Annotated in this window: 385 protein-coding genes, 7 tRNA genes, 2 other RNA genes, 7 pseudogenes and 2 riboswitches (1 of these 403 running past the window's edge); of the genes and pseudogenes, 209 read left to right on the top strand and 192 right to left on the bottom strand. The window is 37.9% G+C overall.

From position 1 onward, the window contains the following. From LIX50_RS03590 to aroG, 7 genes and pseudogenes are all read left to right on the top strand, one after another. Nucleotides 1-3,485: YadA family autotransporter adhesin (locus tag LIX50_RS03590; protein WP_226385890.1), on the top strand; the 3,485-nt coding region annotated here is incomplete at its 5' end. Nucleotides 3,486-3,778: 293 nt separating this feature from the next. After that, the gene (locus LIX50_RS03585) at nt 3,779-5,353 is read left to right on the top strand and encodes an ESPR-type extended signal peptide-containing protein (RefSeq protein WP_226385889.1); all 1,575 of its coding nucleotides are present in this window, start codon (nt 3,779-3,781) and stop codon (nt 5,351-5,353) included. Further along, nucleotides 5,341-5,403: pseudogene (locus LIX50_RS09590) on the top strand (hypothetical protein); the annotation flags it as partial. The gene LIX50_RS03585 and the pseudogene LIX50_RS09590, both read left to right, overlap by 13 nt. A 12-nt stretch (nt 5,404-5,415) precedes the next feature. After that, nucleotides 5,416-9,294: a YadA-like family protein gene (locus LIX50_RS03580; protein WP_264177120.1), complete on the top strand. Its 3,879-nt coding sequence runs from the start codon at nt 5,416-5,418 to the stop codon at nt 9,292-9,294. Between the two features lie 50 nt (nt 9,295-9,344). Further along, a pseudogene (locus LIX50_RS03575) lies at nt 9,345-9,428 on the top strand (acylneuraminate cytidylyltransferase); the annotation flags it as partial. A gap of 317 nt (nt 9,429-9,745) precedes the next feature. After that, nucleotides 9,746-19,774: a YadA-like family protein gene (locus tag LIX50_RS03570; RefSeq protein ID WP_226385888.1), complete on the top strand. Its 10,029-nt coding sequence runs from the start codon at nt 9,746-9,748 to the stop codon at nt 19,772-19,774. Nucleotides 19,775-20,051: 277 nt separating this feature from the next. Then, nucleotides 20,052-21,140 (top strand): 3-deoxy-7-phosphoheptulonate synthase AroG, encoded by a 1,089-nt coding sequence (gene aroG, locus LIX50_RS03565; protein ID WP_048953551.1) that lies wholly within the window; start codon nt 20,052-20,054, stop codon nt 21,138-21,140. A 69-nt stretch (nt 21,141-21,209) separates the two neighbouring features. On the opposite strand, the gene LIX50_RS03560 is transcribed toward aroG, so the two are convergent. Continuing rightward, entirely contained in the window at nt 21,210-21,650 is a 441-nt protein-coding gene (locus tag LIX50_RS03560) for a LexA family protein (protein WP_048953553.1), read from the bottom strand. 287 nt (nt 21,651-21,937) lie between these two features. Between LIX50_RS03560 and sstT the strand changes: the two genes are divergently transcribed. The 3 genes from sstT to LIX50_RS03545 all read left to right on the top strand — a co-directional run bounded on the left by sstT (nt 21,938) and on the right by LIX50_RS03545 (nt 24,465). Then, nucleotides 21,938-23,182 (top strand): serine/threonine transporter SstT, encoded by a 1,245-nt coding sequence (sstT, locus tag LIX50_RS03555; RefSeq protein ID WP_048953555.1) that lies wholly within the window; start codon nt 21,938-21,940, stop codon nt 23,180-23,182. Between the two features lie 120 nt (nt 23,183-23,302). Further along, nucleotides 23,303-23,911 (top strand): NAD(P)H-dependent oxidoreductase, encoded by a 609-nt coding sequence (locus tag LIX50_RS03550; RefSeq protein WP_048953556.1) that lies wholly within the window; start codon nt 23,303-23,305, stop codon nt 23,909-23,911. Further along, the gene (locus LIX50_RS03545) at nt 23,911-24,465 is read left to right on the top strand and encodes a molecular chaperone (protein ID WP_048953558.1); all 555 of its coding nucleotides are present in this window, start codon (nt 23,911-23,913) and stop codon (nt 24,463-24,465) included. Before LIX50_RS03550 ends, LIX50_RS03545 begins: the two co-directional genes overlap by 1 nt. A gap of 47 nt (nt 24,466-24,512) precedes the next feature. Here the strand turns inward: LIX50_RS03545 and LIX50_RS03540 are convergent, their stop codons facing one another. Next, nucleotides 24,513-25,067, bottom strand: coding sequence for an NAD(P)H nitroreductase (locus LIX50_RS03540; protein ID WP_048953560.1), 555 nt, complete (start codon nt 25,065-25,067; stop codon nt 24,513-24,515). Between the two features lie 97 nt (nt 25,068-25,164). Between LIX50_RS03540 and sppA the strand changes: the two genes are divergently transcribed. After that, a complete protein-coding gene (gene sppA, locus LIX50_RS03535; protein WP_048953562.1) occupies nt 25,165-27,018 on the top strand; it encodes a signal peptide peptidase SppA in 1,854 nt (617 codons plus the stop codon). A 65-nt stretch (nt 27,019-27,083) separates the two neighbouring features. On the opposite strand, the gene mnmC is transcribed toward sppA, so the two are convergent. Beyond that, on the bottom strand, nt 27,084-29,096 hold the full coding sequence (gene mnmC, locus LIX50_RS03530) for a bifunctional tRNA (5-methylaminomethyl-2-thiouridine)(34)-methyltransferase MnmD/FAD-dependent 5-carboxymethylaminomethyl-2-thiouridine(34) oxidoreductase MnmC (protein ID WP_048953563.1): 2,013 nt from the start codon (nt 29,094-29,096) through the stop codon (nt 27,084-27,086). A gap of 148 nt (nt 29,097-29,244) precedes the next feature. Between mnmC and fabB the strand changes: the two genes are divergently transcribed. Next, nucleotides 29,245-30,465, top strand: coding sequence for a beta-ketoacyl-ACP synthase I (gene fabB / locus LIX50_RS03525; RefSeq protein ID WP_048953564.1), 1,221 nt, complete (start codon nt 29,245-29,247; stop codon nt 30,463-30,465). 66 nt (nt 30,466-30,531) lie between these two features. Here the strand turns inward: fabB and LIX50_RS03520 are convergent, their stop codons facing one another. Further along, nucleotides 30,532-30,795: a GrxA family glutaredoxin gene (locus LIX50_RS03520; protein WP_005628952.1), complete on the bottom strand. Its 264-nt coding sequence runs from the start codon at nt 30,793-30,795 to the stop codon at nt 30,532-30,534. A gap of 116 nt (nt 30,796-30,911) precedes the next feature. Between LIX50_RS03520 and LIX50_RS03515 the strand changes: the two genes are divergently transcribed. Further along, the gene (locus LIX50_RS03515; RefSeq protein ID WP_048953566.1) at nt 30,912-31,820 is read left to right on the top strand and encodes a RimK family alpha-L-glutamate ligase; all 909 of its coding nucleotides are present in this window, start codon (nt 30,912-30,914) and stop codon (nt 31,818-31,820) included. Nucleotides 31,821-31,875: 55 nt separating this feature from the next. On the opposite strand, the gene hypF is transcribed toward LIX50_RS03515, so the two are convergent. Both hypF and LIX50_RS03505 read right to left on the bottom strand, forming a co-directional pair. Then, nucleotides 31,876-34,146, bottom strand: a complete 2,271-nt coding sequence (hypF, locus tag LIX50_RS03510) for a carbamoyltransferase HypF (RefSeq protein WP_048953568.1) — start codon at nt 34,144-34,146, stop codon at nt 31,876-31,878. An 85-nt stretch (nt 34,147-34,231) separates the two neighbouring features. Beyond that, a complete protein-coding gene (locus LIX50_RS03505; RefSeq protein ID WP_048953570.1) occupies nt 34,232-35,458 on the bottom strand; it encodes an ATP-binding protein in 1,227 nt (408 codons plus the stop codon). 430 nt (nt 35,459-35,888) lie between these two features. Between LIX50_RS03505 and LIX50_RS03500 the strand changes: the two genes are divergently transcribed. The 11 genes from LIX50_RS03500 (at nt 35,889) to hycI (ending at nt 47,503) form a co-directional block, all read left to right on the top strand. Then, nucleotides 35,889-36,488, top strand: coding sequence for a 4Fe-4S dicluster domain-containing protein (locus tag LIX50_RS03500; protein WP_048953572.1), 600 nt, complete (start codon nt 35,889-35,891; stop codon nt 36,486-36,488). Between the two features lie 42 nt (nt 36,489-36,530). Next, entirely contained in the window at nt 36,531-38,552 is a 2,022-nt protein-coding gene (hyfB, locus tag LIX50_RS03495) for a hydrogenase 4 subunit B (RefSeq protein ID WP_048953574.1), read from the top strand. 9 nt (nt 38,553-38,561) lie between these two features. Next, complete coding sequence (locus LIX50_RS03490; RefSeq protein WP_048953575.1) at nt 38,562-39,524, top strand: respiratory chain complex I subunit 1 family protein; 963 nt, start codon at nt 38,562-38,564, stop codon at nt 39,522-39,524. 9 nt (nt 39,525-39,533) lie between these two features. Further along, nucleotides 39,534-40,979, top strand: a complete 1,446-nt coding sequence (locus LIX50_RS03485) for a hydrogenase 4 subunit D (RefSeq protein ID WP_005631962.1) — start codon at nt 39,534-39,536, stop codon at nt 40,977-40,979. A 10-nt stretch (nt 40,980-40,989) separates the two neighbouring features. Next, nucleotides 40,990-41,628 carry a hydrogenase 4 membrane subunit gene (gene hyfE / locus LIX50_RS03480; protein WP_048953577.1) on the top strand — a complete coding sequence of 213 codons (639 nt, stop codon included), beginning with the start codon at nt 40,990-40,992 and terminating at the stop codon, nt 41,626-41,628. A gap of 4 nt (nt 41,629-41,632) precedes the next feature. Next, a complete protein-coding gene (locus LIX50_RS03475) occupies nt 41,633-43,171 on the top strand; it encodes a hydrogenase 4 subunit F (protein ID WP_048953579.1) in 1,539 nt (512 codons plus the stop codon). Nucleotides 43,172-43,190: 19 nt separating this feature from the next. Then, nucleotides 43,191-44,921 carry an NADH-quinone oxidoreductase subunit C gene (locus LIX50_RS03470; RefSeq protein WP_005634689.1) on the top strand — a complete coding sequence of 577 codons (1,731 nt, stop codon included), beginning with the start codon at nt 43,191-43,193 and terminating at the stop codon, nt 44,919-44,921. Nucleotides 44,922-44,931: 10 nt separating this feature from the next. After that, nucleotides 44,932-45,507 carry a formate hydrogenlyase complex iron-sulfur subunit gene (locus tag LIX50_RS03465; RefSeq protein ID WP_005626087.1) on the top strand — a complete coding sequence of 192 codons (576 nt, stop codon included), beginning with the start codon at nt 44,932-44,934 and terminating at the stop codon, nt 45,505-45,507. Further along, nucleotides 45,504-46,280 (top strand): NADH-quinone oxidoreductase subunit B family protein, encoded by a 777-nt coding sequence (locus tag LIX50_RS03460; protein WP_065246297.1) that lies wholly within the window; start codon nt 45,504-45,506, stop codon nt 46,278-46,280. The genes LIX50_RS03465 and LIX50_RS03460 overlap by 4 nt, the downstream gene beginning before the upstream one ends. Nucleotides 46,281-46,644: 364 nt before the next feature. After that, nucleotides 46,645-47,052 carry a formate hydrogenlyase maturation HycH family protein gene (locus tag LIX50_RS03455; RefSeq protein ID WP_048953583.1) on the top strand — a complete coding sequence of 136 codons (408 nt, stop codon included), beginning with the start codon at nt 46,645-46,647 and terminating at the stop codon, nt 47,050-47,052. Further along, nucleotides 47,045-47,503, top strand: coding sequence for a hydrogenase maturation peptidase HycI (gene hycI, locus LIX50_RS03450; protein WP_048953585.1), 459 nt, complete (start codon nt 47,045-47,047; stop codon nt 47,501-47,503). Before LIX50_RS03455 ends, hycI begins: the two co-directional genes overlap by 8 nt. 83 nt (nt 47,504-47,586) lie before the next feature. Here hycI and LIX50_RS03445 read toward each other — a convergent pair whose 3' ends face one another. The 8 genes from LIX50_RS03445 to LIX50_RS03410 form a co-directional block, all read right to left on the bottom strand. Next, complete coding sequence (locus LIX50_RS03445) at nt 47,587-48,534, bottom strand: ribose-phosphate pyrophosphokinase (protein WP_048953587.1); 948 nt, start codon at nt 48,532-48,534, stop codon at nt 47,587-47,589. 1 nt (nt 48,535) lies between these two features. Then, complete coding sequence (ispE, locus tag LIX50_RS03440; protein ID WP_048953688.1) at nt 48,536-49,477, bottom strand: 4-(cytidine 5'-diphospho)-2-C-methyl-D-erythritol kinase; 942 nt, start codon at nt 49,475-49,477, stop codon at nt 48,536-48,538. Between the two features lie 11 nt (nt 49,478-49,488). Next, nucleotides 49,489-50,109 (bottom strand): lipoprotein insertase outer membrane protein LolB, encoded by a 621-nt coding sequence (gene lolB, locus LIX50_RS03435; RefSeq protein WP_032825167.1) that lies wholly within the window; start codon nt 50,107-50,109, stop codon nt 49,489-49,491. Nucleotides 50,110-50,180: 71 nt separating this feature from the next. Beyond that, complete coding sequence (locus LIX50_RS03430; RefSeq protein ID WP_048953589.1) at nt 50,181-51,431, bottom strand: multifunctional CCA addition/repair protein; 1,251 nt, start codon at nt 51,429-51,431, stop codon at nt 50,181-50,183. A gap of 6 nt (nt 51,432-51,437) precedes the next feature. Continuing rightward, nucleotides 51,438-52,049 (bottom strand): TIGR04211 family SH3 domain-containing protein, encoded by a 612-nt coding sequence (locus LIX50_RS03425; protein ID WP_005641802.1) that lies wholly within the window; start codon nt 52,047-52,049, stop codon nt 51,438-51,440. A gap of 67 nt (nt 52,050-52,116) precedes the next feature. Further along, a complete protein-coding gene (locus LIX50_RS03420; RefSeq protein ID WP_111407871.1) occupies nt 52,117-53,379 on the bottom strand; it encodes an inorganic phosphate transporter in 1,263 nt (420 codons plus the stop codon). 24 nt (nt 53,380-53,403) lie between these two features. Continuing rightward, nucleotides 53,404-54,084, bottom strand: a complete 681-nt coding sequence (locus LIX50_RS03415) for a TIGR00153 family protein (RefSeq protein ID WP_111407872.1) — start codon at nt 54,082-54,084, stop codon at nt 53,404-53,406. Nucleotides 54,085-54,218: 134 nt separating this feature from the next. After that, nucleotides 54,219-54,431 (bottom strand): excalibur calcium-binding domain-containing protein, encoded by a 213-nt coding sequence (locus LIX50_RS03410; protein ID WP_111407873.1) that lies wholly within the window; start codon nt 54,429-54,431, stop codon nt 54,219-54,221. Between the two features lie 155 nt (nt 54,432-54,586). Between LIX50_RS03410 and LIX50_RS03405 the strand changes: the two genes are divergently transcribed. The 7 genes from LIX50_RS03405 (at nt 54,587) to LIX50_RS03375 (ending at nt 63,776) form a co-directional block, all read left to right on the top strand. Next, nucleotides 54,587-55,624: an inorganic triphosphatase gene (locus tag LIX50_RS03405; RefSeq protein ID WP_111407874.1), complete on the top strand. Its 1,038-nt coding sequence runs from the start codon at nt 54,587-54,589 to the stop codon at nt 55,622-55,624. A 125-nt stretch (nt 55,625-55,749) separates the two neighbouring features. Continuing rightward, nucleotides 55,750-57,126, top strand: coding sequence for a DNA repair protein RadA (gene radA, locus LIX50_RS03400; protein ID WP_005644699.1), 1,377 nt, complete (start codon nt 55,750-55,752; stop codon nt 57,124-57,126). A 122-nt stretch (nt 57,127-57,248) separates the two neighbouring features. Further along, nucleotides 57,249-57,728, top strand: coding sequence for a leucine-responsive transcriptional regulator Lrp (lrp, locus tag LIX50_RS03395; protein WP_048953599.1), 480 nt, complete (start codon nt 57,249-57,251; stop codon nt 57,726-57,728). Nucleotides 57,729-57,736: 8 nt separating this feature from the next. Beyond that, a complete protein-coding gene (locus LIX50_RS03390) occupies nt 57,737-60,544 on the top strand; it encodes a DNA translocase FtsK (RefSeq protein WP_048953600.1) in 2,808 nt (935 codons plus the stop codon). Between the two features lie 17 nt (nt 60,545-60,561). Continuing rightward, nucleotides 60,562-61,179: an outer membrane lipoprotein chaperone LolA gene (lolA, locus tag LIX50_RS03385; RefSeq protein ID WP_005633722.1), complete on the top strand. Its 618-nt coding sequence runs from the start codon at nt 60,562-60,564 to the stop codon at nt 61,177-61,179. Nucleotides 61,180-61,239: 60 nt separating this feature from the next. Beyond that, on the top strand, nt 61,240-62,580 hold the full coding sequence (locus tag LIX50_RS03380; RefSeq protein WP_111407875.1) for a replication-associated recombination protein A: 1,341 nt from the start codon (nt 61,240-61,242) through the stop codon (nt 62,578-62,580). A gap of 20 nt (nt 62,581-62,600) precedes the next feature. Beyond that, a complete protein-coding gene (locus LIX50_RS03375; protein ID WP_111407876.1) occupies nt 62,601-63,776 on the top strand; it encodes a multidrug effflux MFS transporter in 1,176 nt (391 codons plus the stop codon). A gap of 42 nt (nt 63,777-63,818) precedes the next feature. On the opposite strand, the gene LIX50_RS03370 is transcribed toward LIX50_RS03375, so the two are convergent. The 8 genes from LIX50_RS03370 to LIX50_RS03335 all read right to left on the bottom strand — a co-directional run bounded on the left by LIX50_RS03370 (nt 63,819) and on the right by LIX50_RS03335 (nt 71,753). Continuing rightward, a complete protein-coding gene (locus LIX50_RS03370) occupies nt 63,819-64,106 on the bottom strand; it encodes a c-type cytochrome (RefSeq protein ID WP_373454881.1) in 288 nt (95 codons plus the stop codon). 33 nt (nt 64,107-64,139) lie between these two features. Beyond that, nucleotides 64,140-64,622, bottom strand: a complete 483-nt coding sequence (locus LIX50_RS03365) for a TlpA family protein disulfide reductase (protein ID WP_111407877.1) — start codon at nt 64,620-64,622, stop codon at nt 64,140-64,142. Continuing rightward, on the bottom strand, nt 64,609-65,283 hold the full coding sequence (locus LIX50_RS03360; protein WP_005636775.1) for an ABC transporter ATP-binding protein: 675 nt from the start codon (nt 65,281-65,283) through the stop codon (nt 64,609-64,611). The genes LIX50_RS03365 and LIX50_RS03360 overlap by 14 nt, the downstream gene beginning before the upstream one ends. Before the next feature lie 41 nt (nt 65,284-65,324). After that, a complete protein-coding gene (locus tag LIX50_RS03355) occupies nt 65,325-66,479 on the bottom strand; it encodes an ABC transporter permease (protein ID WP_111407878.1) in 1,155 nt (384 codons plus the stop codon). Next, nucleotides 66,466-67,806 carry an ABC transporter permease gene (locus LIX50_RS03350; RefSeq protein ID WP_111407879.1) on the bottom strand — a complete coding sequence of 447 codons (1,341 nt, stop codon included), beginning with the start codon at nt 67,804-67,806 and terminating at the stop codon, nt 66,466-66,468. Before LIX50_RS03350 ends, LIX50_RS03355 begins: the two co-directional genes overlap by 14 nt. Nucleotides 67,807-67,808: 2 nt before the next feature. Then, nucleotides 67,809-69,224 (bottom strand): Fe-S-containing protein, encoded by a 1,416-nt coding sequence (locus LIX50_RS03345; protein ID WP_048953616.1) that lies wholly within the window; start codon nt 69,222-69,224, stop codon nt 67,809-67,811. Nucleotides 69,225-69,320: 96 nt separating this feature from the next. Continuing rightward, nucleotides 69,321-69,842 (bottom strand): iron transporter, encoded by a 522-nt coding sequence (locus LIX50_RS03340; protein WP_005626197.1) that lies wholly within the window; start codon nt 69,840-69,842, stop codon nt 69,321-69,323. A 27-nt stretch (nt 69,843-69,869) separates the two neighbouring features. Continuing rightward, a complete protein-coding gene (locus LIX50_RS03335; RefSeq protein WP_226385893.1) occupies nt 69,870-71,753 on the bottom strand; it encodes an FTR1 family iron permease in 1,884 nt (627 codons plus the stop codon). A 203-nt stretch (nt 71,754-71,956) separates the two neighbouring features. Here LIX50_RS03335 and LIX50_RS03330 point away from each other — a divergent pair, with 203 nt between their 5' ends. From LIX50_RS03330 to qseC, 4 genes are all read left to right on the top strand, one after another. Continuing rightward, nucleotides 71,957-72,844, top strand: a complete 888-nt coding sequence (locus LIX50_RS03330) for a Dyp-type peroxidase (RefSeq protein WP_111407881.1) — start codon at nt 71,957-71,959, stop codon at nt 72,842-72,844. A gap of 131 nt (nt 72,845-72,975) precedes the next feature. Next, on the top strand, nt 72,976-73,341 hold the full coding sequence (locus LIX50_RS03325) for a YgiW/YdeI family stress tolerance OB fold protein (RefSeq protein WP_005636761.1): 366 nt from the start codon (nt 72,976-72,978) through the stop codon (nt 73,339-73,341). A 64-nt stretch (nt 73,342-73,405) separates the two neighbouring features. Then, nucleotides 73,406-74,068 (top strand): response regulator, encoded by a 663-nt coding sequence (locus tag LIX50_RS03320; RefSeq protein WP_048953620.1) that lies wholly within the window; start codon nt 73,406-73,408, stop codon nt 74,066-74,068. Then, the gene (gene qseC / locus LIX50_RS03315; protein ID WP_111407882.1) at nt 74,069-75,424 is read left to right on the top strand and encodes a quorum sensing histidine kinase QseC; all 1,356 of its coding nucleotides are present in this window, start codon (nt 74,069-74,071) and stop codon (nt 75,422-75,424) included. Nucleotides 75,425-75,472: 48 nt separating this feature from the next. Here the strand turns inward: qseC and LIX50_RS03310 are convergent, their stop codons facing one another. The 10 genes from LIX50_RS03310 to LIX50_RS03265 form a co-directional block, all read right to left on the bottom strand. Then, nucleotides 75,473-76,846, bottom strand: coding sequence for a sodium-dependent transporter (locus tag LIX50_RS03310; protein WP_226385887.1), 1,374 nt, complete (start codon nt 76,844-76,846; stop codon nt 75,473-75,475). Between the two features lie 59 nt (nt 76,847-76,905). After that, on the bottom strand, nt 76,906-77,541 hold the full coding sequence (gene nth / locus LIX50_RS03305; RefSeq protein WP_005626177.1) for an endonuclease III: 636 nt from the start codon (nt 77,539-77,541) through the stop codon (nt 76,906-76,908). A gap of 1 nt (nt 77,542) precedes the next feature. Beyond that, nucleotides 77,543-78,241 carry an electron transport complex subunit E gene (locus LIX50_RS03300; protein ID WP_111407884.1) on the bottom strand — a complete coding sequence of 233 codons (699 nt, stop codon included), beginning with the start codon at nt 78,239-78,241 and terminating at the stop codon, nt 77,543-77,545. Between the two features lies 1 nt (nt 78,242). Beyond that, the gene (gene rsxG / locus LIX50_RS03295; RefSeq protein WP_226385886.1) at nt 78,243-78,866 is read right to left on the bottom strand and encodes an electron transport complex subunit RsxG; all 624 of its coding nucleotides are present in this window, start codon (nt 78,864-78,866) and stop codon (nt 78,243-78,245) included. Further along, nucleotides 78,866-79,942: an electron transport complex subunit RsxD gene (gene rsxD, locus LIX50_RS03290; protein WP_226385885.1), complete on the bottom strand. Its 1,077-nt coding sequence runs from the start codon at nt 79,940-79,942 to the stop codon at nt 78,866-78,868. Before rsxD ends, rsxG begins: the two co-directional genes overlap by 1 nt. A 4-nt stretch (nt 79,943-79,946) precedes the next feature. Further along, nucleotides 79,947-82,319 (bottom strand): electron transport complex subunit RsxC, encoded by a 2,373-nt coding sequence (gene rsxC, locus LIX50_RS03285; protein WP_226385884.1) that lies wholly within the window; start codon nt 82,317-82,319, stop codon nt 79,947-79,949. Further along, nucleotides 82,320-82,901 (bottom strand): electron transport complex subunit RsxB, encoded by a 582-nt coding sequence (gene rsxB, locus LIX50_RS03280; RefSeq protein WP_046943227.1) that lies wholly within the window; start codon nt 82,899-82,901, stop codon nt 82,320-82,322. 87 nt (nt 82,902-82,988) lie between these two features. Then, the gene (rsxA, locus tag LIX50_RS03275; RefSeq protein ID WP_226385883.1) at nt 82,989-83,567 is read right to left on the bottom strand and encodes an electron transport complex subunit RsxA; all 579 of its coding nucleotides are present in this window, start codon (nt 83,565-83,567) and stop codon (nt 82,989-82,991) included. Nucleotides 83,568-83,658: 91 nt separating this feature from the next. Further along, nucleotides 83,659-85,791 carry a YccS family putative transporter gene (gene yccS / locus LIX50_RS03270; protein ID WP_226385882.1) on the bottom strand — a complete coding sequence of 711 codons (2,133 nt, stop codon included), beginning with the start codon at nt 85,789-85,791 and terminating at the stop codon, nt 83,659-83,661. A gap of 101 nt (nt 85,792-85,892) precedes the next feature. Beyond that, on the bottom strand, nt 85,893-86,561 hold the full coding sequence (locus LIX50_RS03265) for a curli polymerization inhibitor CsgI-related protein (protein WP_140527699.1): 669 nt from the start codon (nt 86,559-86,561) through the stop codon (nt 85,893-85,895). Between the two features lie 156 nt (nt 86,562-86,717). On the opposite strand from LIX50_RS03265, the gene ribE reads away from it, so the two are divergent. From ribE to dapB, 6 genes are all read left to right on the top strand, one after another. Next, nucleotides 86,718-87,191 (top strand): 6,7-dimethyl-8-ribityllumazine synthase, encoded by a 474-nt coding sequence (gene ribE / locus LIX50_RS03260; RefSeq protein ID WP_005628657.1) that lies wholly within the window; start codon nt 86,718-86,720, stop codon nt 87,189-87,191. A 3-nt stretch (nt 87,192-87,194) separates the two neighbouring features. After that, complete coding sequence (gene nusB / locus LIX50_RS03255) at nt 87,195-87,629, top strand: transcription antitermination factor NusB (RefSeq protein ID WP_226385881.1); 435 nt, start codon at nt 87,195-87,197, stop codon at nt 87,627-87,629. A gap of 66 nt (nt 87,630-87,695) precedes the next feature. Beyond that, nucleotides 87,696-88,682 (top strand): thiamine-phosphate kinase, encoded by a 987-nt coding sequence (gene thiL, locus LIX50_RS03250; protein ID WP_226385880.1) that lies wholly within the window; start codon nt 87,696-87,698, stop codon nt 88,680-88,682. After that, nucleotides 88,679-89,170 carry a phosphatidylglycerophosphatase A gene (locus LIX50_RS03245; RefSeq protein WP_226385879.1) on the top strand — a complete coding sequence of 164 codons (492 nt, stop codon included), beginning with the start codon at nt 88,679-88,681 and terminating at the stop codon, nt 89,168-89,170. Before thiL ends, LIX50_RS03245 begins: the two co-directional genes overlap by 4 nt. Next, nucleotides 89,170-89,799, top strand: coding sequence for a LysE family transporter (locus LIX50_RS03240; RefSeq protein ID WP_192880415.1), 630 nt, complete (start codon nt 89,170-89,172; stop codon nt 89,797-89,799). Before LIX50_RS03245 ends, LIX50_RS03240 begins: the two co-directional genes overlap by 1 nt. A 16-nt stretch (nt 89,800-89,815) precedes the next feature. After that, nucleotides 89,816-90,628: a 4-hydroxy-tetrahydrodipicolinate reductase gene (dapB, locus tag LIX50_RS03235; RefSeq protein WP_226385878.1), complete on the top strand. Its 813-nt coding sequence runs from the start codon at nt 89,816-89,818 to the stop codon at nt 90,626-90,628. On the opposite strand, the gene yfaE is transcribed toward dapB, so the two are convergent. Beyond that, complete coding sequence (gene yfaE, locus LIX50_RS03230; protein WP_044232385.1) at nt 90,623-90,871, bottom strand: class I ribonucleotide reductase maintenance protein YfaE; 249 nt, start codon at nt 90,869-90,871, stop codon at nt 90,623-90,625. The genes dapB and yfaE overlap by 6 nt on opposite strands. A gap of 48 nt (nt 90,872-90,919) precedes the next feature. Here yfaE and LIX50_RS03225 point away from each other — a divergent pair, with 48 nt between their 5' ends. Next, a complete protein-coding gene (locus LIX50_RS03225) occupies nt 90,920-91,597 on the top strand; it encodes a hypothetical protein (RefSeq protein ID WP_226385877.1) in 678 nt (225 codons plus the stop codon). A 60-nt stretch (nt 91,598-91,657) separates the two neighbouring features. On the opposite strand, the gene LIX50_RS03220 is transcribed toward LIX50_RS03225, so the two are convergent. Continuing rightward, the gene (locus LIX50_RS03220; RefSeq protein ID WP_065264965.1) at nt 91,658-94,939 is read right to left on the bottom strand and encodes a TonB-dependent receptor domain-containing protein; all 3,282 of its coding nucleotides are present in this window, start codon (nt 94,937-94,939) and stop codon (nt 91,658-91,660) included. 262 nt (nt 94,940-95,201) lie between these two features. Here LIX50_RS03220 and pheS point away from each other — a divergent pair, with 262 nt between their 5' ends. From pheS to LIX50_RS03200, 4 genes are read left to right on the top strand one after another with little or no spacing between them, the layout of a single operon-like run. Continuing rightward, the gene (gene pheS / locus LIX50_RS03215; protein WP_021035163.1) at nt 95,202-96,191 is read left to right on the top strand and encodes a phenylalanine--tRNA ligase subunit alpha; all 990 of its coding nucleotides are present in this window, start codon (nt 95,202-95,204) and stop codon (nt 96,189-96,191) included. 33 nt (nt 96,192-96,224) lie between these two features. Further along, nucleotides 96,225-98,612: a phenylalanine--tRNA ligase subunit beta gene (pheT, locus tag LIX50_RS03210; protein WP_065264964.1), complete on the top strand. Its 2,388-nt coding sequence runs from the start codon at nt 96,225-96,227 to the stop codon at nt 98,610-98,612. 1 nt (nt 98,613) lies between these two features. Then, entirely contained in the window at nt 98,614-98,904 is a 291-nt protein-coding gene (locus LIX50_RS03205) for an integration host factor subunit alpha (protein WP_048953654.1), read from the top strand. Between the two features lie 52 nt (nt 98,905-98,956). Beyond that, a complete protein-coding gene (locus tag LIX50_RS03200) occupies nt 98,957-99,442 on the top strand; it encodes an NlpC/P60 family protein (protein ID WP_048953656.1) in 486 nt (161 codons plus the stop codon). Between the two features lie 48 nt (nt 99,443-99,490). On the opposite strand, the gene LIX50_RS03195 is transcribed toward LIX50_RS03200, so the two are convergent. The 4 genes from LIX50_RS03195 to potA all read right to left on the bottom strand — a co-directional run bounded on the left by LIX50_RS03195 (nt 99,491) and on the right by potA (nt 103,434). After that, nucleotides 99,491-100,573 (bottom strand): extracellular solute-binding protein, encoded by a 1,083-nt coding sequence (locus LIX50_RS03195; RefSeq protein ID WP_140583511.1) that lies wholly within the window; start codon nt 100,571-100,573, stop codon nt 99,491-99,493. Nucleotides 100,574-100,701: 128 nt separating this feature from the next. Next, a complete protein-coding gene (gene potC / locus LIX50_RS03190; protein WP_118782321.1) occupies nt 100,702-101,472 on the bottom strand; it encodes a spermidine/putrescine ABC transporter permease PotC in 771 nt (256 codons plus the stop codon). Then, a complete protein-coding gene (gene potB, locus LIX50_RS03185; RefSeq protein WP_226385876.1) occupies nt 101,472-102,332 on the bottom strand; it encodes a spermidine/putrescine ABC transporter permease PotB in 861 nt (286 codons plus the stop codon). The genes potC and potB overlap by 1 nt, the downstream gene beginning before the upstream one ends. Beyond that, the gene (potA, locus tag LIX50_RS03180; RefSeq protein WP_048953662.1) at nt 102,316-103,434 is read right to left on the bottom strand and encodes a spermidine/putrescine ABC transporter ATP-binding protein PotA; all 1,119 of its coding nucleotides are present in this window, start codon (nt 103,432-103,434) and stop codon (nt 102,316-102,318) included. Before potA ends, potB begins: the two co-directional genes overlap by 17 nt. Before the next feature lie 296 nt (nt 103,435-103,730). Between potA and pepT the strand changes: the two genes are divergently transcribed. Next, complete coding sequence (gene pepT, locus LIX50_RS03175) at nt 103,731-104,969, top strand: peptidase T (protein ID WP_226385875.1); 1,239 nt, start codon at nt 103,731-103,733, stop codon at nt 104,967-104,969. Between the two features lie 169 nt (nt 104,970-105,138). Here the strand turns inward: pepT and LIX50_RS03170 are convergent, their stop codons facing one another. After that, a complete protein-coding gene (locus tag LIX50_RS03170; protein WP_226385874.1) occupies nt 105,139-105,768 on the bottom strand; it encodes a histidine phosphatase family protein in 630 nt (209 codons plus the stop codon). 90 nt (nt 105,769-105,858) lie between these two features. Next, a complete protein-coding gene (gene tdeA, locus LIX50_RS03165) occupies nt 105,859-107,226 on the bottom strand; it encodes a toxin/drug exporter TdeA (RefSeq protein ID WP_226385873.1) in 1,368 nt (455 codons plus the stop codon). A gap of 304 nt (nt 107,227-107,530) precedes the next feature. Between tdeA and glnS the strand changes: the two genes are divergently transcribed. The 14 genes from glnS to LIX50_RS03095 all read left to right on the top strand — a co-directional run bounded on the left by glnS (nt 107,531) and on the right by LIX50_RS03095 (nt 135,127). Continuing rightward, the gene (gene glnS / locus LIX50_RS03160) at nt 107,531-109,201 is read left to right on the top strand and encodes a glutamine--tRNA ligase (protein WP_048953669.1); all 1,671 of its coding nucleotides are present in this window, start codon (nt 107,531-107,533) and stop codon (nt 109,199-109,201) included. A 65-nt stretch (nt 109,202-109,266) separates the two neighbouring features. Continuing rightward, entirely contained in the window at nt 109,267-109,719 is a 453-nt protein-coding gene (locus tag LIX50_RS03155) for a YcgN family cysteine cluster protein (RefSeq protein WP_005638619.1), read from the top strand. 70 nt (nt 109,720-109,789) lie between these two features. After that, the gene (malQ, locus tag LIX50_RS03150) at nt 109,790-111,880 is read left to right on the top strand and encodes a 4-alpha-glucanotransferase (RefSeq protein WP_226385872.1); all 2,091 of its coding nucleotides are present in this window, start codon (nt 109,790-109,792) and stop codon (nt 111,878-111,880) included. Nucleotides 111,881-111,889: 9 nt separating this feature from the next. Next, nucleotides 111,890-114,079 (top strand): 1,4-alpha-glucan branching protein GlgB, encoded by a 2,190-nt coding sequence (gene glgB, locus LIX50_RS03145; protein ID WP_048953673.1) that lies wholly within the window; start codon nt 111,890-111,892, stop codon nt 114,077-114,079. 3 nt (nt 114,080-114,082) lie between these two features. Next, on the top strand, nt 114,083-116,059 hold the full coding sequence (glgX, locus tag LIX50_RS03140; protein ID WP_048953674.1) for a glycogen debranching protein GlgX: 1,977 nt from the start codon (nt 114,083-114,085) through the stop codon (nt 116,057-116,059). 22 nt (nt 116,060-116,081) lie between these two features. Beyond that, a complete protein-coding gene (gene glgC / locus LIX50_RS03135; RefSeq protein ID WP_226385871.1) occupies nt 116,082-117,383 on the top strand; it encodes a glucose-1-phosphate adenylyltransferase in 1,302 nt (433 codons plus the stop codon). 106 nt (nt 117,384-117,489) lie between these two features. Beyond that, nucleotides 117,490-118,920 carry a glycogen synthase GlgA gene (glgA, locus tag LIX50_RS03130; RefSeq protein ID WP_048953678.1) on the top strand — a complete coding sequence of 477 codons (1,431 nt, stop codon included), beginning with the start codon at nt 117,490-117,492 and terminating at the stop codon, nt 118,918-118,920. A 240-nt stretch (nt 118,921-119,160) separates the two neighbouring features. After that, nucleotides 119,161-121,626 carry a glycogen/starch/alpha-glucan phosphorylase gene (locus LIX50_RS03125; RefSeq protein WP_048953680.1) on the top strand — a complete coding sequence of 822 codons (2,466 nt, stop codon included), beginning with the start codon at nt 119,161-119,163 and terminating at the stop codon, nt 121,624-121,626. Between the two features lie 181 nt (nt 121,627-121,807). Further along, entirely contained in the window at nt 121,808-123,583 is a 1,776-nt protein-coding gene (locus LIX50_RS03120) for a ShlB/FhaC/HecB family hemolysin secretion/activation protein (protein ID WP_048953682.1), read from the top strand. 69 nt (nt 123,584-123,652) lie between these two features. Further along, nucleotides 123,653-132,334, top strand: a complete 8,682-nt coding sequence (locus LIX50_RS03115) for a hemagglutinin repeat-containing protein (protein ID WP_226385870.1) — start codon at nt 123,653-123,655, stop codon at nt 132,332-132,334. Nucleotides 132,335-132,340: 6 nt separating this feature from the next. After that, nucleotides 132,341-132,643, top strand: coding sequence for a hypothetical protein (locus LIX50_RS03110; protein WP_048953334.1), 303 nt, complete (start codon nt 132,341-132,343; stop codon nt 132,641-132,643). A gap of 313 nt (nt 132,644-132,956) precedes the next feature. Then, the gene (locus LIX50_RS03105; RefSeq protein WP_048953336.1) at nt 132,957-133,283 is read left to right on the top strand and encodes a hypothetical protein; all 327 of its coding nucleotides are present in this window, start codon (nt 132,957-132,959) and stop codon (nt 133,281-133,283) included. 46 nt (nt 133,284-133,329) lie between these two features. Further along, nucleotides 133,330-134,532, top strand: coding sequence for a polymorphic toxin-type HINT domain-containing protein (locus LIX50_RS03100; RefSeq protein ID WP_226385869.1), 1,203 nt, complete (start codon nt 133,330-133,332; stop codon nt 134,530-134,532). Beyond that, the gene (locus tag LIX50_RS03095) at nt 134,504-135,127 is read left to right on the top strand and encodes a hypothetical protein (protein ID WP_048952664.1); all 624 of its coding nucleotides are present in this window, start codon (nt 134,504-134,506) and stop codon (nt 135,125-135,127) included. The genes LIX50_RS03100 and LIX50_RS03095 overlap by 29 nt, the downstream gene beginning before the upstream one ends. 149 nt (nt 135,128-135,276) lie before the next feature. Here LIX50_RS03095 and LIX50_RS03090 read toward each other — a convergent pair whose 3' ends face one another. Next, nucleotides 135,277-135,429, bottom strand: a complete 153-nt coding sequence (locus LIX50_RS03090) for a phosphoribosylglycinamide formyltransferase (protein WP_226385868.1) — start codon at nt 135,427-135,429, stop codon at nt 135,277-135,279. A 7-nt stretch (nt 135,430-135,436) separates the two neighbouring features. Between LIX50_RS03090 and LIX50_RS03085 the strand changes: the two genes are divergently transcribed. The 4 genes from LIX50_RS03085 to LIX50_RS03070 all read left to right on the top strand — a co-directional run bounded on the left by LIX50_RS03085 (nt 135,437) and on the right by LIX50_RS03070 (nt 136,983). Then, nucleotides 135,437-135,916, top strand: a complete 480-nt coding sequence (locus LIX50_RS03085) for a hypothetical protein (RefSeq protein ID WP_181154058.1) — start codon at nt 135,437-135,439, stop codon at nt 135,914-135,916. Next, a complete protein-coding gene (locus tag LIX50_RS03080) occupies nt 135,913-136,455 on the top strand; it encodes an IS3 family transposase (RefSeq protein WP_226385867.1) in 543 nt (180 codons plus the stop codon). The genes LIX50_RS03085 and LIX50_RS03080 overlap by 4 nt, the downstream gene beginning before the upstream one ends. Further along, nucleotides 136,388-136,564: an IS3 family transposase gene (locus LIX50_RS09585; protein WP_226385866.1), complete on the top strand. Its 177-nt coding sequence runs from the start codon at nt 136,388-136,390 to the stop codon at nt 136,562-136,564. The genes LIX50_RS03080 and LIX50_RS09585 overlap by 68 nt, the downstream gene beginning before the upstream one ends. Before the next feature lie 176 nt (nt 136,565-136,740). Then, complete coding sequence (locus LIX50_RS03070; protein WP_048953244.1) at nt 136,741-136,983, top strand: hypothetical protein; 243 nt, start codon at nt 136,741-136,743, stop codon at nt 136,981-136,983. Nucleotides 136,984-137,773: 790 nt separating this feature from the next. Here LIX50_RS03070 and LIX50_RS03065 read toward each other — a convergent pair. The 3 genes from LIX50_RS03065 to LIX50_RS03055 all read right to left on the bottom strand — a co-directional run bounded on the left by LIX50_RS03065 (nt 137,774) and on the right by LIX50_RS03055 (nt 142,122). Then, nucleotides 137,774-138,883 (bottom strand): reverse transcriptase family protein, encoded by a 1,110-nt coding sequence (locus tag LIX50_RS03065; RefSeq protein WP_048953245.1) that lies wholly within the window; start codon nt 138,881-138,883, stop codon nt 137,774-137,776. A 177-nt stretch (nt 138,884-139,060) separates the two neighbouring features. Continuing rightward, nucleotides 139,061-140,290, bottom strand: coding sequence for a hypothetical protein (locus LIX50_RS03060; RefSeq protein WP_048953246.1), 1,230 nt, complete (start codon nt 140,288-140,290; stop codon nt 139,061-139,063). After that, nucleotides 140,290-142,122 carry a hypothetical protein gene (locus LIX50_RS03055; RefSeq protein ID WP_048953247.1) on the bottom strand — a complete coding sequence of 611 codons (1,833 nt, stop codon included), beginning with the start codon at nt 142,120-142,122 and terminating at the stop codon, nt 140,290-140,292. Before LIX50_RS03055 ends, LIX50_RS03060 begins: the two co-directional genes overlap by 1 nt. Nucleotides 142,123-142,220: 98 nt before the next feature. Here LIX50_RS03055 and LIX50_RS03050 point away from each other — a divergent pair, with 98 nt between their 5' ends. From LIX50_RS03050 to pntB, 3 genes are all read left to right on the top strand, one after another. Then, the gene (locus LIX50_RS03050; protein WP_226385892.1) at nt 142,221-142,625 is read left to right on the top strand and encodes an Imm49 family immunity protein; all 405 of its coding nucleotides are present in this window, start codon (nt 142,221-142,223) and stop codon (nt 142,623-142,625) included. Between the two features lie 279 nt (nt 142,626-142,904). Then, nucleotides 142,905-144,443, top strand: a complete 1,539-nt coding sequence (gene pntA / locus LIX50_RS03045; RefSeq protein WP_048953248.1) for a Re/Si-specific NAD(P)(+) transhydrogenase subunit alpha — start codon at nt 142,905-142,907, stop codon at nt 144,441-144,443. A 10-nt stretch (nt 144,444-144,453) separates the two neighbouring features. Beyond that, complete coding sequence (pntB, locus tag LIX50_RS03040; RefSeq protein WP_005637794.1) at nt 144,454-145,878, top strand: Re/Si-specific NAD(P)(+) transhydrogenase subunit beta; 1,425 nt, start codon at nt 144,454-144,456, stop codon at nt 145,876-145,878. A gap of 61 nt (nt 145,879-145,939) precedes the next feature. On the opposite strand, the gene LIX50_RS03035 is transcribed toward pntB, so the two are convergent. Together LIX50_RS03035 and LIX50_RS03030 are read right to left on the bottom strand one after the other, a co-directional pair. Next, nucleotides 145,940-146,482, bottom strand: a complete 543-nt coding sequence (locus tag LIX50_RS03035; RefSeq protein ID WP_048953249.1) for a KdsC family phosphatase — start codon at nt 146,480-146,482, stop codon at nt 145,940-145,942. Between the two features lie 9 nt (nt 146,483-146,491). Further along, nucleotides 146,492-147,427: a KpsF/GutQ family sugar isomerase gene (locus LIX50_RS03030; RefSeq protein WP_048953250.1), complete on the bottom strand. Its 936-nt coding sequence runs from the start codon at nt 147,425-147,427 to the stop codon at nt 146,492-146,494. A gap of 160 nt (nt 147,428-147,587) precedes the next feature. On the opposite strand from LIX50_RS03030, the gene rnpB reads away from it, so the two are divergent. Further along, nucleotides 147,588-147,964: RNase P RNA component class A (gene rnpB / locus LIX50_RS03025), an RNA gene on the top strand. Nucleotides 147,965-147,966: 2 nt separating this feature from the next. Here the strand turns inward: rnpB and LIX50_RS03020 are convergent. The 5 genes from LIX50_RS03020 to LIX50_RS03000 are packed head-to-tail and all read right to left on the bottom strand — an operon-like array spanning nt 147,967 to nt 153,353. Continuing rightward, a complete protein-coding gene (locus LIX50_RS03020) occupies nt 147,967-148,764 on the bottom strand; it encodes an ATP-binding cassette domain-containing protein (protein WP_048953251.1) in 798 nt (265 codons plus the stop codon). After that, entirely contained in the window at nt 148,764-149,813 is a 1,050-nt protein-coding gene (locus LIX50_RS03015) for an oligopeptide/dipeptide ABC transporter ATP-binding protein (protein ID WP_048953252.1), read from the bottom strand. The genes LIX50_RS03020 and LIX50_RS03015 overlap by 1 nt, the downstream gene beginning before the upstream one ends. Before the next feature lie 3 nt (nt 149,814-149,816). Beyond that, nucleotides 149,817-150,704, bottom strand: a complete 888-nt coding sequence (locus tag LIX50_RS03010; RefSeq protein ID WP_048953253.1) for an ABC transporter permease subunit — start codon at nt 150,702-150,704, stop codon at nt 149,817-149,819. Further along, on the bottom strand, nt 150,694-151,659 hold the full coding sequence (locus LIX50_RS03005; RefSeq protein WP_048953254.1) for an ABC transporter permease: 966 nt from the start codon (nt 151,657-151,659) through the stop codon (nt 150,694-150,696). Before LIX50_RS03005 ends, LIX50_RS03010 begins: the two co-directional genes overlap by 11 nt. Then, the gene (locus LIX50_RS03000) at nt 151,659-153,353 is read right to left on the bottom strand and encodes an ABC transporter substrate-binding protein (RefSeq protein ID WP_048953255.1); all 1,695 of its coding nucleotides are present in this window, start codon (nt 153,351-153,353) and stop codon (nt 151,659-151,661) included. The genes LIX50_RS03005 and LIX50_RS03000 overlap by 1 nt, the downstream gene beginning before the upstream one ends. A gap of 69 nt (nt 153,354-153,422) precedes the next feature. Between LIX50_RS03000 and LIX50_RS02995 the strand changes: the two genes are divergently transcribed. Continuing rightward, the gene (locus LIX50_RS02995; protein ID WP_048953256.1) at nt 153,423-154,835 is read left to right on the top strand and encodes a YcjX family protein; all 1,413 of its coding nucleotides are present in this window, start codon (nt 153,423-153,425) and stop codon (nt 154,833-154,835) included. Nucleotides 154,836-154,872: 37 nt separating this feature from the next. On the opposite strand, the gene ppc is transcribed toward LIX50_RS02995, so the two are convergent. Both ppc and purR read right to left on the bottom strand, forming a co-directional pair. Further along, entirely contained in the window at nt 154,873-157,512 is a 2,640-nt protein-coding gene (gene ppc / locus LIX50_RS02990; protein WP_048953257.1) for a phosphoenolpyruvate carboxylase, read from the bottom strand. Between the two features lie 182 nt (nt 157,513-157,694). Next, nucleotides 157,695-158,705 carry an HTH-type transcriptional repressor PurR gene (gene purR, locus LIX50_RS02985; RefSeq protein ID WP_048953258.1) on the bottom strand — a complete coding sequence of 337 codons (1,011 nt, stop codon included), beginning with the start codon at nt 158,703-158,705 and terminating at the stop codon, nt 157,695-157,697. A gap of 353 nt (nt 158,706-159,058) precedes the next feature. On the opposite strand from purR, the gene dapD reads away from it, so the two are divergent. Continuing rightward, complete coding sequence (gene dapD, locus LIX50_RS02980; protein ID WP_048953259.1) at nt 159,059-159,886, top strand: 2,3,4,5-tetrahydropyridine-2,6-dicarboxylate N-succinyltransferase; 828 nt, start codon at nt 159,059-159,061, stop codon at nt 159,884-159,886. A 66-nt stretch (nt 159,887-159,952) separates the two neighbouring features. On the opposite strand, the gene tehB is transcribed toward dapD, so the two are convergent. Together tehB and metG are read right to left on the bottom strand one after the other, a co-directional pair. After that, nucleotides 159,953-160,813 (bottom strand): SAM-dependent methyltransferase TehB, encoded by an 861-nt coding sequence (gene tehB / locus LIX50_RS02975; protein WP_048953260.1) that lies wholly within the window; start codon nt 160,811-160,813, stop codon nt 159,953-159,955. A gap of 112 nt (nt 160,814-160,925) precedes the next feature. Then, nucleotides 160,926-162,974 (bottom strand): methionine--tRNA ligase, encoded by a 2,049-nt coding sequence (metG, locus tag LIX50_RS02970; RefSeq protein ID WP_048953261.1) that lies wholly within the window; start codon nt 162,972-162,974, stop codon nt 160,926-160,928. A gap of 150 nt (nt 162,975-163,124) precedes the next feature. Here metG and apbC point away from each other — a divergent pair, with 150 nt between their 5' ends. The 4 genes from apbC (at nt 163,125) to bioD (LIX50_RS02950) (ending at nt 166,474) form a co-directional block, all read left to right on the top strand. Then, nucleotides 163,125-164,237 carry an iron-sulfur cluster carrier protein ApbC gene (apbC, locus tag LIX50_RS02965; RefSeq protein ID WP_048953262.1) on the top strand — a complete coding sequence of 371 codons (1,113 nt, stop codon included), beginning with the start codon at nt 163,125-163,127 and terminating at the stop codon, nt 164,235-164,237. Between the two features lie 104 nt (nt 164,238-164,341). Next, entirely contained in the window at nt 164,342-165,370 is a 1,029-nt protein-coding gene (add, locus tag LIX50_RS02960; protein ID WP_048953263.1) for an adenosine deaminase, read from the top strand. A gap of 3 nt (nt 165,371-165,373) precedes the next feature. Beyond that, nucleotides 165,374-165,640 carry a YcgL domain-containing protein gene (locus tag LIX50_RS02955; protein WP_048953264.1) on the top strand — a complete coding sequence of 89 codons (267 nt, stop codon included), beginning with the start codon at nt 165,374-165,376 and terminating at the stop codon, nt 165,638-165,640. Nucleotides 165,641-165,742: 102 nt separating this feature from the next. Beyond that, nucleotides 165,743-166,474 (top strand): dethiobiotin synthase, encoded by a 732-nt coding sequence (bioD, locus tag LIX50_RS02950; RefSeq protein WP_048953265.1) that lies wholly within the window; start codon nt 165,743-165,745, stop codon nt 166,472-166,474. A gap of 28 nt (nt 166,475-166,502) precedes the next feature. Here bioD (LIX50_RS02950) and LIX50_RS02945 read toward each other — a convergent pair whose 3' ends face one another. After that, nucleotides 166,503-167,066 (bottom strand): DUF1439 domain-containing protein, encoded by a 564-nt coding sequence (locus tag LIX50_RS02945; protein ID WP_048953266.1) that lies wholly within the window; start codon nt 167,064-167,066, stop codon nt 166,503-166,505. A gap of 68 nt (nt 167,067-167,134) precedes the next feature. On the opposite strand from LIX50_RS02945, the gene LIX50_RS02940 reads away from it, so the two are divergent. The 8 genes from LIX50_RS02940 (at nt 167,135) to LIX50_RS02910 (ending at nt 174,854) form a co-directional block, all read left to right on the top strand. Next, nucleotides 167,135-167,857, top strand: a complete 723-nt coding sequence (locus LIX50_RS02940; RefSeq protein WP_048953267.1) for a hypothetical protein — start codon at nt 167,135-167,137, stop codon at nt 167,855-167,857. Further along, entirely contained in the window at nt 167,857-167,991 is a 135-nt protein-coding gene (locus LIX50_RS09505; protein ID WP_048953268.1) for a hypothetical protein, read from the top strand. The genes LIX50_RS02940 and LIX50_RS09505 overlap by 1 nt, the downstream gene beginning before the upstream one ends. Before the next feature lie 103 nt (nt 167,992-168,094). After that, nucleotides 168,095-168,171, top strand: a tRNA-Met gene (locus LIX50_RS02935). Between the two features lie 186 nt (nt 168,172-168,357). Next, entirely contained in the window at nt 168,358-168,813 is a 456-nt protein-coding gene (gene rimP / locus LIX50_RS02930; protein ID WP_048953178.1) for a ribosome maturation factor RimP, read from the top strand. 17 nt (nt 168,814-168,830) lie between these two features. Next, nucleotides 168,831-170,318 carry a transcription termination factor NusA gene (nusA, locus tag LIX50_RS02925; RefSeq protein ID WP_048953179.1) on the top strand — a complete coding sequence of 496 codons (1,488 nt, stop codon included), beginning with the start codon at nt 168,831-168,833 and terminating at the stop codon, nt 170,316-170,318. Nucleotides 170,319-170,329: 11 nt separating this feature from the next. Beyond that, the gene (infB, locus tag LIX50_RS02920) at nt 170,330-172,867 is read left to right on the top strand and encodes a translation initiation factor IF-2 (RefSeq protein WP_048953180.1); all 2,538 of its coding nucleotides are present in this window, start codon (nt 170,330-170,332) and stop codon (nt 172,865-172,867) included. A 143-nt stretch (nt 172,868-173,010) separates the two neighbouring features. Next, the gene (gene pyrD / locus LIX50_RS02915; protein ID WP_226385865.1) at nt 173,011-174,030 is read left to right on the top strand and encodes a quinone-dependent dihydroorotate dehydrogenase; all 1,020 of its coding nucleotides are present in this window, start codon (nt 173,011-173,013) and stop codon (nt 174,028-174,030) included. Then, nucleotides 174,030-174,854, top strand: a complete 825-nt coding sequence (locus LIX50_RS02910; protein WP_048953182.1) for a PHP domain-containing protein — start codon at nt 174,030-174,032, stop codon at nt 174,852-174,854. The genes pyrD and LIX50_RS02910 overlap by 1 nt, the downstream gene beginning before the upstream one ends. Before the next feature lie 35 nt (nt 174,855-174,889). Here LIX50_RS02910 and LIX50_RS02905 read toward each other — a convergent pair whose 3' ends face one another. Next, nucleotides 174,890-175,783 carry a LysR family transcriptional regulator gene (locus tag LIX50_RS02905; RefSeq protein WP_048953183.1) on the bottom strand — a complete coding sequence of 298 codons (894 nt, stop codon included), beginning with the start codon at nt 175,781-175,783 and terminating at the stop codon, nt 174,890-174,892. Nucleotides 175,784-175,878: 95 nt separating this feature from the next. Here LIX50_RS02905 and topA point away from each other — a divergent pair, with 95 nt between their 5' ends. Further along, nucleotides 175,879-178,485, top strand: a complete 2,607-nt coding sequence (topA, locus tag LIX50_RS02900) for a type I DNA topoisomerase (protein ID WP_048953184.1) — start codon at nt 175,879-175,881, stop codon at nt 178,483-178,485. Nucleotides 178,486-178,580: 95 nt separating this feature from the next. On the opposite strand, the gene LIX50_RS02895 is transcribed toward topA, so the two are convergent. Beyond that, nucleotides 178,581-179,063, bottom strand: a complete 483-nt coding sequence (locus LIX50_RS02895) for a Dps family protein (protein ID WP_048953185.1) — start codon at nt 179,061-179,063, stop codon at nt 178,581-178,583. A gap of 273 nt (nt 179,064-179,336) precedes the next feature. Between LIX50_RS02895 and cdd the strand changes: the two genes are divergently transcribed. Further along, nucleotides 179,337-180,215: a cytidine deaminase gene (gene cdd, locus LIX50_RS02890; protein WP_048953186.1), complete on the top strand. Its 879-nt coding sequence runs from the start codon at nt 179,337-179,339 to the stop codon at nt 180,213-180,215. Nucleotides 180,216-180,308: 93 nt separating this feature from the next. On the opposite strand, the gene LIX50_RS02885 is transcribed toward cdd, so the two are convergent. From LIX50_RS02885 to ttcA, 3 genes are all read right to left on the bottom strand, one after another. After that, nucleotides 180,309-180,518 carry a TOBE domain-containing protein gene (locus LIX50_RS02885; protein WP_005631673.1) on the bottom strand — a complete coding sequence of 70 codons (210 nt, stop codon included), beginning with the start codon at nt 180,516-180,518 and terminating at the stop codon, nt 180,309-180,311. 107 nt (nt 180,519-180,625) lie between these two features. Next, nucleotides 180,626-180,955, bottom strand: a complete 330-nt coding sequence (locus LIX50_RS02880) for a TusE/DsrC/DsvC family sulfur relay protein (protein ID WP_048953187.1) — start codon at nt 180,953-180,955, stop codon at nt 180,626-180,628. Between the two features lies 1 nt (nt 180,956). After that, on the bottom strand, nt 180,957-181,898 hold the full coding sequence (ttcA, locus tag LIX50_RS02875; protein ID WP_005634611.1) for a tRNA 2-thiocytidine(32) synthetase TtcA: 942 nt from the start codon (nt 181,896-181,898) through the stop codon (nt 180,957-180,959). 326 nt (nt 181,899-182,224) lie between these two features. Between ttcA and LIX50_RS02870 the strand changes: the two genes are divergently transcribed. Next, complete coding sequence (locus LIX50_RS02870) at nt 182,225-183,013, top strand: helix-turn-helix transcriptional regulator (RefSeq protein ID WP_226385864.1); 789 nt, start codon at nt 182,225-182,227, stop codon at nt 183,011-183,013. Here the strand turns inward: LIX50_RS02870 and LIX50_RS02865 are convergent. Then, a complete protein-coding gene (locus tag LIX50_RS02865) occupies nt 183,010-183,567 on the bottom strand; it encodes a YbhB/YbcL family Raf kinase inhibitor-like protein (protein ID WP_046949835.1) in 558 nt (185 codons plus the stop codon). The genes LIX50_RS02870 and LIX50_RS02865 overlap by 4 nt on opposite strands. Before the next feature lie 369 nt (nt 183,568-183,936). On the opposite strand from LIX50_RS02865, the gene mukF reads away from it, so the two are divergent. The 6 genes from mukF (at nt 183,937) to sbcB (ending at nt 194,097) form a co-directional block, all read left to right on the top strand. Next, complete coding sequence (mukF, locus tag LIX50_RS02860) at nt 183,937-185,271, top strand: chromosome partition protein MukF (protein ID WP_048953189.1); 1,335 nt, start codon at nt 183,937-183,939, stop codon at nt 185,269-185,271. Nucleotides 185,272-185,530: 259 nt separating this feature from the next. Next, on the top strand, nt 185,531-186,265 hold the full coding sequence (gene mukE, locus LIX50_RS02855; protein ID WP_048953190.1) for a chromosome partition protein MukE: 735 nt from the start codon (nt 185,531-185,533) through the stop codon (nt 186,263-186,265). Continuing rightward, nucleotides 186,265-190,797, top strand: coding sequence for a chromosome partition protein MukB (gene mukB / locus LIX50_RS02850; RefSeq protein WP_048953191.1), 4,533 nt, complete (start codon nt 186,265-186,267; stop codon nt 190,795-190,797). Before mukE ends, mukB begins: the two co-directional genes overlap by 1 nt. 78 nt (nt 190,798-190,875) lie before the next feature. Beyond that, nucleotides 190,876-191,784, top strand: coding sequence for a DUF5655 domain-containing protein (locus LIX50_RS02845; RefSeq protein WP_048953192.1), 909 nt, complete (start codon nt 190,876-190,878; stop codon nt 191,782-191,784). Between the two features lie 3 nt (nt 191,785-191,787). Beyond that, the gene (locus LIX50_RS02840) at nt 191,788-192,663 is read left to right on the top strand and encodes a DMT family transporter (RefSeq protein WP_048953193.1); all 876 of its coding nucleotides are present in this window, start codon (nt 191,788-191,790) and stop codon (nt 192,661-192,663) included. Between the two features lie 12 nt (nt 192,664-192,675). After that, nucleotides 192,676-194,097, top strand: coding sequence for an exodeoxyribonuclease I (gene sbcB / locus LIX50_RS02835; protein WP_048953194.1), 1,422 nt, complete (start codon nt 192,676-192,678; stop codon nt 194,095-194,097). A gap of 172 nt (nt 194,098-194,269) precedes the next feature. On the opposite strand, the gene LIX50_RS02830 is transcribed toward sbcB, so the two are convergent. Next, nucleotides 194,270-194,620 carry a hypothetical protein gene (locus LIX50_RS02830; protein WP_053087830.1) on the bottom strand — a complete coding sequence of 117 codons (351 nt, stop codon included), beginning with the start codon at nt 194,618-194,620 and terminating at the stop codon, nt 194,270-194,272. A gap of 640 nt (nt 194,621-195,260) precedes the next feature. Here LIX50_RS02830 and ftnA (LIX50_RS02825) point away from each other — a divergent pair. The 3 genes from ftnA (LIX50_RS02825) (at nt 195,261) to LIX50_RS02815 (ending at nt 196,492) form a co-directional block, all read left to right on the top strand. Continuing rightward, nucleotides 195,261-195,749: a non-heme ferritin gene (ftnA, locus tag LIX50_RS02825; protein ID WP_048953195.1), complete on the top strand. Its 489-nt coding sequence runs from the start codon at nt 195,261-195,263 to the stop codon at nt 195,747-195,749. A 15-nt stretch (nt 195,750-195,764) separates the two neighbouring features. Next, nucleotides 195,765-196,259 carry a non-heme ferritin gene (ftnA, locus tag LIX50_RS02820; RefSeq protein ID WP_048953196.1) on the top strand — a complete coding sequence of 165 codons (495 nt, stop codon included), beginning with the start codon at nt 195,765-195,767 and terminating at the stop codon, nt 196,257-196,259. 147 nt (nt 196,260-196,406) lie between these two features. Continuing rightward, a tRNA-Leu gene (locus LIX50_RS02815) sits at nt 196,407-196,492 on the top strand. A 109-nt stretch (nt 196,493-196,601) separates the two neighbouring features. On the opposite strand, the gene LIX50_RS02810 is transcribed toward LIX50_RS02815, so the two are convergent. Next, nucleotides 196,602-196,958 carry a DsrE/DsrF/TusD sulfur relay family protein gene (locus LIX50_RS02810; protein ID WP_048953197.1) on the bottom strand — a complete coding sequence of 119 codons (357 nt, stop codon included), beginning with the start codon at nt 196,956-196,958 and terminating at the stop codon, nt 196,602-196,604. Nucleotides 196,959-196,983: 25 nt separating this feature from the next. Continuing rightward, entirely contained in the window at nt 196,984-197,937 is a 954-nt protein-coding gene (locus tag LIX50_RS02805; RefSeq protein WP_048953198.1) for an oxidoreductase, read from the bottom strand. Between the two features lie 58 nt (nt 197,938-197,995). Between LIX50_RS02805 and ybaK the strand changes: the two genes are divergently transcribed. Further along, nucleotides 197,996-198,472, top strand: a complete 477-nt coding sequence (gene ybaK, locus LIX50_RS02800; protein ID WP_005631703.1) for a Cys-tRNA(Pro) deacylase — start codon at nt 197,996-197,998, stop codon at nt 198,470-198,472. A 29-nt stretch (nt 198,473-198,501) separates the two neighbouring features. Here the strand turns inward: ybaK and recD are convergent, their stop codons facing one another. The 7 genes from recD to thrS all read right to left on the bottom strand — a co-directional run bounded on the left by recD (nt 198,502) and on the right by thrS (nt 208,466). Then, nucleotides 198,502-200,439 carry an exodeoxyribonuclease V subunit alpha gene (gene recD / locus LIX50_RS02795; RefSeq protein WP_048953199.1) on the bottom strand — a complete coding sequence of 646 codons (1,938 nt, stop codon included), beginning with the start codon at nt 200,437-200,439 and terminating at the stop codon, nt 198,502-198,504. After that, nucleotides 200,439-204,047, bottom strand: coding sequence for an exodeoxyribonuclease V subunit beta (gene recB / locus LIX50_RS02790; RefSeq protein WP_048953200.1), 3,609 nt, complete (start codon nt 204,045-204,047; stop codon nt 200,439-200,441). The genes recD and recB overlap by 1 nt, the downstream gene beginning before the upstream one ends. Before the next feature lie 110 nt (nt 204,048-204,157). Next, nucleotides 204,158-204,511, bottom strand: a complete 354-nt coding sequence (gene rplT / locus LIX50_RS02785; RefSeq protein ID WP_005596075.1) for a 50S ribosomal protein L20 — start codon at nt 204,509-204,511, stop codon at nt 204,158-204,160. A gap of 65 nt (nt 204,512-204,576) precedes the next feature. Next, on the bottom strand, nt 204,577-204,774 hold the full coding sequence (rpmI, locus tag LIX50_RS02780; RefSeq protein ID WP_005596065.1) for a 50S ribosomal protein L35: 198 nt from the start codon (nt 204,772-204,774) through the stop codon (nt 204,577-204,579). A 210-nt stretch (nt 204,775-204,984) separates the two neighbouring features. After that, nucleotides 204,985-205,527, bottom strand: a complete 543-nt coding sequence (gene infC / locus LIX50_RS02775) for a translation initiation factor IF-3 (RefSeq protein WP_080351543.1) — start codon at nt 205,525-205,527, stop codon at nt 204,985-204,987. A 132-nt stretch (nt 205,528-205,659) separates the two neighbouring features. Beyond that, on the bottom strand, nt 205,660-206,472 hold the full coding sequence (locus tag LIX50_RS02770) for a D-hexose-6-phosphate mutarotase (RefSeq protein ID WP_048953202.1): 813 nt from the start codon (nt 206,470-206,472) through the stop codon (nt 205,660-205,662). Between the two features lie 62 nt (nt 206,473-206,534). Further along, on the bottom strand, nt 206,535-208,466 hold the full coding sequence (gene thrS, locus LIX50_RS02765; RefSeq protein ID WP_048953203.1) for a threonine--tRNA ligase: 1,932 nt from the start codon (nt 208,464-208,466) through the stop codon (nt 206,535-206,537). 284 nt (nt 208,467-208,750) lie between these two features. On the opposite strand from thrS, the gene LIX50_RS02760 reads away from it, so the two are divergent. The 4 genes from LIX50_RS02760 to trpA all read left to right on the top strand — a co-directional run bounded on the left by LIX50_RS02760 (nt 208,751) and on the right by trpA (nt 212,289). Then, nucleotides 208,751-209,335, top strand: coding sequence for an FMN-dependent NADH-azoreductase (locus tag LIX50_RS02760; protein ID WP_048953204.1), 585 nt, complete (start codon nt 208,751-208,753; stop codon nt 209,333-209,335). 175 nt (nt 209,336-209,510) lie between these two features. Beyond that, nucleotides 209,511-210,269, top strand: a complete 759-nt coding sequence (locus LIX50_RS02755; RefSeq protein ID WP_080351544.1) for an SDR family oxidoreductase — start codon at nt 209,511-209,513, stop codon at nt 210,267-210,269. A gap of 17 nt (nt 210,270-210,286) precedes the next feature. Beyond that, nucleotides 210,287-211,483 (top strand): tryptophan synthase subunit beta, encoded by a 1,197-nt coding sequence (trpB, locus tag LIX50_RS02750; RefSeq protein ID WP_048953206.1) that lies wholly within the window; start codon nt 210,287-210,289, stop codon nt 211,481-211,483. Next, nucleotides 211,483-212,289: a tryptophan synthase subunit alpha gene (gene trpA, locus LIX50_RS02745; protein ID WP_048953207.1), complete on the top strand. Its 807-nt coding sequence runs from the start codon at nt 211,483-211,485 to the stop codon at nt 212,287-212,289. The genes trpB and trpA overlap by 1 nt, the downstream gene beginning before the upstream one ends. Nucleotides 212,290-212,332: 43 nt before the next feature. On the opposite strand, the gene moaE is transcribed toward trpA, so the two are convergent. The 5 genes from moaE to thiI all read right to left on the bottom strand — a co-directional run bounded on the left by moaE (nt 212,333) and on the right by thiI (nt 216,313). Further along, the gene (gene moaE / locus LIX50_RS02740) at nt 212,333-212,785 is read right to left on the bottom strand and encodes a molybdopterin synthase catalytic subunit MoaE (protein ID WP_048953208.1); all 453 of its coding nucleotides are present in this window, start codon (nt 212,783-212,785) and stop codon (nt 212,333-212,335) included. 1 nt (nt 212,786) lies between these two features. Next, complete coding sequence (moaD, locus tag LIX50_RS02735; RefSeq protein WP_048953209.1) at nt 212,787-213,032, bottom strand: molybdopterin synthase sulfur carrier subunit; 246 nt, start codon at nt 213,030-213,032, stop codon at nt 212,787-212,789. Nucleotides 213,033-213,041: 9 nt separating this feature from the next. Beyond that, nucleotides 213,042-213,524, bottom strand: coding sequence for a cyclic pyranopterin monophosphate synthase MoaC (gene moaC, locus LIX50_RS02730; RefSeq protein WP_048953210.1), 483 nt, complete (start codon nt 213,522-213,524; stop codon nt 213,042-213,044). A gap of 30 nt (nt 213,525-213,554) precedes the next feature. Continuing rightward, on the bottom strand, nt 213,555-214,568 hold the full coding sequence (moaA, locus tag LIX50_RS02725) for a GTP 3',8-cyclase MoaA (RefSeq protein ID WP_048953211.1): 1,014 nt from the start codon (nt 214,566-214,568) through the stop codon (nt 213,555-213,557). Next, nucleotides 214,557-214,698: riboswitch (molybdenum cofactor riboswitch) on the bottom strand. (Overlaps the previous gene by 12 nt.) Before the next feature lie 163 nt (nt 214,699-214,861). Beyond that, complete coding sequence (thiI, locus tag LIX50_RS02720; protein WP_048953212.1) at nt 214,862-216,313, bottom strand: tRNA uracil 4-sulfurtransferase ThiI; 1,452 nt, start codon at nt 216,311-216,313, stop codon at nt 214,862-214,864. Nucleotides 216,314-216,471: 158 nt separating this feature from the next. On the opposite strand from thiI, the gene xseB reads away from it, so the two are divergent. From xseB to dxs, 3 genes are read left to right on the top strand one after another with little or no spacing between them, the layout of a single operon-like run. Beyond that, on the top strand, nt 216,472-216,711 hold the full coding sequence (gene xseB, locus LIX50_RS02715; protein WP_048953213.1) for an exodeoxyribonuclease VII small subunit: 240 nt from the start codon (nt 216,472-216,474) through the stop codon (nt 216,709-216,711). Continuing rightward, nucleotides 216,711-217,601: a (2E,6E)-farnesyl diphosphate synthase gene (gene ispA / locus LIX50_RS02710; RefSeq protein ID WP_048953214.1), complete on the top strand. Its 891-nt coding sequence runs from the start codon at nt 216,711-216,713 to the stop codon at nt 217,599-217,601. The genes xseB and ispA overlap by 1 nt, the downstream gene beginning before the upstream one ends. Nucleotides 217,602-217,655: 54 nt before the next feature. After that, nucleotides 217,656-219,533 carry a 1-deoxy-D-xylulose-5-phosphate synthase gene (gene dxs / locus LIX50_RS02705; protein WP_048953215.1) on the top strand — a complete coding sequence of 626 codons (1,878 nt, stop codon included), beginning with the start codon at nt 217,656-217,658 and terminating at the stop codon, nt 219,531-219,533. Between the two features lie 35 nt (nt 219,534-219,568). Here dxs and LIX50_RS02700 read toward each other — a convergent pair whose 3' ends face one another. From LIX50_RS02700 to rplM, 4 genes are all read right to left on the bottom strand, one after another. After that, nucleotides 219,569-220,021: a ClpXP protease specificity-enhancing factor gene (locus LIX50_RS02700; RefSeq protein ID WP_048953216.1), complete on the bottom strand. Its 453-nt coding sequence runs from the start codon at nt 220,019-220,021 to the stop codon at nt 219,569-219,571. Next, entirely contained in the window at nt 220,021-220,659 is a 639-nt protein-coding gene (sspA, locus tag LIX50_RS02695) for a stringent starvation protein SspA (RefSeq protein WP_005633569.1), read from the bottom strand. The genes LIX50_RS02700 and sspA overlap by 1 nt, the downstream gene beginning before the upstream one ends. A 173-nt stretch (nt 220,660-220,832) precedes the next feature. After that, on the bottom strand, nt 220,833-221,225 hold the full coding sequence (gene rpsI / locus LIX50_RS02690) for a 30S ribosomal protein S9 (protein ID WP_005631594.1): 393 nt from the start codon (nt 221,223-221,225) through the stop codon (nt 220,833-220,835). 16 nt (nt 221,226-221,241) lie between these two features. Continuing rightward, complete coding sequence (rplM, locus tag LIX50_RS02685) at nt 221,242-221,670, bottom strand: 50S ribosomal protein L13 (protein ID WP_005628896.1); 429 nt, start codon at nt 221,668-221,670, stop codon at nt 221,242-221,244. A 310-nt stretch (nt 221,671-221,980) separates the two neighbouring features. Between rplM and metF the strand changes: the two genes are divergently transcribed. After that, nucleotides 221,981-222,862, top strand: a complete 882-nt coding sequence (gene metF, locus LIX50_RS02680; protein WP_048953217.1) for a methylenetetrahydrofolate reductase — start codon at nt 221,981-221,983, stop codon at nt 222,860-222,862. 331 nt (nt 222,863-223,193) lie between these two features. On the opposite strand, the gene LIX50_RS02675 is transcribed toward metF, so the two are convergent. The 6 genes from LIX50_RS02675 to LIX50_RS02650 form a co-directional block, all read right to left on the bottom strand. Continuing rightward, nucleotides 223,194-223,811: a YadA family autotransporter adhesin gene (locus tag LIX50_RS02675; protein WP_053087831.1), complete on the bottom strand. Its 618-nt coding sequence runs from the start codon at nt 223,809-223,811 to the stop codon at nt 223,194-223,196. Between the two features lie 357 nt (nt 223,812-224,168). Further along, nucleotides 224,169-224,918 carry an ESPR domain-containing protein gene (locus LIX50_RS02670; RefSeq protein ID WP_048953218.1) on the bottom strand — a complete coding sequence of 250 codons (750 nt, stop codon included), beginning with the start codon at nt 224,916-224,918 and terminating at the stop codon, nt 224,169-224,171. Nucleotides 224,919-225,094: 176 nt separating this feature from the next. After that, nucleotides 225,095-227,365, bottom strand: a complete 2,271-nt coding sequence (metE, locus tag LIX50_RS02665; protein WP_048953219.1) for a 5-methyltetrahydropteroyltriglutamate--homocysteine S-methyltransferase — start codon at nt 227,363-227,365, stop codon at nt 225,095-225,097. A gap of 198 nt (nt 227,366-227,563) precedes the next feature. After that, nucleotides 227,564-230,173 carry an aminopeptidase N gene (pepN, locus tag LIX50_RS02660; protein ID WP_048953220.1) on the bottom strand — a complete coding sequence of 870 codons (2,610 nt, stop codon included), beginning with the start codon at nt 230,171-230,173 and terminating at the stop codon, nt 227,564-227,566. A gap of 53 nt (nt 230,174-230,226) precedes the next feature. Beyond that, nucleotides 230,227-230,571 carry a type II toxin-antitoxin system HicB family antitoxin gene (locus tag LIX50_RS02655; RefSeq protein ID WP_048953221.1) on the bottom strand — a complete coding sequence of 115 codons (345 nt, stop codon included), beginning with the start codon at nt 230,569-230,571 and terminating at the stop codon, nt 230,227-230,229. Then, complete coding sequence (locus tag LIX50_RS02650) at nt 230,568-230,816, bottom strand: type II toxin-antitoxin system HicA family toxin (RefSeq protein ID WP_048953222.1); 249 nt, start codon at nt 230,814-230,816, stop codon at nt 230,568-230,570. The genes LIX50_RS02655 and LIX50_RS02650 overlap by 4 nt, the downstream gene beginning before the upstream one ends. Before the next feature lie 170 nt (nt 230,817-230,986). Here LIX50_RS02650 and purE point away from each other — a divergent pair, with 170 nt between their 5' ends. The 19 genes from purE to hybG all read left to right on the top strand — a co-directional run bounded on the left by purE (nt 230,987) and on the right by hybG (nt 249,926). Next, nucleotides 230,987-231,481 (top strand): 5-(carboxyamino)imidazole ribonucleotide mutase, encoded by a 495-nt coding sequence (gene purE, locus LIX50_RS02645; protein ID WP_048953223.1) that lies wholly within the window; start codon nt 230,987-230,989, stop codon nt 231,479-231,481. A gap of 70 nt (nt 231,482-231,551) precedes the next feature. Then, nucleotides 231,552-232,640, top strand: coding sequence for a 5-(carboxyamino)imidazole ribonucleotide synthase (gene purK, locus LIX50_RS02640; RefSeq protein ID WP_048953224.1), 1,089 nt, complete (start codon nt 231,552-231,554; stop codon nt 232,638-232,640). Nucleotides 232,641-232,779: 139 nt separating this feature from the next. After that, complete coding sequence (locus LIX50_RS02635) at nt 232,780-233,970, top strand: amino acid aminotransferase (RefSeq protein ID WP_048953225.1); 1,191 nt, start codon at nt 232,780-232,782, stop codon at nt 233,968-233,970. Nucleotides 233,971-234,227: 257 nt separating this feature from the next. Continuing rightward, a complete protein-coding gene (locus tag LIX50_RS02630; RefSeq protein ID WP_048953226.1) occupies nt 234,228-235,001 on the top strand; it encodes an FNR family transcription factor in 774 nt (257 codons plus the stop codon). A 133-nt stretch (nt 235,002-235,134) separates the two neighbouring features. Next, nucleotides 235,135-236,064, top strand: a complete 930-nt coding sequence (uspE, locus tag LIX50_RS02625; RefSeq protein ID WP_048953227.1) for a universal stress protein UspE — start codon at nt 235,135-235,137, stop codon at nt 236,062-236,064. A gap of 155 nt (nt 236,065-236,219) precedes the next feature. Continuing rightward, nucleotides 236,220-237,056 (top strand): DUF4198 domain-containing protein, encoded by an 837-nt coding sequence (locus LIX50_RS02620; protein ID WP_048953228.1) that lies wholly within the window; start codon nt 236,220-236,222, stop codon nt 237,054-237,056. A 188-nt stretch (nt 237,057-237,244) separates the two neighbouring features. Next, nucleotides 237,245-238,009, top strand: coding sequence for a glycosyltransferase (locus tag LIX50_RS02615; protein ID WP_048953238.1), 765 nt, complete (start codon nt 237,245-237,247; stop codon nt 238,007-238,009). 104 nt (nt 238,010-238,113) lie between these two features. Then, complete coding sequence (gene trpE, locus LIX50_RS02610) at nt 238,114-239,664, top strand: anthranilate synthase component I (RefSeq protein WP_048953229.1); 1,551 nt, start codon at nt 238,114-238,116, stop codon at nt 239,662-239,664. Between the two features lie 12 nt (nt 239,665-239,676). Next, nucleotides 239,677-240,258: an aminodeoxychorismate/anthranilate synthase component II gene (locus tag LIX50_RS02605; protein WP_048953230.1), complete on the top strand. Its 582-nt coding sequence runs from the start codon at nt 239,677-239,679 to the stop codon at nt 240,256-240,258. 48 nt (nt 240,259-240,306) lie between these two features. Then, the gene (locus LIX50_RS02600) at nt 240,307-240,693 is read left to right on the top strand and encodes a tautomerase family protein (protein ID WP_005636019.1); all 387 of its coding nucleotides are present in this window, start codon (nt 240,307-240,309) and stop codon (nt 240,691-240,693) included. Nucleotides 240,694-240,745: 52 nt separating this feature from the next. Further along, nucleotides 240,746-241,747 carry an anthranilate phosphoribosyltransferase gene (gene trpD / locus LIX50_RS02595; protein WP_048953231.1) on the top strand — a complete coding sequence of 334 codons (1,002 nt, stop codon included), beginning with the start codon at nt 240,746-240,748 and terminating at the stop codon, nt 241,745-241,747. Nucleotides 241,748-241,787: 40 nt separating this feature from the next. Then, the gene (gene trpCF, locus LIX50_RS02590) at nt 241,788-243,221 is read left to right on the top strand and encodes a bifunctional indole-3-glycerol-phosphate synthase TrpC/phosphoribosylanthranilate isomerase TrpF (RefSeq protein WP_048953239.1); all 1,434 of its coding nucleotides are present in this window, start codon (nt 241,788-241,790) and stop codon (nt 243,219-243,221) included. Between the two features lie 209 nt (nt 243,222-243,430). Beyond that, nucleotides 243,431-244,576 carry a hydrogenase 2 small subunit gene (gene hybO, locus LIX50_RS02585; RefSeq protein ID WP_048953232.1) on the top strand — a complete coding sequence of 382 codons (1,146 nt, stop codon included), beginning with the start codon at nt 243,431-243,433 and terminating at the stop codon, nt 244,574-244,576. A gap of 2 nt (nt 244,577-244,578) precedes the next feature. Next, nucleotides 244,579-245,619 carry a hydrogenase 2 operon protein HybA gene (gene hybA / locus LIX50_RS02580; RefSeq protein ID WP_005636015.1) on the top strand — a complete coding sequence of 347 codons (1,041 nt, stop codon included), beginning with the start codon at nt 244,579-244,581 and terminating at the stop codon, nt 245,617-245,619. Then, nucleotides 245,612-246,838 carry a Ni/Fe-hydrogenase cytochrome b subunit gene (hybB, locus tag LIX50_RS02575; RefSeq protein ID WP_005629305.1) on the top strand — a complete coding sequence of 409 codons (1,227 nt, stop codon included), beginning with the start codon at nt 245,612-245,614 and terminating at the stop codon, nt 246,836-246,838. The genes hybA and hybB overlap by 8 nt, the downstream gene beginning before the upstream one ends. Continuing rightward, a complete protein-coding gene (hybC, locus tag LIX50_RS02570; protein ID WP_048953233.1) occupies nt 246,838-248,547 on the top strand; it encodes a hydrogenase 2 large subunit in 1,710 nt (569 codons plus the stop codon). The genes hybB and hybC overlap by 1 nt, the downstream gene beginning before the upstream one ends. Then, nucleotides 248,547-249,020 carry a HyaD/HybD family hydrogenase maturation endopeptidase gene (locus LIX50_RS02565; RefSeq protein WP_005638555.1) on the top strand — a complete coding sequence of 158 codons (474 nt, stop codon included), beginning with the start codon at nt 248,547-248,549 and terminating at the stop codon, nt 249,018-249,020. The genes hybC and LIX50_RS02565 overlap by 1 nt, the downstream gene beginning before the upstream one ends. A 91-nt stretch (nt 249,021-249,111) precedes the next feature. Continuing rightward, nucleotides 249,112-249,621 carry a hydrogenase-2 assembly chaperone gene (hybE, locus tag LIX50_RS02560; protein WP_048953234.1) on the top strand — a complete coding sequence of 170 codons (510 nt, stop codon included), beginning with the start codon at nt 249,112-249,114 and terminating at the stop codon, nt 249,619-249,621. Between the two features lie 29 nt (nt 249,622-249,650). Next, the gene (gene hybG, locus LIX50_RS02555) at nt 249,651-249,926 is read left to right on the top strand and encodes a hydrogenase maturation factor HybG (RefSeq protein WP_005626486.1); all 276 of its coding nucleotides are present in this window, start codon (nt 249,651-249,653) and stop codon (nt 249,924-249,926) included. 84 nt (nt 249,927-250,010) lie between these two features. Here hybG and fabA read toward each other — a convergent pair whose 3' ends face one another. Next, entirely contained in the window at nt 250,011-250,544 is a 534-nt protein-coding gene (fabA, locus tag LIX50_RS02550; RefSeq protein WP_048952668.1) for a bifunctional 3-hydroxydecanoyl-ACP dehydratase/trans-2-decenoyl-ACP isomerase, read from the bottom strand. A 165-nt stretch (nt 250,545-250,709) separates the two neighbouring features. Next, nucleotides 250,710-252,470 carry an AAA family ATPase gene (locus LIX50_RS02545; RefSeq protein WP_048952669.1) on the bottom strand — a complete coding sequence of 587 codons (1,761 nt, stop codon included), beginning with the start codon at nt 252,468-252,470 and terminating at the stop codon, nt 250,710-250,712. A 127-nt stretch (nt 252,471-252,597) separates the two neighbouring features. Between LIX50_RS02545 and matP the strand changes: the two genes are divergently transcribed. Further along, nucleotides 252,598-253,044: a macrodomain Ter protein MatP gene (gene matP / locus LIX50_RS02540; protein WP_048952670.1), complete on the top strand. Its 447-nt coding sequence runs from the start codon at nt 252,598-252,600 to the stop codon at nt 253,042-253,044. A 65-nt stretch (nt 253,045-253,109) separates the two neighbouring features. On the opposite strand, the gene cspD is transcribed toward matP, so the two are convergent. The 4 genes from cspD to LIX50_RS02520 all read right to left on the bottom strand — a co-directional run bounded on the left by cspD (nt 253,110) and on the right by LIX50_RS02520 (nt 254,656). Next, nucleotides 253,110-253,328 carry a cold shock domain-containing protein CspD gene (gene cspD, locus LIX50_RS02535; protein WP_048952671.1) on the bottom strand — a complete coding sequence of 73 codons (219 nt, stop codon included), beginning with the start codon at nt 253,326-253,328 and terminating at the stop codon, nt 253,110-253,112. Between the two features lie 149 nt (nt 253,329-253,477). Next, complete coding sequence (locus LIX50_RS02530; protein WP_048952672.1) at nt 253,478-253,630, bottom strand: YoaH family protein; 153 nt, start codon at nt 253,628-253,630, stop codon at nt 253,478-253,480. After that, a complete protein-coding gene (gene truC, locus LIX50_RS02525) occupies nt 253,623-254,342 on the bottom strand; it encodes a tRNA pseudouridine(65) synthase TruC (protein WP_048952690.1) in 720 nt (239 codons plus the stop codon). The genes LIX50_RS02530 and truC overlap by 8 nt, the downstream gene beginning before the upstream one ends. Beyond that, nucleotides 254,342-254,656, bottom strand: a complete 315-nt coding sequence (locus tag LIX50_RS02520; protein ID WP_048952673.1) for a YqcC family protein — start codon at nt 254,654-254,656, stop codon at nt 254,342-254,344. The genes truC and LIX50_RS02520 overlap by 1 nt, the downstream gene beginning before the upstream one ends. A gap of 241 nt (nt 254,657-254,897) precedes the next feature. Between LIX50_RS02520 and ytfE the strand changes: the two genes are divergently transcribed. Then, a complete protein-coding gene (gene ytfE, locus LIX50_RS02515; protein ID WP_048952674.1) occupies nt 254,898-255,569 on the top strand; it encodes an iron-sulfur cluster repair protein YtfE in 672 nt (223 codons plus the stop codon). 63 nt (nt 255,570-255,632) lie between these two features. On the opposite strand, the gene LIX50_RS02510 is transcribed toward ytfE, so the two are convergent. Together LIX50_RS02510 and sohB are read right to left on the bottom strand one after the other, a co-directional pair. Next, the gene (locus LIX50_RS02510; protein ID WP_048952675.1) at nt 255,633-256,487 is read right to left on the bottom strand and encodes an OmpA family protein; all 855 of its coding nucleotides are present in this window, start codon (nt 256,485-256,487) and stop codon (nt 255,633-255,635) included. 191 nt (nt 256,488-256,678) lie between these two features. Beyond that, a complete protein-coding gene (gene sohB / locus LIX50_RS02505; RefSeq protein WP_048952676.1) occupies nt 256,679-257,740 on the bottom strand; it encodes a protease SohB in 1,062 nt (353 codons plus the stop codon). Between the two features lie 118 nt (nt 257,741-257,858). Between sohB and asnS the strand changes: the two genes are divergently transcribed. Both asnS and can read left to right on the top strand, forming a co-directional pair. Further along, nucleotides 257,859-259,262 (top strand): asparagine--tRNA ligase, encoded by a 1,404-nt coding sequence (gene asnS / locus LIX50_RS02500; protein WP_048952677.1) that lies wholly within the window; start codon nt 257,859-257,861, stop codon nt 259,260-259,262. Nucleotides 259,263-259,337: 75 nt separating this feature from the next. After that, nucleotides 259,338-260,027 (top strand): carbonate dehydratase, encoded by a 690-nt coding sequence (gene can / locus LIX50_RS02495; RefSeq protein WP_048952678.1) that lies wholly within the window; start codon nt 259,338-259,340, stop codon nt 260,025-260,027. 28 nt (nt 260,028-260,055) lie between these two features. Here can and LIX50_RS02490 read toward each other — a convergent pair whose 3' ends face one another. From LIX50_RS02490 to LIX50_RS02475, 4 genes are all read right to left on the bottom strand, one after another. Further along, complete coding sequence (locus LIX50_RS02490; protein ID WP_048952679.1) at nt 260,056-261,999, bottom strand: ABC transporter ATP-binding protein; 1,944 nt, start codon at nt 261,997-261,999, stop codon at nt 260,056-260,058. A gap of 93 nt (nt 262,000-262,092) precedes the next feature. Then, entirely contained in the window at nt 262,093-263,478 is a 1,386-nt protein-coding gene (locus LIX50_RS02485) for an anti-phage deoxyguanosine triphosphatase (protein WP_048952680.1), read from the bottom strand. A gap of 92 nt (nt 263,479-263,570) precedes the next feature. Continuing rightward, complete coding sequence (locus tag LIX50_RS02480) at nt 263,571-264,266, bottom strand: CidB/LrgB family autolysis modulator (RefSeq protein ID WP_048952681.1); 696 nt, start codon at nt 264,264-264,266, stop codon at nt 263,571-263,573. Between the two features lie 20 nt (nt 264,267-264,286). Further along, on the bottom strand, nt 264,287-264,718 hold the full coding sequence (locus tag LIX50_RS02475) for a CidA/LrgA family protein (RefSeq protein WP_048952682.1): 432 nt from the start codon (nt 264,716-264,718) through the stop codon (nt 264,287-264,289). Nucleotides 264,719-265,030: 312 nt separating this feature from the next. On the opposite strand from LIX50_RS02475, the gene LIX50_RS02470 reads away from it, so the two are divergent. From LIX50_RS02470 to queF, 5 genes are read left to right on the top strand one after another with little or no spacing between them, the layout of a single operon-like run. After that, nucleotides 265,031-265,522: a thermonuclease family protein gene (locus LIX50_RS02470; protein ID WP_048952683.1), complete on the top strand. Its 492-nt coding sequence runs from the start codon at nt 265,031-265,033 to the stop codon at nt 265,520-265,522. Next, the gene (locus tag LIX50_RS02465) at nt 265,512-266,711 is read left to right on the top strand and encodes a cysteine desulfurase (protein WP_048952684.1); all 1,200 of its coding nucleotides are present in this window, start codon (nt 265,512-265,514) and stop codon (nt 266,709-266,711) included. The genes LIX50_RS02470 and LIX50_RS02465 overlap by 11 nt, the downstream gene beginning before the upstream one ends. Beyond that, entirely contained in the window at nt 266,708-267,088 is a 381-nt protein-coding gene (locus LIX50_RS02460; RefSeq protein ID WP_048952685.1) for a SufE family protein, read from the top strand. The genes LIX50_RS02465 and LIX50_RS02460 overlap by 4 nt, the downstream gene beginning before the upstream one ends. Then, on the top strand, nt 267,079-267,864 hold the full coding sequence (locus LIX50_RS02455) for a Zn-ribbon-containing protein (RefSeq protein WP_226385863.1): 786 nt from the start codon (nt 267,079-267,081) through the stop codon (nt 267,862-267,864). The genes LIX50_RS02460 and LIX50_RS02455 overlap by 10 nt, the downstream gene beginning before the upstream one ends. Before the next feature lie 54 nt (nt 267,865-267,918). After that, nucleotides 267,919-268,758: an NADPH-dependent 7-cyano-7-deazaguanine reductase QueF gene (queF, locus tag LIX50_RS02450; RefSeq protein ID WP_226385862.1), complete on the top strand. Its 840-nt coding sequence runs from the start codon at nt 267,919-267,921 to the stop codon at nt 268,756-268,758. A gap of 35 nt (nt 268,759-268,793) precedes the next feature. Here the strand turns inward: queF and tyrA are convergent, their stop codons facing one another. The 3 genes from tyrA to rbfA form a co-directional block, all read right to left on the bottom strand. Continuing rightward, a complete protein-coding gene (gene tyrA / locus LIX50_RS02445; protein ID WP_226385861.1) occupies nt 268,794-269,918 on the bottom strand; it encodes a bifunctional chorismate mutase/prephenate dehydrogenase in 1,125 nt (374 codons plus the stop codon). A gap of 89 nt (nt 269,919-270,007) precedes the next feature. Next, complete coding sequence (gene truB, locus LIX50_RS02440) at nt 270,008-270,928, bottom strand: tRNA pseudouridine(55) synthase TruB (RefSeq protein ID WP_226385860.1); 921 nt, start codon at nt 270,926-270,928, stop codon at nt 270,008-270,010. Continuing rightward, nucleotides 270,928-271,314, bottom strand: a complete 387-nt coding sequence (gene rbfA / locus LIX50_RS02435) for a 30S ribosome-binding factor RbfA (protein ID WP_226385859.1) — start codon at nt 271,312-271,314, stop codon at nt 270,928-270,930. Before rbfA ends, truB begins: the two co-directional genes overlap by 1 nt. A 115-nt stretch (nt 271,315-271,429) precedes the next feature. Here rbfA and LIX50_RS09535 point away from each other — a divergent pair. Continuing rightward, nucleotides 271,430-271,662, top strand: a pseudogene (locus LIX50_RS09535) (hypothetical protein); the annotation flags it as partial. Nucleotides 271,663-271,702: 40 nt separating this feature from the next. After that, nucleotides 271,703-271,848, top strand: a pseudogene (hypC, locus tag LIX50_RS02430) (HypC/HybG/HupF family hydrogenase formation chaperone); the annotation flags it as partial. Between the two features lie 34 nt (nt 271,849-271,882). Here hypC and LIX50_RS02425 read toward each other — a convergent pair. The 6 genes from LIX50_RS02425 to LIX50_RS02400 all read right to left on the bottom strand — a co-directional run bounded on the left by LIX50_RS02425 (nt 271,883) and on the right by LIX50_RS02400 (nt 277,877). After that, nucleotides 271,883-272,698, bottom strand: a complete 816-nt coding sequence (locus LIX50_RS02425) for a glycosyltransferase family 8 protein (RefSeq protein WP_048952559.1) — start codon at nt 272,696-272,698, stop codon at nt 271,883-271,885. A 175-nt stretch (nt 272,699-272,873) separates the two neighbouring features. Next, a complete protein-coding gene (valS, locus tag LIX50_RS02420) occupies nt 272,874-275,738 on the bottom strand; it encodes a valine--tRNA ligase (RefSeq protein ID WP_048952560.1) in 2,865 nt (954 codons plus the stop codon). Between the two features lie 50 nt (nt 275,739-275,788). After that, entirely contained in the window at nt 275,789-276,541 is a 753-nt protein-coding gene (locus LIX50_RS02415; protein WP_048952561.1) for a hypothetical protein, read from the bottom strand. A 15-nt stretch (nt 276,542-276,556) separates the two neighbouring features. Beyond that, the gene (yqfB, locus tag LIX50_RS02410; RefSeq protein ID WP_048952562.1) at nt 276,557-276,889 is read right to left on the bottom strand and encodes a N(4)-acetylcytidine aminohydrolase; all 333 of its coding nucleotides are present in this window, start codon (nt 276,887-276,889) and stop codon (nt 276,557-276,559) included. 46 nt (nt 276,890-276,935) lie between these two features. Beyond that, nucleotides 276,936-277,427: a hypothetical protein gene (locus LIX50_RS02405; RefSeq protein WP_048952563.1), complete on the bottom strand. Its 492-nt coding sequence runs from the start codon at nt 277,425-277,427 to the stop codon at nt 276,936-276,938. Nucleotides 277,428-277,442: 15 nt separating this feature from the next. Continuing rightward, entirely contained in the window at nt 277,443-277,877 is a 435-nt protein-coding gene (locus LIX50_RS02400; RefSeq protein ID WP_048952564.1) for a DNA polymerase III subunit chi, read from the bottom strand. Nucleotides 277,878-278,111: 234 nt separating this feature from the next. Between LIX50_RS02400 and fumC the strand changes: the two genes are divergently transcribed. Both fumC and LIX50_RS02390 read left to right on the top strand, forming a co-directional pair. Beyond that, the gene (gene fumC, locus LIX50_RS02395; protein ID WP_048952565.1) at nt 278,112-279,506 is read left to right on the top strand and encodes a class II fumarate hydratase; all 1,395 of its coding nucleotides are present in this window, start codon (nt 278,112-278,114) and stop codon (nt 279,504-279,506) included. Nucleotides 279,507-279,633: 127 nt separating this feature from the next. Continuing rightward, the gene (locus LIX50_RS02390; RefSeq protein WP_048952566.1) at nt 279,634-280,242 is read left to right on the top strand and encodes a chalcone isomerase family protein; all 609 of its coding nucleotides are present in this window, start codon (nt 279,634-279,636) and stop codon (nt 280,240-280,242) included. 48 nt (nt 280,243-280,290) lie between these two features. Here LIX50_RS02390 and folE read toward each other — a convergent pair whose 3' ends face one another. Continuing rightward, nucleotides 280,291-280,947 carry a GTP cyclohydrolase I FolE gene (gene folE / locus LIX50_RS02385; protein ID WP_048952567.1) on the bottom strand — a complete coding sequence of 219 codons (657 nt, stop codon included), beginning with the start codon at nt 280,945-280,947 and terminating at the stop codon, nt 280,291-280,293. 150 nt (nt 280,948-281,097) lie between these two features. Between folE and moeA the strand changes: the two genes are divergently transcribed. Genes moeA through LIX50_RS02370 form a run of 3 tightly spaced genes read left to right on the top strand, consistent with a single transcriptional unit; the run spans nt 281,098 to nt 283,388 of the window. Continuing rightward, entirely contained in the window at nt 281,098-282,312 is a 1,215-nt protein-coding gene (moeA, locus tag LIX50_RS02380; protein WP_048952568.1) for a molybdopterin molybdotransferase MoeA, read from the top strand. A 3-nt stretch (nt 282,313-282,315) separates the two neighbouring features. Then, complete coding sequence (moeB, locus tag LIX50_RS02375) at nt 282,316-283,047, top strand: molybdopterin-synthase adenylyltransferase MoeB (protein ID WP_048952569.1); 732 nt, start codon at nt 282,316-282,318, stop codon at nt 283,045-283,047. Nucleotides 283,048-283,067: 20 nt separating this feature from the next. Then, nucleotides 283,068-283,388 (top strand): HI1450 family dsDNA-mimic protein, encoded by a 321-nt coding sequence (locus LIX50_RS02370; RefSeq protein WP_179222760.1) that lies wholly within the window; start codon nt 283,068-283,070, stop codon nt 283,386-283,388. Between the two features lie 68 nt (nt 283,389-283,456). On the opposite strand, the gene LIX50_RS02365 is transcribed toward LIX50_RS02370, so the two are convergent. The 6 genes from LIX50_RS02365 to rlmE all read right to left on the bottom strand — a co-directional run bounded on the left by LIX50_RS02365 (nt 283,457) and on the right by rlmE (nt 289,587). Then, nucleotides 283,457-283,882, bottom strand: a complete 426-nt coding sequence (locus LIX50_RS02365) for a hypothetical protein (RefSeq protein WP_048952571.1) — start codon at nt 283,880-283,882, stop codon at nt 283,457-283,459. Nucleotides 283,883-284,117: 235 nt separating this feature from the next. Continuing rightward, nucleotides 284,118-284,597: a phosphohistidine phosphatase SixA gene (gene sixA / locus LIX50_RS02360; RefSeq protein WP_048952572.1), complete on the bottom strand. Its 480-nt coding sequence runs from the start codon at nt 284,595-284,597 to the stop codon at nt 284,118-284,120. Between the two features lie 59 nt (nt 284,598-284,656). Continuing rightward, nucleotides 284,657-285,991, bottom strand: coding sequence for a phosphoglucosamine mutase (gene glmM, locus LIX50_RS02355; RefSeq protein WP_048952573.1), 1,335 nt, complete (start codon nt 285,989-285,991; stop codon nt 284,657-284,659). A 32-nt stretch (nt 285,992-286,023) separates the two neighbouring features. Further along, nucleotides 286,024-286,851 carry a dihydropteroate synthase gene (gene folP, locus LIX50_RS02350; RefSeq protein WP_048952574.1) on the bottom strand — a complete coding sequence of 276 codons (828 nt, stop codon included), beginning with the start codon at nt 286,849-286,851 and terminating at the stop codon, nt 286,024-286,026. A gap of 124 nt (nt 286,852-286,975) precedes the next feature. Further along, a complete protein-coding gene (gene ftsH / locus LIX50_RS02345) occupies nt 286,976-288,868 on the bottom strand; it encodes an ATP-dependent zinc metalloprotease FtsH (protein ID WP_048952575.1) in 1,893 nt (630 codons plus the stop codon). Between the two features lie 89 nt (nt 288,869-288,957). Further along, on the bottom strand, nt 288,958-289,587 hold the full coding sequence (rlmE, locus tag LIX50_RS02340) for a 23S rRNA (uridine(2552)-2'-O)-methyltransferase RlmE (protein WP_005637911.1): 630 nt from the start codon (nt 289,585-289,587) through the stop codon (nt 288,958-288,960). 126 nt (nt 289,588-289,713) lie between these two features. Between rlmE and yhbY the strand changes: the two genes are divergently transcribed. After that, complete coding sequence (gene yhbY / locus LIX50_RS02335) at nt 289,714-290,013, top strand: ribosome assembly RNA-binding protein YhbY (RefSeq protein ID WP_048952576.1); 300 nt, start codon at nt 289,714-289,716, stop codon at nt 290,011-290,013. A 38-nt stretch (nt 290,014-290,051) separates the two neighbouring features. On the opposite strand, the gene greA is transcribed toward yhbY, so the two are convergent. Next, entirely contained in the window at nt 290,052-290,528 is a 477-nt protein-coding gene (greA, locus tag LIX50_RS02330) for a transcription elongation factor GreA (RefSeq protein ID WP_005637913.1), read from the bottom strand. A gap of 163 nt (nt 290,529-290,691) precedes the next feature. On the opposite strand from greA, the gene dacB reads away from it, so the two are divergent. Continuing rightward, complete coding sequence (gene dacB / locus LIX50_RS02325) at nt 290,692-292,131, top strand: serine-type D-Ala-D-Ala carboxypeptidase (protein ID WP_048952577.1); 1,440 nt, start codon at nt 290,692-290,694, stop codon at nt 292,129-292,131. Nucleotides 292,132-292,187: 56 nt separating this feature from the next. On the opposite strand, the gene truA is transcribed toward dacB, so the two are convergent. Continuing rightward, entirely contained in the window at nt 292,188-292,985 is a 798-nt protein-coding gene (gene truA / locus LIX50_RS02320; RefSeq protein WP_048952578.1) for a tRNA pseudouridine(38-40) synthase TruA, read from the bottom strand. A gap of 182 nt (nt 292,986-293,167) precedes the next feature. Here truA and LIX50_RS02315 point away from each other — a divergent pair, with 182 nt between their 5' ends. Both LIX50_RS02315 and LIX50_RS02310 read left to right on the top strand, forming a co-directional pair. Beyond that, the gene (locus LIX50_RS02315; protein ID WP_048952579.1) at nt 293,168-295,411 is read left to right on the top strand and encodes a TonB-dependent siderophore receptor; all 2,244 of its coding nucleotides are present in this window, start codon (nt 293,168-293,170) and stop codon (nt 295,409-295,411) included. A 59-nt stretch (nt 295,412-295,470) separates the two neighbouring features. Continuing rightward, entirely contained in the window at nt 295,471-297,237 is a 1,767-nt protein-coding gene (locus tag LIX50_RS02310; protein WP_048952580.1) for an ABC transporter ATP-binding protein/permease, read from the top strand. A gap of 69 nt (nt 297,238-297,306) precedes the next feature. Here LIX50_RS02310 and LIX50_RS02305 read toward each other — a convergent pair whose 3' ends face one another. Genes LIX50_RS02305 through LIX50_RS02295 form a run of 3 tightly spaced genes read right to left on the bottom strand, consistent with a single transcriptional unit; the run spans nt 297,307 to nt 298,680 of the window. Next, on the bottom strand, nt 297,307-297,771 hold the full coding sequence (locus tag LIX50_RS02305; RefSeq protein WP_048952581.1) for a glycine zipper 2TM domain-containing protein: 465 nt from the start codon (nt 297,769-297,771) through the stop codon (nt 297,307-297,309). A 33-nt stretch (nt 297,772-297,804) separates the two neighbouring features. After that, nucleotides 297,805-298,107 (bottom strand): hypothetical protein, encoded by a 303-nt coding sequence (locus tag LIX50_RS02300; RefSeq protein ID WP_048952582.1) that lies wholly within the window; start codon nt 298,105-298,107, stop codon nt 297,805-297,807. Between the two features lie 3 nt (nt 298,108-298,110). Then, nucleotides 298,111-298,680 (bottom strand): VOC family protein, encoded by a 570-nt coding sequence (locus LIX50_RS02295; RefSeq protein ID WP_048952583.1) that lies wholly within the window; start codon nt 298,678-298,680, stop codon nt 298,111-298,113. Nucleotides 298,681-298,759: 79 nt separating this feature from the next. On the opposite strand from LIX50_RS02295, the gene argS reads away from it, so the two are divergent. Then, on the top strand, nt 298,760-300,493 hold the full coding sequence (argS, locus tag LIX50_RS02290; RefSeq protein ID WP_048952584.1) for an arginine--tRNA ligase: 1,734 nt from the start codon (nt 298,760-298,762) through the stop codon (nt 300,491-300,493). A 235-nt stretch (nt 300,494-300,728) separates the two neighbouring features. Here argS and LIX50_RS02285 read toward each other — a convergent pair whose 3' ends face one another. The 4 genes from LIX50_RS02285 to msrAB form a co-directional block, all read right to left on the bottom strand. After that, nucleotides 300,729-301,646 carry a lysine exporter LysO family protein gene (locus tag LIX50_RS02285; protein ID WP_048952585.1) on the bottom strand — a complete coding sequence of 306 codons (918 nt, stop codon included), beginning with the start codon at nt 301,644-301,646 and terminating at the stop codon, nt 300,729-300,731. Nucleotides 301,647-301,826: 180 nt separating this feature from the next. Next, on the bottom strand, nt 301,827-302,297 hold the full coding sequence (locus LIX50_RS02280) for a redoxin family protein (RefSeq protein ID WP_048952586.1): 471 nt from the start codon (nt 302,295-302,297) through the stop codon (nt 301,827-301,829). 41 nt (nt 302,298-302,338) lie between these two features. Next, nucleotides 302,339-302,980: a cytochrome c biogenesis protein CcdA gene (locus LIX50_RS02275; RefSeq protein ID WP_005628783.1), complete on the bottom strand. Its 642-nt coding sequence runs from the start codon at nt 302,978-302,980 to the stop codon at nt 302,339-302,341. Between the two features lie 11 nt (nt 302,981-302,991). Next, entirely contained in the window at nt 302,992-304,053 is a 1,062-nt protein-coding gene (gene msrAB, locus LIX50_RS02270; protein WP_048952587.1) for a bifunctional peptide-methionine (S)-S-oxide reductase MsrA/peptide-methionine (R)-S-oxide reductase MsrB, read from the bottom strand. A 178-nt stretch (nt 304,054-304,231) separates the two neighbouring features. Here msrAB and LIX50_RS02265 point away from each other — a divergent pair, with 178 nt between their 5' ends. After that, a complete protein-coding gene (locus tag LIX50_RS02265; RefSeq protein ID WP_048952588.1) occupies nt 304,232-305,095 on the top strand; it encodes a DMT family transporter in 864 nt (287 codons plus the stop codon). Between the two features lie 101 nt (nt 305,096-305,196). Here the strand turns inward: LIX50_RS02265 and LIX50_RS02260 are convergent, their stop codons facing one another. Together LIX50_RS02260 and LIX50_RS02255 are read right to left on the bottom strand one after the other, a co-directional pair. Continuing rightward, nucleotides 305,197-305,370, bottom strand: a complete 174-nt coding sequence (locus LIX50_RS02260; protein WP_048952589.1) for a zf-HC2 domain-containing protein — start codon at nt 305,368-305,370, stop codon at nt 305,197-305,199. Nucleotides 305,371-305,379: 9 nt separating this feature from the next. Next, nucleotides 305,380-305,925, bottom strand: coding sequence for a sigma-70 family RNA polymerase sigma factor (locus LIX50_RS02255; protein ID WP_048952590.1), 546 nt, complete (start codon nt 305,923-305,925; stop codon nt 305,380-305,382). Between the two features lie 110 nt (nt 305,926-306,035). Between LIX50_RS02255 and LIX50_RS02250 the strand changes: the two genes are divergently transcribed. Further along, nucleotides 306,036-306,317 carry a hypothetical protein gene (locus tag LIX50_RS02250; protein WP_048952591.1) on the top strand — a complete coding sequence of 94 codons (282 nt, stop codon included), beginning with the start codon at nt 306,036-306,038 and terminating at the stop codon, nt 306,315-306,317. 67 nt (nt 306,318-306,384) lie between these two features. Here LIX50_RS02250 and rng read toward each other — a convergent pair whose 3' ends face one another. Then, complete coding sequence (rng, locus tag LIX50_RS02245) at nt 306,385-307,860, bottom strand: ribonuclease G (RefSeq protein ID WP_048952592.1); 1,476 nt, start codon at nt 307,858-307,860, stop codon at nt 306,385-306,387. A 115-nt stretch (nt 307,861-307,975) separates the two neighbouring features. Here rng and putP point away from each other — a divergent pair, with 115 nt between their 5' ends. Together putP and cmoB are read left to right on the top strand one after the other, a co-directional pair. After that, on the top strand, nt 307,976-309,490 hold the full coding sequence (gene putP / locus LIX50_RS02240; RefSeq protein ID WP_048952593.1) for a sodium/proline symporter PutP: 1,515 nt from the start codon (nt 307,976-307,978) through the stop codon (nt 309,488-309,490). After that, nucleotides 309,487-310,452, top strand: a complete 966-nt coding sequence (gene cmoB / locus LIX50_RS02235; protein ID WP_048952594.1) for a tRNA 5-methoxyuridine(34)/uridine 5-oxyacetic acid(34) synthase CmoB — start codon at nt 309,487-309,489, stop codon at nt 310,450-310,452. Before putP ends, cmoB begins: the two co-directional genes overlap by 4 nt. 52 nt (nt 310,453-310,504) lie before the next feature. On the opposite strand, the gene ilvN is transcribed toward cmoB, so the two are convergent. The 3 genes from ilvN to LIX50_RS02220 all read right to left on the bottom strand — a co-directional run bounded on the left by ilvN (nt 310,505) and on the right by LIX50_RS02220 (nt 314,505). Then, nucleotides 310,505-310,996, bottom strand: coding sequence for an acetolactate synthase small subunit (gene ilvN / locus LIX50_RS02230; RefSeq protein ID WP_048952595.1), 492 nt, complete (start codon nt 310,994-310,996; stop codon nt 310,505-310,507). Continuing rightward, complete coding sequence (locus LIX50_RS02225; protein ID WP_048952596.1) at nt 310,996-312,717, bottom strand: acetolactate synthase 3 large subunit; 1,722 nt, start codon at nt 312,715-312,717, stop codon at nt 310,996-310,998. Before LIX50_RS02225 ends, ilvN begins: the two co-directional genes overlap by 1 nt. A 267-nt stretch (nt 312,718-312,984) precedes the next feature. Continuing rightward, nucleotides 312,985-314,505, bottom strand: a complete 1,521-nt coding sequence (locus LIX50_RS02220) for a Na+/H+ antiporter NhaC family protein (RefSeq protein ID WP_048952597.1) — start codon at nt 314,503-314,505, stop codon at nt 312,985-312,987. 57 nt (nt 314,506-314,562) lie between these two features. Further along, a riboswitch (Lysine riboswitch) is annotated at nt 314,563-314,739 on the bottom strand. 224 nt (nt 314,740-314,963) lie between these two features. Between LIX50_RS02220 and LIX50_RS02215 the strand changes: the two genes are divergently transcribed. The 3 genes from LIX50_RS02215 (at nt 314,964) to aroA (ending at nt 317,573) form a co-directional block, all read left to right on the top strand. Beyond that, entirely contained in the window at nt 314,964-315,368 is a 405-nt protein-coding gene (locus tag LIX50_RS02215; protein WP_048952598.1) for an H-NS family nucleoid-associated regulatory protein, read from the top strand. Nucleotides 315,369-315,438: 70 nt separating this feature from the next. Beyond that, complete coding sequence (gene purU, locus LIX50_RS02210) at nt 315,439-316,275, top strand: formyltetrahydrofolate deformylase (RefSeq protein WP_048952599.1); 837 nt, start codon at nt 315,439-315,441, stop codon at nt 316,273-316,275. Further along, on the top strand, nt 316,275-317,573 hold the full coding sequence (aroA, locus tag LIX50_RS02205) for a 3-phosphoshikimate 1-carboxyvinyltransferase (protein ID WP_048952600.1): 1,299 nt from the start codon (nt 316,275-316,277) through the stop codon (nt 317,571-317,573). Before purU ends, aroA begins: the two co-directional genes overlap by 1 nt. A gap of 40 nt (nt 317,574-317,613) precedes the next feature. Here the strand turns inward: aroA and LIX50_RS02200 are convergent, their stop codons facing one another. From LIX50_RS02200 to lsgA, 7 genes are read right to left on the bottom strand one after another with little or no spacing between them, the layout of a single operon-like run. Beyond that, entirely contained in the window at nt 317,614-318,708 is a 1,095-nt protein-coding gene (locus LIX50_RS02200) for a lytic transglycosylase domain-containing protein (protein ID WP_048952601.1), read from the bottom strand. 8 nt (nt 318,709-318,716) lie between these two features. Next, nucleotides 318,717-319,520 (bottom strand): lipooligosaccharide biosynthesis galactosyltransferase LsgF, encoded by an 804-nt coding sequence (gene lsgF, locus LIX50_RS02195; protein WP_048952602.1) that lies wholly within the window; start codon nt 319,518-319,520, stop codon nt 318,717-318,719. A gap of 9 nt (nt 319,521-319,529) precedes the next feature. Further along, a complete protein-coding gene (lsgE, locus tag LIX50_RS02190) occupies nt 319,530-320,411 on the bottom strand; it encodes a lipooligosaccharide biosynthesis N-acetyl-glucosamine transferase LsgE (RefSeq protein WP_048952603.1) in 882 nt (293 codons plus the stop codon). An 11-nt stretch (nt 320,412-320,422) separates the two neighbouring features. Beyond that, nucleotides 320,423-321,196 (bottom strand): lipooligosaccharide biosynthesis galactosyltransferase LsgD, encoded by a 774-nt coding sequence (gene lsgD, locus LIX50_RS02185; RefSeq protein WP_048952604.1) that lies wholly within the window; start codon nt 321,194-321,196, stop codon nt 320,423-320,425. Nucleotides 321,197-321,207: 11 nt separating this feature from the next. Next, the gene (lsgC, locus tag LIX50_RS02180; protein ID WP_048952605.1) at nt 321,208-322,269 is read right to left on the bottom strand and encodes a lipooligosaccharide biosynthesis family 4 glycosyltransferase LsgC; all 1,062 of its coding nucleotides are present in this window, start codon (nt 322,267-322,269) and stop codon (nt 321,208-321,210) included. A gap of 1 nt (nt 322,270) precedes the next feature. Further along, the gene (gene lsgB, locus LIX50_RS02175) at nt 322,271-323,185 is read right to left on the bottom strand and encodes a lipooligosaccharide biosynthesis sialyltransferase LsgB (protein ID WP_048952606.1); all 915 of its coding nucleotides are present in this window, start codon (nt 323,183-323,185) and stop codon (nt 322,271-322,273) included. Next, a complete protein-coding gene (lsgA, locus tag LIX50_RS02170) occupies nt 323,182-324,387 on the bottom strand; it encodes a lipooligosaccharide flippase LsgA (protein ID WP_111407327.1) in 1,206 nt (401 codons plus the stop codon). The genes lsgB and lsgA overlap by 4 nt, the downstream gene beginning before the upstream one ends. Before the next feature lie 133 nt (nt 324,388-324,520). Here lsgA and LIX50_RS02165 point away from each other — a divergent pair, with 133 nt between their 5' ends. After that, complete coding sequence (locus LIX50_RS02165; protein ID WP_048952608.1) at nt 324,521-325,255, top strand: YdcF family protein; 735 nt, start codon at nt 324,521-324,523, stop codon at nt 325,253-325,255. 37 nt (nt 325,256-325,292) lie between these two features. On the opposite strand, the gene LIX50_RS02160 is transcribed toward LIX50_RS02165, so the two are convergent. Continuing rightward, nucleotides 325,293-325,967 carry a cytidylyltransferase domain-containing protein gene (locus LIX50_RS02160; protein ID WP_048952632.1) on the bottom strand — a complete coding sequence of 225 codons (675 nt, stop codon included), beginning with the start codon at nt 325,965-325,967 and terminating at the stop codon, nt 325,293-325,295. A 109-nt stretch (nt 325,968-326,076) separates the two neighbouring features. On the opposite strand from LIX50_RS02160, the gene LIX50_RS02155 reads away from it, so the two are divergent. Then, nucleotides 326,077-326,739: an NAD(P)H-dependent oxidoreductase gene (locus LIX50_RS02155; protein ID WP_048952609.1), complete on the top strand. Its 663-nt coding sequence runs from the start codon at nt 326,077-326,079 to the stop codon at nt 326,737-326,739. A gap of 55 nt (nt 326,740-326,794) precedes the next feature. Here the strand turns inward: LIX50_RS02155 and rpsO are convergent, their stop codons facing one another. The 10 genes from rpsO to hldE form a co-directional block, all read right to left on the bottom strand. Then, nucleotides 326,795-327,064 carry a 30S ribosomal protein S15 gene (gene rpsO / locus LIX50_RS02150; protein WP_005628925.1) on the bottom strand — a complete coding sequence of 90 codons (270 nt, stop codon included), beginning with the start codon at nt 327,062-327,064 and terminating at the stop codon, nt 326,795-326,797. A gap of 106 nt (nt 327,065-327,170) precedes the next feature. Next, nucleotides 327,171-327,950: a substrate-binding domain-containing protein gene (locus tag LIX50_RS02145; RefSeq protein WP_048952610.1), complete on the bottom strand. Its 780-nt coding sequence runs from the start codon at nt 327,948-327,950 to the stop codon at nt 327,171-327,173. A 9-nt stretch (nt 327,951-327,959) separates the two neighbouring features. Then, entirely contained in the window at nt 327,960-328,721 is a 762-nt protein-coding gene (gene molC, locus LIX50_RS02140) for a molybdate ABC transporter ATP-binding protein MolC (protein WP_048952611.1), read from the bottom strand. Beyond that, nucleotides 328,714-329,727, bottom strand: coding sequence for a molybdate ABC transporter permease MolB (gene molB, locus LIX50_RS02135; protein ID WP_048952612.1), 1,014 nt, complete (start codon nt 329,725-329,727; stop codon nt 328,714-328,716). The genes molC and molB overlap by 8 nt, the downstream gene beginning before the upstream one ends. Then, nucleotides 329,714-330,769 carry a molybdate ABC transporter substrate-binding protein MolA gene (gene molA, locus LIX50_RS02130; protein WP_048952613.1) on the bottom strand — a complete coding sequence of 352 codons (1,056 nt, stop codon included), beginning with the start codon at nt 330,767-330,769 and terminating at the stop codon, nt 329,714-329,716. Before molA ends, molB begins: the two co-directional genes overlap by 14 nt. 67 nt (nt 330,770-330,836) lie before the next feature. Then, nucleotides 330,837-331,682, bottom strand: a complete 846-nt coding sequence (gene modD, locus LIX50_RS02125) for a ModD protein (protein ID WP_048952614.1) — start codon at nt 331,680-331,682, stop codon at nt 330,837-330,839. 9 nt (nt 331,683-331,691) lie between these two features. Next, nucleotides 331,692-332,291 carry an ABC transporter ATP-binding protein gene (locus LIX50_RS02120; RefSeq protein ID WP_048952615.1) on the bottom strand — a complete coding sequence of 200 codons (600 nt, stop codon included), beginning with the start codon at nt 332,289-332,291 and terminating at the stop codon, nt 331,692-331,694. 1 nt (nt 332,292) lies between these two features. Further along, complete coding sequence (locus LIX50_RS02115) at nt 332,293-333,090, bottom strand: ABC transporter permease (protein WP_048952616.1); 798 nt, start codon at nt 333,088-333,090, stop codon at nt 332,293-332,295. After that, nucleotides 333,065-333,802: a molybdate ABC transporter substrate-binding protein gene (gene modA, locus LIX50_RS02110; RefSeq protein WP_048952617.1), complete on the bottom strand. Its 738-nt coding sequence runs from the start codon at nt 333,800-333,802 to the stop codon at nt 333,065-333,067. Before modA ends, LIX50_RS02115 begins: the two co-directional genes overlap by 26 nt. A 184-nt stretch (nt 333,803-333,986) precedes the next feature. Further along, nucleotides 333,987-335,417: a bifunctional D-glycero-beta-D-manno-heptose-7-phosphate kinase/D-glycero-beta-D-manno-heptose 1-phosphate adenylyltransferase HldE gene (gene hldE, locus LIX50_RS02105; RefSeq protein ID WP_048952618.1), complete on the bottom strand. Its 1,431-nt coding sequence runs from the start codon at nt 335,415-335,417 to the stop codon at nt 333,987-333,989. 96 nt (nt 335,418-335,513) lie between these two features. Between hldE and htrB the strand changes: the two genes are divergently transcribed. The 5 genes from htrB (at nt 335,514) to hypA (ending at nt 342,424) form a co-directional block, all read left to right on the top strand. Next, nucleotides 335,514-336,449: a lipid A biosynthesis lauroyl acyltransferase HtrB gene (htrB, locus tag LIX50_RS02100; RefSeq protein ID WP_048952619.1), complete on the top strand. Its 936-nt coding sequence runs from the start codon at nt 335,514-335,516 to the stop codon at nt 336,447-336,449. Between the two features lie 73 nt (nt 336,450-336,522). After that, nucleotides 336,523-338,421: a DNA topoisomerase IV subunit B gene (gene parE / locus LIX50_RS02095; protein WP_048952620.1), complete on the top strand. Its 1,899-nt coding sequence runs from the start codon at nt 336,523-336,525 to the stop codon at nt 338,419-338,421. Between the two features lie 67 nt (nt 338,422-338,488). Next, nucleotides 338,489-340,744: a DNA topoisomerase IV subunit A gene (gene parC / locus LIX50_RS02090; protein WP_048952621.1), complete on the top strand. Its 2,256-nt coding sequence runs from the start codon at nt 338,489-338,491 to the stop codon at nt 340,742-340,744. Nucleotides 340,745-340,773: 29 nt separating this feature from the next. Then, nucleotides 340,774-341,988, top strand: coding sequence for a sodium/glutamate symporter (gene gltS / locus LIX50_RS02085; RefSeq protein ID WP_048952622.1), 1,215 nt, complete (start codon nt 340,774-340,776; stop codon nt 341,986-341,988). 94 nt (nt 341,989-342,082) lie between these two features. Beyond that, nucleotides 342,083-342,424 (top strand): hydrogenase maturation nickel metallochaperone HypA, encoded by a 342-nt coding sequence (hypA, locus tag LIX50_RS02080; protein ID WP_005633520.1) that lies wholly within the window; start codon nt 342,083-342,085, stop codon nt 342,422-342,424. A 102-nt stretch (nt 342,425-342,526) separates the two neighbouring features. Here the strand turns inward: hypA and fdhF are convergent, their stop codons facing one another. The 24 genes and pseudogenes from fdhF to LIX50_RS01955 all read right to left on the bottom strand — a co-directional run bounded on the left by fdhF (nt 342,527) and on the right by LIX50_RS01955 (nt 364,814). Next, nucleotides 342,527-344,680, bottom strand: a complete 2,154-nt coding sequence (gene fdhF / locus LIX50_RS02075; protein ID WP_080351508.1) for a formate dehydrogenase subunit alpha — start codon at nt 344,678-344,680, stop codon at nt 342,527-342,529. A 211-nt stretch (nt 344,681-344,891) separates the two neighbouring features. Then, a complete protein-coding gene (locus tag LIX50_RS02070) occupies nt 344,892-346,037 on the bottom strand; it encodes a 5-methyltetrahydropteroyltriglutamate--homocysteine S-methyltransferase (RefSeq protein WP_048952623.1) in 1,146 nt (381 codons plus the stop codon). A 192-nt stretch (nt 346,038-346,229) separates the two neighbouring features. Continuing rightward, complete coding sequence (gene lolE / locus LIX50_RS02065) at nt 346,230-347,480, bottom strand: lipoprotein-releasing ABC transporter permease subunit LolE (protein WP_048952624.1); 1,251 nt, start codon at nt 347,478-347,480, stop codon at nt 346,230-346,232. Beyond that, nucleotides 347,480-348,163 (bottom strand): lipoprotein-releasing ABC transporter ATP-binding protein LolD, encoded by a 684-nt coding sequence (lolD, locus tag LIX50_RS02060; RefSeq protein WP_046939375.1) that lies wholly within the window; start codon nt 348,161-348,163, stop codon nt 347,480-347,482. The genes lolE and lolD overlap by 1 nt, the downstream gene beginning before the upstream one ends. A gap of 81 nt (nt 348,164-348,244) precedes the next feature. Next, nucleotides 348,245-348,886: a dethiobiotin synthase gene (bioD, locus tag LIX50_RS02055; protein ID WP_048952625.1), complete on the bottom strand. Its 642-nt coding sequence runs from the start codon at nt 348,884-348,886 to the stop codon at nt 348,245-348,247. Nucleotides 348,887-348,898: 12 nt separating this feature from the next. Further along, nucleotides 348,899-349,678, bottom strand: coding sequence for a malonyl-ACP O-methyltransferase BioC (gene bioC / locus LIX50_RS02050; RefSeq protein WP_048952626.1), 780 nt, complete (start codon nt 349,676-349,678; stop codon nt 348,899-348,901). Continuing rightward, nucleotides 349,666-350,313 (bottom strand): DUF452 family protein, encoded by a 648-nt coding sequence (locus LIX50_RS02045; RefSeq protein ID WP_048952627.1) that lies wholly within the window; start codon nt 350,311-350,313, stop codon nt 349,666-349,668. Before LIX50_RS02045 ends, bioC begins: the two co-directional genes overlap by 13 nt. 9 nt (nt 350,314-350,322) lie before the next feature. Then, complete coding sequence (gene bioF / locus LIX50_RS02040; RefSeq protein WP_048952628.1) at nt 350,323-351,465, bottom strand: 8-amino-7-oxononanoate synthase; 1,143 nt, start codon at nt 351,463-351,465, stop codon at nt 350,323-350,325. An 8-nt stretch (nt 351,466-351,473) separates the two neighbouring features. Then, nucleotides 351,474-352,763, bottom strand: a complete 1,290-nt coding sequence (gene bioA / locus LIX50_RS02035) for an adenosylmethionine--8-amino-7-oxononanoate transaminase (protein ID WP_048952633.1) — start codon at nt 352,761-352,763, stop codon at nt 351,474-351,476. A 21-nt stretch (nt 352,764-352,784) separates the two neighbouring features. Then, the gene (locus LIX50_RS02030) at nt 352,785-353,966 is read right to left on the bottom strand and encodes a lipoprotein-releasing ABC transporter permease subunit (protein ID WP_048952629.1); all 1,182 of its coding nucleotides are present in this window, start codon (nt 353,964-353,966) and stop codon (nt 352,785-352,787) included. After that, nucleotides 353,966-354,913 (bottom strand): 2-hydroxyacid dehydrogenase, encoded by a 948-nt coding sequence (locus tag LIX50_RS02025; RefSeq protein ID WP_048952630.1) that lies wholly within the window; start codon nt 354,911-354,913, stop codon nt 353,966-353,968. Before LIX50_RS02025 ends, LIX50_RS02030 begins: the two co-directional genes overlap by 1 nt. Nucleotides 354,914-354,991: 78 nt before the next feature. Beyond that, a pseudogene (locus tag LIX50_RS09580) lies at nt 354,992-355,090 on the bottom strand (IS3 family transposase); the annotation flags it as partial. Nucleotides 355,091-355,127: 37 nt separating this feature from the next. After that, nucleotides 355,128-357,083, bottom strand: coding sequence for a site-specific recombinase (locus LIX50_RS02015; protein ID WP_048952631.1), 1,956 nt, complete (start codon nt 357,081-357,083; stop codon nt 355,128-355,130). 116 nt (nt 357,084-357,199) lie between these two features. After that, nucleotides 357,200-357,652 (bottom strand): annotated as a pseudogene (locus LIX50_RS02010) (IS3 family transposase); the annotation flags it as partial. Between the two features lie 15 nt (nt 357,653-357,667). Continuing rightward, on the bottom strand, nt 357,668-357,886 hold the full coding sequence (locus tag LIX50_RS02005) for an IS3 family transposase (RefSeq protein WP_111407306.1): 219 nt from the start codon (nt 357,884-357,886) through the stop codon (nt 357,668-357,670). 41 nt (nt 357,887-357,927) lie between these two features. Then, nucleotides 357,928-358,302, bottom strand: a pseudogene (locus LIX50_RS09530) (transposase). Nucleotides 358,303-358,389: 87 nt separating this feature from the next. Next, entirely contained in the window at nt 358,390-359,244 is an 855-nt protein-coding gene (kdsA, locus tag LIX50_RS01995) for a 3-deoxy-8-phosphooctulonate synthase (protein WP_048953954.1), read from the bottom strand. Between the two features lie 14 nt (nt 359,245-359,258). Beyond that, nucleotides 359,259-360,062, bottom strand: a complete 804-nt coding sequence (locus LIX50_RS01990; RefSeq protein ID WP_048953955.1) for a SirB1 family protein — start codon at nt 360,060-360,062, stop codon at nt 359,259-359,261. After that, nucleotides 360,062-360,940: a peptide chain release factor N(5)-glutamine methyltransferase gene (gene prmC / locus LIX50_RS01980; protein ID WP_048953956.1), complete on the bottom strand. Its 879-nt coding sequence runs from the start codon at nt 360,938-360,940 to the stop codon at nt 360,062-360,064. The genes LIX50_RS01990 and prmC overlap by 1 nt, the downstream gene beginning before the upstream one ends. Continuing rightward, nucleotides 360,940-361,380 (bottom strand): RDD family protein, encoded by a 441-nt coding sequence (locus LIX50_RS01975; protein ID WP_048953957.1) that lies wholly within the window; start codon nt 361,378-361,380, stop codon nt 360,940-360,942. The genes prmC and LIX50_RS01975 overlap by 1 nt, the downstream gene beginning before the upstream one ends. Before the next feature lie 52 nt (nt 361,381-361,432). Then, nucleotides 361,433-362,515: a peptide chain release factor 1 gene (prfA, locus tag LIX50_RS01970; protein ID WP_048954301.1), complete on the bottom strand. Its 1,083-nt coding sequence runs from the start codon at nt 362,513-362,515 to the stop codon at nt 361,433-361,435. Nucleotides 362,516-362,608: 93 nt separating this feature from the next. Beyond that, nucleotides 362,609-363,145: an elongation factor P hydroxylase gene (locus LIX50_RS01965; protein WP_048953958.1), complete on the bottom strand. Its 537-nt coding sequence runs from the start codon at nt 363,143-363,145 to the stop codon at nt 362,609-362,611. A 32-nt stretch (nt 363,146-363,177) separates the two neighbouring features. Further along, the gene (gene dinB / locus LIX50_RS01960; protein ID WP_140523347.1) at nt 363,178-364,245 is read right to left on the bottom strand and encodes a DNA polymerase IV; all 1,068 of its coding nucleotides are present in this window, start codon (nt 364,243-364,245) and stop codon (nt 363,178-363,180) included. A gap of 65 nt (nt 364,246-364,310) precedes the next feature. Next, a complete protein-coding gene (locus LIX50_RS01955) occupies nt 364,311-364,814 on the bottom strand; it encodes a hypothetical protein (RefSeq protein WP_140523344.1) in 504 nt (167 codons plus the stop codon). A gap of 105 nt (nt 364,815-364,919) precedes the next feature. On the opposite strand from LIX50_RS01955, the gene ssrA reads away from it, so the two are divergent. The 18 genes from ssrA (at nt 364,920) to LIX50_RS01865 (ending at nt 377,564) form a co-directional block, all read left to right on the top strand. Further along, nucleotides 364,920-365,285: a transfer-messenger RNA gene (gene ssrA, locus LIX50_RS01950) on the top strand. Nucleotides 365,286-365,572: 287 nt separating this feature from the next. After that, complete coding sequence (locus tag LIX50_RS01945) at nt 365,573-366,817, top strand: tyrosine-type recombinase/integrase (protein ID WP_048953961.1); 1,245 nt, start codon at nt 365,573-365,575, stop codon at nt 366,815-366,817. Between the two features lie 173 nt (nt 366,818-366,990). Continuing rightward, the gene (locus LIX50_RS01940) at nt 366,991-368,031 is read left to right on the top strand and encodes a hypothetical protein (RefSeq protein ID WP_048953962.1); all 1,041 of its coding nucleotides are present in this window, start codon (nt 366,991-366,993) and stop codon (nt 368,029-368,031) included. A 137-nt stretch (nt 368,032-368,168) separates the two neighbouring features. Next, the gene (locus LIX50_RS01935; RefSeq protein WP_048953963.1) at nt 368,169-368,378 is read left to right on the top strand and encodes a helix-turn-helix transcriptional regulator; all 210 of its coding nucleotides are present in this window, start codon (nt 368,169-368,171) and stop codon (nt 368,376-368,378) included. Between the two features lie 9 nt (nt 368,379-368,387). Beyond that, entirely contained in the window at nt 368,388-368,648 is a 261-nt protein-coding gene (locus LIX50_RS01930; protein ID WP_048953964.1) for a helix-turn-helix domain-containing protein, read from the top strand. Nucleotides 368,649-368,663: 15 nt separating this feature from the next. After that, on the top strand, nt 368,664-368,966 hold the full coding sequence (locus LIX50_RS01925; RefSeq protein WP_048953965.1) for a hypothetical protein: 303 nt from the start codon (nt 368,664-368,666) through the stop codon (nt 368,964-368,966). 77 nt (nt 368,967-369,043) lie between these two features. Then, nucleotides 369,044-369,421, top strand: coding sequence for a terminase (locus LIX50_RS01920; RefSeq protein ID WP_048953966.1), 378 nt, complete (start codon nt 369,044-369,046; stop codon nt 369,419-369,421). A 341-nt stretch (nt 369,422-369,762) separates the two neighbouring features. Then, nucleotides 369,763-370,512, top strand: coding sequence for a Rha family transcriptional regulator (locus LIX50_RS01915; protein WP_226385857.1), 750 nt, complete (start codon nt 369,763-369,765; stop codon nt 370,510-370,512). A 138-nt stretch (nt 370,513-370,650) separates the two neighbouring features. Then, on the top strand, nt 370,651-371,274 hold the full coding sequence (locus LIX50_RS01910; RefSeq protein WP_226385856.1) for a host cell division inhibitor Icd-like protein: 624 nt from the start codon (nt 370,651-370,653) through the stop codon (nt 371,272-371,274). Beyond that, the gene (locus LIX50_RS01905) at nt 371,271-371,663 is read left to right on the top strand and encodes a hypothetical protein (protein WP_048953968.1); all 393 of its coding nucleotides are present in this window, start codon (nt 371,271-371,273) and stop codon (nt 371,661-371,663) included. The genes LIX50_RS01910 and LIX50_RS01905 overlap by 4 nt, the downstream gene beginning before the upstream one ends. After that, the gene (locus tag LIX50_RS01900; RefSeq protein WP_080351581.1) at nt 371,656-372,024 is read left to right on the top strand and encodes a hypothetical protein; all 369 of its coding nucleotides are present in this window, start codon (nt 371,656-371,658) and stop codon (nt 372,022-372,024) included. The genes LIX50_RS01905 and LIX50_RS01900 overlap by 8 nt, the downstream gene beginning before the upstream one ends. Then, a complete protein-coding gene (locus LIX50_RS01895) occupies nt 372,014-372,217 on the top strand; it encodes a hypothetical protein (RefSeq protein ID WP_048953969.1) in 204 nt (67 codons plus the stop codon). Before LIX50_RS01900 ends, LIX50_RS01895 begins: the two co-directional genes overlap by 11 nt. Next, nucleotides 372,204-372,704 (top strand): hypothetical protein, encoded by a 501-nt coding sequence (locus LIX50_RS01890; RefSeq protein WP_048953970.1) that lies wholly within the window; start codon nt 372,204-372,206, stop codon nt 372,702-372,704. The genes LIX50_RS01895 and LIX50_RS01890 overlap by 14 nt, the downstream gene beginning before the upstream one ends. Continuing rightward, a complete protein-coding gene (locus LIX50_RS01885; protein ID WP_048953971.1) occupies nt 372,697-373,089 on the top strand; it encodes a hypothetical protein in 393 nt (130 codons plus the stop codon). Before LIX50_RS01890 ends, LIX50_RS01885 begins: the two co-directional genes overlap by 8 nt. Next, nucleotides 373,077-375,269 carry a DUF927 domain-containing protein gene (locus tag LIX50_RS01880; protein ID WP_048953972.1) on the top strand — a complete coding sequence of 731 codons (2,193 nt, stop codon included), beginning with the start codon at nt 373,077-373,079 and terminating at the stop codon, nt 375,267-375,269. The genes LIX50_RS01885 and LIX50_RS01880 overlap by 13 nt, the downstream gene beginning before the upstream one ends. 631 nt (nt 375,270-375,900) lie before the next feature. Beyond that, nucleotides 375,901-376,248 carry a type II toxin-antitoxin system RelE/ParE family toxin gene (locus LIX50_RS01875; protein WP_048953973.1) on the top strand — a complete coding sequence of 116 codons (348 nt, stop codon included), beginning with the start codon at nt 375,901-375,903 and terminating at the stop codon, nt 376,246-376,248. Next, nucleotides 376,245-376,553, top strand: coding sequence for a helix-turn-helix domain-containing protein (locus LIX50_RS01870; protein WP_048953974.1), 309 nt, complete (start codon nt 376,245-376,247; stop codon nt 376,551-376,553). The genes LIX50_RS01875 and LIX50_RS01870 overlap by 4 nt, the downstream gene beginning before the upstream one ends. Before the next feature lie 630 nt (nt 376,554-377,183). Further along, entirely contained in the window at nt 377,184-377,564 is a 381-nt protein-coding gene (locus tag LIX50_RS01865) for a pyrimidine dimer DNA glycosylase/endonuclease V (RefSeq protein ID WP_048953975.1), read from the top strand. A 217-nt stretch (nt 377,565-377,781) separates the two neighbouring features. Here the strand turns inward: LIX50_RS01865 and hypE are convergent, their stop codons facing one another. The 8 genes from hypE to LIX50_RS01820 form a co-directional block, all read right to left on the bottom strand. Further along, nucleotides 377,782-378,795 (bottom strand): hydrogenase expression/formation protein HypE, encoded by a 1,014-nt coding sequence (gene hypE / locus LIX50_RS01855; RefSeq protein WP_048953976.1) that lies wholly within the window; start codon nt 378,793-378,795, stop codon nt 377,782-377,784. A 1-nt stretch (nt 378,796) separates the two neighbouring features. After that, nucleotides 378,797-379,909 (bottom strand): hydrogenase formation protein HypD, encoded by a 1,113-nt coding sequence (gene hypD, locus LIX50_RS01850; RefSeq protein ID WP_048953977.1) that lies wholly within the window; start codon nt 379,907-379,909, stop codon nt 378,797-378,799. A gap of 3 nt (nt 379,910-379,912) precedes the next feature. Beyond that, nucleotides 379,913-380,722 (bottom strand): hydrogenase nickel incorporation protein HypB, encoded by an 810-nt coding sequence (hypB, locus tag LIX50_RS01845; RefSeq protein ID WP_048953978.1) that lies wholly within the window; start codon nt 380,720-380,722, stop codon nt 379,913-379,915. Between the two features lie 147 nt (nt 380,723-380,869). Next, a complete protein-coding gene (locus tag LIX50_RS01840) occupies nt 380,870-381,487 on the bottom strand; it encodes an energy-coupling factor ABC transporter ATP-binding protein (protein ID WP_048953979.1) in 618 nt (205 codons plus the stop codon). A gap of 1 nt (nt 381,488) precedes the next feature. Then, nucleotides 381,489-382,121 carry an energy-coupling factor transporter transmembrane component T family protein gene (locus LIX50_RS01835; protein ID WP_048953980.1) on the bottom strand — a complete coding sequence of 211 codons (633 nt, stop codon included), beginning with the start codon at nt 382,119-382,121 and terminating at the stop codon, nt 381,489-381,491. Continuing rightward, entirely contained in the window at nt 382,121-382,741 is a 621-nt protein-coding gene (gene cbiM, locus LIX50_RS01830) for a cobalt transporter CbiM (protein ID WP_048953981.1), read from the bottom strand. The genes LIX50_RS01835 and cbiM overlap by 1 nt, the downstream gene beginning before the upstream one ends. Continuing rightward, on the bottom strand, nt 382,741-383,226 hold the full coding sequence (locus LIX50_RS01825; protein ID WP_005642909.1) for a hypothetical protein: 486 nt from the start codon (nt 383,224-383,226) through the stop codon (nt 382,741-382,743). Before LIX50_RS01825 ends, cbiM begins: the two co-directional genes overlap by 1 nt. A 12-nt stretch (nt 383,227-383,238) precedes the next feature. Then, nucleotides 383,239-383,922 (bottom strand): DUF4198 domain-containing protein, encoded by a 684-nt coding sequence (locus tag LIX50_RS01820; protein WP_046939341.1) that lies wholly within the window; start codon nt 383,920-383,922, stop codon nt 383,239-383,241. Between the two features lie 89 nt (nt 383,923-384,011). On the opposite strand from LIX50_RS01820, the gene LIX50_RS01815 reads away from it, so the two are divergent. Then, nucleotides 384,012-384,419 carry a Cd(II)/Pb(II)-responsive transcriptional regulator gene (locus LIX50_RS01815; protein ID WP_048953982.1) on the top strand — a complete coding sequence of 136 codons (408 nt, stop codon included), beginning with the start codon at nt 384,012-384,014 and terminating at the stop codon, nt 384,417-384,419. Between the two features lie 13 nt (nt 384,420-384,432). Here the strand turns inward: LIX50_RS01815 and LIX50_RS01810 are convergent, their stop codons facing one another. After that, the gene (locus LIX50_RS01810) at nt 384,433-384,975 is read right to left on the bottom strand and encodes a tetratricopeptide repeat protein (RefSeq protein WP_048953983.1); all 543 of its coding nucleotides are present in this window, start codon (nt 384,973-384,975) and stop codon (nt 384,433-384,435) included. Beyond that, nucleotides 384,976-385,692, bottom strand: a complete 717-nt coding sequence (locus LIX50_RS01805) for a YwiC-like family protein (protein WP_048953984.1) — start codon at nt 385,690-385,692, stop codon at nt 384,976-384,978. Nucleotides 385,693-385,803: 111 nt separating this feature from the next. Between LIX50_RS01805 and LIX50_RS01800 the strand changes: the two genes are divergently transcribed. From LIX50_RS01800 to LIX50_RS01685, 24 genes are all read left to right on the top strand, one after another. Continuing rightward, nucleotides 385,804-386,154, top strand: coding sequence for a RidA family protein (locus tag LIX50_RS01800; protein ID WP_048953985.1), 351 nt, complete (start codon nt 385,804-385,806; stop codon nt 386,152-386,154). 30 nt (nt 386,155-386,184) lie between these two features. Next, nucleotides 386,185-386,589 (top strand): YhcB family protein, encoded by a 405-nt coding sequence (locus LIX50_RS01795; RefSeq protein WP_048953986.1) that lies wholly within the window; start codon nt 386,185-386,187, stop codon nt 386,587-386,589. 674 nt (nt 386,590-387,263) lie between these two features. After that, nucleotides 387,264-387,674, top strand: coding sequence for a helix-turn-helix transcriptional regulator (locus tag LIX50_RS01790; RefSeq protein WP_226385855.1), 411 nt, complete (start codon nt 387,264-387,266; stop codon nt 387,672-387,674). 145 nt (nt 387,675-387,819) lie between these two features. Further along, the gene (locus LIX50_RS01785; RefSeq protein WP_226385854.1) at nt 387,820-388,197 is read left to right on the top strand and encodes a type II toxin-antitoxin system RelE/ParE family toxin; all 378 of its coding nucleotides are present in this window, start codon (nt 387,820-387,822) and stop codon (nt 388,195-388,197) included. A gap of 6 nt (nt 388,198-388,203) precedes the next feature. After that, nucleotides 388,204-389,292 (top strand): HigA family addiction module antitoxin, encoded by a 1,089-nt coding sequence (locus LIX50_RS01780; RefSeq protein ID WP_065422549.1) that lies wholly within the window; start codon nt 388,204-388,206, stop codon nt 389,290-389,292. An 828-nt stretch (nt 389,293-390,120) separates the two neighbouring features. Further along, entirely contained in the window at nt 390,121-391,311 is a 1,191-nt protein-coding gene (locus LIX50_RS01775) for a phage major capsid protein (protein WP_048953988.1), read from the top strand. Between the two features lie 44 nt (nt 391,312-391,355). Continuing rightward, nucleotides 391,356-391,922 carry an HK97 family phage prohead protease gene (locus LIX50_RS01770; RefSeq protein ID WP_048953989.1) on the top strand — a complete coding sequence of 189 codons (567 nt, stop codon included), beginning with the start codon at nt 391,356-391,358 and terminating at the stop codon, nt 391,920-391,922. A gap of 1 nt (nt 391,923) precedes the next feature. After that, nucleotides 391,924-393,156 (top strand): phage portal protein, encoded by a 1,233-nt coding sequence (locus tag LIX50_RS01765; protein ID WP_048953990.1) that lies wholly within the window; start codon nt 391,924-391,926, stop codon nt 393,154-393,156. Next, entirely contained in the window at nt 393,140-393,484 is a 345-nt protein-coding gene (locus LIX50_RS01760) for a phage head closure protein (RefSeq protein WP_041175043.1), read from the top strand. The genes LIX50_RS01765 and LIX50_RS01760 overlap by 17 nt, the downstream gene beginning before the upstream one ends. Next, a complete protein-coding gene (locus LIX50_RS01755) occupies nt 393,471-393,785 on the top strand; it encodes a head-tail connector protein (RefSeq protein ID WP_048953991.1) in 315 nt (104 codons plus the stop codon). The genes LIX50_RS01760 and LIX50_RS01755 overlap by 14 nt, the downstream gene beginning before the upstream one ends. Before the next feature lie 14 nt (nt 393,786-393,799). Next, nucleotides 393,800-394,156, top strand: a complete 357-nt coding sequence (locus tag LIX50_RS01750) for an HNH endonuclease signature motif containing protein (RefSeq protein ID WP_080351583.1) — start codon at nt 393,800-393,802, stop codon at nt 394,154-394,156. Nucleotides 394,157-394,293: 137 nt separating this feature from the next. Continuing rightward, a complete protein-coding gene (locus LIX50_RS01745) occupies nt 394,294-394,671 on the top strand; it encodes a phage terminase small subunit P27 family (protein WP_048953992.1) in 378 nt (125 codons plus the stop codon). 7 nt (nt 394,672-394,678) lie between these two features. Then, nucleotides 394,679-396,346, top strand: a complete 1,668-nt coding sequence (locus tag LIX50_RS01740; protein WP_048953993.1) for a terminase large subunit — start codon at nt 394,679-394,681, stop codon at nt 396,344-396,346. A gap of 477 nt (nt 396,347-396,823) precedes the next feature. Beyond that, nucleotides 396,824-397,213: a hypothetical protein gene (locus LIX50_RS01735; RefSeq protein WP_048953994.1), complete on the top strand. Its 390-nt coding sequence runs from the start codon at nt 396,824-396,826 to the stop codon at nt 397,211-397,213. 1 nt (nt 397,214) lies between these two features. Beyond that, complete coding sequence (locus LIX50_RS01730; protein ID WP_048953995.1) at nt 397,215-397,400, top strand: hypothetical protein; 186 nt, start codon at nt 397,215-397,217, stop codon at nt 397,398-397,400. 95 nt (nt 397,401-397,495) lie between these two features. Then, nucleotides 397,496-398,458, top strand: a complete 963-nt coding sequence (locus LIX50_RS01725) for a hypothetical protein (protein ID WP_048953996.1) — start codon at nt 397,496-397,498, stop codon at nt 398,456-398,458. A 173-nt stretch (nt 398,459-398,631) separates the two neighbouring features. Continuing rightward, complete coding sequence (locus tag LIX50_RS01720; RefSeq protein WP_048953997.1) at nt 398,632-398,835, top strand: helix-turn-helix transcriptional regulator; 204 nt, start codon at nt 398,632-398,634, stop codon at nt 398,833-398,835. Between the two features lie 11 nt (nt 398,836-398,846). Beyond that, nucleotides 398,847-399,158: a hypothetical protein gene (locus tag LIX50_RS01715; RefSeq protein ID WP_048953998.1), complete on the top strand. Its 312-nt coding sequence runs from the start codon at nt 398,847-398,849 to the stop codon at nt 399,156-399,158. Between the two features lie 27 nt (nt 399,159-399,185). Next, the gene (locus tag LIX50_RS01710) at nt 399,186-399,869 is read left to right on the top strand and encodes a host cell division inhibitor Icd-like protein (RefSeq protein ID WP_226385853.1); all 684 of its coding nucleotides are present in this window, start codon (nt 399,186-399,188) and stop codon (nt 399,867-399,869) included. Then, nucleotides 399,862-400,116, top strand: a complete 255-nt coding sequence (locus LIX50_RS01705) for a hypothetical protein (protein WP_048954000.1) — start codon at nt 399,862-399,864, stop codon at nt 400,114-400,116. Before LIX50_RS01710 ends, LIX50_RS01705 begins: the two co-directional genes overlap by 8 nt. After that, entirely contained in the window at nt 400,106-400,312 is a 207-nt protein-coding gene (locus tag LIX50_RS01700; protein WP_048954001.1) for a hypothetical protein, read from the top strand. Before LIX50_RS01705 ends, LIX50_RS01700 begins: the two co-directional genes overlap by 11 nt. Continuing rightward, on the top strand, nt 400,299-400,802 hold the full coding sequence (locus LIX50_RS01695) for a hypothetical protein (RefSeq protein WP_048954002.1): 504 nt from the start codon (nt 400,299-400,301) through the stop codon (nt 400,800-400,802). Before LIX50_RS01700 ends, LIX50_RS01695 begins: the two co-directional genes overlap by 14 nt. Nucleotide 400,803: 1 nt before the next feature. Then, on the top strand, nt 400,804-401,247 hold the full coding sequence (locus LIX50_RS01690) for a hypothetical protein (RefSeq protein ID WP_048954003.1): 444 nt from the start codon (nt 400,804-400,806) through the stop codon (nt 401,245-401,247). Continuing rightward, nucleotides 401,231-403,000 carry a phage/plasmid primase, P4 family gene (locus LIX50_RS01685; RefSeq protein WP_048954004.1) on the top strand — a complete coding sequence of 590 codons (1,770 nt, stop codon included), beginning with the start codon at nt 401,231-401,233 and terminating at the stop codon, nt 402,998-403,000. Before LIX50_RS01690 ends, LIX50_RS01685 begins: the two co-directional genes overlap by 17 nt. Before the next feature lie 171 nt (nt 403,001-403,171). On the opposite strand, the gene LIX50_RS01680 is transcribed toward LIX50_RS01685, so the two are convergent. Beyond that, on the bottom strand, nt 403,172-404,392 hold the full coding sequence (locus LIX50_RS01680; RefSeq protein ID WP_005633820.1) for an integrase arm-type DNA-binding domain-containing protein: 1,221 nt from the start codon (nt 404,390-404,392) through the stop codon (nt 403,172-403,174). Between the two features lie 190 nt (nt 404,393-404,582). Further along, nucleotides 404,583-404,659 (bottom strand) — tRNA-Val (locus tag LIX50_RS01675). 229 nt (nt 404,660-404,888) lie between these two features. Here LIX50_RS01675 and pyk point away from each other — a divergent pair. The 4 genes from pyk (at nt 404,889) to pgi (ending at nt 410,721) form a co-directional block, all read left to right on the top strand. After that, complete coding sequence (gene pyk, locus LIX50_RS01670) at nt 404,889-406,325, top strand: pyruvate kinase (protein ID WP_048954005.1); 1,437 nt, start codon at nt 404,889-404,891, stop codon at nt 406,323-406,325. Between the two features lie 132 nt (nt 406,326-406,457). After that, nucleotides 406,458-407,873 (top strand): replicative DNA helicase, encoded by a 1,416-nt coding sequence (locus LIX50_RS01665; protein ID WP_258182921.1) that lies wholly within the window; start codon nt 406,458-406,460, stop codon nt 407,871-407,873. Between the two features lie 9 nt (nt 407,874-407,882). Next, nucleotides 407,883-408,965: an alanine racemase gene (gene alr, locus LIX50_RS01660; protein ID WP_048954007.1), complete on the top strand. Its 1,083-nt coding sequence runs from the start codon at nt 407,883-407,885 to the stop codon at nt 408,963-408,965. Between the two features lie 106 nt (nt 408,966-409,071). After that, complete coding sequence (gene pgi / locus LIX50_RS01655; RefSeq protein ID WP_048954008.1) at nt 409,072-410,721, top strand: glucose-6-phosphate isomerase; 1,650 nt, start codon at nt 409,072-409,074, stop codon at nt 410,719-410,721. Nucleotides 410,722-410,793: 72 nt separating this feature from the next. Here the strand turns inward: pgi and LIX50_RS01650 are convergent, their stop codons facing one another. Next, nucleotides 410,794-412,641, bottom strand: coding sequence for a hypothetical protein (locus LIX50_RS01650; protein ID WP_048954009.1), 1,848 nt, complete (start codon nt 412,639-412,641; stop codon nt 410,794-410,796). 310 nt (nt 412,642-412,951) lie between these two features. Here LIX50_RS01650 and fbp point away from each other — a divergent pair, with 310 nt between their 5' ends. Next, nucleotides 412,952-413,956 (top strand): class 1 fructose-bisphosphatase, encoded by a 1,005-nt coding sequence (gene fbp, locus LIX50_RS01645; protein WP_048954010.1) that lies wholly within the window; start codon nt 412,952-412,954, stop codon nt 413,954-413,956. Between the two features lie 215 nt (nt 413,957-414,171). Here fbp and LIX50_RS01640 read toward each other — a convergent pair. The 4 genes from LIX50_RS01640 to LIX50_RS01625 form a co-directional block, all read right to left on the bottom strand. Next, a tRNA-Gln gene (locus LIX50_RS01640) sits at nt 414,172-414,246 on the bottom strand. A 46-nt stretch (nt 414,247-414,292) separates the two neighbouring features. Beyond that, nucleotides 414,293-414,367: transfer RNA gene (locus LIX50_RS01635), tRNA-Gln, on the bottom strand. Between the two features lie 28 nt (nt 414,368-414,395). Further along, nucleotides 414,396-414,480, bottom strand: a tRNA-Leu gene (locus LIX50_RS01630). A gap of 5 nt (nt 414,481-414,485) precedes the next feature. After that, a tRNA-Met gene (locus LIX50_RS01625) sits at nt 414,486-414,562 on the bottom strand. Nucleotides 414,563-414,906: 344 nt separating this feature from the next. Between LIX50_RS01625 and lysC the strand changes: the two genes are divergently transcribed. Beyond that, on the top strand, nt 414,907-416,259 hold the full coding sequence (gene lysC / locus LIX50_RS01620) for a lysine-sensitive aspartokinase 3 (RefSeq protein WP_048954011.1): 1,353 nt from the start codon (nt 414,907-414,909) through the stop codon (nt 416,257-416,259). A 128-nt stretch (nt 416,260-416,387) separates the two neighbouring features. Continuing rightward, a complete protein-coding gene (gene purA, locus LIX50_RS01615) occupies nt 416,388-417,686 on the top strand; it encodes an adenylosuccinate synthase (RefSeq protein WP_048954012.1) in 1,299 nt (432 codons plus the stop codon). A gap of 102 nt (nt 417,687-417,788) precedes the next feature. On the opposite strand, the gene LIX50_RS01610 is transcribed toward purA, so the two are convergent. The 3 genes from LIX50_RS01610 to rsmI all read right to left on the bottom strand — a co-directional run bounded on the left by LIX50_RS01610 (nt 417,789) and on the right by rsmI (nt 420,864). Continuing rightward, entirely contained in the window at nt 417,789-418,340 is a 552-nt protein-coding gene (locus LIX50_RS01610; RefSeq protein ID WP_048954013.1) for an NlpC/P60 family protein, read from the bottom strand. Nucleotides 418,341-418,461: 121 nt separating this feature from the next. Next, complete coding sequence (gene tldD / locus LIX50_RS01605) at nt 418,462-419,910, bottom strand: metalloprotease TldD (RefSeq protein ID WP_048954014.1); 1,449 nt, start codon at nt 419,908-419,910, stop codon at nt 418,462-418,464. A gap of 102 nt (nt 419,911-420,012) precedes the next feature. Next, nucleotides 420,013-420,864: a 16S rRNA (cytidine(1402)-2'-O)-methyltransferase gene (gene rsmI / locus LIX50_RS01600; protein WP_048954015.1), complete on the bottom strand. Its 852-nt coding sequence runs from the start codon at nt 420,862-420,864 to the stop codon at nt 420,013-420,015. Nucleotides 420,865-420,935: 71 nt separating this feature from the next. Between rsmI and LIX50_RS01595 the strand changes: the two genes are divergently transcribed. After that, nucleotides 420,936-421,748, top strand: the 5' portion of a protein-coding gene (locus LIX50_RS01595; RefSeq protein ID WP_048954016.1) for a penicillin-binding protein activator. Its footprint extends 915 nt past the window's final position; 813 of the gene's 1,728 nt are visible here — the first part of the coding sequence; it begins with the start codon at nt 420,936-420,938; its stop codon lies off the right edge, out of view.

The following is a 421,748-nucleotide window of genomic DNA, read 5'->3' as shown; positions in this document are numbered from 1 at the left end:
TAGCAACCAATAAAATTAAGTTAGCTGGAAATTCTGGAGAGACAGAGGAGCAGCAATTAGATAAAGATGGTGGCTTACAATTTAATATCAAAGGTGAAAATGGCTTAACCACAACCGCAAGTGGTAAGGATGTAACCGTTAAATTGGATGATACTACCAAAGATAAAATTGATAATGCAGCGGATAAGAATTTAAGCAATATTACCGATGCTGGTAAAAAACAAATCAAAGATCAGGTAACTTGGAAAGCGAAGGCTAATAATTCTGGAATCGCCTTGACTGAAGATACGATTGATGACGATGATACCGCTGAAACTATTGGTGCAGACGGCATATTAACGCTAGATGCAGGTAAAAACTTACGTTTACAACGTAAAGGTAAGGTATTCACTTATGGATTAGATTCTGATTTAACAGGCATTAACAGCATCACTGGTTTAGCTAGTACATTGCCAGTAACAAAAAATGATGCAGCTGCACCAACAACCAATCAAGCAGCACCAACCAAAGTGGATGGAACAAAAGCTGCGTCTGTAAACGATATTTTAAATGCCGGTTGGAATTTAAAAGAAAATAATACAGACAAAGATTTTGTTAAAGCTTATGACACAGTGAAATTTGTTAATGGTACTGGTACCACTGCGAATGTAACAGTCACTGAAAACGGTGCTGTAAGTGCGGTTAAATTTGATGTGAAAAAAACGACCCTTACTGCAGATGCTGATAAAGGTACGGTATCAGCCGGTAATGCAGGGGATAGTTTTGCGACAGCAAATGATGTGGCGACAGCTATTAATAGTGCATTCTGGAATGCAACTTCTGCAAAAACTATAAATGGGGAGGTATCTGGTACTAAAGTACAACCAGTGAAAGCTGGCGATACTGTGACATTTGAAGCAGATAAAAATATCAAGCTTACTCAAGCTGATGGTAAGTTTACATTTGCAACTAAAGACGATGTTGAATTTAATACAGTAAAAGTTGGCGGCAAAGAGGATGGTAAATCTCCAGTTGAGTTCAAAACAGAAAAGGCTAAACCGGCGAGTAATAATGGAGACAATAATCCAACAACTGCGTTAAATGTAAGTTCTGCTGATGGAAAACCTACACAAATTACAGGTGTGGCTTCATCATTAAATAAAGCACCAGTAACAACTGCGCCAAATGGTAAGGATGGGGCTAAACCTGAATCAAATCTAGTTGATTTGGCAAATGCCACTACGCCAAATGCAGTTGCAACTGTAGGTGATTTACAAAACATGGGCTGGATTGTCGGCGCACCTGAAAATGGTTACGTGGATACAGTAAAGAACGCGAATAAAGTAGACTTCAAAGCTGGTTCTGGCGTTTCTGTAACGGGTAAAACTGTAAATGGTATCCGCGAAATTACTATTGCTGTTAAAGAGGGTGAAGTCGTAAAAGACGGTGATCTTACTGCAGTCGTAAATGGTGAAAGTACCCCAGTAACTAAAGTGGGAGATAAGTACTATAAAACCTCTGATATCGATCCTAAAACAGGTAAGCCCGTTGATGAGAAAGTATCACCAGTAACGCCAGATGAAGGCACTACACCAATTGCTAATGCAGGTGATGGCTATGTAACAGGTAATAAAGTTGCTACAGCGATTCAAAAATCTGGTTTTGTTGTTGGTAAGCAAACAGAGACATTATTGGATGCAGACTTTAAAAATGAAGATGAAAAAGTGAATCCTAATGATGAACTTCGTTTTGCAGACGGTAAAAATACAAAAGTTAAGTTGGCAACGAAAGACACTGTTGATAGGGAAGGCAATAAGGTTACGACCACAACCGTGAAATTTGATGTTGATACTGGCACGGTTACAAGTAATAAAGATGGTTCTGTTTCAGGCCCAGTTACGCCTGAAATGAAGAAAGCCTTAGATGATGCCAAAAAAGCATTAGCAGATGCAAACACGCCTGAAGCGAAGAAGGCTGCTCAAGATAAGATTGATGCTGCACAGGCTAATATCAATAATGCTGGTAACCAAATTGCAACCGCTCAAGGCGTTGCGGATGCAATCAATAAGTCAGGCTTTACTTTAACAACTTCAGAAAATGGTGGTAAGAAACTTTCTGGTGATGATGAAATTATCAATCCAGGTAAGAAAGTTGATCTTGCAGCAGGCAAAAATATGACTGTGAAACAAGACGCTGAAGGTAAAGTCACTTATGCAACCGCGGATGAAGTAAACTTTAGTAGCGTTCAATTCGGTGATAATGGTCCGAAGATTAATGCTGCAGGTGATAACATCAATATTGGTGATAAAGACGGTAATCCAACAAAAATTACGGGTGTTAAAGCGGGTGATATTTCTCCAACAAGTACAGATGCGGTAAATGGCGCCCAAATTTATGCATTGAGTCGTGGAAACGTACCAAATGTAAAAAATATTACTGATGCTGCAGGCAATACTTACAACAACGTGATTGTTGATGAGAATGGTACACCAATCTTAAAAACCTATAATGTACAAGGTCAGAAAGAAATTATCACTAACTCAGTTGTTGAGGCTGTTCACAATATGAATGAGCAAGGTATCAAATTCTTCCACTCTAACGATGGCATAGATCGTCCTAAAGTGGAAACTGAGAATACCTTTGATTCAAGTGCCAGTGGTAAATTTGCCACAGCAATTGGTTCACGCTCAAAAGCAGATGGAACAAATGCAGTAGCAATAGGTTTTAATTCTGTTGTAACGGGTAATGATTCAATCAGTATTGGTACAGGCAACCGTGTAACAGGTAATAATTCTGGTGCATTTGGTGACCCAAGCACAGTCAGTGGTCAAGGCAGCTATTCTGTGGGTAACAATAATACCGTTTCAACCAATGATACGTTTGTGTTAGGTAATGAAGTGAAGCACACTGTGGAAAATTCAGTTATCTTAGGGGCTAAATCAACCGCAACTGCTGGAGATGGAAGCCGTACCGCAAGTTTATATAACATTAAACAAGATGGGACGAAGGGCACAAGCACTACAGCGGGTTCTGTAGGTACGGTAACCACCGCAACGGTAGGTAATATGACTTACGGTGGTTTCCAAGGAGCGAAGGCAAATGGTGTTGTTTCAGTTGGCGCTTCAGGGGATGAACGTCGTATCCAAAATGTAGCAGCGGGTGAAATTTCATCAACTTCTACTGATGCTATTAACGGAAGTCAGTTATATAGTGTGGCAAAAGGAATGGGCAACCGTATTAACCACTTACAAGGCCAAGTGAATAAATTAGGCAAACGTATGAATGCAGGTGTAGCTGGTGCGATGGCTGCTGCTAACTTGATGCAACCTCATAAACCAGGACAGTCTGCTGCGATGGCTGCAGTGGGGCAGCATCGTGGAGAGGCTGCATTAGCTGTAGGTTATTCTCGTATTTCTGATAATGGTAAATATGGTATAAAATTATCCATGGGTGCAGATACACAAGGCCAAGTAAGCACAGGTGCTGGCGTATCTTATTTCTGGTAATTCGATTTTACACTATGTTTGATTTAAAGCCTCCGTATATGCGGAGGCTTATTTTTTATATTAATTTGGCATTATGATAGGTTTATTAGGCAGACAGTTTAATTGCAATAGTGAGTTTATTGAAAGGAAACGTTTACATATGTAAATTTGTGTAAATTTCAGACTAAATTTCTTGACTTATAGTTTTTCGCTGTTACTATCCCGCAGCATTTTTCACATTTAGGGCGGTTTATGAAAAAGAGTAAGTCGCTTTAATTTTTTATAATTTTTAACTTTCAATAGGACATACATCTATGAATCGAATTTTCCGTGTAATCTGGAATCACGCGACTCAGTCTTGGGTTGCTGTTTCTGAGCTTGCTTCAGCAAAAGGCAAAACTAAATCAAAAACAATTTCAAAATTAGCCGCACTTTCATTAGTTGTGGGAAGTGCTGTTTCTATGGATGTGCTGGCTGCATATACTACTATTACGGCAACAGCAACTTCGAAAGATAGTAATATTCTGATTGGTAATGTAGATAACATTACCCGTGATCTACCGGTAGTTCCTAAGAATATGATTATCATTGGTAATAACACTAAGGCTCAGAGTAAGGCGGCACCAAATGCCCCTGGTTTTAAGCAAGTTGACGATGAGGAGATTATCATTGGTAACGATATGACTGCACTAAATTCTGGTAGGGCAGCTGACACCATTATTGGTAACCGAATTCGTTTTGGCGGTTCGGGAAATGACTCGATGAGTACCGCTATGGGATATGGCGCACATGTTTCATCTTCATCAGTCTCGATTGGTGTGGGAGCTCGTTCAGATGTCGGCTCATTCCAGCCATGGGAGGAGCCGATGGCTGGTGGGGTTGCAGTAGGTCAGTTTAGTTCTGCCGGAGGAAATACTAATAGTGTAGTTTCTATTGGTGCAGGTTCTGGGGGAACTAGAGATAGGTCAGTGAATATTGGGGTTTTATCTGGTGCATCTGATTTATTTTACGATCGAGAGGTCGCGGAGCCAGGTAATGGTGGAAAGGTTTATTCTTTCGGCTCTAGTAGTTTTGGTGCTGTATCTGTCGGCTATAAAGCTGCAGCTGGTGGTCAATATGGCGTAGCAATTGGTGAAGGTTCAATTGTTTCTAGAAATGGTAGTCGCTCTGCTATGGCTATGGGGCATAGTTCAACATCTATTGGTGAGAACTCTATCGCAATTGGTGAAAATTCAGTAGCGGGTGGACATACTGAGGCACAAATTAAGACTTTACAGAGTAAGCTTACAACCCTTAAAGGGGATAAATTTTTAGGAACGGCAGTGACTCGTTTAGAAGCTGCTAAAGAAAAAATGCAGGCTTTGCCTAATACAGAAAATAAATTTCAAGTGGCAAGTGCTCAGGCTGCTTTAGACCGTCTTAATTTTGAAATAGCGAGATTAGAAAGAGAGATAACATTCTTAGCTTCAGGTACAACTGCCACGACATCTGCTATTGCAATTGGTAATTCCACAACCGCAACAAATGAAAGTGCATTAGCTATCGGCGATAGAGCGAACTCTACCGCTAAGGCATCTATTGCACAGGGTAAACAAGCAACAGCAACAGCAGAAAATGCTATTTCAGTCGGTACTAGCTCAAATGTAAGCGGTGAGAATTCTGTAGCATTAGGTGCGAATATTACTAAATTAACAACAGAAAATTCAGTTGTACTGGGCGCGAACTCAACAGAAGTTGTTGGAACAACAGGTGCATCTCATGCAGTTCAAACTGTAAATGATGCAACAGTTCGTACTATTGCTGGTCCTAACTTTACTTATTCTGGTTTTGTTGGGAAACCTGCTGATGCTGGTCACTATGTAAGTATTAGCGCCAAATTAAAAACTTAGCTGCAGGTGCTGTTACCCCAACTTCTACAGATGCAATCAATGGTTCTCAGTTATATGCATTGATGGATCGTGTTGAAAATAAACAAGAGCCTGTGGTTTATACCAATAAAGCTGGTGACAAGTTGGTTAAAGTTGGCAATAACTTCTATAAAACAACTGATTTGGATGATAAAGGTCAACCAAAAAATGTAGATCAAAACGTGCCAAATGATGATGTAATTGCCTCAATGAATAATGCTGGTAATAATACGACAACGCCTATGGTATTGGCTAATATCGCTGGTAACTTGCCTGGTGCAAAAAATGGCTCTACCGCCCCTACAACCTCAGGTACATTACCAGAGGGAGCTGATGCGCCTAATACCTCAAATGCGGCAACTGTAGGCGATGTATTGAATGCTGGTTGGAATTTAACAGAAAAAAGTGAAGTACGTGATTTTGTTAAACCTTATGACACTGTTGATTTTATTGATGGTAAAGGCACTAGCGTTAATGTCACTACAGATACTGATGGTAAAGTAAGCCATATTAAATATGACGTTAAAGCAGCTGACGATAGTATTACTGTTGGTAAAGATGGCATTAAAGTAAATACTGGTGAATTTGCAGAACCAGTATCACCAGCGAAAGATGATACTTCTGGTCAAGTTGCACCTAAGGAAGGCGATAACAAGAAAGTCGCGAGCGTAGGGGATGTTGCTAATGCAATTAACAATGCATTCTGGAAAGTAACTGGCGATGAAGATGGCGGTAAATTTACTGAGGATAACAAGACAAGCATTGAGAGCGTGAAAGCTGGTAATACAGTAACGTTCAAAGCAGGTAAAAACATCAAGTTAAAACAAGATGGTAAAAACTTTACTTATTCTTTAAACCCTGAGCTAACGGATATTACAAGTATTGGTGGTAACGGAACCACTATGACTTTTAATCCTGAGGGTGTAGATTTAGGTAATAAAAAAATTACTGGAGTTAAATCTGCATTAGATGCTAAGCCAGTAACAACAACTCCAGGTACCCCGGTAACTGAGCAACCTAACTTGGTGAATTTAGGAACTAAGCCAGGTGAGAAAGCTCTACCTGATAATGTATTAAATTCTGCAGCAACTGTTCGTGATTTGGCAAACATGGGTTGGCTTGTATCTTCCGATAAAACAACTGGTGCTTTAAGTGCAGAATACAAAGATACAGTAAAAAATGCGAATGAAGTAAAATTCATTGGTACTGGTGCTGCAACGGTATCAGGTAAAACTGTAAATGGTATTCGCACTATTACAGTAGATGTAAAACAACCAGAACCAGAAACTGAAACTTTAACATCTACGGGCGGCAAGGTTACAAATCCTGAAGGTGATAATGCTAAAAAATTAGTAACTGCAGGTAATGTCGCAGATATGATTAATAAATCTGGTTTTAACTTAAAGACTTCTGCTGATAAAAATAGTAACGGTGAAAAAGCTAAAGGTACTAAGAATGATGGCGAATTAATCAATCCGGGTGCAACTGTTGAAATGGTTGCTGGCAAAAATATGTCTGTGAAACAAGATGCTGATGGTAAAGTAACTTATGCAACTAAAGACGATGTTGAGTTTAATACTGTAACTGTTGGTAAACCAGCTGAAGTTTATACAAATAAAGATGGGAAACCATTAACTAAAACTAAAGATGGTAAATATACGGATCCAGATGGTAACGAAGTTCCTGAAAAGGATGTCGTTACAAGTAATGTATCACCAGTTAAATTAGCAACAGAAAAAGCGATACCAGCTGATAATAATCAGGATGGTAAAGCGCCAACAACTGCGTTAAATGTTACGTCTACAGATGGTAAACCTACACAAATTACTGGTGTTGGTTCTGTATTGAGTAATGAAAGTATTCCTACTAATACTAATGGAACACCAACAGCTCAAGATAAACAACCTAAGTTAGTAAATTTAGGAACGAAACCAGATGAAAATGGTAAGGTAACACCATTACCTGATAATGTATTAAACTCTGCAGCAACTGTTCGTGATTTAGCGAATATGGGCTGGGTTGTTGGTGCTCCTGAAAATGGTTATGTAGATACTGTGAAGAATGCTAATAAAGTAGACTTTAAAGGCGAAAACGGTATTTCTGTAACGGGTAAAACTAATGATAAGGGCGTTCGTGAAATTACTATCGCAGTTAAAGATGGTGAAGTAGTTAAACCAAATCAATTTACTGCTAAAGTCAATGGAACGGATACTCCGGTAACCAAAGTAGGAGACCAATATTACAATACCGCAGATATTGATCCGAAAACTGGTAAGCCAAAAGCCGATAAAAAACCGGTAACTCCTGACGCGGGTACGACCCCGACTAATGCGGGTGACGGTTACGTAACAGGTAATAAGGTAGCTGCTGCGATTCAAAAATCAGGCTTTGTGGTTGGCAAACAGAAAGATGCTCTATCTGCGGCAGACTTCAAAGACGAAGATGAGAAAGTCAACCCTGACGACGAACTTCGTTTTGCAGACGGCAACAACACGAAAGTTAAGTTGGCGACGAAAGAGTCTGTTGATAAAGATGGCAATAAAGTAACCACAACGACAGTAAAAGTCGATGTGACCGGTTTGCCTGTCCAATATACCGCCAAAGTCAATGGAAAGGATACGCCGGTAACTAAAGTGGGCGACAAATACTTTACCGTTGACGACAAAGGTAACCCGACTACAACAGAAGTTGCACCTGCGGACTTAACTACTAATATGGTTAATCCAGCGGCAAAACCGAATGAAATTGGTGCACCAACGACATTAGGTAATGTGAAATCTAATCTTCCATCTGTAAATGATGCAGATAAGAACGCTAAAGATGTTGATGGTAACCCTATTGCAGGTAAAGACAATAAGTCTGCTCCAATTGATGCGGCAAAAGCAGCAGATATTGCAAAAAATGTAGGCAATAATGCAGCAACCGTATCTGATGTGTTGAATGCAGGTTGGAACCTACAAAACAATGGTAAAGCGAAGGATTTTGTAAAACCTTATGACACTGTAAACTTTGTAGATGGCAAAGGCACTAAAGCTGTTGTAAAAACTGAAGAAGATGGCACAACAAGCAACGTGAAGTTTGACATTGATACAGGTAGCATCACCAATAATGCTGATGGTAGCGTTCAAGGCCCAGTTGTGACACCAGAAATGACTAAAGCATTAGAAGATGCGACAAATACATTAAATAACTTGCCAGCTACTGCACCAGCTGCGGTACGTAAGGCTGCTGAACAAGCAGTTGCAGATGCGGCAAATAATATTGCAAATGTTGCAAATAAAGTGGCGACTGCACAAGATGTAGCAAATGCAATCAACAAGTCAGGTTTTACATTAACCACTTCAGCAAATGGTGGTGAGAAAATTTCAGGTACGCCAGAAATGATCAATCCAGGTAAAAAAGTTGAAATGGTTGCAGGTAAAAATATGACCGTGAAACAAGAGTCTAACGGTAAAGTGACTTACGCAACTGCTTCTAATGTAACCTTTGACAGTGTTCAATTTGGTGATAATGGTCCTAAGATTACTAACAATGGTGGAAATATCAATGTTGGTACAGCGACAGGAGCACCGACTAAGATTACAGGCGTAGCACCAGGTGAAATTTCAGCAACTTCAAAAGATGCGGTAAATGGTAGCCAGTTATATGCGATGGGTAATAAGTTACAGGGCCAAATTAATAAATTAGGCAACCGTATGAATGCGGGCATGGCGACTTCTGCAGCGATGGCAAACTTGTTACAACCGCATAAACCGGGTCAATCTGTGGCAACTGCGGGTATTGGTCAACACAAAAACCAATCTGCGGTAGCAGTGGGTTACTCACGTATTTCTGATAACGGTAAATACGGTGTTCGCTTCTCAATGGGTGCTAACACTCAAGGTGAAGTGACAGGTGGTGCAGCAGTCGGATACTTCTGGTAATTTCACCGCACTCTTATAAATAAAACCGCTCCTTTGGGGCGGTTTTTTTGTTTATTGCCCCAATGCGTTTTTATTTAATGCCAACTTATCGTTCCATTGATATTGATTTCACACTTGATTTGCAATTAGCATAAAGTTTAATTTCAAAAGAATTCTAAAAAATTGGCCGCACGTTGTGGCCTTTGTTTTTTGATAAATATATTGGCTTTTTCCCAATAAAAACTCCCCTAAAACTCACCGCACTTTTGCTTACTTCTTGTGCAAAAAAAAGCAAACGTTTGCTTTTGTTCCTCATAAAACTTAATCAATATAAATTATCGTAAAAATTGTATTTTAAAATTGAGTTCTATGACTAAATCTGTATAAATTTTCTACTTTATTTACGCCCAAGTTCTTTTATTAATTGAATGAGAGATTGAGGGTATTTTTCAACATCGTTAGAGAGACATTTATGAATAAAATCTTCCGTATCGTTTGGAGCCAAGCAACGCAATCTTGGGTGGTCGTTTCAGAATTAACCAAAGCACACAAAAAACAAAGTTCATCAAATTCACAAGGAAGTGCGGTTAAATTTTCAGGCAATTTTATTAAATCTTCAGCCATCGCCTTGGCGTTATTAAGCGGCCATTCGGCTTATGCTGCCGTTAATGCGCAGGGAACAGGATCTGGCGACAGTGTTGCTTGGGGGACATCGTCAAATGCTTCAGGAAATAATGCTGTTGCTGTGGGTAAAGAATCTACGGCTACTCAGAACAATGCAGTAGCGGTAGGTAGAAAAGCACAAGCCACAGGAGATAGTGCAATTGCAGTGGGAATTGACTCTCAAGCATCGGGAACTCTTGCAGAGGCAATCGGTGTTGGAGCTAAAGCGACCGGTGATAAATCAGTAGCAATCGGTAATGTTGCAAAGGCATCGAATGAATCTAGTGTTGCCTTAGGTACTAGTGCAGAATCAACGAATAAATACACCACAGCGGTCGGCGGAACAGCTTTTGCGACTCAAGAAGGAGCTACAGCTTTAGGATATGGGGCTAGAGCCACTGCTAAAGATACAATTGCTATAGGTAAATCAGCGAAGGCAGAACAAGAAGGAGTCATAGCCTTAGGCTTGGCATCATTTGCACAAGGAAAAGATACAATAGCAATTGGTAACTCAGCAGCTGCCAAAAAAGAGGGGGATATAATTCTTGGTAAGGACGCCAAAAGCCGCGATCAAGGTATCGGACGTAGTATTGCTATCGGTCAAAGGGCAACTGCGGGTAGCAATAGAAGTAACTTCGAGACAAATGATCAAAGTACAGGACTACGAGCTGATGACGGTAGTGTGGCTATTGGTACGAATGCCTATACAGGACTTAATAAAAATAATACTGCCGTTAACAATTCAGTCGCACTCGGTGCCGGCGCGGGGGTAGGGTATCGCTCTGTGGATACTGATGGAAAACCTCTTGGTGTTGGTACGGATGCGGATGATAACGATAAGGTATTGGTCAAAGCCTTTGGCGGCACTACAAGTACATTAAATTATTTTCAAAACTCAGGAAAGGCTAAAGATGACAACTTCTTCTCTTTCCAAAATGTAGATATTAATGAAGGTACCGCACTAGGCCGTAACACCCGTGCCATTGGTGACCAATCGGTAGCCATTGGTGCCCAATCTGTAGCAGGTCAAGGTTCTATCGTTATCGGTGGTAATGATATTCAAGCCTATGACGGAAAGAAATATTTTAAAGCCGCGAATCCTAATAGCGGAGATGCCAAAGGCGTAAATGATTTTAATGCTGAGACAACGCCTGGCACAGGAAAAAATGGTCAGCCTATTACGATTACCGCTAAATATAAGGAGCTTGTAGGCACAGAATTAGATAGAGCCTATCGTGCTAGCTATGGTCAAGACGGTTCTACCGTAATCGGTATGCAAGCCCACTCTACCACCCCGTTGGGCGTGGCGATTGGTACGAACTCTATCGTTCGAAAAGGTGCCTTTGGTGCGACAGCCATTGGCTCTGGTGCGTCTGTAGTGGCAAATGCGGAGGCAGCAGTCGCCATCGGTATGGGTGCGGAAGCGCAAGGCAGTTATGCAGTAGCGGCTGGTACGGCTGCCCGTGCTAAAGAATCTGCGGTAGCTGCAGGTTATCAGGCAAATGCTGACAAATCTGCGGTAGCTGTCGGTGATAGTTCTAAGGCTACAAACTCTTCTGTTGCAGTCGGTCAGTTGGCACAAGCAACGAAAGAGGCTGATATTGCAGTTGGTCAAGGGGCGAAAGCGTCTGGTAATCAGGGTGCGATTGCTATGGGCTTGGGTACCAATGCACAAGGCGATTCCTCTATTATGATTGGCGGCTCAGATATTTCATCGGCTGCTGGTCAAAAAACAGAGTTTGAAAAAGCAACTGGTGGCATAACCGCTAAAAGCGTAACCGAGAAAATTAACGGTAAAGACGTTACCCGTAATTATACTTTTGCTGCGACAACAAAGACTCCAGGAACCATCGCTGAGGCATATAAGGAGCTAACAGGCCTCGATATGGATGTATCCACCCTTGACTTTGCCCATAAGGACAATAAAAACGGTCATGCTTCAACTTCTTTGGGCGTTCATGCATTAGCAACAGGAAATTTGGCAACAGCCATCGGTGCGAGCGCGCGTGCTAATGCTATCGGTTCTCTGGCATTAGGTACTGGTGCACATGCGACTAAACAAAATGCGGTGGCGATCGGTACGGGCTCTACAACCGATTTGGTGGGTACGCGACAATTAAGCGTGAACTACGACAGCGACGGCAATATTGTTTCCGATACAGAAACAGACAAGATTGCTTACACATTTAAATGGGCGGGCGGTACCCATACCTCTGAAGGCGACGTCGTATCCTTCGGTAGCTCTGGCGCAGAACGTCAATTGAAAAATGTGGCAGCTGGTCGTGTAGCTGAAGACTCTACAGATGCTATCAATGGTTCTCAGTTGAACTCTATCACCAAAAAAATTGCAGCAGGTTTTAACACAAGCGGTAATGAAGTAGCGGGATCTTCAGGTGTATTTACATCTAAAAAAGCAAATGCGGATTCAGCGAAAAAAGATTATGAAACTGCAATCCGTTCGGATGACAAAGTTCAACTCCAAGTCGGCAACAACTTGAAGTTAGACCGTGATGAAACTGTATCTGAAGTTGATGTTCAGGATGATTTTGATAAAACCAAAACAGTTAAAAAGAAAATCAGAAAAGCCGATTTTGCCTACAGCCTGAACCCTGTATTAACCAACCTGACCAGCGCAGAGTTTAAAGGCACAGATGCAAATGCGCCGACAACTAAGCTGACTAATGAAGGTGTAACTATTACTCCGGTAGGTAAGAGCCCAGTTTCATTAACCCAAAACGGTTTAGACAACGGAGGTAATCCGATTACCAATGTAGCCGGCAATCTTGACGGTTCGAAAGCAAATACAACTGCGCCGACAACTAAAGCAGACAAACCATCTAATGTAGATGGCATCAAAAACAACGCTGCAACCGTAGGCGATGTATTGAATGCAGGCTGGAATTTGCAAGAAAAAGGTACGGCAAAAGATTTTGTTACCGCCTATGACACCGTTAATTTTGTTGACGGCGACGGCACAAGTGTATCTGTTGAAAATACAGCCGGCAAAACCAGCACAATCAAATACAGTGTCAATACTGGTAATGGTCTACAAAAAGATCCGACAGGAAATACTATCTCTGTTAAACCGGCAGATAAGTCTTTAGAAGTAACAAACGAAGGCGTTAAAGTAAAAGCTGCCGATAACACCCTTACAACCGATGACAACGGCTTAAAAGTTAATACTGGTACAATTAATCCTGTTAACTCAGGAGATAAAGCTGGAACTGTAGCGGTTAATCCTAATGACACAGGTAAAATCGCAACGGTAGATACGGTTGTAAACGCTGTGAACAACGCGGCTTGGAATGCAATTGCATCGAAAACGAATGATGGCGAAAATGGCGGTACAGTTAAAAAACAAGCGGTTAAAGCTGGTGATACGGTAACTTTCGAAGCTGATAAAAACATCAAGATTGCTCAAACTGACGGTAAATTCACATTCTCGACAAAAGATAATGTTGAGTTTACTACGGTAAAAGTGGGCAATACCGCAAATGGTAAAAAACCGGTTGAGCTGAAAAGTGGTGATGTGATTACTGCAAATAATAATCCGGAACAGCCAACAACAGCATTGAACGTGTCTTCAGACAGCAAACCAACCCAAATTACAGGCGTGGGTTCCGTATTGAATACAACCCCTGTTACAACAACGCCAGATGGTAGTGCTCCGACAACACAGCCTAATGTTGTCAACTTAGGTACAGCTCACGGTCAAACACCATTGTCTCCTAATGTATTGAACTCTGCTGCAACTGTTAGAGATTTGGCGAACATGGGCTGGAAAGTCTCATCAGATAAAGCGACTGGTGCAGAAGATAAGTCATACAACGATGTTGTGAGAAATGCGGACGAAGTGAAATTCGTCGGCAAAAACGCAGCCAAAGTATCGGGTAAAACCGTGAACGGCGTGCGCACTATTACCGTTGATGTGGAAGTACCATCTGTTGAAACTGCTAAAATCACTCAAAATACCGATGGTTCGGTAACTGGCCCAGCTGGCGAAACGTTAACTAAAGCGTTAAAAGATGCAAAAGATGAATTAGCGAAATTACCAAAAGATGCTGATCCTGCAAAAGTACAAGCAGCCAAAGATAAAGTTGATGCCGCTCAAAAAGCTATTGATGATTCACCAAATAGCAACAAAGTGGCGACTGCTCAAAACGTTGCGGATATGATCAACAACTCTGGCTTTACGTTGAAAACATCTAAAGTTGAAGGCGGAGAAAAAGACGCTACATCTACTGGTGATGAAGTTATCAACCCAGGCAAAGCTGTTGAAATGATTGCAGGTAAAAACTTAACCGTGAAACAAGAAGCGAACGGTAAAGTGACCTATTCGACCAAAGACAACGTTGAATTTACTTCTGTCAAAGTGGGTGATACCCAAAACGGTAAAGCACCGGTTAACTTCACAACCGAAGCTGCCAAACCTGCAAGCAACAACGGAATGGACAAAACACCGACAACGGCGTTGAACGTCTCTTCAGACGGCAAACCGACCCAGATTACAGGTGTGGGCTCTACTCTGAACGTGAAACCTGTGGATACCAACACAAACGGTACGCCGACAGCCGATGCAGACAAACCAAATCTGGTTGACTTAGTGGGACCAAAAGATGCACCGGTGAATAAAAACGCTGCTGCAACAGTAGGCGACCTACAAAATATGGGTTGGTTGGTATCAACCAAAGATGGCAATGGCTACAACGATGTGGTGAAAAATGCGAACCAAGTGGACTTCGTGGGTAAAAATGGCATTACTGTAACCGGCGAAACCAAAGATGGTATTCGTACTATTACTGTTGAAGCGGCACAAACTCCGGTGGTTTATACCAATAAAGCTGGTGACAAGCTGGTTAAAGTCGGCGATAAATTCTATAAAGCCGGTGATGTCGTAAACGGCAAACCGACAGGAACAGAAGTGCCTAAAGAAGACGTAATTGCCTCCATGAACAATGGCGATAACACTGCAAACAACCCTATGCACTTGTCAAACATCGGCAGCAACCTGCCGACGGTGAACGATACCAACAAACAGGCATTTGACCCGAACAGCACAACGCCTAAAGCGGGTAAAGACAACAAATCTGCGCCGATTACAGCTAAAGAAGCTGCCGATATCGTCAATAACGCCGGCAACAATGCGGCAACCGTTTCCGACGTATTGAATGNCTCCATGAACAATGGCGATAACACTGCAAACAACCCTATGCACTTGTCAAACATCGGCAGCAACCTGCCGACGGTGAACGATACCAACAAACAGGCATTCGACCCGAACAGCACAACGCCTAAAGCGGGTAAAGACAACAAATCTGCGCCGATTACAGCTAAAGAAGCTGCCGATATCGTCAATAACGCCGGCAACAATGCGGCAACCGTTTCCGACGTATTGAATGCGGGTTGGAATTTGCAAAACAACGGCGAAGCTCGTGATTTTGTGAAACCGTACGATACCGTGAACTTCATCAACGGCAAAGGTACCGTCGCTGTAGTGGAAACTGCAGACGATGCGACCAGCAGCACCGTGAAGTTTGATGTGGATGCGGGTGAAATTACCAGCAATACAAATGGTTCGGTAAACGGTCCAACGACAGCAGAGAACGCGAAGAAACTGGCAGACGATCTGAAGAAAGCTGAACAGGCAGTGAAAGATTTGCCTGCGGATGCGCCTGAAGATAAGAAAGCAGAAGCACAAAAAGCATTGAAAGATGCCCAAGCTGCAGCAGCTCCGTTGAACAAAGTGGCGACTGCCCAAAACGTTGCGGATATGATCAACAACTCTGGCTTTACGCTGAAAGCGGGTAAAACAGAGGGAGACAACTTAACTGCGGCTGATTTGGCAAATGGTGAGATGATCAACCCAGGTGATACCATTACTATGAAAGCGGGCAAAAATATGTCTGTGAAACATGAGAAAGATGGTTCGATTACCTATGCAACCAAAGACGATGTGTCATTCAATACGGTAAATGTGGGTGACAATACTTATGTCGATGAAAACGGTAAGCCTGTAACCAAAAATACAGACGGTACTTACACTGATTCTAAAGGTCAGCCAATTGAAGAAGGTAAAGTAACCAAGCTAGCACCAGTTGCGATGAAGGCGGAGAAAGCCAAACCTGCAACGAATAACGGCAATAAAGCGGAAGACCAACCGACGACTGCGCTGAATGTTTCTTCTTCAGACGGCAAACCGACTCAGATTACGGGTGTGGGCTCTACCCTGAACGTGAAACCAGTGGATACTAATCCGAACGGTACGCCGACAACGGGTGATGCGCGTCCTAACTTGGTTGACTTAGTAGGTACCAAAGATGCACCGGTGAATAAAAACGCTGCTGCAACCGTAGGCGACCTGCAAAATATGGGTTGGGTGGTATCGACCAAAGACGGCAACGGCTATAAAGATGTTGTGAAGAACGCCAACCAAGTGGACTTCAAAGGCACAGGTCTGGCTACCGTTACGGGTGAAACCGATAAAGACGGTATCCGCACCATTACTGTGAACGTGGATGCACAAAAAACTGTTGAAGCGGCTCAAACTCCGGTGGTTTATACCAATAAGGCTGGTGACAAGCTGGTTAAAGTCGGCGATAAATTCTATAAAGCCGGTGATGTTGTAAACGGCAAACCGAAAGAAAATGCCCAAGAAGTACCGAAAGGTGACGTGATTGCCTCCATGAACAATGGCGACAACAAAACAAACAAACCGATGCAGTTGGCAAACATCGGCAGCAACCTGCCGACGGTGAACGATACCAACAAACAGGCATTCGACCCGAACAGCACAACGCCTAAAGCGGGTAAAGACAACAAATCTGCGCCGATTACAGCTAAAGAAGCTGCCGATATCGTCAATAACGCCGGCAACAATGCGGCAACCGTTTCCGACGTATTGAATGCGGGTTGGAATTTGCAAAACAACGGCGAAGCTCGTGATTTTGTGAAACCGTACGATACCGTGAACTTCATCAACGGCAAAGGTACCGTCGCTGTAGTGGAAACTGCAGACGATGCGACCAGCAGCACCGTGAAGTTTGATGTGGATGCGGGTGAAATTACCAGCAATACAAATGGTTCGGTAAACGGTCCAACGACAGCAGAGAACGCGAAGAAACTGGCAGACGATCTGAAGAAAGCTGAACAGGCAGTGAAAGATTTGCCTGCGGATGCGCCTGAAGATAAGAAAGCAGAAGCACAAAAAGCATTGAAAGATGCCCAAGCTGCAGCAGCTCCGTTGAACAAAGTGGCGACTGCCCAAAACGTTGCGGATATGATCAACAACTCTGGCTTTACGCTGAAAGCGGGTAAAACAGAGGGAGACAACTTAACTGCGGCTGATTTGGCAAATGGTGAGATGATCAACCCAGGTGATACCATTACTATGAAAGCGGGCAAAAATATGTCTGTGAAACATGAGAAAGATGGTTCGATTACCTATGCAACCAAAGACGATGTGTCATTCAATACGGTAAATGTGGGTGACAATACTTATGTCGATGAAAACGGTAAGCCTGTAACCAAAAATACAGACGGTACTTACACTGATTCTAAAGGTCAGCCAATTGAAGAAGGTAAAGTAACCAAGCTAGCACCAGTTGCGATGAAGGCGGAGAAAGCCAAACCTGCAACGAATAACGGCAATAAAGCGGAAGACCAACCGACGACTGCGCTGAATGTTTCTTCTTCAGACGGCAAACCGACTCAGATTACGGGTGTGGGCTCTACCCTGAACGTGAAACCAGTGGATACTAATCCGAACGGTACGCCGACAACGGGTGATGCGCGTCCTAACTTGGTTGACTTAGTAGGTACCAAAGATGCACCGGTGAATAAAAACGCTGCTGCAACCGTAGGCGACCTGCAAAATATGGGTTGGGTGGTATCGACCAAAGACGGCAACGGCTATAAAGATGTTGTGAAGAACGCCAACCAAGTGGATTTCAAAGGCGGTGCCGGCATTTCCGTCAAAGGTACTACAACAACTGATGGCGTCCGTGAAATCACGATTAGCGTTAAAGATGGTGAGGTAATCAAACCGAATCAATTTACGGCTAAAGTCAATGGAACGGATACTCCGGTAACCAAAGTAGGAGACCAATATTACAATACCGCAGATATTGATCCGAAAACTGGTAAGCCAAACGCCAAGGCAAATCCAGTAACTCCTGACGCGGGTACAACCCCGACCAATGCAGGTGATGGCTATGTAACAGGTAATAAAGTAGCAACAGCGATTCAAAAATCTGGTTTTGTTGTAGGTAAGCAAACAGAAAAATTATCTGCTGCAGACTTCAACGATAAAGATGAAAAAGTCAACCCTGACGACGAACTTCGTTTTGCAGACGGAAACAACACGAAAGTTAAGTTGGCGACGAAAGAGTCTGTTGATAAAGACGGCAATAAAGTAACCACAACGACAGTAAAAGTCGATGTGACTGGTTTGCCTGTCCAATATACGGACAAGAACGGTACGCCAGTAACTAAAGTGGGCGACAAATACTTTACCGTTGACGACAAAGGTAATCCAACTGTAACAGAAGTGAAGCCTGCAGATTTAACAACTAACATGGTTAATCCTGCGGCCGCACCGAATGTAATTGGTGCACCAACAGCATTGGGTAATGTGAAATCTAATCTTCCGTCTGTAAATGATGCAGATAAGAATGCCAAAGATGTTGCGGGCAATCCGATTGCAGGTAAAGACAACAAGTCTGCGCCGATTACGGCAACTGAAGCAGCTGACTTGTTGAATCCTAAAACGGCAGATGGAAAAGCTAATCCTAAATTTGCGGGTAACAATGCGGCAACAGTATCAGATGTGTTGAATACGGGTTGGAATTTACAAAATAATGGTGAAGCGAAAGATTTCGTAAAACCTTATGACACTGTTAACTTTGTAGATGGCAAAGGTACCAAAGCAGTGGTAGAAACCACACCAAACGGTACAACAAGTAATGTGAAGTTTGACATTGATACAGGCAGCATCACTAATAATGCTGATGGTAGCGTTCAAGGCCCAGTTGTGACACCAGAAATGACTAAAGCATTAGAAGATGCGACAAATGCATTAAATAGCTTGCCACCGACGGCACCAGCTGCAGTTATTGATGCTGCTAAAAAAGCAGTTGCAGATGCGGCAAATAATATTGCAAATGTTGCAAATAAAGTGGCGACTGCACAAGATGTAGCAAATGCAATTAACAAGTCTGGCTTTACATTAAGCACTTCAGCAAATGGTGGAGAGAAAATTTCAGGTACACCAGAAATGATCAATCCAGGTAAGAAAGTTGAAATGGTTGCAGGCAAAAATATGACCGTGAAACAAGAGTCTAACGGTAAAGTGACTTACGCAACTGCTTCTAATGTAACCTTTGACAGTGTTCAGTTTGGTGATAAAGGGCCTAAGATCACTAATAAGGCTGGAAATATCAACGTAAGTGGTCCAGATGGTAAAACACCTACTAAAGTTACAGGTGTGGCTCCAGGTGAAATTTCAGCAACTTCTAAAGATGCTATAAATGGTAGCCAGTTATATGCTGTAGCTGCAGGTATTGGGCATAAACTTGGCGACTTGGATAACAAGATCAACAAAGTTGGAAAACGTGGTGATGCAGGTACTGCAAGTGCATTGGCAGCGGCGAATATTCCGCAGGCTTATACACCAGGTAAGAGCTTAGTTGGTATTGCAGCGGGTAGCTACCAAGGTCAAAATGGTCTTGCAGTAGGGATGTCTCGTATTTCTGATAATGGTAAGATCATCATCCGTTTATCTGGTACGGCAAATAGCCAAGGTAAAACTGGCGTTGCAGCTGGCGTAGGTTATCAATGGTAATTATCTGATAGCAAAAACATAATGAAAAAACACCGCAAAGTGCGGTGTTTTTTTATATCGGCTTTAAAAATATGCTTTAATTAACATTAAAAGAGGGGAAAATATGCCCGTTATTATGTCATACCATTTCACTTGCAATGCTTTATTAAAGATTGTTTAATAAGATTGTTCTCATAATAAGCTTAAAAAAACATAATGAACTAGTTTACTAGTACAAAAAATAAGTGTAGAGTAACAACATAATTAAACACAACATTTGAAAGCAAGAGAGTGATGTATGGCTAAAGAAAAAATTGAAATTGTCGTGGCAAACGATGATACGCGTATTGAGAAAGTCGATCAGGTTTTACCGCCCATTGCCTTATTAGAAAAATACCCCGCTAGTGAATATGCGGCTAAATTAGTAAAACAAACGCGTCATGAAGCACATAATATTATTCATGGTAAAGATGATCGTTTATTAGTGATTATTGGTCCTTGCTCTATTCATGATCCTAAAGCGGCAATTGAGTATGCAAACCGTTTAAAACCATTACGTGAAAAATATAGAGATAGCCTTGAAATTATTATGCGTGTGTACTTTGAAAAACCACGTACAACGGTGGGCTGGAAAGGTTTAATTAACGATCCGTATTTAAATGATACTTATCGTTTAAATGATGGTTTACGCATTGCACGAAAATTACTTTCTGATATTAATGATTTAGGTGTGCCATCTGCTGGTGAATTTTTAGATATGATCACGCCACAATATGTTGCAGATTTTATGAGCTGGGGCGCAATTGGGGCGCGTACGACTGAATCACAAGTTCACCGTGAGTTAGCTTCAGGTTTATCTTGTGCTGTTGGGTTTAAAAATGCAACTAATGGGGGAGTGAAAGTCGCTTTAGATGCAATTGGCGCAGCAGAAGCCCCTCATTATTTCTTATCTGTAACCAAATTTGGTCATTCTGCGATTGTTTCTACAAAAGGGAATGAAGATTGCCATATTATTTTACGCGGCGGTGATAAAGGACCAAACTATAACGCTGAAGATGTGGCAAAAGTTTGTGCGGATATTGAGAAGTCTGGTCATATTCCACATGTTATGGTTGATTTCAGCCATGCAAATAGCTGTAAACAATTTAAAAAACAAATGGACGTTTGCCAAGATGTATGCAATCAGATTGCATCTGGTTCTAAACAAATCTTTGGCGTAATGGTGGAAAGTCATTTAGTGGAAGGCCGTCAAGATTTAGTTGATGGTAAAGCGCAGACTTATGGACAAAGTATTACAGATGCTTGCATTGGATGGGAAGATTCTGAAATTCTTCTTAAACAGCTTTCTGATGCGGTGATTGCTAGACGTAAAGTGAAGAGTAATTAATTGAAATATAATCTAGATACTAGATAGAAGTGCGGTTGATTTTCACCGCACTTTTTTATTCGCCTTTAACTACGCAGCCCATTTCATTTTATCGCGACGTTTCATTTGATGAATCGTATTGGTTACGGTGCCGACAATGGGTAAATTCGACCAATCTTTGGTATTTATATTTGGTGTAGTGGAATCCAATGCCATGAAAAGGTAATTGCCGCTATGCGCCATAAATTCATAGACATGAAATTCGTTATTTTCTTCTAGCACAACAAGATCACCTGAATAAAGATCGTCATTTTTTTCAACGACTAGCATATCTCCACTTTCAATCCCCCAAGCTAACATATTTGGATTGGTTACATGAATAAAACAGGTTTGCTTTGGACGTTTGATACAATAAAGATTCAAGTCTAGTTTTTTATTGAATTTAAGGCTGTCATCCATATCACTGAAAAAAGGCAGTGGATTATAAGAAAAATCCATTTCATATTGCGCAGTCAAAGTTTGGTTGTTCATTTTCTTATCTCCTGTTAAATAATATGGATAAATAACCTTTTACCTTGTTTTTTTGTACAGTTAAATTTTACTGGTGTTTCATACAGGGTGTCAATAGCTTAAATAAAAAATTTTTTTATCAGTATGTTTTTAGAAAATATCTAACAAATTTAGAAAAAAGTTCATTTATTGGATGACAAATAACAAAAAATATTTTCTTTCGATAAGAATTTACGCTATCTTTAATCTCCTCATAGGTGGATTGGCGACAATCTGAAGTTAAATTTATTAAAAAGAAAGATAAAAGTATGAACACATCTCGTTTATTTCGTCTGTTATTCCAGGGCAATTTAGTAAAAAGAATTGCAACTGGTTTAGTTCTAGGGATCATTATTGCGCTCGTTGGACCGGCACTTGAAGGTGCTTTAGGTTTTAATATTGCGGAAAAAGTAGGCGTTTTAGGTACCATCTTTGTTAAAGCATTGCGTGCTGTTGCGCCAATTTTGATTTTCTTCCTTGTTATGGCTGCGCTTGCAAACCGTAAGATTGGTACGAAAAGCAATATGAAAGAAATCATTGTGCTTTACCTTCTCGGTACATTCTTAGCAGCGATTGTTGCAGTTATTGCAGGTTTCGTATTCCCAACGGAAGTGGTTCTTGCAACGAAAGAAGATGCAAGCTCAGCGCCACAAGCTGTTGGCCAAGTTTTATTTACCCTTATTTTAAATGTGGTAGACAATCCATTAAATGCGATTTTCAAAGCAAACTTTATTGGTGTATTAGCATGGTCTATCGGTTTAGGTTTAGCGTTACGTCATGCATCTGATGCAACTAAAAACGTGTTATCTGATTTTGCAGAAGGTGTATCAAAAATTGTTCATGTCATTATTTCTTTTGCACCATTTGGTGTATTCGGTTTAGTGGCTGAAACCTTATCTGATAAAGGTTTAGTCGCATTAGGCGGTTATGCGCAGTTACTTGCAGTATTAATCGGTACAATGTTATTTACTGCTTTTGTTATTAACCCAGCATTAGTTTATTGGAAAATTCGTCGTAATCCGTACCCATTAGTATGGACTTGTGTACGCGAAAGTGGTGTAACCGCATTCTTTACACGTAGTTCTGCGGCAAATATTCCAGTGAATATTGAATTAGCAAAACGTTTAAACCTTGATGAAGAAACTTATTCTGTTTCTATTCCATTGGGTGCGAACATCAATATGGCGGGTGCTGCAATCACGATCACAATTTTAACGTTAGCTGCAGTACACACATTAGGTGTGGAAGTCTCTTTTGTTAGTGCGATTTTATTAAGTATCGTCGCTTCTCTTTGTGCTTGCGGTGCATCTGGCGTGGCGGGTGGTTCATTATTATTAATCCCATTAGCATGTAGTTTATTTGGTATTTCTGATGATGTAGCAGCACAAATGATCGGTGTTGGTTTCATTATCGGTATTTTACAAGACTCAACTGAAACCGCATTAAACTCATCAACTGACGTATTATTTACTGCGGCAGTATGTATGGAAGAAGAACGTAAAAATGCAGCATAATGATGATGCAAATAATAGAGCGGGCTATGCCCGCTTTTTTTATGTGATTTTATATGCAAAGTGCGGTCTATTTTGATAGACTTCTGCCACCTTTTATTTCCTTACAAGTAGATAAGAAAAATGAACCACTTAATTATTTTTGCTCATCCTAATTCAGCGCGTAGTTTTGGACGATCGATTGCCAATCGTATTGAGCAAATTAGTGAAGAAAATGGTGTAAATGTATTTTTTCGTGATCTTTATGAAATAAATTTTAATCCAATTTTATCTCATGAAGAATTGCAGAATGCTAACAAAGGTATTATTCCAGAAGATATTCAGCAAGAGCATGATTTTATTCTTCAAGCGGATTTAATTACGTTGGTTTATCCCCTTTGGTGGATGGGATTTCCATCAATTTTGAAAGGCTATTTAGATCGCGTATTAAGTCACGGTTTTGCCTATAAAACTGAAAACGGTGAATCAGTGGGATTACTCAAAAATAAGCAAATGCAGCAATTTATTACCATTGGTAGCAATCTCGATAAATATAGAGAATTTGGTGTGGATAAATCTCTCAACCATTGTTTAATTAATGGATTATTTAATTACTGTGGTATTGAAAATGTCGAGTTTGAATTATTCGGTGATATTCATTTAATTGATGATGAGGCGCGTAAAGCAATGATTGAACTTGCCGCTCAAAAAACAAAAGAAAAATTGACCGCACTTTTAAAGGAAAAAGCGTAATGTCTGAAAAACAAATTAATAATTTTTCATTAATTAGTCGATTATTCGGTAATCTTTTTTATCGTTCTCCTACCGATGAAGTACTTGCAGGTGCGTTTGCTTGGTTACAACAAAAAGGTTTAAGTCAAGTTTGGGCGTTAGATACTGATAAAGAAAGTGAATTAGCGCTGAATAGCCTACAAGCTAAAATTGATCTCGATTTATTGAACGAAGAGTATCAAAAATTATTTGGTACCCATGGTAAAGTCATGATCTCTATTTCAGCTTATGGAATTGATGTTGAAGAATTTATGAATTTTCGTCTTGTGCGCAATATGCCAGAGGTGGAAAGTGCGGATCATTTTGCTTTATTATTGCTTACCGCCTCTTGGCTTGAAGATAATTCGGATTCTTTAGTGGCTCAGCAAGAATTCTTTGAAACTTTTTTATTACCTTGTGCGGCGAAGTTTTTAACTCAAGTAGAAACGCAATCAACATTGCCTTTTTATCGTGCATTAGCCCTTCTTACACGAGAAATATTGGCAGCGATGGTGGATGAATTAGAAGAAGAGTAGAGCAATATTTTGCCTTCCTCAGAGTTTCGAGGAAGGCAAGAAATGTTTTATAGATAGGTTACAAAATCTTTGGTATCGATAACTCGGCATTCGCGTTCTGCTTTCTCTATACCCGTGCCAATCATGACTAATGCAATCACACGATCTTGTTCACGACATCCGAAAGCTTCTCGTAATGCAGTGCCATTAATCCATTTCCCTGAAATCCACACATTATCAAATCCTTGTGCTTGTGCAGCCAACTGTATTCCGTAAGTTGCACAACCTGCACTTAGCATTTGTTCCCATCCTGGTACTTTTGCGATTGTAGGATCAACTTTTGCTACAACACCGATTATCATAGGTGCTCGATGGGCTAAATTTTCAGCTTTCTTTAATTTTTCTTCACCCAAATCAAATTCTACAACGGCAGCTTTAAGTAGCGTTTCTAATTTATTTAAGCTCTCGTTTTCCATTACAATAAAATGATAAGGATGTAATTTTCCATGATCAGGTGCACGCATTGCTGCTTGAAAAATTTGTTCTAATTGTTCAGCATTGGGCGCTGGTGCGGTTAATTTTTTATTTGATTTTCTTGTGGTTAAGAGGGTAAGTGCATCCATTTTATTGTTCTCTGTCAACAAAAGTGCGGTAGATTATAGCATAGTTTTTGACAAGGCTTTGTGATACGCTAGCGTAAATTTTTTAAAGGTAATTCGTATGTTTAGAGTATTAAAATTATGTTGGAAAGCGCTGTGTTTCATTCGTGATCTCGTGATGAATGTGGTGTTTCTAGGTTTTGTCCTATTGCTAGTGGCGATTATTAGCTTTTCAAGCGCTGGAAAAAAATCTACAACATTAACAGGGGAAGGCGCATTATTACTGAATTTAGATGGTTATTTAGCGGATAATCGTGATGAAGCACTTCGTTGGCAAGATGCGTTAAGTGAATTGAACGGTGAGTATGTATCAAGAAAAATTTCAACATTTGATGTTGTGTCAGCGATTGAGTATGCGCAACAGGATCCTCAAATTAAAGGATTAGTGCTCGATCTTAATCATTTTGAAGGAGCTGATTTACCTGCTTTAGATTTTATTGGTGCAACGATTAATCGCTTTAAAGAAAGTGGAAAACCTGTTATTGCTTATGCAGATAATTATACACAGGGGCAATATTATTTAGCCAGCTTTGCGAACGAGATTTATCTTAATACAATTGGTCAGGTGGATATCCATGGGCTGGCGCAAGAGAATTTATATTTTAAAGATATGCTCGATAAATTGGCAGTGACACCACATATTTTTCGCGTAGGAACTTATAAATCAGCAGTAGAACCTTTTATGCGCAACGATATGTCAGTTGAGGCAAAAACGAATATGCAGCGCTGGTTAAATTTAATGTGGAATCACTATACCTCAATGGTAAGCGAAAATCGTCATATTGAATCAAATGAACTGTTGCCTGCGGCGAAACAATATTTATCTGAATTGAAAACATTGAAAGGGGATTCGACACGCTATGCGCAAAAACGTGGTTTGGTGACCCATTTGACAACACGTTTTGATTTAGAGAAAAAATTAACCGCACTTTTTGGCAAAAATGCAGATGGGGAAGCTAATTTAGTTGCATTTGATGATTATTTAACACAATTCCCTGATCGTTTAACACCACAGGATAATTCGCCAAATAAAATTGCCGTAGTGAATGTGGAGGGCACGATTATTGATGGGGAAAGTGATGAAGAAAATGTCGGAGGAGATACCATTGCGCGTCTTTTACGAAAAGCTTATGACGATAAAGCTGTAAAAGCGGTGATTTTACGCGTTAATTCTCCAGGTGGAAGTGCATTTGCTTCGGAAATTATTCGACAAGAGGCTGAAAATTTACAGAAAATTGGTAAACCTGTTATCGTATCTATGGGAGCAATGGCCGCGTCGGGTGGTTATTGGATTTCATCTACTTCAGATTATATCATTGCCGATGCAAACACCATTACGGGTTCTATTGGTATTTTCGCGATGTTCCCGACTTTCGAAAATAGCATTAAGAAAATAGGTGTGAATGCTGATGGCGTTTCAACTACTGAATTAGCCAATACATCCGCTTTTTCTCCGTTAGCAAAACCAGTGCAAGATATTTATCAAACAGAAATTGAGCATGGTTATGACAGATTTTTGGAAATTGTCAGCAAAGGCCGTCAAATTTCAAAAACACAAGTAGATAAACTTGCTCAAGGTCAGGTTTGGTTAGGAAGTGATGCATTCCAAAATGGTTTAGTAGATGAGATTGGTTCTTTTAATGAAGCAATCAATAAAGCTGAACAATTAGTGAATCAACGTCAAGAAAAAGCAATGGAATCTTTTAGCGTAGAATGGTTGATAGATGATGATAGCAATAGTTTTGTAAAGACATTATTACACGATACGAAAAAAACAACGCAACGTGCTTTTGCTAGCTGGATAGGGATACCAGCTCCAATTCAAAAATTACAAAAGGAATTGAATGTATTAACTAAATTTAATGATCCTAAAGGACAATATTTGTATTGTTTGAATTGTGGAAGCGTGAAGTAAAATTTACGTTTATTATGTTAACAGCACAAGTTTAATACCTGTGCTGTTATTTTTTTGAAGTAAAATTATTCCACGATGCTTCCTTTCAACCACTTTCTCACCCAAGCTCGGTTAGCTGAAAGGTTATGTAATATAGCTTCGCTTATTGGTAATGGCTCGCCATAAATGATTGAAGCTAAGGTTTCACCTAATAGAGGGGCGGAGGTAAGCCCACGAGAACCTAAGGCTGCCGTTAAGAAAAGATTATTAAAATTGGCCGCACTTTGAATAGGTTGTTTACGACGGCGGAGGTTGAATAAATTGTAATAATCCGCTTGTTGCTGCTCAAAATGGGGCACGTTTCCCACCATTGGGGCAAGATCTCTTACAGAGCAGCGGATGCCTACCCGAGCGAGATTACCTGATGTATCCACATCTTGAGTCCAAGCTTGAGCGATATTTTGTTGGAGTTTTTGTTGATTTTCTTGTTGTTCTTGCTCGCTAAAATGGCGATCAACGTTATCACGAACATGGCTTGCTCCGATGCAATGTGAGGTTTTTAATTGATCGGCTGGGGTGAGATAACCATCATAACAAAGCACAGATTTCAGTTTGAGTAAGTTTTCTGATGTTGGAATTTGGCTGACTTGCCCGCGGATAGGATAGAGCGGTAGCTTTTCTGTTTGAACAAAATCAGTAATTTTATATCCATTCGCAAGAATGACGACTTCATGGCAGTATTTTTGACCTTGCGTATTTTCTAGTTCCCAATTATTTTCTTGTTGAGAAAGTGCGGTAATTTTTTGTGAGGTTTTAATGACAACACCCTGCTTTTCAAGAAATGAAAAGGCATTTTGAACAAATTGTCTTGGTGCAAGCCAAGCCCCTTGTTCAATCCAACCTCCTTCGCAATTAAGCGGTAATCCCACTTTTTTACTGAGTTGTTCAGCATTCAGCATTTGGAAGATTTCGTTCGGTAAACCAAGCTGAGAAATTTTTGTTAATTTAACCGCACTTTTTTCGTTGTAAGCACATAGTGCTACGCCACAAAATTCGTGTTCAAACGCTATGTTTTGTTCGATTGCCCAATCAAGTAATTGGCGACCGTAACTGAAAGCGTGCAGGTAAAAATCAACGGTGAGCCCATTATCATCGCTAAGTTGCGGATAAAATGCGCCTTGTTTATTGCCTGAGGCATTGAGTGCGAGCGCGTCATCCTCACAATAAATAGTGACTTTTGCCCCACGTTTTACTAAGGAAATAGCTGCACAAAGGGAAGCAACACCTCCGCCGATAATAGCGACATCTTGTTTTTCCATTTTCGCATGCTGAGCGAGATACCAAGGTGTAGAAAGTACGGTAGATTTTGATTGTATTTTTAGCCCACTTAAGCATTCTCGTTTCTTGCCGAAGCCTTTACGTTTTGTCACATTAAAGCCAGCGGATTCAAGTCCTTTTCTGACCGCACTTGCTGCGGTGAAGGTAGCAAAAGAACCATTGGGTTTCGTGAAACGAAACATCAAGTTATAGAGATCATCATTCCACATTTCAGGGTTTTTGCTTGGCGCAAAGCCATCTAAAAACCAAGCATCAATATGTTCATTCATATAATCGCCAAGTTGTGGCAAGTTTTCTGACACATCACCAAACCATAAATCTAACGTTGTCTCTCCAAAATGAATTCGATGACAACCTAGAATCAATGAAGGCCAATAACGTTGCAAATGAGCGCTTAAATCTTCAAACTGCGGATAGGCAAGGTGAGCTTGCGAAAGTGCGGTGATTTTTAGTGGATATTTTTCAAAGGAAATAAAATTTAGGCGTTTTAAAGGATGATTCTCGTGTTGCTGGCGAAATTTACGGAATAATTGGGTTGCTGCAAAGAAATTTAATCCTGTACCAAATCCCGTTTCAGCGATGACAAAATTAGCTTCTTTGTGTGTTATCCAACGTTCCCAAAGTTGATTACCTTGTAGAAAAACATAATCTGTTTCTGCCAATCCATTTTCGTTAGAAAAATAGACATCATCGAATTGATCTGAGACGGGAATATGGTTTTTATTGAAGTGAATCTCAGCATGTTGGACGCTAAAAGTCATTTTTTATTCCTTCCTTGCCTAATGAAATTTGCATATAATAACGCGATTTTCTGAACTGGTCGAACAAATGAATTATTGCTTGAAATATTTTTATTTCGTAGTAATTTTGAGCCGTTATTTTTATATATAAAACAATAAGGAAGAAGCAATGAGAAGAGCTGTAATTACAGGCTTTGGGATTATTTCAAGTATCGGTAACAACAAAGAAGAAGTATTGGCTTCATTAAAAGCAGGGAAATCAGGTATTGAAGTTGTGCCTGAGTTTGTTGAAATGAATATGCGTAGCCATGTTGCCGGAACAATCAAATTAAACCCAAGCGAGCACATTGATCGTAAAGTGTTCCGTTTTATGGGTGATGCAGCAGCTTATGCTTATCTTTCTATGCGTGAAGCGATTGAAGATTCTGGCTTAACAGAAGATCAAGTTTCTAATGATCGTACCGGTTTAGTGATTGGTGCAGGTACGGGTTCTGCACATAATCAGTTAGTGGCGTGTGATGCAGCTCGTGGTCCTCGTGGTGTAAAAGCGATTGGTCCTTATGCGGTAACGAAAACCATGGCATCAAGTGTTTCAGCTTGTTTAGCTACACCTTATAAAATTCGTGGTGTGAACTATTCAATCAGTTCTGCTTGTGCAACTTCTGCGCATTGTATTGGTCATGCGGTTGAGTTAATTCAATTAGGCAAACAAGATGTGGTTTTTGCGGGTGGTGCGGAAGAATTATCTTGGGAATGTGCTACTGAGTTTGATGCGATGGGGGCTGTTTCAACTAAATATAATGAAACGCCAGAAAAAGCATCTCGTGCTTATGACGCAAACCGTGACGGTTTCGTGATTGCTGGTGGTGGTGCTGTTGTAGTGGTTGAAGAATTAGAACATGCACTTGCTCGTGGTGCAAAAATCTACGCTGAAATTGTCGGTTATGGTGCAACTTCTGATGGTTACGATATGGTGGCACCAAGTGGTGAAGGCGCTGAGCGTTGTATGAAACAAGCAATGGCAACTGTCGATACCCCAATTGATTACATCAACGTACACGGTACATCTACACCAGTAGGGGATGTGAAAGAATTAGGTGCAATCAAAAATGTGTTTGGCGATAAAATTCCAGCGATTTCTTCAACTAAATCAATGACTGGTCACTCTTTAGGTGCGGCGGGTGCACACGAAGCAATTTACACGTTATTAATGTTGGATAATGATTTTATTGCACCAAGTATTAATATCGAAACCTTAGATGAAGCTGCTGAAGGTTGCAATATCGTTACTGAGACGAAAGAAAATGCAGGATTACAAACTGTCATGTCAAATAGCTTTGGTTTTGGTGGTACGAATGCAACATTAATTTTTAAACGTTATAACGGTTAAAATTAACCTATGAAAAAAGCCACTTTCAATTGAACGTGGCTTTTTTGTATAAATTAAAAAGAAAAATTAAGCAACGATACCAAATTGTTCTTTCATTAATGCTTCAAAATCAGTGCAACCACCGATTGGTTTTTCATCAATAAAGATTTGTGGTACGGTTTCTACTGGTTTACCAACAGATTTTGATAAATCTTCTTTAGTAATGCCTTCTGCGTGAATATCCACATAACGATAGTCAAAATCAGCAACTTCGCCTTTTAATTTTTCAGCAAGGTTTTTTGCACGCACACAGTAAGGGCAGCCAGGACGACCAAAAATAACAACGAACATAATATTTCCTTTTTTGAGTTAAAAATTCTAGGCAATTCTACCTGATTTTTATCGTCTACATAAAGTGTTTTTATTCGTGTAATATACGGAACATCGTAGACAATGAGTTAAATATTATGAAATTACTAATGCTTTGCCGCGAACCTCGTCTTTACAGTTGCCAACGCTTAAAAGAAGCTGCGAAACACCAAGGGCATGAGATGGATATTTTAGATCCGAATCGTTGCTTATTAAAACTCTCACAAAATCCACCGCACTTTCAGATTTTTTATCAAGAAAATTCCGAGTCGAAACCTTATTTATTGCCTGATTATGATGCCATTTTGCCTCGATTTGGCACAACGAGTACGCAAATGGGATGTGCAGTCTTACAGCATTTTGAAGGCAAAGGGGCTTTTTGTTTAAATTCATCTCAGGCATTTTTAAATGCGCGTGATAAATGGAAAAGTTTGCAAGTGTTGTTGAATGCAGGTGTTCGAGTTCCCAATTCACTTTTAAGCGGCGGTGAAGTGTTGGCTCAGGCGACGGTATCTCATATCAGTTCACCGACAATTTTAAAAACGCTAAATGGTTCACAAGGAATTGGGGTAATTTTGGCTGAAAAACCACAAAGTGCGGTGAGCATTATGGAAGCTTTTAAGCAAAGCAATATATCTATGTTGCAGCAAGATTTTATCGAAGAAGCGGGCAATGCGGATATTCGTTGTTTTGTGATTGGTGATCAAGTTGTGGCAACGATGCAGAGAATTGGACAAGATGGTGAGTTTCGGGCAAATTGTCATCGTGGCGGAAAAACCGAAAAAATTACCCTAAGCGATGACGAGAAACAGATAGCCATTAGAGCAACAAAAGCTATCGGTTTAGATGTAGCTGGTGTGGATTTAATTCATTCAAAAAATGGATTATTGGTTTTAGAAGTGAATGCAAGCCCAGGCTTAGAAATGATTGAAAAAACAAGCGGGATTGATATTGCCACTCAGATAATTGTTTATGTCGAAACGGCTATAAGCTGTCATGTGAAATAGTATTACTGCTATATTTGATAATAAAAGCGCGTGTTAGTATTCCACGCGTTTTTTATTAGTCAGATAAATTTGCGACTATCATTGCTTGCCCTAAACTCAACCCGCCATCGCCCATAGGGTATTGATGGGCACTTAACACATTAAATTCTGCTAAATTTTCTTTTAATAGTTTGCGTAAGAGTTGATTATGCATCACGCCACCAGAAAGTACGATAGTTTTACAATGATGATATAGTGCTTGTTTCCGTGCTAATTCTGAAAAGCCTTGTGCTAAGGCATAATGGAAAGCAAAGGCTTTATTAGCTTTAGATGTGTCGTAAGCAAGCCAGCTTTGCCAGAAAGTTGATAAATCTAATTGATTATCTTTAATTGCCATTTTAACGGGAATATTCATCGTGCTTTTGTTTTCTTTAATAAAATCAGATTGTGTAGCAAGCGCTTCTAAATGGCAAGCTGCCTCTCCTTCCCAAGAGAGTTTAGTCTCTGTAATCCCTAAACCATAGGCGACCGCATCAAATAATCTTCCTGCTGATGAGATGAGAGGTGAGTTAAGTTTTCGTTGAATGGCGTTGGTAAGGGGCTCCCAAGGTAAATGAGAGCAAGTTTTTGTTGCAAATGTTTGCCAATGAGGAACAAATTGTTGTAAATGGGCGATCCAATTACGCCAAGGTTGAGTTGCTGCAAGATCACCGCCAGGTAACGCCACGGCAGGTAATCCACCAAGATGTTGGCAAGTTTCTCCCTCTACAAGCAAACATTCTCCGCCCCAAAGTTGTCCATTCGCGCCCATACCAATACCGTCTAATGCGATGCCAATAACTTTTTCCTTGCAATGATGTTCGGCTAATACGGCTGTAATATGTGCATGATGATGTAAGACAGTGACATAAGGAATAGAAAATTTTTTTGCCAGATTTTTGCCTACTTTTGATGAAAAGTAGCCAGTATGAGCATCAATCGCAATTAAATCTGGTTTAAATTGATAAATTTGACAAAATAAATCAATGTTATTTTCTAATTGTTGTTGTATCAGTTCATTCGCTGTGTCGCCAATATGTTGGCTGACAATGGCTTTATTTTGTTTGAGTAGGCAAAAGGTATTTTTAAGATCGGAACCCAATGCCAAAATATTTTTTTCAGTTTGGGTATTTAGGACGATTTCATCGGGTACATATCCTCTTGCTCTACGTAAGGTTTCCACACCGTCAAAGGCTACGCGAACTAAACTATCATCTGCGCGTTGTAAAATATCACGATTATGGCAAAGATAGAAATCAGCCAAATGACTTAATTTTTTTACCGCACCTTGGTTATCTAGTACGGGCGGTTCTCCACTCGGATTGGCAGACGTCATTACAAGTGGTTGATTTATCTCTCGTAAAAGTAAATGTTGTAATGGATTACTTGGTAACATAATGCCGATTTCATTTAGATTGGGTGCAATATTTTCTGCTAAATTCGGCACTTTATATTTATTTAATAAGACTATTGGTGCAGCTGTGCTAGTGAGTAATTTAATTTCAGCTGGCGTTAGGTTTTGTAGAAAATCTAAACTAGGCACCATTACGGCAAGTGGCTTGCTAGGTCGATGTTTATGTTCACGTAATAATTGAACGGTATGAAAAGCTTGTGCATCACAGGCTAAATGGAAACCTCCAATGCCTTTTATCGCAATAATTTTACCTTTTTTGAGTAAATCAGCAGTTTGTTTTAGCGCATTTTCATGCATTGAAAGTTGTTGATATTGATCTTGTAACCAAATGTGTGGTCCACAAACGTTACAAGCGTTAGGTTGGGCATGAAAACGACGATCTGCGGGATTTTTGTATTCATGCTCACAATCAGGGCAAAATGGAAAATCAGACATAGATGTATTTTTACGATCGTAAGGGATTTTTTTTATGATCGTAAAACGTGGGCCACAGTGAGTACAATTTGTAAAAGGGTAGTGATAGCGACGATTTTGAGTGTCAAACAAATCAGCGATACAAGCAGAACAGGTTGCCGCATCAGGTACAATTTGTGTATCCATGTCATTATTTTCACTTTCACGGATAACAAATTCTGAAAAGTGCGGTAAATCCTCCCAATATTTTTCTTGCTGTTGGATATCCGTAATTAATGCTAAAGGAGGAAGTTTTGTCTGTAAGTCCTGTAGAAAAGCAGTAAGACTCTTTTCCTCTGGTTCGATAAAACGGATGAGTACGCCTTGGCCATCATTATTGACATCGCCTTTTAATCCATATTCATTGGCTATAAGCCATACAAACGGGCGAAATCCCACGCCTTGTACTTTTCCTTTTATACGTAATTCGATTCCTTTCATCATTTTTCCTGATGTGATATTGAGTGTATTTATAGTAACTTGAAATAGAAAAGTGAAATCTGATCTTTGTCAAAATTTGTTATTTTTAAATCCACCACACCGGCAATGCCACCAAATCTTCTGCCAGCCATAATTTTTGCGGATATTGATTAATAATCACGCCGTTCCCTATTTGGATTTCATCGGGTGGGAGATTATCTTTCAAAATACCAAAGGCTTTTGTCATTTTCTTGTTAGGGCTGGCAGTAGTCTTAATTTCGATAGGGTAGAGTGTACGATTATGTTCAATCAAAAGATCGATTTCTTTTTGATTGGTGTCGCGATAAAAATAAATGGGTGGCTCAATGCCGTTATTGTAGAAAGATTTAATGACTTCACTTATTACAAAAGTCTCAAAAAATTGACCGCTCTTTGCCCCTTGTTGAATAGTTTCCGGTGTCAACCATTTAGTTAACCAAGCCATTAACCCCGTATCCATCATATAAACTTTCGGTGTTTTGATTGCACGTTTTAGATGATTATTGTGATACGGCTGAAGCAGATAAATGATGCCTGATGTTTCGAGAATTGTCGTCCAGCGTTTAATGGTATCAACGGAAACACCAACTTCTTGCGCAACATTGCTGTAATTTAGTAATTCACCACTTCGTGCGGCGATAGCGATCATAAATCGCGTGAAATCAGTGATGTTGGTGATATTGGTGAGTGTGCGTACGTCTCGTTCAATATAGGTAGAAACATAGGATGCATAATAAATATCCCAGCTGGTTTCTTGTTGATATAGGCGTGGCATATAGCCTTGGTGGATAATTTGCCAAATATTTTCTACAGGTTTAATAAGTCTTTCGCGCGTGTTGAGATAATCCATATTAGGCAGAAAAGGCGAATAAAACACTACTTCTTGAATTTCACGCAGAGAAAATCCTTGTAATTTTAATACTGCAATACGACCCGCTAAGGTTTCGGTAACATTTTGCATCAGTTGAAAAGCTTGTGAGCCGGAGAGCAAAAAGAGCCCATTGATTTTTTGTTTATCAATGGCAAGTTTTAAACTGGAAAATAATTCAGGCGCATATTGTACTTCATCAAGGATTAATTTTCCTTGATGATTGAGCATAAATAAGGTGGATTCGTTACGTGCTTGATCGAGCAAGATAGGATCATCAAAGGTAATATATTGATGTTCTTTGCTGATATGCTGTAACAACGTGGACTTTCCTACTTGGCGTGGGCCAGTAATGAGAATTGCTGGAAATTGTTTTATCAAAGTTTGCAATAAAGGTTGTATTTGACGTGAATAAAAGTCTGACATGATAAAAAATTAAGTTTAATTTAAGATTACATAGTAAATTAAACTAAAAAATAGATAAGAAGTAAAGATAAAATGAGTTTAATTTAAGATTATGTCGCAAATTAAACTTAAAATTGCTGCACTTTCATATTTAAGTATCGACTTAAATGAAACATTATCAACAGCATTTTAACATTCCATTAATAATTATAACGCTAATTAATTCAATTGCTTACAATCATAACCTATGGAAATAAGAGTCAATCTCAATAATTATTTTACGCATTAAAAAATCGAAAAAATTTATGATCTCAGTCAATAAAACAATTGTTTTACTCTAGTCTGGGTAACTCCGAAGGAGTATCCTTATTTCCAGAGTGGTTATTGGACGTTTGGGTGTAATGCCCTCCACTTACTTTCTGTTTCTATCTATTATAATTTGGGGGAAAATATGAACCGTTTTGTTATAGGTGATCCGAAAGATTGCATTGGATGCAATACCTGTATGGCTGCTTGCAGCGAAGTACACAAAGCTTTTGGATTACAATCCTTTCCGCGGTTACAAGTAATGCGCAACGACGATATTACTGTGCCGATCTTATGTCGTCATTGTGATGATTCACCTTGTGCTACAGTATGTCCTGTGCACGCGATAAAGCATGATAATGACACCATTCAACTCAATGAAAGTTTATGCATTGGCTGTAAACTTTGTGCTATCGCTTGTCCATTTGGGGCGATTACACAACATGGTAGCGCACCATTAGATGCACCAAACCATTATGACAGTTTTTCTTTCACTGATGCGGTAAAACGTGATATTCGCACTGCACCAAATAATACCGATGTTCACAATATGCTTGCATGGGAACCAGGTGTAAAAGCTATCGCAGTGAAATGCGACCTTTGCTATTTCCGTGAAGAAGGTCCTGCTTGTATGCAAACTTGCCCAACCAAAACTTTATTTTTAATTAGTGATGAGAGTATCGAACAAGCAAATCGCAAAAAACGCGAAATGGCAATGATGGGTTCTCCTGTCGTGTCAAGATAAAAGTTTATTGTTTGTTTACTCGTTAATCAATGGAGTGAAATTATGAGTTCTTCAATCAGTTTACTCATCACGTCCTTGTTGATTTATGTCGTTGGTGCGTTTATTTCTCTCGCTATGCGAAAAAATGAACAACTTTCAATCAATATATCCGGCGTGACCGGTGTACTTGGTGGCTTGTTAGGCATTGTTGCCTGCATTCCCGTGCTTATCAGCAACGATACGGTCGTTGATGTGTTTTCAACCCCTTTCGACTTCGCCCAATTTTCAATCCGTATTGACGGATTAGCTGCGTTTATGGTGTGTGTAATTTCTTTAATGGTTATTATCACCGCACTTTATTCCTTTTCTTATGTGAAAGAATACATTGGTAAAGGCGCTGGCACGATGGGCTTCTTTATGAATTTGTTTATTGCCTCAATGGTTGCTTTAGTCACCAGCGATAACGCTTTCTACTTTTTAGTGTTCTTTGAAATGATGTCTTTGGCATCTTACTTCTTAGTACTCACCGAACAAGATGACAACGCAACCAATGCGGGCTTATTGTATTTCTTCATTGCTCACGCTGGTTCTGTGTTGATTATGATCGCTTTCTTTATTTTCTATTGCTACGCTGGTAGTTTTGAATTTGAAGCCTTCCGCCACACCGAGCTTTCAATGCCTTTAGCCTTTACGGTATTTATTTTGGCATTTCTTGGTTTCGGTGCAAAAGCAGGGATGATTCCATTACATAGCTGGCTACCAAAAGCTCACCCAGCTGCACCTTCTCATGCTTCTGCAATGATGTCAGGTGTGATGGTTAAAATCGGTATCTTCGGGATTATTAAAGTTGGTATTGATCTACTTGGCGCACACAATATGTGGTTTGGTGTGATTGTGCTTGCTTTGGGCGCAGTTTCTTCTGTGCTTGGCGTACTTTATGCTTTGGCTGAACATGACATCAAAAAACTTTTGGCGTATCACACCGTAGAAAACATCGGCATTATTATGATGGGTGTAGGTGTCGGTATGATTGGTATGGCCATTCATAATCCAGTGCTTGCTATTGTCGGTTTACTTGGCGGTTTATATCACTTGCTTAACCATGCGGTATTCAAAGGCTTATTGTTCTTGGGTGCTGGTTCTGTGATGTACCGTTTACATTCAAAAGATATGGATTTAATGGGTGGGCTTGGCAAACTAATGCCATTTACTGCTTTCTGTTTCTTGATTGGTACCATGGCAATTTCTGCATTACCACCGTTTAACGGTTTTGTGAGTGAATGGTTTACTTATCAATCTTTATTCAGCCTAAGCCAACACAATGATGTGGTATTACGCATTGCTGGCCCTGTTGCAATCATTATGCTTGCCTTAACAGGTGCACTTGCCGCACTTTGTTTCGTGAAAGTGTATGGTATTAGCTTTGGCGGTGCACCACGCAGCGAAAAAGCAGCACATGCACGCGAAGTGCCGAAACCAATGGTGATTGCAATGGCAATCTTGGCATTATTCTGTGTACTTTTAGGCGTGGGTGCTTCTGTGGTAACCCCAATAATTGCCAATATTGCAACCGCACTTTCTCATAATGACATGCTTAATTTAGCAGAAAATGGCGTAGTGGTAGCAAGCAATACACCGAATACTGTGCTTTCTACACCAATGGTGAGCATTATGTTGATTGCATTCTTTGTGTTGCCGTTTATGTATTACGCTTACACCAAAGGCAATCGTATGGCAGATCGTGCCAAAGGCAATCCTTGGGCTTGTGGTTATGCTTACGAAATGGATATGACAGCCTCTGCGGGTAGTTTTACTCGTCCGCTTCGTATTATCTTCAAACCACTTTATACCTTGCGTCAAGTGCTTGATCCTGCACCTGCTGGTGCAAAAGGTATCAATGCATTAATTTCAGGTGCGACCAAAACAGAACCATTCTGGGAAGAAAAAATAACAATGCCGATTGCGCATTTTATCCCATGGTTAGGTCGTAAAATTCAATGGCTACAACAAGGCGACTTCCGCGTTTATTGCGTGTACTTCGTGATTGCCTTGGTTGTGTTATTACTTTCCATTGCGTTGATGTAGGAGGAAATTATGATTTCATTACCTTCAGAAATTTCCACTTCCGCTGGAATGTTCCTTTTAGCCATTGTGCAAGCGTTAATTCTTCTCGCTTTGGCACCGCTCTTTTCAGGCATTTCACGGATGATTCGGGCTCGTATTCAATCTCGTCGTGGCCCAGGCTTGTTACAAGATTATCGAGACATTGCTAAATTAATGACGCGTCAAAATATTTGGCCAGATAATGCGGGTTGGGTATCTCGTGTTATGCCTTATGTGTTAATTAGCACCGTCATGGTGGTTGCGATGAGTTTACCCATGTTTACTCATCACTCACCGTTTGGGGCAGGCAGTGATTTAATCACCGTTATTTATTTGTTCGCGTTGTTCCGCTTTTTCTTCTCAATTGCGGGTTTGGATTCCAACAGTACTTTCTCAAGTTTAGGTGCAAGCCGTGAAGTGACATTAGGCGTACTTGTTGAACCAATCTTAATGTTGGCATTCATTGTGATTGCTTTAATTGTAGGTTCTACAAATTTTGCAGTAATTAGCACCGCACTTTCTAGCCAACCTTGGCAATATCCCGTTGCAACAGTAATTGCCTTAGTTGCCGCTGCTTTTGCGATCTTTATTGAAATGGGCAAAATTCCATTTGACTTGGCTGAAGCAGAACAAGAACTTCAAGAAGGCCCACTTACTGAATATTCAGGCCCTTCTTTCGCCTTATTGAAAGTCGGTTTGAGTTTAAAATCAATGGTGGTTGCCTCTATCTTTGTGAGCGTGCTTTTCCCATTCGGTGCAGCACAAGAGTTCACGGTAAGTGCGGTTATTTTAGGCATCGTTTCTTTCTTTGTGAAATTACTCGTGGTATTTATCGCCGCATGTGTGTTTGAAAACACATTGGCACGTACCCGCTTTATGCTAACAGGACGTTTAACTGTGGTCGGTTTCGGTATTTCAGTGTTGGCGTTTGTGTTTTACTTCACAGGATTGTAAGGAGGAAATATGGAACGTTTAGCACTAATTACAATCATTTTGCCGTTTGTCGGTGCGTTTATTGTGGGGTTGAATAAACAATCTTTCCCAAAAATTGCCACAATTTTTGCTGCACTTGCTACCCTTGGCACACTTGCTGTGGCAGGGCAGTGGTATGCAAATGGCGCACAATCTGTCACCTATGATTTAGTTAAATTTGGTGATACCGCGATCTTCGGCGTGACCTTAGATGCAGTGAGTACATTAATTGCCTTTGCCGTTGTGGGTTTAGGTTTCTTAATTTGCTTATATTCTTGTGGCTACTTAACCGATAAAAACCGCGAACATCCGCATAACGGATTACCTCGTTTTTATGCTTTCTTGTTGATTTTCATTGGTGCAATGGCAGGCTTGGTGTATTCATCAACTTTAGCGGGTCAGTTGCTTTTCTTTGAAATCACTGGGGGATGTTCTTGGGCATTAATCAGCTATTATCAAAGCCAAAAAGCAATGGCGGCAGCGATGAAAGCGTTGATTATTACTCACGTAGGTTCATTAGGTTTATATCTTGCTGCGGCTTATTTATTTAGCCAATCTGGCACATTTTCTATCACGGCGTTAGAACATCTCGCACCAGAAGCGAAAACCATTGTGTTGTTTGGCGTGATGTTTGCCGCATGGGGTAAATCAGCACAACTTCCAATGCAAATTTGGTTACCAAATGCGATGGAAGCGCCAACACCGGTCAGTGCGTATTTGCACGCCGCATCAATGGTAAAAGTGGGCGTCTATATCTTCGCTCGTTCCGTGATGTCTGCAGGTGAAATTCCTCACATTGTGGGTGAAGTAGGGATTGTGATGGCAATGATTACATTGATTTATGGTTTCTTAATGTATTTGCCACAAGCGGATTTAAAACGCTTACTTGCGTATTCAACTATTACTCAACTTTCTTACATTTTCATTGGGCTTTCTCTTGCAGCATTAGGTTCTAAATTAGCTTTTGTTGCAGCGATTGCTTATATCTTTAACCACGCCTTTGCGAAAAGCTTATTCTTCTTGGTTGCAGGTTCATTGAGCTATGCTACAGGTACACGTTCAATGCCTCGTTTACAAGGGATTATGCGCACCATGCCTGTTGTTGGTACAGGATTTGGTATTGCCGCGTTGGCTATTGCTGGTGTGCCACCATTTAATGGTTTCTTCAGTAAATTCCCATTATTTGCCGCAGGTTTCGACCTTGGACAAGAATATTCATGGGTAACTTGGTTAATGGTGATTGCGTTGATTGAATCTACGGCAACATTTGTTTGGTTGCTTTATAAATTTGGTCAATGTGTTATCGGTAAACCATCTGAAGATGTGCAAAATGCGCAACCATTGCCATTCTCTATGACATTTGTTTTAGTGATTTTAATGGTGATGTCTGTGTGTTCTAGCTTTATCGCTGCCTATTGGTTAGGCCTTGCGGGTTAAGGAGAGAATTATGTTAATGATCAATGTATTAGCGAGTTTGCTCATCATTACATCGCTTTGTGTCATTATGGCAAAAACCGCAAAAAAATCCGCGTTGTGCTATGGCTTACAGTCTTTTGTATTGGTGGTGTTATTCGTTTATTTGGCATTTGAAATGCAAGCTCACGAACTTTATATGTGGTCCATTAGTGCATTCATCACGAAAGTATTATTAGTGCCAGGAATTTTAATCTTTTCTTTACGAAAAATTGACGAAAGTCAAACTCCTGCAGGAATGAATGTCGCTTGGTTGATCCCGATCACATCTATCATCGTTTGCTTATGTTACTTTGTTGTCATTCCAGTGAACTTACCGTTAGTTGAACATTTAAAACCAGCATTGTCAGTATCACTTAGCCACTTCCTTTTAGGTTTAGTGTGTATTGTGAGCCAACGCAATATTGTGAAACAAGTTTTCGGTTATTGTTTAATGGAAAACGGTGCGCATTTAACGTTGGCTTTACTTGCCAACAATGCGCCAGAATTAGTTGAAATCGGCATTGCCACCGATGCGATTTTTGCAGTCATCATTATGGTGGTGTTAGTGAATAAAATTTATCGCACTTTCAACACTGTTGATGCTAAACAACTTATGAGTTTGAAGGGGTAACGCTATGTATGAACAATGGATAATCGCGTTATTAGTCGCACCTTTAGTCATCGCTTTTGAAAGCTTTGCACTACGCGGAACAAAAAATCGGACAGTTTGTACCGCATTCCATGTTACCGGGTTAATTTTGATGTTGTTCTTTTCCGTACAAGTCATTTCTGGCGTGTTGGAAAAAGGCAGTATCAGTGCATTTAACAACTGGGTGTATGTTGATAGTCTTTCTGCCATTTTCTTAGGCTTAATTGCTGTAGTGGGTTCAATTGCTGGGGTGTATTCCATCGGTTATATGAACACAGAATTGGAAGAAGGGCATATTGATTTTAAAACCTATGCTCATTACCACGGTTTCTTACACTTATTCTTCTTTACGATGATTGTGTCAGTTATCACCAATAACTTGATTTTAATGTGGGTTGCAATTGAAGCGACAACATTAAGCTCTGCGTTTTTGGTCGGTACTTACAAACAAAAAACATCCCTTGAAGCCGCGTGGAAATACATCATCATCTGTTCTGTGGGCGTTGCCTTCGGTTTATACGGCACACTTTTAACCTTTGCTAATGCAAATGGCGTGCTTGCCGATCCAAGCCAAGCGATTTTTTGGTCAGCAGTGAATCAACAAGCCACTGGTTTAAACCCAATGTTGATGTATATCGCATTCGCTTTCGTATTGATTGGTTTCGGCACGAAGTGCGGTCTATTTCCAATGCATACTTGGTTATCAGACGCACATAGTGAGGCACCAAGCCCAGTGAGTGCAATTTTATCAGCGGTGTTATTAAACTGTGCAATGCTTGTGGTGTTGCGTTACTACACATTGGTTTCAAAAGCGGTTGGCGCAGAATTTCCACAAACTTTAATGTTGATCTTTGGTTTACTTTCAGTGCTTGTGGCGGCGTTATTTATCATCGTGCAATTTGATATTAAACGTTTGCTTGCTTACTCAAGTATCGAAAATATGGGCTTAATCAGCTTTGCTTTCGGTCTTGGTGGCCCAATTGGGGTATTTGCAGGTTTACTTCACACCATCAACCACAGCCTTGCGAAAACCTTATTATTCTGTGCATCGGGTAATATTCTATTGAAATATAAAACCCGTGATATGAATCAAGTGCGTGGATTATGGCGTGTTGCACCAGTGAGTGCGGTGCTTTTCGCTGGTGGTGCGTTGGCATTGGGTGGTATCCCTCCATTTAACGTATTCGTGAGTGAATTTAGTGTTGTGGTTGCAGGGATTACAGCGGGTAAAACTTGGTTAGTTATTTTATGCTTAATTTTACTCACTATCGTGCTTGCAGGACTTGCCTTAATGCTATTAAAAACAGTGCTTGGCAAACAACCTGATAATGTGGAAGCAGGCGAAGTTAGTAAAGTCTCTTTGGCGGCAATGGCCATACTATTGTTGTTAATGTTTGTAATGGGTATCCATATTGCAGAGCCAATCTTGCAGTTACTAAAAAGTGCGGTAGGAATTGTGCTTGGATCTGAACATGTGTCCTTTGGCGATATGCTAGTTTTACCTTGGCAAAGTTTAGCGAAATGATCGACAACTGGGGGAAAAAATGGAATTAACTAAAAATACATCGGTCGATCCGGTAAAAATGCTCGGCAAAAATTATATTGAAGCCGTTAATGCAAAATTTCCGAATACAATTTTAGATGAGGAGTGGTCTACACCGAATCAAGTCACTTTAACAGTGAAAACCAATATGTTACCTGATGTGGTGGAATATCTTTACTATCAACATGAAGGCTGGTTGCCATTAGTTTTTGGTAACGATGAACGTTCAATTCATGGTCATTATGCTGTTTATTACGTGCTTTCTATGGAAGGTGTCGTCAAAACTTTTGTGACGATTAAAGCACTCGTGGATCCTGTTACACTGGAATTTCCTTCCGTGACACCGAAAGTCAAAGCAGCGGTGTGGGGCGAACGTGAATTATTTGATATGTACGGTTTAAAAGCTGTCGGTCTTCCCGATCAACGTCGTTTAGTGTTACCAGATGACTGGCCAGATGATCTTTACCCATTACGTAAAGATTCTATGGACTACCGTTTGCGTCCCGATCCAACTACGGCAACGGAAACCTATGAGTTTATTAATGAAAAAGGCGAAGCGCGTATTGTGCCTATCGGTCCTCTCCATATTACATCAGATGAACCAGGACACTTCCGTTTGTTTGTCGATGGGGAAGATATTATTGATGCGGACTACCGTTTATTCTATGTACACCGTGGTATGGAAAAATTGGCAGAAACCCGAATGGATTACGATCAAGTCAATTTCTTGGCTGACCGTGTGTGTGGTATCTGTGGCTTTACCCATAGCGTTGCTTATGCTAACTCAGTCGAAAATGCGTTAGGTATTCAAATTCCTGAACGTGCACAATGGATTCGTGCAATTTTATTGGAAGTGGAACGCTTGCACAGTCATTTATTGAACTTAGGTTTATCTAGCCACTTTACTGGTTTTGATACAGGCTTTATGCAATTCTTCCGTGTTCGTGAAAAATCGATGACTCTTGCGGAAGTGCTTACTGGTGCGCGTAAAACCTATGGTATTAACTTAATCGGCGGTGTACGCCGTGATATGTTGAAACACCAACGTGAACAATGCATTAAGCTTATTGCAGAAATGCGTGAAGAGCTTAAAACTTTGGTAGATATTTTACTCAATACGCCAAATATGGAACAACGTACTGTGGGCGTAGGAGTGCTTGATCGTCAAGTTGCGCGTGATTTCAGTCCGGTCGGACCGATGATTCGAGGTTCTGGCTTCGCACGTGATGTGCGTAAAATTCACCCCTTCTCTGGCTATGGCGATGTACCATTCAATATGTTCACCGAACAAGGTGGCGATGTGATTTCTCGTGTGAAAGTGCGGGTAAATGAAGTATTTGAATCCATGAATATCATTGATTATATGGTAGATAACTTGCCTACTGGTGCGATTATCACTGAAGGTTTCAATTACACCCCAGGACGTTTTGCGTTAGGTATCACGGAAGCGCCGCGTGGTGAAGATATTCACTGGTCAATGCTTGGTGATAACCAAAAATTATATCGCTGGCGTTGTCGTGCAGCGACTTATGCAAACTGGCCAACTTTACGTTATATGTTGCGTGGCAATACGGTATCAGATGCGCCGCTTATCATTGGTAGCCTTGACCCTTGCTATTCTTGTACTGACCGTGTGACTGTGGTGGATGTACGTAAACGCAAAGCACAAACGGTTTCTTACAAAGAAATCGAACGCTACGGCATTGAACGTAAAAATTCACCATTAAAATAGGGGGCGCACAATGTTTAAATTACTTAAAACCGTATTAAATGCGGGGGATGTTACCACTAAATATCCGTTTAAACCCTATGAAGTTGATCCTGATTTCCGTGGTAAACCAGAACTGAACTCTGATCAATGTATTGTTTGTGCAGCCTGTACAATGGCATGTCCAGCTAATGCGCTTACCATGCGTACCGATCCAGAAACAGGCGAACGTACTTGGTCATTATTTTTAGGCCGCTGCATTTTCTGTGGCCGTTGTGAAGAAGTTTGCCCAACAAAAGCCATTCGTTTAAGCCAAGATTTTGAATTATCAGTCAGCAATAAACAGGATCTTTATCAAGAAACAACCTTCACTACAACGATTTGTCATCAATGTGGTCAACCTTTTGTTTCTCATAAAGAACTCAATTATGCCGTGGATTTATTCAAACAAACGTTGGATAACGATGAACTGGTAAAACATAAATTAGCGGTGCTCAACACTTGCCCAACCTGTAAACGCCAAAACAGTTTGGAAAAAACCGCCGATATGGAATCCAATATGCGCGTGAAATTGGCGTTATTTGATCACGTTAGGGAGATTGCAAGATGAACACACAAATCCCAATGCCCGTGAATGGTATTTCAACGCCATTTAGTGTGGATGAAAACATTGCGAAAATGAAACAAACTTTGTTGAAAAAGATTCAACGTTCCGCTTATGTTTACCGTGTTGACTGTGGTGGTTGTAATGGTTGTGAAATTGAAATTTTTAGTACCATTACACCAACCTTTGACGCTGAACGTTTCGGGATTAAGGTTGTTGCATCACCTCGCCATGCGGATATTTTATTATTTACTGGCGCGGTAACTCGTGCAATGCGTACACCTGCAATGCGTGCTTATCAAGCTGCACCCGATCCAAAAATCTGTATTTCTTATGGAGCGTGCGGTTGTGGTGGCGGTATTTTCCATGACTTGTACTGCGTGTGGGGCGGTAGCGATCAAATTGTGCCAATTGATGTGTATATTCCTGGATGTCCTCCAACTCCAGCTGCGACTATTTATGGTTTTGCAATGGCACTAGGTTTACTTGATCAAAAACTCAAAGGTAAACAAGAAATTGCCGATCCTAATGCTGAGGCTAAATTACGTTTCCCAAATATTCCATTAGATTTACGTGTGGAATTAGAACGTGAAGCGCGTCGTTTGGCGGGCTATCGACAAGGTGGAGACATTGCTAATCAATTTATGAGTATGATGTCTGAAAAAGATCAGGTTCCATTTGGTGTTCGTCTTGGCGAATTTTTGGAACGTGAAGCGGATCCTCGTTTGAGTGAAATCGTAAACCGATTACATGCAATTAGTATGCCGTTTTCGGGATAGTCTAACGATTGCTAAATAAACTAATAGCTCCGTTTTGATTTCTGCCAAATCTCCCCTTCCCCCTCTTTGCTAAAGAGGGGAATAGGAGCGGTCAATTTCAATCTAGTTTTCGGCACTAACAACAGAAAACTAAAATGAGAGAGACGATACTTTATCGCTAAAGAAGAATCTTCTCTTTAGCAAAGAGAGGAATAAGAGCCTCAACCTCAATCTAGTTTTCTGCATTAACAACAGAAAATTAAAATAAGAGAGAAGACACTTTATTGCTAAATAGAAATCCCCCTCTTTAGCAAAGAGGGGTAAGGGGAGATTTGGCAGTATTGATTAGCGAAGAAATTACTTTACAAGTTTTATAGGACGTACCATGACAACCCAAGTTTTTTTCTATTTACTCAATGAGCGTTTTGTTGAAAACGATGAACAAGTTCCAGAGCAAGCCAAGCAAGTAATGTATTATTCCCTTGCGATTGGTCACCACGTTGGAGTAATTGACTGCTTTAAAAAATTGCTAATTTGTGATTATGCAGATTACCAACGTTTTGTAGATACCTTCCCTGAAGGCGATGCAAAACGTAAATTTGCGGGCTTAATGAAATTTGGTGAAATAGTGATTGATTCAAGTCATGTGAATTTATTGGCTAAGGCACTATATGAAAATAGAGCCAATTTTTCGCCTGAACATCAAAAATGGATCGATATTTTAATGGACACGCTTGCTTCCATCCAGCGTGAACCTGTGATGTATATTATGGTGAAACGTCGTGATGAATGAAAATGTAATCCTAACTGTTGGTAACACAATGATGGGCGATGATGGGGCTGGCCCCTATCTTGCTCAGCTTTGTAGTGAAAATCCGTTGACAAATTGGATCGCACTTGATGGTGGTTCTGCACCGGAAAATCTTGTGCATCAGATCCGTGCCATGAAACCAAAGCGTTTAATTATCTTTGATGCCACAGAAATGGAATTGCCCGTTGGCAAAATTCGTATTATCGACAAAGAACTTATCGCCGAAATGTTCTTCGTCAGCACGCATAATTTGCCACTTAATTTTTTAATCGAGCAATTAGAGGAAGATATTCCTGAGGTTATTTTTATTGGCATCCAGCCCGATCTTGTTTCTTTTGGTTTTCCGATGAGTGAAGCTGTGAAAAGTGCGGTAGAATTTTTCTATGGATTTCTAAAAGAGGATGGTTCGTTAAACGAAATTGCAAGATTATAAAGTACATCTCAACGAAAGTGGGAATTTCACAAATATTGTTGAAATTCCCATAATTCTTAAAGATCATTGTCTAGCATTTTAATTTAATTAAACATAGCTGAAATTGACTCTTCATTACTAATACGACGGATAGCTTCAGCAAGCATTGCAGACAGAGTAAGTACGCGTACGCGACCTAATGCTTTAATTTCCTCAGAAAGTGGGATTGTATCTGTTACAACGATTTCATCAATAGCGCCACTAGCCAAATTTTTCGCAGCAGCACCAGAGAATACAGCATGAGTCGCATAAGCAAATACGCGTTTTGCACCACGTTCTTTTAATGCTTCAGCTGCTTTGCAAAGCGTACCGCCTGTATCGATCATATCATCGACAAGAATACAATCACGACCTGCGACATCACCGATAATATGCATTACTTGTGCTACGTTTGCACGTGGACGACGCTTGTCAATAATAGCCATATCAGTATCGTTTAATAATTTAGCTACCGCACGAGCGCGAACAACACCACCAATATCTGGAGAAACAACAATTGGATTTTCAAGATCAGATTTTTTCAAAATATCGTGAATTAAAACTGGAGAACCAAACACATTGTCTACTGGTACATCAAAGAAGCCTTGGATTTGTTCTGCGTGTAGGTCGCAGGTTAATACGCGGTCAATACCAACAGTTGAAAGTAAATCTGCCACAACTTTAGCGGTAATAGGTACACGTGCTGATCGTACGCGACGATCTTGACGAGCATAACCAAAGTAGGGAACAACAGCCGTGATACGACCTGCAGATGCACGACGTAATGCATCTACCATCACAATTAATTCCATTAGGTTATCATTGGTTGGAGCACAGGTTGATTGTATAATGAATACATCTGCACCACGCACATTTTCATTGATTTGAACTTGGATTTCACCATCACTGAAACGGCCAACAGTGGCATCGCCTAGTGAAATATATAAACGTTCAGAAATGTGTTTTGCAAGTTCTGGTGTTGCATTACCCGCGAAGAGTTTAATGTCAGGCATTTTATAAAACCTCAGGTTTAGATTGTCGATGAGTATGAATTGGTGATAGCTGCTTCAACATTGCGTGCAAGGGAGAAACATTGAGTCCTTTAGCGATAAAGCCAAAAAATTCTTCTGGTTTTTGTCTAAATACCGCTTGTGCTTCTGCTTCATGATCAAATTCAGCAAAAACACATGCTCCCGTTCCTGTTAATCTTGCCGGCGCATATTGTAGCAACCAGTTTAGCGCTTTTTCAACGTTTGAATAATGATTTATCACAACTTTTTCGCAATCGTTTACATAAGGTTCACTCAAAAGTTGTTCTAGGGATTTTTTCGGTGTATTACGTGGTAAATTTGGATCTTGAAATATGACAGCCGTCGATATTGAATCATCGGGTTTTAATACAACAAACCATTTTTCAGCAGGTTCACAATAAGTGATTTTTTCCCCGACACCTTCAGCAAAAGCAGCGTGTCCATGTACAAATATTGGCACATCAGCGCCTAGTGTTAAGCCTAATTTTGCCAGTTCATCAATAGATAAATTGGCTTGCCATAAATAATTTAATGCGACCAATGCGCTTGCTGCATTAGATGACCCCCCACCAACACCGCCTCCCATTGGAAGAATTTTATCTAAATGAATATTTGCACCCAATTGAATATTGGCTTTTTCTTGTAAAAGTTTTGCAGCTCGATAAATTAGATTATCTTCTGTTTTTAGATTTGGAATTTCTGGCGTTAAAACAATTCGATTATCTTCTTCACGGATACTCATTTCTAACCAATCGCCGAAATCTAAAAATTGGAAAAGTGTTTGTAATTCATGATAGCCGTTCGGCAATTTTCCGTTGATATAAAGAAATAAATTCAGTTTGGCTGGGCTAGGGAAGCGCAATGGCTTCCCATTTGATTGCGTTGTATTTTGAGAAAGTGCGGTAGAAAATTGATGTGATTTCATTAATGTATTCATTAGTAAATCCACTCATCTACGCGAATCTTTAGAGTTTGTTTCGTGCTGTCATTTTTTAGTAGAATATTTTCAGGCATCGAATTATTTGAGTGATAAGTTAGATAATCTGCTGTCCATTGAGAACCATCCACATGATAAGTAAATGCGCCAAGTAAATGGTTGGTACCGACTTGATAATCTGCATTTATTGCAGGTTGACCTTTTAACCAATAAGCTAAATGCTCTAATGGCACATCCATGCCAATGATCTCTTGTAATAGTAGTTTAGCATTGGCTGCAGATTGTTGATTGCCGTTGTTATCGGAAATTGTCATTCCACTTTGATGCATTTGAATCCAAAGAGTAGATTTACTGATTAAAGAATAGAGTTTAAGCGTATAAGATTTTGGATTTTGGTATTGCCATTCAAAGCGGCTAGAAAAACGTTCTGTAGGACTGATATAACCAATTTGTCCTTTAGCTTGATAGGATTGAATTTTTTGAATCTTTTGTAAATGCTGTTGCCATGTGGCGTCGGTTTTATCGATATATTGCACGTTAACTGGGCGTTCAGCATCCATCGTACAGGCTGTAAGTATGCTGGTTACAAAAAGTGCGGTGAGAAATTTAAACGTTTTCATATTATTCATCAAGTTAATAAGCTCGCGTATTTTAAGGATTTAGTTGAATTGAGTAAAGTTACTTTTATTTGTTAATTTTTGGGGTAATTTGCTTTTGTTTGTTTAACCGCTAAGATTCTTCGTTTCGTCAATTCATTTCTGATTTCTTGTTTCTCAAATCCATCTGCAATAACTTGCTGGACATCTACTTCATTGGCCGCTTGTAATAATTGATTGACGTAATCTATTTGTGGATAGTCTTTATTTTCAAAACCTGTTCTACCTCGAGTATCAGCTAGACATACTTGTAGAAATTCTTGAAAGCGTTGAGGTTTTCTCCACACATCAAAACGATTAAACAGCGTTATGACGGTTTCAGCTCGAAGCTCAAAGGCCTTGTGAATATGCGTATGAAATTCACAAGTCAGTTCTGCAAGTTCTTGAAAATAACTTGGGACTTTCAAGCGTTTGCACAATGATCTAGTCGGTTTTATGCCAGCTTGTTCATGCCCATAATGATGAGGAAGAATATTTTGAGGTGTAAGAGCCTTGCCAAGATCATGACAAATTGCGGCAAAACGGACCGCACTTTTATTTAGGATAGGGTTATTTTCAGTCAAATTAACCGCTTGTTCTAATACCAACATGGTATGAATAAAACTATCCACTTCTGGATGATGTTTTACTGGATTTGGCACGCCATAAAGGGCATCGATTTCAGGAAATAAAACTCTTAATGCGCCTGTTTTATGTAAGGTTTCAAAATAAATTTCAGGATTTTTTTCGTTTAAGGCTTTTTCTGTTTCTAACCAAACTCGTTCCGCCGTGAGATGTTGTAATTCTCCTGATTGGGCAAGTTCTGCCATTAGGGATATCGTTTCCGATGCAATTTTGAAACCGAGAGAATGATAACGGGCAGCAAAGCGTGCCACGCGTAATACTCGTAAAGGGTCTTCTGAAAAAGCGGGAGAAATATGGCGCAAAATTCGATTTTCTAAATCTTGTTTTCCTCCATAAGGATCGATAATTTCACCGTCTTCGCTTTGAGCCATGGCGTTAATAGTGAGATCTCGTCGAATTAAATCTTGTTCTAATGTAATTGTTGGGGAGAAATCACAAATAAAGCCAGTGTAACCTGCGCTAGATTTACGTTCTGTTCGGGCAAGCGCATATTCTTCTTTTGTTTTAGGATTGAGAAAAACCGGAAAATCTTTGCCTACTTGTTGATAACCGAGAGAGAGTAGCGTAGCGGGGGTTGCATCTACCACAATCCAATCACGATCTTTTACCGGTAAACCCAATAATTGATCGCGAACAGCCCCACCAACTAAATAAACTTTCATTCGTGATTATGCCCAGCCATCGCGACGGCGACGTTTTGGTAAAACATAAGGAATAAGTAAGCCGAAGAGTAAGCCTACGCCCAATACTGAACCGCCATAAATAAACCATTGGATAGCAATTTCTCGTTTACCTGCATCAAGCATCGCTTCTAAATCACGATTTTTATTTTTGGTCATTTCAAGTTCACGTTTCAATTGTGAATTTTGTTCTAAAAGATCTGCACTTTGTTGCTCAGCTTGTTTGGTTCGACGTTGCATTTCGACAGTACGTTGTTGCCAATCGCCATCTAAACGACTAAGTTTTAAAGTTAATTCTTGAACTTGAGCTTTTAATTTTGGATTTTCTTCTTTACTACTTGGCGTGTTGCTTAAGTCTGAATTTAAAATCCAAGCTTCACGATTTTTATTGTCGCGAATGAGTGTGTATTTGCCTTGGCGATCTAATACATTCACCGCTTCTCCAGCTTGAATTGAACCTGCAATTTTAAATTGTTCACCAGCACCACGGCGTAAGAAGGTACTGAGATTTTCAGTAACATATTGCGTTTCTGCATGAGCAGTTGCAATACCTGTACCAAGTAAAGCGCAAGATAAAAGTGTATTGTAGATTTTTTTCATGCTTTCTCCTTAAAAACAAAAACAACAAAAGTGCGGCTAAATAAACCGCACTTTTTGTTGCAATAAATTAATTAAACACCGCACGCAATAAATAGAAGATAATAATTGCGAAGAATGCGCCGGCTGGTAACGTGATTATCCAAGAACTAATGATGTTTCGGATAACCGTTAAATTGAGTGCCGCGATACCGCGAGCAAAACCGATACCTAAAATTGCCCCAACAAGTGTTTGTGTTGTTGAGATCGGTAAGCCTGTACCTGATGCAACTACAACAGTCATCGCAGTAGCAAATTGAGCAGCAAAGCCACGGCTTGGCGTTAAATCGGTGATCCCAGATCCAACAGTCGCCATTACTTTTTGCCCCATAGTAATTAAGCCTACAGCAATACCTAATGCACCTAGTGGTAAAATCCACCAAGTTAAGGCTCCACCTGAAACAATTTTACCGCCTTGTTCAACGATAGATACAACCGCTGAAAGTGGGCCAATTGCATTCGCTACATCATTCGAACCATGAGCGAAAGCCATCGCACAGGCGGTTAATAACATTAAAATGCTGAAGACTTTTTCTACCGCACCAAAAGTCCCTTTGCTTGCAGATTGGGTGAATGTTTTGCTTTTAAAATAGAAGTGGAAAAACAGCATGCCTACAAGGCTAATGACAAGTGAAATGACCAAAGTTTCTTTATTGGAAAGATTTAAACCAACATGTTTTAAACCTTTTGTCATTGTTACGATACACAGTACAAATACGGTTATCCCCATGTAATAAGGACCATATTTTTGTGCGTTTTTCAGAGGATATTCGGTATCAAAAATAAGCTTTTGCGTACTTGCAAAGATTGCATAGGCGAGAATACCTGCAATGACAGGCGTGATGAACCAGCTACCAACGATGCTACCAATATTTGACCAATCTACTGCGCCAGGGCCAATCGTAATGCACGCAAATCCAATAATTGCACCGATGATAGTGTGAGTACCTGAAACCGGCCATCCCATTTTTGTTGCGATAAATAACCAAGCACCAGATGCAAATAAAGCAGAAAGCATACCCAGTGCTAAAATATCGGGCGTATCAACAAATTGCATTGGATCGATTACGCCACTTTTAATGGTTTCTGTTACTTCACCACCGGCTAGATATGCGCCAGCAGATTCAAAAATTAACGCGATAATAATTGCTTGTTTGGCTGTTACAGTACCGGAACCTACGGATGTACCCATTGAGTTTGAAACATCATTGGCTCCAATACCGAAAGCCATAAAAAAGCCGAAGGCTGCTGTAATCCACACCAACCATGAACCATATTGACTAATAACTTCCATAGTTAATTTCCTATGTTTTGTTGATTATGAACGCGCCAGCATTAATTCGATGCGTGAGCCAACACGTTGTGCTTGGTCAGCTAGCACGCCAACCCATTCAATAATTTTATATAAGAACATCACATCAATTGGGTTATAACGGCTTTCGATGGTGTAAAGCATTTTACGCAATTTGATCTGCATTTGGTCGGTATCGTCTTCAATTGCATCGAGTTCTTGAATCATATCGTTAACTAATTTTAGTTCACGGCCTTTAAAACCGGTTTCTAAAAGTTGATCCATTTCTTCGATTACTCGATGTGCTTGGTGAATCGCGTCTAAACTACGTTTTACGTAATGTAAGAATTCTTCCTGCATTTCTTCAGGTATACCAAATTGACGGCCAATCATACGGCCTGCAATATCTTTAGCAAAATTTGCTAATTTATCTTGTTGCGTGACTAATTCTAAGAGATCAGTACGATCAATAGGTAAGAATAAACCACGTGGCAATTTCAAACGAATCTCACGTTTCAAGCTATCCGCTTCACGTTCACACTGAGAGATTTCTAAGCGTTTTTCTTCCGCTTTTTCCCAATCCTTTGAGAAGGTGGTTTCAAAAAAAGGAATTAAAAGATCGCAACATTCAGTGACTTTTTCCGAATGCTTTTGTAATGGTTTTAAAGGCGAATGGGCAAATAATCCGAGAATATTATTCATTGCCATAAGTGATTTACTCCATAAGGGGTTAAAAATTCGTGCGCATATTACCCGATTTTTATTAATAATTAAATGTATTTTAGGGGGCGATTCCTTCACTGAAAAGGAAAAGCCGAATTTTTCATCTTTTCAATGTATCATTAATATTTCTTACAACGCGATGAGCCGTATTTACTACCGCCAGGCAAGCATTCACAGGCTTCACCATCGCGATCTCGATCCAAATGATAAGCATGGTGGTTTTCATAATAGCGTTGTGCTTCTTCTTGTGTATTAAAATCTGAACAACGAACGCCAGCATTTATAGGCAATGTGATGGTTAGAAGCATAGAAAATAGAAACAATTTTTTCATAGAGATCTTTTATTAATTGGTTATTTAAAATTAAGTCAAATTATATCCCTTTATATCTATTTTTTGATGTTTAATTTTAAGGAATATAAAATGCTTGATTTATCTATTTTTATCTGTATATTTAAACAGTTTTAAGTTAAAGGGAGCATAATTTTATGAGTAATGAAATTGAAATTAAATTAGCGGTATCTGACCAAGCGTTTAATGAATTAGAAGAACATTTAAAAAACTTTACTTGTTTAGCGCATAAAAAACAGTTTTTGAGCAATACTTATTATGATTATCCTGATCATTTTCTTGCTAAACAAAAGATGGGATTACGTATTCGTCAGGAAGATCAGGAACTTACATTAACGCTTAAAACTAACGGTGAAGTTGTTGGTGGATTGCATAGTCGCCCAGAATATAATTTACCATTAACCGAAAAAGAAACGCCAACTAATGCCCAATTAAGAGAACTTTATTCTTTTGAACAATTACCTAGTTCTACACTACAACCTATTTTCTCCACAGATTTTAACCGCACTTTTTGGTTAGTTGAATTTCAACAATCCAAAATTGAAGTGGCGTTCGATCAAGGTAAAATTATTGCAGGCGAATCTGAGCAACCAATTTGTGAAATTGAGTTTGAATTGAAATCTGGCAATGTGCAGGATCTTTTTGATTTTGTGGAAACTTTGCCGTTCGAAAGAGATATTTATTTTAGTAGTGCAAGTAAAGCAAAGCGTGGTTATTTGCTGAGTTCAAAACAATTTTTAACAGATTGGTTAAATAAATGGCGTGATTTCTTAAAAGAAGAACGAGAAGAAAGTGCGGTAGATTTTTGTGCAAAATTTAATTCCGTGTTGAAAATGGAACAGAAACTTTTGGAAGAAACCTTATCCTTTTCTCCCGCACTTTTTAGCCAAGATTTTATGAAAACAGTGGAGCGAGTTGGGGCATTTTTTAATCTTTATCATTATTATGATGAAAATGGAAAAATCCTAGAAGTGGTGGCAATAGAGAAACAAAAAGAAGCGCTATTACCAGCTTTGTTAGAAAGCAATCAGAAAATTTTTGCTGAAATTCGCGATTTGATTCGTTTTCATAGTGAAACGAAAGACAATGAAAAAACTATTGAAAAATTGACTGCACTTTTGAAAAGTCGAGTTTATTTTGAGCGAATGATCAAATTAATGAGATTCTCGGCATAATACGAATCAACCGTGCAAATGGGTAAGCTATACTTCTAGGTATTATGTCAGCTTGCCCTGAATAATATAACGATATTTAGCCGTAGGTATATGAATACTCGGTTAAAGAATGAGAAGGATGAAAAATGGCTAAAGCCCCGAAAACAGCTTATGTATGTAACGATTGTGGTGCAGAGTTTTCTCGTTGGCAAGGGCAATGCTCGGCTTGTAAAGCGTGGAATACAATCACCGAAGTGCGGTTAATTTCCACGGCAAAATCAAAAAATGATCGTTTTAGTGGCTACGCGGGGGAAACTCAGGCAAAAATTCAAACGCTCTCTGAAATTAGTTTGCAAGAAACACCACGTTTTTCCAGTGGCTTTAATGAATTAGATCGCGTACTGGGTGGCGGGATTGTACCGGGAAGTGCGATTTTAATTGGTGGACATCCTGGTGCAGGGAAAAGCACCTTGTTATTACAAGTCATGTGTGGTTTAGCGAAAAACATGACCGCACTTTATGTGACGGGAGAGGAGTCGTTACAACAGGTTGCGATGCGTGCAAGTCGATTGGGGTTACCAAACGATCAATTAAAAATGTTGTCAGAAACCTCTGTGGAACAGATTTGTAATTTGGCGGATCAGTTAAAACCGCAAATTATAGTGGTAGACTCGATCCAAGTAATGCATCTGGCGGATATTCAATCATCGCCAGGTAGTGTGGCACAAGTGCGTGAATGTGCTTCTTTCCTCACTCGTTATGCGAAAACCCGACAAGTTGCCATTATTATGGTGGGGCATGTAACGAAAGACGGTACGCTTGCAGGGCCGAAAGTGTTAGAGCATGCGATTGACTGTTCATTACTATTAGAAGGCGAAGCCGATTCTCGCTATCGCACTTTACGTAGTCATAAAAACCGTTTTGGTGCGGTGAATGAATTAGGCGTATTTGGTATGACCGAGCAAGGTTTGCGAGAAGTAAAAAATCCATCGGCGATCTTTTTAAGTCGCGGGGATGAGATTACATCGGGTAGTTCCGTTATGGTACTTTGGGAAGGCACTCGTCCTCTTTTAGTGGAAATTCAAGCTTTAGTGGATCATTCAATGCTAGCAAATCCTCGCCGTGTTGCGGTGGGATTAGAGCAAAATCGCTTAGCACTATTATTGGCGGTGTTACATCGACATGGAGGCTTACAAATGGCTGATCAAGATGTCTTTGTCAATGTCGTTGGTGGTGTAAAAGTCAGTGAAACAAGTGCAGATTTGGCTTTGTTGCTTGCATTAATTTCTAGTTTCCGTAATCGCCCCTTGCCACAAGATTTAGTGATTTTTGGTGAAGTTGGATTAGCGGGAGAAATTCGCCCTGTGCCAAGTGGACAAGAACGTATTAGTGAAGCGGCAAAGCATGGCTTTAAACGCGCGATTGTTCCTTTTGGGAACAAGCCGAAAAGTGCGGTCGAAAATATGCAAGTTTTTACGGTGAAGAAACTTTCCGATGCGTTAGCTGTGTTGGATAATTTCTAAATACTTCCATTAGAGATAATTAATAGCCTCAATGGAAATGAATTATCTAATTCCGTTGTACTGAAAACATTAGCAAAATTTGTTAAAATAAACATACTTTTTATTCAAAGAAAAATAAGAAAATGGAAAAAAAACTGAATAAAGCGCTGGATGCGATTGATATAAAAATTCTTAATGAATTACAACGCAACGGTAAAATTTCTAATATTGATTTGTCAAAAAAAGTAGGGCTTTCACCTACGCCTTGTTTAGAACGTGTGAAACGTTTAGAAAAACAAGGTGTCATTATGGGATACCGAGCTCTACTCAATCCAGAATTATTAGATGCGCCGTTACTTGTAATTGTTGAAATCACTTTAGTACGTGGTAAGCCAGATGTATTTGAAGAATTTAATGCGGCGATTCAAGAGTTAGATGAAATTCAAGAATGCCACTTAGTGTCGGGTGATTTTGATTATCTTCTAAAAACTCGAGTTGCTGATATGGCAGAGTATCGTAAATTGCTTGGTTCAACTTTATTGCGCTTACCGGGTGTAAATGATACGCGCACTTATGTGGTGATGGAAGAAGTAAAACAAACTAATTATCTTGTATTGAAATAATAAACTATATGATTAAACGAATTACAGAACGCTTTACACCAAGACAGTATTTAGCTGAATTATTATTAGCATTAACCGCACTTTTGGGACTTTATTTAATTATTGCTTGGTCTAGTTATACACCTTTAGATAATTCTTGGGCAACGGCTGCATCTCATGATGGAACAATTAACAAGGCTGGAGCATTCGGCGCTTGGGTAATTGATCTCCTTTTTGTCTTTTTCGGATATGTTGCACATATTTTTCCTTTTGCTACGTTTTTAGTACCAGTTTATCTATTAAAAATTAAAGCGGTTAAACAGCTTTCATGTACGCGAATTATTTTACGTAGTTTTGGTTTTTTTACTTTAATCATCGGTCTTTGTGTGATGAGCATGTTGCTTTTATCAAGTAATTCTTTTTATTTGAGTGGCGGTGTGCTTGGTGGTTCACTTGTAGTGAATTGGATTTATCCTGTACTCGGTAAATTAGGTGCAATATTAATTGGGTTGGTCTTTGCTGTCATTGGATTCATTTTTTGTTCTGGTGCCTCATTTATTCGATTGCTTGTGACGTTTTATCATTGGCTTACTATGAAAAATGAACAAACTGAAGATGTTAAACAAGATGAATCGGGAGAGGAATTAGAGCAAATTTTGATTCAGAAACCAGATTTTATTCAAAATATGATATTGCCAGAAGTTGCGGAACAAAATGAACATAATCCAAAACTTGTGGAAGATAAGAATGATCGTGAGCTTGGAGAAAACGAAAAGTTATCTAATGAGCAAATGATAAATATTAGTGGATTAACACAGAATATCGCTATTCAAACAGATTATAACGAACTTAATTCACAAAATATTGATGAACAATTTATTTCTGATTTAGGTATGGAAAAATTGCCTAGTGTTCATATTTCAAATGAATTAAATCATCAAATGCCGAATGAAAATGATTTTGTCCCGGTGTGGATTAATAATAAAAAAGAAAAGGGACAGTTGAATAAATCAGAACATGAAATAAGTGCGGATAATTTTTCAGAAATTTCTTTACTACAAGATGATGAAATCCCAACGGTTTCCTTGCGTGAAGGTTTAGCGCATCAGAATGATGAAGAAAATAATTTTTCACATCTTGCTGAAGAATTTGCAGCTCGTGAAGCAGTACGTTTTGCTCAAGCTGATGAACAAGTTCGTTTAGCGGATAATAATTCAGAAATGATGGTTTCTTTACAGAATGAAGTGACTGAAGAACAAGTTAAAACCACAGAGAATACACCTCATTATCAAGGTTATAGTGGTTCACTAATTCATCCAGCATTCCAACAGCCGACAACTAAACGTGAAAAGCCTAGCACGCCATTGCCAAGTTTAGAGTTATTGTCAAAACATCCAGCAGTGGAACAAAATATTACGCAAGAAGAAGTTTTGGAAACATCTCAACGTATTGAGCAACAATTACGTAATTTTAATGTGAAAGCGACTGTAAAAGATGTGCTTGTTGGCCCTGTTGTGACGCGTTATGAATTAGAATTACAACCTGGGGTGAAAGCGTCAAAAGTCACGAGTATTGATACCGATTTGGCGCGTGCATTAATGTTCCGCTCGATTCGTGTGGCTGAGGCTATTCCTGGCAAGCCTTATATCGGTATTGAAACACCTAATCTTCATCGTCAAATGGTGCCATTACGTGATGTGTTAGATAGTAGCGAATTCCGTGATACTCATGCCACTTTGCCAATGGCTTTAGGTAAAGATATTAGCGGAAAGGCTGTGATTGTTGATTTAGCGAAAATGCCACATTTGTTGGTAGCAGGTTCAACAGGATCAGGTAAGTCTGTTGGCGTGAATACGATGATCTTAAGTTTACTTTATCGTGTTCAACCAGAAGATGTGAAATTCATCATGATCGATCCAAAAGTCGTCGAACTTTCTGTTTATAATGATATTCCGCACTTGTTGACGCCTGTTGTAACAGATATGAAAAAAGCCGCTAATGCGTTGCGCTGGTGTGTAGATGAAATGGAACGCCGTTATCAGCTGCTTTCTGCTCTCCGTGTACGCAATATTGAAGGCTTTAACGAAAAAATTGATGAATATGAAGCAATGGGAATGCCAGTGCCAAATCCAATTTGGCGACCTGGCGATACAATGGATACGATGCCACCTGCATTGAAAAAGTTGAGTTATATTGTGGTTATTGTCGATGAGTTTGCTGATTTAATGATGGTAGCGGGTAAGCAAATTGAGGAACTTATTGCTCGCTTAGCACAAAAAGCGCGAGCTATCGGTATCCATTTAATTTTAGCGACGCAACGTCCTTCTGTAGATGTAATTACCGGTTTAATTAAAGCGAATATCCCAAGTCGTATTGCCTTTACGGTTGCAAGTAAAATTGACTCACGAACTATTCTTGATCAAGGTGGGGCAGAGGCGCTTTTAGGTCGTGGTGATATGCTTTATTCTGGGCAAGGTTCATCGGATTTGGTGCGTGTTCATGGTGCCTTTATGAGTGATGATGAAGTTATTCGTATTGCGGATGATTGGCGAGCACGTGGTAAACCTGACTATATTGATGGCATTTTAGAAAGCGCAGACGATGAGGAAAGTGCGGAAAAAGGAATATCAAGCGGTGGAGAATTAGATCCACTTTTTGATGAAGTAATGGATTTTGTTATTAATACCGGTACAACTTCAGTATCTTCTATTCAACGTAAATTCAGCGTAGGCTTTAACCGAGCCGCGCGTATTATGGATCAAATGGAAGAGCAAGGAATTGTTAGCCCAATGCAAAATGGTAAGCGTGAGATTTTATCGCGTCGTCCAGAATACTAATTTAAAAGGAAAGTAAAATGAAAAAAACAACGTTAAAATTTGCCGCACTTGCCTTACTTGGTTTGAGTAATTTGGCATTGGCTGATGCGGCAAGTGAATTGCAAATGCGTTTAGCTAAAGTCGATGTGTTAAGCGCTGAATTTGTGCAAACAGTGACCTCAGGAAGTGGCAAAAATGTTCAACAAGGAAGTGGAAAACTTCAAATTAAACGCCCGAATTTATTCCGTATGGATACTAAAACTCCTCAAGAAACCCAGATTATTTCTGATGGTAAAACCTTGTGGTTCTACGATCCATTTGTGCAACAAGTGACCGCGCAATGGGTGAAAGATGCGGTGAATAACACACCATTCGTATTGCTTACAAGTAACGATAAAAGCCATTGGGATCAATATTCGGTTATGCAACAAGTGGATACTTTCGTATTGAAACCTAAATCTTCAAAAAGTAATATCAAGCAATTTGATATTCGCGTTGATGCTAATGGCGTATTAAGAAATTTCAGTACGACCGAGAAAGATGGGCAAACCAATCTTTATGTTTTACGTAATATTACGAATCAGACGTTGTCTGACAGCTTGTTCCAATTCAAGCCAGAAAAAGGTGTTGAAGTGGATGACCAACGTAAAAAATAACAAATGATTATTTGAAATAAGGGCGTAGAAATACGCCCTTCAATTTTGTGAGAAATAAACATGTCGAACCTCAACTTTGATTTTGCCGAAAATGATTTTCGTCCACTGGCAGCCAAGATGCGCCCAACGAGTCTAGAGCAGTATTTTGGGCAAACTCATCTTATTGGTGAAGGTAAGCCGCTGCGTAAAGCTATTCAAGCTGGGCATATTCATTCTATGATTTTCTGGGGGCCACCAGGTACAGGAAAAACAACGCTCGCAGAAATTATTGCGCAACGTATTAATGCTGAAGTTGAGCGAATTTCTGCGGTGACGAGTGGTATCAAAGAAATTCGTGAAGCCATTGATCGTGCAAAACAAAATCGTCTTGCAGATCGTAAAACTATCTTGTTTGTGGATGAAGTCCATCGTTTTAATAAAAGCCAGCAAGATGCATTTTTACCGCACATTGAAAATGGAACCGTTATTTTCATTGGGGCGACAACAGAAAATCCCTCTTTTGAGCTAAATAATGCGTTGCTTTCTCGTGCACGAGTGTATGTGATGAAATCACTTACAACGGCTGAAATTGAACAAGTTTTGCAGCAAGCTGTAGAAGATCCTGAACGTGGATTGGGTAAAGAGCGCTTAATTTTAGAAGAGAATTTACTGCAAGTACTTGCTGAATATGTTAGTGGGGATGCACGATTAGCTTTGAATTGCCTCGAATTAATGGTGGATATGGCGGATGAAACGGAAAATGGAAAGAAAATTGACCGCACTTTATTAAAAGAAGTCTTAGGCGAACGTCAAGCAAGATTTGATAAACAAGGTGATCGTTTCTATGATTTAATTTCTGCTCTACATAAATCTGTTCGAGGTTCTGCACCAGATGCGGCATTGTATTGGTATGCACGAATTTTAACGGCAGGTGGTGATCCTTTATATGTTGCGCGCCGATTACTTGCTATTGCTTCAGAAGATGTGGGAAATGCGGATCCTCGCGCTATGCAAGTGGCATTGGCTGCATGGGATTGCTTTACTTGCGTGGGGGCTTATGAAGGAGAGAGGGCCATTGCCCAAGCCATTATCTATCTTGCAGTTGCGCCAAAAAGTAATGCGGTTTATACCGCATTTAACACCGCCAAACAGCAAGCGAAAGATTTACCCGATTATGATGTTCCACCACATTTACGTAATGCACCAACTAATTTAATGAAAGAACTTGGCTACGGTGCTGAATATCGTTATGCCCACGATGAACCTAACGCTTATGCAGCAGGTGAAAATTATTTCCCGCCTGAATTAAAAGACACTCAATATTATTTTCCGACGAATAGAGGTATGGAAATTCAGATTAAGGAAAAATTAGAACGATTACGTGAGCAAGATAAAAGTGCGGTGAAAAAACGGTATAAATAATCTTTATTTAGGATATATAAATGCAAAAAACAAATTCAAAAGCCTTTTTAGTGATTTTACTTGGTGTACTTTCTGCCTTTGGACCATTTGTTGTCGATCTTTATTTGCCATCATTGCCACAGCTTGCACAATTTTTTGATACAACGGCTTCCATGACGCAATTAACGCTCACAACGGCAATGATCGGTTTAGCCGTTGGGCAGCTATTACTTGGCCCGATGAGTGATAAATTTGGACGCAAAATACCGCTGATTATTTCACTTTTAATTTATATCATCAGTACGATTTTACTGATTTTCTCACCGAATATTGAAACGATGATTGTATTAAGAGCGGTACAAGGGCTTTCCTCTGCTGGAAGTGTAGTAATTTCTCGTGCGATAGCGACGGACTTATATCGTGGTCGTGAAATGACACGTTTTTTTGGGCTATTAATGACGATTAATGGTATCGCACCGATCATTTCACCTATTTTAGGCAGCTTATTATTAGAATATATTGGTTGGAAAGGCGTATTTTTCTTTTTAGCAATTATTGGTATTGTTGTATTACTATTTTGTCTTCGTTTAAAAGAAAGCCTAATTATTGAAAAACGTTTGAAAGGTTCTGTACTTTCCACATTCTTTACATTTGGCAAGATTATAAAAAATAGAATGTTTATGAGTTATGTTGGTATTGAAAGCTTTTTGCTTGCTGCCATGTTTGCGTATATTGCCGCTTCACCTTTTATTTTGCAAAGTTTTTACGGATTAAGTGTGTTTACCTTTAGCTTATGTTTTGGAGCAAATGGTGCTGCATTAGTTATGGGAGCAAATATAGGTGGTAAGTTGTCAAATCGTACTGCACTTTCTTTTGGGGTATTAGGTTTTGGGATTGTCGTTCTTTACACCATTTCGACACTTATTATTCAACCTAACTGGTTTTTAGTTGAAATTGGCTTCTTTCTTATGCTATTGATGATGGGGCTTACCTTTCCTGCAATTTCTTCATTGGCAATGGAAAGTGAACGTCAATATGCCGGAAGTGCTTCTGCATTACTTGGTTTTACTCCCTTTTTTCTAGGGGGCGTTGTTTCACCATTAGTCGGTATTGGTAATATTTTCTATGCAACAGCTGTGGTGATTTTAGTTTGTGCTTTCATCAGTTTGATAATTTATTTTTTAATTCGTACTAATATTAAGGCATACACAGAATAAAATTTAAATGCGATTAATTTCAAAAAATTAATCGCATTTTCTTTATTTTTTTAATGTAGGAACAAGTTCAGATAAGTTTTTTATATCCTCTTCACTTAATTGGCTTTTTATCCTATTGCCCGCTCCTTCAATTTTTCCACTTTTTCGCTCAGAAAGTGCGGTATAAATTTCTTGAGGAGTCAGGTTATTGATAATTCTTGATTCTCCCATAGCAGATTTCTCACCAGATTTTCCATGGCATGTAGTGCAGCTTCGTTTGTAGAGTTTTTCGCCTTGGGCAAGATTAGTATCAGCAAAGGCCACTTTAGTTAAGCTAAGGCCGAAAATCATAATCAGAATTATTGGGTTAGTTTTTTTCATTGTTTATCCTTTAAACAATTTATCTAAATCATTAGATGGAATTGCGCCTTCATATTTAGCTTGAATGTTTCCTTCAGGGCTAATAATAAATGAAGTGGGCGTACCCATAAGCTGATAACGCTCTGCGGTAATTTTCATTTGATCTTTAATTACAGGCAAGTGGAGTTCACGTTTAGCCACTACGGCTTTGGTGTCCATTTTATCGCCATCCACATTAATTGCAATGAGCGAAACTTTGCCAGGATTGTCTTCTACGAGTTTTTCAAATTCTTTTAACTCTGCAATACAATGTCCACAGGTTTCTGACCAAAAAACTAATAATCGTGTGCCTTTCCAATTCTCAAGGTTTGCAGGATTGCCTTGAAGATCATAGGCGGCAATATCAGGCGCTTTTTGCCCTACTGAGGCAACTTCATCTTTACAAGAAACAGCACCAAAAATAACCGCACTTATGGCAACTAATTTCAATAGTTTATTTGTTCGCATGATTTTCTTCCTTTACAAATTTTCCATGATGTAAATAAATAACACGATCGGTGAGTTCACCTAACTCTGGATTATGTGTCACCATCACAATGGTGCGCCCTTGTTGATTTAGTTTTGTGAGCAAATCTAGCACTAAAGATTCGTTTTGTTCATCTAAATTTCCTGTTGGTTCATCAGCAAAGATAACGGGCGGTTGATTAACTAACGCACGCGCAATGCAAACACGTTGTTGCTCGCCGCCTGAAAGTTGGCTTGGTCGGTGATCAATGCGATGGCCTAAGCCTACTTGTTCCAATACCGCTTTGGCGGATGCTTCATCAATCACGCTGTGATAATGTTGTGCCAGCATAACGTTTTCAAGTGCGGTCAAATAAGGGATTAAATGGAATTGTTGAAATACCAAGCCGATTTTTTCAGCGCGGAAACGTTGTCGACCGACTTCATCTAATTGAGCGGCATCCACGCCATCTAAAATGACTTTACCTTCACTAGCGGTATCTAAGCCTGTTAAAATATTCATCAGTGTGGTTTTTCCAGAGCCTGAAGCCCCCATAATCGCCACAAATTCCCCTTGTTTAATTTGAATATTAATGTCTTCCAGAGCGGTAACTTGCCCGAAGCGTTTATATAAATGTTGGGTTTCTATTACAAAGTTGGTCATGGTTTTTCTCTTTTATTATCTAATTTATAGGCGTTTCAGTTTTACTCACCCTTCAACACATTCGCAACATTAATACTCAATGCTCGACGTGTTGGAATAATAACAGCTACAAATGCCACTAATAACGAAAGTACAACCGTAATTGGTAACACTGGTAATCGCATATCAATATAAGATTTGAACACGGTTATTCCTAATACTTGAGCTAATAAATACCCCAAGCCAAGCCCGATAATAATCGCACAAAACGCGATAATTAAAATTTCGGTGCTGATTTGGCGAATGATGTCAAATTTTTTTGCACCTAGTGATTTTTGTAAGGCAAATTCTTTGGATCGTTCACCGACAATTGCAATTAATGTAGTGTTCACACATAAGGTTGCAAGCACCAAAATCACAAGGGAAATTAAGCCCATTAAGCCTTTAATTTTTTCTAAAATTTGTCCTTCTGAGGCGGAAACTTTACGGATCGGGCGAGCGGTTAAATCGGGATATTGTTGCATGATTTTTTCGGCAAATTGATCCACTGTATTAGCGCCTTGCTCATTTTGCACATTGAGTAATGCGTTGTTGACTACGCCTTCTTTATCTAACCAATTTTGTGCAAATTCAACATTCACAATAAGCATATTGTCAGTTGCATCACCAGCTTCTACAATTCCTTTAATGTTAAAACTATGTTTTTCTACGGCATTTTTAGACAGTTGTAGGCTATCTCCCACTTTAACATGTAATCGTTCAGCAAGGGTTTTCCCAATCATTGCATTGCGGTCGTCAAAGTTTACGTTGATTTCGGATCCCGTAACTTGCCAGTAAGGGGCGAGGATGCGCATGGCATCAAAATTTACGCCCATCAGAACAATTTTTTCTAAATCACTGCGTGTGACGCCATAAAGGTAAGGACTGGCAGCCGTGATAAAACCATCTGGTGCTTTTTGCAAAATTGCGTTTAATTCTGCTTGATTCATCATTCCGCCATCGGCTGAACCAATGTAGAAATTTGCTCCGAAAGTACGCAGTTCTTGGCTCATTTTGGTATTGATGTCGAAGTAAACGGCAGCCATTGCAGTGACAATACTTGCGCCCACAGTAAGTGCAGTGAAAATAATCAATACTCGTTGGAGGCGTAGTCGCAATGCGCGGAAAATTAATCGCCAGAACATGCTTTGAGTATTCGCGCTTTTATGCTCTGCCATAAAGCACCTCGACAGGGTAAAGTTTAGCGATTTTATGCGCAGGGAACCAAGTGCCAATTACAGCAATAAGAATGGAGAGTACGAGAACACAAGGTACGACGATCCAAGCAAAATCAAGAGGTGCACCAAATAGTGCAGCACCGATAAATTTGGCTAATCCCCATCCGGCTAAACAGCCAAATATTCCGCCTACTAATGCACTTAACACCGCTTCGCAGTAGAACAGTAAGGTAATTTGCCATTGATAAGCGCCTAGTGCTTTCATTAAGCCAATTTCTTTTGAGCGTTCTATAATTCCTGCACTCATTAAGGAAGCAATACCCATTGCTGCGGCGATTAATGCCGCGAAGGTAACGACCGCTAGTAAGAGTTGGATTTTACCAATCACTACACCTTCAGAAGCTGCAACTTGCCAAATTGGGCGAACCATTGCGCCAGAAATTGCTTCTTCTAATTGATGAGAAATTGAAGAAACATAAGCGGTGCAATACCAACGGTCATAGGCTTCCGCATCTAAGGCATCCGTATTGGCGCGCGCTTTACGGGAAAGATCGTTTTCTGGCACAGTGAGGGCAGATACGCGGACGGATTGCACTTTGCCTTCTAAACCTAGCAAATTTTGCACCGCACTGAGGGGCATCACAAGCTGATTATCTTCTGTTCCCCCCGTACTTAAAATGCCTTTAATTTCTACCGCACTTTGTTGGCTTTCGCCGTTATCGTTTGTGTAGCTTAAGCTAAGTTTATCGCCAATTTTCCAACCATTACTTTTGGCAAGTTGTTCGCCAGCAAGAGCAGGGGCGATTTCTCCAAAGTCATTGTTTAAATCATCAACCCATTCCCCTTCTACTTTCCAGTAAGGGCTAATGATTCGTTGTCCTGTGTGGTAATCTTCTTCATCAGGCACGGCAATATTATGATCAAAGAAGGTACCAAGCACATTAATCGTTTTCGGCGCTGAAAGTGCGGTGGAATTTTGTGAAGATTTTGTCACCTGTACATTTGCTGAAAGCAATGGGGCAAAACCCACGATATTATTTCGCCAGAAAATATCTTTGATATTGGGAAGCTCTTTTTCATCTAAAAAATCTTGGCTAGATAATGAAGCACTATGACTGAGTTCATCAGGCAATGCTGCATTGCTGGCTGGCTCCACCAAAATATTGGCACCGTAAGATTTCAGCTCTTTTGCCATTTTGTCACCAATATCAATGGAAACGGCAAGCAGCGCGGAGACTAAGCCAGCGGCTAAGAAAATAGTGATAATGGCGAGCAATTTACGTTTGATACCAAATCGCCAAGATTGAAATAACATTCGAGCAAGCATTGTTATTCCCCTTTTGGATTTTCGTTTTTGTTAATACCGAGATAGTTATCGGGATTATCGCGGAATAAATCGAGATTTTTTTCGTTCTCAAAGAAATAAGTATGCCCTTCGTGGCTATATTTATATTCAGTTTTAGTGTTTTTGAGTTTGGCGCCACTAATCGGATCTTGCACTTCAATTTCCACAATCGTACTGAATAGATTTAAGCCATCTTCAAGGCTTTTACGAGAAATCACGATTTCATTGTCAGTTTGTTGCCAATTTTCAATCGGTACAGGGTTGCAACCGCCCGGTTTACCGATAGATGGAATAAAGAGATGCACGCCACAACCAACACAGACTACTTGATTGCCTTGCATGACATAGCCTTGATCGCCGCAGAGTAGGCAAGCATCGAATACTGCCGCCATACTGACTTTATTCGGTTGGCGATTGATAATGAAAAAGCGTACGGCTTTGCCATCATCAGCAATCCAAACAAAGCGGTGAAGTTTACCGTCTTTAAGTGGCTCTAGAGCTAAATGCACTTCATTTTTGTCATTAAGTTGTACTGGAACTGCTTCAGAAAGCTGTGGTGGTTGAGAGGCAACTTTTTCCCAATAAAGTTGGCTTGCAGCAACAAATAAAATACCCAATATGCCCCAGTAAATGGTGCGTTTTGATGTTTGTACGAAGGCTAATTTTTTGCGTTTTTCAATCAGATCTTTTTCGGCTTTAGCTTCTCTTAAACGTTTTGAATGTGTTTGAATGGTAAAAATACACAAAACAGCGAGCATTAACACAACACAAATGATATTGAGCCAAGCGGTGATTTCCCCTGATTTTGCCACAAAACTTAACCGCACTTTGGTGAGTTCAATGAGTTGTAATTTCATTAGGGTAAGCAGTAGTTCTGCTACAATCGGAAGAATTAACGCGATAAAAAGTAAAAAGCTGAGTGCTAAAAGTGCGGTAGATTTTCCTTGTGTTTTTTGTTGCTGTTTAAGTAAGAAATAGAGCCATGCACTTGAGGCTAAACTAAAAATTACGCCAAAAATGACCGCACTTATATTTAAAATAAAATCAGTGTTGATGACATCTGTGTTGGTGAGTGCGGTGATGTTTGGATCTTTCGCCCAAGTTGCTCCCGCGATAAGCATTAATGCAAATTGCCAGAATGCGGCAAGGTTTGATGATTTGCTCCATTGGCTGATTGCAAAAAGTAAAAAGATAATTAAAAAGCCGATGGTTAGAATAAGATTGGTGGTTTGTCCATTAGGAATATTTAGTCGTAGGACAACACCCAAAGCCAAGCCAATAAGGCTTAACCAAATAAGCGTTTTAGGCGAAATATTGCCTTTTTTAATTGCCCAAGATGCACCGAGTAAAAGCGAAATTGGCAAAAGAGCTTGCAAAACAAAAATGAAAAAATAAGTCATAGAAAGCGGATTTTTAAATGGTAGGGTGGGCTTTAGCCCACCGTTTTTTTATGTCTGATTGTTAATTGGTGGGCTGAAGCCCACCCTACAGCACTATTATTTTAAACCAGTAAATTTAAATTCATAATTTACATCAAATGGTTTCCACCAACGACCCACGCCAGTTTCTTCGTCAGTGTGGCGGTGCATACCAGCTTTTGGTGGCGGATCGATATGGTAAGTTAATTTGTAGTTACCCACGCCCATCATTTTGATGTTTGCGCCATAGTGTGGGCCATCGCCAGCAACCATTGGCATGAAGGTACCTTCTTGTTTAGCACCAGTATCGGTATTAACTAAGGTATAGTTGATGGTTAAATAAGGCATCCATTCACCTTCACCAAAACCGTTTTTGTTACCTTTCACTGCATGAATGTCTGCTTCTAAGTGAATGTCAGATTTTGCTGCAGGTAAGCCCATGCCGCGAGGTTCCATATCTACTGGTTTTAAGTAAACCGCTGCAATTTCCATGTCATTCATAGTAACTGCTTCACCGATTGGATATTCTTGGAATGCGTAAGCAGAAGTTGCTGCAAACATTCCTGCTAATAAACTTGCGCTAAGAAGTGCTTTTTTCATAGTTTCTCTCCTGAGATGAGTTTTGAGTTAATTTGAAACCGCTTTTTTGCTTTGATATTTCATAACAAACAAAGCAAAAATAGCAGCAAGAATTAAGATTGCTTGTGGTACAAGGGTTTCCACATAAGGATAAACACCTAACCACGAGATTTCTGGTACACCGTTAATTAATGTCGGTTCAAACAGTTTACCTTCAATAAGTTCAAGTACAGATTTGCCAGCGAATACAAATGCCATTAAATACATAAATGAACCAGTAAACATAAAGAATGGTTTTAATGGCAATTTAACCACGGTGTAACGCATTATAAAGTAGCAAATCGCGAGTAAAATCACCCCGCAAATAAAGCCGGCAAAAAGATAGGCTAAACTAACCGCACTTTTCGCATCGCCAACTAGGGCATAATAGAACAATACGGTTTCTGCGCCTTCACGATATACAGCAAGGAAACTGGTCAGCCATAAGCCGAATAGAGAGCCTGCTGTTAATGCCGTTGATAGTTTACCTTCGAGATAGCGTTTCCAGTTTTGTGCTTCGACTTTAGAAAGCAACCAGTAACTCATACTAAACAACATGAAGACTGCAATAATCATTGTGAAACCTTCAAGCAATTCGCGGTTTTGGCCTGAGTTTTCAAAAATAAGTTGGAATATGAATGCGGTAACGACGCTTGCCCCTAACGCCACATAAACGGATTGGCGAATAAGTGGCAATTTATCGTGATGATTATTTTTTACCATATAAGCCACAATAGCGGCAACAATTAATAATGCCTCTAAGCCTTCACGTAAAATAATAAGCAAGCTATATAAGAACATGGACCAATCACTTTGTTCTCTGCCTTGTAATATTTGAACGGCTTTCGCTAAGTTTTGGCTTAAACCTGTAGCTTGTTCCTGTAATTTGTCGCCATTTCCCGCTTTCATCAGACTGACTAAACGGGTGAAATAACCTTCTAATTCTGCTTTAAAATTGCTATCGCGCGAGCCCACTTTATTTTCCATACCAGAATTTTCAAATACATCAAAGTAAGTGTCTTGTACAGAAAGCATGGCTTTTTTTGCATCGCCTTGTTCATAAAGGGCAATAGCTTGTTGAATACGTTGGTTGATTTCAGTCGTAATTTTTGCCCAATCTTGCTCCGCAACGTTATCTGAAGTTTGCGCTTGTGATTGTGTCGCTTGAGCGTTTTGTTCATCGCGAGTGGTAGGCAAATTAGGAAGCTGCTCTTCAATATCTTGCAAGAGTTGTGTGCTTTGGTAAGCAATTTCTGTCATTTGATCAGGTTGTTCACTCAAACGAATCAAATTATAGAATTGTTGATTGATCGCGGCTGAAATTTCAGAAGAGCGGTTAGTTCTAACCGACATTTCCATTTCAGAGTTTTTGTAGCCGTCATATTGAGCTTGTTGGAATGCTTTTTTAGCATTGGCAAAATCACCGCTTTCATAAGCGGTAATGGCTTGTGCAATAAAATCATCAATGGTTTTGAAACTTTGTTGCCAATAAGGTTTGATGGCTTGATTATCATAAACGCCGTGCTGACTATCAGCATTGAGTTGATGCCCTTCAACAAGAGAAGGTAAAACTTGCTGTAATTCATTTTTTAAACCGTTGATTTTGGCTTGAACCTCATTCATTGGTTTACCTTCGCCAATCATCTTGCGAATCTCACCAAAAGTGGCTTCCATTTGATAGCTTTTTTGCGCTGAAAAATTAATGCGAATCGGACCTTCTAAATTTTCAAATATTTCAAAATAGGCCATTTGTACTTCTGTTTTGGCATCATCAATTTTGTTTTCTTTAAGAAGTTGTTCGGTGTGATTCAAGCGTTGAGTGATGTCATCTACCCATTTTTGATAGTTGTTTGCAAAAACAGATTGAGACAAAAGAAAGAGGAAGGGAATCATTACGTAACGAAAAACGCGAAACATAAGAGTTAATCCTTTAAATGAAATTTATTCTTATTTAGAGGTTATATTAAATAATAAAAAACCGCAATAATGAAATCGTATTTTTGTGATGGAAATCAATTTATGCTGAAATATTTAGGATTTTTATACAGTGTTTTTGTATAATTTGACCGTTTTTTTATTGATGTACGGAGATTTTTATGACTGCGCAAACGGGTATTTTACTTGAATCTTGTAAAGCAGGTGTATTTTTAGAAGCAAATATTACGGATTATTCTGTTGCCTCTAAAGCTATTCATCAATTCCTTGATAGTCTTGAACAGTTACAACAAGCGTATCCTGATGCTCGTCTAGGTGCTGTGCTCGCTTTTGGTGATAGCGCATGGAAAAAGTTAGGTGGTCAAAGTGCGGCAGAGCTTAAACCTTTCGTAACCTTAGGCAAAGGTGATCTATCTGCGCCTAGTACGCAAACTGATCTTTTAGTGCATATTCAATCGTTACGCCCTGATGTTAATTTTTCTGTGGCACAAGCTGCAGTGAATGCTTTTGCTCAAGCTATTGATGTTCAGCAAGAAATTCATGGTTTCCGTTGGGTGGAGGAACGAGATCTCACCGGTTTTATTGACGGAACTGAAAACCCAAAAGATGCAAAGCGAGCAGAAGTTGCCTTAATTTCAAATGGCAATGATAAAGATGGGAGTTATGTGTTTACTCAACGTTATGAACATAATCTCGCTAAATGGGAAAAATTAAATACAGCAAAACAAGAAAATGTGTTTGGACGCACTAAAACGGATAGCGTAGAAATGGAAGACAAGGCGGATACTTCTCATGTTGGTCGTACAGATTTGAAAGAGAATGGCAAGGGATTAAAAATCTTACGTCAAAGCTTACCTTATGGTACAGCGAGCGGTACGCACGGATTATTCTTTATTGCTTACTGTGCAACGCTTTATAACATTGAACAACAGTTGCTTAATATGTTTGGTGAAAAAGACGGAAAAACTGACCGCATTTTAGGTTTCACCAAGGCTGTAACGGGCGCTTATTATTACGCACCATCTATTGAGCAGTTGAATAAACTTTAATTTATGAAAAACCTAAATTAAAAAAATTTAGGTTTTTTTATGTTTCTTAACTTTTTCTTAAGATTTATTTGTTTTAATACACACATCCAAGCAATGGTGCTTGAAATTAACTTAATTAAAAAGGAAACATTATGAAAAAATTTGCATTAGCAACAATCTTCGCATTAGCAACCACTTCTGCATTCGCGGGTTTTAACGGCGGAAATACTCAAGGCGGTTTTCAACAAGCAACCCCTTCAGCAATTAGTGTAAAACAAGCTTTATCTGCAGCAGATAATTCAATGATTACTTTAGTGGGTAATATCACACAACAAATTGATGACGATGAATTCTGGTTTAGCGATGGCACAGGTCAAATCAAAGTAGAAATTGAACGTCACGTTTGGAATGGATTAAATGTAGATCCAAGCGATAAAGTGAAGGTTTACGGTAAACTAGATAACGAAGCATTCGAGAAAGCAGATCTTGAAGTATTACGTATCGAAAAAGTAAAATAATCATTCTTTGAAAATGGCGAGCATTAGCTCGCTGTTTTTGTTTATAAAGAGCGGTCAATTTTTTATGAGAATTTTATTGATAGAAGACGATAATCTAATCGGCAATGGTTTACAGATTGGTTTAACGAAACTAGGTTTTGCTGTGGATTGGTTTACGGATGGAAAAACAGGAATGGATGCCTTAACCTCTGCGCCTTATGATGCGGTTGTGTTAGATTTAACTTTGCCGAAGCTTGATGGATTAGATGTATTGCAACAATGGCGCTCCAAGCATCAAGATGTCCCAGTATTAATTTTGACTGCCCGTGATACCTTAGATGAACGTGTAAAAGGATTGCAAAGTGGAGCGGATGATTATCTTTGCAAGCCTTTTGCTTTGGCTGAAGTTGCAGCGCGCTTGCAAGCGCTTATTCGTCGTCGTTATGGTCATCATCATTCTGTGATTGAGCATGCTGGCGTTAAACTCGATCCAAATCAGCGTTCTGTTTGGTTGAATAATCAACCCATTTCTTTAACAAGCCGTGAATATAAATTACTTGAATTATTTATGCTGAATAAAGATCGCGTACTGTCTCGCGCATCTATTGAAGAAAAATTATCAAGCTGGGATGAAGAAATTAGCAGCGGAGCGTTAGACGTGCATATTTATAATTTGCGTCAGAAATTAGGTAAGCAATTTATTCGAACAGTACACGGCGTTGGATATGCGTTGGGAGTAACCCAATAAATGAAAAACAAACGTTTAAGTTTTCGTCTTATTTCTGTTCTTTCTTTCACCGCACTTTTTGTGTGGGGCGTATCTACTGCTGTCGCATGGTGGCAGGTGCGTAGTGAAGTGAATGATGTTTTCGATGCCCAACAAATCCTTTTTGCTGAACGCCTTGCCAATTCAGATCTTAGTCATATTCTGTTAGAGCATGTGGAAGATATTAATAAAATCCAGCCACATTCGTTCAAGAAAAACTATGATGATGACGCATTAGCTTTTGCTATTTTTTCTAAGGATGGCAAACGTTTATTAACAGATGGACGTAATGGCGATAATTTTGTGTTTGATAATGAAATTGGATTTGCGAAAGGCTATATGCTGAATGATGACGATGAATGGCGTATTTTCTGGCAGCCTGTAGCAAATGGAAATTTGATTATTGCCGTTGGGCAAGAGCTTGATTATCGAGAAGATCTAATTGAGGAAATGATCTTTGGGCAAATGTGGATTTGGTTTGCAAGTTTGCCTATTTTGATCATCGTTTTAGGATGGTTGATTCATAAAGAACTTCGACCGATTAAACGTTTAAGCCAAGAAGTTCAAACGAGAAAATCTGGTGATGTGTCATTGTTGAATACAGAGGGCTTACCTGTTGAGATTTTACCCTTAGTAAAAAATTTAAATCAATTTTTTGACCGCACTTCGGCTATGCTACAACGTGAACGCCGTTTTACCTCTGATGCCGCCCATGAATTGCGTAGTCCATTGGCGGCATTGCGTATTCAAACTGAAGTTGCTCAACTGGCGGGTGATGATGGGGAATTGCGAGAACAAGCACTTTTGCATTTAACACAAGGGATTGATCGTGCATCGCAGTTAATTGAGCAACTTTTGACGCTTTCAAAACTGGATAATTTACAAGAATTGGAAGAATTACAGCCTATTGATTGGGAAGGCATCATTCAATCGCTGATTGCTGAGCGCTATTTTGTGGCAGAAAAACGTAAAATTACCTTGGCTTTTGAGAAAGAATCTGAACCAAAGCAGAAACAAGGGCAACCAATTTTAGTTTCATTGATGCTTAGAAATTTACTAGATAATGCCATTAAATATTGCCCAGAAGACACAACTGTTTCAGTGAAAATCGCATCTTCTCAGATTATTATTGAAGATAATGGTGGTGGTGTTGACTCTGAAGATTTGAAAAAACTTGGTCAGCGTTTTTATCGCCCAGCTGGGCAAAATGAAAAGGGTAGTGGCTTGGGGCTTTCTATTGTCATGCGAATTGCGGAATTACATGGATTCAAAGTGCGGTTAGAAAATGTTTTAAAAGAAGGGCAGCGAATTGGCTTAAAGGCTCAAATATTTTTATAGACATGTCCTTTAAAAAATAAAACCGAGTAAAGACTCGGTTTTTCTTTTTTAAAATAGGTTGCTGATAAAGATGACTAAAATAATCACTGGCACAACGAATTTCACATAGTTAAACCAGATTTTAGTGAATGTTGAGTTAGGTGTTGGAGAAAGTTCTTTTTTCGCTTCATCTTTTAACACAAAACCAACAAAAATAGCACAACCAAGTGCGGTCAGCATAAAGAGAATATTTCCACTGACATAATCATAGAAATCAAAAATGCTTTTGCCGAAAATGGTGACATCTTTCCATACATTATCCCCTAAAATTGCTGGAATATTACCTAAGACAAAAATACCACCAAGGGTTAAGACAATCGCTTTGCCACGGCGCATTCTGAGCTTTTCTTGTAATGCGGTAATGATTACTTCATAAATTGTGATAGAAGTAGTTAGCGCAGCTATTAATAATAAGCCGAAGAAAATAATTGCAAAGAATTTACCCGCCCATAAGTGAGAGAATACGATAGGTAAACTTTGGAATACTAAAGTTGGGCCTGCATTTGGTTCAATCCCAAAGGTGAAAAGTGATGGGAAGATCATAAAGCCCGCAAGTACGGCAATAATTGTATTGGTAAAACCAGTAATAACTGCAGTTTGTATTAAGTCTTCTTCTTTATTTAAGTAGCTTGAAAGCGTAATTAATACGCCAAAACCAAGGCTTAATGCGAAGAATACTTGACCTAAAACGAAGATAAATAATTGTGGTGTAATTTTGCTGAAATCTGGTTTTAAATAAAATGTAATTCCTTCCATTGCACCTGGTAATGTGACGTTGCGAATAACCATTCCAATGAGGAAGATGAATAGTAATGGCATTAAATATTTTACAGAACGCTCGATTCCACCAATGATCCCTTTAGCTAAAATAATGTAATTCACCACAACAAATAAGAAGGTGTATAGCATAATTTCATAAGGGCTATTGCCAATATGTAGCTCGTAGAAATCTTTGGCGACATCTTTAGTAATGGGGGCTGAGATATCTAAGGTACCGCTGATTAAGCTAATGATATAAGAAATAACCCAGCCACCAAGCACCATATAATACGCCATGATACCGAATGAACCGAGTAATCCCATGTAGCCAAGGATTTTCCAATATTTGGAAATACCTTTTCCTTTATCCAGAATTTTATCACCAAAGGCATCAATGGAGTTTACACGTAAGCGGCGGCCGATCACGTTTTCAACGAGAATCATCGGAATACCGATTACAATCATTGCGATACAGAAAAGTAGAACGTAGGCTCCGCCACCATTTTCGCCCACAAGGTAAGGGAAGCGCCAAGTAGCGCCGAAACCGACAGTTGCGCCTGCGACAGTCATGACATAAGTGAGTCGGCTAGACCAAGTTTGTCGCTGTTTATTATTTGTTGTCATTTGTTTTCCTATTTTTAATAAAAAGTGCGGTAAATAATTAGAGTGTTTTATCGCAAAAATTAAAACTCAATTTTTTCTTTATATTCACACAGATCTTCAATAATGCATGAGCCACAACGAGGTTTCCGTGCGATACAAGTGTAGCGCCCGTGTAAAATTAACCAATGGTGAACATCCACTTTAAATTCATCAGGTACGACTTTAAGTAGTTTTTCTTCTACTTTTACCACGTCTTTACCTGGTGCAAAATTAGTTCGATTGCATACACGAAAAATATGGGTATCCACCGCAATGGTTGGATGACCAAATGCCGTATTTAGTACAACATTGGCTGTTTTTCTGCCCACACCTGCTAATGCTTCTAAGGCTTCGCGATTTTCGGGCACTTCACCGTTGTGCTTTTCAATTAAATCACGGCAGGTTTTGATAATATTTTCTGCTTTGCTATTAAAAAGCCCGATAGTTTTAATATAGCTTTTTAAACCATCTAATCCTAAATCTAAAATTGCTTGTGGTGTGTTTGCAACAGGGAATAGTTTTTCTGTCGCTTTATTCACGCCTTTATCGGTTGCTTGTGCCGATAGAATTACCGCAATTAATAATTCGAAAGGCGAATTATACTGTAATTCTGTGGTCGGGTGGGGATTTTGATCTCTTAATCGGGTTAATATTTCGATTCTTTTTAATTTATTCATCTTATTTATCAATTCGATTTTTTATTGCAAGGAGCAAGCCTAATCCTATAAATGCGCCTGGTGGCAGAATGAAAAGTAAAAAGCTACTGTCTGTATGGTAAATATGGAGCGTTAAAAATTGAGCTTGTTCGCCAAATAGATTTTCGATGCCATCAAAAACCGTACCTTGTCCAATGATTTCACGCAATGCACCAAGTACTGTCAAGCTAAGTGCCATCCCTAATCCCATTGAGAAACCGTCCCAAACTGAATGGAGTAAGCTGTTTTTTGAGGCGAACGCTTCTGCCCGACCTATCACAATACAGTTGGTAACGATGAGTGGAATAAAAATTCCAAGTGATTGATAAAGCGTATAGGTATAAGCATTCATTAAAAGTTGAACGACAGTTACTGTCGTCGCAATAATCATCACGTAGATTGGAATGCGGATTTCATTCGGAATATATTTACGGAAAAGTGAAATGACCGTATTTGTGCAAGTGAGCACAAGCATTGTCGCTAAACCTAAACCCAGTGCATTGGTGGCGGTGCTAGACACCGCTAAAAGCGGACAAAGCCCGAGAAGTTGAACAACCGCTGGATTATTTTTCCAAATTCCTTGAGTAAAGATTTCTTTCCACATGGACTTTTGTTGATTTTCAACCGCACTTTCTATTTTTTCTTCTTCAAGTGCGGTATTTTTTTCAGTTAAATCTGTCATATTATTTCACTTGTGTTGAAAGCTGTTGTAACAAGGCTTGGTTATTTAGCATGATTAATGCTGAGCGTTTAGTTTGATTCACCACTGCGCGAGGTGTAATGGTTGCACCAGAAAATTGATCAAATTTCCCGCCATCTTTTTTTACCGCCCATTCGCTTAAATTATGCTCATTAATCGACTGATGAGTGAAATTTAAAATCCAGTTGGAAATACGAAGTTCAATTTTATCGCCTAAGCCAGGTGTTTCATGGTGTTCAATAACTCGTACGCCTAACACTTCACCTTTCGGATCTAATCCCACAAGCAAGCGAATATCGCCAGAATACCCATCAGGTGCGGTGGTTTCATAGGCATAGGCAGAAACATTTCCATCTTTTTTCGCAAAATAAATTTTCTGAATGCCCACCAAATTTTTATCTTGAGGAATAACCGCACTTTCTAACAGATTATTATTGAAATAATCTTGTGGAATGACCTGTAAAAGCAATTCTCGTTGTTGTGCCGCCATCACAGCGTCAATTTTATCTTTTGTTAGGAAAAAAATACCCGCAGAAATTGCTGTGCAGAGTAGGGCTACAGAGCCTAATAATATCCCGTAACGCGATGTAATTTTTACTGTGCCCATTATTTTTTTCCTTTTGTTGGATAACCAGATACTCGAGGACGTGTGTAATGATCGATAAGTGGAACGCAAATATTACTTAATAAAATTGCGAATGCTACACCATCTGGAAAGTTTCCGTGATAGCGAATGAGATAGACAAATAACCCCACTAATGCGCCAAAAATAATTTTTCCTCGTGGTGTAATGGAGGCTGTGACAGGATCTGTCGCAATAAAAAATGCGCCAAACATCATTGCGCCACTAACGAGTTGACTCATCGCACTTAAATGCGTGAAGCCAGTAAAAGCGGTCACGGTGGCTAAACAGAAAAAGGTGACAAGCATCGCCACTGGAATTTGCCAGTGAATGACACGTTTTACAATAAGGAAAATTCCGCCCAGTAAGAAAGCCACGTTGACTTGCCACCAGCCTTGAGCAAAGTCAGTTCCATTACCCATAAAAATCGGCAGTTTAATCAATTTATAAAAATCATTTAATTGAGTGTGACTTTTATAGAAAATTTTTGCGCTATCCAAAGGCGTTGCTTGGGTGATGCCATCAATGTTATGTGTAAGTTGTGAAAGCGTAAATCCATCAGTGGTTAAACCTGAAAATATTAATGAAAACGCATCTGAAAAAGTCGGTGGTTCCTGTAATAAATTAATTGGAGGCATCCAAGTTGTCATTTGTAACGGGAATGAAATTAAAAGAATTACATAGCCAATCATCGCAGGATTGAATGGGTTTTGTCCTAAGCCACCATAAACCTGTTTACCTAATAAAACTGCACAAAGTGTTCCAATGATGATGACCCAATAAGGTGCATAAGGTGGAATAGCCATCGCCAAAATTAAAGCAGTCAGGGATACGCTGAAATCTGAAAGATAATTTAGCGGTTTTTTACTACGTAATTTTATTGCAATAAATTCCGCAATGATAGCTGTACCAATGGCTAATACAGATTGAAGCACCACACCAAATCCAAAATAATAAATTTGCGTGAAAAAAGCTGGCATCATTGCCAACATTACCCAAAGCATAATACGCGCTGTGAGTTTCCCTGAATGAGTATGAGGAGAGCTAACCATTTTAAACATTATTTTATTCCTGATTATTTTCTAATGTTGCTTGTGTTTTTGCCAATTTCTTTGCTTTTGCTCGAGCAATGGCAGCCGCTACAGCCGCTTTTTTCGGATCGAGTGCGGTTGAATTTTCTTCTTTTTTTTCTACCGCATTTTCTATGTCTTGAGTGCTTGGAACTAATTCTGTAGTTCCATTCACTTGGGCAAGTTTTTTTGCTTTTGCACGAGCAATCGCAGCGGCTACGGCTGCTTTTTTCGGATCAAGTGCGGTTGAATTTTCGTCTGTTTTTTCTACCGCACTTTCTATGGCTTGAGTGTTTGAGACTGATTCAGCGGTTTCATTCAATTGCGCAAGTTTTTTCGCTTTTGCTCGAGCAAGTGCGGCTGCAACCGCTGCTTTTTTTGGATCAAGTACGGTTAAATTTTCGTCTGTTTTTTCTACCGCACATTCTACGGTTTGTGTGTTTGAGACTGATTCAGCGGTTCCATTCGCTTGAGCAAGTTTTTTTGCTTTTGCACGAGCAATCGCTGCAGCTACAGCCGCTTTTTTCGGATCAAGTGCGGCTGAATTTTCGTCTGTTTTTTCTACCGCACTTTCTACGGTTTGAGTATTTGAGACTGATTCAGCGGTTTCATTTGCTTGTGCAAGTTTTTTCGCTTTTGCTCGAGCAAGCGCGGCTGCAACTGCTTTTTTCGCATCGGTTGGTTGAGTTTGTTGTTCTTGGTTTTCGACTTGAGATTCCGCTTGCTGACGAGCCAGACGACGAGCTTTACGTTGTGCCATTAAATCAGCGTTATCAGGTAAAACTTCCCCTTTTTCTGAGATAATTGTTTTAACTTGTACTGATTCTGTTTCATTGGCTTTTTTCGCTTTCAAGCGTTCTAGCGCCGCTTTAACAGGATCTTCACCTTTGGTTTGCGCTAATTCTTCTCGACGTGCTTCTGCTGCACGTTGTGAACGTGCTTTACGCTCTTGTTCTTCACGTTCCATTCGCGCTTGTTTAGCTTCAAAGCGAATTTTGGCTTCATCTGATTTTTTCTGTTTTTCTTTTATTTGCCAAATTTTTGCTTTTTCTTGGCGGAAATACTGAATCAGCGGAATATGGCTTGGGCATACGTAAGCGCAAATCCCGCACTCGATACAATCTTTGAGGGCGTATTCTTCCGATTTTTTGTGATCTTCACTACGAGCAAACCAGTAGAGTTGTTGTGGCATCAAGTTGACTGGGCAGGCATCAGAACAGCTAGAACAGCGAATACAAGCTTGTTCAGGCTCTGGTTCTGCATACTCAAAATAGTCTGGTGCAAGCAAGCAGTTGACAATTTTTGTCACTGGTGCATTGAGATTGGAAAGTTCCAATCCCATCATTGGGCCCCCCGCAAATACTGGATAACGTTCATCAAACTGATAGCCAGCGCGCGTCAATACTTGAGAAATTGGTGTACCAAGTCGGACCCAATAATTACCTTTTTCAGGAATTTTATCACCAGTAAGGGTGACCACTCGTTCAATTAAAGGTTCGTCATTTATCACCGCTCTTTTAATTGCAAAGGCTGTACCAACATTATGCATCAGTACGCCAATACTAGAAGAACGTGCACCACTTGGGACTTCCATTCCTGTAAGCAAATAAATAAGCTGTTTTGCGGCACCCGAAGGATATTTTGTTGGAATTACTCGAACGCTAATGTCATTTGCTCCCTGTAGCGCTTTGCTAATTGCCTCTATTGCTTCAGGTTTGTTATCTTCAATGGCAATGACTACGTTTTCAGGTCGTAGGATATAACGCAAAATACGAATGCCTTTGATGATTTCATCAGCGCGTTCACGCATAAGACGATCATCACAAGTAATATAAGGCTCACATTCTGCACCATTGATAATTAAGAGTTTAACTTTTTTCTCTGCTGATTGAATTTTAGCTGCAGTCGGAAACACTGCACCGCCCAAGCCAGCTATACCAGCTTGATAGATTTTGTTAATAAGTTGTTCTGGCGAGAGTGTTAAAAAGTCATCAATAGGATTACGCTCTAGCCATTGATCTAAGCCATCCGCTTGCAAATGAATTGCAGGTTCATCAAGACCAGACGGATGTGCAGCGACATAAGGTTTAATCAATTTAATTGTGCCTGAAGTTGGCGCATGAACGGGTAGCATACGTAAGCCATCACCTTGCGTTAAAGGTTGACCTTTTAATACGTAATCGCCTTCCTTTACTAAAAGGTTACCTATTGTTCCTGCGTGCTGTTTAAGAGGAATGTAAAAATCCGTGACTAAAGGGTGATGACGTAATGGTTGTGAATTAGATTGTGATTTCATTTCAGGCGGATGAATGCCACCTTTGAAATCCCATAATTTACCGGAATTGAAACGAGATAATACGTCCGCCATTTATTCCCCCACAACCAATTTTTTCTCAGTACCATTTACATTCATTACTGGAATGACTAATTTTGCATCAAACTTCCAATCCCAATTATCGATATTTTTTTTCACGGGAATCATTGATATACAATCTGTCGGGCAGGGTGCTACACAAAGTTCACAACCTGTACAGAGATCTGGAATAATCGTATGCATGAATTTATTTGTACCAATAATGGCATCAACAGGGCAGGCTTGAATGCATTTTGTGCAGCCAATACACATATTTTCATCAATAAAGGCGACTTTCTCGATAGGTTCTTCTACGCCGTCCATAGCAGGCACATCAACACCTAAAATCTCTGCGATTTTTACGATGGTAGGTTGACCACCAGGAATACATTTTGTGATGTCATCTCCATTGCAAATAGCTTCAGCGTATGGTTTGCAGCCAGGATAACCACATTGTCCACATTGGCTTTGTGGCAAAATAGAATCAATTTTTTCCACAATGGGATCAGCTTCAACTTTGAGTTTAAGTGAAGCAAAGCCTAAAATCGCACCGAAAATTAAAGCGAGTAAAGTGATTACGATGAATAGAAGGGTCATTATTTCTTTCTTTTTCCTGAAAAATACTGAGAGAACCCAATAAATAAAATCAAAATGGTAATAGCCATTAAAAGATAAATCATTTTATTACTTCACAAGTCCTGCAAATCCCATAAATGCGAGAGACATTAAGCCAGCTGTGATAAGGGCAATAGATGAACCTTTGAAAGTTAAAGGTACATCGGCCGCAACAAGACGTTCACGAAGCGCAGCAAAAAGTACTAATACAAGTGCAAATCCAAGAGATGCACCAAAACCATAAACGACAGATTCCGTTAAATCATGAGCAAGATTTACATTTAATAATGCGACACCGAGAACTGCACAGTTTGTGGTTATCAAAGGCAAGAAAATTCCAAGTAAACGATATAGTGTTGGGCTAGTTTTATTTATTACCATTTCGGTAAATTGTACCACTACGGCAATAACCAAAATAAATACTAATGTACGCAAAAAAGTAGCATTCAAGGGAACAAGAATATAATGATCAACTAAATATGCGCAAAGGGAGGCGACAGTTAATACAAACATTGTTGCTAGTCCCATACCTACTGCGGTTTCAATTTTCTTTGATACCCCCATAAACGGACATAGTCCTAAAAACTTTACAAGTACAAAGTTGTTAATTAATGCAGTACCGATAATCAATAAAATATAATTTGTCATTTTTCTTTGCCTTTTATGTAGGGAAGTATTATCGCTATTTATGAATTGAAGAACAATAGGTATTTTTAAATGCGATAAACCCTACTATTTATCAGTATTCTTTGTGAAAATAACCATAAAAAGCAGGCAATAATTGTGTGATTAAATTTAGTTGCTGATAAGGCAAGCTAAATGCTGTGCGATCTTGTTCTGTCATTTCCTGTTTCTCTAACTCCTTTAGGTGGGTTTCAATGTTTTTTTGGAGTTTAGCAAATATATCTGGTGGTATTTTTTCGATATTTTCAAGAGAATAAATAATTTTTTTGGCAACAGGATAGAAACCAGATAAAAATTGTGTAGTTTGTTGTAGAGTATTCATTTTTTCACGATAGGAACCTAGCGCAGAAATATAACTTAATAAGGAATAATTCAGTTTAAGTAAATCAAACCCTTGTTGTAAAAATGCTTTATATTTTTCAGGTTCATTATTCATGTTTGAAAGTGTTGTACTAAGTGCTGCTGCATATTGATGTGCATTACGACGAGCAATGCGATACTTTAGATCATCACTTTTACCAAATTGTAGTTGACTAATAATATGTAAAAGATAAGTTGCATCACTTTGAACCGCTTTATGGCTAACTTTGTCTAATTGTAAATATTTCCAATCAGGCCATAAATAAGAAACAGCAAACCATGAGATAGCCGAACCTAGTAATGTATCAAGTAAACGAGGCATGAGTGCAGCTGAAGTATTAAACCCCATAACATCAAAGCTTAACAAGACCTGTAATGTGATAAAAAAGGTAGAGAAGCTGTAATTATTACTGCGAAAGAAGAAAAATAGTGTACTAGTAAGGACTACAAGACCCAGCTTAAGTTCTAAGGTTGGATTAAAATAGGGTAAAAGCGATCCTATCACCACGCCAAGAAAAGTGCCGATAATCCGCTGGCGTAAACGTGTTTTGGTGGCAGAATAGTTTGGTTGGCAGACAAAGACAGCGGTAAGTAAAATCCAATAACCAAGATTAAATTGGAAAAACTCTACGATGACACAGCATAAAAAAACCACTATCGATAAACGTATTGCATGGCGAAAGAGTTGAGATTCAAAGGTAAAGTGGCTAAAAATTGCAGTAGAGATATTTTTTAAGCCAGTAATTTGATCCGTATGAATTCTTGCTAAATGATCAGCATCATCTGTTTCTTGAGTAAGTTGTCGAAGTTGCCAGTTAATACTTTGCAAGTTGTCTAGTAGGGTCTGAATCTCAATAAGCTGATCTTTATCGTGGATGTGTTGTTCTCGATATAGCTGGAATGAGTGCAATGTCCCCGATAGTGCGCGCTCAACCCGTTCATTGAATTGATAGTTTTTATTTTGGCGTAAACTCGTTGTTACTTCTCGGCAAGATTGTGCTTGTAATTCTAGTAAGCGCTGAATACGAAAAATTAAGTCTGTATTTTTTAGTTTTTCAGTAATTTGCTGATAATCAAAATGAGTAGAATTTACACGTTCATGGATATCTTGCGCAGCAAAATAATAGCGGAGCATTCGTTGTGTGCGAGGATGTCGATGTTGACCACGAATACGATAGAATAGTGCTGTACGAACAATATTAAATGCAGAAACTACATTTGCATTTTTCATAGCGAAATGAAGATGTTTTTTTTCTATTTCATTTATTTCATCGGGATCAAAAAAATAAGATTTGGCATCTAAGTAATCACCTAGCGCACAGAAAGCTTTAGCAACACTTTCTTGTACGGGACGATTTGGAAAGAATAAATAGACAATGAGTGTTATTACACTATAAAGTAGCGTACCGCATAGAATCATGACAGGGTTGATAAACCATTCATGTATTTCAGGTGTATAGGTTAGTGTAGTATAAAGTGCCACAACTAGTGTACCAAATGCAATGGTACTATAGCGTTGCCCAACAGCACCTATCATAGTAAAAATAAATGTAAGCGCAGTCATCAAGGCAATATATTGTATTGGCTTGCCGATATTTAATTGGACAATAAAGGATGAAATAGAGAAAGCTATCAATGTATAAAAGACATTTTTTAAACGCCCAGTTAAACGATTGTCTAAATCAACTAATCCTCCTGCAATAATACCTAGAATTAAAGGCATAGATTGTTGAGAGATATTAAATGCCCATACGCTAATTGCGGCAATATTTACAGCAATAAAAATAGGAATAGTAGCAATTACTTTAGCATTTAACCAGTTGTTCATTATTCATCCTTATTACAATAGAAAAAGTGAGCAGCAAGGCTCACTTTTATTATCTATATAAGCGTACTCAAACATCAAAGCTTTTTGAACGAGATAATACGTTACTTGTGGGATTTTGCCCAGTTTAAGAAACGTATTTGAGTTTCCTTATCTGCTTGTTGGAACCAGTATTGAAGTTGCTGTTCTGCAACATTCTCACCTTGAACAACGACTTTCCCTTTGTTTATTTTAGCATTGCTTGCAGAAGCAACTGGCATTGTGGTTGGTATTGCTGCAGTCGAAAATGCTGCAACAGATGCGATTGCACCTGAGGAATTATATGTAGAAAGATCGTTTACCACGTTTGCACTAGGAAATAAACCCTCTTGTTTTAAAACATCCACTTTCGCTGCAATAGTATTACCTGATTTGCTAGTAATATTAATTGTTGGTGTACTATTAAATTTTTCACCTTCGGAGCGGCTACGGATTGAAGGTGCAGAGATAGTAATATCTTCTGGGGAACCTTTGAATGTAACAATGATAGGACTAGATTCAAATAAAGATTGATTAGAACCTGAACCAACAATATCACCTAAACGAACAACCACTTGATGTGTTTCAGTATCATTAATGTTAAATGATTTTGTTTCTTTTAATAATGCTTTTGATGCTTTTTGTCCATCAATGGCTAAAAACTCAAGATTAGATGACGTTGAAACCATTCCAGCAAAGCTCGTTGAGCTAGCACATAATACCGCTAGGCTTAATGCAATAGTGCGTAATTTCATAATTGCTCCTTTTAATAGATGAAAATGAGTACAATGCTTATGCTATGCTAAATTCACTAAAATGAAAATAAAAAAGTGCGGTTGGTTTTAAAAAAGTTTTTTTATGCTAGAATTCTCTACCAAATTAACGATAGCGATTTTTTAATAGGAAAAAATATGAAAGTTTTAGAAGGCTCAGTCGCAGCACCTAATGCAAAAGTTGCAGTAGCAATTGCTCGTTTTAACAGTTTTATTAATGAAAGTTTATTAGAAGGCGCAATTGATGCATTAAAACGTATCGGCCAAGTGAAAGATGAAAATATCACTATCGTGCGTGCTCCTGGTGCGTATGAGTTGCCATTAGTTGCTCGTCGTTTAGCTGAAAGTAAAAAATTTGATGCGATTGTGGCATTAGGCACAGTTATCCGTGGTGGTACTGCACACTTTGAATATGTAGCAGGGGAAGCAAGCAGTGGTTTAGGAAAAGTTGCAATGGATGCTGAAATCCCTGTCGCTTTTGGAGTATTAACCACAGAAAATATTGAACAAGCGATTGAACGTGCTGGTACTAAAGCAGGTAATAAAGGTGCAGAAGCAGCCTTAACCGCACTTGAAATGGTTAATCTTATTCAACAAATTGATGCGGCATAAATCATGACAGAACAAAAACAAGTGAAAAAGCCTTCTGCTCGTCGTCGTGCGCGTGAATGTACTGTGCAAGCCTTGTATTCTTGGGCGGTATCCGGCAATACTGCAGAACAAGTGGAATTAGCCTTTGTGTTAGATCAAGATATGGATGGGGTAGATAAATCTTACTTCCGTAAATTGTTTCGTCAAACAGTAGAAAATATTGAAACCATTGATTTTTCAATTTCGCCTTATATTGACCGCGCTTTTGATGAGCTTGATCCTATTGAAACTGCAATTTTACGTTTGGCTGTTTATGAATTACGCTTTGAATTAGATGTGCCATATAAAGTGGTTATCAATGAAGCGATTGAAGTGGCAAAAGTATTCGGTGCAGATGAAAGCCATAAATATATCAATGGCGTACTTGATAAAATCGCACCCGCATTAGGGCGTAAATAATCCTTTTAAACTGAAAATGGCGCGCGTTTTTAACGCGTGCCTTTTCTTTTATAAGATAGGTAAAAAATGGCAATGGGTGAATTTGATTTAATTAAACGATATTTTCAGCAACAAATATTAGTTGATGATTCCGTTCAATTATCTATTGGAGACGATTGTGCGCTGGTTTCCGTGCCAGAGAATTATCAGCTTGCCATTACGACCGATACAATGGTAGAAAATGCGCATTTTTTACCAACCATTTCACCTGAAGATTTAGCTTATAAGGCCGTTGCAACTAATTTAAGTGATCTTGCTGCAATGGGGGCACAGCCCAAATGGGTCTCTCTGGCATTAACTTTGCCAAATGTAGATGAAAATTGGATTTCAACATTTAGCCAAAGTTTATTGCACACGTTAAAACAATACAACGTCACATTAATTGGTGGTGATACCACAAAAGGCAATTTGTCTATTACGATTACGGCACAAGGTTTTGTCGAAAAAGGTAAAGGGATTTGTCGGCATAAAGCGCGAGTTGGCGATTTAATTTATGTTTCAGGCACTTTAGGCGATAGCGCTGCAGGTTTAACACAAATTTTATCGGGCAAAAGTGCGGTTGATTCTGATGATGTTTTTTTGCAACAACGTCATCTTAGACCCACACCTAGAATTGAACTTGGGCGGGCGTTAATTGATATTGCCCATGCAGCCATTGATCTTTCCGATGGGTTAATCTCTGATTTAGGGCATATTCTTGAACGAAGTCAATGTTGTGCTGAAGTTGAGCTTACAGCTTTACCTCTTTCATTATCGATTTTAAATAAATATGATCGCACTCTAGCGGAACAATTTGCCTTAAGTGGTGGAGAAGATTATGAACTTTGTTTTACCATACCGCCCGAATATAAAGATGAATTAGAATTACGCGTGAAAAAACTGAACGTGTCTTGCACTTGTATTGGTAAAATTAATGAAAAGTGCGGCGACTTTTCTCCCCGTTTTTTACGGGATGGAAAATCTGTGAATATAACTTTTTCAAGTGGTTTCGATCATTTTAAGGAATCAAAATGACAGAAAATAATCCTCTTAAAAAAATCTCTCTTTTAAATCCTATTCATTTGCTTGCCGTTGGTTTTGGCTCGGGCTTAATTCATCCAGCTCCAGGCACGTGGGGGAGCTTAACCGGAACAATTTTAGGCGTGATTTTGCTTTCTTTGTTAGGTGTAAAAACCTTTTTAATTTTCACCGCACTTTGTTTTCTACTCGGTTGCTACCTTTGTCAAAAAACTACAGCTGATATGGGCGTGCATGATCACGGTTCTATCGTTTGGGATGAATTTGTCGGCGTATTTATTGTATTAGCGGCGATCCCGTCATTATCTTGGCAATGGATTTTGGCTGCTTTTGTGTTATTCCGCTTTTTCGATATTTTAAAACCGTTCCCAATTCGTTATTTTGACGAAAAACTCGAAAGTGGTTTTGGCATTATGGTCGATGATGTATTAGCAGCAATTTATGCCGTGATTGTCGTATTTGCTATTCAGTATTGGATGTTGTGATGCTGAATTTAATCATTGTGCATTTATTTGGCTTAATGACGCCAGGGCCAGATTTCTTCTATGTAAGCCGAATGGCGGCAAGTAACTCTCGTCGTAATACAGTTTGTGGCATTTTAGGCATAACGCTTGGCATCGCTTTTTGGGGGATGCTTTCTATGTTGGGATTGGCGGTGTTATTCGTTACTATTCCAGCATTACATGGCGTTATTATGTTGCTAGGCGGTAGTTACTTAGCATATCTCGGTTTTTTAATGGCTCGCAGTAAAAAATACGCTCAATTTGAACCGCACTCTGATACTGAATTTAATCAGCAAACCACAATCAAAAAAGAAATTGTGAAAGGGCTTTTAGTGAATTTATCCAATGCAAAAGTCGTGGTGTATTTTAGTAGCGTGATGTCGCTTGTCTTAGTAAATATTACTGAAATGTGGCAAATTATCTTGGCTTTTATGGTAATTGTGGTAGAAACATTTTGTTATTTTTATGTGATTTCATTGATTTTTTCACGTAATATTGCCAAGCGTTTATACAGTCAATACAGCCGTTATATTGATAATATGGCTGGTATTGTATTTTTATTTTTTGGTTGTGTGCTTGTTTATAGCGGCATCAACGAAATAATTCATTAATAAAAAAGGAAGTAACATGACATTAAAAATTGCAATCGCTGGTGCTGGCGGAAGAATGGGGCGTCAATTAATTCAAGCGGTTCATTCTGCGGAAGGAGTAGAGCTAGGAGCAGCTTTTGAACGCAAAGGATCATCTTTAGTCGGAACAGATGCGGGAGAATTGGCGGGCATTGGTCATCTAGGTGTAACAGTTTCGGATGATCTTGAAAGCCAAAAAGATAAATTCGATTTATTAATCGATTTCACTCGACCAGAAGGCACCCTTGAACATATTGCATTTTGCGTAGCGAATAATAAAAAAATGGTAATCGGTACAACAGGTTTTGATGAGAATGGTAAAGCGGCGATTAAAACCGCTTCAGATAAAATTGCTATTGTGTTTGCATCAAATTTCAGTGTTGGTGTGAATTTAGTCTTCAAGCTTTTAGAAAAAGCAGCAAAAGTGATGGGCGATTATTGCGATATTGAAGTGATCGAAGCACATCACCGTCATAAAGTTGATGCGCCATCTGGCACCGCACTTTCTATGGGCGAACATATCGCAAAAACCTTAGGTCGCGATTTAAAAACTCACGGAGTCTTCTGCCGAGAAGGAATCACAGGCGAACGTAAACGCGATGAAATTGGTTTTTCAACTATTCGCGCTTCGGATGTGGTGGGGGAACACACGGTGTGGTTTGCTGATATCGGCGAGCGTGTAGAGATTTCCCATAAAGCATCAAGTCGTATGACTTTCGCTAATGGTGCAGTGCGTGCTGGTAAATGGTTAGAAAATAAAGCGAATGGCTTATTTGATATGACCGATGTATTAGATTTAAATAATTTATAAATCAATTTCAATGTCACTTTCTACGTGACAGCAGCATAATAAAATCTCATCAGGTTGAATAAAGGCAAGGGGCGTATCTTTATATGATACCTTGCCTTTTTTGATCTTCACACGACAAGAACCACAATAGCCACTACGGCATTGATATTCATGATGAATATTATTTTTCTCGAGATGATCGAGTAAACTTGTTTCATTATTGAATTCTAATGTGGTTTTACTGTAGATTAGATGAATTTTCATAATAACAATGCAGTGAAATTTGCTGGGCATTATATAAGGAAAATCCATATGTTAAAAATACTGTGTTTTATAACCGCACTTTTTATTACGGCTTGTAGTTCTATTAGCAAAGAACCAGTGAAGACGGTGGATGTTTATATTAAACCTTATTATTCTGCTGAAAATGGAAAAGCAGAAAATGTATTTGTACATAAAGAAATCGATCCTATGCTACGTGAAAATACGATAAAAGGTTATGAAAGTGCGGTGAAATTTGTAGAAGAAAATCCGGCTCGCATTTCACCAATGACGATGTTCACGTTAGCCGCGCGGGCGTACGATTTTGGATTAAGAGATGAAGCTGTTACTTGGTTTTATCGTGGACAAAACCGTTTGATTACCGCACTTTATGTGTTGGATTTACCAAAACAAACGGTGCAGGATAATACAGGGTTCAGCCATGTTGTAGGGCAGTTTATTAATGCTTATGCGTTTTGCAATTTTGATAAACAAAGTCGTGCCGCCGAAAATGCGGTGAAATGGACAATTACGCATCCTTATGAAGTTATTTTCTTACCAACATTGTCCGCAAAATTTGCAGATCGTAGAAAAGCGTTAAAAGAAGCAGAAGAAAAATTAGTTCAACGTTTACAGGAACAAGCACATTTTTTTGCCAATCCAAACAATAAAGAAAAATGGCAAAAAGAGCGGTCAGAAAATTTTGTGAATGAACGATTTTGTTGGTAATAAGAAAAAATGGAATAGCGATAACGTTATTCCATTTTTAGTATGATAAACCATATATGGTTAGAATGTACTTGTTAAACCAAATTTAATGGTTCTTCCTGGCGCTGGCATAGATGAACGAGTCATTGGATCAAGATAATAACGATCAGTTAAGTTTGTCGCAGACAATGACAGCGCAAGATTCTCATTCACTTTGTAGTTCATATACGCATCAACCAAGAACACTGGCTGCCAACGTGGGTTGTTATTGCTATTGGCAAACCAGCCTGCATCACGTAAAGATTTGTTACGAGTTTCTTTCACATTAGTGTGATATACCATACGGGTGCCAACTTCTAATCGCTCATCTAAGAAACGTACACCGAGATTTGAGGTAATGCTGTATTTCGGCAAAATGGCATTTTTTAAGTAGCCGTTTTCATTACCACCATTAACGCATTCAGGATAGGCTTCAAATGTATGTATATCACCTATACCACCAACATCTCGAATTGCTGAACTTTTATCGCAGAATTTATTTTTGATGTTGTAGCTAATACCGATATCACCGAAGATTCGACCTTGATCATAACGAGCGGATAATTCTACACCTTCTAAAATCCGTTTATCAAACTGCTTCATCTCATAATTAATATCACGGTCAAAAATATTTTTCGTGGTATTTTTGTACCAATTTAGTCGAATATCCGCACGGCGTAAACTTGGGAAGAAACCACGTAAATCATGCACATATCCCACTTCAATATTTTTGCTGTGTTCCGGTTTACGTTTATAGAGCGGCGTGAGAATATCAATGGAATAGCCAATGGTATCTTCAAAAATACTCGGCATACGTTTGGTTTCATCATAGCGCACATAAATTCTGGCGTTATCACTTAAAAATGCGGTAGCACTAAAGGAAGGTGCCCAAGCGTGATCTTTACGCTCCGCCTTTTTCATTTTTTCCCACTGTTCTTTGGTTACTGGTGTTTTTTCTGGCGAACCGGAAAAATCAGTACTAATGTCATATAAATAATCTTCTTTCCCAGTTTGTGGATGGATTACTTTTTTTTCTAACATTTCTTTTGTAATGCGTCCATCCGTAAGCGGAAAATGCTCAACAGAAAAATTACCATATTCGTCTCGTTCCCAATAAATGGTCTGCGTTGCAGATTGATCCCATTCACCTTTATCACCACTGAGCTGTGACCAACTATCATATTCCTCATCTGTGGTTGGAGTCCCGCCATGTGAAACAACATACTCATCACGATCATCAAGCCATTTTTGTAATTCTGGTGAATCATCAGCAGGTATTGGATATAATTCTTTAAATTTTTCCTGAAGTGAAATTATTAAATCATTTTTCCTTTCAAAATTTATATAGTCTTGTGTTATTTTAGGGGCGACTTGCTTCAATTTTCTTACTGTAAATGGAATACGTGATTCGGTTAATACCTCTTCCTGTTTTAAGTGTGCAATTTTTTCCTGCAAACCGCGATCTTTAGATTTGTAATGGGTATATTTCATCCCAGCAGTCAGTAATAACCAATCGGTTGGTGAATATTCAAATTTGAAGCCTGCATTAAATTCATTTCGGTTGCCTTTTCGATTTCCTGAACGAGCAGTGTTTGATACTCGGCAAATACCATGTATATCGCCTTCCACACAGGTATAATTTTCCCCTTCTATTTTAGCATCAGTCTCGTATTGATTAAATGCAGTAAGTTGATATTTATCCCAAAGTTCATAAACATTGGTACTGTCTAAAGTTTCACGACGATAATTTGTCATGACACTTAAACGAAGTTTTGGACTTAGTTCCGTGACATTGCTAAAGGTTATTCCCATATGATTATCACGGGCAAATTGCACTTGCGCGGGTTGAGTATTAAAAATCCCATCAATATTTTTAAATTTAGGATTTTTCATATATTCCTTTATTTTGCTATTAAAAATTTCGTAAAAACGATCTTTTATACGTTTATATTCAACGGGATCTTTCACTTGATCTAATTCATAGGCTTTATCACCAAACTCATTTGCGAGATCAAATTGAGATAAAGTACCAATCAGTTGAGTATTATAATCACTAAAAAGTACATCACCCGGTGAGCCGCCCGATGTATTAGTTGCCGTATCATTTTTTACTGCCCATACACCTATTTTTAAATCAAGCCATTTGTTATCCGGCGGGTTATAGGAAAACTCAACATTACCTGTTTTTTGTTTTACATCTGCTAGTGGCCATTGTGTGACGGTATTACGCGCAGCATAGTTATAGCCAAGTCGGGAAGGCATAATGTCGCCGTAATTTATTTGCGTGTCTCGGAAGTTCGCAGAAAGTGAAGCATATTTATTAAAGTGGAGTTTCCCCTTTAATAACCAAGATCGGCTTTCATAAGATGTATTTGGTACTTCTTCACCCGGTTTATAAATTCGAGCAATGAGTGGAATATAAGGGTCATCGGAGTTTTTATCTAAATCAAGCGGGCCAGTTGTTCCTTCACCGTATTTTTTCCCTCCCCGTTTACCAGCAAAATAATTGCCTTTGTTGCGATAAGCATACGCCCCTAAGACTTCATAACCATCATCTTTTGCGGCTAACGCCAAACGTACGGCATTATCGTGTAAAGGTTTGTTTCTGCCTTTTTTTCTTGGGCTAATCCGATCATCATCTTTAAAATACAACGCCCATTCAGCTAATTCTGCACGCCCGTCTGGTGAAACAAGTCGATAATCCTGACCAATAGGTACACCTTCATAAGGATGAGCCTTAATGGAATTGTTGGCTGTCTCCGTTTTAAGTTCAATACCCCATTTTTTGCCAGGCTTAATGATCTCATTAGGATTTAGCGTCGACATACGAATCGTGCCTGCCGCCCCAGAGCGCAAAGTGCGGTCTAAATTTGGGCCTTTTTCCACATTCACTTCACTCACTAAAAATGGATCAAGATAGTTACGATTGCTTACTCCAGAATAACCACGCCAAACGGTAATCGCTTGTTCAGTATCATCAACTAATACAGGAATTCGCCCTTGCCCCCAAGAACTTCGAATGATTGGATCAATCGCACCGCCATTACGCGCATCGCCACTATAGACGCCTGTAATACCACTTAATAAATCAGATACAGATTGAGAATGATAAGTTTCAATTTCTTTTTTGCTTTTATATTCTGTTACGTTGTTTTTGCTATAAATGGAATCTTTTCCTTTTAATGCTATATCATCTGATGAAGCATTAACATTAATTGTGTCTAATTGACGTATCGACTCAGCTTGGCTAAGAGATGGGAGGATTCCGATTAAAGATAAAAATAATAAAGTAGCAGTGTTATATCGTTTTTGTGGATCATTCATATAAACCCCTTAATTTTGAGAATGATAACGCTTATCATACGCTTAAGTTAATGAAAATCCTACTATATAACTTGGTTTTACATTAAAAATGAGAAGATGATCACAATTTTTGTTTTTAGAGTTTGAGTCAACATTTAAATACTTTAAATATTATCATCTGATAAACCAATGATTTTTCGTATTATTCTTTTACTTTTTAAGTACTTGGTATTATCATTACTCGGTTTTTTATTTTATAGAGAAAAGAGAAGCAGGGGAAACTATGCAACATCTGAACGAGCTTGTTGAGAAAGCGAAATTAGCGATTGAATCCATTCAGGATAAAAGTTTAACGGCTTTGGATGAAATCCGTGTCGAATATTTTGGTAAGAAAGGGCATTTTACTCAATTAATGCAAGAATTGCGTAATGTGTCAGCAGAAGAACGTCCGGCTATGGGTGCAAAAATTAACGAAGCAAAACAAGCTGCGTTAGAATTTTTAAATGCAAAAAAAACGGAGTGGGAACAGGCTGAACTTAACGCAAAATTAGAAAAAGAACGTGTTGATGTCAGTTTACCTGGTCGCAAAGTTGAAACAGGTGGCTTACACCCAGTCACTATGACGATTAATCGCGTAACAAAATTTTTCTCAGAACTTGGCTTTTCAGTTGAAAATGGCCCTGAAATTGAAAGTGATTATTACAACTTTGATGCTTTAAATATTCCTAAACATCACCCAGCACGTGCCGATCACGATACTTTCTGGTTTAATCCAGAATTATTACTCCGCACTCAAACTTCTGGCGTGCAAATTCGTACTATGGAAAAAATGCAGCCACCAATTCGCATTATGGCTCCAGGACGTGTATATCGTAATGACTACGATCAAACGCATACGCCAATGTTCCATCAAATTGAACTACTTTATGTGGATAAAAAAGCAAATTTCACAGAATTGAAAGGTTTATTGCACGATTTCTTACGCGCTTTCTTTGAAGAAGATTTACAAGTACGTTTCCGTCCATCTTATTTCCCGTTTACAGAACCTTCAGCCGAAGTGGATGTGATGGGGAAAAACGGTAAATGGTTAGAGGTGTTGGGCTGCGGTATGGTGCACCCAAATGTGTTGCGTAACGTTGGTATTGATCCGAATGAATATTCTGGTTTTGCCGTGGGAATGGGCGTTGAGCGTTTAACAATGTTACGTTATAACGTAACAGATTTACGTTCGTTCTTTGAAAACGACTTACGTTTCTTAAAACAATTTAAGTAATTTCTCGGATTTGAATTAAAAGGATAACAACAAATGAAATTTAGTGAACAGTGGGTAAGAGAATGGGTGAACCCTGCGGTGTCCACCGAGCAATTATGCGAGCAAATTACCATGCTTGGCTTAGAAGTAGATGGCGTGGAAACCGTTGCGGGTAAATTTAATGGTGTCGTTGTTGGTGAAGTAGTGGAATGTGCACAACATCCAGATGCAGATAAATTACGTGTAACTAAAGTGAACGTAGGTGGTGATCGTTTATTGGATATCGTGTGTGGCGCACCAAATTGTCGTCAAGGCTTAAAAGTCGCTTGTGCAACAGAAGGTGCGGTATTACCGGGCGATTTCAAAATTAAGAAAACGAAATTACGCGGTCAACCATCAGAAGGAATGCTTTGTTCATTTTCTGAATTAGGTATTGATGTTGAAGCAGACGGTATTATTGAGCTGCCAGTTGATGCACCAATCGGTACAGATTTACGTGAATATTTAGGTTTAAACGATAATGCCATCGAAATTAGCTTAACGCCAAATCGTGCGGATTGTTTGAGCATTGCGGGTATTGCGCGTGAAATTGGTGTGGTAAATAAACAGCCAGTAAATCAACCGCACTTTGAAGCGGTTCCCGCAACAATTTCTGATAAAGTTCAAATTGATTTACAAGCACCAGAAGCCTGCCCGCGTTATTTATTGCGTGCGGTGAAAAACGTTAATGTGAAGGCTGAATCGCCAATGTGGATGCAAGAAAAATTGCGCCGTTGTGGTATTCGTTCTATTGATCCTATTGTTGATATTACTAACTATATTTTGCTTGAGCTTGGTCAGCCAATGCATGCGTTTGATGCGGCTAAAGTTGCGCAACCTGTTCAAGTTCGATTCGCAAAAGAAGGTGAAGAATTAGTATTATTAGATGGCTCAACAGCAAAACTTCAATCAAATACTTTATTAATTGCCGACCAAAATGGTCCTTTAGCAATGGCAGGAATCTTTGGTGGTGCAGCCAGTGGCGTGAATAGCGAAACGAAAGATGTGATTTTAGAATCCGCATTTTTCGCTCCATTAGCTATTGCTGGCCGTGCAAGACAATATGGTTTACATACGGATGCATCACACCGTTTTGAACGTGGTGTGGATTTTGAATTAGCACGTAAAGCAATGGAACGCGCAACCGCATTATTGCTTGAAATCTGTGGTGGTGAAGCGGGTGAGATTTGTGAAGCAAGCAGTGAAGCTCATCTTCCTAAAGTCAATACCGTTCAACTTCGCCGTAGTAAATTAGATGCACTTTTAGGTCATCATATTGAAACAGAAAGCGTAACAGAAATTTTCCATCGTCTTGGTTTCGATGTTACTTATGCAAATGATATTTGGACGGTAACTTCTGCAAGCTGGCGTTTTGATATTGAAATCGAAGAAGATTTAATTGAGGAAGTGGCGCGTATTTATGGTTATAACAGCATTCCAAACAATGCGCCATTAGCGCATCTCCGCATGCGTGAGCATAAAGAATCTGATTTAGATTTAGCTCGAATTAAGACTGCACTTGTGGATGCTGATTACCAAGAAGCCATTACTTATAGCTTTGTAGATCCAAAAATTCAAAGTTTATTACATCCACATCAAGAAGCACTTGTATTGCCAAACCCAATTTCTGTGGAAATGTCAGCAATGCGCGTGTCTTTAATGAGTGGTTTATTAGGTGCGGTGCTTTATAACCAAAATCGCCAACAATCTCGTGTTCGTTTATTTGAAACAGGATTACGTTTTGTACCAGATGCCAATGCTGAATTTGGCGTGCGTCAAGAATTTGTTTTAAGTGCGGTGATTACTGGAACGGCAAAATCTGAACATTGGGCAGGCAAAGCAGAGTCTGTTGATTTCTTTGATCTTAAAGGTGATTTAGAATCAGTACTTTCTTTAACAGAAGGTGGTAATAGAGTTCGTTTTGTTGCAAAACAATTTGATGCATTACACCCTGGCCAATCAGCTGTTATTGAATTAGATGGTCAAGAAATTGGTTTTATTGGTGCAATTCATCCATCTATTAGTCAAAAACTTGGCTTAAATGGCAAAACTTTTGTATTTGAAATTCTTTGGAATGCAATTGCGGCACGTAATGTGGTGCAAGCAAAAGAAATTTCTAAATTCCCAGCAAACCGTCGTGATTTAGCTTTAGTCGTCGCGGATAGCGTACCAGCAGGGGAATTAATCGCAGCATGTAAACAAGCAGGCGGCGAAAAATTGGTGCAAGTGAACTTGTTCGATGTATATCAAGGTGTGGGCGTCGCTGAAGGCTATAAGAGTTTAGCCATTAGCTTGACTGTCCAAGATAATGAAAAAACACTTGAAGATGAAGAAATTAATGCAGTGATTTCAGCAGTATTAGCGGAGGTAAAACAACGCTTTAATGCTGAATTAAGGGATTAATATGGCTACGATAACTAAAATTGATATTACTGAGAATTTAATTGAAAAATATCAGTTACCTAAAAATGAAGCAAAAAAAGTTGTAGAAAACTTTTTTGAGGAAGTCCGGGTATCACTTGAATCTGGTCATGATGTAAAATTATCAGGGTTTGGTAACTTTGAATTACGTAATAAAGCTTCACGTCCAGGACGTAATCCTAAAACTGGAGATGTAGTGGCAGTTTCTGCTCGCCGAGTGGTAACATTTAAACCAGGGCAAAAGTTACGTGCTCGTGTAGAAAAAACTAAATAGTAAGCAACAAAAAGTGCGGTGAATTTCTACCGCACTTTTCATATGAAAAGGTATGAAAGTATATAAATCATTTTTAATCGCTACTGCCTCGCTGTTTTTATTCGCTTGTTCCAGCTTTCAAAACGATGATTATGCGATGAACTATAAAGGTCAAATCGGTGATCCTATTATGGCCATAGCCATGTTGAGCGAACAACAACATGAATGGGCGGGTACACCTTATGTGCTCGGTGGTGTTTCACGTCGTGGCGTAGATTGTTCCGGTTTTGTGCAGAAAACTTTCTTCGATCGTTTTAATCTTCGTTTGCCAAGAAGTACAACTGAACAAGCCAATTATGGTAAACATGTACGCAAAGAAGATATTCAAACGGGTGATTTAATTTTCTTTAAAACTGGCCGAGGCCCTAATGGTTATCATGTGGGGATTTATGTAAAAGAAGATAAATTCCTTCATGCTTCCACCAGAGGGGGAGTTGTCTATTCTTCAATGCATAACCCTTATTGGTCTAAGGCATTTTGGCAGGTTAGACGGATTTAGATGATTTAAGTATAAGTGCGGTTTTAACCGCACTTGTATTTATTAGAATTATTTAGCTGCTTTTAATTCTTGATAATATTGCTCATAGAATTGAATTGCATCGCCAACGTCATCTTGCCAGTGGCTATTTTTTAATACATCAGCCGGTGGATAAATCGCTGGATCTTCAGTGATTTCTTTTGGTAATGCTTTCTTCGCTTCTAAGTTAGCTGTTGGATAGCCAATTGCTAAGGTTAATTTTTCTGCAGCTTTAGCACCTAACATATAGTTAATAAGTTTATGTGCACCATCTGGGTTTTTAGCAGTTTTAGGAATTGCTAGAGTATCAACCCAAAGTACCGGGCCTTCTTTCGGGAATACCATGTCTAAAGGTGCTTTTTCTTTTTTAGCAATACGTACAGAACCATTCCATAATTGACCGACTTCAACTTCACCCGAGATGAAAGAGTTCGCAGGGTTATCGGAATTGAAAGAAAGTACGTTTGGACGTAGTTTTAATAATTCTTCATAGGCTTGTTTGATAATGGCAGGATCTTGAGTATTTGGATCTTGACCAATTTTCAATAAAGCGATGTTAAATACTTCGCGTGCATCGTCTAATAACTGAACTTTGTTTGCAAATTCAGGTTTCCACAAGTCAGCCCAAGAAGTGAATTGAGCGCCTTTATAAGTGTTGGTATTGAATGCAATACCTGGTGCACCTAATAATTGTGGGAGAGAGTATTTGTTACCTTTATCATAAGGTTTATCAAGCCAATCAGGGTCTAATTCTTTAATAACAGGTAATTTACTGTGATCGAGCTCCATTAACATGCCTTCTCTAGCCATCTTAGAAACAAAGTAGTTAGATGGTGCAATCACATCATAGCCACCAGCAGCACCTTGAGTTTTGAGTTTTGCATACATCGTTTCATTTGATTCTAGGCTTGAAACGATAACTTTGATGCCAGTTTCTTTGGTAAAGTCATCTAAAAGGCCATCTGGTACGTATTCAGTCCATGTGTAGAGGTACACGGTGTCATTGGCAGTAGCCGGAGATTTTGCAGCTTCAGCTTTGCTATCTTTATCATTACAAGCAGTTAAAGTTGCAGCTACTAAGCCTGCAGTAATTAAACCTGCGAATTTTTTCATTTTTGTTTGTTCTCCGTAAAGAGTCGTAAAAAAACCACCTGCCGAATGACAGGCATAAAAAAACGCCTTGATTGTGCGTCAAGGCGTATTCTATTTTAAATTCAAAGGTTTGTGAAACCTTTTGTTTATTAATGGTTATTTTTTCGTGTAATAAGCTGACTCAAAATCACAAGAGCTAACGAAAGCACAATCATAATCGTTGCTAAAGCATTAACTTCAGGTGTTACACCGGTTTTCACTAAAGAGAATATTCTCAATGGTAAGATTTCATAACTTACACCACTGACGAATGATGAAACCACAACATCATCTAATGAAATAGTGAAACTTAATAACCAACCTGATACAACAGCAGGTAATGCTAAAGGAAGGATAATTTTACGTAAAATAGTCACTTCGCTTGCACCTAAGTCTTTCGCCGCTTCTAACATTCTAGAATCAAAGCCATTTAAGCGAGAGAAGATAGTTACGGTCACATACGGTAAACAGAAGGTCACATGGGCCAGTAATAAAGACCAGAAACCTAATGAAATACCCACAACCATAAATAATGCAAGCAAAGATACTGCCATTACAATATCTGGTGACATCATGACGATAAATAACATGCCGCTTACCGCTTGTTTACCGCGGAATCGATAGCGGTAAAGTGCGATTGCAGTTAATCCACCTACAATAGTAGCCAGTGTTGCCGCAAAAAATGCAATAGTTACCGAATGAATTGCAGCTTGTATTAAAGTGTCATTATTAAATAAACGCTCGTACCAGTTCCAGCTAAAACCTTTCCAACTTAAACCATAACGATCTTCGTTAAAGGAATTGGTGACCAAAATAATAATTGGGATATACAAATAAGCGTATACCACAAACATAAATGCATTACGTAGTAAACGACTCATTATTCTAACTCCACTTTCTTATTCAATAGTTTGTTCGCTCGGTAGTACACGAAAATCAACAATGCCATTAGAACAGTTAAACCAATACTGATTGCAGAACCAAATGGCCAGTTACGGGAAATTAAGAATTCGCTCTTAATTACGTTACCAACTAGCAATACTTTTGCTCCGCCAAGTAAGTCTGCTACGTAGAACATACCCATTGCTGGTAATAATACTAATAAACACCCCGCGATAATGCCTGGCATGGTTAATGGTAAAATGACACGGAAGAAACGTTGGAATGCATTTGCGCCTAAATCTCTTGCAGCCTCTAATAAGCGATTATCTAATTTTTCAATCGCAGAGTAGAGCGGCAAAATCATAAATGGTAATAGTAAATAAACCAAGCCAATGATTACCGCAATTTCTGTATTTAAAATACGAATTGGTTCACTCAAAATTCCCATATCCATCAACATGGTATTAAGCACACCTTTCACACCAAGAAACACTTTCATTCCATAAATACGGATCAATGAGTTTGTCCAGAATGGTAAAACTACAAGGAATAATAAGAGCGGTCGATATTTAGGATTAATTTTGCTCATCATGAAAGCAAATGGATAGCCAACTAATAAGCAAATAATGGTAGCTATGCCCGACATATACAATGAATTCCACACAACTTGTGCATAAAGCGGATTAAACAAGTTTGTGTAGTTTTCAATGGTGATTGGGAAAGCGTAAAAGTCGCTACCGTCTCTAGTCAGAAAACTTACGGCGAATACCAATAAGTTTGGAATCAACACAAAGAAGATGAGCCAACTGAAGATAATCGCAACAGTAATTTTCTGGAATTTATTATTGATTATCTTCATCGTTGAGAACAACCTCCCAGCCTTCATGCCATGTGATGCCTACGCGTTGACCTACGCTATGATCCATATGTGGGTCGTCTTCGTTAAAGAATTCACTTACAAGTACACGCATGCCATTATGATCAAATTCTACCGTCGATTCTAATGTCATGCCTTTGTAAGTGCGGTCAACAATGTGGCCGATAATTGCTTTAGAATGTTCATTTTCATCTAATTCTTCAATCACAATATCTTCAGGGCGAAGTAGTACTTGAAGTTTTTGATCTTTTTCCACAGGCATATCCGTATAAATATCACAAATACGACCTTCAACATTTGCCAGTACAACTTGTTCTGATTTGCGTTCAATCACAGTGGCTTCAAATACGTTAATTTCACCAATGAAACGAGCAACGAATAAGTTCGCTGGATCTTCATAGATTTCACGTGGAGAACCATCTTGTGCGATTTTACCTTTACGCAACAACACGATACGATCAGACATTGTAATTGCTTCTTCTTGATCGTGGGTGACGAAAATAAAGGTAATGCCAAGCTGACGTTGTAACATTTTGAGTTCATTTTGCATTTGTTTACGCAATTTGTAATCCAATGCGGATAAAGACTCATCAAGTAACAACACTTTTGGTTTATTTACTACGGCGCGAGCGATGGCAATACGTTGTTGCTGTCCGCCAGAAAGTTGGGTTGGCTTACGATCTGCCATTTCTTCTAGCTGTACCATACGCAAGGCTTCTAAAACACGCGGTTTAATTTCGTCGCTTGGTACTTTTTGCATACGCAAACCAAAAGCCACGTTCTCAAAAATTGTCATATGTGGAAATAGCGCATAGCTTTGGAAAACCGTATTAATATGACGTTTTTCCGCAGGGACATTGGTGATATCTTCACCATCTAAAATAATGCTACCTGAATCCAATTCTTCTAAGCCTGCAAGTAAGCGCAAAACTGTGGTCTTACCACAGCCTGAAGGGCCGAGAATAGTGACAAATTCACCGTTATTAATTGTAAGATTGAAATCGTTAATAATGGTGTTAGAACCATAGGATTTTTTGATTGAACGAAGCTCAATAATAGGCTTGTTTTGAAGCTGATTTTCCACTAGCTTTGGTTTTCTCCCTAATTTCACCAATGATTTGGTACTGAGTAGAAATAAAACCTGCAAGACTGCAGGGGCGACATATAAAAATAGACGCCTATGATATAGTGAATTGTTAATAATTAAAAGGACTTAATACCTTAGAAAGTAAAAAAACTGCCGTTCATAAAAATAACAAGAAATTTAACCGCACTTTAGATGAATTTTACTTCGTTAATTTTATAAATATTGTTATATATCAAGATGTTTTCTATTTTTCTCGTTAAACTAAAAAAGATATTTTTAAAAGGAGTGAGAATATGATTTCTCAAATAGATAAAACAGAACTTTTAGAACGATTTTTACATTATGTGTCTTTTGACACCCAATCAAAACCTAATGCTAAGCATTCCCCCAGCTCAGTCGGGCAAATGAAGTTAGCCATGCAGTTGCAAAAAGATCTCATTCAACTTGGTTTAGAGGATGTTGAAGTAAGTAAATATGCAGTTGTGACAGCATTTTTACCCGCTAATGATCCTAACTTAACGAAAACCATTGGTTTAATTGCGCATCTTGATACATCTCCGCAATGTAGTGGTAAAAATGTACGCCCTGAAGTGATAGAGCAATATCGTGGCGGAGATATTGCATTAGGTATTGGCGAGGAGTTTATTAGTCCTGTTTATTATTCTTTTATGCAAAAATTGGTCGGGCAGACTCTGATTGTTGCCGATGGAACCACTTTGCTTGGGGCTGATAATAAAGCGGGAATTGCAGAAATTATGACCGCACTTTCCATTCTTCAAAAAGAGAATATTCCTCATTGTAATATTCGCGTTGCTTTTACGCCGGATGAAGAAATTGGCTTGGGAATCCATTATTTCCCAATGGAAAAGTTTTCCTGTGATTGGGTATATACCATTGATGGGGGAGAAGTAGGGGAATTAGAATACGAAAACTTTAATGCTGCAACGGCAAAAGTGCGGTTTTTCGGGCGGAGTATTCATCCTGGTTATGCAAAGGGAAAAATGGTGAATGCACTGACTTTAGCTTGTGAATTTCAGCAAGTTTTTCCTGTTGATGAAGTACCAGAAAAAACAGATGGGAAAGCGGGCTTTTATCATTTAGAAGATTTTTCTGGCGATATTGAGCAAGTAGAGCTCACTTATTTGATTCGTGATTTTGATGAGCAGAATTTTGCACAAAGAAAAGCCTTTATTCAAAGTCAGGTGGAAAAATTTAATGCTAAGAAAGGTTTGAAAAAGCCTATTGAGTTAGAAATTCAAGATAGCTACCAAAATATGTATGATGTGGTAAGAAAGGTTCCTGAATCAATTGAACTTGCTGATCGCGCAATGAAAGCGGTAGGGGTTAAACCAAATCATAAGCCGATTCGAGGCGGTACAGATGGGGCATTTTTAGCCTCTAAAGGTTTAGCATGCCCAAATATTTTTACTGGTGGCTATAATTTCCATAGTAAACACGAGTTAGTTTCTTTACAAGGCATGGAAAAGACTGTCCAAGTAATTATCGAAATGTTGAAATGTAAAGATCTGTAAAGAAACGTAAAGATTTGTAAAGAAATGTAAAGATTTCTCTTGCTATTCTTTAGATTAGTCAATATAATGACCCCGTTTTATCGAGATTCCTTTGATAAAGCTAAACTTTAGAGATTTTATTCATAAATTCCTTTTTGATGCCCCTAATGATTTAGGGGCTTTTTTTTATCTACTGTAAATGCGTTGTGTCATTTAGTTTTTCAAGGCTAAAGCCTTTTTCATTGTCATAATGAATAATGCTAATGGCAGTATTTAATAAAGATACTGATTTGTCTTTATCTCGGTGATTTTGCCAAGTTGCGCCATTGAGTAAAGCAATTAATAGACGCAAGGTATGCCCATGCGATACCACTAAAATATTTCCTTCTTGATGAACTTTAATAATATCTTGTAAAGATGCGATAGCTCGTTTGGCTAGTTGTTCATAAGTTTCTCCACCATTCGATTCAGCTTTATAGTTTGCAGGATCATTAATCATTTGTTGGAATTCGGGCAAAGGTCGGATCAGTTCCACATTTGTTCCTTCCCAACTACCAAAATAATGTTCATTTAATCCACGATGTTGGAATAAGGGAATGTCACGATCTCCAATAATATAATTGGCCGTGTCAATGGTGCGTTGTAAACAGCTCGAATAGGCCGCAATAAAATCGACATTTTGTAAAGCTTGCCCAGTTTTTACCGCACTTTTAATGCCTTCTTCTGTTAATGGAGAATCCCCACTGCCTTGCATTAATCCTTGTTCATTCCAAACAGTGCGGCCGTGACGAATAAAATAAAAGGTCAGTTGTTTTTTCATTTTTAGGAATATTTATTGGTAAGGTTTATACCTTAAGTGAGGAATGTAATATTAAAAAGGGCGCTTAAAAACGCCCTATGTTTAGTTTTATTAACGAGAGTAATATCCCGCCATTGAGCTATATACCGCATTTTCACTTTGCAACACTTGATATTTTGCATTCAAAATTGCAAGTTGTGATGATTTTTCAGTATTGGCTGCAACTAACCATTCGCGCAATTCGGACACGCCTGCATTATAGCGATTTCGATAATATTGTGTGATACGCTGATTGTAACTATGGGTTTGCTGTAAATTACTTAATGTGCTTTGCGCTTGGGTAAATGCAAAGTAGTTGGTATCCACATTATTGAGAGCGGTGGTAATACGTTGTTCGTAATTTAAACGCGCGGTTTCATAGTCAGCTTCAGAAATTTTAACGTTCCATTTTACGGTGTTCCAATTTAAGAATGGCAAGCTAATTCCCACTGTGCCAGCAGCCACAGGATTGTGTAACGCAGTGCCAACAGTACTTGCTGTTGAAGATAGACTTCCACCTAAATTAACCTCTGGGAACCAACTTTTTTGAGTTGCTTTGGCATTTTTGAATGCACTACTTAAACGGAATTGTGCTGCTTTTACATCAGGACGATTTGCAATCACAGATACAGGAACATTCAAATTTACGCCAGCAGTTTTCACATTCATAATGTGTGGGAAAGTGATATTTAACGCATCGTTTGGTTTTAAGTTCAGCAGGTTGCGTAAGGTTTGTTCAGCCGTTTTGCGTTGGGTTTCAAAATTTAATTTGTTATTACGCGCCGTTAATACTGCTTGTTGCGCTTGATCTACGCTGACCGCATCAGCCACACCTTGTGCTAAACGCGTTTGCATAATATTACCAATGTCAGTGTAATATTTGATCGTTTCGTTGGTTGTGCTAATTGCATCATTTAAATAAGCAATTTGATAATAAGTCGTAACCACAGAATTGATTAATGATAAACGAGCCGATTCCATGTCTTCTGCGGTTGCTTTGTGCGACCATTCCGCAGCATCAGCTGCATTGGCTAAACGTTGCCAAAGATCCAATGTATAGCTCACATTTAGAGAACCTTTGTGTGAAATAGCAGAGTTTGCACTTGTATCAACTCGACGTTGTGCCGCAGATGAAGTTGAACCATTAAATGCAGGTACTAAATTTGCGCCCACTAAATTTGCACTATAAAGCGCACGGTTTACCGCCACGGCTGCTTTAGCTAAATCTTTATTGTTTATTAAAGCTTGTTCTACGAGGCGATTTAATTGTGTATCGTTATATAATGACCACCAATTTTCTTTTACATTATATTGCTTGGTAATTTCTTCATATTGCTTGTAATCTTCAAGGCTAGCTTGATAAGAATCGCCAATATTGGCACATCCCACTAATGCACCAGACATCAACAAAGTAAGCGTGATATTTTTCATTTTAAACATTGAGTTTTCCTTCTTACGAAAATGAGTGGAAAGTGCGGATGATTTTAACCGCACTTTTGTGTTTTACAAAATTATTCCCTTGCGAACCCAATTATAAAACAATCCACTGAACGATTGTTCATGAAAGGCGGCATTGTAATGATTTATTCTATTTTTTGCACGAAAAATCTTGCTGTTAAACACAAAATGCTGAAAAAGTCATAAGTTATTAAGTATAAAGTGCGGTTAGTTTGGCGATCAAATTCACAAAGCCTTGCTTTTCGTATAGAATGGCAAAATTATTTTTTCTATTTATGAGAAAGTTATGAGCAATACAGAAATTCTAGAAAGTGCAGAAAATACTCGCACTCACAATTTTATTACCCAAATTATTGATGAAGATTTAGCTTCGGGTAAACACAAAAGTGTGCATACCCGTTTTCCGCCTGAGCCGAACGGCTATTTACATATTGGTCATGCGAAATCTATTTGTTTAAACTTTGGCTTAGCCAAAGAATATCAAGGTTTATGTAACCTACGTTTTGATGACACCAATCCGGTGAAAGAAGATGTGGAATATGTGGATTCCATCAAAGCTGACGTGGAATGGTTAGGTTTCAAATGGGAAGGTGAACCGCGTTATGCATCTGATTACTTCGATGCGCTTTATGGCTATGCGATTGAATTAATCAAAAAAGGTTTGGCCTATGTGGATGAGCTTTCTCCAGAAGAAATGCGTGAATATCGTGGTACCTTAACCGAGCCTGGTAAAAACAGCCCATATCGTGACCGCACTATTGAAGAAAACTTAGCTTTATTTGAAAAAATGAAGAACGGTGAGTTTGCAGAGGGTAAAGCAAGTTTACGTGCAAAAATTGATATGGCATCGCCATTTATGGTCATGCGTGATCCAGTAATTTATCGTATTAAATTCGCTAGCCATCACCAAACAGGTGATAAATGGTGCATTTATCCAATGTACGATTTCACCCACTGTATTTCTGATGCAATCGAGCGTATTACACACTCAATCTGTACATTAGAATTCCAAGATAACCGTCGTTTATATGACTGGGTGTTAGAAAATATCAGTATTGAACGCCCATTACCGCATCAATATGAATTCTCACGTTTAAATTTAGAAGGCACGTTAACGTCTAAACGTAAATTATTGAAATTAGTCAATGATGAAATCGTAGATGGTTGGAATGATCCGCGTATGCCAACGATTTCTGGTTTACGTCGTCGCGGTTATACCCCAGCTTCATTACGTGAATTCTGCCGTCGTATTGGTGTGACTAAACAAGATAACGTCGTAGAGTATTCTGCACTTGAAGCCTGCATTCGTGAAGATTTAAACGAAAATGCACCACGCGCAATGGCGGTGATTGATCCTGTTCGTGTTGTGATTGAAAACTTTGAAGGGGAAGAAACCTTAACGGCACCAAATCACCCTAATCGTCCTGAATTAGGGGAGCGTCAATTACCGTTTACGAAAGAGCTTTATATTGATCGCGCAGATTTCCGTGAAGAAGCAAACAAACAATATAAACGCTTAGTATTGGGTAAAGAAGTGCGTTTACGTAATGCTTATGTGATTAAAGCTGAACGTGTAGAGAAAGATGCAAATGGTGAAATCACCACGATCTTCTGTACTTACGATCCTGAAACTTTAGGTAAAAATCCAGCGGATGGCCGTAAAGTGAAAGGTGTCATTCACTGGGTTTCTGCTGCACATAATCATCCAGCTGAATTCCGTTTGTATGATCGCTTATTTACCGTGCCAAATCCAGGTGCTGAAGATGATATTGAAAGCGTGTTAAATCCACATTCACTCGTGGTAAAACATGGTTTTGTTGAACAAAGCTTGGCTAAAGCAGAAGCAGAGAAAGGTTATCAATTTGAACGTGAAGGTTATTTCTGTGCAGATAGTAAAGATAGCCGTTCTGAACATTTGGTATTTAACTTAACAGTAAGCTTAAAAGAAGGCTTCTAATTTTAATCAACCAAGTGCGGTCAAAATAAATGCGATTTTGACCGCACTTTTTATTTGTATCAACTATGCAACTTGAACCTAATTTTTGGCAAACAAAATCCCTGCTTGAAATGACCGAATCAGAATGGGAAGCGTTATGTGATGGCTGTGGTAAATGCTGTTATCGCAAATATATTCAAGGACGAGGAAAACGCCAAAAACTTTATTACACCCGAATTGCTTGCAACCTTTTAGATGTGGAAACTGGAAAGTGCGGTAATTATTCAGAGCGTTTTAAAATTGAAACCGACTGCACCAAACTCACCAAAAAGAATTTACCTGATTTTCATTGGTTGCCTGATACTTGTGCCTATCGTTTGCTTTATGAAGGAAAAACACTCCCTGAATGGCATCCACTCATTTCTGGTCATTCAGATTCCTTGAAAAATGCTGATGTTTTAATCAAAAATGGTGTGCATGAACGCAATGTGATTGATTGGTTTGAATTTATTATTGACGAAGATCACACTTTTAAATAAAGCCGATTGTCATCACTTTCAGCTTGGTTATAATCCCTAACAAGAGTTATACAGTTGTCATGTGGTGTCTATGCAAATCTCGGATTCTCTCAAACAAAAAGCAGAAAAATGCGGTATCGCCCTTTCTCATTATGATATTGATGGACATCTTATTTTCGCAGATGAAAAGACGGTTTCAACTTTTGTTGAGCTTTTGCAACCTCCGCCAAAAGAGAAAGGACAGTTTGACGATGTACTCGCTGCATTTGAAAATGAACCGATTGATTATCGACTCAATCGTCTAGATTTGTCGCCTACCGATGAATATCGTTATCAGCTAATTAATGAATCTAATGCAATTCTGCTAGAAAAAACATTTTCAAATTTATCCGCACTTTCCTTACCTCCACTTCCTTTTGGCTATTATCAATTATCTATTTTTTCCTATACTGAACAGTACCGCGTTCGTTTACTTATTTCCCCTAAAACAGCTTTTCAACCACCCGTATTAAAAAATAAAAAAGTGTGGGGCGTGAATGTGCAACTTTACAGTTTACGCTCAGAACAAAACTGGGGCATTGGCGATTTTGGTGATTTAGCTTATTTGATCGAACAAAGTGCAAAATTAGGCGCAGATTATGTAGGAATTAATCCATTACATTTGCCATATCCTGCTGTGCCAAACTGGTCTAGCCCTTATAGTTCCTCCTCTCGTCGTTGGTTGAATTTTTTATATTTAGCGATTCCAGCGTTACCAGAATTTAAGCGTTGCCGTTCAGTTCAAAATTGGTTTAAGCGTGAGGATATTCAAGCAAAAATTGCTGCTTTACGTGAAAGTGATTGCGTCGATTATTCTTCAATATTGGCTTTAAAATTAACCGCACTTGAGTCCCTGTTTGATTTCTTTCAACGTAGTCAATCCGCTGAAATTGTGACACGCCGAAAAATCTTTGCCGATTATCTAAAAAATAAAGGTGAACCTTTGTTGTTACAGGGCTTATTTAATGTATTAGATTTACAAGAACACGCTGATCATCAAGCAGAAGAAAATACCATCGGTTGGCTTGGCTGGCGTAAGGAATGGCAACATTTAAGTGCGGCAAAAAGAAAAGCACTATTAAAAACACACCATGAGCAAATCCAATTTTTTGCTTGGTTACAATGGCTCACGGAAGAACAACTTTCCGCATTACAAAATCTTTGTAAACAGTCTGGTATGAAGTTGGGTATTTATGGCGATTTAGCTGTGAATAGTTCTCGTGGCAGTGCTGATGTATGGAGCGATCCTGATTTATATTGTGTAAATGCCTCTATTGGCGCGCCACCCGATCCGTTAGGCCCTGTCGGGCAAAATTGGAATTTGCCACCTTATAATCCAACGGTGCTAAAAGCACGTGGCTTTGCACCATTTATCGATATGCTACGTGCCAATATGCAATATTTCGGTGTGCTACGCATCGATCATGTTATGGGCTTATTCCGTTTGTGGTGGATTCCAGAAGGAAAAAACGCGGCTGACGGTGCTTATGTGCATTATCCTTTTGATGAATTAATGGCGATTCTTGCCATTGAAAGTGTACGCAATGAATGTTTGATTATCGGTGAAGATCTCGGCACTGTGCCTGATGAAGTGCGGTGGAAATTAAACGAGTTTCAAATTTTCTCTTATTTTGTATTGTATTTCGCCCAACGAAATGGCGAATTTCCTCGTATATCTGATTATCCTCGAAATGCTTATGCCACTATTGGCACGCATGATGTTCCCTCATTACAAAGTTTTTGGCATTGCCGTGATTTAGAATTATTTAATCAACTCGGTATTCTGAATGGGGAAGTGCTCAAGCAAAAATATGATCAACGCGTCATGGATAAACAAGCCTTATTAAATAGTTTACATCGTGATAATTATTTACCGCCGCATTATGAAGGCGATGCGCTTTCTATGGCGATGCACGATCATTTAAACCTAATGATCCATCATTATTTAGCGGAAAGTAACAGCCGATTGATTGGTGTGCAATTAGAAAATTTACTTAGCCAAGAAATCAGTTTTAATTTGCCGGGCACCTCAAATGAATACCCAAACTGGTGTAAGAAACTTTCTCAACCGTTAGAGTTTATTTTTAGTAATGAAGCTTTAAAAACGTTCTTTGTGCAAATTAACCAAGGGCGAAATGTATAAGGAGTAAATATGACAACCGCAGTAACCCAAGCAATTATTGATGGTTTTTTTGATGCGAGCAATGGCGATCCTTTTGCTACGCTTGGTATGCACGAAACCGAGCAAGGAATTGAAATTCGTACGTTATTGCCAGATGCCAATCGAGTGGTGGTAATTGAGCGTGAAAGTGGTAAAGAAATAACGGAACTGGATTGTGTCGATGAGCGTGGTTTTTTTGTTGGTGTTATTCCAACTTGTCGTCATTTTTTTGCTTATCAATTACAAGTTTTTTGGGGCAATGAATCGCAAATAGTCGAAGATCCTTATCGTTTTCATCCTATGATTGATGATTTAGAACAATGGCTACTTTCTGAAGGTTCTATGCTTCGCCCATATGAAATACTTGGTGCGCATTTTATGGAATGTGATGGTGTGAGCGGGGTGAATTTCCGCTTGTGGGCACCTAATGCAAGACGAGTTTCTATTGTGGGTGATTTCAATTATTGGGATGGTCGCCGTCATCCTATGCGTTTTCATCTAAAAAGTGGTGTGTGGGAGCTCTTTTTACCAAAAGCCAGTTTAGGACAGCTCTATAAGTTTGAATTAATTGATTGCCATGGCAATCTTCGTTTGAAAGCCGATCCATTTGCCTTTAGTTCGCAACTTCGCCCTGATACTGCATCGCAAGTGAGTGCATTACCAAATGTTGTCGAAATGACGGAACAACGCCGTCAAGCAAATCAAGCGAATCAACCGATTTCCATTTATGAAGTACATTTAGGATCTTGGCGTCGTAATTTAGAAAATAATTTTTGGCTAGATTACGATCAAATTGCTGATGAATTGATTCCTTATGTAAAAGATATGGGCTTCACCCATATAGAATTTTTACCGCTTTCTGAATTTCCATTTGATGGTTCTTGGGGTTATCAACCACTTGGGCTTTATTCGCCAACCAGTCGCTTTGGTTCACCTGAGGCATTCCGTCGTTTAGTAAAACGTGCACATGAAGCAGGAATTAATGTGATTTTAGATTGGGTGCCTGGTCATTTCCCAAGTGATACGCATGGTTTAGTCGCGTTTGATGGCACGGCTTTGTATGAGCATGAAGACCCTCGCGAAGGCTATCATCAAGACTGGAATACCTTAATTTATAACTATGGACGTAATGAGGTCAAAAATTTCTTATCCAGTAATGCGCTGTATTGGCTTGAACGTTTTGGTGTAGATGGTATTCGTGTGGATGCCGTGGCTTCGATGATTTACCGAGATTACAGCCGTGCGGAAGGGGAGTGGATTCCAAATCAATATGGTGGACGTGAAAACTTAGAAGCCATTGAATTTTTAAAACATACCAACTGGAAAATCCACAGCGAAATTGCGGGTGCGATTTCTATTGCGGAAGAATCGACCTCTTTTGTTGGTGTGACTCATCCGAGTGAAAACGGTGGCTTGGGCTTTAATTTTAAATGGAATATGGGCTGGATGAACGATACGCTCGCCTATATGCAGCTTGACCCAATTTACCGCCAATATCATCACAATAAAATGACTTTTGGGATGATGTATCAATACAGCGAAAATTTTGTGCTACCGCTTTCCCATGATGAAGTGGTGCATGGCAAATATTCACTTCTCGATAAAATGCCAGGAGACGCATGGCAAAAATTTGCGAACTTACGTGCTTACTACGGCTATATGTGGGGCCATCCGGGTAAAAAATTGCTCTTTATGGGTAATGAATTTGCTCAAGGTCGTGAGTGGAATTACGAAGAAAGTTTGGACTGGTTCTTACTTGATGAAAATATCGGTGGTGGCTGGCATAAAGGCATATTGAAATTAGTAAAAGACTTGAATCATATTTACCGAGAAAACTTACCGCTCTTTGAACTGGATTATTCACCTGAAGGCTTTGATTGGCTTGTCGTTGATGATGCGGCAAATTCTGTATTTGCTTTTGAACGTCGCAGCTCAAATGGTGAGCGTATTATCGTCATCAGCAACTTCACTCCTGTGCTTCGCCATAATTACCGTATTGGGGTAAATGTTGCAGGCACTTATGAAGAAATTCTGAATACTGATTCTATGTATTATCAAGGCTCTAACGTGGGCAATTTCGGCTATGTAACAAGTGAAGAAATTGAAAGCCATGGACGAGAAAATTCTATTTCGATTTCTATTCCACCATTGGCGACAGTTTATTTGAAATACAATTTGTAAGATATGTTTACGATTTATAACAACGGCAAACCAGCGCCAATGGGCTATTCAATATTTACCGAGAATGGCGTGAAGGTGACTAATTTTGCACTGTTCTCTGCTGCAGCGAGTGGTGTGGAACTTTGCCTGTTTGATGGGGATAAGGAAACGCGCTTTCCTATGGTTCGCACAAATAATGTATGGCATTTAGCTGTAGCAGGCGTTGAGGTTGGGACAGAATATGGATTCCGCATTAATGGTGAATATGCCAATCCGAATAAGTTAATGCTCGATCCCTATGCGAAAGCCGTGAATGGTAAACCTGATTTAAGTAGCGAAGAAAGTCGTTCTTGGTTTTTAATGAATGATCATCGCGATAATGCTCATATTGCGCCAAGAGCGGTGATTATTTCTGAAGATTTTGATTGGGAAAATGATACTGCACCCAATACGCCTTGGGCGGAAACCATTGTATATGAATTGCACGTTAAAGGTTTTAGTCAACTTAACGACAAGATTCCCGCTGAATTACGGGGCACCTATGCGGGCTTAAGTCATCCTATCAATTTAGCTTATTTAAAAGAATTAGGCGTGACAGCAGTGGAATTGCTGCCTGTAAATTTTTATATAAATGAACCGCACTTACAGGCACGAGGCTTACAAAATTATTGGGGATACAATCCCTTAGCCATGTTTGCGGTGGAACCTAAATATGCGGCAACAAATAATCCATTAGCTGAATTTAAAGCGATGGTGAAGGCGTTTCATAAAGAGGGCATTGAAGTTATTTTAGATGTGGTATTTAACCATTCCGCAGAATCAGAGCAAACTTACCCAACATTCTGCCAGCGTGGCATTGATGATCAAACTTACTATTGGCGCAACGATCAAGGGCGTTATATCAATTGGACAGGCTGCGGCAATATGCTCAATTTATCCTCTGATGTTGGGCGAAAATGGGTCGTAGATTGTTTACGTTATTGGGTTGAACACTGTCATGTTGATGGTTTTCGATTTGATTTAGCCTCCGTGCTCGGGCGTGATACACCCGATTTTAATCCACAAGCTCAACTTTTTACTGACATAAGAAATGAGCCAAGTTTACAAAATATTAAATTGATTGTAGAGCCTTGGGATATAGGACATTACGGTTATCAAGTCGGAAATTTCCCAAATTATTTTGCAGAATGGAATGATCGTTTTCGTGATGATCTTTGCCGTTTTTGGTTATGGAAAAGTGGTGAAATTGGCGCATTTGCAGAACGCTTTGCGGGTTCTAGCGATTTATTTAAGAAAAATGATCGCTTGCCACACACAACGCTTAATTTTATTACTGCTCATGATGGTTTCGTCATGCAAGATTTGGTGAGTTATAACCAAAAACATAACGAAGCGAATGGCGAAGAAAATCGTGATGGTCGCAACGAAAATTACAGTTATAACCATGGGGTAGAAGGTTCTACTGAATCCCTTTCTGAGCCGCAAAAAAGTGCGGTGGAAAATAACCGCACTTTTGCACAAAGCGGATTATTAATGAGTTTATTGCTGGCGAATGGCACACCTATGCTTTTGGCGGGTGATGAGTTCGGCAACACTCAATATGGTAACAATAATGCCTATTGCCAAGATAACGAAATTACTTGGCTGAAATGGGCAAATTTTAACAAGGAATTATTTGAACTTACCAAGCAAACGATTGCAGCGCGTAAGCAAATTGGTAGTTTAAACCGGAATCAATGGTGGTCAGGTGACAATGTGCAATGGCTTAACATTCACGGTAACCAGATGACAGTTGACAATTGGCAAAATCAACAAACCAAAGCATTACAAGTAGTTTTAGATAAGCATTGTCTTTTATTGATTAATGCCAAAGCCGAAGGGCAGGTTTTTCATTTATCCGATGGAAAATGGAAACCTCAAATCGGCACACATAATTTAACCCTCGATGCACAACAAGCAGAGCTTAGCTCAATGGGCTTTTGTATGCTGAGTGACGAATAACTATAAGACTATGGAGATCCTTATGAAAGCTGGCGACCTTAACAAATATGATTTAGTTAAAAATACTTTGGTGCTTATTCTTGCGGGTGGACGTGGTTCACGCTTGCATGAACTTACGGATAAACGCGCAAAACCCGCTCTTTATTTTGGTGGTAACCGCCGTATTATTGACTTTGCACTTTCTAATTGTATTAACTCTGGTTTGAACCGAATTGGGGTAGTGACTCAATACGCAGCACATTCTTTACTTCGTCATTTGCAAACAGGTTGGTCTTTCTTACCACAAGAAAAAGGGGAGTTTGTTGATATGCTTCCCGCACGCCAACAAATTGATGATTCAACTTGGTATCGTGGTACTGCGGATGCTGTTTATCAAAATATGGCGATTATTCGTGATCACTATCGCCCTAAATATGTTTTGATCTTGGCGGGTGACCATATTTACAAACAAGACTATAGCGTCATGTTGATGGACCATGTGAATAGCGGTGCAAAATGTACGGTGGGCTGTATTGAAGTACCACGCTCTGAAGCACATGAATTTGGTGTCATGGCAGTAAACGAAAATTTAAAAGTCAAAGCCTTTGTTGAAAAACCAAAAGATCCGCCTTCAATGGTAGGTAAACCCGATATTTCACTAGCATCAATGGGGATTTATGTATTTGATGCGGATTATCTTTATAAAATGTTGGAGAGAGAGGTCAATACACCACAAACTAGCCACGATTTTGGTAAAGATGTATTACCAAAATGTTTAGCAGAAGAAACCCTTTATGCGCATCCTTTCAGCCGTTCTTGCATGGGACGTAATACTGAAGGTGAAATTTATTGGCGTGATGTGGGTACATTAGATAGCTTTTGGCAATCTAATATTGACTTAGTCTCTGAAAATCCACAGCTTGATATTTATGATCAAAGTTGGCCAATTCGCGGTAATCCAATTCAAGCTTATCCGTCAAAATTCTTCTACAAAAATTCAAATGTTCATCCAGTCGATAATTCTTTAATTGGCGGTGGTTGTGTGATTACTGATGCCTCTATCAGTAATTCCGTGCTATTCGATCGCGTTAAAATTGATGCTTTCTCAAAAGTGGATCATTGCGTGGTATTGCCACAAGTTAAAATCGGTAAGAATTGTATATTGAAAAACTGTATTCTCGACCGTGAATGTATCATTCCAGATGGCATGGAAATTGGTGTGAATATAGAAGAAGATAAAAAACGTTTCCGTATCAGTTCAACCGGTAAAGTGATTTTAGTTACCCCGAAAATGCTGAAAAAATTAGAAGGGGAAGAAGTCGTATCTGAAGAGCATTTAGATTGATGATGAAAAGTGCGGTTAATTTTGACCGCACTTTATAACCCCCTCTTTTCTAAAGAGGGAAATTGATCGAGCATTATTTATGTTTTATAGGGAAAATAAAAATTAAATGAAAGTTTTACACGTTTGCTCTGAATTTTATCCGCTCCTTAAAACAGGCGGTTTAGCCGATGTTTTAGGAGCTTTGCCACAAGCCCAAAATCAAATAGGACTTGATGCACGCATTTTATTGCCTGCTTATCCAGCGATTTCTGCAGGTATTTCTAATACACAAGTTGTTGCTGAATTTGATAATTTTGCGGGACACGTTGTGTTGCGTTATGGCGAATATAATGGTGTAGGTGTTTATTTAATCGATGCACCACATTTATATGCGCGTGAGGGGAATCCATATCACGATTGTTACTATAATGATTATGGTGATAACTATAAACGTTTTGCCTTACTTGGTTGGGTTGGCGCTGAATTATCTACTGGTTTAGATAGCTGGTGGCGTGCAGATGTGGTTCATGCTCATGATTGGCATGCAGGTTTATGTGCCGCTTACTTATTTAATAAAGGTCGCCCAGCAAAATCCGTATTTACGATCCACAATTTAGCGTATCAAGGACAATTTCATTATCAGCATTTATTTGAAATTGGCTTGCCTGCAGGCATGTTTAATGTTGATGGTTTAGAGCTATTTGGACAGATTTCCTATTTAAAAGCAGGCTTATTTTACTCCGATGCCAGCACTGCAGTGAGCCCGACGTATGCCAAAGAGATTACAACACCTGAATTTGCCTATGGATTGGAAGGTTTACTTTCTGGCTTAAAATCTCAAGGGCGTTTAGTAGGGATTCTTAATGGTGTAGATGAAAATATTTGGCATCCAAATGCCGATCAATATATTAAGCATCGTTACAAATTGAAACATATGGCAGGTAAAAAACAGAATAAAGCTGAACTGCAAGCTTATTTTAATTTACCGCAAGATGAAAATGCATTGGCATTTGTGATGGTAACCCGCTTAACCGAACAAAAAGGCGTGGATTTATTGATTGAAAGTGCGGATGAAATTGTAAAACAAGGTGGCCAGTTGATGATTTTAGGGTCTGGCGCACCGCACTTTGAACAAGGTATTCGTGAGCTTGCTGAACGTTATCCACAACATGTTGCAGTCAAAATTGGTTATGATGAAACACTGTCACATTTATTAGTGGCCGGTGGTGATGTGATTTTAGTGCCAAGCCGTTTTGAGCCTTGTGGCTTAACACAACTTTATGGTTTGCAATATGGCACCCTGCCTCTTGTTCGTAAAACGGGTGGTTTAGCCGATACGGTGGTGGATAGCACTCCTGAAAATATTAAAGATCGCACGGCAACTGGTTTTGTTTTTGAGCAAGCTACCGCTGAAGATTTACGCAGAAGCATTCAGCAAGCGTTTGATATTTGGCAAAAAACGAGAGTGTGGTCAGCATTACGAGCGAATGCGATGGCGCAAGATTTCAGCTGGCGTAAAGCAGCAGAACAATATCGTGCACTTTATGAACGTTTGTAGTTTTATTTATAAACGTTAAGAGCAATAGTCTGTTTGTAGATTATTGTTGCAAGCTCTGTGATTGTGCTTGTTTTTCGACAAGATAAGCATAAAATTTGAACGAATTTATTAGAGGTATAAAGGTTCTCGGATACAAAGAGCGGTCTATTTCGATTGATTTTTTGAAATGTGCGTGAATTTTTAAATCAACATCTCTTTTATTATAGATAATTTTTTAACATTCAAACCGAGGTTTTACTTATGATAATGGATAATTTTGATTCTCCATTCCTATACAATCGCCCACAAATGACTGTTGAGGCAATCAAAAAATCAATTGTTTATAAGCTTATTTTTTTAATTGGTCGATCACCGCGTGAAGCGAGCCAACGCGATTGGCTTAACGCAACACTCCACGCTGTGCGTGACTTAGTAACAGAGGGTTGGATCACCACTGCGCGTCAAACTCGAGCGGAAGATTCCCGCCGTGTTTACTACCTTTCAATGGAATTCTTAATTGGACGTACCCTTTCTAATGCCATGATTGCAGAAGGTATTTATGGATTAGCACAAGAAGCCTTGTCTGAATTAAATGTGGATTTAGAAGAAGTGTTGGAAAAAGAAGTTGATCCTGGCTTGGGTAATGGCGGTTTAGGTCGTTTGGCTGCTTGCTTTATGGACTCTATCGCCACTTTAGGCTTACCCGGTATGGGCTACGGGATTCGTTATGAATATGGTATGTTCCGCCAAAAAATCGAAAATGGTCAGCAAGTTGAGTGCCCAGATGCATGGCTTGAAAAAGGAGCACCTTGGGAGTTCATTCGTCCATCTAAACGCTTTACCGTAGAATTTGGTGGAAACATTCATTTCGAAGGCAAAAAATGTATTTGGCAAGATACCGAAAAAGTGACTGCGCTTGCTTACGACCAAATGATTCCGGGTTATCAAAACAATTCTGCAGCAACATTACGCTTATGGTCTGCTCATGCAGGTGAAGTATTTAATCTTGCAGACTTCAACCGTGGTGAACACCTAGCAGCATTAGAAGAACACTCCGCAAATAAAAACTTATCTCGCGTACTTTATCCTGATGATTCTACTTGGAATGGTCGCGAATTACGTTTACGTCAAGAGTATTTCTTAGTATCTGCATCACTTCAAGATATTTTACGCCGTCACAAACGCACCCATGATAGCCTTGAAAACTTGGCTGATAAAGTGGCAATTCATTTAAATGACACACATCCAGCTTTAGCAATTCCTGAGTTAATGCGAATTTTAGTGGACGACGAAGGTTTCGAATGGAAAAAAGCTTGGGAGATGACGCGTAATATTTTCTCTTACACCTGCCATACTTTAATGTCAGAAGCATTAGAAACTTGGCCAGTGGAAATGATGGCAAAAATCTTGCCACGTCATTTACAGATGATTTTTGAAATCAATGATCATTTCTTAGAGTATGTTCGTTCTTACGTCACCACGGATAACGATTTTATTCGTCGTGTTTCATTGATTGAAGAAGGTTATCAACGTAAAGTGCGTATGGGATGGCTATCCGTGGTAGGTTCACACAAAATTAACGGAGTTGCCGAAATTCATTCCGATTTAATGGTGACTTCAACCTTTGCAGATTTCGCTCGTATTTTCCCAGAACGCTTTACCAATGTGACAAACGGTATTACCCCTCGTCGTTGGTTAGCCGTTGCGAATCCACAGTTAGCAGACTTATTCGATAAATACATTGGTTCAGAATGGCGTTGTGATTTAAGTCAAATCGAAAAACTTAAACCATTTACGCAAGAAAAAGCATTTAAAGAAGCGATTGCGGATATTAAATTTGCGAACAAAGTGAAATTGGCGGAATACGTGAAATCTGAATTAGGTGTTGAACTTGATCCACATGCGTTATTTGATGTTCAAGTCAAACGTATTCACGAATATAAACGTCAAATGTTGAACGTATTGCATATTATTGCTCGCTATAATGAAATGCTTGCTCATCCTGAAAAAGATTGGCAACCGCGCGTATTTATTTTAGCTGGTAAAGCTGCTTCGGCTTATTATGCAGCGAAACAAACGATCCATTTAATTAATGATGTTGCTAATGTCATCAATAATGATGAGCGTTTGAAAGGCCGTTTAAAAGTAGTGTTTATTCCAAATTACAGTGTGAGCCTTGCCCAGTTAATTATTCCAGCAGCGGATATTTCAGAGCAAATTTCACTTGCAGGCACAGAGGCTTCTGGCACCAGTAATATGAAGTTTGCCTTAAATGGTGCATTGACACTCGGTACACTTGACGGTGCGAACGTGGAGATTTTGGAAAACGTGGGTGAAGATAACATCTTTATTTTCGGTAACACTGTGGAACAAGTTGAGCAACTTCGTCGAGAAGGGTATCGATCATTTGAATACTATCAAAACGATGCTCAATTACGCACAGTCGTGGATCAAATTATTGAGGGTAAATTCTCACCAGAAGATCCTCAACGTTATCATCAACTATTACAAGGCTTGCAATACCACGATTATTATCAAGCTTTTGCTGATTTCCGTAGTTATGTAGAAACTCAAAAAGCCGTAGATGAAAAATACAAACAACGCGACAAATGGATTGAAAGCACCATTCAAAATATCGTGAATATGGGCTTCTTCTCATCTGACCGCACGATTAAAGAGTACGCAGAGAGAATTTGGAAAGTTGAGCCAGTTCAATTAGGTGATTAATTTTCTATTCATAGCCAATAAATAAATTATCTGCATCAAGCACGAGTTTGATGCAGATTTTTTTATATTTAAACTAATGAAAAATAACAGAAATTACCGATGTAAACTTTATAGTCTTTTTAAATAGATTTTGATATCTTATCAACCATAATTTATTAATCACTTTATCTTTAGGGTAACAATGAAAAAATCCTCACACTTTTTTCTTTCTAGTTTATTATTTATTTCCTCTTTTGCTTTGGCAGCGCCAAGCTCACCAAATGCAAATGTAGAAAAACAAATCGATGCCCAACAACAAAAGCAACAAGCGGAACAAGATGCCGCCATTTTAGCGCAGCAAACGCAATCCGCGAATGTGCGTTTAGAGGGTGAAAAAGAGGCTTCGCTTAGCTTCCCTCAGAATGAGGCACAATGTTTTCCTATCAATCAATTGGTGCTGACCGATTATCAAGCTGAAGAAGAAAATTCATCAGCTTCTTCTCTTAAATTAATCCAACCAAGCCAATTCTCTTGGGTATTAAAGTCAGTTTATGCTGAGCGTGATTTTGCGCTGCCTGCTTGTATTGGCTCTGAGGGGATTAATGTATTACTTCGTCGTATTCAAAATCGTTTAATTGATTTGGGATATGTCACTACACGCGTGGTGGTGGAGCCGCAGGATTTGCGTTCAGGCATGCTCGTACTCACCGTGATTCCAGGTAAAGTAGGCCGTATTCAATTACAAGACCAAAGTGCGATTCCGTTTGCGACCCGTGGTACCTTATGGTTTGCCATGCCAATGGCGCAGGGGGATATATTAAATATTCGCAACATTGAACAAGGTTTAGAAAACTTAAAACGTGTACAGAGTGCTGATGCAAATATGGAGCTTGTGCCAACGGATGCAGTCGGTGAAACAGACGTGGTGATTGCTTATAAGCAAAGCTTACCTTTTCATTTGACTTTGGGATTAGATGATTCAGGCAGTAAAGCTACGGGGCGTTTACAGGGTTCTGCCACGTTTTCCTGGGATAACGTGCTAACACTTAATGATATGTTCTATATCAGCGGTACACGCAGCTTTAAGCGTCATAGTGATGATGTTGAAGGCGATTATGGCAGTAAAAACGTAACACTCTATTATTCAATTCCTTGGAGAAACTACCTTTTAACTCTTTCAGGCTCTAAATATTCTTATCATCAAACAGTCGCAGGGGCTTTTGAGTCTTATGTCTATTCTGGCGAAAGCCAACAAATGAAAGCGAATTTAAGTCGCTTACTCTCTCGTGGTAGTCAACATAAAACGTATATCAATGGTGCATTATGGACGAAAAAATCTCATAACTATATTGATGATACAGAAGTTGAAGTACAACGTCGTCGAACAGCAGGTTGGGAAGTGGGGCTTAATCACACTCAATACATTGGTGATACAGTGCTACAACTGTTTGCGAACTATAAACGTGGTACGGGTGGGAATAAATCCTTACCCGCTCCGGAAGAAGAGTTTGGTGAAGGGACTTCCCGCATGCAGATTTTTACTGCAGGCGTTGATTTTACCTATCCTTTCACTATCGGCAATCAACCTTTCCGCTTTAACACCAGCTGGAATGGACAATGGAACGGCACACCTTTAACACAACAAGATAAATTTAGTATTGGTGGTCGTTATACCGTGCGAGGGTTTGATGGCGAGCTATCACTTTCCGGTGAAAAAGGTTGGTTATGGCGAAATGAATTAGGTTGGAATATCGCCAATAAGGGACATGAGCTTTATTTAGGGATTGACCGAGGAAAAGTGCACTCTAGCCAAGAAGAGCTTCAAATTGGTGATAGCTTAATGGGCGGCGTAATTGGACTTCGCGGTAAATTATGGGGCATTAACTATGATTATTTCGTAGGTGTTCCAATTAAAAAACCGGAAGGATTTAGAACCAGTCATGTGACAACCGGATTTAATGTGAGCTACCGTTTTTAATGCTCACGCTTTTAGATGAATAAATTGATTAAACCCAAACCGAATTTAAAATTTAAAGGAAATTAAAAAATGAATAAACGTCACTATAAAGTTATTTTTAGCCGTGTATTAAACCAGCTTGTGGTGGTCTCTGAGTTAGCAAAATCTCAAGGTAAAGCGCAAAGTGAAAATGTGAGTCCAGAACAAGAAAAAACAGGGCTGTTTTCAACCGCACTCTCACTCAACCCTATTCATTTTAGCTTAATGCTAGCATTAGGCTTTGTGTTCCTTTCACCTTCAGTTCAAGCTGAAGATATGGCTATTCGTGCGGATAAATCAGCACCAGGTAATCAACAGCCGACAGTATTGCAAACAGGTAATGGTATTCCACAAGTTAATATTCAAGCACCAAGTCAGGCTGGAGTATCGCGTAACCAATATTCGCAATTTGATGTGGCGGAGAAAGGGGCTGTATTAAACAATGCTCGTAAAGCAGCACAAACGCAAATGGCAGGCTGGGTGCAAGGTAACCCGAATCTTGCTCGTGGTGAAGCGAAAGTGATTTTGAATGAAGTCAATTCAGCGAATCCAAGCCGTTTAAAAGGCTATGTAGAAGTAGCGGGTAAAAAAGCGGATGTGGTGATTGCGAACCCAAGTGGTATCCAATGTGATGGCTGTGGTGTGATAAATGCAGGGCGTGCAACGTTTACTACGGGTAAGGCAGAAGTTGAAAATGGTGAATTAAAAGGCTATCGCGTACAGGGTGGTAAGGTCTCTGTAGGTCAAAAGGGGATGGATACCTCTAAAGCAGATTACACCGATATTATTGCAGATAAAGCTGAAATCAAAGGTGGTGTGTGGGGTAATAAAGTTAAGGTTACCACTGGTAAAAATAAAGTAGACCGCACCAATGATTCGGTGGTTTATGTCGGTGATAAAAATACAAACGAAACTGACCGCACTTCAGAGAGCCAAAATGACCAAGCTCAAGCTTACAGTGTGGATGTGGGCCAATTAGGCGGGATGTATGCAGAGAAAATCCATTTAGTGGATAACGGTCAGGGTCTTGGTGTGCGTAATGCGGGGCATATTGGTGCATCAGCGGGTGAGGTGAAGATTGATAGCCAAGGAAAAGTTATCAATAGTGGTACTATCAGTTCGACACAACAAGCTGAGATTAACGCCAAAAAATCCATTGAAAATACAGGTAAAATTGAAACAAAGAAAGGTAATGTATCATTACGCTCTGAGGCTAATGTAGCACAACATGGTTCGATAGTTTCACGTCAAGGGGGGAGCTTTGTTCAAGCTAAGGATAAAGTTACTCAAACAGGCGAAACTGTAGTGAAGGGTAATGTTACTTACCAAGCGAAGAATATTGAGGCTAGTAAAGGTGCGTTAATTGCTGCAGGTGTAACTGCTCAAGAAACAACACTGGGTGAGACTCGTTCATTAGATAGTCAAAGTGCCAAAGGTGCTATCATTACGCTCTTAGCTGAAAATTCTGTTTCATCTAAAGCTCAGCATCTAGCGAGTGGTCAAATTAATGCTAAAGCAGGTACCCTTGATTTATCTGAAAGTCAATCAACAGCTGATAGTATTGCTTTCCAATCTACTCAATCACCTTTAAATTTGAATCAAGCAACATTATACAGTGAGGGGAGTACTGCATTAAGCAGTCCTGATATTATTTTAGCGGAGAATGCTAACCTAAATGCAAGTTATTTTGCGATAGATACCGCACAACTTAATAATAAGAAGAGTAGCTGGGTTCAGCGTGGTAAAGAAGCTTTTTCATTGAATTTGAAAAAAGGGTTAGATAATACTGAAGGAAAGATTGCTGCTGAAGGTTTGATCTCTATTCAAAGTCCGTTAATTCAAAACAATCAAGGTGTGATTTGGTCAAACCAAGGTGTGAAACTTAATACGAATGCAGGACATGTTGAATCTCAATCTGGTTATTTATTTGGGAAAAATAGCCTTGATATTAGTACCTCAACATTAAATAACCAGAAAGGTGAAATGTTAGGTGGACAAGTTTTATTGACTGCGCAGCAAGTTAATAATGAAGATGGAAAACTGATTGCTGGAAATCGCGCAGATTTATCAGTTAATCAATTTAATAATCAGCGTGGTATTGTTTATAGCCAAGGTGAACTATCATTAAAAACAGAAAATTTACATAATCAAGATGGCCTTATTTCATCGGTTTCTCGTGCGACATTGCTTGCAAATGATTTAAATAACCTTAAAGGCGTGATTCAGGGAGAGTCTAATTTAACGATTCAAACCCAAAATTTGAACAATACACAAGGTGATATTTCAGCGAAAACAGCAGCGATTTCTTCTGCTGCAATAAATAATGCACAAGGTGTAATTTCATCTCAGGATTTAACATTATCTGGTTCAGATTTAAATAACAAAGGTGGAATTATTCAAAGTGCAAATTCAACATTAAATTTGACCGCACTTGATAACCAAGCTGAAGGTGATAAAGGCTCTTTGGTTAGTGCAACAAATCGTTTAGTGTTAAATATTACAAATGTAAATAATAAAAATACAAAAGCTAAGCAAGAGAGTCCGATTCAAGGTATTCAAACAGCTAATTTAGTAATGAATGCGGATCATATTGAAAACCAATCTGGCGGTATTTATGTTGGAAAATCAGCAAAGCTTACAATTAATCAATCTCTTGATAATCAAAAAGGTGAGATCTTATCGGCTGGTCGAGTTGATATTGTAAATCCAGATTTGACCTTAGTTGTAAATAATGCACTAGGAAAAATTGAATCAGTGATTGGCACAACATTGCAAGCTAAAACATTAGTTGATGAGGGATCTATTAGTACAAAAGGAGATTTGGGTATTGAGTTAAATGATAGCCTTATCCTAAATAAAACCTTTAGTGTAGGCAATAATCTTACTTTTAAAACAAAAGGTGATTTTGTTAATAATTCTGACCTTGTGGTAGGTCATTCAGCCTCAGTTGAAGGCGCGACTATTCAAAATAATGCTAATGCAGAAATTTCCTCGATAAACACTCGCATTCAAGCTAATAAACTGGATAACTTTGGTTTAATAGATGGTGATACCACAGTGATTAAAGCCAATGATGTCAATAATATCGGTACTGCACGTATTTATGGTAGTCATCTTGCGATTCAAGCAAATAATTTAAATAATCTTGAGAATGCTGATGGAACTGCAGCCACTATTGCTGCTCGTGAGAGACTTGATTTAGGTGTCGGCAATTTAGTAAACCGTAATCATTCACTTATTATGAGTTTAGGTAATATCTATATTGGTGGACAGTTAGATGAAAATAATCAAGCAATTGGTTACGCAAATAGCATTGATAACGGAAGTGCGACTATTGAAGCTTTAGGAAGTGGTTGGATTAACACACATCATCTTTTAAACCAAGATTTACACTTAAAATTAGGTAAAAAAGTAGAAAAAGAACAGATTAATGAATATTCATTGGGAAGTGATTCACATCGTTATCGGGGTGGTGTTGACGGCTACTATAACCTGAATAATGGTAGTCGTAATCCAAATTCATATTTCCAATTAAACAATGGAACACGTATAGAAGGATTTGGTTGGAAAGAATGGCGCTATACGAGAACAACGACTACTTCAACAATAGAACATCAGGATCCAGCAAAAATATTAATTGGTGGAGAATTACACCTTTCAGGTGAAGATCTGAATAATAAACAAAGTCAAATTTTTGTAGGGAAAAAATTATTACTCGACGATAAGGTCTTTACTCAATCAACAAATGAACGTTTAAGTGGCGCAATTTCTAAATTAGATAATGATGATATACACGGTACGATTAATATCACAGATGAAGGTCAATTCGTTCAAGAATATAAAGTGAGACGTAAACGCGGTAGAAAGGGACATCATCACTATCATAATTATAGTGATTTTACTGATGTTCATCCAACCCAAGATTTTAGTTTTGGTTTGAAATTATTGACAATTGGCGAACCTGTTGAAAAAACACGGACAACTGTTAATGGTAAATCTGATTTTCAAGGAGTATCTCTTGAACAGAAAACACCTTTAAAAACAGATCTCAATACAAATCGTGTTGATTTATCAGCACTTACCTCTGGTGTGGTAAAAAATAAAGATAATCTTGGTATAAAAACACACTTACCGGATATTTCATTACCACAGGCAAGTCTTTATAAAATTAACCCAGCAGCATCAGGACAGTTTTTAGTTGAAACAGATCCACGTTTTACACAGAAATCAAAATGGCTAAGTTCTGATTATATGTTTAAGCAATTACGCAATGATCCTCAAAATTTGCTTAAACGTTTAGGTGATGGTTTCTATGAGCAACGCTTGGTGAATGAACAAGTTAATAAGCTGACAGGAAGACGTTTCCTTGATGGGTATTTATCAGATTATGATCAATATAAAGCTCTGATGGATAATGGTGCACAATATGCTAAGCGTTTAAATTTGATTCCAGGCGTAGCATTAACATCAGAACAGATGAAAGAACTAACATCTGATATGGTGTGGATGGTTAAACGTGAAGTTACACTCAAAGATGGTAGTAAAGCAGAGGTACTGGTACCACAAGTTTATATTGTTGGGCGTAATACGGATATTGACAGTCGTGGTGCAGTGATTTCTGCAAATGATGTGATTATCAATACGCAAGGCGATATGAAAAATAGTGGTGTGATTGCAGGTCGTAACCTTACCCACTTAAGTGCCAATAATATTGAAAACTTGGGTGGAAAACTGCAAGGCAGAGAACTTTATTTGTTTGCGAAAAATCGCCTAGATAATTTAGGGGGTGAACTTAACGCTACAGAAAATTTGGTTGGTCATGCGAAAAATATCAACATTGCCAGCACACTTTCTGAAACAGCAGATAATGAACACTTTAAGCATAAAACGATTAATCGTGTTGGTGCAATTAATGTAGGAGAGAAAAATAATCCAGGGCAGTTGTTATTACAAGCCACGGAAGATATTACTTTCAAAGGTGCACAGATTAATGTGAAAGGGAATGCGGATATTCAAGCTGGAAATACGCTTAATGTTGGTACGGTAGAAACTGAAAATAAACAATCTTTTGTAAAAGACAGTAATAACTATTATAAACTCAACCAGAATAATGAGATTGGGTCAGAATTTAATATTGAAGGCGATGCTCATTTTGTGGGTAAAAATGCTATTGAAATGCGCGGGGCTTCTGCGGTAAGTAATGGCACAATGAGCGTGCTTTCAGAAGGTGATATTAATATTCATGAAAGTCGTCAGCAAGAACGTTTATCAGAGGCAACAAAATGGACTAAGCATGGTGTATTCCAATCAAAAGGCGAAACTCGTCGTCATAATCATAATTATGATGTTGCGGAAGCCTCAAATTTAGATGCAGATAAGATTTATCTTCATTCAAGCAAAGGTAATGTCACTATTCAGGGCTCAAATGTAGCAGCTGGTAATGGCTTGACGGTGAAAGCCAAAAATATTGATATTCGTGAAGCTGAGAACCGAGTCTACTCTGATGATTATTACAGCAAGAAAAAATCAGGCGTGTTGGGAGGTGGTATTGGCGTAACCTTTGGTTCTCAAAAACAAACCACGGAAAGTGATCAGACTAAGCTTTATGCACAAGGTAGTCAAGTAGGTAGCTTGAACGGTAATACTACGATGATTGCGGAAAACACTTATACTCAAACTGCTAGCAAGGTGAGTGCAATCAAAGACGGCGATGTGAATATTCTGGCGAAAAAAGTCGATATTAAAGCGGCAGATGATAAATATGAAACTAATACCAAACAAAAATTTGAGCAAAAAGGTTTAACGATTGCTATTACCTCTCCTGTTATTTCTGCTATGCAAGCAGTACAAGGCGCAGTGCAATCAACTAGACAAGTAGGTGAGAGTAAGCATGGTCGTGTTAATGCGATGGCTGCAGCTAATGCTGGTTTTGATGCTTATCGTGCAGCTGATAGCGTAATGAAAGCTAGCGACTCTATTCAAAAAGCAATGAGTAATAGCGATGTGGATTCCGTAGTAGGGGCACAAATCACTTACGGCCAACAAAAGAGCGAATCACGTACTCATACTGAAGGAAAAACCGCAGCCAAATCTCAAGTTAATGCAGGCGGCAAGGTGAATATTGTGGCAACGGGTGCTGGAAAGAATTCTGACATTAATATTAAAGGTTCGGATATCTCAGGCAAACAAGGCACAACATTGATTGCAGATAACCAAGTCAATATTAAAGCCACAGAACAAAACCACCAAGAACGTAGCACGAATAAATCGAGTGGTTTTAATGCAGGGGTAGCCATTAAAGTGAGTAATGGTGCGGTTGCTGGGGCTACTTTAGGCGGTAATTCTGGAAAAGGTTACGGCAATGGTGATGAAACCACTTATGTTGCAAGCCATGTAGGTGATAGTCAAAGCAAAACCGTGATTCAAGCCGGTGGTGATGCCAATATTATTGGTAGCCAAGTAAAAGGCAAACGAGTAGAACTTAATGCTGAAAAATTGAATATCGAAAGTTTGCAAGATAAATCTAGCTATCATGGTAAACAAATGAATGTAAATGGTAGTGTGACAGTGGGGTATGGCGCATCCGTTGGAGGCAGTTTCAGTAAATCGAAAATCAATGCTGATCATGCGAGTGTGAATGAACAGGCAGGAATTTATGCTGGTGATGAAGGCTATGATGTGAATGTAAAAAATCATACAGATTTAAAAGGTGCATTGATTACCTCTACACAAAAGGCAGAAGCTGATGGCAAAAATCATTTTAGCACTGGTAGCATTACCCATTCAGATATTGAAAATCACTCAAATTATAGTGGCAGCAGTTTTGGTGTGAGTGGTAGTGTGTCAGCTAACTTTGAAATACCATTTGGTAAAAATGGTGCAGCTCAAAGTACAAAACAAGCCACGGATAAAGATGGTAACCTGCTTTATACCGATAAAAATGGCAACACAACTGTTAATTCTAAAGGAGTAAATGGACAAGAGAACACCAAGAAATTAGCTGAAGGCAAGGAATCTCTTCAATTTTCTTATGGCATGGGCTATGGTAAAGATTCCGATAGCCAATCTAGCACAACAAAAAGTGGTATTAATACACAAAATATCATTATTAAAGATGAAGCAGAGCAATTAAAACGTACAGGTAAAACGGTACAAGAAGAAATTGCTGCGATTAAAACCGATATCACTACAGAGAGTGCACAAAGTCAAAGTGGTAAATTAGAGAACCGTTTTAATAAAGATGATGTTCAAAAAGAACTTGATTTCCAACGTGAGGTGACAGAGAAATTTGGACCAAATGTCGCGGAAGCAGGAAGTTTGCTTGCTAATAAATTTGGCGAAGAAGCGAAAGCGAAGCGTCATGAAGCCGCAATTGCATTAGAAGAAGCAGAAAAAGCCAAGGCAGAAAACAACAACGAAACTAACCGCGCTTTAGTCAAACAAGCACGAGATAATTTTGAGACAGCGAGTCGCAAAGCTAAAGAATGGGAAACAGGTGGAAGTCAACGTCTTATCATTGATTCAGCATTAAATGTTATCAGCACCGCTTTAGCCGGCAGACCGGCAGCGGAAGTGGTGGCTTCAGGATTATCACCTGCGGTGAATAACCAAATTAAGAAAGCGACAACAGATGCAAAAGGCAATGTGAATACCGCGCTCAATTTGACTGCTCATGCACTTTGGGGCGCGGTAGAGGCTTATGCGGGCAACCGTAATGTTGCTGCGGGCGTGGCGGGTGCTGCAGGTGGAGAGGTTGCGGCTCATTTCTTAGCGTCAACACTTTATAATAAATCACCTGAAAAGCTCAGCGAAGAAGAAAAACGTACGGTATCGTCTTTAAGTCAAGTAGCAGCAGGTATTGCCGGTGGTAGTTTATCAGATAGCTCTGATGGGGCGATTATTGCGGCTAAGACGGCGAAGAATGCTGTGGAGAATAATTATTTATACAACGGAGAGGTAAACAGCCTCGTTAAAGAGTTAGCTAAAGCAGAGAAGGAAGGAAAAGATACTCGACCTATTTTTGAGAAATACGCGAAATTAAGTGAGAAAAATAGAAGAAAAATATTGAAGGATTGTGGTGATAATCCAGTTTGTTATATACCACATATTCAGATGATGCAATCGGGAGATGAAGCAGCATATGAAAACTCTAGTTATTTAAGGTTTGGATCCTATTTTAATAATTTAAGTAGAGAGACCCAGGTTAAATTGAGTGATTTTGTGGAATTGGAAAACGGTAAAACAAGAAACCAGTTACCAAAGAGCGTACACTATGCAACTCTTGCTTTAGGTGCTGCGGAAGCTGTGGGGTTAGGGGGGATAGCCTTAACTAAGTTGCCAAAAGGAGCCAATGCAAACGAAAAATTGCCGATTGTTGGGGAGACTAAGGGATATCGCACTACAAAAGTTAATTTAAATAACTTAGAAATTGAGATATCTAAGCAAAATAAGCATTTAGAAAACACAAATGAGTATAAAGTTTCTCTTTCTAATGGACAACAGAAAAGCATCATCACTGTAAGTTTAGATTCTTTAAAAGGTTATGTAGGAACTGGACAGCAGGTGGGAAAAACTGAAATTGGGCTTCCTGGTTCTAAAGAAAGGGTGAACTTCAATAAAAATATCGGTATTTATATCGATCCTGTTACAGGAAATCAAACCCCAACAACTATGGGGATTATTCATTATAGTAAAAATGGATATCATGTAGTTCCGGCTAAACCAAAGGAATAATAGTCTATGAATAATGACATTATAAGATTAAGAATTGTTACCCAAAATGCCTTGATAGGTAAAATTACCAAAGAGGTTAGAGGTGTTTATGTAAGAATCAATGAAAATTGTATAAGTATTTATATCGTTATTGATGGAGATATCTCTACCTATTGGAATGAAGAGATTTATGAAGTTGGTACAGATATTATTTCTAATTTTAGTGAGGATTATACTATTGATGAGAATTTAGTTAGGATTGATTACCCTAAATATTTATCTTTTGATAATTATATATGTGTATATAAGCGCCATGAAAAATATGAATAAGATTGGAACCTAAAAATTGGACCGAAGCTAATTTGCATAAGTCCATAGAGAAGTTTGCAGGAAAGAATCCTATCATTACAATGACAGACAAAGGAAAAGAATATATGAAAATCCTACAACTAAAGTTCAAGTTGTTGAAGATATTAATGGGAAATATTTCCGTATATATGATCCAAGTATAAGAGGTAAGAGAAATTATTTAGATCTTAATGGAGTTGTTCCTAATAATAAAACTCTTGATAATGGAAAGAAAATAGGTAGAACTCAAAGTGAATACAATCAAGTTACTCATTTTAAAATTAAGGAGTAAATTATGAAGTTAATTTCTGTTCCACTTACTAGAGAGGCTATGCATCGACTTAATTATAACCAGTGTATACCTGGAGATCTTGAGGAATTAGAGTTAGATGATGATGTTTATAGAGAAATATGGAGTACTAATTTTTTTGATGTGATTAATAAGGAGTTAGATAAAAATATTGATGATTATGAAGATGAAAGTATTTGTGATAATAACCGATTAAATAGGTTGTTAAATATAATATCAAGGTATATACATATCCATACCTTTTTTCGTGAATTATATCGCTTGGTTAAACTTGCATTAAATTCTAATACCGGTATTTTTTTCTTTTTCTAATTAGTAAAATCTTCATCCTAGTGATGAGCGTAAGCAAAACATTGAAATGTATGCCAAGGTTTTATTCAATGGAGATGAGGATAAAGCTAAAGAATATCAAGAAGGCCTAGAGATTGCAGAGGCTAAAGGGCAAATTGATAGCGTTAAAGAAACAGCAGATGCAGTTGTTAATTTAGATGATACCGTTGTGTCTTTATGGGAAGCTATTTCAAACCCAGAGAAAACCTATAATAATGTTGTGGTCTCGTTGAAAGATTGGGATGAGGCTTATGCGCTTGCCCTTCAAGAGAATCCAAAACTCGCGGGAGAAATGCAAGGTTACCGCCAAGGTAAAATGAAAGGCATTTCAACTGGAGGAGTAGTTCTAAGTGGTGCGGGATTGGGGATAGCTAAGTCTATTGCCAAATTAAAAAATGGCACGATTGATGTAGCTCATTCAGGTATTAATGTCGCGAAGATAAAACCTAAAACTTGTTCTTTCCGTGGTGACATGGAAGTAAAAACAGAGCAAGGTTATAAGCCGATAGCGTCTATTAAAGTCGGAGATAAGGTTTATGCGAAAAATGAACTGACAGGACAAATGACCTATCAGCGTGTACAAGCGCACTACAACAATCCGTATGATTTTACGGTATATGTAGAAGTGATTGATGAACAAGGCAAACATCAAACCATTGTTTCAAACAAAATTCACCCATTCTTTACCCAGATAAATCAAGGTGAGCTAGTACCGAGTTCTGAGGGGCATCACTACAACGGAGAAATCCAAAACGCTCAGTGGGTAGATGCACAAAATCTGAAAGCGGGTTATAAACTGTTATCAGAAAATAATCACTGGCAAACTGTGAAAGGTGTTAGCATCAAGGCTGAGAAGTTAAGTGCATATAACCTGACAGTTGAGACTGACCATACTTACTTCATTAAAGGAGCGAATTCTGACCTTGATGGGGTTTGGGTGCATAATGATTGTTTCCTTGATATGCCAAAACAAAAGGTTAACAGTGCAAGTGTGGGTGATATAGTAAGAACACCAACAACACATCCAGATGATTTTCTTCGCAAGAAAGATAGTCAGGGAAGGACAATCTTTGTAAATAAATATACAAATGAAATATGGTCTAAGAGTAATACATCGCATTCAGATAAAACTGGTGAATGGAAAGTTGGTATAGGGAATAAAGAACCTAATAAAAATTCAAAAATAACAATTGGGATTAGTAATGGAAAGATTATTAAAGTTAACAAATAAAACAATTGAATTAAGCAAAATTAATTTTTTAGGATTCTCATCAAGTAAAAATTGGATAGGTTATTTTGAACTTATAAAAGATGGTGAGAATGATAGAGTTACAGCATGTAATCATGCACTGAGACTAGTTTATAGTTATTTTATAAATAAAAGATTCTTTACTATCAGTGCACTTGCTTATACAAAAAGTACTATTCTAAGCAAAGATATTGATTTTTTATTTTTAAAGGCTAAGAAGTATAATCTTATACAAAAACTAACAAATGATATTGATGAGTATTTAATAGGAGATCATGATTTATTTGCTCATAATATATCTATTTCATTTAATCAGAGAGCATTTATTATTCTAAGTAAGCTAGTTATGTTGAGTGATGATGTTCTTGGAGATGCCTGCTTTTTTATATTTCCAGAGCTTGAATTAGCAATATATCCGCATGAAGATATTGGGTATGGTTGCATTTCTTTAAGTGATGACTGTAATAAGGCGATAGAATTCTTAAATTTTTGCTCAAAAGATGATAAGTTTGAGGTGGTTTTTTCTGAGAATATTAACCACTTGGCAGCTTCGAAAACTATGCTCAAAGAATGTTAAGTTCGACTAAGATACCAGTGCTGTTTGATACTTAAGACGCATACAGTTTGAATTGGGATATAAAGTGCGGTCAATTTTCAAAGAGTTTTTAAAACTTTCAGAAATTGATTGCACTTTTTATTTTCAACGATGCTTATGTTAAGTAGAGCTTATAATTTCACGTCCAACTTCGCGTAAGCTCGCTCCACTTTTTCCAATGTTTTTTCCACAGAAATATCACGAGCGAGTAACGCATCTAAACGGCAATGACCATTTATTTCTCTTTTGCCGAAAATGTGAATATTACTATTAAACCTAAACACTGCATTGGTGTATAGTAAAGATTCCGATAGTCAATCTAGCACAACAAAAAGTGGTATTAATACACAAAATATCATTATTAAAGATGAAGCAGAGCAATTAAAACGTACAGGTAAAACGGTACAAGAAGAAATTGCTGCGATTAAAACCGATATCACTACAGAGAGTGCACAAAGTCAAAGTGGTAAATTAGAGAACCGTTTTAATAAAGATGATGTTCAAAAAGAACTTGATTTCCAACGTGAGGTGACAGAGAAATTTGGACAGAATGTCGTGGAAGCAGGGAGTTTGCTTGCTAATAAATTTGGCGAAGAAGCGAAAGCGAAACGTCATGAAGCTGCAATTGCGTTAGAAGAAGCAGAAAAAGCCAAGGCAGAAAACAACAACGAAACTAACCGCACTTTAGTCAAACAAGCACGAGATAATTTTGAGACAGCGAGTCGCAAAGCTAAAAAAAGAACAGAAAACGAGATGGTTATCGCCCCATGACGTTTAAATTACGTCAAATAGGTTTTAATTTGAATCATAAAACGGTGTTAAAGCTAATGAACGAGTTAGGTATTCATTCCATTTTACGCAAGAAAAGACATGGAAAACATGGAAAAACATCGCATATTGCCCCGAATTTACTGAATCGTGATTTTACTGCAACGGCACTCAATCAAAAATGGGTAACGGATGTAACGGAGTTTCATGTTGGGCAAGAAAAGCTTTATTTTTCACAGTTGATGGACTTGGCTAACCGAGAAATTATTGCCTATAACTTTTCAACACGCCCCAAATTTTCATTGGTAAAAAAGATGTTAGCACAAGGGCTTAGTCGGCTTAAAGAGACAGAATGCCCGATTATTCATAGCGACCAAGGCGTATTGTATGGCTCGGCGGAATGGGGGAAAATGTTGGAGGGTAAAGCGGTGCAAAGTATGAGCCGCCGAGGAAATTGCTACGATAATGCGGTGATTGAAAGTTTTTTTTGCGATATTAAAATCAGAGTGTTTTTATTCACGGACTTATCATTCAATCGCTGAATTACAGGCTGAAATTGAAGAATATTTAGTGTATTACAACCAAAAACGAATTAAACTTGGTTTCAAAGGATTGAGCCCAGTACAATACAGAGCTCAATATTTAAGTTAACTAACTGTCCAACTTTTTGGGGGCAGATCAGTCCTAGATGACGACTAAAAACTCCACTTAGGTCAAGTAGTATAACATAACTTGATATTTATCTATTAGCCCCAATATATACACTAGCTAGCTTTAATGAAACTAAGACATTTGTTTAGGTGCTAGTTTTTATAGAGGAAATCATCATGTCTAAGCCAAGAGGAAAATACATAAATACGTCTGAAGACTGGGAATTAAAGCATTTTTTAAGTAAGCATGGATATCGAGAAACAAAAGATAACCAAACACAATTGATTGAAATAATTGATAAGGTTAAAGACAAATTGGGTTTAAAAAACTCAGAAAATCTTTCTCATGAACAAATTGATAAATATCATGAAAAATTCCCAAATACCTTTTCTAAATTAGAAAAAAATAGCTCCAAGTAAGCAGATAACGTTGTAATGGTTCAAAACTTGGTTAAACATCCAATATTAATTGATGTCGTCTGAAACCCTAAAATTTTTCAGACGACATTTTTCTGGTATTATATAGCAGAGTTATATCAATATATTTCATTAAACTAAGTATTTATTAGAAGCACTAAAAAACCTTCCAGTGGATGATCTTTTATGCTTTTTAAATTTTTCATGCTCGTATTTTATCTTTTTATATAGTGTTAGGTATTTTTTATTTAGTTTAGATAAATTTTTTTATCAATCTATTTATTTCTTCATGCTGTTCATTTAGTGCCCGTAACGATGTTTCACGATTTGAAGGCAATGTATTCTATCTTGATATATTGCAAGTACATTTCCCTATTTTTTATTATTATATTCCTTTATAACTTTACATTTTAATTTCATATATTTAGTATCTATTTGACAAAGGTAACTAATAAAGCTAATTCACCTAATAAATTGATTTTTTGTTTCTAACGGTTTGTTTAGGCGGAGTAATGTATCCCGCTCACTTAACATTTTATGCAATTTCTCCACCTTTTCTTTATTTGGTAAAAGCGTGTTCTTATAAATAAGTAGACCTGATGTCTCGCTATAAGACTTCTTACTTTTGTAGTTGTATGTATAATTTCCAGTTCCTCCCGCACGGTAATTGTATATATAGCGTGAGTCGTAGTGTTTTTATGGCACTATATTAACTATTAGTATTTTGGGGTAGCTTATCTGTTGTAAAAAATAAAAATATATGTCCTAATGAGTCCAATAACTGGTATTCTTATTACCTAAATAACTTGGGTAATAATTTATCCAGTTTGTTCCTATATTTTTTTCCTAAATCTTTATCAATATGTTCCGCATAAATAATAATTCCATCTAAATGATGAAAAAAACCTAGTGAATCTCTGAAACCATAATGCTCAGTAGTTGACTCCCATCCAAACTTTTCAATAGCATATAGAAAAGTGTCAATTTTCTTCTTTCTATCTTTAGATAGCTTAGGAGTGTCATTATTTACTATTAATCCTAAGACTTGTTTTCTAGAGCCTTGTCTAGATATAGAAATTTTATTCTTATTAATAATAAACTTTTCATATTTTATTATTTTTAGTATTTTAGAGTTAATTGTTCTTATTTCTATTTTTGATAATTTCTTATTAGAACTAAAAGTAAGATCATCAGCATATCTTGTATAAATAAGGTTATTAGTATCAGCTAGCTGACTAAGTTTTACATCTAATTGATTAGCCAAAAGATTACTAAGCATTGGGCTAGTAGGAGCTCCTTGAGGTAAAACACCTAATTCTATTTCTTTATCTTTTACTTTGTATTTTTTTATATACTTTCCATGATCTTTTATTAAAATAATTGTACACAATCTAGCCATTTGAAAGGATAACTTTTTCGTGTACCCTAAACTCTTAAAAAGATGATATACCGACATTTCATTGATACAAAAGAAAAAGTCCTTTAAGTCATATTTAAATAGAATTTTCGCATTTGTATGTTGTTCAGCACATCTTAAAACTCCCCCATCTTTGTGATAGGAAAAACATGATTTATGTATATCTAATTTAGATAAAATGTATTTATTAATGAAATATTGAACTTTTTTTAATTCATTATTTGGAGAATGAATAAATCTATATCCCCCTGTTTTTTTCTTTATTCTAAAGATTTTATAGTAATCTTTTTCTTTAAATCTGCATATAACAGAATAAAGAAGGTGCTGATTTATATTAGTGATTTTTGAAAGGTGTTTTAGATTGAAGATTATTGGTAAATTTTGCTTACGCAAGTTTCGTGCATATTGAATCCATGTATTTAATTGCTCATCAGAGAAATCTTCTTCTAATTTCTGATTAAGAGTATGGAGAGACCAATTTTCCATTTACCATCCAATTTTGTATGACATGGCGACAAAGGGAGCCATGTCTGTAGTTCAATTTTAAGCGAGACTTCGAGCGTTGTTCGTAGAACATAAAATTGAACTACAAACAAGAAAAGCTCAGCGTCAGCTTGGTCAAAGAATATTTCTCGAAATATTCCCACACAGGTAACTGTGTCATCACAGAAAAAAATCTTCCTGTAATTCGCTAAAAAGAAATTGATTATGGCCCTCCATATTTCTAGGAGTATAAATTCCAAAATCAAAACTGTCAATCGTATCTATAACTGTTTTATTAATAAGATAAGCTTTACCTGATGGCGTTAACTTATAAAGTTTTTTAACATCAGTTAAAGTAATAAACTTTATCTTAATTAGCCATTCACATAAAACTCTAGTATATTTCTCTGAAAATCCAATTTTAATAGAAATTTTTTTTAAAGTATTGCATTTATTGTGAATAAAATACAATACCTTTAAATGTGACTTTGATATCTCTGAAAAATTTGGAGGATCTTCATTTTTTAACATTTTTATTAAATTATTTGATACTCTTTTATCTTTAAATAGAGGATTCCATTTGTTTTTTGACTTGCAATAAAAAATACCAAAAACATTATTAGGTACGCTATGTTCAAAAATAACATTACTTGCAGATCCATTATAACCAAATCTATATTTCTTAGGGATTTGAGTGTATCTACTAACTAGATCAATTATATTATCAAAATCATTCCATTCTTCTTCACCGAACAAATACTCAAAAAAAACACAAGGCTGTTCTTTTTTTACTTTTTCAGCTATAAATTTATTGCACTTAATTGTACTTTTTGCTAGTTCTGAAAGGTATAGGCTTAATATAGTTATTCTAAAATAATTTAATGACCAATAACTCTTTATAGTTTTATTATTAAAAAATTCATCAAGGTATTTATTTACTTGCTCTCCAGAAATACTATTATCCACAACAAAAATTATATCTTTAACTCTATATTTCTTTAACGTTTCTATATCTGGAGTTTCTAGTAGAAAACTGTTATCTGATTTACATAAATCATAAATTATATTAATGACTAAATCTTCACTTCCTCGACCTTTAGGTTTTCTATCTCTAATAATAAAATTATCTTTATTATCAGAATCAATCATCCAAAGATTACTATATGTAGTATCAAGTTTCATAATAGGATAGATAGCTAATTTAGCTCTCTCTTCTGACATGCTATTAATTAAATTTGTAAGTGATTCTTTAATAAAAATTCTAAAATCACTAATGGTGACAAAACGTAATTGTTTAAGGATGTTAATAGCAATTTCTCGATCCCTTATTTCTTTATTAAATTGTTCTAACCAACTTTGTATTTCGGCTGAATTAATAATAATATTATCTGTAAAATTTAGTTCTTTCATTATTTATATAATGTTTTATATGTGAGTTTACTAATAGAATTAAACACCCAATTACTACTTTCTGCTGTTGGGTGTTTGAATGTTGCAATCTTTATTTCTTTCTCATTCTGTTGTGAAATATACTCAGTAGGTAGTTGCTCTGAAAGTATCACTTCACAAATTATTTCCATTAATTTACTACTTTGAGTGTCATCTAATGAAATAAAGTCTTCATCGTAGCTTTCTTTATAAGTAATACCGCTCATTGAAATGTCATGTGATTTTTGAGAAAAATCTATAATATAGAATTTTTCATCGTCTAGGATGATACGAATTACCAATGCGATTTCAGGGTAGGCAATAGCATTATCTTGATCTAATGATATGAACACCAAATCATTGTCATCTCTGAATCCTAATTGGGGAGTAAACCAGTGGACCCGCCCGCCATTCTTTAAACCAAAGTCTTTTGCCATATCCCAAAGTCGAAATAGCTTTATATCTTTATTTTCACTTGTATCATCTAGGAAACAAGCCGCTAAGCCTATATTACCTTCCGCACCATAATGGTCTCCGAATCCAATCTCATCAGCCTCTTTGGGTTGCATTCCTTTAGTTTGATGTGAATTGTTATTTTGGTGTTGAACATGAACCGTGTTCATGATTCTTTTTTGTCCTAGTTCTTCAAATTTTTTTCTGATACTTTGAGATGTTCTATTATTAGGCTCGCTATCTGTAATTTTTGTGCTGAGATATTCTGTATTTACTTCTCGTTTATACTTTTTGATGGCAGGTTTTTCATTTCCGTTTGATTGGATATTTTTTTCTTCTTCATTTTTATTGCGATGTAATACAAGAGTAATATCATCGCCGATAGGTTGATTTATACCTACAATTTCTGCACATAAAATAACTCCATTTAACTCAATACCACGAATTTTTAGTTGCACTTTTTGGTCGTGCCAAAATTGAACTTTTATTGGCTTTGGATTCTCATCTGAAATCTTAATTTCATTATTAAGCGTTTTTGTTCGTTCTAGTGTTACTGCTTTATCATATTTGAGATGGTAAAGGAAAATTGCATCTTTCTTCACAAAATACTTTGATACAACAACGTGTTTTTCATGATATAAAGATGGTTCATTTATATCTAAATAAAACCGTTTTTTGACTTCATTCCAATCGTAGGTTGTCAAAATTCTCTTAATATCTGCTGACATTCCATAATGAGCACAGAAAAGATGTAATGGATGAATAATGAAATCTATACCATTTTGCTGAATTTTGATTAGTTGATTTTTATCATACTTATAGTTGTTACAGTCTGATTCAATAGTATATAAATTTGGTGAGAATGGCTCGTTGTATTTATGGTTTTCTTTATCATAGAAAGGTTGATAATTTACGTTATCTCTGTTTCCTTCAAATGCTTGATTAGCTGTAACAAGATATTCTTTGAGTTTTACCTGTTTTATTGCCTTACCATCTTTCCAAACACTACCAATAAAGAAGTAATGAAGAATATTAATAGGCACAGAAATATACAGAATGCTTAAATGAGTGATACCTTCCTTTTTATAGGTAGGATTCTTTAGGTTTACCAACTTAACTTTAATGTGTGATTGAGTGTTTTTTCTTTGAAAAATCAAGCTACTATCGTACCAAACAACGATATATTCATAAGAAGGAAAATACCAACTACTACCTTTAATTGGTGGGTGAGGGCGTGGATTTAATTCAGAATGGTTTTCTAGATATTTCATCTTATTAAAGAATACTGAAAAATCAGGACAGAAACCATCATAAGGTTCATAGGTGAATGTGTTTGTAATAAGTTCATCTACGAATCGCATAATCTACTTCCTTTTCAGTCACTTAAATAGATAAGTAGATTATAAATGATTTGGGTTATAAGGCGACAATTATTTGTATCGTTTGACAGTTATTTGTAATTTTAACACCTGATCATGAATTTTATGTGGCACTAGCAGATAAAAATATAAAAGGAATGCAAGAGGCTTTAGATAAATTACTCGAACTTAAGTTTGCTAAACGAGCAACAAAAGATACAATTTTACATTTTGATTTTTACTTGCAACCGCAAGTTTTAATGTATGCCAAAATTGCAGCAATCCACGGTTTTGATTTAGGTATTGATAGCCCTATGGCGCCAAAAGAATTGATTGATATAAATCCATTAGCGGAATATAAAATTCCTTATGATTTTATGAAATCATTTGATTTTGATGCGCCCCATCAAGTTTGGGTAAATTATGTCAAACAAAGAATGGAAGAAGCGAAGAAAAAGAAAGTTGAAAATAAAAAAGGATTTTGGGCTTCGCTGTTTGGTAGATAAGTCGGGAATGATAATAAAAGTGCGGTCAAAAACATAAGCGATTTTGACCGCACTTTGATCTGCCCCCCAAAACCTGGACACCTAATTTGAGGTGTTTTTATATGAGATTTTTCGTGATCCCTATCACAATATCTTGTAAAACCACTTAAAAACGTTACCTATTTTTATTCAATCAATGATACAGTTGTATCCGTTTGACTTTTTGTCATTTTAACGATGAATAGGCGAAGGTTTGTTCATTAATCTCATCAACCCAATCATCAATCAGAGGGAAACAGTATGTTAATTGGTGTACCTAGAGAGCTGCTTGAGAATGAGAGCCGTGTGGCGGCAACGCCGAAAACGGTTCAGCAAATATTGAAATTGGGCTTTGACGTGATCGTGGAACACGATGCAGGTTTTAAAGCTAGTTTTGAAGATCAAGCATTTTTAGAGGCAGGCGCTAAGATCGGTACGTCGGCTGAAATTTGGCAATCAGATATTATCTTCAAAGTAAATGCACCGACAGATGAAGAAATCGCTCAAATGAAGGAAGGCGCAACGCTTGTGAGCTTTATTTGGCGTATGCAAAATCCTGAGTTAATGAAAAAACTCACCGCGAAGAAAATTAATGTGTTAGCAATGGATGCGGTGCCTCGTATTTCTCGTGCGCAAGCATTGGATGCGCTTTCTTCTATGGCTAATATTTCTGGTTATCGTGCTGTTATTGAAGCGGCGCATGAATTCGGTAGTTTCTTTACCGGGCAAATTACTGCTGCAGGTAAAGTTCCACCAGCAAAAGTGTTGGTGATTGGTGCTGGTGTGGCTGGTTTAGCGGCAATTGGTGCGGCAAATAGCCTTGGGGCGATTGTTCGTGCTTTTGACTCTCGTCCTGAAGTGAAAGAGCAAGTTCAAAGTATGGGTGCAAGCTTCTTAGAAATTGATTTTAAAGAAGAAGGCGGCAGTGGTGATGGTTATGCGAAAGTGATGTCGGAAGAATTTAACCGTCGTGCAATGGAGCTTTATGCAGAACAAGCTAAAGAAGTCGATATTATTATTACTACGGCAGCCATTCCGGGTAAACCAGCGCCTCGTTTAATCACCAAAGAAATGGTGGATTCAATGAAACCAGGTTCGGTGATTGTGGATTTAGCCGCTGCAACTGGCGGTAACTGTGAATATACGCAAGCAGGGAAAGTTGTTACAACTGAAAACCAAGTGAAAGTGATTGGTTATACAGATTTCCCAAGCCGTTTACCAACGCAATCGTCTCAACTTTATGGCACAAACTTAGTCAATTTATTAAAACTTTTGTGCAAAGAGAAAGATGGCAATATCAATATTGATTTTGAAGATGTGGTTCTTCGTGGGGTAACCGTTGTTCGTGATGGGGAAGAAATTCCACCAGCACAAATTCAAGTGTCTGCACAACCAAAACAAGAAGCCAAAGCTGCACCAGTGGCAGAGAAAAAAGAATCTAAACCAACAGATCCTCGTGTGAAATACGGTGTGATGGCAGGTGTTGGCGTGTTATTCCTTTGGTTAGCTTCTGTTGCACCAGCTGCATTTTTATCACATTTCACTGTATTTGTTTTAGCTTGTGTGGTGGGTTATTACGTGGTTTGGAATGTTAGCCATGCACTTCACACACCATTAATGGCAGTAACAAATGCAATTTCAGGCATTATTATTGTAGGTGCGTTATTACAAATTCGTCAGCCAACAGGCAACCTCTTTATTGATGCGTTAGCTTTTGTGGCGATTTTGGTGGCAAGCATCAATATTTTTGGTGGTTTCCGTGTCACACAACGTATGTTAGCAATGTTTAGAAAAGGTTAAGGAGCGCACAATGTCTGAAGGTTTAGTACAGGCTGCGTATATTTTAGCAGCATTACTTTTCATTATGAGCTTGGCAGGACTTTCTAAACATGAAACTGCTAAAGCGGGTTGTTGGTTCGGTATTGTTGGTATGACAATTGCCCTTATCGCAACCATTTTTGGACCTCATTCTGAAGGAACATTTTGGATCATTATTGCGATGATCATCGGTGGTGCAATCGGTGTTCAACGTGCATTAAAAGTAGAAATGACTGAAATGCCAGAACTTGTGGCGATTCTTCACAGTTTCGTCGGTTTAGCAGCTGTACTCGTCGGCTTTAATAGCTATGGTTTACACCATGAGGCATTAATGCCAGAAGGATTAGATGCAGCAGCACAAGCCGCATTTGTAGCTGAACAAGCGGTATTAACGAATATCCATAATGTTGAAGTATTTTTAGGTATTTTTATCGGTGCAGTAACTTTCACTGGGTCTGTTGTTGCATTTGGTAAATTAAGCGGAAAAATTAATTCAAAAGCATTAATGTTACCGCATCGCCATAAATTAAATTTAGCCGCGCTTGTGGTATCTGCATTATTGATGGTTGCATTCTTGAATAATCCAGAAAGCATTTTCCCTGTGTTATTAATGACAGCGATTGCGCTTGCATTCGGCTGGCACTTAGTGGCTTCAATCGGTGGGGCAGATATGCCAGTTGTGGTATCAATGCTTAACTCCTATTCAGGCTGGGCAGCGGCGGCAGCAGGTTTTATGTTGAATAATGACTTGCTAATCGTTACAGGCGCCCTTGTCGGTTCTTCTGGTGCAATCCTTTCTTACATTATGTGTAAAGCAATGAACCGTTCATTTGTGAGCGTAATTGCAGGTGGTTTTGGTAACGATGTTCAAGTTTCTTCAAGCGAAGAACAAGGCGAACACCGTGAAACTACAGCGGAAGAAGTGGCTGAATTGTTGAAAAATGCTAGTTCTGTAATTATCACTCCAGGATATGGTATGGCGGTTGCACAAGCACAATATCCAGTAGCGGATATTACGGCAAAATTGCGTGAACGTGGTGTGAATGTTCGTTTTGGTATTCACCCAGTTGCAGGACGTTTACCTGGCCATATGAACGTACTTTTAGCCGAAGCGAAAGTGCCTTACGATGTCGTACTTGAAATGGATGAAATCAACGATGATTTTGCTGATACCGATGTGGTATTGGTTATCGGTGCGAACGATACGGTAAACCCAGCTGCGATGGAAGATCCAAATAGTCCAATCGCGGGAATGCCTGTGTTGGAAGTATGGAAAGCACAAAATGTGATTGTGTTCAAACGTTCAATGGCAGTGGGTTATGCTGGCGTACAAAACCCATTATTCTTCAAAGAGAATACGCAAATGCTCTTTGGTGATGCAAAAGATCGTGTTGAAGATATCTTAAAAGCATTATAAAAAACACGCATAAAAATAACCGCCCTTGGGGTTACCTAAGTGCGGTTTATTTTTAGGTATTTTATTGTCCCATGTTTTTCACTGATTTTAGAAAACCTTGGGCGCTATCAAACACAGAAGATTTTCCCTGAGCTTGTAAAATCATATCGGACATTTCACGGAATGCGCCTTTTCCTCCATTAGTGGAAAGTACATGATCAACGGCATTCTTCACATAAATAGGGGAGTCTGCCACAGTAAAAGAAGTTCCACACACTGCAAAGGCGGGGAGATCTACGCTATCATCGCCAATATAAGCGGTTTGCTCGGCAGTGACGCCAGCTTGTTTCATAAGATCAAAACAAGCGGTTTCTTTTTCAAGTTTGCCAAGAAAGTATAATTTAATGCCTAGATCGGCAATACGACGACGTAAAATAGGGGAGTCTCGACCAGAAAGCACTGCTACTTGAATACCTGCATCCATCAGCATTTTTATGCCTAAACCATCTCGCACATGAAAACTTTTAATCGCTTCACCATTAGCATCATAATGGAGTTGTCCATCGGTGAGCACGCCATCCACATCAGTAATAACAAATTTAATATTTTCTAATTTTTGTTGCATTGGGATTCCTTAGCTTGAAAATTCCACTAAACCCACCACGTGATTTTCATCATTAACAACAACTAGCGAGTGAATTTTTTTCGCTTTCATAAAGTCTTCTGCTTTTGCTAGGAATTCATCTTGGTGAATTGTCTTAGGTGAGTTTGTCATAAAATCTTGTGCAGTTTTATTTAAGGTATCAGCGCCATTTGTCGTTAATGCTCGACGAATATCGCCATCCGTAATAATGCCTTTTAATTGATTATTCTCCATGACTAATGCAACGCCCATTCGGCCTTCATTCATTATAGTTAAGCAATCAGTGAAATTGGTTTCCGGTTTGATAATTGGTAAACGAGTTTGCATTTGATCTTTTACTTTACATAATAATCGACGACCAAGACTGCCACCTGGATGGAATTTGGCAAAGTCAGCTGGTTGGAAATTGCGTGCCGTAATGAGTGACACGGCGAGCGCATCACCAAGCGCAAGCGTCACAAGTGCGGACGTTGTTGGTGCGAGATTATTTGGACATACTTCTCGCTCAACAGTAATGTCTAAAACATAATCTGCATGGCGTGCGAGCGTGGAATTCTTGTTACTCGTCACAGCAATAATTTTATTACCGAAATTTTTTAAACTTGGAATCAGTTTATTGACATCATCAGTTTCACCGCTATAGGAAATTAACATCACGATATCAATTGGTTTCAACATACCTAAATCGCCGTGGAAGGCTTCTGTCGGATGTAAAAAGAAACTTGGCGTGCCCGTAGAGGCAAATGTCGCTACCATTTTTTTACCGATTAAACCAGATTTCCCTATCCCGCCGATGACTAATCGTCCTTCGCAAGCAAGAATTAAATCTATGACTTGATTAAAATCCTCGCCTAAACGTTGGCTGAGTTGCAAAAGTGCGTTGCTTTCCACTGAAAGGGAATCCTGTGCAATTTTTAGATAGTTCATTCTTCTTCCTAAAAGAGCGGTTGAAATTGGCGCTATTTTAACGGAATCATAAAAAAATACGAATGAAAAATTAGGCGTTATTATTTATAAAATTGATGAGCAATATTCAAAAATTGGGGATTTTATTGACCTCACTAATGATTGCCCCTATACTACGCGCCGAGTTGGTTAGACAATCGCTGGTTTATTGAAGCCCTTAACCGTATTTATACGACCTAGTGGGACAAGTAAACGAGAGGAAAGTCCGAGCTACACAGGGCAGAGTGCCGGATAACGTCCGGGCGGCGTGAGCCGACGACCAGTGCAACAGAGAGTAGACCGCCGTGTAAACGGTAAGGGTGAAAGGGTGCGGTAAGAGCGCACCGTGCCACCGGTAACGGTTGGCAGCAGGGTAAACTCCACTCGTAGCAAGACCAAATAGGAATCCAATGAGTGGCCCGCTCAGGATTCGGGTAGGTTGCTTGAGCGGCAGAGTAATTTGTCGCCTAGAGGAATGATTGTCCACGACAGAACTCGGCTTATCGACCAACTCAATTTTTCTAATTATTTATCCAAGCATTCTCATCAAGAATTTTTCCAAAATGACTTTCAACTAAACGACGAGTAATTTCAGTTTGTGGTGCGCTAAATAATGTTCTTGGTGGCCCATATTCAATCATTTTTCCCTCATCCATCACAATAACTTGATCGGCAATATGTTTAATCATGCCAAGATCTTGTCCAACATAAATATAGGAAATACCAAGCCGTTGTTGTAAATCTAATGTTAAGTTGAGTAGTTGTATGCGTACGGAAGCATCAAGATTACCCAGTGCATCATCAATAATGATAATTTCAGGTGATAGAATAAGAGCTCGAGCTAATGCAATTCGTTGTTTCTGGCTTACAGAAAGGTTTTTGATTTTTAAATTGGTGTAATCAGGATAAAGTCCAACAAGTAAAAGTGTATCAAAGATTTTTTGATTACGGTGCGACTCATCCCAATTAGTAGCCAGACGTAAAGGGGTATCAAGTATCTCACCAATATTTAATCGTGGATTGAAAGCTGAATTAGCATCTTGGAAGAGCATGCGAATATGCTGGGCTCGATATTGGATATCATCATGTTGTAATTCATGATGATTAAATATAATACGACCTGAAGAGGGTGGAATTATACCCGCGATCATTTTGACCAATGTGGATTTTCCCGAGCCATTTTTCCCAATAATAGCGATTGTTTGCTGGCGTTCAAGAGAAAAACTTATATTTTCTACTGCATTAAAATAGCTGGTACCAAATAAGCGTTTTCGACCTTTGAAGGTTTTAGTTAAATCTTCTACTTTTAATAACGGCATTATTCATTTCCTTTACGATGGAGCGTTAATGGTGTAGTAGTGGTTTTTTCTTTGAAATTTTTCTCGCGAAGATTAACGGGGTAATGGCAAGAAAATTCATGTTGCTTAATTTTGGTCTTGTTCGGCTTTTCAATACATTTCTTTTGTGCGAAAGGACAACGTGGTCCAAGACGACAACCTATAGGCATTTGTTCTAGAATTGGTACTGTTCCTTCTAATGTACCTAATTTAGTTTTGAATCCTAAAGGCTGAGTAAAATCCGGGATCGCATTAATTAATGATTGAGTGTAGGGGTGGTGTGGCGATGCTAATAATATTTCTGTTGGGGCAGATTCAGCATTTTGTCCACAATAAAGAACAGAAATGTGATCACACCATTCACTGATGCTTTTAATATCGTTACTTGCAAGTAAAATAGTCGTACCTTGGTTTTTGTTCATGCTAGAAAGTAATCGAAAAACTTGTAGCGCAGTCGTAGATTCTAGAGTATTTGTAGGTTCATCTGCAATGAGTAGACGAGGTTGGTTTGCTACGGCAATAGCAATCATTACTTTCTGACCTTCACCTTCAGTAAGTTCGCTTGGATAGCTGGACATAATATCATGGTGATCTTTAATACCAACACGGTGTAATAATTCAATAGCACGGCGTTTTTTCCATCCGAACCATTGCCACCATTTTCCCTTAAATGTCCAATTAGGAATATTTTGGATAAGCTGCTTACCGACTTTTCGACTTGGTTCAAGGCAAGAAAGAGGATCTTGGAAAATCATAGATATTTCTTTACCGACAAGTTTACGACGTTGATTTGGATTAAGCTTTAGTAATTCTACATCGTCAAATCGAAAACGATCTGCGGTGATAATCCAGTTTTCTTTGACCGCATTACAAATAACTTTGGCGATTAAACTTTTACCAGAACCTGATTCACCCACAAGTCCACCGATTTCTCCTTCATTGAGTGATAAATTAATACCGTCCACAATTTTAATGCGACCGTTTGGTGTTTTTATTTCAATATTTAAGTTGCGAATATCTAATAGTGCCATAAGTTATTCATAATATTGATTAATGGCTTTAATTAAGCCGTTACTAAAAATAATACTGAGTAAAATGGTGAAAATAATAGCAAAACCAGGTAAAAGTACTGTCCATGGCGCAAGATAGAGTAGCTCAAGTGAATCTTTGATCATCGCTCCCCATTCTGGTGTAGGACGTTGAGCGCCAAGAGATATAAAACTTAGTGCGCTGATATCTAGTACAGCAACAATAAAAGCCCGTGAGATTTCTTGAATATACACAATCGTGATATTAGGCAAAATAGTGGTTTTTAATAATGTCCAGTTAGAAATCCCTTCAAGTTTGAGCATGATGACATAATCTTTTTTTAATTCTTCTTGAATTGCGCGATAAATAGCATGAATAAAATAAGGTAAAATTGCGAATAGCGTTGCAAACATAGCATTCCATAAACTAGGTTCCATTAATGTGGAAATGATGATTGCAATAAGTAAAATCGGTAAAGATAAAAAAGCATCGAAAATATGCCCTACAAAACGTGCCTTTATCCCTTTTAACATACCAGCAATAATGCCAAGAGCTCCCCCGATGAGTGCGGTGGCAATGAGTACTAATAAGGAAGAACCCAGGGTATAGCGAGTACCCATAATTAAGCGACTTAAAATATCTCGTCCTAGATCATCTGTGCCAAAGAAAAAAGCTATTTGTCCTTTATCAACCCAAGATGGCGGCATTAATTCTTGTCCAACAAACTGCGTGTTATCAGAATAAGGTGCTATCCAACTGCTGAAAAGTGCGGTCAGAGTTAATAACGTTAATAAATAAAAGCTGAATAGCGCAATGGTATTTTTGCGAAATAGTAGCCAAATTTGGAATATTGAGGTATTTTCTCGAAATTCTTCAGGTTCTTTATCTTGCATACCAACCTTTCTTTTTAAATGGATCGAGTATAAAAGTGATACTTTTAATTAAGGTATCAATTAAAATAATACATATACCAATAACTATAACGCCTGCTGCAATACTGTTATAGTCTTGTTCAGCTACAGCATTAATAAGCCAACGACCAATACCAGGCCAACCAAGTGCTGTTTCGACTAACATACATTGCGTTAGCACAAGTGTAAATACACGTGGCACTTGGGGTATCAATAATGGAAGGGTATTACGAAAAACATATTGATGTAAAATTTTCCATTTTGACCAACCTCGTGTTGTTGCTACTTTAGCAAAGTTTTGACAAAGAATGTATTCAGCCCGTTGTTGAATAAGACGAATAATTTCCATTGTAGGTAAAATACATAAAACAAGCGTAGGTAATGCTAGATGTTGTAAAACGTTTTGTATAATCTTAGTGCGATATGGCTCATTAACGAACCAAACATCAATAACTGGAAAGCCTGTAATCGGTATGATTTCATAGAGTAAATTATATTGTCCTATAGCGGCAATCTCCCAATGATTGATGGATGCGCTGTAAAGTAAAAGAGGTGCAAGCCAAAATATAGGAATGGATAAACCTAAATAGGATAAGCTTTGTAAACTTTTAGCAAAAATTTGTTGGGAGCTGACCGCTCTGATGATACCGAGAGGTAAGCCAAAGATAAAAGCTAATAAGAGTGCTGTAAAGCAAAGTTCTAGAGTAGGAGGTAATACAGTCAAAATTAAATCAATTAAGGATTTTCCTCCGTTATAAGTGATGCCAAAATCACCCTGTAACAATGTTTTTAAATAGATGTAATAAGCGTTATAGATATTTTGTGTGACAAGATCAGCATTGAGTGGATCACGCAATAAGATCATAAAACTGATTAAGGATAATACTAATAATAATATGATTACCCAGATAATATGACGAATAGCAGACCACAACATTAAGGTTTCTCCTTACTTAAATGTAAAGTCGAAAAATTTAGGCTACCAAAAGGTGTCATTTCAACACCTTTTACACGAGTATTGGCAACTAAGATGCGTTTTACATTCGCAATGGGAATAATGGGTAATTCATGTAATACGAGGTTTTGAGCATCGTTATAAAAACGAACACGTTCTGCTAAGTGTGTTGTTGCAATAGCACTATCCATTAAATGATTAAAATCCTGATTACACCAATTAGATAAGTTAGTTACTTCATTTTGTGTATTACAACTTAAAATTGGTCGCATAAAACCATCAGGATCAAGATTCCCCGCTAACCATCCTGTAAGAATTAAATCATAATTTTCTGTTTTATTACGAAGTTGTTCACTCAAAAAAGTACGTGTCACTGCTCGAACGTTAATTTCAACTCCTGCTTGTGCTAAATCCCATTTTATCATTTCAGCCATTTTAAACGGTGCGGGATTATATACTTGTTCTTCATTAATGACCCATAAATTAAGTGAAAGATGTTTATTTTTTAAGACTTTTTGAGCAATTTTTGGATTATAATCAAACTCAAATTCTGGGCTATTCACATTTGATGCCCAAGAAACCTCAGGAATAATATTATTCGCAACAGTTGCTGTATTATGATAAATATTGTGAATAATACGCGCCCGATTTAAACTTTGCGAGATAGCTTCCCGAATAGTACGATCCTGCATGATCGGCTTATCAAAATTAAATGCTAAATATGCCAAGTTCATTCCATCAGTAGATTGCATATAATAGTGTTTGTCATCGCTTTTTAATAAACCAATTTGGCTAACATCAGGATAAGAAGCAATTTGGCATTCGTTGTTAAAAAATTTAACTAAACGACCATTTCGGTCAGTAGAAAGATCAACAACAATATTTTTGATTTTCGCTTCTTTTTTCCAGTAATTTTCATTACGCACTAAGCGGACATGTTGGTTATATACATAGTCTTTCACTTGATAGGGCCCCGTACCAACAGGGTGGGTATCTAATTGGGCAAGATTATCATCGGCACTCAGTTGATACGCATATTCTTGTGAGAAAATAATTGCATATTGGCTAGCAAGATGTGACAAAATAGATGAGTCTTGTGTAAATAACTCAATTTTGACTTGGTAAGGTGAAAGAGCGGTAACGGATTTAATTTTTTCGTTTAGCTTTATACTTTCAAAGTATGGGAAATGTACCTTCTTAGCTTGTTCATGAAATACACGATACTGTGGATTTTTATACGTAATAAGGTTTTCGCTTAATTGTGGCAAATAAGTTGTATGACCAAGTACCCGATTAATAGAAAATACTACATCTTCTGCATTAAAATCGCGTGTTGGGGTAAACCATGGCGTTTGGTGAAATTTAACACCACGACGCAAATTGATTAATATTTCTTTTCCATCAGGTGAAATAGTATAAGACTGAGCAAGAACAGGCGTAACATTCGCGCTATGGTTTTTTATTTCAAAAAGTTTATTATAAATTTGCTCTGTGACGACATTCATACTCGTGCCTGCATCCGCAGTTTGCGGATTAAAAGAAAATCCAGAGGCATTAGTACAATAAGTTAGTCCGTTTTCTGTTAGGTGTTCTGGTACGCGCGGAGCAGCTTGAAGTCCGGAGTTCAAGCCAATACCAAATAGAAAACAGAAAAACGTAAGATTTTTGCGTAACATAACAAATGCATTGTGATAAATTATGTACCAAATTGTAAGGCATATTAGTAAAAATGGCTAGGATATTGAATGTTTAATAGGGTTCAAAACGAAATCAATCAAATTATTAATCGTGGTTTTGACCGCACTTTGCGCTTGGCGGTAACAGGGTTAAGTCGGAGTGGAAAAACGGCGTTTATTACAAGTTTAATCAATCAACTTCTCTCCATTAATCAAAATTCATCACAGCATTTGCCCTTGTTCGAAGCCGCTAGAAATGGGGCAATCTTGGCGGTTAAACGAGTATCTCAACAAGATCTCAGCGTGCCACGTTTTGATTATGAAAGTAATTTAAATGATTTGTCACAAAATCCGCCGCAATGGTTTCAATCTACTCGGGGTGTGAGTGAAACACGTTTAGCAATTCGTTTTCAACGTCAATCTGGCTTGCTACGTCATTTGAAAGAACGCGGCACGCTTTATTTAGATATTTTTGATTATCCAGGGGAGTGGCTGCTCGATTTACCGTTGTTAAATCTAGATTTTCAACAATGGTCACAAGAACAAATCAAGGTCACCACTGGCGTTCGTGAAGAATTGGCGCAGAATTGGCTTGCTATGTTGCAGGATTTGGATTTAAGTGCGGTCGCAAATGAAGATGTTTTAGCTAAGATAGCGAAAAGTTATACGGATTATTTACACCAATGTAAGTCGCAAGCCATGCAATTTATTCAGCCAGGACGATTTGTATTGCCGAGTGATTTAGAGGGGGCGCCCGCATTACAATTTTTTCCATTAATTCATCTTTCGGAAGAACAGTGGCAAACCTTGAAAAAAACTGCCAAATCGAATAGCTATTTTACCGTGCTGACAACACGTTATAATTATTATCGCAATAAAATTGTGAAAGGTTTTTACGAAAATTATTTTTCTACCTTTGATCGCCAAGTGATTTTGGCGGATTGTTTAACGCCTTTAAATCACAGTCAGCAAGCCTTTTTAGATATGCAAATGGGTTTAAACCAGTTATTTAATAATTTCCATTATGGCAGCAGAAATTTTCTTCATCGTTTGTTTTCTCCGCGAATTGATCGATTAATGTTTGTTGCGACGAAGGCGGATCATATTACTCGTGATCAAATTCCTAATTTAGTGAGTTTAATGCGCCAAATTGTGCAAGAGGGGGGGCGCCATGTGGAATTTGAAGGAATCGATACAGAATATACCGCCATTGCTGCTGTTCGTACCACAAAGCAAGTGATTGTGAATCAGCAAGGAAAAGAAATTAAAGCAATTCAAGGGATTCGTTCTATTGATAAACAGCCGATTACGCTTTATCCAGGCACTGTACCGAGCAAATTACCAAGATCAGAATTCTGGCAAAAACAACCGCACTTTGATTTTGATAGTTTTGAACCTCAGCCTTTAGAACAAGGGGAGAACATTCCTCATTTGAGAATGGATGCGGTTTTACAATTTTTATTAAGTGATCGATTTGAATAAAAAAGTGCGGAAAATTTTCCGCACTTTTTTCATCTTTCTAGCCCGTATTGCGCATCCCAGCCGCGATACCTGTGATGGTAATCATCAATGCTTGTTCCACATCGGGATTGACTTGCTCAGGATTTTCACGGAAACGGTGAAGCAATTCCACTTGCAGTAGATTGAGCGGATCCGTGTAGATATTACGCAATGCGATTGAATCTGCAATCCAAGGTAAATCAGACATCAATTCACTTTGGTGAGAAAGTGAAAGCACAGTTTGAATATCATCTTCAAGTTGCTTACGTAAATTTTCGCCTAAATACCAAAGTTCTTTTTTCACCAATCGTTGATCATATTGTTGGGAAAGCCAAGTATCCGATTTACTAAATACCATTTCCAACATACCGATTCGCGTTGAAAAGAACGGCCAGTTTTCGCACATTTCATGAATGACATCGCCTTTGCCTTGTTCAATAATCTGACGGATAGATGCTCCAGCGCCCAACCAAGCGGGTAGCATTAAGCGATTTTGCATCCATGCAAAAATCCAAGGAATGGCGCGTAAACTTTCCACGCCGCCATTTGGATTGCGTTTTGCAGGGCGAGAACCAAGTGGCAATTTGGAGAGCTCCTGTTCTGGCGTCGCACTGCGGAAATAAGGAACAAAATCTTTATCACCACGAACCACGCCGCGATAAATGTCGCAAGAGATAGTGGAAAGCTCATCCATTATAGTGCGCCATTCTGGTTTCGGTTCTGGTGGCGGTAAAAGATTTGCTTCTAAAATGGCACTGGCGTAGAGATCAAAGGTTTCTACCGCTACAGCCGGTAAACCCAGTTTGAAGCGAATCATTTCGCCTTGTTCTGTCACGCGTAAACCATTTTTTAGTGAACGAGGTGGTTGAGAAAGTAATGCCGCATGTGCTGGCGCACCGCCACGACCAATCGTGCCACCTCGTCCATGGAATAAGGTGAGTTCAATGCCAAGTTTTTCTGTTAAATTCACTAAGGCTTCTTGGGCTCGATATTGCGCCCAAGATGCAGCCATCATTCCCGCATCTTTTGCCGAATCTGAATAGCCAATCATCACCATTTGACGATTATTGATCACGCCACGATACCAACCCACATTGAAAAGTTGAGTCATCACTTTTTCGGCTGCATCTAAATCATCTAAGGTTTCGAATAATGGCACAACAGGAATATGATATGGCACGCCTGCTTCTTTTAAGAGTAAATGAACGGCTAAAACATCAGATGCACTGCGTGCCATCGAAATAACATAACACGCAATGACACCTTGTTTTTGTTGAGCAATGACCTTGCAAGTATCTAAAATTTCTTTGGTTTCAGGTGATGGCGTCCAGTTTTGCGGAATCAATGGACGGCGTGAGCTTAATTCCCGAATTAAGAAAGCCTGTTTATCGTCTTCCGTCCATTGAGAGTAATCGCCTAAACCAATATAGCGTGTGATTTCAGCAATGGCATCGGTGTGACGTGTGCTTTCTTGGCGAATATCCATTTGAGAAAGCGTTACGCCAAAACAACTAATACGGTGCAAAATATTCAACAATGAACCATTTGCAATAATGCGCATACCGCATTGAATTAAAGATTGATAACAATCGTAAAGCGGCTCCCAAAGTTGATTATCTTCTAAAATAATCTCGCTTTCAGATACGCGCGGTGTGCGATCTGATAGGTGATCATCAAAATAAGCTAATGTTGCCGTAAGTTGATTGCGTAAATTTTTCACCACAAAGCGATAGGGTTCTAAATGCTCGCCATATTTAGCACGAAACTCATCGCTACATTTCACCATTGAAAGTTCATCGGCTAATTTGCTGATGTCTTGTAAGAATAAATCCGCCGCTTTCCAACGGGCAAAATAAAGCACTTTTTTGGTGATTTGTGCGGTGACAAATGGGTTTCCATCGCGGTCGCCGCCCATCCAAGAGGAAATTCGTACGGGTTTTAATCCTACTGGCAAATCGTAACCTAAAAATTCACGGGCAGTTTCGTTTAATTGGCGTAAAAACTCTGGCACAGCTTGCCACAAACTGTTTTCCAACATCGCAAAGCCCCATTTGGCTTCATCGAATGGTGTTGGACGAACAGTGCGAATTTCATTGGTATGCCATGCTTCTGCGATTAAGCGAAGTAATAGACGTTCAATAATATTACGTTCTTTTTCAGTTAAATCATGATGTTCTAGCTTGCTTAAACATTTATTGATTTCAATGTGTTTATGAATGAGTGAACGACGTGTTGTTTCTGTTGGATGTGCGGTCAGAACAAGCTCAATTAATAATTTTTCAACGGTTTTATGCACGTCTTCCACAGAGGCATTTTGTTCTTTTAAGCGTTTGAAAAGTTCGCTTAAGGATTGAGAAGAACTTTGTGCTAGAGAATGTTCACGCGAAATCGTTTGATATTGTTCCGCAATATTCGTGAGGTTTAAAAATTGGCTGAAAGCACGCGCGACGGGAATAATATTGTCATTAGAAATACTACCGAGCGTGTCGAGCAATTCTTGTCTTGCTTTATCATCACCCGCACGAGAATTACGAGAAAGTTTACGAATATTTTCGATTAATTCGAGAATATCGGCACCTTGGGCATCGTTGATGGTTTCTCCGAGAAAACGCCCTAACATACTAATGTTATTGCGCAGAGTGGTGTACTCTTGTGTCATAGGAACTCCTAAAAGTAAAAATAAAATTCGTAAGTTGGCGATAGATATAGCTAAAAACGGAAGATAGGGCAAATGCTATTCAAGGAAACCTTGAAGATAATCAAGAAAAGCTAAAAAATAGATAAAAAAGAACCGCACTTTTTATAGATTATTTAAAAAGTTCGGTTTATTTTTGATAAGTTTTATAAAATTGATTTAACGGATTTTCGAATAATAAGCTCAGGGCCAATGTCAATACGGCTATATTGCTGAACGCCTTGATCTTTTTGGCTAATACGCTCTAATAAGATATTCACCGCCTGTCTGCCTAATCGTAGCTTCGATTGGTGAATGGTGGTTAATGGTGGCGCATAGAAACGTGAAGCATGAATATCATCATAGCCGATAATGGACATATCATCTGGCACGCGTAACCCTTTTTCTGTCAGTGCAGAAATTGCACCGAGCGCCATCACATCGTTACAACAGAATAGGGCGGTCGGTAATTCCTCTTGAGCCAGTAAGCGATTCATACATTCATAACCGTCTTCAGGCTCAAATGCACCTTCGAAAATCCAAGGTTTATGCACTTCAAGATTCGCATCTGCCATCGCTTTTAAAAAGCCTTCATAACGAGTTTTTGCCGTAGTTTTATTGAGTTCACCGCAGATAATCCCGATTTTTTTATGACCGCACTCAATGAGGTGTTGGGTTGCTAAATAACCGCCATCAAAACTATGATCATCAATCACATCGGTATTCGCATTTGGGCCCCAGTCCATTACAACCATTGGTATACTGGAAAATGACGAAAGCAAATCCAAGGAGTCTTGAGTATATTCAGAACACATCACAAGCAAACCATCTACCCGTTTCTTCGCCAACATTTCCAAATGGTTTTTGACTTTTTCAGGTTCATTTTGTGTATTACATAAGAAAAGGGAATAACCTTGACGATAACAATGTTCTTCGACGGAATGAATGATCTCAGCAAAGTAGGGGGCTTCACTAGTGGTGACAATCATGCCGATCGATTTGGTTGTATTCACTTTTAAACTTCTTGCAACAGCGCTTGGTGAATAATTCAGTTGTTTAATTGCAAGTAATACAGATTCTTCTGTTTCTTTTGCAACAAAACGCGTTTTATTTATTACATGTGATACTGTCGTGGTAGATACGCCAGCCATTTTTGCGACATCTTTAATTGTTGCCATACATTTACCCCTAGAAAATTTTTCCTATTATAAAGGTTTATAGAATATTTCGTTACTTTTATTATAATTTTTTTGTAAAAGAGATGATTTTTTCTAATAAATATTGCTAGAATGTACGCAAATTTTTTATTTAGGAGAAAAAGATGAGTGATTTTGGTTACGCCATGATAATGGTTGTTTTTAGTATGACTATTGTTGTAGGGCTAGCACTATCAATTTTTTAATTGTGTTTATTTTATGAATTACCGCGCTTTGTTAGAAAACAAAGGGCGGTATTTTTTTAGGTTTTTGCTTGAGACGCAAAAGTATGGTAAAAATAACAACGTTTTATTCATTAACTAATAGGAATTATCATGTCAAATTTACAACAAATTATTGAAGCTGCATTTGAGAAACGTGCAGAAATTACACCAAAAACCGTTGATGCAGAAACGCGTGCGGCAATTGAGGAAGTGATCGAAGGATTAGATTCGGGTAAATACCGTGTTGCAGAAAAAATTGATGGCGAATGGGTAACACATCAATGGTTAAAAAAAGCGGTTTTACTTTCATTCCGTATTAATGACAACCAAATCATTGACGGAGCAGAAACAAAATATTACGACAAAGTAGCATTAAAATTTGCGGATTACACCGAAGAACGTTTTGCTGAAGAAGGTTTCCGTGTTGTGCCTTCTGCAACGGTGCGTAAAGGTGCATACATTTCTAAAAACTGCGTATTAATGCCATCCTATGTAAATATTGGTGCTTACGTTGGCGAAGGCAGCATGGTAGATACTTGGGCAACGGTTGGTTCATGTGCACAAATCGGTAAAAACGTTCACTTATCTGGCGGCGTAGGCATCGGCGGTGTATTAGAACCATTGCAAGCTAACCCAACCATTATCGGCGATAACTGCTTTATCGGAGCTCGTTCAGAAGTGGTAGAAGGCGTTATTGTAGAAGATGGCTGTGTTATTTCAATGGGGGTATTCATTGGTCAATCAACCAAAATTTATGATCGTGAAACGGGTGAAATTCACTACGGCCGTGTACCAGCTGGTTCTGTGGTGGTATCTGGTAGCCTTCCATCAAAATGTGGAAAATATAGCTTATATTGCGCAGTGATTGTGAAAAAAGTGGATGCAAAAACTTTAGGTAAAGTTGGTATCAACGAATTATTACGTTCTATTGAAGAATAATAGAACGTAAATAAAATAATGACCGCTCTTTTTTCATAAAGGCGGTCATTTTTTATAAATGAGTGATTATTTCTTTCTCGCTAACATTGTGGCAAATTTCATTTTAATGCGATTGCCGTTTTCATCGGTTTTATGTAATTCGCCCATATTTTCGTTATATTCTAAGAATTCCCAATCTTTGTAATATTCTTTCAATTCGTTTTCAGCGAAGGTGAAGGAGAATGGAAGCGGGCAAGGCACATCATCTGTGGACATGGCGGCAACGATTAAGTTATACCCGCCAACATTGGTGTGTTCTTGCATATTTTTAATGATTGACGGCACTCGCTCACGATTTAAGAACATAAACACCACTGTTGAAACAATAAAATCATAGTTTTCTTGAATATTGGCGGCGTTAATATCATAAAGTGCGGTAGAAATATTAAGATTTTCTTTCTCTTTGGTTTCATTTAAAAAGGCAATGCTGTTTTCATTGTGATCCCAAGAGGTCACATCATAGCCCAATAAACTTAAATAAAGTGAATTACGCCCTTGTCCGCAACCTAAATCTAATACTTTACAAGGCGAGATAATTTTTGCAGCATCCACCACATCGCCGTGAGTGGCAGTCATATTGTATTTTTTACTGAAGTAATCTTCTTTTTTGCAATAGAAACCTAGAGTACATTCTAAGTCATCAGAAAGCGCTTCAACACGATGCCATGCTTGAGGTTCAACAAAAGGAATGTTGCTTTCTGGGGTAAAAATATGCTCGGCAATCACATCGCTATTTTCGGTTAGCTCATAAAATTTGAGCTTACCTTTTAATACGGTTAATTTCCCCCAAGTGCCGACTTTTGTGTTGTGCTTTTCTTGGAACATTTGTGGCAATTTGTCTTTTGTCCACACTGGCATTTGTTTATAGCAAATTAATTCGTTTTTCATAATATTCTCCAAATAGGTAAATAGTTGAGTGTTATAGTAGGTTATAAGCCACCTATTTTCAACAAGAAAATAAAAGGGCAACGTAATGTTGCCCTCATTTAGATTGAATTGATTATTTTACTTGCATGCCCGCAGTGACACCGCTATCGGCAGATAACAAGAATAAATCACTACCGCCTGTTCCTGCGGATAGAATCATTCCCTCAGATACACCGAATTTCATTTTACGTGGTGCAAGGTTTGCCACCATAATCACAAAACGACCTTCTAATTCTTCAGGTTTATTGTAAGCCGCTTTAATGCCAGAGAAGACTTGACGAGTATGATCGCCAAGATCTAATTCAAAACGTAAAAGTTTATTAGATTCTGGCACCGCTTCGCATTTCAACACTTTTGCTACACGCATATCAAGTTTAGCGAAATCATCAATAGTGATGGTTTCAGCAATAGGTTCAACGGCGGAAAGTGCGGTTGGTTTTGCTTCGGTTTTTTCTGCTGCTTTATTGGCTGCAGCAAATAAGGCTTTAGTTTCTTCCACAACGGCATCAATTTGTTTTTTCTCTAAACGAGAGAATAAGGCTTTGAACGGTGCAAGAGTATGGCCAAGTAATGGTTGATGAATATTATCCCAACGTAATTCAGCTTGTAAGAAGGCTTCTGAACGTTCTGCTAGTTTTGGAAGAACTGGTTTTAAGTAAGACATCAACACGCGGAAAAGCTCAATTCCCATTGAACATACGGCTTGCAATTCTGCCTCTTTGCCTTCTTCTTTTGCAATCACCCAAGGGGCTTTTTCATCAATGTATTTATTGGCTTTATCGGTTAATGCCATAATTTCACGAATGGCTTTATTGTATTCACGGCTTTCGTAATAAGCGGCGATTTGCTCGGCTTGAGCGGTAAATTCTGCAAATAATGTTTCATCTTCCAGTTTATCCGCAAGTTTGCCTTCAAAGCGTTTCGTAATAAAGCCTGCATTGCGTGAAGCTAAATTCACTAATTTGTTTACAATATCCGTATTTACACGTTGTACGAAATCTTCAAGGTTAAAGTCTAAATCTTCAATGCGATCATTTAATTTTGCTGCATAGTAATAACGCAAACATTCAGGATCGATATGATTCAAATAAGTGCTGGCTTGAATGAAAGTCCCGCGAGATTTTGACATCTTCGCCCCATCCACCGTGACATAGCCATGAGTGAACACATTAGTCGGTTTACGGTAGCCACTACCTTCAAGCATTGCAGGCCAGAATAGACTGTGGAAATAAACGATGTCTTTACCGATGAAATGATAAAGCTCCGCATCGCTGCCTTCAGCCCAAAATTCATTGAAATCAATGCCTTTATGATCGCATAGATTTTTGAATGAAGCCATATAGCCGATTGGCGCATCTAACCAAACATAGAAGAATTTATCTTTTGCACCTGGAATTTCAAAACCGAAATAAGGCGCATCGCGTGAAATATCCCATTGTTGTAAACCGCTTTCAAACCATTCTTGCATTTTGTTCGCAATTTCAGATTGAAGTGAGCCAGAACGTGTCCATTCTTTTAACATGCCTTCAAATGCAGGTAAGTCAAAGAAAAAGTGTTCAGATTCTTTTACAACAGGAGTTGCGCCAGAAACAGCTGAACGAGGATTAATTAAATCCATTGGGCTATAAGTTGAAGCACAAACTTCGCAGTTATCGCCATATTGATCTTCTGCTTTACATTTTGGGCAAGTGCCTTTCACAAAACGATCAGGCAAGAACATATTTTTTTCAGGGTCGAATAGCTGAGAAATAACTTTACTCTTAATAAAGCCATTGGCTTTGAGTTTATTGTAAATTTCTGCGGTGAGCTGTTTGTTTTCTTCGCTGTGAGTGGAATGGTAGTTATCAAAACTAATATTAAAACCTGCAAAATCACGCACGTGATCGGCTTTTGCTTTAGCAATTAATTCTTCAGGTGTAATGCCAAGTTTATCGGCATTCAGCATAATCGGAGTACCGTGTGCATCGTCTGCACAGACAAAATGGATTTTATTGCCACGCATACGTTGAAAACGCACCCAAATATCCGCCTGGATATGTTCTAACATATGGCCTAAATGAATTGCCCCATTGGCATAAGGCAAAGCGCAAGTGACTAAAATTTTACGGGGTTGAGTTGTCATTTATTATTCTCTTTTTTAGCATATAAAAATTGTGGACATCTTACCTGATACAGGGCTTTTTTTCTAGTTTGAAAAACTTTAACTTAACATACCGCACTTTCCGTGATTAAATATGCCCGACAAATTTACTCTACTAAACAGGAAGTTATTATGGCAACCTACTTTTCTGATAATTTGACTGCTGAGCAGCAAAATCAAGTTCAGCAGATTATCCAACAATTTCAGCATCCAACCCTGCAAAAGGATCTGATTGCGCTTAATACTTTGAAAAAAGTGGAAAAGGGCGGCGATACTTTACGCATTGAATTGAAATTACCTTTTGCGTGGAATTCTGGTGCAGAACAGTTAAAACAAGCGGTTTCAGATGCGTTGTTGAAAGCAACAGATTGCAAAGCAATTAAATGGGCGGTGTCTTATCAAATCGCTACACTCAAACGTGCGAATAATCAACCAGCCGTAAAAGGTGTGAAAAATATTATTGCGGTGAGTTCAGGTAAAGGTGGTGTAGGGAAATCATCGGTTTCTGTTAATCTAGCTTTAGCATTACAGGCACAAGGCGCACGTGTTGGGATTTTAGATGCGGATATTTATGGCCCTTCCATTCCACATATGTTAGGCGCAGCGGATCAACGCCCGACTTCGCCAGATAATCAACACATCACCCCAATTAAAGCACATGGTTTATCTGCAAACTCCATTGGTTTTTTAATGAATGAAGATAGCGCAACAATTTGGCGTGGCCCAATGGCGAGTAGCGCACTAAGCCAATTATTAAATGAAACCCTATGGGATAGTTTAGATTATCTTGTTATCGATATGCCTCCAGGTACTGGTGATATTCAACTTACCTTATCACAACAAATCCCTGTGACGGGTGCAGTGGTAGTGACAACCCCACAAGATATTGCTTTGCTTGATGCGGTGAAAGGTATTTCAATGTTTGAGCGAGTATCTGTCCCCGTATTAGGTATTGTGGAAAATATGTCAATGCACATTTGTAGCAAGTGCGGTCATCACGAAGCAATTTTTGGCACAGGCGGTGCAGAGAAAATGGCTGAAAAATATAATGTGAAAGTATTAGGTCAACTTCCTTTACACATTCGTATCCGTGAAGATTTAGATGCGGGCAATCCGACTGTTGTGCGAGTGCCTGAAAATGAAATTTCACAAGCATTCCTACAACTCGCAGAAAAAGTCTCTACAGAACTTTATTGGCAAGGTTCCGTCATCCCAAGTGAGATTTTATTTAAAGAAGTGAAATAATCGAAAAAAAGATAGGGCTGCATGTGCAGCCCTTTTTTTCCTAGGTTGATCTTCTTACTGTTTCTCAATAAAATCTAGAGCAATTTCTTATTTGGTGGATCATTATGATGAAAAATATATCAAAATATGCTTTGATAGACCTCCATCTTCATTTGGATGGTTCGCTTTCTCCTGAATGGATTTTTGAGTGGGCGGAAAAACAAAACATCAACTTACCTGTAAATGACATTGAATCACTTCTTAGATTAATTTCAGCGCCCAAAGATTGTAGTGATTTAAATCAATATTTAAATTGTTTTGCAATTCCCGTTTCTTTATTACAAACACAAGATTCCATTTCTTCTGCGATTTTTGACTTGGTAAAACGTTTAGATAAACAAGGTGTAGTTTATGCTGAAATTCGTTTTGCACCACAGCTTCATATAAAAAAGGGATTAAATCAATCAGAAGTGGTGGAAGCAGCATTAGTTGGCTTAAAACAAGGACTAAAAGATACCGCACTTTTTAAAGTAAATTTAATTTTATGTTGTTTAAGAGGAATTGGCTCTTTAGAAAATAACTTAGAAACTATTAATATAGCCAAAAAATATCTGACTATAAAAGATGCCGGGGTCGTTGCGGTGGATTTAGCTGGACCAGAGGCAGGTTATCCAACCCAAAATTTTTCCCAAGAATTTCAGCTTGCTAATCAACTTGGTATTCCTTTTACGATTCATGCAGGTGAAGCAGCCGGGGCCGAAAATGTGCAACAGGCAATCGATCTTGGGGCTAGTCGTATTGGTCATGGTATTCGAGCGGTAGAATCTGAGCAAGTTATGTCTGATTTAGCTATAAGGCATATTGCAGTAGAGATGTGTCCTTGTAGTAATTTACAGACAAAAGCAATTGATAATTTAAAAAATTATCCACTTAGAACTTTTTTACAAAAGGGGATTATGGCGACGCTAAACACAGATAATATGACCGTATCACAAACTGAAATTAAACAGGAATTTGAATTATTAGAGTCTGATTATCAATTAACTGAATTTGAAGCAAAAAAATTGCTGAATAATGCTATTAATGCATCATTTCTTAGTATAGAAGATAAAATTGCATTAAAAACATATATTAAAATGAAAGGAATAGATTAATTTATGTTGTGTGCAATTTATAAAAGTAAAAAGAAACCAGGAAGTTATTTATATTTAGCAAAACGCGATGATTTTTCTTCTTTGCCTGAAGCACTGTTAGAGCAATTTGGTAAACCTGAAATCGTGATGATGTTTAATTTATTAGGCTCAAAAAGATTGCATTCTGTAGATAATCAAGAGATTTTGGAAAAAATTAAACAACAGGGATTTTATTTACAAATACCTAAACAGGATGATGGTTTATTTAATAGTTTGAGTGAGATCAAATAATCTGTTTATTTTTGAATCTAAAAAGCAAAAGTTTGCGTTACCTCAATTTCTTTCTTCAAAAATTCTTTTAAAATCGCCCGCACTTTTTTTAAGGAGAACGAAATGAGTAGCTTTTTTGTTGCGGGGACTGATACAAATGTGGGAAAAACCACTGCTTGTCGAGCAATTATACAAGCCTTACAAAATAAGGGTGTTCAAATAGTAGGATATAAACCTATTGCCTGCTGTGGAGAGGAGGGGGTTTATCCTACCGTTCAAGTTGAGAAAAATGATTCAGATTATGACAGTTTCAGCAATTCTGATGTTTTAACATTGATGGCTTCAACAAATCAGGATGTAAAGTATCAAGATATTAATAGCTATACATTTACTCATCGTTTTCCGATGCTTACAGAAGATAGAACGAGAATTAAGTTAGAGAAGATCAATCAGGATCTTATGCGTTTAACTTCCCAGTATCAGTCTGTTGCGGTAGAGGGATCCTTTGGATTAATGACTCCGATGTCAGAAGAAAAAAGTTTTGCAGATTGGATTGTTTCCCATAAAATGCCTTTAGTGCTTGTGGTGGGAATTAAAGACGGTTGTGTTAATCATGCTTTATTGACAGTTCAAGCAATTCAACAGCTAGGCGTACCTTTATTAGGATGGGTAGCCAATCGTGTTAATCCTTTATTAGGTCATTATGCTGAAATAATTAGTCTTTTAGAGAAGCATATTGAGGCACCTCTATTAGGACAAATACCCTATTTACATAAACCAGAAGAACAGGAATTAGGGCATTATTTAACAAATATTGAACGTTTGATGTATATGAAAACGGAATTAGTTAAATAAATTCTCAATAAAGAGTGCTACTTATTATTTAAAAAATTCCTGTATCCAATGTAAGTTTACCTTGTTCAATTAAAATCTTTTTTGCAAATTTTTTGATAAAGACATCACGCATATTGTTTTTATCTAATGTATAAACCGGAATATGCTCCAGTAATTTAGCGACATTCTCATTTAAAAAAGGCATGATTGCTTGCATTTGTTGCATATATTGTTGTGGTTCTCCTGACCAATGTAAAATACGCATCTCCTTTAAATAAAGGGCACCTTCTTCGGGGTTATAATAAGGAACTGTATCGAAGGTCAGATTTAATTTTCCTGGCAATTTTTTATTGCCAAATTGAAATAAACCTTCTAAAGTACCGCTCATTTCTACGCGTTTATTATTAGCTTGCCCAATTTTAGTACTCAAATTTCTTACTTGATAATCAAGAAAAAATAATCCTGGTAAGCCAAATTTATCCGCAATAGCTCCTTTTTCTTGTAGATATTGATTGATTTGAGATTCAGTTATTGAAAAAGGTGAGGCCGATATATTAGGGGATACCGCTAAAATAGACGTTAACGTAAGAAATAATAATTTAATTTTTTTCATATTTTAGTTAAAAGCAAAATAAAAATGGTGGACAAATATACCATAAATAGTAATAGAGTGATGTAGTTATGAGTCATGAGTTTAGGCAATATGTTAATCAATTAGTTATAGAGCATCGTGGTGAACGAATTTATCCTTTTCACTATGAAGGCAAAAAATTCTGGTTGAAGCAACCTGAAAAGTTGAAGGGGATTTGGCTGCTATTGAAACCGTATCCGAAGCAATCTTTTAAAAATGAACTACAAACTTTGTTGAATCTTGCTGAAAAAAAAGCACCTGTACCAAAAGTCTCTTATCATAATGAGGATTTTTTTGTATTGGAAGATGTGGGAATCACTTTATCACAATGGTTATGTGATAAGAGTACAAATAATCAGCAAAAATTTTCTATCATTTATGATGCTTGTCTCGCTTTGATTAATTTACATGCTAAAAATCTGGTACATGGCCGTCCTGCTATTCGAGATATTACTTGGGATAAGGGAAAAGTTACTTTTCTTGATTTTGAATCTCGTTCAAGTAATCAAAATCAAGATTGGTTAATCGTTCGAGATATGCTATTTTTCTTTGATAGTTTATGTCGAGAAGAAGATATTTCAGACGATTTTATTCAAAAAGTGGCATTGTATTATCAAGCTCATTGTAGAGTAGAAAATTGGCAGAATATGATCGTATTTTTGAACCGTTTTCGCTGGGTTTATTATCTTTTACTGCCTTTTAAACCTCTTGCAAAGAAAGATCTAATTGCAGTTTATCGCTTATTTGAGATTTTATTAATAAAGGAAAAATGATGAAGAAAACACTTTTTATTATTGTATTATCAAGCATATTAGCGGCTTGTACTGTAGGTGGTGGCGTCAGCGCTGGTGGCGGAAGTAACAGTGTTGGATTAGGACTAGGGATTGGCTCTGGTATTCGATTTTAGTGATGATGGAAAGTGCGGTAAGTTTTGACAAAGTTTTTAAGGAACTTAGTAAAACTTCTTGCATTTTAAATTTTTATCACTATAATAACCCTCATATTTCGGACGCGGGGTGGAGCAGCTTGGTAGCTCGTCGGGCTCATAACCCGAAGGCCGTCGGTTCAAATCCGGCCCCCGCAACCAATAATAAGTTCAGTAAAAGAACCCCAGTTTTGGGGTTTTTTTCTATAAGAAATTTAATAAAAACTGGGCTTAGGTTCCTGTGAACCTAACCCTTTTTTTATGCCTAAAATTTTTTGTAGAAGTTTTTAGATTAATCAAAAGAAGTTATTTTGACTAAAAACCGACACTACAGTATAGGAGTAGAAATTGGCTACATTAGAACAAAATTTACAAGAAATGCTACAAGGCGCAGTAGAGGATTTAGGCTGTGAACTTTGGGGCATTGAATGTCAACGTACAGGCCGTTTTATGACTGTGCGTTTATTTATTGATAAAGAAGGTGGCGTAACTGTCGATGATTGTGCTGATGTAAGTCGTCAAGTGAGCGCAATTTTAGACGTGGAAGATCCAATTGCAGATAAATACAATCTAGAGGTGTCGTCACCAGGTTTAGATCGTCCGTTATTTACCTTGCCACAATTTGAACGCTATATTGGGCAAGATATCGCGGTGCATTTGCGAATTCCAGTGATGGAACGCCGTAAATGGCAAGGTAAGTTAGAGCGTATTGAAAACGATATGGTTACTTTAATCGTTGATGGACAGGAACAAGTTTTAGTCTTTGGTAACATTCAAAAAGCGAATGTTGTTGCAAAATTTTAAAAGGAGTAAAAGAAAAAATGAGTAAAGAGATTTTACTAGCGGCAGAAGCCGTATCCAATGAAAAGTTATTACCTCGTGAGAAAATTTTTGAAGCGTTAGAAAGTGCTATTGCGCTCTCAACCAAGAAAAAATATGAATACGAAATTGATATCCGAGTGTCAATCAATCCAAAAACAGGTGATTTTGATACTTTCCGCCGTTGGTTAATTGTTGATGAAGTCAAAGTACCAACTAAAGAAATCACTTTAGAAGCGGCACAATTTGAAGATCCAAATCTTCAAATTGGCGATTATGTAGAAGATCAAATCGAATCTATCGCATTTGATCGTATTGCAATGCAAACAGCACGTCAGGTCATTAGCACTAAAATTCGTGAAGCAGAGCGTGAGAAAGTGGTTGAACAATTCCGTTCAGAAGAAGGTAAAATTGTAACTGGTACGGTGAAAAAAGTTACTCGTGATAATATTATCCTAGATTTAGGAAATAAAGCAGAAGCCATTATTGCCCGTGAAGATATGCTTCCTCGTGAAAATTTCCGTCCGGGTGACCGCGTACGTGGTGTGCTTTATAAAGTGAACCCTGAAGGCAAAAATGCACAATTATTTGTGACGCGTTCTAAACCAGAAATGTTGATTGAATTATTCCGTATTGAAGTGCCTGAAATTGGCGAGGAAATGATTGAAATTCGCGGTGCGGCTCGCGATCCTGGCTCTCGCGCTAAAATTGCTGTGAAATCAAACGATAAACGTATTGACCCAGTTGGCGCTTGTGTAGGTATGCGTGGTGCGCGAGTTCAAGCCATTACCAATGAACTTGGTGGTGAGCGCGTTGATATCGTGCTTTGGGATGATAATCCGGCACAATTCGTGATCAATGCAATGGCACCAGCTGATGTGTCTTCTATTATCGTTGATGAAGATAATCATTCTATGGATATTGCAGTTGAAGCAGCTAACCTGGCACAAGCAATTGGTCGTAATGGTCAAAACGTGCGTTTAGCAACACAATTAACGGGTTGGACACTAAACGTAATGACTACTGATGAATTAAATGCAAAACATCAAGCAGAAGATAACAAAGTGTTAAACTTATTTATTAACGCATTAGAACTTGATGAAGAATTTGCACAAATCCTTGTAGAAGAAGGCTTCACAAGTTTAGAAGAAATTGCTTATGTGCCAATGAATGAATTGACTGCAATCGATGGTTTAGAAGATGAAGATCTTGTAGAAGAACTTCAAACTCGCGCTAAAAATGCGATTACAGCCGCAGCGGTTGCTGAAGAAGAAGCATTGAAAAAAGCAAATATTGAAGATCGCTTATTGAATTTAGATGGTATGAATCGCCATGTAGCATTCAAATTAGCTGAAAAACAAATTACTACTCTCGAAGAACTCGCCGAACAGGGTGTAGATGATTTAGCAGATATTGAAGAATTAACAGCAGAACAGGCAGCAGATTTAATTATGGCTGCACGTAATATCTGTTGGTTTGGCGAAGAATAAGGAGAGTAGTAATGACTGAAGATGTTAAGGCTGATGCGCCAAAAAAATTAAGTATTCAACGCAGAACAAAAACAACAGTGAGCAGCACCACAACCGGTGGTAAAAGCAAAGAAGTGCAAGTAGAAGTACGTAAAAAACGCACAGTAAAAACTGATATTGCTCAACAAGAAGAAGCAAAATTAAAAGCACAGCAAGAAGCGGAAGCGAAAAAAATTGCTGAACAAAAAGCGGCAGAAGAAAAAGCTCGTTTAGAAGCTGAAAAAGCGGCAGCTAAGAAAGAAGCTGATGAAAAAGCTGAAAAAGCTGAAAAAGCGAAAGCAGAAACAGCTAAGCCTGCAAAAAGTTCGGTAGATTCTAAAGCTAAATCTGCTGATCCTGAAAAAGAGAAACGTAAAGCAGAAGAAGCAGAACTTCGTCGTAAAGCTGAAGAATTAGCTCGTCAAAAAGCTGAAGAACAAGCTCGCCGTGCAGCAGAAGAAGCGAAACGTTATGCTGAAGCAGATGATTCAGACAATGAATCTTCTTCAGAGGACTATTCTGATTACAACTTAAGTTCAAGATATGCACTTGAAGCAGAAGATGAAGAAGATCGTCGTAACGAAAATCGTGGCCGTGGCAAAAATAAGGTAGCGAAAGCGAAAAAAGGCGGTCGCGACGATGAAAATAGCAAAAACTCGAAAAACGAGCGCGAATCTAATCGTAAAAATCAAAAAGACGCTAAGTTTGGTAAAGGTAAAAACGGCAAAAAAGGTGCCGCACTTCAACAAGCCTTTACTAAACCAGTTCAAGCTGTAAAAGCGGATGTTGTCATTGGTGAAACCATCACCGTTGCTGAATTAGCGAATAAGATGGCTGTAAAAGCGACTGAAATCATCAAAACGATGATGAAGATGGGCGAAATGGTTACTATCAACCAAGTTATCGACCAAGAAACCGCTCAATTAGTAGCGGAAGAACTTGGTCATAAAGTGATTCTTCGCAACGAAAATGAGCTTGAAGAAGCTGTATTAGGCGATCGCGATGTAAACGCAGAAAAAGTAACGCGTGCGCCAGTTGTAACCATCATGGGTCACGTTGACCATGGTAAAACCTCTTTACTTGACTATATTCGTAAAGCGAAAGTGGCAGCAGGCGAAGCGGGTGGTATTACTCAACATATCGGTGCGTATCACGTAGAAATGGATGATGGCAAAATGATCACCTTCTTGGATACCCCGGGACACGCTGCGTTTACTTCTATGCGTGCACGTGGTGCAAAAGCAACGGATATCGTTGTTCTTGTTGTTGCTGCGGATGATGGTGTAATGCCTCAAACTATTGAAGCGATTCAACACGCTAAAGCAGCGGGCGCGCCTTTAGTGGTTGCAGTAAATAAAATAGATAAACCAGAAGCAAACCCAGACCGTGTTGAGCAAGAATTATTACAACATGATGTCATTTCTGAAAAATTCGGTGGTGATGTGCAATTCGTTCCAGTATCTGCGAAGAAAGGTACAGGGGTTGATGATTTATTAGATGCAATCTTACTTCAATCTGAAGTACTTGAATTGACCGCTGTAAAAGACGGCATGGCAAGTGGTGTAGTAATTGAATCTTACTTGGATAAAGGTCGTGGCCCTGTGGCAACTATCTTGGTTCAATCAGGTACACTACGTAAAGGTGACATCGTACTTTGTGGTTTTGAATATGGCCGTGTGCGCGCAATGCGTGATGAAAACGGGAAAGAAGTGGATGAAGCAGGTCCTTCCATTCCAGTTGAATTATTAGGTCTTTCAGGCGTGCCTGCAGCAGGTGATGAAGCAACTGTTGTACGTGATGAGAAAAAAGCACGTGAAGTGGCGTTATATCGTCAAGGTAAATTCCGTGAAGTGAAATTAGCTCGTCAGCAAAAAGCGAAACTTGAAAATATGTTTAGCAATATGTCTGAAGGCGATGTGGCTGAATTGAACGTCATTGTGAAAGCAGACGTACAAGGCTCTGTGGAAGCGATTGTTCAAGCGTTAAATGAACTTTCTACCAATGAAGTAAAAGTTAAAGTGGTTGGTTCTGGTGTAGGTGGTATTACTGAAACTGATGCAACTTTAGCAGCAGCATCTAATGCTATCATTGTTGGCTTTAACGTTCGTGCTGATGCATCTGCGCGTCGTGTCATTGAAGCGGAAAACATTGATTTACGCTACTACTCAATCATTTATGAATTGTTGAATGAAATTAAAGCTGCAATGAGCGGTATGTTAGAGCCTGAATTTAAACAAGAAATTATTGGCTTAGCTGAAGTTCGTGATGTATTCCGTCATCCGAAATTTGGTGCAATCGCAGGTTGTATGGTAACCGAAGGTGTAGTGAAACGTAACAACCCAATCCGTGTATTACGTGATAATGTCGTTATCTTTGAAGGGGAATTAGAATCTCTTCGCCGTTTCAAAGACGACGTATCTGAAGTTCGTAACGGTATGGAATGTGGTATCGGCGTGAAAAACTACAACGATGTAAAAGTCGGCGATCAAATCGAAGTGTTTGAAGTGGTTGAAGTTAAACGTTCAATCTAATACTAGATAATTTATGTAGGGCATAGTGATATGCCCTTTTTATTTGCAGTTTATTATCCTTAACCTTAAAATATACTTGATTAAGCTTTATTAAAAATTCTCCTTTCTTTATTACAGTAAACTATCCTGAGAGATAAACGCGTATGTATAAATTATTTCGATATGCCATTTTCCAAATGGATGCTGAAAAATCCCATGATTTTACTCTTCAGTGTTTAAAAATGACTGCTCATCCATTATTTTATCCACTTTTTAAATCACTCATTGATACGCCGAAAGGTTTATCTAAAACAGTAATGGGAATAAATTTTTCTAATCTTATTGGTTTAGCGGCAGGAGCGGATAAAAATGGTGAGGCAATTGATGGTTTCGGCATGCTGGGGCTGGGGTTTATTGAAGTTGGTACGGTAACACCATTTGCTCAGGATGGTAACGCAAAGCCTCGTCAATTTCGTTTAATAGAAGCTGAGGGTATCATTAACCATAATGGGTTTAATAATAAAGGTATTGATTATCTGATTGAAAATGTAAAAAACACCCATTATAAGGGAGTGATAGGCATTAATATTGGCAAAAATAAATGGACCCCATTGGAAAGAGGCAAGGACGATTATATTTTCTGTTTAAATAAGGCTTATAATTATGCAGGTTATATTACAGTGAATATTTCATCACCTAATACGCCAGATTTGCGTCAATTACAATATGGTGATTATTTTGATGATTTATTAAAAGAGATTAAATCCCGCCAATCAGTCTTAGCTAAACAATATAATAAGTATGTACCTATTGTAGTGAAAATTGCACCAGATTTGAATAATGCCGAACTTGTCCAAATTGCAGATGGGTTAATCCGTCATAAAGTCGATGGGGTGATTGCCACAAATACGACCATTTCCCGTGACAATGTCACTGGATTAAAATATTCAGAACAAAAAGGTGGATTAAGCGGAAAACCCTTACAACATAAAAGTACAGCCATTATCAAACGATTACATGAAGAATTACAAGGGCGTATCCCAATTATTGGTTGTGGTGGTATTGATAGCGTATCAGATGCACAAGCTAAAATGAATGTTGGGGCAATATTACTGCAGATTTATTCGGGGCTAATTTATCATGGTCCTAAACTGGTTGCGGAATTAATAAGAAATATAAAATAATGACAAAAATATTTGATTTACATTGCCATAGTACGGCATCTGATGGTGTACTTTCACCTCGTGAAGTAGTTATACGTGCTCATGAACAGGGCGTAAATGTACTAGCATTATGCGATCATGATACAGTTGATGGCATTGATGAGGCACAATTAGCGGCAAAAGAAATAGGGATCAAGCTAATTACAGGTGTTGAGATTTCAACCAACTGGGAGGGGCGCGGAATTCATATCGTTGGGTTAAATTTTAATAAAATGCATCCAAAAATTACCGCACTTTTGGAAAGTCAAAAAATACTACGTGCTAAAAGGGCAATTGAAATTGGTAAAAAATTAGAAAAGGTAGGTATACCGAATGCTTATAACGGTGCAAAATTATTCGCCAATGGAGAGGTTACACGCGCACATTATGCACGCTATTTAGTGCATATTGGTAAAGTATCAAATGATGGACAAGCCTTTAAGCGTTATTTAGGACAGGGACAATCTGCTTTTGTTAAATCACAATGGACTGATATTCCCACTGCAATTGAAGCTATTCATGCGGCAGGCGGAATCGCCGTTATTGCCCATCCATTACGCTATAATATGACAGGGAAATGGGTACGTAAGTTAATGGCCGATTTTAAAACCTGGGGTGGTGATGGTATGGAGATGGTAGATTGCGGTACAACAAAGGATCAACGTCAAATGCTTACACGATTAGCTGGTGAATTTAAATTCGTTGGTTCAGTAGGGTCTGATTTTCATTTTCCTTGCGGATGGATTGAATTAGGAAAAAATTTAACCTTAATGGATGAAGTTACCCCAGTTTGGACGTTATTTTAGTACGTAGGACAAGTAATATTTGCCTATATATTTAATTAGATCTCATTACACAAACCTAATCCAGATAAAAATTCAATAAATGCCCGCACTTTTATTGGTAAATGTCTTCTGTTTGGATATACCACATGAATTTCTAATTTTTGTTGTTTATATTCTGGCAATACTTCGATGAGTTCCCCTTTTTCGAGAGATTCACTAACAATAAATCTAGGTAAATTCACAATGCCTAGTCCTGCTTTTGCCATTTCTAATAAGGCTAAACCGCTATTGCTTACCACTTTGGATTGGATTTTGAAACGTTGTGTTTGATTTATGCGTGAGCCAACCCAATTCACTTGATTCATTACATTTTTATAAAGTAAGCCATTGTGATGCTCTAAATCATCAGGCGTTTGTGGAATACTATTCGCCTCAAGATAGCTTTGTGAGGCTGCAAAATGGAGTGTAGTAGTGCTAATTTTGCGTGATACAAGAGAACTGTCCGCCATATAGCCGATACGTAATGCAAGATCATAGCCTTCTGCCACAAGGTCAATTTTTTTATCATTAAACTCAATTTCAACATGTAGATTAGGATGCTTGGCAATAAATAATGGTAAATTCGGTACGATGAAAAGTAAACCAAAATCACGAGGAACAGAAATAAGTAAATTTCCTTGTAATGAGCTGGTGAGATGAGTGATGCTAGAATCAGCCTCATCTAAATCAAGTAAAATTCCTTGGCAGCGTTGGTAATACATCATTCCTGCTTCAGTAGGCATAATTTTTCTGGTGGTACGTTGTAACAATCGTATTTTTAAATTTTCTTCTAGCTGTGAAACTAATTTGCTTGCCATCGCCACAGAAATATTTTGTTGCTTTGCCGCCAATGTAAAACTTTGGGTTTCAATGACTTTGCAGAAAATAGAAATCGCGTTGAGTTTATCCATTTATAGACCTTTTTTGAAAAAATGCTTGATTTTGCCTACATAACTTTGCACTATACCCCCAATTTTACAAAATTCTAGTGATATTAGGTAATCAAATGAGTAAATCCTTGGTGATAGTGGAGTCGCCGGCAAAAGCAAAGACCATCAATAAATATTTAGGTAGCCAATATGTGGTGAAATCTAGTGTTGGACATATTCGTGATTTGCCGACGGTTGGTTCTAGTACAGGTGAAAAAGCTAAACCAATTTCAACCAAAGGTATGGATGCCGAAGAAAAAGCAAAGATTAAGGCAGAGAAGGAACGTAACGCCTTAGTTAAACGTATGGGGATTGATCCTTATCACGATTGGAAAGCAAATTATCAGATTTTGCCTGGTAAAGAAAAAGTGGTTTCCGAATTAAAATCGCTTGCTAAAAAAGCAGATCATATTTATCTCGCAACCGACTTGGATAGAGAAGGGGAAGCGATTGCATGGCATTTACGTGAAGTGATTGGTGGTGATGATGAGCGCTTTAGCCGAGTAGTATTTAACGAAATCACTAAAAATGCCATTAAACAGGCTTTTGAAAAGCCAGAACAATTAAATATGGACCGCGTTAATGCGCAACAAACTCGTCGTTTTTTAGATAGAGTAGTGGGCTTTATGGTATCTCCGTTACTTTGGAAAAAAGTCGCGCGCGGGCTTTCTGCAGGTCGAGTTCAATCGGTTGCGGTTAAATTATTAGTAGAACGTGAGCGTGAAATTAAATCCTTCCAGCCTGAAGAATATTGGGAAGTTGCCGTCCTTACGAATAATCAGAATAAACAAACTATACGCTTGGATGTCACGGATTATAAAGGCAAGAAATTTGATCCAAAGAATCAAAAAGAGGCGCAAAGTGCGGTAAATTTTCTGAATGTTTCAGATTACGTTGTCACAGATTTAGAAACTAAGCCAACAAGTTCTCGCCCTCGAGCACCATTTATTACATCAACGCTTCAACAAACTGCAAGTACTCGCTTGGGATTTGGTGTTAAAAAAACAATGATGCTAGCCCAACGTTTATATGAAGCGGGTTACATTACTTATATGCGTACGGACTCAACTAATTTGAGTCAAGATGCGCTGAATATGGCGCGTAGCTATATTGAAAATCATTTTGGTGCACAATATTTACCAGAAAAACCAAATTTCTATTCTAGTAAAGAAAATGCGCAAGAGGCGCATGAGGCTATTCGTCCATCAGACATTCGCGTATTGCCTGAATCTTTAGAGGGGATGGAAAAAGATGCAGTACGCCTTTATGATTTAATTTGGCGTCAATTCTTAGCATGTCAAATGCCACCCGCACAATATGATAGTAGCACGCTGACCGTTACCGCTGGCGATTATACTTTGAAAGCAAAAGGCAGAATTTTACGTTTTGATGGTTGGACAAAAGTATTGCCACAGATAGGCAAAAATCCTGAAGATCAAGAATTGCCTTCAGTTGCTGTTTCAGAAAAACTTGCCTTAAAAGAAGTGCAACCAACCCAACATTTTACTAAACCACCTGCTCGTTTTACTGAAGCGGCTTTAGTAAAAGAATTGGAAAAACGTGGTATTGGCCGTCCTTCTACTTACGCGGCAATTATTTCTACTATCCAAGAACGTGGCTATGTTCGTACTGAAAATCGTCGTTTCTATGCGGAAAAGATGGGCGAAATTGTGACTGATCGCCTCAATGAGTCTTTTGGTGAATTAATGAATTACGATTTCACCGCGAATATGGAAGATACTTTAGATAAAATCGCCTCTGGTTCGGTGAATTGGAAAACTGAATTGAATCAATTCTTCAAGGATTTTTCTAGCCAGCTTTCTAAAGCTGAATTGGATGAACTTGAAGGCGGTATGCGCCCAAATAGCCTTGTGGAAACAGATATTAAATGCCCAACCTGTGGCAGAAAAATGGCAATTCGTACGGCAAGTACAGGGGTATTTTTAGGATGTACAGGTTATGCATTACCGCCAAAAGAGCGGTGCAAAACGACGATTAATTTAATTCCTGAAGCGGAATTACTGAACGTTTTAGATGAATCTTCGGAAACCAAAGCATTAATGGATCGTAAACGTTGTACAAAATGTGGAACGGCAATGGACAGCTATATAATCGATGCCCATCGTAAAATCCATGTTTGTGGTAATAATCCAAATTGTGATGGATATTTGATTGAAGAAGGCTCATTCAAAATTAAAGGTTATGATGGCCCTGTTGTTGAGTGTGATAAATGCGGTGCGGATATGCATTTAAAACTTGGTCGTTTTGGCAAGTATATGGGATGTACAAATTGTGATAACACGCGCAAAATTTTGAAAAATGGCGAAGTCGCCCCACCGAAAGAAGAGCCTGTACATTTCCCTGAGTTAAAATGCGAAAAATCTGATGCATATTTTGTATTGCGTGACGGTGCGAGTGGTGTATTTATGTCAGCACATAACTTCCCGAAATCCCGCGAAACACGCCCGGTTAAAATCGCTGAACTTGTGCAATATCGTGAGCGTCTACCTGAAAAATTAGCTTATTTAGCCGATGCACCACAAAAAGATCCTGAAGGGAATGAAGCGATTGTTCGTTTTAGTCGTAAAGAGAAGAAACAATATGTGACTTCTGAAAAAGATGGAAAAGCGACGAAATGGATTGTTGATTTCACCAATGGAAAATGGGTTGAACGAAAAAAATAAGAAGAAAAGTGCGGTAAATCACTGCACTTTTTAGTATATAAAGAAGAAAAAATAAAAGCCCGCAATGGCGGGCTTATTCGATAGAACTTTATAAATTAAGCATGACAGGTTTGACAAGCTGCTTGGAACATCCACACTAATTTTTCTTGTTCTTTAATGTAATCACTCATTTGTGAAGCGGTACCTTCATCATCTGCTTCACCTGCTAGGATAAGAATTTCACGTTGTTGTTCTAGTAGTGTTTTTAGGCCTTGTAATGTACCTGATAAACATTCTTGTGCATTGCTTACAGCGATATCTTCTTTAATGCGTGAAACTTCTAAATATTGGCTATAAGCATTATTCGGCACATAGCCTAATGTAAGAATACGTTCTGCAACTTCATCAACTTTGGTGATTAAATCGGTATAAATTTCTTCAAATTTTGCATGTAATTCGAAGAAATTTACACCTTTAATATTCCAGTGGTAGCCACGTACATTTGTGTAGAAAACTTGATAGGTGGCAAGTAATTCATTTAGTTTATTTGCTAATTCAGCTGATTGAACTTTATCTAAGCCTATTGATGTTTTTGACATAGTATTTTCCTTCTATCAATGTTAATAATTTGAGCTAATGCTCTCCCTTTGTTGAGAGTCATTATACGTCCTTAAAATATACTGTGAAATTGTTCTATTCAATAAAATTGATAGTTATTAGCTATATGTTAATAAAATGTAATAATTTAAATCTATCAAATTAAGTGATCCAGATCACAGTTTTAAGGAATATTTAGTGAGACACTCGCAGTAAGTAATAAATTTTGTTCTAATAAGTAACATGTATTTTCGATGTTTTAAAAAGGATAATTTATGCAAGAACTTATTAAAAATGCATTACCACAAGAAAATATAATGAATCAAGCGATTGTAGAAGCACTTCGTTTACAACATTGGGCAGGCTTTTTAAGCCACTCACAAGTGTTACAACTTTGTCGTGATTTTGAATTAACACCATTAAAACTTGCGATACATTTATTACCAATTGCGGCCTGTTATAGCCATACAGCAGTTTCTCATTTTAATGTTGGTGCAATAGCGATTGGTGAACAAGGAGACTTTTATTTTGGTGCCAATCAAGAATTTGCAGGAAAAGCGATTCAACAAACTATTCATGCGGAGCAAAGTGCGATTAGTCATGCCTGGTTACGTAATGAAAGCCGAATTACGGATATAGTGGTGAATTATACGCCTTGTGGTCATTGCCGCCAATTTATGAATGAATTAGATGGCGCTGATAAACTATCAATTCACTTACCACATAGCCAAAATAATTTATTGCATACTTATTTACCTGATGCATTTGGTCCTAAAGATTTAGATATCGAAACACATCTTTTAGCGAAAGAAGAGCATCATTTAGCAGCAGACTCCCAAGATCCGCTTATAAATCATGCAATTTTAGCCGCTAACCAATCCCATTGTCCTTATTCGCATAGTCCACACGGTATTGCGATTTTATTTAAAGATGGAGATGTCGTAACTGGACGCTATGCGGAAAATGCTGCATTTAACCCAAGTTTACCCGCTTTGCAAACTGCGCTTAATTTTGCTTATTTAAATGATAAAAAATTAAGTGAAATTGAAAGGATTGTGATGGTTGAAAAAATACTTACACTAAGCCATCGAGCAATGGCCGAATCTTTATTATTGGGGCTATCTACAATTAAATTAGAATATATCGCATTATAGAAATTTAAAGAACTATCTTGTCATTATTATAAATATATGAAAAAGCCGCACTTTAAAAGTACGGCTTATTAAGTTCTATCTTTATGGGAGAAATTATTCTACGCCAACCATTACAGAAGTTGCTTTGATGATTGCATATGCTTCTTTACCAACTTCTAAGTTTAATTCTTTAACTGCTGCTAAAGATACAGTAGAAGAAAGCACGTTACCGCCACCGATATCGATGTGAACGATTGCGTTTACTGAACCGTTTTCGATTGAAACAACTTTGCCTTTTAATTGGTTTCTTGCACTAATTTTCATAACATTTCCTTGTTAGTTAGGGTTTAAAAGAGCCTATATATTATCTTACAAAAAGACAGTCGTAAATAAACCTAGAGTTTAAAATTCTCAAAAAATTGACCGCACTTTTATAGGCATTTGGCAGGTTTTGGCAAGCCTGCTAGTTTTGTAGCTTGTTTTGCGGGGCCTTCAGGAAATAAGCGTTGCAGATAACGGCTATTACCTTTATCTGCCCCAAGCTTTTCCGCCATTGCTTTTACCAACATACGGATGGCAGGGGATGTGTTATATTCCTGGTAAAAGTCTCGCACGAAGTAAATTACTTCCCAATGTGCATCAGTTAATTCAATACTTTCTACCTGGGCAATAGCTCGAGCGACATCTTCGTTCCATTGTTGGCTATTAAGCAAATAACCATCTTTGTCAGTTTCAATTTCCATTCCATTGATATTCAACATATTAATTTACTTCTTTAAAGTTAATCATTTCGTTGTTTGAAAAATCAGTTTGATCTTCGTCCTCAAATTGCATTGGCGTGATTCGTTCTTCATCAAATGCGGTATCGCCTTCAATGCCATCAATTAGTTGTCCATGTTTGATTCCCTTGAAATCAAATAATTTCGGATCACACATATGTGACAATGTAATGTTTTGCATTGCGCTGAACATAGTTTCTAAGCGTCCCGGATATTGGCGATCCCAAGTATTGAGCATTTCTTTTACGACTTGGCGTTGAAGATTTGGTTGTGAGCCGCATAGGTTACAAGGAATAATCGGAAATTCTTTCGCGATGGCATATTTTTCAATGTCTTTTTCTTTGCAGTAAGCAAGCGGACGAATCACAATTTGTTTACCATCGTCAGAAATCAATTTAGGTGGCATGGATTTCATTTTGCCGCCATAAAACATATTTAAAAATAGTGTCGCTAACATATCGTCTCGGTGGTGTCCTAAAGCGATTTTGGTTGCACCAAGTTCTGTGGCAGTACGGTATAAAATTCCACGGCGTAGGCGAGAGCAGAGTGAACAGGTGGTTTTTCCCTCAGGAATTTTTTCTTTCACAATTCCGTAAGTATTTTCTTGTACAATTTTGTAATCTACGCCAATGCTTTCTAAATATTCAGGCAATACGTGTTCTGGAAAACCCGGTTGTTTTTGATCGAGGTTCACCGCCACAATATCAAATTTAATTGGTGCACTTTGCTGTAAATTCAACAAAATATCGAGAAGCGTATAACTGTCTTTTCCTCCGGATAAACACACCATGACTTTATCCCCATCTTCAATCATCCCAAAATCCGCAATGGCGTTGCCTACATTACGGCGAAGACGTTTTTGTAATTTATTGAAATTATAGGTTTGTTTTTTTTCTTGTTGGGCTAACTGGGTTAATTCGCTCATTCTGTTATCTTTAGTTATTCATGAAAGGCGCACATTATACGTGAAAAATCAGAGCAAGATCGCATTTTCCTAAAATTTAGGAGTAATATGTTCTTAAACTGTAGAAGATTAGCTCTGAGCTGACAATAATGACATTCTATAAACAAGTTAGATTCTCTGTAATCTTCTACATCTATTTGATTACATAGCTGAACGATAATTTTATCTGTATAGGTAGCAGATTATTCTAAATGCTCCTTCATTTAGAAATTGGGAGAGTGTTTAGCATAACCTAGAATACCCATAAAAAATTACTTAAAATGACCGCACTTTTACAAGGAATTTTTATGCCCATTCGTCCTAATTTTGCTGAAAAAAGTACCATTATACAAAGACATAAATTGAAACTAGATAAATCTTATTTTACGCAACCTACCGTTATTTGGGTTATGCGCGGTCGGAAAATTTTACGTTGGATAAATGGAGAGAAAATTATCCAAGCTGGTGAAATGGTAATGTTGGCAGGAAATCAACACTTTGATGTGATTAATGAACCTGATGAACTAGGTATATATCAAGCGGATTGGTTATCTATTGATAATGCAGTGGTTGAGAGATTTTTTGGACTGCTTTCAGAGCCAAAACCCTTTGAAAGCCTGTTTCACTTGCCTGCACATCCCTTTATGCAGCAAGCTTTTTCGATTGTTTCAAAAGCACTTTCCAGTGATGAAATTCCTGATCGTATTGTAGAAATTCGCTTGTGGGAATTGCTAGCTTGGTTGTCTGAACAGGGTGGTGTATTTAATCCATTTTCTACACCTTCTTTAAAGTGTCAAATTAGTAAGAAAATTTCAGAAAATTTTGAGTATCACTGGAAAATTGGTGACATTGCAAAATCGTTAAATACCAGTGAAGCTACATTGCGCCGTCATCTCGCCGCAGAAAAAGCATCGTTTCGGGAAGTATTAACCACAGTTCGAATGATGCGAGCGTTGAATTTGTTACAACTCACTCAACGCCCAATTTCACAAATCGCCTATGAAGTTGGCTATGAAAGTCATTCACGTTTTTCTGTGAAGTTTAAACAATATTTTGGCTGTTCTCCGTTAGAGGTTCGGCAATCTAGTGCTGTTTAACGACTATGTTCTACAATAATAGAAGCTTCGGCAAGGGCATTAGCTTTAGTAAAATAGCCGACTACAGCAGGCATTGTATCTGCAGTCACATTTGGCAGGGTTTCTACACTTACCGCTGTAACTTTAATTTCGTAGCGATGTTTTTGTCCTTCGGGTGGACAAGCTCCGCCAAAGCCTGGCACGCCAAAATCAGTGCGGGTTTGTAGCGCACCTTGTGGTAAATTAGTACCATCAGCTTTAATGCCTTCAGGAAGAGCGGTCGTTTTTGCAGGAATATTTACAACTATCCAATGCATCCAGCCAATGCCTGTTGGTGCATCTTTATCATAGATCGTCACCACAAAACTTTTCGTCCCTTTCGGGGCATTTGCCCAAGAAATCGCTGGTGACAGATTTCCTCCATTGCAACCAAAACCATAATCGGCACTTAACAAGTTTTTAGCGTGAAATCCGTGTTTAGGTAAATCTGGCACATTAATGCTAAAAACTGATGAGTTGGCACAAGATGTACCAGCAATAAGCGAACAAAATACTGTTGAGATCATTTTTTTCATGATTTTTCCTTTTTTGATGTACATGAGGTATCAGTATAGGAAATCTTATTAACTAAAATTGTGCAAAAACGCTCAAATGTTTTTTATTTCTAGTATTTTTTGAAAATTTCTGAAAAATTAAATTATTTCTTTTATTTTACCGACTACCACTTTTCACAGCAGAAATCTCCTGAAATTAATTATCTAAAGTATTATATTTTTAGAAACCTATAAATATCTTTATTTTTTAATAAAATAGGTAATATTTGTGTTTCTCCTGCGTTAGAAATAGGAAAAGTGCGGTCAATTCAAAAGAAGATTTTTAAGATCCGCAAAAAATCCTGTATAATCTTTCCAATTTTTTGTTCAATTTTAACGCTTTGCAATTCAATGATTGAAACATCCCAAACTATTCCTGAACTCGTCTCTTGGGCAAAAGATCGCGAGTTTTCTTTGAATTTACCTACCGAACGCTTGGTTTTCCTGCTAGCGATTGCAATTTATAACAACGAACGTTTAGATGGCGAAATGTTAGAAGCCGATCTTGTGGATATTTTCCGCCACACGATGAATGCTTTTGAGCAATCCACGGATGCCATTGCAACACGAGCGAATAATGCAATTAATGAATTAGTGAAACAACGTTTGTTAAATCGTTTTAGTAGCGAATTTACTGAGGGCTTGGCGATTTATCGTTTAACGCCATTAGGTGTTGGTGTGTCTGATTATTACATTCGTCAGCGTGAATTTTCTGCATTGCGTCTTTCTGTACAACTTTCCATAGTGGCAGATGAAATTCAACGTGCTTCTGACTCGGCAGAAGAAGGCGTGGAGAATAATGAAAGTGAACATTATTGGCGTCGTAATGTGTTTGCACCATTAAAATATTCCGTTGCAGAGATTTTTGATAGCATCGACCTTTCACAACGTATTATGGATGAAAACCAGCAAAGTATTAAAGATGAAATTGCAGAGCTTCTTACTAAAGATTGGCAAGCGGCAATTTCAAGCTGTGAACGTTTATTAGATGAAACATCAGGGAATTTGCGCGAATTGCAAGATACGTTAAATGCAGCTGGGGATAAGCTTCAGGCACAATTATTGCGTATTCAAGATTGTGTGATTGGGCGTGATGATTTGTATTTTATTGATCAATTAATTACAGATTTACAATCTAAACTTGACCGAATTATTAGCTGGGGACAACAAGCCATAGACTTATGGATTGGTTATGACCGCCATGTGCATAAATTTATTCGTACAGCCATTGATATGGATAAAAATCGTGTATTCTCACAACGTTTACGTAATTCTATTCATCATTATTTTGAGCATCCTTGGTTCTTATGGACAGCGCAAGCTGAGCGTTTAGTTGATCTACGCGATGAAGAAATGGTGTTGCGTGAAGATGATGCTTTAGGTGAATTACCAGAAGAATTGCAATACGAATCCCTTTCTGATTTACATGATCAAATTGTAGAGCATATGCAAGGCTTACTGATTGCTTATCGTGAAAATAACCGTCCGATTGATTTGAGTTTAGTGTTAAAAAAACAACTGGAAAATTATCCACTTTCTCGTCATTTTGATGTGGCTAGAATCATTGTTGATCAAGCAGTACGCCTTGGTATGGCAAATGATGATTTATCGGGTATTTATCCAGATTGGCAAGCAATTAATGAACGTGGTGCAGAAGTGCAAGCGCATGTGATTGATAAGTATTGATTTTAAGATAATTTAAAAGCTAATTTCGACGGAATTACTTCTGTTAGATCTCCCCAATCCCTCTTTGCTAAATAGGGGAATAATAATGAAATAATCGATATTGAGATTATTTCATTGTGTTAGAAAATGCTGAAAGAATCTGCAAGAATTGATTTGTTAAAGAATATCCCCCTCTTTAGCAAAGAGGGGCTAGGGGAGATTTGGCAATAATGATTAACGAAGAAAGTAACTGAATAAAGTTTTAATAGAGAAATAACCTATGACAGACAACCTTCAAGATGTAATTTCCCCAAAACTCGCTGTGGCGATTGCAAATCCAATATTTCCAGCGGTAGATAGTCTATTGCGCTCAGGTCGCCATATCAGCACGGAGCATTTAGATAATCACGCATTTTTAATGGATTTCCAAAATGAATTAGACGGATTTTATCGTCGCTATAACGTGGAACTAATTCGTGCGCCAGAAGGATTTTTCTATCTCCGTCCGAAAGCAACGACATTAATTGCGCGTTCAGTACTTTCTGAGTTGGAAATGCTTGTTGGTAAAGTGCTTTGTTATCTTTATTTAAGCCCAGAACGTTTAGCTCAACAGGGCATTTTTAGCACGCAAGAAGTGTATGATGAATTATTAAATCTTGCTGATGAAGGAAAATTATTAAAAGCAGTTAATCAGCGTTCAAGTGGTTCTGACTTAGATAAACAAAAATTGGCAGAAAAAGTGCGGGCGGCAATTGGTCGTTTACGTCGTTTAGGTATGATTCAAACTGTTGGTGAACAAAATAGTGGGAAATTTACAATTTCTGAATCTGTATTTCGTTTTGGTGCGGAAGTACGTAGCGGAGATGATCCATTAGAAGCCCAAGCTCGACTCATTCGTGATGGGGAAGCGGCAACACCAGAATCCTTAGCGTTGGAAAAACAAGCGCAATTAGTGGAAAACGATGCGGAAAGTGCGGATGAAATTGACGAAGAATTTGACGGAGAACAAGAATAATGTCTGATGTTTTTGAATTAGAAAATGAAATCGAATTAGAGAGCGATGAAGTCATTATGGAAAATGAACACGTCGAAGAAATCGTTGAAACGCCAATGCCTTTTAGCATGACACCAAATAATGGTGTAGAGCGCGGTAAATTCCGTTCTTTAACCTTAATTAACTGGAATGGTTTTTTTGCTCGTACTTTCGATTTAGACGAATTAGTTACCACGCTTTCTGGGGGGAACGGTGCAGGTAAATCAACTACAATGGCTGGGTTTGTTACCGCATTAATTCCAGATTTAACCCTTTTACATTTCCGAAACACAACTGAAGCTGGCTCCACAGGCGGTTCTCGCGATAAAGGTTTACATGGTAAATTGCGTCCAGGTGTTTGTTACGCGGTATTAGACACCATTAACTCACGTCATCAACGTATTCTTGTCGGTGTGCGTCTGCAGCAAATTGCAGGTCGTGATAAAAAGGTTGATTTAAAAACGTTCTCAATCCAGGGTGTTGAATTATCTCAAAATCCGACCGCACTTTTCACTGAAACAGTGGGCGAACGTCAAGCTCGTGTACTCAATTTAAACGAACTCAAAGATAAAATTGAAAATATTGGTGCGCAATTCAAACAATATCATTCCATCACCGATTATCACGGCATGATGTTTGATTTAGGTATTATTCCGAAACGTTTACGTTCAGCATCAGACCGCAGTAAATTCTATAAACTTATCGAAGCGTCTTTATACGGTGGTATTTCCAGTGCAATCACACGCTCTTTACGTGACTATTTATTGCCAGAAAATTTAGGTGTGCGCAAAGCTTTCCAAGATATGGAAAGTGCATTGCGTGAGAACCGTATGACTTTAGAGGCTATTAAGGTCACGCAATCAGATCGCGATTTATTCAAACATTTAATTACTGAAACCACTAATTATGTTGCTTCGGATTATATGCGTAATGCGAATGAACGCCGTGGCAATATTGAGGCTGCATTAGAATCTCGTCGTGAGTGGTATAAAGCAAAAGCAGAGCAGAATTTATCTCAACATCGTTTAGTTGATTTAAGTCGAGAAGCGGCTGAATTGGCAGAAAATGAACGTACTTTAGAAGTTGATCATCAAAGTGCGGTTGATCATCTTAACTTAGTGTTAAATGCTTTGCGTCACCAAGAAAAAATCACGCGTTATCAAGAAGATATTGCAGAACTCACCGAGCGTTTAGAAGAACAAAAAATGGTGGTTGAAGATGCGAATGATGCGTTAGAAGAAAGCCAAGCCCAATTTGAACAAACCGAAATTGAAATTGATGCGGTACGAGCTCAATTAGCAGACTATCAACAAGCATTAGATGCCCAACAAACTCGCGCACTTCAATATCAACAAGCCATTGCAGCTCTTGAAAAAGCGAAAACATTATGCGGTTTAGCTGATTTAAGTGTTAAAAATGTAGAAGATTATCACGAAGAATTTGAAGCACATGCTGAAAGTTTGACGGAAACCGTGCTTGAACTCGAGCACAAAATGTCTATTTCTGAAGCAGCAAAATCTCAGTTTGATAAAGCGTACCAATTAGTATGCAAAATTGCGGGTGAAATGCCTCGTTCTGCGGCGTGGGAAAGTGCCAAAGAATTATTACGTGAATATCCAAGCCAAAAATTGCAGGCACAACAAACGCCACAACTTCGTACAAAATTACATGAACTTGAGCAACGTTATGCTCAACAACAAAGTGCGGTCAAATTACTTAATGATTTTAATCAACGTGCTAATTTAAGTTTACGAACGGCAGAAGAATTAGAGGATTATCACGCAGAGCAAGAATCGTTAATTGAAGATATTTCTGCTGAACTTTCAGAACAAGTGGAAAATCGTTCTGCGCTTCGTCAAAAACGTGAAAATTTAACCGCACTTTATGATGAAAATGCGCGTAAAGCCCCAGCATGGCTGACAGCTCAAGCTGCATTAGAACGTTTGGAACAACAAAGTGGCGAGACGTTTGAACATAGCCAAGATGTGATGAATTTTATGCAATCACAACTTGTGAAAGAGCGTGAACTCACGATGCAGCGTGATCAACTTGAACAAAAACGTTTGCAATTAGATAAACAAATTTCTCGTTTAAGTCAGCCAGATGGTTCAGAAGATCCTCGTTTAAATATGTTGGCAGAACGTTTTGGTGGGGTGTTGCTTTCAGAGCTTTACGATGATGTAACCATTGAAGATGCGCCTTATTTCTCCGCACTTTACGGGCCTGCACGTCATGCTATTGTTGTGCGTGATCTCAATGCTGTGCGTGAACAACTTGCGCAATTAGAAGATTGCCCTGATGATTTGTATTTAATTGAAGGCGATCCTACCGCATTTGACGACAGCGTATTATCCGCACAAGAACTTGAGCTAGGTGTTGTCGTGCAAGTTTCAGATCGTGAATTACGCTATTCAAGATTCCCTGAAATCCCATTATTCGGGCGTGCAGCACGTGAAAAACGTTTAGAAGAATTACAAATTGAACGTGATGAAGTGGCAGAACAACATGCCCAAATTGCATTTGATGTACAAAAATGCCAACGTTTACACGAACATTTCAGCCAATTTGTTGGGTTGCATTTGGCGCTGGCATTCCAGCCAAATCCAGAAGAGTTAATGTCTGAGATTAATCGCGAACGCAATGAAATTGATCGTGAATTAAACCAATTTAATAGCGGCGAACAACAATTACGCATTCAATTAGATAATGCAAAAGAAAAACTACAGTTACTCAATAAGTTAATTCCACAATTAAATGTATTGGCTGATGAAGATTTAATTGATCGTATTGAAGAATGTCGCGAGCAATTAGATATTGCAGAGCAAGATGAATATTTTATTCGTCAGTATGGCGTAACGTTGTCACAATTAGAGCCGATTGCAAATAGTTTACAAAGTGATCCAGAAAATTACGAAGGCTTAAAAAATGAATTAACTCAAGCGATTGAGCGTCAAAAACAAGTTCAACAACGTGTATTTGCGTTAGCTGATGTTGTACAACGTAAACAGCATTTTGGTTATGAAGATGCAGGGCAGGCTGAAACTTCTGAACTCAACGAAAAACTTCGCCAACGTTTAGAACAAATGCAGGCTCAGCGAGATACGCAACGTGAGCAAGTTCGTCAAAAACAAAGTCAATTTGCCGAATATAATCGCGTATTGATTCAGTTACAAAGTTCTTACGATAGTAAATATCAGCTCTTAAATGAGTTGATTGGTGAAATTAGCGATCTTGGCGTGAGAGCTGATGATGGTGCTGAAGAACGTGCTCGTATCCGTCGTGATGAATTACATCAACAACTTTCAACGAGCCGTCAGCGTCGTTCTTATGTAGAAAAACAACTGACATTAATTGAAAGCGAAGCTGACAACTTAAATCGTCTAATCCGCAAAACCGAACGTGATTATAAAACTCAACGTGAATTAGTTGTGGCAGCGAAAGTGAGTTGGTGTGTGGTTTTACGTTTATCACGTAACTCTGATATGGAAAAACGCCTCAATCGCCGAGAACTTGCTTATTTATCTGCAGATGAGTTACGTTCAATGTCGGATAAAGCATTAGGTGCGTTGCGTACAGCGGTGGCGGATAATGAATATCTACGTGATAGCCTAAGAGTGTCTGAAGATAGTCGCAAACCTGAAAATAAAGTGCGGTTCTTTATTGCGGTGTATCAGCATTTACGTGAACGTATTCGCCAAGACATCATTAAAACGGATGATCCGATTGATGCCATTGAACAAATGGAGATTGAGCTTTCTCGTTTAACGGCTGAATTAACTGGCCGTGAGAAAAAATTGGCTATCAGTTCTGAAAGTGTTGCAAATATTATGCGTAAAACGATTCAGCGTGAACAAAATCGTATTCGTATGCTCAACCAAGGCTTACAAAACATTGCGTTTGGTCAGGTGAAATCTGTTCGTTTGGTAGTGAATATTCGTGATACCCATGCCATGTTGTTGGATTCGCTTTCTGGTCAGCAAGATGAATATCAAGATTTATTCAACGATAACCGCATCACCTTCTCTGAAGCTATGGCGAAGCTCTATCAACGCATCAATCCACATATTGATATGGGGCAACGCACAGCGCAAACAATTGGTGAAGAATTGTTAGATTACCGTAATTATCTTGAACTTGAAGTAGAAGTATTCCGTGGTGCTGATGGTTGGTTACGTGCTGAAAGTGGTGCATTATCAACAGGTGAAGCTATTGGTACAGGTATGTCAATTCTCTTAATGGTTGTTCAAAGCTGGGAAGAAGAAAGCCGTCGAATTCGTGGTAAAGATATTGTGCCTTGTCGTTTGTTGTTCTTAGATGAAGCAGCACGTTTAGACGGTAAATCTATTTCTACCTTATTCGAACTTTGCGAACGTTTAGATATGCAGTTACTTATTGCGGCACCAGAAAACATTAGCCCAGAAAAAGGGACAACTTATAAACTCGTGCGTAAAATCGCAGGCAACCAAGAGCACGTACACGTTGTTGGTTTACGCGGATTTGGTGCGACAGAATAAGAATATAAATAGGAGCAGAGAAGTGCGGTTGAAAACTTCGGTGTTTTTTACCGCACTTAAGCCTTTAAGGAAGGAATAATGAAAATCTTTACATCAAAAAAAGGACAATTATCACAGCTGAAGCAGCAAAAATTTAAGCTGGAAAAGGATATTCAGCGTTTATTTGAAGAAAATCTTACCTTATTAAGTGGCTATATTTTTATTCGCTCGGAATTTTCTATTAAAAATTCACGTATTGATACCTTAGCTTTTGATCCTGAGACTCAAGCCTTTGTCATTATTGAATATAAAAGACAACAAAATTCTAGTGTGGTTGATCAAGGGATTTCTTATCTTAATTTGATGCTTGAATACAAAGCTGATTTTATTGTGGAATATAATGAAAAGCAAAAATTCCCACTTAAAAGAAATGATGTGGATTGGTCACAATCTAAGGTGATTTTTGTTTCACCTGCTTTTAATGATTTCCAAATTCAAGCCACGAATTTTAAAGATTTACCTATTGAATTATGGGAAGTTAATCGCTTTGATAATGATATTATTACGCTCAATATTATTAATAAATCAAAATCAGCACCGAATATTAAAGCTGTTTCTATTGAAAAAAATGAAGAATTTTCTACATTAAAAGAAATAAAAGTTTATCAAGAATCTGATCACTTAAGTGATAAATCAGATTTTATTCAAGAACTATACGAAGATTTTAAACAAGGCATTTTAAATTTAGATCCTGATATCGAAATTAATACCAGAAAACTTTACATTGCATTCAAAAAAGATCGAAATATTGCAGATATTCGTATCCAACAAAAGAATTTAAAAATTTGGATTAATCTTCCTTATGGAGAGTTAGATGATCCTAAAAATTTAGCAAAAAATGTATCTAATACTGGTCACTGGGGGAATGGCGATTATGAAATCACCATTGAAAGCACCCAATATCTTGAATACATTATGAGTTTAATTAAACAAGCTATTAAGGATTAATAAATGCACAATCTTATTCTTGCCATTCTCTGCAGCGTAGCTGTTTCAGTTTTACTGAAAATAGCCCGTAAAAAAAATATCATTATTGAACAAGCTATCGCATTCAACTACATTACAGCCATCACTTTCAGTTATTTCTTACTCAAACCTGATTTTAAAGGCTTAGCATTTACTGATTACATTGTACAAAGCGAAAACTCACCCATTTTTTTAGTGCTAGGTTTATTGTTACCTAGCGTGTTTATTATTATGTCAAAAGCGGTGGAGTTTGCTGGAATTGTACGTTCTGACGCAGCACAACGTCTTTCGTTATTTCTTCCTATTTTATCAGCGTTTTTAATTTTTAATGAAACACTAAGCCAATCTAAAATCATTGGCGTTGTATTAGCCTTTATTGGTTTATTTTGTTTATTAACTAAGCCAAATCAAGGGCAAAGTGCGGTCAATTTTAAAAGTGTTTTAGGATTAATCGGTGTATGGTTTGGTTACGGCATCATTGATATTTTATTTAAGCAAGTGGCGAAAACCGGCGGTGCATTTCCTGCAACATTGTTTATTTCTTTCTCGCTTGCAGCTTGCATTATTTTTATTTATTTATTCTTAAAACGAACCCAATGGACAACATCAAGTGTAATTGGCGGCATCGTTTTAGGTGTATTGAATTTCTTTAATATTTTATTCTACATAAAAGCACATCAAAGTTTTGCTGGAAATCCAACGCTTGTTTTCGCAGGAATGAATATTGGCGTAATTTGCCTAGGTACGATAACTGGCGCATTAGTTTTTAAAGAAAAAATCAGTAAGCTAAATTGGATTGGTATTATTTTTAGTTTATCGGCTATTTTCTGCCTATATTATTTAGATAAATTTATCGCGTAAAAGAGAGTAGTCATGGCAAAAGATTTCAGCTTTTTTATTTACGATTATGAAAGTTTTGGTGTAAATCCAGCAACAGATCGCCCTGCGCAATTTGCGGGTATCCGTACTGATGCTGATTTTAATATCATTGGTGAACCAATAATGTTTTATTGTAAACAAACCAACGATTATTTACCGGCTCCTGAAGCGGTAATGGTGACAGGAATTACACCGCAAGAATGTAATGAAAAGGGGCTTTCTGAGCCTGAATTTGCCGCAAATATTTTAGCCGAATTTTCTCAACCAAATACTTGTGTCATGGGCTATAACAATATTCGATACGATGATGAAATGACGCGTTATACATTTTATCGTAATTTTATTGATCCTTACGAATACAGCTGGAAAAACGGGAATTCACGCTGGGATTTGTTAGATTTAGTGCGAGCTTGTTATGCCTTGCGTCCAGAAGGGATTAATTGGGCTTATGACGATGATGGAATGCCAAGTTTCCGCTTAGAAAAACTCACTAAAGCAAATGGTATTGAACATGAAAATGCTCACGATGCAATGGCGGATGTATATGCAACTATTGCTATGGCGAAATTAATTAAAGAAAAACAGCCTAAATTATTTCAATATTTCTTTGAAAACCGAGGTAAAAAAGAAATCGAAAAATTGGTTGATACAGGCGCAATGGCGCCTTTAGTCCATGTTTCTGGTATGTTAGGGAATTATCGTGGAAATTGCACTTGGGTTGCACCTTTAGCTTGGCATCCGACAAATCAAAACGCACTCATTGTTTGTGATTTAACTGGCAATATCGATAATTTATTAGCCAAAAGTGCGGATGAATTGCGGACAGATTTATATACCAAAAAATCGGAATTAGAAGAAAGGGGAGTTTCATCTGTTCCATTAAAGCTTGTGCATATCAATAAATGTCCTATTTTGGCGCCAGCCAAAACCTTGTTACCAGAAACAGCAAATCGCTTGGGCATTGATCGACAATTATGCTTGGATAATCTTGCAAAATTACGAGCATCTTTTGATATTCGTGAAAAAGTGGCAGATATTTTTAATGAAGAACGTCAATTTGAATCGAATGATAATGTAGAAACTGAATTATACAATGGCTTTTTCAGCAATGCTGATAAAAATAATATGTCTATTTTACGTAGTTTACCTGCAGAAAAATTAGCTGAACATGGTTTAGCTTTTGAAGATAAACGTATCCCTGAATTATTATTCCATTATCGAGCGCGCCATTTTTATAAAACCCTCACACGCGCTGAACAAATTAAATGGCAAAAATACCGACAGAATAAACTTGAAAAAAGAGCGGTAGATTTTGAATCAAGTTTACAACGTTTAGCTGAGGAACATTCAGATAACCCTGAAAAACTATCTTTGCTACAACAAGTATATGAATATGGTATAAAACTACTAGGTTAGTCGATACGTTGTCACATTTTTTTAGAAGAGCACGTTTTAATAAAAACGTGCTTTTTTGTTTTTTTCTGGGAAGAATTATCCAAAAAATCACCACATTAAATTCGCCCCTGTAAATAACAAAGCGATAGTTAACTACTTACAGGACTTAATGCGAAACGCTCGAATACATATTTTATTTAGGCATTTTTCTATAGAACATCACTTTTTTTCTTGCATCAGGGCTTCTGACATAAATAAGCAAAATGTACATAGATAAAATAAACAGAATAAATGCAAGAATGCCAAAAAGGCTAAAGCCTGCAGATCCACTTAGATTTTGTATAGACGTAAAAATATGTTCACCCAAGAAACGTAAGGTGAAATAAGCACCTATAACGCTGATAATTAATGAGATGATGAAATAAGGCATTAAACTTTCACCATACTTAACGGTAGCTTGGCAACCTCTGCAAACCTTAATACCTCTTTCTGACTCTGTAAAACAGAATGGGCATTTAATAATTTCATTTTTATTATCAGTCATGCTGACTCCTTTCTATCTAACTAAGTTGGAATTATATATAAATGTAGGTTTTTCTATCAAGTTGCAAGCTCAGCCTTGAACATAGATAATCTTTACATTTCATTGACATTTTAACCTAACCATTCAATAAAACGATAAAATAGCACGTTACAACGTGTTATCCAGCCTTATTTTGTCTTGTTTTGCTAGTACCTGTGACTTGTGTATAACTGTGTGATTTATTTAATCCGTAGTTTCCGCTAACCTGATAACTAATTTCGCATAATGTATATTATGTTAAATTAATTGATTGTGAAGTAACGCTTATAGGATGAATTTCTACTCTTCTTTCAAAGCTTTTTTCAGTCCGCCCGATGGAAGTCAAAAAATAAGATCGCGCTACGTAAAATCTGAGCACTTTATTGCAGGATAACCTCATTACAATTTAAAACTTAGCATTAAGATGTGACGTTGTATTATTAATCAGAACATTAATTCAACATAAATGAGAATAGTTGTTATTGATTTTACTCTTTAAAATTAATAGGTTATAAAAAAAAATCAAAGAAAAAACTTGCAAATTCTCATTTAGATACCTAAAATGAGAATCGCAAATTGAGCTTTATTGCATTTTTATCAATCAAATGGAAAGGAATTAGTTATGCTTAATCAAGCCATCACAAACAAACTCAATGAACAAATCAATTTAGAGTTCTACTCTTCTAATGTTTATCTACAAATGAGCGCATGGTGTTCAAAACACGGTTATGAAGGTGCAGCCGCATTTTTGCTTCGTCACGCTGATGAAGAATTAGAACATATGCAAAAATTGTTCCAATATGTAAGCGAAACCAGTGGTATGCCACTTTTAGGTAAAATTGATGCACCAAAACATGAGTATGCTTCATTAAAAGAGGTGTTTGAAATAACTTTAGAACACGAAAAATTAGTTACATCAAAAATTAATGAATTAGTTGAAGTTACTTTCGCAAACAAGGACTACTCTACTTTTAATTTCTTACAATGGTACGTAGCAGAACAGCACGAAGAAGAAAAATTATTTAGTAGTATTATTGATAAATTTAATCTTGTTGGTGAAGATGGAAAAGCTCTATTCTTTATCGATCGTGATTTAGCAACTTTAGAATAATATAGGAGAAATAAAATGTTATCAGCAAATGTAGTAAAACTATTAAACGATCAAATGAATTTAGAATTTTATTCTTCTAATTTATATCTTCAAATGAGCGCATGGTGTGAACAGCAAGGTTTCGAAGGTGCTGCAAAATTTTTATCTGCACATGCGGCAGAAGAAATGCAACATATGCGTAAGTTATTTACTTATTTAAATGAAACTGGTGCATTAGCAATTATTTCTGCTATTGATGCTCCATCACATGAATATAAATCATTAAAAGATGTGATTGAAATTACCTATGAACATGAAAAATTGATTACTAGTAAAATCAATGAATTAGTAGGTAAAACTTTTGAAGAAAAAGACTACTCTGCATTTAATTTCTTACAATGGTATGTAGCTGAACAGCATGAAGAAGAAAAATTATTCAGTAGTATTTTGGATAAACTTAATCTTCTTGGTGACGATGGTAAAGGTTTATTCTTAGTTGATAAAGACTTAGGTAATCTTGCAGCGGCTTAAATTTACTTTTTTGAAATACCTAGCTTTTAGCTAGGTATTTTTTATTCAAAAAAATTATATTGACTATTTATAAATCAAATAAGATTTTTTATTAAATTTTTTCTTGCTCATAGACTAAATATCCGTATAATTCGATTCATAAATATGGCCTGGGTGGCGAAATTGGTAGACGCAGCGGATTCAAAATCCGCCGGTGAATAACCGTGTCGGTTCGAGTCCGACCCTAGGCACCAAATATAGATCCCTGCTCTTTGAGCAGGGATTTTTATTTTATCAGACTTTATGACTATAATATATATTCCCTCATTAGTTATGAGGGAGTATATGTATCTATTTTAATGATTAAAAATTTAATACTTTGTCGGCTTCCATCGTCCAATCTGCCAACTCTAATAAGGTGCCTATTTCCACCCCATCCGCCAACGGCAATTCAGTGATACCACGAGCATTTGTACAGGTTTTACAAAGTTTAATTGTCGCCCCTTGCGCGGTTAAAATTTCCAACATTTGTTGTAAATGATACCCTTCTGCTGGATTTTGTTTTGCTAAACCGCCAGTTACCGCATCAGACATTAAAAATACTTTTAAATTAACCGCACTTTTATGCTGCTCTTGCAACTGTAACGCCAAACGTAATGCACTAAAAAAATGTTCGTCACCATAAGGGGATGAATGGATAATAAATAGAATATTTTGCATACTATTCTCCTTGATTTCCTAGGTATTAATAACCTTGCTGATAAATTCCTTCCAACAATTTCACTGAAAGTAAGGCGAGATTAAAGCGTTGTTCATCTGCCACAGACCAGAATTCTACGCCATTTTCTACCGCACTTATTTGACTTAAATGAAGTTTTACTGATTCTTCCCCATTTTCTTGTTCTCCATTAAGAACAGGCGTAATTAAGGTTTCTTCTAAATCGATAAGATCACTATTTTGAGGCTGATAGTCGAAATCATAGTCTGAAAGTGCGGTAACTTTTTGTGCCAATCCATAAAATACAGGCACTTGGATTGCGTGGAATGTAGCACGATCTAATTGAGGAAAGATTCGTTGTAATTGATTCGATAAACTAGGTGCTTGATGCGGATAGACATCAAATGCTAAGCGCGTTTCTTCTTCATCCAATGGAATACCATTTAATAAACGGGCTGTTTGACCAGCGAGTTTCGTCACGGTTTCCGCATCTGTATAAGACGCTGGCAATAAAGAAGTGACAAACACTTGATTAAGATTCGTCTCTTGTAAAATCGGGGCAAGCGTTAAGGCAAGTTGGCTTACTTGTGGATCAGGCAAGCTAACAATGTTACGTTGTCTCAGTTCAAATAATTGTGATTCATTTAAAGTTGGAACAACAACTGGCACATCCGAAAGCGTACTGCAAACGCCTAACATATCAATGACAATACAGCCCTGCTCTGCTGCTTGCGCAATATGGGAAACTTGCTCAACTTTTCCTGCAAAAAAGACATAATTAAAATCAGCCCACTCAACTTCATTTGGAGAAAGTTGTTCAACGCCTTTATTGCGAAAACGAATATTTTGTTCTTCTTCAAAAGGTATCATTTCAACAATAGAAACTTTACTAATTTCAAGCGCACTTTGTTCTAAACGCTCTACAATTTTTTCACTTAATTCAAATTCTGCTGCTATCGCAATATTTAAGGTTGCGTCCATTTTTCTCTCCGCTGTAAAATAATCGGCATTATTTTACACCAAAACCAGGAACGAAATAATGACACCAGCAATTGATTTACTTAAAAAACAAAAAATTCCTTTTATCTTGCATACTTATGATCATGATCCAAACAATCAACATTTTGGTGATGAAGCCGCAGAAAAATTAGGCATTGATCCTAACCGCTCTTTTAAAACCTTACTTGTAGCGGAAAATGGCGATCAGAAAAAACTTGCTTGTTTTGTGCTTGCAACGGCTAATATGCTGAATTTAAAGAAAGCTGCAAAATCTATCGGTGTGAAAAAAGTGGAAATGGCAGATAAAGATGCGGCACAAAAAAGTACGGGCTATCTTGTAGGAGGAATTAGCCCGCTGGGTCAAAAGAAACGCGTGAAAACCGTGATAAATTCAACCGCACTTGAGTTTGAAACGATTTATGTTTCAGGCGGAAAACGTGGGCTAAGCGTAGAAATTGCGCCACAAGATTTAGCAAAAGTATTAGGTGCAGAATTTACTGATATTGTTGATGAATAAGTGATGGATTTATAAATTTAAAGGCGGATTTATTCCGCCTTTTGACTACTTAACTCTTCCAATAATTTACCCAATCCACTTTGGCGTCTCACTGTCTGGCGAATTGCTGTTTTCCATATTTTTTCATCGGCAAATACAGCGAGTTCTTTTTTCGCACGAGTCACGCCTGTGAAAACTAATTCTCGCGACAATACTGGATTCACTTCTGTTGGAAGCACCATGACGGTATGTTCAAATTCAGAACCTTGAGATTTATGAATCGTCATCATAAAAGCGGGTTCATGTGCTGGAATTCGGCTTGTCAGCACTTCTCTATTGCCAAACCATACTTTACCATTCGCCAAGCACAGTCCAATATCGCCGTTATAAAGGCGAACATTATGATCGTTTTCAGTAATCATAATTGGCTTGCCGATATACCAATCTTGTTCATTACGGAACCAAAGCAATTTTTCCTCTCGCAACGCTAATGCGATTTCTTTATTGAGATTTTCAACACCTAAATCGCTATTACGAAGTGCGGTTAAAAATCTCACAGAATTAAATTGTGCTTGAATAGCCTCGGCATAGGAAATGCCTTGTTCATTTTTGGCATTAGGATCAATTTTTTGTTTACGTAAATCGTCCAACATTTTTAAGAAAGTGTGGTAATTTTCCACCGCACTTTTCACTACTTGATTAACTGCATCGCGTTCATCATTTAAGGCATTAAAGTGCAATTCTTGCGGATAATGTTCAAATACCCCAAGGCTATCGTCTGCTTTGCCTTTTTGAATGAATTCAGCCAACTTGCCAACACCTGAATCTTTATCAAAACGGCGACTTTCTGTTAGATGACATAAGCAATCACGTATTGGATTTGAACTATCAGAACCTTCGACTTTATAGCCTGTTGTTGATTGTAAATATGAAGCTTGTTCATGACTATAAGGTTGATTAACAAATTGTGCCAATTCCCCCAATACCGCCCCTGCCTCAACAGAGGCTAATTGTGCCTGATCGCCTAATAAAATTAATCGGGTTTCGGGCTTTAATGCATTGATAAGTTTTGCCATCATCGGCAAATCAATCATTGATGTTTCATCAACAACTAGTACATCTAACTGCAAGGGATTATGACTGTTATAGCGCGTGTAATCATTAAAGGCATTCACGCCCAGTAAACTATGCAAAGTACTGGCTTTTTGCGGAATCGCATTGAAAAGTGAATCGGATAAATTCATTTTTTCTTGCATAAAACCTAACGCATTTTTAATCGACTCTTCCAAACGAGAGGCTGCCTTACCAGTCGGCGCAACTAATTTGATATGTAGTTTACAATCAAATAATTCTTGTAGAACGAGCAATAAACGCGTAACTGTCGTGGTTTTACCTGTTCCTGGGCCACCTGTAATAATCGAAAATGGACTTTTAATCGCTGTTGCCACCGCCACTTTTTGCCAATCTATTTTTTCCTGTTTTTCAGGGAAATATTTATTTAGTTTTTGGCGAATTTCATCATAAGAAAAGGCTAAAGTGCGGTGTTTTTTTAAAGTATTTTTTATATATTGCGCGATACGGTATTCATCTTGCCAAGCGCGATAGAAATACAACGCGTCAAATTGAAATGCCATTGGCGCAATTTGATTGACGGGATCTTGCGTAAATGCCATATGCCCACACAACGCACGTTGCCAATCTTCCACTGGTAAATAATCAATCTTTTCATGAATTTCAGCTAAATAATCTTCTTCCGTTGTGCGATAAGCCAAGCCAAATAAATTATGTTCTAAATAGCGATCTAATTGGTTGCAAGTATTTCCCTGCGTATAACGCCAGCTACAAAGTGCGGCTAATAATATGGCTAAATTTTTGACTGGTTCCGCATAATCCGTATGACATTGTTTATCAGCTATCAACTTAGCAAAATAATAATCACCTTGAGAAAGAATGCCCTGCTCTTTAAGTTTGTATAATACAGATAACATTAAAACACCCCGTCTAATTCTGTGATTAATTCAACGCTTGGACGATCGTAAAATACGCCAGATTGTGGCTCCCCATTCATTCCTCGTAAAAAAAGATAAAATACCCCGCCGAAATCTCGTGCATAATCGTAATGAGGCACAACGCTTTGCAAATAACGATGTAATGCCAGCGTATAAATTAAATATTGCCAATCATAGTGACTGTGTAACATTTCTTTTTTCAATGCCTCTTGATTGTAATCAGCAAGAGTTGAACCTAAGAAATTAGATTTATAATCAACAAGATAATATTTCCCATTATGGCGGAAAACTAAGTCAATTGAACCTCTCACTATACCCTGAATTTGTTCAAATTGAAGTGGCTCACTTGGCAAATGATGATGGGCTTTCAACGCGTGATTAAACGCTTCAACATCAAAATGTTCCCGAATAGCCAGATAAAATGGCATTTCTTTAATGCAATCTTTATTTGCCAAATCAGCTAATGCTATTCCTATTTCATTAGAAAGTGGTGTATGTGAAATCTGTTGTAGCCAATTTTGTAGCGGTTCTGTAAAGGTTTCATCTAACTGTAAGGATTGTCTTAATTTGTCAATTTCTTCTGTATTTGCTAAATCAGAAAAATAGCAATTTTCAAAATGGCGATGCAATGCCGTCCCGACTTGTTTACCTCGTGGTAAATCTAAAATGCTTGATTCATTTTCATTTAAAAGTGCGGTGGAAATTTCAATAGCATTTTGGCTATCGTAATCTTTTGCATCATCAAAAACAGTGTGTTTTTTACCCGCACTTTCAGTGAAATAATGCTGGCGGCGATGTGCTTGTTCAATTGAAGTAAAACTGGTTATTCGCCAATCTTGCTCAATATTGCCCGTAAATTCTGCGGCTTTAAGCTCATCATTTTTTGTATTGATAGATAAAGCCGGAAAAGCCTCTAGATTTGGCCTAGTGCAGATTTCCACATTATCTTGCATTTTTTCTTTGAAGGTTTGCAACAATGTTTCTGTATCTTTAGGCGCTGATAAGGCTATTTCCTTACCTATTTCACCTTGGCTTAATACATAATGTAAGGCATTCCATTTTTTATCAAATTGCGTAGGCAAAGCGAATGCCATTTGATATTTGGCACGCGTTAAAGCTACATAAAGTAAACGTAACTCTTCTGCAAAAGTTTCTTCATAAAGTGCGTTTAAATTACGATTTTCCATATCCCATAAGGTTTCATCTCGTTCTTTAGAATAATAAACATTCATGTCACCAGCCGTTGGAATTTTGCTTGGTACAGCTAAAAATGGTAGCCAAACTAAATCGTATTCTAAGCCTTTGGATTTATGGATACTCACGATTTTTACCAACTGGCGTTCGCTTTCTAAACGAATTTGAGCCTCTTGACGACCTTCGCCTTGAATTTGCTTTTCAAACCAACTGAGCAATGCCGCTTCAGTTTCGTGTAGCGTGGCAGCTTGTTGTAAAATTTCTGCCAAATGTAGGAAATCCGTTAAATCTCGCTCGCCCGTGGCTTGGCTTAATAATCGCTCTGAAATGCCTTGCTCCAATAAAATTTGATGTAACATTGCCAATATTCCTTGGCGTTGCCAAGTTTGTTGGTATTGAGCAAAGCTATCTGCCCAACGTTGCCAGTCTGCCTCATTTTGCTGAATTTGATGAATATCCGCCGCATTTAAGCCGAAAAGTGCGGTCGCAATAGCATTCAAAATTGGACGTTCAGCAACATTTAAGCAAGCTTTTAAAATTCTGAGTAATTCCACTGCTACATGGCTATCAAAAACACTACTTTGATCTGAAAGATAAACTGAGGCAATACCAAGTTTTTGTAGCTCTTGAATAACATCCTCGGCTTCATAACGATTTTTTACAAGTACAGCAATATTTGCCGCTTGCAATGTTTTACAAGTATCTTCATTTTGAAAAACTGCCTGATTTTCTGCCGCACTTTTCAGCCAATGTTGAATAGAAATAGCACATATTTTTGCCATTTCAGTTTTATTCACTTTGTCACTTTCGGTTAGATAAAAACGATAAGCTGGTTCGGCTTTACCGTTTAAATAAAATCGCAGATGATCATCACGAGAATCAACAGCAGTAAAGTTAATATTTTGATAAATAAATGGCGATTGAGGAAAATCAAACAACGCATTGACGCCATCAACCAGATTCTTCTCTGAACGATAATTTTTAGTGAGTTCAAAGCGAGATTGGGCTTCATCCGATGCTTTTAGATAAGTAAAAATATCTGCGCCACGGAAACGATAAATCGCCTGCTTCGGATCACCAATCATAATAAAACCAGTATTTTTTTCGGGATTATCACGATAAATTTTTGAAAAAATAGCGTATTGTTGTGAATCCGTATCCTGAAATTCATCAATCATCGCGAAAGGATATTGGAAACGAATCATTTCCGCTAATTCATCCCCTTGCGCACCTTGCAAGGCTTCGCAAAGCAAACGCAATAAATCATCAAAGGATTTTTCTTGGTGATTAAGTTTATAGTCTAAAAGTTTTTGTTGTAGAGCTTGTCGATAATGATAAAGAATAACTCGACGAAGTAAATCTGGAGACATTAAAGCATTTGCACGCTCTTCTAATTCAGTAAAAATCGGGGCAATAAAGGGAGATGCGCCCTCCTCACCTTTTTCATCTAAAGCTGATTGAGTGAAATACGACATCAAGGTTTCATTCAGTACATAATCACGGGGATCATTTGCCCAGGCGTTTACTTGATCAATCCATTTCGCTAAACGTGATGTATTATAACTTCGACGGCTTAAGAATTTAGGCTCGCCTTTTGCATAATCTTTATTCAATTCTTCTGTGATTAATTCAGAAATTTTACCCGCACTTTCTAACCAAAAGCGTTTTAGTGCCTTGATATCTTTAAAATACTCACCAAGATATTGGTGTAAAAATTCTGTGATAGAAATAGATAATGCCTGTTGGTTCTCCAAATCAACAATTAAATTTTTGCCTAAATCAGATTCTAATAGGGATAACACGTAATCTGGTGAACCTAGTTCATTCGCAATAAAATCAGCCATTTCAAAAGGCAATGGATAAAAATGTTCTCGCCAAAATTCATTAGCAAAACGAACTAACAAATCAGATTGATCTTTTATTAATTCTAAATTGAAGTGAATGCCAGAATGGAAAGCATATTGCATCAACATACGGCGACAAAAGCCATGAATGGTATAAATCGCCGCCAAATCCATATTTTGCTCGGCTAATTTCAAGCGATGAATTGCCTCAAAAATATCTAAATCATGATAAAGTGCGGTAAGAAATTCATCATTTTTAAATGCGGATTTATCTTTGGTTTCTGCAAAGGCTGTGAGTTTATCAATCGCATCTGTTATACGCTCACGAATTTTTTTCTTGAGTTCTTCTGTTGCCATTTCCGTAAAGGTTACCACCAGAATTTCTTCCACATTTAACGGACGAGAAAAGTTATTTTCTCCAGCCTTTAATAAAAGTCGGAGATATAAAGAACCGATAGTGTAGGTTTTCCCCGTACCAGCGGACGCTTCGATTAAGCTAATTTGATTTAAAGGCAACGTGATAGGATTAAGTGGGATTGTTTCGGCCATAGATTTTAATAGATGAGAACTAATGGCATTATTTTACAAAATTTAAAGTCACAAATGCAAAAAAGGACGCTTTTCAGCGTCCTAATTCTTCTTTATCTAAACTTTAAAAATTAAAGTGCAGATTTTGCTTTTTCAACTAATGCAGCGAACGCTACTTTGTCGAATACAGCGATATCAGCAAGAATCTTACGGTCGATTTCAACAGATGCTTTTTTCAAGCCGTTGATAAATTTGCTGTAAGATAAACCATTTTGACGCGCTGCAGCGTTGATACGTGCAATCCATAATTGACGGAATTGACGTTTACGTTGACGACGGTCACGATATGCGTATTGACCAGCTTTGATCACCGCTTGGAAAGCAACGCGATACACGCGTGAACGTGCACCATAATAACCTTTAGCAGCCTTAAGAACTTTCTTATGGCGTGCTCTTGCAATAACACCACGTTTTACACGAGCCATTATTTAATCTCCTATGTAATATTTTTCTAAAATGAACTAATCGTACGTTTTGCTTAAATAACGGCTTATGCGTATGGTAAGCAAGCTACTACTAAAACTTGGTCTGCTTTCGCAACCATTGATTTATGACGTAAATGACGTTTACGTTTAGTTGTTTTTTTAGTCAAAATATGACGTAAGTGAGATTGTTTACGCTTGAAACCACCAGAAGCAGTTTTTTTGAAGCGCTTCGCTGCGCCGCGTACTGTTTTGATTTTAGGCATTGTTAAAATAACTCCGCATTTTTCGTTTAAAACAACATAATCAGGCGAACTTAAAAAGTTACTTGGAAGCACTGATCATTTCCATCATAAGGCAAATTAAATTGCCTTTTCAAAAGCAGTTAGGCTGCGTAGTGTGCCCAACATGCAGTTGTCTTTTCATTTAAGTCAAACTTAAACAAAAAGATTTGCTGAGAAATCTCAGCAAAATTCTTATTTTTTCTTAGGTGCTAACACCATTACAGCCTGACGGCCTTCTAATTTACCTGGTGCAGATTCAACAACAGAAATTTCAGCTAAATCATTTTTTACGCGCTCCAACACATCAAAACCGATGTCTTGGTGAGCCATTTCACGACCGCGGAAACGCACGGTAATTTTCGCTTTGTCACCTTCTTCTAAGAAACGGATTAAGCTACGTAATTTAACTTGATAGTCACCTTCGTCTGTGCCTGGACGGAATTTAATTTCCTTAACTTGCACAACTTTTTGTTTTTTCTTTTGTTCTTTAGCGGTTTTACTTTTCTCGTAAAGGAATTTACCGTAGTTCATAATGCGACAAACCGGCGGCTCTGCATTTGGGCTAATTTCAACAAGATCAAGCTCTACTTGCTCTGCCATTTCTAGGGCTTGTTGAATAGAAACAATCCCTGCTTGTTCACCATCTTGGTCAATTAAACGAACTTCTTTTACACGAATCTCTTCATTGATACGGTTTGGGCGATTTACTGCCGGCGCTTTTTTTACGGTTTTAATAATCGTATTCCTTCTATTGGTTAATCGTAAAAATCTTTTCGCTAAAAATAAAAGATTTCAAATTTGTTGCCCGTAAGGAACGAGCAAAATCCCGCGAATTCTATAGTATTCACACCACTTATGCAACAAAATTTAGCCTTTAAGCGAAATTTCTACGCTTAAACTTTCGCCAAATTCAAGCAAATGATGAATGCGTGCAGTTTCTAAGCACAACATTGTTTGATAGCCAATTTCACTCATTCCACTCATTTTTTTGTGCCAAGGATTCCAAAGGACAAATTGGCTTGCATTATGATGATACAGTGCAATTGTGCGATTAAAACTTTTATCTAGAATTTGATTCCGCATGTTTTCTGCGGAATAAATGCAATCAACATGTTCAGAAATGTGACGCGGTGACGGAACATTTTCTTGTTGTTGGTTTAAGCTATTAAAACAAGTTTCAGGTAAACCTTGTACTTCCACTTGATTAATATCCCCAATATTGAAATAGGTATGCAATGCTGCTTGTGCAGGTTCTTCGCCATAATGTGTAAAGGTTAAATGACATTTGTCTGTGAACACCATTACAATTTTAGCTTCGATAAGATTTAAATCAGAAAACAACTCAAATTCTAACCGCACTTTATGCGCTGAAATATCGTAATGACTCAACTGCCATAAGCGAATACGAGCTGTGCCGTGTGCAGGTTGTTTTACACCACCAAACCAAGGATAACAAATCGGGACACCACCACGAATAGCATTGCCATTTTCGAATGGTTCTACTTCACTTAACCATAATACATCTTGCTTCGCATTTTGCGGTTTCCAACTGATAAGCTGTGCGCCTTGCAAGGAAATTTTTGCCGTTCCAACAGCATGTTTTAAGTGAAGAACAGGGATATCATTATATTGAACTAAATTTAGCTCTGACGTTAATGTTTTAAGAAAAGTAATCTTCATATTTATTCCCTATATGAGATGAAAAAACCGCACTAAAGTGCGGTCTCTTTTTTCAAAGTTTTTTATTCTTCATTAAGTAATTTTAATTCACGATTTCTTACTTGATTTTTCAAGATTTCCGCAAATTCTTCCACTGTAAATGTACCTAAATCAGCACCTTTACGGGTACGTACGGCCACTTTGCCTTCTGAGATTTCTTTATCACCACAAACAAGCATATAAGGCACGCGACGTAAAGTATGTTCACGAATTTTGAAACCCACTTTTTCGTTACGTAAATCAGTTTTCACACGTAAACCTACATCAGAAAGCTGTTTTGCGACTTTTTGTACGTAGTCGGCTTGGCTATCGGTGATATTCATTACAACTGCTTGGGTTGGCGCTAACCATGCAGGGAAGAAACCTGCATATTCTTCGGTAATGATACCAATAAAGCGCTCAATAGAACCTAAAATTGCACGGTGAATCATGACAGGGGTTTTACGGCTATTATCTTCTGCCACATAAGTTGCATCTAAACGACCAGGTAATGCGAAGTCTAATTGCACGGTACCACATTGCCATTCACGGCCAATGCTATCACGTAATGCAAATTCAATTTTCGGACCATAGAATGCACCTTCACCTTCTTGAATTTCATATTCAAGACCGTTATGCGCTAACGCTGCAGCAAGACCTGCTTCTGCACGATCCCACATTTCATCTGAACCGATACGATTTTCAGGGCGAGTAGAAAGTTTTACTGCGATATTAGTGAAACCAAAAGTGCTATAAATGTCGTACACCATTTTGATACAGCTAGTTACTTCGCTCTCAATTTGATCTTCAGTACAGAAAATATGCGCATCATCTTGGGTAAAGCCACGAACACGCATTAAACCGTGTAAAGAACCTGATGGTTCATTACGATGGCAAGAACCAAATTCCGCCATACGGATTGGTAAATCACGGTAAGATTTTAAACCTTGATTAAAAATTTGAACGTGTCCTGGACAGTTCATCGGTTTAATTGCATATTCACGGTTTTCAGATTGAGTGGTAAACATTAAATCTGCGTAATTTTGCCAGTGACCTGTTTTTTCCCACAATACGCGATCCATCATAAACGGACCTTTCACTTCTTGGTAATCGTATTGTTTTAATTTAGTACGCACAAACGTTTCAAGCTCACGGAAAATTGTCCAGCCATCATTGTGCCAGAACACCATACCCGGCGCTTCTTCTTGCATATGATATAAATCTAATGCTTTACCAATTTTACGGTGATCGCGTTTTGCTGCTTCTTCTAAGCGTGTTAAGTATTCAGCAAGTTGTTTTTTATCCGCCCAAGCTGTACCATAGATACGTTGTAACATTTTATTTTTACTGTCACCACGCCAGTACGCACCTGCAACTTTTTGTAATTTGAAATGCTGACAGAAACGCATATTTGGCACGTGTGGGCCACGGCACATATCAATATATTCTAAATGATGATATAACGCAGGCGTTGCAGTACGTTCAATGTTTTCATCTAAAATTGCCATTTTGTATGGCTCGCCGCGTTTTTCAAAGGTATCACGCGCTTCTTGCCAAGTAACACGTTTTTTCACGACGTCATAATTGGTTTTTGCCAATTCCAACATACGTTTTTCGATTGCATCTAAATCTTCTTGCGTTAAAGAACGGTCTAAATCAATGTCATAGTAGAAACCGTTTTCAATAGTTGGACCGATTGCCATTTTTACATCTGGGAATAATTGTTTAATGGCATGACCAAACAAGTGTGCACATGAATGGCGAATAATTTCTAAACCATCTTCATCTTTAGCGGTAATGATTTCAAGCGTTGCATCTTGGTCGATAATATCGCATGCATCACGACGCTCACCATTTACACGGCCTGCGATAGTAGCTTTAGCAAGACCTGCACCAATATCTTGTGCGACTTCAAGAACAGAAACAGGATGATCGAATTGACGTTGGGAACCGTCAGGTAAAGTAATAATTGGCATTGTTTTTTCCTTATACAGTGGTCACCCATACGAAAGGTGACGTGTTCGTTTAAAATTCTATAAAAATTAACCGCACTTTTGCCCTACTTGGCTTCATTCCTACCATTGAACGAGCGAAATTAGGCAAAAAATGAGTGGCAAATTCTATCACTTTCTTAAGACATTGTTAAATAAATGCCCATATTTTACAAAAAGGAAATAATGTTTTTCTGGCTAGGGACTTTATATCCTAAAAATAAAGGATAGAATAACCGCACTTTTAAATACACAGTTAAGGAATAAAAATGAGCAACGTATTAGTATTAAAATCTAGCATTTCAGGAAATAACGCCCAGACCAATCAATTAGCCGATTATGTTATCGAAAAATTACAAGGTAATCACATTGTGGTACGCGATCTAGCCCAACAACCACTTCCATATTTTGATGCCACAGCAGCAACGGCTGTACGCGGTGAACCTAAAAATAATGAAGAAAAACAACTTCTTGCACTTTCCGATGAATTAGTCTCCGAATTAAAAAATGCAGAGACTCTGGTTATTGGTGCTCCAATGTATAATCTTGGTATCCCAACACAATTAAAGACTTATTTTGATTTTATCGCACGCCCACGCGTCACTTTCCAATATACGGCAAATGGGCCAGAAGGGTTATTAAAAGGTAAAAAAGCGATTGTGTTATGTGCATTTGGTGGGCTGTATGATGAAGAAAATTTGGTGACCCAGTATATGAAAGCTATTTTGGGCTTTATTGGTATCACCGATGTAAAATTTGTCTATGCAAAAGGCATCGGACTAGGCGCTGAAGCCATTGAAAAAGCACAAGTATCAGCAAAAGCAAAAATTAATGAAATTATTACCGCTCTTTAAGCCTTCATTTTATTTCATCTGAAACTTATAAAATGACTACACTAGATAGATTCAAATACTTCTAGTGTAGTTTTTTTATAGAAAATAAAATTCCTACATTTTCTTCATAAATTTATATATTTTTTTGTACTAGTGTAGTAGTATAAAAATATTCTACATAAGAAAGGAGAAAATGATGTCTAAAATTGCCCTTATTACTGGTGCTACTGCAGGATTTGGTACTGCAATTTGTAGAGCGCTTATTCAAGCTGGATATTTTGTAATTGGTACTGGCCGTCGTACTGAACGTTTAACTTCACTAAAAGCTGAATTGGGTGAAAAATTTCTTCCTCTTGCTTTCGATATATCTGATCGACTAGCGACTCAAGAAGCAATTACATCTTTACCTACACAATGGAAAAATATTGATTTACTCGTTAATAACGCAGGATTGGCTCTTGGCTTAGAATCTGCCGATAAAGCGAATCTTGATGATTGGGAACAAATGATTGATACCAATATTAAAGGATTGGTAAATATTACTCGATTTGTTTTGCCTCAAATGGTTGTACGAAATACGGGCCATATTATAAATATTGGTTCAATAGCAGGCAATTATGCTTACCCGGGTGGTAATGTATATGGTGGTACGAAAGCTTTTGTGAAGCAATTTAGTTTAAATCTAAGGGCCGATCTCGCGGGTAAAAATATTCGTGTAACAAACTTAGAGCCAGGCCTTTGTGGTGGAACAGAATTTTCTAATGTGCGCTTTAAAGGTGATGATAAACGAGCAGAAAAAGTTTATGAAAATGTGCAATACGTTACACCACAAGATATTGCAAATATGGTTTTATGGCTCAATCAACAACCAGAACACGTTAATATTAATCGCATTGAAGTGATGCCAACTGCTCAAACTTTTGCACCGCTTAATGTGGCAAGAAATTCAAATTAAAACAATAAGGAAACACAATGTCAGAAACTCTTTTAAACCCCTATTTTGGCGAGTTTGGGGGGATGTACGTACCAGAAATACTCGTGCCAGTGCTTAAACAGCTTGAGAAAGCATTTGTAGAAGCGAAAGACGATCCTGAATTCCAATGTGAATTTCAAGATTTACTCAAAAATTATGCGGGAAGACCGACCGCACTCACCCTTTGTCGTAACCTAACAAAAGGTACTAAAGCGAAAATCTATCTTAAACGTGAAGATTTATTACACGGTGGTGCCCATAAAACTAACCAAGTATTAGGGCAAATTTTATTAGCTAAACGTATGGGTAAAACACGTATTATAGCCGAAACAGGTGCGGGTCAACATGGTGTTGCTACTGCCCTAGCTTGTGCTATGTTAAATATGCCATGCCGTATTTATATGGGCGCAAAAGATGTTGAGCGTCAATCGCCGAATGTATTTCGTATGCGTTTAATGGGCGCGGAAGTGATTCCTGTACAAAAAGGCTCTTGCTCTTTAAAAGACGCTTGTTGCGAAGCTATGCGTGATTGGTCAGCAAACTATGAAACCACCCATTATTTACTTGGAACGGCGGCAGGCCCTCATCCCTTCCCAACGATTGTGAGAGAATTTCAAAAAATGATTGGAATTGAGACGAAACGTCAAATTCTCGAACGAGAAGGTCGTTTACCTGATGCAGTAATTGCTGCTGTTGGCGGTGGTTCGAATGCAATTGGCATGTTTACTGATTTTATTGATGAAGCAAATGTGCATTTGATTGGCGTTGAACCTGCGGGTAAAGGCATTGAAAGCGGTGAACATGGCGCACCATTAGGTCATGCAAAAGTGGGTATTTATTTCGGGATGAAATCCCCTTTAATGCAAACTGAAGATGGTCAAGTAGAGGAATCCTACTCTGTTTCAGCCGGGTTAGACTTCCCTTCTGTTGGTCCTCAACATGCTTATTTACAAAGTATTGGACGAGCAGAATATCCAAGTATTACCGATGATGAAGCATTGAATGCTTTCCAAGAGTTAGCTAAACATGAGGGTATTATTCCTGCATTAGAAAGCTCACACGCCCTTGCTCAAGCATTAAAAATGATTCATCAAGAACCTAACAAAGAACAAATTTTAGTCGTGAATCTATCTGGCCGTGGTGATAAAGATATTTTCACCGTAGATAAAATTTTGACAGAAAAAGGAATGAAATAATGAGCCGTTTTGAAACTCAATTTGCTGCGCTTAAAGCAAAAAATGAAGGGGCATTTGTTCCTTTCGTCACCTTATGTGACCCTACTTTTGACCGCTCTTTTGACATTATTTGTACGCTTGTGGATAACGGTGCAGATGCTTTAGAGCTTGGCTTCCCTTTTTCTGATCCACTACTCGATGGCCCCGTGATCCAAGCTGCGAATAATCGTGCTTTAACTGCAGGCCATAGTACTGAAGATAGCTTTAAGTTATTAGAAAAAGTGCGGTCAAAATATCCAGAGATTCCGATTAGCTTGTTACTTTGTGCCAATTTAATTTTTGCCAAAGGACTAGATACTTTTTATCAACGTTGTGCAGAAGTCGGTGTTGATGCTGTGCTTGTGGCAGATATTCCGTTACTCGCAAAAGAAGATTATGTACAAGCAGCCAAAAAACACGGCATTCAACCGGTATTTATTTGCCCGCCAAATGCGGATGAGAAAACGATCCAAGGTGTAGCACAAAATAGCGAAGGATATACCTATTTAGTCTCACGCGCAGGCGTAACGAGTGCTGAAAATCAAGCTCATGCAGCAAATTTAGATACCCTTGTAGAACAGCTTAAGGCACATAATGCTCCGCCAATTTTACAAGGCTTCGGTATTGCTCAACCAGAGCAAGTTAAAGAAACATTGACTTTGGGGGCAGCGGGTGCGATTTCAGGTTCTGCAACGGTGAAAATCATTGAGCGGAATCTGGATAATCACGAGCAATGTTTAGCTGAATTAGCTGAATTTGTTCAAGCGATGAAAGCAGCAACAAAATAACTTATAAAATACAAAAAAAGCGGTGAAATCCACCGCTTTTTTATTACCATTTCTTTAATGCTTCTTTATCTGAATCTCTCGCCTTTATCCAGCGATCCCCTTTGTTGGTTTGTTCTTTTTTCCAAAAAGGTGCCTTAGATTTTAGATAATCCATAATAAATTCATTTGCATGATAGGCATCGCCACGGTGAGAAGAGCTTATTCCTACTAATACAATTTCATCTCCCGTATGCAATAATCCTACTCGATGAATCACACTAACTCGTTGGATATTCCAACGGGATTGAGCTTCAGAAATAATTTCTTGTAGTGCTTTTTCGGTCATTGCAGGATAATGTTCTAAGTATAGACTCGAAACATCATCACCTAAATTAAGATCACGAACTTTTCCAACAAAAATTACTGTTGCACCAACAGAGTGAGATTCAGAAAGCCAATGATAAACTGCATTTTGATCAAACTCAGCTTCCTGTACTGAAATATGAATATTACTCATCTTATCCCCCTGTTACTGGTGGAAAAAATGCAATTTCATCACCTGATTTTACCGCACTTTCAAGAGGCATTAAGGTTTGATTTATCGCAACTAGCAGTTTTTCTTTTTCTAAAGCTAATGCCCATTTATCACCTTTTTGCGCTAAATGTTCACGTAATTTATCAGCTGTAGTAAATTCTGCCTCAATAGAAAGTTCATCTACACCAATTAATTCTCGTGTTTGAGCAAAAAATAATACTTTTAGCATGTTATTTCCCTATTTATGTTGGGCAACAAAGTGACCTGATTTTCCACCACTTTTTTCCAATAAACGTACATATTCAATAACCATATCTTTTTGAACAGCCTTACACATGTCATAAATAGTTAAAGCAGCAACACTTACCGCTGTTAATGCTTCCATTTCTACGCCAGTTTTTCCCGAAAGTTTACATAAAGACTCAATTCGTACTTGGTGTTTTTCCACTAAAGGTTCAAGACTGACCTCTACTTTAGAAAGTAGCAAAGGATGACAAAGCGGAATTAATTCCCATGTTCGTTTAGCTGCTTGAATGCCTGCAATACGCGCAGTTGCAAAAACATCACCTTTATGATGCTGCCCACTAAGAATCATAGTTAAAGTTTCAGGCGCCATTGTCACCAAAGCTTCTGCACGTGCTTCGCGTACGGTTTCTATTTTGCCAGAAACATCCACCATATTGGCTTCACCTTGGCTATTGATATGCGTAAATGTTTTCATAATTTAAAAGTGAGGTTAATTTTAAGAAATTTATCCACCGATAGATGCTAAATGCTGACGAATGCCAGTGTCGCCTTGGTGTAAGTAATGGTGTTCACGCTTACCTTGAAGCGCAGAAAAAATCCGAGCCTGTAAAATTGATTGCTGATCATCTGAACGTAAAAGATCGCGCAGTTCAATCCCCTCTTCACCAAATAAACAAAGATGTAATTTTCCTTTTGCTGACACACGAAGACGATTACAACTTGCACAGAAATTCTTTTCATATGGCATGATCAATCCTATCTCACCCATATAATCAGGATGTTTAAATACCTTTGCAGGACCATCTGTTATAGCTTTTTGTTGTAATTGCCAACCTTGCTCTAATAATTTCTTGACTAAAATTTCACCAGAAAGATGGTGATGATGAAAGAAAGTATCCATTTCTCCCGTTTGCATTAGCTCAATAAAGCGCATTTGGATTGGACGATTCTTTACCCAAGCTAAAAATTGATTGAATTCATGATCATTTAAATTTTTCATCAATACTGAATTGACTTTAACTTTTTTATAACCAATCTCAAAGGCTCGCTCAATTCCTCTCATCACCTCATCAAACTTATTAATTCCTGTAATTTGATGAAACATTTTAGGATCAAGACTATCAACACTAACATTAATGGAAGTAATGCCCGCACGTTGCCAAGCATCTACATCTTTTGCCATACGATAGCCATTTGTAGTTAAAGCTAACTGACGAATGCCACTTACATTCGCTACATTTTCAGCAATCGTAATAAAATCTTTACGTAAAGTGGGTTCTCCACCAGTTAAACGAATCTTTTCTGTCCCCATAGCAGCAAATGCTTCTGCGACACGAACAATCTCACTTAAGGTAAGAAAACTTGGCTTGTTTGCTTCAGGCTGATAACCATTGGGTAAACAATAGTTACAACGAAAGTTACACTGATCAGTTATTGACAGTCGTAAATAATAATAGGCACGCTGGAACGCATCGACTAATCCCACGTTCCCTACGTTTTTAATGGGAATTGATTGCATGTGACACCTTTCTAATATGGAGAGGATAAACCGTTTCCAGCGTATCCCTGAATAACAAACATCGTTATTGGCATTGCGACCCTATTTTGAATATAAACGTAGGTCAACAAGCTCGGAGTTATGCGTAAAATTTATTACTCGTGATTTTAAAAGATTTCACTTCGCTAACACAATTACTAATTTTGATGAAAAACAAAATTTATATAAATTCTTAAAAATAAACTATATAAAAAAATATATAATGGTATTTTAAAACAACATATATGCTTACTAATATATAGTAAATTTAAACATTATTTTTTTGAGAAAACTTGCACATTTGAAAAACCATTTTCTTTCAAATATAAGGCTTGTAATTTGCTCATCACGCCACGCTCGCAATACAACACGTAATTTTTACTTTGATCAAGGCTAGCAAATTGAGAAGAAAGTTTGTAGAACGGCATTTGAATGACTTCATGTGTATCCGATTCAAATGGATTTTCATCCGTTTCTTCTGGGCTACGAATATCCAAAATCACTTCATTTTCACCTAATACAGAAATTGCCTCGACTTCTACCACTTCTTTTTCTGTTTCTTCTGCAATCTGGCGAATATCTAAATATTTTGCATTTTGCACCGCACTTTCAAGAATCTCAAAATTAAAATGCCCTTCTTCTTCTAGAATCTTTTCACGAACAGCTTTAATCGTAGGATTTTTTGAAATCACTCCACAAAATTCCGGCATAGATTTTGCAATATCGTCAGTGCCAATTTCTTTCGCCATCGCGATAATTTGTTCTTTATCATGCGTAATTAACGGGCGTAATACTAAGGCATCAGCGGCTTCATCAATCAAGCGTAAATTGGTTAAAGTTTGGCTAGAAACTTGTCCTAATGCCTCCCCTGTCACAATCGCTTCAATATTAAAACGTTGAGCGACTTTACTTGCTGCTCGCACCATCATCCGTTTTAATACAACGCCCATTTGGCCATTATCGACTTTCTCTAAAATCTCACCGACAACCCCTTCAAAGTTAATCGCAATAAAGCGTACTTTATGTGAAGCGCTATAGCGTTGCCAAATATGATAAGCCATTTGTTTTACGCCAATTTCATGGGCTGCGCCACCAAGATTAAAGAAACAATAATGAACTCGGGAACCACGACGAATCAACATATAACTCGATACACCTGAATCAAATCCCCCAGAAATCAAAGAAAGCACATCCTCTTGCGTCCCAATCGGATAACCGCCAATGCCTGCATGACGTGCTTTAACTAACATCATTTTGTCATCTTCAATATCAATACGAACTGTCACCTCTGGATTTTTCAACCGCACTTTTGCGCTTTCAATATGTTGATTTAATCCACCGCCGATATAACGTTCTGCTTCAATCGAACTAAATTTATGTTTCCCCTTACGTTTTACTCGAACGCAAAAGGTTTTGCCTTGAAGTTGTTGCGCGACATAAGCAAGCGTCAATTCAAAAATATGATGTAAATCGGTAAACGGTTTTTCTTCAACTTCTAAAAAATGATGAATACCAGGAATACGTTGTAACAAGGCGATTAATTCTTCACGATTTTCTTCATTTTTTGACCGCACTTCAATGTAATCCCAGTGACGTACAACTGCTGTTTCTTCATCATATTTCTGTAAAATATTGCGGATATTAGAGGTTAAAATTTTTGAGAAACGTTTACGAACAGTTTCGCTCTTAATCATAATTTCAGGAAAAAGTTTAACGATAAATTTCATATAAATAGCTTGGGCATTTCTTGGGTATTTAAAGTGGCTAGTATTTTACGCAAAGATAGTGAAAAGTCCACTGGTCCTAGCTTGAAATAATTTTTTAACAACTCAAGTAAAATACAGTACAATGGCAAGCAATTTTTACCGTGAAAAAGGATAATTCCATGGCGCGTAAACCCGCATCTTCACAAGATTTTGAAACAACGTTAGCGCAGTTAGAAAATATTGTTACACATTTAGAAAATGGCGATCTACCGTTAGAAGAAGCGTTAAAAAAATTTGAACAAGGTGTGCAACTCGCTAAGTTAGGACAAGAACGTTTACAACAAGCAGAACAACGTATTCAGATCTTATTGCAAAAAACTGAAGATGCCCCATTGAATGATTATGAAGGGAATGCTTAATGGGTAACTTTTCTGAAGAATTACAACAGGTTCAAACTCGTATCAATCGCTTTTTAGAAGCTCAATTTGAAGGCATTGAAAGTCATAATGCACCTTTGCTTGACGCGATGAAATACGCATTATTACTTGGTGGTAAACGAGTTAGACCTTTTTTAGTTTACGCAACAGGTCAAATGCTTGGTGCTGAAAAACAAACCTTAGATTACGCAGCTGCCGCTATTGAAGCCATTCATGCCTATTCCTTAATTCACGATGATTTACCTGCAATGGATGATGACAATCTACGTCGTGGGCACCCTACTTGTCATATCCAATTTGATGAAGCTACGGCTATTCTTGCGGGCGATGCACTGCAAAGTTTTGCTTTTGAAATGTTAACTAAAACGCCAAATATTTCTTCTGAACAAAAACTGGCTTTAGTTAAAATTTTAGCTCAAGGCTCTGGCGTACAAGGAATGTGCTTAGGGCAAAGTTTAGATCTTATCTCTGAGCATAAACAAATTAGTTTAAGCGAATTAGAATTAATCCATCGTAACAAAACGGGCGCATTGCTGATTGCCGCATTAAAATTAGGTTTTATTTGTTCTCCGCATTTTGCCGACAAAAGGTTAGAACAATCCTTAACACAATATGCGGAAGCCATTGGCTTAGCCTTTCAAGTTCAAGACGATATTTTAGATATTGAGGGTGATAGTGCAGAAACTGGCAAACAAGTCGGCGCGGATCTTGATTTAGATAAAAGTACGTATCCAAAATTACTTGGGTTAAGCGGCGCAAAACAAAAAGCGCAAGATCTATATCAAAGTGCTTTGTCTGAATTAGAAAAAATTCCTTTTGATACGACCGCACTTCGTGCATTAGCTGAATTCATTATTACAAGAAAAAGTTAATACCGACCGCGTCAATGCTGACAAAGTGCGGTCAAACATTATAAAGTTTTTAAAATGACTAACAATATGAACAATTACCCCTTATTATCTTTGATTAATTCACCAGAAGATTTGCGTCTTTTAAATAAAGAGCAGCTACCACAACTCTGCCAAGAATTACGTGGTTATCTTTTAGAATCTGTTAGTCAAACTAGCGGGCATTTAGCATCAGGTTTAGGCACTGTAGAGCTAACTGTTGCACTACACTACGTGTATAAAACACCATTTGATCAGTTAATTTGGGATGTTGGACATCAAGCTTATCCCCACAAAATTTTAACGGGTCGTCGAGATCAAATGTCCACAATTCGCCAAAAAGACGGTATTCATCCTTTCCCTTGGCGTGAAGAAAGTGAATTTGACGTATTAAGCGTTGGCCACTCCTCTACTTCTATTAGTGCTGGATTAGGTATTGCTGTCGCCGCAGAACGAGAAAATGCAGGTAGAAAAACGGTATGCGTAATCGGTGATGGCGCAATTACTGCGGGAATGGCTTTTGAAGCGCTGAATCATGCAGGTTCTGTTCACACTGATATGTTGGTCATTTTAAATGACAATGAAATGTCTATTTCAGAAAATGTTGGCGCGTTAAATAATCACCTTGCTCGTATTTTCTCTGGTTCTATCTACTCCACATTACGAGATGGAAGTAAAAAAATTCTCGATAAAGTTCCACCTGTAAAAAACTTTATGAAAAAAACCGAAGAACATATGAAAGGAGTGATGTTCTCACCAGAAAGTACATTATTTGAAGAGCTCGGTTTTAATTATATTGGCCCAGTGGATGGGCATAATATTGACGAATTAGTGGCAACACTTACGAATATGCGTAATCTGAAGGGACCACAATTCTTACATATCAAAACTAAAAAAGGTAAAGGATACGCCCCTGCAGAAAAAGATCCAATTGGTTTCCACGGCGTACCAAAATTTGACCCAATCAGTGGTGAATTGCCTAAACACAATACTAAATCAACTTATTCGAAAATTTTTGGTGATTGGCTATGCGAAATGGCAGAAAAAGACTCCAAAATTATTGGTATTACACCTGCAATGCGCGAAGGTTCTGGCATGGTGGAATTTTCTCAGCGTTTCCCAGAACAATATTTTGATGTAGCGATTGCAGAGCAACACGCCGTTACGTTTGCCACTGGACTTGCTATTGGCGGATATAAACCCGTAGTTGCGATTTACTCGACATTTCTACAACGTGCTTACGACCAATTGATTCACGATGTGGCTATTCAAAATCTCCCTGTATTATTTGCGATTGATCGAGCGGGTATCGTAGGGGCTGATGGCCCAACACATCAAGGGGCATTTGATCTTAGCTTTATGCGTTGCATTCCCAATATGATTATCATGACACCAAGTGATGAAAATGAATGCCGTCAAATGCTCTATACAGGTTATCAATGTGGGAAACCTGCAGCAGTGCGCTATCCTCGCGGAAATGCCATTGGTGTTGAACTAACTCCTTTAGAGATACTTCCTATCGGTAAATCACGTTTAATTCGAGAAGGTCAAAAAATTGCGATTTTAAATTTTGGTACCCTTTTACCGTCCGCTTTAGAGGCAGCAGAAAAACTCAATGCAACAGTTGTCGATATGCGTTTTGTGAAACCGATTGATATTGAAATGATTAATGTGCTTGCACAAACTCACGATTATTTAGTCACATTAGAAGAAAATGCAATTCAAGGTGGAGCGGGATCTGCTGTAGCGGAAGTGCTAAATTCATCTGGAAAATCAACCGCACTTTTACAGCTTGGTTTGCCAGATTATTTTATTCCACAAGCAACACAGCAAGAAGCATTGAAAGATTTAGGATTAGATTCAAAAGGAATTGAAGAAAAAATTCTCAACTTTATTGCAAAACAGGACAATTTGTAAAAATAAACGCGATGATAACTTCATCGCGTTTTTTCTTAATCAATAATTCTTAAATGAGAAGCTGATTTTGTTTTCTTTTTTTCTTCTCGTTTTCTAGGGCTATCTACAGCCTCATGAAAACTAGTTGGCTGTTCAGTATCTGGCTCAGAATTAAGTTCATCGTAAACCTCTTCTGGCTCAAACATCACCCCATCGCCATTTTCACGAGCATAGATCGCGAGCGCTGCGCCCATTGGAATATACAGTTCACGAGAAACACCTTTAAACCGGGCATTAAACTGAATGAAATCATTTGTAAGTTGTAAATTGCCCGTAGCATTGGCAGACAAGTTCAATACAATCTGTCCATCTTTTACATATTCGACCGGAACATTCACACCTAAGTAAGTCGCATCAACAACTAAATAAGGCGTGAAATTATTATCTACTAGCCAATCATAATAGGCGCGTAATAAATAGGGGCGCTTAGGGGAAGCTTTATATTCCATTACTTATCATCCATTAAATTTTTTGGTGCAGCCTCACCTACAGACTGCAAGAATGAATCTCGACTAAATACACGATCCATATATCCCTTAATTGGTTTACTACCTGGACCTGTAAATTCCACGCCTAAATGTTTTAATTTCCATAACAATGGCGCAACGTAACAATCCACTAAACCAAACTCTTCATTCATGAAATAAGGTGTTTGCTGGAAAACTGGTGTGATCGCTAAAAGTTCTTCTTTTAATTGTTTGAGTGCTTCAGCTTTTTCACTTTCTGTACCATTTTCTGCTTTCTTGAGAGTTGGATACCAATCTTGTTCAATTCGTAACATCAAAAGACGATCTTTTGCTCGAGAAACTGGATACACTTGCATTAATGGTGGATGCGGAAAACGCTCGTCAAGATATTCCATAATAATTCGTGAACTAAACAAAACAAGATCACGATCAACTAACGTAGGCACCGTAGCATACGGATTTAATTCCATTAAATCTTCTGGTAATGCTTGCAAATCAACTTCTTCGTTCTCATAAAGTACACCTTTTTCAGCTAAAACAATTTTTACCTGATGACAGTAAATATCATCTTTATTTGAAAAAAGGGTCATTACTGAACGTTTACTTGATGCGCTGGACATTTATTCCTCCGAAGATCCAAAAATATTCTATATTTTATAAGGGGTGTGTATTCTACCACAAAGCGTAAGTCATTTGCCAAACAATTCTTTTTTATTGTTTTATAATCAATAAGTTAGATAACAAAAAAGCAGAGATTTCTCTCTGCTTTTCTTTTTCGAAACGAAAATAAAAATTAACGTTTTGAGTATTGTGGACGACGACGTGCTTTGTGTAAACCCACTTTTTTACGTTCAACGCGACGTGCGTCACGAGTAACGAAACCAGCTGCACGAAGTGCTGGGCGTAATGTTTCATCGTATTCCATCAATGCACGAGTGATACCGTGACGGATTGCACCCGCTTGACCAGAAATACCACCACCTTTAACAGTGATGTATAGGTCTAATTTATCAGTTAATTCAACCAATTCTAATGGTTGACGTACTACCATGCGCGCAGTTTCACGGCCGAAGTAAACGTCTAATTCACGTTGGTTGATAGTGATTTTACCACTGCCCGGTTTGATAAATACACGAGCTGAAGAGCTTTTGCGGCGACCTGTGCCGTAGTTTTGATTCTCTGCCATTTTCTAAACCTCGTGATTAAATATCTAATACTTGTGGTTGTTGTGCAGCGTGTTGGTGTTCAGCACCTGCGTACACTTTTAATTTACGGAACATTGCACGGCCTAATGGACCTTTTGGCAACATACCTTTAACCGCAATTTCAATCACTGCTTCAGGACGGCGAGCGATCATTTCTTTGAAAGTCGCTTGTTTAATACCACCTACATAGCCAGTGTGCCAGTAGTAAAGTTTATCTGTTTCTTTACGACCAGTTACTGCCACTTTGTCTGCGTTGATAACGATGATGTAATCACCAGTATCTACGTGTGGAGTGTACTCAGCCTTGTGTTTACCACGAAGACGACGTGCTAATTCAGTCGCTAAACGACCTAAAGTTTTACCTGTCGCATCTACTACGTACCAGTCGCGTTTAACCGTTTCTGGTTTTGCTACAAAAGTTTTCATTAATTAATTACCAAAAATTAGTTTGATACCCAGTGTTCTTACGAACACAACCATTGATCTTAATCGCCACCCCTTCGAGTGAGATCTCGATAAAATAATGTACGATGGGAATTCGCACATTTACAGGGTCGGTGTATTATACATATTTATTTCATGAATGCTAATTTTTTATGCAATATTTTAGTATTTTTGCTGAAACCTATTTACATTAACTAAATTAATATTTTTAATGAATTTATTAAAATTGACTCATACATAAAGTTATTTTATTGTTAACTCAAATATCATCATACTAGTTATAGGAATTTTTATGAGCTACGCTAAAGAAATTGACATACTTAATCAGCACATCGCTGACTTCAATAAAAAAATTAATGTTTCTTTTGAATTTTTCCCACCCAAAAATGAAAAAATGGAAACGCTTTTATGGGATTCGATTCATCGTTTAAAAGTGTTAAAACCGAAATTCGTTTCTGTTACTTATGGCGCAAACTCAGGCGAGCGTGACCGCACTCATAGCATTGTAAAAGCAATCAAACAAGAAACTGGATTAGAAGCGGCTCCGCATTTAACTGGTATTGATGCCACACCTGAAGAATTAAAACAAATTGCTAAAGATTACTGGAACAGTGGTATTCGTCGTATCGTTGCGTTACGCGGTGACGAACCCAAAGGATATGCCAAAAAACCATTTTATGCGTCAGATCTCGTGGAATTACTCCGTTCTGTCGCTGATTTTGATATTTCTGTGGCTGCTTATCCAGAAGTTCATCCAGAAGCAAAATCAGCACAAGCAGACTTGATTAATTTAAAACGTAAAATTGATGCAGGTGCAAATCATGTTATCACTCAATTTTTCTTTGATATTGAAAACTACCTACGTTTCCGTGATCGTTGTGCATCAATTGGTATTGATACTGAAATCGTGCCGGGCATTTTACCTGTAACTAACTTTAAGCAATTACAAAAAATGGCTTCTTTCACTAATGTGAAAATTCCTGCATGGCTTGTTAACGCTTATGAAGGATTAGACGATGATCAAACTACTCGTAATCTTGTAGCAGCAAGTGTTGCGATGGATATGGTGAAAATTTTATCTCGCGAAGGAGTGAATGACTTCCATTTCTATACGCTAAATCGTAGTGAATTAACTTATGCAATTTGTCATATGTTAGGTGTAAGACCTAGCTAATATACGACTTATTTAATATTCAAAGCCCACGCTCTTTCAAAGCGTGGGTTCTTTTTTCTTTACAATTTTTATCTTAGATAAATGATTATCAAAAAAACCGAGCTTTTGGAAAATGCCGTGACGGAATAATTGATACATACTCGTTTATCTCTCAGGATAGTTGACTGTAAGAAAAGTGCGGTTAATTTTCACCGCACTTTAAAGGTAAGATTGCTCGTATTCTACGAGGAACAGGAATAATGTGCAAATAATAAAAAATGTGATGATCACAACGCAATCATCACATTTTAATATCAACCTTTCATTCGAAAGTTAAAGGAAAATCAGGTTATTACCAGAAATATGCTACACCAGCACCGGCACCAACATTACCTTGTGTATTAGCACCTAGTGATAATTTCACACCATATTTTCCATTATCAGAAAGGCGACTATAACCAACAGCAACCGCAGATTGGCCACGATATTCACCTACTGCAGCAGTAGCAGCTGACAAACCAGGTCGATAAGATTGGAGCAAGTTTGCCGTAGCAATTGCACTTGCCGTACCAGCATCTGCACGTTTGCCCATTTTATCGATGCGATGGTTTAACTTATCCATATTGCCACTCAAACGGCGTTCAACAGCATGTAACTGACTACCATTCACGGCATCTTTACTGTCTTTAGCTACACGTCCATTAGCCACATTACGGATTACACCTTCCTCATTTAAGCTAATTGACTTATCTGCATTTTTAGTAAACGGTAAGTCGGCAGAAACAGTATATCCATTGCCACTAGATGTGACTTTAATGCCACTACCAGCAACTACTTTAGTTTTCGCAGCCTTAATCGCTTCCGCTACTTCGCCAGCTTTCGCCAGTTTATTCGCATCAGCTGTAGCAACAGATGGAGTCTCTCCCGCTGTAATCGTACCCGTTGCCGCTGAAACTTTACCTGACTTCAATGTGATTGTTGTGCCATCAGTATCGATAGAAAGACCTTCTTCTTGTGCGCTAATACCACCGTTTGGTTTGGTTTTTGCTTCAATCCTTAATGTATCATCTGTATTTACTGTAGCAGTAATACCCTTACCCGCAACTACTTGACGGCCAGCATCACCTTTAAGTGAAGCTAAGAAGTCTGCTTCAGATTTATCAGCATTGCCATCTTTTGCTTTCCAAAGGTCGTAAGCCGATTTACCGTTAGTACCGTTCTCACCTTTAAGGGACGCTAAGAAGTCTGCTTCAGATTTATTAGCATTGCCATCTTTTGCTTTCCAGAGGTCGTAAGCTGATTTACCGTTAGTACCATTAGTACCGTTCTAACCTTTATCACCTTTAAGTGAAGCTAAGAAGTCTGCTTCAGATTTATCAGCATTGCCATCTTTTGCTTTCCAGAGGTCGTAAGCCGATTTACCGTCAGCACCTTTTGCACCACCAGCACCACCTACCCAGGTAATTTTGGTTACACCATCTTTAGATTCCACTCCTATTTTATCTGGAGTACCGGATATGATTTCAGATTTAATAATTGTATGGCCTGCGTTATCACCTTCCACAGGCTGCTCTATTGATACCGCACCGCTACCGCTAGCAACCTCGACTGGCGCATCAAAGGTGATTTTATGAGCCGTATAGTTATCGTTCTTTCTTGTAAGTCTAATCCCTTTATTCCCTTCTAAAATCAATCTGGAATTATCGCTCTTATCCTTTGTCTCTTCTGTTATAACTGAATCTTTATCTAATACGCCTATATTCATCTCTGTATCTGGGCATGCACTGTCTACATTTCCATTCTTGCATCCATTATAATAATCAAGATCGTCTGGCTCACCAGTGTTAGCTGTCGTAACACGAAAATAATAGTCTGTTCCCAACTCAGAAGGTTGAAGATTCTTAGCCACATCCGAGTCCGTCGTACTCGCCTGCGCGAAAGGAGAAAGCATGCCAGCAACAAGAGTAGCTGCAACGGCGGTTACAGAAGCACGTTTTTTGTGTTTTTTAGTCAGTTCAGATACGGCGACCCAGGCTTGAGCTGCTTCGTTCCATACAATTCTAAAAATTTTATTCATAATTTTCCTCTTTAAATAGTAACAGTAAAAAATTGAACACGGATTGTACACAACAACAACAACAACAACATAATTATAACAATCATCTATTTTATGTTTCACCATAAATATAAAGGACTGAAATGGTAAAATACAACCTCAGTCCTTAAGTTACAGTTAAGTAATAAACTTAAAATTTACGCTAATTCCGCACGTAATTTTTTGGTTACATCCACCATCACTTTTAGTTGATCGATAGTTTCTGTCCAGCCGCGAGTTTTTAAACCGCAGTCTGGGTTTACCCATAAGCGTTCTTTTGGAATGACATTTAACGCTTTGCGTAATAAGTGTTCGATTTCACCTGCGGTTGGTACACGTGGGCTGTGAATATCATACACACCTGGACCGATGTCATTCGGGTAGTTGAATTTCACGAAGGCATCTAATAATTCCATATCTGAACGTGAAGTTTCGATGGTAATCACGTCCGCATCTAATGCAGCAATCGCTGGTAAGATGTCGTTAAACTCGGAATAACACATATGAGTGTGAATTTGCGTATCATCTTGCACGCCCATTGAGCTTAAACGGAATGCTTCGCCTGCCCATTGTAAGTATGAATCCCAATCTGCACGTTTAAGTGGTAAACCTTCACGAATAGCTGGCTCATCAATTTGGATAACTTTAATGCCTGCTGCTTCTAAATCTAACACTTCATCAGATAATGCCACGCCGATTTGTTTACATACGGTTGAACGTGGAATGTCGTTACGCACGAATGACCATTGAAGAATTGTCACAGGGCCTGTTAACATCCCTTTCATCACGCGGTTTGTTAAGCTTTGTGCATATTGTGACCAGCGTACTGTCATTGGCTCTGGGCGAGTTACATCACCGTAAATTACTGGTGGTTTCACACAACGTGAACCGTAGCTTTGTACCCAACCAAATTTAGTGAATGCGAAACCATCTAATAATTCCCCAAAGTATTCCACCATGTCGTTGCGTTCTGCTTCGCCGTGAACTAATACATCTAAATCTAATTCTTCTTGGCGACGTACCACATATTCGATCTCTTTTTTCATTGCCGCTTCGTAATCTGCAAGGGATAATTCACCTTTTTTGAAACTTGCACGGGCGTGACGAATTTCAGTCGTTTGTGGGAATGAACCAATGTTTGTGGTTGGAAGAAGCGGTAAATTTAACCACGCATTTTGCTTAACAATACGTTCTGCAAATGGCGATTTACGTTGATCCGCACCTTTTGGCAAGTTTGCTAATCGATCTGCCACTTCAGGACGATGAATTTCTTTTGAGGTTGCACGTGCATCTGCTGCCGCTTGGCTTGCATCTAATGCCGCTTGTACAGAGGCTCTGCCATGATTTAAGGCTTGTTTTAATACATTTAATTCTTCTACTTTTTGTAGTGTGAAAGATAACCAGCTGTAAAGTGCAGGATTTTTTTCTTTTAATTGTACTTCCACTTCTAAATCAAATGGGGTGTGCAATAATGAACAGCTTGGTGCAATCCATAAACGCTCGCCTAATTTTTCTTTTAATGGCTCTAATACATCTAACACTTTGTTTAAGTTTGCACGCCAGATATTACGGCCTTCAATCACACCTGCAGATAACACTTTGCTGTAATCTTCAAAGGCTGCAAGTTGTTCTGGTGCACGAACTAAATCTAAATGCAAGCCCGCAACAGGTAAGGCTTTTAATAACTCAGCGTGTTGTGCAACGGAACCAAAATAAGTGGCTAACAATAATTTTGCATTCACCTTGCTTAATTCAGCATACACAGATTTATAGGCTTCAACCCATTCTGCAGGTAAATCCAATGCTAATGCAGGTTCATCAATTTGAATCCACTCCGCACCTTCAGCCACTAATGCATTTAAGATTTCAACATAAACAGGCACTAATTGATTTAATAAATCGAAACGGTTAAATGCTTCGCCTTTTTCTTTACCCAACCATAAGAATGTTAATGGGCCAACAATCACAGGTTTGAAGTTTAAACCTAAGGCTTTTGCTTCACGAATTTGATTTACATAATGTGCTGGATTAGCTTTGAATTGTGTATTTTTATGAAATTCTGGCACGAGATAGTGATAGTTCGTATCGAACCATTTAGTCATTTCAATTGCGAATTGATCTTTGTTACCACGTGCAAGTTGGAAATATTGATCAAGGGTTAAATTTTGGCTATCAAAACCAAAACGAGCAGGAATTGCCCCTGTTGCCACTTGTAAATCTAAAATATGATCGTAGAACGTGAAATCGCCCACAGCCACAAAATCCGCATTCGCCGCTGCTTGATGTTTCCAGTTTTTTTCACGCAACGCTTTCGCTAAATCTAATAAATCTTGCTCTGCTAATTCTTTACGCCAATAACGTTCTTGTGCAAATTTTAATTCACGTTTTGCACCTACACGAGGAAAGCCTAAGATATGTGATGTTGTCATAATAACTCCCGTTTTAAAGTAATCTTCTTAATCATTTAGACGGCTAAACGTCTGTACGGGTATAGAATGCGTCATCTCAGTGTATTATGCAAACTTATTATTTTCAGGATTTGTATGAAATAAATTAATACTAAAACCACGTATAAAATAAAGGGGCATACTAAATGCCCCAAAACTATTGCAAAATTTACCACACTTTTACTGCAACGCTTTCTCAATTTTTTCAAATAAATCTTTTGAAAGATTTTCTACAATGCTTAAGCGTTCTAAAGCACGTTTCATCAAGGTTTGGCGTTGAGCATCAAAGCGAGAAAAACGAATTAATGGCTCTATTAAACGCGCAGCCACTTGCGGATTGCTTTCATTTAAACGAATTAACACATCAGTTAAGAAACGATAGCCTGATCCACTTACATTATGGAATGCTTTTAAGTTGTGATTTGCAAAGCTACCTACTAATGCACGCAAACGGTTTGGATTGTTGAAGTTAAAACTTGGGTGATCCATTAATAACTGAATAATTTCCAACACATTTTCATCTGGGCGAGTGGCTTGTAATGCAAACCATTTATCCATCACTAATCCATCATGTTGCCATTTTTGTTCAAAATCAGCTAATAACGCATCTCTGCAAGGTAATGCCGCTTTAGTCGCAACACTTAATGCAGCCAATGTATCGGTCATATTATTCGCATTATTGTAGTGTTTTTGGACTAAGTTGTTACCCAAATTGGTATAAGCCAAATAAGTTAAGCAAAGATTACGCATTGCGCGTAAGGCGATGTCTTGTTGCGTAACTTGATAATCATCAAGACGAATATGAGTATAAACGCGCAAGAAATCATCTTTTAAAGTCTCGGCAATTTGCGCTTGCATAAATGCTCTTGCGGCTGAAATGCCATCAGGATCGATGGTTTTGAAACCTTCCGAAAATTCCATTTCTTTTGGAAGGGTGAGAATTAAGGTTGCCAGTTCAATATCTTTCTCATAATGGTTCAGAACATGAGAAAGTGCGGTCAAGATTTCAGGCGAAATTTCTAGTGCCTCACCTTGTTGAAAACGCACAACATTACGGCGTAATTCTTGTGCAAATAACATCTGAGCCGCATCCCAACGGATAAATTGATTATCTGCGAATTTCAGCAAGCCTAATAACTGCTCCGTTTTATAATCATAATCCAGTTTTACCGGTGCAGAAAAATCACATAACAATGCTGGAATTGGACGACCATAAATGCCATGAAACTCGAAGACTTGGTCTTTTTCAGTAACATTTAATACATCACTCAACAATTCGCCATTATGTTGTAGCATTTGTTTCGTGCCATTCGCATCATAAAGCGCCACTTTTAATGGAATATGTAAATTCACTTTTTCCATTTGATCTGCGGTTGGCGGTGTGGATTGTGAAACTGTTAAACGATAAGTATGCGTTTTTTCGTCATACGTATCGCTAATCAATAATTCTGGTGTACCCGATTGGCTATACCAACGGCGGAATTGATTTAAATCGAGGTTATTTGCACGTTCCATTGCGGAAACAAAGTCTTCACAGGTTGCCGCTTTACCATCATTTTCAGCAATATAAAGCTGCATCCCTTTTTGGAAACCTTGCTCACCTAATAAAGTATGCAACATACGAATCACTTCTGCCCCTTTTTCATATACGGTCACCGTGTAAAAATTATTCATTTCAATCACTTTTTCAGGGCGAATTGGGTGCGACATTGGGCTTGAATCTTCAGCAAATTGAACCGTGCGTAAAAATTTCACATTATTAATGCGATTAACAGCTCGAGAACCCGTATCTGAAGAAAATTCTTGATCACGGAAAACCGTTAAACCTTCTTTCAAACTTAATTGGAACCAATCACGGCAGGTAACACGGTTGCCTGTCCAGTTATGGAAATATTCGTGTGCAATCACACTTTCAATGGCAAGATAATCTTCATCTGTTGCTGTTTGTGGATTTGCCAACACGAATTTAGAGTTAAAGATATTTAACCCTTTGTTTTCCATTGCGCCCATATTGAAGAAGTCCACTGCAACGATCATATAAATATCGAGGTCATATTCTAAATTAAAGCGATCTTCATCCCATTTCATCGCTTTTTTCAGACTTTCCATTGCCCAAGTTGCACGGTTAAGATTACCGCGATCTACATAAAGCTCTAATGCAACTTCTCGTCCACTTTTAGTAATAAATTTATCTTGTAATAAATCAAAATTTCCCGCCACTAAAGCAAATAAATAGCTTGGTTTCGGAAACGGATCGTTCCATTCCACCCAATGACGACCATCCTCTAATTCACCACTTGCAATGCGGTTACCATTAGAAAGTAAGTAAGGATATTTAGTTTTATCTGCAGTAATTTTGGTTGTATAACGTGCCAGTACATCGGGGCGATCAAGCATATAAGTAATTTGACGGAAACCTTCCGCCTCACATTGCGTACAAATGCCTTCACCAGACTGATATAACCCTTGTAATGAAGTGTTTTCGGCTGGTACAAGGAAGGTCACAATTTCAAGTTCAAATTCTTCCGCACTTTTACCTTTTAAATCGAGCGTTAAACTCTCCCCATCTTGTTGATAGGCAGAAAATGGCTCACCATTAAATTTAATAGAAGAAAACTGGAAGCTATGCCCATCTAAACGTAAAGAAGTTGCTTCATCATTTAAGCGTTGGAATTTTGTGGTTGCGGTTACCACAGTATGTTTAGGATCGAGTTGAAAATCTAAATAAATGTCGGTAACCGTAAAATCTGGTTGTTTGTAATCTTTTCTATATTTTGCTTTGGCTAACATAATTTGCCCTACTTTGAAGAAAGAAAATGTGAGTATGATATCGTTACGTTTTGTTATCTTAAACTTGGTTTTTCACGAAAAATTTTTTCTTGAATCGCTTCCGTCACAAAAGCATTAAGCGAACGCTCGCCTGCTATGATCGTTGCTTCTCTATGTAATTCCTCGCCAATTCGTACATTAAATACACCTTTAAAAGGCTTATTCGGTTCTTTACCTAATTCCAAACAATCTTGTAAATATAAATCAACAGATTGACGAAATTCTTTTTCTAGCTCAGATAATGACTCTGCTTCGTAAATCACTAAATCACGAATGTAAGCAAGTTTGCCAAACAATATATTGTTTTCTAAATCCGCCTCAATCGTGCCTACATAACCTTTATAATTTAATAACTTCATAGAATACCTACCTGTTTTAATGATTCTTTCACTGACTTTAAAGCACCGCCTTTAATATAATTTTCAGGGTGAGGCTTGTGTAACAAAATCGTATGATCGAGCGTTCTATTATAAAATCTCACTCGAGAACCGGCCATTTCTCGCTTTTCATAACCTTGTTGAGCTAACAAAGAAACTAATTCATTCCAATCAAATGTAGATTTTGACTGTGCGAGCTTATCTAATAATTTTTCAGTTCGTCCCATATAAACTATCACCCATTAATTTGGTATCAAGTATAGTTACTAAAATTTAAAAATCAAATAATTATAAAATAAGACTAGATACTACCTACGCAAATAGCAAACGTTTGCCTAATATGTGTAAGATGTGCTATTCTACGCCACGTTTTTAATTAAAAAATTGAGAAAATAGCATGTCAAACACTGCACAAATTGCCGTTGTAATGGGTTCCAAAAGCGATTGGGCTACCATGCAAGAGGCAACTCAGATTTTAGATGAATTAAAAGTGCCTTATCATGTGGAAGTTGTCTCGGCTCATCGTACGCCTGATAAACTTTTTGAATTTGCCGAAAATGCACAAAAAAATGGCTACAAAGTAATTATTGCTGGTGCAGGAGGTGCGGCACATTTACCCGGTATGATCGCAGCGAAAACACTTGTGCCCGTGCTTGGGGTACCAGTAAAAAGTTCTATGTTAAGTGGCGTAGATAGCCTTTATTCAATTGTGCAAATGCCAAAAGGGATCCCAGTCGGAACATTAGCTATTGGCCCTGCTGGCGCGGCAAATGCTGGGTTGTTAGCTGCACAAATTCTAGCAAGTTGGGATGCAGAATTACTTTCACGCTTGCAATCTTTCCGTGAAAGCCAAACTCATGCTGTACTGGATAATCCCGATCCACGCACATAAAAAATATCTTCAGATCTGACCGCACTTTTAAAGTGCGGTTGTTTTTTTCGTAAATTTAACGAGAAATATTATGCAAAACTCCACCTTATATCCAACCGTTTATGTACTTGGCAACGGGCAACTCGGCAGAATGTTACGTTACGCGGGCGCACCTTTAGATATTTATGTTGAACCCTTAGCCTTCAATGCGCCAGTTTTTGACTTACCTGAAAATGCAATCATCACGGCGGAAATTGAGCGCTGGGAAAAAACGCCTTTGACTGAATTGCTCGGCAATCATAAAAACTTCGTCAATCAACATGTATTTGGATTATTGGCCGATCGTTTTACTCAAAAATCCTTACTAGATGAACTCAATCTTTCTACCTCGCCTTGGTGTTTATTAAAAGATAAAACACAATGGAATGATGTTTTCCAAACTGTAGGCGAAAAAGTCGTCGTCAAACGTAGAACAGGCGGATATGATGGACGTGGTCAATGGATTATCAGCGATGAAAACAAAGCGGACATCACCGATGACTTATTTGGCGAAGTGATCGCAGAAAAATTTATTCCTTTCGATTATGAGGTTTCGATTGTAGGCGCAAGATTTAAAAATGGCGAAAAACGTTTTTATCCCGTTACGCATAACCTGCAACAAAATGGTATTTTGCGTTACAGTGTGGTTGATATTGCGTTTCCTCAACAATCCGAACAACAAAAGAAAGCTGAAACAATGCTCGGCAAAATTATGGATAAATTAGGCTATGTGGGAGTCATGGCAATGGAATGTTTTGTTGTAGGCGACAAATTACTGATTAACGAACTTGCGCCTCGCGTACATAACAGTGGGCATTGGACACAACTAGGATGCTCGATTAGCCAATTTGAATTACATTTACGTGCGCTACTCGATTTGCCAACGCCTGAATTACAAACTTTTGCTCCAAGTGTGATGGTGAATTTAATCGGCACAAACCATAATCCCAAATGGCTTAATACACCGTTTGCACAACTTCATTGGTATGGAAAAGAAGTCAGAGCTGGACGTAAGGTTGGGCATATCAATCTTTCTCATCCTAATAAAGCGGTCATTATTCAACAATTAGAAAAACTCCGCGCTGAGTTACCAGAAGATTATCAATCTGGATTAAATTGGGCGATTGAAAAACTAAAATAATGTAAAAAATAACCGCACTTTTTGATGAATATTTAAAAATATCAAAGTGCGGTTAATTTTTATAAAAATCTTTCTTGATAAAATAAAACGGCTGAAGTATAAAACTATCCACCACACAACACATACATAAGGAAAAGCTATGTTTGAACATATCAAAGCGGCACCGGCCGATCCAATCTTAGGCTTAGGCGAAGCATTCAAATCCGAAACTCGAGAAAATAAAATCAACTTGGGTATTGGCGTTTATAAAGATGCGCAAGGCACAACCCCAATTATGCGTGCGGTAAAAGAAGCTGAAAAACGCTTATTTGATAAGGAAAAAACGAAGAATTATCTAACTATCGATGGTATTGCTGACTATAACGAACGCACAAAAGCACTCCTTTTCGGTAAAGATTCTGAAGTCATCAAATCTAATCGTGCAAGAACAGTACAAAGTTTAGGTGGAACAGGTGCATTACGCATTGCGGCAGAATTTATTAAACGTCAAACCAAAGCTCAAAATGTATGGATTAGTACGCCAACATGGCCAAACCACAATGCCATTTTCAATGCTGTGGGCATGACGATTCGTGAATATCGCTATTATGATGCTGAACGTAAAGCCCTTGATTGGGAACATTTACTTGAAGATTTAAGCCAAGCAAGTGAAGGTGATGTAGTGCTTTTACACGGCTGCTGCCATAACCCGACTGGTATTGACCCAACCCCTGAACAATGGCAAGAATTAGCCACACTTTCAGCGAAAAACGGCTGGTTACCACTCTTTGACTTTGCTTACCAAGGTTTAGCCAATGGCTTAGATGAAGATGCTTATGGCTTGCGTGCTTTTGCGGCAAATCATAAAGAATTATTAGTGGCGAGTTCATTCTCGAAAAACTTTGGTTTATACAATGAGCGTGTGGGTGCATTTACCCTTGTAGCAGAAAATGCAGAAATTGCTTCAACTGCATTAACACAAGTGAAATCAATTATTCGTACCCTCTACTCTAACCCGGCATCTCACGGTGGTGCGACCGTAGCAACGGTATTAAATGATCCACAACTCCGTCAAGAATGGGAAAATGAATTAACTGAAATGCGTGAACGTATCAAAAAAATGCGTCATTTATTCGTTCAGTTATTAAAAGAATATGGTGCAGAACAAGATTTCAGCTTTATCATGGAACAAAACGGTATGTTCTCTTTCAGTGGCTTATCACCTGAACAAGTAGATCGTTTAAAAGATGAGTTTGCGATTTATGCTGTTCGTTCTGGTCGTATCAATGTGGCGGGTATTACGGAAGATAATATTCGTTATTTATGTGAAAGTATTGTAAAAGTGCTTTAATCATCTTGAGTTTAAGAGGGCTAAAATTTAAAAAAATTTAGCCCTTATTCTTTACCAATATCCCTCAATGTCAAAAATATCGACAAACAAATGCGATTATAAGAATGCACAACATAATCAAAATTTGAATCAAACGTTTTTTGGTTAATTTCTCAGCTGGCATTGATGATTTACTCTTCTTTATATGACTAATTAGTGGTATACTTTTTTGCGTTAGATCAATTTTACACTAATTTCTCGAAATATTTGAGGTTTACATGAAAAATTTCGTTGCAGAAACCAAGGCAGGACGCCGGATTCAATCGGGAGGTTGCGCTATTCATTGCCAGGATTGCAGTATTAGCCAACTTTGTATCCCTTTTACACTGAACGAACACGAATTAGATCAGCTTGATAATATTATCGAACGAAAAAAACCCATTCAAAAATCCCAAGTACTTTATAAAGCCGGTGACACACTCAATTCTATTTACGCTATTCGTTCTGGCACCATAAAAACCTATACCATTAGTGAATCTGGTGAAGAACAAATTACCTCTTTTCACTTACCTGGTGATTTAGTTGGTTTTGATGCAATTACTCAAATGCAACACCCAAGTTTTGCTCAAGCATTAGAGACTGCAATGGTATGCGAAATTCCTTATGATATTTTGGATGACTTAGCCGGTAAAATGCCAAAATTACGCCAACAAATTTTACGCTTAATGAGTAATGAAATTAAAAGTGATCAAGAAATGATTTTATTACTGTCTAAAATGAATGCGGAAGAACGCTTGGCTGCTTTTATTCATAATCTTTCTAAACGATACTCTGCTCGTGGTTTTTCAGCTAAAGAATTCCGTTTAACCATGACTCGAGGCGATATAGGAAATTATCTTGGTTTAACTGTTGAAACTATTAGTCGTTTATTAGGTCGTTTCCAAAAATTGGGTATCCTCACCGTACAAGGAAAATATATTACTATTAATGATATTGATGGTTTGATTGAGTTAACTGGAACAAATAAAACCAAAATTACAATGGTTGAATAATGAAAAAGGCGTGCAAATTCACGCCTTTTTTACATAGATAAAAATAATCTTAGAATAAGATCACCTTTTTATCTCTCACACCTTGCCATTCTAAAGATTCTTTTTTATTCTATGAAAAGCTTCGGAGGTTATGATGAAATTTAAAAATATCCTAGTTGTTCTTAATCCTGAAAACGAAAAACAATATGCTCTTGCTCGTGCTGTTCGTTTAGCGAAAGAACAAAAAAATGAAACAAAAGTAAAAATTACCGCCCTTTTATCTGTATATGATTTATCTTATGAAATGTCTGCCTTACTTTCTTCAGAAGAACGTTCTGAAATGCATCGTCAGGTGATTGAAAAGCATCATCATGCTGTACAATATTACTTAGATAAATATGCTGATCCAGAAATTGAATTACAATCTCACATTGTTTGGCACAGTAATGAGGCAGAGGCGATAAAAGAAGAAGTTGAAAATAATGATTATGATCTTGTAGTGAAATATACCAAAGATCAAGAAAGTTTTACTTCTCTAATTTTCACGCCAGTTGATTGGCAATTACTACGTAAATGCCCGATTCCTGTATTAATGGTACGCGATGGCGACTGGAAACATCAACGCCGTATTTTAGTAGCGGTAAATGTTTCAGGCGAACAAGAATACCAAAATGAATTTAATCTAGAACTTGTTGAAACTGGTATATCATTAGCTGAAAACTTAAATCGTGGCAATGTGCATTTAGTTGCCGCCTACCCTTCAACACCAATCAACATGGCCATTGACTTACCTGAATTTAACACATCAGGTTATGAAAATGGTATTCGAGGCCAACATCTTATTAATATGAAAGCCTTACGACAACAATTTGGTATAGCAGAAGATCATACTCATGTACGTGAAGGTTTCCCTGAGGAGGTTATCCCTACTGTAGCTAAAGAAATTGAAGCAGAACTAGTTATCCTTGGCACTGTTGGTCGTACAGGACTATCTGCCGCTTTACTTGGTAATACTGCAGAACATGTTATAAGTAAATTAAGCTGTAATCTCTTAGGTATCAAACCATCTAAAAAGGATGAATAATTCATCTCACACATAAAAGTGCGGAAAATATTACCGCACTTTTGTGATTTAGATCACAAATCCACACTTTTTCTACACAATCTATTTAAATAAGATTTGTTTTCATTTAGAATCCATAAAATTATTTCTCTCTCGTTTTAATTTAAGGACAAAAAATGAAAAAAACACTTATTGTAAGCTTACTTGCATTTGCAAGTATCGCCCAAGCACATGATCTTTGGGTTGATGTTCCTGCTCAAATTCCATCAGATAGTATATTAAAGGCTAATATGGGATATGGTCACTATCCTTATGTAGAAAAAATTCCTGAAGCTCGTTTAAAAATTTTTGCGCCAATGGAAGTTATCAGTCAAGATGGCGAAAAACAAATACTGGTTCAAAAAGGAGAAAATTACCAATATCAATCAAGTAAACCTTTAACTAATGGCTCTTACTGGGTAACAGCAACATACAAACCAACATTCTGGTCACAAAATGCAGAAGGTTGGAAAATGGAAAATTTAAAAGGTTTACCTAATGCGACCTATTGCGAAGAAACCCAAATGTTTGCTAAAAAACTTATTACTGTAGGTAAACAAAAATTAAATGCTGAAATGGCAAAAACACGTATTGGTTTACCACTTGAAATTGTACCATTAGAGGATCCAAGTAAAGTAAAAGCAGGCGAACCGTTCCCTGTTCAAATCTTCTATAATGATCAGCCTTTAGCGGGAGAAACTGTCATTGCGACATCCGATACCATCGCAATGAAAGATTTTGAGGCCGTTGATGGACATCGTGAACCACAAGGATTCTCAGGGAAAACCGATGAACAAGGTCGTGTAAATATTATTCCTCTTATTGAGGGAATTTGGAAAATCAAAGTTATTCATAAAACTTCATTTCCAGAACAACAAATTTGCCAACAATCGGCAAACTACTCAACATTGATTCTTCCAATTGGAAAAGGTTTAGATAAACTGCCGCCACGACCAGAGCATCACCATCATTAATGTCTATACACCATAAAATAGTGGTGATAGAATGCAAAAACGCTAGCAATAAAATGGATATTTTTCTTACGAAAAATATCCATTTTTATTCAATATAGCAAAATAAAAAGAGATGTATATCGATGAACAAACAAAATAGTAAAACCGTTGCGGTAGTCACTTCAACAATTGGTCGTCCAGAATTAGCTTTGGCTATTAAAAGCGTGCAAAATCAAACTTATCCATGTAAGCATTATGTATTTATCGATAGCAATATTTTCTGGGATAAGGCTAAATCTATATTAGAACAATTCCCTGATGTAATTCCTATTTACTTACCAATGAATACAGGAAAAAACAGAATCCTTAACGGAGCCATTAATGCTGCTGCAGCTTTTCTTGTTGAAGAAGACATTATTTGTTATTTAGATGATGACAATCAGCTACGAGATGATCACGTGGAAAGCTTAGTAAACGTGATTGAACAAGGTGCTGATTTTGCTTATTCCTTACGAGCTTTTTACGACTTAAATCATCAATTTATTTGCCATGATGATTTTGAATCTCTAGGAAATTGGAATACAAAAAGCGATATTTTCGTAGATGTTAAAATAGAAGATATTCAAAAACAAATACATTTTAACTTTAATGGCATCAATGCTCATATCGATACCAATTGTTATGCCGTGCCTCGTGAAATAGCTCAGAAAGCAGCGTATGGCTGGTATACCCCATCTATCGGTGACCGAGGATTTTTATCAGCCCTAAAAGATTTAGGTTTAATGGGACAAACCTCTGGAAAATATACTGTCAAATATACCATTGATTTTAATAAATTAATCGTTGCTCGTAGTTTCTTCCCTCAATTAACACTATCAGATGAATTAAATGATCATATTTCTGCCGGCATATTAAAGCTAATTAATCAGCAAAATATTGAATATTACGACGGCCGTCCTTGGGCAAAGGAATAAAAGTAAACATTTTTCATCAAAAAACATAAAAAATCTTAATTCAGGCTTGACTTATTTCTCATGTACTAGTTTAATAGTACAAAAGTTTCCAAAAGGATATCAATATGCAAACTCAAGCCTTTATTGCGGTGACAGCTCAACCCGTTCCTTATTATGCTGACACCACTGCTATTTTTAATACACTTTGCCAACCTAATTCAAATTCTCTTCTACTCGACTCTGCCGAAATCGGGAATAAAAACAGCTTACAAAGCCTTATCTTAGTCAATGCTGCAGTTAAGATAACTTGCTTAGGTCACAACGTCACATTTAAAGCATTAAATGAAAATGGAAAACAAGTTTTAAAAGAAATTCATCCAAAATTAACCGCACTTGGAAAAATAAGTGCGGTCAATTTTGATGATGAATTTTCTGTACAATTTTCTCCACTTGATAATCAACTCGATGAAGATAGCAAATTACAGTCTGCTACTATTTTTGATGGACTGCGTGTTGTTTCTACTCTTTATCAACATAGCCAAACGCCTATTTTCTTAGGTGGATTGTTTGCTTACGATCTCGTCGCAAATTTCATTCCAATGGATGGCATTACATTGCAACATGATGGTATCAACTGCCCTGATTACAGTTTCTATCTTGCCGATCACCTCATTACTATCGACCATCAAAATCAACAAGCAACACTAAAAAGTTTCTGTTTTGCTCAAGAAGAACAAGTCAATATTGCCAAAACCTCACTTTCTATCGCACAAAAACTAAAAAATATTGATAATGTTCTTTCTATCAAAGCTGCAAGTGATGAAGTTAAAACAAACTTTGACGATCCAGAATTTACTGGCATTGTGAAAGCCTTAAAACACCATATTAACATTGGTGATGTATTCCAAATTGTACCCTCTCGACGTTTCTCCCTTGCTTGCCCGAATACATTAGCCAGTTACGCCCAACTCAAACAAAATAATTCAAGCCCTTATATGTTCTATATGAACGATGAAGACTTTATTTTGTTTGGTGCATCGCCAGAAAGTGCGCTGAAATATGAGCCAGAAAATCGTCAGTTAGAAATTTACCCAATCGCAGGTTCACGCCCTCGTGGTTTTGATGCTCACGGCAATATCGATCCTGAATTAGATGCACGTTTAGAACTGGAACTTCGTCTTGATCACAAAGAACAAGCGGAACATTTAATGTTGGTTGATTTAGCGCGTAACGATATTGCTCGAGTTTGCCAAAGCGGCACCCGTAAAGTGGCAGAATTAATGCAAGTGGATCGCTATTCTCACATTATGCATTTGGTCTCTCGCGTAGTGGGTAAATTACGCCCTGAGTTAGATGCGCTCCACGCCTATCAAGCCTGTATGAATATGGGCACATTAACTGGTGCGCCAAAAATCAAAGCAATGCAGCTTATTTATCAATTTGAACAACAAAAACGCCATAGTTACGGTGGTGCAGTGGGTTATCTCACTTCTGATGGACATTTTGATACCTGTATCGTGATCCGTTCTGCTTTCGTACAAAATGGGATAGCTCATGTACAGGCAGGTTGCGGAGAAGTATTGGACTCTGATCCACAAATGGAAGCCGATGAAACACGCCACAAAGCAGCGGCTGTCTTAAAAGCTATTCGTCAAGTTAATACACAAGCAAAATAAGGAAGAATTATTATGGCTAATATTTTATTTTTAGATAACTTCGATTCCTTTACTTACAATCTTGTGGATCAATTCCGTGTATTGGGTCACAACGTGACAATTTACCGCAATGATTGCGATTTAGAAAAACTAGTAGAAACGGCACTTAATACACCAGATACCATTCTTGCACTTTCTCCAGGGCCAGGAACACCATCAGAAGCGGGGATTTTGCTGCCATTGATCGAACGCTTAAAAAATCATGTTCCAATTATTGGAATTTGTTTAGGCCATCAAGCATTGATTCAAGCCTTTGGCGGGAAGGTTGTTCACGCTGGCGAAGTATTGCATGGTAAAGTTTCTCGTATCACCCATGATAACGAAGCCATGTTTAAAGATCTTACTAATCCAATGCCTGTAGCGCGTTATCATTCTTTAATGGGACAAGATTCACCAAAAGAATTTATCGTCAATGCGGAATATAATGGCATTATCATGGCAATTCGTCATCGCGATTTACCCATTTGCGCATTCCAATTTCACCCTGAAAGCATTTTAACTGTGCAAGGTTCGCAATTATTACAACAATCAATTGAATGGTTGTTAAATAGATAAGACATCAAAAAGTGCGGTGATTTTTAACCGCACTTTAAAGGAGAAAAAATGATCACCGTATTCGGACTTAAATCCAAACTCGCACCACGTCGTGAACAACTGGCAGAAGTCATTTATAACAGCCTCTACCTTGGCTTAGATATTCCAAAAGGCAAACACGCGATTCGCTTTTTGTGTTTAGAAAAAGAAGATTTTTACTACCCTTTCGACCGTAGCGATGATTACACGGTCATCGAAATTAACCTGATGGCTGGTCGTATGGAAGGCACGAAAAAACGCTTGATAAAAATGCTATTTAGCGAATTAGAGTACAAGCTCGGCATCCGTGCTCACGATGTGGAGATTACGATTAAGGAACAACCTGCGCATTGCTGGGGCTTCCGCGGAATGACAGGCGATGAAGCGCGCGATTTAGATTACGATATTTATGTTTAATAAAATATAGAAAATTAGCAAATCCATATACAAAGAAAAACAGGAATAGACTATGCAACACAACCAATTATTAGAACAACTTTATAGCGGACATTCACTTTCGGCTTCAGAAAGCACCGCACTTTTTAATGCAGTCATCCAAGGTGAGCTTTCCAATGAACAAATTGCTGCAATGCTGATTGCGTTAAAAGTGCGGGGAGCAAATACTGAAGAAATTACGGGTGCGGTTGCTGCCTCATTACAAAATGCCAAAGTATTTCCACGTCCAGATTATCCTTTTGCGGATATTGTAGGAACGGGTGGTGATGGGCAAAACACCATTAATATTTCTACTGCTAGTGCCATTGTTGCAGCATCAATGGGAGCAAAAGTAGCAAAACACGGTAACCGCAGCGTATCAAGCAAATCAGGTGCTAGCGATGTGTTAACCGCACTTGGCGTGAATGTGAATGTCACACCAGAGCAAGCTCGACAAGCATTAGATGAAATTGGTGTCTGCTTTTTATTTGCTCAACAATATCATTCTGGTTTCCGCCACGTTGCGCCAGTCCGTGCAGCTTTAAAAACACGCACTATCTTTAATATTTTAGGGCCGCTTATCAATCCTGCTCGCCCGACTTATCATTTACTTGGCGTATATGCACCTGAATTAGTGAAAACCTATGCTGAAACCGCAGTCGCCTTAGGGCATCAACATTCCTTTGTTGTACATGGTTCAGGCTTAGATGAAGTCGCATTACACGGTGAAACACAAGTGGCAGAAATTAAAAATGGCAAAATTGAATATTTCACTTTAACGCCTGAAGATTTTGGCTTAAAAGCGCAATCCCTCGAAACTCTTCGCGGTGGTGAACCACAAGAAAATGCCCAAATGCTCACCGCACTTTTACAAGGCAAAGGAAAAGCTGAACACGCAAATGCTGTAGCAGCAAACACGGCATTATTATTGAAATTATTCGGACACGATGACTTAAAACAAAATGTGCAAAATGTATTGGCGCATCTTGCATCAGGTAAAGCCTTTGAAACATTACAGAAATTAACCACATATTAATAAAAAGCTAATTTAATACGCCATAATAAGAAGAAAAATGATGATCACTCAAGATTTTACCAAACCCATTGATTCCGCTACGGTGTTACAAAAAATTGTACTTGATAAAGCACAATGGGTTAAAGCAAAGGAAACTGAATTTCCGCTTTCTCAGTTTAAACAAAACGTTCAAAAATCTGACCGCTCTTTTTACGCTGCATTATCAAAAGGCACACATCAAAAGCCAGCCTATATTTTGGAATGTAAAAAAGCCTCTCCTTCCAAGGGATTAATTCGTGCTGAATTTAATTTGGAAGATATCGCCAATGTCTATAAACATTATGCCTCTGCTGTATCTGTGCTGACAGATGAAAAATACTTCCAAGGTAATTTTGAGTTCTTGCCTTTAGTTCGCGGTATCGTGAGTCAACCTGTGCTTTGCAAAGATTTTATGATTAGCGAATATCAAGTTTACCTTGCTCGCTACTATCAAGCGGATGCAATTTTATTAATGCTTTCTGTGGTAAACGATGAGACTTATCATGTACTGGCAGATCTTGCGCATTCTCTTGGTATGGGCGTATTGACAGAAACTAGTAATGAAGAAGAATTTGAACGCGCCCTTGCGCTTGGTGCGAAAATTATTGGTGTTAATAACCGTAACTTACATGATTTGACAGTGGATTTAAATCGTGTTGTTGAACTCACTGAAAAATACGCCGACCGAATCCCTGCTGATGTACGTATTATTAGCGAATCAGGCATTTACAATCACAAGCAAATTCGTCAATTACAAAAAGTGGCGCATGGTTTCTTAATTGGGAGCAGCTTAATGGGCAACCAAGATTTGAATAATGCGGTTCGCTCGGTGATTTTTGGAGAAAATAAAGTATGCGGTTTAACGCGCGCGCAAGATGTCAAAATCGTTTACGAAAACGGCGCACTTTACGGCGGATTAATCTTCGTAGAACATTCAAAACGTTGTGTGAGTTTACGCCAGGCGCAAGAATTGGTAACCACTGCTCCACTTCGATTTGTTGGTGTGTTTCAGAATCAAGAACTTGACTTTATCGCAAAAATAGCCAGCCAGTTGCAACTTTATGCGGTGCAATTACACGGTGCAGAAAATGAATCATTTATTACAGCACTTCGTCAGCAACTATCAAAAAACACGCAGATCTGGAAAGCGATTTCGGTCAATACTGAAGCCCAAAGTGCGGTCAATTTTACTGATGATTTAAATGTAGATCGTTATATTTTTGATAGCCAAACAGCGAACCAACAAGGTGGCACAGGGAAAACTTTTGATTGGTCATTAATTCCTGAAAATCTTAAACACAAGATTATTTTAGCTGGCGGCATCTCACCAAATAATGCGGAACAAGCCATTCAACAAAATTGCTTAGGCTTAGATCTTAATTCTGGCGTAGAAAGTGCTGCGGGCGTAAAAGATCAAGAAAAAGTGCGGTTAGTTTTTGAAAAAATTTGTGCTTAATCCAATCTAAGGCTGTATTCTACAGCCTTTATTTTTATTCTTTTTCAATCAAATAAGAACTACTCTCAAATACAATAACATTCCGTTCACAATTTAGACATATTTTTTCTATAAATTCTTCATTTCATGATTATGATCAAATTTTTTTTAAAGAAAACATTTATCATTGGCCAATTCCCACAATAAATGTGTGTCTTTGGAGTGATACTATGAATAATACGGATGGCGTTTTTTCTGCACTGGCAGATGTTTCTCGCCGAGATTTTATGAAATTATGTACCGCACTTGCGGCTACGATGGGGCTAAATTCTAAAGCGGGCGCGGAAATGACGGCAGCAATGACCAGTCCAGCACGCCCACCAGTGCTTTGGATTGGCGCACAAGAATGTACTGGCTGTACAGAATCTTTACTGCGTGCAACCCACCCAACTGTTGAAAATCTCGTACTAGATTTAATTTCCCTCGAATATCATGAGGTGCTTTCTGCCGCATTTGGTGAACAAGCGGAAGAAAATAAACATAATGCTATCCATAATTATTATGGCAAATATGTGCTTGTGGTCGATGGTTCCATTCCAATTAAAGACGGCGGTGTGTACTGCATGGTGGCAGGCAAACCAATTGTGGAACATATTCGTGAAGCCGCAAAAGGTGCCGCAGCCATTATTGCAATTGGATCCTGCTCATCTTGGGGCGGTGTTCCATCTTGCGGTGGCAACCCAACAGGTGCGGTCAGTCTTTCTGAAGTTTTACCAAAAGGCACACCAATTATTAATATTCCTGGTTGCCCTCCTAACCCACATAATTTCTTGGCAACCGTTGCCTATATCATCACTTATAAAAAATTACCAGCAATGGATAAATTAAATCGCCCATTGTTTGCTTATGACCGTCTAATCCATGAAAACTGTTATCGCCGACCGCACTTTGATGCAGGCCGTTTCGCAAAAGAATTTGGCGATTATGGTCATCGCCATGGCTGGTGTTTATATCATTTAGGTTGTAAAGGACCAGAAACTTACGGCAACTGCTCTACACTAGAATTCTGTGATGTTGGTGGTAATAACTGGCCAGTAGGTATCGGACATCCTTGCTATGGCTGTAACGATCAAGGTATCGGCTTTACCAAAGGCATTTTCCAATTAGCGAACGTCGAAAATCCAACGCCACGCGTGGAAAAACCAGATGTAAACAATGTTGAAGGCGAAGGTGCCTCAATGACGGCGATTGGCTTATTAGGCGGTGCTGCAGCCATTTTAGCAGGTGTCAGCGTGATGACCTTGAAAGAATTGAGCAAACAACATAAAGCGAACAAAGCTGCAGACAATCAAGCCAATCAAGATCAAGGACACTAAAGATGGATAGACGAAATTTCCTTAAAGCAGGTCTGCTGGGAACAGTCACATCAGGTCTGCCCGTTGCAAAAGCAGAAGCGGTGGAAAATCTTCCTCCAATTCCTGGCGCACTTGGGATGCTTTATGACTCCACACTTTGCGTTGGCTGTCAGGCTTGTGTAGCAGAATGTCAGCAAGTAAACAAAACACCTGTCAATCCAAAAGGTGAGCAAACTTGGGCAAACAATGACAAACTCACTCCGTTCACACGCAATGTGATTCAAGTATGGAGTGATGGCGACGGCAAAAATAAAGATAAAACAGAAAACGGTTATGCTTATGTTAAAAAACAATGCATGCATTGTGTTGATCCAAACTGCGTTTCTGTTTGCCCTGTACAGGCTTTAACCAAAGATCCTAAAACAGGTATTGTTAAATACGATCCTGATATTTGTACTGGTTGCCGTTATTGTATGGTGGGCTGTCCGTTTGACGTGCCAAAATATGATTATGACAATCCATTTGGTCAAATCAGCAAATGTGAACTTTGCAACCAAAAAGGTGTGGAACGCTTAGATAAAGGTGAATTACCAGGTTGTTGTCATGTTTGTCCAACTGGGGCAATTATTTTTGGTACCCGTGAAGAACTTTTAGCAGAAGCAAAACGTCGTTTAAGTTTATTACGTGGCACAGAATATGACTATCCTCGCCAACATGTAAACAGTAAAGACACTTATCGCGCAACTGTGCCAGCCTATCAATATCGTATTTACGGTGAAAAAGAAGGTGGCGGTACACAAGTATTAGTGTTAAGTGCGGTTCCACAAGAAAATTTAGGTTTTCCTGAGTTAGATGATATTGCTACAGGTGCACGCGCAGCGCATTTACAACACTTCCTGTATCGCGGTTTGGCATTGCCACTGGTGGCGTTAGCTGGTTTAACAATGATGACTTATAAGAATATGCACGGCGATAAGATTCGTGAACGAATTGAAGCGCAAAAAGAAGCAATGCGCCAAGCACGTAAAGAAATGGAAGAAGCGGAGGATGAACATCATGGGTAATCCACGTCCGGTAGGCGGACGATTAGTTTCCGCCAGTATTCTCTTTTTTGCACCTTTGGCTGTAATTTGTATCTTATTAATTATTAAGCGTTTGTTCTTAGGTATCGGTTCCGTCACCGCACTTAACGGGGGTTATCCTTGGGGCTTATGGATTTCCTTTGACTTACTTGTAGGTACAGGTTTTGCCTGTGGTGGTTGGGCATTAGCTTGGACAGTATATATTTTCAATAAAGGGAAATATCACCCTCTTGTGCGTCCCGCATTGCTTGCAAGCTTATTCGGCTATTCACTAGGTGGTCTTTCCATCACCATTGATATGGGGCGTTACTGGCACTTGCCTTACTTCTACATTCCAGGTCAATTCAATACAAACTCGGTGTTATTTGAAACCGCATTTTGTATGACGATTTACATCATTGTTGTTACCCTTGAATTTGCGCCAGTTTGGCTCGGGTTCTTAGGATTGAAAAAATGGTTCAATAAGCTCAACAAAATTATGTTCTTTGTCATCGCACTTGGCGCACTATTACCGATGATGCACCAATCATCTATGGGATCATTAATGATCGCCGCTGGTCATAAAGTTCATCAAGTGTGGCAAAGCTATGAAGCATTACCAATCTTATCCTTGCTTACCGCATTTATTATGGGCTTTTCTATCGTAATTTTTGAAGGTTCTTTAGTGCGCGCAGGTTTAGCAGGAAAAACACCAGATGAACGTTCACTCTTTACCCAGCTTGCAAAAGTGACCGCTGGATTAATCGCACTTTTCCTTGCAGTACGCTTTGGTGAGTTGATTTACCATGACAAACTCCATTATGTATTCGGATTCGATAAACTTGGTAAATTTGAAGCTTGGATGTTTTGGATGGAAGTATGGTTAATGACATTACCATTACTCACTTTATTCCTTGGTGAGAAAAAATCTGATTCACGTTGGCTATTTATCTCAGCCTTGAGCATGTTACTCGGCGCAGCCCTATGGCGTTTAAATTACTCAATGATTATGTACGATCCAGGTAATGGCTATCGTTACTTCCCATCAGCAGAAGAATTGCTAATTTCTATTGGTTTCGTTTCCATCGAAATTTGCGCCTATATTTTAATAATTCGTCTATTCCCTGTCTTACCAGTGTTGAAAGAAAAACATCATGAAGACTCGGAACAAATTATTGCCGAAAAAGCACAATTCAGTAAAAAAATGAGCGGAGCAGAATAATGACTGAAAAAAAACGTATCTCAATCGACCCTATCACACGCATTGAAGGCCATTTGCGTATCGATTGCGAAATTGAAAATGGCGTAGTAACAAACGCTTGGTCATCAGGCACAATGTGGCGTGGTATGGAAAATATCGTGAAAGGTTCAGATCCGCGTGACGCTTGGATGATTATGCAACGTATTTGTGGCGTTTGTACAACCGTTCACGCCATTATGAGTGTGCGTGCAGTGGAAGATGCTCTCGGTGCCAAAGTACCAGTGAATGCACAATATATCCGCAATATGATTCTTTCTGCTCATAGCATGCACGACCATATCGTTCATTTTTATCAACTTTCTGCGATGGACTGGGTGGATATCACTGCGGCACTTAACGCTGATCCCGATAAAGCCGCTGAAATGCTTAAAGGTGTTTCAACATGGGGGCTAAACAGTGCAAATGAATTCCGCAATGTACAAAATAAAATTAAATCTTTAGTTGAAAGCGGTCAGCTTGGTATTTTTGCCAACGGTTATTTCGGTCACTCTGCAATGAAATTACCTCCAGAAGTAAACCTAATCGCTGTGGCTCACTATCTACAAGCCCTTGAATGTCAACGTGATTGTAACCGTATTGTGGCATTACTCGGCGGAAAAACACCGCACATTCAAAACTTAGCAATTGGTGGCGTGGCAAACCCAATCAACTTAGACTCTCAATCAGTATTAAACTTAGAACGTTTAATGTTTGTAAAATCCTGTATTGATCGTTTAAATGACTTTGTTACCCAAGTTTATCGTGTTGATGCGGCGATCATTGCGGCCTATTACCCTGAATGGCTCAATCTTGGTAAAACATCGGGTAACTACCTTTCAGTGCCTGAATATCCAATTGATGGTGATAATTCTAAATTTGTTCTAACGGGTGGCTATATTGAAAACTTCGATATTTCGACCTTCCGTCTAATTACCCAACAGAAAGATGAATTTGTTGTAAAAGGCATTAAAGAAAGTGGTAAACACGCTTGGTATGAAGACGATGAACCGCTTGAACCTTGGGCTGGCTTAACACGTCCGAAATATACAGGCTGGCAAGATGAAGGCAAATATTCATGGGTTAAAGCGCCAAGTTTCTACGGAAAAGTTGTTGAAGTCGGCCCTCTTGCCTATTTAATGTGTAACTTGGCAAACCAAAATAAAGATACATTACATCACTTTAACCATATTAAAGGGCTGTATGAAAAACTGAGCGGCAATACCTTATCCGTTGACCATTTACATTCAACCTTAGGGCGTATTATTGCTCGTACCGTACATTGTTGCGTGCTAAATGATATTCTTGAACAACAATGGAAACTACTTGTTGATAATATTGGCACAGGTGATACCGTTGCTTATCTCAAAACAGACATTCCACAAACTGGTGAGTTTAAAGGTGTTGGGTTTGGTGAAGTGCCTCGTGGCATGCTCTCTCACTGGGTTGTCGTTAAAAATGGCAAAATCGAAAATTATCAAGCCGTTGTACCATCAACTTGGAATGCAGGTCCTCGTAACCAAAATGATGAAATGGGGCCTTATGAGCTTTCCATCATCGGCACACCCGTAGCAGATCCGACAAAACCATTAGAAGTTGTGCGCACAATTCACTCTTTTGACCCTTGTATGTCATGCGCAGTGCATGTTGTGAACACAGAAAATGGTGAAGTCACACAAGTGAAGGTGCTCTAATGAAACCATTAATCTTAGGTGTTGGTAATATTTTACTCGGCGATGAAGGGGTGGGCGTACGAATCGCCCAAGCCCTAGAAAATCGCCCTGAAATTTTACCGCACTTTGATGTGGTTGACGGTGGCACTTGCGGCATGGAATTACTCGATGAAATGGCAAATCGTGAGCATATCATCATCATTGATGCTGTACTCGCCAATAAACAGCCAGGAGAAATCATTGTGCTTCATGATGAGCAAGTGCCAGTATTTTTCTCGCGTAAAATTTCACCACACCAACTTGGCATTTGTGATGTGCTTTCTGCGTTAAAATTAACGGATGAATTCCCTAAAAACCTATGTTTAATTGGGGTTCAACCAGAAACTTTTGAGCCGCAGATTGCATTAAGTGAAACAATTCAAAAACAATTTCCAGAAATTTTTAAAACATTAGAAAACGTTTTGAAAGAGTATGGATTTCACGTTCAAATGTAGATGAGAAATAATACATTTCACGCACGCCATAATTTGCTCTTATGGTATGCGTGAATTGTTGAAATTCACCTCGCTATAAATTTTAATAATTATGTATCGACACGAAAAAACACCAGAAAATACCACCTCACTTGAAGGTGTTATTCAAGGCTTCTCCGAAGAGCCATCTTCAATCTTCCAAAACGAAATGCGAAAAGTTGCAGAAGAAATGAAAGATCTTCCTTTCTATCGAAAAGGTATCGACTGCTATTGTCCTAAATTTGTACTTTTTGAAAACCAATGGATAGGTACAGTTGTGACACCTTGGATGTTGAGCATTGTCATTTTACCAGGCAAAGATCAAGAATGGGAACCGCGTGAAATTGGTGATAAACTTTCAGTACAACTACCCTATAAAACCTTCACCTTCACAGTGAGTAGTTTAGAAAATATTCCACAATATCTTAGTTGCTCCCTTCATTCTCCGATTGATCCTGCCATGACAAATACTCAAGCAGCTCAACTCGCACAAGATTGCCTCAGAATGATTTTATCAATGCCAACAAAAGCAACAACTTTTGATCCAGATCGACGTAACTTATTCCGCGCGATAGTAAAATAGGTACAAATTTCAATAGGAGTGAAAGTATTATGTGTTTAGGTGTTCCAGGCCAAATTGTTAAGATTGGCGAAAGCGCTCTTCAACTTGCCACAGTGGATGTATGTGGCGTACAACGTGATGTGAATATTTCACTAGTCTGCACAGGAGATCCTGCCGATTTACTTGGCAAATGGGTGCTCGTTCATGTAGGCTTTGCAATGAGTGTTATTGATGAAGATGAAGCCAAGAAAACCCAAGAAGCCCTACTCGCCATGAGTCAACTAGAACACGAAGTTGGGGATTTTTTAGGATTAAATCAAAAATAAAGATAACATACTGATCCGATGTAATTTATCTCATCGCTCAATCCTATAAGAGCAGGACAGGATATACCTGTCCGCTCTATAAAACTAAAATGCTGAAGTATCTTGAAATAAACCTACTTTTAAATCTGTAGCGGTATAAATGATACGTCCATCAACTTCAACTTCACCATCAGCCATACCCATCACAAGCTTACGATTAATAACACGTTTCATATTAATTCGATAGATCACTTTTTTAGCCGTTGGCAAAATCTGTCCAGTAAATTTTACTTCACCAACTCCTAATGCCCTACCTTTTCCTTTGCCACCAATCCAGCCTAAGTAGAAGCCTACAAGTTGCCACATTGCATCTAACCCTAAACACCCAGGCATAACTGGATCACCAATAAAATGACAGCCAAAAAAAGGTAAATTAGGGGTAATATCAAGCTCTGCTTCAATATAGCCTTTACCAAATGCGCCTTTTTCTTCATTCATTTCGATAATTCTGTCCATCATCAACATCGTTGGTGCAGGCAATTGAGGCCCATCGTTACCAAATAACTCACCACGACCTGATGCAAGCAAATCATCGTATGAATAACTGCTTTTTTTATTAGGTGTACAAGTGTTTTGCATTTTACCTTCCTATATACATGATAATTTCAGCACTATACTGATTAAATATATTCTAGAAAGAATAAATAAATCTGTAAATAGCGAACACTTGTTAGCAGAACTAGTCGGATCAGTGCCGTTTAATTATAACTAAAAGAAAAGCGAACAAATGTTCGCTTTTCTTAATTAAGATTTAAAAAAATCCCAAAATCCTTTTTTTTCAGAATTGAGCTGATTTTCAATCCTACGTTGAATTAAACGAGAAATAGGCATTGTTTTTTCTGAATATTCTTTATTTTCATCTAATAAATCACGTTCAAACAAGTACTCACAGGCTTGATAAATATCTTCAACTGGATAAATAAAAAATTCATTATTTTTTACCGCACTTTTAACTTCATCAGATAGACTCAGTTGCTGTATAGTTGTCATAGGAATAATCACACCTTGCTTGCCTGTTAATCCACGACGCTGACAAATTGTGAAAAAACCTTCAATTTTATCATTTACACCGCCTACTGAATGAACCAAACCAAATTGATCGATAGAACCTGTAATCGCAATGTTTTGAGGTAGTGGTAAATCAGATAAAGCACTCACCAATACACAGAAAATTGCAAGCGATGCACTGTCACCATCAATTTCACCGTAAGACTGTTCAAACACCAATGATGCAGAAAAAGGCAATTGAGAAGGGAGATCAAGAATATTAGAAAGACAAGCTTGAGCAATCATCATACCTTTACTATGAATATTTCCTGCAAGCTCATTTTTTCTTTCAACATCAATAACTTCCCCTTCACCAAACTGGACAATACAACTAATACGTGAGGGTTCACCAAAACTCACCGGTGTGCCTGGATATTCAATCACTGAAAGCCCATTTATCTGTCCAACAATTTCCCCTTGGGTCTCCACATAGACTTGTTCATTTAAAATATCAGCATAAGTTTGCTCTTTCAAAAAGCCATATTGTATAGATTTTCTTTGAAAAACAGCTTCAAAATCATCCGCACTTAATATTGAATTACCCGTTAATGTCACTACATCTTGTAGTATTTCTTTAAGTTTAAGAGGTGAAATATTGATGAGAAATCGATCTTCACTTTCGCGTACTAATAATTTATATAATTTATTGAGTGCAGAAAAATTCATTTCAACATTAAGTGTTTGTGCTATTTTCTTCACATAACCAGCCCACATCTTTTGAGATTCAACTTCTGCCACTGAAATATAACTCTCAATTTCAGCATAATCAGCAAAAGAATATAATGATTCTTCTAACTCACCTAAAGTTGCCAATTCTGTACGATTTCCAAGCACAATAACTTTCAAATTAAGCTTATAACTAGGCACATCGCAGGGCAAGTGTTTAAAAGGATGAGCTGAATACCAATCAAAAGTTTGTGTTTGTAAAATTTGCTTTAGTCGTAACCATAAGTCAAACTGAGATAATAGCATTGCTGCACTTAAAATTAATACTCCTCCATTTGCACGATGAACTAATCCAGGATTTAATTGAATATCATGAGAACTAGGATGAACACGAAGAGAACCAAACAATTGAAATTGATCACAATAAAGTGCGTTCACCACCTCACCTGGCGTAGCAAAATTATCGTCTAGGGAATGGGCCATCTCTGTATAAACACGTGGAAAAGAAAAAGCGTCTCCTTGCTCAACAACATAATTTACACCAAAAACCAATTGTTCACGATGATGATGCAACTTAGTAAAGGATTCCAATAACGAAGCATATTCAGCTTGATCATCAGCTTTAAGCATTAGCAAAAAACGATTAGGATGACGTAAAAATACAGATAGAGCCTGTTTAGCATTAGGTTGTAATGACCAAAAATCAACCCTCTCTGGTGGAAATTCTGTTATAGCTAGATCTGGTTGCAACGCTTGCCAATCCAAGGCTTGTTGAGGAAAAAATGAACTCACAGTCACTCTCTTTTTGAAAAAATTAGGGCTATTATCGCATATTTCATACGCTTGTAAAAATCTGCTAGAAAATTCATTTAAAAAGACTTACACTAGTCGAGTTACCACGTCACTGAATAGTTAAAACATGAAATATCAAAAACTTGAAAATCAAGAAGCTAATTGGAAATGGATTTATCTCATTCGAAAATACCGTGAAGGAGAAAATATTACATGTTATGAAGAACGCAGTCTACAAGAGGCAAAATCACAAGAATTATTAGCCTGTCAACATTATCCCGAAAAAATAGAAGCATGGATAAAAAACCATCTTTCTCCAGCACTTCCAATTAAATTAGATCAGGCTATTCGGGCGCGCCGTAAACGCTTTTTTAATGGTGAAAAACAGCATACAAAAAAGAAGTCTATTGATTTAGAATATGCTGTATGGCAACGTCTTTCAAGATATTCTCGCAAAATGAAAATGACATTATCAGAAACTATTACCTATATGATTGATGAGCGAGAAAGTAAAGCACAATTTGAAAATCAAATGGCTGCAATGAAAAACAGCTTGAAGAATTTACTCAAATAAAAAAGACAAGCTGCAATTCTTGTCTTTTTACTTAGGACTAAATAGAGAAAATCAGAGCAACATCGTTACTCCTGGTTATCCACTATAGGGATAATTTTTGTGGCATGAGAGCCTTTGTCTCCATGAATCACTTCAAATTGTACTTTTTGCCCTGCTTTTAAAGAGCGATACCCTTCCATTTCAATAACAGAATAATGAGCAAAAATATCGGCATCTACACCTTCAGCGGAAATGAAACCAAATCCCTTTGCATTATTAAACCATTTCACTACACCAATTTCCATAAAAGACCTCTCTAGGCTTTGCCTATTAAAACAAAATACCAATAAGGCGATTGCCTTATCACCTCGCATGGTTAATATGTTCAGTCATTTTATGAAATAATGCAATGAAAAATCTTCAAAAATGATAACTAGATCACAAAAAATTAGTTTTATGATGCCTTTTTATTATGATTATGTGCTTCTCGTATCGCCTTTGCTACAATTTGGATAGCCTCACCACTACTTACACCTTTAGCCATCAACGCTTGAATTTGTTCTACTGCTTTTTGTTGTTGTTCATGCGTTAAAATAATATCAAACATTCTCCCATCCTAATTTATTCATTAATTTTAACCATTGTTCATCTAAACCTGCAGTGAGCTTTATCTCTATTTGTGTTATAGGGTGAATAAATATTAATTCATAAGCATGCAAAAATAATCGTTGACAACCTGTATGAGTAGTTAATGCTCGATTCTGATGTAAATCGCCATATTGAGTATCCCCTAAAATTGGATGAAAAATATGTTTCATATGCCGCCGCAATTGATGTTTTCGCCCCGTATAAGGAATCAATTTCACTAAAGAATAACGTGCAGTTTGGTAACGCCCAACCGGATAAGGCATTTCTGCAGTTCTTATCCCTTCATATTTAGTTATGGCATCTTGAGGAGGTTTATCTTCTTGGGATAATTTATCTGCAATTTTATCTAATTGAATTTTTAATGGATAGTCAATGATGTCCCTTCCCTCTAAATATCCTCTTACGACGGCTAAATAAGATTTCTCCACACATCGCTGTTCAAATTGCTGACATAATATATTGGCAATTTCGCTATTTAATGCAAACAATAAGACACCAGATGTGGGACGATCGAGACGATGAACAGGAAACACATGCTGACCAATTTGATCTCGTAAAGTTTGCATGACAAATTGTGTTTCGTGAGGATCAAGCCAGCTACGATGTACCATCATTCCTGCAGGTTTATTCACCGCAATCAGTACATCATCTTGATATAGAATCTCTAATATCATTGATTTTTCAATAATTCTTCTAAGGCTATTAAAGGAGACAATAATTGTTCTAATTCATCAAATTCTTTCATTGCTTCTTCAATATAAGGGGAAATTGCGATCTGATTTGGCAATGGCGCACCACTTTCCAGCAATGCTAGCATACGTGGAATAAATACCCATTGTAGCCATTCTTGAGCAGACATCGTATCAATAGAAAACGGTTCTTCACTGAGAAAAGCATCAGCAGCTGGAGGAATACTTTGCCATAATGACAAAGAATGCATAACATTTTGTAATTGCTGGATATACTTTTTTGTTTGATTACGCATAATAATTCCTCTAAAAAATATAATGCTTATTCTACAAAAAATCATATTATTTCGCAAAAACACTATAATTTTAATCGCTAATCATCATCTTCCTTACTACTTAATCTCGCTATTATGAAGTATTTTTCTTGATTTAAGTCATCATTTTATCAATAAATGAATATAAACACTTTCCATCACAAAGAAAATATCCTACTATTTTGATAGGTTTTATTCTATTTCATTTAAGAAGGAGTGATTTATGTCTTTTGCCCAACAAAAACTTAGCGAATTAGCAGTTTCTATCCCGGGAGCAACAAAAATTTTTCGTGAATATGATTTAGATTTTTGTTGCGGTGGTTCTATCTTACTAGAAGTTGCCGCACAGCAAAAAAATCTTAATCTCGCTGAGATTGAAACGCGCTTAGCTCATTTACAACAAAGTAAATCAGAAAATAATGATAAAGATTGGAATGTTGCACCTTATGACGAAATTATCGATCATATTATTACACGCTACCATAATCGCCATCGAGAGCAGCTACCTGAATTAATTACCTTGGCTCAAAAAGTTGAAAATGTACATGGTGATCGTGAAGATTGCCCAATTGGGGTAGCCGCACAACTAGAAAAAATTTACATAGAATTAAGTCAACATTTAATGAAAGAAGAACAAATTCTTTTCCCAATGATTAAGGCCAAAAATTATATGATGGCAGCTATGCCAATCCGTGTAATGGAAATGGAGCATGATGAAGCAGGGCAAGATGTAGAAGTCGTTAAATCTCTCACTAATCATTGTACAGCGCCGGCTGATGCTTGTTTTAGTTGGAAAGCCCTATATAGTGGGATTAATGAGTTTATTGATGACCTTATGCATCATATTCATTTAGAGAACAATATTTTATTCCCTAGAGTATTAAGAGAAAAATAATTTATGTAAAAAGGGCTAGATAAAATATCTAGCCCTATGTTTTTAATGACGTAAATACCTAAATTATTTTTGGTATAAAGGAGCTGGTCCTTGAGTACCGCCATTAGATTGACTACCTTCCTGTAATTTTAATACAGAACCAGAAGCAGTCACTTCTACACGACGGTTAGGTCTTAAACACTCTCTTAACGCTTGTTTATCTGTTACATCATCACAAGCCTTAACTTGTGGATTTTTACCATATCCAACTGCGTTGATCTGAGCAACAACACCATCTTCTAATAAACGTGCTTTAACACGATTTGCACGACGTTGAGAAAGATTTAAGTTATAAGAATCTGAACCTAAACGGTCAGTATAACCTGCAACTTTAACATCTTTTGCACCAGTTGCCTTTAATTGATTTGCAACGTTATCAACGACTTCTTTACCACGCGCAGTTAAAGTATCTTTATCAAAATCAAATAAGAAATCACCGCTTAAACTGAATGCAGAATTACCGTTACAGCCATTAGGGAACCAAAAGAAAGATTGTGCATTATGGTTTTTATCAAATAACACTTTATACTGACAAACTTTGTGAACCCCATTTTCACGATAATTAAATACATAATCCCATTCTTCTACGCCATATAAACCTTCAGCAAAATGAGGATCACCGATTAATTGACGAATTTGATCTTTATTTTGACCACGTTCGATCAAACGAACATTAGACCAATTTGGCCATGTACCAAATTGACTACCATCATGATTAAAACCTGATGTATCAATTTTTGGCCATACTAATTGTGGTACTTGCTCACCATTTACATCTTTATATTCAGGTGTACCAGCATCTGTTACTTTGCTTAAGTTACCACAAGCTGTCACAGTTGCGATTGCAACAGTAGATAATAAAATACGAGATAATTTCATTTGTTTTACCTTTTAATTTGTAAAATCCCTAAATTAAAGGGATAACTAAACTTTATAAATTTCAAAGAACAAAACTTTCAAAGTTTCGGCGCATATACTAATGGCAAAACTTTACCTTGTAAATAACAAATTACTTGATTTTGCCTAAATCAACCGTTTTTTTTGTAAAGATAATGTAAAGAAATTAAAGTTTATTGAATAAAATTATTTACCTTCTTCATCATATAACCATAAATGATATTCGCTAAACTTTCTTCTGCTTGGCGACCCAATTTTTTTATTAACGATTTTTTCAATCGATATTTTACCGCTAGAACTCGTTTTTCTTTCATCTTATCTAAAATCAAATCATCACTTGTAGTGATTTCATCAACTAATTTCAATTCTAGCGCTTGCGTCCCAAACCAATGCTCTCCTGTTGCTATTTTATCTATATCTAAGTGAGGACGGTTTTGTAAAACAAATTGTTTAAATAATTGATGTGTTTCTTCTAATTCTTGTTGGAATTTTTGTTTACCTTTTTCGGTATTTTCCCCCAACATTGTTACAGTTCGCTTAAACTCTCCAGCGGTCATTACATCTACATCCACATCATATTTTTTCAATAAACGATGAATATTAGGAATTTGTGCAACCACACCTATCGACCCAATGATAGCAAACGGAGCAGATACAATTTTATCAGCAATACAAGCCATCATATAACCTCCACTTGCTGCTACTTTATCCACCGCAATCGTTAACTTAATTCCTTTTTGTTTTAAACGAGCTAATTGAGATGCGGCAAACCCATAATCATGCACAATACCGCCAGGACTTTCTAAACGTAGTAATACTTCATCTTCTGGTTTCGCGACACTTAAGATTGCTGAAATTTCTTCTCTAAGTGCGGTTGTTTCTGATGCTGAAATATCACCATGAAAATCTAAGATATATACACAACCTTTCTTTGCGTCATCTACAGTTTCACCTTTTTTTAATTTCTCTTTCCGTTTTTTGACTTTTTGCTTTTCAGCTTTTTTCTCTGCTTTAGCTTGTTGTTTTAGCTCTTCTTCAGAAAAATTAAAATCGCGCAACACTCGAATTTGACTATCAAATTCTTCCAATAAATCCTTAATTTCCAGCTCGCCTACTTTCACTTTATTATGCTGACGATGTGAAATAATTAAGCTTACAATGACTAAAATCACTAATAAAACCGTCAAAATTTCTAAAACAAAAATTCCATAGCCCGTTAAAATATCGTTTAACATTGTTTCTCCTCACGATGAATAATCCACTCCATTCTATACTTTTTTATGGAAAAAATTCCATACTCAGGTAAAATATCTCTATTTTTACGTAAAATTACATTTAGTTATAGAGGTTTATATGTCTAACGTAGCATCAATTGTTGATGTATTACAAGGAAAAGTGGCGATTGGTGAAACCGTCACTGTACGTGGTTGGGTACGTACCCGTCGCGATTCTAAAGCTGGCTTATCTTTCTTAGCGGTTTATGACGGTTCTTGCTTTGATCCAATTCAAGCGATTATTAATAACGATATTGAAAATTACGAAAGCGAAATTTTACGTTTAACAACTGGCTGTTCTGTGATTGTAACGGGTAAAGTCGTTGAATCACCAGCAGAAGGACAAGCGGTTGAATTACAAGCAGAAAAAGTGGAAGTGACAGGGTTTGTTGAAGATCCAGATACTTACCCAATGGCAGCAAAACGCCACTCTATTGAATATTTACGCGAAGTGGCTCACTTACGCCCTCGTACCAATATTATTGGTGCTGTCGCACGTGTTCGCCATTGTTTATCTCAAGCAATTCACCGTTTCTTCCATGAGCAAGGTTTCTACTGGGTGGCAACCCCATTAATTACTGCATCAGACACTGAAGGTGCGGGTGAAATGTTCCGTGTTTCTACACTTGATTTAGAAAATCTTCCACGTGGTGAAAATGGAAAAGTGGATTTCAGCCAAGATTTCTTCGGAAAAGAATCATTTTTAACGGTTTCAGGTCAGTTAAACGGTGAAACCTATGCTTGTGCATTAAGCAAAATTTATACTTTTGGCCCAACATTCCGTGCAGAAAACTCGAATACAACTCGTCACTTAGCTGAATTCTGGATGGTTGAACCTGAAGTTGCATTTGCAACCTTAGCGGATAACGCAAAACTTGCAGAAGATATGTTGAAATACGTATTCCGTGCAGTATTGACTGAGCGTAAAGACGACTTACAATTCTTTGAAAAACACGTAGATAAAGATGTTATTACGCGTTTAGAAAACTTTGTAAACTCAGATTTTGCGCAAATTGACTATACCGATGCCATTGATGTGTTATTAAAATCTGGCAAGAAATTTGAATTCCCAGTTTCTTGGGGTATCGATCTTTCTTCTGAACACGAACGTTTCTTAGCGGAAGAATATTTCAAATCACCAGTTGTGGTGAAAAACTATCCAAAAGACATTAAAGCATTCTATATGCGTTTAAATGATGATGGAAAAACTGTGGCAGCAATGGACGTGTTAGCTCCAGGAATTGGTGAAATCATCGGTGGTTCACAACGTGAAGAACGTTTAGATGTGCTTGATAAACGTATGGAAGAAATGGGATTAAACCCAGATGATTATTGGTGGTATCGTGATCTGCGTAAATACGGTAGCGTTCCACATTCTGGTTTTGGTCTTGGTTTTGAACGCTTAATCGTCTATGTAACTGGCGTGCAAAACATTCGTGATGTAATTCCATTCCCACGCGCGCCAAGAAATGCGAATTTCTAATTCAATTTAACTTTAATATTGACCGCACTTACCTAAAAGTGCGGTCAATTTTTTCAGAATTTTAAGGAAAGCAAAATGGATAAAATTAAACAACTCTTTGCCAACAATTACAGTTGGGCGCAAAGAATGAAGGAAGAAAATTCTACTTACTTCAAAGAGCTTGCGGATCATCAAACTCCACATTACCTTTGGATTGGTTGTTCTGATAGCCGTGTACCCGCTGAGAAATTGACGAATCTTGAACCTGGTGAATTATTTGTTCATCGTAATGTTGCTAACCAAGTAATTCACACCGATTTTAATTGCCTTTCTGTTGTGCAATATGCCGTCGATGTGCTTAAAATTGAACATATTATTATCTGTGGTCACACCAACTGCGGTGGTATTCATGCCGCTATGGCAGATAAAGATTTAGGGCTTATCAACAACTGGCTTCTTCATATTCGTGATATTTGGTTTAAACACGGTCATCTTCTCGGTAAACTTTCTCCAGAAAAACGCGCGGATATGCTGACTAAAATTAATGTAGCGGAACAGGTTTACAATCTTGGGCGCACTTCAATTGTAAAAAGTGCTTGGGAACGCGGACAAAAACTCTCATTACACGGCTGGGTATATGATGTAAATGATGGATTTTTAGTGGATCAAGGCGTAATAGCAACCAGTAGAGAAACCCTTGAAATATCTTACCGGAATGCTATCTCTCGCTTATCAACGCTTGATGAAGAAAGTATTTTGAAAAAAGATCATCTTGAAAATATCTAAAGAAAACGCCCTTTCGGGCGTTATTTTTTTAAGCTTTACCGTCAGCCAAATTTTTCTTTTCTTCCAACTCTTCCCAGCGTAAAAATGCTGTTTCTAATTCGGCTTCAGTATCCGCCAATACTTTTAATTTAGCGTCGGTAATATCATGAGCCTGTTGGAAAAATGCTGGATCGGCTATTTCAGCTTGCAGTGCGGTGATTTTAGTTTCCAGCTCTTCCAATTGTTGTGGAAGTTGTTCTAGCTCACGTTGTTCTTTATAAGAAAGTTTCACTGATTTAGGCTTAGAAGTGCGGTCATTTTTCACCGTATTTTCTTCTTTTAGCGATTCAGTTTTCTTCGCTTTAGCCTGCTCTTCTACTGCTTTGCTTGCCCAGAAATTGGCTTGTTGCTGTTTCGCATCAAAGAATCCTCCCACATACTTATTCAAACGCCCTTCACCTTCGAATAAATAACATTCTGTCGCAGTATTATCGATAAATTGACGGTCATGGCTCACAATTAACAATGTGCCCTGATAATCAGTCAAAATTTCTTCTAAAAGCTCCAATGTTTCTACATCAAGATCATTGGTCGGTTCGTCAAGAATCAATAAATTATTTGGTTTGAGTAATAATTTTGCAAGCAATAAACGATTTCGTTCTCCCCCCGATAAAGCTTTAACTGGCGTCATTGCACGTTTTGGCGGAAATAAGAAATCCTGCAAATACCCTAGCACATGGCGTTTTACACCATTGACTTCAATATCTTGTTTGCCATCTGCCACATTATCCATTACGGTTTTTTCAGGATCTAAATCAGCACGATATTGGTCAAAATAAGCAATGTCTAATTTGGTACCACAACGGATTTTTCCTGATGTTGGCTGAATTTCACCCAGCAATAATTTAATAAACGTAGTTTTTCCACAGCCATTTGGCCCAACAAGCGCAATTTTGTCTCCACGTAAAATGGTTGTTGAAAAATTTTTTAACAAAGTTTTTCCTGCGATTTCATAGCTCACATCTTCCATTTCAAAGACAATTTTGCCTGAACGACTTGAAGTATCTAACTGTAATTTGGCTGTTCCCATTACCTCACGGCGTTGGCGGCGTTCCTCACGCATGGCTTTTAATGCACGCACTCGCCCTTCATTTCTTGTACGGCGAGCCTTGATACCTTGACGAATCCACACTTCTTCCTGTGCAAGGCGTTTATCAAATAATTCATTCTGCAAGGCTTCAACACGTAGATTTTCTTCTTTCGTGGTTAAATATAAATCGTAATTGCCTGGATAAGAGACTAATTGACCGCGATCTAAATCCACGATACGTGTTGCCATTTTTCGAATAAAAGAACGGTCATGGGAAATAAATACAATGCTACCTTGAAAATCTAGTAAGAAATTTTCCAACCATTCAATGGCTTCCACATCCAAGTGGTTGGTTGGTTCATCAAGTAATAACACATCAGGATCGCATACCAATGCGCGCGCTAATGCTGCTTTACGCAACCAACCGCCGGAAAGTGCGGATAATTTTGTGTTTGGATTCAAGCCTAGTTTTAACAGCACTTCATTGATTTTATTTTCAAATCGCCAGCCATCAGCGTGTTCTAATTTAGCCTGAACTTGCTCTAATTGACTTAAAATTTGATCACTGTAATTTTCTTCCAATTGAACAGAAATATGATGATATTCTTTCAATAAATCCGTTAAATGCCCAACACCTTCCGCAACATAATCAAAAATATTGCCCTGTGCATTACGCGGTGGGTCTTGTTCTAAACGAGAAACCACAAGATCTTTTTCATATTGGATTTTGCCATCATCCATGAGCACATCGCCTGCGATGATTTTCAATAAAGTTGATTTACCTGCGCCGTTACGCCCAACTAAACAAACACGTTCATTCGGTTCAATATGTAGTTCTGCGTGATCTAACAAAGGTGCATCACTAAAGGAAAGATATCCATTGGTTAAACTAATTAATGCCACAACTGCCCCATAAAAATTCAGTGAAAATTAACCGCACTATTCTATACGGTTTGCATAAAAAATCCCATCAATTCGATGGGATTCGCTCTTAAATCAAAGTTGTTGATATACCCGCAATGCGTGTGCATCTGACATGCCTGCAATATAATCGCAAATAATCCGCTTCTTCCCTTCTTCTGATGCATTGCGCCAGCGATTTGCAGTATTTCGCGGTAATAAACGCTCCGGATCAGATTCAAAAATCTGGAACATTTCTGTCAACATTCTCTGCCCTTTATATTCGATTCGTTGAGTATCCACATTGCGAATAACATAATCCCAAACGAATTTTTTAAATACACCAAGTGCAGCAATCACTTCCGGTAGCAACTCTGCGTTATAACGTAACAAAGGTTCATCAAAATTTGTCGTTAATTTCCACCGCACATTAGTAATAAAAAAGTTCACCAATGCGCCAATCGCTTGTTTGCGCTCAAAATGTTTATCAGAGAAAAGTCGTTGGCTAATTGAATCAATCTTTTCATGCAACCAAGCTGACGGAATTTGTTTTAATTCGGAATGTGCCGCTTGCCATTGATGAGGATTTACCACGCCAGTTACAATCGCATCCTCTAAATCATGTACGCCATAGGCAATATCATCCGCCAATTCCATAATGCTGCAATCCAGAGATTTAAAACGAGTATGTAAAGATTCAGCTGGATTTTCCCGCACTTTTTTAAATTGACAGAATAAAGTGCGGTCATTTTCAGAAAGATTTTCCAGCAACCAATTAAACATTTTTAAATCATCACGGAAAATGCCTTTTCCTGGAATCCAATCATGAATACGCACAAAACGCGGATCAATATTGCGAGAAAAATTAAGTTCTGCATATTGAGGCGAAGCCACATCTAACAACGCTGGGTATTTCACGACACCCAATAGTGTTCTACGCGTTAGATTCATCCCTGCATTTTCAGTGTAAGGCTCAAGTTTTGTTAAAATTCTAAAGGTTTGTGCATTCCCTTCGAAACCGCCCTGCTCTGCCATCATATAATTTAATGCCGTTTCGCCACCATGCCCAAAAGGCGGATGTCCTATATCATGAGCAAAGCACAAACTCTCAATAAGATCATTACTTGGCAATAAAGGTTTTAACTGCTTTTGTAATTCGTTTTTATCAATATTTAATGCTTGAGAAAGGCTTTCAAAGGTTTCTAAAAATTTAAGCTGTGCAACGAGACTACTGCCAATCTGTGCAACTTCCAAAGAGTGAGTTAAGCGAGTGCGATAAAAATCATTTTCGCCAATTGCGTGAATTTGAGTTTTTGCTTGCAAACAACGAAAGGCGGCAGAATGTAGAATCCGCCCGCGATCGCGACGAAATGGTGGGCGATTATCTTTTTCGCGTGGAGGATCGGGGAGAAAACGTTCTATCCAAGAAGAATCAATGATAAGTGGTTTCATATCGCTTTGTTTTATTTCGTTTTTCTGCATTATCTAATCATTTAGCACAAAAAACAACCGCACTTTATCTAGAACAAACACAATCTAGAATAAATAAAGTGCGGTTGAATTTTTATTGATATTTAAACAAAGAAATAAATCAGCTTAAATACAAATGGCGCGAGAATAGAACTAATAATCCCACAAAGCACAAGAGAAATAGAACTGTAACTTCCTGCCGTTGAGTTAGTTTCCATACAGCTTACTGTTCCAAGTGCATGAGAAACAGAACCAACGGAAAGTCCTATAGCTTCTTGATGTTTAATACCTAATTTTTTTAATACAAGGTAACCAAACACAGAGCCTTGCAAACCTGCAACAACAACCCCTACAGCGGTAACAGCAGGAATTCCGCCTAAATGGCGAGAAACCTCCATCGCGATAGGCGTTGTAATAGATTTAGGTAAAACTGTTGCGACCATTTCAGGAGTTGCGCCTAAAAGAAATGCTAAAAGTGCGCCACTTAACATTGCTAAAAAAGAGGCAATGAAAACCGTTGAAAGAATGATTTTCCATTGTTTGGCAATTTGTCGGAGTTGTTCATAAAGCGGCAAAGCAAGAGCAACGATACTCAATGAAAGCAAATTGTTTATTGGTGCATTCCCAACCATATAATCATCATATGGAATTTTGCCTACAACCAAAATTACCACAAGAATCAACACGGTTAAGATAAATGAATTGAAAATGACTGATTTCCAACGTTTACTAATTTGTAATGCAAGCCAAAATCCGAAAATTGTTAAAAATGTATAAAGATAAATTGCGTACTGCTGCATAATTGACATCCAAATAAAGACTACATGTTTTCAGTTATTTGTTTCTCTTGAACTTGGCGACGTTTTATTACTTTTTTCCGTTTATGTGTAAAAGATTGGAGTTGATATAAATGATTGGCAAAAAAACCAATCACAACTAATGTAATACATGTGCTTACAATATTGGGAAGTAATAAAATATTAACCTGTTCTCTTAATAAATCAGAATATTTAATAATGCCTACGCTTACAGGTACAAAAAGTACGGCCATAAAACGAATCAATAAGCTCGCGCCTAAATAAATCCAATCTAAATGAATTAATCGTGTCGTTAAACCTAAAAAGAGCAATAACAATCCCCAAATACTCCCAGGTACACCTACAGGTACATAATGTGCAATAAGATTTCCGAGATATAACATAATGTATAAAATGACCAAAGAACGGGCCAATAAAAACACCTTTTGAACCATATTCGACCTTTTCAACTTTTTTGATAATGTTTAAAAAAGATTTTACGCCTTTTAAGAGAAAATTGACCACCTATTTTTAAATAAAATCGGGCGTAATCTGAAAAAAATGTGAGCTCGATCAAATTTTGATATCAAATTATAAAGAGTTAAACACAATCAAATCACCAGCTATTATTCATCAGGCTTAAGATTTGTTACAATGTTCCACCTTATTAACCATGAATCTTAAACAATCTGTCTCCACATTTATCACCCATAAATGGAATACTCTACACGCTTATTGGCACTAATAGCGCCAATTTACCAAGATTAATGATGAAAAACTGCTTAATTTTAATTTCTTTACTTTTTTTAACCGCACTTTCCGCTTGCTCTAGTGAAAAAGGTAATTGTCGTGTTGTGGGTATCAGCGATGGCGACACTTTAACTTGCCTTACAAAAGGCAATAAGCAAATCAAAGTGCGGCTAGCTGAAATTGATGCGCCAGAGAAAAAACAAGCTTTTGGGCAAAAATCTAAAAAAGCGTTGTCTGATATGGTCTATCTTCGTGATGTGCGTCTTTCTTTAAAAGGTCAAGATCGCTATCAACGCACATTGGCGATTGTTTATTATCATGATAAAAATATTAATTTAGAAATGGTTAAACAAGGTATGGCATGGGCTTATAAGCAATATTCCCATGATCCGATTTATCTTCAAGCGCAAGAAAATGCACAAGCCAAACGAATTGGTCTTTGGGCGGACAATAATCCAATTGAACCAAGTCAATGGCGCAGACAAGAGAAAAATCAATATGACTTTTGATTATCAAACTTTTCGTCAAGAATTTCCCTATTTTCAACATGAAGATGCGGTTGTTTATTTAGATAACGCCGCTACCGCGTTGAAACCTCAAGTGTTAATTGATCGCACCGCCGAATTTTATACGTCTGCAGGTTCGGTGCATCGTAGCCAATATGATGCAGCCCAAACGGAGCAATATGAACAGGCTCGCACACAGGTTAAAGAATGGGTTAATGCAGAAGATAAACGCGCTGTTATCTGGACTTCGGGTACAACTCACGCAATAAACTTAGTGGCAAATGGATTACTAGCGCAATTAAACTCAGAAGATGAAATTCTGATTAGCCAAGCAGATCATCATGCAAATTTTGTCACTTGGCACGAAACGGCGAAAAAGTGCGGTGCAAAAATTCGAGTTTTACCGATTTTAGATAATTGGCTAATTGATGAAAATGCGCTTATTTCTGCCCTTTCTGAAAAAACAAAACTCGTTGCACTAAATTTTGTTTCAAATGTCACGGGCACTGAACAGCCGATTAAACGGCTGATTCACCTTATCAGAAAACATAGTGATGCGTTGGTTTTAGTGGATGCAGCACAAGAGATTAGTCATATTAAAATCGATTTACAAGATTTAGATGCAGATTTCCTCGCATTTTCTGCCCATAAAATTTATGGCCCAAATGGGCTTGGCGTTTTAACAGGAAAATTGACCGCACTTTCTCAACTTCAACCACTCTTTTTCGGTGGGAAAATGGTTGATCGTGTATCAAATGATCGAATTACTTTTGCCGAATTGCCTTATCGTTTAGAAGCGGGTACACCCAATATTGCTGGGGTTATCGGATTTAATGCCATACTGGATTGGTTACAAAAATGGGATTTTACCGCAGCAGAACAGCACGCTATATCCTTGGCTGAATCCGTCAAAGTGCGGTTAAAATCTTACGAGAATTGCCGATTATTCAATTCTCCTCAACCAAGCACCGTCGCTTGCTTTGTATTTGACGGCATTGACTGTTCTGATCTTTCAACGCTCTTAAGCGAACAAAATATTGCGCTTCGTGTGGGCGAACATTGTGCCCAGCCTTATTTAGCACGCTTAGGCGAACGAACAACATTGCGCCTGTCTTTTGCCCCTTATAATACGCAGGAAGATGTAGAGGCATTTTTTACAGCTTTAGATAAAGCACTGGATTTATTACAATGATAGAACAATTAAAACAAGCTAAAAATTGGGAAGATCGCTATCGCCTAATTATTCAAGCTGGCAAAAATTTATCTCGCCCAAGCGATGATGAACTTGCTCAAATGCAACCCATTACTGGCTGCGAAGCACAAATGTGGTTTCAAATTATTCCTAAAAATGACCGCACTTTTCAATTCAACGGATTTAGCGAAGCCAGAATTATGAATGGCTTGCTTTGTATTTTATTCAATCAAATCAATGGCAAAACAGCGGATGAATTGAATACATTTGATATTACTGTATTTTTTAGCGAACTCGGCATTTCACAACGTTTAAGCGAAACACGTTTAAACGGCTTACACCAAATCGGACAGCAATTAAAAAATTTATGTATTTAATCGAAACCTATTTTCGCCTAACTGCACTCGAAAATAACATTGAATCACAAAGTCGTTTACTCAATGCAGTGATCGATCAATGGCGGTATAACGGGCAAATTATCGGACGTGAAATTCCTTTATATTTAGCAGAAGAAGGTGGTGCACAAGGCTTTGCTATGCGCGTCATTTGCCCTGAGCAAGATAGTCTTTTCCCGCAAAATAATAACGCAGAAGTAAATCGAACATTACAAAAAGCAGAAAAGTGCGGCGTAATTTTTAATGGTTTTCAACTTGTGGGCGATGATTTCAATTCAGATCAAACAGCAGAAAATGTATCACCAGCTTGGCAAGTGCTTTACACAACCCATTTACAAAGCTGCTCACCGATTCACAGCGGAGAAAATCTCGCACCAATCCCTTTGTATAAACAACTAAAAAATCAACCGCACTTAAGCCAAGATCTGATTAAATGGCAAGAAAATTGGCAAGCCTGCGATCAACTACAAATGAATGGTGCGGTATTAGAACAACAATCTTTGGCAGAAATTTCTGAGCTTCAAAGCACGCTTTCAAAACACGGACGCTATTTAGCCCAAGAAATAGAAAAAGAAACAGGCATACCGACTTACTATTATTTATATCGTGTAGGTGGGCAATCTTTAGAATCTGAAAAGTCCCGTTGCTGCCCTTCTTGTGGTGCAAATTGGGCATTAAAAGACGCGATTTTTGATACCTTTCATTTTAAATGCGATACCTGTCGATTAGTTTCGAATCTATCGTGGAATTTTTTGTAATTAATTTATAAAGTGTCGAAATTTGCAAAACTCGAACACCTAATCGGAGAAAAAATGAATTACCAAGACAACAGCTTAAAATCCTTAAAACTCGGTCAAAAAACAGAATATGCCTCTCAATATGACCGCGCTTTATTACAGCCTGTGCCACGCGCGTTAAATCGTGATGGATTGGGCATTACCCAAAACCAGCCTTTTACCATTGGTGCCGATATTTGGACGGCTTATGAAATCTCGTGGCTCAACGAAAAAGGCTTACCGCAAGTAGCTATCGCAGACATTTATCTGGATTATCAAAGCCAAAATTTGATTGAGTCAAAAAGTTTTAAACTTTATTTAAATAGCTTTAACCAAAGCAAATTTGCCGACGTCAATGCCGTTCAACAAACTATGCAACGCGATTTAATCGAATGTGCGCAAGGCGATGTAAAAGTGCGGTTAAATCCAGTGGCAGTTTATGATTCTCAAAAAATTAATCACTTACAAGGCGATTGCATTGATGAACAAGATATTGAAATTACCAGCTACGAATTTAACGCTGATTGGCTGAAAGATTGCGTATCGGATGAAATTGTCGAAGAAAAATTAGTCAGCCATTTGTTGAAATCTAACTGCCTCATTACCAATCAACCAGACTGGGGAACGTTACATATTCATTATATTGGTAAAAAAATCGACCACGAAAAATTATTGCGTTACGTTGTATCGTTCCGTCAACACAACGAATTTCACGAACAATGTGTCGAGCGTATTTTTTGCGATTTAATGTACTACGCTAAACCAGAAAAACTCACTGTTTACGCACGCTATACTCGTCGTGGTGGATTAGATATCAACCCGTTCCGTTCTAATTTTGAGAATTTACCTGAAAATTTAAGATTGGCGAGACAGTAAAAGAAAAGTGCGGTGAAATTTCACCGCACTTTCCCCTACCCTTGCTTCAAATCATTTGCCTGCTGCAATAGCTGACGGCTTTCTTTTAAGAATTGTTCGGAATAATCGCCAAACCAGTCATGCACCTTGTGGAAAGCATCAATAAAACCTTGACGATCATTATTTTCAAAGAAAGTTAAAGCTTCTTCGTAAGTTTGTTTTAGTGTTTCAATTACCGCTAAATTTTCTAGTTTATCCATAATAATATCTGCGTAAAGCTCTGCATCTTGCGCAAATAAACGACCGATCATCGCAAGTTCTAAGCGATAAATCGGGGAAGAAAGCGACAATAAATTAGCAAGATGAACAGGCTGTTTGGAAAGGTGTAAACCATTCGCGAAAGTTGAAAAATGGCGCAAGGCTTGTATATAAGTCATATTGTGATCGTGTTCTGTGGCATCAGTTTGATAAATTTTTGCGCCCCAAATTTGAATTTGCTCAAGTAACCATTCGTAACGTCCAGGAAAACGTCCATCACAACGTACAACCACTTGTTTTGCCATACTTGCAATATCTGGCCCAAACATTGGATGTAAACCTAAAACAGCACCAGAATGGATTTCAAGCATTTTCGCTAGCGGTTCACGCTTAACAGAGGTTAAATCTGCAAGTAGCATGTTTTCCGTTAAATAAGGTTTTAAGCGTTCAATTGTTTCTAAGGTAAGATTAATGGGAACGGAAACGATCACGACATCAGCATTCGCTAAAATACTTTCAGCCACAGCCCAATCTTCGCGATCTAAGATAGAAATTGGATAGCCAGATGCACGTAAATAGCGGGCAAATAAGCCACCTAATTTACCGTAGCCACCCACGATAACAATTTTGTGAATATCAGAATTGATGGTTTTAAAGCCAAATTGATTTTCATTGGCATAGGATTCGCGCATAAAACGGCGTAGAACATCTTCAATCAGATCTGCTGAAATGCCTGCTTTTTCAGCCTCTAAACGACGCGCTTGGAGCATTGCTATTTCACGCTCTGGCGCATAAATAGGTAATCCATGTTGATGTTTAACTTTACCGACTTGAGAAACCAACTCAAGACGTTTAGTAAAAAGTTGGATAAGTTCGCGATCAAGCGAATCAATTTCAGAACGTAAATCCTTAAGGGCTTCCATAAAACTCACCTGCAATATTTAGTTTACATATATTGTAAAAAATAAATTACAGATGAGATTACTAGAATTTTATAGGAAAGGCAATTAGGTTATGCGGATTGCGTAATTAACCGTTGTGGGCGAATAATATTCCCATCGATTAATGACACACCTAAGAATAAATTCTCCGCTGAAAATAACCGCACTTGACCGCTTAATTGCTCGTCGTTAGCAAATTTCACTCGCTGACCAAAACCAATGGCTTTACTCTGCTCTGCATCCAAATGCAAAGCGGGCAATTTACTTACAGCGGTATCGGTTGGCAGTAATAGACGATCCAATTCACTTAATTGAAAACTTTCAGCAAGCAGTTGTAACTCATCGATTGGCATCATTTCTGCTACGGGGTAATCCGCTACGGCTGTACGGCGTAACATTGTCACATGCGCGCCACAACCTAATACTTCACCTAAATCATCTACTAAGGTGCGAATATAAGTACCTTTTGAACAATGCACTTCTAAGGTTAAAAAAGGCGCGTTATATTCAATAAAATTAAGTTCAAAAATCGTAATTGGACGTGCCTCACGCTCAACCGTAATACCTTGGCGCGCATATTCATAAAGCGGTTTACCGTTATGTTTTAGTGCGGAAAACATCGTAGGCACTTGTAAAATATCACCACGAAATTGTTCAAGTGCGGTCAAAATTTGCTGAGTTTCAACATGAACTTCACGAGTTTCCACGACTTGCCCTTCCGCATCGGAAGTATCGGTACGTTCGCCTAATTTTGCCGTAACAAGATAACGCTTATCTGCATCAAGCAAAAATTGTGAAAACTTAGTTGCTTCGCCCAAGCAAATCGGCAACATCCCCGTTGCCAACGGATCGAGCGCGCCAGTATGCCCAGCTTTGTTCGCTTGAAATAAACGCTTCACCTTTTGCATGATGTCATTTGATGACATGCCTTGTGGTTTATCCAATAAAAACACACCATCAACATTACGCCAGCGTTTACGAGGTCTAGACATTAGTTGCTTTCCTCAACGTGTTTTTTCTCATCTTCACGCACAACATTTGTCACAAGATTTGACATACGCATCCCTTCCACTAAGGATTGATCGTAAATAAAGCGAATCTCTGGCACGATACGTAAACGCATCGCTTTGCCTAGTAATGAACGAATATAAGGCGATGCTTTTTCTAAGCCTTTCATGCCTTGCTCAATTGCCGTTTCATCATGATAAAATAAAAAAGTCACGAAGATTTTTGCGTAAGATAAATCACTTGACACTTCCACATCAGAAACGGTCACCATCCCAATACGGGGATCTTTCACTTCGCGTTGTAAAATGACTGCTATTTCTTTTTGTATTTCTTGAGCGACGCGATCGCTACGTTTAAATTCTCTTGCCATAGTTATTCCTTATTTATAAAAGCGCCTCATTCTACTGGAAATCATTGAATTTAGCACGCAAAAATCCCTTTCAACCTGATACTGTTTTTCGATAAAATGACACCTGATAATTTGTTTGAATATTCAAACTTCCTATAAAAATCACTTTACAGAGGGCATAATTTATGCAAGCGAGACGACCAAGATTGTCGATGAAAATCACTCATTACAACAAGCTTTTTAAATGAATTAGACGAAAAACTCAAAGGCGTACTCCAACGTATCAGCGGCTATGCGGTAAACGAAGACTCCCAGCGCGGGCTGATTATCCTCTTCTCCGATACCAACTTTACCCGCCCTAATTACAACACATATGACGTATAACGTGATATGAATATTTCAAGTCGGTTTACTTGGCAAATGGGTTCTCGTTCATGTAGGCTTTGCAATGAGTGTTATTGATGAAGATGAAGCCAAGAAAACCCAAGAAGCCCTACCGCTATGAGTCCATTCGAACACGAAGTTAGGGATTTTTTAGGATTAAATCAAAAATAATAAAATAGTCGTTCTAACTGAACGACTATTTTATTTATATGCTATTCCAATCTAAATTCTGATAAAAAATATAATTATCTTTATAAAATTTGGGGAAATCTTCATGATCTTCGTTTAACCAAGGTTTAAACTTTCCTGTGTAATGAATAATATTTGGCACAAAAGTAAAATGAGGACTTAAATCTATATCTGCCTCTCTCAATCTATCCTCTAACAAACCCACTTGAAAATTAAATCCAATAGGTAATAGTTTAATCAATTCCTTACTTAAGCTAAAGTTAATTGTATCTTGATCACCATATTCAAATTTCTTACCATATTTTAATGCGCCATCAATAAAATATTTATCAACATTTAATTCACGCCATTTATTTAAATTAATTAGCATCACGCCAGAATTAATATACTGTTGTTTATCAAAATACTTATGGAACCAATGGAATTCCATACCATAATCAGTAACAGCTCCCAATAAATAATTATCTATGTCAATATTCCAAAGTTTATCTATTGGCTTATTAATAATTACATCTACATCTAAATAAATAACTTTGTCTAGGTTTTCTGGGAGTAAACGATGAACAAACAATCGAACTAATGAAAATGCCCCAATATGATCTGGAGATCCTACTGTTGGAAATATAATTAACTTATTAACATCTTCAATATACAAGTCATGCAGAGAGTTGCCTCGATGAGCTAAATACTGTCCGACTCTCGTTAATTCAGCTCTTGAAATACCATCATGAATAATATAAATATTTACATTATGATGGTGATAGTGCACTGACTTTAGAGCCACCTCTAAATAACTAGAATAATTTTTATCTAGTACAAATACAATATTCATTAATTAAAAACCTTAATATAGAAAATAAAATCCTTTTCTCCTTTCCAATATATAATTAGATACTCTTTCTATCGAGTTATTCCATACCCAATTTTTTTGGTTTATCTGAAAATATTTAGCAAAACAAAGAAAAAAATAAAAACGTCAGATTAAACCGACGTTTTTATTATTAAAATTAAAGCGCCTCAATCGCCTTATATTGCTCTTGAATTTTTTCTAATCCGGATTGGTATTCCGCTTGTTTTTCGCGTTCTTTTGCAATCACTGCTTCTGGCGCTTTAGCCACGAAAGCTTCATTGCTGAGTTTATTCTCGATACGTTTAACTTCATTTTGATATTTTTCAATCTCTTTGGTTAAACGCGCAAGCTCTGCTTCTTTATTGATAAAGCCAGCCATTGGCACGAGTAATTCAGCATTGCCAACAAGTTTCGCTACCGCAAGCGGTGCGGTTTCATTTGCAGCTAATACTTGAACGTTGTCTAATTTCACCATCGCTTTCAAAAGAGCGGTCTGTTTTTCGAGAATTTTTGCGTTTTCTACGCTTAAATTACGGAATAACAGATCTAAGCCTTTGCTTGGTGCGATGTTGCTTTCTGCACGAATATTACGCACCGCAACGATCACTTCTTTTAACCATTCAATTTCAGCTTCCGCTTCAGGATCAAAGCCGTTTTCTTCCACTTGTGGGAAAGGTTGTAACATAATGCTGTCAGCCGTAATGCCTACAAATCCTTTCACTTTTTGCCAAATTTCTTCGGTAATAAATGGAATAAGCGGATGTGCTAAACATAGTAATTTTTCTAACACGTGAACCAAAGTTTGGCTTGCTGCACGGATTTGTGCTGCATTGCCGCTGGCAAATACTGGTTTAGTCAATTCTAAATACCAGTCACAGAATTGGTTCCAGGTAAATTCATAAATTACATTCGCACAAAGGTCAAAACGATATTGGCTTAATGAATTACGGAAAGTTTCCACTGTGCGATTGAATTCAGATTGAATCCAACGATCCGCCAATGAGAACTCGATCTCGCCTTCGCTTAAATCTAATTTGTCATTTGTGAGCACGAAACGGCTTGCATTCCACAATTTATTACAGAAATTGCGGTAGCCTTCTAAACGTTTCATATCCCAGTTGATATCACGACCGTTTGAAGCCAATGCCGCTAATGTGAAACGCAATGCATCCGTACCGTGAGCCGCAATACCGTCTACAAATTCTTTGCGTGTTGCTTTAGCAATTTTTTCTGCTAATTGCGGTTGCATCATGTTGCCGGTACGTTTTTCAAGTAAATCGTCAAGGCTGATACCATCAATCATATCAATTGGATCAAGCACGTTACCTTTCGATTTAGACATTTTTTGGCCTTGCTCATCACGGATTAAGCCCGTTACGTACACGGTTTTGAATGGCACTTGCGGTTTGCCGTTTTCATCTTTTACGAAGTGCATCGTAAACATAATCATACGCGCAACCCAGAAGAAGATGATATCGAAGCCCGTGATTAACACATCCGTTGGGTGGAACATTTTGAGCTCTTTAGTTTGCTCTGGCCAACCTAGCGTTGAGAACGTCCATAAGCCTGATGAGAACCATGTGTCTAACACATCTTCATCTTGCTTGAGTTCAACCGCAGAATCTAAGTTATATTTTGACCGCACTTCTTCTTCGTTGCGTGCCACATACACGTTGCCTTCTGAGTCATACCACGCAGGAATACGGTGTCCCCACCAAAGTTGGCGAGAAATACACCAATCTTGAATATCACGCATCCAAGAGAAGTAAAGATTTTCATATTGTTTCGGTACGAATTGGATTTCGCCGTCTTCTACCGCTTTGATTGCTACATCAGCAAGTGGTTTCACGCTAACATACCATTGGTCAGTTAGCATCGGCTCAATCGGCACGCCGCCACGGTCGCCATAAGGGACTTTCAAATCGTGTGGTTTGATTTCGTCTAATAAACCAAGTGCTTCAAAATCTGCCACGATTTTCTTACGTGCAACAAAACGCTCTAAGCCTCGGTAATCCGCAGGAATAGTCGCCTCATAACCCGCAAGTGGTTTGCCTTCAGTACCGATAATTTCCGCTTCATCACGAATATTTGCATTTAGGGTTAATACGTTAACCATCGGCAAGCTGTGACGTTTACCCACTTCATAGTCGTTGAAGTCGTGCGCTGGGGTAATTTTTACCACACCAGTACCGAATTCACGATCGACATATTCATCGGCAATAATCGGAATTTCACGGTTAGCCAACGGTAGAACCACAGTTTTACCGATTAAAGATTGATAACGCTCATCTTCAGGATGAACCGCCACCGCTGTATCGCCCAACATGGTTTCTGGACGCGTGGTTGCCACCACTAAATAATCTTTACCATCTGCCGTTTTAGCTCCGTTAGCTAACGGATAACGGAAATGCCAAAGGGAACCTTTGCTCTCTTTGTTTTCTACTTCTAAATCAGAAATCGCGGTGTGAAGTTTCGGATCCCAGTTTACTAAGCGTTTGCCACGGTAAATCAAACCTTCTTCGTGTAAACGAACAAACACTTCTTTTACTGCGTTAGATAAACCATCATCCATCGTGAAACGCTCACGTTCCCAGTCGATTGAGTTACCTAAACGGCGCATTTGTTGACTGATTGTGCCACCTGAATAGGCTTTCCAATCCCAAATTTTATTGATGAATGCTTCTCGACCATAATCATGGCGAGTTTTGCCTTCTTCAGCCGCAATTTTACGCTCCACCACCATTTGGGTTGCAATACCCGCATGGTCTGTCCCCGCTTGCCATAAGGTATTATGCCCTTCCATACGGTTAAAACGGATTAAAGTATCCATTAAGGTTTGTTGGAAGGCGTGCCCCATGTGCAAAGAACCTGTTACATTCGGTGGCGGAATTGCAATGCAATAGCTCGGCGCATTTTCATTTTCAGACGGTTTAAAATAACCGCTATCTTCCCAATGTTGATAAAGGACTTGTTCTACCGCAGACGGATTAAAACGGTCTGCCATTTCGAATTTTTGTGTCATTTATTTTTTCTCTTTGGTAGGGTGCAACTTGTTGCACCGTTTGATTAAATTTATAAAATATTTGCTAAATGGTCGTAATGATTTCCTAAGCGTTTAAAATATCCATCGTCTAGCTTTGAAAAGCATTTATCTATTATTTTTTTCGATTCAATTCTAACTTTTTCGTAATTATTATCTTCCCATATTTTCTTACTGAACTTCTCACTTCTTTCATAACATTTCATTGACTTGTCAACTCTAGAACCATAAGGATAGATAGTGAAGTTAACAAATAATGCATATAAATCATTATCAGTTTGATCATATAACAAGAAAGTTTCCTCTTTAAAAAAATCTATCGGAGATTTTGAAAAATTCTCATTTTTAACAGTTAGAACAAGATTATTTTTAATTAAATCAATATATTTAGAATATGCATAAGTATGAATTATATCTTCAATATTTAACTTACTTCCTTCTAGTTTAGATGGGTCAGGGAAACCATCATAAACACAAATATTTCCTAAGCTAGTGATACAAAATAAACCACCAACAAGATTACCAACTGTATTTTTTGCTTTGTCTGAAGGGGTTATAATTCTAATTCCATCACTTTTTGAATAACTAGATGTTCCATAGCATGGTTTAAGGTAATTTTCATCAACATTTCCACATCTATAATTAATAGTTAATTGATTTCCATTATTTAATGATACAACTTGGGAATCAATAGGATCTTTCTTTTCAGGATATGAAGAACAAGATGTAATAACTAAAGAACTTAAACTTAAAAAAGTTAAAACTATTATTTTATTTAGTTTCATAATTCACTCTCAAATTTAATAGGTAATACTAGATAGATCTTTTAATTTAAAACTTATAATGAAAAATTTCTCTTCACCCGGATAAATCCCCCTAATCACTTCTTTCAATTCCGCCAACCTCATGTTTTCCTGCTTCGCATGCTGTTCAGTCAGTTCATCAAGAGTAATTGGCGAAACACTTAATACTTTAATGCTGCAGAAATATTGGTTATCTTCAAACCGCCCAACACGTAAAATATCGCCTGCTTTAAAATGGCTTTCGGATTTATCTCGAATGGTGATGGTTTTACGCCCAGCGAGAATGTCGGTTTCAAAGCGTTGGTAAAAAGTGATGTCATTTGGTTGCATTTTGATCCTTAAAGTGCGGTTGGGTTTTAAAAAGTTTTTACAAAAACTATCTCAATTCTTTCTTTAAACGATCAATTTCATTTAATAAGCGATATTCTTCTTGATGGCAAAAACTCTCAGAACCTAGTTTCTCTCCCTCGCTAGTACAACGAACTTGCTGATATTGTTGTTCTAGTATTTGTAATATTTTTCGTTTTTCTGTATTTGGATCATTCTTTTGTTTTATTTTAGCTGGAGCCGGCGATACTTTAGATGAAACTTGAGTTTCTTGCGTTTTTTGTTGAGTAGTCATCTCTACCGTTTTTTCAGCTTCAACCATTTTTTCTTGTTCAACAGCTTCAGATTTCTGATCTACAACAGAAGTTTTCTCTTTATTTTCTTCTAAAAGAGCAGCTTCCTTTTTAATATCCTGTTTTGTGGCCTGTTGAGTTTCTTCAACTTTAGGTGTAGCTTCAACTTTATTTTCTTGTTTCTCACAAGCTGAAATCATCAATACTGCTATTCCTAATAATCCTAAGCAAAATTTGGTTTTCTTCATAATTACTCCATTCTGTTATGCTATATTTTCTGTAGAAAGTACCCATCCCAATGCTCTTAACTGTTTATAACGTTCTCGAGCTTGTGTTTTTAAGGCGTCATCTTTCGGTACAAAATCAACAATTTGGGTAAAACTATGGCTAAAATCTGGGATTTCTTGTTGCAAATTAATTAACACGTCACGGCGTTGTAAATTTCGTTTCCCAAGCCATGAAATCTCAATCGGTGTGGGATATTGTGTTGCCTCACCCGATAAATTATGCGGAACAAATTCATTGGGATCTCGTTGCCACAAACGCTCATCAATCTCTAGCGCTTGAGTCTCACTTTCACAGCTAATTAATACTTTTTTCCCTGAGCGCCATATTGAGGCAGCAAGATTACAGGCTATTTCTTCGACAGCTAACGTACAATCTTCCGTAAGAATGTAAAATTGCGCAGTTTTTGCCATTTTAGCCCCGTTATTTTCTCAATCTTGCCCTATAAAAAGGGTGAAATTTTAACGAAAAAACCCTAAAAAATAAATAATTAAATATACATTATTACAAATGCATGAAAATCCACCGCACTTTTATGATCTATGTCACAAAACTGATTTTTAACGTTTTTGTTACGTTCCACTCATAACTCGGAAGTGTTAAAATCACTTGCGTTTTAATTTTCATTCAATTCATAGGAGTACAGAATGGCATTTCGTATTGAAAAAGACACAATGGGTGAAGTTCAAGTTCCAGCAGATAAATACTGGGCTGCACAAACTGAACGTTCACGCAATAACTTTAAAATTGGCCCTGCCGCATCAATGCCACATGAAATTATCGAGGCTTTTGGCTATTTGAAAAAAGCAGCCGCATTTGCTAATCATGATTTGGGTGTATTACCTCTTGAAAAACGTGATTTAATTGCTCAGGCGTGTGACGAAATTTTAGCAAATAAATTAGATGATCAATTCCCACTTGTTATTTGGCAAACTGGTTCTGGTACACAATCTAATATGAATGTGAACGAAGTAGTTGCAAATCGTGCTCATGTGTTAAACGGTGGTAAATTAGGCGAAAAATCTATCATTCACCCAAATGATGATGTGAACAAATCACAATCTTCAAATGATACTTTCCCAACAGCAATGCACATTGCTGCATATAAAAAAGTAGTTGAGCACACTATTCCTTGTGTTGAACGTTTACAAAAAACTTTTGCAGCAAAATCTGAAGCTTTCAAAAACGTGGTAAAAATTGGCCGCACTCACTTAATGGATGCAACTCCACTGACATTAGGTCAAGAATTTTCAGCTTATGCTGCTCAATTAGATTTCGGCTTAAAAGCATTAAAAAATACTCTTCCGCATTTAAGTCAATTAGCACTAGGTGGTACTGCGGTTGGCACAGGTTTGAACACGCCTAAAGGCTATGATGTGAAAGTGGCAGATTACATTGCAAAATTCACCGCACTTCCATTTGTCACAGCAGATAATAAATTTGAAGCATTAGCGGCTCATGATGCGATTGTTGAAACTCACGGTGCATTACGTCAATTAGCAATGAGTTTATTTAAAATTGCGAACGATATTCGTCTATTAGCATCAGGCCCTCGTTCGGGAATTGGCGAAATTTTAATTCCTGAAAATGAACCGGGTTCTTCAATCATGCCAGGTAAGGTCAACCCAACTCAATGCGAAGCGATGACAATGGTCTGCGCACAAGTATTTGGTAATGACACCACTATCGCATTTGTGGGTTCACAAGGTCACTTCCAATTAAATGTGTTCAACCCTGTGATGATTGCAAACTTCTTACAATCTGCTCAATTATTAGGTGATGCTTGCGTATCTTTCGATGAACACTGTACTGTGGGTATTGAACCAAACTATCCAAGAATTAAACAACAACTTGAAAATTCATTGATGTTGGTGACCGCACTTAATACGCATATTGGCTATGAAAACGCGGCTAAAATTGCAAAAACGGCACACAAAAATGGTACAACATTGCGTGAAGAAGCAATTAATTTAGGTTTAGTTTCTGCTGAAGATTTTGATAAATGGGTTCGCCCTGAAGATATGGTGGGTAGTCTAAAATAATACACCGCACAAATTAACATCAGTAATATTAAAGGCGAGTAAAATTACTCGCCTTTTTACTCGTTTCTCGTTTGTTTTTTGATGCGGTTTGTTATAATCAACACAATTTTATTCACGGCAATTTATTATGAAAATGAAATCCCTTTTTGTGGCAATAATTACGTTTTTTTCTGCCGCACCTTTTGCTCATTGGCAACCCATCGGAAATGCCGAATACACGTGGGGGCCGTTCCATGTTTATACCATTGGTTTATTTTCCGAAACGGGCACTTATCAAGAAAATGAACGCCCATTAATGCTCTCTTTCAAATATGAAAAACCCATTGAAGGGAAAAATTTTGCGATTACGCTTATTAAAGAAATCGAAACCTTAAAACTTAATGATGGCGATACTCAAAGCTGGCTTAAAGAAATGCAATCTACATTTCCTGATTTCTCACCAAACGATATCTTGAACTATATTGCCTTACCAGATAGAGGCTACTTCGTCTTAAATGACACTGTTTTGGAACATGATTTTGATGCTAAATTTAATCAAGCATTTATCGGCATCTGGCTTGCACCGAATAGTACTTTTGTAAAACTTCAGCCACAATTATTAGGCAAAACGAAAAGCAATCATGAAGCAGCTGAATTTTATCTCAAACCTGAAATTGAATCCTTTGATGAACAAGATTCTACGCCTGAACTACCGCCAAACTATCTGTTAAATCAAGAGAGAAAATCTTTTGGATAAATAAAAACGCCGCCTTTTATCAAAAAGTGCGGCGATTTTATTTCCATTTTATTTCTGAATAGTAGCAAGAAATTCTTTACGCGTATCACGATCTTTTAAAAATACGCCTCCATAAGCAGAGGTAATAGTATAACTATTTGTATCTCTAATTCCCCGTGCTTTCACACAAAAGTGTGTTGCCTTAATATAAACGGCGACATCATCTGTTTCTAAAATAGTTTGAAAAGCTGTGAGAAGTTGTTCTGTTAGCCTTTCTTGTACCTGTGGACGCTGTGCAAAAAACGACACAATACGATTAATCTTCGAAAGACCAATAACCCAATCTTTTGGATAGTATGCCACACAAACTTTACCATCAATCGTCACAAAGTGATGCTCACAAGTACTCGTCAATGTAATATCATTAACTTGCACCATTTCGCTCACTTTCATTTGGTTTTTAATTTTTGTCATTTTAGGGAAATTTGCATAATCCATTCCACTAAAAATCTCATCAATAAACATTTTTGCCAAACGATTAGGTGTTTCTTCAAGACTATCATCTCGTAAATCTAATCCAATTAATTTCATCACTTCATGCATATGTTTTGCAATACCTAAGCGACGTGCTTCTTTACATTGGTTTAGATCTATCATCGGCGTTTCAATGCCCTTAGCAATTAAAGCATCACGCACACTTATTGCATCTTGTGAAATATCGGTCATAACAGTCTTTCCTAAAAAAATAATGCGTTATTCTAACAAAGGATAAAGCGAACGCAAAATGAGAAAAATCACTAAGTAAAATGAAATCTTTAGTTTTAAGATTTTTCAGACTACAATACTTTAAAATTTTACTTTAATTAAGGAATCTCTATGCTCACGTTGGATCAAGCCCGTAATAATATGCTAGAACAAATCACCTTTCCTACACAAATTGAAACACTTAATTTACAACAAGCCGCTAATAGAATTTGTGCAGAAGATGTTATTTCCCCTATTAATGTCCCTTCTTTTGATAATTCTGCGATGGATGGCTATGCTGTACGTTTAGCTGATTTAGAAAAATCACTGACTCTTTCTGTTGCAGGTAAATCCTTTGCAGGAATACCATTTCAAGGCTCATGGCCTGCTCAGAGTGCAATAAGAATTATGACTGGAGCAATGATTCCTGAAGGCGCTGATGCTGTCGTAATGCAAGAACAAGTCAACATAAATGAAGACGGAACAATCACCTTCTCTGAATTACCTAAAATCAATCAAAATATTCGTCGTATTGGAGAGGATGTTAAAAAAGGAGATATTGTATTAACACAAGGTGATGAATTAAATGCCGTTTCTTTACCATTATTAGCTTCTTTAGGTATCTCAGAAGTAAAATGTTATCATCGATTAAAAGTGGCCATACTTTCCACTGGGGATGAACTTGTCGAGGTAGGTAAACCGTTACAAATTGGACAGATTTACGATACAAACCGATTCACCGTAAAATTACTGCTAGAAAAACTTCATTGTGAAGTTATTGATTTAGGATTATTACCAGACAATGAGGCTGAATTTGAAAAAGCCTTTATATCTGCACAAAAACAGGCTGATTTAGTGATTACCAGTGGTGGAGTATCTGTTGGAGAAGCAGATTTCACTAAAACAGTATTAGAAAAAGTAGGTGAAATTAATTTCTGGAAACTTGCCATTAAACCTGGTAAACCTTTCGCTTTTGGTAAACTAGAAAATGCATGGTTTTGTGGCTTACCTGGTAACCCTGTCTCTGCACTTGTGACTTTTTATCAACTCGTTCAGCCCCTTATTGCAAAATTGCAAGGTCAAAAACAATGGAAAAATCCAGCACGTTTTTCAGCAATTGCTTCAACAAACTTAAAAAAAGCTCCTGGTCGCTTAGATTTCCAACGAGGTTTTTATCACATCAACTCACAAGGACAAATTGAGGTTAAGCCTGTTGGGTTTCAAGGATCTCACTTATTTAGTGCATTCATAAAAAGTAATTGTTTTATTGTATTAGAACAAGAGCGTGGCAATGTATCAGCAGGTGAACGTGTAACCATAGAACTCTTCAATCATTTATTGGGGTAACCTATGACTGAATTAAGTTACGAAGAAGAGCTACGATATAACCGGCAAATCATTCTTAAATCGATTGATTTTGAAGGACAAGAAAAACTAAAAGAGAGCAAAATTCTCATTGTAGGTTTAGGTGGATTAGGCTGTGCGGCTAGTCAATATTTAGCCGCTTCAGGTATAGGACACCTAACCCTATTAGATTTTGACCATGTTTCACTTTCCAATCTACAACGTCAAGTGCTTCATTGTGATGCTAGACTGAATATGCCAAAAGTTGAATCTGCTAAAATAGCTCTAGAACAGCTTAACCCACATATTGATATTCAAACAATAAATGAAAAACTAACCGAAGAAAAACTGTCCAAATTAATACCGCACTTTGATCTTGTCTTAGATTGCACTGATAACGTCGATATTCGCAATCAACTTGATCGCCAATGCGAGAAGGCGCACATTCCCTTAATCTCTGGTGCAGCAATCCGAATGGAAGGCCAGATTTCAGTCTTTACCTATGAATCAAATACACCAACCTATCGTGAACTAAGTAAATTATTTGGGCAGAATATATTAAGTTGTGTAGAAGCTGGAGTAATAGCCCCAATTGTTGGGATTGTTGGTTCTATTCAAGCATTAGAAGCAATTAAAGTGCGTTTAAAAATTGGCAAAAATTTATGTGGTAGATTACTCATTATTGATGGCTTCTCAATGAACATTCGAGAAATAAAATTACCAATAAATAACCCTTAGTTTTATGAGAATATTTTATGATGACTGAAATCAAAAAACTTGATCCTGATACAGCAATTGATATTGCGTACGATATTTTTCTAGAAATGGCAAGTGAAAATCTTGATCCAGCCGATATCCTTCTCTTCAACCTACAATTTGAAGAACGAGGTGGTGTTGAGTTTGTAGAAACTGCCGATAACTGGGAAGATGAAATTGGCGTACTCATCGATCCGAATGAATATGCCGAGATTTGGGTTGGATTAGTAAACAATCAAGATGAAATGGACGATATATTTGCAAAATTTTTAATTTCTCACCGAGAAGAAAATCGTGAATTTCATGTTATCTGGAAAAAATAATATCAAATACTAAAACTAAAAAATCCCTATTGAATTCACAATAGGGATTTTTCTATTTAATCACAAAATTATTTAGTAGCTTCTTTCACCGCATCAATTGTTTGATTCGCTTTTTCACCTATAGATTGTTTCATTTCTTCCATTTTTGAAGACGCTGCATTTTTGGCTTGTTCAACTTTTTCCATTGCCACATTCTTCGCATCTTCAACTTTAGCCATAGCTGCATCTTTAGTTTCAGCCATTTTTTCTGCTGCCGCTGATTTTGCAGAATCTACAGCGTTGCTTGCCATATCCTTCATATCAGATACAGCTTGTTGTGCAGTAGTTTTTACATCTGCTGCAGCATTAGTTGCAGCTTCTTTCACATCCGTAACAGCTGAAGTTGCCGCTTGTTTTGCCTCTGCAACTTTTTGTGCTGCCTCATCTTTATCAAAACAACCGGTTAAAGCGACCGTTGAACCCAACACTAATGCAGCTAATGCTAATTTTTTCATGATAAATCTCCATCTAGTATTCATTTTGCAAAGCCCTATTGCTTTGTGTGACGTAGTTTACGCATATTTCTTAAAAAGGAAATAGGTAAAATAAAAATTTACATTTCTTTAAAAATCTTTACAAACAAAAATAAAACTAACTAATTGATAAATAAAGAATATTTATAAAGCTCCATGGAGAATATTTATTTTTTGTAAAGATAAATAACCATTAATTTGATTATTAATAACATAATTAGATCAATGCATCTGCATTTTTATACATGAGAATTTTTGCATATTGTCCAGACCAATTTAAATATGCAATAGTCGCTGGGTAAAAACTGATTGGATTTCGCTTTCCATAGAGCTCCGCTACAATTTCACCGACTAAAGGTAAATGAGAAATAATAAATATAGATTTTATACCTTCATTACGCAATACAGAAAAATAATCCGTCACCATTTCTGCATGGCCATAAGGTGTAACACCGTCCCAAATTTCTATTTTTGATGATAGTTCACCATTAAAAGCCTGATTTACCTGCTCGAAAGTTTCTTGTGCTCGCACATAAGGACTAATAATAATACGATCTGGCGTGGCTAACTCTAACTGTTTTCTTAACCATTGCCCCTGAGTAAAGGCTTGTTTAATACCATAGGCAGTTAAGCGACGAGCTTTATCACTATTAGCCATTACTTCAGCCTCGCCATGACGCATAATAAAAATATTCATTTTGCTTTCCTAAGCATTTGATAAAAATAAACCGCACTAAATAAAGTGCAGTTAAAAAATTAATGAGATTTAACTACTTCTGCAATTTCTTCTGCACATTGTTGTGCAAGTTCAGCATCTTGGCATTCCACCATAACGCGAATAAGTGGTTCCGTACCCGATTTACGCAATAAAATACGACCTTTGCCTTCTAAACGTTTTTCAACGTCTGCGGCAACAGATTTTACAGCGTCACTTTCAAGTGGATTATCCCCACCCGCAAAACGTACATTAATTAACACTTGTGGGAATAATTTAACCGCACTCGCTAATTCATTTAATGATAATTTATGCTGAGCCATCGCCGCCAGTACAGCTAATGAAGCAATAATGCCATCACCCGTTGTATTCTTATCCGCAATGATAATATGACCTGAATTCTCACCACCAAGCGTCCAATCGTTTTCAACCATTTTTTCCAATACATAACGGTCACCCACATTTGCACGTAAGAAAGGAACGCCAAGCATTTTCAACGCAATCTCTAAGCTCATATTACTCATTAATGTGCCAACGACACCGCCTTTTAATTGACCTGAACGCAATGCTTCACGTGCAATAATAAAGAGAATTTGGTCACCATCGACTTTATTTCCTAAATGATCGACCATCATAATTCGGTCACCATCGCCATCATAAGCCAAACCAACATCCGCTTTAGTTTCAACAACTTTAGCTTGCAATGCTGTCACATCAGTTGCACCACATTTTTCATTAATATTCAAACCATTTGGATCTGTACCAATTTCAATGACTTCCGCACCAAGCTCTCTCAATACGTTAGGTGCAATATGATAAGTCGCCCCATTTGCACAATCTACCACGATCTTATAACCTTCCAAGCCTAAGTGTGCTGGAAATGTACCTTTACAAAACTCAATGTAGCGTCCTGCTGCGTCATTAATACGGCTTGCTTTACCTAATTCGGCAGATTCCACACAATCCATCGGTTGCTCTAACATCGCTTCAATGGCTTCTTCAATTTCATCAGGCAATTTAGTGCCTTTTGCTGAAAAGAATTTAATGCCATTATCATAATAAGGATTATGAGAGGCTGAGATCACGATACCCGCTTCAGCACGAAAAGTTCTGGTCAAATAAGCAATAGCAGGTGTAGGCATAGGGCCAGTAAATGCAGCAGATAAACCCGCAGCAGCCAAACCTGCTTCAAGGGCTGATTCCAACATATATCCAGAAATTCGGGTGTCTTTACCGATTAAAACCATTTTAGAACCTTGAGAAGCCAATACTTTTCCCGCAGCCCAGCCTAATTTTAATGCGAAATCTGGTGTTATTGGATAAGAGCCCACTTTTCCACGTACACCATCTGTTCCAAAATATTTACGATTTGCCATAATACAATTCCTTTAATTTTTTTATAAAACCATCAGGCATTTTCTGTCGCCTGCCAAACTTTGAGCATATCTGATGTTGCAGCAACATCATGTACGCGTAAAATTTTTGCACCTTTTTGTGCTGCAATAAGCGCACCTGCCGCACTACCTATCACTCGCTGATCGACGGGTTTATCAAGCACAGCGCCAATCATTGATTTACGAGATAATCCCGCTAATACTGGATAGCCTATCTGACAAAATTCATTCAGATTTTGTAATAATTGATAATTATGCTGTACAGACTTACCAAAACCAAATCCCATGTCCCAAATTAAGTTTTCTTTTTTAACACCAGCAGAAAGACATTCATTAGTACGTTTCTGTAAAAAAGCGAATACATCTTGTACGACATTCTCATAATGAGGATTTGCCTGCATCGTTCTAGGTTGACCTTGCATATGCATAATGCAAACAGGTAAAGCCAGTTTTACCGCCGTTTCTAATGCATTTGGCTCTTTCAAAGCACGAATATCATTAATCAAATCCATTCCAACACTTGCTGCCTCACGCATCACAACTGCTTTTGATGAATCGACAGAAATCCAGCAATCAAAACGGCTTCGCACCGCTTCCACTACTGGCACAACACGATGCAATTCCTCTTGTTCAGAGACTTCATCCGCATTAGGACGCGTAGATTCACCACCAATATCAATAATTGTCGCACCTTCTTCCAACATTTTTTCAACTTGGAAAAGCGCTTTATCCAGACTAAAAAACTGTCCGCTATCAGAAAAAGAATCAGGCGTAAAATTAAGGATTCCCATAATCTGAGGAACACTTAAATCAAGACATTTATTATTCGCGTAAAGTTTCATAAAGTGCGGTGGATTTTTAGATTGATTTTAATCGGGCGATTATAGCGGAATACGCTGAAGAAAAAAATCATTAGGGGAAAAATAAAGCCTTTCCGAAGAAAGGCTTTGTTGATTAGAGAGTTGATTAGGAATTAGAATCTACCGAATTTTCACCCGCACTTTGAACATTATTGCTATTTGCATAAGCAGCTTGCCCAGTGTGCTCTTCCCATCCTGATGGCGGAGTGACTGGTTCACGATTCATCAATTGTTTGATTTGTTCTTCTTCAATGGTTTCATATTTGACTAATGCATCTTTCATCGCATGAAGAATATCCATATTATCAGTCAAAATCTGTCTTGCTCTCGCATAGTTACGATTTACAATTGCACGAACTTCTTCATCAATCGCATGAGCCGTTTCATCTGACATATGTTTTGCCTTCGCCATTGAACGACCTAAGAAAACCTCGCCCTCATCTTCCGTATAAAGAATCGGACCTAATTTGTCAGAGAATCCCCATTGCGTCACCATATTACGCGCGATATTAGTCGCTACTTTAATATCATTTGATGCTCCCGTTGAGATATTTTCCTCACCATAAATCAAATCTTCTGCTAAACGCCCCGCATACAAGGTAGAAAGCTTACTTTCTAATTGTTTTTGGCTAATACTAATTTGATCACCTTCAGGTAAGAAGAATGTCACACCCAACGCTCGACCGCGAGGAATAATAGTTACTTTGTGTACAGGATCATGCTCAGGAACTAAATATCCCACAATCGCATGACCTGCTTCATGATAAGCAGTCGACTCTTTTTGCTTATCCGTCATAATCATGGTACGACGCTCTGGCCCCATATTGATCTTATCTTTCGCTTTTTCAAACTCAAGCATGGTGACCATACGTTTATTCACTCGAGCAGCAAACAAAGCAGCCTCATTCACTAAGTTTGCTAAATCTGCACCGGAATAGCCTGGCGTACCACGTGCTAATGTCATTGCATCAACATCTTGTGCTACAGGCACTTTGCGCATATGCACTTTTAAGATTTGCTCACGACCTTTCACATCAGGCAAACCAACAACAACTTGTCGGTCAAAACGGCCTGGACGAGTTAAGGCTGGATCAAGTACATCTGGACGGTTAGTCGCTGCAATAACAATTACTCCATCATTACCGCTAAATCCATCCATTTCAACGAGCATTTGGTTTAAGGTTTGTTCACGCTCATCATGTCCACCACCTAAACCTGCACCGCGTTGACGACCCACTGCATCGATTTCATCAATAAAAATTAAGCAAGGTGCATTTTTCTTAGCCTGTTCAAACATATCACGTACACGAGATGCACCAACCCCCACAAACATTTCTACGAAATCAGAACCAGAAATAGTGAAGAATGGAACTTTTGCCTCCCCTGCGATAGCACGAGCAAGTAAAGTTTTACCAGTACCTGGAGGCCCAACCATCAGGATACCTTTTGGAATTTTACCGCCCAAGTTTTGGAATTTATTCGGATCACGCAAGAAATCAACGATTTCGCCCACTTCTTCTTTTGCTTCATCGCACCCAGCGACATCCGCAAAAGTAACCTTAATCTGATCTTGGTTCAACATTTTGGCGCGGCTTTTACCAAAGCTCATCGCTTTGCCGCCACCGCCTTGCATTTGACGCATAAAAAATACCCATACACCAACAAGGAATAACATTGGGAACCAAGAAATTAAAATTTGGGATAAGAAACCACGTTTTTCAAATGGCGTACCTTCCACTTTCACTTTTTTGCTTAATAAATCATCAAGCAATTTTTTGTCTTCAAGCGGTGGCATTACGGTTGAATATTTAGAACCATCCGTTTTCGTTACCGTAATTTCATTGGCATCAAAACGCGCTTCTGTCACTTGTCCGTTGCTTACATCGTAAACAAAGGTTGTATAATCAGTAGAATTATCTACCGAAGAGGAATTAAAACTCTGGTATGCTGTCATCATAATGACCGCGACTACCACCCAAAGCACCAGATTTTTGACCATATCGTTCAAAGTCTAACCTACCTTTCCTAAGTTAAAAAATTTTTTACAAGATACTACACATCATTAGCGATGAAAAGCTATCAAAGCAATTAACCTTTATAGCCTGTCGCCACAATATATACTTCACGAGAGCGTCCGCGTGATGCTTCAGGCTTACGCACTTTCACCACATTAAATAAAGAACGAATTTCTCTTAAATATTCATCAAAGCCTTCACCTTGGAAAACTTTAACAACAAAGCTTCCTTTGGTTGCCAAGACCTGTTTACACATATCTAAAGCAAGCTCGACTAAATACATTGCGCGTGGAATATCCACTGATGGCATTCCACTAAAATTTGGTGCCATATCAGACATCACAACATCAACTTTATCTTCGCCTACGCGCGCTAATAAAGCATTCAAAACATTTTCATCACGGAAATCACCTTGCAGAAAATCAACGCCTACAATGGGATCCATTTCTAAAATATCACAAGCAATCACTCGACCTTTGCCACCAATTTGTCCCACAACATATTGCGACCAACCACCAGGTGCAGCACCAAGATCAACCACGGTCATTCCTTGTTTAAATAATTTATCCGTTTGCTGAATTTCATCAATCTTAAAATAAGCGCGTGAACGCAACTTTTGCTTATGTGCTTTTTGCACAAATTGATCACTAAAATGTTCATTTAGCCAGCGAGAAGAACTCGCTGAACGTTTTTTCTTTCCCATAATTTTCTATTTTTGGTAGTAGTTTTGCTTATATTTGGTTACAATCTGCCGAATTCAAGCCGAGACTGATTGAAATCAGTGAAAAACATTGAGAAAATCAACCGCTCTTTTTAATTAGGAATCCTTATGACAACCTTATCAACCAAACAAAAACAATTTTTAAAAGGTCTTGCACACCATCTTAACCCAGTAGTTATGCTTGGTGGAAATGGCTTAACCGAAGGCGTACTTGCTGAAATTGAAAATGCACTTAATCACCACGAACTCATTAAAGTAAAAGTTGCTGGTGCAGATCGCGAAACAAAACAACTTATTATCGATGCGATTGTGCGTGAAACTAAAGCTGTACAAGTACAAACTATCGGGCATATTTTGGTGCTTTATCGCCCAAGCGAAGAAGCAAAAATTCAGCTTCCACGCAAATAACAACAAAAGTGCGGTCATTTTTAACCGCACTTTTTTATTTAAATATAATTCACTTCAATAATATCAAACTCAACGACACCGCCAGGCGTTGTAATATTAACGGTATCATCTAATTCTTTACCAATTAAACCTCGCGCAATGGGAGAATTAACCGAAATCAAACCCGATTTAATGTCCGCTTCATCATCGCCTACAATGCGATAAGTGACTTCTTCGTCTGTATCAGTATTTACAAGCACAACCGTTGCACCAAAAATAACTTTACCGTTATTTGGCATTTTTGTTACATCAATAATTTGAGCATTACCAAGTTTACCTTCAATCTCTTGAATACGACCTTCACAAAAACCTTGTTGCTCACGAGCCGCATGATATTCTGCATTTTCTTTTAAATCACCGTGCTCGCGGGCTTCTGCTATCGCTTTAATAATTTCTGGACGACGTACATTTTTTAAGAAATCCAATTCTTCACGTAATTGTTCTGCGCCACGCACAGTCATTGGAATTTGTTGCATTGTTTTTCCTTTTACTAAATAAAACAAAAACCACGGCAAAATCCTAAAATCTTGCCGCAGTATTATTAAAAATAAACTTGAAATGAGAAAATGATTTACTCAATTTCATTCGGGGCTTATTATTGTTCGTCTAAAAAAAAATAGCAACCATAACAAACCTAATATGAAAAAATTATCTTCAATATCCACCGCACTTGGATCCTTTTTACTTTCCGTAAGCTTTAGCCTTCCAACCTTCGCAAACATTAATGTTTCAGACTTGACACAACAATTGCCCGAAGGTTCTAGCGTAGGTTTTATCGCAAAAAATATAAATCAAAACCAAATTATCGCGGATTATAATGGCTCAACCTTTATGCTTCCTGCGAGTACACAAAAAGTTTTTACTGCCGTTGCCGCTAAACTCGCATTAGGCGATCAATTCCAATTTGAGACCTCTCTTTTGAGTAATGGAAAAATTCAAAATGGGAATTTAGATGGCAATTTAATCGTGCGTTTCACTGGCGATCCTGATCTCACTAGCGGCCAACTTTATAGCTTACTTGCAGAATTAAAAAAACAAGGTATCAAAAAAATTAATGGCGATTTAGTATTAGATACCTCTGTTTTTTCGAGTCATGACCGAGGGTTAGGTTGGATTTGGAACGATCTGACCATGTGTTTCAATTCTCCCCCATCTGCTGCGAATATTGATAACAACTGTTTCTATGCGGAACTAGATGCCAATCAAAATCCCGGTGAAACCGTAAAAATCAATGTGCCTGCACAATTTCCAATTCAAGTGTTCGGACAAGTCTATGTAGCGGATAGCAATGAAGCTCCTTATTGTCAGCTTGATGTTGTTGTACATGACAATAATCGCTATCAAGTAAAAGGATGTTTAGCACGCCAATCTAAACCTTTTGGTTTAAGCTTTGCCGTGCAAGATACAGATGCCTATGCTGCCGCGATTATTCAACGTCAATTAAAACAATTAGGTATTGAGTTTAATGGTAAAGTCATGTTGCCTCAAAAACCACAACAAGGTCAGCTATTAGCTAAACATTTATCAAAACCATTACCAGATTTATTGAAAAAAATGATGAAAAAATCGGATAACCAAATTGCCGATTCATTGTTCCGAGCGGTGGCATTCAATTACTATAAACGCCCTGCATCCTTTCAATTAGGTACATTAGCGATTAAATCCATATTACAAAAACAAGGAATTCGTTTTGGTAACAGTATTTTAGCCGATGGTTCGGGGCTGTCTCGCCATAATCTTGTAGCACCTAAAACAATGCTATCCGTTTTAGAGTACATCGCCAAAAACGAAGATAAATTACATTTAATGGAAACTTTCCCCATCGCAGGTGTAGATGGCACGATCAGTGGGCGAGGTGGATTAATTAACCCGCCATTAGTAAAAAATGTTATCGCTAAAACCGGTTCTTTGAAAGGGGTTTATAACCTAGCTGGCTTTATGACAAATGCTCGAGGGGAAAAAGTAGCCTTTGTACAATTTATTAATGGCTACTCAACAGGCGATTTGGAAAGCAAAACAAAACGAGCACCATTAGTACAATTTGAGAGTGGCTTGTACAACGAAATCTATAAATATTAATAAAACCTTCTAAAAAAACACCGCACTTAAAATGACAAAGTGCGGTGTTTTTTAAATTATTTAACATACTCATTACCTAAAAATAATGGTCCTAAATGGCTTTTAGGAAGGACAAATTTTTCAGGATAAATTACATCTACTAAATATAGTCCATCAGGTTTTGCAGTTGGTGCCGCAAGCTGACGATTTTTTTGCTCTAGTAGCCATTTCATCCATTCAATTGATTCTTTACCTGCACCAACTTCAATCAAACTCCCAACAATATTACGGACCATATGATGCACAAAAGCATTGGCTTGAATATCCACAATAATATATTGCCCAATCCGAGTAACTGATAAGTGATGAACATTACGCCACGGCGTATGTGATTGACATTGTGCGGCACGAAAAGAGGAAAAATCATGCTCGCCTAGTAAATACTGACCAGCTTGATGCATTTTTTCTGCATCAAGATCTAAATAACAATGCGTAATTCCTCCGTGTAAAATAGCAGACCGTAATTTATTACAATAAAGAATATAGCGATATCGACGAGCCATTGCTGAAAAACGCGCATGAAATTCATCATCAACTTTTTTTGCCCAAGTAACCGCAATATCATCAGGTAAATTCGCATTTGTCCCGAATGTCCATGCTTTATCAGGGCGTACTGCACTGGTTTCAAAATGTACGACCTGCCCTGTTCCGCTCACCCCTGAGTCAGTTCTCCCAGCACAAAAAATTTCAATTTTTTCATTGGCAATAATGGAAAGCGCGTTTTCAAGTTGTTCTTGTATGCTACGCACATTTTCTTGACGTTGCCAGCCGTAATAATTTGTACCTTGATATTCAATACCTAATGCGATTTTCATCTTATGCCTTATTTTTGATAGAGTGAAATTATGGTAACGCAACTTTATAAGGTACGCAAATTTCATTATGTAAGAATAAACATATTTTTTCATTAAATGATAATAATTACCATTGACATAAATTAACCTTTTAGATATACTCGCGCCTATTTTTACCTATATCTAATCTACGGAAGCATTTTATGAAATTTAAATTAAGCCTAATTTACACCGCACTTTTTGCCGGAGTTTCGGTTTCTGTGTTAGCGGAAACACAACATAAAGCTAGTACTGAAACGATTGAACAAATTAACGTTCAAGATACAGGTATTAAACAAAATGGCTATCAAACAACAGGAACATCCGTCGTATCAAAAGCTGAAGTACCAGTATTCGATACGCCAAACACAGTAAATATTCTTTCAACCAAACTACTAGAAGATCGCAAATCTGAATCACTTATTGATGCGCTTTATAACATCAGTGGTGTGAGTCAAGCGAATACGCTAGGAGGTATGTTTGATGCAATCCAAAAACGTGGTTTTGGTGGAAACCGCGATAACTCAATTATGCGTAACGGTTTACAAGCCGGCCCAGCTAAAAACTTTAGCGCGACAACTGAAACCGTTGAAGTTTTAAAAGGTCCTGCATCTGTGCTTTATGGTATTCAAGATCCAGGTGGCGTGGTCAATATCATTACTAAAAAACCACAACAAACACCTCGTTATGTCATTGGTGGAACTTTAGGTAATCATAGCCTCTGGGGAACACAATTAGATTTCACTGGTGGTTTAGGAAATGGTTTTGCTTACCGCTTTATCTATGACAAACAAGAAAAGGACTACTGGCGTAATTTTGGCAAAGTGAAAAATACGACTTACGCACCATCACTTTCTTGGGAAAATGATAAAACTAAAGTGCTTCTTTCTTATGAACACAAAGATATTCTTGAGCCATTTGATCGTGGTACAAATCTTTTAACAGCAACTAATGCATTACCAGATATTCCTGTATCGCGTCGTTTAGATGAACCAAATAATGAAACAACCGCAAAAACCGATAACATTGATTTTAAAATTGAGCACAAATTAAGTGATAGTTGGAAATTAAATGCGGGTTATAGCTATGCTCGTTACAAATATTTCTACAATCAAGCTCGTATTACAAATATTAACGTTACAGATGTTACTATCCCTGCAGTTAAAAATAAAAAGGGTGAGATTACCTCTCCTGAATTAAGCGCGCATTATGTACGCCGAGCCATTGAACAGCAACAAGGTGATCAACGTGTTCATAGCGGTACATTAAATATCGTTGGTGAATTTGGTATTGGTGATATTGCTAACCGCTTTGTAGCTGGTATTGATGCAATGCGTAATATTCGTGATCTTGGTCCAATTTATAACCAAGGTATCATGAATTCTGATATCAATATTGATAATCCAAACTATACTAGCCCTGTTGCGGCACATAAAAATGGTAACGGCAACGCCTACCAATATAACTATCTCAAAACCGTTGGTGTTTATATTCAAGATACCGCTTACTTTACAGATAACTTTATCATGACAAGTGGTTTGCGTTATGAGTACTTTGATCAATTTGCAGGACGTCATTGCTTAAATGCGGCAAACTGTAAAAAAGGTCAAAATCTAACAAAAACCGGAAATACCGATCAGCACGATGGCAAGTTATTGTATCAATTAGGTGCCGTATATAAATTTACACCACATATTGCGACCTTTGCAAACTACTCTGAGTCTTTCCGTCCACAAATGAGTGTGGCAACACCTGTTAGCGGAGATTTAAAACCAGAACAAGGTAAATCTTTTGAAATTGGTGCAAAATACGAAAACTCTGGCTTCAATGCAACACTTGCATTATTCAATATCAGTAAACGTAATGTGGCTGAAACCGTTGGTTCTGGTTCAAATGCACAATTAAATATCGTCGGCAAACAACGTTCTCGCGGTATGGAATTTGATCTTAATGGTCAAATTACAGATAACCTAAGTGTAGCAGCTAACTATACCTACACCAAGGTAAAATCACTTGAAAATGATAATCCTAAAACCAAAGAATCAGTGGGTAAACAACTTTCAGGTGTGCCAAAACATCAAGCATCTCTGTTCCTAGCTTATAACGTAGGTGAATTTGATTTTGGTAACATCCGTATTGGTGGAGGGGCTCGTTATTTAGGCTCATGGTATGCCTACAACGATACTTATACAAAAGCATACAAATTGCCTCATGCCGTGGTATATGATGCCTTTATTGCTTACGATACCAAAATCTCTGGCAAGAAAGTATCTTTCCAACTTAACGGTAAAAACTTAACAGATAAAACTTACTATCCATCTACCTCAGGTAACGCAACAAACACGTTAATCCCTGTTGCATTAGGCTATGGACGTGAATTTATCTTCAACACTAAAATTGAGTTTTAATTGAGCGCACAAAAAGGGCGAATACTTCGCCCTTTTTGTTTTACTTTTATGGATAATAAATGAACTGGCAAACCGAACTTAATAATAGTTTAAACTGGATTTTAACCGCACTTTTTTGGGTGATATTATGCTTTAGCGCAACAATCTTAGCCTTAAAACAAACTACTTTCGGCAAAAAATTCTGGTGTATCGTGTCACCATCGATTAGTAAAAAAACCAGCATTAAACTTATTTTAATGTTGTTAGTGCTCTTTATAATGATATTGCTAGAAGTAAGATTTAGCGTGCTTAATTCATTTTTTTATAATGGATTATATAGCTCAATGCAAGAAATGAATATAGAAAAATTCTGGTTCTTTGCTAAACTTAATGCTCTTCTTGTACTTGTTCAAGTCATTCACTCGATTAGTGATTACTTCTTCCGTCAGGTATTTGAAATTCGATGGCTTGAAAGTTTAAACTCATCACTGATTCAACGTTGGCTAAATAATAAAAAATACTATCGTTTAAAATACGAACAAGATTTACCCGATAATATTGATCAACGTATTGAACAAGATGCTCGTGAATTTATTACTAGTACCGTACAAATTGTGCGTGGAATGATTAATTCTATTCTTACAACGATAGAATTTACTATTATCCTATGGTCACTATCTGGTGTATTAAGTCTATTTAGTTTAAATATTGAGAAAGGTGTCGTATTCTTTATTTATTCCTTTATTATCTTTGCAACTTTAATGTCAGTCTGGATAGGTAAACCGCTAATTAAACTAAATTTTAATAAAGAAAAACTCAATGGGGATTATCGTTACTCTTTAATCCGTGTACGTGATAATGCGGAAAGCATTGCTTTTTATCATGGTGAAAAAAAGGAACAACTATTCTTACAACACAAATTTACTCAAATAATTCATAACCGTTGGGCTATTGTATTAAAAATGCTTGGATTGGATGGATTTAATTCTGGAGTTACTCGAGTAGCAAAACTCTTACCATTAATGTTACAAGCACCACGTTTCTTTGCTGGACAAATTAAACTTGGTGATATGCATCAAACTGTACAGGCTTTTAACCGGTTAATGACTGCCCTTTCATTTTTTAGATTATTTTATGAGCAATTTACACTCTATCAGGCTCGTTTAAACCGTTTATATGGTTTTATGAAAAAAATGGATGATTTAGATAATCAAGAGTTTTATCAACCATTTCTATGTTCTCATCGTGTCGCATTAAAAGACTTCGGTATTAAAGATGAAAAAGGTCGTGTATTACTTAATAATTTAAATATTAATTTAGTTAATGGTGATGCACTATTAATTCAAGGTGCATCAGGCACAGGGAAAACTTCATTATTAAAAGCAATTGCGGGAATTTATCCTTTTGAAACGATTGGTATTGCAGAACATCCTTGCTCTGGAAGTTTATTCTTACCACAACGTCCTTACATGCCACAAGGCACTTTACGGGAAGCAATTTGTTATCCTAATATCAATCCCAACCATCCAGATCTAATTCAAACAATGGAAGATTGTGCCTTAGGTAAATATATCCATGCCCTTGATCATATAAATGACTGGCAAGTTATTTTATCCCCTGGAGAATTACAACGTGTTGCCTTTATTCGTATTTTACTCACTAAACCCGATGTCGTATTTTTAGATGAAACAACATCTGCATTAGATGAAACAACTGAGTATTTGCTCTATCGAAAAATTCGATATCATTTACCTGAAATGATTATTTTAAGTATAGGTCATAGAAGTACGCTTCAACAATTCCACAATAAACAATTGAAATTAGATATATGTTTATTATGTGAATAATCGTTTGTTTTAACATATTTTAGATAATAAAAAAGCGAACCAAACGTTCGCTTTTTATATAAATTTAATTTATAGCACTGAAACGTTAAGATCAGAACCGCCACCGACAATTCTAACCCGTTTTCCAGCAACAAAACTCGAATCAGCCTTTTGAACAACGACAATCTCTTGACCATCGTCTTTCTTAATCACTAATTCAGCACCATTTACTTGGCTCATTTTTTCTTCAATTTTACTGCCACCTACAGCACCTGCTAACGCTCCAATTACTGTTGCAATAGCCTGTCCACGGCCTCCACCAATTGCATTACCTGCTATACCACCTAAAGCACCTCCACCGATACCACCAACAATACCTTGGTTTTCGGCCTGGATTTTAACTGGTCTGACAGAAACAATTGTTCCATAAGTAATTGAACGCGCTTCTTTTGCTTGAGATGCTGTATAAACATCACCACTGAAAACATCTGTATTAGCACAGCCAGTCACAGAGAAAGCAACTAAAAGTGCTAATGTTGCTGTCATTTTTTTCATATGCTATATACCTTATTAAAGGGTTAAAAGAAATTAAAGTGGGTTTCTAGGTGATAATGTTGAAACATTTGTTGCTTTTTCATCACCAGAAACAATAACACATGCACCAACAACTAAAGAAGAATCATACTTACGAGTAATAACTACCTGTTCACCTTCTTGTTGATTACCTGAACAATCATTTTTACGAATAGTTAACTGTAAGTTTTCACCTTGTGGTTGACTAAATACAATATTACCTTTATAGGCATTTTCACCAACTGGCGCAGTTTGAGATGAACACGCAGATAAACCTAAACCAGCTAATACAACTAATGCTAAAGAGAATTTTTTCATTTGCTAAACCTCGAGTATTTTCTTAATAGAATAAGGATGAACCTTAATACAAGTATGATTTGATGTCTTATCAACAAAACTTACTGCAATAGATGGATTAGGCAATCTCTCGCCATCCACTTTAGGCTCGCTCACTTTAATGGTTAATTGAGTTAATTCGCTCCATAAAAAACGCATATTAATACGCTGTACCCATTCATTTATCGATTCATTCGGTAAAAATGGCATTACGACCTCAATATGCTCCCAACCTTCTACAGGATACTGCTTATTTTTAGGGAACGGTAGTTCAATAACATCAACGAACTGATTAGCGAACTTCACTGCTTTTTCTAACTGAATTAGATAAATCTTACGTCCGTTGACAATGTTATCAGATAAAATTCTACCGTATTTCAATAAAAGTGTCAGCCAGTTTTTTGCATTTTGTTCATTATTTACACGCACGGCAAGGTGATCGATTTCATAATTTGAAAAATCGATTGACATCATTTGAGCTAATTGTTGAATTTTTTTTTCAAATTCCGTCAAATCAGAAAAAAGTGCGGGTGATTTTTCCTGTAAATTTGTCATTTTGTCCCTTTGAGAAACTCATAAAGAACGGTATCATAGCCGATTATTTTCATTATTCAATTTGAACATAGGAAAAAACGTGAATATTCAATCTATTTTATCCGACAAAATCAAACAAGCTATGATTCTTGCTGGAGCAGATCAATCTTGCGATGCGCTTGTTCGTCAATCAGGAAAACCACAATTTGGCGATTATCAAGCCAATGGCATTATGGCTGCAGCAAAAAAATTAGGTTTAAATCCACGAGAATTTGCTCAAAAAGTTTTAGATAATGCTCAACTATCTGATATTGCAGAAAAACTAGAAATCGCAGGACCAGGCTTTATTAATATTTTCTTAAATCCAACTTGGCTAACAACTGAAGTTTCAGCTGCGCTTTCTCAAAAGAATTTAGGCATTCAAGCTACGGATAAGCAAACTGTTGTGATTGATTATTCATCGCCAAACGTAGCAAAAGAAATGCATGTAGGTCACTTACGCTCTACTATTATTGGTGATGCAGTTGTGAGAACCCTAGAATTTTTAGGTCACAATGTCATTCGTGCAAACCATGTTGGTGACTGGGGTACGCAATTCGGAATGCTTATTGCTTATCTTGAAAAAATGCAAAACGAGCATGCGAGTGAAATGGAATTGCAAGATCTTGAGGCCTTTTATCGCGAAGCCAAAAAACACTACGATGAAGATGAAGTTTTCGCTGAAAAAGCGCGTAATTATGTTGTGAAATTACAAGGTGGTGATGAATATTGCCGAGCGATGTGGAAGCGTTTAGTTGACATCACCATGCAACAAAATCAGCACAACTATGATCGCTTAAATGTGACTTTAACCGAAAAAGATGTGATGGGTGAAAGTCTTTATAATCCAATGTTACCAAGCATCGTAGAAGATCTTAAAAAACAAGGCTTAGCTGTAGAAGATGATGGTGCATTGGTTGTTTATTTGGATGAATTCAAAAATAAAGAAGGCGACCCAATGGGCGTGATCGTTCAGAAAAAAGACGGTGGGTTCCTTTACACTACAACAGATATTGCTGCAGCAAAATATCGTTATGAAACATTAAAAGCTGACCGCGCACTTGTTTTTTCAGATACTCGCCAAAGCCAACATATGCAACAAGCTTGGTTAATTACTCGTAAAGCAGGTTATGTACCAGACAGTTTCTCTTTAGAGCATAAAAACTTTGGGATGATGCTTGGTAAAGATGGTAAACCATTTAAAACCCGCACCGGTGGCACGGTGAAATTAGCCGATCTATTAGATGAGGCGATTGAGCGTGCCACTGTATTAATTAATGAAAAAAATACAAATTTATCTAATGATGAAAAAGAAGCCGTGATTGAGGCTGTCGGTATTGGTGCGGTGAAATATGCAGATCTATCCAAAAACCGTACTACGGATTACGTTTTTGATTGGGATAACATGTTAAGCTTTGAAGGCAACACTGCGCCTTATATGCAATATGCCTACACTCGAATTCGTTCGATCTTTAATAAAACAGATATAAATTCAACCGCACTTTTGGCTGCACCTTTAACGCTTGAAGATGATAAAGAAAGAGCTCTTGCAATTAAACTGCTACAATTTGAAGAATCGGTACAAACTGTCGGAAAAGAAGGCACACCACATGTACTTTGTGCTTATTTATACGAACTAGCAGGCATATTCTCGTCATTCTATGAACATTGCCCAATTTTAAATGCTGAAGATGAGTCCGTAAAATTAAGTCGTTTGAAATTGGCATTATTAACGGAAAAAACCTTAAAACAAGGTTTAGAGTTACTCGGTATTAAAACCGTAGAAAAAATGTAATTTAGATAATTCAAATCCCTTTCTTACGAAAGGGATTTTTTATGCTTATTTACAGAATAAAAAAAGTGCCCCAATGGGGCACTACTCGGAAAGCAAAATAGATGTCGGCTATTTAAGATAGCACTTGTTTTTAGTGGTTTCAGAATAAAGAAATCCGATCAGTTATGCAAATACATATTTTCAGATTTGTGAAGTTGGTCACGGTTTTTTTATCAAAATCAAGTTTTTTAAGCTTTTAAATAGGAAAACTAGAGAAAAAGACTAATAACAGCGGTGGTAATAAATTCGTGACCATACCAAAAGAAATGGCGATAGGCGTTACTTCAATTCCGCCTGATTTTTGAATAATCGGCAATGTACAATCTAATGCCGTTGCGCCTGTAATTCCAATAGCTGTAGAGCGATAATGTTGCATAAACAATGGAATCAAAAATAAACTCAATATTTCACGCGATAAATCATTGAAAAAGGCAATACTGCCCTGCATCGGCCCCCAAGCATTTGTCAGCACAACGCTTGATAAAGAATACCAACCAAATCCCGATGAAAAGGCTAAACCTTGAGTAATCGGCATACTTAGAAAAAATGACGAAATAACGCCACCAATTAAAGAACTTAGGGTAAAAATTGCCCCCATCATTAAACCTTGCTTGTTTAATAAGACTTCTTTCAAGGAAATGCCGTTATTACGAAGCTGAATCCCGACAAAAAAGATTAACGCAATAAGCACGTAAAGATTGGAACCATGTGGGAAATGCAACCAATCATTGCACAACCAACCTAAAACGATGCCAATAATTACCGCACTTAATAATTTAATTGAGTCCATTAACGAATGCCAACGAGATGGCAATTCTCCCTGTAAATAATTAACAGGCTTAGGCAAAGTGCGGTCATAAATAGCTAAGCCTAGGATATTACAAGTCAAAATAATAGCCGATAGCCCTAAAGCGGTCATTCCAATAATTGGCAATTTTTGTTCTAAATGCTCGAGTTGCCCAAGCATAAATCCCATCATAAATAAAATGATGTAAAGCAATAACATCACAATTTTATTAATGAATGCCAACGCATTTTGATTCTGTATTTTGACTAAATAACCCAACACCATCGGCACAAGCACAATGAGTAGTCCGTTAATTATTTCTTCCATTGTTTCCTTCACCACTATTACTTTTATCTCATCTGTAAAAGTAAAGACCATTTCAATATCTATGCACTATTTATAATATATACTTTTTATCAATCTACCAAATACCCAATGAAAGAATATCTACGTTATACCAGAAATAAAAAAGCGGCTGGTTAAATTTTAATTACCAGCCGCTTGATTTTATTTCTCAATAAACTTAATTATTTGCTCCCGACCTAAATGCCCTGGCACAGTTTTCTTAACATTTAAATCAGCATCTAAAAATAGATTAAACGGATAACCTCGAACATGAACACGATCAATAAGTTCACCATTTTCATCTAGCAAGACTTTAATATTTTTATATTCTAGCCCTTTGTACCATTCAATAAAATCAGCAGTGTCTTTTTCGCCTTTGTGATCGGGCGAAACAATGGTAATCACTTCAAAATTGCGATCTTTTTCCGCACTTAAATCATCAATTTCAGCTAATCCTGCCAAACAGATTGGACACCAAGATGCCCACATTTTGACATACACAGGTTTGCCTTTATATTGGCTTAAAGTAACTGGCTGATTGTTTAAGTCTTTGAGTTGCACATCCGCCAAATTAGTTTGTGCAAAAGCGTTTAGGCTGAATGCCATTAGAAATATTGATAGTAGTTTTTTCATTGCTTTTTCCTTTTATAAATTTCTTTTGTTGAGGCTATGCCTTACGAAAAATTATTCGTAATTAATAAAATGCCCATCACGATAATTAAAATTCCGCCACCGATTTTAAATTTGTCTAAGTGTTTATTTAACCCTTTGGCACGTTTGAGCAAGCTGTCAGAGAAGAACGAAAACAGTACAAAAGGCGTTGCCAAGCCTAAAACATAAACAAACATCATTGATGCACCGTAAAGTGCAGAGCCTTCATCGCCTGATAACGCTAATACGGAAGCCAGAATCGGGCCAATACAAGGCGTCCAACCAAGACTAAACGTTAAACCAAGAACAAATGCCTCAAGTGCGGTCGATTTTCCTGATGTTTTGATTTCCACCAATTTCGTACGTTCCAATAAACCAATTTTGAAAATGCCAAGTTGATGAATCCCCAAAATAATCACGATAACGCCAGCGATAATGCGAGTGGTGTTACTAAATAAAATATTCCCTAAAAAGCCAAAACTAAAGCCTAAACTTACAAATGTAAGGGAAAGCCCTAAAATAAATAAAAAAGTATTCAGGACTTTTTTGCCGCCTTTACTCAAAATACCGAAATAAATCGGGATAATCGGGAAAATACAAGGCGAAAGAAAAGAAGCAAGTCCCGCTAAAAATACAGTTCCAATAAGGAGTTGTTGATCTAACATCCTGCCTCTCCTTATTTTTTAATTGATTGAATCAAATATCCGTATCCTGCCTTTTCCATTTCGGCTAACGGAATAAATTTAATTGAGGCGCTGTTAATACAATAACGCAAACCACCTTTATCTTTCGGGCCGTCGTCAAAAACGTGCCCCAAATGGGCATTGCCCGCACGACTTAACACTTCGGTACGTTGCATATTAAAACTATTATCCGTTTGATAATGCACTACCTCTTTTGCTATTGGTTTCGTAAAACTCGGCCAGCCACAACCCGATTCAAATTTATCATTTGAAGAAAAAACAGGCTCGCCTGTGGTGACATCAACATAAATACCCGGTTGGAAATTATCCCAATATTCATTACTAAAAGAGCGTTCAGTATGTTTATTTTGAGTGACGGAATATTGCAACGGTGTCAATTTCGCTTTGAGTTCTGCATCACTCGGTTTCGGATAATCTTTCTCGTCAATCAGGGGTTCATCAGCTTTGGTAATATCAATATGGCAGTAACCATTTGGGTTTTTCTTCAAATAATCTTGATGATATTCTTCTGCTACGATGTAATTTTTAAGTGGTTGAACCTCAATTTGTACTGGTTTTTTATATTTGGTTTGAAGCTGGGCGAGTGCTTGTTCGATCACCGCTTTATCTGCCCCATCTTGATAATAAATCCCCGTGCGATATTGTCTGCCACGATCGTTTCCCTGTTTATTTACACTCGTTGGATCAATCACTTTAAAATAATATTGCAATAATTTATCGAGCGAAATTTGATTTGCATCGTAAGTGACTTTTACCGTTTCTGCGTGATCGGTTACCCCAATCATCTGATAACTGGTTTTCTCCGTATTACCATTGGCATAGCCAGAAATCGCATCTTTCACACCGTGAATGCGCTCCATATATGCTTCCATTCCCCAGAAACAGCCACCAGCAAGATAAATTTCACGAATGTTTTGCGTATTTTCCATTGCCATTTTTTGTTCTCCAGATGATGATGTTGAACTTTGTATCGCTAAAGTTGGTGTTGCACAGCAAAGTGCGGTAATAAATAGAAATGTTTTTGATAGTTTCATTGTTTTTCCTTATGATGTGAAAATTAACGTTACATAAGGTTAGACGGCGGACAATCTGATTTCTTACAGATTTTTGTAAAATTTTTTAAGAAATTTATGAAAATCCATTGTTATAACCAATAATAAAGAGCTAAAAAACACTGTTTCGCCCTCTTTTCTAAGGTAAAAAAGGATCTATATGCAATCATATTCCACTCCTTCGCTTTATCACAAAGCGATTAGTTTTATGGTATCAGCGTACTTTTCCATTACCTTGATGAATGTATTTGTCAAAACCGCTTCTCAAACAATCCCTGCAAGTGAAACCTTATTTTCACGCTTTTTAATCGGCTTGCTTTTCTTACTACCTTTTGTAATTAAAGATCGCGACTTTAAAGTAGATGCCCGTCAATGGAAATTTTTAATCCTGCGGAATGCCGCGGGTGTATCAAGCATGTTGATTAACTTTTATGTTGTGAAGTTCTTACCGCTTTCCATCGCAGTCTTATTGATGAATACTTCTGCTCTATTTATCCCGATTTTATTGCTCTTTTTCCATCAAAAAACACCGCTTAATGTACTTTTGTGTAGCTTAATCGGTTTTCTTGGCGTTTCCATTATTTTACTCACCAATCACAATGGCGATGTTGATCCTATTTATGTACTGATTGGATTATCTGGTGCTGTATTGGCAGGAATGGCATTTATTGGCTTACAAGAATTAAACAAATACAACACACCAAAAAATATCGTATTTTATTTTCATCTGATTGGGACACTCATGCTACCAATCTTCTTTATTCATCAATGGAAAATCCCTAATTTATACGAGTTTGGTTTATTACTATTGGTGGGCGGATTTGGATTGATTTTCCAATTATTGCTCACGCGCGCTTTCAGATATGCGCCAGCCAATGTTATTACCCCTTTTGCTTTCACTGGTGTCATTTTCTCTAGCGTATTCGACTGGCTCTTTTGGCATCATACGCCTAACCTCTATTTTTGGTTCGGCGCAGTTGTAATTGTGGGTGCAGTGAGTTTATTGGCGAAAATGAAGAAATAAACACTTTATTTATCAGAATATTAAATTTAGTACGATTAGGTTATAGCTGGCTCAATAAAGTGCGGTGAAAAGTAACGGTGTTTTTCACTCTGTCAAAATTCCTAATGTGAATCTTTAAATTTCTTCATCATCATACTTAACGTTTTACAATTTCTTTGAAAACGACGACAATGAGGACAAGTTAACAAATGCATTTTTAACCCCATTTTTTCTTGCAGTTCTAATGATCGCTCATGAGAATCAGAAATTATTCGAGTGGCTTGAATACAACGCATAATTTTCTCCTAAAGTTTTTTTGATAGACAATTTTGCAACTGCAAACGGGCCCGATAAAGTGTGGTATGCAAGTTGGAGGTGGTAAGTTGAGTTTCTTGACAAATTTCATCCGATGACAATTCTAAAAACTCTCTCATCATAAAAATTTTGGCATGTTTAGCGGGTAAACAAGTCAGGCAAGTTTCGAAAATCAACCAAAACTCATCAGAATACACCGTTTCCTCTTCACACTGTAATTCGCTCGGATAATATTCTATTTTCCAATGGCCTGTATCATCAAAAAATGTATTAGTTGACTGTTCATCTTCAATTTCACTTTCTAATACAAAGCGTCCTTTTTGGCGAAGGTAATCAATAATTTTATTTTTTAGAATGGCAAAAACCCAAGTTTTAAAAGCGGCTTGATGTTTAAAATTCGCGAGATTGTTAAATGCACTTAAAAATGCTTCTTGTACTAAATCCTCAGCAAGGTCAGCATGTTGCAACTGTAACGTTGCAAATTTCAGCATCTGCGTGCGAATTTGTTGGAGTTCCATATCAGAAATGGCATTCATTTTAATTCCTTTAAAATTTTTGTAAGAAATGAAAAAGTGTTTCGTCTAATAACATGAAAGAAACTATTTCTTTCAATACTATTTTTACCACTTAAACAAGGAAATTTAAAATGAAAAATATTACATTCAAAAGTGCAATCTTAGGTATGGCTATGTTATTTGGTGTAACAACCGTTTATGCAGAAGAAATGAAATCTGATGCCATGCCAATGAAATCAGAACCGATGATGAATACCCCAATGAAAAAAATGATGAAATCAGATGACATGCAAATGCACTCTGACCACATGATGAAGTCTGATGAAATGGGAATGAAATCTGATATGAAAATGAAATCTGATAAAAAGATGAAATCAAATAAAAAAATGAAAATGGCAAAAGAAAAAATGTAAAGAACAGTCTGTAAAAGTGCGGTAAAAAATCTCAAAAATTTTTCACCGCACTTTATTGAAACAGAGTTTACATCACCACCACATCAAACTGTTCTTGGTTATAAAACTGTTCTGTTTTTACCTTTACTCGTTTGCCAATAAACATTTCTACTTCTGGCAGCAAACCGTGAGATTCTTCATTAATAAGATATTCGGAAACCGCTGGTGAGGCATAAACAACAAATTGTTCACTACTGAATAAATGATACACCCGAATAATTTCACGCATAATTTCGTAACAAACTGTCTCAACGGTTTTCACCCGACCGCGTCCATGGCAAGTTGGGCATTCATCGCATAGTACATGCTCAAGGCTTTCACGAGTTCTCTTACGAGTCATTTCCACAAGGCCTAATTGCGTAAAGCCATTCACATTAGTTTTCACACGATCTTTAGAAAGCGCATCACATAAAGATTCTAATACTCGATTGCGGTGTTCATCTGTTTGCATATCAATAAAATCAATAATGATAATGCCACCAAGATTACGTAGTTGTAATTGCTGTGCGATAGCTTTAGTTGCTTCAATATTGGTATTGAAGATGGTTTCTTCTAGATTACGATGCCCCACAAATGCGCCGGTATTAATATCAATAGTAGTCATCGCTTCCGTTTGCTCAATAATTAAATAGCCGCCCGATTTGAGATTAACGCGTTTATCTAAGGCTGTTTGGATCGCATTTTCAACCCCATACACATCAAAGATAGGTTGATTGCCAGAATAAAGAACAAGTTTATCGCTTAGCTCAGGCATAAATTCATCGGTAAATTCTTTCACTTCGCCAAAGCAAAGTTTAGAGTCAATACGAATTTTTTCTAAGTTTGTACCAATAAAATCACGCAAAATACGTTGTGGAAGCGGTGGCTCACCGTAAATTTTTGATTTGGTTGGATACTTAGATTTACGTTCTAAGACTTTACGCCATAAACGTTTTAAAAATTCAGCATCTTGACGTAATTCTTCTTCGCTTGCCCCTTCTGTAGCGGTGCGAATAATAAAACCACCGAGTTCATCACAAAAAGGTTCAACTAATGCTTTTAAACGTGCACGTTCTTCTTCGCTTTCAATGCGTTGTGAAACGCCTACATGGCTATTTTCTGGCATAAAAACAAGATGACGTGATGGCAATGTGATGTCTGTTGTTAAACGTGCGCCTTTTGTACCAAGGGGATCTTTCACCACTTGTACAACAATATCCTGTCCTTCTCGTACTAATTCTGAAATGCTCTTAACTTTAAATTGCTTTTGTTCATTTTCATCTACACATTCCGTGTGGGATACAATATCAGCAGCGTGTAAAAAAGCCGCTTTTTCCAAACCAATATCAACAAAAGCAGACTGCATTCCCGGTAGCACTCGAGTTACACGACCTTTATAAATATTTCCGACAATTCCTCGTTTGGCTTGGCGTTCAATATGCACTTCGCGCAACATTCCTGTTTCTACTAGCGCAATGCGTGTTTCGTTAGGCGTTACGTTCATCAATAACTCTACAGCATCCATTTTATATTCCTAATTTCTTAAATTTCATCAAATATTTAGTCTAAATAGAATAATAGCCCGAAATAAGGTAAAATGCACCCTTTCTGAAATTTTCAACCCATTTTGGACTTATTAAATGTTTGGATTCGACCCAACTCTTGTTACTTTTACTATTTATATTTTCGGGATGTTGCTGATTGGCGTACTAGCCTATTATTACACGAATAATTTATCAGATTACATTCTCGGTGGACGTCGTTTAGGCAGCTTTGTCACCGCAATGTCTGCTGGTGCTTCAGATATGTCTGGTTGGCTTTTAATGGGCTTGCCTGGTGCGGTATATTTATCAGGCTTAGTTGAAGGCTGGATTGCTATTGGTTTAACTATCGGGGCTTATTTTAACTGGCTTTTAGTGGCTGGTCGTTTGCGTGTTTATACAGAATTAAATAATAATGCCCTCACCCTCCCAGAATATTTTCACAATCGTTTTGGTTCATCACACAAATTATTAAAACTTGTTTCTGCCACCATTATTTTAGTGTTTTTTACTATTTATTGTGCGTCGGGTGTAGTTGCAGGTGCAAAATTATTCCAAAATTTATTTTCGGTCGAATATTCCACCGCACTTTGGTATGGAGCATTAGCCACCATTCTTTACACTTTTATCGGTGGTTTTTTAGCAGTAAGTTGGACAGATACCATTCAAGCAACCCTTATGATTTTTGCGCTACTTTTAACGCCTATTTTTGTGTTATTAAGCATTGGCGATACCGCTCAATTTTCCTCGGTATTAGAGCAAGCTGAAGCAGCTGCCAATAAAGATTTTACAGATTTATTTACTGCCACTACGCCACTTGGTCTATTAAGCCTTGCCGCTTGGGGATTGGGGTATTTTGGGCAGCCGCATATTTTAGCGCGTTTTATGGCGGCTTATTCTGTTAAATCACTTATCAAAGCTCGTCGCATTAGTATGACATGGATGGTGCTTTGCTTAGGTGGTGCAATTGGTATTGGTTTCTTCGCGATTCCTTATTTCTTTGCCAATCCAAACATTGCAGGCACAGTCAATAATGAACCAGAGCAAGTATTTATTGAACTCGCTAAACTTTTATTTAATCCTTGGATCGCGGGCATATTACTTTCCGCTATTTTAGCTGCAGTAATGAGTACATTAAGTGCGCAATTGTTAATTTCTTCTAGCTCAATCACAGAAGATTTCTACAAAGGTTTCATTCGCCCTCACGCATCTGAAAAAGAGCTCGTATGGCTTGGAAGAATTATGGTATTAGTTATTGCCGCACTTGCGATCTGGATCGCACAAGATGAAAACAGCAAAGTATTAAAACTTGTCGAATTCGCTTGGGCTGGTTTTGGTAGTGCATTTGGCCCTGTGGTGCTTTTCTCTCTTTTCTGGAAACGAATGACGTCATCGGGTGCGATGGCGGGTATGCTTGTAGGCGCAGTAACAGTATTTGCTTGGAAAGAAGTTGTGCCAGCTGATACCGATTGGTTTAAAGTATATGAAATGATCCCTGGTTTTATTTTCGGTAGCCTTGCAATTATTGTTGTCTCATTGCTGTCTAGCAAACCGGAACAAAATGTTCTAGATACCTTTGACAAAGCAGAAAAGGCCTATAAGGAAGCAAAATGATCGACTTTCGCCCTTTTTATCAACAAATTGCGACCACAAATTTATCAGACTGGTTAGAGACCTTACCACTCCAATTAAAAGAATGGGAAACTCAAACTCATGGCGATTATGCGAAATGGAGCAAAATTGTTGATTTCCTACCTGATTTACATGCTGATGAAATCGATCTCAAAAGTGCGGTGAAATCTGACCGCACTTCTCCCCTTTCAGGGGGTGAAAAACAACGAATTATCCATCATTTAAAACAATTAATGCCATGGCGAAAAGGGCCTTATCATCTTTTCGGCATTCATATTGATTGTGAATGGCGTTCAGATTTTAAATGGGATCGTGTTCTTCCTCATTTAGCACCGCTGCAAGGTCGCACTATTTTAGATGTGGGCTGTGGCAGCGGTTATCATATGTGGAGAATGGTAGGCGAAGGCGCAAAAATGGTGGTCGGGATTGATCCTACAGAGCTTTTCCTTTGCCAATTTGAAGCCGTACGCAAGCTGCTTAATAATGATCGTCGAGCAAATCTTATCCCGCTTGGCATTGAGCAAATGCAACCATTAGCAGCATTTGATACTGTATTTTCAATGGGCGTACTCTATCATCGTAAATCCCCATTAGATCATTTAAGCCAGTTGAAAAATCAATTGGTAAAAGGTGGTGAATTGGTATTAGAAACGTTAGTAGTAGATGGCGATGTAAATACTGTGCTCGTACCGGCAGATCGCTATGCGAAAATGAAAAATGTTTATTTTATCCCCTCTGTCGCTGCACTAATTAACTGGCTAGAAAAAGTTGGCTTTACCAATGTACGTTGTGTGGATGTTGCAACAACCACATTAGAAGAACAGCGTAAAACTGATTGGTTGGAAAATGAAAGCCTGATTGATTTTTTAGATCCAAATGACCACAGTAAAACCATTGAAGGCTATCAAGCACCGAAAAGAGCGGTAATTTTAGCGAATAAATAAGCTTTCAATCAAAAAAAGGGGGATATTCTCTCCCCCTTATTTTTACCTACTACTATAAAATATTCTTTTCACCACGGGATAAACTAATTAATCCTGAACGAACTATTTCAAGCAATGTTGCCTCCTCTTTTAATGCATTAATAAAAGCATCAATTTTATCTTTCGTACCGCTAAGTTGAACGGTATAAGATTTTGGCGTCACATCTACAATCTGTCCACGGAAAATATCCGCTAAACGTTTGATCTCATCACGAGATGAACCGACCGCTCTTACTTTAACCAAAACTATTTCACGCTCTACATGCTCTTGCTCACTCAAATTAATCACTTTAAATACATCAACTAATTTATGAAGTTGCTTTTCGATTTGCTCTAAAACCTGCTCATCTCCCACAGCTTCTATCGTCATACGAGACAATGTAGGATCGTCCGTTGGTGCAACTGTCAAACTTTCAATATTAAATGCTCGTTGGGAGAATAAACCAACAACACGAGATAAAGCACCAGACTCATTTTCGAGTAAAACAGATAAAATTCTACGCATTAGTTTGTCTCCTCTTGAGGTTTACTTAAAATCATTTCATTCATTGCGCCACCACGAATTTGCATTGGATACACATGCTCAGATTCATCTACATTAATATCTACAAATACTAATTTATTTTTAATGCTGAATGCTTCTTGTAATTTACTTTCAAGTTCATCTGGTGTTGCAATTTTTATACCGACATGACCATAAGATTCAGCCAATTTCACAAAATCAGGCAAGGAATTCATATAGGTTTGCGAGTGGCGGCCAGAATAAATCAAATCTTGCCATTGTTTTACCATTCCCAAGAAATGATTGTTCAAACAAATAATAACAACAGGGATGCCATACTGAGTTGCAGTAGAAAGCTCTTGAATATTCATTTGAATACTTCCATCGCCAGTAACGCAAACAACCGTTGCTTCCGGATGAGCCAATTTCACTCCTAATGCAGCGGGCAAACCAAATCCCATGGTACCAGCGCCACCAGAGTTAATCCAATGACGAGGCTCATCAAATGGATAATGTAACGCTGCAAACATTTGATGTTGCCCTACATCAGAAGCCACATATGCCTGTCCTTTAGTAAGACGATATACCGCTTCCATGACTTGTTGCGGTTTAATCACGCCAGAAGTGCGGTCAAATTCCAAACATTTTTTTGCTTTCCATTGGTTGATTTCTTGCCACCAACTTTCAAGATCTGTTTGAGATTTTAATCCCTCTTCATTCAATAAACTCAAAAATTCTTCCAATACATTTTTCGCATTTCCGACAATTGGAATCGCCGCTGGAACATTTTTAGAAATGGAGGTTGGATCAATATCAATATGAATCACTTTAGCATTTGGGCAATATTTTTCTAAGTTATTTGTTGTACGATCATCAAAACGAACACCAATCCCTAAAATAAGATCACTTTCGTGCATTGCCGTATTGGCTTCGAAAGTACCGTGCATCCCTAACATTCCTAGGAATTGTTTATCTGTGCTTGGATACGCGCCTAATCCCATTAGAGAGGCTGTTACAGGTAAATTTAAACGATGTGCTAAAATTGTTAATTCTTCACTACACTCCGCTGAAATTGCCCCGCCCCCCACGAAAAGCACAGGTTTTTTCGCCACTAAAAGTGCTTTTAATGCTTTTTTAATTTGGCCTTTATGTCCATTTACTGTGGGATTATAAGAGCGTAACTCGACAGATTTTGGATATTCATACGGATATTTAAAATTAGGATTTACTGTATCCTTTGGAATATCTACAACAACAGGGCCTGGGCGACCGGTTGACGCGATATAAAAAGCTTTTTTTAGTATCTCCGGAATATCTTCTGCTTTTTTCACAATAAAACTATGTTTTACAACCGGGCGAGAAATCCCCACCATATCACATTCTTGGAATGCATCTCGGCCAATTAAACTACTCATTACTTGCCCTGAAATAATCACCATCGGTACAGAGTCTGTATAAGCCGTTAAAATGCCAGTGATTGCATTTGTTGCTCCAGGTCCTGAAGTCACTAGCACACATCCAACTTTACCTGTTGAACGTGCATAGCCATCCGCCATGTGAACAGCCGCTTGTTCATGGCGAACTAAAATATGTTCAATACCACCTAGTGTATGGATTGCATCATAAATGTCTAATACTGCCCCACCTGGATAACCAAATAAATACTCTACGCCTTCATCGCGTAAAGACTGAACTACCATCTCTGCGCCAGATAACTTCTTCATCTTTTACTCCTAAAACGAACCGCACTTTTTAAAAGTGCTCATGCTTTGTATCAATGATTTACATCATACTAAGCAAAAAGTTTTTGTCTAGTGTACATGACAGCTAAAAACAGCATTTAAACAGAATAAAAAATCAAACAATGACAAAAATTCAGCTTATTATAAAAAAATAATAATTTTAAATAAAAAAAATGCGACTATATGTCGCATTTTATAAATTAAGCAAAATTTAATTTTTTATTCGTTTTTTTGAACTAGATCACATTTTTAACGTTTTTTCACTGCAAATACGATTAAAAATAATGAAACCGCTGTCGCAACAAAACCAGCTAAACCTGAATAAGTGAAACCTACCACGATGTAACCGATGGCCGTGGCGGCTGCAACTGTCGCGGCATAAGGAAGCTGGGTAGTCACATGATCCATATGATTACATTTTGCACCAGTTGAAGATAAAATCGTTGTATCCGATACTGGCGAGCAATGGTCACCACATACGGCCCCCGCCATTACCGCTGATAAACAAGGGAGTAATAATTCTGGCGCAGCATTTGCAGCCATAGCTGCTGCAATTGGTAACATAATACCAAATGTTCCCCAGCTAGTACCGGTTGAGAATGCCATTGCAGAACCAAGAATAAATAAAATTACAGGTAAGAATTGCATTGGGATATTACCAGAAACAAGAGAAGATAAATATTTACCAGTTTGCATATCCCCAACGACTTTATTAATTGTCCACGCAAAGAATAAAATCGCAATTGCACCAGACATTGATTTAATACCTACGATCCAAGAACGTGCATATTCTGGAACACTTACTTGACGATCAATAATAATTAATAAAGTAGAAACTAGAATTGAGCAAGTACCACCCACAACTAAAGAAGTTCCAACAACCGTATTTTCAAATGCACCTAAAATGCTAAATTCTTTACCATCCGCTGCTAATGCTGATGCACCAGTGTAAATCATCATTGTAACCGTTGAAAAAATTAAAACCAAAATCGGTAATATTAGATTACGTACATGACCTTTTACACAAATCTCTTCTTCTAATTCATCTTCCGTATTTTCTAAGGCTAGTTTTTCATGGTGTGCCATTGAAGCGATGTCGAAAGAAAAATATGCTACAAAGAACACCATAATAATTGAGAAAATTGCATAGAAGTTCATTGAACTCATTGCCACGAATGCGCCAATTGGTGTGTATTCAGTAATCGAATAAGTCGCTAATAAACCGCCTACTAAGGTAATAATGTATGCGCCCCAACTTGAAACTGGCATCATTACACACATCGGCGCTGCCGTTGAATCCAAAATATAAGCAAGTTTCGCACGAGAAACTTTAAAACGGTCTGTCACTGGACGAGCAATTGCGCCTACAGCAAGACTGTGGAAATAATCATCAATAAAAGTAACAAAAACTAATGATGCCGCCAATAATTTAGCACCACGACGACCTTTAATACGGTTTTGTGCCCATTCAGCAAACGCACGATTACTACCTGATACAGTTAAAAGTGCGGTTAAAACACCAAGCAATAATAAGAACAAGACAATGTTCATATTAGAGTTGATTGCGCCATCAGCATAAACAAGTGAAATCACGTTGCTTGATAGATAACTGAAAGATGAGCCAATATTCCAGCCACCTAACATTAACGCACCAACAATAATCCCTGCACTGAGAGACACCAATACACGACGAGTTGCAATCGCCAAGACAATCGCCAGTAAAGCTGGGATGATTGACCAAACTGAGGATGAAAAATCAATAAGTTCCATTAAGAGATACCTACAATTAATGGAGAGAACGGAAAGCAAAGGACAGAATAAGACCAGAACAACCGTAGCGCTCCATAGTTAATCAAAAAAACTATGACAGTGACGCCCCTTTCAAGTACGCCACCAACTAGCTGAAATGACTTTCAACTAATTTCGGCAATCATTCCTTTCTTTTTTCTTCATCGTTATCCACTCAGAAAAAATACTTATAATAATTGCACCTCTACTTTTGTAGTGTCTAACAAGATTACCTTAAAAATCTTGCATTGCCAACAAAAATAATATTATTTTTATAATAAATTTAGATAAATACACCTTAATTTTAAAACAAAATATTAACATAATTTAATTTTAATATATTTATATAAATTCAGTATTTACAAATTTTTTAACTTTCTCTATTATTAATAGAGCCAATTTTAAATTAACAAACATTGATTTTTACTATGAGGTTTATAATGAATGAATTAACAAAAGGATTAATGAATCTACGCAGTTTGCGTGTTGCTGTACGTGAACTCACTTTAGAACAAGCAGAAAGCGCGCTTGAAAAGCTACAAACTGTAATTGAAGAAAAACGTATTGCTGAAGAGGAATTGATTAAGTCTGAAGCAGAACGCAAAGAGCGTATTGCAAAATATAAAGAATTAATGGAACAAGATGGTATAACGGCTGAAGAATTCCAAGCTATTTTTAATGTGTCATCTGTTGCTCCTAGAGTTAAACGTGCACCTCGCCCTGCAAAATATGCCTTTATTGATGAAAATGGCGAGCGTAAAACATGGACAGGTCAAGGCCGAACACCTCGCCCAATTCAAAATGCATTAAATTCAGGTAAATCATTATCTGATTTCGAAATTTAATTTTTCTATTTGAAACTAGAACCCATTTTTATGGGTTCTATTTTTTTATCTAAACCTAGCACGCAACATTATGATCGAAAAAAAAATATTACTCACCGATTGTCCCGATGATAAAGGCCTAATAGCTAAAATAACTAACATTTGTTACAAACATCAACTAAATATTCTGCATAATAATGAATTTGTAGATTTTGAAACTAAACATTTCTTTATGCGCACAGAATTGGAAGGTATTTTTAACGAAGCTACTTTATTAGAAGATCTAAAATATAGCTTACCCAAAGGAACACATTGTCGATTAATTGGTACACAACGTAAACGAATTGTTATTTTGGTCACAAAAGAAGCTCACTGTCTCGGCGATATTTTGATGAAAAATTATTATGGTGCGCTTGATGTAGAAATTGCAGCAGTAATCGGCAACCATGATAATTTACGCGAGCTCGTTGAGCACTTCAATATTCCATTTCATTTAGTTAGTCATGAAGGCTTAACTCGTATTGAGCACGACAAATTATTAGCTGAAAAAATTGATGAATATACGCCAGATTATATTGTTCTCGCTAAATATATGCGTGTACTAAATCCCGAATTTGTTGCTCGTTATCCAAATCGAGTGATTAATATCCACCATTCATTTTTACCTGCTTTCATTGGCGCAAAACCTTATCAACAAGCCTATGAACGAGGTGTAAAAATTATCGGTGCAACAGCACATTTCATCAATAATGAATTGGATCAAGGCCCAATCATTATGCAAAATGTCATTAATGTGGATCATACTTATAGCGCAGAAGCGATGATGCGTGCTGGTCGTGATGTAGAAAAAACCGTGTTAAGTCGCGCACTTGATCTTGCTTTACACGATAAAATTTTTGTTTATAAAAATAAAACGGTGGTGCTGTAATGGAAAAAATCACCCTTTCTCCAATAACTGCGGTTGAAGGAACAATTAATTTACCAGGTTCTAAAAGTTTATCAAACCGAGCATTACTTTTGGCTGCCTTAGCTAAAGGCACAACAAAAGTAGTCAATTTATTAGATAGCGATGATATTCGCCATATGCTTAATGCATTCAGCTCCTTGGGCGTGAAATATCAACTTTCTGATGATAAAACAATTTGCGAAATTGAAGGCTTAGGAGGTTCGTTTAATATTCAAGATGGACTTTCTCTTTTCCTTGGCAATGCAGGAACCGCAATGCGTCCCTTAACAGCCGCGCTTTGTTTAAAGGGGCAAAAAACGGGGGAAATCATCTTAACAGGTGAACCTCGTATGAAAGAACGGCCAATTCTACATTTAGTAAATGCATTACACCAAGCGGGTGCAGAGATTCGCTACTTAGAAAATGAAGGTTATCCTCCGCTCGCAATTCGTAACAGTGGGATAAAAGGGGGAAAACTCAAAATTGATGGTTCTATTTCATCCCAATTTTTGACCGCACTTTTAATGTCTGCTCCACTTGCAGAAAATGATACAGAAATTGAAATTATCGGTGAATTAGTCTCTAAACCTTATATTGACATCACCCTTTCAATGATGAAAGATTTTGGTGTTCATGTTGAAAATCATGATTATCAAAAGTTCTACGTAAAATGCAATCAGTCCTATATTTCACCTGGTAAATATTTAGTAGAAGGTGATGCCTCATCAGCCTCTTACTTTCTCGCAGCTGGCGCTATTAAAGGAAAAGTAAAAGTAACAGGAATTGGCAAAAACTCAATTCAAGGCGATCGTTTATTTGCTGATGTATTAGAAAAAATGGGGGCAAAAATCACTTGGGGAGAGGATTTTATTCAAGCCGAACATAATGAATTACACGGTATTGATATGGATATGAACCATATTCCTGATGCTGCAATGACGATAGCAACCACTGCTCTTTTTGCCAACAGCGAAACCGTCATTAGAAATATTTATAACTGGCGCGTAAAAGAAACTGATCGATTAACAGCAATGGCAACTGAGCTACGTAAAATTGGTGCAGAAATCGAAGAAGGTGAAGATTTTATTCGTATTCACCCACTTGCATTCAATCAGTTTAAACATGCTGATATTGAGACTTATAACGATCACCGCATGGCAATGTGCTTTTCGTTAATTGCACTTTCAAATACATCAGTCTCAATACTTGATCCTAAGTGTACAAGCAAAACATTTCCGAAATTCTTTTATGAATTTGAGAAAATTTGTATAAGAAACTAACTTAAAGTGCGGCCAAAAATATGACCGCACTTTTCGTGCATTATAATCCTACATTATCTTTAATCCGTTCAGCAAACATGCCGATGCTCAACGCAAAATAATTAGATTTATTCCAATCCAAAATAGTACGGAAATTATTTGAAACTAAAAATGCTCGACCCGCTTCACGATCAGGGCGAACTAACCAAAGCTGAGCATTTTCAAGTGTACTTAATTTTGCTTGCTCCTGTGGATTGGCGCTTTTTAAAATTAGCCCCATCGCTTGCCAATCTTTTAAAGAGCGAGCTTTATTGCTTTCTGTACCAGAATAACTCAAATCAATAGGTTGCGTAAGCATCACTTCTACGCCCCAAGGCAAAGTATTATCCCAGCCTACGGTATGCAAATAATTTGCAATAGAAGCAAAAGCATCAAACTGATTTTTCCAAATATCTTTTACGCCATCATTATTTCCATCAGCCGCATAACGTAAGAAAGTGCTTGGCATAAACTGAGTTTGTCCCATCGCGCCCGCCCATGAACCTAACATACGTTCACGTTGAATATGATCTTTTTCAAGCATTTTCATGGCAGAGATAAATTCTTTCGTAAATAATTTTTCTCTCCGACCTTCAAAAGCCAACGTTGCCACTGCAGAAAGTACATCATATTTGCCTTGATAATGCCCGAAACTACTTTCCATTCCCCATAACGCAAGCAAATACTCCTGCTGAACACCATATTTTTGGCTTGCTTTTTGTAATGGGGCTTGCACTTCCCAATAACGCTCTGTCGCAACATTCACTTTATTTTGAGTTAGTACTCTATTGAGATAATTGCTCGTGCCATTAGGATTAGCCACTGGAGGTGAATTAGGATCTCTTTTACGAATTTTACCGGCTTGTTCACGATCTAAATCTACTGCCTTTTGCATATACAGAATATTATTTTGAGCATTCAATACCGATAATGACACACCTTCAGCGGCGGCTTTACCTTTTAAAAATTGAACATAATCATTAAAATTTTCTGGCGTTCTTTGCTTAGTATAACTGGTGCTATTGACCACTGGCTTAATATCAGGCGAACTAGAACAACCTACTAAAAAAAATGCGGTGGATAATGTAGAAATTTTAAATAACATATTCAATTTCATCGTATTTCCTATTTACGTAAAAAAGTTTGGTAAAGATTTTTTAATAACGAGGTTGGCAATAAACGAGAACCAAAACGCAATGCAAAAGTAAATAATCCAGATAACAATCCTTGAATTCCCAAACGATATTTTAATTTGAACAAACGCCATTCTGCTTTGGCTTGATTGACACCACGACGGCGACTCACCATGCCATTTCCTACTCGCGCATAAACTAAAATATCTGGCAAATTCGCGACATGCAAACCTTGTGCGACAAGTTTTATCCACAAATAATAATCTTCTTGAAGATCTTCATATCCACCACAATTAATGACCGCACTTTTTTGATATGCCACCGTCATATGATTAAACGGACAACGTTTTTGCGTGAATTTGATAATTTCTTGAGCCGACGTTGGCACATTACGATATGCCACAATATCATTGATATTTTCACCAAATTCGGCAATTTGTCCGCCAAAGATAATGGTTTCAGGATGTTGTTCAATAAACGCCACTTGTTTTTCAAAACGATCAGGCACGCAAATATCATCGGTATCCATACGGAAAACCCAGTCATAATCACAATGCAATAAACCTTCGTTCAAGGCTTTGCCTAAGCCTCGATTTTGCGGCAATTTAACTAATTTTAATGGCAATTTTGTTTCAAATTCTGTCACCACAAATTCTAATTCTGGCGTTACTGCGCCATCAAAAACCAATACAATTTCATCTGCTTGACGAGTTTGTGCCACAAGACTTTCAAAACACGCCCGCAAGAATTGAGGATTTTCCTTAATATATAAGGACATTAGGACTGAAAATTTCATTTTATTTTCCTACATAAACCGTTTTAAATTAATGGCTAATTTTGGCGAAATTAAAATAACCAACGTAATAATGAATTGTTTAATGCTTTTTGTTTTCTTAAAAATATCAAAATAATATTTTGCCGCTTTACGCGATAAATTCATAATATGGGGATAAGCCAAAATATAGCTCGCGTTAATCTCAAAATTACGAGCTTGCTCTACTGTTTTCACATAATGCTCGCGAATATAATCAATCGCTTTCTGTGTATTAGTAGTATCCGTAGACACACTTGAACGTTTAGTATGGAAAGTACAATAAGTCAGTGGCTCATTAATTTTATAAGGTTTAAAACTCGGCTCTTGTAGCAGTTTTAACAAGAAATCATAGTCTTCCAAAGAACGAAGTGCGGTGGATAATCCGCCTATTTTTAAAAACATCTCTTTTTTAATCGCAACCATTGGCATGCCACCAATCTTATTGGCTAACAAAATACGTTCTGTCGAGATTTCTTGGGGTTCAATCGGTTGAGTCACATAAGTAAACCTTTCATTGACCATTTCACACCTAGCTGGATGATAAATAAAATTAATGTCTGGATTTTGCTCAATCACTTGTAATACTTTTTCACATTTTTCTGGCATAAACCGATCATCATCATCGAGAAAAAGCAACCAATCTCCCTTTGATGCACGCGCACCAATATTACGACTTTCTGCCGCACCTTGATTCATTTCATTACGAATCACTGTAACTGGGAAAGAATAGCGTTGCTCAACGACGACTTTTTCTTTTGAGCAATCATCCACAATAATCACTTCAAAATGAGTCGATGTTTGTTGATTTAAACTTTCTAATAAAGCTGGCACTTCTGCTTTTCGATTATAAGAAGGCACAATAATGCTTAACATAATTCCTTCCTTTAATTAGCCAAATTTTTCTTAATCGCAAAGATTTTCTTCAATGGATATTTCATTAATTTTTTAAACAAATTATTTGATAAAGATCCACGAACACTTTCTAAATTACTTATCAATACAGGATTTTCAATGATCATGAGAGGGCGAACCACGTTATTTCTTATATTAAAATCCTGCTCAAAGAGTAAAAAATCATCCGCTAACCAAAATGGTTTGTTTTGAGAAATTTTCTGGATAAATCTTCTTGCGGCTGATTTTTTTATAAGGTACCCCACCGTGCCGGCAAAATAACTTTTATAAGGAAAAGCGTAATTTACATTGCCTGTTTTTTTGCATAAAAAAGAAAAAGTTGTCGGATAATTAATTTCTAAATCAAAATCATTGAAATCATTAATTTTTGACTGCCCAACCAATATAATTTCAGACTCAAGTTTTTCTGATAAAAGTGCGGTTAAATTTTGCTGAAAATTTGGGTGGAATAAAGCATCGTCTTCACAGACTAACGCATAACTATCTTCATCGATGTCGTTGTCTTCAACAATTTTTTGGTACACAGCAAGATGGCTTAAGGTACAGCCGATTTCACCCTTAGTGACATTACGGCCATAATGTGCTTTAAATTGTTCAATATTAAAAATAGTAGCTAATTCATCCCAATCTTTTTGCATAGTATTAATAGCAGAAAACACTTGGAAATCCTCAGTATTTTTTTGAGAAAAGAATAATTCCCGACGTTGAATATCTTTGTCTAAAGAGATCAAATATTTTTTTAACATAAAATTATTCCTTATAAAATCGATTTCCATTCTTCAATAATTTTCTCAATGCCATAATCTTCACTCATTACACGAGATTTGTCTGACATTTGTTGATAAAGTTCAGGATTATTCATTAATAAATCTAAACCGTTAACCATTTCTTCAATATTATTTTTTTCACAAAGAAAACCATTTTCTTTATGCTCCACTAATTGCTTTACGCCAGGAGAACAATTAAAGGCAACAATAGGTAAGCCAAATGTCATTGCTTCAATAACGACTAAAGGCAAGCCTTCTGTTTGTGAAGGTAAACAATAAATTGAACTGCTTTCATAATAAAAAGCAACATCATTGGTACGAGGAATAAAATTAACTGAATCTTCAATACCTAACGCTTTAGCAAGATTTTTTAAATTCTCTTCTTCCTCACCCGATCCCACTATTTTTAAATTCCAATCTGGGTGATTTTTTGTCAAAACGTGCCAGGCTTTTAATAAATAATCAAAACCTTTATAAGAAAATAAATGCCCTACAGATAAAATAGTTTTATTTTCCCATTTTGCTAATTTATTCTTTGGCAAAAGCGTATTTGGATTAGCTATACTGATTATATTGTTCGTTTTAAATTTTTCTTGCCACAGCGTTTTTTCTGACTCGGTTAATGTGACGACTTTATCACATCTTGTTGAAGCTAAATATTTACCGAGTGTGCGAACTAGACGATTGCCAGTAAAGTTAAAAGAATAATGCTCCCATAAAATATGCTTTACATGTAAATTGACCAACGCTAAAGCAGAAAAGAGCATAATCGCACCATCAACTACAATTAAGGTATCCAGCTGTAATTCTTTAACCAATTCTCTTAATTTTTTTGTGATAGAAAAATAATCTTTTTTCAATGAATAGGGCAATTTATTCATTGCGTAAATATTAATTTTTTCATCGACTTGGAAAAAAGGCTTATTACCGCCAATGCTAATAAAAGAAACATCATATCCCTGTTTAGCGAGAGCATTGGCAACATTAATAGAAACTCGCTCTGTCCCCCCCGCACTTTCAATATTCATAATAAAGAAACCAATTTTTTTCATCTTAAATTTCCTTATAAATCGTTAATCCAAGCTCTGGGAATGAATCGTAACAGAATTGCCATCTTGGAATACTCGTTCTAATAAAACGAATTTCTACATTAGGATGACTTAATAAATTAAACGCAACAGAACTGAAGAACGTGTAAATAATCACCTTTTTATCCGATAAATTCTTAAATACGTAATCTTCAAAAATGAGTTCTGATTCAACATAATTTACCCCGTCTACTCGGTAATCTTCTGCTGGATGAGGGAAATAATAGTCAAAAGGAATCTGATCTTTTAATTTTTTTATTAATGAGATATTTTCCTCTTTTGTATTTAACAAGGGTTGTCCAATAAAAAATGAGACTTCGCCATCTATATCGCAATTGACTTTATTATCCCATAAGGAAATGGGTTCAATATTGGGAACAATATTTCTGTAATTAGGATAAACCGTATAATGTTTTTTTATTTCTTTAAATAATTTATGCACATTATATTTATCACCAATAAAGATCTTAATCAGTTTATATTTAAATGTGTCAGGTTCTCTCAATAAATTGGGGTGTGGAAAAATATTATCTGAGCCATCATCAAAGGTATAAAGCTCTTTAAATGAAACATGACTAAGATAAGTTTGTAGCCATAATGAATTAAGATTGGCGAGAAAAACCTTATCAAAACCTTTGTGCGTAATTTTATTCTTAAGCTGGCGCATTAACTTGAGAGAATCGAAACCTTTTAGATCCTTTCCCGTATCAATGTTGATCGAATCATTACAAACTTCTGCTAATTTACTCGCATACAAGGTTCTTTTTTTATCCCATACGCCACCAAACATGACGCCAAAGAATTGCTCGTTAGGATGTAATTCAATGATTTTTCTCGCAATTAATACTTGCAATGGTGTGCAACAAAGAATGAGATTCATAGGGTTTTACTCACTTTAGATGTCATAAAATAAAGAATAGGAATAATGGAAAGCGAACCAATAATTCCAGCATAAGGGATATATTTAATTTCTGTAAAAGTTAAAACTACAAGGCTTGCTACATAAATGATTGTAGATAAAACCGAACATTGGGAAATAAGTTTATTTTTTCCATAATAGAAAAGATAATTAACTAAAATCAAATAAGGAATACTTAATGTGGTCGAAATTAAAAATAAAATAAAATAATATTTCGTTCCTACAAATTGGCTACCTAAAATCCAAACTAGCACATCTTCAGGAATAATCCCTATGACTAAAGCGGGAATAGGTATCAGCAAAAAGGAAAATAGCGCCCATTTATGCAGCTGTTGAACTACTAATTTTTTTTGTTTTAAGGCTTCATAAAAATAGGGAATAATCGCTTTATTAAGTGCTTGAATCGCAATAGAAACTACCAAAGCAAGTTGAGCACCCATGGCATAAAGCCCTAAATCTGTTTCACTGAATTTGTGATAAATAAAAATACGGTCTAACTGCCCTTTTAAGAAAAAGCTCGCATGATGCAAAATAAGCGGTAATCCAAATCCTAAAATATAAAATAATGCAGATTGATAATGTTTAAATTGATATTTTTTAGATGTTGCACTCTTTCTGTAAAGAAAATAAGAAAAAAACCAAACGACTAAATTACTCAACAAAATAGCCAAAATTCTTTTTTCAACAAGATCATTTTGATAATACTCGAGTAATGCGACGGTAAATACCGCACCAGTAACAGTGAGTGAAAATTGAATAAAAGCATAAGACCAAGCCTTTTTCTGGCATTGTCTTACACTTAACTGAACATTTAAGAAAGATTGAAAAATTGAGGAAAGTGCAGCGTAAAATAATATTTCAGACTGAGCAATCCAACAACCCATTAAAATAATGCAGCCAATTATCGTGGTATAAGCATAGCCGGTATTCACCACTAAATTTAATGAACGTTTTCCGTAAAAATAAAAATAACGGGAAATTGCGCCTTCTTGAGTTAAAGAAACCACAATTAAAAATAAACTTAAAAAAGTTTGATAATAAGAAAGTGAGCCATACCCTTCTACGCCCAATTTACGCGATAAATAAGGCAAAAGTAAAAAAGGAACTAACTTTGACGATAATTCCCCAACAAGGTAAATGACACTGTCTTTAAAAACTTTCATAAATATAACCGCACTTTTTGTGAATTCGAGCGTTTGTTTATCAAAAAATAAGGGGCTTATTTTAACAAAATCAACATAGACAAGCTATGACTAATCATTATAATGAAACCGCTCTATATCAAGGATCTTATCTATGTTGGAACTAGGAAAACTTCTTACCGCACTTATCGCGCCACCTCTCAATACCTTTGTATTACTGATTATTGCAGCAATTTTTTATCGTGTTCATTTCAAAAAATTAGCCAAATTTATTGCGTTTATCAGTTTCACTTGGCTTTATGTCATGAGTGCGCCTTTTACTAGTTTATTGCTAACAGATAATGATGATTCTCCAGCCCTTACCCTAGATGACTATAAACAAGCTCAAGCCATCGTCATATTAGGCGGTGGATCTTATCCCACTAAAGAACTGTATGCAGAAACGGCTTCTGGCGCAGCGCAACTAGAACGTTTACGTTATGCGGCATTTTTACAAAAAGAAACGGGCTTACCTATTTTAACCACGGGCTATTCTTTGATAGGCATTTCTGAAGGCGACTTAATGGCAAAAGAACTGAACCAATTCTTTAATGTGCCAACGCAATGGATCGAAAATAAAGCCCGTAATACAGAAGAAAATGCCAGTTTCACTAAAAATATTTTAATTAAAGATCATATTCAAAAAATTATTTTAGTAACAAATCAATGGCATATGAAACGAGCCAAATACCTTTTTGAAAAACAAGGATTCTATGTACTTCCTGCTGCAGCGGCAAGCTATGGCAGTAAAGGAAATCTATCTGCAAAATCTTTTGTTCCTGACTTAGGTGCGTTAAATAGCAATATGGTTTTATTAAAAGAGTGGATTGGTTATTGGAAAGTTCATTAATCTGATATAAAAGAGGTCGCAAAATGCGACCAATCTTCTAAAATTCTTTTGAGATTAAACTTTCAGCTAATTGCAAATCCAGAGTTGAATCAATATCAATCGAGCGATAAGTAGGCATTAAATAAAAACGCATAGGCTCAATAAAAAAACGTTTTTCTACAAATAAACTCTCAATATCATTAATATAAATAGCTCCATTTGCACGGTAAGATTTAGGTAATTTTTGACGCGGTGCTTCAAAATCACTTATTTCGTGAATAGGTTTTACATCTTCATTTTCTAAAGTAAATGATTTATAAGGATGATGTTCGCATTCACAAGCTGATATCACCGACTTACATTTTCCTCCTAGGAAAATTTCCATTGCATTACGAATATCTAAAGCATTGCGCAATGGACTTGTTGGCTGTAACAAAACAGCTACTCCCTCAGAAATGTTTAGGCTCTCTAAGCAATGTAAAATAGCATCAATTGTGCGAGTATCACTTTGTGCTAAACTCTCAGGGCGAGCCACCGAAATTGCACCATATTTTTCTGCTTCTTTCAGAATCTTCTCCCCATCAGAGGTTACAACAACCTGATCAAACATTCCTGATTCTTGTGCAGCTAAAATGGCACGACCAACTAAAGACACACCTCCAACAAGCTGTAAATTTTTATCTTTAATTCCTTTTGAACCAGCCCTAGCGGGTATAATTGCAATTCTTTTCATTTTTTCGCTCCACATAACAAAGTGCCTTTCATTTTAGAATGTTTCCCTTGTTTTAGCAAAAATTAATCTTTAACATATCCTCATCTATTTGCTAATAAAAGGAAAACAAATGATTCAACTTACTCGCGAACAGCTTATTGAACTATTCAATAGACGTAGCTCTACACGCTATTACGATCCAAACAAAAAAATTAGCAACGAAGATTTTCAAGCTATTTTAGAATGCGCAAGATTATCACCAAGTTCTGTTGGTTCCGAGCCTTGGAAATTTTTAGTCATCCAAAATAAAACCTTACGCGAAAAAGTGAAACCATTCAGCTGGGGAATGGGCAATCAATTAGATAACTGTAGCCATCTAGTGATCATCCTAGCAAAGAAAAATGCACGTTATGATAGTAAGTTTTTTACCGATGTGATGACACGTAAAGGTCTAAATATAGAACAACAACATGCGGCACTAGAAAAATATAAGAGCTTTCAAGAAGAAGACATGAAATTACTTAAAAATGAACGCGCTTTATTTGATTGGTGTAGCAAACAAACCTATATTGCCCTTGCCAATATGTTAACTGGGGCAACCGCACTTGGTATTGATTCCTGCCCTATTGAAGGATTCAATTATGATAAAATGAATGAATGCTTAGCTCAAGAAGGTCTATTGGATCCTAATGAATACGGCGTTTCTGTTGCAGCCACCTTTGGTTATCGCTCACGTGATATTACTAAAAAATCTCGAAAGGAATTTGATGAAATCATACAGTGGGTAGAATAATCCTGTATAAAGTAAAAAGCTCCCAACTTGGGAGCTTTATTTTTAGCATTTAAAATTAGCGACGTAAACCTAAACGAGCAATAGTGCTTTGGTATAAAGCAAGATCAGTACGTTTTAAGTAGTCTAAAAGTTTACGACGACGAGAAACCATACGTAATAAACCACGACGACCATGGTGGTCTTTTTTGTGCTCTGCAAAGTGAGCTTGTAAGTGGTTGATTTGTGCAGTTAATAATGCGATTTGAACTTCAGAAGAACCAGTATCTTTCGCATCACGACCAAATTCAGCAACGATTGCTGCTTTTTTTTCAGTACTTAGAGACATTTTTTACTCCTAAAAGGTAGTGTTGTTAATACATCATTCGCCGATCTCTAACTCAGCGATGATAAGGAGCCGGCATTCTAGCATTCAATGAGCTTAAATGCAAGGTTTATTCTAGTAAAAAGCCATGATTCTTAATGATGTCTTTAGCTTTATTAGAGCATAAAAATTCAAAAAATTTAACCGCACTTTCAACATTATTTAATAAAGCCATGACATATTCAGCTTTTACCTCAAATTCAATAGGGAACATATGAGTCAAAAATGCTTGATTATTCAGACCAATACTAGAATTTGTATTTATAGATGCATCGTACCTATTTGGCTTAACTTCAGATCTTAATTGATAATGCGCATAACCGAGCATCATATCAGCATAACTATTTAATAATAAATAATGAGATACGATTTTCCCTTTTGGAACTATATTTGAAGAATTTCCGCCTACTAATTTCAACGCTCGTCGTTTCAATGCCTCCCCTTCACCAGGAAAACATTGCTCAATTTTATCAAATAACAGCCAAGTATAATCTCCACAAGGATCACAAGATGGCGTTGATGTTGCGAGGCGTAAAGAGCGATCAAATAGCAATTCAAAAATAGATTTATGGCGGAAGTGTTCTAAATTTAACGTAGTTAATGCTAATTGATTAAAGGCTATCGTTAATTTTTGATAAATTTTTTTAGAATCAGCTAATTGAAACACATTTTCATGATTTGCACTAATAAAAATATCACATTTCTTCCCTTGCTCAATTTGTTGACGCAAGATTCCGGCTGGTCCACAAAATGCTTTAATCTCTATATGATGAATTTGTCGAAAAATATCAGATAATTCTTGCAGAGCATAACGAAAACTACCTGCACTAAAAACAGTAATTGATTCCACAAGTTTTCCTTACTTTAATAACGTTTTATACAAGGGAACAAAATGCGTAAAAAAAGATTCTTTATATTGGGCTTGTTGTTCAAACATCGGTAAATGAAAAAGTGCGGTCAAATTTTCTGAGGTTAAAATATTCCTTGTTTCGCCAAATTTAAAATTTTGTTTATTTAACAATAAAGTTTTATTGGCTATCGCTACAGCTTGATTAGGTTGATGTGTTGTGAATACAACAGTCATGTTCTGTGATTGTGCCAAATCCATAAGTAAAGACAGTACAATATCTTGATTTGCAAGATCTAATGCTGAAGTTGGCTCATCCAACAGCATTAATTTACATTCGGAAGTAATGGCTCTAGCAATTAAAATCAGTTGTCGCTGCCCACCTGAAAGCGAAGCAAATTCGCGATTTGCCAAATGGGTCAAGTTCAAATAATCCAGTGCCTGCATGGCGATTTGATAATCATGCACTTTGGGTTTAGCAAAAGTATTAATATGGGCTGAGCGTCCCATTAACACAATATCCAACACCGAATAAGCAAAAGGCGAAGAAAAGAATTGAGGCACAAAACCGATAGATTGATACGCCTCAATCTTGCCCTGAATCGGGCGGTGAATACCAAGCAGTAAATCCAACAAGGTGCTTTTCCCACAACCGTTTTGCCCTAAAATCGCCAGGATATCCCCTTTATTCAAATCAAAATTCAGTTTTTGAAACAGAAAGTTTTCCGCTTGGTAATAAAAGCCTAAATTTTCCACGGAGAGCGCTTTATTCATTCATGCCTCCGCGTTTTAGTTTATACTCCAATACACCGAACAAGGGTGCACCGATAAGTGCGGTCAAAATACTGATCGGAATTTCAGCATCAGACAAGGAACGCGCAACATTGTCCACGAGTAACATATAAGTTGCGCCGACCAGCATGGTGCAAGGCAATAAACGTTGATGATTGGCGCCCACCAGCATACGACTAAGATGAGGAATAATCAGACCGACCCAACCGATACTACCGCTAATTGCCACCTGACACGCTACTAATGAACCACTTAAAAAGATGACTAACCAACGTAATAGCGTCACTCTCACGCCCAAAGCTTTGGCTTCTTTCTCATCTAAAGACAGTAAATTCAATCGCCAGCTTAAACCAAGCAAAATCGAACTACAAAGCAAAAACGGAACAAAGAAAAAGAGGAATTTTTCCCAGTTAGAGGTGGCAAAACTCCCCATCAACCAAAACACGATGCTTGGTAATTTTTCTTCCGTGTCGGAAATGTATTGCAATAGACTAACGAGGGCAGAAAAAAGCCCACTTAAAATCATGCCGATAAGAATAAGCATCAACAGGCTACGTTGATTAAATTTGAAGCTAAATAGAAAAACTAAGGCAAGCGTGCCGAAGCCAAATAAGATCGTACTGGCAAATAAGCCGTACAAACTAAACCCGAAAAAAATCGCCAACGCCCCACCAAAAGCAGAACCGGAGGTCACACCGATAATATGTGGATCGACCAATGGATTACGAAAAATACCTTGCAATACTACACCACTCAACGCCAACCCCGCCCCCACGCAAAGTGCAGTTAAAATTCGAGGTAAACGCACTTGAAAAATCACTTGCTGCTGCACTGGGTCGATCTCAAGTGCGGTCGCTTTTGCCCACAGAATTTGTCCAATTTGCGCTACAGACAAGGAATACCGCCCAATTCCCAAAGAAATCACGGCGGTAATCACAAGCAATAGCGTTAAGCCAAAGAGAATTTTAGGGTAACTATTGGGCTGCATTGTCAGCTTTATAAGATGTGCGGTAGAATTTTTGATAATAATCGTTCACCATTTTATCTAAATTCACATCTTGGAAACGTTGCGGATAAAGCGCTTTCGCCAACCATACTTCACCCAACGCTAAGGCTTCCGGCATCGGATACCCCCAGGCCTTAGCATATTCCGGCATCAACAAAACTTTTTTATCTTTTACCGCTTGAATATTTGCCCAACCTTGATCATTCAAAATTTTTGGTACCACATCTGGATAACGATCTTGTACCAAAATCACCGCAGGGTTCCATTCCAACACATTTTCTAGAGAAACCTGTTTGAAACCTTTAATCGTTGCCGCCGCGACGTTATAAGCGCCCGCGTGTTCCATCATAAGCCCCGTATATTTACCGGAACCGTAAGTGCCTAAATCCGGATTCGCCATATAAGTGCGTACGCGTTTATTGGCAGGAACATCGCTTAGACGATCTGCCAGCAACTTGCGATTGGCAAAGGCGGCTTTCACTAACTCATCGCCTTGTTGTTTTTTCTCAAACACCTCGGCAATCAGTTCAATGCCCTGTTTTAAGCCGTCATTATAAGCTTTATCTTCATCAGTTAATGTTGGATTAAGTTTACCTTTTTCGCCCGCTTCACCGGTACGCAAGGAAATTGCCACCACCGGAATATTCACGTCACTGATTTGCTTGATCATTTCCGGCGGCGCGTAGTTAGTCACAAACACCACATCCGGTTTTAACGCCAACAGACTTTCAATATTAACGGAATTCAAATCGCCCGGCATCGCCATGTTTTCCAGCTCCGGTGCAAGGCGAACATAGTTTTTGCCTAATTGTTTCTTCCAGTTGGAAAGCACACCCACAATCTGTTTTGTGGCATCCAACTGCACGGCAATATTCAGGGTTTGGTGCTGTAACACCACAGCACGGTTAATGTGATCAGGGATTGTCACTTTGCGATCGAGTTGGTCTGTAATAATCCGATCAGCTAATGCTGAAAAAGAAAGGGAACCGAGCAAGCCAGCAATAAACAATGATTTAAGTTTCATAGAATATCCTTATATAAGTAACAAGGAATTCATTATACACTCAATTACACAACGATAAACAACTAAATTATATCTTTTCAATCACCACCTTTATATCCTCCGGCGGTGCATAATAAGGTGCAGAAGTGATAAATAAACGAATACCCAATTTGGCATAATCTGAAACATTATTTTTATTTACCCCTCCAGCGACAGAAAGCAAAATATCTTTCTGTTTTGAGTAAAGTATATCTAAAGCCTTTTTCACGTCCTCCAAAGACCATTTATCAAGTTGAATAATATCTGGCTCAGCTACATACATTTGCTCAAATTGAGCATAATTATCTGCTTCTAAAGTAATTTTATTTTCAGGCGCTTCTTGACGTAATCTATCCATAATTTTCACCCAATCATTTGGATCAGAAAGTAAGTTTCGATGATTAGTAAAAATCAAAAGAGTTTCGCTGATGCCTTGTCGATGAATATGTCCACCAGCAGCTAATACAGCATTTGTCGCAAGTTTACGCGTATTAGGAATGCTTTTACGCGTGCAAGCCACAACAGCGCTTGGGTTAACAGCTTTGGCATTGGCAATCATTTCTGCCGTATATTGAGCAACTCCACATGACCATTCAAGTACCAATTGCACCACTTTCCAAGCTTGATGTAATTGTTCAGATATTCCTTCCGCACTTATCAGCAAAGCACCTGATTCAACCCACTCACCTTCTTTTACATATAAGTGCGGTTGAATATCCAGTTTTTTTAATAATTTTTCCGCAACAGAAACGCCTGCTACAATACCTGCATTTTTACGCTTAAAAAGAATTTTTGCCGGGATATTTTCAATACCAAGGGCATGAGTGGTTAAATCACCACGATAAATATCCTCAAGTAATAAATCATCCAATTCTTTATCTGAAAAATAAATCATTGTCACTCCTTAAATTAGTTGTCCTTGATATAACTGAATCTGCTTACCAGAGAAATACTCAGCTTCTTTTGGCTCGTGAGTTACTAAAATTGTGGTAATTTCACCGCCTTCGATTAGATTTTTTAACACTTTCCAAATATCTTTACGCAAAGACCAATCTAAAGAAGAAAAAGGTTCATCTAAAAGTAATAAATCAGGACGATAAATTAATGCTCTTGCTAAAGCCACACGTTGTTGTTCTCCCCCAGATAACTGATGAGGATAGCGATTAATAAGATGCTCTATTTTTAGGTCAGATAATAATGTCTGTTGTTCATCATCAAATGATGATGGATTTGCAAGTATTAAATTTCCTCGCACAGTTTTATGAGGAAACAAATAAAGTCGTTGATTTAAATAACGAAAATTTCTCTTCCAAGGAGGACTGTTTTCTAGAGCTTGGTTATTCCATAAAATAGAGCCTGAATAATCAATATAACCAGCAATCGCATTTAATAAAGTCGTTTTTCCACTACCTGATTCACCAACAACAGAAAGGCATTCGCTTTTTTCAATTGAAAAGGAAATAGATTTTAAAATATTAGTTTGAAGATTTTGAACTATCAGCATACTAAACAGCTCTATTAATCATCCGTAAAACTAGCAACAAACATGTAGAGATAAATAAAAGCCATAATGATGCACCAATAGCAATTTCAAAATCACCACTTGAAATATTCAAATAGACTGCCATAGGTAAAGTTTCAGCTTTAAATCGCGTTGCCCCTGCCAACATTAATGTGGCTCCGAACTCCCCTATTGCGCGAGACCAAGCTAAAACTGAAGCACAAACCAAAGGCTTCCAACACATCGGAATCTCTATTTTTATTAAGGTTTTAAAAGGTGATAAACCAAGACTATAAGATGCAAATCGATAACCTGATTCAAAGGAAGAAAAAATGCCACGAGTACTGCGCAATAAAATTGAACTCGCAACATAAGTTTGAGCAATAATGATTCCTATAGGGGAAAAAATCCATTTGCTTATAAAGGGAAGCAATTCAGCTAATATCCCTTGTGAACTAAAAAGTAGAAGCAAACTTAGTCCTGTAACTAATGGTGGCAAAACCATTGGTAAATCAAACAAAGTGTCAAAAAATGATTGAAAAGGCAACCGTACTTGACTCATTCGCCATGCTGATGGAACAGCAACACATAATGCTAATATCAAAGAAAAAAGAGATGTTGCCAATGACATTAGCAATGCAAAATGCAATTCGGAATTAAATAATATCTGTTGAAAAAAATAAAAATCTAATTTTGAGATCAAAGAAAACACTGATCCCATAACAACAAACAACAGTATTAATAGTGGGATCAGCGATAACTTTAAACTTAGACTATTATTTAGCTGGTAAGAAACCTTCATCAGTAAAATACTTCACCCCTTGAGGAGATTTAAAGAAATCAAATAACTGTTGAGCTTCTTTCGGATATTTAGAAGAAGAAAGTAGACCAATAGTAACTCTTTCTTCTGGTGTGCCTTTTGGACTTGGTAATAATTCAACCTTATCTCGAACTTTCCAAGCACCTGAACGACCTACTACAGCCGCATCTACATCACCATTTAGTAAATATAGCATTAATTGTTTTACCGTCGCAGCTTTCACAATAACTTTATCATTAAGTTGCTTTTGATATCCTGATAATTCAAACATTTTTTCAGCGCCTTTACCAAGAGCCATTGCTTTACTATCACCAATACCTAAACGTAATGAGCTTTCAGCTAATGCTTTAAAAGAATCAATTCCTGAAATTTTATCTTTACGAATAGCCATAACTGGAACATGTAATACTATTGTTCCTACATTGTTTACATCATTAGTTTTCTGTAATTTTGTAACATAATCCTCTGAGCCAGCTAAAAAAAGATCTCCGCTTTTTACCGTGTTATAACGAGCTAAAATCTGTCCAGAACCACCATATTCAACAGTTACTTTATTTCCTGTTTCTTGTTCATATTGGTGAATAATTTTTTCAACTGGATCCTTTAATCCAGCACCAGCATATAAATACAAATCTGCTGCTTGTGCAGAAAATGTAGTTAAAATCATTGAAGTTATCGCAACTAATTTTTTCATTTTCTCTCCTTATAAAATAAGTTTCAGTGAAAACTGATATATAATAGAGTATATAATGAATTATTCAAAAGATTTATTCAACCTTTAGTTTATAAATCAATCGATTTTTTCTAATTTCATGATAAGACACTAATTGACTTAATTTTTAAACAATAAAAAAAGTTGGGACTCCCCAACCTTTCACTTAATATTTCAATAATTTAATTTTTTCAATCACATTTGTTGTTGAACAACCATTTTCAAAGTTTAGCACTTTAACATCGCCGCCATTTGCCCAAACCTCTTTTGCGCCAGCAATCTCTTCGGGTTTGTAATCTCCGCCTTTAACTAAAAGATCTGGTAGAATTTCACCGATTAAACGCTGTGGTGTATCTTCAGTGAATGGCACCAACCAGTCCACGGATGCCAAACCAGCAAGCACAGCCATTCGAGTTTCAAGATTGTTAATTGGGCGACTATCACCTTTTAAGCGTTTAACGGAATCGTCGCTGTTTACCGCAACAATTAAACGATCGCCCAATTTACGTGCATTTTCTAAATAAGAAACATGCCCTGGATGCAAAATATCGAAACAGCCATTAGTCATCACAATTTTTTCACCGCGCGCTTTAGCTTGTGCGACAGCATCTTTTAATTCAGCTTCACTCATAATGCCAAATCCAGTGTCAGGGCGAGCATGAATAGCATTTTCAAGTTCCACAGTCGAAACAGTTGAAGTCCCTAATTTACCCACCACAATTCCAGCGGCTACATTGGCTAGGTAACAAGATTCTTCGAAAGAACGCCCATCTGCTAATGCCGTTGCTAATACGCTAATAACAGTGTCACCGGCGCCCGTCACATCAAACACTTCTTTTGCAACAGTTGGCAAATGATAAGGTTCTTGATTTGGGCGTAATAATGTCATGCCTTTTTCAGAACGCGTCACCAAAAGTGCGGTTAATTCAATATCAGAAATTAATTTTAAACCTTTCTCAATGATCTCTTCTTCTGTATTGCATTTACCCACAACGGCTTCAAATTCAGACATATTTGGTGTTAATAATGTCGCACCACGATAACGTTCAAAATCAGTTCCCTTTGGATCGATTAGCACAGGAACATTCGCTTTACGTGCAATTTGAATCATTTTCTGAACATCTTTAAGCGTGCCTTTACCATAATCAGAAAGAATTAAAGCACCGTAATTTTTCACCGCACTTTCTAACTTCGCTAATAAATCCTTGCAATCTACATTATTGAAATCTTCTTCAAAATCAAGGCGAAGTAACTGTTGGTGACGGGATAAAATACGTAATTTAGTAATAGTTGGATGGGTTTCTAATGCAACAAAATTACAATCGATTTTTTGTTTTTCTAATAAGTGGGAAAGCGCAGAACCAGTTTCATCTTGTCCAATCAATCCCATTAATTGAACTGGTACGTTGAGTGAAGCAATATTCATCGCTACATTGGCAGCACCACCCGCGCGCTCTTCATTTTCCTGTACACGAACCACTGGCACTGGTGCTTCTGGTGAAATACGGTTGGTTGCGCCAAACCAATAACGGTCAAGCATCACGTCGCCTAATACAAGTACTTTTGTTTGCTTAAATTCTGCTGAATATTGAGCCATTTTAAAATCTCTCTATTTGAATAACCAAAATTGTGGCGATTTTACCACAACTCAAATTTACGATAAACTACGCCCCTAACTTACGTGGAAAGAACAATGAAAAACGAAAAACTCCCTCAATTTCAACCGCACTTTTTAGCCCCAAAATACTGGCTGTTTTGGTTAGGCGTGGCAATTTGGCGAAGTATTTTATGTCTTCCCTATCCTATTTTGCGCCATATTGGTCATGGGCTAGGTTGGCTGTTTTCACATTTAAAAGTAGGCAAACGTCGAGCTGCCATTGCACGCCGTAATCTTGAACTTTGTTTCCCTCATATGCCTGAAAACGAGCGTGAGGCGATTTTGCACGAAAATCTTCGTTCAGTAGGCATGGCAATTATCGAAACAGGTATGGCTTGGTTTTGGTCGGATTCACGTATCAAAAAATGGTCGAAAGTTGAAGGCTTACATTATCTAAAAGAAAATCAAAAAGATGGAATTATTCTCGTCGGTGTTCATTTCTTAACGCTAGAACTTGGCGCACGCATCATTGGTTTACATCATCCTGGTATTGGGGTTTACCGCCCAAATGACGATCCAGCATTTGATTGGCTCCAAACACAAGGCCGTTTATGCTCTAATAAAGATATGCTTGATCGTAAAGATTTACGCGGAATGATCAAAGCCCTACGCAATGAAGAAACCATTTGGTATGCACCTGATCATGATTACGGCAGAAAAAATGCCGTTTTTGTACCATTTTTTGGGGTGCCCGATGCTTGCACAACCACTGGTAGTTATTATTTATTGAAATCCTCACAAAACAGCAAAGTGATTCCATTTGCGCCATTACGCAATAAAGATGGTTCAGGCTATACCGTGAGTATTTCAGCGCCTGTTGATTTTACAGATTTACAAGATGAAACGGCGATTGCTGCGCGAATGAATCAAATCGTTGAAAAGGAAATCATGAAGGGCATATCACAATATATGTGGCTACATCGCCGTTTTAAAACGCGCCCAGATGAAAATACGCCTAGTTTATACAATTAAAAGTGCGGTCGAATATCACCGCACTTTTTGATAGAATTTTCTCAAATTTAAAAAATTAACGACTCATCTAACCATGACAACCAATTATTCAGCTCAAGAAATTACCGTTCTTAAAGATCTCGAGCCGGTGCAAATTCGCCCCGGTATGTATACAGACACCACTCGTCCGAATCATCTTGCACAAGAAGTTATTGATAACAGCGTGGATGAGGCGCTTGCGGGTTTTGCTACAAAAATTGAAGTAATTTTACACCCAGATCAATCCATTGAAGTCACAGATAATGGTCGAGGTATGCCTGTGGATATTCATCCTACAGAAGGCGTTTCCGGCGTAGAGGTAATTCTGACTAAATTACATGCTGGTGGTAAATTCTCCAATAAAAATTATGAATTTGCCGGTGGTTTACACGGTGTGGGGATTTCTGTGGTGAATGCACTTTCTGAACGCGTGGATATTCAAGTCAAACGCAATGGTGAAGTGTATAAAATTGCCTTTGAAAACGGCAGTAAAGTAGAAGAATTGGAAGTTATTGGGACTTGTGGCAGACGCACAACGGGAACAACCGTTCACTTCAAACCAAATCCCAAATATTTTGACAGCGCAAAATTTTCCGTTAGCCGTCTACGCCATTTATTAAGAGCGAAAGCGGTACTCTGCTCAGGGCTTGAAATCAAATTTATTGATAAAGTAAACAATACTCAAGACATTTGGTTATATGAAGATGGTCTTTCCGATTACCTTATCGAAGCAGTTGATGGCTTTGAAACGCTTCCGGAAAAAGCATTCGTTGGTGAATTTAAAGGCACAAATGAAGCCGTTAGCTGGGCATTACTTTGGTTGCCAGAAGGAGGCGAGCTGATTGGCGAAAGCTATGTAAACTTAATTCCAACAATTCAAGGCGGAACACATGTTAATGGCTTACGCCAAGGTTTATTAGATGCCATTCGAGAATTTTGCGAATTTAGAAATCTATTACCACGCGGCGTAAAACTTACCGCTGATGATATTTGGGATCGTTGTTCTTACATTCTTTCCCTTAAAATGCAGGATGCACAATTCGCAGGGCAAACTAAGGAACGCTTATCATCACGCCAAAGTGCGGTGTTTGTCAGCGGTGTTTTAAAAGATGCGTTCAGTCTATGGCTAAATCAAAATGTACAAGACGCTGAAAAATTAGCAGAAATTGCAATCAGTTCTGCACAACGCCGATTACGCGCAGCAAAAAAAGTCGTGCGAAAAAAACTCGTTAGCGGCCCTGCATTACCGGGAAAATTAGCAGATTGCGGTTCACAGGATTTAGAAAAAACGGAATTATTTTTAGTGGAGGGCGACTCTGCGGGCGGTTCAGCAAAACAAGCGCGTGATCGCGAATATCAAGCTATTTTGCCGTTACGTGGAAAAATCTTAAATACATGGGAAGTGTCACCTGATCAAGTATTAGGTTCAACAGAAATTCACGATATCGCCGTGGCTCTAGGGATCGATCCTGATAGCAATGATTTATCACAACTTCGCTATGGTAAAGTATGTATTCTCGCGGATGCTGACTCCGATGGTCTGCATATTGCCACCCTACTCTGCGCCCTGTTCTTACGCCATTTTCCGAAATTGGTACAAGACGGTCACGTTTATGTGGCTATGCCACCACTTTATCGCATTGACTTAAATAAAGAAGTCTTCTACGCATTAGATGAAAGTGAAAAAGAGGCGATTTTAGATCGGTTGAAAAATAAAAAAGGCAAACCGAATGTTCAACGTTTTAAAGGTTTGGGTGAAATGAATCCATCGCAATTGCGTGAAACAACAATGGATCCTAACACTCGTCGCCTTGTTCAATTAACTTATGATTTAGAAGAAGACCAAGGTGCGAATACATTAGAACTCATGGATATGTTGTTAGCGAAAAAACGTTCCGAAGACCGTAAAAATTGGTTACAAGCGAAAGGCGATCAGGTTGATTTATCTGTTTAGACTAAATTAATCTCAGCAAATCCGAATTTCAATAAATTAAGAATATATTCAATTAACAGAAACCAAAATGACAAATATCAATTATGAAGGCATTGAGCAAATGCCTCTGCGTACCTTCACCGAAAGGGCTTATCTCAACTATTCCATGTATGTCATCATGGATCGTGCACTGCCTTTTATCGGAGATGGTTTAAAACCCGTTCAACGCCGCATTGTATATGCAATGTCTGAACTTGGCTTAAATGCCACGGCAAAATACAAAAAATCTGCCCGTACCGTTGGTGATGTACTCGGTAAATTCCATCCACATGGTGACAGCGCTTGTTATGAAGCGATGGTGTTAATGGCACAACCTTTCTCTTATCGTTATCCGCTTGTAGATGGTCAAGGTAACTGGGGGGCGCCAGATGATCCAAAATCCTTCGCTGCCATGCGTTATACGGAATCGCGCCTATCTAAAATCTCTGAAATCTTGCTGAGTGAACTCGGCCAAGGAACAGTAGATTATCAACCAAACTTTGATGGAACCTTGGCCGAACCACAATATTTACCGGCTCGTTTACCTCATATTTTATTGAACGGTACAACAGGCATTGCAGTGGGTATGGCAACAGATATTCCACCACACAATATTAACGAAATTGCTGATGCGGCAGTAATGTTGCTAGATAATCCTAAAGCGGGATTAGATGATGTACTTGAAATTGTTCAAGGCCCAGATTTTCCAACAGAAGCGGAAATTATTTCGCCCAAATCAGAAATTCGTAAAATCTATGAGCAAGGCCGTGGCTCAATAAAAATGCGTGCAACTTGGAAAAAAGAAGACGGTGAGATTATTATCTCTGCGCTTCCACATCAATCTTCACCATCCAAAGTTATTGCACAAATAGCCGAACAAATGACGGCAAAAAAACTGCCAATGCTAGAAGATATTCGTGATGAAGCCGATCACGAAAATCCAATTCGAATTGTGCTAGTTCCTCGCTCAAATCGCGTCGATACTGATGCGTTAATGGCACATTTATTTGCTACCACAGATCTTGAAAAAAGCTACCGTGTAAATATGAATATGATCGGGCTTGATCATAAACCTGCGGTAAAAGGTTTATTAGAAATCTTAAATGAATGGCTTGCCTTCCGACGTACAACCGTGACTCGTCGTCTTCAATATCGTTTGGATAAAGTGCTCTCTCGCTTACATATTTTAGAAGGTTTGATGATAGCCTTTTTAAATATTGATGAGGTTATCGATATTATACGTCATGAAGATGATCCAAAAGCAGAGCTGATGGCACGCTTTAATTTAAGCGATGAACAAGCCGATGCAATTTTAAATTTACGCTTACGTCATTTAGCGAAATTAGAAGAAAACCAACTCAAAGCTGAACAAGATGAACTTGAAAAAGAGCGGTTAAATTTAGAAGCAATTTTAGGATCAGAACGCCGTTTGAATACGCTTATCAAAAAAGAAATTCAAGAAGATGCGAAAAAATATGCCAGTCCACGTATGTCTCAACTGGTCGAACGTGAAGAAGCCAAAATGATCTCTGAAAGTGACATGACACCAGCAGAGCCTGTCACTGTCATCTTATCAGAAATGGGTTGGGTACGTTGCGCCAAAGGACACGATATTGATCCTAAATCATTGAGCTACAAAGCGGGTGATAATTATCGAGCTCATGCTTGTGGCAAGAGTAATCAAGCCGTTGTATTCATTGATAGTACGGGGCGAAGTTATGCACTCGATCCGCTTTCATTACCTTCCGCGCGTTCGCAAGGTGAACCACTTACAGGTAAACTAAATTTACCCGCTGGTGCGACCATTGAATATGTCGTAATGGCGAGTGAACAGCAAGAATTATTGATGGCTTCTGATGCGGGTTATGGTTTTATTTGTAAATTTGAGGATTTAATTGCACGTAATAAAGCAGGAAAAGCCTTGATTTCTTTACCAGAAAATGCCAAAGTGATGGAGCCTAAGACGCTGGCGAATGCCACCGCACTTGTTGTTGCTATGACATCCGCTGGCAGAATGTTGATTTTCCCGGCAAAAGATTTACCGGCATTATCAAAAGGCAAAGGCAATAAAATTGTGACAATTCCTGCCGAAAATGCAAAAGAGCGCGGTGAATTGTTAGTGAAATTATTGCTTATTTCAGATCAAGCAAGTCTTGAATTTCATTCCGGAAAACGAAAAATTGTATTAAAACCGGAAGATCTGCAGAAGTTCCGTGCTGAACGAGGCAGAAAAGGTTCGACATTACCACGTGGATTACATACCAATGTTGAAATAGTAGTAATCGAACCGCAACACAACACATAATTTAAACACAACATAGGGAGATCCAATTTATGAGTCATACATTTAGCACGTATGAAACCCTTGCTCTAGCAAGCTTAGTCTTGCTCTTGGGTTATTTTCTCGTTAAACGAATCAGCATCTTAAAAACATTCAACATTCCAGAACCGGTTGTTGGTGGTTTTATTGTTGCCATTGGTCTTTTAATTTGGAATAAAGTTGACGGAACATCCTTTAACTTCGATAAGAATTTGCAAACTACCATGATGTTAGTGTTCTTCACTTCCATTGGTTTAAGTGCAAACTTTTCCCGTTTAATTAAAGGCGGAAAACCACTTATCGTATTTTTATTCGTCGCTGGTTTGCTAATTATTTGCCAAAATGTTATCGGTGTCGTAGGTTCATTAGCATTAGGTATCCACCCAGCATACGGTTTATTAGCGGGTTCTGTCACATTAACTGGCGGTCATGGAACTGGCGCAGCATGGGCAGATACATTCGTTCACCAATTTAATCTACAAGGCGCGACTGAAATCGCGATGGCATGTGCAACCTTTGGTTTAGTCTTTGGTGGTATCATTGGTGGCCCTGTTGCGCGTTTCTTATTAAATCGTCAAAAACAAGGTGAAAACCCTGAAAATGATGAAGTAGATGATATTCAAGAGGCTTTTGAACATCCAACTTACAAACGTAAAATTACTTCACGTTCGTTAATTGAAACTATTGCAATGATGTCTATCTGTTTGCTTATCGGCCAATATTTAGATGCACAAACAAAAGGCACCGCATTCCAATTACCAACATTCGTATGGTGTTTATTTACCGGTGTAATTATCCGCAATATTTTAACCAATATCTTCCGTTTCCAAGTGGCTGATTCGGCTATTGATGTATTAGGTAGCGTGGGTTTATCTATCTTCTTAGCTATTGCCCTAATGTCATTAAAACTTTGGGAACTTGCAGGTTTAGCGGTAGATGTATTAATCATCCTTGCAGTACAAGTTGTCTTTATGGCGGTATTTGCAATTTATGTTACTTATCGCGCAATGGGTAAAGATTATGATGCGGTTGTATTAAGCTCTGGTCACTGTGGTTTCGGTTTAGGTGCAACCCCAACAGCCGTTGCAAATATGCAAGCCATTACCAGCCGTTTTGGGCCATCACACAAAGCATTTTTAATCGTTCCAATGGTCGGTGCATTCTTTATCGACTTAATCAACGCTGCGCTATTAAAAGTCTCATTTGCAGTTGTAAATATGCTCGTGTAGAGTGCGGTTGAAATTGACAATGTTTTAGAGAAATGCCTTTATCTTGAATTGATAAAGGCATTTGTTTTAAGGAAGAAAAACAAAAGGAAAAACTATGCACGAATTATCTCTTTGTCAAAATATGCTGGAAATAGTAGAACAACAATGTAAAAGTCACGATATAAAAAAAGTTACGGATCTGTGGCTGGAAATTGGCGCGCTCTCTTGTGTAGAACCTGACGCATTGGAATTCTGTTTTGATATAACCTTTCAAGGTACGGCTGCTGAAGGCTGTAAACTACATCTGATTCCTATTGCAGCGCAAGCCTGGTGTTGGCAGTGTCAAAAATTAGTTGAGATACAAGCTCATCATGATTCTTGTCCAAATTGTGGCAGCATACACTTGCAACGACAAAGCGGTGATGAATTACGTATTAAAGAAATTGCCTTTGAATAAACCCTCTTTTTAACATTTCAAATATTCTTACCCATATCATATTTCATTAGATATAAAAAAGGACAGGCATAAAGCCTGTCCTAATCATGATAAATATGATAATTAAGCCACAAGTGCGGTTTCTTTTAAGCGTGATTTGAGCTTAGTATATTCAGTTACAACATAGTGCTCAGCCCAACGTTGATCTTCAATTTTTTCGATACGCACCGCGCTGTATTTATATTCCGGAGTACGAGATCCCGGATTTAAATGTTCAGCAGTGAGTTCGTTACATTTTCCGATCCACCATTGGTAAGTCATATAACACGCACCTTTATTAGTACGAGAACTTACATCAGCACGAGATATAACTTTACCACGAGATGAAGAAATCCAAACAAGCTCATTATTCTTAATGCCTAAAGCTTTCGCATCTTGGTCGTTCATTTGAACAAATCCTGGCTCATCAGCCAATGCAGCAAGTGCACGGCAGTTACCCGTCATTGAACGGCAAGAATAGTGACCAACTTCGCGCACAGTAGAAAGCACTAATGGATATTCTTCAGAAACTTCTTCCATTGGTGGTTCCCAATCGCAAGCAAAGAATTCAGCTTTACCATTTGGACGGTCGAAGATTTGACCTTCATATAAGTATGTAGTGCCTTGATCTTCAGGGCCTTCATCTGTACATGGCCATTGAATATAACCCAAGCCTTCCATTTTCTCGTAAGTTGCACCTTTATAAATTGGGCAAAGCTCACGCAACTCATCCCAAATTTCTTTGGTATTGTTGTAATGCATTGGATAACCCAAAGCCTGTGCCATAAGACTAATGATTTCCCAGTCGTCTTTCACATCACCAACAGGATCTACCGCTTTATAGAAACGTTGGAAACCACGGTCAGCTGCACTATAAACACCTTCGTGTTCAGCACAAGATGTTGCTGGTAAAATCACATCCGCTTCTGCTGCCGTTTGAGTCATAAAGATATCTTGAACAATAATAAACTCAAGATCTTTAAAAGTTTGTTTCATGGCATTCAAATCAGGTTCAGTTTGTAAAGTATCTTCACCCATAATATAGAATGCTTTGAGTTTACCTTCTGCCACTGCATGTGGCACTTCACTCAATGGTACACCTGGTTTGGTTGGAATAGATGGTACGCCCCATGCTTTCGCAAATTTAGCGTTGATTTCTGGATCCGCATAGCTTTGATAACCAGGTAAAGTATTATATAAAGCCCCCATGTCACATGCGCCTTGTACGTTGTTTTGCCCACGCACAGGGTTTACACCAACATTTGGTTTACCTAAGTTACCAGTAAGCATTGCCAAGCTTGCCAACGCACGTACAGTTTCCACACCTTGACGGAACTGACATACCCCCATACCCCATAGAATTGTCGCAGTTTCAGCTTTCGCATAAGTGCGGGCAATTTCTCTCAACATTTCAGGCTCAATGCCAGTGATATGTTGAGTTGATTCAGGTGTATAAGCTTTTACAGTTTCATAGAACGCATCGAAATTTTCGGTATGTTCATCGATGAATTTTTGATCTTGTAATCCTTCTTCAAGAATCACGTTCATCATTGCATTCAAAAATGCGACATTGCTACCATTGGCAAGAGGCGCATAAATGTCAGCAATACGAGCGGTTTCAATTTTACGAGGATCACAAACAATAATCTTCGCCCCTTTTGCTTTTGCGTGGTTAATACGACGCGCCACAATAGGGTGAGACGTTGAGGCATTATAGCCAAAGATAAATACGCATTTAGTGTCTTCAATCTCAACAATTGAGTTGGACATCGCGCCGTTACCGACCGATTTGAGCAGACCTGTTACAGAAGGGCCGTGTCATACGCGCGCACAACAGTCAATGTTGTTATTACCTAATACCGCACGAGCAAATTTTTGCATAACGAAATTCACTTCGTTACCTGGTCCACGAGAAGAACCCGTTACCATAATTGACTCGTTACCATATTTTTCTCTAATTTCCTGTAGACGTTTTGCAGAATAGGAAATAGCTTCTTCCCAGCTCACTGGCGTGAACGGCTCGCCACGTTTGTAGCGAATCATCGGTTGAGTTAGGCGAGGAGTGAGGATTTTTGTATCATGCACAAAATCCCAGCCATAATATCCTTTCAGGCAAAGCTCCCGTTCGTTTGTTTTACCGTTTGCACCTTCAGCACCCACAATTTTGTTGTTTTCAACCAATAGATTGATCTTACAACCTGAAGCGCAATACGGACAGACAGTAATCACTTTTTTAATTGCCATAATAATGTCCTTATTGTAGATAACCAGAATGAATTAATCATTCCGAGTAATATAATACGACTAAATAAGAAAAATAGTCTTATTAATTTTATGGTTTTCTTGATATAGAACAGGTTTTAAGCAATTTTTTAGAATATTTAAAACAAGTAAAAAAATAGCCGCACTTTATGCGGCTATTTTTATATAACATTGGAAATAAATATATTTATTTTCCCCAGACCTCTTCAGCGATGTCACGGATAAACTCTAATTTTTTCCATTGTTGTTCTTCAGTTAAAATATTGCCTTCTTCTGTAGAAGCAAAACCACATTGAGGACTTAAACAAAGCTGATTAATATCGACATATTGTCTTGCTTCCTTAATGCGTGCAATAATTTCATCACGATTCTCTAAGTCACCTGATTTGGATGTCACTAATCCTAGAACAACTTGCTGATTTTTAATAAAACGTAACGGTTTAAAATCACCCGCACGATCACTATCATATTCTAAGAAGAAACCATCTACATTACAGTGGCCAAATAAGATTTCTGCTATAGGTTCATAACCACCAGCAGAGAACCAAGTAGAACGGAAATTACCTCGACAAATATGCATTGTAATAGCTAGATCAGCTGGTTTAGCAGCAACAATTTTATTAATCATATAGACATAATCTTTTGCGATTTGATCAAGATCTAAACCTCGCTCTGTATAGGCCTTGCGTTTATCTTCAGCACAAAACTCACCCCAACTTGTATCATCCAATTGCAAATTGCGACAGCCTGCAGCATAGAAGATATTCATTGCTTTAATATAAGCATCAGCAATATCATCAAGTAATAATTGATTATTATCTTGATAACGTGCAATAGGATGATAATCTGTTTCACGTACTGTACAAATTAAATGCAACATGGAAGGAGAAGGAATGGTTAATTTTACTTCTGTTTCACCTGAAATTTTTTGTAAAGCACGATAATGTACTATGAATGGATGATTCTCAGAAAAATCAATTTTATCAACAATACGTAAAGTTTTTGGGCGGACACTATGATGCTTAAATTGTACCGAAAATTTTTCTACATCCACTTCTTTTACACCATCTAAAGCGGCTAAGAAGTCAAGATGCCAGAAAGTTCGACGAAACTCCCCATCTGTTACAGCAGATAATCCCACTGACTTTTGATGCTCAACTAATTTTGAAATTTCACTATCTTCTACTTGAGTTAAGTCGGCGCAAGAAATGTCGCCACAGCTACATTGATGGCGTGCTTGTTTTAATGTTTCTGGGCGTAAAAAGCTCCCGACAATATCAAAACGATAAGGGGCTTGAGTTCGAATTTTGGCATTTGGAAATAATTTGCTCATGATGCTTTCCTATAATTAAATTTTAAATGAAATGCGGCCGATTCTAACAAAGAATATCTAGCGATTGAAGTTTTAGCCATCTAGATATGTATGAATTTTCTTATGGTTTTAAGAAATAAATTTCATATAAGTAATTGAAAGCAGATTCTTACAATATTAAAAATACCGCACTTTCATGCGGTATTCACAAAATTAATGGCTACTTAATACTTGAGCTGGTTGTAATTTAGCGGCCCTACTTGCTGGATAAAGACTAGCAATTAAACTCAATGCAAGCGCTGCAACTAAAACCATCAAAACATCCAACCAATGTAACTCGCTTGGCAAAAAATCGACAAAATACACATCGCCCGATAACAATTTCTTACCGATAACCCACTCAATGCCTTGAATAAAAGTTGTCAGATTTAATGCAAGTATAATGCCTAACACAATACCAATTAAGCAACCTTTCATTCCAGCCTGTAAGCCATACCAAATAAAAATACGTTTAATGAAAGCATTATTCGCTCCAAGCGTGCGCATAATGGCAATATCGCCCTGCTTATCTTTTACCGCCATAATCAGCGTAGAAACAATATTAAAACATGCCACCCCAATCACGAGCACCATCGCGATGTACATCACTGTTCGGATAAGCTGAATATCACGATACATATAACCAAATTTACCAATCCAGTTTTGAATATAAAGCATCTGCGGATAATCATTAAGCATAGATAAATCCAAATTTTTTACAGAAAAAGGATCATCTAATTTCAATTCAACCCCTGTTATTTGATCAGATTTATAAGTTAAAAATTCTTGTGCTTGAGCAAGCGACAATAAAGCATAACTGTAATCAAGTTGCCCATCTAAACGCAAAATTGCTGTGACTTGCACACGTTCACGAGTTGGTTGAGCAAGTTGTTCATCGCCGTTTTGCTGAGAAATAAGTAAGGTAACCCAATCACCTGCTTTTACATCGAGTTCTCTAGCAATACCCGATCCCAAGACTAATCCGCCTTCTTTCCCAAATTTATCCCAGCCTTGCTCTTGTACGAAATTACCAAGAGAGCTCACACGATCTTCTGCTTGTTTTTCAATGCCCTTCACCTGAACTACTTTCAGTTTTGAGCCATTTTCTACCAATGCAGTAAAACTAACAAAAGGGGAAATACCTTTAATTTGGGCATTTTGTTGTAAGCGTTTTTCCAAATTTAGCCAATGGTGAATGGTTGGATCCGTCGCATTGGGCGCAGATAAAATCTCTGCATGTGGAACCACAGCAAGAATTCGTTGATTAAGCTCACGCTCAAAACCATTCATCGCACTTAAACCAACAATTAAAACGGCAACACCCAATGCAATGCCAATTGCAGAAAATTTTGCAATTAACGCAACTAAAGGATTTTTCTGCTTACCTCGTTGATAACGCCAACTAATGAAAAAAGGCGTATTCATTATGCACCTTCCTTCAAAATGCCGTCTTGCATCACTAAACGGCGTGATAATTTTTCAGCAAGCCCCATATCATGAGTGACTAATAAAAAAGCGATATTTTGCTCTTGATTAAGTTGTTGAATAAGTTCAAAAATGCTTTCTGTGGTTTTATGATCGAGATTTCCTGTGGGCTCATCCGCCAAAACTAACGATGGATTATTCACTAAAGCCCGCGCAATCGCCACACGCTGACGTTCCCCTCCAGAAAGCGCTGATGGACGATGCGTAATTCTATGGCTTAAGCCCACCGCACTTAGCATTTTTTCAGCACGATCTTTCGCTTCTGTTTTATTTTGATGACCAATCAACATCGGCATCATCACATTTTCAAGTGCGGTAAAATCCGCCATTAAATGATGGAATTGATACACAAATCCTAAATAACGATTACGCAAAGCCGCTAATTCATTAGCCGATGCTTTTTGCAAGGATTGCCCATTAATAAACACTTCCCCACTACTTGGCTGATCAAGGCCCCCTAAAGTATGCAATAAAGTACTTTTCCCTGAACCTGAACTCCCCACAATCGCAACCAACTCTGCAGGTTCCATAGAAAAAGAAACGCCTTTTAACACTTGCGTTTGATTTTCACCTTCTTGGTAAAATTTATTGATATTTTCGCATTTTAATAAATAGTTATTCATTTTTTACTCGTTTTAACCGCACTTTAGCAGCAAATCATCTCATTAAAAACTGGCGCGAGTCTATCACACTTTTCCCTAAGCTTAAATTTCAATTCGCCCAAAGTATTCAAATCCCGTTTCAGGAAAATATTTTTTAAGATAACCCTTTAAATAACCTTGCGTCTCTTGACTAATGATAGGATCGTATTCTGGATAACCGTTATACATTACGCTTAGTACTGACACACCATAAGAACGACAGGCCTCCAAACTTAATAATGTGTGGTTAATACTACCTAATTTTCCCGATGTCACTAAAATCAAAGGGTAATTATTTGACTGGGTATAATCTAACGTCGTCGCATCGTCACAATAAGGCACCATTAATCCTCCCGCTCCCTCCAACAATACATAATCATATTTTTCTGCCAAAAGTGCGGTTGATTTTTTAATAATTTTTTCATTAATTTCTCGCCCTTCGAGCTTTGCCGCTAAATGAGGAGAACAAGGATATTCAAAAAGATAAGGGCAGGTGTCGCCTTGTAAATCTTCTTCCGTCAAATCAATACCTTGAATCTTTCGATGTACAAGCAAATCATCAGCGATATTTTTACAGCCTGTTTGAATCATTTTTTGTGTAATAACGGAAAAGCCTTGTTCCATCAACTTTTTAGCATAAATGCCTGTTGCAACCGTTTTACCTACATCGGTATCAATGCCCGATACAAAAATAACCTTGCCCATAAATACGCCTTACTAATTTCCAGCACGAGAATAACGTGCGATAAAAAACAATGGATGATAAGTTAACCGCACTTTACCCGATGGCAAACTAAAAGCCTTCAAGTAATCATCAATAAATTTGTTGAGATTCTTTCTTGTCCAATTTTTCTGGTTAGTCGCTGTCACACCGGTATATTTCAGATGTTTGAGTACATCCAATGGCGTATCAAACTCTAGTATTACAGTAAAATCGTCACACCATAAAAGCTCAAAATTATTGGCTAACCAATTTTGCCATTGAGATAAATTATGATAACTTAACCCCACATTCGTCATTTGGCGTATCTCTTTTAAATTATCTTCACCAAAGCTCGTAATTGCCAATAAACCATTAGGTTTCAATCCTGTTTTACAATGGGAAATAAAATTGTCAGGATGATGAAACCACTGAACGGCTGATGCACTAGCAATCAAGTCAAATCGTCGTTGAAAATGAAAGTTCTCTGCATCACCACAATAAAAATCAAAGGGTTGAATCAGCTTTTCAGTGAGTAGAGCGCGCACATCGCACAAATCATTAAATAACCAATAATTGGCTGAAATCTGTTTTTGCAACAATGAACTCAATATACCAGACCCGCAACCAAGCTCCAAAACACTATCTAGTGACCCATTTGGTAAATAGTCTTGCAAATGTGTCATTAACTTAATATTCATTTTTTGTTGAATTAATGCATGTTCATCATAGCTATTTAAGGCTTTTTGGAAGGCGTGTTGAATACGCGATTTATCTACGGAAGTTAATGATTCCATAATGCCGACCAGTGGGTAAATCTTGAAAACACATAATGCTCACCCTCTATTTCCTGAACGGCACAACGCGATGCCCAATATTGGTGCTGATTAGCTGGCGCAAAAATTTTATCGCGAGAACTAACCCATGCATTTGTCCAGTTAATAAAATCTGTGCGTTTATCCTGCTGAATCATCGCAAAAAGTGCGGTGAGTTCTTGATGAATTTCGTTAAATGGTCGTGCAGAAAATTGCTGATAACGTTCAAAAGATACTTTGTCACCACAGATTCTACGTTCAAATTTTGAACGAGTATTTTCTGTAAGATTATCTAACGTACCTTTAAAAATAGCATAAGGAATACCGAAGCTATCATCACAAGGTAAAGCTGTTCCATTCACTGCTGTGGCAGATTGTAAGGTGATTCCTTGTAATACTCGCTCTGCCACCCAAACACCCATTGACCATGCCACTACACGAATTTGCTGATAGGCAGAAAAATCAAAATCTAACTTCAAATCTTGATAATCATAGCAAATTAATAAATCATGATCTGTTGGCAAAATCAAATGAGCCACAGCATCAAGAGGTGTTCCCCAGCCAGCAAAATAAACTATTAAATGCTCACCTTGATGATCATAAAATTTCGTTTTCACATTATTTCCTTATAAGCATGACACAAACTGTTTTACTTCATCCATTGTCATATCTGCCGTCAAAGACAATCGTATTCTGGATGTACCTTTTGGTACTGTCGGTGGCCTAATCGGCAAGCAATAATAACCTTGCTCTTGCAGATCTTTCGCCTTGGTAAGGGTTGTTTCGTTCTCACCTAAAATATAGGGAACGATGCAAGTTTGGCTTGGCATTATTTGGGTTCTATGCTCCACTTCTTGACGTAAAAATACACTTAACTGCTCAAGATGCGTTCTTTCTTTTGAAAGTTGTGGTAATCGTTCAAAAATAAAATGAGTCCAGGTCACATTAAATGGCGGAAGTGCGGTTGAAAAAATCAATGGACGCATTTGATTAATTAAACACTCTTTTAATATTTGATCACAGACGACATAAGCCCCCATTGAAGCTAAGGCTTTGCCAAAAGTGCCAACCAATAAATCTATATCAGCTATCACATTAGCTCGTTCGGCAATACCTAATCCATTTTTACCGTAAACGCCTATTGCATGGGCTTCATCCACATAAAGATAAGTATTGGGAAACTGTTTTTTTAATTGAACAAGATACTTCAAATCAGCTATATCGCCATCCATACTAAAAACGGACTCTGTCACAATAAAAGTGCGGTCAAATTTTCCAGCATTTTTTTCGAGCAGATTTTTTAGATGTTCATAATCATTATGACGATAACGAAAGAACTCACATTGGCTTAAACGAATGCCATCAATCATGCTCGCATGCACTAATTTATCTGCCAAAATTAAACTTTTTGTTGTCGTCAACGCTGGTAAAATACCAAGATTGGCGTGATAACCACTGTTAAATAATAAAGCACTTTCTCGTTGGAAATGTTGAGCAATAAGCAGCTCAAGATCGGTATAAACAGGAAAACTTCCCGTTAATAAACGAGACGAAGAACTGGTAAAAGAAGGGAAATTATCGCCATATTGCTGTAAAAAAGACTGGCGCAAATTTTCATTTGATGCCAAACCTAAATAATCATTAGATGACATATTCAACATTTTGCGATTTTCTCGCGTAATATATCGTCCTTGATGAACTAAGTCTGGAATTGAACGATATTGATTTTTTGCGCTAAGCTGTTCCAGTTGCTGTTTAAAAGCATCCATTTTTTATCCTAATGTTCATATTCCTGAATTAAAGCCAGAATCATGCCTTCCGTTAATTTCTGAAGTTCATCATCTTTAATCACAAAGGGTGGCATAACATAAACCAATTTTCCGAAAGGTCGAATCCAAACACCTTGTTCCACAAAACGTGGGACCAAAGTTTTCATATTTACCGCACTTTTCATTTCAACCACCCCAATCGCCCCTAATACGCGAACGTCTTTTACATAATCTTTTTCAGCTAAAGGTGAAAGCTGTTGTTTTAAGGAAGATTCAATTCGCTGAATATTTTGCTGCCAAGGGCTTTCCAACAATAAACGGATAGATTCTGCAGCAATCGCACAAGCCAACGGATTTGCCATAAAAGTGGGTCCATGCATAAAACATTTAGCCTCACCGCGACAAATAGTGTGCGCAATTTCAGTAGTCGTAATGGTTGCCGATAAAGTTAAATAACCACCGGTTAAGGCTTTACCGATACACATAATATCTGGCGAAATCCCAGCATGCTCGGCAGCAAATAATTTCCCGGTGCGGCCAAAACCTGTAGCAATTTCATCAAAAATTAGCAATACACCATATTGTTTACAAAGCGCTTGCGCTTTCACTAAATAAATTGGCGAATAAAAATACATGCCGCCCGCACCTTGCACGACAGGCTCTAAAATAAGTGCGGCGATTTCGCTCCCTTTTTTCTTAAGTAAATCAGCTAAAGGTTCCATCACACAATCATTCCAAGATTCATTAAATGGAATATTGGGTTGAGGGAGGAAATATTGTACGGGCAGGCTATGATGAAATAAATGATGCATCCCTGTGGTTGGATCACACACCGACATCGCATTCCAAGTATCGCCATGATAGCCCGAACGGATGGTGGCGAATTTTTGTCGTTGTACTTCCCCTTTAGCGTGCTGATATTGAATAGCCATTTTCATCGCCACTTCAACTGCAACTGAACCACTATCAGCAAAGAAAATTTTATCTAGCCCTTCCGGCAAGATCTCTACCAATAATTTCGCTAATTCCACCGCCGGCTCATGTGTAAATCCGCCAAACATAATATGGCTCATTTTTGCCAACTGATTCTGTGCCGCTGCATTTAAACGAGGGTGATTATAACCATGCAGTGCCGCCCACCAAGAAGACATGCCATCAATCAAACGACGACCATCTTTTAAGGTTATTATCACGCCATCTGCACGTTCTACCGCATAAAGCGGCATATCAGAAGAAACTGAAGAATAAGGATGCCAAATATGTTGTGTATCAAAAGCTAAAATTGATTGTTCATCCATCATTCATTTACCATTAAAAACTTATTCGTATCGCAAGGCAGCTGCTGGTTCGACTTTCGCTGCACGATAAGCGGGATAAAGGGTAGAAAGTAAAGAAAGCAACAAGGAAAATCCAATGACAAAAATCATTTGAATAAAAGACAATTCTGTCGGTAAAAAAACACCTTGTGGATTTACCTCACTTACAATCTCCGTTAAGTTCAAGGTGACTAAAACACCTAAAATAGCACCGAGCAATGTGCCAACAAATCCCACCAGTAATCCTTGATAAATAAACACTGAACGCACTTGGGATTTTGTTAAGCCCTGAGTTTGCAAGATCGCAATTTCCCCTTGTTTATCCACCACCATTAAACTTAAAGAGGTGACAATATTAGAAATCGCCACGACAATGATCAAACTAATCAGCAATCCCATCATATTTTTTTCCATTCTCACTGCTTGGAAAAATTCACCTTTTTGTACGCGCCAATCCGTGATTTTTTGTGTTGGGAAATGTTGTGGGAGTTCTGTAATTTGGAACGGATCATTCAAAAATAAACGATACCCTTGCGCTTGCTGAGGTTGAATACGCATTAAGCGACCAATATCTGTAATATTAGCAAAGGCTTCATAACCCGATGCTTCGCCATAATCATAATAAATATCGCTAACCGTAAATAAACGCTGCATTGGCACGCGACCGAATGGTGTATATTGGCTATTTTCCGTAATCATCAAACGGATTTTATCCCCAATATTCACGCCCAATTTTTGTGCCAGTTTATCACCAATGACCAATTTAAATTCACCAGTCGGTAAAATTTCATTAAATTTAGTCTGATCAAAAGATTCAACCAAAGGATCATCAGAAAATGATTGAATACCAATGATTTGTCCTGCACTCACGCCTTTTGTCGTTTGGTAAATCACATTTGTTGTATTGATCGGCACCGCTTTTTGGATAAAGTGCGGTAAATTTTCTAATGTTTTTTCTGTAGAAATGGGCTGTTCTTCACTCACAATCGCGTGAGGAATGGAAGATAGCACCTGTTGTTTTTGGTAACCTTCTAATCCATTCATCACAGAAAGCACGATAATCAATGCCATCACACCTAGCACAATCCCTAGGCTTGCTAGATTAGTCACTAATCGGCCAAAACGATCCGCACTTTTAGCACGCCAATAACGTAGTGCAATATAAAGAGAAATAGGAAAATTCATTATTTTTGATTTAATTGTTGTACAAATTCTTCGATGTTTTGCATTACTTTGCCAACTAATGTTGTCACTGCACTATCACTCGCCCAAGCAATATGCGGAGTGATAATTAAATTAGGCATAGTTTTTGCAGCTAAAATTAATGGGTTATCTTTTTCTGGTGGCTCTTTTACCATTACATCCAAAGCCGCTCCGCCTAAATGCCCCGTTTTTAACGCATCAACTAATGCAAGTTCATCAATCAAAGGCCCACGCCCTGTATTAATCAAAAATGCACCTTTTTTCATTTTAGATAAAGTTTCTGCATTAATTAAATTCTTGGTTGTTTCGGTTAATGGGCAATGCAACGTCACAATATCCGCTTGTTTTAAGACTTCCTCAAAGGGCATATAACCTTCACGGCAAAAAGTGGCATCTTTATGTTCTGCATAAAGCACTTTCATTCCCACGGCATTAGCCAAACGCCCCACTTCTGTCCCTAAGCAACCTTTACCAAATACGCCTAATATCGAACTTCGCACATCTGTAATTGGGTAATCAAAATAACAAAATTGTTTACTTTCCGCCCATTTTGCTTCCGTTTGATCGCGTAACCAAGCTGCCAAACTGTGTTTTAAAGCGAAAATTAATCCCATGACATGTTCTGGTACTGTTGTGCTGGAATAACCTGTCACATTGCGCACGGCGATGCCCATTTCTTCTGCAGCCACAAGATCAACATTATTTGTACCAGTTGCAGTAATCGCAATTAACTTTAACTTAGGTAATTGTTTTAACATTTCTCGATCAAAAATGACTTTGCTCGTAATAACAATATCAGCATCTTTCGCTCGTTCAATCGTTTCAGCATAAGAAGTATACTCATATTCAGTCCAAGTATGCGCAAAACTTGGACGAGGAATAGGGATATGTTTAGGGATAGCCGTACTATCTAAAAAGACGATATTCATCATTTCTACTTTTATATACAAAGTGATCTGCCCCCCAAAAGTTGGACAGGTTAGTTAACTTAAATATTGAGCTCGGTATTACACTGGACTCAATCCTTTGAAAGCAAGTTTAATTCGTTTTTGGTTGTAATACACTAAATATTCTTCAATTTTAGCCTGTAATTTAGCGATTGAGTGATAAGTCCGAGAGTGGGGTACAGATCACTTAAGCCGATTATTTATCTAATTGAATAGGAAGAAATAAGCTTAATGGACGTTTTTTTACAATTTGACAAACTTCATACCAAATTGGCCACCAGCTATCAATTTCCGCATTCAAAGAACGCAGTGCAACCCAAAGCGTTAATGAAAAACTGACAATTAAATTAACTAAACCAATCAACAATACAAAACCAATGCATTGTAAAAGCAATGAATAGGTGAATTGTCCGCTCACAGCAATATAGCCTACATTCGCAGATGAAAATGCCACATGACGAATATCTAACGGAAGGTGCATTAAGTAACCTACCACACCCGTAATACCAAGCAGCATACCAAAGCAAAGGTTACCGATAAGCGAGCCATAATTCTCATGCATATAATTAGCAAATTTAACGCGAAATTTCTCAGACATTAATTTTTTCAATAACGGATGTTGGGTTAAACGAATACGCATATTCAAATAATTGCTGCGGTTATCAAAATAGCCTGAAATAATCCCTGAGCAGAATAACCACACCCCCGCAATGGCTGCAAACCATAAGGTTCCCGCAAAAGGATCAATGCTATGCAACTGATAAGCAATTTGATCAGCATTCATCAATGGCTCACCTGTTTTATATTGGTAACCAAACGCAATCAATGCGGCTAAGCCCATCGCAATGAGGACATTACCTAGCACCGCAATACTTTGAGAGCGAAATACATCCACTAATAATTGAGCTAATTTCATATTGACGCTTTTACCTTGAGGCGTTTTCTCAACAGCCTCAGCAAAACGGGCTGCAGTCATGGCAGGCTGTTTCGTCGCTACCGTAAAATGCAACATAAAGATCACCATAAAACCTAAGCCGTAATTTAAGCCTTCGGCAAGCCCTTTCCAGACTTTGTCATCAATAATGCTGCCTAGATAGATTTTAAATAGCGCCATCAGTGCAATTAATACACCACCACCTGCCGCAGAATAAAACATTGCCCAATACTCTTTTTTATCTCGAGTAATGTAATGCTCGCCGTGATCGCCCGCATTTTGGGTAATGCTACGTGAAATTAATCTAGAGCTTTGTTTCCATAATCGGGTAATGCTATGTTTTTCTGCTGCTGTGCGGGCAAAACAGCCAGTTAATAACAATATTCGGCGTGGTAAATAGCGATTTGAAACAAAAATCGCCATCAAGATTTCTAATCGTTCTAAGGTCTGAGAAAGACGCTCCAATAAATAAGCCGTATTTAAAGAAGAGCCCACCACTGCTCCACGTTTTTGCAAACGCTCAACCAATTTTTTACATTGGTTAAACATTACCTGTAAATGGCTATCATCAAAAACGGTTGATTGGCGGTGCGCCTGTAACCAATTCACCACTTCATGGTGCAATGCCACAAAAGGGGAATCTGCATTCAACAGAGAAGGCTCCATTCGCATCAGCTCAGGATCCATATCTTCAGCAGCAATCCAAATTGAAAGCATCTCAATGGCAAATAACCCTTCACTTTCAATATGATTTTTTAAACGCTCACTATCTTTTTGTTCTGTACAACGGGTTAAGACGCCAAATACACCTCGCCACGTTTTTAAAGGAACAGCATCAATCCAGCGTGCATCATTTTTATCTCTAAATAATAAATAAAAAATATCACGTAAATCATTAATATCTTTAAAAGAGGGGTTAAAACGCTCATAAATACGTGTTTTCATCTCCTGTCCAAAACCGCCACGTGTAAGGATACCGCTACTAATAAACAAGGGGTAAAGGCGTAAACCACATAACCAACCACATAATAATTTCGAAACAGAACAGCCTAATTCTTTATCGTTCTTTAAGATAAACTTAAACAAATGCAAAGTCGGAGCAATTTTTTCTGTGGGGCTGCTACGTAATAATTGGCACAAGCCTTCCACGAGACCAAAGGCATCGTTTTCCGCCACTTTGTTACGTAAAAATTGCGGTAAGGTATCGATTTTAATCATGAGCTTCCCCCTCATATCGTTTATATTCAAAAGCGTGACATTATACAGCGCTGTTGGATAAAGTAAAAATTAGCGGAAAAAGCGATCTGCCCCCCCAAAAAAGTTGGACAGGTTAGTTAACTTAAATATTCTTCAATTTCAGCCTGTAATTCAGCAATTGAATGATAAGTCTGTGAGTAAAAACAATCTGATTTTAATATCGCAAAAAAACTTTCAATCACCGCATTATCGTAGCAATTTCCTCGGCGGCTCATACTTTGCACCGCTTTACCCTCCAACATTTTCATCCATTCCGCCGTGCCATACAATACGCCTTGGTCGCTATGAATAATCGGGCATTCTGTCGGTTTAAGCCGACTAAGTCCTTGTGCTAACATCTTTTTCACCAATGAAAATTTGGGGCGTATTGAAAAGTTATAGGCAATCACTTCTCGGTTAGCCAAGTCCATCAACGCTGAAAAATAAAGCTTTTCTTGCCCAACCTGAAATTCCGTTACATCCATTACCCATTTTTGATTGAGTGCCGTTGCTGTAAAATCACAATCCAGCAAATTCGGGGCAATATGCGATGTTTTTCCTCGTTTTCAATGTCTTTTCTTGCGTAAAATGGAATGAATACCTAACTCGTTCATTAGCTTTAACACCGTTTTATGATTCAAATTAAAACCCATTTGGCATAATTTAAACGTCATTGGGTGATAACCATCTCGTTTTCTGTTCTTTTTATACAGCGATAAAATAGCTTCTTTAGCTTCGTAATAGTTTCGCTTAATCTCTTTATAGTAAAAGCTTGAGCGAGGCATTTTAGCCACTCGAAATAAATCATTTAACGCGTGGTTTGGCTTCAAGCTTTCAATGATTTTTCTTTTTTCTGTCGTTGTTTTTGACGGTCGAGCGCCTCCAACTCCTTTAGATAAGCAATCTCCGCACGAGCCAAGGCGAGCTCTCGTTGCAGCTTTTTAAACGCTTAGGTGAAAAGTCTGTGGTTTCTGGAATTTCAATGCCTTTCTTTTTCATTTTTTGGCTTTACTATTTTCGGTGTTTGAAGGCCTGTATAAGTCGATTTTACGCCATCAAGCCCTCTTTCCCGAAATGCTTTTAGCCAATAAATAACGAGAGAGTGGGAAATTTTATGAAGTTTAGCCACCTCACGGATACCATAATCCTGTTCGGTGACCAGTTTGATAATTTTCAAACGAAATTGATAAGAGTAGGACATAATCTGCACCTCAAATTAGGTGTCCAGGTTTTGGGGTGCAGATCAAAGTGCGGTCAAAATTAACCGCACTTTTGCTTAAATATTTTCTTAGATTGAAGTATCCAATTCTGGGAAAGATTTTACTAAATCATCAATCGCTTTCATTTGAGAGACAAAGCCTTCAAGTGCAGAAAGAGGCAATGCAGATGGGCCATCACACTTCGCTTGATTTGGATTTGGATGCGCCTCTAAGAATAAACCAGCAATTCCTACCGCTAAACCAGAACGCGCTAATTCGGTTACTTGCGCGCGACGGCCACCTGATGCGGCCCCAAATGGATCACGGCATTGAAGTGAATGGGTTACATCAAAAATAACCGGGCTGCCCTTAGATGCCTTTTTCATCACGCTGAAGCCAAGCATATCCACAATTAAATTATCGTATCCAAAGTTTGTACCGCGATCACAAAGAATGATTTTATCATTACCGCATTCTTCGATTTTTTCCACGATATTACCCATTTGACCCGGGCTTAAGAATTGTGGTTTTTTCACATTAATCACTGCACCTGTTTTTGCCATGGCTTCAACGAGATCTGTTTGACGCGCCAAAAAGGCGGGAAGTTGAATAATATCGACAACATTAGCAACAGGCTGACATTGGTAGATTTCGTGTACATCAGTAATAATTTTTACCCCAAAGGTATCTTTTAATTCTTGAAAAATTTTTAAGCCTTCTTCCATACCTGGGCCACGGTAAGAATGAATAGACGAACGATTCGCTTTGTCAAAAGAAGCCTTAAACACATAAGGCACTCCAAGTTTCTCTGTCACTTTCACATAAGCTTCACAGACTTGCATTGCCATATCTCGGCTTTCAAGTACGTTCATTCCACCAAAAAGCACGAAAGGTTTGTCATTTGCAACATCAATATTGCCAATTTTTACAATTTTATTTTGCATAAATTTTCCTTAAATCAATGGAGGGCAAAAGGATCTTTATCAATCTCGCCCTTTAGTTCTAAAAGTTGAGTTCGGATTAAGGCCGCAGTCGGGTCTTCCGGACAACGTTCTACAAAAAATTCTAAATCTTTTAATGCCGAAGGGTAAGCACCCATCTGAGCTAAAACTAAACCGCGATCACGGATGTGATAAGGATCTTTATCATTACCAATCAATAAATTTTCAATATAACGGTATGCCATGTCGTTATGTTCTTCGCGGATAAGCGCATTCTTCGCCAGTTGCTCAAAACGAGAATAAAGCAAGGAAAGATCGGCTCTATCAAGTTCTTCAGGTTGAATTTGCACACCAAAGCCAAATGCCCCTTCATAAAGTTGCTGCAATTTTTCTTGCGATATATAAGTGCCATCCCAAGGATCAATAAAAGCTACTTCATCTCTTACTTCGGCACGTAAAATGAGTTGTGTTGGGAAATTTACGGGGTAAATAGGCAAATCCAATACCTCGGCTAAATAAAGCACAATTGCCCCAAGCGTCACTGGCATTCCTTGACGATGCTCCAACACATAAGGCAAATATAAATTGCGTGTATAGAAATACTCTTCTGGATCGCAATGAAAGCCCCAATCACCATAAAATAGCTGTAGTAACTGATGAATCTGCTCTTCTTTCGGCCAATCTGGCGAAATTTCTTTACGCGCTCGACGTACAAACCCGCCAATTTTTCCCCGAATTTGTGCTTCTGATGATCCATCATCTGAGATGGTATTATAAAAATGCACAAATTGATCGTATAACGCACGTCGATAATATTTCATTACTTCTTCCAAAAACCTAAAGTGACGCGCTCATTGTCGCCATAATCACGCACGGTTTCAACCATTTCCCAATGATTTTCTTGGAAAATTGACCGCACTTTTTCGCCTTGTTGCCATCCGTGTTCAAGTAGTAATGCGCCATTAGAGTTCAAATAACTCGACGCTAATTCAATAATATGACGTAAATCAGCATAACCGGCATCATTGGCAACTAATGCAGAAAGTGGTTCAAAACGCACATCGCCTTGACCTAAATGTTCATCTTGCGCATCAATATAAGGCGGGTTGCTGACGATAAGATCAAACTGCCCTGTTATATTTTCAAACCAACTACTCTGTAAAAATTGTACATTTAAGTTATTTCTTTCCGCATTAGATTGAGCTAACGCCACAACATCGGGCATAAGATCAACTCCAATGATTTCTAATGAAATCTGTTGTTTTTGACAAATAGAGGAAAGCTCCGATGCTAATGCTAACGCGATAGCGCCTGTGCCTGTGCCAAGATCAAGAATACGAAAGTGCGGTGGATTTTTTTCCAGTTTTTCCAAAGCAATTTGTAATGCCTTTTCCACTAAAATTTCGGTATCTGGTCTTGGAATCAAGGTGCCTTTTGAGACATTTAATGGCAACGACCAAAATTCTTTTTCGCCAAGAATATAAGCGATAGGTTCACCTTTTAGACGACGATCTAAAAGTGCGATCAAATTTAACCGCACTTTCTCATCAATTTCGCTATCATCAAAAGCAAGGATTTGGGTACGCGATTTGCCAGTAGCATGTTGAAGAAGCACAAGCGCATCAATTTTACTATTTTCAGTGGGATTTTTTTGTGCCAAATCCGCAATTGCTTGTGCCAGCCATTCTTTATAATTCATTATTTTTCGTCTTTTAACACAATCGTGCCAGCCACTAAATCAGTTAAAGAACGACGATCATCGCGCACAAGTGCAACAATACCGCTAATAATCAATAAGAAACTTGTCCACGCTAATAAAATATCAATAATTTCGCGACCGATGTATTTACCAAATTCAACGGGTTGATGGGTATGATAATTAAATACACGTAAGCCTAACCAGCGTTTTGCCATTGTTTGACCATAAGTTTTCATGAAATATAACTGAAAACCAGCATATACAATCGTCCCCACTACACCGGCAAAATCCCCCAATGCAAAACCGAGACCAACCATCACCCAAAGCACAAGCCCATTAATCATACTTGCAAGCCAACGTTTAAAACGGCTTGCTTGAGCAGGTTGAGAAGGTTTGAAAACAGAAGAAAATTTCGCATCTTTTTGATTTTCAATGATCATTTTATTTCCCTGTAAAGTTAAAAAGGACATCTGAAATCAGATGCCCCTATCATTAATTCTGTTCAGACAATGCCGCCAACTGATCCGCTTGATATTCGGTAATAATCGGCTGAATCAGTTCATCAATTTTACCATTCATCACTTCATCCAAACGGTAAATAGTGAGATTGATACGATGATCAGTCACTCGACCTTGCGGATAATTATATGTACGAATTTTATCAGAACGATCGCCCGAACCTAATAAGTTACGGCGCATATCTGTTTGTTCTGCAGCTTGGCGTTCTTGCTCTGCTTGAACAATACGTGATGCTAATACCGACATTGCTTTCGCTTTATTTTTGTGCTGTGAACGCTCATCCTGACATTCCACCACAATACCTGTTGGAATATGTGTAATACGCACCGCAGAATCCGTCGTATTTACGTGCTGACCACCTGCACCTGATGAGCGATAAGTATCAATACGTAAATCTGCAGGATTAATTTCTGGCATTTCAGATTCTGGCAATTCTGGCATTACCGCGACAGTACAAGCAGAAGTGTGGATACGCCCTTGCGATTCAGTTTTTGGTACGCGTTGCACACGATGACCGCCAGATTCAAACTTCAACTGACCATACACACCTTCTCCAGTGACTTTAACAATCACCTCTTTATAACCGCCTTGCTCACTTTCATTAGCACTTAGCATTTCTACACGCCAACGTTTACTTTCAGCATAACGGCTATACATGCGGAATAAATCACCGGCAAAAATACCCGCTTCATCACCGCCAGTTCCCGCACGGATTTCTAAATAGCAGTTATATTCATCATTAGGATCTTTCGGTAGTAAAAGAATTTGAAGTTGTTGTTCCACTTCTTCAATTTCCGCTTTGGATTCTTCGATTTCCATTTGCGCCATTTCTTTCATTTCAGGATCATCCAGCAATATTTCAGCTTCTTCAATATTTTGATTTAATTGCATCCAACGATTAAAACATTTCACCACTTCTTCAAGTTGCGAATATTCTTTAGAATACGCACGGAATTTATCCTGATCACTAATTACAGAAACATCGCCCAATAAGACTTCTAGCTCTTCATAACGTTCTTTTAAACTTTCTAATTTTGCAATAATGGAATCTTTCATCATTTGTAAGTCACCGAAAATAAAATCGGCGTATTCTAGCCGATTTTAGGGAAAATTGACAGTGTCAAAAGTGCGGTTAAAAATCACCGCTCTTTAAATACGTGTCACATCAAATTTACTTAAATCAATACGATCTTCTGTGCCATAAAACATAGCAAGAGCATGGCGTAACGTTTCAGCTCGTTTTGGTAAACCTTTTTCCGCATAGATTTTCACTTGTTCATACACGGCTTGTTTAAAAGGCTGTGTATCGCCCGGATTGCCATTCAAATTATCCGCACTGGCAAAATAACGAAAACCTGCCGCCGTCGCCAAAATCCACTCTAATGCTTGCGGTTTAACTTCAACTTTTTCAAAGTCACGCTGGCGTTCTTCTGAACGTCCATCTGGCTCATACCAATAACCAAAATCTTCTAGTTTACGGCGTTCTTTGCCTGCCACTAACCAATGGGCAATTTCGTGCAATGCACTGCTGTAAAATCCTCGCGCAAAATAAATCGCGTTATAAGGCACGTCATCATTTGCGGGTAAATAAATGGGTTCTTCACCGCCTTTGACTAAGCGAGTGTTGTATTCCTCTTCAAAACATTGATTAAAAATCGCGATAATATCTTCTAATTTATGTTCCATGGTATCGACTCCTAAAAAACCGTGAGATTATATCACCAGAGGCTCATTTGTTCTTGTTTATTTTCTTCGGGTAAATTGACATGTAGCCCGATCAAACGAATCGATCGCCCTTTTGCTCGCATAAAAATTTGAGGAAGTAATTGCTGAAAACTCTCCAAAGAAAGGGGTAAACCTGTTTTCTCTAAAGTAGTTACTTGAAAATCTTCAAATTTAAGCTTTATGCCAATTTTACGTAATGAAGATAACGGTATATTACGGCTAACACGTTCAAGGCGACGAATTAACTCGCCATAAAGATTATTCAATAAGGCTGAAGCTTGCTCAATTGTGTGAATATTTTCAAGCAAAGTTTGTTCTACGCCAACTGATTTACGTTCACGATGGGCTTGTACTTCACGATCATCAATGCCGTGGCTAAAATCCCAAATACGTTTACCCGCCTTACCAAATTGATTTAATAAGACGATTTGATCAAAGTTTTGAATGTCAGCACAAGTTTCTAATCCCATATCGAGTAATCGTTGTGATGTCACTTTACCAACGCCAGGGATTTTATTTAAAGATAAGATTTTAATGAATTCCTCGACTTCATTAGGCTTAATCACAAATTGCCCATTAGGTTTATTCATATCCGAAGCGATTTTGGCAAGGAATTTTAAAGGCGCCACACCTGCCGAGGCAGTTAAATTCAACTCATCAAAAATTGCTTGACGGATTTCTTGCGCAATCCAAGTCGCTGAGCCAGAACATTTTTGGCAGTGCGTAACATCTAAATAAGCTTCATCTAAAGAAAGTGGTTCAATAATATCGGTGTAACGCTGGAAGATTTGATGAATTTGTGCCGAAACTTGTTTATACAACGTCATATTCACGGGCACGAGAATGAGATTAGGACACTTTTTTATGGCTTGAGCCGTTGGCATTGCACTATGCAAACCAAATTTTCTCGCCTCATAATTACAAGTTGTTAATACACCACGTTGACGAGAAGAACCGCCTACAGCAACAGGTTTTCCCTGCAAATTAGGATTTTCACGAATCTCAATCGATGCGTAAAAACAATCCATATCAATGTGAATAATTTTTTTATCTTGTAGCATAAAAAAAGTGTGGTTAAATTTTATTTAGTATAACCGCACTTTAATTACTGTTCAAGCATACATATTCAATTATCAGAAACCACTTTCTTATCTTTAAACATGACTGAACGTTCAATTTTATAAACATGAATAGGTTCTTGTGTATTCATAAAAATTGAACGGTATTTTTCATCAATTTGAGTAAATGGAATTTGTAAATTGATTGTCAGAGACTTGCCTGGCAATAAGGTATTTTCTAATTCTATTTGCATATCTTGGCTATGCACAACTTGACGATTATGCACATACACACTCATCCATTGAATATTTTGAATCGGGAATTCACTTTTATTCGTAATGGTATATTTAAAGCGAGAAAGCGCTTGACCATCCTCACCTACCACAATATCTCTATCGCCAACATCAATAGAAATAGCATAGTTAACATACTTAGGGTAGCTTTTTTCTGCAGTTGCAGTTTTTTCTACACTTTTCGGTTTTTCCTTTGAAACATTTTCTTTTGCAATTGCAGAAGAAATTGAACAACTAGCTGCAAACAAAGCGAGTACTAAATATTTAAAAAATGACATTATTTTCTCCTATAAAAAACGCCGAAATTTTACCCTAACTCACGCATTTAATAAATACCGCTCTTTTTCTTCTGCTTGTTTTTTGTTAGACTAGTGCACAATTTTGGGGCTGATTCTGGATTCGACGGGATTAGCGAAGCCCAAGGTGCACGTCGAGGTGCGGTAGGCCTCGTAAATAAACCGCAAAAAAATAGTCGCAAACGACGAACAATACGCTTTAGCAGCTTAATAACCTGCATTTAGCCTTCGCGCCCTAGCTTCCGCTCGTAAGACGGGGATAACGCGGAGTCAAACCAAAACGAGATCGTGTGGAAGCCACCGTTTGAGGATCGAAGCACTAAATTGAATCAAACTAGCTTAAGTTTAGCGTGTCTGTCCGCATGCTTAAGTGAAATTAAAGACTAGACTAAACGTGTAGTGCTGAAGGTAGAGTAATTTCGGACGGGGGTTCAACTCCCCCCAGCTCCACCAAATAACAATCCAAAGCAAACTTATCAAATCCTAAAAGCCCTTGAAAATACTGAACTCAAGGGCTTATTTATATCCTAAGCGTTCCTATCCAATCCTATAAAATCCTTGAATTTTAGTTATACGTTTAGTTATACTGATAACCGTATAACAAAGTCGGTATAACTAAAACCATACAAAACCTGTTAGCAAAAGGTTTTACTCATGTTTTAGCTATATCTAAATTTTTAAAAGTCTGAATCGCCGTCTGAGTTATTTAGAACAGTTTTCAACTCTCAGAAAGAAACAATATGGCACGCACAATCACACCGCTAAACAGCACGAAAATAGACAAAGCCAAGCCACAGAAAAAGGAATTTACCCTATCTGATGGCAAAGGGCTTTATCTGTTGGTTAAGCCCAATGGGGCTAAGTTATGGCGGTTTAACTATTACAAGCCTTTCACGCAGCCAAAGAAAAGGGCGTTAATTGGCGTTGGCAAATACCCTGATATTTCTTTACAGCAAGCAAGAGCAATTAGAGATGAGTATTTATCCTTACTTGCGCAGAATATCGATCCAGCAATCTATCGCCAACAGCAAGAACAAGCGAAACAAAATGAGCTGAATAATACCTATGAAGCGTTGGCGTGGGCGTGGCTTGAGTATCGTAAAACCAAAAAGAACTTTTCAGATAATTATCAAAAAGACGTTATCAGTCTGATTAATCGTTGCTTATTACCGCATTTTGGGCATTTGCCTATTTCCCAAATTACCGCGCCAATGGCATTAAAGGCATTTAAACAGTATCAAGACGAAGGGCATTTAGAAAAGCTTAAACGGACGATTCAGAAGCATAACGAGATAATGACTTATGCTCTACACCGAGACTTAATCTCTTTTAATCCAACGGCGAATATCGCAAAGGAATTTGACAGCCCAACGGTTGAACATTTTAAAACCCTTAAGCCTGAGGATTTAAGCGAATTTATGTTCACGCTACAAAACGCTCAGATTCACTTACAGACGCGTTATTTGATTTTATGGCAACTGCTCACCATGACAAGACCGAACGAAGCAGCTACAGCGAAATGGGCGGATATTGACGAGAAAAACAGGATATGGACGATTCCTGCGGAGCAAATGAAACGTGGCATTGAACATAGAATCACGTTATCACGGCAAGCCTTAGCCCTATTAGGGCAAATTAAAAAATTAAGTGGCGGAAAAACTTACCTATTCCCCAGTGTAAAGAACCCTCAATCCCACGTTAATACGCAAACGGCAAATTCTGCAATAAAGCGCATGGGTTATCACGGTAAATTAGTTGCACATGGATTGAGAGCTATCGCCAGCACCTATTTAAACGATCAGGGCTTTAATAGTGATTTGATTGAGGTCGCACTATCGCACCTCAATTCAGACCGGGTAAAAACCGCCTATGACAGAGGGGAAAAATTAGAACAGCGATTCAAGCTATTGCAAGCATGGGCGGATTTTGTAGAACAATCCTCACAAGGCACTTTGCCGCAATTTCACTTGAAGATTATGGCTTAGAACCTGATAAAACCTGAGGTAAAGTGCGGTCGAATTTTGACGGCGTTTTACTGTTTGAGAATTTAAAGAATTGGTGCGACTAGGTGCGGCGTAATTAACCGAACCGAAAGATGGTAACCCTTATTGCTATTTGTCGCACTTCCACTAATAAGGGCAACGTTAAGGGGCGTTTTATGTCTGTCAATTTATTTATGACCGCCAAAAGTTCAGCTGATTATATAAATACTGGATTAAAAACAGATTCTTATACCGATCTTGATGTAATTTTTCTATCAACAAAGGGATATTTTCCTGCCTTCAATCACCTTAGATACATAGGTAGTGCAAATGATAAGTATGGTAGAAATTTATATAAAATTAATGGGATAAAAGGATTGTATGAAGATTTAATACCATTAGATATAGGCGATTTAGCAGATGGTTTTGTAAACGATCGAGCAATAATTACTGAAGAAGACTGTGCTAAAAGTAAATTTTCATTAGTGAAACATTTTACAACGGAAGATTATGATGATCCTCGTTATGAGTTACTCTTTGATACTACACTGGTTTTAAGAGATGTACAAAAAGACGGAGGAGAACATTCTGAGTATGATTATTATCATGCTAATTTATATTCAATATCAACCCCTTTTTCCAAGTTAGATGAATATGGAATTTTCAACGGAATAATTAGAAGTCCATTTATAAAGTTAATCTCAGATTTACATTTACCTATAACAAGTTTACTAAAAAATGAACTAGAAAAGCTATTCCTTTTCAGGGATGATATTGCACCTTTATGTTTACACCAAATCGACTCTTATTTGTTTGATAGTGTGCCTGTCTATGTGAATATGCCATTACAGATTTCTTATGAGATTTACGATGAATATATGGATATTTTTGATGAAGAAAATATTGATGATATTTTTCTTTTTTATAGACCACATTTAAATGAATTTATTAAAAATACTCAAGATAAATCTAAGAATATCTCAGAACCAAAATCAGCAAAGATTGATTCCATAGAAAAAGAAATTGGTGGTAAATCTGAAACTTCATATCTAAATATTATTCAGGTATTGAAAGATGAATTACTCAATAGAGGGTTATTTGAAAATCAAAGCGATCTTATCAGTTATTTATCTAACTCATACACAGGTTATGCAGGATTAAGTGAAACCAATCTAAGAGAAAAATTCAGCAAAGCCAATAAAATAAAATTAAGCTAAAACACTTCCCCAAAAATCCGGATAGATCCAAATGGACTTATCCGGATTTTTTCTTTTCTGTGCTTTTCCATAATCCACTCCGACACAACAAAGCCCGAAACGGCTTTAACCATCCCAACCAGTACGGAGTAAACACAATGAATCAATCAGATCGTATTATCCGCCGCCTTGACACAATGAAAATGCTAGGCGTAAGCAAATCCACCTTTGCCGATTGGCAAAACCCTAAATCAAAGCGTTATCGTCCTGACTTTCCAAAGAAAATTCAATTAGGGGTTAATTCAGTCGGTTACCTGGAAAGTGAAATCAACTCTTACATTACCAAACTGGCAGAAGCAAGAGCGTAGGAGGTCGTTATGGCAATCAATACGACTAGCACCTATGAACAACAGAAATACATTTTACAGTGTTTATATGCTCGCCCGCATAGTACCAACGAATTGCGAGAGCTAGGAATTTACTTTCCACCCGCACGCATTAAGGAGCTAAGAGATAAAGGTTTCGATATCAAAACATTTTACCGCAAAGAAACCGATTCAAGCGGATTAGCGCACCGTGTGGGCGTGTATGTACTGCACCAAAATGAAGTAAGTCAAAATTATCGATATAACGACTAAGGAGCGACTGAAAAAATGACTAATACAAATCAACAGACCCACACCGAAAAACACAAGCATGCAACGCTATGGACGATTTCGGGCACGTTAGACCGCTTGCGATACCTAGCTGACACTGCAATCAACGGCACTATTCTTGATTATCCCGATAAAGATGGGAATGAGCCACCAGCAACCCCTAAGCAAATCTATGAATTAATCCTTGAAGAAGTAGATTGTGCCATTGAGCAAGTAAACGACTTAAAACGGCAAATCGAAGTACTGGCTATTCATCAAGAACATAGAGCTGATACGAATTATTTACCGCTGGTGGATTAACAATAGTTTTCGGAGCAGTACGCGCGCGCGAGGGTGCGCCCAAATTTAGGCATACCCAAAGATAAGAGGTTTAAAAAATGAGTTACGGAAAAGAGATAGAAAGCCAATTTGCCAAAGCCTATGCCCGAATGGGTAACGCTACGCATGCTTTATTGGCGGTTCTAGGTGATGAGCGAGCTAATCGAATGAAACCGCACACACTACGAGCAAGAGCCAGTGACCTACTGAATCATTACCGAGTATGGGAACAAATCGAGCAGGAAAAAGCAGAGATGCAACAACGTGGGGAGCCCTTACCGCATTACAGGGGGAGAACATGGCGGGCGGATTTAATTACTGATGAAGTCTATGAGCCGATAAAGATACCGCCCCGCCCTTTTGTTATTCCTCGTGGAATGAAAGGGTTGTTTAAAGGGATGGGGCGGTCAAGAAGATCCACCATGAAAACCCCATGATTTTTTAATTAGGAACAAAAAGATCCGCTAATAAAAGGGTAAGTATTTAATGAAATGCGCCATAGCAAAAAACAATGAATTACTGCTTAAACAAGCCATTCAACACTATAGAAAATCGCATCAAATCTTCACGTTTATGAGCCTATACAGCGATAACGAGCCATACCCGATAGATGAGGTCATTCAAGTGTTAGAACAGCGTCTTAATGCGATTCAGTGCGAAATAGACAACGTCACGAAGATGACAGCAGGGCTACGGAAGAATGAGCAATTAGAAACGAGTTTTTACACCACGAAAAAACACTTAGAGACGATGAGAAAAAGAAAACAGGAGATAGACAATGAAATGTAATGCAACCGCAGAGCCATTAATGCAAGAAATCTCAATAGAGCAAATTTTTAACTTAGATTTACCCCTTACGAATGAAAAAGACGGTGCAGTGTTTGCGCATAAGTTTAAAAGGGATTTAGTGGCAATGACAACCTCTCTTATTGTGGCGAAGTATTTTGATAAAGAGCATAAAAACGTTATCAGAGCGATTAAAGATTTAGATTATTCAGACGATTTTAGACGGCTCAATTTCCAGCCGTCCTATTATCAAAATGAACAAAACAAACGCCAGCCAATGTACCGAATGACCCGAGACGGCTTTATGTTTTTGGTGATGGGATTTACTGGCAAAAAGGCGGCTAAGTTTAAGGAGCGGTTTATCTCGTTATTTAACAAGATGCACAGTTGGATTAATCAACGCGTGAAATTATCCAGTAACCAGCATTTGCTCAATGATGCGATTCAATTTGTAGAACTGCAACGTGGCGAAAAGGATGAGCATAGCCACGCCCGAGAAAACACGCTGATTTATATGATTGCTTTAGGGTCAAGTAAGAAGAAATGGCTAAGGGTGAATGGTTATGCGCCTGATGATGATATTCGCGCCCACCTCTCAGAATCACAGCTTGAACTATTGGATTTATTGACGAGTGAAAACGCCGTGATGTTCAAGTTAGGCTTGAGTTATCGAGAGCGTGAAAGCCGATTAAAAGATACCGCACTTTTCTTTTGGGCCAAGCAACAGCGCAAAGCAGCGTAAGGAAAAACACAATGAATGACTATACCGAGATAATTCAAATTCTAGTCATTATGTTGTTATTGCGCCTTATATCAACCCTATAAAACAAAACGCCATAGGGAAATAATCAACCCTAAGGCGTAACTAAGGAAATATCTTATGCAACCAATTAAACTAGGAATTAATATGAAGTTAATTCACAAGCATTATAGCAATGATGAAAACTTTTACAATTTAAACCCTTTACAAAGTGCGGTGAAATTTGGCATTATTTTATCGCAATCAGAAAAAGTGATTGCCAGCCGTGGAAAGCTGAATTTAATAAAGGCGAACGATAGCACGCCACAAAACCGTGCTTTTTTTGTTCGTAACATTCGCACACCTCAAGAATATGCGGATTTTGTTTTCAATCTAAATCCGATCATTCTCTCAATGGTAGAGCGTAATGAGCAGTCTTTGACTGGCTGTCTTCCTTTATTGGCAGTTTTCCACCTTGTTACGCTCTACCGCCCGACCGTGGAAAGTCTAGCGGTAGTTCCTAAAAATCAAATAAAGGACACCGCAGAAATGATCTACAAATTTCTTTGCGTCAATCGCACACAATCGCATTTTAACTTATGCGTCATATCCCTTAATTCTACCACCGAAGAACAGGCACGTTTGAGCCTATCTGCTGATTATCGTTTTATTGCGGTGGTGGCGAGAATCAATCCTCAAAATAACCGCACTTTAGCGGCACTTCCTACCCTTTCTGTATCTGCAACACAAGGGGGCGCATTATGATGACCCAATGCTATGCGATTTATGCGCAAATTCCTGTATCAGAACACTTTGCCTTTGAGAGCATTTACCGCTTTACGACCGACAAAAAGACGGCAAAACGCGGCGTGAAACACTTGAAAAAATCAGATGTGAAGAAAGCCAACTACACGGAATTAAATCCGACAGACTGGGCTATTGTGCTTTATCTCAATGACGATACAAGCAAGCCATTTATTTTAAATGGGGGCTATCGTTTTTATGATTCCGCTTACCAACGCGCGGAAATTGTAGAGCAGCTTTTTCCGCAGTATCTCGTATCAATTCAGAAATTCAATGAAACAAATGTATTTGCGATAAGCGAAAAAGAAGGCTTATTTGGCGGTGAATCTAAGGGGGTATTTTATGCTTAATCAATCAATTTTATCTGCACTACAAGAGATAACAAGCTTTAATCAATTTGCCGAACGCAATCAAGTAGAGCGAATGAAAGTAAGTGATTTAAAAGCCTTGCGTAATGAAACTGAAAATCTTTGTGAGTATATCGAATATGGATTGATGCACTTAGGCGACTTAATGCAAATCTTAGGCAATCTTGCCGACACAGAGCAGGATTTTACACGCGAGGCAATGAGTAACGATAACGTGAAACATATCGGGGGATTAATCAAGGCAAATGCCTATCTACTCAATGCGTTAAGAGAAACCGCTAGCTTAAGCGAATATTATCTTGCTGGTGGCTTAGATGGGGAGATTGAAAGAAATGATGATTAAACCGAACCTACCCTATCAATTAATCTTTGTTTATGACAATGGCGACCAATTCATAGCGGGTAAATATGGCACGCTTAGAGAGGCGTTACAGGCAAAAATCAGATGCAAGCACGAAATAGAACAAGCCGATATTTGCGGTCGAGTGTTAGAAGTGATTACAGTTTTGAAAGGGGAAGAAAATGAAACCAACTAATGCAATGGCACAGCTTGAGAAATGGAAAGCTAACCATAAAGCCACCAGCAATAACGAAATCAAAAATGAATCAGTTAAAAATACGCAAGGAAACGCACGTAGCGAGGCTAAAAGCAAATATCAAGGGAAACTATGGGCTAATCCCTTAGCCTTTCAATTTGCCCAGCTGACGCGCCAATTTAAGCTGATTCATGATAGCAACCGTAAATGTTTAGAGGTTTACCCCGATGATTTTCATCATAAGCTAAAAATGCGTGATGAGATGGTGGACTTAATCGACCGACTAAAAGCGGGTGGCAAGCTCTTTAATGCGCTGGCTAAATCTCAAGGGATAACATTTTGCCGAAACAATCAATCCACCTTAAAAGACTTTAATCAAGCTAACGGCTATTTGATTCATAAGTTCGAAGAAGTGATCACACAAATAAACCGCCTCAACATTGAACGAGTTAAGAGTGAGAAATTACAGGGGGTGGGCAATGAGTAAAACCGCCTTTATTTTGACTGCTGGCTATCACGTTGTTGATGATTTATTTATGCTGACTGTTGTCGCAATGCGAGAAAGCAAAGGGGATATTTTAATTCTTCATCGCGCTTATGCTAAACAAGGTAAACTCACAAATATCAGAGCCATTAATTTAAACCATTACACGCTAGAAATTAGTTTAGGCAATGCACGCGCGCCCATTATTCACGCAGAAGGGAGAAGAGAACGTGCAGAGGCTGAGGAGGCGATAGCACCTTTCAAAACACTCTACCCTACTGCACAAATTAGAGTGATTCAGTTCAAGGACGCATTTTTATTTAAGCAATGTGCAGAAATTGGATTAGGGATTAATGCAGAGCAAGGGGGCAAGAAATGGCTAAATTAATCAATGCCCCTTACGCTAAACAACAAGACCCCACAGGTCAAAGCCTTGTTACTATCTGTATAGGCACGCAAGCACAAGCCATAGCAAAGCATTTTAATGAAATGGGCAAAAGTGCGGTAGAAATTGAGCTAGAAAACACACTAGGCGAGCAAGGGAAATCATTCCCTTGTGTGGTGGTGGATAGTGAGATTCTAGACAATATAGAACTCTATCGCATTGCGCCTAAAAATACCCAGTCTATTCGCTTAATACAGGCGAATAATGGCGTAGCGCTCTCAAATGAAACGCTTGAGCGCATTTATTTAAATATCGTGCAGACCACCAGCGCAGAGAGTGTTATTTATTGCAATGAGGCTGGCGAAATACTAGATGATGTAAGCCGATATATTCAACGGTTACGCAATGGAGACACCTATCACGGGGAAATTAAGCCAATTTGTGAACCTGTCCGAGATAACCACCAGCCCTACACCGAAAAACGCAAGGAGAACGGCATAGAGGGGCTTTTTAGGGTTGTGCCGAAGTTAGACAAGGACACGGGCGAAATGATGGATAAATGCGAGTGGTTGGCTGATTGTGTTGATGTCGTGGGAATTGGGCTTTCCGAGAGCGATTATTTCTCAATTCTTTCATTCCAAGCACAAGGCAAGCCCGAGCCGATTTTAATTGCTTTACCATGGGCGGATATTGGTGAGCGTGCAGGCTGGCAATTACTCAAACAAAACGGGTTAAGAATTACCAATAGCCAACGCTTGAAACCGCATTTAGCGGATTTTCTTCAAGATACCCAGAATAAGCCGATTTATCAAATCGTGAATGAAACAGGCTGGCAATCAGACTTTAACGCCTATGTGCTGCCGAGTGGCGAGGTATTGGGGAAACCTGAACGACCGATTTATTTCAACAGCAAATCAACCACCAGCACAGGCTATCAAGCTAAAGGCACGCTAAGCGACTGGCAGAGGGAAATAGGGCAATATCTCCGAGGCAATCATTCAATGATGCTGGGCGTGGCTTGTTCTTTATCTGCCCCGTTGATTGGCTTAATTGGGGCGGAAAGTTTTGGTGTACATTTGTTCGGTAAATCGAGTGCAGGAAAGACCACTATAGCCAATATTGCGAGTTCAATTTATGGCGAGTCTGATTTAATCCGTTTATCGTGGAACGGCACAAGCTTAGGATTGATTAACGAGGCTTCTGCGCGTAATGATGGCTTTATTCCTCTTGATGAAATCGGACAAGGGGCAAGCAAAAAGCACGTAGAGCAAACCGCCTATGCGTTATTTAATGGTGTGGGAAAAATACAAGGTGCAAAAGACGGCGGAAACAGAGAACTAAACCGCTGGCGGATTTTGGCATTTTCTACGGGTGAGCAAGATTTAGAGCTTTATTTAAAACAAGACAATATCAAAACTAACGCAGGGCAATTAGTCCGCTTGTTAAATATCCCCATCACGCCTACTAGCACGTTTTATCATTTTGGCAATGGTAAAGCCCATGCCGACCATTTGAACGCAATGACAAGGCGTTACTACGGCACAATGGGCAGAGCGTGGATAGAATGGTTACTTGAAAATAAAAGTGCGGTAGCGGCTGAATATGAGCGTTTAAGCGAGCAATGGCAAGCTATGCTACCAAATGACGCAAGCTCACAAGTAAAACGAGTGGCAGGGCGATTTGCCATTTTAGAAACCGCTTTACAGTTGGCAGCGCATTTAACAGGCTGGGAAACGAGCGAAAACAAAACCGCACTTCTGCACGAATTTAACGAATGGATAAATGAATATGGGCTACATTCCCGAGAAGAAAAGCAAATCATTGAGCAGGTGAATGGCTGGCTTTTACGCAATGGGGCAAGATTTCTAGATTTTCCTTTCAATCCAAATCAGAAAGAACCGAACGACACGGCAGGTTATCGCCAGTTAGCCGACAGCAAAGAACAGCAAGATAGCGATAAATATTGGGTATTTCCGCAAGTGTATATTCAAGATGTTATCAAAGGCTTTAATGAAAAACAGGCAAATGAAATCTTATTGGGTGCAGGAATGTTAATACAGGGAAAAGAGAGAGGTCGTAAATACCTCAACCGTTTACCCAAAACAATAAGCGGAGGGAAAACTATCCGATGTTATGTGCTGGAAATCTTAAACGAGGACGAGGAAAGCGAAGAAATAGAATAAAAAGCCCATTTTGAAATGGTGTAGGCTATCAATAATAAAGAGCAGATCATAATTGATTTGCTCTTTTTTTTATTCCACCAACGAAAAAAAACAAAAAAATTTTTTCCGTGTGTAGATGAGTTAAAAAATATTGGGCATTTTGGGCACGAAAACAACAAAATATAAATATATCAATAACTTATAAAAAATAGCGTGCCCAAATTACCCCTTTCCGTGCCCAAAAATAGGCTTTCCGTGCCCAATTTTAGGGCTTCCGTGCCCAGTCAAAAAATAATCAATCTTTCACCGTGCCCAATTTGTACCCAGCCGTGCCCAGTGCATTGGGCACGAAAATCGCATTTAAGTTATTGATTTTAAAGGTGCGTGCCCAAATGCCCAGCGTGCCCAGTGTTTTTTAGTTATCTATACACTTTTTTTATTTTTTAGGTGGTGGATAGCTCTGGTTGATTCATAGGTAAAACTTTACTAAACGTAGTAGAGATAAGAACAAGGCTTAGTGCAGTGCATTGAGCCTTTTTTATTGAATTTCGGGATCAGTACGCGCACGCGCGCGAGGAAATGAGCAATAAAATATTTACTTCATACCCTTAAAGCGTATAATGAGCAGCAAATAATATTTAGCCTATTTATCGTGAAACTATCGTTTATTGAATTACCGCCCTTTGAGCGTTATAGAAAAGCACATTTATCTGATGATGAATATCGGACTTTTCAGAATGAGCTATTAGAAAACCCCGAAAAAGGCGATGTGATACAAAATACAGGCGGATTGAGAAAGATTAGAATTGCCGATAGTGAGAGAAATAAAGGCAAACGTGGTGGCGCAAGGGTGATTTATTACTACTTTTTAGACGGTGCGCAAATATGGCTTTTTAGTGCTTACGGAAAAGGTGAAAAAGCAGACTTAAACGAAAGCGAGAAACGCGCATTTAAAGTTGTATTAGAGAATTTGAAAGCAATGGCAAGGGGGAAAGAATGAGCCGTTTATTTGATGATTTAATGGAAGGCGCGCAAGCTCTTGAGCAACATTTACAAGGTAAAATCACACTCCGCACAGAAACGCGCGAACGAATCGAACCCGCAAGCATTACGGCAGAGGAAGTGAAAGCAATTAGAGAGAAATTAAACCTTTCTCAAGCTGTCTTTGCGCAGAAGTTACGAACCAGTGTAAGAACCTATCAAGGCTGGGAGCAAGGTAAAACCAAACCTAGCGCACACGCCTCTTTATTGTTGCGTATGGTGGATAAAGCACCGCAAACCTTTGAGCTTATCGCTGGGATATAATAATCAATCATCAACGCTATTAATGATAGAACGCCTACTTTTAGGCGTTTTTTTATTGAGTTTTGCGACCAGTACGCGCGCGCGAGGGGTAAAATCGCTATGGGCTTACCTGTCAAAACCGTACATTCAACTCAATTTTTACAACCGCGAAATTAATATTTTATGACGATGACAGATGACGGAGACTAAAAACAGACTTATTCCCTCTTGAATAAAAGGTACTCCTAAACGGGTTAGAGCTTCCACGGGTTTTCGGGCTCGCGGTTTTCGACAGTTTTTTGACATCTTAGGCATCATCATCTTCCCGTTAAATCACTTTTTATAGTTCCCAAAAACCTCTTTTTTTTATAGGCACTTTTGATTTTAGTTATACGTTTAGTTATACTGAGTAAAAGACAAATCACACAGATCTAGCAATAACAAGGCTTACAAGCAATAATTCAGATGACCCCAGCCCACCACCCCTTTATTTTTCCTCTTCTAAGTTTTCAATAAAAGCAATAATTTAGTTTTTCTACTCACCTTAGTTTTAGTAACTGCTACCTTGTTATTACCTAGCACATTATTAGCGGAATCACTCATATTCGTTACTCGATGGGATATGGATATGAAATAATAAAGAGAGATTTTATGACCAGAATTAACCTTGTTCCTCCTGCTGAACTTTGCGATCAGCATCTATTAGCGGAACATAGAGAGCTAACACGGATTCCAAATGCTGTTGCGAAAGGAAAATTTAGCTTAAAAGGGCAGCCTGAAGATTATAAATTAGGCGAAGGACATGTACGATTTTTCTTTAATAAACTTGCGTTTTTAAAGCAACGTTACAACCTATTGCATGAAGAGTGTCTTGCTCGTGGTTTCAATGTACAATATTTTTGGGCAGAGGAGCTACCAGATGATCCTAATCTTTGGCAAAATTATTTGCCCACAGAAAATGCTTTAGCATTAAACCGTGAGCGAATTGCATTGCGTATGCCTGTAAAGGCACGATTTACCGCAAGAAAATAAAGCCCAGAAAGGGCTTTAGCTCTCATTGTTTAGGATGAAATATAATCAGCACCCAAACCGATCATTGTAGTTTCTATAGTGCGGTAGCCTTCTGCACCATTTGGGAGAAATTGCCAGTGATGGATAAACTAACTCTAGCTGTTCTAGGGTATGTTTGCTAAGTTGAGAAATCACTTCACCTATTTAATTTTTCTAACGTATTGATTTTATCTAATCATTAACAAATTCTTGGCAATGGTTCATTTGTTGGTAAATCTAACAATCGACTTTGTCCAAAAATGCCCACTAAACGCACTTTTTTGTCGGTTGTTACTTCACCAATCACAGCCGCATTTTCACCTAATGGATGACGATGAAGTGCGGTCAAAATTTCTGGTGTTTTTTCAGCGGAGGCAACAATAACTAATTTCCCTTCATTAGCGAAATTTAATGCTTCAAGACCCAGTAATTCACAAATCCCCCGCACTTCTTGACGAATTGGCAAGGCTTGTTCATCAATATTCATGCCTAGCTGTTGCGCCTGTGCAAATTCATGCAAAACCGCATTAACTCCCCCACGGGTCGCATCTCGAACGGCTTTTACGCCATCTACTTCACGTAAATTTTCAATCAATGGATACAGCACGGCGCAATCACTATGAAGATCCGTTTGGATACCCAGTTTTTCACGTAAATTTAAGATTGTTGCGCCATGATCCCCAATGGTGCCGCTAACAATGATTTTATCGCCAGCTTGAATTCGATGAACACCCCAATCCAAATTTTGAGGAACAACACCAATTCCACTTGTATTGATAAAAATCTTATCCACTGCGCCTTTTTGTACCACTTTTGTATCGCCAGTAACAACCTGAATGCCTGCCGCTTTTGCCGTTTCCGCCATTGATAGAATAATTGCCTTAAGATCCGCAAGTGGCAATCCTTCTTCCAAAATAAAGCCACAGGATAAATATTTTGGTATCGCCCCGCACACAGCTACATCATTTGCCGTGCCACACACCGCTAATTTTCCTATATTACCACCAGGAAAAAAAATGGGATCAATGACAAAACTATCCGTACTAAATGACAGTGTTTCGCCTTGTTTTGCTAATTCTGTTAATGGAATTCTAGCCTGATCTTCCCCTTGCGCCAAAATAGGATTAGCAAAGGCTTCAACAAAATAATCTTGGATCAATTTTTGCATGGCTGCACCGCCATTGCCGTGCGCCATAGTGATAAATTCGCTCATTTTATTCTCTCCGATATTGATAATAGGCTGCACATGCGCCTTCGGAAGAAACCATTAATGCGCCATAAGCGTTATCAGGATTACAACCTGTGCCAAATAATGGGCAATCAGATGGTTTACAACGCCCAGTCAAGACATCACCACAACGAGAATTAGGATCATCCGCCACCTTTTGCGCTTGGCTTTGGAAATAAATTTCGGCATCAAATTCACGATAAGCCTCCGTCAATTCCACACCTGATTGTTCAATTTCCCCTAAGCCACGCCATTCACTGCTTGCTTTAAGCTGGAATACTTCTTGCATTGAACGTTGGGCTAAAGCATTTCCGTGATCATCAACAATTCGTTTATATTGATTTTCGATTTCACAACGGCCATCAACAAATTGCTGCACTAACATCACAATCGCCTGCAAAATATCCAAAGGTTCAAAACCGGTAATCACAAAAGGTTTGTGATATTTATCGACAATCCCTTGATAAGGCGATGAACCAATCACCATACTCACATGCCCTGGCGCAAGAAAACCATCAATTTTGACTTGATCTTGAGCCAGCAAGCTATGTAACGTTGGAATAATTGTGATGTTTTGGCAAACAATCCAGAAATTTTTTGTTCCCAGTTTTTTGGCTTGCTGAAGCGTCACTGCTGTGCTCGGCATCGTTGTTTCAAATCCTAAGGAAAAAAAGACGACTTTTTTATTCGGATTATTTTGTGCAATATTCAATGCATCCAAAGGTGAATACACAATGCGAACATCTGCGCCTTTCGCTTTTGCTTCTAAAAGCGAACCTTTGCGACCTTTCACTCGCATTGCATCACCAAAGGTACAGAAAATAACATCAGGTTTTAGCGCAATTTCAATACAGACATCAATACGCCCCATCGGAAGCACACAGACAGGGCAACCTGGGCCATGAATAAATTCGATACTTTTTGGCAATAGCCGATCCAATCCAAATTTAAAAATCGTATGGGTATGTCCGCCACACACTTCCATTAAATACAATGGATTCTGCGCCGTAAAGTGCGGCATTTTTTCCATCAATTTTTCAAGTTGCGCCACTAAACTACGGGCAAGTTCAGGATCGCGAAATTCATCAACAAATTTCATCGATTATCCTTGTTTACGTTGTTGTTCTAGCCAATTTAACCACTCACTGAGACCTTGTTCAGTTGTCGCGGAAAGTTGAATCACTTCAATATTCGGATTCACACGTTTTGCATTGGCAATGCATTGTTCTACATCAAATTTCAAATAAGGTAATAAATCCACTTTATTTAAAATCATCAAATTTGATGCGGCAAACATATGTGGGTATTTAAGCGGTTTATCTTCGCCTTCTGTCACAGATAAAATCACCACTTTCGCTTTTTCACCAAGATCAAATTCAGATGGACAAACCAAATTTCCCACATTTTCGATAAACATAATACTGTCAGCTTGTGGTCTTAATTTCACCATTGCTTCGCTAATCATTTGTGCATCTAAATGACAACCTTTGCCTGTATTCACTTGAATAGCCGGCACGCCAGTCGCACGAATACGATCTGCATCATTTTCAGTTTGTTGATCGCCTTCGATGACATAACAAGTGCGGTCATTTTTGAGGGCATTTAGCGTCGTCGTTAAAAGGGTGGTTTTGCCTGAACCCGGACTCGATACAAGATTTAAAGCTAAAATATGTTGTTTCGCAAAGAATGCACGGTTTTGATCCGCGAGTTGATTATTTTTTCCGAGAACATCTTGTTCTATTTTTAACAAACGTTTTTGAGTATCGTCTGCATCGACTGGTTTATTGAAATGAAATGTTGAATGTGAAAAGTTTGGTGTACCTGATTGATGACTTCCTTGATCATCATGAGTATGAGGCAATTCACCAATACGGACTTGCTCTGGATGTCCGCAGCCACAGGTTGTACACATAAATCCTCCGTTTTAATGTGCTTATTTGGGCTGAGGTTTCAAACTGACTTTCAACAGAAATAATGTTTAAAACACTCGAAGCCCTTAGCTTTGTCAACAAATTTGCAACAAGCATAGCACAATCAAAATTCGGCTTTTTGATGAAGATCATAAACTGATAATTTCTGTGGCTAATTCATTAATAAATCCATGATGATGGGATGAAATCAAAATGGGTAAGGAAAGTTCACGCAAAAGTGCGGTCAATTTTTCAGTATTTTTTCGATCTAATCCATTGGTGGGTTCATCTAATAATAAGATTTTTGGCTGCATCGCTAAGACACCCGCAAGTGCGGTAAAATTTTTCTCACCACCAGATAAGGTATGTACCATACGATCTTTTAAACGTGTGATACCAAGACGTTCTAATTGCTGCTCTGCGATATGATACGCCTGCTCTCTGGGCACATTTTGGTTTAATGGTCCAAAGGCAATATCATCCAACACTGTTGGGCCAAAAAGTTGATCATCGGCATTTTGAAAACAAATACCAATCGTGCCACGAAAGGGCGCAAAATCTTTTTCTTCACGACAAACATGGCCAAATAGTTTAATTTCACCTTTGCGTACAGGAACAAATCCCAACAAAGCAAGAAGTAACGTCGTTTTTCCTGATCCAATTTCCCCTTGTACGAAAAGACGTTTTTGACCTTCCAAGGTAAAACTCAAATCTTGAATAATCGCTCTACCATTACGTTCTACATAAAGATTATTTACAGCTAACATATTATTTTTCTCTCTTTTTACCGAACTGAAAACCACGACATTTTAACGCCATTTGTGCCGTTTCGGCTTTCAGCAGGGCATGAATCAATAATAAAGCGACACGTTGAGCCGTCACATAAAGGGTTCGGCGATTAAGCCCAGGACGAAATCCTCGAGCTCGCATAGCAATATCCATTTTTTGACGCAATTCGCCAAGCAGTGCAATGTAACGTACGGTCAGCACAAAAAGTTGAATTAATTTTTCTGGCAAAGGCAATTTACCAATGGCTTGTACAAGTACCGCATCATTAATATTCCACAAAAAAAGCCAAAGAGAAATCAACAATAAATGAGTCCGCAAACTCAATTTTTCTGCTAATTCTATCCCTTGGAAATTGAGTTCAATGCCATTTTCTCCAATTTTCCAACTTAATGTCGCCCACATTAAAACAATAAAAATGATTAAAGCAAACCAACGTTTAAGATAGGGCAAAAAAGATTTTTGACTGAACAGCAGTGAAATAAAAAAGAGAGAAACTGCAAGCAAATTAAGGGGGATAAGCCAAGTGAGATCACTTAATCCACTAATGATTAGCCCCCAGATAAACAGATAAATCAACCTAAAGTGCGGTTGAAATAAACGGTGAATTTTCATTAAGAGAAATTCTCGGTACGATTCATGACTTCAGGATACATTTTACCAAGTAAGGTAATCACCCCTACGCTGATAATACTATCCAAAATAAATACTGGAATATGAGAGACCAGCAAGAGCCAAACAAGATTCAGATAACTTTTACCACCATCTAACATCAGCACAAAAGAAGCAAGCGCGCCTGCCCCGCCAACGCCAATTACGCCAGCTCCAATACCGACTAATAAGCGATCTTTTAAAGCCATGTGTGGTTGTAAACGAGAACGGAAAAGATAATGAGCAATCACCGCTGGCGTTGCCATCACGCAAAGATTGACGCCTAACACTGCAAATCCGCCAAAAGAAAAGAAGATGACTTGCAATAAAAGTGCAATAAGGAATGCAGGAAATACAGCCCACCCTAGGAATAAACCAGCCATGCCATTTAAAATTAAATGCACACTACCAATTCCTACGGGCACATGGATGGTTCCAGCCACAAAAAATGCCGCAGCAAAAAGTGCGGTGAGCGGTAAACGTTCTGATTCTAAACGACGTAACCCCACAGCAATGCCCGCAACAGCAAGCACTGCGCCAGCTAATAGAATAGGCGTATGTAACACGCCTTCAGATAAATGCATTAAATACGTCCTTGTTTAATTTTACGCGCATTACGTAAAGCAATAAGTCCAGCAATACCAACGATATAACCGATTCCACCTAAAATATCATGCAAATAAATTTTATCTTTTAAATGCGCAATATCTTCACGAAGAAGCATTAAATCTGCACCGCTTTGATTTTCGGCAGAGGTATGAGCAGCAACAACTGACGCACGGTGTCCTTCATCTCCTTCCACCACAACTTTTAAGGTGGTATGTGGCACATCAGCAATCGAAAGCTTAAATGCGCCTTGGCGGTCTGTTTTTCCAGTTAAAACGGGATCAGCAACACCAGAGCGAAAAACTTCTAAATAAGTTTCAGCCGCTGGGGTCATATCAGAATAATAGGATTTGCCAGAGAGTGTTTGCCCATCATATTGGGCAAACACATAAAGCGCGTGGGCATAAGCATTCGGGAGATAGCAAGCCGCAAAAAGTGCGGTTAAAAAAACAATTTTCTTCATCCCAAATCCATATTATTGCGCATCAAAAGTTAACATATATTCTACAGAGCGACGATCGTAATCCGCATTATTAGTTACTTTTTCCTCAAACTCTGCCCATACTTTGTTAAAGCCTTTAGTTGGCGTAAATTGAGCGATACCTTTTTCATTAGTTAAATTGAATGGTGCATCTTCACTCACTCCCACTTTAATGCCTTGAACGGGTTTACCGTTATGTAAAACAAGGATAGAAAGTGGTTTGTTCGCTTGTGCTTTTTCTTGAGGAATCAATTCATAAGCTTGTTGGTGAGATTTGAAAGATTCAGCATCCCATTTCAAAATCGCTTTACCAAATTTAACAGGATTGGTACTAAATTCTGCCGTTGGCTCTTCACGTTTTGTTTTTTCAACGTATTTACCGCTTGGTAATTTTGACCATACACCATTATCGAAATGAACGAATACTAAATCTGATTTAGGCATAAGATAGGCTTCACCATTTCTGAATTGGTAATCAACTGCGGTTAATTTTCCTTGCGCATTTAAGGCTTGAATAGATTTAAGTTTAGATTCTGGATAGGTTTCAGTTTGTTCATGTCCAAATTTCACCACGTATTCACCCTGGGCTGAAGCAGGTTCAAGCCAAACATTGTGTGCGTTAGCAACAGACATACCTAAAAGTGCGGTTAATCCCACTGCGATTTTTTTTAATTCCATTTTGGATGCTCCTTGTTTGTTTAAGAAAATCTGAACGCATGATAAAATATGAAGTAACTTTAGAGTCAAGTTATTTTTTAAGGTGATTAATGAAAATTGGAGCACTTGCTAAAGCCCTAGGCTGTACCGTAGAAACCATTCGTTATTATGAACAACAAGGTTTAATCCCCACCCCAAAACGCACTTCAGGCAATTTTCGACAATATAATGAAGAACACTTGCAACGTTTATCATTTATTTGTAACTGCCGAAATTTAGATATTTCATTAAGTGAAATAAAAAGCCTACTGAATTTAGAAAATGCTTCAAAACAACAAGCAGAAGAAATAAATCGCGTATTAGATAAACACATTAAAGAGGTAGCCACAAGAATTCACGAACTCGCCCATTTGCGGATGAAATTAATTGAATTACGTGAGAAAACGGTGTCGAACGATGAAGATCCAATGAAATTGCTATTGCAACATAGTGGCGTGAAATTTGTGCGGTTAAAATAACCGCACTTTTAGATTATGGCTGACTAGATAAACGCTGTTTTGCTTCCTTATTGCCTAATTCAGCGGCTTTCTTCAGCCATTCCAATGATTTTTCAGGTTGGTTTTGTGAGCGATAAATATTACTTAACATCATCATCGCATCCGTATCTTTAGCTCGAGCTGTACGCTCAAAAAGCTTAATAGCTTGCTCTGTATTTTGTTTGACGTAATCGCCACGCAGATACATAACGCCAAGGTTATTTAACCCTTTCACACTTCCCTTCTCTGCTGCTTCGCTAAACCACCAATAAGCCTTTTCGTAGTCTCTCACCGTGCCACGCCCAAGGTTATATAACATACCTAGATTGCTTTGAGCGGTGATATTTCCTTCTAACGCCATCGGATACATAATATCGAAAACAGATATCCATTGCTGTTTATTAGCAAACTCTTGTGCCAAATTCATTCTTGCTTGATCATCCATTTTCGAACTTGCTGTAACATCAACGGTTTTCATTGCCCAAATAGGCAAACTACAAGAAAGTAATACTATATGAAAAAATAACTTCAGTTTCATTTATAGGGTTGCTATTAAAAGTAAAACAAAAAACACAGCAGTAATCGCAAATTCTGTTAATCCAACTTGCATAACAGAAAGCTTTTTAGTGGGCAGATAAACCGCTCGCATTAATCCAGGAACAAAAGCTAAGGCTAAAATAAATTGTTGCGAAACCACAAAAATCAGGACACATAATAAGTGAAAAATCACTGATGCCCAAAAATAATGTGGATTTTTTCGCTCACGCATCATGGATTTCACATAAAGCGTTGTTCCAATAAAAAATAATGTTGGATAAATCGCTACCCAAAGTATTTTTTCATCAAAAGTGCGGTCAGAAAAATAATAAGATCCCATTCCTGCTAGGGCAAAAATTAAGATCCCCGCCAAGTCATTCCATAAATTTCGCTCATCTTTTTTCTTGGTGAAATAAATGTTTACCGCGACAAACGGCAGCATGGCAAACATAAAATACAGTACTTGCCAATTATAAATTAACGCCGGAATCGCAAAAATCACAGCAGCAGCAAAATAAATCACAGACCATTTTTTGTATAACTCAAGATTTTTACCTTTAAACAAATTCAAAAAAGGATAAGTCATCAAATAAAGCGAAAACCATCCTAATAATAAAAATACGTGCGCCCATACAGGATTAGCGAGTAACATGCCGTAAATAAAAGGCACCAATGCCATAACAATAGCGCCATGCTGATTAGAGATAAGCAGTTTCATAATGATTAAATAATTGAGAATAATTATCGGGTATTCTAGCCTAGTAAAGAGGATTTTACAAAGTAGTAAACGCTATTTAGAATAGAAGAAAGCACCCCAAAGGAGAATCCTATGACAATTCAACGCATTTTACCCAGCGCACGTTTAAGTGAAGTTTCAATTCATAACAACCTCGCCTATTTTGCAGGGCAAGTTCCAGAGCTAACCATCGAGCAAAATGCCTACGAACAGACCAAAGAAGTATTAGGTTTAATTGATAAATTGTTAGCTGAAATTGGCTCCAATAAAAGCAACATTTTAACCGCGCAAATTTTCTTGGCAGACATGCAAGATTATGCTCAATTAAATCAAGCTTGGGATGAATGGGTCGATCATGTTAGCCCACCAAGTCGAGCGACAGTCGAAGCTAAATTAGCGAATCCTCATTGGAAAGTTGAAATTGTTATTATTGCAACTTGTTAGTTTTTTAAGCCGAATAAACAGGAGAATATTATGGAAAATTGGACAAATGAAATTTGGGTAGCGATTGGTATCGCTTTTATTGTTGGATTATTTATTGGTTACATTATTGTGCGTTTAACCAAAGGCTCCGTAAAGCATCAAGCTAAAACAGAAGCGGAATTAAAAACCGTCAAAACCCAACTTGATACACAAAAGGCGCAAATCGAAAAACATTTTGCAGAAAGTGCTGAATTATTCAAAACCTTAATTAACGATTATCAAAAACTTTATCGCCACTACGCAACCTCCTCCAATAATTTACTGGGCGAAAAAGAGCACAAAGGTTTATTCACCCAACAGTTAATTACTGCAACAGATAAATCTCAAAATGAACAGCCAAGAGACTATTCCGAGGGCGCATCAGGCTTATTTAAAGAAAAGAAAGAAGAAAATTAAAAAGTGCGGCTAAAAATAGAAATGTTTTTAGCCGTTTTGATATAGGAACAATTTATTGTTCTCTTATACCACTCATAAAACCTACATAAAACAAAACCCCGCGATTAGTTTCGCGGGGTTATGAAAGGGTTAGATGGTGCAACTAGCTCGCACTAATATTTTCTTATAAATCATTTTGGTAATGTGATTTTGGCGTAATTTTGGCGTAGTGTGAAATTTGTTTTTTACAGTTTTTCGTATTTATAGTTAATATCTAATTATTAGTTTAAGTAACATTATATAGTTATATCTCTCAAGTTTAGTCGCTGAAAGACATTAAAAGTTGTTTGATTGTTTAAAACTTTAATTTTAGAATCTGTAAGGTCTTCAACAACTTATGGAGTTGGAATGAAAACACTAGGCTAGTGCGTAAAAGCGAGACGAGTTGAGCTTGATTTTACCTAAAAGGAACTAGAAAACCTGATTAGAGTTAGTCAAAACTCGATCGCGAAGATTGAGAGTGTCGGTAATACAATCCATATAGCAAAACTTGCTACCTCTCTTGGCATTAGTGCGCTTGGTTAAGTTCAGGTATTGGCGACCGTGATGATCTTTTCGAAGTCAGCACTAAAGAAAAGAGTTTTATAAGTAATGAGCCTGATTTATTGCATAAGCACAGAATAGATTATTACGATGTGAGAGCAGCAGGATTAACAGGCTTTGAGAATTCAGATTATCCTGAAATCATTTCAAGCCTATATTTAACAGACGAGGGAATGGCACAACTAGTCGGTAAAAAGTCATCAGGCGGAATTTGTCTTGTGAATGTACCAACTGACAGTATGGAGCCTACCATAAGAAAAGGCGATATTGTGTTTTTAGACACAAAGGTTAATGCTTATAGTGGTGATGGTATCTATGCCTTTGCTATTGATGGTGCGTTGTTTATCAAACGTATTCAAAAGTTAGTTGGTGGAGGGTATAGACTACACTCTGACAACAAAGAGTGTTACGATCCGCAAGATATATCAGAAGATATTTGCCAAAGCGCGAAGTTTATCGGTCGTTTTATCCGTACTATACATATTGAGCTAGTAAATCTATAACTAATTAACTCAACTATACTCAACACTTTCCATTTATGGAGGTTTTCTTTAAAGCTAAGAGCTGAATTTTTCGGTCAGATTAAAGTATGAGAAATGAGTTATTGTAGTAAAATTATTTTTGTACTTTGTAAAATAATTTATTTTTTTGAAAAAAGATGATAACCTAATGGGTAAACTATTTATGAATGTAATATTTGGTTCTAGGAAGTTAGAAAAAAAACTAAACTCAGAGACTGAGATTCTAAAAGAATATGGAAAAATATGCGAAAAGAAATTAAAAATGTTACTCTACTCATTAAGAGCAGCTCCCACATTACAGACTTTCCACCCACCATATAGTAAGCCATATCGTTGCCATGAGTTAAAAGGAAATCGTAGTGGTGAGTTGAGTATGGATGTTGAACAACCCTATAGATTATTATTTGAAGTAAATCATAATCCATTACCAACTCTTGGTGCTGGAGGGTTAGATTGGTCAAAAGTAACATCGATTCGGATATTATCTATTACTGATACACATTAGAGAACAATGAAGATGAGCGAAAATCAATTCTATCCTGACTATGCAATTTTGCCTGGAGAAATACTTGAATTTGAATTAGACAGCTTAGAAATGAGTCAAAAAGATTTGAGCGATAAAACAGGTATATCAAAAAAACATATTAATCATATTATTGCCGGTAAAGCTCCTATAACTCCAGAAACTGCAATTTTGCTTGAACGAGTTTTAGGCAAACCTGCTCGTTATTGGTTAAATCTTGAGGCACTATATCAAGAGGCTGTAGCGCGCATCGCAGATAAAGAAAAACTAGAGCGGTATGCAGAATGGGCGAAGCAATTCCCTAATTCAATGTTGCAAAAATTAGGTTTTATTGAAAAACATAATGAGATTACTAAGAAAGTTGATAGTTTACTTCGCTTTTTTGCTATCGGCTCACCTGATGATTACCAAACTGTGTGGGGAAATCTACAAGTCCAATATCGTCAAGATAACAGAACAAAAAACTGCCCTTATAGCAGTGCTGCGTGGTTAAGAGCTGGAGAAATTGAAGCTAATAAAATTCACTGTCAACCCTATTCAGAAAAAGAATTTAAACAAGCTCTCAGTGAAATCAGAACGTTAACAAGAACAACTGATCCGAAGATATTTATTCCAAAACTCAAAGAAATTTGTTCATCTGTTGGTGTTGCTATTGTTTTCGTTCCATGTTTTCCTAACACTGGAATTAGTGGTGCAACACGTTGGTTATCCTCCGATAAGGCAGTAATACAACTTAGCTTACGGTATAAAACGAATGATCACCTTTGGTTTACCTTTTTCCATGAGGCTGCTCACATTTTATTACATGGAAAAAAAAGGATTTACCTAGAATTTGATGGTCCAAATAATAATGTTGAAGAAGAAAATGAAGCTAACGAGTTTGCCCAAAAGCAATTAATTCCAAGATCCGTCTGGGGAAGACTAATAACGCAAGATCAATTTACAGAGAATATTATTAAATCTATTGCTGAAGAAATAGGAATTGCAGAAGGAATTATTGTTGGGCAATTACAACATCATAAGCATTTAGCCTTTAGTACTCTCAATCATTTAAAAGTCAGGTACACCTGGCAATAAGCACAACTACCGCCCCTTGGGGCGGTTTTTTTTAAACTATAAAATACAAACTGCCGAAATCACACAATTTACCTTGCTATATCCATTAATTTTAAGTTTTTCTTATGAAGAACTATCTTGCATTTTATTGGCAGAATTAGACATAAATTTGGCGTAATTTTGACGTAATTAACTGCGAGAAATATACAAAAATAGCCAAAAGTTGGCAATATTCGAGGCTTGAAATTTTGATGGTGGATTGAGTTAATTGCGTGTAAGTGTTTGTTTTTTGAAGTAAATTTTAGAAAAGGAAAAAGCCAGTAAATTTCTACTGGCTTTGATAGATGGTGCACTAGCTGGACTCCAACTCAACTATAACACATTGATTTATAATGATTATTTAAAACAATAAAAAATCTTGTTACTAACCTTGTTACTAAAACACTTTACCATTGCAAATTTTCTATTCATTTTACAATACAATAACATTGCTTAACTTAAAATAATATTTTTTTTATAAAATAGTCTTCACCTCTTCACCTTTGTTAAAAAAATAAGAAAAAAATCTTATTTATTAAATAGTTATATGGGTGAAGACTATCTATTTAAGTCTTCACCAAGTCTTCACCAGTCTTCACCTATAAAAAATAGATAAATTCCTATCTTAAATTATCTTTTCAAACCCAAAATCACCTAAAAAAATCACTAAATAAAATATTTTACTCAACGTATCTAATCGCATCTAAACTATTGAATTTTAAGGTGTTTACTTTATATTTTTTGTATATATATATTGTTCTATGGGCTTTTTATAAGCCGTCTTAATTAAGGCTAAATAAAGGACAAGTTATGCTTAAAAAATTAATTGAGTTACGCCAACAAAAGGCAGAAAAAGTCGCAGAAATGCGAGCAATGCTTGATAAAGCAGAAAAAGAAAATCGTTCATTGGATGAAACTGAATCAGTAGATTTTGATAAATTGAAAGATTTAGTGAAACAATTGAGTGAAGAAATCAATAAATACGAGACCGTAGCAGATGAAGAACGTAATCTTGGTGCGCAATCTAACCCATTAGAAACTCGCAGCACGAAACAATTTTCAAATGATGAATTGCGCCATTACATTAAAACCGGTGAACTTCGCAATTTAACTACGGCTAACGGTGAAGATGGCGGCTATTCAGTCATTCCTCAATTAGACAAAGAGGTCATGAAACGCTTAACAGACGATAGCGTCATGCGCCAGCTTTGTAATGTCGTTCGCTTACCTATCGGTGCGAAAGAATACAAAAAATTAGTATCTGCTGGCGGTGCAACCGTTGAACATGGCACAGAAGGCACAGCGCGCAACGGCACTGCAAGCCCGAAACTGCATGAAGTAACCATTGCATTAAATTCAATCTATGCTTATCCGAAAACCACTCAAGAGATTTTGGACTTCTCAAGCATTGATGTTTTAGGTTGGCTTACTGATGAAATCACAGAGACCTTCACTGAAACAGAAGAAGTAGATTTAACCTCTGGTGATGGTAACAAAAAATCAAAAGGTTTATTGACCTACGAACGCACAACTGAAAACGATAAAGTGCGCCCATTCGGCAAACTTCAAAAAATTGAAGTAGCGGGTGCGGCAAAAATTGAGGCAGACACTTTAATCGATGCGTTCTATACCCTTCACAGTAAATACCGCAAAAATGCCGTATGGGTGATGTCATCAACCATTGCAGCAGCATTACAAAAACTCAAAAACAAAAATGGCGATTACATTTGGCGCGATGGTTTAACAACCGATGCGCCCGCTACATTATTAGGCCGTCCAGTTTACTTCTTAGAGACAATGCCGACAGGTGGTGCAAATCAAGTAGTTATTGCCTTTGGTGATTTCAAACGAGGTTACTTCATTGTCGATCATGAAACAGGCGTACGAACTCGACCAGACAACTTAACCGAGCCAGGATTCTATAAAGTCCACACCGATAAATATTTGGGTGGTGGCGTGGTAGATTCCAACGCAATTAAAGTGATTGAGACAACGGCATAAATCATAGAGGGGCGAAAGCCCCTTTTTTGCTTAATAGGTGAAAAATGAAGAAAGAATTTGAAATCCGCTCTGTAACAATTTCAACGGATGAAGAGAATCAAAAGCTCGTTGGTTATGCGGTCAAATGGAACAGCCCTTCACAAGTGCTTTACTGTGATTTTGTAGAATCCTTTGCGCCTAAAGCATTCAGTGAAAGTTTAGCCAGTGGCGAAGATGTTCGCGCACTCTTTGAACACGACTACACCAAGTTACTCGGTCGCACTAGTGCGGGAACATTAAAACTAGAAGAAGATTCAATCGGCTTGCGTTTTGAATTAACACCACCTGATACCACCTTAGGGCGTGATTTGTTGGTAAGTGTTGAACGCGGCGATATTAGCGGAATGTCTTTCGGCTTTTGGGCTAAAGAAGAAACATGGAATTTTGATGTAGAGCCTTGCCAACGAACCGTACAAAAAGCCGAACTCTTTGAAGTTACCGTAACAAGCATTCCCGCCTATCCTGAAAGTAGCGTAGAAATTGCTAAGCGTTCGATGGTCGCTGCCAAAGAAAAAACACAGAAACACTCTACCGCACTTTTGAAACAGTGGCTTGATGTGATGGAGGCTTAATATGTGGAATCCTTTTAGACGAAAAGAGCAACGTAGCGAGCTAACCACAATCGAAGAGCTTTTATCTTACATGGGTGTAAACAATACAGGCGCAGGCGAATTTGTTAGTCCACAAACTGCAGAATCGTTACCTGCCGTGATGAATGCCGTTACCGTCATTTCGGAGGCGGTCGCATCAATGCCTTGTTATCTATACGCACTAAAAGAAGATGGCCGAGAAAGAATCTATCGTCATCCTGTTGAATATCTTCTCAATGAAATGCCAAACCGCAGCCAAACACCGTATCAATTCAAAAATACGATGATGCGCCATTGTTTGCTAAATGGTAATGCTTATGCCGTGATTGAGTGGAATAACAAAGGCGAACCAATAAGCCTCACTCCTTACCAACCTAGTGCGGTAAATATCTTCCGTAAAGTAACGGGTGAATATATTTATCAAATCACAGACTTAAACGGGGTAACAAAAAACTATCTTCAAGATGAGATTTTACATTTACGCCATAGTTCTGTTGATGGATTTATGGGGCGTTCTCCGATAACAGTTTGTCGTGAAACGGTGGGATTAGGTTTAGCTCAGCAACGCCATGGTGCAGCCATTATGAAAAACGGATTGATGGCAAGCGGGCTTATTTCAACAGCAGAATGGTTAGATGATGCAAAAGCACAAAAAGCCGTAAAAGCCCTTGAACGTTACAAGGGCGCAAAGAACGCAGGGAAAACCCCAATCCTTGAAGGCTCAATGGAATATAAGCAGTTAGGCATGACAAACCAAGATGCGGAATGGTTAGCAAGCCGTACGTTTACAATTTCCGATATTGCCAGAATCTACAACATTAGCCCGATTTTCCTTCAAGACTATTCCAATAGCAGTTATTCAAACTTTAGTGAAGCCAGTCGAGCCTTTTTATCGCAGACCTTGCGCCCATGGCTAACCAATTTTGAACAGCAGCTAAAAGATGCCTTGATGATTGATTTAGGTAGCAACAGCAAGAAACGTTACTTAATCGAATTTGATACAAGCGACTTATTGCGCACAAGTCAAAGCGAGCGTTTCAAGAGTTACGATGTGGCGATTAAAGCCGGTGTAATGTGTCCGAATGAAGTGCGCCGACGTGAAGGCTTACCGCCTTATGCTGGTGGAGAAGAATTTAGCCAAGCATGGAAACAAACCGTAGAAGTAAAACGCGGTGATGAACAAGAACCGGGGGCAAGCGATGGCAATCATGATTAAGGCCGGAAAGTATAACAAGGTGATTAGCCTACAAAAGCAAGTGAACGAACAGAACGACTACGGCGGTATTGTGAGTAAATGGAAAACCGTTGCCAATATCCGGGCGGCGGTTGAACCATTACAAGGTAGAGAGTTCTTCTCCGGTGCGGTGCCATTAAATGAAAATACGGTGCGCATTCGCATACGTTACGGAACTAATGTTGATAACACTATGCGCGTGAAATATGGGAACCGTTCGCTAGAGATAATGAACATTATTGATAGTAAAGAAGCGCACAAAGAACTGCAGCTTATCTGTAAGGAGTTGACCGGCAATGGCGGAAATTAATTTAACGATTGATGAAATCAAAGCGCACTTAAATCTTGATCATGATTTAGATGATGAGTTACTGGAAGCCTATAAGGTGGCTGCATTGGAAGTATGCCAAAAACATATTGGCAAAACCTTTGGGGAAGAAGAAACGGAAAAGACCATACCTTTTACCCCGGCGATTAAGATTGGTTGCTTAATGTATATCGCCTATCTCTACACGAACCGAGAAGCCGTCACAGACTTAGCCAACCTTAAACCGGCACCTATGACGATTTCCGCATTGTGGGAAGTGTATAGAGAACCATGCGCTTACTAAGGATTTAGTAACCGATGCCATACCAACCATTAAGACGTTGTAGCTATCCCGGATGTAGAAACAAAGTAAAGTCCGGTAGATGCGAGGAGCACAAACCCAAGGACACCCGCCCAAGCAGTAGCGCACGCGGTTACGACCACAAGTGGAGCAAATACCGCGAGCAATACTTAAAGCATCATCCCCTTTGTGTAATGTGCTTAGAGCAAGGCAAATATACTCCGGCAACAGTGATAGACCATATTAAGCCGGTAGAGAACAGACAATCCGACCCGTTGTTTTGGGTAGCAAGCAATCATCAGCCTTTATGTCGTGATTGTCACAGCTATAAAACACGAGTGATAGACCAACGCGGATTTGGTGCGAAAAAGTGAACAGTGGTGATATGACCATAACTGAACAATGATTGACCGGGTGGGGGCAATTTCAAAAAGAAAGTGGCAACCCTTCGGAACCGCCCCCCTATACAAATTTTTACGCAAGGTAATTTTTTTGAAAATAAGGAAATACAATGACAACAAAAAACAAGAAAAAAACGCATAATCCACCTAGTTTTTTAGATCCAATCGCTAAAGCAATATGGAAAGAACGAATTCCACAACTTCTTGAACGTGGTGATATTCAAGATGCGGACTTAATTCACCTTGAATTATATTGTGTTAATTACTCTCTTTTCCGTGCTGCAGTTGAGGATATTCATAAAAACGGCTTTTCAATAGTAAATAGCCAAGGCACGCAATCAAGAAACCCCGCACTGTCAGCTAAAGCTGATGCAGAAAAAGTGATGGTGAAAATGTCCTCATTGTTAGGCTTTGATCCAGTTAGCCGTAGAAAAAATCCTGTTGAAGTTGATTCAACCGATATGATTGATGAAATCCTCACAATGTAGGCTAAATATGGCAATCTGGCACGCATACGCAGAGAGAATTCAATCAGGTGAAATAGTGGCTTGTAAGAAGATAAAACAAGCCGTAGCGCGTTATTTTAACGATTTAAACAACCCCGATTATTTCTTTGATCAAAGTGCGGTAGAAAAATTTATCGCTTTCTCGAAACTATGCCCACACGTTAAAGGACACTTACGCGGTGAGCCAATTATTCTTTCAGATTGGCAAGTTTTCCTCTTTGCCAACATTCTGGGCTTTAAACGAAAAGATACAGGATTAAGAAAATATCGCTCTGCTTACGTTCAAGTGGCAAGAAAAAACGCTAAATCAACGGTAGCAGCCGTTTTAGCCAATTGGTTTTTGGTGATGGAAGGCGGCCAACAAGATATATACACGGCAGCCGTGAGCCGAGACCAAGCCCGAATCGTTTTTGATGATGCGCGTCAAATGTGCTTACTTTCGCCTTTACTGAAAAAACGGCTCAATATTCAACAGCACAAACTCATCAACCCTAAGAACAACAGTATCATGCGACCGCTTGCCGCCAAATCTTCAACCATTGAAGGCACAAACCCTAGTTTAGCGATTGTTGATGAATATCACCTACACACAGATAACAGCGTATATAGCGCGTTAGAGCTAGGACAAGGCGCACGCCCAGAAGGTTTGCTCTTTGCCATTACAACGGCTGGCAGTAACGTGATTTCGGCCTGTAAACAGCATTATGATTATTGCGCTCAAATCCTTGAAGGTAACGAACAAAACGACAGCTTGTTCGTATTGATTTTTGAACTAGACGAAGAAAACGAAATCGACAAACAAGAGAACTGGATAAAAGCCAATCCCAATATTGGTAAATCCATTCCTTACCTTGATTTTGAGAACACGATTAAAAAAGCGAGAGGAATTCCTTCCGAATGGGTGGAAATGCTTACCAAGCGATTTAATGTATGGTGCCAAGGCACAACCCCGTGGCTAGGCGAAGGAAACTGGACGCAATGCGAACGGCAGTACACCGAAAGCGATTTACTTCACCAAGATTGCTATTTAGGGCTGGATTTATCTAGCACCAATGACTTAACCAGCCTTTGCTATACCTTTCCACAAGGGAAGAAAGTGCGGTTAGTTACTCGGCATTATATCCCCGAATTTCAACTTAATAACGTAGCAAATAAAAACCGCGCAATGTATCGAAACTGGGTGCGCAGTGGGTGGCTAATAGCAACGGAAGGGGATTGTATCGACTACGACAAAATCAGAGATGATATTCTGAAAGATGCTGAACGTTTCAATATCAAAATGACAGGCTTTGATGTATGGAACGCCACTCACCTACGCACACAATTACAAGCGGCTGGGCTTGAAGTAGAGCCATTCCCGCAAACATACCAACGATTTAGCCCGGTGGCGAAAAGTGCGGAAGTTTTAATAAACAGACTGATGATAGAACACAACGGCGATCCAGTGCTTGCGTGGGCTTTATCAAATGTAGTTATGGAAACAGATGCGAACGCCAATATTAAACCGAACAAGAAGAAAGCCGCAAACAAAATAGACCCAGCAATAGCGTTTCTTATGTCTTTCGGCACTTATCAACTTGAATATGGCGATTTAATTTTTGAGCTTTCAGATGAACACAAACAGGCACTAGAGCAATTTAATGGATTAGATATATGAGATGTAAAGAAGCAAAACAGAACTTACTATTAACCGCGGTAAAACACTATAAAAATCAACCGAACTTTTCACATTTGTTAGTCTATATGATGACGATGAACCTTATCCAATAGAAGAAGTTATTTATGCTTTAAGGTGTAAATGTGATGAAGCAAAACGAGAAATAGACAGCCGACCAAACAGCCCTAATATGGAAGTATTAGAAATAATTTACCATATCGCACACAAAAATCTTGAAGATATGAAGAAGGCCAAAAGTCGAATAGAGCAAAAAGCATAAAAATGAACCCCCGCATCTCACAACGTGGGGGTTTTTATATCAATATATCCATCACTACCATTTTACTAAATTGGCTCACGCCAATATAGCCATTTAATTATACTGCAAAGCAATTAGTGCCGAAATATCCGTAGCTTAACGCATCTAAACTTTGATAAAATAGAGCAAGAAACAAACAGAACGACAAGGGGGAAAGAATGATTAAATCCGTTTTATCCGCATTTGGTTCATTTGTATTTTCTGCTTTAGATTTTTTGTTATTTTTAGCCATATTGCTTTTTGTTGGCTTGTTAGTTTTCATCTTTTGGCCAATATTAAAATGGCCTTTACTGGCTTTTCTAATAGGTGCTATCGCCTTCTTTTGTTATCTAATATACAAGATAAAAGAGAAACCCAAACCGCTAGAACAAGACGAAATATTATCCAGCTGGGCAGAACAGGAATTACAACGCCCTATCATTCAACGGATTTTACAAAAACAAGAGGAAAATAAACCGTTCATTAGCGGAACAATAACGCATATTGGAAATGACGGAAAAGAAACTCGATTAGGCAATATCACTATAAATATAAAAAACAGGGAATAATATGGAAAATAAGGAATATCTACTAAGTTTTTTTGTAATAGACAATAATGGGAATGAAATTGATAGCAACATTATATCCATAGAAGCATTAGATGAAAGAGACGCTAGAACTAAATCTATGATATTTCTACAAAAAAGATATAAAGGAAATCGATGGGAAATAGAATCTATTACATTAGCTGAATAACCAAATAAAGCGCATCTAGGCTGATCCCCGAAAGCAAGAAACCTTATCTTGTTGATGCGCTCCTACCAATAAGGACGAATGCGAAAGGGGCGTTTATGGGATTGTTACCACTAGATTTTTACTCTTTAACTCAAGCTGTTGATTTTATTAATCAAAAAACAAATTCAACAATAAAAGAAAATCTATTGTATTCCTATGCTATGGAAGGAAAGATTAGATTTTTATTGAATATTGAAATAAAAGATAATCAGTTGATTAAGATAGGGCGGAATGATACTGAAGGATTTTTTATTTCTGATGATTCTGAAATTTATTTTAAAGAACGATCCATAGAGTGCGAAGATAAAATCGGTTTACATTTAAAAGATTGCTCATCCTCTCTTAGTATTGTTCATAATAATGAAATAACTCTTGATGGAGATGATTTATACTTATCTTTCAATAAAGCAACAATAACAGAATATAAAGGATATATTATTTTACATCCTGAGTTATTAGATCTATTTTGTAATAAGTCTTTACCACAGGACGGAGTGAAAAATACAAATTATTTATTATTAGATGAATTTAATGTCCAAACACCTTTTGAAGCTGATATTTTCACTTCTTTTAATTTTAGAATGGAATATCCAAAATATAATGAAGATGAAAGGTTATATATAAAACATACTTTCAGAGTTAATTTTAGTGATATAAAAATCAGTTATGATGATTTAATAAAACTATTTCCTTCTGAAAATGCGTGGAGAGAACAAGCGAATTTAAAACAAGAAATAGCCAAATTAAAAACAGAGATACTAGATAAAGAAGCAGAAAATAAGCAGTTAAAGCAGCAGATAAGCGAGCAAAACAGCCCTATTCTATTAGGCGTACACCGCAATGATGATTTATTAAAGATTGCCATTGAAGTTCGCAATAAATACTGGGCGGATTATCCCGAAAATGTAAAATCTAACTTACAAATAAGAGATTACATTATACGAGATTATTGCGTGGCAAAAACCACCGCAGAAGAAATAGAAAAAATCGCTTGCCCTATCAACAGAAAGAAAAATTAGATTTTCCATAACCCATTGATTTTATTATATCCTCCCTATATAGGGGGGATATTTTTTTATAACCCTTCTATATCTCCCCTATATCCTGCTAGTGCTTTAATGCCTCTCGTTCGAACAACTCAACGGAATAAAACATTATTCTGCATATTAACAAATTTAAGAGGCTAATCATTATGAGTACAGCACAAGCTAAACCAAAAAAACTCATTTCTGGCAAAGAAGTTACCGATATTGTTGGCTTTGGTCGCACTAAATTAAATCTGCTAGTCAATGCGAAACAATTCCCACAGCCGATCCGCTTTTCACAAAACTTTGTCCGTTGGGATTTAGAAGAAGTGAATACATGGATTGAAGAACAAAAAGCCTCACGCGCTTAAGGTGGTGGAAAATGAACGAAGCAAGAAAACCAACACAATTCTTAAAAGTGTTACACCGCTTAATTCTCTCCAGTATTAGCGGAATTGATGGTTACGCAATGGGGATGACTTCAGCACGTAATTATATAAGTGAGCTAGAGCGAGAATATTTAAGCGAAAAATTAAAGCGTACACCAGAAAAGACCTCGGATGGAGCTGGTCAATATTACCGTTATGAAGTTGCAAATGCTAAACAATTAAAAGAGGTGATTGCAATTTACAAAGTTAAAGGGGGCGTGCTTTTGTCGGTTGAAGAAAAACGAGCCTATTCACGTTTTGAATAGGAAAGAAAAACGCCGCAAGGTCATCCAATGCGGCGTTTAAACCTTCCAAAGGTAATTTTTATCAATACGTTAAGGTCATTTAAAAATATGGAAATAATCACCATGAATCTAAATCATAAATATTTTAATCAATATGAAATATTTTTCAAGTTGTTTTTGATTGAAGTCGCTTTACAAACCACAGTTAATTTTGGCATCATGAACACGCAATCAGAAAAAGTGATTGCCAGCCGTGGAAAGCTGAACTATTTACATATGGCGAACAATAGCACGCCTTTTAACCGTGCTTTTTTTGTTCGTGACATTCGCACACCTAAAGAATATGCGGATTTTGTTTTCAATCTAAATCCGAGCATTCTCTCAATGGTAGAGCGTAATGAGCAGTCTTTGACTGGCTGTCTTCCATATGTGGCAGTTTTCCACCTTGTTACGTTCTACCGCCCGACCGTGGAAAGTCTAGCGGTAGTTCCTGAAAACAAACATATGGAACTTACGCAAATGCATCAATTCATTTTCGCGCTTATTCGCGCACCTCAAATCAAAATCAGACTTCTTGCCGATAATGAACAACAAGCACGCTCACGTTTTACCGATGGCGACACCTTGTTATTCGTTGGCAAAATTAACCAAAACCCACTCAAAAACAACCGCGCTTTAGCGGTACTTCCTACCCTTTCTGTATCTGCTGAAATGGAGGTGGCACATGGCTAATCAAATTCCTACACATTGCGCTATTCCAATGCCCCAGGTTGGCAAACTTCATAGTTCTATCAGTAAAGCGAAAGCAATTTTGGCATTAATTCGGAACGATGGCGGGGACATGGATTTAGACGGCTTTTTTACAAGCGAAGAAATTATCCAAACCGCCTTGTCTGCGATTAATGATTATTTAGAGCAAGCGGAGCAATCCTCAACAGTAGATTTTTATTTCACGAAAGGGGAAGAAAATGAGAACTAAAAAAATCAAATCATTCAAAGAGCCATACGTACCGACACCAGACCAGTTAGAGAAAGCCTGTAAACGTATTAAACAATTCTTAGCCTTCGCTGAAGATTATTTACATACAGGACACTATAAAGGACTAGCAGCATCAATCGAGCAAATTAAGAAAGCAGCAACAATTAGAAAGGCGGCAAGAAATGAAACCAAATAACCCTATGGAACAGCTAAAACAATGGAAAGCGGCGAGTGATAAAAATTTAGTAAGCAGTGGCGAAAAACGCCACCAGTTACAAAAAGCGCCACCTGTGGCGAAAGGTGCCACTGGTAATGAAGAGCAGAAAACTGAAAAAAGAAAAGGTAAGCTGTTTTTTAATCCATTGGCTTTGAAGTATTCCCAAATTTCACGTCAATTCCAACTAATACAGGATAGCAACAAACGATGTCTTGAAGTTTATCCAGGTGATTTTCATCACAAGATCAAGTTTCGTGATGAAATAGTGGATTTAATGAATAAATTGGCTGGTGGTGGAAATTTGCTTAACGCATTGGCCAAAGACGGCAATCTATCCCGAGAAGATACGGCCAAATTGAAATATTTCAATCAAGCTAATAAATATCTGCTCTATAAGTTTAGCGAGGTGGTGGAACAAATAGGCGCTTTAAACTCTGAACGAGCTGAACAACAAAGGGGGAGTAAGTAAGATGAATATGAATGAAAAATTAGACTACTCAAATTTAAATGCAGTCGAATTGAAAGCGATCGCAATGAGTTATCGAAATATGCTTGAAAATAAAGGTGAAACCTTTCATTCGTCTTTACCTTATTTAAGTGGAGCAATAGAAGTATTAGCTGAGGAATTAGCTGATTGCCCAGCAATGAATATTGATGAATTAAAGATTCTTCATGATGAACTCTTAATGGTCAATAAGCATTTATTACAAATGGCACCGAAACCACCTTCATCTAATCCAGAAGAAATAGTAGCAACTTTAACTAATGATGAGATTATTGATGGATTGCTGAAAAATAGCATAGCGCTCTCTTTAGTTAAAACCTTTAAATACTTTCAAGAGGTGATTGCTGACCGTATCAATGTTATTGAAAACGGAGTGATTAAAGGGGTGAATAATGGCACGATTAATTAATGCACCGCACCTTGCGGATCAAATTCATGAACCTTACTCTGATATTTTTATTCTTGCTGGGCGTAAAGCCTGGCAAGCATGGGATAATGGAAAGGGTGAAGAATGGCTCTTGTTATGTTCTTTAATTCACGGATTAGACAGCACTATAAAACCAGTTATTCTTGCTGAAAAACAATTAGAGAATATCTCTTCTATCCGCATAGTAAAAGAAGATCAACGATCAGTAAAACTTGTTCAATATGGTGAACTAGCACAAGCTGAAATAACGGCTATTTGTCAAAACTTAGCTAAAACCTCTGATGCAATAGATGTCAAACTTCTTGATGCTGCAGCGCAGACTAAAGAAGATTTAAGTGCTTATATTCAACTCTTACGCAATGATAAAGATACTGCAGACTTCGCAGAGAAAATAGTACCGCCAGAGAAATTAAAAGAAAAAGACGGAACGAACAAAAAATCACGAGCCTTTCAAAAGTGGTTAAATTTAGATATGGCACTACAGCGTGGCTGCAGAGAAATCTATGCTTATGATGGTAAAACGTGGAATAAACAAGAAAATGATGATTTGGAAGAGAAAGCAGTTAAATTTCTTGATGAAAATGAATTTAACTACAGCGATTCTACAATTGATCGGTTAATCAAGACATTAAAAGCACAACTACCAAGAATGGGAGAAATGTCTAACGATTTGATAGCTTTTGAGAATGGTGTGTTAAATCGCAATACAATGGAATTTGAATCGCATAATCGGCAAAACTGGCTAACCTCTTGTATTCCTCATAAGTATGATAAACAGGCCACAGATACACCGCACTTTGATAAATGGTTGAGCTTTGTATCTGATGGAAACAAAGAGAAAGCAAGAAATATTCTAGCCGTTTTATATGCGATCTTAACCAATCGTTACAACTGGCAAATGTTCTTTGAAATTACAGGAAAAGGGGGAAGTGGGAAATCTGTGTTTGCCAGTATCGCCACTTTATTGGCTGGTGTAAAAAACACTGCATCAAGTAACTTAGAAAAGTTTGATGATGAACGCGGACTATCTGGACTTGAAAATAAAACGCTGATTTTATGCCCTGAACAATCAAAATATGCTGGAGACGGCAGCGGTTTAAAATCTATCACTGGCGGGGATACTGTAAGGGTGAGATATAATTATCAAGATCCATTTGATGTAAAAATCACGGCCCTAGTTATGCTGATAAATAATAGGCCTTGTTCATTTACAGAGCGTTCTGGTGGAGTTGATCGAAGACGCGTTATTTTTGACTTCAAAAAGATAGTGCCAGAAGATGAACGCGATCCGCATTTTATGGATAAAATCACTCTAGAAGTAGGCGGAATTATTCGCAAGGTGTTTGATTCATTCCCTGATCCAAATGATGCAAAAAAGGCTTTAAAAGCACAAATGGAAAGCCAGGAGGCGTTAGAAGTAAAAAAACTATCTGATCCACTTACAGACTTCTTTGGTTATTTCTACACGACAGAACAAACAGATGGGCTTTTTATTGGTGTTACAAACATGGGATTAGACAAAATAAGAACGCACCTTTACCCAGCATATTTAGCCTATACAAAGGCGATGAATATCGCTGAATTAGGGCTGAACAATTTTGTAATTGGGGTTGAGCAAGCCTTAAAACAGAATGGTAATAAACATGATTTCATGAAGAGACATACCAAAACTGGACGCAGGACAAATATCCATTTTAAGGATTTTGATAGTTTTCGAAATGAAATGCTTAGTTAAAAATAGCGGGTTAAATCCCGCTTTTTTATTGAGTGTTCACCTTTTGGTGAAGACTTGGTGAAGAGTTAAATGGGCAGCCTTCACCACTTAACGCATTGATTTATAAATAAAAAACACTAAAGGTGAAGAGGTGAAGACTAAAACCTATAAAAAACTTTTTTAATATACTAATTATAAATTTAAGTTCATTCCGCAAGATTCACAATAATCACTCCATAACTGCATCACTGGTCGGCGAAGTTCCACATAATCATAACGGTTATATGCTTGGCTTGTTTTATCTCCGACACGATGAGCGAGACAACTTTCGGCAAGACGAAAATCAACAGCCTGATTCTCCAAAAATGTTCTAGCTATCGATCTCAATCCGTGTGAATCTTGAATCCCTTTATAACCTATCTTTCTCAATGCATTAGCTATTAGTTCTTTACTAGCGGAATGATTGGGCTTGCTATAATGAGAAAAAACAAATTTATTATCTCCAGTAAGAGGCTTTAACTCTTCCAAAATTTTTAACATTAAAGAAGAAAGCGGAACAGTATGAGGAAATTGCCCCTGTCTTGTTTTTTTCATTTTGATTGCAGGAATAGTCCATAACTTCTTATCAAAATCAATTTCAGACCATTCAACAGAAACAGCCTCGGCTGGACGAACCATTGAAAGCAATTGCCAAAGGAACAGCATCTTAGTTAAATAATCCCTATTTGAGTTTCTAAAATCGTGTAATAGTTTCGGCAATGCCTCTGGCTTAATTGCGGGATGATTCTTTTGTGGCTCTTTGTGATAAGCATCTGCAGCTTTTATACAAGAATTAAAAGGCATTAATCCTAGCGTTACTGCATAATTCAAAATTTGATTAGATAAATTCAACAGTCGATGCAACGTATCATTAAACCCTTTTTCATATAGAGGTTTAACCGTTTTAATCAGTAAAGGAGAGGTGATATCATCAATAGAATAGTTACCAATCTGATTAAAGATATATTTTTCTAGCCTGGCCCAATTCTTTTCCATAGTTAAAGGCTCAACTTCCCTACTTCTCTTTTCCTTCCAAAGCAACGCGACTTTAAAGAAGGTATTTTCATTCTCTCCTCTAGCGATTCTCTCTTGTTCTTTTTCATGTTCTTGAGGATCGATTTTTTGAGCTATCAGAGAAAGCCATTCTTCACGCTTTTGGCGAGCCAATGAAAGAGTTATAGAGGGATAAGTACCAATAGTAAAAGATGTTCTCTTATTTGTGATTGGGTGGTAATAGTTAAAAATCCACGCCTTAGCTCCTGTTGGTTTTATGCGTAAAAAAAGACCTTTACCATCAGTTAAATTGTATTCCTTAGCCTTTGGTTTAGCCTTATCAACTTCAGTATTTGTGAGAGGTTTAGTAACACGAGGCATCACTTTTCCTTAGTTTTAGTAACAAGCTTTTTAAAGTTTAGCATCTTGTTACTAAACTTGTTACTAAAAACAGCGATTAAAGACAATTAGAGACGATTAGATATGAGGGGTTAAAGTGCTACAAACCCTTGTAAAACCTAGATAAAACAAAACCCCGCGATTAGTTTCGCGGGGTTATGAAAGGGTTAGATGGTGCGACTAGCTGGACTCGAACCAGTGACCCCCACCATGTCAAGGTGGTGCTCTAACCAACTGAGCTATAGTCGCACTGCATAAAGTGCTAAGAATTATAAATATTTTTAATCTGAAAACAAGTATTTTTCTTAAAACCCGAGATAACTGGCAAAAAAGTAAACAGTATTGCCTTAAATAACTGGGCCGTTTTTGATTTCCCCAATTTTTAAGCGTATAATGCGCACCGATTTTTCATCTGGCTAATATATAGCCAAGTAAAAATAGTATCTTTAAAATTTTGTAATTATTGACGGAGTAAATAATGTCTAGAAGACTAAGAAGAACGAAGATTGTATGTACTATGGGCCCATCAACTGACCGTGATAACAATCTTGAAAAAATTATCGCAGCGGGCGCAAACGTAGTTCGTATGAACTTCTCTCACGGTACACCTGATGACCACATTGAACGTGCTGAACGTGTACGTTCTATTGCGAAAAAATTAGGTAAAACTGTGGCAATCTTAGGTGATTTACAAGGTCCTAAAATTCGTGTTTCTACCTTTAAAGATGGTAAGATTTTCTTAAACATTGGTGACAAATTCATTCTTGATGCAGAGTTACCAAAAGGTGAAGGCACACAAGAATCTGTTGGTCTAGACTATAAAACCCTTCCACAAGATGTTGTTCCTGGCGACATTCTTTTATTAGATGATGGCCGTGTTCAATTAAAAGTATTATCAACTGATGGGGCGAAAGTTTTCACTGAAGTCACTGTTGGTGGTCCATTATCAAATAATAAAGGTATCAACAAATTAGGCGGTGGCTTATCTGCTGATGCATTAACAGAAAAAGATAAAGCAGACATTATTACCGCTGCACGCATTGGCGTTGATTTCTTAGCTGTTTCTTTCCCTCGTTCAAGTGCTGACCTAAATTATGCGCGTGAACTTGCACAACAAGCTGGTTTAAATGCAAAAATCGTTGCTAAAGTTGAACGTGCAGAGACAGTATCTACTGATGAAGCGATGGACGATATCATTTTAGCATCTGATGTAATCATGGTTGCTCGTGGTGACTTAGGTGTAGAAATCGGCGATCCTGAATTAGTCGGCGTACAGAAAAAATTAATCCGTCGTTCACGTCAATTAAACCGTGCGGTAATTACAGCGACTCAAATGATGGAGTCAATGATTAGCAACCCAATGCCAACTCGTGCTGAAGTAATGGACGTTGCAAACGCAGTATTAGATGGTACTGATGCTGTTATGCTTTCTGCAGAAACAGCAGCTGGTCAATATCCTTCTGAAACAGTAACCGCAATGGCTGGCGTATGTTTAGGGGCGGAAAAAATGCCAAGCATTAACGTTTCTCGTCACCGTATGGACAAACAATTCGAAAATATTGAAGAATCTGTTGCCATGTCTGCAATGTATGCTGCTAATCACATGAAAGGTGTTGCTGCTATCGTTACATTAACAAGCTCAGGCCGTACACCTTTATTAATGTCTCGTATTAGTTCTGGTTTACCAATCTTTGCATTATCTCGTCATCAAGAAACCTTAAATCTTTGTGCGTTATACCGCGGTGTAACTCCTGTTTCCTATGGTGAAGATAGCCGTACTGAAGCTGGTGCAAAAGCTGCACTACAATCATTAAAAGAAAAAGGTTATTTATCTGCAGGCGATTTAGTGCTTTTAACTCAAGGTGGACAAGGTGCGACAGAAACCAACGTATGTCGTACATTAATTGTTGAATAATCAACAATCTAGATACATTAAAATAAAAGAGCGGTGGATTTTCCCACCGTTTTTTATTTCCTTTTTCTACCGCACTTTTCACTTAAACCAAGTAGATATTTGCGGTATCATAGGCGACATTCTAGTATCGAAATAAGTCCTATGGCATCACAACCTCAAATCAAATCTTCTGACAAAAAAACGGCACAAATAAGCATTCCACCGCACTCACTTGAGGCTGAACAAGCCGTATTGGGTGGCATTATGCTGAGCAATCAACATTGGGATGGCATTGCTGAACGTGTGATTGCTGACGATTTTTATACTTTTCAGCATCGCCTAATTTTTACAGAAATGGAACATCTCATGCGTAATCAATCGCCTATTGATTTAATTACGCTAGATCAAGCCTTAAGAAGCCGTGGTGTAAGCGATGAAGTGGGGGGATTTGCCTATCTAGCAGAGCTTTCCAATAATACGCCGAATGCCATTAATATTTTGGCTTATGCGGATATTGTGAGAGAAAAAGCCATATTACGAGAACTTATTTCGGTAGGAAATCGCATTGCTGAAAATAGCTATTCTCCCAAAGGGCAAGACATCAAGTTAATTCTTGATGAGGCTGAGCGTGAAGTCTTTGCGATTGCAGAAAAACGGACGACTTCTAGCGAAGGCCCACAAAATGTGATCAATGTGCTGGAAAGTACTATTGAAAAAATCGATATTTTGAGCAAACTTGAAAATCATTCTGGCGTAACGGGCATTACGACCGGTTTCACTGATCTTGATAAAAAAACGGCAGGTTTACAGCCTTCTGACTTAATTATCGTTGCGGCACGTCCGTCAATGGGTAAAACTACTTTCGCTATGAACCTTTGCGAAAATGCCGCAATGGCAAGTGAAAAACCTGTTTTAGTATTTAGTTTGGAAATGCCAGCAGAACAAATTATGATGCGTATGATCGCATCGCTTGCTCGCGTTGATCAAACTAAAATTCGAACAGGTCAAAATTTAGATGAAATCGAGTGGAATAAAATTGCCAGCGTAGTTGGGATGTTCAAGCAAAAAAATAATCTTTATATTGATGACTCTTCAGGCCTAACGCCTACTGATGTTCGTTCCCGCGCACGCCGAGTTTATCGTGAAAATGGTGGATTAAGTATGATTATGGTGGATTATTTGCAATTAATGCGAGCACCAGCATTTTCAGATAACCGAACACTAGAAATCGCAGAAATTTCTCGCTCCCTCAAGTCGCTAGCCAAAGAATTACAAGTGCCAGTCATCGCCCTTTCTCAGTTAAATCGTACTTTAGAACAACGTGCAGACAAACGCCCTGTAAACTCGGATTTACGTGAATCAGGCTCCATTGAACAAGATGCAGACTTGATTATGTTTATTTATCGTGATGAAGTGTATAACGATAACTCGGAAGATAAAGGTGTTGCAGAAATTATTATTGGTAAGCAGCGTAACGGCCCAATTGGTCGAGTGCGGTTAAAATTTAATGGACAATTCTCACGCTTCGACAATCTCGCCGAACAACGTGAATATCATGATGATTATTAAGGAATAACAATGAATGTAAAACCGGCGACAGCGAAAATTAGTTCGCACGCCTTAAAACAAAATTTAGAAATAATTAAACAAAAAGCCCCAAATAGTAAAATCATCGCTGTGGTTAAAGCAAACGCCTATGGTCACGGCGTTGTATTCGTTGCTTCAACTTTAGAACAAAATGTTGATTGCTTTGGCGTGGCTCGTTTAGAAGAGGCTTTGGCATTACGTTCCAACGGAATTACTAAACCGATTTTATTGCTTGAAGGCTTTTTCAATGAACAGGATTTGCCCGTCTTAGCGGTCAATAATATCGAAACTACCGTACATAATCGTGAACAATTGGAAGCACTAAAACGTGCAAATTTACCAAGCCCAATTAAAGTTTGGTTAAAAATAGACACAGGCATGCATCGTTTAGGTGTGGCATTAGATGAAGTGGATTTTTTCTATAATGAACTTAAAAAACTTCCATATATTCAACCGCACTTAGGCTTTGTCAGCCATTTTAGCCGCGCTGATGAATTAGAATCCAATTATACCCAACTTCAAATCAACCGTTTTTTATCCGCCACAAAAGATAAACAAGGTGAACGTACTATTGCAGCGTCAGGCGGCATTCTTTTCTGGCCTGAATCTCATCTGGAATGTATCCGCCCAGGTATTATTATGTATGGTATTTCACCAACTGATACCGTCGGTGCTGAATTTGGTTTAACGCCAGTGATGAATTTAACTTCATCATTGATTGCTGTTCGCAACCATAAACAAGGTGAACCAGTTGGATACGGTGGCATTTGGACTAGTTCACATGATACAAAAATCGGCGTTGTGGCTATTGGCTATGGCGATGGATATCCTCGCGATGTTCCTGAAGGCACGCCTGTTTATTTGAATGGTCGTATTGTGCCAATCGTTGGAAGGGTTTCAATGGATATGTTAACCGTTGATTTAGGACCTGATAGCCAAGATCAAGTAGGTGATGAAGTCATTCTATGGGGTAAGGAATTGCCTATTGAAACCGTAGCTAAATTCACAGGAATTTTAAGCTATGAGCTAATTACAAAATTAACGCCGCGTGTTATAACTGAATATGTTGATTAATCTGTTAATCACTGCATTTTCTGAAAAGAGGGATTCACTCCCTCTCTAATAAAAATCCTAGAAAGTGCGGTTAAAATTTTGATTATTTTTAATGAAAGGAAATACCATGAAAAACATTAACCCGATTAACACCCATGCGTGGAAATCTCTCGAAGCACATAAAGCTGAATTGTCAAACACCACAATCCAAGATTTATTTAAACAAGAAAAAAATCGTTTTGATGATTATTCTTTAACATTCAATAACCAAATTCTTGTAGATTTTTCCAAAAATAACATCAACCAAATAACCCTTTCACTTCTTCGCCAACTTGCTCAAGAATGCGCTCTTGATAGCGCAAAAGAAGCCATGTTTACTGGTGAAAAAATCAATCGTACTGAAAATCGGGCTGTACTACATACCGCACTTCGAAATCGCGCTAATACTCCAGTGCTTGTTGATGGTAAAGATGTCATGCCTGAAGTCAATGCTGTGCTAGCTAAAATGAAAGATTTCTGTCAGCGTATTATTTCTGGCGAATGGAAAGGCTATACAGGCAAAGCGATTACTGATGTAGTGAATATTGGTATTGGTGGCTCTGATTTAGGTCCTTATATGGTAACCGAAGCGCTTCGCCCATATAAAAATCACCTAAATATGCACTTTGTTTCAAATGTCGATGGTACACATATTGCGGAAACCTTAAAAAAAGTCAATCCAGAAACGACTCTTTTCTTAGTGGCATCTAAAACGTTTACCACTCAAGAAACCATGACAAATGCACAAAGTGCACGTGATTGGTTACTGAAAGCAGCAAAAGATGAAACTGCGGTTGCAAAACATTTTGCAGCATTATCAACCAATGCTAAAGATGTAGAAAAATTTGGTATTGATACCAATAACATGTTTGAATTTTGGGATTGGGTTGGCGGTCGTTACTCTTTATGGTCAGCCATTGGTCTTTCAATTGCACTGTCAATTGGCTTTGAAAACTTTGAAGAGTTATTGAATGGCGCGCATGAAATGGATAAACATTTCCGCTCTACTCCAATTGAAAAAAATATTCCAACCACTTTAGCATTAGTTGGTTTATGGAATACCAATTTCCTTGGTGCACAAACAGAAGCGATCTTACCTTATGATCAATATTTACATCGCTTTGCGGCTTATTTCCAACAAGGTAATATGGAATCAAATGGTAAATATGTGGATCGTGATGGAAATGTCATTAACAATTACCAAACTGGCCCTATCATTTGGGGAGAACCAGGTACAAACGGACAACATGCGTTCTATCAATTAATTCACCAAGGCACTACTTTAATTCCTTGTGATTTTATCGCACCGGCTCAAAGCCATAACCCATTGGCAGATCATCACAATAAATTGCTTTCTAACTTCTTCGCACAAACAGAAGCATTAGCATTCGGAAAAACAAAAGAGGAAGTCGAGACTGAATTTGTAAAAGCAGGTAAATCTTTAGATAATGTAAAAAATATTGTTCCATTTAAAGTGTTCACTGGTAATAAACCGACTAATTCGATTCTCGTTCAAAAAATCACGCCATTTACTTTAGGGGCATTAATTGCTATGTATGAACATAAAATCTTCGTACAAGGTGTGATTTTCAATATCTTTAGCTTCGATCAATGGGGTGTAGAACTAGGCAAACAACTTGCAAACAGAATTCTTCCTGAATTAACAGATTCTGAAAAAGTAGCAAGTCATGACAGTTCAACCAATGGGTTAATTAATCAATTTAAATCATGGCGTTAGTTTTTTAATATATAAATAATCTGCACTCTAATTACTGATAGATAATCAGATTTTTAAAGTGCAGATTAATAATTATAATTTTAATTCATTTACTCTCTCTAATAGTACTCTCCCCAGAGGACTTGGATCGCCTATAAAAAGTGTATTCAATCTATTATTTTCGATAATGTGTTGACGTAATTTAAGTCGTTCTCTATGATTTTCTGCAAGACTAACAGCACAATCAATGTATTCATCTATAGTTTTAGCTATAAGCCATTCAGGTAAACCTAAACGTTTAAATAAACCTTCATCAATATGCTCATGTACTTCTATACCAGTTTTACAAACGCCTACTAAGCCCAAAGTAACCATATCAATGATGCCATTGGTATTGCCAAATGGAAATGGATTTAACATCATATCGCATTGACCTAAAATATTGAGATATTGATGATAAGGCGCATGAGCATAAGCTGTTGCACTATCCCCTAAATAGCTCTCAATAAACCACTTAACATAGGGATGGGTGATACCTAAAGATTGACCTAAAGCAAAGTGAAAATGTATTTTTACTTTAGCTCTATCCCGAATCTCTCGTAGAGTCTCAAGAAATTTAGGGTTCATTTTCATTGTCGTTGCAGCAATACCAATATTGACAATCTCTGGATCTTCTCTAAGTAAATAGTCTACTTTTTCTGGCGCTAATGCTGATGGTACATAAGGTAATGAATCTTTTGGTAAACGTATTAAGGTTTCACTAAAACAATTTTCCGATCCCACATAATCATCCTCTACAATTACATATTCAATAAAATCAGAATATGTAGTTGCAGGGTGCCCTAGCGCAATCGCTTGAATTGGAGCAAGACGTGTATTACTTGCAAAAATGGTGATTAAATCCATCCCAATACTTGGCATATAAAACACTGCCGCACCATATTCTTCACATGTCCGACGAATAAACTCAAGATTCTTTAGAATACTATTCCCTTCAAGTTGAAAAAACTCATCAAATACATCACGCCCAGCTTTATCAACCTCTTTTCTCCCGATGCCAATTAAATAAAATCGTTCACGAGCGGCAATCATGGAAGTTGAATGAGTACGGTAAATTGAATGAGCTGAATTAAAATGCTCTAGTAATACAATCATTACTGGCTTATCATTATAACGCCCCAAAGAAATTATCTTACGATCTTCCCACCCCTGAGCTAATAAATGCCCCCGAATTACTTTATTTAAAGCTCGCTTTACATAGTGTTTATTACTTGCAAAATCATAACTACAATGCATATAAACATCATGAGAAATACCTGAAGGTAATTCATCTAAATTCTCAAACTCTGCTAATTTTTCAGGAAACCACTGTAAAATAGCAGCTCTCTTATTAAATGCCGTACTTGTTCCAATAAAACGAGGTGATTGCAATGCAAAACAAAGTGAAGCACAAAGAGCTTTGTTAATTCCCCAGAGTGCATTTAAATCTACATTAATATTTGATTCTGGCAAATATAAAATACAGAATTTTGCGAATGACGAAAAATCAGTCTTTAAACACATATCACCTTTAGGATCAGGATTAATATTATAAGTTCTTAAAATATGATCTGCATTAACATAAGGGGAGGTTGAAAAAATCATTGTCAACCAACGTTGTAAAGTAATAAAACGCAGTGCTCCACTTTCTGAAATATGTAAATCAGGATCTATAAATAAATTAGTTACTGCATTTGCAACGCGTGTACAAAAATACGTCAAATGTTTTTCCGATAAATCAGAAAGCTGTTTTGGATAATCGAATTGTATTCCTTCAATTCCACCAAAATTACAATCAAGTTTAGTTAAAATTTTTATAAGTTCTAAACAAGCTAGTTCATAATTTTTAGCTGAGATTTCTTGTTCTAAACGATTAACACTAGGTAGAATTTCTTCTGACATATATATCCTTCTTACATTAATCAATATTATGTTCTCGTTATATTTTTACCATTCTATTGAAATCTTAAGATGAAATAAATAAAAATTCATAGACTATAAAAATACAGTACCCATTATAGTAATAAATTTTATTATTGAAAAATTGACTAATTGTAGATTAAATATATCTATAATGATTGATTGACCATTATAGCCTGTTTGATTAAATGTTACTAATATGTGATCTTGATCACATTTTTACACTCTTTCATTAGCATTATTTTCACTAGTTTTCTATAATTAAGTCATAATTAAAGACTAAAGGAAAATTATGAAAACATTAAGTGAATTTATTGTAGAACGGCAAGCTGAATACCCTAATGCAAAAGGGGAGTTAAGTGGAATTTTATCGTCAATACGATTACTTGCTAAAATTATCCATCGTGATATCAATAAAGCGGGCCTAACTAATATCCTTGGACAATCAGGTATAGAAAATGTGCAAGGTGAAAGCCAAATGAAGCTAGATTTATTTGCACACAATACAATGAGAGCAGCCTTAATGGCACGAGAAGAAGTCGCGGGATTTGCATCAGAGGAAGAAGAAAGCTTTATCGCTTTCGATACAGAACGTGGTCGCAATGCAAAATATATTATATTAACAGATCCTCTTGATGGTTCATCTAATATTGATGTAAATGTATCTGTCGGAACAATTTTCTCTATTTATCGTAGAGTTTCACCAATTGGTACACCAGTAACATTAGAAGATTTCTTGCAACCTGGAAATAAACAAGTTGCTGCTGGTTATATTGTTTATGGTTCATCAACAATGTTAGTATATACCACTGGTAACGGAGTTAACGGCTTTACCTATGATCCATCAATCGGCACATTTTGTCTTTCTCACGAAAATATGCAAATGCCAAAAGATGGACGTATTTATTCTATTAATGAGGGACAATATTTAAAATTTCCTCAAGGTGTAAAAAAATATATCAAATATTGTCAAGAAGAAGACAGAACCACTAACCGTCCTTATGCATCTCGCTACATTGGATCGCTTGTTGCTGATTTCCATCGCAACTTACTTAAAGGTGGAATTTATATTTACCCAAGTGCAACTAATTACCCGAATGGTAAGTTACGCCTACTTTATGAAGGTAATCCTATAGCCTTCTTAGCCGAACAAGCAGGAGGAATTGCGAGTGATGGTTATCGTAGAATTTTAGATATAAAACCAACTGCACTTCATGAACGAATCCCATTATTTGTCGGTTCAGAGAAAATGGTGAAAAAAGCGCAAGAAATGATGGAAGAATTTAAAGAAAATTAAGAGATCTTTCGTCAAATCCTTTTTATTTCTTAATCTTAATATAAATGGGGGGAGGACATCCTCCCATATTATTTTCAACATCAGATGAGCTTGAATACAACTGATCTAGATAACAATATAATCTATTTTATAACTATCTTACTTACTAAATTTCTAAAAATAAATTATTTGTTTAGCTTAGTAAACAATATCAAATAGTAATAATACAGGAAATATGGCTGGGGTACTAGGATTCGAACCTAGGGATGCCGAGATCAAAACCCGGTGCCTTACCGCTTGGCGATACCCCAACAGAGAAATCGTTGATTAGATATAAAGAAGATTTATTTGATAGCATGGCTGGGGTACTAGGATTCGAACCTAGGGATGCCGAGATCAAAACCCGGTGCCTTACCGCTTGGCGATACCCCAACTACTATTTGACTTACAAAGCGATAAATGGTGCGGGACGAGGGACTTGAACCCACACACCTCTCGGCGCCAGAACCTAAATCTGGTGCGTCTACCAATTTCGCCAGTCCCGCAAATCTGGTGGCTACAGCGAGATTCGAACTTGCGACCCCAACATTATGAGTGTTGTGCTCTAACCAACTGAGCTATGTAGCCATTACCTTAATTTGCCTAACCATATCGGCTTTGCGGGGCGTATTATGCTGATTTTAAGAGACCTCGTCAAATACTTTTTTGAAAAAATTTGTGTTTATATGTTTATTTGATTATTAAAAAAACACTTTACTTGTTTTTTACACGTTTGCAGTTTGCATTGTAAGCATTCCTATTCTGTGTCTCCAATTTTTTATTTTTCACATTCATATATAAATTTTATTTATATTATGATTAAAAAAATGGCATTTTTTCATTTGTCAATAAAATCTATTTGACAAAAAATGCCTAAATCGTTATTTCTATACCAACTATTCTAAAAAATCACAACATCTCAGGAGCATCTTATGTCCCATCTCTCAGTCGCCAAATTTGGCGGAACATCTGTAGCCAACCACGCCGCAATGACAGCTTGCGCCAAAATTGTCATCACTGATCCAAATACACGCGTAGTCGTGCTTTCTGCATCAGCTGGCGTGACGAATTTATTAGTCGCTTTAGCAAATGGTGTAGAAGCGACAGAACGTGAAAAATTAATTGGTGAAATCCGTCAAATTCAAGAGAATATTTTGAATGAATTAAAAGACGACAGCCGAGTTCGTCCGATTATTGAAAAATATCTTGAAAATATTACCGCACTTTCGGAAGCAGCTAGCCTTGCAACCTCTCCCGCATTAACTGATGAACTCATCAGTCACGGAGAAATGATGTCAACTCAAATCTTTATTGAGATTTTACGTGAACAAAACGCATCGGGCACTTGGGTTGATGTCCGTACGATTGTTGCAACCAATAACCATTTTGGTAAAGCTGCACCAAATGATGAACAAACTCAATCAAACAGTGATAGCATTTTAAAACCATTAATAGACCGCGGCGAATTAGTCATCACCCAAGGTTTTATCGGACGTGAACCAAGCGGTAAAACAACCACATTAGGCCGTGGCGGTAGCGACTACTCTGCTGCCTTGTTAGCCGAAGTATTAAATGCAAAAGACGTTTTAATTTGGACTGATGTTGCTGGTATTTACACAACCGATCCACGCATTGTTCCAGCTGCACAACGTATCGACACAATGAGCTTTGCTGAAGCAGCTGAAATGGCAACCTTTGGCGCAAAAGTGCTACATCCAGCCACATTACTCCCTGCAGTACGCAGCAATATCCCCGTTTATGTAGGTTCAAGCAAAGCCCCTGAAGCGGGCGGAACTTGGGTCACTCGCGATCCTCAACCACGTCCAACTTTCCGTGCAATTGCGCTACGCCGAGATCAAACCTTACTTACGCTTTCCAGCTTAAGTATGCTGCATGCACAAGGTTTCTTAGCGAATGTATTTAACATTTTGGCTAAACACAAAATTTCTGTGGATACTATCACCACATCAGAAGTGAGCGTTGCATTGACATTGGATAAAACAGGCTCCGCATCTTCAGGGGCAGAATTACTTTCAACCGAATTGTTAGATGAACTTCGTCAATATTGTTCAGTGAAAGTCGATACTGGATTATCATTAGTTGCATTAATCGGCAATAATTTACATACTACAACAGGTGTAGCAAAAGGAATTTTTGATACTCTTGAGCCTTATAATGTAAGAATGATTAGCTATGGTGCAAGCACCAACAATATTTGTATGCTCGTGCAAAGTGAACATGCTGACGAAGTCGTTCGTTCATTACACAAATCCTTATTTGAATAAAGTCTAACCCCAAAGTGCGGTGAAAAATCACCGCACTTTTTCTTTTATATCATTGAGATTAAAGCCGAAAAAGAGTAAAGTAAACGGCTGTTCATTTGACTAATTTAACCGAATAAAAGGCGGAAATTATGGGAAAAAGTGTTGTTATCTTAGGCGCTCAATGGGGCGATGAAGGTAAAGGAAAAATCGTCGATCTTCTAACGGATCGCGTAAAATACGTAGTTCGTTACCAAGGCGGTCACAACGCAGGCCACACACTTATCATCAATGGAGAGAAAACCGTATTACGTTTAATTCCATCTGGTATGTTACATCCAAACGTAATTTGCTTAATTGGTAATGGCGTTGTGGTTTCACCTGAAGCATTAATGAAAGAAATGGGCGAACTTGAAAGCCGTGGTATTAAAGTTCGTGAACGTTTATTAATTTCTGAAGCTTGTCCTTTAATCTTGCCTTATCATGTGGCTATGGATCACGCCCGTGAAGCAGCACTCGGCAAAAAAGCTATCGGTACAACTGGTCGTGGTATTGGCCCAGCTTATGAGGATAAAGTGGCTCGTCGTGGTTTACGCGTAGGCGATTTATTTGATAAAGAAGCCTTTGCCGAAAAACTCAAAAATATCCTTGAATACTATAATTTCCAATTGGTGAACTACTACAAAGTTGAAGCTGTCGATTATCAAAAAACCTTAGATGATGTAATGGCAATTGCCGATGTAATCACAGGTATGGTGGCAGATATCACTACAATTCTTGATACTGCACGCAAAAATGGTGAGCACATTTTATTTGAAGGTGCACAAGGCACCATGTTAGATATCGACCACGGTACTTATCCGTATGTAACCAGCTCAAACACAACGGCTGGTGGTGTTGCAACTGGCTCTGGTTTTGCCCCGCGTAACTTAGACTATGTACTTGGTATCATCAAGGCTTACTGTACTCGTGTAGGTGGAGGCCCATTCACAACGGAATTATTTGATGATGTGGGTGCTGAAATTGCGCGTAAAGGTAACGAATTTGGTGCAGTAACAGGCCGTCCACGTCGTTGTGGTTGGTTCGATGCCGTCGCCATTCGCCGTGCAATCCAACTTAACTCTATTTCTGGCTTCTGCATGACCAAACTGGACGTATTAGATGGTTTTGATGAAGTAAAAATCTGTGTTGCATACAAAATGCCAAATGGTGAAATCGTTGAATATGCACCATTAGCAGCAAAAGATTGGGAAGGTGTAGAACCAATTTATGAAACATTACCGGGTTGGAAAGAAAATACTTTCCGCATCACAGATGTAAATAAATTACCACAAAACTGCATTAACTATATTAAACGTATTGAAGAAGTAACTGGGGTGCCAATTGATATTCTTTCAACAGGTCCTGATCGTGTAGAAACCATGATTTTACGTGATCCATTTGCAGAATAATAAAAATGGCGAATGTAAATACTTTATTTACATTCGCCTTTATTATTTTAAATATAAATACTCTTATGTAAAAAATGAACTAAATATTCATTTCTTTCTATACTACATAATACGACGAGATTGTGTATAAACTCTCGCCCAATAATCTTCATCAAGAGAACTAATAGTCACTCCCTGGCTTGTACTTGCATGCATAAATTGGTTGTTACCAATATAAACACCGACATGGTTATTTTTACGGAAGAAAACTAAATCGCCTTTTTTCAACTCTGATTTACTAATTTGTTTACCCAAATAACGTTGTTCAGCCGTAGAACGAGGCAACTCAATGCCAAATGCTTCAGAAAAAGTCGTTTGCATAAATGCAGAACAATCAATACCACGTTTAGTTGTACCGCCCATACGATAAGCGGTTCCCACCCATTCATTATACACACCAGCTAAAGCCTTATCACCCATCAATGCAGATGAACGGTTTGTTCTCACTTTATGGAAAATCCCTGAACGATTACCTTTTTCTAAATTACTAATCAAACCCGTTAATTGAGCATCATCACTTTCAGAAATAGCCTGATGATTTGCCGTTCGAGGGCCATTAGAACAAGCGGTTGCGAGTGTCGCTAAACCAATAATAACTAAAATTCTTTTTAACATAATTTAAAATAATTAAAAGATATAAAATAAAATTCTGCCCGAGACTATCAAAATTTGAATAAGATTGCCAGTAAAAATCCAATTTTAATGGAATTTTTGTGATCTTTTGCACAATTTTGGTTTAATTTGTACCACCAACGGTAATTTCATCAATTTTTAGTGCGGGCTGTCCAACGCCGACGGGCACACTTTGCCCCTCTTTACCACAAACCCCGATACCTAAATCAAGTTCTGATTTATCTGCAACCATAGAAATTTTTTGCATCACTTCAATGCCACTACCGATTAAAGTTGCGCCCTTAACTGGTTTCGTAATTTTTCCTTTTTCAATTAAATAAGCTTCTGAAGTGGAAAATACAAATTTACCAGACGTAATATCCACTTGCCCACCACCAAAGTGCGGTGCATAAATCCCTCGTTCTACAGAAGCAATCAAATCATCAAACTGACTTTGTCCAGCAAGCATATAGGTGTTAGTCATTCTAGGCATTGGTAAATGGGCATAAGACTCACGTCGTCCATTCCCTGTTGGTGCGACGCCCATCAAACGAGCATTCATTTTATCTTGCATATAACCTTGCAAGATCCCATCTTTGATGAGTACATTGCACTGGCTTGGCACTCCTTCATCATCAATAGTTAATGAACCTCGACGATTTTCAATCATGCCATCATCCACAATCGTACATAACGGTGAAGTCACTTGTTCACCAATCTTGCCTGTGAAAAGTGAACTTTCTTTACGATTAAAATCCCCTTCTAAACCGTGCCCTACCGCCTCGTGTAACAACACGCCTGGCCAACCCGCACCTAATACAACAGGCATTAATCCAGCTGGTGCTGCAACTGCGCTAAGATTTACTAAAGCTTGACGAACCGCTTCTTTAGCAAATCGTACTGCTCTAATATCGCCATCAATCACTTCAAAGAACCAATCTAAACCGAAACGCCCACCAGAACCACAGCTGCCGCGCTCACGTTTGCCATTTTCTTCTACTAACACAGAAATAGATAAACGAACTAAAGGACGAATATCTGCAGCTAGCGTACCATCCGTCGCCATGACTAATACTTCTTCATAAACGGAACTAAGACTTGCTGATACGCGAGTTACGCGATGATCTTCTGCGCGCGCTGTACGATCAACCAAATGTAATAGCTCAATTTTTTTCTCTTTAGTCAAACTTTCCAAAGGATTAATCGCTGCATAACGAGCAATAGGATTTACAACATTAAAAGCGGATGGCAAAATCAAATTTCCCTGTTTTACTTGCGCAATTCCCTTTACCGCCTCTGCACATTGCTGCAAAGAGGCAAGATTAATTTGATCGGCATAAGCAAAGCCTGTTTTCTCACCAGAAACTGCCCGCACGCCAACACCACGATCAATATGAAAACCGCCTTCTTTTATAATGCCATCTTCCAATACCCAACTTTCATCTTGGCTAAGTTGAAAATACAAATCAGCATAGTCAATATTGCGATGCGACATTATGTCGAAAATATTGAGCAATGCTTTAGTTGAAAGATTACTTGGTGTCAGTAATGTATTTGAAACTTGGTTTAACATATTTTTTCCAGTCTAAAAGTAAATATCTTGTAAGAGCTTGTGTCCGTTTGGTGCAACAGCACAGATTAAAATCGGATGAATAAAGTGCAGTTGATTTTGAGGTTATTTTTCCAAATGCGCTAATCCAAATTGATACAAAGCATTCTTCTTATAACCATACAACTCAGAAACAATAGCAGCCGCTTTTTTTAGCGGTAATTCTTCTGCAATTAATTCAAGCGCCTTCACCGCTTGTGGAGAGATTTCATCGTTATTGTCAGACTTTGGTTTGCCTTCCACAATCAAAACCATCTCGCCTTTTGTACGATTGGGATCTTCTAAAAGCCATTCTCGTAAATTTTTAATCGTATTACCCGTAATCGTTTCCCAAGTTTTAGTAATTTCACGGGCTAACACAATATATCGTTCTTCCCCTAACACCGATTGCATATCTTCTAGCGTATCTAAAATACGGTGAGTGGATTCATAAAAAATCAAAGTGCGGTCTTCTTCTGCGATATTTTCTAATTTATCTTTGCGGGCTTTACTTTTCGCAGGTAAAAAACCTTCAAAACAAAATCTATCAGAAGCAATCCCCGATGCGCAAAGTGCGGTAATTGCCGCACAGGCTCCTGGCAAAGGAACAACACGAATTCCAGCTTCACGGCATTGGCGTACTAAATGAAAACCAGGATCACTAATTAATGGCGTTCCTGCATCAGAAATCAAAGCAATATGGCTACCTTGCTTGAGTTTTTCCACCAAAATATGGGCTTTTTCTTGTTCATTATGATCATACAAAGCAAAAAAGGGCTTTTTGATACCGTAATGGCTTAATAAAAGGCCACTATGACGGGTATCTTCTGCGGCAATTAAATCCACTTGCGCAAAAGTATCTAAAGCTCGCTGGGTAATATCCTGTAAATTGCCAATCGGTGTGGCAACAATATATAAAATTCCGGTTAAATCAGTCATTTTTGTTTGCTTTTAAGTTATGAGATAAGTAAGATCTGCCACAACTATTGTCTGTTCATGATGGAGCAAGAATGCCTATTCTATTACAAGGCGGACGTTTTAAAAAACGTTTAATGCCAATTTTATTGTCAATGGCCTTAGCTGGCTGTTCAAACCTACTTGGCAGCAGTTTTACGCAAACTTTACAACAAGATGCGAATGCAAGTTCTGAATTTTATATGAATAAATTAGGACAAGCACAAGAACTTGAAGATCAACAAACCTATAAATTGCTCGCAGCTCGCGTGTTAATTAGTGAAAATAAAGTTGAACAATCAGAAGCTTTATTAAGTGAGTTAGGTGAATTAAATGATGCGCAAAAATTAGATCGTGCATTAATTGAAGCGAGAATTTCTGCTGCAAAAAATGCTAATGAAGTGGCTCAAAATCAATTACGTGCATTGGATTTAAATAAATTAAGCCCGTCACAAAAATCTCGTTATTACGAGACATTAGCGGTTGTTGCTGAAAACCAAAAAGATATCATTGAGGCCGTCAAAGCGCGGATAAAAATTGATGAGAATTTAACGGATGTACAACGTCGTCAAGATAATGTTGATAAAACTTGGGCATTATTACGTTCAGCAAATACTGGCGTAATCAATAATGCTTCAGATGAAGGTAACGCAGCTTTAGGCGGTTGGTTAACGTTAATCAAAACCTACAATGATTATATTCGTCAACCCGTTCAATTAAGCCAAGCATTACAAAGTTGGAAAAATGCTTATCCAAATCATGCAGCCGCAACGTTGTTCCCTAAAGAATTGCTTACATTGCTGAATTTCCAACAAACGAATGTGTCACAAATTGGTTTATTATTACCATTAAGTGGTGACGGACAAATT

The sequence above is a fragment of the Haemophilus sp. Marseille-P9675 genome (genome assembly GCF_916862695.1).
Classification (GTDB): Bacteria; Pseudomonadota; Gammaproteobacteria; order Enterobacterales; family Pasteurellaceae; genus Haemophilus; species Haemophilus haemolyticus_K.
This window is presented reverse-complemented; position numbering and strand designations above follow the sequence as displayed.

Bases quoted from the DNA above. Each gene is read 5' to 3' on its own strand.
- LIX50_RS03585 (WP_226385889.1), top strand. From the start codon at position 3,779: ATGAATCGAATTTTCCGTGTAATCTGGAATCACGCGACTCAGTCTTGG.
- LIX50_RS03580 (WP_264177120.1), top strand. From the start codon at position 5,416: ATGGATCGTGTTGAAAATAAACAAGAGCCTGTGGTTTATACCAATAAA.
- aroG (WP_048953551.1), top strand. From the start codon at position 20,052: ATGGCTAAAGAAAAAATTGAAATTGTCGTGGCAAACGATGATACGCGT.
- LIX50_RS03560 (WP_048953553.1), bottom strand. From the start codon at position 21,650: ATGAACAACCAAACTTTGACTGCGCAATATGAAATGGATTTTTCTTAT.
- sstT (WP_048953555.1), top strand. From the start codon at position 21,938: ATGAACACATCTCGTTTATTTCGTCTGTTATTCCAGGGCAATTTAGTA.
- LIX50_RS03550 (WP_048953556.1), top strand. From the start codon at position 23,303: ATGAACCACTTAATTATTTTTGCTCATCCTAATTCAGCGCGTAGTTTT.
- LIX50_RS03545 (WP_048953558.1), top strand. From the start codon at position 23,911: ATGTCTGAAAAACAAATTAATAATTTTTCATTAATTAGTCGATTATTC.
- LIX50_RS03540 (WP_048953560.1), bottom strand. From the start codon at position 25,067: ATGGATGCACTTACCCTCTTAACCACAAGAAAATCAAATAAAAAATTA.
- sppA (WP_048953562.1), top strand. From the start codon at position 25,165: ATGTTTAGAGTATTAAAATTATGTTGGAAAGCGCTGTGTTTCATTCGT.
- mnmC (WP_048953563.1), bottom strand. From the start codon at position 29,096: ATGACTTTTAGCGTCCAACATGCTGAGATTCACTTCAATAAAAACCAT.
- fabB (WP_048953564.1), top strand. From the start codon at position 29,245: ATGAGAAGAGCTGTAATTACAGGCTTTGGGATTATTTCAAGTATCGGT.
- LIX50_RS03520 (WP_005628952.1), bottom strand. From the start codon at position 30,795: ATGTTCGTTGTTATTTTTGGTCGTCCTGGCTGCCCTTACTGTGTGCGT.
- LIX50_RS03515 (WP_048953566.1), top strand. From the start codon at position 30,912: ATGAAATTACTAATGCTTTGCCGCGAACCTCGTCTTTACAGTTGCCAA.
- hypF (WP_048953568.1), bottom strand. From the start codon at position 34,146: ATGAAAGGAATCGAATTACGTATAAAAGGAAAAGTACAAGGCGTGGGA.
- LIX50_RS03505 (WP_048953570.1), bottom strand. From the start codon at position 35,458: ATGTCAGACTTTTATTCACGTCAAATACAACCTTTATTGCAAACTTTG.
- LIX50_RS03500 (WP_048953572.1), top strand. From the start codon at position 35,889: ATGAACCGTTTTGTTATAGGTGATCCGAAAGATTGCATTGGATGCAAT.
- hyfB (WP_048953574.1), top strand. From the start codon at position 36,531: ATGAGTTCTTCAATCAGTTTACTCATCACGTCCTTGTTGATTTATGTC.
- LIX50_RS03490 (WP_048953575.1), top strand. From the start codon at position 38,562: ATGATTTCATTACCTTCAGAAATTTCCACTTCCGCTGGAATGTTCCTT.
- LIX50_RS03485 (WP_005631962.1), top strand. From the start codon at position 39,534: ATGGAACGTTTAGCACTAATTACAATCATTTTGCCGTTTGTCGGTGCG.
- hyfE (WP_048953577.1), top strand. From the start codon at position 40,990: ATGTTAATGATCAATGTATTAGCGAGTTTGCTCATCATTACATCGCTT.
- LIX50_RS03475 (WP_048953579.1), top strand. From the start codon at position 41,633: ATGTATGAACAATGGATAATCGCGTTATTAGTCGCACCTTTAGTCATC.
- LIX50_RS03470 (WP_005634689.1), top strand. From the start codon at position 43,191: ATGGAATTAACTAAAAATACATCGGTCGATCCGGTAAAAATGCTCGGC.
- LIX50_RS03465 (WP_005626087.1), top strand. From the start codon at position 44,932: ATGTTTAAATTACTTAAAACCGTATTAAATGCGGGGGATGTTACCACT.
- LIX50_RS03460 (WP_065246297.1), top strand. From the start codon at position 45,504: ATGAACACACAAATCCCAATGCCCGTGAATGGTATTTCAACGCCATTT.
- LIX50_RS03455 (WP_048953583.1), top strand. From the start codon at position 46,645: ATGACAACCCAAGTTTTTTTCTATTTACTCAATGAGCGTTTTGTTGAA.
- hycI (WP_048953585.1), top strand. From the start codon at position 47,045: ATGAATGAAAATGTAATCCTAACTGTTGGTAACACAATGATGGGCGAT.
- LIX50_RS03445 (WP_048953587.1), bottom strand. From the start codon at position 48,534: ATGCCTGACATTAAACTCTTCGCGGGTAATGCAACACCAGAACTTGCA.
- ispE (WP_048953688.1), bottom strand. From the start codon at position 49,477: ATGAAATCACATCAATTTTCTACCGCACTTTCTCAAAATACAACGCAA.
- lolB (WP_032825167.1), bottom strand. From the start codon at position 50,109: ATGAAAACGTTTAAATTTCTCACCGCACTTTTTGTAACCAGCATACTT.
- LIX50_RS03430 (WP_048953589.1), bottom strand. From the start codon at position 51,431: ATGAAAGTTTATTTAGTTGGTGGGGCTGTTCGCGATCAATTATTGGGT.
- LIX50_RS03425 (WP_005641802.1), bottom strand. From the start codon at position 52,049: ATGAAAAAAATCTACAATACACTTTTATCTTGCGCTTTACTTGGTACA.
- LIX50_RS03420 (WP_111407871.1), bottom strand. From the start codon at position 53,379: ATGGAAGTTATTAGTCAATATGGTTCATGGTTGGTGTGGATTACAGCA.
- LIX50_RS03415 (WP_111407872.1), bottom strand. From the start codon at position 54,084: ATGGCAATGAATAATATTCTCGGATTATTTGCCCATTCGCCTTTAAAA.
- LIX50_RS03410 (WP_111407873.1), bottom strand. From the start codon at position 54,431: ATGAAAAAATTGTTTCTATTTTCTATGCTTCTAACCATCACATTGCCT.
- LIX50_RS03405 (WP_111407874.1), top strand. From the start codon at position 54,587: ATGAGTAATGAAATTGAAATTAAATTAGCGGTATCTGACCAAGCGTTT.
- radA (WP_005644699.1), top strand. From the start codon at position 55,750: ATGGCTAAAGCCCCGAAAACAGCTTATGTATGTAACGATTGTGGTGCA.
- lrp (WP_048953599.1), top strand. From the start codon at position 57,249: ATGGAAAAAAAACTGAATAAAGCGCTGGATGCGATTGATATAAAAATT.
- LIX50_RS03390 (WP_048953600.1), top strand. From the start codon at position 57,737: ATGATTAAACGAATTACAGAACGCTTTACACCAAGACAGTATTTAGCT.
- lolA (WP_005633722.1), top strand. From the start codon at position 60,562: ATGAAAAAAACAACGTTAAAATTTGCCGCACTTGCCTTACTTGGTTTG.
- LIX50_RS03380 (WP_111407875.1), top strand. From the start codon at position 61,240: ATGTCGAACCTCAACTTTGATTTTGCCGAAAATGATTTTCGTCCACTG.
- LIX50_RS03375 (WP_111407876.1), top strand. From the start codon at position 62,601: ATGCAAAAAACAAATTCAAAAGCCTTTTTAGTGATTTTACTTGGTGTA.
- LIX50_RS03370 (WP_373454881.1), bottom strand. From the start codon at position 64,106: ATGATTTTCGGCCTTAGCTTAACTAAAGTGGCCTTTGCTGATACTAAT.
- LIX50_RS03365 (WP_111407877.1), bottom strand. From the start codon at position 64,622: ATGCGAACAAATAAACTATTGAAATTAGTTGCCATAAGTGCGGTTATT.
- LIX50_RS03360 (WP_005636775.1), bottom strand. From the start codon at position 65,283: ATGACCAACTTTGTAATAGAAACCCAACATTTATATAAACGCTTCGGG.
- LIX50_RS03355 (WP_111407878.1), bottom strand. From the start codon at position 66,479: ATGGCAGAGCATAAAAGCGCGAATACTCAAAGCATGTTCTGGCGATTA.
- LIX50_RS03350 (WP_111407879.1), bottom strand. From the start codon at position 67,806: ATGCTTGCTCGAATGTTATTTCAATCTTGGCGATTTGGTATCAAACGT.
- LIX50_RS03345 (WP_048953616.1), bottom strand. From the start codon at position 69,224: ATGACTTATTTTTTCATTTTTGTTTTGCAAGCTCTTTTGCCAATTTCG.
- LIX50_RS03340 (WP_005626197.1), bottom strand. From the start codon at position 69,842: ATGAAAAAAGCACTTCTTAGCGCAAGTTTATTAGCAGGAATGTTTGCA.
- LIX50_RS03335 (WP_226385893.1), bottom strand. From the start codon at position 71,753: ATGATTCCCTTCCTCTTTCTTTTGTCTCAATCTGTTTTTGCAAACAAC.
- LIX50_RS03330 (WP_111407881.1), top strand. From the start codon at position 71,957: ATGACTGCGCAAACGGGTATTTTACTTGAATCTTGTAAAGCAGGTGTA.
- LIX50_RS03325 (WP_005636761.1), top strand. From the start codon at position 72,976: ATGAAAAAATTTGCATTAGCAACAATCTTCGCATTAGCAACCACTTCT.
- LIX50_RS03320 (WP_048953620.1), top strand. From the start codon at position 73,406: ATGAGAATTTTATTGATAGAAGACGATAATCTAATCGGCAATGGTTTA.
- qseC (WP_111407882.1), top strand. From the start codon at position 74,069: ATGAAAAACAAACGTTTAAGTTTTCGTCTTATTTCTGTTCTTTCTTTC.
- LIX50_RS03310 (WP_226385887.1), bottom strand. From the start codon at position 76,846: ATGACAACAAATAATAAACAGCGACAAACTTGGTCTAGCCGACTCACT.
- nth (WP_005626177.1), bottom strand. From the start codon at position 77,541: ATGAATAAATTAAAAAGAATCGAAATATTAACCCGATTAAGAGATCAA.
- LIX50_RS03300 (WP_111407884.1), bottom strand. From the start codon at position 78,241: ATGACAGATTTAACTGAAAAAAATACCGCACTTGAAGAAGAAAAAATA.
- rsxG (WP_226385886.1), bottom strand. From the start codon at position 78,866: ATGGGCACAGTAAAAATTACATCGCGTTACGGGATATTATTAGGCTCT.
- rsxD (WP_226385885.1), bottom strand. From the start codon at position 79,942: ATGTTTAAAATGGTTAGCTCTCCTCATACTCATTCAGGGAAACTCACA.
- rsxC (WP_226385884.1), bottom strand. From the start codon at position 82,319: ATGGCGGACGTATTATCTCGTTTCAATTCCGGTAAATTATGGGATTTC.
- rsxB (WP_046943227.1), bottom strand. From the start codon at position 82,901: ATGACCCTTCTATTCATCGTAATCACTTTACTCGCTTTAATTTTCGGT.
- rsxA (WP_226385883.1), bottom strand. From the start codon at position 83,567: ATGACAAATTATATTTTATTGATTATCGGTACTGCATTAATTAACAAC.
- yccS (WP_226385882.1), bottom strand. From the start codon at position 85,791: ATGAACAACTGGTTAAATGCTAAAGTAATTGCTACTATTCCTATTTTT.
- LIX50_RS03265 (WP_140527699.1), bottom strand. From the start codon at position 86,561: ATGAAATTACGCACTATTGCATTAAGCCTAGCGGTATTATGTGCTAGC.
- ribE (WP_005628657.1), top strand. From the start codon at position 86,718: ATGAAAGTTTTAGAAGGCTCAGTCGCAGCACCTAATGCAAAAGTTGCA.
- nusB (WP_226385881.1), top strand. From the start codon at position 87,195: ATGACAGAACAAAAACAAGTGAAAAAGCCTTCTGCTCGTCGTCGTGCG.
- thiL (WP_226385880.1), top strand. From the start codon at position 87,696: ATGGCAATGGGTGAATTTGATTTAATTAAACGATATTTTCAGCAACAA.
- LIX50_RS03245 (WP_226385879.1), top strand. From the start codon at position 88,679: ATGACAGAAAATAATCCTCTTAAAAAAATCTCTCTTTTAAATCCTATT.
- LIX50_RS03240 (WP_192880415.1), top strand. From the start codon at position 89,170: ATGCTGAATTTAATCATTGTGCATTTATTTGGCTTAATGACGCCAGGG.
- dapB (WP_226385878.1), top strand. From the start codon at position 89,816: ATGACATTAAAAATTGCAATCGCTGGTGCTGGCGGAAGAATGGGGCGT.
- yfaE (WP_044232385.1), bottom strand. From the start codon at position 90,871: ATGAAAATTCATCTAATCTACAGTAAAACCACATTAGAATTCAATAAT.
- LIX50_RS03225 (WP_226385877.1), top strand. From the start codon at position 90,920: ATGTTAAAAATACTGTGTTTTATAACCGCACTTTTTATTACGGCTTGT.
- LIX50_RS03220 (WP_065264965.1), bottom strand. From the start codon at position 94,939: ATGAATGATCCACAAAAACGATATAACACTGCTACTTTATTATTTTTA.
- pheS (WP_021035163.1), top strand. From the start codon at position 95,202: ATGCAACATCTGAACGAGCTTGTTGAGAAAGCGAAATTAGCGATTGAA.
- pheT (WP_065264964.1), top strand. From the start codon at position 96,225: ATGAAATTTAGTGAACAGTGGGTAAGAGAATGGGTGAACCCTGCGGTG.
- LIX50_RS03205 (WP_048953654.1), top strand. From the start codon at position 98,614: ATGGCTACGATAACTAAAATTGATATTACTGAGAATTTAATTGAAAAA.
- LIX50_RS03200 (WP_048953656.1), top strand. From the start codon at position 98,957: ATGAAAGTATATAAATCATTTTTAATCGCTACTGCCTCGCTGTTTTTA.
- LIX50_RS03195 (WP_140583511.1), bottom strand. From the start codon at position 100,573: ATGAAAAAATTCGCAGGTTTAATTACTGCAGGCTTAGTAGCTGCAACT.
- potC (WP_118782321.1), bottom strand. From the start codon at position 101,472: ATGAGTCGTTTACTACGTAATGCATTTATGTTTGTGGTATACGCTTAT.
- potB (WP_226385876.1), bottom strand. From the start codon at position 102,332: ATGAAGATAATCAATAATAAATTCCAGAAAATTACTGTTGCGATTATC.
- pepT (WP_226385875.1), top strand. From the start codon at position 103,731: ATGATTTCTCAAATAGATAAAACAGAACTTTTAGAACGATTTTTACAT.
- LIX50_RS03170 (WP_226385874.1), bottom strand. From the start codon at position 105,768: ATGAAAAAACAACTGACCTTTTATTTTATTCGTCACGGCCGCACTGTT.
- tdeA (WP_226385873.1), bottom strand. From the start codon at position 107,226: ATGTTTAAAATGAAAAATATCACGCTTACTTTGTTGATGTCTGGTGCA.
- glnS (WP_048953669.1), top strand. From the start codon at position 107,531: ATGAGCAATACAGAAATTCTAGAAAGTGCAGAAAATACTCGCACTCAC.
- LIX50_RS03155 (WP_005638619.1), top strand. From the start codon at position 109,267: ATGCAACTTGAACCTAATTTTTGGCAAACAAAATCCCTGCTTGAAATG.
- malQ (WP_226385872.1), top strand. From the start codon at position 109,790: ATGCAAATCTCGGATTCTCTCAAACAAAAAGCAGAAAAATGCGGTATC.
- glgB (WP_048953673.1), top strand. From the start codon at position 111,890: ATGACAACCGCAGTAACCCAAGCAATTATTGATGGTTTTTTTGATGCG.
- glgX (WP_048953674.1), top strand. From the start codon at position 114,083: ATGTTTACGATTTATAACAACGGCAAACCAGCGCCAATGGGCTATTCA.
- glgC (WP_226385871.1), top strand. From the start codon at position 116,082: ATGAAAGCTGGCGACCTTAACAAATATGATTTAGTTAAAAATACTTTG.
- glgA (WP_048953678.1), top strand. From the start codon at position 117,490: ATGAAAGTTTTACACGTTTGCTCTGAATTTTATCCGCTCCTTAAAACA.
- LIX50_RS03125 (WP_048953680.1), top strand. From the start codon at position 119,161: ATGATAATGGATAATTTTGATTCTCCATTCCTATACAATCGCCCACAA.
- LIX50_RS03120 (WP_048953682.1), top strand. From the start codon at position 121,808: ATGAAAAAATCCTCACACTTTTTTCTTTCTAGTTTATTATTTATTTCC.
- LIX50_RS03115 (WP_226385870.1), top strand. From the start codon at position 123,653: ATGAATAAACGTCACTATAAAGTTATTTTTAGCCGTGTATTAAACCAG.
- LIX50_RS03110 (WP_048953334.1), top strand. From the start codon at position 132,341: ATGAATAATGACATTATAAGATTAAGAATTGTTACCCAAAATGCCTTG.
- LIX50_RS03105 (WP_048953336.1), top strand. From the start codon at position 132,957: ATGAAGTTAATTTCTGTTCCACTTACTAGAGAGGCTATGCATCGACTT.
- LIX50_RS03100 (WP_226385869.1), top strand. From the start codon at position 133,330: ATGTATGCCAAGGTTTTATTCAATGGAGATGAGGATAAAGCTAAAGAA.
- LIX50_RS03095 (WP_048952664.1), top strand. From the start codon at position 134,504: ATGGAAAGATTATTAAAGTTAACAAATAAAACAATTGAATTAAGCAAA.
- LIX50_RS03080 (WP_226385867.1), top strand. From the start codon at position 135,913: ATGACGTTTAAATTACGTCAAATAGGTTTTAATTTGAATCATAAAACG.
- LIX50_RS03070 (WP_048953244.1), top strand. From the start codon at position 136,741: ATGTCTAAGCCAAGAGGAAAATACATAAATACGTCTGAAGACTGGGAA.
- LIX50_RS03065 (WP_048953245.1), bottom strand. From the start codon at position 138,883: ATGGAAAATTGGTCTCTCCATACTCTTAATCAGAAATTAGAAGAAGAT.
- LIX50_RS03060 (WP_048953246.1), bottom strand. From the start codon at position 140,290: ATGAAAGAACTAAATTTTACAGATAATATTATTATTAATTCAGCCGAA.
- LIX50_RS03055 (WP_048953247.1), bottom strand. From the start codon at position 142,122: ATGCGATTCGTAGATGAACTTATTACAAACACATTCACCTATGAACCT.
- pntA (WP_048953248.1), top strand. From the start codon at position 142,905: ATGTTAATTGGTGTACCTAGAGAGCTGCTTGAGAATGAGAGCCGTGTG.
- pntB (WP_005637794.1), top strand. From the start codon at position 144,454: ATGTCTGAAGGTTTAGTACAGGCTGCGTATATTTTAGCAGCATTACTT.
- LIX50_RS03035 (WP_048953249.1), bottom strand. From the start codon at position 146,482: ATGCAACAAAAATTAGAAAATATTAAATTTGTTATTACTGATGTGGAT.
- LIX50_RS03030 (WP_048953250.1), bottom strand. From the start codon at position 147,427: ATGAACTATCTAAAAATTGCACAGGATTCCCTTTCAGTGGAAAGCAAC.
- LIX50_RS03020 (WP_048953251.1), bottom strand. From the start codon at position 148,764: ATGCCGTTATTAAAAGTAGAAGATTTAACTAAAACCTTCAAAGGTCGA.
- LIX50_RS03015 (WP_048953252.1), bottom strand. From the start codon at position 149,813: ATGGCACTATTAGATATTCGCAACTTAAATATTGAAATAAAAACACCA.
- LIX50_RS03010 (WP_048953253.1), bottom strand. From the start codon at position 150,704: ATGCAAGATAAAGAACCTGAAGAATTTCGAGAAAATACCTCAATATTC.
- LIX50_RS03005 (WP_048953254.1), bottom strand. From the start codon at position 151,659: ATGTTGTGGTCTGCTATTCGTCATATTATCTGGGTAATCATATTATTA.
- LIX50_RS03000 (WP_048953255.1), bottom strand. From the start codon at position 153,353: ATGTTACGCAAAAATCTTACGTTTTTCTGTTTTCTATTTGGTATTGGC.
- LIX50_RS02995 (WP_048953256.1), top strand. From the start codon at position 153,423: ATGTTTAATAGGGTTCAAAACGAAATCAATCAAATTATTAATCGTGGT.
- ppc (WP_048953257.1), bottom strand. From the start codon at position 157,512: ATGACACAAGAGTACACCACTCTGCGCAATAACATTAGTATGTTAGGG.
- purR (WP_048953258.1), bottom strand. From the start codon at position 158,705: ATGGCAACAATTAAAGATGTCGCAAAAATGGCTGGCGTATCTACCACG.
- dapD (WP_048953259.1), top strand. From the start codon at position 159,059: ATGTCAAATTTACAACAAATTATTGAAGCTGCATTTGAGAAACGTGCA.
- tehB (WP_048953260.1), bottom strand. From the start codon at position 160,813: ATGAAAAACGAATTAATTTGCTATAAACAAATGCCAGTGTGGACAAAA.
- metG (WP_048953261.1), bottom strand. From the start codon at position 162,974: ATGACAACTCAACCCCGTAAAATTTTAGTCACTTGCGCTTTGCCTTAT.
- apbC (WP_048953262.1), top strand. From the start codon at position 163,125: ATGGCAACCTACTTTTCTGATAATTTGACTGCTGAGCAGCAAAATCAA.
- add (WP_048953263.1), top strand. From the start codon at position 164,342: ATGATGAAAAATATATCAAAATATGCTTTGATAGACCTCCATCTTCAT.
- LIX50_RS02955 (WP_048953264.1), top strand. From the start codon at position 165,374: ATGTTGTGTGCAATTTATAAAAGTAAAAAGAAACCAGGAAGTTATTTA.
- bioD (WP_048953265.1), top strand. From the start codon at position 165,743: ATGAGTAGCTTTTTTGTTGCGGGGACTGATACAAATGTGGGAAAAACC.
- LIX50_RS02945 (WP_048953266.1), bottom strand. From the start codon at position 167,066: ATGAAAAAAATTAAATTATTATTTCTTACGTTAACGTCTATTTTAGCG.
- LIX50_RS02940 (WP_048953267.1), top strand. From the start codon at position 167,135: ATGAGTCATGAGTTTAGGCAATATGTTAATCAATTAGTTATAGAGCAT.
- LIX50_RS09505 (WP_048953268.1), top strand. From the start codon at position 167,857: ATGAAGAAAACACTTTTTATTATTGTATTATCAAGCATATTAGCGGCT.
- nusA (WP_048953179.1), top strand. From the start codon at position 168,831: ATGAGTAAAGAGATTTTACTAGCGGCAGAAGCCGTATCCAATGAAAAG.
- infB (WP_048953180.1), top strand. From the start codon at position 170,330: ATGACTGAAGATGTTAAGGCTGATGCGCCAAAAAAATTAAGTATTCAA.
- pyrD (WP_226385865.1), top strand. From the start codon at position 173,011: ATGTATAAATTATTTCGATATGCCATTTTCCAAATGGATGCTGAAAAA.
- LIX50_RS02910 (WP_048953182.1), top strand. From the start codon at position 174,030: ATGACAAAAATATTTGATTTACATTGCCATAGTACGGCATCTGATGGT.
- LIX50_RS02905 (WP_048953183.1), bottom strand. From the start codon at position 175,783: ATGGATAAACTCAACGCGATTTCTATTTTCTGCAAAGTCATTGAAACC.
- topA (WP_048953184.1), top strand. From the start codon at position 175,879: ATGAGTAAATCCTTGGTGATAGTGGAGTCGCCGGCAAAAGCAAAGACC.
- LIX50_RS02895 (WP_048953185.1), bottom strand. From the start codon at position 179,063: ATGTCAAAAACATCAATAGGCTTAGATAAAGTTCAATCAGCTGAATTA.
- cdd (WP_048953186.1), top strand. From the start codon at position 179,337: ATGCAAGAACTTATTAAAAATGCATTACCACAAGAAAATATAATGAAT.
- LIX50_RS02885 (WP_005631673.1), bottom strand. From the start codon at position 180,518: ATGAAAATTAGTGCAAGAAACCAATTAAAAGGCAAAGTTGTTTCAATC.
- LIX50_RS02880 (WP_048953187.1), bottom strand. From the start codon at position 180,955: ATGTTGAATATCAATGGAATGGAAATTGAAACTGACAAAGATGGTTAT.
- ttcA (WP_005634611.1), bottom strand. From the start codon at position 181,898: ATGAGCGAATTAACCCAGTTAGCCCAACAAGAAAAAAAACAAACCTAT.
- LIX50_RS02870 (WP_226385864.1), top strand. From the start codon at position 182,225: ATGCCCATTCGTCCTAATTTTGCTGAAAAAAGTACCATTATACAAAGA.
- LIX50_RS02865 (WP_046949835.1), bottom strand. From the start codon at position 183,567: ATGAAAAAAATGATCTCAACAGTATTTTGTTCGCTTATTGCTGGTACA.
- mukF (WP_048953189.1), top strand. From the start codon at position 183,937: ATGATTGAAACATCCCAAACTATTCCTGAACTCGTCTCTTGGGCAAAA.
- mukE (WP_048953190.1), top strand. From the start codon at position 185,531: ATGACAGACAACCTTCAAGATGTAATTTCCCCAAAACTCGCTGTGGCG.
- mukB (WP_048953191.1), top strand. From the start codon at position 186,265: ATGTCTGATGTTTTTGAATTAGAAAATGAAATCGAATTAGAGAGCGAT.
- LIX50_RS02845 (WP_048953192.1), top strand. From the start codon at position 190,876: ATGAAAATCTTTACATCAAAAAAAGGACAATTATCACAGCTGAAGCAG.
- LIX50_RS02840 (WP_048953193.1), top strand. From the start codon at position 191,788: ATGCACAATCTTATTCTTGCCATTCTCTGCAGCGTAGCTGTTTCAGTT.
- sbcB (WP_048953194.1), top strand. From the start codon at position 192,676: ATGGCAAAAGATTTCAGCTTTTTTATTTACGATTATGAAAGTTTTGGT.
- LIX50_RS02830 (WP_053087830.1), bottom strand. From the start codon at position 194,620: ATGACTGATAATAAAAATGAAATTATTAAATGCCCATTCTGTTTTACA.
- ftnA (WP_048953195.1), top strand. From the start codon at position 195,261: ATGCTTAATCAAGCCATCACAAACAAACTCAATGAACAAATCAATTTA.
- ftnA (WP_048953196.1), top strand. From the start codon at position 195,765: ATGTTATCAGCAAATGTAGTAAAACTATTAAACGATCAAATGAATTTA.
- LIX50_RS02810 (WP_048953197.1), bottom strand. From the start codon at position 196,958: ATGCAAAATATTCTATTTATTATCCATTCATCCCCTTATGGTGACGAA.
- LIX50_RS02805 (WP_048953198.1), bottom strand. From the start codon at position 197,937: ATGGACGCAACCTTAAATATTGCGATAGCAGCAGAATTTGAATTAAGT.
- ybaK (WP_005631703.1), top strand. From the start codon at position 197,996: ATGACACCAGCAATTGATTTACTTAAAAAACAAAAAATTCCTTTTATC.
- recD (WP_048953199.1), bottom strand. From the start codon at position 200,439: ATGTTATCTGTATTATACAAACTTAAAGAGCAGGGCATTCTTTCTCAA.
- recB (WP_048953200.1), bottom strand. From the start codon at position 204,047: ATGGCCGAAACAATCCCACTTAATCCTATCACGTTGCCTTTAAATCAA.
- rplT (WP_005596075.1), bottom strand. From the start codon at position 204,511: ATGGCTCGTGTAAAACGTGGTGTTATTGCAAGAGCACGCCATAAGAAA.
- rpmI (WP_005596065.1), bottom strand. From the start codon at position 204,774: ATGCCTAAAATCAAAACAGTACGCGGCGCAGCGAAGCGCTTCAAAAAA.
- LIX50_RS02770 (WP_048953202.1), bottom strand. From the start codon at position 206,472: ATGAAGATTACTTTTCTTAAAACATTAACGTCAGAGCTAAATTTAGTT.
- thrS (WP_048953203.1), bottom strand. From the start codon at position 208,466: ATGCCAATTATTACTTTACCTGACGGTTCCCAACGTCAATTCGATCAT.
- LIX50_RS02760 (WP_048953204.1), top strand. From the start codon at position 208,751: ATGAGCAACGTATTAGTATTAAAATCTAGCATTTCAGGAAATAACGCC.
- LIX50_RS02755 (WP_080351544.1), top strand. From the start codon at position 209,511: ATGTCTAAAATTGCCCTTATTACTGGTGCTACTGCAGGATTTGGTACT.
- trpB (WP_048953206.1), top strand. From the start codon at position 210,287: ATGTCAGAAACTCTTTTAAACCCCTATTTTGGCGAGTTTGGGGGGATG.
- trpA (WP_048953207.1), top strand. From the start codon at position 211,483: ATGAGCCGTTTTGAAACTCAATTTGCTGCGCTTAAAGCAAAAAATGAA.
- moaE (WP_048953208.1), bottom strand. From the start codon at position 212,785: ATGAGTAATATTCATATTTCAGTACAGGAAGCTGAGTTTGATCAAAAT.
- moaD (WP_048953209.1), bottom strand. From the start codon at position 213,032: ATGCTAAAAGTATTATTTTTTGCTCAAACACGAGAATTAATTGGTGTA.
- moaC (WP_048953210.1), bottom strand. From the start codon at position 213,524: ATGAAAACATTTACGCATATCAATAGCCAAGGTGAAGCCAATATGGTG.
- moaA (WP_048953211.1), bottom strand. From the start codon at position 214,568: ATGCAATCAATTCCCATTAAAAACGTAGGGAACGTGGGATTAGTCGAT.
- thiI (WP_048953212.1), bottom strand. From the start codon at position 216,313: ATGAAATTTATCGTTAAACTTTTTCCTGAAATTATGATTAAGAGCGAA.
- xseB (WP_048953213.1), top strand. From the start codon at position 216,472: ATGGCGCGTAAACCCGCATCTTCACAAGATTTTGAAACAACGTTAGCG.
- ispA (WP_048953214.1), top strand. From the start codon at position 216,711: ATGGGTAACTTTTCTGAAGAATTACAACAGGTTCAAACTCGTATCAAT.
- dxs (WP_048953215.1), top strand. From the start codon at position 217,656: ATGACTAACAATATGAACAATTACCCCTTATTATCTTTGATTAATTCA.
- LIX50_RS02700 (WP_048953216.1), bottom strand. From the start codon at position 220,021: ATGGAATATAAAGCTTCCCCTAAGCGCCCCTATTTATTACGCGCCTAT.
- sspA (WP_005633569.1), bottom strand. From the start codon at position 220,659: ATGTCCAGCGCATCAAGTAAACGTTCAGTAATGACCCTTTTTTCAAAT.
- rpsI (WP_005631594.1), bottom strand. From the start codon at position 221,225: ATGGCAGAGAATCAAAACTACGGCACAGGTCGCCGCAAAAGCTCTTCA.
- rplM (WP_005628896.1), bottom strand. From the start codon at position 221,670: ATGAAAACTTTTGTAGCAAAACCAGAAACGGTTAAACGCGACTGGTAC.
- metF (WP_048953217.1), top strand. From the start codon at position 221,981: ATGAGCTACGCTAAAGAAATTGACATACTTAATCAGCACATCGCTGAC.
- LIX50_RS02670 (WP_048953218.1), bottom strand. From the start codon at position 224,918: ATGAATAAAATTTTTAGAATTGTATGGAACGAAGCAGCTCAAGCCTGG.
- metE (WP_048953219.1), bottom strand. From the start codon at position 227,365: ATGACAACATCACATATCTTAGGCTTTCCTCGTGTAGGTGCAAAACGT.
- pepN (WP_048953220.1), bottom strand. From the start codon at position 230,173: ATGTTAGCCAAAGCAAAATATAGAAAAGATTACAAACAACCAGATTTT.
- LIX50_RS02655 (WP_048953221.1), bottom strand. From the start codon at position 230,571: ATGAAGTTATTAAATTATAAAGGTTATGTAGGCACGATTGAGGCGGAT.
- LIX50_RS02650 (WP_048953222.1), bottom strand. From the start codon at position 230,816: ATGGGACGAACTGAAAAATTATTAGATAAGCTCGCACAGTCAAAATCT.
- purE (WP_048953223.1), top strand. From the start codon at position 230,987: ATGTCAAACACTGCACAAATTGCCGTTGTAATGGGTTCCAAAAGCGAT.
- purK (WP_048953224.1), top strand. From the start codon at position 231,552: ATGCAAAACTCCACCTTATATCCAACCGTTTATGTACTTGGCAACGGG.
- LIX50_RS02635 (WP_048953225.1), top strand. From the start codon at position 232,780: ATGTTTGAACATATCAAAGCGGCACCGGCCGATCCAATCTTAGGCTTA.
- LIX50_RS02630 (WP_048953226.1), top strand. From the start codon at position 234,228: ATGAAAAATTTCGTTGCAGAAACCAAGGCAGGACGCCGGATTCAATCG.
- uspE (WP_048953227.1), top strand. From the start codon at position 235,135: ATGAAATTTAAAAATATCCTAGTTGTTCTTAATCCTGAAAACGAAAAA.
- LIX50_RS02620 (WP_048953228.1), top strand. From the start codon at position 236,220: ATGAAAAAAACACTTATTGTAAGCTTACTTGCATTTGCAAGTATCGCC.
- trpE (WP_048953229.1), top strand. From the start codon at position 238,114: ATGCAAACTCAAGCCTTTATTGCGGTGACAGCTCAACCCGTTCCTTAT.
- LIX50_RS02605 (WP_048953230.1), top strand. From the start codon at position 239,677: ATGGCTAATATTTTATTTTTAGATAACTTCGATTCCTTTACTTACAAT.
- LIX50_RS02600 (WP_005636019.1), top strand. From the start codon at position 240,307: ATGATCACCGTATTCGGACTTAAATCCAAACTCGCACCACGTCGTGAA.
- trpD (WP_048953231.1), top strand. From the start codon at position 240,746: ATGCAACACAACCAATTATTAGAACAACTTTATAGCGGACATTCACTT.
- trpCF (WP_048953239.1), top strand. From the start codon at position 241,788: ATGATCACTCAAGATTTTACCAAACCCATTGATTCCGCTACGGTGTTA.
- hybO (WP_048953232.1), top strand. From the start codon at position 243,431: ATGAATAATACGGATGGCGTTTTTTCTGCACTGGCAGATGTTTCTCGC.
- hybA (WP_005636015.1), top strand. From the start codon at position 244,579: ATGGATAGACGAAATTTCCTTAAAGCAGGTCTGCTGGGAACAGTCACA.
- hybB (WP_005629305.1), top strand. From the start codon at position 245,612: ATGGGTAATCCACGTCCGGTAGGCGGACGATTAGTTTCCGCCAGTATT.
- hybC (WP_048953233.1), top strand. From the start codon at position 246,838: ATGACTGAAAAAAAACGTATCTCAATCGACCCTATCACACGCATTGAA.
- LIX50_RS02565 (WP_005638555.1), top strand. From the start codon at position 248,547: ATGAAACCATTAATCTTAGGTGTTGGTAATATTTTACTCGGCGATGAA.
- hybE (WP_048953234.1), top strand. From the start codon at position 249,112: ATGTATCGACACGAAAAAACACCAGAAAATACCACCTCACTTGAAGGT.
- hybG (WP_005626486.1), top strand. From the start codon at position 249,651: ATGTGTTTAGGTGTTCCAGGCCAAATTGTTAAGATTGGCGAAAGCGCT.
- fabA (WP_048952668.1), bottom strand. From the start codon at position 250,544: ATGCAAAACACTTGTACACCTAATAAAAAAAGCAGTTATTCATACGAT.
- matP (WP_048952670.1), top strand. From the start codon at position 252,598: ATGAAATATCAAAAACTTGAAAATCAAGAAGCTAATTGGAAATGGATT.
- cspD (WP_048952671.1), bottom strand. From the start codon at position 253,328: ATGGAAATTGGTGTAGTGAAATGGTTTAATAATGCAAAGGGATTTGGT.
- LIX50_RS02530 (WP_048952672.1), bottom strand. From the start codon at position 253,630: ATGTTTGATATTATTTTAACGCATGAACAACAACAAAAAGCAGTAGAA.
- LIX50_RS02520 (WP_048952673.1), bottom strand. From the start codon at position 254,656: ATGCGTAATCAAACAAAAAAGTATATCCAGCAATTACAAAATGTTATG.
- ytfE (WP_048952674.1), top strand. From the start codon at position 254,898: ATGTCTTTTGCCCAACAAAAACTTAGCGAATTAGCAGTTTCTATCCCG.
- LIX50_RS02510 (WP_048952675.1), bottom strand. From the start codon at position 256,487: ATGAAATTATCTCGTATTTTATTATCTACTGTTGCAATCGCAACTGTG.
- sohB (WP_048952676.1), bottom strand. From the start codon at position 257,740: ATGTTAAACGATATTTTAACGGGCTATGGAATTTTTGTTTTAGAAATT.
- asnS (WP_048952677.1), top strand. From the start codon at position 257,859: ATGTCTAACGTAGCATCAATTGTTGATGTATTACAAGGAAAAGTGGCG.
- can (WP_048952678.1), top strand. From the start codon at position 259,338: ATGGATAAAATTAAACAACTCTTTGCCAACAATTACAGTTGGGCGCAA.
- LIX50_RS02485 (WP_048952680.1), bottom strand. From the start codon at position 263,478: ATGCAGAAAAACGAAATAAAACAAAGCGATATGAAACCACTTATCATT.
- LIX50_RS02480 (WP_048952681.1), bottom strand. From the start codon at position 264,266: ATGCAGCAGTACGCAATTTATCTTTATACATTTTTAACAATTTTCGGA.
- LIX50_RS02475 (WP_048952682.1), bottom strand. From the start codon at position 264,718: ATGGTTCAAAAGGTGTTTTTATTGGCCCGTTCTTTGGTCATTTTATAC.
- LIX50_RS02470 (WP_048952683.1), top strand. From the start codon at position 265,031: ATGATGAAAAACTGCTTAATTTTAATTTCTTTACTTTTTTTAACCGCA.
- LIX50_RS02465 (WP_048952684.1), top strand. From the start codon at position 265,512: ATGACTTTTGATTATCAAACTTTTCGTCAAGAATTTCCCTATTTTCAA.
- LIX50_RS02460 (WP_048952685.1), top strand. From the start codon at position 266,708: ATGATAGAACAATTAAAACAAGCTAAAAATTGGGAAGATCGCTATCGC.
- LIX50_RS02455 (WP_226385863.1), top strand. From the start codon at position 267,079: ATGTATTTAATCGAAACCTATTTTCGCCTAACTGCACTCGAAAATAAC.
- queF (WP_226385862.1), top strand. From the start codon at position 267,919: ATGAATTACCAAGACAACAGCTTAAAATCCTTAAAACTCGGTCAAAAA.
- tyrA (WP_226385861.1), bottom strand. From the start codon at position 269,918: ATGGAAGCCCTTAAGGATTTACGTTCTGAAATTGATTCGCTTGATCGC.
- truB (WP_226385860.1), bottom strand. From the start codon at position 270,928: ATGTCTAGACCTCGTAAACGCTGGCGTAATGTTGATGGTGTGTTTTTA.
- rbfA (WP_226385859.1), bottom strand. From the start codon at position 271,314: ATGGCAAGAGAATTTAAACGTAGCGATCGCGTCGCTCAAGAAATACAA.
- LIX50_RS02425 (WP_048952559.1), bottom strand. From the start codon at position 272,698: ATGAATATTGTATTTGTACTAGATAAAAATTATTCTAGTTATTTAGAG.
- valS (WP_048952560.1), bottom strand. From the start codon at position 275,738: ATGACACAAAAATTCGAAATGGCAGACCGTTTTAATCCGTCTGCGGTA.
- LIX50_RS02415 (WP_048952561.1), bottom strand. From the start codon at position 276,541: ATGAAACTAAATAAAATAATAGTTTTAACTTTTTTAAGTTTAAGTTCT.
- yqfB (WP_048952562.1), bottom strand. From the start codon at position 276,889: ATGCAACCAAATGACATCACTTTTTACCAACGCTTTGAAACCGACATT.
- LIX50_RS02405 (WP_048952563.1), bottom strand. From the start codon at position 277,427: ATGAAGAAAACCAAATTTTGCTTAGGATTATTAGGAATAGCAGTATTG.
- LIX50_RS02400 (WP_048952564.1), bottom strand. From the start codon at position 277,877: ATGGCAAAAACTGCGCAATTTTACATTCTTACGGAAGATTGTACGTTA.
- fumC (WP_048952565.1), top strand. From the start codon at position 278,112: ATGGCATTTCGTATTGAAAAAGACACAATGGGTGAAGTTCAAGTTCCA.
- LIX50_RS02390 (WP_048952566.1), top strand. From the start codon at position 279,634: ATGAAAATGAAATCCCTTTTTGTGGCAATAATTACGTTTTTTTCTGCC.
- folE (WP_048952567.1), bottom strand. From the start codon at position 280,947: ATGACCGATATTTCACAAGATGCAATAAGTGTGCGTGATGCTTTAATT.
- moeA (WP_048952568.1), top strand. From the start codon at position 281,098: ATGCTCACGTTGGATCAAGCCCGTAATAATATGCTAGAACAAATCACC.
- moeB (WP_048952569.1), top strand. From the start codon at position 282,316: ATGACTGAATTAAGTTACGAAGAAGAGCTACGATATAACCGGCAAATC.
- LIX50_RS02370 (WP_179222760.1), top strand. From the start codon at position 283,068: ATGACTGAAATCAAAAAACTTGATCCTGATACAGCAATTGATATTGCG.
- LIX50_RS02365 (WP_048952571.1), bottom strand. From the start codon at position 283,882: ATGAAAAAATTAGCATTAGCTGCATTAGTGTTGGGTTCAACGGTCGCT.
- sixA (WP_048952572.1), bottom strand. From the start codon at position 284,597: ATGAATATTTTTATTATGCGTCATGGCGAGGCTGAAGTAATGGCTAAT.
- glmM (WP_048952573.1), bottom strand. From the start codon at position 285,991: ATGGCAAATCGTAAATATTTTGGAACAGATGGTGTACGTGGAAAAGTG.
- folP (WP_048952574.1), bottom strand. From the start codon at position 286,851: ATGAAACTTTACGCGAATAATAAATGTCTTGATTTAAGTGTTCCTCAG.
- ftsH (WP_048952575.1), bottom strand. From the start codon at position 288,868: ATGGTCAAAAATCTGGTGCTTTGGGTGGTAGTCGCGGTCATTATGATG.
- rlmE (WP_005637911.1), bottom strand. From the start codon at position 289,587: ATGGGAAAGAAAAAACGTTCAGCGAGTTCTTCTCGCTGGCTAAATGAA.
- yhbY (WP_048952576.1), top strand. From the start codon at position 289,714: ATGACAACCTTATCAACCAAACAAAAACAATTTTTAAAAGGTCTTGCA.
- greA (WP_005637913.1), bottom strand. From the start codon at position 290,528: ATGCAACAAATTCCAATGACTGTGCGTGGCGCAGAACAATTACGTGAA.
- dacB (WP_048952577.1), top strand. From the start codon at position 290,692: ATGAAAAAATTATCTTCAATATCCACCGCACTTGGATCCTTTTTACTT.
- truA (WP_048952578.1), bottom strand. From the start codon at position 292,985: ATGAAAATCGCATTAGGTATTGAATATCAAGGTACAAATTATTACGGC.
- LIX50_RS02315 (WP_048952579.1), top strand. From the start codon at position 293,168: ATGAAATTTAAATTAAGCCTAATTTACACCGCACTTTTTGCCGGAGTT.
- LIX50_RS02310 (WP_048952580.1), top strand. From the start codon at position 295,471: ATGAACTGGCAAACCGAACTTAATAATAGTTTAAACTGGATTTTAACC.
- LIX50_RS02305 (WP_048952581.1), bottom strand. From the start codon at position 297,771: ATGAAAAAAATGACAGCAACATTAGCACTTTTAGTTGCTTTCTCTGTG.
- LIX50_RS02300 (WP_048952582.1), bottom strand. From the start codon at position 298,107: ATGAAAAAATTCTCTTTAGCATTAGTTGTATTAGCTGGTTTAGGTTTA.
- LIX50_RS02295 (WP_048952583.1), bottom strand. From the start codon at position 298,680: ATGACAAATTTACAGGAAAAATCACCCGCACTTTTTTCTGATTTGACG.
- LIX50_RS02285 (WP_048952585.1), bottom strand. From the start codon at position 301,646: ATGGAAGAAATAATTAACGGACTACTCATTGTGCTTGTGCCGATGGTG.
- LIX50_RS02280 (WP_048952586.1), bottom strand. From the start codon at position 302,297: ATGAAAAAACTACTATCAATATTTCTAATGGCATTCAGCCTAAACGCT.
- LIX50_RS02275 (WP_005628783.1), bottom strand. From the start codon at position 302,980: ATGTTAGATCAACAACTCCTTATTGGAACTGTATTTTTAGCGGGACTT.
- msrAB (WP_048952587.1), bottom strand. From the start codon at position 304,053: ATGAAACTATCAAAAACATTTCTATTTATTACCGCACTTTGCTGTGCA.
- LIX50_RS02265 (WP_048952588.1), top strand. From the start codon at position 304,232: ATGCAATCATATTCCACTCCTTCGCTTTATCACAAAGCGATTAGTTTT.
- LIX50_RS02260 (WP_048952589.1), bottom strand. From the start codon at position 305,370: ATGCGTTGTATTCAAGCCACTCGAATAATTTCTGATTCTCATGAGCGA.
- LIX50_RS02255 (WP_048952590.1), bottom strand. From the start codon at position 305,925: ATGAATGCCATTTCTGATATGGAACTCCAACAAATTCGCACGCAGATG.
- LIX50_RS02250 (WP_048952591.1), top strand. From the start codon at position 306,036: ATGAAAAATATTACATTCAAAAGTGCAATCTTAGGTATGGCTATGTTA.
- rng (WP_048952592.1), bottom strand. From the start codon at position 307,860: ATGGATGCTGTAGAGTTATTGATGAACGTAACGCCTAACGAAACACGC.
- putP (WP_048952593.1), top strand. From the start codon at position 307,976: ATGTTTGGATTCGACCCAACTCTTGTTACTTTTACTATTTATATTTTC.
- cmoB (WP_048952594.1), top strand. From the start codon at position 309,487: ATGATCGACTTTCGCCCTTTTTATCAACAAATTGCGACCACAAATTTA.
- ilvN (WP_048952595.1), bottom strand. From the start codon at position 310,996: ATGCGTAGAATTTTATCTGTTTTACTCGAAAATGAGTCTGGTGCTTTA.
- LIX50_RS02225 (WP_048952596.1), bottom strand. From the start codon at position 312,717: ATGAAGAAGTTATCTGGCGCAGAGATGGTAGTTCAGTCTTTACGCGAT.
- LIX50_RS02220 (WP_048952597.1), bottom strand. From the start codon at position 314,505: ATGGAACTTATTGATTTTTCATCCTCAGTTTGGTCAATCATCCCAGCT.
- LIX50_RS02215 (WP_048952598.1), top strand. From the start codon at position 314,964: ATGAATGAATTAACAAAAGGATTAATGAATCTACGCAGTTTGCGTGTT.
- purU (WP_048952599.1), top strand. From the start codon at position 315,439: ATGATCGAAAAAAAAATATTACTCACCGATTGTCCCGATGATAAAGGC.
- aroA (WP_048952600.1), top strand. From the start codon at position 316,275: ATGGAAAAAATCACCCTTTCTCCAATAACTGCGGTTGAAGGAACAATT.
- LIX50_RS02200 (WP_048952601.1), bottom strand. From the start codon at position 318,708: ATGAAATTGAATATGTTATTTAAAATTTCTACATTATCCACCGCATTT.
- lsgF (WP_048952602.1), bottom strand. From the start codon at position 319,520: ATGAAATTTTCAGTCCTAATGTCCTTATATATTAAGGAAAATCCTCAA.
- lsgE (WP_048952603.1), bottom strand. From the start codon at position 320,411: ATGTTAAGCATTATTGTGCCTTCTTATAATCGAAAAGCAGAAGTGCCA.
- lsgD (WP_048952604.1), bottom strand. From the start codon at position 321,196: ATGTTAAAAAAATATTTGATCTCTTTAGACAAAGATATTCAACGTCGG.
- lsgC (WP_048952605.1), bottom strand. From the start codon at position 322,269: ATGAAAAAAATTGGTTTCTTTATTATGAATATTGAAAGTGCGGGGGGG.
- lsgB (WP_048952606.1), bottom strand. From the start codon at position 323,185: ATGAATCTCATTCTTTGTTGCACACCATTGCAAGTATTAATTGCGAGA.
- lsgA (WP_111407327.1), bottom strand. From the start codon at position 324,387: ATGAAAGTTTTTAAAGACAGTGTCATTTACCTTGTTGGGGAATTATCG.
- LIX50_RS02165 (WP_048952608.1), top strand. From the start codon at position 324,521: ATGTTGGAACTAGGAAAACTTCTTACCGCACTTATCGCGCCACCTCTC.
- LIX50_RS02160 (WP_048952632.1), bottom strand. From the start codon at position 325,967: ATGAAAAGAATTGCAATTATACCCGCTAGGGCTGGTTCAAAAGGAATT.
- LIX50_RS02155 (WP_048952609.1), top strand. From the start codon at position 326,077: ATGATTCAACTTACTCGCGAACAGCTTATTGAACTATTCAATAGACGT.
- rpsO (WP_005628925.1), bottom strand. From the start codon at position 327,064: ATGTCTCTAAGTACTGAAAAAAAAGCAGCAATCGTTGCTGAATTTGGT.
- molC (WP_048952611.1), bottom strand. From the start codon at position 328,721: ATGAATAAAGCGCTCTCCGTGGAAAATTTAGGCTTTTATTACCAAGCG.
- molB (WP_048952612.1), bottom strand. From the start codon at position 329,727: ATGCAGCCCAATAGTTACCCTAAAATTCTCTTTGGCTTAACGCTATTG.
- molA (WP_048952613.1), bottom strand. From the start codon at position 330,769: ATGAAACTTAAATCATTGTTTATTGCTGGCTTGCTCGGTTCCCTTTCT.
- modD (WP_048952614.1), bottom strand. From the start codon at position 331,682: ATGATTTATTTTTCAGATAAAGAATTGGATGATTTATTACTTGAGGAT.
- LIX50_RS02120 (WP_048952615.1), bottom strand. From the start codon at position 332,291: ATGCTGATAGTTCAAAATCTTCAAACTAATATTTTAAAATCTATTTCC.
- LIX50_RS02115 (WP_048952616.1), bottom strand. From the start codon at position 333,090: ATGAAGGTTTCTTACCAGCTAAATAATAGTCTAAGTTTAAAGTTATCG.
- modA (WP_048952617.1), bottom strand. From the start codon at position 333,802: ATGAAAAAATTAGTTGCGATAACTTCAATGATTTTAACTACATTTTCT.
- hldE (WP_048952618.1), bottom strand. From the start codon at position 335,417: ATGGCTCAATATTCAGCAGAATTTAAGCAAACAAAAGTACTTGTATTA.
- htrB (WP_048952619.1), top strand. From the start codon at position 335,514: ATGAAAAACGAAAAACTCCCTCAATTTCAACCGCACTTTTTAGCCCCA.
- parE (WP_048952620.1), top strand. From the start codon at position 336,523: ATGACAACCAATTATTCAGCTCAAGAAATTACCGTTCTTAAAGATCTC.
- parC (WP_048952621.1), top strand. From the start codon at position 338,489: ATGACAAATATCAATTATGAAGGCATTGAGCAAATGCCTCTGCGTACC.
- gltS (WP_048952622.1), top strand. From the start codon at position 340,774: ATGAGTCATACATTTAGCACGTATGAAACCCTTGCTCTAGCAAGCTTA.
- hypA (WP_005633520.1), top strand. From the start codon at position 342,083: ATGCACGAATTATCTCTTTGTCAAAATATGCTGGAAATAGTAGAACAA.
- LIX50_RS02070 (WP_048952623.1), bottom strand. From the start codon at position 346,037: ATGAGCAAATTATTTCCAAATGCCAAAATTCGAACTCAAGCCCCTTAT.
- lolE (WP_048952624.1), bottom strand. From the start codon at position 347,480: ATGAATACGCCTTTTTTCATTAGTTGGCGTTATCAACGAGGTAAGCAG.
- lolD (WP_046939375.1), bottom strand. From the start codon at position 348,163: ATGAATAACTATTTATTAAAATGCGAAAATATCAATAAATTTTACCAA.
- bioD (WP_048952625.1), bottom strand. From the start codon at position 348,886: ATGGGCAAGGTTATTTTTGTATCGGGCATTGATACCGATGTAGGTAAA.
- bioC (WP_048952626.1), bottom strand. From the start codon at position 349,678: ATGGAATCATTAACTTCCGTAGATAAATCGCGTATTCAACACGCCTTC.
- bioF (WP_048952628.1), bottom strand. From the start codon at position 351,465: ATGGATGCTTTTAAACAGCAACTGGAACAGCTTAGCGCAAAAAATCAA.
- bioA (WP_048952633.1), bottom strand. From the start codon at position 352,763: ATGGATGAACAATCAATTTTAGCTTTTGATACACAACATATTTGGCAT.
- LIX50_RS02030 (WP_048952629.1), bottom strand. From the start codon at position 353,966: ATGAATTTTCCTATTTCTCTTTATATTGCACTACGTTATTGGCGTGCT.
- LIX50_RS02025 (WP_048952630.1), bottom strand. From the start codon at position 354,913: ATGAATATCGTCTTTTTAGATAGTACGGCTATCCCTAAACATATCCCT.
- LIX50_RS02015 (WP_048952631.1), bottom strand. From the start codon at position 357,083: ATGATTAAAATCGATACCTTACCGCAATTTTTACGTAACAAAGTGGCG.
- LIX50_RS02005 (WP_111407306.1), bottom strand. From the start codon at position 357,886: ATGCCTCGCTCAAGCTTTTACTATAAAGAGATTAAGCGAAACTATTAC.
- kdsA (WP_048953954.1), bottom strand. From the start codon at position 359,244: ATGCAAAATAAAATTGTAAAAATTGGCAATATTGATGTTGCAAATGAC.
- LIX50_RS01990 (WP_048953955.1), bottom strand. From the start codon at position 360,062: ATGAAATATTATCGACGTGCGTTATACGATCAATTTGTGCATTTTTAT.
- prmC (WP_048953956.1), bottom strand. From the start codon at position 360,940: ATGAATTATAAAGAATGGCTGGCACAAGCAATTGCGGATTTGGCACAA.
- LIX50_RS01975 (WP_048953957.1), bottom strand. From the start codon at position 361,380: ATGATCATTGAAAATCAAAAAGATGCGAAATTTTCTTCTGTTTTCAAA.
- prfA (WP_048954301.1), bottom strand. From the start codon at position 362,515: ATGAAAGATTCCATTATTGCAAAATTAGAAAGTTTAAAAGAACGTTAT.
- LIX50_RS01965 (WP_048953958.1), bottom strand. From the start codon at position 363,145: ATGGAACATAAATTAGAAGATATTATCGCGATTTTTAATCAATGTTTT.
- dinB (WP_140523347.1), bottom strand. From the start codon at position 364,245: ATGCTACAAGATAAAAAAATTATTCACATTGATATGGATTGTTTTTAC.
- LIX50_RS01955 (WP_140523344.1), bottom strand. From the start codon at position 364,814: ATGTCATTTTTTAAATATTTAGTACTCGCTTTGTTTGCAGCTAGTTGT.
- LIX50_RS01945 (WP_048953961.1), top strand. From the start codon at position 365,573: ATGGCACGCACAATCACACCGCTAAACAGCACGAAAATAGACAAAGCC.
- LIX50_RS01940 (WP_048953962.1), top strand. From the start codon at position 366,991: ATGTCTGTCAATTTATTTATGACCGCCAAAAGTTCAGCTGATTATATA.
- LIX50_RS01935 (WP_048953963.1), top strand. From the start codon at position 368,169: ATGAATCAATCAGATCGTATTATCCGCCGCCTTGACACAATGAAAATG.
- LIX50_RS01930 (WP_048953964.1), top strand. From the start codon at position 368,388: ATGGCAATCAATACGACTAGCACCTATGAACAACAGAAATACATTTTA.
- LIX50_RS01925 (WP_048953965.1), top strand. From the start codon at position 368,664: ATGACTAATACAAATCAACAGACCCACACCGAAAAACACAAGCATGCA.
- LIX50_RS01920 (WP_048953966.1), top strand. From the start codon at position 369,044: ATGAGTTACGGAAAAGAGATAGAAAGCCAATTTGCCAAAGCCTATGCC.
- LIX50_RS01915 (WP_226385857.1), top strand. From the start codon at position 369,763: ATGAAATGTAATGCAACCGCAGAGCCATTAATGCAAGAAATCTCAATA.
- LIX50_RS01910 (WP_226385856.1), top strand. From the start codon at position 370,651: ATGCAACCAATTAAACTAGGAATTAATATGAAGTTAATTCACAAGCAT.
- LIX50_RS01905 (WP_048953968.1), top strand. From the start codon at position 371,271: ATGATGACCCAATGCTATGCGATTTATGCGCAAATTCCTGTATCAGAA.
- LIX50_RS01900 (WP_080351581.1), top strand. From the start codon at position 371,656: ATGCTTAATCAATCAATTTTATCTGCACTACAAGAGATAACAAGCTTT.
- LIX50_RS01895 (WP_048953969.1), top strand. From the start codon at position 372,014: ATGATGATTAAACCGAACCTACCCTATCAATTAATCTTTGTTTATGAC.
- LIX50_RS01890 (WP_048953970.1), top strand. From the start codon at position 372,204: ATGAAACCAACTAATGCAATGGCACAGCTTGAGAAATGGAAAGCTAAC.
- LIX50_RS01885 (WP_048953971.1), top strand. From the start codon at position 372,697: ATGAGTAAAACCGCCTTTATTTTGACTGCTGGCTATCACGTTGTTGAT.
- LIX50_RS01880 (WP_048953972.1), top strand. From the start codon at position 373,077: ATGGCTAAATTAATCAATGCCCCTTACGCTAAACAACAAGACCCCACA.
- LIX50_RS01870 (WP_048953974.1), top strand. From the start codon at position 376,245: ATGAGCCGTTTATTTGATGATTTAATGGAAGGCGCGCAAGCTCTTGAG.
- LIX50_RS01865 (WP_048953975.1), top strand. From the start codon at position 377,184: ATGACCAGAATTAACCTTGTTCCTCCTGCTGAACTTTGCGATCAGCAT.
- hypE (WP_048953976.1), bottom strand. From the start codon at position 378,795: ATGAGCGAATTTATCACTATGGCGCACGGCAATGGCGGTGCAGCCATG.
- hypD (WP_048953977.1), bottom strand. From the start codon at position 379,909: ATGAAATTTGTTGATGAATTTCGCGATCCTGAACTTGCCCGTAGTTTA.
- hypB (WP_048953978.1), bottom strand. From the start codon at position 380,722: ATGTGTACAACCTGTGGCTGCGGACATCCAGAGCAAGTCCGTATTGGT.
- LIX50_RS01840 (WP_048953979.1), bottom strand. From the start codon at position 381,487: ATGTTAGCTGTAAATAATCTTTATGTAGAACGTAATGGTAGAGCGATT.
- LIX50_RS01835 (WP_048953980.1), bottom strand. From the start codon at position 382,121: ATGAAAATTCACCGTTTATTTCAACCGCACTTTAGGTTGATTTATCTG.
- cbiM (WP_048953981.1), bottom strand. From the start codon at position 382,741: ATGCATTTATCTGAAGGCGTGTTACATACGCCTATTCTATTAGCTGGC.
- LIX50_RS01825 (WP_005642909.1), bottom strand. From the start codon at position 383,226: ATGAAGAAAATTGTTTTTTTAACCGCACTTTTTGCGGCTTGCTATCTC.
- LIX50_RS01820 (WP_046939341.1), bottom strand. From the start codon at position 383,922: ATGGAATTAAAAAAAATCGCAGTGGGATTAACCGCACTTTTAGGTATG.
- LIX50_RS01815 (WP_048953982.1), top strand. From the start codon at position 384,012: ATGAAAATTGGAGCACTTGCTAAAGCCCTAGGCTGTACCGTAGAAACC.
- LIX50_RS01810 (WP_048953983.1), bottom strand. From the start codon at position 384,975: ATGAAACTGAAGTTATTTTTTCATATAGTATTACTTTCTTGTAGTTTG.
- LIX50_RS01805 (WP_048953984.1), bottom strand. From the start codon at position 385,692: ATGAAACTGCTTATCTCTAATCAGCATGGCGCTATTGTTATGGCATTG.
- LIX50_RS01800 (WP_048953985.1), top strand. From the start codon at position 385,804: ATGACAATTCAACGCATTTTACCCAGCGCACGTTTAAGTGAAGTTTCA.
- LIX50_RS01795 (WP_048953986.1), top strand. From the start codon at position 386,185: ATGGAAAATTGGACAAATGAAATTTGGGTAGCGATTGGTATCGCTTTT.
- LIX50_RS01780 (WP_065422549.1), top strand. From the start codon at position 388,204: ATGAAGATGAGCGAAAATCAATTCTATCCTGACTATGCAATTTTGCCT.
- LIX50_RS01775 (WP_048953988.1), top strand. From the start codon at position 390,121: ATGCTTAAAAAATTAATTGAGTTACGCCAACAAAAGGCAGAAAAAGTC.
- LIX50_RS01770 (WP_048953989.1), top strand. From the start codon at position 391,356: ATGAAGAAAGAATTTGAAATCCGCTCTGTAACAATTTCAACGGATGAA.
- LIX50_RS01765 (WP_048953990.1), top strand. From the start codon at position 391,924: ATGTGGAATCCTTTTAGACGAAAAGAGCAACGTAGCGAGCTAACCACA.
- LIX50_RS01760 (WP_041175043.1), top strand. From the start codon at position 393,140: ATGGCAATCATGATTAAGGCCGGAAAGTATAACAAGGTGATTAGCCTA.
- LIX50_RS01755 (WP_048953991.1), top strand. From the start codon at position 393,471: ATGGCGGAAATTAATTTAACGATTGATGAAATCAAAGCGCACTTAAAT.
- LIX50_RS01750 (WP_080351583.1), top strand. From the start codon at position 393,800: ATGCCATACCAACCATTAAGACGTTGTAGCTATCCCGGATGTAGAAAC.
- LIX50_RS01745 (WP_048953992.1), top strand. From the start codon at position 394,294: ATGACAACAAAAAACAAGAAAAAAACGCATAATCCACCTAGTTTTTTA.
- LIX50_RS01740 (WP_048953993.1), top strand. From the start codon at position 394,679: ATGGCAATCTGGCACGCATACGCAGAGAGAATTCAATCAGGTGAAATA.
- LIX50_RS01735 (WP_048953994.1), top strand. From the start codon at position 396,824: ATGATTAAATCCGTTTTATCCGCATTTGGTTCATTTGTATTTTCTGCT.
- LIX50_RS01730 (WP_048953995.1), top strand. From the start codon at position 397,215: ATGGAAAATAAGGAATATCTACTAAGTTTTTTTGTAATAGACAATAAT.
- LIX50_RS01725 (WP_048953996.1), top strand. From the start codon at position 397,496: ATGGGATTGTTACCACTAGATTTTTACTCTTTAACTCAAGCTGTTGAT.
- LIX50_RS01720 (WP_048953997.1), top strand. From the start codon at position 398,632: ATGAGTACAGCACAAGCTAAACCAAAAAAACTCATTTCTGGCAAAGAA.
- LIX50_RS01715 (WP_048953998.1), top strand. From the start codon at position 398,847: ATGAACGAAGCAAGAAAACCAACACAATTCTTAAAAGTGTTACACCGC.
- LIX50_RS01710 (WP_226385853.1), top strand. From the start codon at position 399,186: ATGCGGCGTTTAAACCTTCCAAAGGTAATTTTTATCAATACGTTAAGG.
- LIX50_RS01705 (WP_048954000.1), top strand. From the start codon at position 399,862: ATGGCTAATCAAATTCCTACACATTGCGCTATTCCAATGCCCCAGGTT.
- LIX50_RS01700 (WP_048954001.1), top strand. From the start codon at position 400,106: ATGAGAACTAAAAAAATCAAATCATTCAAAGAGCCATACGTACCGACA.
- LIX50_RS01695 (WP_048954002.1), top strand. From the start codon at position 400,299: ATGAAACCAAATAACCCTATGGAACAGCTAAAACAATGGAAAGCGGCG.
- LIX50_RS01690 (WP_048954003.1), top strand. From the start codon at position 400,804: ATGAATATGAATGAAAAATTAGACTACTCAAATTTAAATGCAGTCGAA.
- LIX50_RS01685 (WP_048954004.1), top strand. From the start codon at position 401,231: ATGGCACGATTAATTAATGCACCGCACCTTGCGGATCAAATTCATGAA.
- LIX50_RS01680 (WP_005633820.1), bottom strand. From the start codon at position 404,392: ATGCCTCGTGTTACTAAACCTCTCACAAATACTGAAGTTGATAAGGCT.
- pyk (WP_048954005.1), top strand. From the start codon at position 404,889: ATGTCTAGAAGACTAAGAAGAACGAAGATTGTATGTACTATGGGCCCA.
- alr (WP_048954007.1), top strand. From the start codon at position 407,883: ATGAATGTAAAACCGGCGACAGCGAAAATTAGTTCGCACGCCTTAAAA.
- pgi (WP_048954008.1), top strand. From the start codon at position 409,072: ATGAAAAACATTAACCCGATTAACACCCATGCGTGGAAATCTCTCGAA.
- LIX50_RS01650 (WP_048954009.1), bottom strand. From the start codon at position 412,641: ATGTCAGAAGAAATTCTACCTAGTGTTAATCGTTTAGAACAAGAAATC.
- fbp (WP_048954010.1), top strand. From the start codon at position 412,952: ATGAAAACATTAAGTGAATTTATTGTAGAACGGCAAGCTGAATACCCT.
- lysC (WP_048954011.1), top strand. From the start codon at position 414,907: ATGTCCCATCTCTCAGTCGCCAAATTTGGCGGAACATCTGTAGCCAAC.
- purA (WP_048954012.1), top strand. From the start codon at position 416,388: ATGGGAAAAAGTGTTGTTATCTTAGGCGCTCAATGGGGCGATGAAGGT.
- LIX50_RS01610 (WP_048954013.1), bottom strand. From the start codon at position 418,340: ATGTTAAAAAGAATTTTAGTTATTATTGGTTTAGCGACACTCGCAACC.
- tldD (WP_048954014.1), bottom strand. From the start codon at position 419,910: ATGTTAAACCAAGTTTCAAATACATTACTGACACCAAGTAATCTTTCA.
- rsmI (WP_048954015.1), bottom strand. From the start codon at position 420,864: ATGACTGATTTAACCGGAATTTTATATATTGTTGCCACACCGATTGGC.